421 protein-coding genes, 4 tRNA genes, 1 other RNA gene, 3 pseudogenes and 2 riboswitches (2 of these 431 cut by a window edge) are annotated in these 461,373 nt (G+C 58.1%); of the genes and pseudogenes, 234 read left to right on the top strand and 195 right to left on the bottom strand.

Going from position 1 to position 461,373, the window contains the following annotated elements; translation table 11 throughout:
* The 3 genes in view from ptsP (KO536_RS02405) to KO536_RS02395 are tightly spaced (at most 11 nt apart) and all read left to right on the top strand, a layout consistent with a single transcriptional unit that may run on beyond the window.
* Positions 1-2,520: the 3' portion of a phosphoenolpyruvate--protein phosphotransferase gene (gene ptsP, locus KO536_RS02405; protein ID WP_219260956.1), read on the top strand. The gene continues 342 nt to the left of window position 1, outside the view; 2,520 of the gene's 2,862 nt are visible here — the last part of the coding sequence; the start codon falls outside the window, past its left edge; its stop codon occupies positions 2,518-2,520.
* Positions 2,520-3,461 (top strand): 1-phosphofructokinase, encoded by a 942-nt coding sequence (gene pfkB, locus KO536_RS02400; protein ID WP_219260954.1) that lies wholly within the window; start codon positions 2,520-2,522, stop codon positions 3,459-3,461. Before ptsP (KO536_RS02405) ends, pfkB begins: the two co-directional genes overlap by 1 nt.
* Positions 3,462-3,472: 11 nt before the next feature.
* The gene (locus tag KO536_RS02395; RefSeq protein ID WP_219260952.1) at positions 3,473-5,212 is read left to right on the top strand and encodes a PTS fructose-like transporter subunit IIB; all 1,740 of its coding nucleotides are present in this window, start codon (positions 3,473-3,475) and stop codon (positions 5,210-5,212) included.
* 138 nt (positions 5,213-5,350) lie between these two features.
* Here the strand turns inward: KO536_RS02395 and KO536_RS02390 are convergent, their stop codons facing one another.
* Positions 5,351-7,885, bottom strand: coding sequence for a sulfite reductase flavoprotein subunit alpha (locus KO536_RS02390; RefSeq protein ID WP_219260950.1), 2,535 nt, complete (start codon positions 7,883-7,885; stop codon positions 5,351-5,353).
* Positions 7,886-8,065: 180 nt separating this feature from the next.
* Positions 8,066-10,378 (bottom strand): TonB-dependent siderophore receptor, encoded by a 2,313-nt coding sequence (locus KO536_RS02385; protein ID WP_219260948.1) that lies wholly within the window; start codon positions 10,376-10,378, stop codon positions 8,066-8,068.
* Positions 10,379-10,595: 217 nt separating this feature from the next.
* On the opposite strand from KO536_RS02385, the gene KO536_RS02380 reads away from it, so the two are divergent.
* From KO536_RS02380 to KO536_RS02365, 4 genes are all read left to right on the top strand, one after another.
* Complete coding sequence (locus KO536_RS02380) at positions 10,596-11,276, top strand: Fe2+-dependent dioxygenase (RefSeq protein ID WP_133078554.1); 681 nt, start codon at positions 10,596-10,598, stop codon at positions 11,274-11,276.
* 2 nt (positions 11,277-11,278) lie between these two features.
* A complete protein-coding gene (locus tag KO536_RS02375) occupies positions 11,279-12,040 on the top strand; it encodes a tetratricopeptide repeat protein (RefSeq protein WP_219260947.1) in 762 nt (253 codons plus the stop codon).
* A 194-nt stretch (positions 12,041-12,234) separates the two neighbouring features.
* Positions 12,235-13,464 (top strand): alpha-xenorhabdolysin family binary toxin subunit A, encoded by a 1,230-nt coding sequence (locus KO536_RS02370; RefSeq protein WP_219260945.1) that lies wholly within the window; start codon positions 12,235-12,237, stop codon positions 13,462-13,464.
* Positions 13,465-13,481: 17 nt separating this feature from the next.
* Positions 13,482-14,495, top strand: coding sequence for an alpha-xenorhabdolysin family binary toxin subunit B (locus KO536_RS02365; RefSeq protein ID WP_219260943.1), 1,014 nt, complete (start codon positions 13,482-13,484; stop codon positions 14,493-14,495).
* Positions 14,496-14,539: 44 nt separating this feature from the next.
* Here the strand turns inward: KO536_RS02365 and KO536_RS02360 are convergent, their stop codons facing one another.
* The 5 genes from KO536_RS02360 to KO536_RS02340 form a co-directional block, all read right to left on the bottom strand.
* Positions 14,540-15,703: a type III PLP-dependent enzyme gene (locus KO536_RS02360; protein ID WP_219260941.1), complete on the bottom strand. Its 1,164-nt coding sequence runs from the start codon at positions 15,701-15,703 to the stop codon at positions 14,540-14,542.
* A 494-nt stretch (positions 15,704-16,197) separates the two neighbouring features.
* Entirely contained in the window at positions 16,198-17,355 is a 1,158-nt protein-coding gene (locus tag KO536_RS02355; protein ID WP_133079756.1) for a betaine/proline/choline family ABC transporter ATP-binding protein, read from the bottom strand.
* A complete protein-coding gene (locus KO536_RS02350; RefSeq protein WP_133079755.1) occupies positions 17,352-18,005 on the bottom strand; it encodes an ABC transporter permease in 654 nt (217 codons plus the stop codon). The genes KO536_RS02355 and KO536_RS02350 overlap by 4 nt, the downstream gene beginning before the upstream one ends.
* Positions 18,006-18,014: 9 nt before the next feature.
* Positions 18,015-18,908 carry a glycine betaine ABC transporter substrate-binding protein gene (locus tag KO536_RS02345; RefSeq protein ID WP_133079754.1) on the bottom strand — a complete coding sequence of 298 codons (894 nt, stop codon included), beginning with the start codon at positions 18,906-18,908 and terminating at the stop codon, positions 18,015-18,017.
* A gap of 25 nt (positions 18,909-18,933) precedes the next feature.
* On the bottom strand, positions 18,934-19,650 hold the full coding sequence (locus tag KO536_RS02340; protein WP_133079753.1) for an ABC transporter permease: 717 nt from the start codon (positions 19,648-19,650) through the stop codon (positions 18,934-18,936).
* Between the two features lie 338 nt (positions 19,651-19,988).
* Between KO536_RS02340 and KO536_RS02335 the strand changes: the two genes are divergently transcribed.
* From KO536_RS02335 to KO536_RS02320, 4 genes are all read left to right on the top strand, one after another.
* Entirely contained in the window at positions 19,989-21,572 is a 1,584-nt protein-coding gene (locus tag KO536_RS02335) for a peptide chain release factor 3 (protein ID WP_019823908.1), read from the top strand.
* 308 nt (positions 21,573-21,880) lie between these two features.
* Entirely contained in the window at positions 21,881-22,183 is a 303-nt protein-coding gene (locus KO536_RS02330) for a hypothetical protein (RefSeq protein WP_219260940.1), read from the top strand.
* Positions 22,184-22,216: 33 nt separating this feature from the next.
* Entirely contained in the window at positions 22,217-22,480 is a 264-nt protein-coding gene (locus KO536_RS02325) for a bacteriocin immunity protein (RefSeq protein ID WP_219260938.1), read from the top strand.
* Positions 22,481-22,882: 402 nt separating this feature from the next.
* Complete coding sequence (locus KO536_RS02320) at positions 22,883-23,170, top strand: hypothetical protein (protein WP_219260937.1); 288 nt, start codon at positions 22,883-22,885, stop codon at positions 23,168-23,170.
* A gap of 43 nt (positions 23,171-23,213) precedes the next feature.
* Here KO536_RS02320 and KO536_RS02315 read toward each other — a convergent pair whose 3' ends face one another.
* The 9 genes from KO536_RS02315 to KO536_RS02275 form a co-directional block, all read right to left on the bottom strand.
* Positions 23,214-24,188, bottom strand: coding sequence for a peptide ABC transporter ATP-binding protein (locus KO536_RS02315; RefSeq protein WP_219260936.1), 975 nt, complete (start codon positions 24,186-24,188; stop codon positions 23,214-23,216).
* On the bottom strand, positions 24,188-25,156 hold the full coding sequence (locus tag KO536_RS02310) for an ABC transporter ATP-binding protein (RefSeq protein WP_133078877.1): 969 nt from the start codon (positions 25,154-25,156) through the stop codon (positions 24,188-24,190). Before KO536_RS02310 ends, KO536_RS02315 begins: the two co-directional genes overlap by 1 nt.
* A gap of 10 nt (positions 25,157-25,166) precedes the next feature.
* A complete protein-coding gene (locus KO536_RS02305) occupies positions 25,167-26,078 on the bottom strand; it encodes an ABC transporter permease subunit (RefSeq protein WP_133078878.1) in 912 nt (303 codons plus the stop codon).
* A 10-nt stretch (positions 26,079-26,088) separates the two neighbouring features.
* Positions 26,089-27,099, bottom strand: a complete 1,011-nt coding sequence (locus KO536_RS02300; protein ID WP_133078879.1) for an ABC transporter permease subunit — start codon at positions 27,097-27,099, stop codon at positions 26,089-26,091.
* A gap of 75 nt (positions 27,100-27,174) precedes the next feature.
* Positions 27,175-28,770, bottom strand: coding sequence for an ABC transporter substrate-binding protein (locus tag KO536_RS02295; RefSeq protein ID WP_219260935.1), 1,596 nt, complete (start codon positions 28,768-28,770; stop codon positions 27,175-27,177).
* Positions 28,771-28,856: 86 nt separating this feature from the next.
* Positions 28,857-30,221 carry an OprD family porin gene (locus KO536_RS02290; RefSeq protein ID WP_133078881.1) on the bottom strand — a complete coding sequence of 455 codons (1,365 nt, stop codon included), beginning with the start codon at positions 30,219-30,221 and terminating at the stop codon, positions 28,857-28,859.
* A gap of 170 nt (positions 30,222-30,391) precedes the next feature.
* Positions 30,392-31,990 carry an ABC transporter substrate-binding protein gene (locus KO536_RS02285; RefSeq protein ID WP_219260933.1) on the bottom strand — a complete coding sequence of 533 codons (1,599 nt, stop codon included), beginning with the start codon at positions 31,988-31,990 and terminating at the stop codon, positions 30,392-30,394.
* 300 nt (positions 31,991-32,290) lie between these two features.
* A complete protein-coding gene (locus KO536_RS02280) occupies positions 32,291-33,916 on the bottom strand; it encodes an ABC transporter substrate-binding protein (RefSeq protein ID WP_133078883.1) in 1,626 nt (541 codons plus the stop codon).
* 414 nt (positions 33,917-34,330) lie between these two features.
* Positions 34,331-35,047 carry an SIMPL domain-containing protein gene (locus KO536_RS02275; RefSeq protein WP_219260932.1) on the bottom strand — a complete coding sequence of 239 codons (717 nt, stop codon included), beginning with the start codon at positions 35,045-35,047 and terminating at the stop codon, positions 34,331-34,333.
* 328 nt (positions 35,048-35,375) lie between these two features.
* On the opposite strand from KO536_RS02275, the gene KO536_RS02270 reads away from it, so the two are divergent.
* The 5 genes from KO536_RS02270 to KO536_RS02250 all read left to right on the top strand — a co-directional run bounded on the left by KO536_RS02270 (position 35,376) and on the right by KO536_RS02250 (position 39,935).
* A complete protein-coding gene (locus KO536_RS02270; protein WP_133078885.1) occupies positions 35,376-36,638 on the top strand; it encodes an ATP-binding protein in 1,263 nt (420 codons plus the stop codon).
* Entirely contained in the window at positions 36,631-37,191 is a 561-nt protein-coding gene (locus KO536_RS02265) for a response regulator transcription factor (protein ID WP_019823883.1), read from the top strand. Before KO536_RS02270 ends, KO536_RS02265 begins: the two co-directional genes overlap by 8 nt.
* A 140-nt stretch (positions 37,192-37,331) precedes the next feature.
* Positions 37,332-39,047: an ABC transporter ATP-binding protein/permease gene (locus tag KO536_RS02260; protein ID WP_219260931.1), complete on the top strand. Its 1,716-nt coding sequence runs from the start codon at positions 37,332-37,334 to the stop codon at positions 39,045-39,047.
* Positions 39,048-39,102: 55 nt separating this feature from the next.
* The gene (locus tag KO536_RS02255) at positions 39,103-39,597 is read left to right on the top strand and encodes a hypothetical protein (RefSeq protein WP_133078887.1); all 495 of its coding nucleotides are present in this window, start codon (positions 39,103-39,105) and stop codon (positions 39,595-39,597) included.
* A 50-nt stretch (positions 39,598-39,647) separates the two neighbouring features.
* On the top strand, positions 39,648-39,935 hold the full coding sequence (locus tag KO536_RS02250; RefSeq protein WP_219260929.1) for a PA4642 family protein: 288 nt from the start codon (positions 39,648-39,650) through the stop codon (positions 39,933-39,935).
* A 111-nt stretch (positions 39,936-40,046) separates the two neighbouring features.
* Here KO536_RS02250 and mqo read toward each other — a convergent pair whose 3' ends face one another.
* Both mqo and KO536_RS02240 read right to left on the bottom strand, forming a co-directional pair.
* Positions 40,047-41,555: a malate dehydrogenase (quinone) gene (gene mqo / locus KO536_RS02245; RefSeq protein WP_133078889.1), complete on the bottom strand. Its 1,509-nt coding sequence runs from the start codon at positions 41,553-41,555 to the stop codon at positions 40,047-40,049.
* A 695-nt stretch (positions 41,556-42,250) separates the two neighbouring features.
* Entirely contained in the window at positions 42,251-42,484 is a 234-nt protein-coding gene (locus tag KO536_RS02240; RefSeq protein ID WP_133078890.1) for a hypothetical protein, read from the bottom strand.
* Between the two features lie 156 nt (positions 42,485-42,640).
* Between KO536_RS02240 and KO536_RS02235 the strand changes: the two genes are divergently transcribed.
* Entirely contained in the window at positions 42,641-43,225 is a 585-nt protein-coding gene (locus tag KO536_RS02235) for a YajG family lipoprotein (RefSeq protein WP_133078891.1), read from the top strand.
* A 59-nt stretch (positions 43,226-43,284) separates the two neighbouring features.
* Here KO536_RS02235 and KO536_RS02230 read toward each other — a convergent pair whose 3' ends face one another.
* Together KO536_RS02230 and KO536_RS02225 are read right to left on the bottom strand one after the other, a co-directional pair.
* Entirely contained in the window at positions 43,285-43,491 is a 207-nt protein-coding gene (locus tag KO536_RS02230) for a hypothetical protein (RefSeq protein ID WP_019823869.1), read from the bottom strand.
* Positions 43,492-43,687: 196 nt separating this feature from the next.
* Positions 43,688-44,854 carry a 1-acyl-sn-glycerol-3-phosphate acyltransferase gene (locus KO536_RS02225; RefSeq protein WP_133078892.1) on the bottom strand — a complete coding sequence of 389 codons (1,167 nt, stop codon included), beginning with the start codon at positions 44,852-44,854 and terminating at the stop codon, positions 43,688-43,690.
* 104 nt (positions 44,855-44,958) lie between these two features.
* Here KO536_RS02225 and KO536_RS02220 point away from each other — a divergent pair, with 104 nt between their 5' ends.
* Genes KO536_RS02220 through KO536_RS02205 form a run of 4 tightly spaced genes read left to right on the top strand, consistent with a single transcriptional unit; the run spans position 44,959 to position 46,947 of the window.
* Positions 44,959-45,141, top strand: coding sequence for a CPXCG motif-containing cysteine-rich protein (locus KO536_RS02220; RefSeq protein ID WP_133078893.1), 183 nt, complete (start codon positions 44,959-44,961; stop codon positions 45,139-45,141).
* Positions 45,142-45,153: 12 nt separating this feature from the next.
* Positions 45,154-45,414 (top strand): putative signal transducing protein, encoded by a 261-nt coding sequence (locus KO536_RS02215; protein ID WP_219260928.1) that lies wholly within the window; start codon positions 45,154-45,156, stop codon positions 45,412-45,414.
* A 50-nt stretch (positions 45,415-45,464) separates the two neighbouring features.
* Complete coding sequence (locus KO536_RS02210; RefSeq protein ID WP_219260927.1) at positions 45,465-46,091, top strand: SOS response-associated peptidase; 627 nt, start codon at positions 45,465-45,467, stop codon at positions 46,089-46,091.
* 34 nt (positions 46,092-46,125) lie between these two features.
* Entirely contained in the window at positions 46,126-46,947 is an 822-nt protein-coding gene (locus KO536_RS02205) for a M48 family metallopeptidase (protein ID WP_219260925.1), read from the top strand.
* A 111-nt stretch (positions 46,948-47,058) separates the two neighbouring features.
* Here KO536_RS02205 and KO536_RS02200 read toward each other — a convergent pair whose 3' ends face one another.
* The 3 genes from KO536_RS02200 to KO536_RS02190 all read right to left on the bottom strand — a co-directional run bounded on the left by KO536_RS02200 (position 47,059) and on the right by KO536_RS02190 (position 49,899).
* On the bottom strand, positions 47,059-47,643 hold the full coding sequence (locus KO536_RS02200; RefSeq protein WP_133078943.1) for a TMEM165/GDT1 family protein: 585 nt from the start codon (positions 47,641-47,643) through the stop codon (positions 47,059-47,061).
* Positions 47,644-47,734: 91 nt separating this feature from the next.
* A riboswitch (yybP-ykoY riboswitch) is annotated at positions 47,735-47,854 on the bottom strand.
* A 50-nt stretch (positions 47,855-47,904) separates the two neighbouring features.
* The gene (locus KO536_RS02195) at positions 47,905-48,903 is read right to left on the bottom strand and encodes a class I SAM-dependent methyltransferase (RefSeq protein WP_219260924.1); all 999 of its coding nucleotides are present in this window, start codon (positions 48,901-48,903) and stop codon (positions 47,905-47,907) included.
* Between the two features lie 30 nt (positions 48,904-48,933).
* On the bottom strand, positions 48,934-49,899 hold the full coding sequence (locus tag KO536_RS02190) for a 2-hydroxyacid dehydrogenase (protein ID WP_219260922.1): 966 nt from the start codon (positions 49,897-49,899) through the stop codon (positions 48,934-48,936).
* Between the two features lie 80 nt (positions 49,900-49,979).
* Between KO536_RS02190 and KO536_RS02185 the strand changes: the two genes are divergently transcribed.
* The 9 genes and pseudogenes from KO536_RS02185 to KO536_RS02145 all read left to right on the top strand — a co-directional run bounded on the left by KO536_RS02185 (position 49,980) and on the right by KO536_RS02145 (position 58,225).
* Positions 49,980-50,609, top strand: coding sequence for a LysE family translocator (locus KO536_RS02185; protein WP_133078898.1), 630 nt, complete (start codon positions 49,980-49,982; stop codon positions 50,607-50,609).
* 167 nt (positions 50,610-50,776) lie between these two features.
* Positions 50,777-52,534: a DUF1302 domain-containing protein gene (locus tag KO536_RS02180; RefSeq protein ID WP_219260921.1), complete on the top strand. Its 1,758-nt coding sequence runs from the start codon at positions 50,777-50,779 to the stop codon at positions 52,532-52,534.
* A gap of 243 nt (positions 52,535-52,777) precedes the next feature.
* Positions 52,778-53,557 carry an ABC transporter substrate-binding protein gene (locus KO536_RS02175; protein ID WP_219260919.1) on the top strand — a complete coding sequence of 260 codons (780 nt, stop codon included), beginning with the start codon at positions 52,778-52,780 and terminating at the stop codon, positions 53,555-53,557.
* Positions 53,558-53,648: 91 nt separating this feature from the next.
* Positions 53,649-54,338, top strand: a complete 690-nt coding sequence (locus KO536_RS02170; protein ID WP_219260917.1) for an ABC transporter permease — start codon at positions 53,649-53,651, stop codon at positions 54,336-54,338.
* 13 nt (positions 54,339-54,351) lie between these two features.
* Positions 54,352-55,050 (top strand): ABC transporter permease, encoded by a 699-nt coding sequence (locus KO536_RS02165; RefSeq protein WP_133078902.1) that lies wholly within the window; start codon positions 54,352-54,354, stop codon positions 55,048-55,050.
* Between the two features lie 9 nt (positions 55,051-55,059).
* Positions 55,060-56,172, top strand: coding sequence for a succinylglutamate desuccinylase/aspartoacylase family protein (locus tag KO536_RS02160; protein ID WP_133078903.1), 1,113 nt, complete (start codon positions 55,060-55,062; stop codon positions 56,170-56,172).
* Between the two features lie 18 nt (positions 56,173-56,190).
* A pseudogene (locus tag KO536_RS02155) lies at positions 56,191-56,298 on the top strand (histidine/lysine/arginine/ornithine ABC transporter ATP-binding protein); the annotation flags it as partial.
* A gap of 124 nt (positions 56,299-56,422) precedes the next feature.
* On the top strand, positions 56,423-57,331 hold the full coding sequence (locus KO536_RS02150; RefSeq protein WP_133078905.1) for a MurR/RpiR family transcriptional regulator: 909 nt from the start codon (positions 56,423-56,425) through the stop codon (positions 57,329-57,331).
* Between the two features lie 171 nt (positions 57,332-57,502).
* On the top strand, positions 57,503-58,225 hold the full coding sequence (locus KO536_RS02145; RefSeq protein WP_133078906.1) for an OmpA family protein: 723 nt from the start codon (positions 57,503-57,505) through the stop codon (positions 58,223-58,225).
* Positions 58,226-58,327: 102 nt separating this feature from the next.
* On the opposite strand, the gene KO536_RS02140 is transcribed toward KO536_RS02145, so the two are convergent.
* Positions 58,328-58,762, bottom strand: a complete 435-nt coding sequence (locus tag KO536_RS02140; protein WP_133078907.1) for a ZapG family protein — start codon at positions 58,760-58,762, stop codon at positions 58,328-58,330.
* A 139-nt stretch (positions 58,763-58,901) separates the two neighbouring features.
* Between KO536_RS02140 and KO536_RS02135 the strand changes: the two genes are divergently transcribed.
* From KO536_RS02135 to zapE, 3 genes are all read left to right on the top strand, one after another.
* Positions 58,902-59,537 (top strand): alpha/beta hydrolase, encoded by a 636-nt coding sequence (locus KO536_RS02135; protein WP_133078908.1) that lies wholly within the window; start codon positions 58,902-58,904, stop codon positions 59,535-59,537.
* 24 nt (positions 59,538-59,561) lie between these two features.
* Positions 59,562-60,917, top strand: coding sequence for a tryptophan--tRNA ligase (locus tag KO536_RS02130; protein WP_133078909.1), 1,356 nt, complete (start codon positions 59,562-59,564; stop codon positions 60,915-60,917).
* 91 nt (positions 60,918-61,008) lie between these two features.
* Complete coding sequence (gene zapE, locus KO536_RS02125; RefSeq protein WP_133078910.1) at positions 61,009-62,103, top strand: cell division protein ZapE; 1,095 nt, start codon at positions 61,009-61,011, stop codon at positions 62,101-62,103.
* A gap of 94 nt (positions 62,104-62,197) precedes the next feature.
* Here zapE and KO536_RS02120 read toward each other — a convergent pair whose 3' ends face one another.
* Together KO536_RS02120 and KO536_RS02115 are read right to left on the bottom strand one after the other, a co-directional pair.
* The gene (locus KO536_RS02120) at positions 62,198-63,133 is read right to left on the bottom strand and encodes a GlxA family transcriptional regulator (RefSeq protein WP_219261008.1); all 936 of its coding nucleotides are present in this window, start codon (positions 63,131-63,133) and stop codon (positions 62,198-62,200) included.
* Positions 63,134-63,413: 280 nt separating this feature from the next.
* A complete protein-coding gene (locus tag KO536_RS02115) occupies positions 63,414-64,454 on the bottom strand; it encodes an NADP(H)-dependent aldo-keto reductase (protein ID WP_219260916.1) in 1,041 nt (346 codons plus the stop codon).
* Between the two features lie 246 nt (positions 64,455-64,700).
* Here KO536_RS02115 and rplM point away from each other — a divergent pair, with 246 nt between their 5' ends.
* From rplM to KO536_RS02080, 7 genes are all read left to right on the top strand, one after another.
* A complete protein-coding gene (rplM, locus tag KO536_RS02110) occupies positions 64,701-65,129 on the top strand; it encodes a 50S ribosomal protein L13 (protein ID WP_007917032.1) in 429 nt (142 codons plus the stop codon).
* A 14-nt stretch (positions 65,130-65,143) separates the two neighbouring features.
* Positions 65,144-65,536: a 30S ribosomal protein S9 gene (gene rpsI / locus KO536_RS02105; protein ID WP_003216038.1), complete on the top strand. Its 393-nt coding sequence runs from the start codon at positions 65,144-65,146 to the stop codon at positions 65,534-65,536.
* A 253-nt stretch (positions 65,537-65,789) separates the two neighbouring features.
* The gene (gene petA, locus KO536_RS02100; RefSeq protein WP_019823829.1) at positions 65,790-66,383 is read left to right on the top strand and encodes a ubiquinol-cytochrome c reductase iron-sulfur subunit; all 594 of its coding nucleotides are present in this window, start codon (positions 65,790-65,792) and stop codon (positions 66,381-66,383) included.
* Entirely contained in the window at positions 66,383-67,594 is a 1,212-nt protein-coding gene (locus KO536_RS02095) for a cytochrome bc complex cytochrome b subunit (RefSeq protein WP_019823828.1), read from the top strand. The genes petA and KO536_RS02095 overlap by 1 nt, the downstream gene beginning before the upstream one ends.
* The gene (locus tag KO536_RS02090) at positions 67,594-68,373 is read left to right on the top strand and encodes a cytochrome c1 (RefSeq protein ID WP_019823826.1); all 780 of its coding nucleotides are present in this window, start codon (positions 67,594-67,596) and stop codon (positions 68,371-68,373) included. Before KO536_RS02095 ends, KO536_RS02090 begins: the two co-directional genes overlap by 1 nt.
* 186 nt (positions 68,374-68,559) lie before the next feature.
* Positions 68,560-69,177: a glutathione S-transferase N-terminal domain-containing protein gene (locus KO536_RS02085; protein ID WP_016779514.1), complete on the top strand. Its 618-nt coding sequence runs from the start codon at positions 68,560-68,562 to the stop codon at positions 69,175-69,177.
* A gap of 17 nt (positions 69,178-69,194) precedes the next feature.
* Positions 69,195-69,608, top strand: coding sequence for a ClpXP protease specificity-enhancing factor (locus KO536_RS02080; protein ID WP_219260914.1), 414 nt, complete (start codon positions 69,195-69,197; stop codon positions 69,606-69,608).
* Between the two features lie 54 nt (positions 69,609-69,662).
* Here KO536_RS02080 and KO536_RS02075 read toward each other — a convergent pair whose 3' ends face one another.
* The 4 genes from KO536_RS02075 to KO536_RS02060 all read right to left on the bottom strand — a co-directional run bounded on the left by KO536_RS02075 (position 69,663) and on the right by KO536_RS02060 (position 73,107).
* Complete coding sequence (locus tag KO536_RS02075; protein WP_133078914.1) at positions 69,663-70,244, bottom strand: BON domain-containing protein; 582 nt, start codon at positions 70,242-70,244, stop codon at positions 69,663-69,665.
* Positions 70,241-70,834, bottom strand: coding sequence for a phosphoheptose isomerase (locus KO536_RS02070; RefSeq protein WP_019408589.1), 594 nt, complete (start codon positions 70,832-70,834; stop codon positions 70,241-70,243). Before KO536_RS02070 ends, KO536_RS02075 begins: the two co-directional genes overlap by 4 nt.
* Positions 70,835-70,969: 135 nt before the next feature.
* Positions 70,970-71,335 (bottom strand): YraN family protein, encoded by a 366-nt coding sequence (locus KO536_RS02065; protein WP_133078944.1) that lies wholly within the window; start codon positions 71,333-71,335, stop codon positions 70,970-70,972.
* Positions 71,335-73,107 (bottom strand): penicillin-binding protein activator, encoded by a 1,773-nt coding sequence (locus tag KO536_RS02060; protein ID WP_219260913.1) that lies wholly within the window; start codon positions 73,105-73,107, stop codon positions 71,335-71,337. Before KO536_RS02060 ends, KO536_RS02065 begins: the two co-directional genes overlap by 1 nt.
* 208 nt (positions 73,108-73,315) lie before the next feature.
* Here KO536_RS02060 and rsmI point away from each other — a divergent pair, with 208 nt between their 5' ends.
* The 18 genes from rsmI to lpxC all read left to right on the top strand — a co-directional run bounded on the left by rsmI (position 73,316) and on the right by lpxC (position 92,874).
* Positions 73,316-74,197, top strand: a complete 882-nt coding sequence (rsmI, locus tag KO536_RS02055; RefSeq protein ID WP_374105684.1) for a 16S rRNA (cytidine(1402)-2'-O)-methyltransferase — start codon at positions 73,316-73,318, stop codon at positions 74,195-74,197.
* Positions 74,198-74,337: 140 nt separating this feature from the next.
* An RNA gene (gene rnpB, locus KO536_RS02050) (RNase P RNA component class A) lies at positions 74,338-74,691 on the top strand.
* Between the two features lie 356 nt (positions 74,692-75,047).
* Positions 75,048-75,503 (top strand): division/cell wall cluster transcriptional repressor MraZ, encoded by a 456-nt coding sequence (gene mraZ / locus KO536_RS02045; protein ID WP_019408593.1) that lies wholly within the window; start codon positions 75,048-75,050, stop codon positions 75,501-75,503.
* Positions 75,500-76,447 (top strand): 16S rRNA (cytosine(1402)-N(4))-methyltransferase RsmH, encoded by a 948-nt coding sequence (gene rsmH, locus KO536_RS02040; protein WP_019823810.1) that lies wholly within the window; start codon positions 75,500-75,502, stop codon positions 76,445-76,447. Before mraZ ends, rsmH begins: the two co-directional genes overlap by 4 nt.
* Positions 76,444-76,737 carry a cell division protein FtsL gene (gene ftsL / locus KO536_RS02035; protein WP_133078916.1) on the top strand — a complete coding sequence of 98 codons (294 nt, stop codon included), beginning with the start codon at positions 76,444-76,446 and terminating at the stop codon, positions 76,735-76,737. The genes rsmH and ftsL overlap by 4 nt, the downstream gene beginning before the upstream one ends.
* The gene (locus tag KO536_RS02030) at positions 76,734-78,482 is read left to right on the top strand and encodes a penicillin-binding protein 2 (RefSeq protein ID WP_133078917.1); all 1,749 of its coding nucleotides are present in this window, start codon (positions 76,734-76,736) and stop codon (positions 78,480-78,482) included. The genes ftsL and KO536_RS02030 overlap by 4 nt, the downstream gene beginning before the upstream one ends.
* The gene (locus KO536_RS02025; RefSeq protein WP_133078918.1) at positions 78,482-79,945 is read left to right on the top strand and encodes a UDP-N-acetylmuramoyl-L-alanyl-D-glutamate--2,6-diaminopimelate ligase; all 1,464 of its coding nucleotides are present in this window, start codon (positions 78,482-78,484) and stop codon (positions 79,943-79,945) included. The genes KO536_RS02030 and KO536_RS02025 overlap by 1 nt, the downstream gene beginning before the upstream one ends.
* Positions 79,938-81,305 carry a UDP-N-acetylmuramoyl-tripeptide--D-alanyl-D-alanine ligase gene (gene murF, locus KO536_RS02020; protein ID WP_219260912.1) on the top strand — a complete coding sequence of 456 codons (1,368 nt, stop codon included), beginning with the start codon at positions 79,938-79,940 and terminating at the stop codon, positions 81,303-81,305. The genes KO536_RS02025 and murF overlap by 8 nt, the downstream gene beginning before the upstream one ends.
* The gene (gene mraY, locus KO536_RS02015) at positions 81,305-82,387 is read left to right on the top strand and encodes a phospho-N-acetylmuramoyl-pentapeptide-transferase (protein ID WP_133078920.1); all 1,083 of its coding nucleotides are present in this window, start codon (positions 81,305-81,307) and stop codon (positions 82,385-82,387) included. Before murF ends, mraY begins: the two co-directional genes overlap by 1 nt.
* A gap of 5 nt (positions 82,388-82,392) precedes the next feature.
* Positions 82,393-83,739: a UDP-N-acetylmuramoyl-L-alanine--D-glutamate ligase gene (gene murD, locus KO536_RS02010; RefSeq protein WP_219260910.1), complete on the top strand. Its 1,347-nt coding sequence runs from the start codon at positions 82,393-82,395 to the stop codon at positions 83,737-83,739.
* Complete coding sequence (gene ftsW / locus KO536_RS02005) at positions 83,736-84,950, top strand: putative lipid II flippase FtsW (RefSeq protein ID WP_133078922.1); 1,215 nt, start codon at positions 83,736-83,738, stop codon at positions 84,948-84,950. Before murD ends, ftsW begins: the two co-directional genes overlap by 4 nt.
* The gene (murG, locus tag KO536_RS02000) at positions 84,940-86,010 is read left to right on the top strand and encodes an undecaprenyldiphospho-muramoylpentapeptide beta-N-acetylglucosaminyltransferase (protein ID WP_219260909.1); all 1,071 of its coding nucleotides are present in this window, start codon (positions 84,940-84,942) and stop codon (positions 86,008-86,010) included. The genes ftsW and murG overlap by 11 nt, the downstream gene beginning before the upstream one ends.
* Positions 86,003-87,463 carry a UDP-N-acetylmuramate--L-alanine ligase gene (gene murC / locus KO536_RS01995; RefSeq protein ID WP_133078924.1) on the top strand — a complete coding sequence of 487 codons (1,461 nt, stop codon included), beginning with the start codon at positions 86,003-86,005 and terminating at the stop codon, positions 87,461-87,463. Before murG ends, murC begins: the two co-directional genes overlap by 8 nt.
* A complete protein-coding gene (locus KO536_RS01990; protein ID WP_133078925.1) occupies positions 87,460-88,416 on the top strand; it encodes a D-alanine--D-alanine ligase in 957 nt (318 codons plus the stop codon). Before murC ends, KO536_RS01990 begins: the two co-directional genes overlap by 4 nt.
* Before the next feature lie 4 nt (positions 88,417-88,420).
* Positions 88,421-89,287 carry a cell division protein FtsQ/DivIB gene (locus KO536_RS01985; protein ID WP_019823789.1) on the top strand — a complete coding sequence of 289 codons (867 nt, stop codon included), beginning with the start codon at positions 88,421-88,423 and terminating at the stop codon, positions 89,285-89,287.
* A gap of 15 nt (positions 89,288-89,302) precedes the next feature.
* The gene (gene ftsA / locus KO536_RS01980; RefSeq protein WP_133078926.1) at positions 89,303-90,562 is read left to right on the top strand and encodes a cell division protein FtsA; all 1,260 of its coding nucleotides are present in this window, start codon (positions 89,303-89,305) and stop codon (positions 90,560-90,562) included.
* Between the two features lie 73 nt (positions 90,563-90,635).
* On the top strand, positions 90,636-91,850 hold the full coding sequence (ftsZ, locus tag KO536_RS01975; RefSeq protein WP_019823786.1) for a cell division protein FtsZ: 1,215 nt from the start codon (positions 90,636-90,638) through the stop codon (positions 91,848-91,850).
* 112 nt (positions 91,851-91,962) lie between these two features.
* Complete coding sequence (gene lpxC, locus KO536_RS01970) at positions 91,963-92,874, top strand: UDP-3-O-acyl-N-acetylglucosamine deacetylase (protein WP_019823785.1); 912 nt, start codon at positions 91,963-91,965, stop codon at positions 92,872-92,874.
* A 79-nt stretch (positions 92,875-92,953) separates the two neighbouring features.
* Here lpxC and KO536_RS01965 read toward each other — a convergent pair whose 3' ends face one another.
* The 7 genes from KO536_RS01965 to KO536_RS01935 form a co-directional block, all read right to left on the bottom strand.
* Entirely contained in the window at positions 92,954-94,432 is a 1,479-nt protein-coding gene (locus tag KO536_RS01965) for a sensor domain-containing diguanylate cyclase (protein ID WP_219260908.1), read from the bottom strand.
* A 132-nt stretch (positions 94,433-94,564) separates the two neighbouring features.
* Positions 94,565-95,884, bottom strand: a complete 1,320-nt coding sequence (locus KO536_RS01960; RefSeq protein WP_219260907.1) for an OprD family porin — start codon at positions 95,882-95,884, stop codon at positions 94,565-94,567.
* A gap of 191 nt (positions 95,885-96,075) precedes the next feature.
* Complete coding sequence (locus tag KO536_RS01955; RefSeq protein WP_133078929.1) at positions 96,076-96,300, bottom strand: hypothetical protein; 225 nt, start codon at positions 96,298-96,300, stop codon at positions 96,076-96,078.
* A gap of 233 nt (positions 96,301-96,533) precedes the next feature.
* Positions 96,534-97,877 carry a heavy metal sensor histidine kinase gene (locus KO536_RS01950; protein WP_257622741.1) on the bottom strand — a complete coding sequence of 448 codons (1,344 nt, stop codon included), beginning with the start codon at positions 97,875-97,877 and terminating at the stop codon, positions 96,534-96,536.
* A 28-nt stretch (positions 97,878-97,905) separates the two neighbouring features.
* A complete protein-coding gene (locus KO536_RS01945) occupies positions 97,906-98,583 on the bottom strand; it encodes a heavy metal response regulator transcription factor (protein WP_133078930.1) in 678 nt (225 codons plus the stop codon).
* Entirely contained in the window at positions 98,564-101,668 is a 3,105-nt protein-coding gene (locus tag KO536_RS01940; protein WP_133078931.1) for a multidrug efflux RND transporter permease subunit, read from the bottom strand. Before KO536_RS01940 ends, KO536_RS01945 begins: the two co-directional genes overlap by 20 nt.
* Positions 101,665-102,810, bottom strand: coding sequence for an efflux RND transporter periplasmic adaptor subunit (locus KO536_RS01935; RefSeq protein ID WP_219260905.1), 1,146 nt, complete (start codon positions 102,808-102,810; stop codon positions 101,665-101,667). The genes KO536_RS01940 and KO536_RS01935 overlap by 4 nt, the downstream gene beginning before the upstream one ends.
* Positions 102,811-103,059: 249 nt before the next feature.
* Between KO536_RS01935 and KO536_RS01930 the strand changes: the two genes are divergently transcribed.
* Positions 103,060-103,305: a hypothetical protein gene (locus KO536_RS01930; protein ID WP_219260904.1), complete on the top strand. Its 246-nt coding sequence runs from the start codon at positions 103,060-103,062 to the stop codon at positions 103,303-103,305.
* A 1-nt stretch (position 103,306) separates the two neighbouring features.
* On the opposite strand, the gene KO536_RS01925 is transcribed toward KO536_RS01930, so the two are convergent.
* The 3 genes from KO536_RS01925 to norR form a co-directional block, all read right to left on the bottom strand.
* Complete coding sequence (locus KO536_RS01925) at positions 103,307-103,780, bottom strand: N-acetyltransferase (RefSeq protein ID WP_219260903.1); 474 nt, start codon at positions 103,778-103,780, stop codon at positions 103,307-103,309.
* 5 nt (positions 103,781-103,785) lie between these two features.
* Positions 103,786-104,685, bottom strand: coding sequence for a chemotaxis protein (locus KO536_RS01920; RefSeq protein WP_133078934.1), 900 nt, complete (start codon positions 104,683-104,685; stop codon positions 103,786-103,788).
* Positions 104,686-104,852: 167 nt separating this feature from the next.
* A complete protein-coding gene (norR, locus tag KO536_RS01915) occupies positions 104,853-106,397 on the bottom strand; it encodes a nitric oxide reductase transcriptional regulator NorR (RefSeq protein WP_219260902.1) in 1,545 nt (514 codons plus the stop codon).
* A gap of 153 nt (positions 106,398-106,550) precedes the next feature.
* Here norR and hmpA point away from each other — a divergent pair, with 153 nt between their 5' ends.
* From hmpA to KO536_RS01855, 12 genes are all read left to right on the top strand, one after another.
* Positions 106,551-107,723: an NO-inducible flavohemoprotein gene (hmpA, locus tag KO536_RS01910; RefSeq protein ID WP_133078936.1), complete on the top strand. Its 1,173-nt coding sequence runs from the start codon at positions 106,551-106,553 to the stop codon at positions 107,721-107,723.
* A gap of 117 nt (positions 107,724-107,840) precedes the next feature.
* Positions 107,841-108,350 carry a disulfide bond formation protein B gene (locus KO536_RS01905; RefSeq protein ID WP_046808694.1) on the top strand — a complete coding sequence of 170 codons (510 nt, stop codon included), beginning with the start codon at positions 107,841-107,843 and terminating at the stop codon, positions 108,348-108,350.
* Positions 108,351-109,157: 807 nt separating this feature from the next.
* On the top strand, positions 109,158-110,096 hold the full coding sequence (gene cyoA, locus KO536_RS01900; RefSeq protein ID WP_219260900.1) for a ubiquinol oxidase subunit II: 939 nt from the start codon (positions 109,158-109,160) through the stop codon (positions 110,094-110,096).
* A 3-nt stretch (positions 110,097-110,099) separates the two neighbouring features.
* The gene (gene cyoB, locus KO536_RS01895; RefSeq protein ID WP_133078938.1) at positions 110,100-112,124 is read left to right on the top strand and encodes a cytochrome o ubiquinol oxidase subunit I; all 2,025 of its coding nucleotides are present in this window, start codon (positions 110,100-110,102) and stop codon (positions 112,122-112,124) included.
* Positions 112,125-112,127: 3 nt separating this feature from the next.
* Positions 112,128-112,751, top strand: a complete 624-nt coding sequence (locus KO536_RS01890) for a cytochrome o ubiquinol oxidase subunit III (protein WP_037031938.1) — start codon at positions 112,128-112,130, stop codon at positions 112,749-112,751.
* Entirely contained in the window at positions 112,751-113,077 is a 327-nt protein-coding gene (gene cyoD, locus KO536_RS01885; RefSeq protein ID WP_016779556.1) for a cytochrome o ubiquinol oxidase subunit IV, read from the top strand. The genes KO536_RS01890 and cyoD overlap by 1 nt, the downstream gene beginning before the upstream one ends.
* Before the next feature lie 11 nt (positions 113,078-113,088).
* A complete protein-coding gene (gene cyoE / locus KO536_RS01880) occupies positions 113,089-113,976 on the top strand; it encodes a heme o synthase (protein ID WP_133078939.1) in 888 nt (295 codons plus the stop codon).
* Positions 113,977-114,261: 285 nt separating this feature from the next.
* Positions 114,262-114,714, top strand: coding sequence for a hypothetical protein (locus KO536_RS01875; RefSeq protein ID WP_219260899.1), 453 nt, complete (start codon positions 114,262-114,264; stop codon positions 114,712-114,714).
* 133 nt (positions 114,715-114,847) lie between these two features.
* Positions 114,848-115,552 (top strand): ABC transporter ATP-binding protein, encoded by a 705-nt coding sequence (locus tag KO536_RS01870; protein ID WP_219260897.1) that lies wholly within the window; start codon positions 114,848-114,850, stop codon positions 115,550-115,552.
* The gene (locus KO536_RS01865; protein WP_326425341.1) at positions 115,540-116,745 is read left to right on the top strand and encodes an ABC transporter permease; all 1,206 of its coding nucleotides are present in this window, start codon (positions 115,540-115,542) and stop codon (positions 116,743-116,745) included. The genes KO536_RS01870 and KO536_RS01865 overlap by 13 nt, the downstream gene beginning before the upstream one ends.
* Before the next feature lie 10 nt (positions 116,746-116,755).
* A complete protein-coding gene (locus KO536_RS01860) occupies positions 116,756-118,201 on the top strand; it encodes a TolC family protein (RefSeq protein WP_219261004.1) in 1,446 nt (481 codons plus the stop codon).
* The gene (locus KO536_RS01855; RefSeq protein WP_257622707.1) at positions 118,188-119,450 is read left to right on the top strand and encodes an efflux RND transporter periplasmic adaptor subunit; all 1,263 of its coding nucleotides are present in this window, start codon (positions 118,188-118,190) and stop codon (positions 119,448-119,450) included. The genes KO536_RS01860 and KO536_RS01855 overlap by 14 nt, the downstream gene beginning before the upstream one ends.
* 53 nt (positions 119,451-119,503) lie before the next feature.
* Here the strand turns inward: KO536_RS01855 and KO536_RS01850 are convergent, their stop codons facing one another.
* Together KO536_RS01850 and kdgR are read right to left on the bottom strand one after the other, a co-directional pair.
* A complete protein-coding gene (locus KO536_RS01850) occupies positions 119,504-120,313 on the bottom strand; it encodes a hypothetical protein (protein ID WP_219260895.1) in 810 nt (269 codons plus the stop codon).
* Between the two features lie 160 nt (positions 120,314-120,473).
* Positions 120,474-121,253: a DNA-binding transcriptional regulator KdgR gene (kdgR, locus tag KO536_RS01845; protein ID WP_133079520.1), complete on the bottom strand. Its 780-nt coding sequence runs from the start codon at positions 121,251-121,253 to the stop codon at positions 120,474-120,476.
* Between the two features lie 212 nt (positions 121,254-121,465).
* On the opposite strand from kdgR, the gene KO536_RS01840 reads away from it, so the two are divergent.
* The 6 genes from KO536_RS01840 to uxuA all read left to right on the top strand — a co-directional run bounded on the left by KO536_RS01840 (position 121,466) and on the right by uxuA (position 128,926).
* Positions 121,466-122,467, top strand: coding sequence for a sugar kinase (locus KO536_RS01840; RefSeq protein ID WP_133079521.1), 1,002 nt, complete (start codon positions 121,466-121,468; stop codon positions 122,465-122,467).
* A gap of 4 nt (positions 122,468-122,471) precedes the next feature.
* Positions 122,472-123,683 (top strand): D-mannonate dehydratase ManD, encoded by a 1,212-nt coding sequence (gene manD, locus KO536_RS01835; RefSeq protein ID WP_133079522.1) that lies wholly within the window; start codon positions 122,472-122,474, stop codon positions 123,681-123,683.
* Positions 123,684-123,760: 77 nt separating this feature from the next.
* A complete protein-coding gene (locus tag KO536_RS01830; protein ID WP_219260893.1) occupies positions 123,761-124,795 on the top strand; it encodes a Zn-dependent oxidoreductase in 1,035 nt (344 codons plus the stop codon).
* A 206-nt stretch (positions 124,796-125,001) separates the two neighbouring features.
* Positions 125,002-126,282, top strand: a complete 1,281-nt coding sequence (locus KO536_RS01825; protein WP_095035982.1) for an MFS transporter — start codon at positions 125,002-125,004, stop codon at positions 126,280-126,282.
* A gap of 11 nt (positions 126,283-126,293) precedes the next feature.
* Complete coding sequence (locus KO536_RS01820; protein ID WP_219260891.1) at positions 126,294-127,733, top strand: mannitol dehydrogenase family protein; 1,440 nt, start codon at positions 126,294-126,296, stop codon at positions 127,731-127,733.
* Positions 127,734-127,750: 17 nt separating this feature from the next.
* Positions 127,751-128,926 carry a mannonate dehydratase gene (gene uxuA / locus KO536_RS01815; RefSeq protein ID WP_219260888.1) on the top strand — a complete coding sequence of 392 codons (1,176 nt, stop codon included), beginning with the start codon at positions 127,751-127,753 and terminating at the stop codon, positions 128,924-128,926.
* A gap of 63 nt (positions 128,927-128,989) precedes the next feature.
* Here uxuA and KO536_RS01810 read toward each other — a convergent pair whose 3' ends face one another.
* The gene (locus tag KO536_RS01810; protein WP_133079526.1) at positions 128,990-129,877 is read right to left on the bottom strand and encodes an SDR family oxidoreductase; all 888 of its coding nucleotides are present in this window, start codon (positions 129,875-129,877) and stop codon (positions 128,990-128,992) included.
* Positions 129,878-129,995: 118 nt separating this feature from the next.
* On the opposite strand from KO536_RS01810, the gene KO536_RS01805 reads away from it, so the two are divergent.
* Complete coding sequence (locus tag KO536_RS01805) at positions 129,996-130,913, top strand: LysR family transcriptional regulator (RefSeq protein ID WP_219260886.1); 918 nt, start codon at positions 129,996-129,998, stop codon at positions 130,911-130,913.
* Positions 130,914-131,035: 122 nt separating this feature from the next.
* Here the strand turns inward: KO536_RS01805 and KO536_RS01800 are convergent, their stop codons facing one another.
* Positions 131,036-131,488 carry an Lrp/AsnC family transcriptional regulator gene (locus tag KO536_RS01800; RefSeq protein ID WP_133079528.1) on the bottom strand — a complete coding sequence of 151 codons (453 nt, stop codon included), beginning with the start codon at positions 131,486-131,488 and terminating at the stop codon, positions 131,036-131,038.
* Between the two features lie 68 nt (positions 131,489-131,556).
* On the bottom strand, positions 131,557-131,706 hold the full coding sequence (locus KO536_RS01795) for a hypothetical protein (RefSeq protein ID WP_219261012.1): 150 nt from the start codon (positions 131,704-131,706) through the stop codon (positions 131,557-131,559).
* On the opposite strand from KO536_RS01795, the gene KO536_RS01790 reads away from it, so the two are divergent.
* The 5 genes and pseudogenes from KO536_RS01790 to KO536_RS01770 form a co-directional block, all read left to right on the top strand.
* Positions 131,657-132,274 (top strand): LysE family translocator, encoded by a 618-nt coding sequence (locus tag KO536_RS01790; RefSeq protein WP_219260885.1) that lies wholly within the window; start codon positions 131,657-131,659, stop codon positions 132,272-132,274. The two genes, KO536_RS01795 and KO536_RS01790, sit on opposite strands and share 50 nt — an antisense overlap.
* A gap of 28 nt (positions 132,275-132,302) precedes the next feature.
* On the top strand, positions 132,303-132,863 hold the full coding sequence (locus KO536_RS01785; RefSeq protein WP_133079530.1) for a DUF924 family protein: 561 nt from the start codon (positions 132,303-132,305) through the stop codon (positions 132,861-132,863).
* A 92-nt stretch (positions 132,864-132,955) separates the two neighbouring features.
* A complete protein-coding gene (locus KO536_RS01780) occupies positions 132,956-133,363 on the top strand; it encodes a cytochrome c family protein (protein WP_219260883.1) in 408 nt (135 codons plus the stop codon).
* 123 nt (positions 133,364-133,486) lie between these two features.
* Positions 133,487-133,858: a hypothetical protein gene (locus KO536_RS01775; RefSeq protein WP_133079532.1), complete on the top strand. Its 372-nt coding sequence runs from the start codon at positions 133,487-133,489 to the stop codon at positions 133,856-133,858.
* 7 nt (positions 133,859-133,865) lie between these two features.
* Positions 133,866-134,144, top strand: a pseudogene (locus KO536_RS01770) (cytochrome c family protein); the annotation flags it as partial.
* Here KO536_RS01770 and KO536_RS01765 read toward each other — a convergent pair.
* From KO536_RS01765 to KO536_RS01755, 3 genes are read right to left on the bottom strand one after another with little or no spacing between them, the layout of a single operon-like run.
* Entirely contained in the window at positions 134,145-134,474 is a 330-nt protein-coding gene (locus tag KO536_RS01765) for a hypothetical protein (RefSeq protein WP_219260882.1), read from the bottom strand. It lies immediately after the preceding pseudogene.
* A 21-nt stretch (positions 134,475-134,495) separates the two neighbouring features.
* Positions 134,496-135,923 (bottom strand): sensor histidine kinase, encoded by a 1,428-nt coding sequence (locus KO536_RS01760; RefSeq protein ID WP_219260881.1) that lies wholly within the window; start codon positions 135,921-135,923, stop codon positions 134,496-134,498.
* Positions 135,920-136,582, bottom strand: coding sequence for a response regulator (locus tag KO536_RS01755; protein WP_133079535.1), 663 nt, complete (start codon positions 136,580-136,582; stop codon positions 135,920-135,922). Before KO536_RS01755 ends, KO536_RS01760 begins: the two co-directional genes overlap by 4 nt.
* Before the next feature lie 146 nt (positions 136,583-136,728).
* Between KO536_RS01755 and KO536_RS01750 the strand changes: the two genes are divergently transcribed.
* The 8 genes from KO536_RS01750 (at position 136,729) to KO536_RS01715 (ending at position 143,945) form a co-directional block, all read left to right on the top strand.
* Positions 136,729-136,995 (top strand): PepSY domain-containing protein, encoded by a 267-nt coding sequence (locus KO536_RS01750; protein WP_219260879.1) that lies wholly within the window; start codon positions 136,729-136,731, stop codon positions 136,993-136,995.
* Positions 136,995-137,540 (top strand): cytochrome b/b6 domain-containing protein, encoded by a 546-nt coding sequence (locus tag KO536_RS01745; RefSeq protein ID WP_219260878.1) that lies wholly within the window; start codon positions 136,995-136,997, stop codon positions 137,538-137,540. The genes KO536_RS01750 and KO536_RS01745 overlap by 1 nt, the downstream gene beginning before the upstream one ends.
* Positions 137,541-137,562: 22 nt before the next feature.
* A complete protein-coding gene (locus tag KO536_RS01740) occupies positions 137,563-138,831 on the top strand; it encodes an exo-alpha-sialidase (RefSeq protein WP_219260877.1) in 1,269 nt (422 codons plus the stop codon).
* On the top strand, positions 138,831-139,430 hold the full coding sequence (locus tag KO536_RS01735) for a hypothetical protein (RefSeq protein WP_133079539.1): 600 nt from the start codon (positions 138,831-138,833) through the stop codon (positions 139,428-139,430). Before KO536_RS01740 ends, KO536_RS01735 begins: the two co-directional genes overlap by 1 nt.
* The gene (locus KO536_RS01730) at positions 139,430-141,457 is read left to right on the top strand and encodes an LTA synthase family protein (protein WP_219260876.1); all 2,028 of its coding nucleotides are present in this window, start codon (positions 139,430-139,432) and stop codon (positions 141,455-141,457) included. Before KO536_RS01735 ends, KO536_RS01730 begins: the two co-directional genes overlap by 1 nt.
* 111 nt (positions 141,458-141,568) lie before the next feature.
* The gene (locus tag KO536_RS01725; RefSeq protein WP_133079541.1) at positions 141,569-142,012 is read left to right on the top strand and encodes an SRPBCC family protein; all 444 of its coding nucleotides are present in this window, start codon (positions 141,569-141,571) and stop codon (positions 142,010-142,012) included.
* A 316-nt stretch (positions 142,013-142,328) separates the two neighbouring features.
* Positions 142,329-142,718 (top strand): nucleotide pyrophosphohydrolase, encoded by a 390-nt coding sequence (locus tag KO536_RS01720; RefSeq protein WP_257622706.1) that lies wholly within the window; start codon positions 142,329-142,331, stop codon positions 142,716-142,718.
* A 15-nt stretch (positions 142,719-142,733) separates the two neighbouring features.
* Complete coding sequence (locus KO536_RS01715) at positions 142,734-143,945, top strand: DUF3883 domain-containing protein (protein WP_219260875.1); 1,212 nt, start codon at positions 142,734-142,736, stop codon at positions 143,943-143,945.
* Positions 143,946-145,191: 1,246 nt separating this feature from the next.
* On the opposite strand, the gene KO536_RS01710 is transcribed toward KO536_RS01715, so the two are convergent.
* From KO536_RS01710 to KO536_RS01690, 5 genes are all read right to left on the bottom strand, one after another.
* The gene (locus tag KO536_RS01710) at positions 145,192-147,741 is read right to left on the bottom strand and encodes a hypothetical protein (RefSeq protein ID WP_219260873.1); all 2,550 of its coding nucleotides are present in this window, start codon (positions 147,739-147,741) and stop codon (positions 145,192-145,194) included.
* A 262-nt stretch (positions 147,742-148,003) separates the two neighbouring features.
* Positions 148,004-148,255, bottom strand: a complete 252-nt coding sequence (locus tag KO536_RS01705; RefSeq protein WP_219260872.1) for an AlpA family transcriptional regulator — start codon at positions 148,253-148,255, stop codon at positions 148,004-148,006.
* 77 nt (positions 148,256-148,332) lie between these two features.
* Positions 148,333-149,259 (bottom strand): hypothetical protein, encoded by a 927-nt coding sequence (locus KO536_RS01700; RefSeq protein ID WP_219260870.1) that lies wholly within the window; start codon positions 149,257-149,259, stop codon positions 148,333-148,335.
* A 244-nt stretch (positions 149,260-149,503) separates the two neighbouring features.
* On the bottom strand, positions 149,504-150,745 hold the full coding sequence (locus KO536_RS01695) for a tyrosine-type recombinase/integrase (RefSeq protein WP_219261001.1): 1,242 nt from the start codon (positions 150,743-150,745) through the stop codon (positions 149,504-149,506).
* A gap of 164 nt (positions 150,746-150,909) precedes the next feature.
* Positions 150,910-150,994: transfer RNA gene (locus KO536_RS01690), tRNA-Leu, on the bottom strand.
* Positions 150,995-151,100: 106 nt separating this feature from the next.
* Between KO536_RS01690 and queA the strand changes: the two genes are divergently transcribed.
* The 6 genes from queA (at position 151,101) to KO536_RS01660 (ending at position 157,177) form a co-directional block, all read left to right on the top strand.
* Positions 151,101-152,162: a tRNA preQ1(34) S-adenosylmethionine ribosyltransferase-isomerase QueA gene (gene queA, locus KO536_RS01685; protein ID WP_095001476.1), complete on the top strand. Its 1,062-nt coding sequence runs from the start codon at positions 151,101-151,103 to the stop codon at positions 152,160-152,162.
* Between the two features lie 11 nt (positions 152,163-152,173).
* A complete protein-coding gene (gene tgt / locus KO536_RS01680; RefSeq protein ID WP_133075983.1) occupies positions 152,174-153,289 on the top strand; it encodes a tRNA guanosine(34) transglycosylase Tgt in 1,116 nt (371 codons plus the stop codon).
* A 42-nt stretch (positions 153,290-153,331) separates the two neighbouring features.
* Positions 153,332-153,670, top strand: a complete 339-nt coding sequence (yajC, locus tag KO536_RS01675) for a preprotein translocase subunit YajC (protein WP_003443398.1) — start codon at positions 153,332-153,334, stop codon at positions 153,668-153,670.
* Positions 153,671-153,736: 66 nt separating this feature from the next.
* Positions 153,737-155,605, top strand: a complete 1,869-nt coding sequence (secD, locus tag KO536_RS01670; protein ID WP_219260869.1) for a protein translocase subunit SecD — start codon at positions 153,737-153,739, stop codon at positions 155,603-155,605.
* 9 nt (positions 155,606-155,614) lie between these two features.
* Positions 155,615-156,529, top strand: coding sequence for a protein translocase subunit SecF (gene secF, locus KO536_RS01665; protein ID WP_133075961.1), 915 nt, complete (start codon positions 155,615-155,617; stop codon positions 156,527-156,529).
* Between the two features lie 120 nt (positions 156,530-156,649).
* Positions 156,650-157,177: a glycine zipper 2TM domain-containing protein gene (locus KO536_RS01660; RefSeq protein WP_133075960.1), complete on the top strand. Its 528-nt coding sequence runs from the start codon at positions 156,650-156,652 to the stop codon at positions 157,175-157,177.
* 158 nt (positions 157,178-157,335) lie between these two features.
* On the opposite strand, the gene suhB is transcribed toward KO536_RS01660, so the two are convergent.
* Entirely contained in the window at positions 157,336-158,151 is an 816-nt protein-coding gene (gene suhB, locus KO536_RS01655) for an inositol-phosphate phosphatase (protein ID WP_019823692.1), read from the bottom strand.
* A 144-nt stretch (positions 158,152-158,295) separates the two neighbouring features.
* Here suhB and trmJ point away from each other — a divergent pair, with 144 nt between their 5' ends.
* The 21 genes from trmJ (at position 158,296) to KO536_RS01550 (ending at position 177,099) form a co-directional block, all read left to right on the top strand.
* Positions 158,296-159,066, top strand: a complete 771-nt coding sequence (trmJ, locus tag KO536_RS01650) for a tRNA (cytosine(32)/uridine(32)-2'-O)-methyltransferase TrmJ (protein ID WP_133075959.1) — start codon at positions 158,296-158,298, stop codon at positions 159,064-159,066.
* Positions 159,067-159,068: 2 nt separating this feature from the next.
* A complete protein-coding gene (cysE, locus tag KO536_RS01645) occupies positions 159,069-159,845 on the top strand; it encodes a serine O-acetyltransferase (RefSeq protein WP_219260868.1) in 777 nt (258 codons plus the stop codon).
* 259 nt (positions 159,846-160,104) lie between these two features.
* Entirely contained in the window at positions 160,105-160,596 is a 492-nt protein-coding gene (iscR, locus tag KO536_RS01640; RefSeq protein WP_133075957.1) for a Fe-S cluster assembly transcriptional regulator IscR, read from the top strand.
* 49 nt (positions 160,597-160,645) lie between these two features.
* Positions 160,646-161,860: an IscS subfamily cysteine desulfurase gene (locus tag KO536_RS01635; RefSeq protein WP_133075956.1), complete on the top strand. Its 1,215-nt coding sequence runs from the start codon at positions 160,646-160,648 to the stop codon at positions 161,858-161,860.
* Positions 161,861-161,957: 97 nt separating this feature from the next.
* A complete protein-coding gene (gene iscU, locus KO536_RS01630; protein WP_007929523.1) occupies positions 161,958-162,344 on the top strand; it encodes a Fe-S cluster assembly scaffold IscU in 387 nt (128 codons plus the stop codon).
* A 68-nt stretch (positions 162,345-162,412) separates the two neighbouring features.
* Positions 162,413-162,736, top strand: a complete 324-nt coding sequence (gene iscA, locus KO536_RS01625; RefSeq protein ID WP_016779604.1) for an iron-sulfur cluster assembly protein IscA — start codon at positions 162,413-162,415, stop codon at positions 162,734-162,736.
* An 8-nt stretch (positions 162,737-162,744) separates the two neighbouring features.
* Positions 162,745-163,266 (top strand): co-chaperone HscB, encoded by a 522-nt coding sequence (gene hscB, locus KO536_RS01620; protein ID WP_133075955.1) that lies wholly within the window; start codon positions 162,745-162,747, stop codon positions 163,264-163,266.
* A gap of 50 nt (positions 163,267-163,316) precedes the next feature.
* Complete coding sequence (gene hscA / locus KO536_RS01615; RefSeq protein ID WP_133075954.1) at positions 163,317-165,179, top strand: Fe-S protein assembly chaperone HscA; 1,863 nt, start codon at positions 163,317-163,319, stop codon at positions 165,177-165,179.
* Between the two features lie 3 nt (positions 165,180-165,182).
* Positions 165,183-165,524 (top strand): ISC system 2Fe-2S type ferredoxin, encoded by a 342-nt coding sequence (gene fdx, locus KO536_RS01610; protein WP_003443365.1) that lies wholly within the window; start codon positions 165,183-165,185, stop codon positions 165,522-165,524.
* A 12-nt stretch (positions 165,525-165,536) separates the two neighbouring features.
* Positions 165,537-165,737: a Fe-S cluster assembly protein IscX gene (gene iscX / locus KO536_RS01605; protein ID WP_016779607.1), complete on the top strand. Its 201-nt coding sequence runs from the start codon at positions 165,537-165,539 to the stop codon at positions 165,735-165,737.
* A gap of 94 nt (positions 165,738-165,831) precedes the next feature.
* Positions 165,832-166,257: a nucleoside-diphosphate kinase gene (ndk, locus tag KO536_RS01600; RefSeq protein ID WP_003443361.1), complete on the top strand. Its 426-nt coding sequence runs from the start codon at positions 165,832-165,834 to the stop codon at positions 166,255-166,257.
* A gap of 28 nt (positions 166,258-166,285) precedes the next feature.
* The gene (rlmN, locus tag KO536_RS01595; RefSeq protein WP_133075953.1) at positions 166,286-167,434 is read left to right on the top strand and encodes a 23S rRNA (adenine(2503)-C(2))-methyltransferase RlmN; all 1,149 of its coding nucleotides are present in this window, start codon (positions 166,286-166,288) and stop codon (positions 167,432-167,434) included.
* 12 nt (positions 167,435-167,446) lie between these two features.
* Positions 167,447-168,205, top strand: coding sequence for a type IV pilus biogenesis/stability protein PilW (gene pilW / locus KO536_RS01590; RefSeq protein ID WP_219260867.1), 759 nt, complete (start codon positions 167,447-167,449; stop codon positions 168,203-168,205).
* Positions 168,205-169,188: a RodZ family helix-turn-helix domain-containing protein gene (locus KO536_RS01585; RefSeq protein ID WP_219260865.1), complete on the top strand. Its 984-nt coding sequence runs from the start codon at positions 168,205-168,207 to the stop codon at positions 169,186-169,188. The genes pilW and KO536_RS01585 overlap by 1 nt, the downstream gene beginning before the upstream one ends.
* Before the next feature lie 3 nt (positions 169,189-169,191).
* On the top strand, positions 169,192-170,301 hold the full coding sequence (gene ispG / locus KO536_RS01580; protein WP_019823663.1) for a flavodoxin-dependent (E)-4-hydroxy-3-methylbut-2-enyl-diphosphate synthase: 1,110 nt from the start codon (positions 169,192-169,194) through the stop codon (positions 170,299-170,301).
* A 22-nt stretch (positions 170,302-170,323) separates the two neighbouring features.
* Positions 170,324-171,613: a histidine--tRNA ligase gene (gene hisS, locus KO536_RS01575; protein ID WP_219260863.1), complete on the top strand. Its 1,290-nt coding sequence runs from the start codon at positions 170,324-170,326 to the stop codon at positions 171,611-171,613.
* Between the two features lie 41 nt (positions 171,614-171,654).
* Positions 171,655-172,296 (top strand): tetratricopeptide repeat protein, encoded by a 642-nt coding sequence (locus tag KO536_RS01570; protein ID WP_133075949.1) that lies wholly within the window; start codon positions 171,655-171,657, stop codon positions 172,294-172,296.
* A complete protein-coding gene (bamB, locus tag KO536_RS01565; protein ID WP_133075948.1) occupies positions 172,289-173,440 on the top strand; it encodes an outer membrane protein assembly factor BamB in 1,152 nt (383 codons plus the stop codon). The genes KO536_RS01570 and bamB overlap by 8 nt, the downstream gene beginning before the upstream one ends.
* Before the next feature lie 138 nt (positions 173,441-173,578).
* Positions 173,579-175,048: a ribosome biogenesis GTPase Der gene (gene der, locus KO536_RS01560; protein ID WP_019823656.1), complete on the top strand. Its 1,470-nt coding sequence runs from the start codon at positions 173,579-173,581 to the stop codon at positions 175,046-175,048.
* A gap of 123 nt (positions 175,049-175,171) precedes the next feature.
* Positions 175,172-176,320 (top strand): pyridoxal phosphate-dependent aminotransferase, encoded by a 1,149-nt coding sequence (locus KO536_RS01555; protein ID WP_219260862.1) that lies wholly within the window; start codon positions 175,172-175,174, stop codon positions 176,318-176,320.
* Positions 176,308-177,099 (top strand): amidohydrolase, encoded by a 792-nt coding sequence (locus KO536_RS01550; protein WP_219260861.1) that lies wholly within the window; start codon positions 176,308-176,310, stop codon positions 177,097-177,099. Before KO536_RS01555 ends, KO536_RS01550 begins: the two co-directional genes overlap by 13 nt.
* A gap of 217 nt (positions 177,100-177,316) precedes the next feature.
* Here the strand turns inward: KO536_RS01550 and leuA are convergent, their stop codons facing one another.
* From leuA to xseA, 3 genes are all read right to left on the bottom strand, one after another.
* Complete coding sequence (gene leuA, locus KO536_RS01545) at positions 177,317-178,996, bottom strand: 2-isopropylmalate synthase (protein ID WP_133075945.1); 1,680 nt, start codon at positions 178,994-178,996, stop codon at positions 177,317-177,319.
* A gap of 345 nt (positions 178,997-179,341) precedes the next feature.
* A complete protein-coding gene (locus tag KO536_RS01540; RefSeq protein WP_133075944.1) occupies positions 179,342-180,166 on the bottom strand; it encodes a M23 family metallopeptidase in 825 nt (274 codons plus the stop codon).
* A gap of 3 nt (positions 180,167-180,169) precedes the next feature.
* The gene (xseA, locus tag KO536_RS01535; protein ID WP_219260859.1) at positions 180,170-181,549 is read right to left on the bottom strand and encodes an exodeoxyribonuclease VII large subunit; all 1,380 of its coding nucleotides are present in this window, start codon (positions 181,547-181,549) and stop codon (positions 180,170-180,172) included.
* Between the two features lie 81 nt (positions 181,550-181,630).
* Here xseA and KO536_RS01530 point away from each other — a divergent pair, with 81 nt between their 5' ends.
* From KO536_RS01530 to guaA, 4 genes are all read left to right on the top strand, one after another.
* Complete coding sequence (locus KO536_RS01530) at positions 181,631-182,377, top strand: sulfite exporter TauE/SafE family protein (RefSeq protein ID WP_133075942.1); 747 nt, start codon at positions 181,631-181,633, stop codon at positions 182,375-182,377.
* Between the two features lie 85 nt (positions 182,378-182,462).
* Complete coding sequence (locus KO536_RS01525; RefSeq protein WP_219260858.1) at positions 182,463-183,011, top strand: sugar ABC transporter ATPase; 549 nt, start codon at positions 182,463-182,465, stop codon at positions 183,009-183,011.
* 229 nt (positions 183,012-183,240) lie between these two features.
* A complete protein-coding gene (guaB, locus tag KO536_RS01520; RefSeq protein ID WP_133075940.1) occupies positions 183,241-184,710 on the top strand; it encodes an IMP dehydrogenase in 1,470 nt (489 codons plus the stop codon).
* 103 nt (positions 184,711-184,813) lie between these two features.
* Positions 184,814-186,391, top strand: coding sequence for a glutamine-hydrolyzing GMP synthase (gene guaA, locus KO536_RS01515; RefSeq protein WP_019823631.1), 1,578 nt, complete (start codon positions 184,814-184,816; stop codon positions 186,389-186,391).
* Between the two features lie 105 nt (positions 186,392-186,496).
* Here guaA and KO536_RS01510 read toward each other — a convergent pair whose 3' ends face one another.
* A complete protein-coding gene (locus KO536_RS01510; protein ID WP_219260856.1) occupies positions 186,497-186,808 on the bottom strand; it encodes a hypothetical protein in 312 nt (103 codons plus the stop codon).
* Between the two features lie 302 nt (positions 186,809-187,110).
* On the opposite strand from KO536_RS01510, the gene KO536_RS01505 reads away from it, so the two are divergent.
* Positions 187,111-187,767 (top strand): serine protease, encoded by a 657-nt coding sequence (locus KO536_RS01505; RefSeq protein WP_219260854.1) that lies wholly within the window; start codon positions 187,111-187,113, stop codon positions 187,765-187,767.
* A gap of 54 nt (positions 187,768-187,821) precedes the next feature.
* Here the strand turns inward: KO536_RS01505 and treR are convergent, their stop codons facing one another.
* Positions 187,822-188,529 (bottom strand): trehalose operon repressor, encoded by a 708-nt coding sequence (treR, locus tag KO536_RS01500; protein WP_219260853.1) that lies wholly within the window; start codon positions 188,527-188,529, stop codon positions 187,822-187,824.
* A gap of 206 nt (positions 188,530-188,735) precedes the next feature.
* Between treR and treP the strand changes: the two genes are divergently transcribed.
* From treP to tadA, 7 genes are all read left to right on the top strand, one after another.
* Positions 188,736-190,178: a PTS system trehalose-specific EIIBC component gene (gene treP, locus KO536_RS01495; RefSeq protein ID WP_219260852.1), complete on the top strand. Its 1,443-nt coding sequence runs from the start codon at positions 188,736-188,738 to the stop codon at positions 190,176-190,178.
* Between the two features lie 102 nt (positions 190,179-190,280).
* Positions 190,281-191,927, top strand: coding sequence for an alpha,alpha-phosphotrehalase (gene treC / locus KO536_RS01490; protein WP_219260850.1), 1,647 nt, complete (start codon positions 190,281-190,283; stop codon positions 191,925-191,927).
* A gap of 56 nt (positions 191,928-191,983) precedes the next feature.
* Positions 191,984-193,207: a carbohydrate porin gene (locus KO536_RS01485; RefSeq protein ID WP_219260848.1), complete on the top strand. Its 1,224-nt coding sequence runs from the start codon at positions 191,984-191,986 to the stop codon at positions 193,205-193,207.
* Positions 193,208-193,266: 59 nt separating this feature from the next.
* Positions 193,267-195,798 carry a phosphoenolpyruvate--protein phosphotransferase gene (gene ptsP, locus KO536_RS01480; protein ID WP_219260847.1) on the top strand — a complete coding sequence of 844 codons (2,532 nt, stop codon included), beginning with the start codon at positions 193,267-193,269 and terminating at the stop codon, positions 195,796-195,798.
* Positions 195,799-195,800: 2 nt separating this feature from the next.
* Entirely contained in the window at positions 195,801-196,076 is a 276-nt protein-coding gene (locus tag KO536_RS01475; protein WP_219260846.1) for a PTS transporter subunit EIIB, read from the top strand.
* A 141-nt stretch (positions 196,077-196,217) separates the two neighbouring features.
* Positions 196,218-197,594, top strand: a complete 1,377-nt coding sequence (locus tag KO536_RS01470; protein WP_219260845.1) for a multicopper oxidase family protein — start codon at positions 196,218-196,220, stop codon at positions 197,592-197,594.
* On the top strand, positions 197,594-198,091 hold the full coding sequence (tadA, locus tag KO536_RS01465; RefSeq protein WP_219260844.1) for a tRNA adenosine(34) deaminase TadA: 498 nt from the start codon (positions 197,594-197,596) through the stop codon (positions 198,089-198,091). The genes KO536_RS01470 and tadA overlap by 1 nt, the downstream gene beginning before the upstream one ends.
* Positions 198,092-198,266: 175 nt before the next feature.
* Here tadA and cmoB read toward each other — a convergent pair whose 3' ends face one another.
* The 9 genes from cmoB to KO536_RS01420 all read right to left on the bottom strand — a co-directional run bounded on the left by cmoB (position 198,267) and on the right by KO536_RS01420 (position 211,039).
* The gene (cmoB, locus tag KO536_RS01460) at positions 198,267-199,223 is read right to left on the bottom strand and encodes a tRNA 5-methoxyuridine(34)/uridine 5-oxyacetic acid(34) synthase CmoB (RefSeq protein WP_219260842.1); all 957 of its coding nucleotides are present in this window, start codon (positions 199,221-199,223) and stop codon (positions 198,267-198,269) included.
* Positions 199,220-199,963 (bottom strand): carboxy-S-adenosyl-L-methionine synthase CmoA, encoded by a 744-nt coding sequence (cmoA, locus tag KO536_RS01455; protein WP_133075928.1) that lies wholly within the window; start codon positions 199,961-199,963, stop codon positions 199,220-199,222. Before cmoA ends, cmoB begins: the two co-directional genes overlap by 4 nt.
* 84 nt (positions 199,964-200,047) lie before the next feature.
* On the bottom strand, positions 200,048-200,683 hold the full coding sequence (locus KO536_RS01450) for a lysoplasmalogenase (protein ID WP_219260840.1): 636 nt from the start codon (positions 200,681-200,683) through the stop codon (positions 200,048-200,050).
* Between the two features lies 1 nt (position 200,684).
* Positions 200,685-201,077 carry a protease inhibitor I42 family protein gene (locus KO536_RS01445; protein ID WP_219260839.1) on the bottom strand — a complete coding sequence of 131 codons (393 nt, stop codon included), beginning with the start codon at positions 201,075-201,077 and terminating at the stop codon, positions 200,685-200,687.
* A gap of 75 nt (positions 201,078-201,152) precedes the next feature.
* Positions 201,153-201,647 (bottom strand): hypothetical protein, encoded by a 495-nt coding sequence (locus KO536_RS01440; protein WP_219260837.1) that lies wholly within the window; start codon positions 201,645-201,647, stop codon positions 201,153-201,155.
* Positions 201,648-201,890: 243 nt separating this feature from the next.
* Positions 201,891-204,320, bottom strand: coding sequence for an endopeptidase La (gene lon, locus KO536_RS01435; RefSeq protein ID WP_219260836.1), 2,430 nt, complete (start codon positions 204,318-204,320; stop codon positions 201,891-201,893).
* A gap of 304 nt (positions 204,321-204,624) precedes the next feature.
* Positions 204,625-207,042 carry a glucose/quinate/shikimate family membrane-bound PQQ-dependent dehydrogenase gene (locus KO536_RS01430; RefSeq protein WP_219260835.1) on the bottom strand — a complete coding sequence of 806 codons (2,418 nt, stop codon included), beginning with the start codon at positions 207,040-207,042 and terminating at the stop codon, positions 204,625-204,627.
* A gap of 130 nt (positions 207,043-207,172) precedes the next feature.
* Entirely contained in the window at positions 207,173-208,537 is a 1,365-nt protein-coding gene (locus KO536_RS01425) for a carbohydrate porin (protein WP_133075982.1), read from the bottom strand.
* A 465-nt stretch (positions 208,538-209,002) separates the two neighbouring features.
* Positions 209,003-211,039, bottom strand: coding sequence for a TonB-dependent receptor (locus KO536_RS01420; RefSeq protein WP_219260834.1), 2,037 nt, complete (start codon positions 211,037-211,039; stop codon positions 209,003-209,005).
* Positions 211,040-211,258: 219 nt separating this feature from the next.
* Between KO536_RS01420 and KO536_RS01415 the strand changes: the two genes are divergently transcribed.
* Both KO536_RS01415 and KO536_RS01410 read left to right on the top strand, forming a co-directional pair.
* Positions 211,259-211,489, top strand: a complete 231-nt coding sequence (locus tag KO536_RS01415) for a VF530 family DNA-binding protein (RefSeq protein WP_019823597.1) — start codon at positions 211,259-211,261, stop codon at positions 211,487-211,489.
* Between the two features lie 7 nt (positions 211,490-211,496).
* On the top strand, positions 211,497-212,132 hold the full coding sequence (locus KO536_RS01410) for a Pr6Pr family membrane protein (protein ID WP_219260833.1): 636 nt from the start codon (positions 211,497-211,499) through the stop codon (positions 212,130-212,132).
* Between the two features lie 120 nt (positions 212,133-212,252).
* Here KO536_RS01410 and KO536_RS01405 read toward each other — a convergent pair whose 3' ends face one another.
* From KO536_RS01405 to KO536_RS01395, 3 genes are all read right to left on the bottom strand, one after another.
* The gene (locus tag KO536_RS01405) at positions 212,253-213,038 is read right to left on the bottom strand and encodes a siderophore-interacting protein (protein WP_219260832.1); all 786 of its coding nucleotides are present in this window, start codon (positions 213,036-213,038) and stop codon (positions 212,253-212,255) included.
* Positions 213,035-213,613, bottom strand: coding sequence for a PadR family transcriptional regulator (locus tag KO536_RS01400; RefSeq protein ID WP_219260831.1), 579 nt, complete (start codon positions 213,611-213,613; stop codon positions 213,035-213,037). The genes KO536_RS01405 and KO536_RS01400 overlap by 4 nt, the downstream gene beginning before the upstream one ends.
* 165 nt (positions 213,614-213,778) lie before the next feature.
* Entirely contained in the window at positions 213,779-216,889 is a 3,111-nt protein-coding gene (locus KO536_RS01395) for a transglycosylase domain-containing protein (RefSeq protein WP_219260829.1), read from the bottom strand.
* 373 nt (positions 216,890-217,262) lie between these two features.
* Between KO536_RS01395 and KO536_RS01390 the strand changes: the two genes are divergently transcribed.
* Positions 217,263-218,675, top strand: a complete 1,413-nt coding sequence (locus tag KO536_RS01390; protein WP_133075918.1) for an amino acid permease — start codon at positions 217,263-217,265, stop codon at positions 218,673-218,675.
* Positions 218,676-218,775: 100 nt separating this feature from the next.
* Here KO536_RS01390 and KO536_RS01385 read toward each other — a convergent pair whose 3' ends face one another.
* From KO536_RS01385 to KO536_RS01375, 3 genes are all read right to left on the bottom strand, one after another.
* Positions 218,776-219,876, bottom strand: coding sequence for an OpgC domain-containing protein (locus tag KO536_RS01385; RefSeq protein ID WP_219260999.1), 1,101 nt, complete (start codon positions 219,874-219,876; stop codon positions 218,776-218,778).
* A gap of 337 nt (positions 219,877-220,213) precedes the next feature.
* Entirely contained in the window at positions 220,214-220,498 is a 285-nt protein-coding gene (locus KO536_RS01380; protein ID WP_219260828.1) for a putative quinol monooxygenase, read from the bottom strand.
* A 21-nt stretch (positions 220,499-220,519) separates the two neighbouring features.
* Complete coding sequence (locus tag KO536_RS01375) at positions 220,520-222,139, bottom strand: FMN-binding glutamate synthase family protein (protein WP_219260827.1); 1,620 nt, start codon at positions 222,137-222,139, stop codon at positions 220,520-220,522.
* A 323-nt stretch (positions 222,140-222,462) separates the two neighbouring features.
* On the opposite strand from KO536_RS01375, the gene KO536_RS01370 reads away from it, so the two are divergent.
* From KO536_RS01370 to KO536_RS01360, 3 genes are read left to right on the top strand one after another with little or no spacing between them, the layout of a single operon-like run.
* On the top strand, positions 222,463-222,882 hold the full coding sequence (locus KO536_RS01370) for an NUDIX domain-containing protein (protein WP_219260998.1): 420 nt from the start codon (positions 222,463-222,465) through the stop codon (positions 222,880-222,882).
* Positions 222,882-223,520 (top strand): LysE family translocator, encoded by a 639-nt coding sequence (locus KO536_RS01365; protein WP_133075913.1) that lies wholly within the window; start codon positions 222,882-222,884, stop codon positions 223,518-223,520. The genes KO536_RS01370 and KO536_RS01365 overlap by 1 nt, the downstream gene beginning before the upstream one ends.
* Before the next feature lie 12 nt (positions 223,521-223,532).
* Positions 223,533-224,045, top strand: coding sequence for a GNAT family N-acetyltransferase (locus tag KO536_RS01360; protein ID WP_219260826.1), 513 nt, complete (start codon positions 223,533-223,535; stop codon positions 224,043-224,045).
* Positions 224,046-224,158: 113 nt separating this feature from the next.
* On the opposite strand, the gene metR is transcribed toward KO536_RS01360, so the two are convergent.
* Entirely contained in the window at positions 224,159-225,076 is a 918-nt protein-coding gene (gene metR / locus KO536_RS01355) for a transcriptional regulator MetR (protein ID WP_219260824.1), read from the bottom strand.
* 107 nt (positions 225,077-225,183) lie between these two features.
* On the opposite strand from metR, the pseudogene KO536_RS01350 reads away from it, so the two are divergent.
* From KO536_RS01350 to KO536_RS01340, 3 genes and pseudogenes are all read left to right on the top strand, one after another.
* Positions 225,184-225,942 (top strand): annotated as a pseudogene (locus tag KO536_RS01350) (5-methyltetrahydropteroyltriglutamate--homocysteine S-methyltransferase); the annotation flags it as partial.
* A 276-nt stretch (positions 225,943-226,218) separates the two neighbouring features.
* Positions 226,219-229,377, top strand: coding sequence for a Tc toxin subunit A (locus KO536_RS01345; protein ID WP_219260820.1), 3,159 nt, complete (start codon positions 226,219-226,221; stop codon positions 229,375-229,377).
* A gap of 16 nt (positions 229,378-229,393) precedes the next feature.
* Positions 229,394-233,407, top strand: a complete 4,014-nt coding sequence (locus KO536_RS01340) for a neuraminidase-like domain-containing protein (protein ID WP_219260819.1) — start codon at positions 229,394-229,396, stop codon at positions 233,405-233,407.
* A 58-nt stretch (positions 233,408-233,465) separates the two neighbouring features.
* Here the strand turns inward: KO536_RS01340 and KO536_RS01335 are convergent, their stop codons facing one another.
* From KO536_RS01335 to KO536_RS01310, 6 genes are read right to left on the bottom strand one after another with little or no spacing between them, the layout of a single operon-like run.
* Positions 233,466-234,857: a sigma-54 dependent transcriptional regulator gene (locus tag KO536_RS01335; protein WP_219260818.1), complete on the bottom strand. Its 1,392-nt coding sequence runs from the start codon at positions 234,855-234,857 to the stop codon at positions 233,466-233,468.
* Positions 234,854-236,614 carry an ATP-binding protein gene (locus KO536_RS01330; RefSeq protein ID WP_219260817.1) on the bottom strand — a complete coding sequence of 587 codons (1,761 nt, stop codon included), beginning with the start codon at positions 236,612-236,614 and terminating at the stop codon, positions 234,854-234,856. Before KO536_RS01330 ends, KO536_RS01335 begins: the two co-directional genes overlap by 4 nt.
* Positions 236,614-237,738: a GNAT family N-acetyltransferase gene (locus KO536_RS01325; RefSeq protein WP_219260815.1), complete on the bottom strand. Its 1,125-nt coding sequence runs from the start codon at positions 237,736-237,738 to the stop codon at positions 236,614-236,616. The genes KO536_RS01330 and KO536_RS01325 overlap by 1 nt, the downstream gene beginning before the upstream one ends.
* 14 nt (positions 237,739-237,752) lie before the next feature.
* Complete coding sequence (locus KO536_RS01320; RefSeq protein WP_219260813.1) at positions 237,753-238,619, bottom strand: alpha/beta fold hydrolase; 867 nt, start codon at positions 238,617-238,619, stop codon at positions 237,753-237,755.
* Positions 238,616-240,010 (bottom strand): aspartate aminotransferase family protein, encoded by a 1,395-nt coding sequence (locus KO536_RS01315; protein ID WP_133075904.1) that lies wholly within the window; start codon positions 240,008-240,010, stop codon positions 238,616-238,618. Before KO536_RS01315 ends, KO536_RS01320 begins: the two co-directional genes overlap by 4 nt.
* The gene (locus KO536_RS01310) at positions 240,003-240,698 is read right to left on the bottom strand and encodes an MtnX-like HAD-IB family phosphatase (protein ID WP_219260812.1); all 696 of its coding nucleotides are present in this window, start codon (positions 240,696-240,698) and stop codon (positions 240,003-240,005) included. The genes KO536_RS01315 and KO536_RS01310 overlap by 8 nt, the downstream gene beginning before the upstream one ends.
* A gap of 203 nt (positions 240,699-240,901) precedes the next feature.
* Here KO536_RS01310 and KO536_RS01305 point away from each other — a divergent pair, with 203 nt between their 5' ends.
* Positions 240,902-241,690 carry a MipA/OmpV family protein gene (locus KO536_RS01305; protein WP_374105680.1) on the top strand — a complete coding sequence of 263 codons (789 nt, stop codon included), beginning with the start codon at positions 240,902-240,904 and terminating at the stop codon, positions 241,688-241,690.
* A 47-nt stretch (positions 241,691-241,737) separates the two neighbouring features.
* On the opposite strand, the gene KO536_RS01300 is transcribed toward KO536_RS01305, so the two are convergent.
* The 14 genes from KO536_RS01300 to KO536_RS01235 form a co-directional block, all read right to left on the bottom strand.
* A complete protein-coding gene (locus KO536_RS01300; RefSeq protein ID WP_133075902.1) occupies positions 241,738-242,151 on the bottom strand; it encodes an EamA family transporter in 414 nt (137 codons plus the stop codon).
* Between the two features lie 11 nt (positions 242,152-242,162).
* Positions 242,163-242,537 carry an EamA family transporter gene (locus KO536_RS01295; protein WP_133075901.1) on the bottom strand — a complete coding sequence of 125 codons (375 nt, stop codon included), beginning with the start codon at positions 242,535-242,537 and terminating at the stop codon, positions 242,163-242,165.
* Positions 242,534-243,454, bottom strand: a complete 921-nt coding sequence (locus tag KO536_RS01290) for an arginase (RefSeq protein WP_133075980.1) — start codon at positions 243,452-243,454, stop codon at positions 242,534-242,536. Before KO536_RS01290 ends, KO536_RS01295 begins: the two co-directional genes overlap by 4 nt.
* Before the next feature lie 110 nt (positions 243,455-243,564).
* Positions 243,565-243,891: a GlpM family protein gene (locus tag KO536_RS01285; protein WP_219260995.1), complete on the bottom strand. Its 327-nt coding sequence runs from the start codon at positions 243,889-243,891 to the stop codon at positions 243,565-243,567.
* Between the two features lie 8 nt (positions 243,892-243,899).
* The gene (locus KO536_RS01280) at positions 243,900-245,225 is read right to left on the bottom strand and encodes a sigma-54 dependent transcriptional regulator (protein WP_133075899.1); all 1,326 of its coding nucleotides are present in this window, start codon (positions 245,223-245,225) and stop codon (positions 243,900-243,902) included.
* Positions 245,222-247,126, bottom strand: coding sequence for an ATP-binding protein (locus tag KO536_RS01275; protein WP_219260811.1), 1,905 nt, complete (start codon positions 247,124-247,126; stop codon positions 245,222-245,224). Before KO536_RS01275 ends, KO536_RS01280 begins: the two co-directional genes overlap by 4 nt.
* Before the next feature lie 149 nt (positions 247,127-247,275).
* Complete coding sequence (locus KO536_RS01270) at positions 247,276-248,010, bottom strand: amino acid ABC transporter ATP-binding protein (protein WP_019823566.1); 735 nt, start codon at positions 248,008-248,010, stop codon at positions 247,276-247,278.
* A complete protein-coding gene (locus KO536_RS01265) occupies positions 248,007-248,681 on the bottom strand; it encodes an amino acid ABC transporter permease (RefSeq protein ID WP_016779682.1) in 675 nt (224 codons plus the stop codon). Before KO536_RS01265 ends, KO536_RS01270 begins: the two co-directional genes overlap by 4 nt.
* Entirely contained in the window at positions 248,681-249,427 is a 747-nt protein-coding gene (locus KO536_RS01260) for an amino acid ABC transporter permease (protein WP_133075897.1), read from the bottom strand. The genes KO536_RS01265 and KO536_RS01260 overlap by 1 nt, the downstream gene beginning before the upstream one ends.
* Before the next feature lie 204 nt (positions 249,428-249,631).
* A complete protein-coding gene (locus KO536_RS01255) occupies positions 249,632-250,561 on the bottom strand; it encodes a glutamate/aspartate ABC transporter substrate-binding protein (protein WP_133075896.1) in 930 nt (309 codons plus the stop codon).
* Positions 250,562-250,947: 386 nt separating this feature from the next.
* Complete coding sequence (gene glpD / locus KO536_RS01250) at positions 250,948-252,486, bottom strand: glycerol-3-phosphate dehydrogenase (protein WP_219260810.1); 1,539 nt, start codon at positions 252,484-252,486, stop codon at positions 250,948-250,950.
* 176 nt (positions 252,487-252,662) lie between these two features.
* The gene (locus KO536_RS01245) at positions 252,663-253,418 is read right to left on the bottom strand and encodes a DeoR family transcriptional regulator (protein WP_133075894.1); all 756 of its coding nucleotides are present in this window, start codon (positions 253,416-253,418) and stop codon (positions 252,663-252,665) included.
* Positions 253,419-253,554: 136 nt separating this feature from the next.
* Positions 253,555-255,060 carry a glycerol kinase GlpK gene (gene glpK / locus KO536_RS01240; protein ID WP_133075893.1) on the bottom strand — a complete coding sequence of 502 codons (1,506 nt, stop codon included), beginning with the start codon at positions 255,058-255,060 and terminating at the stop codon, positions 253,555-253,557.
* An 89-nt stretch (positions 255,061-255,149) separates the two neighbouring features.
* The gene (locus KO536_RS01235) at positions 255,150-256,001 is read right to left on the bottom strand and encodes an MIP/aquaporin family protein (protein WP_133075892.1); all 852 of its coding nucleotides are present in this window, start codon (positions 255,999-256,001) and stop codon (positions 255,150-255,152) included.
* Between the two features lie 381 nt (positions 256,002-256,382).
* Here KO536_RS01235 and ybaK point away from each other — a divergent pair, with 381 nt between their 5' ends.
* Complete coding sequence (ybaK, locus tag KO536_RS01230) at positions 256,383-256,853, top strand: Cys-tRNA(Pro) deacylase (protein ID WP_133075891.1); 471 nt, start codon at positions 256,383-256,385, stop codon at positions 256,851-256,853.
* 23 nt (positions 256,854-256,876) lie between these two features.
* Here ybaK and KO536_RS01225 read toward each other — a convergent pair whose 3' ends face one another.
* Together KO536_RS01225 and argF are read right to left on the bottom strand one after the other, a co-directional pair.
* The gene (locus KO536_RS01225; protein WP_133075890.1) at positions 256,877-257,986 is read right to left on the bottom strand and encodes an ABC transporter ATP-binding protein; all 1,110 of its coding nucleotides are present in this window, start codon (positions 257,984-257,986) and stop codon (positions 256,877-256,879) included.
* Positions 257,983-258,903, bottom strand: a complete 921-nt coding sequence (argF, locus tag KO536_RS01220; RefSeq protein WP_133075889.1) for an ornithine carbamoyltransferase — start codon at positions 258,901-258,903, stop codon at positions 257,983-257,985. Before argF ends, KO536_RS01225 begins: the two co-directional genes overlap by 4 nt.
* Before the next feature lie 386 nt (positions 258,904-259,289).
* Here argF and grxD point away from each other — a divergent pair, with 386 nt between their 5' ends.
* Entirely contained in the window at positions 259,290-259,631 is a 342-nt protein-coding gene (grxD, locus tag KO536_RS01215) for a Grx4 family monothiol glutaredoxin (protein WP_016779691.1), read from the top strand.
* A gap of 90 nt (positions 259,632-259,721) precedes the next feature.
* Here the strand turns inward: grxD and bfr are convergent, their stop codons facing one another.
* Positions 259,722-260,192 carry a bacterioferritin gene (bfr, locus tag KO536_RS01210; protein ID WP_016779692.1) on the bottom strand — a complete coding sequence of 157 codons (471 nt, stop codon included), beginning with the start codon at positions 260,190-260,192 and terminating at the stop codon, positions 259,722-259,724.
* A 198-nt stretch (positions 260,193-260,390) separates the two neighbouring features.
* Entirely contained in the window at positions 260,391-260,609 is a 219-nt protein-coding gene (locus tag KO536_RS01205; RefSeq protein WP_133075888.1) for a bacterioferritin-associated ferredoxin, read from the bottom strand.
* 282 nt (positions 260,610-260,891) lie between these two features.
* On the opposite strand from KO536_RS01205, the gene KO536_RS01200 reads away from it, so the two are divergent.
* Positions 260,892-261,494: a peroxiredoxin gene (locus KO536_RS01200; protein ID WP_133075887.1), complete on the top strand. Its 603-nt coding sequence runs from the start codon at positions 260,892-260,894 to the stop codon at positions 261,492-261,494.
* A gap of 78 nt (positions 261,495-261,572) precedes the next feature.
* Here the strand turns inward: KO536_RS01200 and rnt are convergent, their stop codons facing one another.
* Positions 261,573-262,247 (bottom strand): ribonuclease T, encoded by a 675-nt coding sequence (gene rnt, locus KO536_RS01195; protein WP_019823542.1) that lies wholly within the window; start codon positions 262,245-262,247, stop codon positions 261,573-261,575.
* A complete protein-coding gene (gene pyrC / locus KO536_RS01190) occupies positions 262,244-263,290 on the bottom strand; it encodes a dihydroorotase (protein ID WP_133075886.1) in 1,047 nt (348 codons plus the stop codon). The genes rnt and pyrC overlap by 4 nt, the downstream gene beginning before the upstream one ends.
* A gap of 144 nt (positions 263,291-263,434) precedes the next feature.
* Here pyrC and KO536_RS01185 point away from each other — a divergent pair, with 144 nt between their 5' ends.
* Both KO536_RS01185 and KO536_RS01180 read left to right on the top strand, forming a co-directional pair.
* Entirely contained in the window at positions 263,435-264,340 is a 906-nt protein-coding gene (locus KO536_RS01185) for an OmpA family protein (RefSeq protein WP_133075885.1), read from the top strand.
* Between the two features lie 127 nt (positions 264,341-264,467).
* On the top strand, positions 264,468-265,685 hold the full coding sequence (locus KO536_RS01180) for an argininosuccinate synthase (RefSeq protein WP_133075884.1): 1,218 nt from the start codon (positions 264,468-264,470) through the stop codon (positions 265,683-265,685).
* Positions 265,686-265,749: 64 nt separating this feature from the next.
* On the opposite strand, the gene KO536_RS01175 is transcribed toward KO536_RS01180, so the two are convergent.
* Positions 265,750-266,436 carry a hypothetical protein gene (locus KO536_RS01175; protein ID WP_219260808.1) on the bottom strand — a complete coding sequence of 229 codons (687 nt, stop codon included), beginning with the start codon at positions 266,434-266,436 and terminating at the stop codon, positions 265,750-265,752.
* A 920-nt stretch (positions 266,437-267,356) separates the two neighbouring features.
* Here KO536_RS01175 and KO536_RS01170 point away from each other — a divergent pair.
* Entirely contained in the window at positions 267,357-267,983 is a 627-nt protein-coding gene (locus KO536_RS01170) for a response regulator transcription factor (protein WP_219260806.1), read from the top strand.
* Between the two features lie 84 nt (positions 267,984-268,067).
* Here the strand turns inward: KO536_RS01170 and KO536_RS01165 are convergent, their stop codons facing one another.
* The 4 genes from KO536_RS01165 to metG all read right to left on the bottom strand — a co-directional run bounded on the left by KO536_RS01165 (position 268,068) and on the right by metG (position 272,301).
* On the bottom strand, positions 268,068-268,250 hold the full coding sequence (locus tag KO536_RS01165) for a PA3496 family putative envelope integrity protein (protein ID WP_133075882.1): 183 nt from the start codon (positions 268,248-268,250) through the stop codon (positions 268,068-268,070).
* A gap of 106 nt (positions 268,251-268,356) precedes the next feature.
* Positions 268,357-268,995 (bottom strand): endonuclease III, encoded by a 639-nt coding sequence (gene nth, locus KO536_RS01160; RefSeq protein ID WP_133075881.1) that lies wholly within the window; start codon positions 268,993-268,995, stop codon positions 268,357-268,359.
* A 67-nt stretch (positions 268,996-269,062) separates the two neighbouring features.
* Positions 269,063-270,055 carry an electron transport complex subunit RsxB gene (gene rsxB, locus KO536_RS01155; RefSeq protein WP_133075880.1) on the bottom strand — a complete coding sequence of 331 codons (993 nt, stop codon included), beginning with the start codon at positions 270,053-270,055 and terminating at the stop codon, positions 269,063-269,065.
* 194 nt (positions 270,056-270,249) lie between these two features.
* The gene (metG, locus tag KO536_RS01150; RefSeq protein WP_133075879.1) at positions 270,250-272,301 is read right to left on the bottom strand and encodes a methionine--tRNA ligase; all 2,052 of its coding nucleotides are present in this window, start codon (positions 272,299-272,301) and stop codon (positions 270,250-270,252) included.
* Positions 272,302-272,482: 181 nt separating this feature from the next.
* Between metG and apbC the strand changes: the two genes are divergently transcribed.
* Positions 272,483-273,577, top strand: coding sequence for an iron-sulfur cluster carrier protein ApbC (gene apbC / locus KO536_RS01145; RefSeq protein ID WP_133075878.1), 1,095 nt, complete (start codon positions 272,483-272,485; stop codon positions 273,575-273,577).
* A 198-nt stretch (positions 273,578-273,775) separates the two neighbouring features.
* Here apbC and KO536_RS01140 read toward each other — a convergent pair whose 3' ends face one another.
* Positions 273,776-273,985: a cold-shock protein gene (locus KO536_RS01140; RefSeq protein ID WP_002554837.1), complete on the bottom strand. Its 210-nt coding sequence runs from the start codon at positions 273,983-273,985 to the stop codon at positions 273,776-273,778.
* A gap of 352 nt (positions 273,986-274,337) precedes the next feature.
* Between KO536_RS01140 and dcd the strand changes: the two genes are divergently transcribed.
* Both dcd and KO536_RS01130 read left to right on the top strand, forming a co-directional pair.
* Positions 274,338-274,904 (top strand): dCTP deaminase, encoded by a 567-nt coding sequence (dcd, locus tag KO536_RS01135; RefSeq protein WP_016779707.1) that lies wholly within the window; start codon positions 274,338-274,340, stop codon positions 274,902-274,904.
* Between the two features lie 93 nt (positions 274,905-274,997).
* Positions 274,998-275,204: a hypothetical protein gene (locus KO536_RS01130; protein WP_133075877.1), complete on the top strand. Its 207-nt coding sequence runs from the start codon at positions 274,998-275,000 to the stop codon at positions 275,202-275,204.
* Between the two features lie 27 nt (positions 275,205-275,231).
* On the opposite strand, the gene KO536_RS01125 is transcribed toward KO536_RS01130, so the two are convergent.
* From KO536_RS01125 to KO536_RS01095, 7 genes are all read right to left on the bottom strand, one after another.
* A complete protein-coding gene (locus KO536_RS01125) occupies positions 275,232-276,353 on the bottom strand; it encodes a succinylglutamate desuccinylase/aspartoacylase family protein (RefSeq protein ID WP_219260804.1) in 1,122 nt (373 codons plus the stop codon).
* 162 nt (positions 276,354-276,515) lie between these two features.
* Complete coding sequence (locus KO536_RS01120; protein ID WP_219260803.1) at positions 276,516-278,978, bottom strand: penicillin acylase family protein; 2,463 nt, start codon at positions 278,976-278,978, stop codon at positions 276,516-276,518.
* Positions 278,979-279,164: 186 nt separating this feature from the next.
* On the bottom strand, positions 279,165-279,806 hold the full coding sequence (locus KO536_RS01115) for a glutathione binding-like protein (protein ID WP_133075874.1): 642 nt from the start codon (positions 279,804-279,806) through the stop codon (positions 279,165-279,167).
* A gap of 201 nt (positions 279,807-280,007) precedes the next feature.
* Positions 280,008-280,217, bottom strand: a complete 210-nt coding sequence (locus KO536_RS01110; RefSeq protein WP_019823514.1) for an SEC-C metal-binding domain-containing protein — start codon at positions 280,215-280,217, stop codon at positions 280,008-280,010.
* Positions 280,218-280,224: 7 nt separating this feature from the next.
* Positions 280,225-280,710 carry an LEA type 2 family protein gene (locus tag KO536_RS01105; RefSeq protein WP_219260802.1) on the bottom strand — a complete coding sequence of 162 codons (486 nt, stop codon included), beginning with the start codon at positions 280,708-280,710 and terminating at the stop codon, positions 280,225-280,227.
* A 34-nt stretch (positions 280,711-280,744) separates the two neighbouring features.
* Positions 280,745-281,221, bottom strand: a complete 477-nt coding sequence (locus KO536_RS01100) for a YchJ family protein (protein ID WP_219260801.1) — start codon at positions 281,219-281,221, stop codon at positions 280,745-280,747.
* 4 nt (positions 281,222-281,225) lie between these two features.
* On the bottom strand, positions 281,226-281,723 hold the full coding sequence (locus KO536_RS01095) for a DUF6231 family protein (protein WP_133075871.1): 498 nt from the start codon (positions 281,721-281,723) through the stop codon (positions 281,226-281,228).
* 146 nt (positions 281,724-281,869) lie between these two features.
* Between KO536_RS01095 and KO536_RS01090 the strand changes: the two genes are divergently transcribed.
* The 3 genes from KO536_RS01090 (at position 281,870) to KO536_RS01080 (ending at position 283,721) form a co-directional block, all read left to right on the top strand.
* Positions 281,870-282,562, top strand: coding sequence for an OmpA family protein (locus tag KO536_RS01090; RefSeq protein ID WP_133075870.1), 693 nt, complete (start codon positions 281,870-281,872; stop codon positions 282,560-282,562).
* Between the two features lie 138 nt (positions 282,563-282,700).
* Positions 282,701-282,970: a DUF1145 domain-containing protein gene (locus KO536_RS01085; RefSeq protein WP_133075869.1), complete on the top strand. Its 270-nt coding sequence runs from the start codon at positions 282,701-282,703 to the stop codon at positions 282,968-282,970.
* The gene (locus KO536_RS01080; protein ID WP_133075868.1) at positions 282,963-283,721 is read left to right on the top strand and encodes a collagen-like protein; all 759 of its coding nucleotides are present in this window, start codon (positions 282,963-282,965) and stop codon (positions 283,719-283,721) included. The genes KO536_RS01085 and KO536_RS01080 overlap by 8 nt, the downstream gene beginning before the upstream one ends.
* Positions 283,722-283,779: 58 nt before the next feature.
* Here the strand turns inward: KO536_RS01080 and KO536_RS01075 are convergent, their stop codons facing one another.
* Positions 283,780-284,244: a CopD family protein gene (locus tag KO536_RS01075; protein ID WP_133075867.1), complete on the bottom strand. Its 465-nt coding sequence runs from the start codon at positions 284,242-284,244 to the stop codon at positions 283,780-283,782.
* A 98-nt stretch (positions 284,245-284,342) separates the two neighbouring features.
* Here KO536_RS01075 and dinG point away from each other — a divergent pair, with 98 nt between their 5' ends.
* The 8 genes from dinG to KO536_RS01035 all read left to right on the top strand — a co-directional run bounded on the left by dinG (position 284,343) and on the right by KO536_RS01035 (position 294,163).
* The gene (dinG, locus tag KO536_RS01070) at positions 284,343-286,487 is read left to right on the top strand and encodes an ATP-dependent DNA helicase DinG (RefSeq protein ID WP_133075866.1); all 2,145 of its coding nucleotides are present in this window, start codon (positions 284,343-284,345) and stop codon (positions 286,485-286,487) included.
* 95 nt (positions 286,488-286,582) lie between these two features.
* The gene (locus tag KO536_RS01065; protein ID WP_219260800.1) at positions 286,583-288,946 is read left to right on the top strand and encodes a beta-galactosidase; all 2,364 of its coding nucleotides are present in this window, start codon (positions 286,583-286,585) and stop codon (positions 288,944-288,946) included.
* 111 nt (positions 288,947-289,057) lie between these two features.
* Positions 289,058-290,203, top strand: coding sequence for a serine hydrolase domain-containing protein (locus KO536_RS01060; RefSeq protein WP_219260798.1), 1,146 nt, complete (start codon positions 289,058-289,060; stop codon positions 290,201-290,203).
* Positions 290,204-290,410: 207 nt separating this feature from the next.
* On the top strand, positions 290,411-291,556 hold the full coding sequence (locus tag KO536_RS01055; protein ID WP_219260993.1) for a serine hydrolase domain-containing protein: 1,146 nt from the start codon (positions 290,411-290,413) through the stop codon (positions 291,554-291,556).
* Positions 291,557-291,664: 108 nt separating this feature from the next.
* On the top strand, positions 291,665-292,834 hold the full coding sequence (locus KO536_RS01050) for an OmpA family protein (protein WP_133075863.1): 1,170 nt from the start codon (positions 291,665-291,667) through the stop codon (positions 292,832-292,834).
* A 23-nt stretch (positions 292,835-292,857) separates the two neighbouring features.
* Positions 292,858-293,505 carry a pyridoxamine 5'-phosphate oxidase gene (pdxH, locus tag KO536_RS01045; protein ID WP_219260796.1) on the top strand — a complete coding sequence of 216 codons (648 nt, stop codon included), beginning with the start codon at positions 292,858-292,860 and terminating at the stop codon, positions 293,503-293,505.
* Between the two features lie 27 nt (positions 293,506-293,532).
* Positions 293,533-293,694, top strand: a complete 162-nt coding sequence (locus tag KO536_RS01040) for a hypothetical protein (RefSeq protein ID WP_219260795.1) — start codon at positions 293,533-293,535, stop codon at positions 293,692-293,694.
* A 4-nt stretch (positions 293,695-293,698) separates the two neighbouring features.
* Positions 293,699-294,163 (top strand): glycine zipper 2TM domain-containing protein, encoded by a 465-nt coding sequence (locus tag KO536_RS01035; protein WP_133075861.1) that lies wholly within the window; start codon positions 293,699-293,701, stop codon positions 294,161-294,163.
* A 75-nt stretch (positions 294,164-294,238) separates the two neighbouring features.
* On the opposite strand, the gene KO536_RS01030 is transcribed toward KO536_RS01035, so the two are convergent.
* Together KO536_RS01030 and nhaA are read right to left on the bottom strand one after the other, a co-directional pair.
* Positions 294,239-294,838 (bottom strand): hypothetical protein, encoded by a 600-nt coding sequence (locus KO536_RS01030; RefSeq protein ID WP_219260793.1) that lies wholly within the window; start codon positions 294,836-294,838, stop codon positions 294,239-294,241.
* A 95-nt stretch (positions 294,839-294,933) separates the two neighbouring features.
* On the bottom strand, positions 294,934-296,115 hold the full coding sequence (gene nhaA / locus KO536_RS01025; protein WP_133075859.1) for a Na+/H+ antiporter NhaA: 1,182 nt from the start codon (positions 296,113-296,115) through the stop codon (positions 294,934-294,936).
* A gap of 249 nt (positions 296,116-296,364) precedes the next feature.
* Here nhaA and KO536_RS01020 point away from each other — a divergent pair, with 249 nt between their 5' ends.
* Entirely contained in the window at positions 296,365-297,459 is a 1,095-nt protein-coding gene (locus KO536_RS01020; RefSeq protein ID WP_219260792.1) for a PLP-dependent cysteine synthase family protein, read from the top strand.
* 107 nt (positions 297,460-297,566) lie between these two features.
* On the opposite strand, the gene KO536_RS01015 is transcribed toward KO536_RS01020, so the two are convergent.
* The 3 genes from KO536_RS01015 to KO536_RS01005 all read right to left on the bottom strand — a co-directional run bounded on the left by KO536_RS01015 (position 297,567) and on the right by KO536_RS01005 (position 300,709).
* On the bottom strand, positions 297,567-299,177 hold the full coding sequence (locus tag KO536_RS01015) for an NAD(P)/FAD-dependent oxidoreductase (protein ID WP_133075857.1): 1,611 nt from the start codon (positions 299,175-299,177) through the stop codon (positions 297,567-297,569).
* Between the two features lie 90 nt (positions 299,178-299,267).
* Positions 299,268-299,939: a COG3650 family protein gene (locus KO536_RS01010; protein ID WP_219260790.1), complete on the bottom strand. Its 672-nt coding sequence runs from the start codon at positions 299,937-299,939 to the stop codon at positions 299,268-299,270.
* A gap of 170 nt (positions 299,940-300,109) precedes the next feature.
* Positions 300,110-300,709, bottom strand: a complete 600-nt coding sequence (locus tag KO536_RS01005) for a short chain dehydrogenase (RefSeq protein ID WP_133075855.1) — start codon at positions 300,707-300,709, stop codon at positions 300,110-300,112.
* A gap of 104 nt (positions 300,710-300,813) precedes the next feature.
* On the opposite strand from KO536_RS01005, the gene KO536_RS01000 reads away from it, so the two are divergent.
* On the top strand, positions 300,814-301,722 hold the full coding sequence (locus KO536_RS01000; RefSeq protein WP_219260789.1) for a LysR family transcriptional regulator: 909 nt from the start codon (positions 300,814-300,816) through the stop codon (positions 301,720-301,722).
* Here the strand turns inward: KO536_RS01000 and KO536_RS00995 are convergent.
* The 10 genes from KO536_RS00995 to KO536_RS24170 all read right to left on the bottom strand — a co-directional run bounded on the left by KO536_RS00995 (position 301,671) and on the right by KO536_RS24170 (position 309,766).
* Complete coding sequence (locus KO536_RS00995; RefSeq protein WP_219260788.1) at positions 301,671-302,210, bottom strand: DoxX family protein; 540 nt, start codon at positions 302,208-302,210, stop codon at positions 301,671-301,673. The genes KO536_RS01000 and KO536_RS00995 overlap by 52 nt on opposite strands.
* Positions 302,207-302,980 carry a DUF2063 domain-containing protein gene (locus KO536_RS00990; RefSeq protein WP_219260787.1) on the bottom strand — a complete coding sequence of 258 codons (774 nt, stop codon included), beginning with the start codon at positions 302,978-302,980 and terminating at the stop codon, positions 302,207-302,209. The genes KO536_RS00995 and KO536_RS00990 overlap by 4 nt, the downstream gene beginning before the upstream one ends.
* Entirely contained in the window at positions 302,977-303,855 is an 879-nt protein-coding gene (locus tag KO536_RS00985; protein WP_219260785.1) for a DUF692 domain-containing protein, read from the bottom strand. Before KO536_RS00985 ends, KO536_RS00990 begins: the two co-directional genes overlap by 4 nt.
* 21 nt (positions 303,856-303,876) lie before the next feature.
* Positions 303,877-304,179 carry a DUF2282 domain-containing protein gene (locus KO536_RS00980; RefSeq protein ID WP_133075850.1) on the bottom strand — a complete coding sequence of 101 codons (303 nt, stop codon included), beginning with the start codon at positions 304,177-304,179 and terminating at the stop codon, positions 303,877-303,879.
* Between the two features lie 203 nt (positions 304,180-304,382).
* Positions 304,383-305,084 carry an ABC transporter ATP-binding protein gene (locus KO536_RS00975; protein ID WP_133075849.1) on the bottom strand — a complete coding sequence of 234 codons (702 nt, stop codon included), beginning with the start codon at positions 305,082-305,084 and terminating at the stop codon, positions 304,383-304,385.
* A 1-nt stretch (position 305,085) separates the two neighbouring features.
* Positions 305,086-305,853, bottom strand: a complete 768-nt coding sequence (livG, locus tag KO536_RS00970; protein ID WP_133075848.1) for a high-affinity branched-chain amino acid ABC transporter ATP-binding protein LivG — start codon at positions 305,851-305,853, stop codon at positions 305,086-305,088.
* Positions 305,850-307,106 (bottom strand): high-affinity branched-chain amino acid ABC transporter permease LivM, encoded by a 1,257-nt coding sequence (locus KO536_RS00965; protein ID WP_133075847.1) that lies wholly within the window; start codon positions 307,104-307,106, stop codon positions 305,850-305,852. Before KO536_RS00965 ends, livG begins: the two co-directional genes overlap by 4 nt.
* Positions 307,103-308,026: a high-affinity branched-chain amino acid ABC transporter permease LivH gene (gene livH, locus KO536_RS00960; protein WP_016779736.1), complete on the bottom strand. Its 924-nt coding sequence runs from the start codon at positions 308,024-308,026 to the stop codon at positions 307,103-307,105. Before livH ends, KO536_RS00965 begins: the two co-directional genes overlap by 4 nt.
* A gap of 249 nt (positions 308,027-308,275) precedes the next feature.
* Entirely contained in the window at positions 308,276-309,403 is a 1,128-nt protein-coding gene (locus tag KO536_RS00955; RefSeq protein ID WP_133075846.1) for a branched-chain amino acid ABC transporter substrate-binding protein, read from the bottom strand.
* A 228-nt stretch (positions 309,404-309,631) separates the two neighbouring features.
* A complete protein-coding gene (locus tag KO536_RS24170) occupies positions 309,632-309,766 on the bottom strand; it encodes a hypothetical protein (protein WP_257622696.1) in 135 nt (44 codons plus the stop codon).
* Here KO536_RS24170 and KO536_RS00950 point away from each other — a divergent pair.
* Positions 309,765-310,070, top strand: coding sequence for a DUF2288 domain-containing protein (locus tag KO536_RS00950; protein WP_133075845.1), 306 nt, complete (start codon positions 309,765-309,767; stop codon positions 310,068-310,070). The two genes, KO536_RS24170 and KO536_RS00950, sit on opposite strands and share 2 nt — an antisense overlap.
* Before the next feature lie 155 nt (positions 310,071-310,225).
* On the opposite strand, the gene KO536_RS00945 is transcribed toward KO536_RS00950, so the two are convergent.
* Together KO536_RS00945 and rapA are read right to left on the bottom strand one after the other, a co-directional pair.
* Entirely contained in the window at positions 310,226-312,241 is a 2,016-nt protein-coding gene (locus KO536_RS00945; RefSeq protein WP_133075844.1) for a bifunctional diguanylate cyclase/phosphodiesterase, read from the bottom strand.
* Positions 312,242-312,504: 263 nt separating this feature from the next.
* Positions 312,505-315,351, bottom strand: coding sequence for an RNA polymerase-associated protein RapA (gene rapA, locus KO536_RS00940; RefSeq protein WP_133075843.1), 2,847 nt, complete (start codon positions 315,349-315,351; stop codon positions 312,505-312,507).
* A gap of 171 nt (positions 315,352-315,522) precedes the next feature.
* Between rapA and KO536_RS00935 the strand changes: the two genes are divergently transcribed.
* The 3 genes from KO536_RS00935 to ccoM all read left to right on the top strand — a co-directional run bounded on the left by KO536_RS00935 (position 315,523) and on the right by ccoM (position 316,340).
* The gene (locus tag KO536_RS00935; protein ID WP_133075842.1) at positions 315,523-315,840 is read left to right on the top strand and encodes an aspartate-semialdehyde dehydrogenase; all 318 of its coding nucleotides are present in this window, start codon (positions 315,523-315,525) and stop codon (positions 315,838-315,840) included.
* Between the two features lie 78 nt (positions 315,841-315,918).
* Positions 315,919-316,080 carry a hypothetical protein gene (locus tag KO536_RS00930; protein ID WP_219260784.1) on the top strand — a complete coding sequence of 54 codons (162 nt, stop codon included), beginning with the start codon at positions 315,919-315,921 and terminating at the stop codon, positions 316,078-316,080.
* A gap of 149 nt (positions 316,081-316,229) precedes the next feature.
* Positions 316,230-316,340 carry a cytochrome c oxidase subunit CcoM gene (gene ccoM / locus KO536_RS24415; protein ID WP_016779744.1) on the top strand — a complete coding sequence of 37 codons (111 nt, stop codon included), beginning with the start codon at positions 316,230-316,232 and terminating at the stop codon, positions 316,338-316,340.
* Between the two features lie 162 nt (positions 316,341-316,502).
* On the opposite strand, the gene KO536_RS00925 is transcribed toward ccoM, so the two are convergent.
* Together KO536_RS00925 and KO536_RS00920 are read right to left on the bottom strand one after the other, a co-directional pair.
* Positions 316,503-317,975 carry an inorganic phosphate transporter gene (locus tag KO536_RS00925; protein ID WP_133075841.1) on the bottom strand — a complete coding sequence of 491 codons (1,473 nt, stop codon included), beginning with the start codon at positions 317,973-317,975 and terminating at the stop codon, positions 316,503-316,505.
* Between the two features lie 353 nt (positions 317,976-318,328).
* Complete coding sequence (locus KO536_RS00920) at positions 318,329-318,529, bottom strand: hypothetical protein (protein WP_133075840.1); 201 nt, start codon at positions 318,527-318,529, stop codon at positions 318,329-318,331.
* Between the two features lie 684 nt (positions 318,530-319,213).
* Between KO536_RS00920 and pcaR the strand changes: the two genes are divergently transcribed.
* The 9 genes from pcaR (at position 319,214) to pcaC (ending at position 328,712) form a co-directional block, all read left to right on the top strand.
* Entirely contained in the window at positions 319,214-320,056 is an 843-nt protein-coding gene (gene pcaR / locus KO536_RS00915) for a pca regulon transcriptional regulator PcaR (protein WP_019827874.1), read from the top strand.
* 298 nt (positions 320,057-320,354) lie between these two features.
* Complete coding sequence (locus tag KO536_RS00910; protein WP_133075839.1) at positions 320,355-321,701, top strand: MFS transporter; 1,347 nt, start codon at positions 320,355-320,357, stop codon at positions 321,699-321,701.
* A gap of 156 nt (positions 321,702-321,857) precedes the next feature.
* Positions 321,858-322,715 carry a CoA transferase subunit A gene (locus tag KO536_RS00905; RefSeq protein ID WP_133075838.1) on the top strand — a complete coding sequence of 286 codons (858 nt, stop codon included), beginning with the start codon at positions 321,858-321,860 and terminating at the stop codon, positions 322,713-322,715.
* The gene (locus KO536_RS00900; RefSeq protein WP_219260992.1) at positions 322,712-323,494 is read left to right on the top strand and encodes a CoA-transferase subunit beta; all 783 of its coding nucleotides are present in this window, start codon (positions 322,712-322,714) and stop codon (positions 323,492-323,494) included. Before KO536_RS00905 ends, KO536_RS00900 begins: the two co-directional genes overlap by 4 nt.
* Positions 323,491-324,696: a 3-oxoadipyl-CoA thiolase gene (gene pcaF / locus KO536_RS00895; protein ID WP_219260782.1), complete on the top strand. Its 1,206-nt coding sequence runs from the start codon at positions 323,491-323,493 to the stop codon at positions 324,694-324,696. The genes KO536_RS00900 and pcaF overlap by 4 nt, the downstream gene beginning before the upstream one ends.
* A 117-nt stretch (positions 324,697-324,813) precedes the next feature.
* Positions 324,814-326,106: an MFS family transporter gene (locus KO536_RS00890; RefSeq protein ID WP_019827869.1), complete on the top strand. Its 1,293-nt coding sequence runs from the start codon at positions 324,814-324,816 to the stop codon at positions 326,104-326,106.
* Between the two features lie 47 nt (positions 326,107-326,153).
* Positions 326,154-327,506: a 3-carboxy-cis,cis-muconate cycloisomerase gene (locus tag KO536_RS00885; RefSeq protein WP_219260781.1), complete on the top strand. Its 1,353-nt coding sequence runs from the start codon at positions 326,154-326,156 to the stop codon at positions 327,504-327,506.
* Positions 327,507-327,517: 11 nt separating this feature from the next.
* On the top strand, positions 327,518-328,309 hold the full coding sequence (pcaD, locus tag KO536_RS00880) for a 3-oxoadipate enol-lactonase (protein ID WP_133075834.1): 792 nt from the start codon (positions 327,518-327,520) through the stop codon (positions 328,307-328,309).
* A gap of 10 nt (positions 328,310-328,319) precedes the next feature.
* On the top strand, positions 328,320-328,712 hold the full coding sequence (gene pcaC, locus KO536_RS00875; protein WP_133075833.1) for a 4-carboxymuconolactone decarboxylase: 393 nt from the start codon (positions 328,320-328,322) through the stop codon (positions 328,710-328,712).
* Between the two features lie 150 nt (positions 328,713-328,862).
* Here the strand turns inward: pcaC and KO536_RS00870 are convergent, their stop codons facing one another.
* Genes KO536_RS00870 through KO536_RS00860 form a run of 3 tightly spaced genes read right to left on the bottom strand, consistent with a single transcriptional unit; the run spans position 328,863 to position 334,621 of the window.
* Entirely contained in the window at positions 328,863-330,314 is a 1,452-nt protein-coding gene (locus KO536_RS00870; RefSeq protein ID WP_133075832.1) for an AdeC/AdeK/OprM family multidrug efflux complex outer membrane factor, read from the bottom strand.
* Positions 330,311-333,466, bottom strand: coding sequence for an efflux RND transporter permease subunit (locus tag KO536_RS00865; RefSeq protein ID WP_133075831.1), 3,156 nt, complete (start codon positions 333,464-333,466; stop codon positions 330,311-330,313). Before KO536_RS00865 ends, KO536_RS00870 begins: the two co-directional genes overlap by 4 nt.
* Positions 333,467-333,469: 3 nt before the next feature.
* Positions 333,470-334,621: an efflux RND transporter periplasmic adaptor subunit gene (locus KO536_RS00860; protein WP_219260780.1), complete on the bottom strand. Its 1,152-nt coding sequence runs from the start codon at positions 334,619-334,621 to the stop codon at positions 333,470-333,472.
* A gap of 265 nt (positions 334,622-334,886) precedes the next feature.
* Here KO536_RS00860 and KO536_RS00855 point away from each other — a divergent pair, with 265 nt between their 5' ends.
* The 3 genes from KO536_RS00855 (at position 334,887) to KO536_RS00845 (ending at position 337,266) form a co-directional block, all read left to right on the top strand.
* On the top strand, positions 334,887-335,543 hold the full coding sequence (locus KO536_RS00855; RefSeq protein ID WP_133075977.1) for a TetR family transcriptional regulator: 657 nt from the start codon (positions 334,887-334,889) through the stop codon (positions 335,541-335,543).
* A 392-nt stretch (positions 335,544-335,935) separates the two neighbouring features.
* Positions 335,936-336,634, top strand: a complete 699-nt coding sequence (locus tag KO536_RS00850; protein WP_019827861.1) for a CoA transferase subunit A — start codon at positions 335,936-335,938, stop codon at positions 336,632-336,634.
* Positions 336,635-336,636: 2 nt separating this feature from the next.
* Entirely contained in the window at positions 336,637-337,266 is a 630-nt protein-coding gene (locus KO536_RS00845; protein ID WP_133075829.1) for a CoA transferase subunit B, read from the top strand.
* Positions 337,267-337,415: 149 nt separating this feature from the next.
* On the opposite strand, the gene fdxA is transcribed toward KO536_RS00845, so the two are convergent.
* Together fdxA and mutS are read right to left on the bottom strand one after the other, a co-directional pair.
* A complete protein-coding gene (gene fdxA / locus KO536_RS00840; RefSeq protein WP_133075828.1) occupies positions 337,416-337,739 on the bottom strand; it encodes a ferredoxin FdxA in 324 nt (107 codons plus the stop codon).
* Between the two features lie 129 nt (positions 337,740-337,868).
* Positions 337,869-340,448, bottom strand: coding sequence for a DNA mismatch repair protein MutS (gene mutS, locus KO536_RS00835; protein ID WP_219260779.1), 2,580 nt, complete (start codon positions 340,446-340,448; stop codon positions 337,869-337,871).
* Positions 340,449-340,637: 189 nt separating this feature from the next.
* On the opposite strand from mutS, the gene KO536_RS00830 reads away from it, so the two are divergent.
* From KO536_RS00830 to recX, 5 genes are all read left to right on the top strand, one after another.
* Complete coding sequence (locus tag KO536_RS00830; RefSeq protein ID WP_133075826.1) at positions 340,638-341,372, top strand: XRE family transcriptional regulator; 735 nt, start codon at positions 340,638-340,640, stop codon at positions 341,370-341,372.
* A gap of 275 nt (positions 341,373-341,647) precedes the next feature.
* Positions 341,648-341,992 carry a phage holin family protein gene (locus KO536_RS00825; protein WP_133075825.1) on the top strand — a complete coding sequence of 115 codons (345 nt, stop codon included), beginning with the start codon at positions 341,648-341,650 and terminating at the stop codon, positions 341,990-341,992.
* Between the two features lie 54 nt (positions 341,993-342,046).
* Entirely contained in the window at positions 342,047-342,547 is a 501-nt protein-coding gene (locus KO536_RS00820) for a CinA family protein (protein ID WP_133075824.1), read from the top strand.
* Positions 342,548-342,630: 83 nt separating this feature from the next.
* Positions 342,631-343,737, top strand: coding sequence for a recombinase RecA (gene recA / locus KO536_RS00815; RefSeq protein WP_133075823.1), 1,107 nt, complete (start codon positions 342,631-342,633; stop codon positions 343,735-343,737).
* 8 nt (positions 343,738-343,745) lie between these two features.
* The gene (gene recX, locus KO536_RS00810) at positions 343,746-344,213 is read left to right on the top strand and encodes a recombination regulator RecX (protein ID WP_219260777.1); all 468 of its coding nucleotides are present in this window, start codon (positions 343,746-343,748) and stop codon (positions 344,211-344,213) included.
* A 70-nt stretch (positions 344,214-344,283) separates the two neighbouring features.
* Here the strand turns inward: recX and KO536_RS00805 are convergent, their stop codons facing one another.
* Complete coding sequence (locus tag KO536_RS00805) at positions 344,284-345,399, bottom strand: TIGR00730 family Rossman fold protein (protein ID WP_133075821.1); 1,116 nt, start codon at positions 345,397-345,399, stop codon at positions 344,284-344,286.
* Between the two features lie 229 nt (positions 345,400-345,628).
* A complete protein-coding gene (locus KO536_RS00800; RefSeq protein WP_019827851.1) occupies positions 345,629-346,039 on the bottom strand; it encodes a PA3611 family quorum-sensing-regulated virulence factor in 411 nt (136 codons plus the stop codon).
* 220 nt (positions 346,040-346,259) lie between these two features.
* Here KO536_RS00800 and KO536_RS00795 point away from each other — a divergent pair, with 220 nt between their 5' ends.
* The 3 genes from KO536_RS00795 to KO536_RS00785 all read left to right on the top strand — a co-directional run bounded on the left by KO536_RS00795 (position 346,260) and on the right by KO536_RS00785 (position 348,408).
* Positions 346,260-347,015: a tRNA-uridine aminocarboxypropyltransferase gene (locus KO536_RS00795; RefSeq protein ID WP_133075820.1), complete on the top strand. Its 756-nt coding sequence runs from the start codon at positions 346,260-346,262 to the stop codon at positions 347,013-347,015.
* Positions 347,016-347,318: 303 nt separating this feature from the next.
* The gene (gene erdR, locus KO536_RS00790; RefSeq protein ID WP_019827849.1) at positions 347,319-347,969 is read left to right on the top strand and encodes a response regulator transcription factor ErdR; all 651 of its coding nucleotides are present in this window, start codon (positions 347,319-347,321) and stop codon (positions 347,967-347,969) included.
* A gap of 76 nt (positions 347,970-348,045) precedes the next feature.
* Positions 348,046-348,408, top strand: a complete 363-nt coding sequence (locus KO536_RS00785; protein WP_133075819.1) for a diacylglycerol kinase — start codon at positions 348,046-348,048, stop codon at positions 348,406-348,408.
* On the opposite strand, the gene KO536_RS00780 is transcribed toward KO536_RS00785, so the two are convergent.
* Entirely contained in the window at positions 348,405-349,331 is a 927-nt protein-coding gene (locus tag KO536_RS00780) for a LysR family transcriptional regulator (protein WP_219260776.1), read from the bottom strand. The two genes, KO536_RS00785 and KO536_RS00780, sit on opposite strands and share 4 nt — an antisense overlap.
* Positions 349,332-349,448: 117 nt before the next feature.
* On the opposite strand from KO536_RS00780, the gene fpr reads away from it, so the two are divergent.
* Complete coding sequence (gene fpr, locus KO536_RS00775; protein ID WP_019827846.1) at positions 349,449-350,228, top strand: ferredoxin-NADP reductase; 780 nt, start codon at positions 349,449-349,451, stop codon at positions 350,226-350,228.
* Positions 350,229-350,348: 120 nt separating this feature from the next.
* Here the strand turns inward: fpr and tsaA are convergent, their stop codons facing one another.
* The 5 genes from tsaA to rimO form a co-directional block, all read right to left on the bottom strand.
* A complete protein-coding gene (gene tsaA / locus KO536_RS00770) occupies positions 350,349-351,044 on the bottom strand; it encodes a tRNA (N6-threonylcarbamoyladenosine(37)-N6)-methyltransferase TrmO (RefSeq protein WP_133075817.1) in 696 nt (231 codons plus the stop codon).
* Positions 351,045-351,174: 130 nt separating this feature from the next.
* Complete coding sequence (locus tag KO536_RS00765; RefSeq protein ID WP_095003025.1) at positions 351,175-351,636, bottom strand: DUF1456 family protein; 462 nt, start codon at positions 351,634-351,636, stop codon at positions 351,175-351,177.
* A 71-nt stretch (positions 351,637-351,707) separates the two neighbouring features.
* Positions 351,708-352,418 carry an rRNA pseudouridine synthase gene (locus tag KO536_RS00760; protein WP_133075816.1) on the bottom strand — a complete coding sequence of 237 codons (711 nt, stop codon included), beginning with the start codon at positions 352,416-352,418 and terminating at the stop codon, positions 351,708-351,710.
* Positions 352,419-352,489: 71 nt separating this feature from the next.
* Complete coding sequence (locus KO536_RS00755) at positions 352,490-352,954, bottom strand: GNAT family N-acetyltransferase (RefSeq protein WP_133075815.1); 465 nt, start codon at positions 352,952-352,954, stop codon at positions 352,490-352,492.
* Positions 352,955-353,058: 104 nt separating this feature from the next.
* On the bottom strand, positions 353,059-354,399 hold the full coding sequence (gene rimO, locus KO536_RS00750; protein WP_133075814.1) for a 30S ribosomal protein S12 methylthiotransferase RimO: 1,341 nt from the start codon (positions 354,397-354,399) through the stop codon (positions 353,059-353,061).
* Between the two features lie 342 nt (positions 354,400-354,741).
* On the opposite strand from rimO, the gene KO536_RS00745 reads away from it, so the two are divergent.
* A complete protein-coding gene (locus KO536_RS00745) occupies positions 354,742-356,643 on the top strand; it encodes a potassium transporter Kup (protein WP_133075812.1) in 1,902 nt (633 codons plus the stop codon).
* Positions 356,644-356,810: 167 nt separating this feature from the next.
* Here the strand turns inward: KO536_RS00745 and KO536_RS00740 are convergent, their stop codons facing one another.
* The 5 genes from KO536_RS00740 to KO536_RS00720 form a co-directional block, all read right to left on the bottom strand.
* Entirely contained in the window at positions 356,811-358,091 is a 1,281-nt protein-coding gene (locus tag KO536_RS00740; RefSeq protein ID WP_133075811.1) for a virulence factor family protein, read from the bottom strand.
* The gene (mprF, locus tag KO536_RS00735; protein ID WP_219260774.1) at positions 358,091-360,733 is read right to left on the bottom strand and encodes a bifunctional lysylphosphatidylglycerol flippase/synthetase MprF; all 2,643 of its coding nucleotides are present in this window, start codon (positions 360,731-360,733) and stop codon (positions 358,091-358,093) included. Before mprF ends, KO536_RS00740 begins: the two co-directional genes overlap by 1 nt.
* A gap of 259 nt (positions 360,734-360,992) precedes the next feature.
* Positions 360,993-361,069: transfer RNA gene (locus KO536_RS00730), tRNA-Met, on the bottom strand.
* A 162-nt stretch (positions 361,070-361,231) separates the two neighbouring features.
* A tRNA-Met gene (locus tag KO536_RS00725) sits at positions 361,232-361,308 on the bottom strand.
* Positions 361,309-361,534: 226 nt separating this feature from the next.
* Positions 361,535-361,611, bottom strand: a tRNA-Met gene (locus KO536_RS00720).
* Positions 361,612-361,900: 289 nt separating this feature from the next.
* Here KO536_RS00720 and dinB point away from each other — a divergent pair.
* Positions 361,901-362,962, top strand: a complete 1,062-nt coding sequence (gene dinB, locus KO536_RS00715; protein WP_133075809.1) for a DNA polymerase IV — start codon at positions 361,901-361,903, stop codon at positions 362,960-362,962.
* A gap of 123 nt (positions 362,963-363,085) precedes the next feature.
* Here the strand turns inward: dinB and KO536_RS00710 are convergent, their stop codons facing one another.
* The 4 genes from KO536_RS00710 to KO536_RS00695 form a co-directional block, all read right to left on the bottom strand.
* Positions 363,086-364,039, bottom strand: coding sequence for a hypothetical protein (locus KO536_RS00710; protein ID WP_219260772.1), 954 nt, complete (start codon positions 364,037-364,039; stop codon positions 363,086-363,088).
* A gap of 17 nt (positions 364,040-364,056) precedes the next feature.
* The gene (locus KO536_RS00705) at positions 364,057-365,772 is read right to left on the bottom strand and encodes a proline--tRNA ligase (RefSeq protein WP_133075807.1); all 1,716 of its coding nucleotides are present in this window, start codon (positions 365,770-365,772) and stop codon (positions 364,057-364,059) included.
* Positions 365,773-365,875: 103 nt separating this feature from the next.
* The gene (locus KO536_RS00700; protein WP_133075806.1) at positions 365,876-367,420 is read right to left on the bottom strand and encodes an AmpG family muropeptide MFS transporter; all 1,545 of its coding nucleotides are present in this window, start codon (positions 367,418-367,420) and stop codon (positions 365,876-365,878) included.
* Positions 367,421-367,462: 42 nt separating this feature from the next.
* The gene (locus tag KO536_RS00695; RefSeq protein ID WP_133075805.1) at positions 367,463-367,816 is read right to left on the bottom strand and encodes an MGMT family protein; all 354 of its coding nucleotides are present in this window, start codon (positions 367,814-367,816) and stop codon (positions 367,463-367,465) included.
* Between the two features lie 151 nt (positions 367,817-367,967).
* Here KO536_RS00695 and KO536_RS00690 point away from each other — a divergent pair, with 151 nt between their 5' ends.
* Positions 367,968-368,981 carry a DUF481 domain-containing protein gene (locus tag KO536_RS00690; protein ID WP_133075804.1) on the top strand — a complete coding sequence of 338 codons (1,014 nt, stop codon included), beginning with the start codon at positions 367,968-367,970 and terminating at the stop codon, positions 368,979-368,981.
* A gap of 67 nt (positions 368,982-369,048) precedes the next feature.
* Here the strand turns inward: KO536_RS00690 and KO536_RS00685 are convergent, their stop codons facing one another.
* Positions 369,049-369,807, bottom strand: a complete 759-nt coding sequence (locus KO536_RS00685; protein ID WP_046808918.1) for an SDR family oxidoreductase — start codon at positions 369,805-369,807, stop codon at positions 369,049-369,051.
* Positions 369,808-369,860: 53 nt separating this feature from the next.
* Between KO536_RS00685 and KO536_RS00680 the strand changes: the two genes are divergently transcribed.
* The 4 genes from KO536_RS00680 to groL all read left to right on the top strand — a co-directional run bounded on the left by KO536_RS00680 (position 369,861) and on the right by groL (position 373,356).
* The gene (locus tag KO536_RS00680; protein ID WP_219260771.1) at positions 369,861-370,586 is read left to right on the top strand and encodes a HugZ family protein; all 726 of its coding nucleotides are present in this window, start codon (positions 369,861-369,863) and stop codon (positions 370,584-370,586) included.
* A 71-nt stretch (positions 370,587-370,657) separates the two neighbouring features.
* Positions 370,658-371,131, top strand: a complete 474-nt coding sequence (locus KO536_RS00675; protein ID WP_219260769.1) for an FxsA family protein — start codon at positions 370,658-370,660, stop codon at positions 371,129-371,131.
* Positions 371,132-371,372: 241 nt separating this feature from the next.
* On the top strand, positions 371,373-371,666 hold the full coding sequence (locus tag KO536_RS00670; RefSeq protein ID WP_019827816.1) for a co-chaperone GroES: 294 nt from the start codon (positions 371,373-371,375) through the stop codon (positions 371,664-371,666).
* Positions 371,667-371,715: 49 nt separating this feature from the next.
* Positions 371,716-373,356, top strand: a complete 1,641-nt coding sequence (groL, locus tag KO536_RS00665) for a chaperonin GroEL (RefSeq protein ID WP_095038382.1) — start codon at positions 371,716-371,718, stop codon at positions 373,354-373,356.
* Positions 373,357-373,632: 276 nt separating this feature from the next.
* Here the strand turns inward: groL and KO536_RS00660 are convergent, their stop codons facing one another.
* Positions 373,633-375,582, bottom strand: coding sequence for an LTA synthase family protein (locus tag KO536_RS00660; protein ID WP_219260767.1), 1,950 nt, complete (start codon positions 375,580-375,582; stop codon positions 373,633-373,635).
* 202 nt (positions 375,583-375,784) lie between these two features.
* Here KO536_RS00660 and colR point away from each other — a divergent pair, with 202 nt between their 5' ends.
* The 5 genes from colR to KO536_RS24165 all read left to right on the top strand — a co-directional run bounded on the left by colR (position 375,785) and on the right by KO536_RS24165 (position 379,557).
* Entirely contained in the window at positions 375,785-376,468 is a 684-nt protein-coding gene (colR, locus tag KO536_RS00655) for a two-component system response regulator ColR (protein ID WP_019827811.1), read from the top strand.
* Positions 376,458-377,738 (top strand): HAMP domain-containing sensor histidine kinase, encoded by a 1,281-nt coding sequence (locus KO536_RS00650; RefSeq protein WP_219260766.1) that lies wholly within the window; start codon positions 376,458-376,460, stop codon positions 377,736-377,738. The genes colR and KO536_RS00650 overlap by 11 nt, the downstream gene beginning before the upstream one ends.
* Before the next feature lie 197 nt (positions 377,739-377,935).
* Positions 377,936-378,616 carry a class I SAM-dependent methyltransferase gene (locus tag KO536_RS00645; protein ID WP_133075798.1) on the top strand — a complete coding sequence of 227 codons (681 nt, stop codon included), beginning with the start codon at positions 377,936-377,938 and terminating at the stop codon, positions 378,614-378,616.
* A gap of 3 nt (positions 378,617-378,619) precedes the next feature.
* Complete coding sequence (locus KO536_RS00640; protein ID WP_133075797.1) at positions 378,620-379,336, top strand: lipopolysaccharide kinase InaA family protein; 717 nt, start codon at positions 378,620-378,622, stop codon at positions 379,334-379,336.
* On the top strand, positions 379,336-379,557 hold the full coding sequence (locus KO536_RS24165) for a hypothetical protein (protein WP_133075796.1): 222 nt from the start codon (positions 379,336-379,338) through the stop codon (positions 379,555-379,557). Before KO536_RS00640 ends, KO536_RS24165 begins: the two co-directional genes overlap by 1 nt.
* 65 nt (positions 379,558-379,622) lie before the next feature.
* Here the strand turns inward: KO536_RS24165 and KO536_RS00635 are convergent, their stop codons facing one another.
* From KO536_RS00635 to KO536_RS00605, 7 genes are all read right to left on the bottom strand, one after another.
* Positions 379,623-380,720 (bottom strand): DUF1513 domain-containing protein, encoded by a 1,098-nt coding sequence (locus KO536_RS00635; RefSeq protein WP_219260765.1) that lies wholly within the window; start codon positions 380,718-380,720, stop codon positions 379,623-379,625.
* A gap of 14 nt (positions 380,721-380,734) precedes the next feature.
* Positions 380,735-381,799, bottom strand: coding sequence for an imelysin family protein (locus KO536_RS00630; protein WP_133075794.1), 1,065 nt, complete (start codon positions 381,797-381,799; stop codon positions 380,735-380,737).
* Between the two features lie 26 nt (positions 381,800-381,825).
* Positions 381,826-383,253: a di-heme oxidoredictase family protein gene (locus tag KO536_RS00625; protein ID WP_133075793.1), complete on the bottom strand. Its 1,428-nt coding sequence runs from the start codon at positions 383,251-383,253 to the stop codon at positions 381,826-381,828.
* 953 nt (positions 383,254-384,206) lie between these two features.
* Positions 384,207-385,553 carry an imelysin family protein gene (locus tag KO536_RS00620; protein WP_219260763.1) on the bottom strand — a complete coding sequence of 449 codons (1,347 nt, stop codon included), beginning with the start codon at positions 385,551-385,553 and terminating at the stop codon, positions 384,207-384,209.
* 160 nt (positions 385,554-385,713) lie between these two features.
* On the bottom strand, positions 385,714-387,765 hold the full coding sequence (locus KO536_RS00615) for a bifunctional diguanylate cyclase/phosphodiesterase (RefSeq protein ID WP_133075791.1): 2,052 nt from the start codon (positions 387,763-387,765) through the stop codon (positions 385,714-385,716).
* Between the two features lie 257 nt (positions 387,766-388,022).
* Positions 388,023-388,619, bottom strand: a complete 597-nt coding sequence (locus tag KO536_RS00610; RefSeq protein WP_019827796.1) for a superoxide dismutase — start codon at positions 388,617-388,619, stop codon at positions 388,023-388,025.
* Positions 388,620-388,816: 197 nt separating this feature from the next.
* Positions 388,817-389,419: a LysE/ArgO family amino acid transporter gene (locus KO536_RS00605; RefSeq protein WP_133075790.1), complete on the bottom strand. Its 603-nt coding sequence runs from the start codon at positions 389,417-389,419 to the stop codon at positions 388,817-388,819.
* A gap of 107 nt (positions 389,420-389,526) precedes the next feature.
* On the opposite strand from KO536_RS00605, the gene KO536_RS00600 reads away from it, so the two are divergent.
* The 3 genes from KO536_RS00600 to KO536_RS00590 are packed head-to-tail and all read left to right on the top strand — an operon-like array spanning position 389,527 to position 392,329.
* Entirely contained in the window at positions 389,527-390,420 is an 894-nt protein-coding gene (locus KO536_RS00600) for a LysR family transcriptional regulator ArgP (RefSeq protein WP_219260761.1), read from the top strand.
* 52 nt (positions 390,421-390,472) lie between these two features.
* On the top strand, positions 390,473-391,471 hold the full coding sequence (locus KO536_RS00595; RefSeq protein WP_219260759.1) for an NAD(P)-dependent oxidoreductase: 999 nt from the start codon (positions 390,473-390,475) through the stop codon (positions 391,469-391,471).
* A gap of 36 nt (positions 391,472-391,507) precedes the next feature.
* The gene (locus KO536_RS00590; RefSeq protein ID WP_133075787.1) at positions 391,508-392,329 is read left to right on the top strand and encodes an ATPase; all 822 of its coding nucleotides are present in this window, start codon (positions 391,508-391,510) and stop codon (positions 392,327-392,329) included.
* Positions 392,330-392,380: 51 nt separating this feature from the next.
* Here KO536_RS00590 and KO536_RS00585 read toward each other — a convergent pair whose 3' ends face one another.
* The gene (locus KO536_RS00585) at positions 392,381-393,898 is read right to left on the bottom strand and encodes an MDR family MFS transporter (RefSeq protein WP_133075786.1); all 1,518 of its coding nucleotides are present in this window, start codon (positions 393,896-393,898) and stop codon (positions 392,381-392,383) included.
* A gap of 59 nt (positions 393,899-393,957) precedes the next feature.
* Positions 393,958-395,142: a 4-hydroxybenzoate 3-monooxygenase gene (gene pobA / locus KO536_RS00580; protein WP_219260758.1), complete on the bottom strand. Its 1,185-nt coding sequence runs from the start codon at positions 395,140-395,142 to the stop codon at positions 393,958-393,960.
* Positions 395,143-395,316: 174 nt separating this feature from the next.
* Between pobA and KO536_RS00575 the strand changes: the two genes are divergently transcribed.
* Positions 395,317-396,198: a helix-turn-helix domain-containing protein gene (locus KO536_RS00575; RefSeq protein WP_133075784.1), complete on the top strand. Its 882-nt coding sequence runs from the start codon at positions 395,317-395,319 to the stop codon at positions 396,196-396,198.
* 316 nt (positions 396,199-396,514) lie between these two features.
* Here KO536_RS00575 and KO536_RS00570 read toward each other — a convergent pair whose 3' ends face one another.
* Positions 396,515-397,420, bottom strand: coding sequence for a LysR family transcriptional regulator (locus KO536_RS00570; protein WP_219260756.1), 906 nt, complete (start codon positions 397,418-397,420; stop codon positions 396,515-396,517).
* Positions 397,421-397,532: 112 nt separating this feature from the next.
* On the opposite strand from KO536_RS00570, the gene KO536_RS00565 reads away from it, so the two are divergent.
* Both KO536_RS00565 and KO536_RS00560 read left to right on the top strand, forming a co-directional pair.
* Positions 397,533-398,414 carry an MBL fold metallo-hydrolase gene (locus tag KO536_RS00565; RefSeq protein WP_219260755.1) on the top strand — a complete coding sequence of 294 codons (882 nt, stop codon included), beginning with the start codon at positions 397,533-397,535 and terminating at the stop codon, positions 398,412-398,414.
* Positions 398,415-398,452: 38 nt separating this feature from the next.
* On the top strand, positions 398,453-399,067 hold the full coding sequence (locus tag KO536_RS00560) for an NAD(P)-dependent oxidoreductase (RefSeq protein WP_219260754.1): 615 nt from the start codon (positions 398,453-398,455) through the stop codon (positions 399,065-399,067).
* A gap of 3 nt (positions 399,068-399,070) precedes the next feature.
* Here KO536_RS00560 and KO536_RS00555 read toward each other — a convergent pair whose 3' ends face one another.
* The gene (locus KO536_RS00555) at positions 399,071-400,123 is read right to left on the bottom strand and encodes a Fic family protein (protein ID WP_133075780.1); all 1,053 of its coding nucleotides are present in this window, start codon (positions 400,121-400,123) and stop codon (positions 399,071-399,073) included.
* 138 nt (positions 400,124-400,261) lie between these two features.
* Positions 400,262-401,152 carry a LysR substrate-binding domain-containing protein gene (locus KO536_RS00550; protein WP_219260752.1) on the bottom strand — a complete coding sequence of 297 codons (891 nt, stop codon included), beginning with the start codon at positions 401,150-401,152 and terminating at the stop codon, positions 400,262-400,264.
* Between the two features lie 112 nt (positions 401,153-401,264).
* Here KO536_RS00550 and KO536_RS00545 point away from each other — a divergent pair, with 112 nt between their 5' ends.
* Entirely contained in the window at positions 401,265-402,896 is a 1,632-nt protein-coding gene (locus tag KO536_RS00545) for a 5-guanidino-2-oxopentanoate decarboxylase (protein WP_219260750.1), read from the top strand.
* Here the strand turns inward: KO536_RS00545 and KO536_RS00540 are convergent.
* Positions 402,891-403,820: an AraC family transcriptional regulator gene (locus KO536_RS00540; RefSeq protein WP_133075777.1), complete on the bottom strand. Its 930-nt coding sequence runs from the start codon at positions 403,818-403,820 to the stop codon at positions 402,891-402,893. The genes KO536_RS00545 and KO536_RS00540 overlap by 6 nt on opposite strands.
* A 318-nt stretch (positions 403,821-404,138) precedes the next feature.
* Between KO536_RS00540 and KO536_RS00535 the strand changes: the two genes are divergently transcribed.
* Both KO536_RS00535 and KO536_RS00530 read left to right on the top strand, forming a co-directional pair.
* Positions 404,139-404,453, top strand: coding sequence for a putative quinol monooxygenase (locus KO536_RS00535; protein ID WP_133075776.1), 315 nt, complete (start codon positions 404,139-404,141; stop codon positions 404,451-404,453).
* A 34-nt stretch (positions 404,454-404,487) separates the two neighbouring features.
* Entirely contained in the window at positions 404,488-404,721 is a 234-nt protein-coding gene (locus KO536_RS00530) for a hypothetical protein (protein ID WP_133075775.1), read from the top strand.
* Positions 404,722-404,773: 52 nt separating this feature from the next.
* Here KO536_RS00530 and KO536_RS00525 read toward each other — a convergent pair whose 3' ends face one another.
* From KO536_RS00525 to KO536_RS00505, 5 genes are all read right to left on the bottom strand, one after another.
* Entirely contained in the window at positions 404,774-405,394 is a 621-nt protein-coding gene (locus tag KO536_RS00525; protein ID WP_219260748.1) for a flavin reductase family protein, read from the bottom strand.
* Between the two features lie 149 nt (positions 405,395-405,543).
* Positions 405,544-405,957: a heme utilization protein gene (locus KO536_RS00520; RefSeq protein ID WP_219260746.1), complete on the bottom strand. Its 414-nt coding sequence runs from the start codon at positions 405,955-405,957 to the stop codon at positions 405,544-405,546.
* Positions 405,958-406,305: 348 nt separating this feature from the next.
* Positions 406,306-407,628, bottom strand: coding sequence for an MFS transporter (locus tag KO536_RS00515; protein ID WP_133075773.1), 1,323 nt, complete (start codon positions 407,626-407,628; stop codon positions 406,306-406,308).
* A gap of 298 nt (positions 407,629-407,926) precedes the next feature.
* The gene (locus KO536_RS00510; RefSeq protein ID WP_219260745.1) at positions 407,927-409,261 is read right to left on the bottom strand and encodes a sigma-54 dependent transcriptional regulator; all 1,335 of its coding nucleotides are present in this window, start codon (positions 409,259-409,261) and stop codon (positions 407,927-407,929) included.
* A gap of 3 nt (positions 409,262-409,264) precedes the next feature.
* Positions 409,265-411,019, bottom strand: a complete 1,755-nt coding sequence (locus KO536_RS00505; protein WP_219260744.1) for an ATP-binding protein — start codon at positions 411,017-411,019, stop codon at positions 409,265-409,267.
* A 136-nt stretch (positions 411,020-411,155) separates the two neighbouring features.
* On the opposite strand from KO536_RS00505, the gene KO536_RS00500 reads away from it, so the two are divergent.
* Positions 411,156-417,773 carry an NEL-type E3 ubiquitin ligase domain-containing protein gene (locus KO536_RS00500; protein ID WP_219260743.1) on the top strand — a complete coding sequence of 2,206 codons (6,618 nt, stop codon included), beginning with the start codon at positions 411,156-411,158 and terminating at the stop codon, positions 417,771-417,773.
* An 11-nt stretch (positions 417,774-417,784) separates the two neighbouring features.
* Here the strand turns inward: KO536_RS00500 and KO536_RS00495 are convergent, their stop codons facing one another.
* Positions 417,785-418,528 (bottom strand): 4'-phosphopantetheinyl transferase, encoded by a 744-nt coding sequence (locus tag KO536_RS00495; RefSeq protein WP_133075769.1) that lies wholly within the window; start codon positions 418,526-418,528, stop codon positions 417,785-417,787.
* Positions 418,529-418,654: 126 nt separating this feature from the next.
* Here KO536_RS00495 and KO536_RS00490 point away from each other — a divergent pair, with 126 nt between their 5' ends.
* The 3 genes from KO536_RS00490 to KO536_RS00480 all read left to right on the top strand — a co-directional run bounded on the left by KO536_RS00490 (position 418,655) and on the right by KO536_RS00480 (position 422,404).
* Positions 418,655-419,332: a response regulator gene (locus KO536_RS00490; RefSeq protein ID WP_019827760.1), complete on the top strand. Its 678-nt coding sequence runs from the start codon at positions 418,655-418,657 to the stop codon at positions 419,330-419,332.
* Complete coding sequence (locus tag KO536_RS00485; RefSeq protein WP_133075768.1) at positions 419,329-420,675, top strand: ATP-binding protein; 1,347 nt, start codon at positions 419,329-419,331, stop codon at positions 420,673-420,675. Before KO536_RS00490 ends, KO536_RS00485 begins: the two co-directional genes overlap by 4 nt.
* Before the next feature lie 394 nt (positions 420,676-421,069).
* Positions 421,070-422,404 (top strand): dicarboxylate/amino acid:cation symporter, encoded by a 1,335-nt coding sequence (locus KO536_RS00480; RefSeq protein ID WP_019827758.1) that lies wholly within the window; start codon positions 421,070-421,072, stop codon positions 422,402-422,404.
* A gap of 49 nt (positions 422,405-422,453) precedes the next feature.
* Here the strand turns inward: KO536_RS00480 and KO536_RS00475 are convergent, their stop codons facing one another.
* Complete coding sequence (locus KO536_RS00475; RefSeq protein ID WP_133075767.1) at positions 422,454-422,948, bottom strand: SprT family zinc-dependent metalloprotease; 495 nt, start codon at positions 422,946-422,948, stop codon at positions 422,454-422,456.
* A gap of 175 nt (positions 422,949-423,123) precedes the next feature.
* Positions 423,124-423,726 carry a Yip1 family protein gene (locus tag KO536_RS00470; RefSeq protein ID WP_019827754.1) on the bottom strand — a complete coding sequence of 201 codons (603 nt, stop codon included), beginning with the start codon at positions 423,724-423,726 and terminating at the stop codon, positions 423,124-423,126.
* 264 nt (positions 423,727-423,990) lie between these two features.
* Between KO536_RS00470 and ttcA the strand changes: the two genes are divergently transcribed.
* Together ttcA and KO536_RS00460 are read left to right on the top strand one after the other, a co-directional pair.
* Positions 423,991-424,815: a tRNA 2-thiocytidine(32) synthetase TtcA gene (gene ttcA / locus KO536_RS00465; protein ID WP_133075766.1), complete on the top strand. Its 825-nt coding sequence runs from the start codon at positions 423,991-423,993 to the stop codon at positions 424,813-424,815.
* Positions 424,816-424,832: 17 nt separating this feature from the next.
* The gene (locus KO536_RS00460; RefSeq protein ID WP_219260742.1) at positions 424,833-425,504 is read left to right on the top strand and encodes a DNA-3-methyladenine glycosylase I; all 672 of its coding nucleotides are present in this window, start codon (positions 424,833-424,835) and stop codon (positions 425,502-425,504) included.
* Positions 425,505-425,623: 119 nt separating this feature from the next.
* On the opposite strand, the gene KO536_RS00455 is transcribed toward KO536_RS00460, so the two are convergent.
* The 3 genes from KO536_RS00455 to arsC are packed head-to-tail and all read right to left on the bottom strand — an operon-like array spanning position 425,624 to position 426,985.
* On the bottom strand, positions 425,624-426,037 hold the full coding sequence (locus KO536_RS00455) for a DUF2069 domain-containing protein (RefSeq protein WP_133075764.1): 414 nt from the start codon (positions 426,035-426,037) through the stop codon (positions 425,624-425,626).
* Entirely contained in the window at positions 426,030-426,635 is a 606-nt protein-coding gene (gene wrbA / locus KO536_RS00450; RefSeq protein ID WP_219260741.1) for an NAD(P)H:quinone oxidoreductase, read from the bottom strand. The genes KO536_RS00455 and wrbA overlap by 8 nt, the downstream gene beginning before the upstream one ends.
* Positions 426,632-426,985 (bottom strand): arsenate reductase (glutaredoxin), encoded by a 354-nt coding sequence (gene arsC / locus KO536_RS00445; protein ID WP_219260740.1) that lies wholly within the window; start codon positions 426,983-426,985, stop codon positions 426,632-426,634. Before arsC ends, wrbA begins: the two co-directional genes overlap by 4 nt.
* A 126-nt stretch (positions 426,986-427,111) precedes the next feature.
* Between arsC and KO536_RS00440 the strand changes: the two genes are divergently transcribed.
* Entirely contained in the window at positions 427,112-427,576 is a 465-nt protein-coding gene (locus KO536_RS00440; protein ID WP_219260739.1) for a TlpA disulfide reductase family protein, read from the top strand.
* Between the two features lie 90 nt (positions 427,577-427,666).
* Here KO536_RS00440 and KO536_RS00435 read toward each other — a convergent pair whose 3' ends face one another.
* The 4 genes from KO536_RS00435 to KO536_RS00420 all read right to left on the bottom strand — a co-directional run bounded on the left by KO536_RS00435 (position 427,667) and on the right by KO536_RS00420 (position 432,377).
* Positions 427,667-428,071 (bottom strand): META domain-containing protein, encoded by a 405-nt coding sequence (locus KO536_RS00435; RefSeq protein ID WP_133075760.1) that lies wholly within the window; start codon positions 428,069-428,071, stop codon positions 427,667-427,669.
* Complete coding sequence (locus tag KO536_RS00430; protein WP_133075759.1) at positions 428,068-428,505, bottom strand: hypothetical protein; 438 nt, start codon at positions 428,503-428,505, stop codon at positions 428,068-428,070. The genes KO536_RS00435 and KO536_RS00430 overlap by 4 nt, the downstream gene beginning before the upstream one ends.
* 51 nt (positions 428,506-428,556) lie before the next feature.
* Complete coding sequence (locus KO536_RS00425; RefSeq protein ID WP_133075758.1) at positions 428,557-429,546, bottom strand: 2-hydroxyacid dehydrogenase; 990 nt, start codon at positions 429,544-429,546, stop codon at positions 428,557-428,559.
* Positions 429,547-429,611: 65 nt separating this feature from the next.
* Positions 429,612-432,377 (bottom strand): response regulator, encoded by a 2,766-nt coding sequence (locus KO536_RS00420; protein ID WP_133075757.1) that lies wholly within the window; start codon positions 432,375-432,377, stop codon positions 429,612-429,614.
* Positions 432,378-432,577: 200 nt separating this feature from the next.
* Here KO536_RS00420 and KO536_RS00415 point away from each other — a divergent pair, with 200 nt between their 5' ends.
* From KO536_RS00415 to KO536_RS00385, 7 genes are all read left to right on the top strand, one after another.
* Positions 432,578-433,306 carry a response regulator transcription factor gene (locus KO536_RS00415; RefSeq protein WP_133075756.1) on the top strand — a complete coding sequence of 243 codons (729 nt, stop codon included), beginning with the start codon at positions 432,578-432,580 and terminating at the stop codon, positions 433,304-433,306.
* The gene (locus tag KO536_RS00410; protein ID WP_133075755.1) at positions 433,296-434,648 is read left to right on the top strand and encodes a sensor histidine kinase; all 1,353 of its coding nucleotides are present in this window, start codon (positions 433,296-433,298) and stop codon (positions 434,646-434,648) included. The genes KO536_RS00415 and KO536_RS00410 overlap by 11 nt, the downstream gene beginning before the upstream one ends.
* Positions 434,649-434,793: 145 nt before the next feature.
* Positions 434,794-435,696, top strand: a complete 903-nt coding sequence (gene cysM / locus KO536_RS00405; protein WP_133075754.1) for a cysteine synthase CysM — start codon at positions 434,794-434,796, stop codon at positions 435,694-435,696.
* Positions 435,696-437,048 carry a 23S rRNA (uracil(1939)-C(5))-methyltransferase RlmD gene (gene rlmD / locus KO536_RS00400; RefSeq protein WP_219260737.1) on the top strand — a complete coding sequence of 451 codons (1,353 nt, stop codon included), beginning with the start codon at positions 435,696-435,698 and terminating at the stop codon, positions 437,046-437,048. Before cysM ends, rlmD begins: the two co-directional genes overlap by 1 nt.
* Before the next feature lie 119 nt (positions 437,049-437,167).
* Positions 437,168-439,420, top strand: a complete 2,253-nt coding sequence (relA, locus tag KO536_RS00395) for a GTP diphosphokinase (RefSeq protein ID WP_133075752.1) — start codon at positions 437,168-437,170, stop codon at positions 439,418-439,420.
* A gap of 128 nt (positions 439,421-439,548) precedes the next feature.
* Positions 439,549-440,382 (top strand): nucleoside triphosphate pyrophosphohydrolase, encoded by an 834-nt coding sequence (gene mazG, locus KO536_RS00390; protein ID WP_219260735.1) that lies wholly within the window; start codon positions 439,549-439,551, stop codon positions 440,380-440,382.
* Positions 440,383-440,404: 22 nt separating this feature from the next.
* The gene (locus KO536_RS00385; protein ID WP_019827734.1) at positions 440,405-440,950 is read left to right on the top strand and encodes a DUF2058 domain-containing protein; all 546 of its coding nucleotides are present in this window, start codon (positions 440,405-440,407) and stop codon (positions 440,948-440,950) included.
* Between the two features lie 91 nt (positions 440,951-441,041).
* On the opposite strand, the gene KO536_RS00380 is transcribed toward KO536_RS00385, so the two are convergent.
* The 4 genes from KO536_RS00380 to purM all read right to left on the bottom strand — a co-directional run bounded on the left by KO536_RS00380 (position 441,042) and on the right by purM (position 443,907).
* Positions 441,042-441,224 carry a hypothetical protein gene (locus KO536_RS00380; protein WP_016779856.1) on the bottom strand — a complete coding sequence of 61 codons (183 nt, stop codon included), beginning with the start codon at positions 441,222-441,224 and terminating at the stop codon, positions 441,042-441,044.
* 252 nt (positions 441,225-441,476) lie between these two features.
* Positions 441,477-442,190, bottom strand: coding sequence for a DUF3108 domain-containing protein (locus tag KO536_RS00375; protein WP_133075750.1), 714 nt, complete (start codon positions 442,188-442,190; stop codon positions 441,477-441,479).
* Positions 442,191-442,198: 8 nt separating this feature from the next.
* Positions 442,199-442,849 (bottom strand): phosphoribosylglycinamide formyltransferase, encoded by a 651-nt coding sequence (purN, locus tag KO536_RS00370; RefSeq protein ID WP_133075749.1) that lies wholly within the window; start codon positions 442,847-442,849, stop codon positions 442,199-442,201.
* Complete coding sequence (purM, locus tag KO536_RS00365; RefSeq protein ID WP_019827729.1) at positions 442,849-443,907, bottom strand: phosphoribosylformylglycinamidine cyclo-ligase; 1,059 nt, start codon at positions 443,905-443,907, stop codon at positions 442,849-442,851. The genes purN and purM overlap by 1 nt, the downstream gene beginning before the upstream one ends.
* Before the next feature lie 382 nt (positions 443,908-444,289).
* On the opposite strand from purM, the gene KO536_RS00360 reads away from it, so the two are divergent.
* From KO536_RS00360 to KO536_RS00340, 5 genes are all read left to right on the top strand, one after another.
* On the top strand, positions 444,290-445,324 hold the full coding sequence (locus tag KO536_RS00360; RefSeq protein WP_219260733.1) for a DUF2066 domain-containing protein: 1,035 nt from the start codon (positions 444,290-444,292) through the stop codon (positions 445,322-445,324).
* Between the two features lie 35 nt (positions 445,325-445,359).
* Positions 445,360-446,433, top strand: coding sequence for an AI-2E family transporter (locus KO536_RS00355; RefSeq protein ID WP_133075747.1), 1,074 nt, complete (start codon positions 445,360-445,362; stop codon positions 446,431-446,433).
* 226 nt (positions 446,434-446,659) lie between these two features.
* Positions 446,660-447,364 carry a DnaA regulatory inactivator Hda gene (gene hda, locus KO536_RS00350; RefSeq protein WP_019827725.1) on the top strand — a complete coding sequence of 235 codons (705 nt, stop codon included), beginning with the start codon at positions 446,660-446,662 and terminating at the stop codon, positions 447,362-447,364.
* 224 nt (positions 447,365-447,588) lie between these two features.
* Positions 447,589-448,215 carry a C40 family peptidase gene (locus KO536_RS00345; protein ID WP_133075745.1) on the top strand — a complete coding sequence of 209 codons (627 nt, stop codon included), beginning with the start codon at positions 447,589-447,591 and terminating at the stop codon, positions 448,213-448,215.
* A 145-nt stretch (positions 448,216-448,360) separates the two neighbouring features.
* Positions 448,361-448,900 carry a C40 family peptidase gene (locus tag KO536_RS00340; RefSeq protein WP_133075744.1) on the top strand — a complete coding sequence of 180 codons (540 nt, stop codon included), beginning with the start codon at positions 448,361-448,363 and terminating at the stop codon, positions 448,898-448,900.
* A gap of 102 nt (positions 448,901-449,002) precedes the next feature.
* Here the strand turns inward: KO536_RS00340 and KO536_RS00335 are convergent, their stop codons facing one another.
* Positions 449,003-450,322, bottom strand: coding sequence for a sorbosone dehydrogenase family protein (locus KO536_RS00335; protein ID WP_219260731.1), 1,320 nt, complete (start codon positions 450,320-450,322; stop codon positions 449,003-449,005).
* A 193-nt stretch (positions 450,323-450,515) separates the two neighbouring features.
* On the opposite strand from KO536_RS00335, the gene KO536_RS00330 reads away from it, so the two are divergent.
* Entirely contained in the window at positions 450,516-451,664 is a 1,149-nt protein-coding gene (locus tag KO536_RS00330) for an acyl-CoA dehydrogenase family protein (protein ID WP_219260730.1), read from the top strand.
* Here the strand turns inward: KO536_RS00330 and KO536_RS00325 are convergent.
* The 4 genes from KO536_RS00325 to KO536_RS00310 form a co-directional block, all read right to left on the bottom strand.
* Complete coding sequence (locus KO536_RS00325; RefSeq protein ID WP_219260728.1) at positions 451,657-452,511, bottom strand: LysR family transcriptional regulator; 855 nt, start codon at positions 452,509-452,511, stop codon at positions 451,657-451,659. The genes KO536_RS00330 and KO536_RS00325 overlap by 8 nt on opposite strands.
* A gap of 182 nt (positions 452,512-452,693) precedes the next feature.
* Positions 452,694-453,596, bottom strand: coding sequence for a DMT family transporter (locus KO536_RS00320; RefSeq protein WP_219260727.1), 903 nt, complete (start codon positions 453,594-453,596; stop codon positions 452,694-452,696).
* A complete protein-coding gene (locus tag KO536_RS00315; RefSeq protein ID WP_219260725.1) occupies positions 453,593-453,991 on the bottom strand; it encodes a thioesterase family protein in 399 nt (132 codons plus the stop codon). Before KO536_RS00315 ends, KO536_RS00320 begins: the two co-directional genes overlap by 4 nt.
* Positions 453,984-455,318, bottom strand: a complete 1,335-nt coding sequence (locus KO536_RS00310) for an aminotransferase class III-fold pyridoxal phosphate-dependent enzyme (RefSeq protein ID WP_219260723.1) — start codon at positions 455,316-455,318, stop codon at positions 453,984-453,986. Before KO536_RS00310 ends, KO536_RS00315 begins: the two co-directional genes overlap by 8 nt.
* A 157-nt stretch (positions 455,319-455,475) precedes the next feature.
* A riboswitch (cobalamin riboswitch) is annotated at positions 455,476-455,719 on the top strand.
* 82 nt (positions 455,720-455,801) lie between these two features.
* Between KO536_RS00310 and cobO the strand changes: the two genes are divergently transcribed.
* The 6 genes in view from cobO to KO536_RS00280 are tightly spaced (at most 10 nt apart) and all read left to right on the top strand, a layout consistent with a single transcriptional unit that may run on beyond the window.
* Entirely contained in the window at positions 455,802-456,413 is a 612-nt protein-coding gene (gene cobO, locus KO536_RS00305) for a cob(I)yrinic acid a,c-diamide adenosyltransferase (RefSeq protein WP_016779866.1), read from the top strand.
* Positions 456,414-456,423: 10 nt separating this feature from the next.
* On the top strand, positions 456,424-457,737 hold the full coding sequence (locus tag KO536_RS00300) for a cobyrinate a,c-diamide synthase (RefSeq protein WP_133075742.1): 1,314 nt from the start codon (positions 456,424-456,426) through the stop codon (positions 457,735-457,737).
* On the top strand, positions 457,734-458,384 hold the full coding sequence (gene bluB / locus KO536_RS00295) for a 5,6-dimethylbenzimidazole synthase (protein WP_133075741.1): 651 nt from the start codon (positions 457,734-457,736) through the stop codon (positions 458,382-458,384). The genes KO536_RS00300 and bluB overlap by 4 nt, the downstream gene beginning before the upstream one ends.
* On the top strand, positions 458,381-459,289 hold the full coding sequence (cbiB, locus tag KO536_RS00290) for an adenosylcobinamide-phosphate synthase CbiB (protein ID WP_219260721.1): 909 nt from the start codon (positions 458,381-458,383) through the stop codon (positions 459,287-459,289). The genes bluB and cbiB overlap by 4 nt, the downstream gene beginning before the upstream one ends.
* A complete protein-coding gene (gene cobD, locus KO536_RS00285) occupies positions 459,282-460,274 on the top strand; it encodes a threonine-phosphate decarboxylase CobD (protein WP_219260719.1) in 993 nt (330 codons plus the stop codon). The genes cbiB and cobD overlap by 8 nt, the downstream gene beginning before the upstream one ends.
* Positions 460,271-461,373, top strand: the 5' portion of a protein-coding gene (locus KO536_RS00280) for a cobyric acid synthase (RefSeq protein ID WP_219260717.1). Its footprint extends 349 nt past the window's final position; the window shows 1,103 of its 1,452 coding nt (coding positions 1-1,103); its start codon is at positions 460,271-460,273; the stop codon falls past the right edge of the window. The genes cobD and KO536_RS00280 overlap by 4 nt, the downstream gene beginning before the upstream one ends.

Below are 461,373 nucleotides of genomic sequence, written 5' to 3'. Positions count from 1 at the left end.
CGGGCCCTGGGCGAGACCGATCTGGGCGAAGCCCTGCGTCGCGCGAGCTCTGCCGAAGCCTTGCTCAAATTGCTCCAGGGCGCTCCCCAGGAACTGGCGCTGGATGCCCAGATGATTGGCCTGGGTGTGTCCGCGGATGACTTCGAAGAGCTGGTATGGCGCGGCGCACGCCTGTTGCGCCAGGCCGATTGCGTGAGCAATGGCTTTGCCGCCGTACTGCAACAAGTTGATGCGCTACCCCTGGGCGATGGCCTGTGGTGGCTGCACAGCGAGCAGACGGTCAAGCGTCCGGGTCTGGCGTTTGTAACGCCGGACAAACCGATGCGCTACCTGGGCCAGCCGCTGAGCGGTCTGTTTTGCCTGGCCAGCCTGGGCGAAGCCCATCAGGCATTGCTGGAGCGCCTGTGCGCGTTGCTGATTGCCGGTCGCGGTCACGAATTGGGCCGGGCCACCAGCCGTCGTGCGGTGCTCGAAGTGCTGGGCGCAGAGTCGCCGGCTGACTGGCCGAGCGCCCGTATTACCTTGGCCAACGCCCACGGTTTGCATGCGCGCCCGGCCAAGGTTCTCGCGCAACTGGCGAAAAGCTTTGAAGGTGAAATCCGCGTCAGGATCGTTGACGGGCAGGACTCGGCAGTTTCAGCCAAGAGCCTGAGCAAGTTGCTCAGCCTCGGTGCCCGTCGCGGCCAGGTGCTGGAGTTTGTTGCCGAGCCGAGCATTGCCAATGACGCATTGCCCGCGCTGTTGGCGGCTGTCGAAGGCGGTCTGGGCGAAGAAGTCGAGCCGCTGCCGATCCTGGTCGAAGCAGCCCCGAGCGTGGCCGAAATTGCCACGCTGATCACCGCTCCGGTTGCCGGTAGCGTGGTGCAGGCCATCGCCGCCTCGCCCGGCATTGCCATTGGCCCGGCCCATATTCAAGTGTTGCAAACCTTCGACTACCCGCTGCGTGGCGAGTCGTCAGCGGTTGAGCGCGAGCGCCTGCAAAAAGCCTTGAACGAAGTGCGTCAGGACATTGAAGGCCTGATTTCGCGCAGTCAGTCCAAGGCCATTCGCGAAATTTTCATCACTCACCAGGAAATGCTCGACGACCCGGAACTGACAGACGAAGTCGATTCGCGCCTCAAGCAGGGCGAAAGTGCCGAAGCGGCCTGGATGTCCGTGATCGAAGCCGCTGCACACCAGCAAGAGTCCTTGCAGGATGCACTGCTGGCTGAGCGGGCGGCCGATCTGCGGGATATCGGTCGCCGCGTCCTGGCCCAGTTGTGTGGCGTGCAAACCCCGGCCGAACCTGACCAGCCCTATGTGCTGGTGATGGATGAAGTGGGCCCGTCGGACGTGGCGCGTCTTGATCCGGCACGGGTAGCGGGTATTTTGACCGCCCGCGGTGGAGCGACTGCGCACAGCGCCATTGTCGCTCGTGCACTGGGTATTCCGGCGCTGGTGGGGGCAGGCGAAGCCGTGTTGTTACTGGCGCCGGGCACTCAGCTGTTAATCGATGGCCAGCGCGGTCGCTTGCACGTTTCACCGGATGCCGACGCCTTGCAGCGTGCCACCCAGGAGCGCGACAGCCGCGAACAGCGCTTGCTGGCCGCTTTTGCTCAGCGCCACGAACTGGCCGTGACCCAGGATGGCCACCCGGTTGAAGTGTTTGCCAATATCGGCGAAAGCAAAGGCGTCGCCAGTGCAGTGGAGCAGGGCGCCGAGGGCATTGGCCTGTTGCGCACCGAGCTGATTTTCATGGCCCACTCCCAGGCGCCGGATGAGGCCACTCAGGAAGCTGAGTACCGCCGCGTGCTGGATGGCCTGGACGGGCGGCCCCTGGTGGTTCGTACTTTGGACGTGGGTGGCGACAAGCCGCTGCCGTACTGGCCGATCGAGAAAGAAGAAAACCCGTTTCTGGGTGTTCGCGGTATTCGCCTTACCCTGCAACGTCCGCACGTCATGGAAAGCCAGTTGCGCGCTTTGCTGCGCTCGGCAGACAACCGCCCGCTGCGCATCATGTTTCCGATGGTGGGCAGCGTGGCCGAATGGCGGGCTGCTCGCGACATGACCGAACGTCTGCGGCTGGAAATTCCGGTGGCCGATTTGCAACTGGGGATCATGATCGAAGTGCCGTCCGCCGCCTTGCTGGCACCTGTGCTGGCCAAGGAAGTGGATTTTTTCAGCGTCGGCACCAACGACCTGACCCAGTACACCCTGGCCATCGACCGTGGTCACCCGACCCTGTCGGCTCAGGCCGACGGCCTGCATCCGGCGGTGCTGCAACTGATCGACATCACCGTCCGTGCCGCCCATGCCCACGGCAAATGGGTTGGCGTGTGCGGCGAACTGGCCGCTGATCCGCTGGCGGTGCCTGTACTGGTTGGCCTGGGCGTGGATGAGCTGAGCGTTTCGGCGCGCAGCATCCCTGAAGTCAAGGCGCGGGTGCGCGAGTTGAGCATGGATCGCCTCAAAACCCTGGCCGCCCAGGCCTTGACTGTTGGCAGTCCGGATGAAGTTCGTGCATTGGTGGAGGCGCTCTAATGGCCAGCATTCTGACCATCACCCTCAACCCGGCACTGGACTTGACCGTGCGCCTTGGGCATCTGGAGCCGGGCGAGGTCAATCGCAGCCCGATGATGCTGACCCATGCCGCGGGCAAGGGCATCAACGTCGCGCAAGTGCTGGCGGACCTGGGCCACACACTGACGGTGAGCGGCTTTTTGGGCGAAGACAATGCGCAAGCATTCGATGCGTTGTTCAAGCGCCGTGGCTTTGTCGACGGGTTTGTCCGCGTGCCCGGTGAAACCCGCAGCAATATCAAACTCGCCGAAGACGATGGTCGCGTGACCGACCTGAATGGGCTTGGGCCGCAGGTCAGCCCGCAGGCGCAGCAAGCTTTGCTCGACATACTCGATCGAATTGCACCCGACCATGATGCAGTGGTGGTGGCCGGCAGCTTGCCCCAAGGCGTGAGCCCGCAGTGGCTGCATGATCTGGTGCTGCGCTTGAAGGCGCTTGGTTTGAACGTGATTCTGGACACCAGTGGCCAGGCCTTGAAAGAAGCCTTGGTAGCGGGCCCCTGGTTGATCAAGCCCAATACCGAAGAACTCAGTGATGCCTTGGGCAGCGATATCAGCAGCCTTGAGGCCCAGATCGAAGCGGCCACTCGTTTGCAGGCGCTGGGTATTGAACACGTGGTTATTTCCCACGGTGCTGACGGTGTGAACTGGTTCAGCCACGCCGAGGCCTTGCAGGCATTGCCGCCCAAGGTCAGCGTAGCCAGCACGGTGGGGGCAGGCGACTCGTTGCTCGCGGGCATGGTCCACGGTTTGCTCAGCGGGCACAGCCCCGAACAGACCTTGCGAACCGCCACGGCCATTGCGGCGATGGCAGTCACTCAAATCGGTTTTGGTATCAGCGATGCGGCGCACCTGGCGACGCTCGAAAGCGGCGTTCGCGTTCGCCCCCTGACAAAAGAATAAGAGGGATACACATGAAATTAGCCATTGTGACGGGCTGCCCCAACGGCATGGTGACCAGCGTGCTATGTGCCCGTTTGCTCGATGCCGCCGCGCAGCGCCAGGGCTGGAGCACCAGCGTTGAAGTGCATGATCCCAAGCACCCGGAACGTCAATTGTCGGCGGCCACCCTCGACGAAGCCGAGTGGGTTTTGCTGGTCAGCAGTACACCGCTGGACATGCAACGTTTTATTGGCAAACGGGTATTTCAAAGCACCCCGGCCCAGGCCCTGCAGGATGTAGAGGCCGTGTTGCTGCGCGGGATCAAAGAGGCGCAAATCTACACGTCGCCTGCGCCATCCTCGGCCCCTGTCGAGAGCGAGAAACGCGCACCTAAAATCGTCGCCGTCACGGCATGCCCGACCGGTGTTGCCCACACCTTCATGGCGGCCGAAGCCTTGCAGCAGGCGGCCAAGCGATTGGGTTACGAACTGCAGGTCGAAACCCAAGGCTCGGTCGGTGCGCGCAATCCGTTGAGCGCCGAGGCCATCCGGGACGCCGATGTGGTGCTGTTGGCGGCAGATATCGAAGTGCCTGCCGAGCGCTTTGCCGGCAAAAAGATTTACCGCTGCGGCACCGGCATTGCCCTCAAACAAGCCGAAGCCACCCTGAACAAGGCATTGGCCGAAGGCCAGCAAGAGAGCGCCGCGACGGGCGGCTCAGCACCGGCCAAGCAAGAAAAAGCCGGGGTCTACAAACATTTGCTGACCGGCGTGTCCTTCATGCTGCCGATGGTGGTGGCGGGCGGTTTGCTGATCGCGTTGTCCTTCGTGTTTGGCATCTCTGCCTATAAAGAGCCCGGCACGCTGGCGGCAGCCCTGATGCAAATCGGTGGTGACGCTGCGTTCAAACTGATGGTGCCGCTGCTGGCGGGTTACATCGCTTACTCGATTGCCGACCGTCCGGGCCTGGCGCCGGGGATGATTGGCGGTCTGTTGGCGAGCACGCTGGGTGCCGGGTTTATCGGCGGGATCATTGCCGGGTTTATCGCGGGCTATTGTGCCAAGGCGATCAATCGCTATCTGCAATTGCCGCAAAGCCTGGAAGCCTTGAAGCCGATTCTGATCATCCCGTTGTTCGCCAGCCTGTTTACCGGCCTGGTGATGATCTACGTGGTGGGCAAGCCGGTTGCCGGGATGCTCGAGGGCCTCACCCACTTCCTCGACAGCATGGGCACCACCAACGCCATTCTGTTGGGTGTGTTGCTGGGCGGGATGATGTGTGTCGACCTTGGCGGGCCTATCAACAAGGCGGCGTATGCGTTTTCGGTCGGGCTGCTGGCTTCCCAGAGTTATGCACCGATGGCGGCCACGATGGCGGCGGGCATGGTGCCGCCGATCGGGCTGGGCATTGCGACCTTCCTGGCGCGACGCAAGTTCGCTCAAACCGAGCGTGAGGCGGGCAAAGCGGCACTGGTGCTGGGGCTGTGCTTTATTTCTGAAGGTGCGATCCCGTTTGCCGCCAAAGACCCGCTGCGGGTTATCCCGGCGAGCATCCTGGGTGGCGCGTTGACGGGCGCATTGTCGATGTACTTCGGCTGCAAGCTGATGGCACCGCACGGCGGCTTGTTCGTGCTGCTGATCCCGAATGCGATCAACCATGCGCTGCTGTACTTGCTGGCGATTGTGGCGGGCAGCCTGTTGACTGCGGTGGTGTATGCAGTGATCAAGCGGCCGGAGCCGGTGGAAATGGCGCTGGAGACAGCCAAGGCGTAGTCGCCTGGTAGCCAATACCTTGTGGGAGCGGGCTTGCTCGCGATGGACTTGATGCAGTTGATCTGATTCACCGCATTGAGCCTTTCGCGAGCAAGCCCGCTCCCACAGGAGTCGGGCTAGTAACCCGAGAGAAAACCTCTAGTACACATCGCGGCGATAGCGCCCCTGCTCGATCAGCAACTCCACCGCTTCAGCCCCCAGCATGTCGATCAGTGCCTGGTCCACACCCGCGGCCATCCCCTGCAAACTGCCGCAGATATAAATAGCGGCACCGTCTGCCAGCCATTGACGCACTTCATCACCCGACTCACGCAAGCGATCCTGCACGTAGACCTTCTGTGCCTGATCCCGCGAAAATGCCAGATCCAGGCGTGCCAGATCACCGCTGGCCAGCCAGCCTTGCAGCTCATCGCGGCAATAAAAGTCGTGCTCGGCGTTACGCTCGCCAAAGAACAACCAATTGCGCTGCTGTCCTTGGGCGATCTGTGCCTTGAGCAAGCTGCGCAGCCCTGCCAGACCGGTGCCATTACCGAGCAGAATCAGCGGCACGGGTTCGGCGGGCAGATGAAAGCCGCTGTTGCGCCGCACACGCAGGCTGATCGCCGAGCCGATGGCGGCATGTTCCGTCAGCCAGCCCGAACCAATCCCCAGACTGCCATCGGCATGCCGTTCCTGACGCACGATCAATTGCAATGACCCATCCTCGGGGATCGAGGCAATGGAGTATTCGCGCATGTTCAGCGGGACTAATGCGTCGACCAGCGCCTGGGCGTGCATGCCCACCAGGTGAGCGCGATTGTCCGGCAGTTGGCGGCCGCCCAGTGCCTGGGCCAGGGTTTCTTGCAGGCCATCGAGTTGCACCGGGGAGTTGGCCGAAAGGCCCAGGCCGTCAAGGAAGTGCTCGACGGCCCACGTGGACTGCCTTGGCATGACTTCTACCAAATCACCGGCCTGCCAGGAGGCGTTCCCATCGGGTGGGGTGAGCGCCAACAGATAAACCCCCGAACCGCTGCTGCCGGGGTTGAGCAGTTCACGCTGATCAAGGCTCCAGTTGTTGTAGCTCGGTGCCTGCCAGTTGGCGCTCGGCGCGCCGCCGGTGAGCTGGCTGAGCTGTTGCTGCCACTGATGAAGCGCTTCGGCATCACCGCTGTCGACCTGCACCGGGCTAAACAGCGCTTGGGCCCCACGCTCGCTCAGCCATTGCTGGACCCGGGTGGCAAAACCACAAAAGTGCGGGTATTGACGGTCGCCCAGCGCGAGCACGGAATACTTGAGCGTGTTCAGCCCCAGAGGCTGGCCGAGGATTTTGCGTTCAAAACCACGGGCGCTGTCGGGCGCTTCCCCATCGCCAAAGGTGCTGACCACAAACAGAGCGTTGCTCGCTTGTTGCAAGTCGTCTTCGTTGAGCGCCCCCAAGGGCTGAACCCGCACCGGCAGACCGGCCGCCTGCAGTTGTCCGGCAGTCTGCCAGGCCAATTGCTCGGCAAAGCCGCTTTGGCTGGCAAAGCCGATCAGCCATGACGGCGCATCGTTGCTGACCGCGGCAAACCCCTTGCGTGCCTGTTTGATCTGACGTTTTTTACGGCGACGGTCCAGGTACAACAACCAGCCGGTAATAAAGAACAGCGGCATGGTCAGGCTGGCGATGGTCACCAGGATTCGACCGGTCAGGCCCCAGTAGCTGCCCACATGGAGGGCGTAAATGCTGCTGAGCAATTGTGCCTTGTAGCTTTTGGCTTCAAAGCGATCGTGTTTTTTCACCGCGCCGGTGGCAGGGTCGAGCGTGATCTGGTTGAACGCACGCTCGTGGGGCGAGCTGTTGAGCAGGTAGAACACCGTGGCGGGTTGTCCTGCCACTGGCGGCATGCGCACGTTGTAGGTGCTCAGGCCCGGTCCCGCGGCTTTCTGGATACTGGCCCAGATTGCGTCGTAGTCGGCCACCGGAGCCGGCCCTCTAGGCCCTGGTTGGCCACGGCCGCCTTTGCGTTGCTCGCTGTTGGGGGTGTCGGAAAACAGCTTTTGCAGGCCCTTGTTGTACCATTCGTAAGACCATGACAAACCGGTCAGGGCCGCCAGCAGGTAAAAGATCATGCACCAGGTGCCTGCGACCGCGTGCAGGTCCCAGTTAAAGCTGCGACCTTTTTTCGCCCAGTCCAGCGTCAACCAGGCACGCCAGTTCAACGCTTTGCGCGGCCAGCGCAAGTACAGCCCCGACAGGCAGAAGAAAATCAGCATCAGGGTACAGGCGCCGGTGATCTGGCGACCGGTTTGGCCCATGGCCAGAAAACGGTGCAGTTGCAGCATCAGGTCGAAAAAGCCCTGGCCGTTGGCCTCACCCTGATAGGTGCCGGTATAGGGGTCGACATAGCGCATCTGGCCACGCCGCTCGCCCGGTGGCGGGGTGAAGAAAATTCGCGCAGCAGTGCCGCTGTCCACGCCCACCCACAGCATTGAAACCTGTTTGCCTTCAGTGGCCTCGACCCTGCGCACCAGCTCGGCGGGTGGCAGCACGCCGCTGTCGAGTTTTTCGACCTTGAGTACCGAAGGGTTGAGCAAGTTCAGCAACTCGTCCTGGAACGACACCGTGGCGCCGGTTATCCCCATCAAGGCCAGAACCAGCCCTGCGGTGATCCCGAAAAACCAGTGCAGCTGAAAAAGTGTTTTCTTAAACACGACGACCGCCTTGCTTGCTCAATTGAATGTTTCAAGACTTATAGCCGCTGACGAGGCACGAGGCTGCAGCAGCCCCCGTCGGTGGTCCTGCGGCCCGCATCGCAACCTCGTGCCTCGTCAGCGGCTACACAAAAGCCCCGACCATTGGATGGGCGGGGCTCTGTACAGCTCAACTTCGAATCAGAAGTGCAAGCTGGTGGTCAACAAGGCTGTACGGCCCGCCGCCTGATTGGCGAAGTGAGTCGAGAATGCTTTGTCGTAGTAGGTCTTGTCTGTCAGGTTTTGCACGTTCAGTTGCAGGTCGATATTTTTGGTCAGCTTGTAGCTGGCCATTGCGTCGTAGCGGGTGTAGGACGGCACATACGTCGAGTTAGCAACGTTGCCGAAGACGTCATCCACGTAGAACGCACCGCCACCGACAGTCAGCTTTGGCGTAATTGCATAGGTAGTCCACAGGCTTGCGCTGTTTCGTGGCGTGTTAGGCAATTTGTTGCCATCGGTGGCCTTGTTCAGAGGGCCGCCATCCTGCTGCTTGCCGTCCAGGTAGCTGTAACCTGCGAAGACTTGCCATTTGTCAGTGATTTTACCGGTAGCAGAAAGCTCAATCCCGTCGACGCGGGTTTTACCGGCGTTTTCGTAGGTGGTGGCATCTGTTTGTACGCGGGTGTTCTCTTTTTCGGTACGGAAGATCGCAGCTGCCAGGGACAGGCGGTCGTTGAGTACATCCCACTTGGTACCGATTTCGTAGTTGGTGGTTTCTTCCGGCTCCATGTCGCTGGCCAGCAAATTGCCTGCACGATCCGTGCTGCCTGGCAATGTATTGGTCTCGTTGCCTTCACCTACCATCGAACCCGGAGGTGTCGCCGAGGTAGCGTAGGACACATAGATGCTGCCGTTAGGGCGTACTTTCCACACCAGACCCAACTGGCCAGAGAAGAAGTCGCTGGTGTCGGAGCCTTTAGCGGTCGTTGCGCCTGCACCGGTGTACGTCTTGTACTTGGTGTCGAAATGGTCGTAACGCAGGCCCATGTTCAGTAACCATTCCGGAGTCAGCTCCAGAGTGTCCATTACATAAATGGCGCGAGTGGTGCTGGCGGTATCGGTGCCCGCGTAGTTGCGTGCGATCGAGCCGCTCCACGGATCATTCGGGTTCGGGTTGCCCAGGGATGTGCAGTTCCAGCCGCTAGGTGCGCCGATCATGCCAGGTGTGCAGTTAGTGCTGGAGTTGCCAGGGCTGCCTGGGGTGGTATCGGTGTTAACGTTATAGGACGACTTGCTGCTGGTTTCGCGGCTGAGCTCGATGCCGGTGGAGTAGCTGTTTTTGAACCCTGCGATGTACACATCACCAAACAGGTCGGTCTGGTTGGTCGTGGTCGTGGTGTTGCTGACGCGAGTATTTGCACGACGCCACACGCTGCCATTGTTGACGTTGCCTTTACTGTCATCCGGCTGGGTCAGGATGTAGTCCTGCATGGAGTTGCCGTGACGCAGGGTGTTCTTGATGTGCAGGTCGTCACTGAAATCATGCTCAAACGCAAAGGTCGTGATATCAGCGCGGGTTTTGCGGAAGTCGCGGTCAGTCAGGCCGTAGAAGTTGCTGCTGTCGCCACCGTTATTCGGTTTGTCCGGGCTGGCAGCCGTGTGGGTATTGCCAACGGAATAACCATAAGGAATGCCCGAATCCGGCAGGTCGTTACTTTCCATGTGGTAGTAGTCGACGTTGAAGCGGGTATCGGTGCCCAGACCAAAGGCCAGGGAAGGCGCAATACCCCAACGGTCGTAATTGACCTTGTCGCGACCGGCCACGTTGCTTTCATGGCTCATCAGGTTAAGACGGCCTGCAACGGTGTCGCTGAACTGATAGTTGCCATCCATTGTGTAGCGTTGGGTCTGATCCGAACCCCAGGTCCAGCCGCCATCAATGGAGTTACCCAAGTGGGCTTTTTTACTCACCATGTTGATGGTGCCGCCCGCCGCGCCGCGACCACCGAAGGCCGAATTCGGGCCTTTGGCAACTTCAATGTTTTCTACGGCGAAGATCTCGCGGCTTTGCGCACCCGTGTCACGCACGCCATCCAGATAGGTGTCGCCCTGAGCGTCAAACCCGCGGATAAATGGACGGTCGCCCTGTGGGTTGCCGCCTTCGCCTGCGCCGAAAGTAATGCCCGGCACTGTGCGCAGTGCGTCCTGCAGCGAGGTGGCTGCGGTGTCTTTGATCAGTTGCTGCGGAATGATGGTGATCGAGCGGGGGGTGTCGATCAGCGGCGCGGTGTACTTGGACGAGCTGGCTTTCTCGATTTGATAAGACTGCTCGGTCTGCTCGCCAGTAACGGTAGTCGCGCCAAGGGAAATACTGTTGCCCTGTGCCTTGCTCTCAGTGCTTTCAGCGGCCTGAGCCATATGGGCTGCAGAGCTCGCAGTGATAGCAACACCGATGGCCGAAGCCAGCAAGCGTGGTGAGCTGACGGGTATTTTTAATTGTTGGCGCGACATTTTAAGATCCCTTCCCCCAGAATTTGAGCCGCGAAATATATGGCAAACAATTCTGACTATCAATTGAGAGGCATTACTATTAGCGCTAAATTTACAATCTTTACAAATTGCCTTTACGGTTTTTTCACACTCGTTCGTCTACAGGGGCGCAACAGGGTTTTACACATTCAATAAGAATCAATACCATTGCCATCCCTTTGCTATCAGGTGCTGCGTAATGTTGCTGCATATCCCCGGCTTGTTCTCCCGTGAAGAGGTGCAGCGCATCCGTGAGGCGCTGCAGCAGACTGAATGGGCTGACGGCAAAATCACTGCCGGCTTTCAATCCGCCAAGGCCAAGCACAATCTGCAACTGCCCGAAGACCATCCGTTAGCCAAGGAAATTGGTGCAGCGATGATGGACCGGCTCTGGAAAAATCCGCTGTTCATGTCGGCAGCGTTACCGCACAAAGTCTTTCCGCCCTTGGTGAACTGCTACACCGGGGGCGGCAGCTTCGACTTTCATATCGACAATGCTGTGCGTCAGCCCAGAGGCAGCCCCGAGCGGGTACGCACGGATCTGTCGGCCACCCTGTTTTTCAGCGATCCCGAAGACTATGACGGCGGTGAACTGGTGATTCAGGACACCTACGGTGTGCAGCAAGTCAAACTGCCTGCTGGCGATATGGTGCTGTACCCCGGCACCAGCTTGCACAAGGTCAATGCGGTTACTCGAGGAGCGCGCTTTGCGTCGTTTTTCTGGACCCAAAGCCTGGTGCGTGAAGACAGCCAGCGCACCTTGCTGTTTGAAATGGATGGCGCGATCCAGCAACTGACCCGCGACGTACCCGATCATCCCTCCCTCATCCAGCTCACAGGCACCTATCACAACCTGTTGCGCCGCTGGGCCGAGGTTTAGCCATGAACTTTCAACTGCGCCGTGAAGAAGTGCTCGATGGTGACCAATTGCGCGCCATGCTGGCTGAAAACCCGGCGAAAGCTGCCCAGGCCATCTTGATGGCGGCCAAGGAGGGCATAGTGGACGGTCAGGCCTTGCTGGGTCAGATTCTGCTCGACGGCCAGGGCATTGAGCGCGACCCGGTGCTGGCCAAGCGCTGGTTTCAAATCGCGGCCAATGGCGGCCACCTCATGGCCCGCAACATGCTCGGACGTTGCTGGGAACATGGCTGGGGCGGGCCTGTGGATTGCACGCTGGCCAGCCTGGAATATCGTCAGGCAGCAGAGGCCGGTTTGGATTGGGCGCTCTACAACTATGCCAACTTGCTGGCTACCGGTCGCGGTGTGGCGCAAGACCAGGGTGCAGCGTTCACCTTGTATGGAGTGGCAGCACAGGCTGGCCATGCCAAGTCGATGAATCTGCTGGGGCGTTATCTCGAAGAGGGCGTGTATTGCCCGGCAGACAAAAAGGCGGCGTGCTTCTGGTACGAACGCTCAGCCCTTGGCGGTGATTTTCGTGGCCAGTTCAGCCATGCCTCGGTACTCGCCGAGTCCGGTCATGTTGATGAGGCCTTGACCTGGTTTGAGCGCGCATTGGCGCAAGGCAACCTGAACTTCTTGCGAGTGAGTTACCTGGCCCTGCAGGAGGCCAGGGAGCCGCGTGTCAGGGCAATGAGCGACCTTTGGCAAGCGCGCATCAATACGCTGCAGGACCGCGGCGACTGATAGTCATTACGCCGCGGCGGGTAATGCTCGTACGCGGTGTTTTAGAAGATCTGAATGGGCCATGGATTGTTAGGGTACGTATTCTTTTTTGTTTTTATCGTTGTCTTACGAGTTGCCGGGTAGTGGTGTAATTGATTGATGTCCTTTGAAGATTGATCCTGTTTTGGCAGGATAATTATTTAAAGGGATTTAATATGCAAGGTGATAATTACGCCCTCGTTGAGAGTGTTGAAGATGCCAGGCCGCTTGAGGAAATGACGTCCTTGGAAGCGGCCATCTACTTGCCCTCGCAGTATATTCAGGTGTTGGCGGGTGAAAAGAACGCCGCGGTTTCAAAAGATGAACTGGGGTTTATTATTCGGCGCAGTGATATACACAGTGTCCGTGCTTATGTGCGTGAATCTCGAACATTGCCGGTCGATTACAATAAGATCGTGGCATGGTTCGGGGCGAATACAGAGAACGTGCCGGGGCTAGAGCCTGCAAGTATCCAGTCGTTTCATCAGCGTGTTGTGCAACACGCCGGTACATGGTCGGCGCTGGAGCGTGATACAAAAGAGCTTAGTCGGCAACTTAACAGGTTTTCGGACAGTTTTATTACGACGGCCAATGGCATTATTGAGCTGATCAATAAGATCGAATTCGAGCGTTTTCTCACGGGCACCCTTAATGAATTGACCGAGAAAGAAGAAGCCGAGTTGAAGGCGATTATTCTGAACTCAACAGAACTCAAGGCCGTCCGCATTGTCAGGGAGTATGTGCTGCTGATTAAAAAAGACACCGACGCTTATATTAATAAAGCCACGGCGGTGGGTGCCTTGGCGGCCGAGTTTGAGCGGGTGTTGTCTGACGAGTTGATTCACGAAGTCAACGGCAAGCTAGATGCGTATGCCAGGAGAGGGCACTCCAGGGAGCGCGAAGTGCTGGTCGCGCGTATTAAAGAGCTGGACGGTGAAATTGATCAGTTGATCAAGGACTATAAAACCCAAGTGTTGTATGGCCATTCAGGGGTTTTTCTGGGGCCTGTAGGCTTGGCCATCACGGGCGGGATATTTGGTGTGAAAGCCGAAGCGACACGGGCCCGAAAAAACAAACTGATTGCCGAGCGCGAAGTCGCAAGACAAGGCAGTCATGAGCAGGAAAGGCTGGCCATTGTGCTGGATGCCACTCAGCAGCGCTTTACAGATTTGCGCAGCCGAATGCTCGGCGCCGAGCAGGGGGCCAAGCAGTTGGCGCAAGTCTGGGGCTACATTGTCAAATACCTCGATGAAGCGGCCTATCAGTTGGAGGGGGTGGATGACCTTGCCCGGCTACACCGGTTCAAACTGGATTTTTCACAACTGTTGAATCCCTGGACGCGTGTTAAAGACTACAGCGTGCAGATATCCAACGCGTTTAATGAAATTATTGATGGGCGTCATTGAGTGAAGGGACTTAATTCATGAATAGGGACAATGGACTCATGGTGTTTGAAAATCCTGATATGCCGGGTGTGTTTGCCGGGCTGAGAAAATTCAATGCGGTGGCGGTGAATCGTGAATACGATTTTATTCCATCTTTACAAGAGCGTTTGAATCTGGCGGCCAAAAACCTGAGCAATAGTGCGCGCACTATTGTCGATCAAGTACGCCATCTGGAAGTGGTGGTGGACAGCGCGGGTTTCGATGGGCTGCTGGAACAGTGGGGGGCCATTCATGCTCATACCGAGTTGGCCGTTGAAGTGCAAGCCTCTGCATTAAGTGCGCTCAATGATACCTGTGCCCTGCGGGTCGGTCGCATTGTAAGTGCTGTTGGGGCCGCCAAACATCAAATAGCATTATGGGTCGATGAAGGTGAAGGACTCAACCTGGAACATTATTCTGATCCCTTGCTCGCGTATGATGCAGCCAGGCTTGATGAGTTGGAACAACAGGCGGTCATGCTGCAAGTACAAAAAGACAAGTTGAGGGCAGATAAACAGGTTATAGACGCTGCCGTCACTATTCTTCAATCCCGAACCTGGCTGGATCACATAAGGGATTTACTGCCGACCGCCGAGCAGATCCAGACGCTTTTAACGTCGGCACTGGTTGGAAAGGCAGAGGCGGATGTCGTCGTGGCGGCTCTTGAGCGCCTGACGCAGTACCTTGGCTTTTTTGACGGTGGCTATCGCTTGTTTGCGTTGACTCAGGCGCGCAACAAAATAAACGACACGTTATCTGACGTGAGAGTGCTGCAAAACCAAAACGTGACAGATGCTCGGGTATTGAAAGAGCGTGCAGAGAAAATCAGGCGTCACGCTGAACTGGTTGAGGCTCGGGCGTACTGGGTTGACAACATGAGGTTGGTTGTCAGAGGGCTTGGGGTGTTTATCAGCCGGGTTCATTCGACCACAGAGGTCAACGATAACGCGATGCAGCAGGCATCGGCAGAGCTGGCAGGGTTTCAGCGTTTCTTGCGGCGGATCAGTCGCTAGACGGTAATGACAGCCCCCCGGCCACTTGGCCGGGGGGCCTGTTTTTACAGGTAGAAAGACTTCAGCGGCGGGAAGCCGTTGAACTCAACCGCGCTGTAGCTGGTGGTGTAGGCACCGGTCGATAGCCAGTACAGACGATCACCGATCGCCAGGTTCAGCGGCAGGCCGTACTTGTAGTTTTCGTACATGATGTCGGCGCTGTCGCACGTTGGGCCGGCAATCACGACTTCTTCCATTTCGCCTTTCTTTTCAGTCCAGATCGGGAACTTGATGGCTTCGTCCATGGTTTCGATCAGGCCAGAGAATTTGCCCACGTCGGTGTAAACCCAGCGCTCCACGGCGGTGCGGGATTTACGGGCTACCAGTACCACTTCACTGACCAGGATACCGGCGTTGGCAATCAGCGAACGGCCCGGCTCCAGAATGATTTCCGGCAGGTCGTCACCGAAGTCTTCCTTCAGGAAGCGAATGATTTCTTCGGCGTAGGTTTCCAGGCTGTTGGTGCGGGTGATGTAGTTGGCCGGGAAGCCGCCGCCCATGTTGATCAGCTTGAGAACGATGCCGTCTTCTTCTTTCAGGCGCTCGAAGATCACTTTGACCTTGGCGATGGCCGCATCCCACACGCTGATGTCCCGTTGCTGGGAGCCCACGTGGAACGAAATGCCGTACGGCACCAGGCCCAGGTCACGGGCCAGGATCAGCAAGTCCATGGCCATATCGGTCTGGCAGCCGAATTTGCGCGACAAAGGCCAGTCAGCCGTGGTCGAGCCTTCGGTCAGAATACGAACGTAGATCTTCGAACCTGGAGCCGCCTTGGCGATGTTGCGCAGGTCGGCTTCGGAGTCGGTGGAGAACAGGCGCACGCCTTTGTCGTAAAAGTAGCGAATGTCTTTGGATTTCTTGATGGTGTTGCCGTAGCTGATGCGATCCGGGCTAACACCTCGGTCCATCACTTTGTCCAACTCGTAGATCGAAGCGATGTCGAAGCTCGAACCCTTGTCGCGCAGCAGGTCGATGATTTCGACGGCTGGGTTGGCTTTGACTGCGAAGTACACCTTGGCAAATTCGAAGCCTGCACGCAGGTCATCGTAAGCCTTGCTGATCATGGCGGTGTCGATCACCACGAACGGGGTTTCCTGGGTGTCAGCGAAGGCCTTCATTTTGTTGAAGGTATCGCGCGCGTAATAGTCTTCGACCTTGATCGACATGCTGAGGGACTCCTAGTGGCAAACGTCATAAATAAATGGGCGCAACTGAACATCCTCCGTATCCCCACTTTGGTTCGCCTACTTCCCAAGGCATGTCCGCCGAAAGCAAAAAAGGTAAATGGACCTTGCTGTCTCGTCGTCAGTACTTGAGCCGGATGGATCGTTTCCAGCATGGATGTTCGGCGCGAACTTTAGGGGGTGAGTGCGTTGAGATCAACAAAAAATGTCGCGTTTTTGTACGCGTTCGTCGTGGGGGCGCGGACAGTTATTTAAGTAACCGACCTTTGTGACACTGAGGAGTTCGCGCGAAGCGCTTTTACGGGGGCCGCAAGGGCGGGTAAACAGAGTGACCGAGTCGCCAGTGTCGCGAGCAAGCCCGCTCCCACAGGGGCTTTCGTCCTTGTGGGAGCGTGGCTTGCCCGCGATGGCCTCAACGCGGTCAAGCAGAACGATCGAGTCGCCTGCATCGGGATGCAAGCCAGCGCCGAGAGCAGTTACGCCAACGCAATATCCGCCGGCGAGACAATGCTGGTCTTGGCCCCACGTGAGCGGCCCGAGCTCAGGTAGGCGGCAATCGATTCTTGCGTCACTTCACCCTGGAACACACGCTCGGTGTCCATGACCGGCAACCACGAACGGTTGAACTCATACATGCGCGACAGCAGGATGCGCAAGTGTTCCTCGGACGCGGCAGTGGCGGTGAATTCGCGCAGGTACTGGCCGCACGTACCGCTCTGGCGGTGCAGGTCACGACGGCGCACATAGCCCAGAGCCTTGTTGTCGGCACATGTCACGACGACATAGCGACGGTCAAGTTCGTCCATCAGTTCCAGCGCTTCGGCCACCGGGGTTTCCGGGCTCACCGACGGCGCGTTGTCCGCCGCGTCTTCGGCTTTGACCAGCAGCAGGCGCTTGAGCGTGCTGTCCTGGCCCACGAAGTTGCTGACAAAGTCGTCGGCCGGGTGGGCGAGCAGGGTGTCGGGATGATCCATCTGCAACAACTTGCCGCCACGGAAGATCGCAATCTTGTCGCCCAGCTTGATGGCTTCGTCGATGTCGTGGCTGACCATGATCACGGTCTTGTTCAGTGCCCGTTGCATCTCGAAGAATTCGTTCTGGATCATCTCGCGGTTGATCGGGTCGACCGCGCCAAACGGCTCATCCATCAATAGCAGCGGTGCGTCAGCGGCCAAGGCGCGAATCACCCCGATCCGCTGTTGCTGGCCACCCGACAGTTCGCGCGGATAACGGTTGAGGTACTGCTTGGGTTCAAGCTTGATCATGCTCATCAGCTCGCGGGCACGGTCATGGCACTTTTGCTTGTCCCAGCCCAGCAGGCGCGGCACGACGGTAATGTTTTCCTCGATGGTCATGTTGGGGAACAGGCCGATCTGCTGGATCACATAACCGATATTGCGACGCAGGGTCACCGGGTCGAGGTCGGTGGTGTCTTCGCCGTTGATCAGGATCTTGCCGGAAGTGGGCTTGATCAGGCGGTTGATCATTTTCAGCGTGGTGCTTTTACCGCAACCCGAAGGCCCGAGGAACACACAGATCTCGCCTTCGTTGACGGTCAGGCTTACCGAGTCCACGGCTTTTACGTCTTTGCCGTTGCTTTGGAATGTTTTGCTGAGGTTTTGAAGTTCGATCATTTGAGCAGTCCTTTTGGAGTCAGCGAGCGTTGCAGCCATTGCAGAAGCAGGTCGGCGATGATGGCCAGAACACTGACCAGCACGGCGCCGACGATCAGCATCGACATGTCGCTACGGCTGATTGCAGCAAGAATAAGTACACCCAGGCCGCCAGCACCGATGGTGGCGGCGATGGTCATGACGCCGATGTTCATCACCACGGCGGTGCGTACGCCGGCGAGAATCACGGGCACCGCGATGGGCAGTTCAACCATGCGCAGGCGCTGGCCAAAGGTCATGCCGATGCCGCGGGCGGCTTCGCGAATACCCGGTTCCACGCCGGTGAGGGCCAGGAAGGTGTTGCGCATGATGGGCAGCAGTGAATAAAGAAACACCGCCGTGATGGCCGGCATCGGGCCCAGGCCCTGGCCGAACTTGGAGTAGAACGGCAGCAGCAGGCCGAACAGGGCAATGGACGGAATGGTCAGCAGCACGGTGGCGCTGGCTTGCAGAGGGCCGGCCAGTGTCGGGAAGCGTGTCATCAACACACCCAGCGGCACGCCGATCAGGATCGCCAGAATCACGGCGATGCCGACCAGGCTGATGTGTTGAAGGGTCAGTTGTAAGACTAGCGACCAGTCCATATGGGAAAAGGCGTTCAAAAATTCCATGTCTTTTCCTTAGTTGAGTGGATGCTGGCGCAGGAAATCTGCGGCCACCGTGGAGGGGCTTTCGTGGTTCACGTCGACCCGCGCGTTGAGCTGGCGCATGGTTTCGTCGTCAAACAGATCGGCCAGGGGTTTGAGCAGCGCTTCCAGGTCCGGGTGGGCATCGAGGTAGGCTTTGCTCACGACCGGCGCGGCGGTGTAGTCCGGGAAATAATGCAGGTCGTCGTCCAGCAACTTGAGGTTGAAGGCACTCAAGCGGCCGTCCGTGGTGTACACCAGCCCGGCAAATACCTGGCCGTTTTTCAGCGCGGTGTAGACCAGGCCTGCGTCCATCTGACGGATATTGCGGCGGGTCAGGTCCATGTCGTAGAGCTTGACCATGCCCAGCAAACCATCGGAGCGGTTGGCGAACTCGGTGTCCAGTGCCACCAGTGCGCTTTTGTTTTCCGGGTCACGCAGTGCCTTGTTCAGGTCACTGATGCTGTTGATGTCCGGAAACGCCTCGGCCACTTTCTGTGGCAGGGCCAGTGCGTAGGTGTTGCTGAACTTGGACGGGTGCAGCCATACCAGTCCTTTTTTTGCATCGAGCTCTTTAACCCGGTCGTAGGATTGCTGGCTGTCGAGTTTGTCGGTGATGTGGTTGTAAGCCACCAGCGATACGCCGGTGTACTCCCACACCATGTCCAGTTGCCCCGACTCTTGGGCCGAGCGCGCCAGGCTGCTGCCCAGCCCGCCAGTCACCTTGGCGTTGTAACCTTTGCTGTTGAGGTATTGGGACGTGATTTCAGCGAGCAGGGTTTGCTCGGTAAACACTCGCGCCCCGATACGAATCAGGGGTTTTTCTGCGGCCTGGACAATTCCTGCGCACAGCAGGATGCAGCCTAGTAAGAAGCTTATTTTTTTCATGGGTATTCCTTTGCTCAGCCGGACCTTAAACAGGTCGCAGACCGCGTTCCAACCATCGGCGGCTGATGAGTATCACCAGGCCATCGAGCAGCAATGCCAGCAGCGCGGTACAGGCTGCGCCGAGGATCAGTTGCGGCTGATTGTTGAGGGCGATGCCGGGGAAAATCAGGCTGCCCAGGCTATTGGCGCCGATCAGGAACGCCAGGGGTGCCGTACCGACGTTGATCGCCAGTGCGACCCGTACACCGCCCATGATGATGGGCACGGCGTTGGGCAATTCGACTCGCCACAGCACCTGGCGTGGGGTCATGCCGATGCCGACGGCGGCTTCCTTGAGCGAACCCTGTACGTTTTTCAAGCCTTCATAGGTGTTGCGCACGATGGGCAGCAATGAGGCCAGAAACAGGGCGAAGATGGCAGGACCGCTACCGATCCCCAGAAAACCCAGGGCAATGGCCAGTACGGCCAGCGGAGGGACAGTGTTGCCGATGTTGAAGACTTGCATGAAGCGTTCCGCACGTCCGACCATGTTCGGTCGGCTGAGGAAAATGCCGGCGGGTATCCCTACAACGAGGGCGGCGAGCATTGAAGCGAGTACCAGGTACAGGTGGGCTTGCAGGTAGAACAACAAATCATCTTGATAGTGTTCGATAGTGCTGATGCCGATCCAGTGGACCAACAGGGCCAGGAGCGCGATCACAACCGCACCTCCAATAAGCCCTTTTCCATAGCGATTTGCCACAGACGGACTCCTTTTTTTCAGTCGGCGAACACATCATCGTGTGGCAATGCCATTTCTGGCTGCCGACAATCATGTTCGCGAAGAGCAACAGGGGAGTGCGAAAAGCGCCCTCATCACCTGTCATTAGCGCAGCCTCGTCAGGCTAACTTGCTGATATTTCAGCCCCTGACGGTTTGTCGTATCAGGAGAGTGGACGCCTCCACTGTTTAAAAGGTTCACATTATTTACGGCACATTGCCACCCTTGTCCGACGGGCAAGGGTACCAACGGTGGCTGTAGTGCCCGGTTTTAGGCTATAATCCGCGCCCTTTTTTGAATCAATCGTCAGGCGATTTCCCATGACCAACCAGGCCGCCGAAGTCGCGAAACGCCGCACTTTCGCTATTATTTCCCACCCCGATGCGGGTAAGACCACCATCACCGAAAAGCTCTTGCTGATGGGTAAGGCGATTGCTGTCGCCGGTACGGTGAAATCGCGAAAGTCCGACCGCCATGCCACCTCCGACTGGATGGAAATGGAGAAGCAACGGGGTATTTCGATTACCACGTCGGTCATGCAGTTCCCGTATCGCGACCACATGATCAACCTGCTCGACACCCCGGGCCACGAAGACTTCTCCGAAGACACCTATCGCACCCTGACCGCGGTCGACTCGGCCCTGATGGTGCTCGATGGCGGTAAGGGCGTAGAGCCACGGACCATCGCCCTGATGGACGTCTGCCGTCTGCGTGACACGCCCATCGTCAGCTTTATCAACAAACTCGACCGCGATATCCGCGACCCGATCGAGTTGCTGGACGAGATCGAGGCGGTCCTGAAAATCAAGGCGGCGCCGATCACCTGGCCGATTGGTTGCTACCGTGACTTCAAGGGTGTTTACCACCTGGCAGACGACTACATCATCGTCTACACCGCCGGTCACGGTCATGAGCGCACCGAAACCAAAATCATCGAAAAACTCGATTCCGATGAAGCCCGCGCCCACTTGGGTGACGAGTACCAGCGCTTCGTCGATCAACTGGAACTGGTTCAGGGCGCCTGCCATGAATTCAACCAGCAGGAGTTCCTCGATGGCCAGTTGACCCCGGTGTTCTTCGGTACTGCATTGGGCAACTTTGGTGTCGACCACGTGCTTGATGCCGTTGTGAACTGGGCGCCCAAGCCATTGGCCCGTGTTGCCAACGAGCGCACCGTTGAGCCTGTTGAAGAGAAGTTCACCGGCTTTGTGTTCAAGATCCAGGCAAACATGGACCCAAAACACCGTGACCGTATCGCCTTTATGCGCATTTGCTCGGGCAAGTACGAAAAGGGCATGAAAATGCGTCACGTGCGTACCGGAAAGGACGTACGAATCGGCGACGCGCTGACTTTCTTCTCTTCGGAGCGTGAACAGCTCGAAGAGGCGTTTGCGGGCGACATCATCGGTTTGCATAACCACGGCACCATCCAGATCGGCGACACCTTTACCGAAGGCGAGAGCCTGAGCTTTACCGGTATCCCGCACTTCGCCCCGGAATTGTTCCGCCGCGTTCGACTGCGCGATCCGCTCAAGTCCAAGCAACTGCGTCAGGGTCTGCAGCAGCTGGCCGAAGAGGGCGCCACTCAGGTGTTCTTCCCGGAGCGCAGCAACGACATCATCCTGGGCGCAGTGGGTGTGTTGCAGTTCGATGTGGTCGCGAGCCGCTTGAAAGGCGAATACAAAGTAGAATGCTCCTACGAGCCGATCACCGTATGGTCGGCGCGCTGGATCGATTGCAGCGATAAGAAAAAGCTCGAAGAGTTCAAGATCAAGGCTGTGGAAAACCTGGCCATTGATGGCGGTGGTCACCTGACCTACCTGGCGCCGACGCGCGTAAACCTGGCCTTGATGGAAGAGCGCTGGCCGGATGTGAAGTTCCGTGCGACCCGTGAGCACCACTAAGGGCTCAGGCGTCTGGTTGAAAAAAAGCGAAGCCCTTGGGGCTTCGCTTTTTTTATGCCCGCGATTCTGTAACCGCTGCCGAAGGCTGCGATCGAGCCCGAAAGGGGCGTGAAGTCCCTGCGGTCCTTATCGCAGTCTACGGCAGCGGCTACAAACTTATAGAAAGTTTCTCTCGCTGTTTAAAGATGCTTGCTTTGGTATTGAGGTGTATCTCTTAAATTTGTGTGCAGAACACTCGTAAATACATTCATTGGTCTTATCAAGAGAGGGTGTTTTGTAAGTGTTTACAATGAGAGGAGTTCAGCTTAATGCCTAATGAAGTGGATAAATACTTGGAGCCTCACAGAAAAATGGGTCTCGGTTCATACGAATTGACACCCTGTCCCATTGTGGGGAAATGGGAATCTGAAATTAAGTTTGGTGATGGGTACAACACATGGGGGTTGAACGAAGGGTCGCGTAGAGGAGAGGGAGGGCCGAGCAATATTCGTGAAGTTGCAAAGCCCAATATTGTTGCGGAACTCATGAATGAACAAATCCACAATCAGGCGGCCATTGATCACGACTATGGTGCGCGATTCAATAGTCTCTTGGGTGATTTTGACCCCTAAACGTCACCTGGATATTCACAAGGGAGCGAAGTGATGAGTCTTAAAAGTAGTTTCTCTGAGTATACGGAAGCAGAATTTTTGGAGTTTATGGAAACAGTATTCCAAGAAAATGTTGCTGAAGCAGATGAGCGTCTTGACATACTTTTGGAGCACTTTGAAAAAATTACGGAGCATCCTGAAGGCACAGACCTTATCTACTATGCAGCGTCGGATTTGGACAGCACACCAGAGGCAATAACTAAAAAAGTTAAAGAATGGCGAGCCGCCAACGGTAAGCCCGGCTTCAAATCTGTTTAATTGCTCTTTATCAGGCTAAGCATCCGTGATTATTAACTTGATTGCCTAACGCTCACTTCCTCTGTAACCCCTGCCTCAGGTAGTGAATACACGGCGAGAAAAGTTCCTGTAGCAGTTGACGAGCAGTGCGAGGCTACGTCCGACGATGCAATCGTCGTAAATCCGGTAAGTACGATGCACCTGATACATCACTGCTGATTGATTTTACGACTGCTACGCAGCCGGACGTAGCCTCGCACTGCTCGTCAACTGCTACAAGGGGGAGAGGCCCCGCCACAAAGTATCGATAAATGCGCCTGCGTAACTCCGAATGGGTATATCGCAACCTGTGTGTTTCTGGAAAAGCTGAAGGGGGCGAACTAGTTTTAAAAGGTATTTCTCACACGAAGGATGGAAATCGCCATGAAGCTTTTTCAACGCATTGTGTTGTTGCTCAAAGTGCTGGTGTTGTTGTCGATGAGTGCTTCTGCAGCTTGGGCCAGTCATCCGGCCGGGTATTCGGCAACTGGCGTGCCGGGACCGACGGTTCATGCCATCTACAAATCGGACTCGGAGCCGGGTGATCAGGGGCAGGGCGGCAGTTCGGGGGATGACGACCAGACGGATGGTGACGGCGGCACGGATGGCGGTGGCAGCGGTGATAACGGCGATGACGGTGAAGAGGGCGACGAAGGCGATAGCCAGACGTAGTTTCTGAACGGTGGGAGCGAGCAAGCCCGCTCCCACATAAGCGTCAGTCAGTCAGAAACTGCTCCGCGTGATGGCAGGCAACCTGGCGGTTGTCGAGCAGACGCAAGATGGGTTCGTCAGTGCTGCACACGTCAGTGGCATACGGGCAGCGCTTGTGGAAGGCGCAGCCTGATGGCGGATTCAGCGGGTTGGGCAACTCGCCCACGATCTTGATTTTAGGCTTGAGCGGGTCCGGGTGAATGGTGGGTGTCGCCGACAGCAACGCCTGGGTGTAGGGGTGCAGTGGTCGGGTGTAGATCTCTTCCTTGGGGCCCATTTCTACCGGGCGGCCCAGGTACATCACCAATACCGTGTCGGCCACATGCCGCACCACCGCCAGGTTGTGGGAAATAAACACGTAGGCGGTGTTGAATTCCTGCTGCAGATCCATGAACAGGTTGAGTACCTGCGCCTGAATCGATACGTCCAGCGCGGAAGTCGGTTCGTCCGCCACCAGCACTTTGGGTTGCAGCATCATGGCCCGTGCCAGGGCAATTCGCTGGCGCTGGCCGCCCGAGAACATGTGCGGGTAGCGATGGTAATGCTCAGGTCGCAGACCCACCTGTTTCATCATGGCCTGGACTTTCTCGCGACGTTCGCTGGCGCTCAGTGTGGTGTTGATCAGCAGCGGCTCAGCCAGTTGATCACCCACTTTCTGCCGCGGGTTGAGCGAGGCGTAGGGGCTCTGGAACACCATCTGCACGTCTTTGCGCAGTTGCTTGCGCTCGGCCTTGTTGGCCCCCGTGACTTCTTGGCCGGCAATTTTCAATGAGCCGGAGGATGGCTCTTCGATCAGGGTCAGGGCGCGGGCCAGGGTGGACTTGCCACAACCTGATTCGCCCACCACGGCCAGGGTTTTGCCCGCTTCAAGTTCAAACGATACACCGTTGAGTGCGCGCACCAGCGCATGGCCTTTGAACAGGCCACGGGATACTTCGTAGTGACGGGTTAGGTCACGGGCGGTCAGAACAACAGTCATTACGCCACCTCCTGATTCAAGGGGAAGAAGCAGCGCACCTGACTGTGAGCCTTTTGCTCCAGCTCAGGACGTTGTTGACGGCATTGCTCTTGTACATAGGGGCAGCGTGGCGACAGCAGGCAGCCTTTCGGGCGGTCGTAACGCCCCGGCACGATGCCGGGCAAGGTGGCCAGGCGGGCGGCGCCCATGCTGTGTTCAGGGATCGCGGCCAGCAGGGCTTCGCTGTAGGGATGCGCCGGCACGTCAAACAGCCCTGGCACGTTGCCGACCTCCACCGCTTGACCGGCGTACATGACGCACACGCGCTGGGCCGTTTCGGCGACCACGGCCAGGTCGTGAGTGATCAGTACCAGCCCCATGTTTTGTTCGCGCTGCAGGTTGAGCAACAGGTCCATGATCTGGGCCTGGATGGTCACGTCCAGTGCGGTGGTCGGTTCGTCAGCGATCAGCAGTTTGGGTTCGCCGGCAATCGCCATGGCAATGGCTACGCGCTGGCTCATGCCTCCCGACAATTGGTGCGGGTAGGCGTCCATGCGGCTGGCGGCGCCAGGGATTTCGACTTTTTCCAGCAGTTCGATGGCCCGTTTGCGTGCCTCTTTTTTCGACATCTTCAGGTGCAGACGCAGCACTTCCTCAATCTGGAAGCCCACGGTGTAGCTGGGGTTCAGCGCGGTCATCGGGTCCTGGAAGACCATCGCCATGTCTTTGCCGACGATCTGGCGGCGTTGACGGGCGCTGAGGGTCAGCATGTTCTTGCCGTCGAAGTTCAGCGCATCGGCGGTCACGATACCGGGATGCTCGATCAGGCCCATCAGCGCCATCATGGTGACCGATTTACCGGACCCCGATTCGCCAACAATGGCCAGGACTTCGCCTTTATCCACAGACAGACTCAGGCCATCGACGACCGGCACGGCAGTCGCGTCGCCAAAGCGGACGTTGAGATTCTTGATTTCTAACAGTGACATTGGAATCTCCTCAGGCGGCGTTCTTGAGTTTCGGGTCCAGCGCATCGCGCAGGCCGTCGCCCATCAGGTTGATTGCCAGCACGCTGAGCAAAATGGTCAGACCGGGCAGGCTCACGACCCACCAGGCACGTTCGATGTAGTCACGGGCCGAAGCCAGCATGGTGCCCCACTCAGGGGTTGGCGGTTGTACGCCAAGGCCCAGGAAGCCCAGTGCAGCGGCGTCGAGAATCGCCGAGGAAAAGCTCAAGGTGGCCTGAACGATCAGTGGTGCCATGCAGTTGGGCAGCACGGTGATGAACATCAGGCGCGGCAAGCTGGCGCCCGCCAGGCGGGCAGCGGTCACGTAGTCGCGGTTCAGTTCGCCCATGACGGCGGCACGGGTCAGTCGCACATAGGACGGCAACGAAACCACGGCAATGGCGATGACGGTGTTGATCAGGCCAGGGCCGAGGATGGCAACAATCGCCACCGCCAGCAGCAGGGACGGCAGGGCCAGCATGATGTCCATCAGACGCATGATGCCCGGGCCGAGCAGGCGCGGGAAAAACCCGGCAAACAGGCCCAGGATCACGCCCGGAATCAGGGAGATGACTACGGACGACAAACCGATCAGCAGCGACAGGCGCGAACCTTCGATCAGGCGTGACAGCAAGTCACGGCCCAGCTCGTCGGTACCGAGCAGGAACTGCCACTGGCCGCCTTCAAGCCAGACCGGCGGGGTCAGCAGGAAGTCACGGTATTGCTCGCTCGGATTGTGGGGGGCAACCCACGGGGCAAAGATCGCGCAGAACACGATGATGATCATGAAGATCAGGCCCGCAACGGCGCCCTTGTTTCTGGAGAAGGCATGCCAGAATTCTTTGTAGGGCGATGGATAAAGCAGGCTTTGATCCAGTTCGGTGGTGCTTGGAGTAGTGCTCATGGTCAGGATCTCAGCGCTGGTGACGGATGCGTGGGTTGGCAAAGCCGTAGAGGATGTCGACTACGAAGTTGACCAGAATCACCAGGCAGGCGATTAGCAGGATGCCGTTTTGCACCACGGGATAGTCCCGGGCACCGATGGCTTCGATCAGCCATTTACCGATACCGGGCCACGAGAAGATGGTTTCGGTTAGTACGGCACCGGCCAGCAGGGTGCCGACTTGCAGGCCCACCACGGTCAGTACCGGGATCAGGGCGTTGCGCAGGCCGTGCACGAACACCACGCGAGCCGGGGACAGGCCTTTGGCGCGGGCGGTGCGGATGTAGTCTTCGCGCAGCACTTCGAGCATCGATGAACGGGTCATCCGCGCGATCACGGCCAGCGGGATGGTGCCCAGCACAATGGCCGGCAGAATCAAGTGGTGCAGCGCGTCCCAGAAGGCTTCGGGCTGGTCGCTGAGCAGGGTGTCGATCAGCATGAAACCGGTTTTTGGCTCGATGTCGTACAAAAGATCGATACGCCCGGACACCGGGGTCCAGCCCAGGCCTACGGAGAAGAACATGATCAGGATCAGGCCCCACCAGAAGATCGGCATCGAGTAACCCGCCAAGGAGATCCCCATCACCCCGTGGTCAAACAATGACCCTCGCTTGAGTGCCGCGATAACCCCGGCCAGCAACCCAAGGACACCCGCGAACAACAATGCGGCGGTGGCCAGTTCCAGAGTGGCGGGGAATAGCGCGGAAAACTCGGTCCACACGCTTTCGCGGGTGCGCAATGACTCGCCAAGATCACCATGGGCGAGCTTGGTGACGTAGTCGATGTACTGCTCATGCAGTGGTTTGTTCAGACCCAGGCGCTCCATCGCTTGGGCGTGCATTTCAGGGTCTACCCGACGCTCACCCATCATGACTTCGACCGGATCACCCGGGATCATGCGAATGAGGGCAAAGGTCAGCAGGGTGATGCCGAAGAAGGTGGGTATCAACAACCCTATTCGGCGGGCAATAAAACTAAACATCGTGTGGTGTTCCTTATCAGCCGGTTAGGCAGGTCCGCCAGGGTTCAGGTAGACCTTGGCGGGTTTTTTATTGTTCTACTTCACCTGGGTGGTGGCGAAGTTGTTGTTGGTCAGGGGACTCAGGGTATAGCCCTCAACATTTTTGCGCATCGCAGTAAACAGCATAGGATGGGTTACGTTTATCCAGGGTTGATCCTGATTAAAAATCACCTGTGCCTGTTGATAGAGTTCTGCGCGTTGCGAGGGTTCAGTGATGCTGCGGGCCTTGGTGATCAGGGCTTCGAAATCCTCGTTGCACCAGCGTGAGTAGTTCTCGCCGTTTTTGGCGGCCTCGCAGCTGAGCATCGGGGTCAGGAAGTTGTCCGGGTCGCCGTTGTCACCGCCCCAGCCTGCCGAGACCAGATCATGTTCGCCATTTTTGGCGCGCTTGAGCATTTCGCCCCATTCCATGACCCGGATATCCAGTTTCAGACCGATCTTTGCCAGGTCGGACTGTAACAACTGCGCGCCCAGCATCGGGTTGGGATTGGTCGGGCCGCCGCCGTTACGGGTGAACAGGGTCAGCACCGTGCCCTCGGGCACGCCTGCTTCCTTGAGCAGTGCGCGAGCCTTGTCCAGGTCCCGGGGCGGGCTTTGAATAGTGGTGTTGTAGCCCAGCATGGTGGGCGGGTACGGGTTGATCGCAATCAGTGCATTGCCTTCGCCGTGCACGGTGTTGAGGTACGTTTGCTTGTCGAAGGCCATGTCGATGGCTTTGCGCACGCGCACATCGTTCAGGTACTTGTGGCTGGAGTTGATGGCGATGTAGCTGGTCATCAGGGCTGCCAGTTCATCGACCTTGAGGTTAGGGTCTTTGCGGATGTTTTTGACGTCATCGGGCTTGGGGTACAACGCGATCTGGCATTCGTTGGCCTTGAGTTTTTGCAGGCGCACGTTGCTGTCGGTGGTGATGGCGAAGATCAGGGCATCACTCGGTGGCTTGCCGCGAAAGTAGTCCGGATTGGCCTTGAAGCGTACCTGGGCATCTTTGTTGTAGCGCACGAAAATAAACGGACCGGTGCCGATGGGCTTGTTGTTCAGGTCGGCGGTTGTACCGGATTTGAGCAACTGGTCGGCGTACTCAGCGGAATAGATGGAAGTGAAGGGCATCGCCACGTCGCGCAAGAACGGCGCTTCAGGGTGGTTGAGGGTGATTTTTACCGTCAGGTCGTCAATTTTTTCGACGCTTTTGAGCAGGTCCTTGAAACCCATGCTTTCAAAGTAGGGGTAACCGACCAACGAGAGTTTGTGCCACGGGTGGTTCGGGTCCAGCTGGCGCTGGAAACTCCAGACCACGTCGTCAGCGTTGAGGGTTCGGGTCGGTTTGAAATAGTCGGTGGTGTGAAACTTCACGCCGGGGCGCAGGTGAAACGTGTATTCAAGCCCGTCCGGGCTGATGTCCCAGCGTTCGGCCAGGGCAGGCACCACATCCGTCGTGCCGGGTGCAAAGTCGGCCAGGCGGTTGAGGATGGTTTCAGCCGATGCATCGGCGGAAACGGCGGTGGTGAATTGGACGATGTCGAACCCTTCAGGGCTGGCTTCGGTGCAGACCACCAGATTTTTGGCCGAAACACTGACTGCTGTACTCAGCAATGCCACAGCGATGGCGGTGCGTAGCGGGAGTCTTTTCATGGCAATCATCTCCAATCAGTTTACCTGCGTAACAACTACGGCTGATTCATGGAATCAGCCGTAGTCGTAATGTGTAAAAGGTGTGTTTACAGAATGTTGAACGGAATGGTGGTCACCAGGCGGAACTCGTTGATGTTGCCGTCAGACTGGTTTTTGCTGGCGCGGTGCGTGGTGTACGTGGCGCGAATCGCGGTGGCTTTGAGTGGGCCACTCTGGATTGCATAGGACGTGCCAACGCTGTACTCGTAATGGGTTTCGCCGTCCATGTTCTTCACGTCGTAGGCGGTGCCCGTGTACTTGGTGCCGTCGATGTCCCAACCGCGAGCGTGGTAGGCGTTGAACTTCAGGCCTGGAATCCCGTACTGCGCCATGTTGATGCTGTAGGCCAGTTGCAGGGACTTCTCGTTCGGGCCGTTGAAGTCCGAGAGCAGGGAGTTGGCCAGGTAAATGCCGTTGGTTTCGTGCAGGTAGTCGAAGTACTCGTCGCCGCTGACTTGCTGATACGACAGTGTCAGGGTGTGAGCCAGATGGCTCAGGCCGAAGGCCAGGCTGAAGGTGTCGTTGTTGATATTGCCCAGGGCCTTGCTGCCGGTGTCGAGGGTCTTGTAGTAGTTGAAGTTGGTGTTCAGGCCCAGGGTGGCGTTGTCGCCCATGTCGTGTACTGCACCGAAGTAGTACTGGTTCCAGAAGTCTTCAACGTGGGTGGCGTACAGCGTGGTCTTCAAGTTTTTGAGCGGCTGGTAGTTGAGGCCGGCAACGCTGGCGCGGTCAGTCTCCGCCCCGGTTGCGCCGTATTCGCTGCGAAATTTGCTCAGGCTGGCTTCGGTACGCGGGGACACGCGGTCAAAGGAGCCGGCATCGAAGGACAGGTTGTTGAACTCTTCGCTGTGCAAACCCACCCCTTGAAAGCTTGAGGGCAGTGCACGGTTACCGATCACATCAATGGTCGGGCTGCTGAAGTTCTGTCGGCCTACGGTCAGCGTGGTGTTGGAGATGCGGGCGCTGAGATTGGCCAGGCCCAGCTTGCTCCACTGGCCAACGGCATCGCCATCGCTGTGGGTCAGGGTCCGGTTGTTTGGCCCGGCAATGTCCTTGGCGTCGCGGTCCAGAGCTACAGCGTTGTAAGCCGCCACCTGGGTGCTGAAACCGACGGTGCCTTCTGTGAAACCTGAGGTGTAGTTGAGGATCGTGCCCTGTACCCAGTTGATCCGGCGCGGGGTGGATTCACGGGTGCCGTGATTGTTGTAGCTGAAGCGATCATCGCGACGCTTGAGCTCATTGGCGTACCAGTTGCGGGTGGTGCCGCCCAGGGTCTGATCTTCGAGAAAGCCCTTGGTCTCGCTTTGAGCACTGGTGGCTTTCAATTCGGTGGGCATGAATTCATCGGCATTGGCCATCGCGGTGAGGCTGCTGATGGACAAGGCTAACAACGCGCTGCTGGTAAGTTTCATGGTTGAGGCTCCTCTTTGGTTTCTTTTTTATTGCCGGTCTTTATTTGTTCTGACTCGGCTGTTGTGAAACGTTTTAAATCGTTGCAAACGTTTGCCTGCTACCCGACAGGCGAAGTTTCAGCGGGCCACCTGAAAAGTGACCTGCTGAAAGCGGGATTTATCGGGGGGAGTTAGTCCTTGAGGCTGACGCCTGAGAACGCGTTACGCCCAAAGGGACTGACCTGGAAACCTTCGACCTTGACACTCAGCGGCTGGTTGACCGTGGAGTGCGCAATGGGGGTGATCGGCACCTGTTGCTTGAGCAACTGCTGGGCTTGTTTGTAGAGCACCGTACGCTGGTCGCGATCGGTGATGACCTTGGCGTTCTTGACCAGCGTGTCGTACTCCTTGTTGCACCACATGGAGTAGTTGTTGCCGCCAATCGCGTCGCAGCTGTACAGCGTGCCGAGCCAGTTGTCGGGGTCACCGTTGTCGCCCGTCCAGCCAATCAGGCTGATGTCATGCTCGCCGTTCTTGGTGCGCTTGATGTACTCGCCCCATTCATAGCTGACGATCTTGACCTTGAGCCCGATTTTGGCCCAGTCCGACTGGAGCATTTCGGCCATGAGCTTGGCGTTCGGGTTGTAAGGGCGCTGTACGGGCATGGCCCACAGGGTGATTTCAGTGCCGTCCTTGACCCCGGCTGCCTTGAGCAGTTCTTTGGCTTTTTCAGGATTGTAGGGGGCGTCGGTGATGGTCTCGTCGTAGGACCACTGCGTTGGCGGCATGGCGTTGACCGCTTTCTGGCCAGCGCCCTGGTACACGGCCTTGAGGATCTCGTCCTTGTTGACGGCCATGTCCAGTGCCTGACGCACCTCTAGCTGATCGAACGGTTTGTGCTGGACGTTGTAGGCAATGTAGCCAAGGTTGAAACCGGGCTTTTCGATGACCTGCAATTTCGGGTCGGCCTTGAGGCCGGCAACGTCGGCAGGACGCGGGTTCAGTGAGACCTGGCACTCGTTTTTACGCAGCTTTTGCATGCGCGCCGAGGCGTCGACGCTGATCGAGAAGATCAGGTTGTCGAGCTTGACCTGGCTTGGGTTCCAGTAGTCCTTGTTGGCGGCGTAACGGATGTTGGAGTCTTTTTGATAGCGCTGGAACACGTACGGACCGGTGCCGACGGGTTTCTGGTTGATATCGCTGGGCTTGCCGGTCTTGAGCAACTGGTCGGCGTACTCGGCCGACAGGATGGCGGCGAAGCTCATGGCCAGGTTTTGAATAAAGGCGGCGTCGACCGAGTTGAGTTTCATGACCACGGTCTGCGGGTCGGTTTTTTCGACGCTGGCGATGTTCTTGTCCAGGCTCATCCCGGTGAAATACGGGAATTCGGTCGGGTAGGCCTTACGGAACGGGTGGTCGGGGTTGAGCATGCGGTTGAAGGTGAAGAGCACGTCATCGGCGTTGAAGTTGCGGGTCGGGGTGAACCATTTGGTGGTGTGGAACTTCACATCGTCGCGTAGGTGGAACGTCCAGGTCAGGCCGTCTTCAGACACATCCCAGCTTTTTGCCAGTGCCGGGCCTGCGGCGGTGCCTCCTTTTTCGAATTCGGCGAGGCGGTTGTAAATGGGTTCGGCCGCGTCGTTATCGGTAGCGGTGGTGTACTGCGCGGTATCAAAACCGGCCGGGCTGCCTTCGGAACAAAACACCAGGCTGTTGGCGGCGCTTGCGATCGGGCTGCCGGCAAGTACGCCAGCACTGAGTAATACAGATAAAACCAGAGGGTTGCCCATGGCGTTCCCTATCCTTTTTCTTGTTTTTGAGTCCTGAGCGCGGCCCTGGATAAAGGCGTGCGGTTCAGGGCGTCGATTTCATCAGCTACAGTGCTTCACCCGGCGCAATAGACTGGCGGTGTGTCGACGTTATGACGTCGATACCCCCGCAGTAAATGCGTCAGGCCTGACAAACTTGTAGGAATTGTCTTGGCGTCCTATAGCCTCTGATGTAGTCAGAAGTGGCTTTAGGCTGTAGGTGATTTCCACCGTCCTGGTAGATAAGTGAATGCGGCCTTGTAGCCGCATTCACCGGTCCTTTTATTTGCCGACGCTGACCCCGTAGAAGGAGTTCAGGCCAAACGGGCTGATCTTGAAGTCCTCTACGTTCTTGCGCATGGGTTGATACACCGTCGAGTGTGCGATGGGTGTCATCGGAACCTGGCTTTTGAGTCGCTGCTGCGCCTGTTGATACAGTTTTGTGCGCTCAGCAACATCGGTGGTGGCCTTGGCCGCTTTCACCAGCTTGTCGAACTCGGGGTCACACCACTTGGAGAAGTTGTTGCCTTCCAGTGAGTCGCAGCCAAACAGGGTGCCGAGCCAGTTGTCCGGGTCACCGTTGTCGCCGCTCCAGCCAATCAGCATCGCGCCGTTCTCACCGCCTTTGGAACGCTTGATGTACTCGCCCCATTCGTAGCTCATGATCTTGGCCTTGAGGCCGATCTTGCTCCAGTCCGACTGGAGCATTTCGGCCATCAGCTTGGCATTGGGGTTGTACGGGCGTTGAACCGGCATGGCCCACAGGGTGATTTCGGTGCCTTCCTTGATCCCTGCTTCCTTGAGCAGTTCCTTGGCTTTTACCGGGTCGAACGGTGCGTCCTTGATGCTGGTGTCATAGGACCATTGGGTCGGCGGCATGGCGCCAACGGCCAGCTGGCCTGCGCCCTGATACACAGAGTCGATGATTTGCTGCTTGTTGACCGACATGTCCATTGCCTGACGGACCTTGAGCTGGGCCATCGGGTTGGGTTCGTTGCTGCCCTTGATCTTGTCCATCACGTTGTAGGCGATGTAACCCAGGTTGAAGCCTGCCTGGTGGGGCATCTTCAGGTTCGGGTCTTCGCCAAGGGCCTTGAGGTCAGCCGGGCGCGGGAAGAGGGTGACCTGGCACTCGTTCTTCTTGAGCTTCTGGATGCGCACCGACGGGTCGGTGGTGATGGCGAAGATCAGGTTGTCGATCTTGACGTCTTCAGGCTTCCAGTAGTCCTTGTTGCCGGTATAGCGGATGTTCGAGTCTTTCTGGTAGCTCTTGAAGGCAAACGGTCCGGTGCCGATCGGCTTTTGGTTGATATCGGCAGGCTTGCCTTCCTTGAGCAGTTTGTCGGCGTATTCAGCGGACTGGATGGAGGCGAAGCTCATGGCCAGGTTCTGGATAAACGCGGCATCGACCGTATTCAGGGTGAAGCGGACGGTCTTGTCATCGATCTTTTCCACCTTGGCGATGTTTTTATCCATGCCCATGTCGGTGAAATAAGGGAATTCGGTGGGGTAGGCCTTACGGAACGGCTGGTTGATGTCGAGCATGCGGTTGAAGGTGAAGAGCACGTCGTCGGCATTGAAGTCGCGGGTTGGCTTGAAGTACGGCGTGGTGTGGAACTTGACGCCATCACGCAGATGGAAGGTCCACGTCAGGTTGTCGGGCGAGACATCCCAGCTGGTTGCCAGGCCCGGCTCTACCTTGGTGCCGCCACGTTCAAACTGGCTCAGGCGGTTGAACATGGTTTCGGCCGACGCATCGAAGTCAGTACCGGTGGTGTACTGGCCCGGGTCAAAACCCGCCGGGCTGCCTTCAGAGCAGAACACCAGGTTGGTCGCTGCGTGGGCGAAAGGTACGCTTGCCAGCAGGCTGGCGCCTACTAAAAACGGAATGACCGCGTGTTTGAACATGGTGGCCTCATGATTTTTGTCATTTTTGGTTTGAGGACGACCTTGTGAGTCGACCCGGCGATACTTATGCACAGCCCGTACCCATTGCAATATGTGTAAGCGGCTGAAGTCTTAAAACGTGGAACGATCGTACAAGAATGTCGCTTATCTGTAAGTTATGACGCATTTGATCGTTTGCGTCTGGATTTTTGACTCATTTTCTTACGTGTTTTAGAAAGTTAAGGGACCTGCACGCACTGTTTTGGTACGGCGTTGTTACTTATCTAGACTCTTGCGTTGGAAAGATGTAAGTCGGTGCTGACAGCATCTGTAGGCTTTTGCTTTTTAATACTAGGACGGTCTGTAGGTATTTTCCTGAGGGCAAAAAAAACCCCTGAAGCCTCAAGGCTTCAGGGGTTTGTAGGACGTATAGGCTTACTGCATCTGGACTTCAATCACGCCATCGGCGCTCATGCTGACTTCGCTGGTGCCGGCTTCGACTTCCGGCGTCGGTGCAGAGTCCATCGCCGGCGCGGCGGCTTTCATCATCATTTCGCTGCGCATGTAAGGCTGCGGGTAGCCATTGGTGTTGAGGTTCAGGTTGACGATTTTGTAGCCCTTGCCGCCCAGTGCGTCGGTGGCCAGTTGAGCGCGGGCCTTGAATGCGTTGACGGCATCCTTGAGCAGCGCGTCTTCGCTGGTTTTGCGGGTGGCACTGGCGACGGTGAATTGCATGCTGCCCATTTTCAGGGTTTGCATCAGATCCCCGGTGAGTTTGGACAGGGCGGCGAAATCGGTGCTTTCCAGTCGCAATTCGGCGCGCTCGCGCCAGCCGGTGATCTTCTGGGTTTTGTTGTCGTAAATCGGGTAGCTGTTGCGGTTGCCCTGACGCAGGGTGACTTCCTTGACGGACTTGGCCTGGCCGATGGCCTTGTTCATCGAGGTGGTGATTTCTGCGGCCAGCTTGGCGGCATCGGTATTTTGCGCCTCGGTGTAGAGGGTCACGATCATCAAGTCGCGGGCTACTTCCTGGCTGGCCTCGGCACGCAGGGAAATCTGGTTGTAATGAATGTCATCGGCCAGGGCGGGCAGGCTGGCCAGTGCACCGATGCTCAGGGTCAAAAGGGCCGCGGTGCGTTGAAAGTTGGACATGGAAGCTCCTTGAATGAGGACAGTAATGGCTATATGACTCTAATCAGTGGCCATCAGTTCGCCCGATTACATTTTCGATACATTTGGCGGCTACTTCTTTGTCCACTGTGGGAGCGGGCTTGCTCGCGAAGCAGGCACCAGTGTCTGTCAGCCAGACCGCGTCGAAGCCATCGCGAGCAAGCCCGCTCCCACACAGTTTGCCCAGATGCAGGCCATTAGCCGCTTTTTCACAAAAAACACTGTGGCTCTTTGCCGCACTTTTGCCTGTGGGGCTGCCCGCTTGGTTATACTCTCGGCGATCCGCCTGGAGCGCTCATCAGGAGAGCTCATGCTCGCCCCCGTTCAGTTATTGTCCGCCACTCGCCAGAACCTGTGGCGTCTTACGTTTATCCGCATGTTGGTGCTGGCCGCGCAAGCGGGTTCAGTGGGCTTTGCCTATCTGTTCAATTTGCTGCCGCTGCCCTGGTTTCAGTTGAGCATCACTCTTGGATTTTCCATGCTGTTGTGTGCTTTTACCGCGATCCGGTTGCGCACAACCTGGCCGGTGACAGAGCTTGAGTACGCGCTGCAACTGGCCTGCGACCTGTTTATCCACAGCGCCTTGCTGTACTTCTCCGGTGGCTCGGCCAACCCTTTTGTTTCGTACTATCTGGTACCGCTGACCATCGCTGCGGTCACGCTGCCCTGGCGCTATTCGCTGGTATTGACCGGCATTGCGCTGGCGCTCTACACGCTGTTGTTGATGCAGTTCTACCCCATAGACACCGTGCCGTTTTTCCGCGAAAAACTGCAGATTTACGGGATGTGGCTGAGTTTTGCGCTGTCTGCGGCAGTGATTACCTTCTTCGCGGCCAAGATGGGCGAAGAGCTGCGCCGTCAGGAAGAACTGCGCGCCTTGCGTCGTGAGGAAGGCCTGCGTGACCAGCAGTTGCTGGCGGTGGCAACCCAGGCTGCCGGGGCGGCTCATGAGCTGGGTACGCCGTTGTCGACCATGAGTGTGCTGCTCAAAGAGATGCGCCGCGATCACCAGGACCCTGAGTTGCAGGATGATCTGAGCGTGCTTCAGGATCAGGTCAAGCTGTGCAAGGAAACCCTGCAGCAATTGGTGCGTGCCGCCGAGGCCAATCGTCGCCTGGCGATTGAGGTCCAGGATGTCACCCAGTGGCTGGATGAGGCCCTGAACCGCTGGCACTTGATGCGCCCTGAAGCCACTTACCGCTTCCAGTGTCTGGGCCATGCGCCGGTTCCGCGCCTGGCGCCGGCTCCGGATTTGACTCAGGCGCTGCTCAATCTGCTCAACAATGCAGCCGATGCCTGCCCTGAAGGGCTGGAAGTGACTGTCGATTGGGATGCAGTGGACCTGACGATCAGTATTCGTGACCACGGTCCGGGTGTACCGTTGGCCATCGCCGAGCAAATCGGCAAACCCTTTTTTACCACCAAGGGCAAAGGCTTCGGTCTGGGCCTATTCTTGAGTAAAGCCAGCGTGACCCGCGCTGGCGGCTCGGTAAAACTCTACAGTCATGAGGATGGCGGAACGCTCACTGAGCTGCGCCTGCCACGTGTCGCCCGAGGAAATGAAAATGAGTGAAGAAATTCAGGTCGAAGGCGAAGAACTGCCGCATTTGTTGTTGGTAGATGACGACGCCACCTTTACCCGTGTCATGGCTCGCGCCATGAGCCGTCGCGGTTTTCGCGTCAGCACGGCGGGTTCTGCCGAAGAAGGGCTGATCCTGGCTCAGCAGGATCTGCCCGATTATGCGGCTCTGGATCTGAAAATGGACGGCGATTCGGGCCTGGTCCTGCTGCCCAAGCTGCTGGAACTCGACCCGGAGATGCGGGTCGTGATCCTCACCGGTTATTCCAGCATCGCCACCGCCGTCGAGGCGATCAAGCGCGGCGCCTGCAACTACCTGTGCAAACCTGCCGATGCCGATGACGTGCTCGCCGCCTTGCTGTCCCAGCATGCCGACCTCGAAACGCTGGTGCCGGACAACCCGATGTCGGTTGACCGCCTGCAGTGGGAACACATCCAGCGCGTGCTGGGTGAGCATGAAGGCAATATCTCGGCCACAGCCCGTGCCTTGGGCATGCATCGCCGTACCTTGCAGCGTAAATTGCAGAAGCGTCCGGTGCGACGCTGAACGGGAGCTGTAACGTTTGCAGTGCGCCTTGCACGTAAACGCCAGCAGCTTCTAACCTGTATCAAGACGCGTCCTTGCGTCGTGGGCCGGTCGTCCTGACCGGCTTACAGGTTGCTCTTTACTCCCAACGAGCCTGAACCATGAATCAGAACGCTGAGCCTTCTGTAGTGAATGATGCTGTGCGTGGGGATTTCATACCTCGGGTCTGGGGGCTCATAACGCCCTACTGGCGCAGTGAAGAACGCCTCAGGGCGTGGTTGCTGTTGATCGCAGTGATTGCCTTGTCGCTGGTGAGCGTGGGCATCTCCGTGTGGATCAACCATTGGTACAAGGACTTCTACAACGCCCTGGAAAACAAGGACGCCACGGCATTCTGGAGCCTGATCGGCTACTTCGGGATCATTGCAGCGGCAGGCATTGTCGGCGCGGTGTACCGGCTTTACCTGACCCAGATGCTGACCATTCGCTGGCGACGCTGGCTGACCGAGCAGCATTTCGCGCGCTGGCTGGCCCATAAAAACTATTACCAGCTGGAGCAGGGCGGTTACACCGACAACCCTGACCAGCGCATCAGTGAAGACCTGAATTCGTTCACCGACAATACCCTGACCCTGGGCCTGGGCTTGATTCGAAACCTGGTCAGCCTGGTGTCGTTCTCGATCATCCTGTGGGGCGTGTCGGGCAGCATCGAAGTCTTTGGCATCTCCATTCCCGGCTACATGTTCTGGTGTGCGCTGTTGTACGCCGCGGTCGGCAGTTGGCTGGCCCACGTGATTGGCCGACGCCTGATTGGCTTGAGCAACCAGCAGCAACGCTTCGAAGCAGACCTGCGCTTTTCGATGGTGCGGGTGCGCGAAAATGCCGAGAGCATTGCGCTGTACAACGGCGAGCCCAATGAGCACGAGCGGTTGAGCGCGCGCTTCAATAAGGTCTGGAAGAATTTCTGGACGCAAATGAAGGTGCAAAAACGCCTGACGTTCTTCACGGCGGGCTACTCGCAAATCGCCATCATCTTTCCGTTTGTCGTCGCGGCCCCGCGTTACTTTGCGGGCAAGATCGAGTTGGGTGGGCTGATGCAAATCAACTCGGCATTCAGCAATGTGCAAGAGAACTTCAGCTGGTTTATTGATGCCTACGTCACCCTGGCGTCGTGGCGCGCCACCTGTGATCGTCTGCTGAGCTTTCGTCAGGCCATGACCGAAAACGAACAGCGTCTGCCAGCGATCGATGTGCAACACGTGGGCGAGGACTTGAAGATCAATGACCTGAGCCTGGAGCTGGCCGATGGTCGCCCTCTGCTGCACAACGCCAATTTGCAGGTGCAGCCGGGCGAGCGACTGATGCTCAGCGGTCGTTCCGGCAGCGGCAAAAGTACGTTGCTGCGCGCCATGGGCCAGCTTTGGCCGCAAGGGGGCGGGGCCATTCGCTTGCCCCGTGAACGGTCGCTTTTTTTGCCGCAAAAACCGTACTTGCCCATAGGCACTTTGCGTGACGCATTGAGTTATCCACAGACCGGCGATGCCTACGCCCCCGAACGTTATGAACAGGTCCTGCGTACCTGCCGTCTGGAGCAACTGATTCCCAGGCTTGATGAGGTCGATCACTGGCAACGTGTGTTGTCGGGTGGTGAGCAACAACGGCTGGCCTTTGCCCGTGTGCTGCTGTTTCGACCACAGTGGCTTTATATGGATGAATCGACCTCGGCAATGGACGAGGAAGATGAGGCCATGTTGTACCAGGCTCTGATTGACCAGTTGCCGGGCTTGAGCATTTTCAGCGTGGGCCATCGCAGCAGTCTTGCGCGGTTTCATCCGCGTCATGTACGTATTGTCGAGGGGCAGTTGATGGCGCAGTAAGTGAGGCGGGCGGGCATCATGCTAGAGTGCGGCTTCCCGCTTTCTGGAACCTGACATGAGCCTTCTATTTCGCAGCGCAGCGTTGAGCCTGCTGCTGGCCAGCCTGCCTCTGGCGGCGGCACCGGTTGCAACACCGCTGTTGCACGGGCAGTTTCTGCCTGCCGATGACTTGCAGTTACGCAGCGAAGTACCCGAACAACAGCAATTGATGCTGGTCACCTCCTATTCGGTGGTGGTGGGGAGCCAGCGTCAATCCAATCAGCAGCCGATCCCGGTGACCTCGCCATTATTGGTGCGCCTCAAAGGCAAGCCCATGAGCCAGGGCGCGACGGTGCGTCAGGTGCTGATTTCGTTTGATGGTGAAAGCAAAAGCCTGAAAAAGCCCGCGTTTGACAGTAAAACGCGAACCCTGAGCCTTTCTTATCCGCTGTCCCAATACCGCGTCGTGATTGATTTGCTGCGCAACGACACGCTCTATGTACAGTTTTTGACCTATGCCAACGGCCATATTTGGGCCGACTTGCACACCGGTAGCGTGCGCGCACGTTGAGCCTTGGGTAAACTGCGGGCCCGTGAAGTATCAGCAGGCTGGAGCCGGACATGCGTAAAGACAAGAAGCAGTTGATTGGTGATGAGATCGGCGACGAGCAGATCAAGTTGTTCCTGGATTTTGAGCCTGTGGATGCTACTTCGCCTTCGCTGCACAAACTGATCAAAGCCTATCGTGGCCTGCGTATCGATGACTTTGGGCGTTTCCTGACGTTCTTCAAGGAAGCCAGTTTTGACCTGGATGGCAAAGACGAGCACGGCCAGACGTTCGTGGACATCATCAGGGATCAGCGCAACGCTGACGAATACATTGAACTGATCAACCAGGCCCGCGGCTGATCAACTCTGTGGGAGCAAGCAAGCCCGCTCCCACACAGAACAACAAAAAAGCCCCTCGGCCTGAAACAGGACGAGGGGCTTTTTTTGACGTATCACTACGCCGGTGTTGCGTTACGCGATGCTGGTGTTGGCGCTCTGTGGCTCAACCAGTTCCAGCAACTCGGAGTTGCGGGTGCTGATTTCGCGGTACAGCTCGGCGTCGGTTTCAAGGACGTTTTCCCGTGCCGGGAAGATTTCCTTGAGCTTGGTCGCCCACTCGCCAGTGGCTTTTTGCGCGAAGCAACGCTCGATCAGGTCCAGCATGATAGAAACGGTTACCGAAGCGCCCGGTGAGGCACCCAGCAGAGCGGCCAGCGAGCCGTCCTTGGCCGCAACCAGTTCGGTACCGAACTGCAACACGCCGCCTTTTTTCGGGTCTTTCTTGATGATCTGAACCCGTTGCCCGGCAATCTCAAGACGCCAGTCTTCGGCTTTGGCCTGTGGATAGAAACGACGCAGGGAGTCCAGGCGTTGCTCCATCGATTGGCGCACTTCGCTGACCAGGTACTTGGTCAGGTCCATGTTGTCGCGAGCAACGGCCAGCATTGGCCCGATATTGCCCAGACGGATCGACATCGGCAGGTCAAGGAACGAACCGTGCTTGAGGAACTTGGTGGTGAAACCGGCATAAGGTCCGAACAGCAGCGACTTCTTGCCATCCACCACACGGGTGTCCAGATGGGGTACCGACATCGGCGGCGAACCCACTGCGGCCTGGCTGTAAACCTTGGCCTGGTGCAGTTTGACCACTTCCGGGTTGTCGCAACGCAGCCACTGGCCACTGACCGGGAAGCCACCATAGCCTTTGCTTTCTTCAATGCCCGAAGCTTGCAGCAGCGGCAAGGCCGCGCCACCAGCGCCCAGGAACACGAATTTGGCATCAACGTGGCGGGTGTTGCCGCTGTTGGTGTCCTTGATGCTCACCGTCCAGCCGCTGCCATTGCGCTTGAGGCCAGTGACCTTCTTGCTGTACTTGATCTGGGTGTCTGCCGCGCTGGCCAAATGCTTGAGCAGTTGCTTGGTCAGGGCGCCGAAGTTCACGTCAGTGCCGTGCAGTACACGGGTGGCCGAGATGTGCTGGTCCGCAGGGCGGCCCGGCATCATCAGGGGCATCCACTCGGTCATTTTGGCTTTGTCTTCGGTGTATTCCATGTCTGCAAACGCATGGTGCTTGCTCAGCACTTCAAAGCGTTTTTTCAGGAAGGACACGCCTTTTTCGCCTTCAACGTAGCTCAGGTGAGGCACCGGGCTGATGAAGGATTTGCACGAACCGAAAGTCCCTTTCTGTGCCAGATAGGCCCAAAACTGCTTCGACACTTCGAACTGGGCATTGATATGCACAGCTTTTTTGATGTCGATCGAACCATCAGCCGCTTGCGGCGTGTAGTTCAGCTCACAAAGGCCAGCGTGACCGGTACCTGCGTTGTTCCACGGGTTGGAACTTTCCGCTGCACCTGAGTCCATCTGCTCAACAACTTCCAGCTTGAGGCCGGGGTCGAGCTCTTTGAGCAGTACGGCGAGGGTGGCACTCATGATGCCCGCTCCAACCAGTACTACGTCGACTGCTTCGTTATGCGCCATTAACGCGTCTCCAAAATCTACGGCACCAAATTGACGGCATAGCTGCCAGGTGTTCCGGGGGCGTGGTTCTGATTGGCCCCGGGTCACTCATGGCCAGGATCGCCATGTCCGATTCTTCGCAATTTCTTGCAACTTGAGCGCACGCTCCGACCGGGCCTTCGAGGTTCATATGAACGCATTTCAGTACTCGGGAGGCAATTCGACTTAAGGTCTAGAGCGTCCGTTTGTGCAACCAAATCCGTAAGCGGACAGGCTTCAGTCTTGTGCTGTGGAGCCGACTTCGGTCCTGCTTGGTGGGGCAATATCAGACGCTAATGGTGCATGTTCAGACGCAAAACTTTTCATTTGCTCGCCACACTCTTGTGAAGTTGTGAAACCCGTTTTTTTTCACGCTCTCTTGAAGACGTGAACCTCAAAAAAGGGCTGCCGCAAGCCTGGCACCGAACCCGGTGACCGAGCGTTATGGCAGCTCTGGCAGACCATGTAAAAAGTGGGGATTACGCAAAGAAATTCAAGCGCGCCAGCTTCACATGATCTGTGTGGGCGGCTCTCTGTGGGCGGTGCGGGGGAGCTAATACAAGCGCATTAGCGATGCTGCGAGGCCCGATCAGGAGACGTCCTTATAATCGGGGGGAGATTGTAGCGAAGAAACGCGGGCAATTGATCCTGTTAAATGACTTTTATTGGTGCGTTGGTCAAAGTCCCAGCAGGGGTTGCACTGCCGAACGTGGTGCGGGCGAGGCAATACGGGCGGTCGCGGGTAGTACCTGGTGCAACCAGTTGAGACGGATTTCTTCGATTTCGACCCAGCAGTCGCCGACCGGCGGTTGTTTGCATTGCTTGAAAGCCTGGCAGCGCCCCGTCGTGTCGAGGCGGGCGAAGCAGCGGTGAGGGCGATTGAGGCCGAGCAACGATAAGAACATGTTCATGGCAGCTCCTGTTGAGTCAGTCATTCAGACAATGCCCTGTTGACGTGACATCACGATGTAATGGCGATGACAGGGTGGTGACAGCAAGCGGCTAGTTAGCAGGCGCACAGCACCCTATACTGACGGCCTGTGTTACCCAGTCCTGGAGAGATGAGCATGTTGCAACGCCTGTTGTTCGGTTTGATTACTGTGACCAGTTTGACTCTGGTCGGCTGCGCCCACAGCCCGCAACAACTCAGCCCGCAACCCAAACTGACCACCCAGCTTGCGCCAGTGGGTCGTGGCCAGCCGGTAGTGGTACGTGTAGTGGACGGTCGTCCTTCGCCAACCCTGGGCACCCGTGGTGGCATGTACCCTGAGACCAGCGCGATCAGCGTCAGCAGTGCCGACGTGATTCCCAAGCTGCAAGCCCAGGCTGAAGCCGCCGTGCGTTTGCTGGGCTACACGCCGACATCCAACGCAATGAATGCCCCGACATTGACCGTGACCCTGGCCGAACTGAAGTATCAGTCGCCCAAGGACACCATGTACGTGACCGAAGCGACCATTGGCGCGACCTTCCGCTCTGACGTGAAGAACGGTGGCCGTTCTTACAGCGGTCGTTATGGCGCTTCCCTTGATCAGCGCTTCGGCATGGCGCCGAATCAGGAAACCAACACCAAGCTGGTGAGCGATGTGCTAAGTGACGCACTGACCCGTGTGTTCAAGGACCCGACCATCGGTCGTTTGCTCGGCGAGTAAGCGCTGTAAACCAAAAAGCCCGAACTCGGTGAGTTCGGGCTTTTTTGTGTTTGAAGACTTCAGGCGGCTTCGGCATACAGCTCAAGGCGGCTGACGCCGGTGAGCAGGTCCAGCTCAGGCAAATCGGCATGGGTATGGCCGCTCAGGGCGCAATAGACCAGCCAGTGGCGATCCTGAACATTAAAGGCCAAGCCCTCGATCAGTGCCTGCTGTTCGTCGCTGGGGGCGATCAGATAAAGGCGGTCCTGGTTTTCTGCGTGCAGCATGACAAGCTCCGTGTCGGTGTCGAGGGGCCACAGAGTGGCCTCTCTTCATGACGATACGGTGACAGCAGAATTTAACGGCCCTTTGTAGTCGCTGACGAGGGACGAGGCTGCGATGGGTTGTGCAGCAGCCCTGGCAATCTGAAGGCCCTGCGGGCCTTATCGCAGCCTCGTGCCTCGTCAGCGACTACAGAGTTTTTTATAACGCCAGCCCCGCCTTGATCCGATACTGATTGCGCACCGGCATCGCATATTGCAGCACCAGGTACGGGCGATGCTCGGCCGGGCAGGCCTCCAGGCGGCGCTGCCACTCCTGCTGGGCCTTGGCCAGCTCTTCGGCACCGAAGACCTCGGCAGCCGTCGGCACTTGCAACTCGGGCTCGGCATCAGCCCACTGCGCATACGCCAGGTAGTGCGCCGGGAACAGGCGGTAACCGCTGAGGATATGGCGATCCATTTCAGCAGCCAGCAATTTGCTGTCCTCGAACAGCTCGGTAATGGGGGCGGCAAAGTTCACGTGTACGCGTCCTTTGTAGCCCGTAATGCCGTTGGCGATACTGGTGTCGTCTTCGCCCGGGGCCTTGCTGTAAGTGCCCGTGGTGGCGCGGATATACAGCTCGCGAGCCTTGGCCTGATCACAGGGGTCGTATTCGTAGCTGATCGATACCGGGGTCAGGTTCAGTGACTGAATGACCTCGGCAAACGGCTCGTTTTTACGGCTCATGTGGAACATCTTCAGGATCGCCGAGTCGGTACGGTCATCACCGTCCTTGGCCCGGCCTTCAGCCTGGGCGATCCAGATCGACTGGCAGTCGTTGCGGATCGAGTGGTTGATGTAGGCCGACAACAGCTGATAAGCCGCCAGCTTTTCACGGCGTCCGGTGATCGAGCGGTGAACGATGAAGCTCTTGTTCAGGCGCATCAAATCGCTGACAAAAGGTTTTTGCAGCAGGTTGTCACCAATGGCGATCCGCGGCGTTGGCAGGCCCGCGTGATAAACCGCGTAGTTGACGAACGCCGGGTCCATCACGATATCGCGGTGGTTGGCCAAAAACAGATAGGCGCTGCCAGCCTTCAACTGCTCGACGCCGGTATAGGTCACGCCGTCAGTGGCATGTTCGATGGTGCGGTCGACGTAAACCTCGACCTTGTCCTGCAAAGTGGCGACCGAAGTCACGCTGGCGAACTCTTTGCGCAGGCGATGAGCTATAAGTGGTTTTAACAGCCAGCCGAAAGCGCCTGCCAGGCGCGGGAAGCGAAAGTGGGTCAGGATATCTAGAAACGCCTTGTCGCTGAGCAGCCGGGCCAGCACTGCTGGGACTTCGGCGTCGTCGTAAGGTCGGATGGTATCGAATTCGCCCATCATGCTCTCTTGTTGGAAACGGCTAGGGTTGGTACGCAGGGCAGGGCACAAAAATAGCCCTGCTAATAGACAGGCGATTATACGCACAAGTCACTCAGGAGACCGCGATGCTTGAAACTGAGCACTATGAATGCCCCTATTGTGGCGAGCAGGCAGAAGCTGTGCTCGACCTTTCCGGTGGCGATCAGAGCTACATTGAAGATTGCCCGGTGTGCTGTCGGCCGATCCTTTTCCATCTTCAGACCGATGGCCATGAGTGGATGCTCGATGTGCACACCGAGAATGAGTAGCGAGTGACAATCATGCAGCGCATCTACGAGCCCGAAAACCTGATGGAAGCCGAGCTGTTGCTGGGCATGCTTGCCAGTGAAGGGGTGGAGGCGCGGCTTGAGGGACGCGACCTGATCGGTGCCACCGGCGAGCTGCCCGTGTTCGGCCTGCTCGGTTTGGCGGTTGCCAATGATCGCGCGCAATACGCGCGGGAGTTGATCGATGCGTACAATGCCGCGTCACCGGTGGCGGGCGATGAGCCCGAGGGTTTCCCCGATGTGCTGGACTGCTGAAACTGGCGACGTTATTTCACTGATCTATAGATGAAGAGTTGTGCTGCCCCATGTGTGGACGTTTTGCCCTGTTTCGCTGGAACCCTGCGTTTGCAGCCTTGCCCGGTTTTCCGGCGGATCAGCAGGCCCAGTGGAATATTTCGCCCAATGATTCGGTATTGATCCTGCGTGCAGGTGCAGAGCCTGGCCAGCGCGAACTGGCACGGGCCCGATGGGGCCTGACCCCTGCCTGGCTGACCGACCTGTCGCGCACTCCTGCCCATGCCCGGGCTGAAACCGTGGCCGAACAGCCGATGTTTCGCGACGCCTTGCGCCAGCGGCGCTGCCTGATCCCGGCCAACGGTTTTTACGAATGGCGCGGCACCACCCGCAAACGTCCTTACTGGCTGACTCCGGGAGAGGGTGCTTCGCTGTTTTTTGCCGGTATCTGGGAGGCTTACCCGGTAGAGGGGCATGTGTGGCTGAGTACGGCGGTGATTACCCAGGCCGCGGCCAGCCAGCGCCGTCCATTGATTCTGGATGAGGCGGGCCAGCAGGCCTGGCTTGACCCTCAAACCCCTCTTCATGTGCTGCAGGCGCTGCTGGCCAGCCCGCAGACGCCGCTGCGCGAACGACCATTGGCCAATCTGGTCAATGATCCAAAGCTCAATGCGCCCGAGTGCCTGACGCCGGGTTGAGATACGATGCGCACCCTCTTTATGGAGATCTTCGATGGGTAAGTTAGCGGTAGTGTGCGCGATGGGGGCCGGGTTATTGCTCGGCGGTTGCCAGGCGGTGAATACCACCAATGGCGGTGCGGTCGGTGTCGAACGCAAGCAGTACATGTTCAGCATGCTGTCGAGCCAGCAGGTTGACCAGATGTACGCGCAGTCTTATCAGCAGACAGTCAGCGAGGCGAGCACCAAGGGCGCCCTGGACAAGACCAGCGCCAACGCCAGGCGTTTGCAGGCAATCGCCAACCGACTGATTGCCCAGGCCCCGGCCTTTCGCCCGGATTCCGCGCAATGGAACTGGGAAGTCAATCTGATCAAGAGTGACGAGCTCAATGCCAACTGTGGCCCTGGCGGCAAGATCATCTTTTACAGCGGGATCATCGATCAGCTCAAACTCAGTGATGATGAAATCGCCGCGATCATGGGCCATGAAATTGCCCACGCCTTGCGTGAGCACGGGCGTGAATCCATGTCCAAGGCTTATGGCATCGAGATAGCCAAGCAAGGTGCTGGCGCATTGCTGGGGTTGGGGCAGGACAGCCTGGGGCTGGCCGACACGGTGGTGAACTACAGCCTGACCTTGCCCAATAGTCGCAGCAATGAAAACGAAGCAGACCTGATCGGCCTGGAGCTGGCAGCACGTGCGGGTTACAACCCGAATGCGGCGATCACCCTGTGGCAGAAAATGGCTCAGCAATCACAGGATGCACCGCCTGAATTCATGAGCACTCACCCGGCCTCCAGCAGCCGGATTGCAGCGCTGCAAGGGGCGATTCCGAAGGTGATGCCGCTTTATCAGCAAGCCCCGAAAACCCAGTAACTTCGGGCGTTGCGCACTCCTGTAGTCGCTGCCGCAGGCTGCGATAAGGGCCGAAGGACCTTCAGGGTCGCTTCGCACCCCGTCGCCGCCTGCGGCAGCGACTACAAGTCATTAAACCCAGCCGCTGATCTGCATCGCCTTGTACACAGCCACGATGGCCAGTACGACAAACGCGGTGGCTGCCAGGCGGCGGATCAGGGTCAGCGGCAGTTTGTCAGCGGCAAAGTTACCCGCCAGAACCACCGGCACGTTGGCAATCAGCATGCCCAGGGTGGTGCCGATAATGACCAGCCACAAGTCCGGGTATTGGGCCGCGAGCATCACGGTCGCCACTTGGGTCTTGTCGCCGATTTCGGCAATGAAGAATGTAATCAGGGTGGTAACGAAAGGCCCGTACTTGCGCGCGGTGCTGGCTTCGTCGTCGTCCATCTTGTCGGGCACCAGGGTCCACAACGCAGTAGCGGTAAAGCTTGCCGCGAGGATCCAGTGCAGCATGGCGTCACTGAAGAAGGTGCTGAACCAGGCGCCTACGGCACCGGCCGCGGCATGGTTGGCCAGGGTCGCGACCACGATGCCGGCGATAATCGGCCAGGGTTTGCGAAAGCGAGCGGCAAGAATGAGGGCGAGCAGCTGCGTCTTGTCGCCGATTTCGGCCAAGGCAACAATTGCGGTAGGAACGAGTAAGGAATCGAGCATCATCAGGTGGCTTCCAGGGGCGGGTCGACACGGCTATGACACGTACAGCCTTCCCGCCCCGGGTAAGGTGTTCGTGTCATAGGTCTTGTCAAACCCCGGTCCGTCTGTGCGGACACCTGGGTCGCATACGCCATGGTCTGTTGACCAAGTATGTTGACGTATGCCGGACGAGCATGGCGCTCGTGGGAGACTACTCCCCTAGGACGGAGCGGATTCTGCCTAGGCAAATCCGATCCGGCAAGCCCTTATTTCACAATGTGTTTAACGGCGCTTGGCGCTGTAAATCCGGAAACCCTGACCTTCAGCCTTGACCGCACAGGCACCGAAATGCTCTTCGATCAGCGGTTGATAGCGCAGGAAGCTGTTGGCCACAATCCGAAGTTCGCCACCTGTTTTCAGATGTTTGACCGCTTTTTGCAGCAGGTTTTCGGTGGCGTGGTAATCGGTGTGCACCCCGACATGGAACGGCGGGTTGCTCAGGATCGAGTTCAAGCCCATGGGCGCTGCGTCGATACCGTTACCTGTAATCACGTCGCCTTCCAGGCCGTTGGCCGCAAGGGTCAGGCGGCTGCTGGCAGTGGCGAAAGCATCCACGTCGAGCAAGGTGACGGTGTTGTGCGGGTAACGCCGCTTGACTGCAGCGCCGAGCACGCCCGCGCCGCAGCCGAAGTCCAGCACGTGGCCGCTGGGCAGTTTGTCCAGATGCTCAAGCAGCAAGGCGCTGCCGCGATCCAGGCGCCCGTGGCTGAACACGCCAGGCAGGCTGACGACTTTCAGCGGGCCTTCGGCGAGGGGCAGTTCGTAATGTTGCGCCAGCTCTTGCAGCACGGGCACTGGCGGAGCGTTGTCCACCGTCACTTGCCACAGCTGGCAGTGCCGTGCGCTGTCGAGTTTGCGCGGCTTGCCGAACGGGATCAGTTGTTTGGAGGCGCCTTCAATGCCGCCCTTTTTTTCGCCAACCAGAAACACATCGGCATTGGGCAAGCGAGCGGCCACGGCCTTGAGCACGTAGTCGCTCAGTTCCTTGGACTTGGGCAGAAAGACCACGGCGGTGTCGAATGCCCGTTCAGGGATTTCGACACCAAACTGCACACGGCCTTCAAAACGGGCGTCGAGCACGGCCTGGTCACCGGCATGCCAGCACCAGCCGTGGGCATCGGGCAATTCGCCGAGTAGTTCGTCAGCCGGCAAGCCGACCAACAGCACCGAACCTTGAAAGTATTCAGGCTGACGAAGCAGTACTTCACTGCGCGGATCCATAATCTGCTCCTCAAAAAGGGGCGCAGTCTATCAACTGACGACCCGCAGCGCTGTACCGTTGAAGAACGCTTCGGCGTTTTGTGCCAGTTGGCCGACGATGCGCTGGCGCGCCTCGCGGCTGCCCCACGCGCTGTGCGGGGTAATGATCAGGCGCGGGATGTCGGCTGACAGCAACACGTTGCCGTCGCGGGGAGGTTCGACGCTCAGCACGTCGGTCGCCGCACCACCCAGATGGCCGCTGCGCAGGGCGTCGGCCAGTGCCTGTTCGTCGATGATGCCGCCGCGTGCGGTGTTGACCACAAAGGCACCGGGCTTGAGCAGTGCCAGCTCGCGGGCACCGATAAAGTTGCGCGTGTGTTCAGTGAGCGGGCAGTGGAAGGTCAGGGCGTCGACCTGGGGCAGCAGTTCGTCCAGCGTAAGGCGGTCGGCATGGGCCGGGCGGCCCGGGATCTGGCCGATCAATACGCGCATGCCGAAGGCTTCGGCCAGCCTGGCCACCGCACTGCCCAGCTCGCCATGGCCGAACAGGCCCAGGGTCTTGCCTTCCAGCTCCACAATCGGGAAGTCCAGCAGGCAGAACTGTTTGGCTTGCTGCCACTGGCCGTCGGCCACGGCCTTGTTGTAGTCGACCAGGCGTGTCGCCAGTGCCAGCAGCAGGCCCAGGGTGTGCTGTGCCACCGAGGGCGTGCCGTATCCCTGGCAGTTGGCGACGGTAATCCCCTGGGCGCGGGCGGCTTCAAGGTCGACGTTGTTGGTGCCGGTGGCGGCTACCAGAATCAGCTTCAGCTCCGGGCACGCGGCGAGGGTGTGGGCGTTGAGCTGGACTTTGTTGCTGATGGCTACACTGGCGCCTTGCAGACGCTCGATCACATTCCCGGGGGTGGTGTCCGACCACACCTGCAGATCGCCGAAGCTTCGACGCAGCGGGTCAAGGTCGAGGTCGCCCAGATCCAGTGAGGTGTAATCAAGGAATACGGCGCGCTGAGTGTTAGTCATCAACTGTACCTTTTGTGCTGTGAAATGAAGGCGTAATGTGGCGAGCCTAACAGAAGAAACAATTTGTAATGGAGCCGTGCATGTACTGGACAGAATTTTTGACCGTTGCCCTGATTCACCTGTTGGCTGTGGCCAGCCCCGGGCCGGATTTTGCCGTGGTGGTTCGCGAGAGCGTGACCCACGGTCGCCGCGCCGGCATCTTTACCGCCTTTGGTGTTGGCACGGCGATTTTCGTCCATGTCGGTTATTCGCTGTTGGGCATCGGGATCATTGTGTCGCAATCCATTGTGCTGTTTAACGCCCTGAAGTGGCTGGCCGCGGCTTACCTGCTGTACATCGGCTTCAAGGCGCTGCGGGCCAAGCCGGCCGATCCGGCAGCACTGGCCGCCGCCTTGCCGGTGGGCGAGCGTACGGCTCGCGGGGCGTTCACTTCGGGTTTTGTCACCAATGGCCTGAACCCCAAGGCGACACTGTTTTTCCTGTCGTTGTTCACCGTGGTGATCAACCCGCATACGCCGCTGTCGATCCAGGCGGGCTACGGCGTGTACCTCGCGGTTGCCACCGGGCTGTGGTTTTGCATGGTCGCCATGCTGTTCAGCCATCAGCGCGTACGCACCGGCTTTGCCCGCATGGGCCACTGGTTTGATCGCACCATGGGCGCAGTGCTGGTGGCGCTGGGCGTGAAGCTGGCGTTTACCGAGATGCACTGATCGCTATGCGTAGTCGCTGCCGAAGGCTGCGAGCTTTTGATCTGATAGCGATTAATTAAAAGCTCGCAGCCTTCGGCAGCGACTACGGGGGCGGGAGTGTTCTTGTCAAAATCTGGATTTGCTTCATCCTTGCGGGCTAATTGCAGTGTGCCCACGGAGAAGTATCGATGTCCTCAGTCAACCGGTCCTGGCGCCGCGCCAAGCTGGCGCTGGCAGTCAGCCTCGCGTCGACGTCCGCCTGGGGCGTAAGCTTCAATATCGGCCCGGTCGAGGGCCAGATCGATTCCGAGTTGTCCATCGGTGCCAGTTGGTCCACCGCCAAGGCCGACCGTAACTTGATTGGCGCCAACAATGGCGGCAAGGGGCAATCCGAAATCTCGGATGATGGCCGCCTCAACTTCAAGCGCGGCGAAACCTTCTCAAAGATTTTTACCGGCATGCACGCGCTGGAGCTGAAGTACGGTGACAGTGGCCTGTTCGTGCGTGGCAAGTATTGGTACGACTTCGAACTGCAAGACGACAGTCGCCCCTTCAAAGCCATCAGTGACCGCGGACGAAAAGCCAGTGCCCAATCTGCCGGTACACAACTGCTGGATGCCTTCGTGTATCACAACTACGCGATTGCCGATCAGCCTGGCGCGGTACGTCTGGGCAAGCAGGTGGTCAGTTGGGGCGAAAGCGAATTTATCGGTGGCGGGATCAATGGGATCAACCCCACTGACGCGTCTGCCTATCGGCGTCCCGGTACTGAATACAAAGACGGTCTGGTGCCGGTCAACCTGTTCTATATCTCGCAAAACCTGACCGACAATCTGTCGGCCGACGCTTTTTATCAACTGGATTGGGAGCAATCGGAAGCGGATAACTGCGGGACGTTTTTCTCCCGGTCCGACGTGATGGCTGACGGTTGCAGCGGCAACTATCGCGTGATGAGCAAGCGCTCAGCGCTCGATGTGGCGGACCTCGCGGCCCTCACCGGCGCGGGTGTCGACGTGAACGGCGAGGGCGTTCTGGTGCGTCGCGGAGCCGATCGCAATGCGCGCAACAGCGGCCAGTTTGGCGTGGCCATGCACTATGTGTTTGAGCCGCTGGACACCGAGTTTGGTGCCTACTTCATGAATTACCACAGCCGCGACCCGATCCTCAGCGCGGGCGCTGCGCCGCAGTCGGCCTACAACGCGGCATCAGGTGCAGGGGCGCTGGCGCCGATGATCGTCGCCGGTAACTCCAGCTACTACGTCGAGTACCCCGAAGATATCCGTCTGTATGGTTTGAGCTTCGCCACGACGTTATCCACAGGCACGCGCTGGAAAGGCGAGTTGAGCTATCGCCCCAATGCGCCGGTGCAACTCAACAGCAATGACCTGCTGTATGCCAATGTCACGCTGCTGCCCGGGCTTGCAGACGCATCGCCATTGACCGTGACTCCCGGCGCGGATGTGCAGGGCTATCGGCGCAAGGAAATTACCCGGTTCCAGACCTCGCTCAGCCATGTTTTCGACAACGCCATGGGGGCCAATCGCCTGACCGTGACCGGTGAAGTGGGTGTGACGTATGTGGGCGGACTGGATAGCCCCTCAGACCTGCGTTATGGCCGGGACCCGGTGTTCGGTTCAGACGGCAACGACGGCTTCACCACTGCCACTTCCTGGGGCTACCGTGGCCGGGCGGTGTGGGAATACAACAGCGTCCTGCCCGGTGTGAACCTCAAGCCCAATCTGGGCTGGTCCCATGACATCAGCGGCTATTCCCCTGGCCCCAATGCCAACTTCGAAGAGGGTCGCAAAGCCATCACCTTCGGTCTGGACGGCGAATACCAAAGCACCTACACCAGCAGCCTGTCGTACACCAATTTCTTTGGCGGGCGCTACAACACCCTCAGTGACCGGGATTTTGTAGCGTTGACGCTGGGCGTGAAGTTCTGACACCCCCTCTCTCTTTTGTGTGAGCGGGCTTGCTCGTGATTCAGACGACGCGGTCTGCCTGCATGACTGCGTGATGCCATCGCGAGCAAGCCCGCTCCCACAAGGAGAGATGTTGTCTGTAGGTGATATATTTATTTTCACGATATTGATTTCTGAAATAATACATGTCACTTATAGGCGCACACCCTCATGGGTTTTAACCACCGAGCCAGCCCGGATGGCGCCCCTTCAGGAGTCAATAATTTGAAAAAGACAGAACTTCTAGGTGTATTGGCACTTTGCGCTGCGAGCCTTATGGCTCACGCCGATGAAGCGCCGCTGCGCATCGGCATCGAGGCGGCCTATCCGCCATTCTCCTTCAGAACCCCTGAGGGTGAAGTCAGTGGTTTTGACTACGACATCGGCAATGCGCTGTGTGAAGAAATGAAGGCCAAATGCACCTGGGTCGTCCAGGAGTTCGACGGCATGATCCCTTCACTTAAGGTGCGCAAGGTTGATGCGGTGCTGTCTTCGATGTCGATTACCGAAGACCGCCTCAAGTCGGTGGACTTCAGCAAAAAGTACTACCACACCCCCGGCAAGTTCGCGATGAAGGCGGGCAATGTGCTCACCGACCCCAAGGTTGACCTCGAGGGCAAGCGTCTCGGCGTGCAGCGTTCTTCGACGTATGACCGCTTTGCAACCGAACAGCTGGAGCCGGCGGGCGTCGTGGTCGTGCGCTACTCCACCCAGAATGAAGCCTTCCTCGACCTGGCCTCGGGCCGTCTGGACGCCACCCTGGCGGACATCGTCTACACCGACGAGAGTTTTATCAAAACCCCGGCTGGCAAGGATTACGCCCTGGTTGGCCCGGACATCAACGACCCGAAATACTTCGGACGTGGCGCCGGTATTGCGGTGCGCAAAGGCGACACCGCCAACGCTGCACGCCTGAGCGCAGCCATTGATGCGATTCGTGCCAACGGTAAATACGACCAGGTCATGGCCAAGTACTTTACGTACGACATCTACGGCCAACGCTAAGTAACCCCGCAACCCTCAAGTCGCCTCCTTTCAGGGGGGCGGCAGGGGTTGGTCTCGCGCTTTTTTTGGCGTTCGCCTGAGGAATTTCATCATGCTCCACGGCTACGGATCGAGCATTCTCGATGGTGCCTGGCTGACCGTGAACCTTGCCCTGACATCCATGGCCCTGGCGATTGCCCTGGGTCTGGTGGGTGCGGCCTTTCGCCTGTCTCCGGTCAAATGGCTGGCGCGGCTGGGGGAGGGCTATACGACGGTGATTCGGGGTATCCCTGATCTGGTGCTGATCCTGCTGATCTTTTATGGCGGCCAGGACCTGATCAACCGCATCGCGCTGGCGCTGGGCTACACCGGCTACATCGATATCAATCCCTTTATCGCGGGTGTCTGCACGATGGGCTTCATTTTCGGCGCCTATCTGTCGGAAACCTTTCGGGGTGCCTTCATGGCCATCCCCGCAGGTCAGGCCGAGGCGGGACAGGCGTATGGCATGAGCCGTTCACAGGTGTTCTGGCGAATTCTGGTGCCGCAGATGATCCGCTTCGCCCTGCCGGGGTTCACCAACAACTGGCTGGTGCTGACCAAGTCCACGGCGTTGATTTCGGTTATCGGCTTGCAGGACATGATGTTCAAAGCCAAGAACGCAGCGGATGCGACCCACGAACCGTTTACGTTTTTCCTCGCCGTAGCGGTGTTGTATCTGATGCTGACCAGCGTGTCCTTGCTGGTGCTGCGTTATCTGGAAAGACACTTTTCGGTCGGCATAAAAGCCCCCGAACTGTGATTGGGAGTCCCTCATGATGCTCGACTACAACCTGATCTGGGAAAGCCTGCCGCTGTACTTCAGTGGCGCCCTGGTGACTCTCAAAGTTCTGCTGATTTCACTGTTCTTCGGGCTGATGCTGGCCATTCCGCTGGCCTTGATGCGGGTTTCGCGCTCGCCCCTGATCAACTTTCCGGCCTGGGTTTACACCTACGTTATCCGTGGCACGCCGATGCTGGTGCAGTTGTTTTTGATCTATTTCGGTCTGGCGCAGTTTGAGGCGGTACGCCAAAGCGTGCTGTGGCCCTACCTTTCCAGTGCCACCTTTTGCGCGTGCCTGGCCTTTGCAATCAATACCAGTGCCTACAGCGCTGAACTGTTGGCGGGCAGCTTGAAATCAACCCCCCACGGCGAGATCGAGGCCGGTAAAGCAATGGGCATGTCACGGGCGACCCTGTTTCGCAGGATTCTCCTGCCGTCGGCCCTGCGCCGTGTGTTGCCGCAGTACAGCAACGAAGTGCTGATGATGCTGCAGACCACCAGCCTGGCGTCGATTGTCACCCTGGTCGACATCACCGGCGCCGCGCGTACGGTCAGTGCGCGCTACTACCTGCCGTTTGAGGCCTTTGTGACCGCGGCCATTTTTTATCTGGTCCTGACGTTCATTCTGGTTCGTCTGTTCAAGCTCGCCGAGCGCCGCTGGTTGGCGTATCTGGCACCGCGCAAGCACTAAGGAATATTCATGGAACACATCAAGTACCTTTTGCCGTGGACTGCTTCGGGCACCGAACGCCATTTGTCCCTGTTTCGTTTTGGCCAGGGGCAGCGCAAGGCTTATATCCAGGCCTCTTTGCATGCCGACGAGTTGCCGGGGATGCGGGTTGCCGTTGAGCTCAAGCGCCGCCTGCTCGAGCTTGAAGAGCAGGGCCGTCTGAATGGGGTGGTCGAATTGGTGCCCATGGCCAATCCCATCGGTATTGGCCAGATGTTCCAGGCCACCCATCAGGGGCGTTTCGAGTTTTCCAGCGGCAAGAATTTCAATCGTGACTTTCCGGCCCTGGCCGACGCCGTGGCAGACAGGCTGGAGGGGCAGTTAGGTGCGGATGCTGGCACCAATATCGCGCGGGTACGCAGCGCCATGCTCGCTGTCCTGGATGAGTTGCCGGCTCCGGCTTCTGAGCTGGATGCCTTGCGTTGCCTGCTGATGCGCCATGCCTGTGACGCTGATGTGGTGCTGGACCTGCACTGTGACTTCGAGTCGATCATGCTGCTGTACGCCATGCCGCAAAACTGGCCGCGCCTGCAGTCACTGGCTGCCCGGCTGCAGGCCGGTGCCGCATTGCTGGCGGAGGATGCAGGCGGCAGCGCGTTTGATGAGGCGTGTGCGATCCCTTGGCTGCAGCTCGCCGGGCGCTTTCCCGAAGCGGATATTCCGTTGGCGTGTGTGGCTGCAACCATTGAGTTGCGCGGCATGGCGGATACCGAGGCCGAGCCGTGTGCACAGAGCGCCGAGGCAATTTTGGGGTATCTCGCCGATCAGGGTTTGATCAATGGTGATTGGTCGACGGCTCCAACCGACTGTTGCGAGGCGACGCCGTTTGCAGGCGCGCAGTACGCCTATGCACCCCATCCAGGGGTGGTGAGTTTTATTCAGCCACTGGGGGCTCGGGTCACGGTGGGCGATCCACTGTTTGAAGTGATCGACCCGATCACTGACCGTCACAGCGTGGTGCGTGCCGACACTGACGGCATCCTCTATGCCCGCGAGCGCCTGCGCTTTGCCCAGCCCGGGTTGTGGCTGGCCAAAGTCGCTGGCAGCACCCTTATTCGCCAAGGTCGCCTGCTGAGCGACTGATCCTGGAGAGTGGACATCATGTACAAACTTGAAGTGCGCGATTTGCACAAAAGCTACGGTTCCCATGAAGTGCTCAAGGGTGTGTCTCTGGAGGCAAAGGCGGGGGATGTGATCAGCATCATCGGCCCCGGCTTGCGGGCTGCGCACCCGGGGTGGGCTTGGGATACACTCGGTCGGCCCACGTAAGCCCGCTCGCACCATTGATTGGGCACAGCCCCTTCTTTTATCCACAGGAAATGTTGAGCCGGACATGCCAAGCCCATCCAAAAACACCACTATTTATGCGGCTCCGGTCATGCGCAAGCTGGCAGAGGTCGCGCCCCACTTGCAGCCTTCATTGCGCAAGGTCGCGGACTTTATCCTGCGTCACCCGCTGCGGGCCGCAACGCTGACGATTGAGGAAATGGCCCAGGAAACGGCCACATCCCCGGCCGCGGTCAACCGGTTGGCCAAGGCCATGAACCTGGGGGGGTACACCGGCATGAAGGCCGAGCTGGTGGCGACGTTGCAGCAAGTGGTGTCGCCGGTAGACAAGCTTCGCAACGAACTGGCCCATCGTCCTGACGGTGCATTTGGCCTGCATGAGCAAATCCAGAGCGCCAGCAGCAACCTCGCCACTGCGGCGACCAACAATCATCCGGATACGTTTGAAGCCTTTGTCACGAGCCTGATCAAGGCGCGCAAGATCTACATCCTGGGCTTTGGCAATAGCGTCTACTTCGCGGGCCTGGCAGCTTCGACCCTGATGCCGTTCTGTGCCGATGCGACGGCCATCAGCATGGAGGGCGGTAATGAAAACGCCGCGTATCGCCTGGCTGCGATCACCGATCAGGACGTCATGCTGGCTATTTCCCTGCCGCGCTACTCCATCGACACCCTGCAGCTTTCACGCTTTGCCAGGGAGCGGGGCGCCTGTGTGCTGGCGATCACCGACTCACCGGCCTCGCCGTTGGCCAGTATTGCCGAGCACGTACTGTTTGCGCCTGCCGATCATCCGGTGATGACCAGCTCCAGCATTGCGGTGCTCGCTTTGATCGAAGGGCTGGTTGCAGGGGTGATGGCGCGTAATAAAGAAGCCGTCAAACTGGCAACCGAACTGACCGAAAGCGTGATGTCTTACCTGCATATTCCGGTGAGCAGCAAAGCGTCGAAAAAGTAACTGCAAGAGCGGGTACATGGATTTGTGAGGTGGCGTTCGGGCGGCTATTGTTCGTTGAGTGCGAATGTTTGCGGCCAAAGGAATTTTTACCGTTGGTCGTGTTCCAAGGCTTATAAAGGTCTAACGCCAATGGCCTTTGCCCCCTCAGAAAGTTTGATCAGGAGCGTCACCATGTTCATCTCGCGTCGTTTGATTGTTGCAGCAAGCGCTGTTGCCTTGCTGGCCGGCTGCGCTACGCCTAACCCGTATGACAATCAGGGCCAGGCCTCTTCGGGGACGGGCTTGAGCAAAACGGCCACCTACGGCGGCCTGGGGGCCTTGGCCGGTGCTGTGGCCGGTGCTGCCATCGACCACAACAACCGTGGCAAGGGTGCGCTGATCGGCGCCGCCGTGGCGGGTTTGGGTGCTGCGGGTTATGGCTATTACGCTGACAAGCAAGAAGCGGCACTGCGTGCAAGCATGGCCAACACGGGCGTAGAAGTTCAGCGTCAGGGTGACAACATCACACTGGTGATGCCGGGCAACATTACCTTTGCCACCAACTCCGCCAACATCGCCCCAAGTTTCTATCAGCCGCTGAACAACCTGGCGAACTCGTTGAAGCAGTTCAACAACCAGAACCAGATTCAGATCGTGGGCTATACCGACAGCACCGGTAACTACAACTACAACATGCAGCTTTCGCAGCAGCGTGCGCAAAGCGTGGCGAGCTACCTGACGTCCCAGGGTGTCAGCGGCCAGTACCTGTCGGTACGTGGCGCCGGCCCTGCCGACCCGATTGCCAGCAACGCAACGGCTGACGGTCGTGCGCAAAACCGCCGCGTTCAAGTCACCCTGGCGCCGATCCCGGGCATGCAATACCAGCAGCCAGGCCAGGTGCAGCAGTACCCGTAAAGGCAAGGCACTTCGTAGCAGCTGCTACGGGTTAGTCGCAAGCCGTACAAAAAAAGCCCCGCGATCCTTGCAGATCGCGGGGCTTTTTATTGAGCGCAATGTTTACTTTTTCAGACCGTAATGCTCATCGAGCATGCCCGGGCCGTTGGGGCTTTTTGGGGCGTAATCCAATGGCGGCTCGGTGCTGTGCGGCGGGGTGATGCGCTCGCGATGCGGTTGTGGCACATCGGAGTGCAAAGCAGCCAGCAGGCGTTGGCGAGTTTGCTCGTCCAGGGCCAGACGGTTGGCGCCCTCGGCGAGGTGTTCTTGCACTTCCTGATAGCTCTGGGTGAGCTTTTTCACCAGATTGGCGGTGGTGTTGAAGTGGGTAACCACTTCACTTTGGTAACTGTCAAAACGTTCCTGGATGTCGTCCAGCTGACGCTGCGTGCGGTTAGGCACGGCATTTGGCAACAGACGGGCAACCAGAAAACCAATGGCGACACCGGCAACCAGGGCTAGAGTCGGCAACAACCAAATCAAGAGCGAGTGTTCCACGAGTCCTTCCTCTATAAACGGCTTTGCTTTACGTTAACGGCTCGGACCTGCGCTGTATACCGCGATGCACTCGCAAATATGTCAGACAGAATCTATCAGCTAGACGAGTCGACCCAATTTGAGGTCACGGAGTTCCTTCTTGCTTACCCGCGAAACCCCCGTAGTAATTGATGGCCCGGTCGGCCAACTGGAAGCCTTGTACCTTGATTCTGCTGAGCCAAGGGGCCTTGCGCTGCTGTGCCACCCTAATCCGGTGCAGGGCGGAACGATGATGAATAAAGTGGTTTCGACCCTGCAACGCACTGCCCGTGATGCTGGCCTGATTACCTTGCGATTTAATTACCGTGGTGTCGGCGCGAGCGCTGGCAGTCACGATATGGGCACTGGCGAAATCGACGACGCACTGGCTGCGGCTCATTGGTTGCGCGCCAAACACCCTGAATTGCCCATCACCCTGATCGGTTTTTCGTTTGGCGGCTTTGTCGCGGCCAGCCTGGGCGGGCGACTTGAGGCCGAGGGCGAAAAGCTGTCGCATCTGTTCATGATCGCTACAGCGGTCTCGCGTTTGCGTGACGACTACCCCTTGCCGCAAGGGTGTCCCTTGACGGTTATCCAGCCTGAAGCCGACGAAGTGATTGATCCGCAGTTGGTCTATAACTGGTCAAACCACCTGTCGCGCCCCCATGAGCTGCTGAAAGTGGCAGAATGCGGACACTTTTTTCACGGCAAGCTGCCCGAGCTCAAAGAGTTGGTAGCGCCACGCCTTTCGAATTGATTGCAGCCTGATAAGCGATTACCCATGACCTCTCGTACTCGTATCCTCACCGGTATCACCACCACCGGTACGCCGCACCTGGGCAACTACGCCGGGGCCATTCGCCCTGCGATCGTGGCCAGCCGCGATCTCAATGCCGACTCGTTCTACTTTCTGGCCGACTACCACGCCCTGATCAAATGCGATGACCCGCTGCGCATCCAGCGCTCGCGTCAGGAAATCGCTGCGACCTGGCTGGCTGCCGGTCTTGATGTTGATCGTGTAACGTTCTATCGCCAGTCAGATATCCCGGAAATCCCGGAGCTGACCTGGCTGCTGACCTGCGTCGCTGCCAAAGGCCTGCTCAACCGTGCCCATGCCTACAAGGCTTCGGTCGACAAGAACCTGGAAAATGGCGAAGACCCGGATGCGGGCATCACCATGGGGCTGTACAGCTATCCGGTGTTGATGGCGGCGGACATCCTGATGTTCAACGCCAACAAGGTGCCGGTCGGTCGTGATCAGATCCAGCACGTTGAAATGGCCCGTGACATTGGCCAGCGCTTTAACCATCTGTTCGGCAATGGCAAAGAGTTTTTCGCCATGCCTGAAGCGCTGATCGAAGAAAGCGTGGCCACCTTGCCGGGCCTTGATGGTCGCAAGATGTCCAAAAGCTACGACAACACCATTCCGTTGTTCAGCAGCGCCAAAGACATGAAAAGCGCTATTTCGCGCATCGTTACCGACTCCCGTGCGCCGGGCGAGCCGAAAGATCCGGACAACTCGCACCTGTTCACCCTGTACCAGGCATTCTCCACGCCTGAGCAGGCGGCAGAGTTGCGCAGCGAGCTGTTGCAGGGCCTGGGCTGGGGCGAGGCGAAAGAGCGCCTGTTCAAGCAGCTGGACGCCGAACTGGGTGAGTCCCGCGAGCGTTATCATGACTTGATGTCGCGACCTGCCGATATGGAAGACATTCTTCTGGCTGGCGCGCAAAAAGCCCGTAAAACCGCGAGTCCATTCCTTGAGCAACTGCGTGAGGCGGTGGGTCTGCGTTCATTTGTCAGCGTGGCTCAGACCGCCACCGCCAGCAAAAAGAAAGCCGTCAAGGGCCCGCGCTTTGTAAGCTTTCGCGACGAAGACGGCAGTTTCCGTTTCCGCCTGCTGGCCGCAGATGGCGAGCAATTGTTGCTGTCACGCAGTTTTGCCGATGGCAAAGCCGCGGGTCAGGTGACCAAGCAGTTGCAATCCGGTGAACCGCTGGATGTGCGCACTGATGAGCTGAGCTTCAGCGTCTGGCTGGACGACGCCTGTGTGGCCGACAGCCCGGCGTTTGCAGACAGTTCGTCACGTGATGGGGCAATCGAAGCACTGCGAGTGGCACTGCTGCCCGCGCAAGACTGAGAAAGTGCGACGTTTCGTCTCAGGTTTGATTGCCATTCCCAAGGGCCGTCGCTACAGTGTCGGCCCGTTTTTGTTGCCTTGCTAACGAATTATGACGCCTCTAGAACGATATCAAGTTGATCTGAAACGCCCGGACTTCTTTCACGATGCCGCACAGGAAAACGCCGTGCGCCATCTGCAGCGCCTGTACGACGACCTGGTGGCGGCTTCCCAAAGCAAGCCGGGCCTGTTCGGCAAGCTGTTCGGCAAAAAAGAGCTTACGCCGGTCAAGGGCATCTACTTCTGGGGTGGCGTAGGCCGGGGCAAGACGTATCTGGTCGACACGTTCTTCGACGCGTTGCCGTTCAAGCAGAAGATGCGTACTCACTTCCACCGCTTCATGAAGCGCGTGCACGAAGAGATGCGTACCCTCAATGGCGAAAAGAACCCGTTGACCATCATTGCCAAGCGCTTCTCGGATGAAGCACGGGTGATCTGCTTTGACGAATTCTTTGTGTCGGACATTACCGATGCAATGATTCTTGGCACCTTGATGGAAGAGCTGTTCAAAAACGGCGTTACCCTGGTTGCGACGTCGAACATCGTGCCGGACGGTTTGTACAAGGACGGCTTGCAGCGCGCGCGCTTCTTGCCTGCCATTGCACTGATCAAGCAGAACACCGAGATCGTCAACGTCGACAGCGGCGTCGACTACCGTCTGCGTCATCTGGAGCAGGCCGAACTGTTTCACTTTCCGCTGGACGAGGCTTCCGAGAAAAGTTTGCGCGAGAGCTTCAAGGCGCTGACGCACAACTCTACCCGGGCGATTGAAGGCGATGACCTGATCATCGAAAACCGTACCATTCGCGCCCTTCGCACTTGCGATGACGTGGCCTGGTTCGATTTTCGCGAGTTGTGCGACGGCCCGCGTAGCCAGAATGACTACATCGAGCTGGGTAAAATCTTCAACGCTGTGATCATCAGCGGTGTGGAGCAGATGGACGTTAAAACCGACGACATCGCCCGACGCTTTATCAACATGGTCGACGAGTTCTATGATCGCAACGTCAAGCTGATCATCTCGGCTGAAGTCGAACTCAAGGACTTGTACACCGGCGGGCGCCTGAACTTCGAGTTCCAGCGTACCCTCAGCCGTTTGCTGGAAATGCAGTCTCACGAATACCTGACCAGGGCGCACAAACCCTAGTCGAAAAAAAGGCCTGCATTGCAGGCCTTTTTTTTGCTCTCAAGAACCCGGAAGGCGTCTTCAGCATCGGGCTATCAAGCCCGTCACCTGGAATTCAAGCCACCTGTTTTACGCCCGCCTGCAGGAACTGTTGCCGATATTGGTTCGGTGACAACTCAGTGTGCTGGCGAAACAGTCGCGCAAAGAAACTCGCGTCGTCATAGCCCACGTCGTAGCTGATGGTCTTGATGCTTTTGCGCGAGGCCGAAAGCAGTCCCTTGGCCGTTTCTATGCGCAGGCGTTGCAGGTAGTGCAGGGGTTTGTCACCCGTGGCCAGCTGAAAGCGGCGCATGAAGTTGCGGATGCTCATGCCATGATCGCGAGCGACGTCTTCAAAGCGAAACTTGTCGGCAAAGTGGTCTTCGAGCCATTGCTGGATTTGCAGAATGATCACGTCCTGGTGCAGCTTCTGGCCGCCAAAGCCAATGCGTCCGGGGGTGTAGTTGCGCTGCACCTCGTAAAGAATGTCGCGGGCCACGGCCTGGGCAATGTTGGCGCCGCAGAAACGTTCGATCATGTAGATGTAAAGGTCGCAGGCAGAGGTCGGCCCGCCAGCGCAGTAGAGATTGTCTGCGTCAGTGAGGTGCTTGTCCTGATTGAGGTGAACCTCAGGGTAGCGCTGGGCAAACGTGTCGAAAAAGCGCCAGTACGTGGTTGCTTCCTTGCCATCCAGCAGCCCGGCTTCTGCGAGCCAGAATACCCCGGTGGCCTCTGCGCACAGGACTGCGCCGCGAGCATGCTGCTCGCGCAGCCACGGCAGGACTTGCGGGTAACGCTGGCAGATTGTGTCGAAGTCTTCCCCGAAAGCCGGGAGGATGATGATGTCGGAGTCTTCCAGGCCGCCATCGACGGGGAGCACTACATTGCTGAAGCTGACTGCGGGTTTGCCGTCGGGGCTCACCAGCCGCGTCTCGAAGGTGGGGGTAAGGCCGCGGCCCAATTGCTTGCCATGACGCAGGCTGGCGAGATGAAAAAAGTCCTTGGCATGCATCAGGGTCGAGGCGAATACCCGATCGATGGCCAGGATGCTGACGCGCCGCAAGGGCGTTGAGAGTTGATTAGACATAGACATATTTTGATTATTCTTATAGGTGAAATTGGTCAACTTACGGCTGGATCGTCTTATTTTTTTTCCTGTGTGTCTAGGGGGGAGGTCAAGGAAGAAACCTGTAGCCGCTGCCGTAGGCTGCGATAAGGCCCGAAGGGCCTTCATTTGGGGCTGCTGCGCAACCCATCGCAGCCTGCGGCAGCGGCTACAGGATATTTTTTGATCAAGGCGCCGGGTTTGGCTGGTCCTTGTGAATCGCTTCGATGCCCGCCAGCACCTCATCCGACAATTTCAGGTCGTGGCTGGCGATATTGCTTCGCAACTGCTCCAGCGTCGTCGCCCCAATGATGTTGCTGGTGACGAACGGTTGCTGGGTGACGTAGGCCAGTGCCATTTGTGCCGGATCCAGACCGTGTTCGCGGGCCAGAGCCACGTAGCGCTCACTGGCAGCCACCGCTTGCGGGTTTGAATAGCGCGAGAAGCGGCTGTAGAGGCTCAGGCGACCTTTTGGCGGTTGGGCGCCGCCACTGTACTTGCCCGACAGCATGCCGAACGCCAGGGGCGAGTAGGCAAGCAGGCCGCACTGTTCGCGAATGGCAATTTCCGCCAGGCCCACTTCAAAGCTGCGGTTGAGCAGGTTGTAGGGGTTCTGGATCGATACCGCACGTGGCCAGCCACGGCTCTCGGCCAGTTGCAGGAGCTTCATGGTGGCCCACGGCGTTTCGTTGGACAGGCCTATGTGGCGGATCTTGCCGGCCTTGACCTGCTCGTCCAGCGCCTGGAGGGTGTCCTCCAGCGGTGTGAAATCCTCGTCGGCGTTGTGCTTGTAGCCAAGCTGGCCGAAAAAGTTGGTGCTGCGCTCGGGCCAGTGCAACTGGTAGAGGTCTATCCAGTCGGTTTGCAGGCGTTTGAGGCTGGCGTCCAGGGCTTGCACGATGTGGGTGCGGTTGTGTTTGAGGTTGCCGTCGCGGATGTAATCGATACCGTTGCCGGGACCGGCGATCTTGCTCGCCAGCACCCAGTCGGCGCGATCCCCGCGTTCCTTGAACCAGTTGCCGATGTAGCGCTCGGTGCTGGCGTAGGTTTCGGCCTTTGGCGGCACCGGATACATCTCGGCGGTGTCGATGAAATTGATGCCGGCATTTTTTGCGTATTCGATTTGCTCGAAGGCTTCAGCCTGGGTGTTCTGCTCGCCCCAGGTCATGGTTCCGAGGGCGATTTCGCTTACTTTCAGATCGGTTCGGCCTAGCTTGCGGTAGTCCATCGGGTGCTCCTTCGGGTAAACAAACATAAAAGCAGGTTGTAATTTTTTGCGCAATCTGGATAATTGCCGACCTCTTTCTGCAGTGGAAGTGATGCGCCGCCTGCCGAAGAATCTTGCCGTTGAACGGACGCGCTGACCCGAGCCCCCGATAGCGTCTGTATCCGGCTGCCTTTGACTTGTCAAAGTACGCACTATTCAGTAAGATCTGCCGTCTAATTTACAGGGCGGCCCCTGAGGCTATAAAGAATGAAAACTTTTACTGCTAAACCAGAAACAGTAAAGCGCGACTGGTTTGTCGTCGACGCTGCTGGTCAGACCCTGGGTCGTCTGGCCACCGAGATCGCGAGCCGTCTGCGTGGCAAGCACAAGCCGGAATACACTCCGCACGTTGACACCGGTGACTACATCGTTGTTATCAATGCTGAGCAGATCCGTGTCACTGGTGCTAAAACCACTGACAAAATGTACTACTCTCACTCCGGTTTCCCGGGCGGGATTAAGTCGATCAACTTCGAAAAGCTGATCGCCAAAGCTCCTGAGCGCGTGATCGAGACCGCGGTTAAAGGCATGCTGCCTAAAAACCCACTGGGTCGCGACATGTACCGTAAGCTGAAAGTCTATGCGGGCGCTGCTCACCCTCATACTGCTCAGCAGCCCCAAGAACTGAAGTTTTAACGGAATAGTTCATTATGTCGGCGACTCAAAACTACGGCACTGGCCGTCGTAAAACCGCAACTGCACGCGTTTTCCTGCGTCCAGGTACCGGTAACATCTCGATCAACAACCGCACTCTGGAGAATTTCTTCGGTCGCGAAACTGCCCGCATGGTAGTTCGTCAGCCGTTGGAACTGACTGAGACTGTCGAGAAATTCGACATCTACGTCACCGTGATCGGTGGTGGTGTAAGTGGTCAAGCTGGCGCAATCCGCCACGGTATCACTCGCGCACTGATGCAGTACGACGAAACCCTGCGTGGCGCTCTGCGCAAAGCTGGCTTCGTAACTCGCGATGCTCGTGAAGTTGAACGTAAGAAAGTCGGTCTGCGTAAAGCGCGTAAGCGTCCGCAGTACTCGAAGCGTTAATTCGCAGCTTCGTTCAAAAAAGCCCAGTCTCCTTCGGAGCTGGGCTTTTTTTATGGGTGATGAATTATTGGTGTGACAACTTGCCACATCCAGCAAACGCCTATACTACAAGGCTTGTAGCCGCCCGAGAGCGGTAATTACCTTGTCAGAGTAGGGGCTTTTCATTACCATTCTGCAAAATTTTTATAAGTTCAGATGCAAATTTAGTAGATGCCTGATTTAACAGGCCACAAAGCTGATGGGAGAGGACTGAATGAGCAATGACGGCGTAAATGTCGGCCGGCGTCGCTTCCTCGTAGCAGCCACATCCGTGGTGGGTGCTGCAGGAGCGGTGGGGGCGGCGGTCCCGTTCGTGGGGTCGTGGTTTCCCAGTGCCAAGGCGAAAGCCGCTGGCGCACCGGTGAAAGTGAATATTGCAAAGGTCGAGCCAGGTCAGCAAATGATTGCTGAATGGCGTGGTCAGCCAGTATTCATCGTACGTCGCACCGAGGAAATCCTGGCAAATCTGAAGAAGATTGAAGGGCAGCTTGCTGACCCTGATTCCAAGCAATCTGATCAGCCTGCTTATGTGAATCCGGAGTTGCGGTCGATCAAACCAGAAATTCTGTTGTTGATCGGTATTTGCACCCACTTGGGTTGCTCGCCTACGTTCCGTCCTGAGGTCGCGCCTGTTGATCTTGGCAAGGATTGGGTAGGTGGATATTTCTGCCCTTGTCATGGTTCGCACTATGATCTGGCCGGCCGCGTTTACAAGTCGCAGCCAGCTCCGCTGAACCTGCCAGTACCGCCCTACTATTATGAGTCGGACAACATTGTTGTCGTTGGCCTCGATGGGGAGAACGCGTAATGAGCAAGTTCATGGATTGGGTAGATGCCCGCTTCCCTGCCACCAAGATGTGGGAAGACCACCTCAGCAAGTATTACGCCCCGAAGAACTTCAACTTCTTCTATTTCTTTGGCTCCCTCGCATTGCTAGTTCTGGTTAACCAGATCGTGACCGGCGTGTGGCTGACCATGAGTTACACGCCGTCGGCAGAAGAGGCCTTTGCTTCTGTCGAATACATCATGCGTGACGTCGAATACGGCTCCATCTTGCGTTATTTGCACTCAACAGGTGCATCGGCGTTCTTTGTTGTCGTCTATCTGCACATGTTCCGCGGCTTGCTCTACGGCTCGTATCAGAAGCCCCGTGAGCTGGTGTGGCTGTTCGGCATGATGATTTACCTGGCCCTGATGGCAGAAGCCTTCATGGGTTATTTGTTGCCTTGGGGTCAAATGTCCTACTGGGGCGCCCAGGTGATCATTTCGCTGTTTGGTGCGATTCCGGTTATCGGCAACGACCTGACTCAGTGGATTCGTGGTGACTACCTGATCTCCGGGATTACCCTGAACCGCTTCTTCGCCTTGCACGTAGTGGCCTTGCCGATCGTGATTCTGGGGCTGGTGGTACTGCACATTCTGGCGTTGCACGAAGTCGGGTCCAACAACCCGGACGGTGTGGACATCAAGAAGCACAAAGACGAAAACGGCATACCGCTGGACGGCATTCCCTTCCATCCGTACTACACCGTGAAAGATATCGTCGGCGTCGTGGTGTTCCTGTTCATCTTCTGCTCGATTGTGTTCTTCTTCCCGGAAATGGGTGGTTACTTCCTGGAAAAACCGAACTTTGAACAGGCTAACGCCTTTAAAACGCCGGAGCACATTGCCCCTGTCTGGTACTTCACGCCGTTCTACGCGATCTTGCGTGCAATTCCGGACAAGCTGCTTGGCGTGATTGCCATGGGCGCCGCGATTGCAATGCTGTTCGTGCTGCCGTGGCTTGACCGCAGCCCTGTTAAATCCATGCGCTACAAGGGCTGGATGAGCAAGGTGTGGCTGTGGGTGTTCTGCATCTCCTTCGTGATTCTGGGTGTGCTGGGTGTATTGGCACCGACCCCGGGTCGCACGCTGCTGTCGCAGGTGTGTACGTTCCTGTACTTCGCCTACTTCATTCTGATGCCGTTCTACACCAGGCTTGAGAAGACCAAACCGGTTCCGGAAAGGGTGACTGGCTGATGAAAAAGCTATTTGCTGTATTGATGCTCGCAGTTATGCCTGTGTTCTCCTTTGCGGCTGAACAAGGTGTGCAGCTCGACAAGGTCGACATCGATGTTTCTGACAAGGCTGCCATGCAGGATGGCGCGCGCACGTTCGCCAACTACTGCATGGGCTGTCACAGTGCCAAGTTCCAGCGTTACGAGCGCGTGGCGGACGACCTGGGGATTCCCCATGACGTCATGCTCGACAATCTGGTGTTCACCGGTGCCAAGATTGGCGACCACATGAACATCGGCATGCAGCCTGCTGATGCCAAGGCCTGGTTCGGTGCTGCACCGCCAGACCTGACGCTCGTAGCCCGTGTCCGTGGTACTGACTGGCTTTACAGCTACCTGCGCGCTTTCTACGAAGACCCGTCTCGCCCTTGGGGTGTGAACAACAAGGTCTTCCCGAACGTGGGTATGCCTAACGTTCTGGCGCCGCTGCAAGGTCGTCAGGTTGTGGGTTGCAAGCAAGTACAGATCGTCGAAGACGGCAAGAAGCAGTATGATCCGCTCACCGGCACGCCTTTGACGCATGAAGCGTGCGACCAACTGACAGTGCTGCCAAAAACCGGCGCACTGACTGAAGAGCAGTTCGATGAGAAGATCAAGAACCTTGTGACCTTCCTGGCCTATTCAGCCAACCCGGTGAAGCTGGAGCATCAGCGCATCGGTACTTACGTGCTGATCTACCTAGCCTTCCTCTTTGTGTTCGCTTATCTGCTCAAGCGCGAATACTGGAAGGATGTGCACTGATATAGTTACACGCAATGCTGTTAATCGTGCGCGCCCGAGGGTGTCTCTGAAAAGGTAACAGTGCAGGACGGGTGGCAAGCGGGGTCCAACGACCCGGCTTGCCCAGGTTCTGCGGTTATCAGAGGCGTTCCTTGGGCGCGTTCGTTTTTCCGCTCCCGATAATTTCAACAAGCGAGGAGGACCGCCATGGGCGTGACCAATCGGTTGGCCTGTTACTCCGACCCCGCCGACCACTATTCCCATCGAGTACGCATTGTGCTCGCAGAGAAAGGTGTCAGCGCCGAGATCATCAGTGTGGAGGCGGGCCGTCAGCCGCCGAAGCTGATCGAAGTGAACCCTTACGGCAGCCTGCCAACCCTGGTCGATCGTGACCTGGCGTTGTGGGAGTCGACTGTGGTGATGGAATATCTGGATGAGCGTTACCCGCATCCGCCGCTGTTGCCGGTTTATCCGGTGGCTCGGGCCAATAGCCGTCTGCTGATTCATCGTATTCAGCGTGACTGGTGTGCGTTGGTTGATTTGATCCTTGATTCACGGACCAAGGAGCCTGCGCGTGTACAGGCCCGCAAGGAATTGCGCGAGAGCTTGACGGGTGTTTCTGCATTGTTTGCCGACAAACCTTTTTTCCTCAGTGATGAGCAAAGTCTGGTCGACTGCTGCCTATTGCCGATACTCTGGCGCTTGCCTGTTTTGGGTATTGAATTGCCGCGGCCAGCCAAGCCGCTGCTCGACTATATGGAGCGCCAATTTGCGCGTGAGGCTTTCCAGGCGAGTTTGTCTGGTGTCGAACGCGACATGCGCTAAGGCTTTAGGAGCCCTCGATGAATTCAAGTCGACCTTATCTGGTGCGTGCGCTCTATGAGTGGATCGTTGATAACGACTGCACTCCGCACATGCTGGTTAACTCTGACTACCCGAAGGTGCAAGTGCCTGCGGGTTTTGCCAGTGACGGGCAGATTGTCCTGAATGTTTCGCCAACCGCCGTGCGTCAATTGCACATGGACAACGAAGCAGTAAGCTTTGAAGGGCGTTTTGGTGGCGTACCTCATACGTTGTACGTGCCTATTGCAGCAATCCTGGGCGTTTACGCCCGCGAGAACGGCCAGGGCATGGTGTTCGACCTGGAAGAGCCTCTTGAGGCTGATGACGAGGTTGAGCCGGATGACGATGGGTCGCCGCCAGGCACCGAGCCGCCGCGTCCTACGGGCCGGCCAAGCCTGAAAGTGGTGAAGTGATAAAAAAGGCGACCTGAGAAGGTCGCCTTTTTTGTGTCTGGCAGTTGGGAGCTGTCAGTCGATGTACTCGAACAGTTTGACGATTTTCTGCACTCCGGAAACACCTTGTACCAGACTGGTGGCGCGGGCTGCTTCCTGCTTGGTCACGAGGCCTAGCATGTAGACGATACCGTTTTCCGTGACGATTTTGATCCGTGAGCCAGGAATCGCGTTGTCGGTCAGCATCTGGGTCTTGATCTTGGTGGTCAGCCAGGCGTCGTTGTTGCGCGCAAGGATCGATGACGGTGCCATGACTTGCAGTTCGTTGTTGACCTTCTTCACGCGTTGAACGGCGGCGGCAGCTTGTTCGGCCTGGGCCTTGAGGTCTGCGCGCGGGGTCTGGCCGGCCAGCAGCACGATGCCGTTGTAGCTGGTGACAACGATATGCGAGCCGGTGTCCAGGTCCGGGTTGGCCTTGGCCACGTTCACGGCGACTTTGGTTTCAATCAGGGAGTCATCGATTTTGCTGCCGAAGGTGCGGGTGCCGCGATCATCCTCAATTGGCTTGTCGCGGGTGGCGGTCAGTACCGAACTGCAACCGGCAGTCAGACCAAGACACAGGGTCAGGGCTATCAGGCCAAGGCGATTAAAAGTCATTCTTCACTCCCGAACAGTTGGCTGTCGATCAGATCGCACAAGCAGTGGATCGCCAGCAGGTGGACTTCTTGAATTCGTGCTGTGACATTGGAAGGTACGCGAATCTCCACGTCCTCGGGCAGCAGCAGTGAGGCCATGCCGCCGCCATCACGGCCAGTCATCGCGACGACGATCATCTCGCGATCGTGGGCGGCTTGAATGGCCTGGATGATATTGGCCGAGTTGCCGCTGGTGGAAATGGCCAGCAGCACATCGCCAGGTTGGCCGAGTGCGCGGATCTGCTTGGAGAAAATCTCGTTGAAGCTGTAATCGTTGGCGATCGAGGTGATCGTCGACGAGTCGGTGGTCAGTGCAATGGCCGGCAGGCTCGGGCGCTCTCGCTCGAAGCGGTTGAGCAGTTCGGACGAAAAGTGCTGGGCGTCACCTGCCGATCCGCCATTGCCGCACGAAAGCATTTTGCCCTCATTGAGCAGGGCATTGACCATGACCTGGCTGGCTTGCTCGATGTGGGGGGCAAGCACTTCCATCGCCTGCTGCTTGGTGTCGATGCTGGCTTGGAAAAGCTGGCGAATACGGGATTGCATGTCCATCTATGTGACCTTAAGTAGGGCGGCTGGTCGGGCGTGATCCAGGTGTTCCTGAGTGACTTCCCGGCACAAGAATGTGCAGCCAGCAAAGCAAAGCAAAATCGTTTAAAAAAGGGTGCTGGAATCGGTCTGGCAGCGTTATTGGCTGTCAAAGGCATTCCGTAGCCAGTTCAATTGGGGTGTTGCGCTGTCCATTGTCACCACGTCAAACCGGCACGGGTGATCGGCCCAGCGTGCCTGGCGCTGCAAAAAATGCTGGGCGGCAAGTATCAGCTTTTGACGTTTGCGTGCGTCAATGCTGGCCAGTGCGCCACCCCATTGCGCGTGTTGTCGGTAACGAACTTCGACGAATACTACTGTATCGCCGTCAAGCATGACCAGATCCAGCTCGCCGCGCTTGCATGACCAGTTTTGCGCCAGCAGGCGCAAACCCTGTTGCTCAAGATGCCGTAGCGCCATGCGCTCGGCATCCTTGCCAATGTCTTGGCTTGAGCGCTCGGGCATCAGTTGGGAGTAGCAGGCAGGCGTTGAGGCTGGCCATTGACGAACTCGGCCCACGGCAGCCGACGCTCGACACGCTGTGCCGGGCTCATGCTCAGGCTGCCGGACAAGCCGTCAATCCGGGTGTCGGGCAGTGCTTTTAACTGCCCCAGGCTCGGTGCCAGGCGATAGGCGTCGATGCCCATCGCGTACAGGCGCCCCAGGCTGCCACCCGCTTGTGGCCATTGTGCGGTGACTTGTTGGCGCAGCGGGTTGGTTGTATCGAGCAACCAGGGTGTTTCACAAAAACGGATGCCGTTCATGTCGTTGTACTGGTTCTGGTCGCCACTGGCGCTGAATACGTGGGAAGTCGCGTAAACCGGGAGATCACCGGCGTACTGGTAGTTCAGGGTTGGTTTGATCTGCTGTGCCTGCTGAGGGGTTGCGGCCAGGAAGATGAACTCCATGTCCTGGCGGCGCGTCGGTTGTGCGGAGCCGCCGCCTTTGCGCAATTGCACCAGGTCGGCGACTTGCTGGGCCAGTGCTACGGGCTTGTCGATGTGTTCCGTGCCGACAATGGTGCCGCCGTGTGCTTCCCACTCCTGGCGGAACGCCTTGAGCACCCGGTCGCCCCATTCGCCGACTGGCACCATGGCGCCAGCACGGGTCAGGCCGTCGGCGCGTGCGCGTCGAGCCACTTCGCGGGCTTCATCTTCCGCTGCCAGACCAAACTGGAACAGTTGCGCCGGGCCTTGAGCGCCCTCGTTATAGTTCAGGGCCAGCGTCGTGATCGGTAATTGCGGGCGAGCACTGAGTTGTTTGACCAGGTTTTTTTCCAGTGGTCCAACGACCAGTTGCACGCCGTCGGCTTGTGCCTGGCGATAGAACTCGTCCAGGGACGTCAGGCGCGAGCTGTTGTAGAACTGAATGCTTGGCGGGTTTTGCCCTGCTTGCTGGGCCTGATAGTGCGCAGCCATAAAGCCGTCGCGCAGCGCTTTGCTCACGGAGGCCAGCTGGCCGTCCTGCGGCAGTAGCAAGGCAATTTTGGTCAGGGGTTGGCTGGCCAGTTCCTTGAGCTTGATCAGGGGGGCTGGCAACTGGATGGCGGCAGGGTGAGCTGGGTTCTGCGCGCGCCACTGATCAATGGCGTTCTGCTGATCCTGCAGGGTGCCCGCGCTCTTGATGGCCAGGGCCAGGGACATCCAGCCACCCAGCACGTCGTTGTTTTGCGCGTGCAACTGATCGACCGGCAAGGCGGCCACCAGTGCCCAAATGGCTTCATTGTTGCTATTGGCAGCGTCGCCGGTCAGGTTCGGGCTCATTGCTGTACGTTCGCGTGCGGCTGCCAGCGTTTGGCCGTCGGCTTCGAGGGCGAGGGCGTGGACGGTATGCGTGCGCACCTGCAGGTCGGCTGGCAGCTGGCCCAGGATCGACAGGCTTGGGTGGTTCAAGGCGGCCAGCGCGGACTTGTGGTCATTGCGGCTCATCGCCAGCTCGGCTGCCAGCGTGCTGGCAAACACTTGCTGGGCAGGCTTGAGTTGATCCATTGGCACCAGAGCCAAAATTTGCGCTGCACGCGCAGTATTCTGCTGGCGCTGGGCGAGGTCGGCTGCCGAAAGGCGCAACAGGGCGGCCTTTTCCGGATTGGTGGTTTCGGATGCCTGCTGGAGCAACTGCTCGAGACTGGCGTCCGGGGTCCGTGGAAGTTCGCCAAGGCTGGACGAGGGCGAGCTGGCGCAAGCCGCCAACAGGGCAGCGAGGCAGAGGGCAGTGAACAGCCGCAGGCAAGCGATCATGTAGTGTTCCTGATACTCGATCAAATGAGTGGGGAAGTGTACCCAAGCACTGGCCGGGGCGCGATGTTAGAGGCAATAAAGCCTGAATTTAGATGTGATCTGTACGTTGTGCAGGTGAAAGTTTGCCTGCATGGCGTTCTGCGGCCTGCAGGGTGGGTGCGTTCAAGAGGGCTCTACGCGCTACAATGGAGCCTTTAACTCTTATGAGGTGTGCGTTTTGACTGCTCCAGGTGATTTGAATTCCGTTCTTGGCTCACTTTATGTGGTGGCCACGCCCATCGGTAACCTGGACGACATCAGTGCGCGTGCGCTCAAGGTATTGCGTGACGTGTCACTGATTGCGGCCGAAGACACGCGCCACTCCCTGCGCCTGCTGCAGCATTTTGGTATTTCAACGCCGCTGGGCGCCTGTCACGAGCACAACGAACGTGATGAGGGCAGCCGCTTTATCCAGCGTTTGCTGGCCGGTGAAGATGTTGCACTGATTTCTGATGCGGGTACGCCGCTGATCTCCGACCCGGGTTATCACCTGGTGCGTCAGGCGCGAGCGGCGGGGGTCAAGGTTGTGCCTGTACCGGGTGCCTGCGCCTTGATCGCGGCCCTGTCTGCGGCAGGGCTGCCTTCTGATCGCTTTATTTTTGAAGGGTTCCTGCCTGCCAAGGCTGTCGGACGTCGTTCGCGTCTGGAGTTGCTGAAGGAAGAACCCCGCACGCTGATCTTTTACGAAGCGCCGCACCGCATTCTTGAGTGCCTGCAAGATCTTGAGCTGGTATTCGGGCCAGAGCGCCCGGCATTGCTGGCGCGCGAGTTGACTAAAACGTTCGAAACACTCAAGGGTTTGCCCCTGTCCGAGTTGCGTGCATTTGTTGAAGGCGACACTAATCAGCAGCGCGGCGAGTGCGTAGTTCTGGTTGCCGGCTGGACAGCGCCAGAAACAGATGAAGTGGTCAGTAGCGAGGCGATGCGTATTCTCGACTTGCTGCTTAAAGAAATGCCACTCAAGCGTGCGGCTGCACTTGCCGCTGAAATAACCGGTGAACGCAAAAACGTCTTGTACCAAGTTGCACTTGAAAAGCAGAAAGCGGAGTAACAATTGATATCGGGTGATGGCGTTTTGATATCTTTGTATGTATTGCCCCGTGACTAAAGGCCGCAACTCAGGCAATTCAGCCTGCCTTGCGGCGTTTAACGCTTGTTCTATACGCTCTGTACAGTTAATCTTCGCGCCGGAGAGTCGATTGGACAGTCGCTGCCCTCTATGAAAATTAGGGGGGGGAGGAAAGTCCGGGCTCCATAGGGCGAAGTGCCAGGTAATGCCTGGGAGGCGTGAGCCTACGGAAAGTGCCACAGAAAATAACCGCCTAAGCGCTTCGGCGCCGGTAAGGGTGAAAAGGTGCGGTAAGAGCGCACCGCACGACTGGCAACAGTTCGTGGCTAGGTAAACCCCACTTGGAGCAAGACCAAATAGGGTCCCAAGGCGTGGCCCGCGCTGGGACCGGGTAGGTTGCTAAAGATGTCCAGTGATGGCCATCGTAGACGAATGACTGTTCACGACAGAACCCGGCTTACAGATCGACTCTCCACCTTTTTTCTCTTCTGCTTGCCCTGCAAGCAGATTGCTACACTCGCAATCGGTTTATCCCCCGCTATTTTTCGTAAGACAATTTTCCGACGTAATGCAGAAAAGCTCTTGCTCTTAACAAACTACTTTAAGTTTGAAGTCCAGGGCTTTGAATTTGCAGCGCGTCGTTAGTCAAAATACCTCTCCGCTTACTGTTCTACGTCTATTTACCCTCCTAAATCTCAGTTATGTAAGGCTTTTCCTGTGGACCGCTCCTTGACGGTGTGGTGGGCGCATTCCTATAGTGTGCATAAGTGGTGGAAAGTGGCATAAAGTGGGTTTTCTAGACGTAAAACGCTAATATTTGGAGATGCGATCAGTGTTTCGCGGAGCCAACGCAATCAGTCTCGATGCCAAGGGCCGTCTCGCAATGCCGAGTCGGTACCGTGACGAGCTGATTTCGCGAAGTTCCGGGCAATTGATCGTGACCATTGATGCGGTAGATCCCTGCTTGTGTGTGTACCCGCTTGATGAGTGGGAATTGATTGAAACCAAGCTTCGGGCGCTGCCTTCGTTGCGTGAAGAAAACCGCCGTTTGCAACGTCTGTTGATTGGTAACGCCGTCGATCTTGAGCTCGATGGCAGCGGTCGTTTTCTGGTGCCACCACGTTTGCGTGAATATGCCAAGTTGGATAAGCGCGCGATGTTGGTAGGCCAGCTAAACAAGTTTCAACTGTGGGACGAGGATGCCTGGGAAGCTGTTTCTGCCGCTGACCTTGCAGCCATTCAACAACCGGGCGCGATGCCTGACGAACTGCGTGATTTAATCCTGTGACTATAGATAGCGGCTTCAACCACATCACCGTACTGCTTGACGAAGCCGTAGAGGCTCTCGCCGTACGTCCTGATGGATGCTATCTGGATGGCACCTTCGGTCGCGGCGGACATAGCCGCCTGATACTCCAGAAGCTGGGCCCCGAGGGGCAATTGCTCGGGTTCGATAAAGATCCACAGGCGATTGCCACAGGGCAAGCGCTAGCGGCCGAAGACGGCCGCTTTGTTATTGTGCAGCGTAGTTTTGCTGAAATGGGATCCGAAATTGCCGATCGCGGTCTGGCCGGCAAGGTCGACGGTGTACTGCTCGACCTGGGCGTGTCTTCGCCTCAGCTTGATGATCCGGAGCGCGGTTTCAGCTTCATGAATGACGGCCCGCTGGACATGCGTATGGACCCGGACCGCGGCATCAGCGCTGCCGAGTTCGTCAACACGGCATCCCAGGAAGAAATTGCCCGCGTATTCAAGGAATATGGCGAAGAGCGCTTTTCCGGTCGTATGGCTCGCGCGGTGGTAGAGCGTCGAGACATCAAGCCGTTTGAGCGCACCGGTGATCTGGCTGAAGTCTTGAAAGTGGCCAATCCGGCCTGGGAAAAGGGCAAGCACCCTGCAACCCGTACCTTCCAGGGTTTGCGTATTCACGTGAACAACGAACTGGGTGACCTTGAGGCTGGCCTTGAGGCTGCATTGGAGTCCCTGGCAATCGGCGGCCGTCTGGTGGTGATCAGCTTTCACTCCCTGGAAGACCGTATCGTCAAATTGTTCATGCGCAAACTGGTCAAGGGCGAGCCTGACAACCTGCCGCGCGGCTTGCCCGTTCAGCACGTCGCTTTTGTTCCGAAAATCAAAATTCACGGCAAGGCCCAGACCGCGTCCGATGCCGAACTCAAAGCCAATCCACGTTCGCGCAGCGCTGTAATGCGCGTCGCGGAGAAGCTTCGTTGAACAAGCTCTTCGCCAAACCACTTCCCGGCGGAAGTTTTTTCATGCTGCTGCTATTTCTTGGCGTGCTGGTTTCGGCTGTGGGCGTTTCTTACAGTGCCCACTGGAACCGTCAGTTGCTCAACACCCTGTACGGGGAGCTGAGTGTGCGGGACAAGGCGCAGGCAGAATGGGGGCGTTTGATTCTCGAACAAAGCACCTGGACCGCCCATAGCCGTATCGAGTCATTGGCCAGCGAACAACTGAAAATGCGCATTCCAGGCGCAGCAGAAGTTCGAATGGTGGCGCCATGATCAAACTCGAAGGCGCGCTCTACCCGTGGCGTTTTCGTGTGGTGCTGGCATTGCTGGCACTGCTGGTAGGCGCGATCGCGTGCCAGATCGTTTACCTGCAAGTGATCGACCATGACTTCCTCAAGGGGCAGGGCGATGCTCGCAGCCTGCGGCATATCCCGATTCCTGCACACCGTGGCCTGATTACCGACCGCAATGGTGAGCCGCTGGCCGTGAGTACGCCGGTGACGACCCTGTGGGCCAACGCCAAGGAAATGCAGGTTGCCAAAGACCGTTGGCCAGCCTTGGCGCACGCGCTTGGGCAAGACCCCAAAGTGCTGACGGCGCGCCTGGAGCAGCAAGCCAATAAAGAATTTATCTATCTGGTTCGGGGCCTGACCCCAGAGCAGGGCCAGGTTGTGCTCGACCTCAAGGTGCCGGGTGTTTATGGCATTGAAGAGTTCCGCCGCTTTTACCCTGCCGGTGAAGTGACGGCGCACATGGTCGGCTTTACCGATATCGACGATAAAGGTCGTGAAGGCGTCGAGCTGGCCTATGACGAGTGGCTGGCCGGGGTTCCGGGCAAGCGGCAAGTGATCAAGGACAGGCGCGGGCGTCTGATCAAAGACGTGCAAGTGACTAAAAACGCCAAGGCAGGTAAGACCTTGGCGTTGTCGATTGACCTGCGCCTGCAGTATCTGGCCAACCGCGAACTGCGCAATGCGCTGGTCGAGAACGGCGCCAAGGCTGGCAGCCTGGTGATCATGGATGTGAAGACCGGCGAGATTCTGGCCATGGTCAACCAGCCCACCTACAACCCCAACAACCGTCGCAACCTGCAACCGGCGATGATGCGTAACCGCGCCATGATCGATGTGTTCGAGCCGGGCTCGACGGTCAAGCCGATCTCCATGAGTGCTGCGCTGGAAACCGGGCGCTGGAAGCCTACCGACAAGGTAGAGGTTTATCCGGGCACCCTGCAGTTGGGCAAGTACACCATTCGTGACGTATCCCGTTCCGAAGGTCCGGTCCTCGACCTGACCGGCATCCTGATCAACTCCAGTAACGTGGGCATGAGTAAGGTTGCCTTCGATATCGGTGGCGAAGCGATCTTCCGCCAGATGGCCAAGATGGGCCTGGGGCAAGACACCGGCCTGGGTTTCCCGGGTGAGCGTGTCGGCAACCTGCCCAACTACCGCGAGTGGCGCAAGGCTGAAACCGCGACCCTGTCTTACGGCTACGGCGTGTCCGTCACCGCTATCCAGCTGGTTCACGCGTTTTCGGCATTGGCCAACAACGGCAAGCTTGCCCCGCTGACCCTGCTCAAGACTGACAAGGACAAGCCTGTAGATGCGACTCAAGTCATGCCCGAACAAGTCGCCAAAACGGTGCAGGGCATGCTCCAGGAAGTGATCGAAAACCCTCGCGGTGTATGGCGTGCCAAGGTGCCGGCGTATCACGTTGGCGGCAAGTCGGGTACAGCGCGTAAAACATCTTCCGGCGGCGTCAAAGGCTACGCAGTGAACTCTTATCGTTCCCTGTTCGCCGGCTTCGGCCCCATGAGCGACCCGCGTTACGCGATCGTTGTAGTGATCGATGAACCGAGCAAGGCGGGCTACTTCGGTGGTCTGGTTTCCGCTCCGGTATTCAGCAAAGTCATGTCCGGCACTCTGCGTCTGATGAACGTGACCCCGGATAACCTGCCGACGGCAGCGGAGCAACAAGCAGCCGCTGCTGCGGCAGCAGCCAAAGGAGGGCGCGGCTAATGTCCCTGAGCCTGAACAAGATTTTTCCTCACGCCGGCCACGATCTGCTGATTCGTGAATTGACTCTCGACAGTCGCAATGTACGCGCAGGTGATCTGTTCCTTGCGGTACCCGGCGGCAAGCTCGATGGTCGTGAACATATCGCTGACGCGTTGAAACGCGGCGCAGCTGCCGTTGCCTATGAAGTAGAGGGGGCAGATGTACTGCCAATCACTTCTGTTCCACTGATTCCGGTCAAAGGTCTGGCGGCTCAGCTATCTGATATCGCCGGGCGCTTTTATGGTGAGCCGAGCCGTCACCTCAATCTGGTTGGCGTGACCGGCACCAACGGTAAAACCAGCGTCACCCAGTTGGTAGCGCAAGCACTGGACCTGCTGGGCCAGCACTGCGGCATCGTCGGTACGCTGGGCACGGGTTTTTATGGCGCGCTGCAAAGCGGTCGCCACACCACGCCAGACCCTATTGCCGTTCAGGCCATGTTGGCCGACCTGAAAAAGGCCGGTGCCAAGGCTGTCGCGATGGAAGTTTCCTCCCATGGCCTGGATCAGGGGCGTGTCAGCGCATTGGCGTTCGACGTTGCCGTGCTGACCAACCTGTCCCGTGATCACCTGGATTACCACGGCACAATGGAGGCTTATGCCGCTGCCAAGGCCAAGCTGTTTGCCTGGTCGGACCTGCGTTGCCGCGTACTGAACCTGGATGATGAGTTCGGTCGCCAGCTGGCCGCTGAAAAGCACGGTTCGCGCCTGATCACTTATAGCCTTGAAGACAGCAGTGCCACGCTGTATTGCCGCGATGCGACCTTCGATGACGACGGCGTTCGCGCCACCGTGGTGACGGCCCAAGGCGAGCACCTACTGCGCAGTTCCTTGCTCGGGCGCTTCAACCTGAGCAACGTACTGGCCGCTGTAGGTGCCTTGCTGGGTCTGGATTACGCGCTGGATGAAATTCTGGCCGTGCTGCCGAAACTTGAAGGTCCGGTCGGGCGCATGCAGCGCCTGGGCGGCGGCACCAAACCGCTGGTGGTGGTCGACTACGCCCATACCCCGGATGCTCTGGAAAAAGTATTGCTGGCTCTGCGCCCGCACGCCAAAGGCAAATTGCTGTGCCTGTTCGGCTGCGGCGGCGATCGAGATCGCGGCAAGCGTCCATTGATGGCGCAAGTGGTTGAGCGTTTGGCTGACGGTGTGTTGGTCACAGACGACAACCCGCGCTCAGAAGCGCCCGCGCAGATCTTTGATGACATTCGTGTTGGTTTTACCGCGCCACAAAGCGTCACCTTTGTCGCTGGTCGCGGTGATGCCATTGCTCAATTGATCGCCGCTGCCAGCGCCGAAGACGTGATCGTGCTGGCCGGTAAAGGCCATGAGGACTATCAGGAAATCAACGGCGAACGCCATGATTTTTCTGACCTGGTAGAAGCCGAGAAAGCCCTGAATACCTGGGAGGCTGCCCATGCTTAAGCCTCTGTTGCTGAGTGAAGTGGCTACTGCCCTGCAGGGGCGCCTGGTTGAAGCGGACTGCCGCTTCAATGGCGTCAGCATCGACAGTCGTGCAATTACCAGGGGGCAGCTGTTTATTGCCCTGACCGGTCCACGCTTTGATGGTCACGATTATTTGAATGAAGTGGCTGCCAAGGGCGCCGTTGCCGCCCTGGTCGAGCGCGAAGTGCCTGAGTCGGCACTGCCTCAGCTGGTGGTCAAAGACACGCGAGAAGCGCTGGGTCAGTTGGGCGCGCTCAATCGTGCCGGCTTTGACAAACCGGTTGCGGCCATTACCGGCTCCAGTGGCAAGACCACCGTCAAGGAAATGCTCGCCTGCATTCTGCGTACCCGTGGTCCGGTACTGGCGACCAAAGGTAACCTGAACAACGATCTGGGTGTGCCGCTGACGCTGCTTGAACTGAGCACCGAACATACGGCTGCAGTCATTGAGCTGGGCGCTTCGCGTGTTGGCGAAATCGCCTACAGCGTGGCCTTGACCAAACCTCATGTTGCCGTGCTCAACAATGCCGGCACAGCCCATGTGGGCGAGTTTGGCGGTCCGGAAAAAATCGTTGAAGCCAAGGGCGAGATCATTGAAGGCCTGGATGCTGACGGTATCGCTGTACTGAACCTGGATGACAAGGCATTCGCCATCTGGAAGAGCCGTGCAGCGGGGCGCAAAGTGCTGAGTTTTGCCCTGGAAAACCCCCAGGCCGACTTCCATGCCAGCGATCTGACCCGTGACCCACGGGGTTGCCCGGGCTTCAAGTTGCACAGTCCACTGGGGGGCGAACCGGTTCAACTCAACCTGCTGGGCAACCATAACGTGGCCAACGCATTGGCGGCCGCAGCGGCTGCCCATGCCCTGGGTATCTCGTTGTTTGGCATCAAAACCGGCCTTGAAGCCGTGTTGCCGGTCAAAGGTCGCGCGGTTGCGCAACTGACCGCTGATGGCCTGCGAATTATTGATGACACTTACAACGCAAACCCCACCTCAATGTGCGCTGCCGTTGATATACTCGCCGCCTTTTCCGGCCGCACCGTCCTGGTGCTCGGAGATATTGGCGAACTGGGTGAGTGGGCGGAGCAAGGACATCGTGAAGTAGGCGCTTATGCCGCCGACAAAGTTTCAGCGCTCTATGCGGTGGGACCCATGATGGCTCATGCCGTCACAGCATTTGGACACCAGGCTCGTCACTTCGCCAATCAGGCTGACCTGATCAAGGCGCTTCGCGCTGAGCACGAAACAAACACCACTATTTTGATCAAGGGCTCGCGCAGCGCTGCGATGGAAAACGTCGTTGCGGCTTTGTGCGGTTCCAGCGGGGAGAAACATTAATGCTGCTGCTGCTAGCGGAGTATCTGCAACAGTTCTACAAAGGCTTCGCGGTCTTCCAGTACCTGTCCCTGCGGGGGATTTTCGGGGTGCTGACCGCGCTGACCTTGTCGCTGTGCCTGGGGCCGTGGATGATCCGCACCCTGCAAAACCGTCAGATCGGCCAATCGGTCCGTAACGACGGCCCGCAATCCCATTTGTCCAAATCCGGCACCCCGACCATGGGTGGCGCGTTGATTCTGTCTGCGATCACTGTCAGTACCCTGTTGTGGGCTGACCTGAGCAACCGTTATGTGTGGGTCGTGATGATCGTGACCCTGCTGTTCGGCGCCATTGGCTGGGTCGATGACTATCGCAAGGTCATCGAGAAAAACTCCCGGGGCCTTCCGAGCCGCTGGAAGTATTTCTGGCAGTCGGTGTTTGGTCTGGGTGCAGCGATCTTCCTGTACGTGACGGCACCAAGCGCAGTCGAAACCACCCTGATCCTGCCCATCCTCAAGGACGCCAGTATCCCGCTGGGTATCGGCTTTGTTGTACTGACCTACTTCGTGATCGTCGGGTCCAGCAACGCGGTCAACCTGACTGACGGCCTGGATGGCCTGGCGATCATGCCGACCGTGATGGTGGGCGGTGCGCTGGGTATCTTCTGCTACCTGTCGGGCAACGTGAAATTTGCCGACTACCTGCTGATCCCGTATGTCCCGGGCGCCGGTGAGTTGATCGTATTCTGCGGTGCGCTGATTGGCGCCGGTCTCGGATTTCTGTGGTTCAACACCTACCCGGCACAAGTGTTCATGGGTGACGTCGGCGCACTGGCGCTGGGCGCGGCACTGGGCACCATCGCGGTGATCGTGCGTCAGGAAATCGTGCTGTTCATCATGGGCGGTGTGTTCGTGATGGAAACCCTGTCCGTGGTGATCCAGGTAGCGTCCTTCAAGTTGACCGGCAAGCGGGTGTTCCGCATGGCGCCGATTCATCACCACTTTGAACTCAAGGGCTGGCCCGAGCCTCGCGTGATCGTCCGCTTCTGGATTATCACCGTGATCCTCGTGTTGATCGGTCTTGCCACGTTGAAGCTGAGGTAGAACCTGTGTCTCTGATCGCTTCTGACCACTTCCGCATCGTTGTCGGCCTCGGCAAGAGCGGCATGTCCCTGGTGCGCTTTCTAGCGCAGCGGGGCGTGTCGTTTGCCGTGGCAGACACGCGGGAAAATCCACCGGAGCTGGCCACGCTGCGCCGTGACTACCCGCAAGTGGAAGTGCGTTGTGGCGAACTGGATGTCGAATTCCTGTGCCGTGCCGACGAGCTTTACGTGAGTCCCGGCCTGGCACTGGCGACCCCGGCCCTGCAGGCAGCGGCGGCCCGTGGCGTGAAACTGTCGGGTGACATCGACCTGTTCGCGCGTAACGCAAAGGCGCCTATCGTTGCAATCAGTGGCTCCAACGCCAAAAGTACAGTGACCACGCTGGTCGGTGAGATGGCTGCAGCAGCCGGCAAGCGCGTGGCGGTCGGTGGCAACCTCGGCACGCCGGCCCTGGATCTTCTGAGCGATGACATCGAGCTATACGTGATGGAGCTGTCGAGCTTCCAGCTGGAAACCACCAACCAGCTGGGCGCTGAAGTGGCCACCGTGCTCAACGTCAGCGAAGACCACATGGACCGCTACAGCGGCCTGCCTGCCTATCACCTGGCCAAGCACCGGATTTTTCGTGGTGCCAGGCAAGTGGTGGTCAATCGTCAGGATGCGTTGACGCGCCCACTGATGAGTGAAGGTCAGCCGTGCTGGACCTTCGGCCTCAGTGCGCCGGATTTCAAGGCTTTTGGCCTGCGTGAAGAAAACGGCGAAAAATACCTCGCCTTTGAATTTCAGAACCTGATGCCGGTTCGCGAACTGAAGGTGCGTGGCGCTCACAATCAGGCCAATGCACTCGCGGCATTGGCACTGGGTCACGCCGTGGGCTTGCCGTTCGATGCCATGCTGGAAAGCCTGCGCAATTTTACCGGCCTTGAACACCGCTGCCAGTGGATACGCGAGCTCGATGGCGTGAGCTACTACAACGACTCCAAGGCCACCAACGTCGGTGCAGCACTGGCTGCCATCGATGGCTTGGGCATGGACATGGACGGCAAGCTGATCCTGATCGCTGGCGGTGACGGCAAGGGTGCCGACTTCAGCGGCCTGCGTGATTCGGTCGCCAAGTACTGCCGTGCCGTCGTGCTGATGGGCCGTGATGCCGACTTGATCGCAGAGGCGGTGGGCGATTCGGTGCCACAAGTTCGGGTCAGTTCCCTCGACGAAGCGATCGAGCAAAGCCGTGCGCTGGCCCAGCCTGGCGATGCGGTACTGCTGTCGCCTGCCTGCGCCAGTTTTGACATGTTCAAGAACTATGAAGAGCGCGGCCATTTGTTTGCCCGTGCCGTGGAGGTGCTGGCATGATTTTCGGCATCCTCAAGCCTTATCCTTCGCCGCTGATCACGGGCCGTGGCATCGATCTCGACTTTCCGTTGCTGGCCGGTTGCCTGACCCTGCTCGGCCTTGGGCTGGTGATGATTACTTCGGCGTCGTCCGAAGTTGCCGCCTTGCAGTCGGGCAACACGCTGTACCACATGATCCGCCACCTGTTTTACATCGTCCTCGGTCTGGGCGCGTGCATCATGACCATGATGGTGCCGATTGCGACCTGGCAACGCCTGGGCTGGTTGTTGCTGATCGGTGCGTTTGGCTTGCTGGTGATGGTGCTTATTCCAGGTATCGGGCGTGAAGTGAACGGCTCCATGCGCTGGATCGGGTTCAGCTTCTTTAACGTGCAGCCTTCCGAAATCGCCAAGGTTTTCGTGGTGATCTACCTCGCGGGCTACCTGGTGCGCCAGCAGAAAGAAGTTCGCGAGAGCTGGATGGGCTTCTTCAAGCCTTTCATTGTTTTACTGCCTATGGCTGGCCTGCTGCTCATGGAGCCGGACTTCGGTGCCACGGTTGTAATGATGGGCGCGGCGGCTGCCATGTTGTTCCTGGGTGGTGTCGGCCTGTTCCGCTTCGCCCTGATGGTGGCGCTGGCGGTGGGTGCGGTGTTTGTTCTGGTCCAGGCGCAGCCTTACCGGATGGCGCGCTTGATCACGTTCACCGACCCGTGGTCCGACCAGTTCGGTTCCGGCTACCAACTGACCCAGGCACTGATCGCGTTCGGTCGCGGGGAGTGGCTTGGCGTCGGTTTGGGTAACAGCGTGCAAAAACAGTTCTACCTGCCTGAAGCGCACACCGACTTTGTGTTCTCGGTGCTGGCTGAAGAACTGGGCGTAGTCGGCTCGTTGCTGACCGTTGGCCTGTTTGTATTCGTCTGTGTTCGCGGCATGTACATCGGCTTGTGGGCCGAGCGCGCCAAACAGTATTTCGCGGCCTATATGGCGTACGGCTTGTCGTTCCTGTGGATCGGCCAGTTCCTGATCAATATCGGGGTAAACGTCGGTTTGCTGCCCACCAAGGGTCTGACCCTGCCATTCCTCAGTTATGGCGGCAGCTCGCTGGTGATTTGCTGTGTGTGCATGGGCTTGTTGCTGCGCATCGAGTGGGAGAGTCGAACCCACCTGGGTAGCGAAGAGACCGATTTCAAAGAAAGCGACTTCGATGAGGAGCCGACCCATGGGCGCTAATGTGCTGATCATGGCGGGCGGCACCGGCGGCCACGTGTTCCCGGCGCTGGCCTGCGCCCGCGAGTTCGAAGCTCGGGGCTACACCGTGCACTGGCTCGGTACTCCCCGTGGCATCGAGAACGAACTGGTTGAACCTGCTGGTTTCAAACTGCACCTGATCAATGTCGCGGGCTTGCGGGGCAAGAGCAAACTGTCGCTGATCAAAGCGCCCTTTGTGCTGCTCAATGCGCTGTTTCAGGCGCGCAAGATCATTCGCCAGCTCAAGCCGGTGTGTGTGCTGGGCTTTGGTGGCTACGTGACCGGACCTGGCGGTCTGGCAGCCAAAATCTGCGGTGTGCCGGTGATCATTCACGAGCAGAACGCGGTAGCCGGCACGGCCAATCGTCTGCTTGTGCCCATGACCCGTCGCGTGTGCGAAGCCTTCCCTGAAACCTTCGCGGCCTGCGACAAACTGCGTACCACCGGCAACCCGGTACGTCCTGAACTGTTCACCCTTGCGCCACGGGCCGCACTGGAAGGGCGCAAGACGCGCCTGCTGGTGCTGGGTGGCAGCCTGGGCGCTGAACCGCTGAACAAATTGTTGCCTGAAGCCTTGGCCAGGCTGCCGGCTGACGTTCGTCCTGACGTGTTTCATCAGGCAGGCAAACAGCATGACCAGATTACAGCCGAGCGCTACACCGCGGTCGGTGTCGAGGCTGATGTGCAGCCTTTTATCAAAGACATGGCCCATGCCTATGGCTGGGCCGACCTGGTGGTTTGTCGCGCAGGCGCGCTGACCGTCAGTGAACTGGCTGCGGCCGGTCTGCCTTCGCTGCTGGTGCCTTTGCCCCACGCGATTGACGACCATCAGAGCCGTAATGCCGACTTTTTGGCACGCGAGGGCGCAGCCTTCCTGATGCCGCAAGCGACAACTGGCGCAGCCGAACTGGCTGCACGCCTGACAGAGGTTTTGATGCAACCGGAACGACTGAACAGCATGGCGGCCAATGCCCGCCGCCTGGCCAAACCTGATGCGACCCGCAACGTTGTAGATATCTGCCTGGAGGTGGCCAATGGTTGAGAATCAAAAAGCTATGCCACAACCCGAGATGCGTCGCATCCGTCGTATCCACTTTGTCGGTATCGGCGGTGTGGGCATGTGCGGCATTGCCGAGGTGTTGCTGAACCTGGGTTATGACGTGTCGGGTTCGGACTTGAATGCATCACCTGTGACCGAGCGTCTTGAGTCGTTCGGTGCGCAAATTTTTATCGGTCACCGCGCCGAAAACGCCGCCAACGCCGATGTGCTGGTGGTGTCGAGTGCCGTTAATACCTCCAACCCTGAGGTCGCGACTGCCCTGGAGCGCCGTATTCCGGTAGTGCCTCGGGCCGAGATGCTGGCTGAGCTGATGCGCTATCGCCACGGCATCGCCGTTGCCGGTACACACGGTAAAACCACCACGACCAGCCTGCTGGCTTCGGTGTTCGCGGCCGGTGGCCTGGACCCGACGTTCGTGATCGGTGGTCGCCTGAATGCAGCTGGCACCAATGCACAGCTGGGCACCAGCCGTTACCTGATTGCCGAAGCTGACGAGAGCGATGCCAGCTTCCTGCACCTGCAACCAATGGTTGCAGTGGTCACCAACATCGACGCCGACCACATGGCGACCTATGAAGGTGACTTCAACAAGCTGAAGAAGACCTTCGTAGAGTTCCTGCACAACCTGCCGTTCTACGGTTTGGCCGTGCTGTGCCTGGACGATCCGGTGGTGCGTGAAATCCTGCCGCTGGTCAAGCGTCCGACCGTCACCTACGGCTTCAGTGAAGCGGCTGACGTGCGCGCGATCAATGTTCGCCAGCAAGGCATGCAGACGTTCTTCACTGTGCTGCGCCCGGACCGCGAGCCGCTGGACGTGTCGGTGAACATGCCGGGTAACCACAACGTACTCAATGCCCTGGCAACCATCTGCATTGCCAGCGATGAAGGCATCAGCGATGAAGCCATCGTTCAGGGCTTGTCGGGTTTTGAGGGTGTGGGTCGTCGCTTCCAGGTGTACGGCGAGCTGCCTGTTGAAGGCGGCAGCGTGATGCTGGTCGATGATTACGGTCATCACCCGACGGAAGTCGCAGCGGTCATCAAGGCCGTACGCGGTGGCTGGCCGGAGCGCCGTCTGGTGATGGTTTACCAGCCGCACCGTTTCAGCCGTACCCGTGACCTGTACGACGATTTCGTCCAGGTGCTGGCCGATGCCAACGTATTGCTGTTGATGGAAGTCTACCCGGCCGGCGAAGAGCCGATTCCGGGCGCTGACAGCCGCCAGCTGTGCCACAGCATCCGCCAGCGCGGTCAGTTGGACCCGATCTACATCGAGCGCGGCGTTGAGCTGGCGCCGATCGTCAAGCCGCTGCTGCGCGCCGGCGACATCCTGTTGTGCCAAGGGGCAGGCGATATCGGCCGTCTGGCACCGCAACTTATCAAGAGCCCGCTGTTCGCCGGTGCTGTTGTTGCTACCAGTGAAGGAAAGTTGAAATGACTGCTGCCTACGCCAACCTGTTCTCGACCATTGCCCCTGCCGATTTTGGCCGCGTGGCGGTGCTGTTCGGCGGCAAAAGCGCTGAGCGTGAAGTCTCGTTGAAATCGGGCAATGCCGTACTGGGTGCGCTGCAAAGCGCCGGTGTGGATGCCTTCGGTATCGATGTGGGCGATGACTTCATCACCCGCATCACCCACGAAAAGATCGACCGTGCGTTCATCATCCTTCACGGTCGTGGCGGTGAAGACGGCAGCATGCAAGGCCTGCTGGAGTGCCTGGGCATCCCCTATACCGGCAGTGGCATCCTCGCGTCGGCCCTGGCCATGGACAAGCTGCGTACCAAGCAGGTGTGGCACAGCCTGGGTATTCCAACGCCGCGTCACGCCGTGTTGAGCAGCGAAGCCGACTGTATTTGTGCAGCCAAGGAACTGAGCTTCCCTTTGATCGTCAAACCGGCACATGAAGGTTCAAGTATCGGTATGGCCAAGGTGAATAATGTTGACGAGTTGATCGTCGCCTGGGCCGATGCCAGCAAGTACGACTCGCAAGTGTTGGTTGAACAATGGATCTCGGGTCCGGAGTTCACCATCGCCACCCTGCGTGACCAGGTGTTGCCTCCTATTGCCCTGGGTACGCCGCACACCTTTTACGACTACGACGCCAAGTACGTGGCCAACGATACCCAGTATCGAATCCCGTGCGGCCTCGACAGTGCCAAGGAACAAGAGCTCATGGACCTCACGGCGAAAGCCTGCGAGGCGATCGGCATTGCCGGTTGGGGCCGCCTGGACGTGATGCAGGACACCGCAGGCCAGTTCTGGCTGCTGGAAGTCAACACCGCGCCGGGCATGACCGATCACAGCCTGGTGCCGATGGCGGCCAAGGCGGCGGGTCTGGATTTTCAACAGTTGGTGCTGTCGATTCTGGCGGCAAGCTTAGAGGCGCGGGGTTAAGTCCATGCAAGGTGCATCGCTTCGTCATCAACCACCTGCTCCCGGCCGCAAGCCGGTGCCGCGTGGCGCCAGCCGGATGGTGGCGAAAGAGCCGATGTCGGTGCGTTTGCCAAAAGCCAATTTTGGCTTTTTGAAAGCCTTGTTCTGGCCGGTACTGCTGGTGGCTCTGGGTTATGGCACCTACGAAGGTGCACAGCGTTTGATGCCGTATGCAGATCGGCCGATCACCAATGTCAACGTGCAGGGTGATTTGACTTACATCAGCCAGCAAGCCGTGCAGCAGCGTATCGCTCCGTATGTGGCGGCGAGCTTCTTCACAGTAGACCTGGCAGGCATGCGCACCGAGCTTGAGCAAATGCCCTGGATCGCCCACGCCGAAGTTCGTCGTGTATGGCCCGACCAGGTGGTGATTCGCCTTGAAGAGCAACTGCCGGTCGCCCGCTGGGGTGATGAAGCACTGCTCAACAACCAGGGCCAGGCGTTCACCCCGCGTGAGCTGGCCAACTATGAGCATTTGCCGCAGCTGTTTGGCCCACAACGGGCTCAGCAGCAAGTGATGCAGCAGTATCAGGTGTTGAGCCAGATGCTGCGTCCGATGGGTTTTTCAATTGCCCGGCTGGAATTGCGTGAGCGCGGTAGCTGGTTCCTGACCACCGGAGCCGGCAGTGCAGGGCCAGGGATCGAGTTGCTGTTGGGGCGCGATCATCTGGTAGAAAAAATGCGTCGCTTCATAGCCATCTATGAAAAAACGCTGAAAGAACAGATTACAAACATAGCGCGCATCGATTTGCGTTATGCCAACGGATTGGCCGTCGGCTGGCGGGAACCTGTGGCACCCACGATAGCCCAACCCGCTGTCGCGAAGAATTAAGAAGAGGCAGGACCCATGGCAAATGTGCAAAGCGGAAAAATGATCGTCGGCCTCGATATCGGCACCTCCAAGGTGGTTGCGCTGGTGGGCGAGGTCGGTGAAGACGGCGTTATCGAGATCGTCGGTATTGGCACGCATCCGTCCCGGGGCCTGAAGAAAGGCGTGGTGGTGAACATCGAGTCCACCGTGCAATCGATCCAGCGCGCCATCGAAGAAGCGCAGCTGATGGCCGGTTGCCGGATTCACTCGGCGTTTGTCGGCGTTGCCGGCAACCACATCCGCAGCCTGAACTCCCACGGCATCGTGGCGATTCGGGATCGCGAAGTCAGCTCGGCCGACCTTGAACGCGTACTCGACGCTGCCCAGGCCGTCGCGATTCCGGCTGACCAGCGCGTGCTGCATACCCTGGCGCAGGACTACGTGATCGACAACCAGGAAGGCGTTCGTGAGCCACTGGGCATGTCGGGCGTGCGTCTGGAAGCCAAGGTTCACGTAGTGACGTGCGCCGTGAATGCTGCACAGAACATCGAGAAATGCGTGCGCCGCTGTGGCCTTGAGGTGGACGACATCATCCTCGAGCAACTGGCGTCGGCTTACTCGGTGCTGACCGATGACGAAAAAGAACTGGGCGTTTGCCTGGTCGATATCGGTGGCGGCACCACCGACATCGCGATCTTCACCGAAGGCGCGATTCGCCACACGGCAGTGATCCCGATTGCGGGTGATCAGGTGACCAACGACATCGCGATGGCGCTGCGTACACCGACCCAATATGCCGAAGAAATCAAGATTCGTTACGCCTGTGCACTGGCCAAGCTGGCTGGCGCCGGCGAAACCATCAAGGTGCCGAGCGTAGGCGATCGTCCACCGCGCGAGCTGTCGCGTCAGGCGTTGGCCGAGGTGGTCGAACCGCGTTACGACGAACTGTTCACCCTGATCCAGGCGGAGCTGCGTCGCAGCGGCTACGAAGACCTGATCCCTGCAGGCATCGTTTTGACCGGTGGTACTTCAAAGATGGAAGGCGCGGTCGAACTGGCCGAAGAGATCTTCCACATGCCGGTTCGCCTGGGCGTGCCGCACAGCTTCAAGGGCTTGACCGACGTTGTGCGCAATCCGATTTACTCCACCGCTGTGGGCTTGTTGCTGTACGGACTGCAAAAGCAGTCAGACGGTATTTCCATATCGGGTATCAGCAACCGCGACAACTACAGCAGTGACGAACAAAAAGCCCCTGTGCTTGAGCGCCTGAAGCGCTGGGTGCAGGGCAACTTTTAAAGCTTGAGCTGTAAAAAGATTCAAAGCGGTAGAAGTAGGCGAAAAAAACTAGAGAACTGAAAGGAGAGGGACCATGTTCGAACTCGTAGACAACATCCCGCAAAGCCCGGTAATCAAGGTTATCGGTGTTGGTGGTGGCGGTGGCAATGCTGTTAACCATATGGTTAAGAGCAACATCGAAGGCGTGGAATTCATCTGCGCCAACACTGACGCGCAAGCGCTGAAAAGCATTGGCGCTCGTACCATCCTGCAACTGGGCACTGGCGTGACCAAGGGCCTGGGTGCCGGCGCGAATCCGGAGGTCGGTCGTCAGGCCGCTCTGGAAGACCGTGAGCGCATCGCTGAAGTGTTGCAGGGCACCAACATGGTGTTCATCACCACGGGCATGGGCGGTGGTACCGGTACCGGTGCTGCGCCGATCATTGCCGAAGTGGCCAAGGAAATGGGCATTCTCACCGTTGCGGTGGTGACTCGTCCGTTCCCGTTCGAAGGTCGCAAGCGCATGCAGATCGCTGACGAAGGTATTCGTCTACTGTCCGAAAGCGTCGATTCGTTGATCACGATTCCGAACGAAAAACTGCTCACCATCCTGGGCAAGGACGCAAGCCTGCTGTCGGCTTTCGCCAAGGCCGATGACGTGTTGGCCGGTGCCGTGCGCGGTATCTCCGACATCATCAAGCGTCCGGGCATGATCAACGTCGACTTTGCCGACGTGCGTACCGTGATGAGCGAAATGGGCATGGCAATGATGGGCACTGGCTGCGCCAGCGGTCCGAACCGTGCACGTGAAGCGACCGAAGCGGCTATCCGCAACCCGTTGCTTGAAGACGTAAACCTGGAAGGCGCTCGCGGCATCCTGGTCAACATCACCGCCGGTCCTGACCTGTCCCTGGGTGAGTACTCCGACGTGGGTAGCATCATCGAAGCCTTTGCTTCCGAGCACGCGATGGTGAAGGTCGGTACCGTTATCGATCCGGACATGCGCGACGAACTGCATGTGACCGTGGTTGCTACCGGTCTGGGCGCAAAAATCGAGAAGCCGGTCAAGGTCATCGACAACAGCGTTCAAGCCTCGTACGCAGCTTCTGCGGCACACAACGCACCTGCTCGTCAGGAAGCGCGTACCGAGCGTCAGGAACAGCCGGTGGTCAACTACCGTGACCTGGACCGTCCGACCGTGATGCGTAACCAGGCACAGCAAGGCGCGACGACCGCTGCCAAGCTCAATCCTCAAGACGATCTGGATTACCTGGACATCCCGGCTTTCCTGCGTCGACAGGCTGATTAATGAAATCAATCAGGGCTATTAAGGTGATTGGTGTTCAGCAAAGGCTCGGTCTGCTATTATCGCCAGCCTTTGTTGATACCAGTTCGCAATTTGCGCTGAAGCGGCCAATGCCATGATTAAACAACGCACCCTGAAAAATATTATCCGTGCCACAGGTGTCGGCCTGCACTCCGGTGAGAAGGTCTACCTGACCCTCAAGCCTGCGCCTGTGGATACCGGCATCGTGTTTTGTCGTGCAGACCTTGACCCTGTTGTGCAGATCCCTGCGCGCGCGGAAAACGTCGGCGAGACGACGATGTCGACCACGTTGGTCAACGGCGATGTAAAAGTAGACACGGTAGAGCACTTGCTCTCGGCCATGGCTGGCCTGGGGATCGATAACGCCTACGTCGAACTCTCCGCGTCTGAAGTCCCGATTATGGACGGTAGCGCCGGGCCTTTCGTGTTTCTGATTCAATCTGCCGGCCTGGAAGAACAGGACGCGCCGAAGAAGTTCATCCGTATCCTGCGTGAAGTGACAGTGGAAGATGGCGACAAGCGCGCCACTTTCGTCCCTTTCGAAGGGTTCAAGGTGAGCTTCGAGATCGATTTCGATCACCCGGTTTTCCGTAACCGCACCCAAAGTGCAACCGTGGATTTCTCAAGTACTTCGTTTGTAAAAGAAGTCAGCCGCGCACGTACCTTTGGTTTCATGAGTGACATCGAGTACCTGCGCAAGCACAACCTCGCACTCGGCGGTAGCGTAGAAAACGCGATCGTGGTCGACGCGGATGGTGTACTGAACGAAGACGGCCTTCGCTATGAAGACGAATTCGTGAAGCACAAGATCCTCGACGCCATTGGCGACCTTTACCTGTTGGGCAACAGCCTGATCGGTGAATTCAAGGGCTTCAAGTCTGGCCATGCACTGAACAACCAGCTGATTCGCAAGCTGCTTGAGCAGACCGATGCGTGGGAAGTCGTGACCTTTGAAGATGCCAGCACTGCACCGATCTCGTACATGCGTCCGGTTGCGGCAGTTTAAGTAAAACTTCTTTCTCTAGTTTTTGAAGGCCACCCTCGGGTGGCCTTTTTTTTGGTTGCGATTACGTCGTGTACCGGTGTTATTCCGTGGTTTTAGGCTTCAGGGCATTGAGCCCGGTTTCATTGATATCCATGACCCGGTTTCTGCCGCGCTTCTTGGCTTGATAGAGGGCTTTATCGGCAGTGCTGATCAGTTGGTCCTGAGCGTCACCCGGTTTTGCGTAGCGGGTGCAGGCACCCAGGCTGACAGTGAGCTTGTGGGTTGCCAGGTTGGCAGGCTCCATGTGCTCCACCGCGCTGCGAATCTTTTCAGCCAGCAGGCGAGTACCCGCGGCGTCGGTCTCGGTCAGGACAACGGCAAATTCCTCGCCGCCATAGCGGGCAGCCAGATCGGCGGGGCGGCGCACGTGGGCCTTGATTGCCTGTGCGACCTGGCGCAAGGCTTCATCACCGGCCTGATGACCATAGCTGTCGTTGAAGGCCTTGAAATGATCGATATCAATCATGATCAGTGACAGCGGCGCGCCCGTGCGTTGCGCCCGTCGCCATTCCATATCCAGTGTTTTGTCCAGCATGCGCCGATTGGCCAGCCCGGTAAGCGGGTCGGTGGAGGCCAGGGTTGCAAGCTCCAGCTCGGCGCGTTGGCGCAGGCGCAGTTCGCGGACCAGGAGCCAGGTGAGCCATAGCAGGCCCATGCAGAGCAGCAGGGTGGCGCTGCCGATCAACAGGGCCGTGTGCTGCCAGTTACTGAAAATGTGCTCGGTCGACAAGGCAACCACGACCACCATGGGCAGTTCGTTGACCTGCGCGAAGTTGTACAGGCGTTTCAGGTTGTAGGCACCGGACATGGCGGTAAAGCTGCCGTAGCGTTCGGTGAGAAAGCGCAGAAAGGTTGGCGACTGGCTCAGGTCCTGGCCGGTGTAAAACTTGGTCGCCGCCGGAGACTGGCTCAGCAGGATACCGTCCGTGCTGATCAGGCTGATGTTTCCTGTCGGTCCAAGGTCCAGCCCGCGAAACAGATTCTGAAAGTAGCTTATTTTCATCTGGGCGACGGCAACGCCGCCAAAACGCCCGTCGGGGGCTGTAATTCTACGGCTCAAAATCAGGTTCCAGTCATTGGGGCTCTCGCTGACAAGCAGGGGGCGACTGATGTAGAGCTCATCATTTTTTGCAGTGAGGTGGACCTTGAACCAGGGCTGCTGGCGGGCGTCGTCCAGCGAGGCCACCGGAGGGCGAGAGCTGGCAATCAGTTTGCCTTCGGCATCGAGTACAAAGAACCCGGCGTTGGAGGGCGCCTCAATAGCCCTGTCGAAGAGCACCGACTTTTGAGTCTGTGGCGAAAGAGGGGCCAATGCCTGGCTTTGCATCAAGTTGATCAGGTTGCTCAGGGAGGTGTCGTAGATCGAGAGCGTGTTGCGAATATCCCGGCTGATCAGTTGCACAATGTTCAGCGCAGCGCGTGCAGCGTCTTGCTCGGTGTTGCGGTACTCCCTGACCAGCAAATAGCCAACGATGCTGAGGATGGCCAGCACCGAGAGGGCGCTGGCCCCGACCAGCATGCGTCGGGTGATGATGTGTGAACGCGGGGAAAAAGGAATGGGCTTACCCTCACAGATACGATTTTTGCCCTGCCGTAAGGGGATGCCTTACAGAGATAAGGCCAGCTAAAAAGCTGGCCTTATGGTCAAGGATTAAAACACATCAATAGGATAGTCGATGATTACCCGGTACTCATCGACATCATTGTCGACGCTCTGGTAAGCCGTGTTGCCGCGGTTGGTTGCCCAGCGCAGGCTCACTGCCAGATCCTTGGCCTTGCCTTCCTGAAGCACATACTTGAGCCCCAGGTCGCGCTCCCAGTGGTGGGCATTCTTGCCTTCGGGGTTGTACCAGTTGCTGTAGCCGATGCTGTTGGCGTCAGCCTTGGTCAAATCCAGTTCGCCGCGAGAGTACGAGGCGCTGGCCGTCAGCCCGGCAAGGCCAAGCCCGGCGAAGTCATATTCGTATTGCAGCTTCCAGGAGCGCTCATTCGGGCCGTTGAAGTCCGAGTACTGCTGCGAGTTGTCGAGGTATACGCTGTCACCTTGATAGAGATAGTCAAAAGGTGTGTTGCCGTTGACCCGCTGGTAGACCGCCGTCACCTTGTGTCCGTCTACTCCGACTGCAAAGTGCAGGCTGAAGGTGTTGTTGTCGATATCACCCAGCAGCGCCTTGCCGGTGTCCTGGGTGTGATAGAAGTGCAGGCCGGGATTGAGGCTGATGCTCTCGGTCAGTGCATAGGTGTAATCCAGGTCGTAGTAGTACTGGTTCCAGATGTCCTGCAACTGCGCCGCATATAAATTGCTGGTAACGCCGGGCACGCCGCTCCAGGAAGTACCGGCCCAGGTGATGTGCTTGCTGCTCTGATCGCCAAGGTTGCCGTAGGTGGTAGTCAGGCGGCGCATGCCGCTCTGGTTGTAGGGCTTTTCAAAACTGACCTGGCCGCCTTCGAACATCCAGCCATCGACACTGTTGTTGGTCAGGCTGACACCGCGAAAGGTCTGGGGCAGCATGCGGGTTTCGCCGCCGGCAATCACCGGGTTGGTCAAAAACAGGTCGCCTGCCTTGAGCTCGGTATCAAAGGCACGGATTTTCAGTGCCGCTCCGGCAGACGAGAAAGAGGTGGGCGCTTTGCCATTGCCATCACTGACCGGCAGGATGCTGCTGCCATCCGTTCCGCCACCGCCATCGAGCTTGAGCCCAAGCAGGGCGTAGGCATCCAGGCCGAAACCGACCGTGCCCTGGGTGAAGCCCGACTCAAATTTGCCAATAAAACCCTGGCCCCATTCCTTGCTGTCTTCAGCATGGGGGCTGCGGATATCGTGGTTCATGTAGTAGTTGCGAGTGTTGATTTTCAGGCTTGAGCCTTCGATAAAACCGTCTTTTGCGGCGTCGTCACCTGCATGGGCGAAAGGGGGGATCGTTGCAGCCAGGGCAATGAATAACGGACTGAGTTTGAGTGAGTACTTCACCAGTGAGTTGCTCCTTGAAAGTGGCGGCAGTTGTTATTTTGATCAAAAAACAGGTTGTCCCTGATCGCACTCCAGAGAGGCAGTGCTTTTTTTTTAAAACAAAAAAAAGCCGCTATGGTAGCGGCTTTTGAAACAATCAGTCATATGCTTGGCAGATGACTGACTGGGTCGGGAAGTCTGGAGGGGGGGAATCAGCTGTCTTTGGCTTCATCCGAAACGCTGGTTTTGGCTTGTGTTTGCGAGTGGTCGGCGTCGTTTTGATGGCGTGCCGTCAGCTCTGCCTGGTTCTGTTCAAAAGAAGCTGCACGTGCCGCATTTTGTGCGACGAATGCCGGTGATTCTTCCGCCATGGCCAAAGGCGACAACAACAAAGACGACAAAACGAAAACGCTGGCCATACCCATACTGCTGGACATTTCAAAGACCTTCTTGCTTAGCAAGTGCTGTGTGATGGGCTAAATCTATAGTGGCAGGCGGGGTCGAAAAAGCTTTGTTTTAGACAAGGACTTTTGCGTTTTAGGTAACAAATGTGAGGAGTGCGGGCTAGACGCTTTGCCACTGTTGGAGCGGGCTTGCTCGCGATGGCATCACCTTGATTGACCTGGTTGACCTAGGCGTCTGCATCGCGAGCAAGCCCGCTCCCACAAGGTTAAATCGGTAAATAAATCCCGAACGTATTGCGTCCACCGCCGCTGCGTACAAACACTTCGCCACCGTGCATTTGCGCAATGGCTTTGACGATGGCCAGCCCCAGGCCGTGGTTGGCACCACTGTTATAGCGGGCCGCATCTACCCGATAAAAACGCTCGAACAGCCGTGGTAAATGTTCTGGCGCAATCGGCTCCCCAGGATTGCTGACACTGATGGTCACCTGATCCGCCGTGTGGCTGATCTGAACGTCAATCGATTGCCCGGCTTCGGTATGTTGCACGGCATTGTTCAGCAAGTTGATCAGCGCCCGACGCAGGTGGGCTTTTTCGATATTGACCTGGGCATCGCCGCTGACCTTCACCTCAACCTGCGCATCCTCAAGAATGAACTCCAGGTAATCCAGGGTCGTGGCCACTTCGTCTGCCAGGGAGGCGTGGATCAGTTTGTTCGCTTTGCTCCCTTGGTCGGCGCTGGCCAGAAACAGCATGTCATTGATGATGCTGCGCAGGCGCTCCAGTTCCTCGAGGTTGGATTGCAGCACCTCGAAGTAGTGCTCGGCCGAACGTCCCCGCGTCAGTGCGACCTGGGTCTGGCCAATCAGGTTGGTCAGCGGGGAGCGCAGTTCATGGGCCACGTCGGCATTGAATGACTCCAGGCGGGTGTAGGCCTGCTCGACCCGGTCCAGGGTGGCATTGAAGGCACTCACCAGTTGGTCCAGCTCCGGCGCCAGCGGCGCAAGGTGCAAGCGCCCGGACAAGCGCGGCGGAGCCAGTTTTTGCGCTTCCTGGGATAAATCGTTCAACGGTTTGAGACCAATGCGCGCCACCCAATAGCCGAGCAGCGAGGCCAGAAGCACGCCAACAGCCGCCAGGCTGACCAGCGCGATGAGCAGGTGGTGCTGGGTCTGGCGAAAGGTGTGCGTATCGATGGCAATCAAAAAGCGCAGTGCCGGGCGCTGTTCCTTGGCTGCAATCTCGCTGATGAGTACCTTGAACGGGTCAGCCTGGCCAGGCAGCCGCAAGTCCCGCACGCCGACCGGGCCTTGGGCGAATTCGCGCACTGTGGCCTCGGGGTTGCCGTATTCATAGGAAGGATCAGCGCTGATGGCCCAGAACCGGATGCGTTTGTCCTCTTCGCTGAGCAGCTTGAGCTTGGCGCTGATCTTGGCCCAGTGTTCGGGCGTGCCGTAACGATTGACGGACGATTCCAGCACGCTGTATCGCGCATCCAGTTCCGCTTCGGGCAGGCGCCCGATGCTTTTGTCGACCTGCTGGTAAAGCGCTCCGCCAATCAACACAAACACCAGCAGCGCGACGAGGGCGAACATCGCACTCAAGCGCATGGCGATGGAGTCCAGGGCCTTGAACCGCTTAATCACCGCGCCGCTCCAGCACATAACCCATGCCACGGATGGTGTGCAGCAACTTGTGCTCGAACGGTCCGTCGAGCTTGGCGCGCAAGCGCTTGATCGCCACTTCGACCACGTTGGCATCGCTGTCGAAATTGATGTCCCAGACCATCTCGGCAATGGCCGTCTTGGACAGGATTTCACCCTGGCGCCGCGCCAGTACGCTAAGCAACGAAAACTCCTTGGCGGTCAGATCCAGGCGGGTTCCGGCGCGACTGGCCTTGCGGCTGATCAGATCTATCCACAGGTCGTCGACAGTGACCTGCACCGGTTCGTGACCACCACCGCTGCGACGGGTCAGGGCTTGCAGGCGGGCCACCAGTTCCAGAAATGAAAACGGTTTGCCCAGATAGTCGTCGGCGCCTTCACGCAATCCGCGAATCCGGTCTTCGACCCGCTCCCGTGCCGTCAGCATGATCACCGGGGTTTGCTTGCGCCCGCGCAGGGCCCTCAGTACCCCGAAGCCATCGAGGCCGGGCAGCATGACATCGAGCACGATCACCGCGTAATCGCTCTCCATCGCCAGGTGCAGACCTTCGATGCCGTCGCGGGCAACATCCACCGTATAACCTTGCTCGGTCAGCCCGCGGTGCAGGTAGTCGGCGGTTTTCTCTTCATCTTCAACGATCAGAACGCGCATAACCTGCCTCAGTGATCGGTTTGGAACGATGGAACAGCCGCTCAAGCCACAAGTATATGACCGGTGTGGTAAACAGGGTCAGGGCCTGGCTCACCAGCAGCCCGCCAACCACGGCAATCCCCAGGGGCTGGCGCAGTTCTGCGCCGGTGCCATAGCCGAGCATCAGCGGCAAGGCGCCGAGGAGGGCGGCGAGGGTGGTCATGATGATCGGCCGGAACCGGGTGATACAGGCTTCATAGATGGCATCTTCCGGGCTCAGGCCGCGATTGCGCTGGGCATCCAGGGCAAAGTCGATCATCAGGATGCCGTTTTTCTTGACGATACCGATCAGCAGCACCAGCCCGATCAACGCCATGATTGAAAAGTCCTGCCCGCATATCCACAGCATCAGCAGCGCACCGAGCCCGGCTGATGGCAGGGTCGAAATGATCGTCAACGGGTGTACAAAGCTTTCATAGAGCACCCCCAGAATGATGTACACCGCCACCAGCGCCGCCAGAATCAGCCACGGCTGGCTGGCCAGCGAGCTCTGGAACGCCTGTGCGGCGCCCTGGAAGTTGCCGCTGATGGTGCTCGGCATGCCGATTTCGTTTTTCGCCTGATTGAGCATCAGCACGGCATCGCCCAAGGCCACGCCGGGCGCGAGGTTGAACGACAGGTTGGCTGCCGGGAACATGCCGTCATGACTGATCGAAAGCGGCCCGCTCGCAGGCGCGTCTACCTTGGCCACGGCAGACAGGGGCACCATGTCCCCGGTCAGCGGCGAGCGCAGGTAGAAGTAGCCCAGGCTTTCGGCTTTGCCTCGCTGCTGCGCGTCCACCTCCAGAATGACGTTGTACTGGTTGGTCTCGGTCTGGAATTCATTGACCTGGCGCTGGCCGAACGCGTCATACAGCGCTTCATCGACATCGGTAGCGGTCAGGCCGAAGCGGGCTGCAGCGTTCCGGTCGATGCTGATGTGGGTGATGCTGCCGCCCAGTTGCAGGTCGTTGGACAAGTCGCGAAAGGCCGGGTTGGCGCGCAGTTTTTCGGTCAGGCGCTGGGTCCAGGTGGTGAGCGTCGGGCCGTCGTTGCTTTTGAGCACGTATTGATACTGGCTGCGGCTTGGCCCCGAACTGAGGTTGATGTCCTGGCCTGCGCGCAGATACAGCACGATGCCCGGCACCTTGGCCAGTTGCGGGCGAATCCGGTCGATAAATTCGCTGGCCGACACATCGCGCTGGCTCCGGTCCTTGAGGGCAATCCAGAAGCGGCCGTTGGCGATGGTCTGGTTGCTGCCGGTGACGCCCACGGAGTGGGAAAAAGCCTGGACCGCAGGGTCGTTGCTGATGATGTTGGCCAGCGCCAGATGCTTTTGTGTCATGTCAGGGAACGAAATGTCGGACGCCGCTTCGCTGGTGCCGAGCACGAAGCCGGTGTCCTGTACCGGGAAGAAACCCTTGGGGATCAGCACGTACCCGGCGATGGCCATGGCCAGCGTCACGCCAAAAATGCCGAGCATCAACCGCTGGTGCGCCAGGGCGCGCTTCAAGATCTTTTCGTACCCCGCCAGCAAACGTTCGCCAAAGCCCGGCCTGGCATCTGGCTTGTGCACCGGCGAGCGCATAAACAGGGCCGCCAGCGTCGGGGCGAGGGTCAGTGACACCAGTACCGAAATCAGGATGGTCGAGGTCGCTGTCAGGGCGAACTCCTTGAACAGCCGCCCGACCACGCCGCCCATAAACAGCAATGGAATAAACGCGGCCACCAGCGAAAAGCTGATGGAGACCACGGTAAAACCAATCTCGCTGGAGCCCTTGATCGCGGCGTCGCGCATGCTTTCGCCTGCTTCCAGATGGCGGTGAATGTTCTCCACCACCACGATCGCATCGTCGACCACAAACCCCACGGCGACCACAATCGCCACCAGTGTCAGGTTGTTGAGACTGAAGCCCAGCACATACATAAGGGCAAAGCTTGCGATCAGCGAAACCCCGAGCACCGCCGACACAATCAGGGTGGCGGACCACTGGCGCAAAAACAGCGCCATCACCGCAACCACCAGCAGCACGGCAATCAGCAGGGTGATTTCAACCTCATGCAAGGACGCGCGAATGGTCTTGGTGCGGTCACTCAGCACGGTCACTTCGACGGAGGCGGGGAGCATGGCTTGCAGGCCGGGCAGGGCGGCCTGGATGCGGTCTACGGTTTCAACGATGTTCGCCCCCGGCTGGCGGGAGATCACCAGATTCAGACCCGGCTGGTGCCCGGACCAGGCTTGTACGTAATCGTTTTCTGCACCGTTGACCACTCGCGCCACGTCACGCAGTTGCACGGGCGCGCCGTCCTTGTACGAGACGATCAATTGGCCGTATTCGTCCGCATCAAACAACTGATCGTTGGTCGACAGGGTGGAGATGCTCGACGGGCCGTACAGCGCGCCCTTGGCCAGATTGAGGCTGGTTTGCTGGATAGCCAGGCGAATATCGGCCAGGGTCAGGCCAATGGCAGCCAGCTTGTCGGCCGAGGCCTGGACCCGGATCGCCGGGCGTTGCTGGCCGGTGATGTTGATCAGGCCCACGCCATCAATCTGGCTGATCTGGCGCGCCAGCAGGGTTTCGACGTAATCGCTGAGTTCTGTGCCGGGCATGTGCAATGAACTGATGCTCAGTATCAGCACCGGGCTGTCGGCCGGGTTGACCTTCTTCCAGGTCGGCAGGGTCGGCATGTCCTTGGGTAACTTGCCGGACGCGGTGTTGATGGCCGCCTGAACCTCTTGCGCGGCGGTGTCGATGCTTTTGTCGAGGGTGAATTGCAGGGTCAGGGTGGTCGAGCCCAGCGCGCTGCTGGAGGTCATCTGGGTCATGCCGGGGATGGCGCTGAACTGCACTTCCAGCGGCGTGGCCACGGATGACGCCATCGTGTCCGGGCTGGCGCCCGGCAGCTGTGCCGACACCTGGATGGTCGGAAACTCGGCTTCGGGTAATGGCGCGATTGGCAGGCGTGGAAAGGCAATCAGCCCCACGAGCACCAGTGCAAACGTCAGCAGCACCGTGGCGACGGGGTGGTCGACGCACCAGGCGGACAGCGAGCGGCTGTTGGTCATGGCTGCACCTGAGCGGGCGTAGGCTCACTCAATATTTCAACCCGCGAGCCTGGCTTGAGCCGCGACTGGCCATCGCTGACCAGTGTGTCCCCGGGATTGACGCCGGTGATGATGCTCTGCTCGGTGTCTTGATAGACCAGCAGCACAGGCACCGTTTCGACCTTGTCGGCCTGGACCCTGTACACGAAGTAGTTGTCCAGCCCGCGCTGCACCACCTGAGGCGGGACCACCAGCGCATTCGTTGCCAGCCCTGACTGGATCTGGACATTGACCAGCTGGCCGGGCCACAGGGTTTGTTTGGGGTTGTCGAACTGAGCTTTGACCTTGATCGTGCCTGTGGTTGCCGAGACCTGATTGTCGATCAGGCTCAAGCGGCCTTCGCCCAGCGGCGTGCCGCTGCTGTCGGCGTTGCCGATAAAGGCTTTGACCCGGGCCGGGTCTTTGGCCGTGAGCAAGTCGTGCAACAGGGGGAGCTGTTGTTGGGGTAGCGAAAACTCTACGGCGATGGGGTCGATCTGGGTGACGGAAAACAGCCCCTGAGAATCGCTGACCCGCAGGAAGTTGCCCGCGTCTACCGTTCGAATCCCCACGCGGCCGGTGACGGGTGATTGAATTTGCGTGTACGACAACTGCACCTGCGCCGCCGTAATAGCCGCCTGATTACCTTGCGCCGACGCCTTGAGCTGGTTGACCAGCGCTTGTTGCTGATCGAGGGTTTGCCTGGATACGCCGTTGTCCACGCTCAACAACTGGTAGCGCTTGAGGTCGACCAGTGCCACTTGCAGCTGCGCCTGATTCTGTCCCAGTTGGGCCCTGGCCTGGTCGAGGCTGGCCTTGATCGAGCGGTCATCCAGGGTTGCCAGAAGATCGCCAGCCTTGACCTCCTGGCCTTCCTTGACCCGTATCTCGGTGAGAATGCCGTCGATTTGCGGGCGGATCATCACGCTGTGCAGTGACAACACCGCGCCAATCCCGCTGATATAGCGCGGTACGTCTTGTTGCAGCACTTGAACAACCCGTACCGGCACTGGAGCTGCGCCCGGGGACTTGCCGGGTGCGGGGCGGTTGAGCCAAAAGAGTGAAGCACCGATCAGGGCTACAACGAGGGTGCCCAGCAAGATTTTTCTAGTTGTGGTCGGCATGCCGGATAGACGCCATGTGCGTGGAGTGGGGGCTGATCATTCAGTTATAGCGCGTCGACCCGGTCAGCACGGTGACGGCTAACTGACAGTGCTGACAGTTAGCCCTGGGTAAAACACCCTGCAGGTCATTTTGGTGAGAGCAGATTGATGATTTTTACGACCAGTGAGTGCAACGCACAGGGGGCGCGCAGGTATACTGCGCGGCATTGCGCCACTTGGCCTGACTTTTTACCGCATTTCGGAGCTTTCATGACTACTCCTACACAATCGACGGCTCCTGATGCCTTGGACGCTGAACTGGTTGAGAATGAAACCACTGTGGAGACCCCGAAAAAACCGGTCATCCCGGCGTTCACTTTCCCGTTCAAGCCTTCCGAGTTTGCCAAGGCCAAGTCCCAGGGCAAGGCGTACTACCAGAAAAGCGGCCTCGGCGGCCACGACACAACCCCGGGCGCACCGCCACACGGCACACGTAAAACCATGGGCAAGCGCTGATTTATAGCTCGATGCGCTGTACCTGAATCATCCCGGCCCGTTCGTACAAACGGCGGGCCCTGGTGTTGCCCTCCATGACCTTCAGGTCAACCCAGGGCTCACCGCGCTGTGCGTACACCGCAAACACCTTCGCCAGCAGCGCCTGGCCAATGCCTTGCCCTTGATGCCGGGCATGCACCACCAAATCCTTCAGATAAGCGCTGGTCCAGCCTTGCGCAACCCCCACCACAACGCCTGAACGCAGTGCGATCAAGCACAGCTGCGGGTCGAATTCGGCGTCGTGCAGCAGGCTGTGGCTCCACTCCCCGAACGAATCAACATGGCCACTGCCGTCGCTGTAGCCCTGGCTAAGCAAGGCATGCGCCGGTTGCAACAGGTCATCGCTCAGCGAAACCAGGGTGACATCTTCAGGCCAGTGCGCAGCTGCCAGCGGGCGAGTCAGGTCTTTGCGCAACAGCAGGCAGTAATCGCTCATGTCCCTCAGTAACCTTGCTCGGCAACGGTGCGCGCCGCCAGGATCAGGCACTGTGTCAACTCGGGTGACGAGAACTTGGTCAGCACCGCATTGGCCCCGGCCAGACGGGCTTTTTCGCTGTTCATCGAGCTGTTGAGCGAGGTGTGCAGCAGCACATAAAGGTGTGCAAAGTCCGGGGTGTCGCGCACGGTGCGGGTAAAGGCATAACCGTCCATTTCCGACATCTCGATATCGGACACCAGCACATTGATCTGGTCTGGTGTGCCTTGCAGTTCCAGCAGGCGTTCGATGGCTTCCTTGGCGCTGCGCGCCGTGTGGCAATGCAGGCCAAGATTGCGCAGGGTAATGACCGATTGTTGCAAGGCCACCTGACTGTCATCGACGACCAGGATCCGGGCGTTGGCCAGCAGTCTGGAGTCTTCCTTGCTGAGGTCCTGGTCGGCGCCTTCGACTTTTGCCGGAGCGATGCCGTGGATCACCTTTTCGATATCCAGCACCTGCACCAGCACACCGTCGACCTGGGTGACACCGGTGATGTACGAGCGTTTGCCGGAGCCATAGGGCGGCGGGCGAATGTCCGTGCTCAGGCAATGCACGATTTTGCTCACGGCTTGAACATGCAGGCCCTGCTTGGAGCGGCTGACATCGGTCACGATCAGGCAGCCGCCATCCGGGTCGAGCAGCGGTTGCTCGCCGATGGCCCGGCTTAGATCAATCACCGACAACGCCGTGCCACGCAACACCGCAATGCCTTTCACGTTGGGGTGCGACTCGGGCATTTTGGTCAGCGGCGGGCAGGGAATGATTTCACTGACCTTGAGCAGGTTGATCGCCAACAACTTGCCGCTGCGCAGAGTGAAGAGCAGAAGGGAAAGTGAGTCTGCGCGGGCATTGTTCGATGACATAAAAACCTTCTGTGGTGGGAGCGATACAGGGTTATCGACCTTAACGCAGTTTCCTGTAGCCGCTGACGAGGTACGAGGCTGCGATGTGGGCCGCAGGACCACCGCTTAGGGCCGCTGCGCAGCCCATCGCAGCCTCGTGCCTCGTCAGCGACTACAGGTTAAGCGCTTTACTTGAGGCCCAGTCGTTTGGCCATGCGCCCCAGATTCGCCCGGTCCAGGCCCAATTCCCGCGCAGCACTGGCCCAGTTGTGTTGATGGCGTTCAAGGCAGGCGCTGATCAGCTGGCGCTGGTAGTTCTCTGTCGCCAGGCGCAAGTCGCCAATGGTCTGCAGTGCGCCCTGAGGCTCAATCACCGCAGCGCTTGGCGGGGTGGTTGGCAAGTCCAGGTCGGCGGCGGTCAGGGTCAGAATGCGTGGTCGCGTGCTGCAACTGCCCAGGGCTTTAAGGGCGCTGCGGCCAATCAAGTGCTCCAGCTCGCGCACATTGCCAGGCCAGGAATACTGCACCAGTGCAGCTTGCGCGTCCGGGCTCAGGCGCAGGCTGCCAAGGCCCATGCGCGAACGGTTTTGTTCCAGGAAAAAACCGCTCAACAACAGCACATCCCGCCCGCGCTCACGCAATGCCGGCACCCTGATCGGGTAAACACTCAGGCGGTGATAAAAGTCCGCCCGCAGGCGCCCGCTGCGCACTTCTTCGGCCAGGTCGCGGTTGGTTGCCGCGATCAGCCTCACGTCGACCTGGTGCTCCTGATCCGAGCCCAGGCGCTGCAACTGCCCGCTTTGCAGCACCCGCAGCAACTTGGCCTGTACGGTCAGTGACAGCTCGCCCACTTCATCCAGAAACAGGGTGCCACCGTTGGCCAGTTCGAATTTTCCGCGCCGGTCATTGGTTGCCCCGGTGAAGGCGCCGCGCACATGACCGAACAGTTCGCTTTCAACCAGGGTGTCGGGCAGGGCGGCGCAGTTCAGGCTGATCAGCGGTTTATCCGCCCGTGGCGAGGCGGCGTGAATGGCCTGTGCCACCAGTTCCTTGCCGACACCGGTTTCGCCGGTGATCAGCACCGTCAGGTCACTGCCGCCCACCAGGGCGATTTCTTCAAGCAGGCGTTTGTGAATCTTGCTCTGGCCGATCAGTTCTTTATTGGGTGAACCGTTGGCCTGTCGATAGAGTTCGGCTTTCTGTTGTTCATCTTCCACCCGCAATGCCAGGCGCTCGATGCGTTGAGCCACGTTGACCGTGGCTGCGGCCAGACTGGCAAAGGCCTGCAGGTCGTCCAGCTCGATCGGCTCAAAGCGTTTTGGGTCCAGGGCATCAAGCGTCAGCAGTCCCCAGGGACGCTCGTCCACGAACAGCGGGCAGCCCATGCAGTCGTGAACCTCCAGGTGCTCCGCCAACCCGTCTACCAGCCCGTCATAGGGATCTGGCAGTTCGCAATTACTGGGGAAGCGTGTCGGGCCAGGGCTGGCGAGCAGTGCTTCAAAGCGCGGGTGCTCGCTCACTTTAAAGCGCCGCCCCAGGGTGTCCAGGCTCAAGCCGTCGACCGCCAGCGGCACCAGCCATTCACCGTCCAGGCGCAGCAGTGCCGCCGCATCGCAGGGGAGCAGGGCGCGCAAGGCTTGCAGCAGGCGTCTATAGCGTTCGCTTTCGGGCAGATCGCGGGACAAGTCGGCCACAAGCGGTAGCAAGGTGGTGAGTAGCAGTTTTGCAGTCATTTTGACCTCGTATAGTCGTTATGACTATAAATCAGATTGAGTCAAAATGACTATATGTGTTTTAACTCATTGATTTTAAACGGTTTAAATGTTGGCACGAAAGCTGATAGGTAAAGGGTAATTGCTAAAGCCTACGTGCCCAGGAGTTACCTTATGCTTACTGCTCAGGATCGTGCCATCGTTAAATCCACCGTGCCATTGCTGGAAAGCGGCGGTGAGGGGCTGATCACTCATTTCTATCGCATGATGCTGTCGGAGTACCCGCAGGTGCGCTCGCTGTTCAACCAGGCCAACCAGGCCAGTGGCGACCAGCCCCGTGCATTGGCCAACGGCGTATTGATGTATGCACGGCACATCGACCAGCTCGACCAGTTGGGCGATCTGGTGGCCAAGATCATCAACAAGCATGTTGCGCTGCAAATCCTTCCTGAGCATTACCCGATTGTCGGCAGTTGCTTGCTGCGGGCGATTGAGGAAGTTCTGGGCAGCGATATCGCGACCCCTCAAGTATTGAGTGCCTGGGGCGCGGCCTATAACCAGCTGGCCGATATCCTGATCGGTGCCGAAGCCGCCATTTACGACGAAAAAGCGGCTGCCCCCGGCGGCTGGCGCGGCGGGCGAGCGTTCAAGCTGGCGGCCAAGATCCAGGAAAGCGCTGAGATCACCTCGTTTTACTTCCGTCCGGTCGATCAGCAGCCAATCCTTGAATTTGCTCCGGGTCAGTACATCGGCCTCAAGCTGATGATTGATGGTCAGGAAGTGCGCCGCAATTACTCACTTTCTGCGCTGGCCCAGGTCGGTCGCTACCGCATCAGCGTCAAGCGCGAGAGCGGCGGGGTCGTCTCCAGCTTCCTGCATGACCGGATGAACGTAGGCGACACCCTGGAACTGTTCCCGCCTGCGGGCGACTTCACCCTGACCGACAGCGAAAAACCGCTGGTGCTGATCAGCGGTGGCGTGGGTATTACGCCGACCCTGACGATGCTTGAGGCTGCGTTGGCGACTCAGCGTCCGATTCACTTTATCCACTGTGCCCGCAATGCCGATGTGCACGCCTTCCGCACCTGGGTAGATGAACTGGCCGATCAGCACCCTCAATTGAAGCGTTTTTACTGCTACGACGAGCAGGGGGATTCTGCAAATCATGTAGGGCTTTTGACTGAGGAAGTGCTGGCGCAATGGTTACCGCAAGAGCGCGACCTGGATGCATATTTCCTGGGGCCCAAAGGCTTCATGGGGGCGGTCAAGCGTCACCTCAAAGCACTGGGTGTGCCTGAGAAGCAAAGCCGCTACGAGTTCTTCGGCCCGGCGGCAGAGCTGAAGTAACCTTAATCCCCCATTAATCCCCTTGCGCGACCTTTCCGGTAACGTTCAGATACATCCAGGCATCAGGTCTGGGTGTAAACTGCGCGGCTTACACACAATCAGGCTAAGGGACGCGGGATGACGAATGACATGTTGCAACTGGGCCGGGAGAAGCGCTTCCTGGTTCTGCTCGGGCTGATTTGCCTGGCGCTGATCGGCGGCGCCCTCTATATGCAGATCGTGCTCGGCGAGGCGCCTTGCCCGCTGTGTATCCTGCAGCGCTATGCCCTGCTGCTGATCGCGATCTTTGCCTTTATCGGCGCCGCGATGCCTACCCGGCGCAGCCTTACGGTGCTGGAAGTGCTGGTGGTGTTGAGCGCCATTGGTGGAATCGCCGCTGCCGGACGTCACGTCTACATCCTGGCCAACCCGGCAGTCAGCTGCGGTCTTGACGCGCTGCAGCCGATTGTCGATGGCTTGCCGCTGGCGGCGATCTTCCCGCTGGGGTTTCAGGTGGACGGCTTTTGCTCAACCCCTTACCCCCCAGTGCTCGGCCTGTCGCTGGCGCAGTGGGCACTTGTGGCCTTTGTGATGACTGCCGTGCTGGTGCCTCTGGGCATTTACCGCAACCGTCAAAAAGCCAGCTAAGCAAAGCGTTAAATTTGGCATGAGGCGCCTCGTTCTTCCTCTGGATGTGCGGGGCGTTTTTTTGTCCGCGCACAAATGTAAAGAGGGTGTTATCCGGGGGGCGAAAATGGGTGCGCAGTACTGCGACATATTGTCACGGAGAGTTTGTCGCAGGGCGTGTCTTCGTCTGACAGACGGTCTTTTAAACGTATGACTTCGTGTAACGGCTCTGAGGCGTTTTGACGCTGATGACGGGGTTGAAAAGTACGTGGCGAGACTCAACGCAAATCGGCTGTAGCCCTTTTTATTTGGGCGTTCAGGAGGGGTAGGGGGGTGGTTGTCGTGCGCTAAAAAGGGGCGTTGAAATCTAGGGGTAATGGCGTGCTACAGCCACGAGTAAGGGGGGTGTCAAAGCGCGGGGCGTAATAATAGGTAGGGATTGTTACCGGTGCCGAGATGAATTATTTCCGGATGAGACATGGTTTATAGAGAGCTACCTAACTACAATCGCCCGCACTGAACGTCCAGCCTGCTCATCCCTGAGCCAAAGCGGGAAGTTGAAGGCCGACTGGGTTGTTCAATACAGGCGTCCCATGCGACTCCCAGGTACTGGCAACCCTTCTAAGTTCCGCACCAAATGGAATTGGTCGACAAGGCCATTGACCACGTATCGAATAAGAAATCACTGCTAACCCGGAATTTGCCCGTTCGCCTGATGGTGATAGAGCAGGCTTTTATTCAATTCCGGAAAAGAGCCAACCCTTGGCAGGGCGAAGTGTTGGCGAAAAAAACCAACTGCATTGTGCAAGCTGTTTTAGAGGTCGTGAGATGACTAAAAAAAGGTACCCCAGACTCCTTGGCTTTTTGCCACTTTTCGGCATGTTGCTGCTGGGAGGTTGCAAATGGACACTACTGGATCCGGTGGGGCAGGTCGGGGTCGAAGAACGTAATCTGATCATCACTGCAACATTGCTGATGCTTCTGGTCGTAGTGCCGGTCATCATTATGACCCTGGTTTTTGCATGGAAATACCGTGCGTCGAACACCAGCGCTACCTACACACCGAAGTGGTCGCACTCCACCAAGATCGAAGTTGTGATCTGGACCGTGCCGATTTTGATCATCATCGCCCTGGGCGTGATCACCTACAAATCGACCCACGCGCTGGACCCGTATCGTCCGCTCGAATCTGACGTCAAGCCGATTACCATCGAAGTGGTGGCAATGGACTGGAAGTGGATGTTCATCTACCCGGAACAGGGTATCGCCACCGTCAACAAGATCGTGTTCCCGGCCAATACCCCGGTCAATTTCCGTATCACCTCTGACACGGTCATGAACTCGTTCTTCATTCCGGGCCTGGGCGGTCAGATCTACGCCATGGCCGGTATGACGACCAAGTTGCATCTGATTGCCAACCGCAACGCTGAAATGGAAGGCATCTCTGCCAACTACAGCGGCGCTGGTTTCACCGGCATGAAATTCAAAGCGATCGCGACTACTCAGGCTGACTTTGATGCCTGGGTCAGTGAAGTCAAAGCATCACCTAAACAGCTTGACCAAGCTGAATACGAAACCTTGAGCAAACCAAGCCAGAACAACCCGGTTGAGCTGTTCTCCTCGTACACACCGAACCTGTTTCAGAAAATCGTCGACAAGTACGAAGGTATGACGCCAGGCAAGCCGGTCAAGCACGAGAAGAAAGAAGTAGCCGTGATCGATGGCGTGGACACAAGTTCGCATTCAGCTGCCGGGGCAGAGGAGTAAACGATGTTTGGTAAATTAAGTTGGGAAGCGGTCCCGTTCCACGAGCCGATTGTCATGGTCACCATTGCCATGATCGCGCTCGGTGGTCTGGCGCTGTTTGCGGGAATCACCTACTTCAAGAAGTGGACTTACCTGTGGACCGAATGGCTAACGTCAGTCGACCACAAGAAAATCGGCGTGATGTACATCATCGTTGCCATGATCATGCTGCTGCGCGGCTTTGCCGATGCCGTCATGATGCGTACCCAGCTGGCCATGGCCACCGAGGGTTCACCTGGCTACCTGCCACCTGAACACTATGACCAGATCTTCACCGCTCACGGTGTGATCATGATCATCTTCATGGCGATGCCATTCTTCACCGGCCTGATGAACCTTGCAGTGCCGCTGCAGATCGGCGCCCGTGACGTGGCCTACCCGTTCCTGAACTCCCTGAGCTTCTGGCTGCTGGTGTCCGGCGTTGTACTGATCAACCTGTCCCTGGGCGTCGGCGAATTCGCCAAGACCGGCTGGGTTGCTTATCCGCCGCTGTCGGGCTTGCAGTACAGCCCAGGCGTGGGGATGGACTACTACATCTGGGCACTCCAGCTATCGGGGCTAGGTACGACGTTAACCGGGGTTAACTTCCTGGCGACCGTGCTGAAAATGCGTGCTCCTGGCATGAAGCTGATGGACATGCCGATCTTCACCTGGACCTGCACCTGGGCAAACGTTCTGATCGTGGCTTCGTTCCCGATCCTGACCGCTACCCTGGCGCTGCTGACACTTGACCGCTACATGGATTTCCACATTTTCACCAATGAACTTGGTGGCAATCCAATGATGTACGTCAACCTGTTCTGGGCGTGGGGTCACCCTGAGGTATACATCCTCATTCTGCCGGCGTTCGGTATCTTCTCCGAAGTTATCTCCACGTTCACCGGCAAGCGTCTGTTCGGTCACCACTCGATGGTCTACGCCTCCGGCGCGATCTCGGTACTGGGCTTCATGGTTTGGCTGCACCACTTCTTCACCATGGGTTCGGGTGCAAGCGTCAACGCCTTCTTCGGTCTGGCGACGATGCTGATTTCGATCCCGACAGGGGTCAAGCTATTCAACTGGCTGTTCACCATCTACCAGGGCCGTCTGCGCTTCACCAGCCAGGTTCTGTGGACCCTGGGCTTTATGGTGACCTTCGCTATCGGCGGCATGACCGGCGTACTGCTGGCCATCCCGGGTGCTGACTTCGTACTGCACAACAGCCTGTTCGTAATTGCTCACTTCCATAACGTGATCATCGGCGGCGCGGTATTCGGTTACATCGCAGGCTTCAGCTTCTACTTCCCTAAAGCGTTCGGCTTCAAACTGAACGAGAAGTGGGGCAAGGCAGCGTTCTGGTTCTGGTGCGTCGGCTTCTTCGTAGCCTTCATGCCGCTCTACGCGCTGGGCTTCATGGGCATGACCCGTCGTCTGAACGCCAGCACCAACCCTGAGTGGGTGCCTTACCTGTACGTTGCCCTGTTCGGCGCAGCACTGATTGCTATCGGTATTGCCTGCCAGCTGATCCAGCTGTACGTCAGCGTGCGTGACCGCAAGCTGCCAGAGAACGCCTGCGAGCACGGCGATCCGTGGAATGGCCACACCCTGGAATGGTCGACTTCGTCGCCACCTCCGTTCTACAACTTCGCTGTAGTGCCACGAGTCGACACCATCGACGCGTTCACCGAAGCCAAGGAAAACGGTACTGCGTACAAGGCCCCGGCCAAGTACTCGCCGATCCACATGCCTAACAACACCGCAACCGGTGTGTACATGGGTGCTTTGCTGACCGTGTTCGGTTTCGCAATGATCTGGCACATCTGGTGGTTGGCTATCGTGGGTCTGGTCGGCACTGTCGTGGTCTTCGTTGCCCACGCTGCCCGTGATGACCAAGGCTACATGGTGCCGGTTGAGACCATCGAGCGTATCGAGGCTGAGCAGCACAAGCGTCTGGTAGCCGCAAAAGCAATCCCGGCTTCCCGTGTTGAAACCAAGTTGGAACAGGCTTAAACCATGTCGAACTTAGCGACCACTGCTGGACACGCTCATGGTCACGACCATGAGCACGAGGAACACCACGACGCGGGCGAGACAACCATATTTGGTTTCTGGCTCTACCTGATGACCGACTGCATTTTGTTCGCGTCGATCTTCGCGGTATATGCAGTTCTGGTTAACAACGTAGCGGGTGGCCCGTCGGGCCACGACATCTTCGAGCTGCCATACGTACTGGGTGAAACCGCCCTGTTGCTGTTCAGCTCGATCACCTACGGCTTCGCCATGCTGGCGTTGTTCAAGGGCAAAAAGCAGCAAGTGCTGTTCTGGCTGGGCATGACCTTCCTGCTCGGTGCAGGCTTCATCGCCATGGAAATCAACGAGTTCCACCTGTTGATCTCCGAAGGCTACGGCCCTAGCCGTTCGGGCTTCCTGTCCGGGTTCTTCACCCTGGTAGGTACCCACGGTCTGCACGTGACCAGCGGTCTGATCTGGATGGCGATCATGATGTATCAGGTGCAGAAAAATGGCCTGACTTCGACCAACAAGACCCGTCTGAGCTGCCTGAGCCTGTTCTGGCACTTCCTGGACGTGGTCTGGATCTGCGTATTCACCGTTGTTTACCTGATGGGGACTTTGTAATGGCTAACGCACATTCCGACGGCGCCAATCATGGCAGCGTGAAGTCCTATGCAATCGGCTTCATCCTGTCGGTGATCCTGACCGTTATTCCGTTTGGGCTGGTGATGTATCCATCGCTGCCAAAATTCACCACGCTGGCGATCGTACTGTTGTTCGCCGTGGTGCAAGTAGTTGTTCACCTGGTGTACTTCCTGCACCTGGACCGTTCGCCTGCTCAACGCAACAACGTCACGGCGCTGGTATTCGCGGCCCTGGTTATTGTGCTGCTGGTGGGCTTGTCCCTGTGGATCATGTTCAGCATCCACACTGAAATGATGGCGAAGTGAGGTAAGACCCGATGTCCTTTAAGCACTTTATCCAAATCACCAAACCGGGGATCATTTTCGGTAACGTGCTTTCTGTGGCAGGCGGGTTTTTCCTGGCCTCGAAGGGGCATTTCGATCTTGCCCTCTTCCTGGCCGCGGTAATCGGCACCTCCCTGGTGGTAGCGTCCGGTTGTGTGTTCAACAACTGCATCGACCGCGACATTGACATCAAGATGGACCGCACCAAGAACCGCGTACTGGTCCAGGGTCTGATCTCCCTCAAGGTGGCACTGGTGTACGCCACCTTGCTGGGGGTCGCCGGCCTTGCCCTGCTGTATCGCGTAGCCAACCCGCTGGCGGCTCTGTTCGCAGCGATCGGCTTTGTGATCTACGTCGGTTTGTACAGCCTGTACTTCAAGCGCAAGTCGGTTCACGGCACGCTGATTGGCAGTCTGTCGGGTGCGATGCCACCGGTTATCGGCTACGTCGCAGTGAGCAACAGCTTCGACATGGCCGCACTGACCCTGCTGGTGATGTTCAGCCTGTGGCAGATGCCGCATTCCTACGCCATTGCGATCTTCCGCTTCAACGATTACCTGGCTGCATCGATTCCGGTGTTGCCAGTGAAGCGCGGGATCAAAGTTGCCAAGAAGCACATCCTGCTCTACATCCTCGCGTTCCTGATCGCGACCCTGATGCTCACCCTCGGCGGATACGCCGGCATGAGCTACATGGCCGTGGCTGCTGCGATGGGCATGTACTGGCTGTACATGGCGTGGACGGGCTACAAGGCCGTCGACGACAAGGTCTGGGCACGCAAGCTGTTCGTGTTCTCGATCTTCACCATTACCGCACTGAGCGTCATGATGTCCCTGGATTTCAAAGCGCCCGCCGAGTTGCTGCTGACTTACGCGCACTAAGATAGCCAGACTGAAAAACCCCCGCCTTCGAGAGGAGCGCGGGGGTTTTTTTATGCGTGCAAATGATCTGCGTGAAATTCGTTGTGGTGGCTATGCAGTTTCTGAGTGAGGTGTTTAATAATAGTCGGTAGCAAGTAGTTTGCTGTGTTATGCGCTAATTAGGAATAATCCTACTTTGCCAAGTAATTTATCCTGTGTTTTGTAATGTCAGCGGCATGTATTAATTGCGGCGCTTAGATTTACTGATAAGCCAAATTTAGATATTTACTTATGAGGGTAAGCGTCATGTTTAAACTTCCAGTGCGGATTGGTTTGATTGCCTTGTCTGTGATGAGTTTTTCTGCAGTTGCAGCTCCGTTAAAAGAGATCCCCTTTCAATTGTCCTGCAAGCCTTCCTCAGGCAAGTTTCTGGGCGAAGTGAGAGGTCATTACTACATGGGCGCTGGTGGGCCTGAAAGTATTTATGCAATAGACTACAAGATCACAAAGCTCAATGGTCAGAGTGGCGGTAATAAAGCCAATTTGAAAATGGGGCATAGCAAGGTGCCCATGCTGGGTTGGGAAAATCAAATCAAATCCAACGATGACTTGAAGCAGGACGGTCAGTGGCATCAGTTGTCCAAGATTTTGGCCAAATACTTTAATGGTCGGGACAACATAGAAGTCGGGTTCGAGTTTGTATTCGACAAATCCGGTGCGGACCCTAGCTGTAATGTGTACAAGGTTTTGAATCCTTAAGTATCTGGACTTACACCTGCACACAGGCATTGCAGTGTAATGCCTGTGTGCTTTTAGTTCTGTGCGCAGACCGGGTGTGTTTTACGGTTGCCTGTGTGGATGAACAGATGAAAGTTATCGGTGAGGGCTATTTATGGGGGTGATACTCAACCCTTGCATCTCTTTAAAAGGCATCGGTAAAAGTTATGTTCATGATGGGCAACCAAGTCGCGTTATAAGTGGCATTGATTTCAGTGTCGATGTTGGAGATGCCTGTGCCGTCGTCGGGGCATCCGGGTCCGGTAAAAGTACGTTGTTGAATATTATCGGCCTGCTGGATTTTGCCGATGAGGGTGAATACCTGTTTATGGGACGCCCGGTCACACAAGCACAGAGTGACGAACTGGCAAGCCTTCGGAAGATGAACATTGGTTTTATCTTTCAGAACTTCAATCTGATCCCCCGTTTGAACGTGATCGAAAATGTAGCCTTGGCGCTTCGATATCGCTGGTTCGACCGCGCACGCTCTTTGGAGCAGGCGATGGTGATGTTGCAACGCGTCGGGATGGCGCATCGTGCTTGCTACAAGCCTGCAGATTTGTCCGGAGGGCAAAAGCAGCGCGTGGCGATTGCCCGGGCCCTGGTAGGGCAACCCACCTTGATCTTGGCCGATGAGCCAACCGGCAGCCTGGATGGCCAGACGGCCAGCGAAATTCTTGAACTGCTGTTGTCGATCCAGAAAGAACAGGGCGTCACGTTATTGATCGTCACCCATGACCCCTTGGTTGCGCGCCTCATGCGCCGACAAGTCAGGGTACACAGCGGCCGGGTTGAAGAGGTTGGCCAGTGCGACCTTTGATCTCCTTGATCGCCCCCTCACTGGTTAACGCGGCCGGGGACGCAATTGACAGCTTTCGTACGCTGGGCAAGCGCTCGACGCTGGCGTTGCTGGGCATCGTCATAGGCAGTGCTTCGATTATCGCGGTCATCAATATTGGGCATAACGCCCGGGAGGATGTGGCCAAGGTCTTCCATGACATGGGCGTCGATACAATGGCGGTCAGATTGCAAGTCAAACAGGGGGGGCAAGCCTCACCTTTGTCCATTGAGGCTGAAACCATCAAGGGGCTGGGATTTGAGGGGCTGCTGATCGCCCCCACCGCCATGTCTGTTGCCCAGGCCGGATTCAATCGTCAGAGCAGCGATATCCGCCTTGTCGGCACCGAACCTGTTCTGCTTGACGTGATGAAGCTGTCGTTGGCGCACGGACGCTTTTTGCACCCCTTTGATCAGGACGAGAATGTGGTGGTACTCGGCCATGAAGTCGCGGCATCACTGAGCCGCAGTGGGGCCATGATCCAGACCGGTGACTGGCTCAAGATCAACCACTATCTGTTCAAGGTGATCGGGGTGCTGCAACCGCGAACCGAATCACTGATCAGCCCGGTCTACGCCAACCTGTCGGTATTTGTGCCCCTGCAGGGCATGGCTCGTGTGTCGGGTAACGCGAGGATCGATGACCTGGTTGTTCGCTTCCCCCTCTACAACACGAGTGAACGCGTAGCGTCGAGGTTGCGCGAAGTATTGGCCCGTGCCTTCAAGTCCCGCACCGTTGAGGTGGTGACTCCGCTGCAAATGATCGAGGGCATGAACCGGCAAACCCGTACTTTCCATAGCCTCTTGCTGGCCTTGGGCGTTATCACCCTGGTCGGTGGCGGTGTGGCGGTGATGAATGTCATGTACATGAATGTTTCTGAACGCCGTACGGAGATCGGGCTGCGCCTGGCCATTGGCGCCCGCCGCCAGGACATCCGCAATCTGTTTCTGATCGAAGCCGTGACGCTCAGTTTTTTTGGGGCTGTGCTGGGTGCAGGCCTGGGCATGGCGCTGGCTTACCTCTATGCCCGATTCTCGGATTGGGCGTTTACCCTGGCCGTGAACGCTATCCCTTTGGGGATCACCAGTACTGTTCTGGTGGGCGTGTTCTTTGGTTTGAAACCTGCCATCACGGCTTCTCGCCTGACCCCGGTGGAGGCCCTGCGTGAATATTAAAACAGCGGTGATGCTAGGTGCTGCATGTGCGATTTCCATTCCGTCATCGCTGACGCTTGCACAGGCAGGCGTCCCGCACAGTGAGGCGCAAGGCGCAGTCTTGAAGAGCCAGCATTCAATCGATCTGTCCTTGGCCGAAGCCGTCGCGCTGGGGCTGCGGCGCAACTACAGCATCCGCAGCCTCAAGCTCCAGCGCGTGCGGGAAAAGTTTGAGTTGCGGCTGGTGGACAACATGTTCAACCCCAAACTCAAGCTCACGGGGACTTATACGTTTGCGAGGGGCAGCAGCGATCGTAGCCGCGCTTCGGACCTTACGCCTTCGGTGAGTGTGCTGGGGGAGTACGGGACCAGTCTGGATCTGAGCTGGAACCAGCAACTCAATGCCACGAAGAACTCAGGTGATCTGAGCCGTGAGGGCCTGGGGCTGACATTGACCCAGCCGTTGCTAAGGGGGGCAGGCAAAGAGGTCACGACGGCGCCCCTGCGCCTGGCCAAATTGACCGAGCAAGTCAACCAGCTGAATGTGCAGGCGAGTGTGTCGCAAACCATTTACGAGATCATCGCGGCCTATCGCACGCTGATGAAATCCCAAAGCCAGGTGACCCTTGCCACGGAGGCACTCAAAAGGGCCGTAGCATTACTTGAGGTCAACCAGTTGCTGATCGTTGCAGGGCGAGTGGCGCAATTTGACGTGATTCAGATCGAGGCGGATATCGCGACCCAGGAATTGGCCGTAGAAGAGGCGAAAAATCAGCTGCAGGCCAGTCGATTGCAACTGCTCAAGTTGCTGGCCCTCGACCTGGCGACCCCCGTGTTGGCCAGTGACACTCTGCACGTGACCCCGCTTGAGATTGACCAGGGGACAGCGTTGCAGATGGCGCAGGCCAAGCAGCCGCAATACCTGGCAACATTGCTACAAAGCGAGCAGGCGGCCATCAACCTGTTGGTCGCGCAAGACCGCGCTCGGTGGGATGTATCGTGGGTGGCGGGGGTCAATCAGCAGCGGGACCAGCACAGCATCAATGGCTCCAGTCGGGCGTGGGACAGTTACACCGGTCTGAAACTGGAGATCCCCATTGGCGACATGAGCATCCGACAAGGCCAGGTCAACGCCCGGAGCATGCTGGAGCAACAGCAGTTGCTCCAGGAAGAGGCGCGCATTGATTTGCAGCGCCAGACCACCGATGCGGTTCGCGGCCTGAACACCCTGTGGCGTCAGCTTGGAATTTCGCAGCGGGTCATGGATCTGTCCAGGCGCAAGCTGGCCATCGAGCACGACAAGCTGAACGCCGGCCGATCCAGCAACTTTCAAATCATCAGTTTTGAAGCCGACCTGCGTGCGGCTGAAGATGCCGATTTGAGTGCGCAGATTTCATATCTGGACGCCCGAGCCCAGCTTGATCTGCTGCTGGGTGTCATGCTGGAAAACTGGGAGATTTCACTTGAGCGTTTTTGATCCCGTCAAGGCCATGACCGCTCGCAGTAAATGTCTGGCCGCAGGAGGGCTGGTGCTGGCCTTGGTGTTGCTGACAGGCCTGCCCCGTACGCCGGACGAAGCGGTTGACTGGGTGGCTGTGCGCAGCCAGAAACTGGAACATGAAATCGGCCTGGTCGGCAAAATCGAGCCGCTTGAGACCGTCATTGTCAGTGCGCCTTTTGAGGGGGTTGTGTCCGCCAATGACTTGAGCCCGGGCATGCCGGTAGAAAAGGGCCAGGCTTTGCTCGCGCTCGATACGGCCCTTCTTGAAATCAAGGTCAGGGACGCCTTGGCCAGCAAGTTGAAAGCGCAGCAGGTAGTTGAAACCTATCGCACCTGGGCAACGGGCCAGGAAGCGATGCAAGCACGGCAGATGCTCAGGCTGGCAGAACTGTCCATGCAGACTCTTGACCTTGAGTTATCTCAGGTCGAAGCGTTGTATCAAAAAGGTATTGTTGCGCGTAACGAACTCGATGCCTTGAAGCAGCAACGCCAGTTGCAATCCCTGGAACTGGCGTCTACACGGGCGCAGCTCAAGTATGTGCTGGCTTCGGGCAAGGGAGAGGCCCGCACCATTGCCGAGATGGAATATCAGAATGCATCAATCGTTCACCAACAACTCAGTGCCTTGCTGGAGCACAAGACGCTTGCGGCTCCGTTTTCGGGGGTTGTGTTGTCAATGGGGGGGCCGCAGCCGGCAGGAGGGGAAGTGAGCGCGCTGCATAAGGGCGTGCTTGTTGCCAAGGGCCAGCAACTGATGAAACTGGCTGATATGGGTGGGCTCAAGGTTGTCGCTCAGGTTTCGGAGGCAGACGTGAACACGTTCTCCCTGAAGCAGAAGGTCGCTTTGTCCGCAGGAGGCTTTTCGGGGCTTCAGCTAAGCGGTCAGGTGAGTGCTATCAGTCAGATCGCCACACCGGATGAAAGTGTCGAGAGTTCGGCGACATTCCCTATCACCATCACCGTAAATGCCCCCGAGAACGGGGACTTCAAGAACGTCCGGTTGGGCATGAGTGTCCACATGACCATCGTGACATACCGCAACGAGAACAGTTTCATCATCCCCCACGCAGCCGTGGAACAGGCCGGTGATGCCATGTTCGTGGAGCACCGTGAAAACCTGGACGCGCCAGTGGTGCGGCGGGAGGTCACGATTGGCCAATCCACTGCCCAGGGGGTTGAGGTGTTCGGGCTGAACTCCGGGTTTGTGAGTGTGAGAAGCCTGTGAGAACACAGCGCTTCACACAGCCCCTTTTGGGAGCGGGCTTGCTCGCGATGGCATCACTCGGAATTTGACGTCGCAGGGGGCTTGAGTCCGGCTTTCCAGGGCGAGTACTCGATTCTATGGAATGCGCTGCCTATCCCTCTGGCGTTCGCTTCAAAGCCCGGCATGGTGCTCAGGTTCATTTGCTTGCAGCGCTGGACCAGGCTGGCAAGCAAGGTATCGTCCTGCTTGAACTCAGCGGGACGCAGGGCATGGGGATCCAGACTGGCCGCACATTCAAGCACCTTGCCTGTGCTGTCGCTCATCATCATGAGCGTGGCGACACCGATGCTGTCGATGGGCAGCGGGGCAAGCAAGTGCTTGAACAGAAAGTTATTTTGCGCCTTGTCCAGCAACGCTGCCGCGCGTTGTTCGCGGTCTTCGGCACTGAGCCCGGTGAGGGGATAAACCGCGACCGGAGCGACGACTTTAGCCGTCCTGGTCCTGGTACTGATCAGTGATGAAGGCAGCTCGGGGAACACCGCGGTCCAGCAGATTGACACTAGATCGGTCGCCAGTGTGCGGTTGTAGGGGTAGATCCGGTTATCCAGTTTCGTGTTGGGTTGAGTGTCGCAACCGATGATGCGGTTCTTGTCGTCAACGGTCATTACCAGGTTGAAGCTGCCATTGCGGCCCTGGGCGTTAGCCAGATCAGCCTCTCGGGCAAGCACCTTGCTGATCAGCTTTTCATAAACCCCGCGTTGCAGGGCCTGCTCCTTTTCCTGGGCTGGGGTGAGCCTGGACGGTTTGTCCGGGGCGCGGGTGCTGGATTGGCAGCCGGCCACCAGCAGGGCGGCAAGGACGAGGGGGAATGAGGGTTTTAACATGACGATCCTTGTGCGAGAGGCAGGCCGGGTAGAGTCCTTGCCGACTTTTAAACGGCGGGCAGTTTATCGCATCCAAGGAGCTTGTTGCAGTTGTGTTTTATTCGCGTTAGAGGCAAGTGCTGCACTTTCCTGCGCAGCGCTGCAGCCCCTTGCTTCACCCTTACGGATGCCAGCCCAACTGACTTGAAACCTGCTGCGAAGCCACCATCAGCTGTTTCACATAGTCCTGTTTCAGTTCTTCGCGAAAGCGAAAGCACGGGAACGATACGCTCATGCCGCCAATCACATGGCCGAAACGGTCGCGGATGGGGGCTGCGAGACAACGCATGTTGTCTTCGAATTCTTCATGGTCTTCGCCATAGCCCTGCTCGCGAACCAGCGCCAGTTCCTGCAGGTAGGCGTCGATGCTGGTGAGGGTATTGGCGGTGCGTCGCTCGAAGCTTTCTTCACGCAGGAGCGCAAGCAGTTCGTCTTCTTCCAGCCAGGCCAGCAGTACCTTGCCGATGCCGGTGCAGTACAACGGCGCCCGGCGCCCGATGCGCGAGTACATGCGCAAGTTGTATTTGGAGTCGATCTTGTGCACGTAGACGATGCTGCCTTCGTCGAGGATGCCCAGGTGCACGGTCTCGCCAGTCAGTTCGTTGATGCGGCGCATGCCAGGTTCGGCTTCGCGCACGATATCCAGATGGGGCAGGGCCTGGGCCCCCAGCTCGAACAGCCGCACGCTCAGGCGGTAGCGGTCTTCCGCATCCTGAACCACATAACCACGCGCCTTGAGTGACTGCAAAAAGCGATAGACCGTGCTCTTTGACATGTCCAGCTTCTGTGCAATTTCGGAAACGCCACTCTCTTCCGGGTGTTCGGCCAGGGCTTCAAGCACAGCCATGGTCCGGCCGACGGCAGAGACGAGATCGTTGTTCTGGGTGGTGCTGTTGTCCATGAAGGCTCCAACGCAATTTAAAAAAACAAGGATATACCGTAGAGAATCGAAACGCTGTTTCATTTTTCTTGACGGTGTTCGGATTTTGATTAAACTCGACCTCAAGCGAAAAAATGAAACGCCGTTCCAAAAATAATAATCAGCTCGACGCACTGTCACCCTCCGGTGCCTGTGTCGACGCAAAGCGACCCATAAAAACAAGGCGCGCAGAGATGACGGTAACCCTCGGGCATTGCCCACAGGCCAATTTGACCCAGCCCCTGCGGGTGGCACTGGTGGGCGAGTGCATGATTGAGATGCGCGGCCAGCCGGGTGCCGTGTTCAGCCAGACCTTCGGTGGCGATACGCTCAATGCGGCGGTGTACTTGTCCCGCCTGGGCGCCGGTAACGGAATTGTTGCCGACTATGTAACCGCCATTGGCGCGGACGCTTTCAGCACGGCCATGCGTCAGTTGTGGCGCGATGAAGGTGTCGGCGATCAGCATGTGCGGGTGATCAAGGATGCGCTGCCGGGCCTGTACTTCATTCAGACCGATGACCAGGGTGAACGCCGTTTTGCCTACTGGCGTGGCGAAGCCGCCGCCCGGCGGGTTTTCGACGGGCCTGAGGCGGATGCCGTTCTGCGTGCTCTGGCCGATTACGACTATGTCTACCTGAGCGGCATCAGCCTGGCGATCCTTACCCCCGGCGGCCGCGAACGCCTGATGCTGGCCCTGCGTCTGGCCCGCGAGAGCGGCACGCGCATCGTCTTCGACAACAATTATCGCCCCCATTTATGGTCCGATGCGCCTTCAGCGCGCCAGGCATACAGCGACATGCTGCGCCTGACCGATCTGGCCCTGATCACCTGGGAAGATGACGCCGCGTTGTTCGGTTATGCCGATCACGAGGCCTTGTTTCGCGCTTATGCCCAGTTTGGGGTGGGCGAAGTGGCACTCAAGCGTGGTCCGGATTCGTGCTTGATCCAGTGCGCCGCCGGCCGTTACGAGGTGCCCGCCGAGAAGGTGCAGCGAATCGTTGATACCACGGCGGCAGGCGACTCATTCAGTGCGGCTTACCTTGCCTGCCGCTTGCAAGGCGGTACGCCACAACTGGCCGCGCGCTGGGGGCACCAGCTGGCGGCGGAAGTGGTGCAGCACCCCGGCGCACTGATCCCGGCAGGCGCCATGCCGAACCTGCACATGCCTGTCTTTTCTTCTGTCGCCGAGGCCTGAACCCATGAAGATTGTTGAAGCGCGCGTGATTGTTACCTGCCCGGGTCGCAACCTGATCACCCTGAAAATTGTCACCGATTCCGGGGTCTACGGCATCGGCGATGCCACCCTCAATGGCCGCGAAATGGCAGTCGTTGCCTACCTCGAAGAACACGTGCTGCCTGCGCTGATCGGGCGGGATGCCCAACGCATCGAAGATATCTGGCAATACCTGTATCGCGGTGCCTACTGGCGCCGTGGCCCGGTCACCATGACCGCGATTGCCGCTGTCGACGTGGCGCTGTGGGATATCAAGGCCAAGGCCGCCAATATGCCCCTGTACCAGTTGCTTGGCGGCAAGAGCCGCGAGCGGGTCATGGTGTACGGGCATGCCACCGGCAAGGACATCGAAGGTTGCCTGGACGAAGTCGCCCGTCATGTTGAACTGGGCTACAAGGCGGTGCGTGTGCAATGCGGTATACCCGGCATTGCCACCACCTATGGCGTAGCCAAGCGCAGCGGCGAACGCTATGAACCAGCCGACAGCGACCTGCCAGCAGAGCATGTGTGGGACACCGCCAAATACCTCAACCATGTGCCCAAGCTGTTTGCCGCCGTGCGCGAGCGCTTTGGTGACGACCTGCACATCCTGCATGACGTCCACCATCGCCTCACGCCGATTGAAGCGGGGCGCTTGGGCAAGGCGGTGGAGCCGTTCAATCTGTTCTGGCTCGAAGACTGTACGCCGGCCGAGAACCAGGAAGCCTTCCGTTTGATCCGCCAGCACACCACCACACCGCTGGCGGTGGGCGAGGTGTTCAACTCGATCCACGACTGCCGCGAGCTGATTCAGGAGCAGTTGATCGACTATATCCGCGCCACCCTGGTGCACGCGGGTGGCATCACTCATGTACGGCGGATCGCTGATTTTGCCGCGCTGTATCAGGTGCGTACCGGCTTTCATGGCGCCACCGACCTGTCGCCGGTGACCATGGGCGCGGCGCTGCATTTCGATACCTGGGTGCCCAATTTCGGCATCCAGGAGCACATGCCTCACGACCCGCTGACCGATGAAGTCTTCCCCCATGCCTATCGCTTTGAGGACGGTCATTTCACGCCAGGTGAAACACCGGGCCATGGCGTCGACATCAACGAAGAACTGGCTGCCAGATACCCCTACAAACGCGCCAGCCTGCCGGTCAATCGTCTGGAAGACGGCACGCTCTGGCACTGGTAATACCGCTTAAAAGCTTATTGCTCGACTGTTTAATAACTATAAAAAACGGGGCGTCATGCCCTGGCAGGAGTTACCCGATGAAAGCGTTTCAAGTAAGAGCTCCCTTTGAGTTCGGCCTGGCCCAGGTCGACGCCCCGCAACTGGCGCGCAATGAGGTCAAGGTCGATGTGGCCTATGCCGGTATCTGCGGCTCTGACCTGCATATCATCCACGGCCAGAACGCTTTTGTGCGCTTCCCGCGGGTAACCGGCCATGAGTTCTCCGGAGTGGTCAGCGACGTGGGTGCGGATGTGACCCAGATCAAGGTCGGTGATCGCGTGTGCATCGACCCGGTGATCAGCTGCGGCACCTGCTACCCCTGCCGGATCAATCGCCCCAACGTCTGTACCAAGCTGCAAGTGATCGGCGTACACCGTGACGGCGGTTTCAGTGAGCAGGTCTGCGTGCCGGCGAGCAATGTTCATCGCTTGCCGGACGGCATGTCACTCAGCCATGCGGCTTTAGTGGAGCCGTACTCCATCGCCCTTAACGTGCTCGACCGTATGCAGCCGCAGCCGGGTGACAGCCTGCTGATTTACGGCGCTGGTGTGATCGGCCTGACCCTGGTGCAAATGGCGCGGGCACTGGGCCTGACCGACATCACCGTGACCGATGTGATTGACGAACGCCTTGAAACCGCCCGTGCCTTTGGGGCCAGCCGCACCCTGAACGGCAAGGACGTGGACGTCGAAGCGACGATGCGCGAATTGACCGCTGGCGAAGGTGTGCCGCTGATTGTCGACGCCGCTTGCATTCCCGCATTGATGCCGCAAATGGTGCGCATTGCCTCAGCGGCGGGGCGTATCGGGCTGCTGGGGTTCAGCACCACGCCAACCGATCTGGTGCAGTTGGAAATGATCAAGAAAGAACTGACCCTGGTGGGTTCGCGGCTGAACAACCGCAAGTTCGCTCGGGTGATCGAGTTGATCGCCAGCGGCAAATTGCAGGTTCAGGAAATGATCAGCCACCGCATCCATTTCGATGAAATGCCGCAGGCGATTGCCTTGATCGAGAACCATCCCGAGCAGACGCGCAAGGTGCTGGTGCAACTCAACCCCAAGGAGATCTTGTAGCAGTTGCCGCAGGCTAAGTCCGATCGCGCAGCCATCGTAAACCCGGCGTTTCAGGTTTGCCTGGCACACCGAAGAACCTGACCTTACGACAGCTTCGCTGCCGGACGCAGTCTTCGGCAACTGCTACGAGTTTTGCGTACCGCACACAGTTTCACGTGCTCCCAGCGAGCACCCTCACCGAATAAAACAACAAGCGGGAGGTTCCAATGTTTGGTCAAGGTCGTACCTTAGTCATCATCATGCTGTTCCTGGCAGGCGTCATTAACTACCTGGATCGCTCGGCATTGTCCGTCGCCGCCCCCTTCATCCAGAAAGACTACGGTCTGACCACGGGTGAGATGGGCATGATCTTCAGTAGTTTCTTTGTCGGTTATGCGGCATTCAACTTTATCGGCGGCTGGGCGGCCGACCGCTACGGCGCAAAAACCACGCTGCTGCTGGCCATGGTGCTGTGGTCGCTGTTCAGTGGCCTTACGGTGCTGACCGTGGGCTTTATGTCGCTGGTGTTTATCCGCATCCTGTTCGGCATGGGTGAAGGCCCGCTCAGCGTGACCACCAGCAAGATGGTCAACAACTGGTACACCCCCAAGCAGCGGGCGCGGGCACTAGGCTCGTCCATGTCCGGTACCCCTTTGGGTGGTGCGATTTCCGGGCCGGTAGTGGGCTTTATCGCCATCAGCTACGGCTGGAAAGTGTCGTTTATCATCATCATGCTGATTGGTCTGGTATGGGCCGCGGTCTGGTACAAGTTCGTCAAGGACAAGCCAACCGGCAAAATCGCTGAAGAGATCGCTCAGGGCGAAGGCCAGAGCGAGTTGGCGGCCCAGCCGGTTCATCCATTGCGCTACTACCTCAAGCAACCGACAGTACTGTTCACTTCGCTGGCGTTCTTCTCGTACAACTACACGCTGTTCTTCTTCCTCACCTGGTTCCCCAGCTACCTGACCATGGCTCACGGCCTTAACGTCAAGGAGATGAGTATCGCCACGGTTATTCCTTGGGTGCTGGGCTTCCTTGGTCTGGCGTTGGGCGGCTTTATCTCCGACTTCGTGTTCAAGAAAACCGGGCGCATGATGTTTTCGCGCAAGGTAGTGCTGGTGACCTGTCTGTTGGCGTGTGCCGTGTGCATCGGCTTTGCCGGGATCGTCAAAACCCTGTATCCGGCGGTCGCTCTGGTGGCGCTGGCGGTGTTCTTCCTGTACCTCACCGGTGCCATTTACTGGGCAATCATCCAGGACACGGTGCCTGCCGCCCGCGTCGGTGGTGTCAGTGGCTTCATGCACTTCCTGGCCAATACCTCGGGCATCATCGGCCCGACCCTGACCGGTTTTCTGGTGCAGTTCACCGGCTCGTTCACCAGCGCCTTCCTGCTGGCGGGGTTGCTGACCATCATCGGTGCAGTGTGTGTGGCGCGCTATGTCAAACCGCTTCCGGTCATCGATGAAGCCCTGCCGCCAGCAGGCAGCGTCTTGCCTGCTTCGGCGTGAGGAGAAGGTCGATGCCTGTCGTTGAACGAGTACCTTCGGTGGCCACAGCGGCTGATATCGGGATTGTGCACCTGGGCCTGGGGGCGTTTCATCGCGCCCACCAAGCGGTCTATTTGCAGCGCCATCTCAATCGCCACGGTGCAAGCCCGTGGGGGGTGTGCAGTGCCAACTTGCGCTCCAATCGCACGCTGGTGGAGCAACTGCGCGAACAGCAATGCCGCTATACGGTGGCTGAATACCGTGATCGCGAACAGGTGACATTGCGCGATATCAGGGTAATGCGCGAAGCCCTGTATGTCGGTGATGGCGGTGAGGAGCTGCAGCAACTGTTGCAGCGTATGGCCGACCCGCGCACGCGGATTGTCACCCTCACTGTCACCGAAAAAGGCTACTGCCTGAACCCGGCTACGGGGAAGTTGTGCCTGCAGGATCCGGCGATTGTCCATGACCTTGCCCACCCGCAGACACCGCGTACGGCACCGGGAATTGTGCTGGAGGCCTTGCGCCGCCGACATGCGGCAGGCATCCCGGCTTTTACTGTGCTGTGTTGCGACAACATGCCGGATAACGGTCAGCGTACCCGTCAGGCCGTTATGGGGCTGGAGGAGCCAGGCAGCGAGCTGGCACAGTGGATCGAGCAGCAGGTGGCGTTTCCCGGTTGCATGGTCGACCGCATCGTTCCGGCCATGGACGCGCAGGCGTTCAGCGGTCTGCAGCAGCTCGGTTGCCAGGACCCCGCGGCAGTGGTGTGCGAAAGCTTCAGCCAGTGGGTGATCGAGGACCACTTCCCTCAGGGCCGCCCCGACTGGGAAGTGGAGGGCGTGCAGATGGTCGCTGATGTGCGGCCGTTCGAAACCATGAAGCTGCGCATGCTCAACGGCAGTCACTCGTTGCTGGCCTATATCGGCTTGCTTGCGGGGTACGAGACGGTGTTCGACGCGATCAGCGATCCTGATCTGCTGCGGTTTATCCAGTGTTACATGGGCGAGGAAGCAGCGCCGACCCTGTCCATGCCCGTGGGTATTGATACCGCAGGTTACGCCCGTGATCTTTGCGCGAGGTTTGCCAACGACAGCCTGCAACATCGCCTGCGCCAGATCGCCATGGATGGCTCGCAAAAACTGCCGCAGCGGTGGTTGCAAGGCGCGCAGCAGCTGCTTGATGCCGGGCGTGACATTGACTGCATCGCATTGGGGATTGCGGCCTGGATCCACTACTGCACGCAGCCTTTGCCGCATGTCGTTGATGACCCGCTAAACGCCGTTTTCGCCGACTTGGCGGGCAGCCTGGAAGGTGCTCAGCGAGTCGACGGGTTTCTTGATCTGCATCAGGTATTTGCGGCCGAACTGTCGGCGCGTCCAGCCTTTCGTGATGCGGTTCACCGGGCGTACAGCGCCATTGAACACACCGGCATGGCTGGCCACTTAAAAAACTTTGCAGCACACAACTAACAAGAAGGGAGATAGACATGGAACAGACTTGGCGCTGGTTTGGCCCCCAGGACCCGATTTCGCTGGCAGATGTGCGCCAGACCGGAGCGACCGGTATTGTCACTGCATTGCACGACATCCCCAATGGTCAGGTATGGCCAGTGGCAGCGATTGCCGCACGCAAGCAAATGATTGAAGACGCCGGCCTGACCTGGTCGGTGGTGGAAAGCATTCCGGTGCATGAGGACATCAAGCGCGGTTGTGGCCGTCGTGACGAGTACATCGCCAACTACCAGCAGAGCGTGCGCAATCTGGCGAGCTGCGGCATCGATATTGTCTGCTACAACTTTATGCCCGTGCTGGACTGGACCCGTACCGACCTGGCCTGGGAGATGGAAGATGGCGGCTGGGCGCTGCGTTTCGACCAGACCGCCTTTGCCGCTTTCGACCTGTTTATCCTCCAGCGCCCGGGAGCACAGGCCGAGTACAGCACTGAAGATATCCAGCAAGCCCAGGCCTATTTCGACGCACTCACCCCCGAGCAGAGCGAGAAGCTGGTCAACACCCTGATTGCAGGCCTTCCGGGTGCCGAAGAGCATTACACCCTGGAAGATTTCCGCGCCTTACTGCGCACCTACGCCGATATTGACGAAGCGAAATTGCGCGAGCATCTGGGGTATTTCTTGCGTGAAGTGATCCCGGTCGCGGAAGAGGCGGGAGTGCGCATGGCCATTCACCCGGACGATCCACCGCGGGCGCTGCTGGGCCTGCCGCGTATCCTGTCCACCGCGGCAGACGCGCAATGGCTGCTGGATGCTGCGCCAAGCCCGGCCAACGGTCTGACCTTCTGCACCGGCTCCTATGGCGTGCGTGAAGACAATGATCTGGTGGCGATGGCCAAACAGTTTGCGCCCTTCATTTACTTCACCCACCTGCGCTCGACCCGCCGCGAAGCGGATCCGCGCAGCTTCCACGAAGCTCATCACCTGGGTGGCGATGTGGACATGGTCGGGGTGATTGGTGCGCTGGTTGCTGAGGACCTGCGCCGTGAACGTGAAGGCGGCCCGCGCTTGCCACTACGCCCGGACCACGGCCACCAGTTGCTCGATGACCAGCACCGCAAGAGCAACCCCGGTTATTCGCTGATCGGTCGCCTCAAAGGCCTGGCCGAGATTCGCGGGGTTGAACTGGCGATGCGTCAGCAACTGGCGTAACGCCCTGCGGCCTGCATCACAGACCCTTTAGCCACTGCCTGTGGCAGCGGCTAAAGGGCTGTATCAATAGGCAAAAACCTTGCGGTGCTTTTGCACAAAGTCTTCCCAGCGCACCGGCTGGCGGCCCGTGATTTCGAAGAAGTTGTCAAAGGTCTCGTCGGCCCCGGGAATCTTCCCGGCAGCCATCCGTGCGAAGTTGTCTTTTACGCACGTCATGTAGGCCATTTCGGCTCCGGCTGCGCGCATGTTGTCCAGAAATACGTCCGGTGACTGGGCGTTGTAGCTGAACGGCTGCTCCAGCACCCGGGTCATGATGGCCGCGATATTGCCATAGGATTGCACGTCGTAGCCCAGGCGGTAGGTCTTGCCCCCATGTCTTGCCGGGTTGAGCAGTGCTTGTGCCGCTACTCGGGCAACGTCTTCGCCATCTACCCAACTGAATGGCGTATCACCGGTGTATTGCTCGATGACCCCGGCTTTTACGGCCTGGGTGCCATCGTAGCTGAGCAGGTTTTGCATGAAACACTCGGGCCGCAAGTGGGTGAACGAAAAGCCCGACCATTCAATATAGCGCTCCACGAACTGGTGCCAGGCCCAATGGCCGATGGTGGTGTCGTCACGCCCGCAGGCGCCCAGATGCACCATGTGCTGCACCCCGGCTTGTTTTGCCTGATCGAGAAACGCCTTGCTCTGGCGCAGCATGTCCACGGTATAGCCGGTCACGAGCAGGGCGCGATCGATGCCTTGCAGCGCCGGGGCCAGGGTCTCTTCTTTATCGAAGTCCAGGATCACGGTGCGAATGCCCTGGTCTTCAAAGGGCTTGGCCTTGGCGGGGGAGCGTACTGCCGCGACCAGCGTGATGGTGTCGTCGGCCATGAGGTTGCGCAGGGTGTCGCCGCCGATCTGGCCCGTGGCGCCGGTGATTAGAACGGTGGGTTTGTGCGAGGTCATAAAAAGTGCCTGATGCTTGGGTAAGGGCTTGGCGCCAAGCTTACTGGGGAAGTGCAGGCGTATTTGTGATACATTATATCGAATGAGATGAACTGAATTCACCAATGGCGGGGCGTGCATGTTTTCTTCCGAGCGCTTGAAGGGTATCGATGTCTTTGTCTGTGTTGCGGATTCAGGCAGTTTCAGGGCGGCTGCCGAGCGCTTGAACCTGACCGCTTCGGCGATCAGCAAGGCCATCGCACGCCTGGAAAACAGGCTTGGGGTACGTGTGTTTCAGCGCTCCACCCGGCGCTTGGCATTGACTGATGCCGGGGCGGCATTCTATCGCACGTGCACCGGGGTGCTGGCCGAGCTGGAAGAAGCCGAGCTGGCCATGCAGGCCGATAATGCCGAGCCGCAAGGCAGGATCCGCATCGACTTGCCTGCAGCCTTTGGGCGGTTGCAGGCGGTGCCGGTCATTTTGCAGTGTGTCCAGAAACATGCCCTGTTGCTGCCGCACATTTCGTTCTCGGACCGCTTTATCGATCCGGTCGAAGAGGGTGTGGATATCGTCGTGCGGGTGGGTGGGCCGGATATTTGGCCTGCTGCGCTGGAACACCGTTTTCTGGGCCGTGAGCGCCATGTGTTCTGTGCCGCGCCAGCTTATCTGAGCACTCACGGCACGCCTTTGACCGACCGCGATCTGGAGCATCACCAGTGTGTGGCCTATGGGCGGGCCGACGGCACGGTCAGCCCCTGGAACTTTGCAGGCAGCCGCCCCGGAGACATAGAGCGCCGGGTGATGCCCGCCAGGTACATCGTAGGAGATGGGGAAGGGCAAGTGATGACGGTGCTGGCGGGGTGCGGCATCGCCCAGTTGCCCACCTGGCTGATCAAGCAGCATTTGGCCGATGGTTCATTGGTCGAAGTGCTGCCCCACCTGGCGAGCGAAGGTTTGGCGATCAATTTGGTGTGGCCAAAAAGCCGTCAGGCATTGCCCAAGGTCCGTGTTTTGCTGGATGCCCTGGCAGCAGGGTTGATTCCGTTGGCGGATTAATGTTCGGGTTGCACTCGCCCTGTGGGAGCGGGCTTGCTCGCGATTGGATCACTGCGGTCTTGCAGTGACAGCGCATCGTCTGCATCGCAGGCAAGCCAGCTTTCACATGTTTTTATGCAGCCTCACAGCGGCAGCATGCGGTCCTGAATGACCCGCTTCATCACCAGCGTTGAGGTCAGTCGCTGGACGTTGGGCAGCGAGGTCAGGCGCTCGTCGTAAAGCTGCTGGAAGGCTGGCAGATCGGCTGCGACCACATGCAGCAGATAATCCGGGTCGCCGAACAGCCGTTGGGCATCGACGATTTGTGAGGTTTCGATGACCGCCGTTTCAAAGTCAGCAATCGCCTGACGGGTCACTTCACGCAGGGTAACGAACACCATCGCGGAAAAATTCAGGCCCAACTCGCTGGGGGCCAGCAGGGCCCGATAGCCCAGGATCACGCCTGAGTCTTCCAGCGCCCGCACGCGGCGATGGCAGGGCGAGAGGCTAAGGCCAACCCGTTCTGCCAGTTCGGTAACCGAAAGTCGGCCGTCGGCTTGTAGCTGCGCAAGAATCTTTCTGTCTATTCGGTCCACGTGGAAGAACCTTCCCTTGTGATGGCTATAGGTTGGGATAAACGAAAGATAATCCTACCAGCATTTCCTTATTCTTCTTTTACTCGCTGGCGCTTTTGACGCTGGCAGAGGCAGGGGGCTGCGGCACCTGAAAAACCATCACGATTCCAGCGTAGAAAGGAAATCCCTTTGACTCTCAGCGTCTTGGCCGCTTTTTGGGCGGTGTCATTTTTGTTCATCATTACTCCCGGCGCCGATTGGGCTTACGCCATTTCTGCGGGCATGCGAGGACGGTTGGTGACGCCTGCGGTGGCGGGGATGTTGTCGGGGCATCTGCTGGCCACGGTGATTGTGGCGGCGGGTGTGGGGGGCCTGGTGGCGCGCAATCCGATGATTCTTACCGGGCTGACAGTTGCCGGGGCCGTGTATTTGCTGTGGTTGGGGGTTTGCATGCTCAGAGACCCCGCGACACCTCAGTCGGGGCAGGGGCAGGTATCCGACTCGTGGTCGCGCTGGGCCTGGAAAGGTTTGTGCGTGAGCGGCCTGAACCCCAAGGTGCTGTTGTTGTTTCTTGCCCTTTTGCCGCAATTTACCGACCCGCTGTCGACCTGGCCAATACCCACGCAAATCATTGCCCTGGGTGCATTGCATGCGGTCAGTTGCGCGGTGGTGTATCTCATGGTCGGCTTCAGCGCCCGGGCCGTGTTGCAGACCCGGCCTGCTGCTGCGAAAAACGTCAGCCGGGTGTCCGGCGCGGTGATGGTCCTGATTGCAGTGGTGTTGCTGGCGGAGCAGACCTACAGTTGAGGCTTGGTCAACTACTGAGGATAAGACCGTGGCAACCACCGAAAGCAATGGGCAAACAACGCCGGGTGCGGTGATTGAATTCTGGAAGCAGGCAGGGCCAAAGCACTGGTTCGCCAAGGATGAGGCATTCGATGCTGTATTTCGCGAGACCTTCTACCGGGCTCATTTTCAAGCCGCCAGGCGCGAGCTTGAGCACTGGATGGCGCAGCCCGAAGGCGCGCTGGCCTTGCTGTTGTTGCTGGACCAGTATCCGCGGAATTCATTTCGCGGCACTGCGCACATGTTTGCCACCGACCCGCTGGCACGCTTTTACGCCCGGCACATGATCGATGGCGGCATGGACAAGGCGCTTGAAGCAGACTTGCGGCTGTTCTGTTATTTGCCGTTCGAGCACTCCGAAGACGCTGCCGACCAGCAGCTGTCGTTGCAACTGCATCACAGCCTTGGCCCGCAAGCCAGCGTATGGGCGCAAGAGCACGCCGATATCATCCGTCAATTCGGGCGCTTTCCCCATCGCAATGATGTGCTTGGGCGCGAAACCACCGGGCAGGAGCGCACGTTTCTGGATGAAGGCGGATTTGCGGGGTAAGAGCAGATTTTGACCGCCAGCAAGGTGTCGGCGCAGCCGTACAGGCATAATTGCCGCCTGAGCCTGAACACCCTCACCTGATGGAGCTGCCGATGAAGTACCCAGCCGTGTTGACCCTGAGCTTTTGTGCCGTTTTTTTGAGTAACGGTGCGATAGCCGCGGGGGATGCTGAAGCGGGGGGCAAGCTGTTCACTAAAACCTGTGGCGGTTGCCACAGCATCGGGGTTAACGCGCGCAATGGTTTTGGCCCGCAGCTTAATGGCGTGATCGGACGTCAGGCGGGCACCAGCGAGGGCTACATGTACTCCGACGCCATGAAAAACTCAGGCGTGGTGTGGAGCCGGGAAAAACTGGCCGCCTACATAGAAGCCCCGAAAAAAGTGGTGAGCGGCACGCGGATGATCTTCTGGGGCATCAGCGACCAGGAGAAGATCGACAACCTGCTGGCCTATATTGAGTCCGTCCAGGGGCAATTCCATCGGCAAGATCCTCCACATTGATGCCGGGCCGCGATCATCGCTTTTCTGCTGGCTAAAAAAAGGCCAAGGGGCAGCACGAGAGGCTTTCAGCATTTATGTTGATGCGGTGATACCCTCCGGTTTTTTCAGGGAAGGAAGATGAACATGCGCAAGACAGCGTCAGCCCTGGTAGCTGCAATGGGCTTGCTCGTAGCGGGCGGAGCCGGGGCCTGGACCATGAAGGACGGCGTTATCCAGTTCAGTAACGGCGAAGTGTCTTATTGCGACGGCTGGGCACTTGATGCGGCCTCAATCATGTTGAGTCGACAGGAGGGCAGGCCCGTTGATTATGTTTACGATGCCTACCATGAGCCTTCGGACATCACCAGGAAAATGCGCGTGCGATTTTTACGCGAAGCCCAGGCATACCCGGTAGAAGATACAAAAGAAAAACAATGGGCTGCTGCAGAAAAGTTCAGCAACAAGGTGAAGGGGCAGTGTTTCAAGTCTTATATCGAGCGCGTTCCGCAATCTTGAACGCCATACCTGTGGTGGTTGTCACAGCATCGGGGAAAACGCCCGGAACGGTTTTGGCCCGCAACTCAATGGCGTGATCGGGCGGTTGGCGGGCACGAGCGCGGGCTATCAGTATTCTGATGCCATGAAGAACTCCGGCGTGGTGTGGACGCGGGAAAAACTGGCGGCGTATATCGAGGCACCCAAAAAGGTGGTGAGCGGTACACGGATGATCTTCTGGGGGATCAGGGACTCCGAGAAAATCGAGAACCTGCTGGCCTACATTGAGACATTCCAGGGGCAGTGATCACTGCACCTCTTTCAGGTAATCCTTGAGCGTCAGCAGCGCGGGGTGCATCTGTTCCAGGGTTTGGGCCTGTGTGAAATCGCCGGACAGCTTGAGCAACTCTCGTCCCATGGCCGTATGCGCACCGCCCAGCGCCTCAAGCGCCAGGTCCAGGCATCGCTCGACTTTAAGCTGGATGGCGTCGAAGTTGCCCTTGTTCAGCTCAAAGGCAAAGACGTCCCGCTGGTAGTCGCTCATGGCCGGATCGTCGCGCAAAATCGGGCTGCCACCGTCTGTCTCATGCACCAGTTTGAGAGAGAAAAGGGCGACTGCCTCCAGCGTCAATTCCATAGTCCGGGTCCTTTAGTCAGTTCAGTGTTTGATCAGGGGAGTGTGGGCTGGCGCGATTGTACAGGGCACCACACGAGCCGGGATACACGGCTCCAGACGCAGTTCGGCGCACAGGCCACCCTGGGGGCGATTATAGAGTTGCAGGCTGGCGCCTATTTTACGGGCAATCATTTCCACTATGGCCAGCCCCAGACCTGCGCCGTTGGCGTGGCCCTGACTGTAAAAGCGTTCGAACAGCCGCTCGACGCACTGTTCCTCGATACCCGGGCCGCAATCTTCAACCCGCAAATGGATGCCCCCGCAGGGTTGTGCGCAGACCAGGACCTTGACCTCGCTACCCGCTGGCGAGAAGTTCAGCGCATTGGTGACCAGGTTCTGCAACGCAATGGCCAGGGCCACAGGGTCGGTTTCAACCCGGCACTCCTCATCACCTTCCAGTATCAGCTCAACGCCTTTTTCCATCGCCAGTGGTGTCAGTTCTGCCAGCTCTTCGCGCACCAATACGGTCAACTGCACGGTACTGCGAGTCGTGGTGTTCAGGCTCGGCTCAATGCGTGCCATGGTCAGCAACTGGCTGCCAATTCGTGTGGCCCGGTCAACGCCGCTCACCAGGAAATCAAGGGCTTCCTGGCGCTGTTCCAGGGTGGCGGCGCCTTGGGCGTTCTGGGCATGTATGCGCAGTATGGCCAGTGGTGTACGCAGCTCATGAGCGGCATCGGCAATGAATCGCCGTTCTCGCTCCAGCAGGTTGTCCATCTGCACCAGCAACTGGTTCAGCGCGGTTTGCATCGGCTCCAGGTCCCTTGGCAACGGCTTGAGATTCAGCGCTTGCAAGGTGTTGGTACTGCGTCCTCGAATGGCGCTGGCCATCGCGCGCAGTGGGGTGAGGCCCCAGCCGATGGTCAGCCAGATAAGGATGGTCAGCAGGGGAACGCCAATGAGGGTGGGCCACAGGGTGTGGCGCACGATGCGCTGGATCAGGTCCTGGCGAATGTCATCGCGCTCGCCCACCCAGATCAGCAAGCCCTGTTGCGGGTCGGCAAGCAGAAAGGCGCACCAGTCATTGCCGTTTTCGATGATGTCGTGGGAGCCCAGCGTGGTGGGCGGTGACTCCAGGACTGGCGCTTGGGCAGAACGCACGAGCAGTTGGCCGTCGCTACGCCAGACCTGGAAGGTCAGGCGAGTTTCGTAAGGATGGGCCGGACCGTCCTCGCCTACCCGACTCATGGCGTCGTCAAAAGCCCGGTAGAGGCGGTCCCAGTTGTTTTCGCCCGGCTCGTGCTGGTTCAGTACGCCTTGCAGCAGACGGGCGGTTTGGGCGAGCTGGGCGTCATAGACTTCTTCGATTTCATGGTGGCTGTCGCGCAACACCAGCCAGCTGATCAGGGCATCGCCCAGCAGGATCAGGATCAGTACCGGGATGAGAATGCGCGCACGCACCGAGTTCATGGCTTGAGCTCCATCACATAACCGACACCACGCACGGTGCGGATCAGTTCGACGGACAGCTTTTTGCGCAGGTTATGAATCAGCACTTCCAGGGTGTTGCTTTCGACCCGGTCCTGCCAGCCATAAAGGGCGCGGGACAAGCGTTCGCGGGTGATCACTTTGCCGGGGCGCACCATCAGTTGATGAAGCAACTGGTATTCCATCGGGGTGACGATGATGTCCAGGCCCAGGTAGCTGACTTGCTGGGTCGCCGGGTCGAGGCTGATACCGGTGTGCTCGAGCAGCGGTTGTGCCCGACCCTGGCTGCGGCGCAACAGGGCGCGGACACGGGCCTTCAGCTCTTCAACGTCGAAGGGTTTGATCAGGTAATCGTCTGCGCCTGCATCGAGGCCGGCGATACGTTCCCCGGTACCGTCGCGGGCCGTGAGGATCAGCACCGGAATGTCGTGTTGCTCGGCGCGCAGTTGTTGCAGCAGCGTCAAGCCATCGAGGCGCGGTAAGCCCAGGTCGAGCAGCAGCAAATCGAAGCTTTCGCTGCGCAGGGCATGCAGGGCACTGACGCCGTCTTGCAGCCAGTCCAGGGTATAGCCTTCGGCGCTGAGCGCCACGCGAATGCCTTGGCCCAAGGCGCGATCATCTTCGACGAGGAGCAGGCGCATAGCACAATCTCTGTAGGAAACGGCGGCATCATGCCGTGTTCAGGCCGGGGCTATTCCCGGAAAGATGTTACAGCTCGTTGCCAACTAAGCTTTTCCTAAGGTTGGTTTTGCACAGTGGATTTCCTACGTCTACTGAGGGTATTTCCATGCGCAAAATTCTCCTGCTGTCCTTGGTGATTGCCAGCCCCCTGGCAATCGCCGGTCCGCAATGTACCTCTGCCGAGCGCTCGCAATGGCAGGACCCGAAGGCTTTTCAGGAACAACTGAAAGCCCAGGGTTACGAGATCAGCAAGTTCAAGATCACCGATGGCAATTGCTACGAGATCTACGGTTTTGACAAAGACAAACGCAAGGTCGAGATCTATCACGACCCTGTGACGGGTAAAGCCGTGAAGGCCGAGATCAAGGGCTGATGCCGGAGCAATTCCTGCGCCTCTGGGACCCGCTGGTGAGGGTGTTTCATCTCTCCATCGCGGCAGTCTTTGTCGCCAATTACTTCTTCAATGAAGCGGGTGACGACTGGCACGTCTGGCTGGGCTATTACGCCGTGGCCTGGCTGCTGGTGCGGCTGGTGTGGGGATTTGTTGGCCCGCGCAGTGCGCGTTGGGCTGACTTTTGGCCAACACCTGCGCGATTGAGTGGCCATGTGCGTTCGCTGCTCAATGGCCGTGCGCAGCATCGCCTTGGCCATTCGCCCTTGGGGGCGCTGGTGATGATCCTGATGTTGCTGGCCCTGCTGACCCTGGGTGTCAGCGGTTTTCTGATGCAGGAAGTCGACGCCTTGTGGGGCGCCGACTGGCCGCTGCTTTTGCATGAAGCCACGGCCAATGTGCTGCTGGCCCTGGTGATCATTCATGTGCTGGCGGCGTTGTTTGAAAGTATCCAGGTGCGGGACAACCTGCCGTTATCCATGCTCACCGGCCGCAGGAGGCGATTGCCGGATGACCCTGTTCAGTAACTCTCTTTTCAACAGGTTTTCTATGCGCCCGTTTTTACTGATCAGCTGCCTGCTACTGGTGTTTTCTGCCGCATGGCTCAGCCATCCGCCCCATGTGCTGGCGCCTTTTGCCCTGGCCGACAAGGAAGGGGGGTCCACTACGGACGCCCCGCAATTCAACAGTCGCTTTGTATCCTCCCATCTCAATGACTTTGTCCATTCGTCCTCCGTCACGGCCCTGCCAGGCGGCGACCTGATGGCGGTATGGTTTGCCGGTTCCCGGGAGGGCGCTGCCGACGTGCAGGTACGCATTGCACGTTTTGATGCCAAAACCACCGAGTGGGGCCCGGAGCAAATACTGGTTACCCGTGAGACAACCCGCGACGGCACCCGGCGTTATATACGCAAGTTGGGCAACCCGGTCATCGCCCTGGGACCTGACAATCGACTGTGGATGTTTTATGTCTCGGTGTCGGTGGGCGGCTGGGCCACCAGCGCGATCAATGTGATGGTCTCGCAAGACATGGGTGCGAACTGGTCGGTGCCCCGGCAGTTGGTGACGTCACCGTTCTTCAACATCAGCACCCTGGTGCGTGCTGCCCCTGTGTTTCATGCCGATGGCTCGATTGGCCTGCCGGTGTACCACGAGTTCATGGGCAAGTTTGCCGAGTACCTGTACTTGAGCGCCGACGGTGCAGTCATCGATAAATTCCGCATCAGCCGTGGCAAGCACTCACTGCAACCGACCATCGTTGCTCAGGATGGCCAGCGTGCAATCGCCATGTTGCGCTACGCCGGTGAAACCCATCACCGGGTGCTCGCCAGCCGCACGCAAGACGCCGGGCAGACCTGGAGTGAGCCGTATCCGCTGGAACCTTCCAACCCCAATTCGTCGTTGTCGGCAATCGGTACGGCGGACGACGGTTTGCTGGTGGCCCTCAATGACCTTGAGGACGGGCGCTTCAAACTCAGCCTGTACGGCACCGATGCGCAGCTTGATCAGTGGCGCACCCTGGTGGAACTGGACCAGTCCCCCGACCCGCTGGGTCAACCGTTCTCCCCTGAGGCTTACAAGGAAATCATCGGCGAAGGGTTTCGTGCGTCCAGCGGCGCCCGCCGTTTGGGCCTGGCGCAGCGTTTTCTGAGCAACCTGGATTACCGCGTGTGCAAGCCCCGTGGCTGTGAATTCGAATACGAGTATCCGTACTTCAGTCGCAGCCCGGATGGCATGTACCACCTGGTGTACTCGTGGAATAACACGTTTATCAAACATGTCAGCTTCAATGAGGCCTGGCTGGCGGAGCGACTGTGATGTTTTCAATGTGGCAAGCCCATTTGAGTTTTGTCCTGCTGGGTTTTGTACTGATCAGTACTGTGCGCTTCGGTGCGCGCTGGCGTCCCTGGTTGCTGCCGGTACTGGTGGTGGTGAGTTTCATTCCGGTCAATGAGCTGGCGCTGGCGGGTTATGTGCGCAGCTTTACCGATGACCTGGCAATCACCACTCTGGTGTTATTGGCGTGGGTCTGCTTGCACCGCCTGGGTGTGGTGCAGCCACTCAAGAGCGCGCAGCGACTGCAGGTGGTGCTGCTGTTTGGCGCCCTGAGTCTGGTTCTGTATCCGGCCACTCTGGGGCTGACTTATTTCGATCCTTACCGCTGGGGCTTCAACCCCCGGCCGATGATTGTGCTGGTGGGGGCGGTGGCCCTGCTGATGCTGGCGCTGCGCAATAGCCTGGCGGTGTGGATGCTGGCGGCGGCAACCGTGGCTTTTACCCTGCGGCTCAAGGCTTCGGAAAACTACTGGGACTATCTGATCGACCCGTTGCTGACAGGCTACTGCCTGGTGGTCGGGCTATGGATGCTGGTGATGGCTGGCTGGCGTCCTCTTTTAAAACTGCAGCGAGGTCAATGATGGGAGGGTTGTACTCACGGCGCCTGCGTTACGGCATATGCGCCATCGGGTTGGTATTTGCGTTGCTGGTCTGCCTGCGGCTGATTTTTGTGCTGGGCTTTTCCGGTGTGGACCTGCAAGAGGCCGCGCTGCTGGAAACCCTGGGCATTGGCCTGCGTTTCGACCTGCGCCTGGCCGTACTGATGTTGCTGCCGCTGGCTCTGCTGGCATGGCTGCCGCGCTGGAACCTGCTGAACACGCGAGCATTGCGCTGGCTGGCGCGCGGCTACTTGTTGCTGGTGTTGGGCGTAGTCGGATTGGTGTACATCATCGACTTTGGTCATTACGCCTACCTGGGCGTACGTCTTAATGCCACAGTGCTGCGTTACCTGGAGGACGCGCAGATTTCACGGCAGATGGTCTGGGAAACCTATCCGGTGCTGTGGATAACCCTGAGCTGGCTGATGGCCGTTGTGCTGTGGACCTACGCGCTGATTCGTCTTGAGCGGATCACCCTGGATCGTGAAAAGCAGTCTGCAGGCGTCGTTGCCATAGCGTCCGTGGCCGTGATCGGCGTCGTTGCCATCCTGCTTTCACTGTTGGGACGCGTGGCCAATCTCAACCTGGAAAACCCGGTGCCTCTGCGCTGGAGCGATGCTTTCTTTTCCGGCAATAACCAGATCGCCGCCGTCGGCCTTAACCCGGTGCTGTTTTTGTTCGACACCCTCAGGGTCGGGCAGTCGCAATTCGATGAAGCCAAAGTTCGAGAGCATTACCCGCAAGTGGCGCACTACCTGGGCGTGACGCGGCCCGATGCCGAGCAATTGAGCTTTGTGCGTGAGCAAGCCGTGCAGCCTTACCGATTTGCCGGTGAGCGTGCGCCCAACGTCATGTTCGTCATGCTTGAATCCCTGGGAACCAGCGCCGTGGGTGCTTACGGCAACCCCCTCAACCCCACGCCGAATCTGGACCGGCTGGCCAGTCAGAGCTGGTTCTTCAAACACTTCTACGTGCCGGTCACCGGCACTGCGAAAACGGTCTGGGGCAGCATTACCGGTGTGCCTGACGTCACCCGCCAGGAAACCGCAACCCGTAACCCCCTGATTACCCGCCAACACACATTGATCAATGCCTTCGAGGCGTACCAGAAGTTCTACATGATCGGCGGCAATGCCGGTTGGGCCAATATCAATGGATTGATCCGGCAGAGTATCGAGGGTGTGAAGCTTTATGATGAGCGTCACTGGCGCTCGCCGCGGGTGGATGTGTGGGGCATCTCCGACCTGGACCTGTTCAAGGAGAGTGACGACATCTTGCGCGCCGTAGCCAGGGACCAGCCGTTCTTTGCTTACGTGCAGACTTCCGGCAATCACCGGCCATTTACCATACCCGCCAGCAACGACAATTTCGTGGTCAAAGATCTTTCCCTGGAACAGGTCCAGGCCGCTGGTTCGCGCAGTGTCGAGCAATACAACGCCGTGCGCCTGCTGGACTACAACATTGGTCGGCTGATGGAAATTGCCAAGGCGGGGGGTTACCACGACAACACCATTTTTGTGTTCTTCGGCGACCATAACACCCGCATCAGCCAGATACCGCACATGGCGCCGGCCTTTGAACAACTGGGGCTTGAAAGTAACAACGTGCCGCTGTTGATCTACGCGCCAGGCAGGTTGCAGCCCAAAGTGATCGAAGAGGCGGTTGGTCTGTCGGACCTGCTGCCGACCGTGGCGGGCATGGCCGGTATTCCCTTTCTCAATGGTGCGATGGGCAGGGATATCCAGCAGCCTGTGCCGGAGGGAGAGCGAATGGTGCCGTTGGTACTGAGCGAAGGGACCTTTCCGGTGATCGGAGGGGTGACCAAGGACTTCCTGCTGCAAATGCAGCACGACGGCAGCTCACCGACGCTGCATGACCTGGCGTCGCAAACTCCCAGGGAGGATGTGGCGCAGCAGCACCCTGAAGAGTTTCAACGCCTGCAAGCCTTGACCCTGGGATTGCATGAAAGTGCGCGCCTGATGCTTTACCGCAATGTTCGCGAGCGTTGATGTCCTGGAGGCGATCGTGTGCAACAAAGGTCACTCGTCACCGTAAGCCCCGAGGGGCGGGTGGTCTTCTAAGCTATAGAGCCGAGATATCCGATAACTTCAGGAGTTGTCATGGCCACGCATGTGATCCGGCTTCACCGCGTCATCAAAGCAACACCAGAGCGCGTCTACCGTGCATTTCTGGATGCCGATGCCCTGGTCAAATGGCTGCCCCCGAACGGATTCACGGGCAAGGTCCACCACCTGGAAGCAAAGGTGGGCGGGACGTACAAAATGTCGTTTACCAACTTCAACAGCGGTCAGGTCCACTCGTTTGGCGGGGAGTACGTTGAATTGGTGCCCCATGAACTGATCCGCTACACGGACACCTTTGATGATCCTGACCTGCCGGGAGTGATGCAGACAACGGTAACTTTGCGAGAGGTCTTTTGCGGAGTTGAATTGAGCGTGGTGCAAGAGGGCATCCCCGGGATCATTCCACCCGAGGCTTGCTATCTCGGGTGGCAGGAATCCCTGGTATTGCTGGCGAGGCTAGTCGAGCCAGAGATCCCGTAACGCTGGTTGGTGCGGTTGCTTGTATCCCGAATTCAATGGGTTTGTTTGGGATACAGGCCGGGGTGCCCGAGGTGTTTTTCAGGCACAAAAAAACCGGCTCAGTGGCCGGTTTCTCTGTGCTGCAAGTCCTGGTAGAGACTTGCAGGTACTGCTATATGGTGCCCGAGGGAGACTCGTGTGTTCTATATAAAACGTGGCCTGCAGCGATATTTTTCGGTTAGGGATACAGGCAGGGATACATGGTTGTGGGTGCTGACCGAATCTTTATCCTCTTAATGTGGTTTGCTGTTGCGCAACGCAGCAGTCCGGATAGGTAATGGAGCCTATTTCTAAATGGCAGGCAGAGGGACATAAGATGGACGTGGTGAAGGTTCAGCAGCAACTACGTGACTTCGCGAAGGAACGGGATTGGGAGCAGTTCCATACCCCAAAGAACCTGGCTTCTGCTCTGGCAGTGGAGGCAGCCGAGTTGCTCGAGAATTTTCAGTGGTTAACGGATGAGCAGGCACGCTCGGTCAAGGATGATGCTGAACGCATGCGCAGGATTGAGGAGGAGGTCGCAGACGTGACCTTGTATCTGTTGCGTCTTGCTGATGTTCTATCTTTGAACCTCCAGGATGTGGTCGATCGGAAGCTCAAAATCAATGCAGATAAATACCCCGCCGACAAAGCTCGCGGGAATGCCAAAAAATACAATGAGCTCTAAGGACGTCAATTAGAAATGGACATCACTTCTCGGATTGTTGAGGAAATTACAAAGGGTGAAGCTCGCAAGGCCAATGGCCCGATTGAGCATTGGCTGACTACTTTGGCAACTGGGTTTTGGGGGTTTGATGCAGACAAAGAAAGTGTCTGGAGTGAGCTGAAAAAGGGGGATGTCCTGGTCTTTCAGTCGATTCCTCCGAACAGCAATTTCGTCAGTAATCACAGCTCAAAAACGAAGACTTCTGGCTTTATTGGGGCTGGGATTGTTGAGCGTATTTCGAAGAAAACAGAACCTCGCTGGCTCTCTGAAGTAATTGAAAGCCAAAATTCGAACGTCTCATCCCCAATGATGTGGCCGAATTTAGTGCACTTTTCTGATGTGCTCTGGTTGGGGGATGTTGGTCAAATTCCTGCACAAGCAGTGCAGGCAATGATTGATCAATGCTCGGAAGAGAAGCTTGACCTGGGCGCTCATATTGCACACTTGGCAAGCAATCGCTTGTCCCTCAATGCGATGAAGGATGTTGGCTTTACATATGCCCCAATGGGCACTGGTGGGCGCCTGAAGAAAAATGCTGACAAGCTTGCCGAGCTCTTCAAGGTTCAAGCCCAATCAGCAACCCATGTTGCCTACGGTGTAGTGGATCTGCCGATTCTTTCCCCGCCACCCAATAATGGCTTTGATTCTTCAAACTCTACCTATGGCGGCACACGAAGCCCGACCAAGCGTAAAGCGAAGCCCCCAACTACTGGTGAGGTCAAAGGCACTTATTCGCGTAAACGGGACTACTTGCAGGAGGCTACGGACAATCAGAACCTTGGCCTCGCAGGTGAGTTGCTAGTGTTTGAGCGAGAAAGGCTGCGCGTGCATGCCGAGCATGGTGAGCAATACGTCAGTCAGGTTGTGCATGTATCCCTAACTGAGGGTGATGGTGCAGGTTATGACATTCGCTCAGTGCGAGACACCGGCTCAGGGATCACCCCGTATTACCTAGAGGTCAAAACCACGTCAGGCGATGCTAATACAGCCTTCTTTATCTCTGAAAATGAGGTGAATTTTGCGGCAGCCAACCCGGAGAGTTTTGAACTTGTGCGGGTTCACTCTCTGGGTAATGGGAAGAGCAAACATTACGACTATAGGCTGTCTGGTTATGAGCTGTTAGGTCTGCCCAGAACTCCGGTGAGCTACCGAGTGAATGTTGGTATAGAGCCTGATCAGTATGAGTGAACATGTGAGAGTACTCGCTTACTGATCCACCTGTTGTGTGCAGCACCCACTCAAGAATTCGTCCTCGACCTCTCAAAACTACCGGGGGCCCCTGAGGATTTTTTGACCATACGGGGCAGGAAACCCGCGGGATTTTTTTAGCAGCAGGGCACCCAGCTTATTGAAATTTCAATCGTTGAAATTGAAAGGTATTGAAGAAAAGAGGAGAGGGGGACTTGGAACACCGTAGGGCACTGGATGTGTTGCTGATAGTGAACACTTAGGCGAGTCAACTGGGTCAACCGGTCAAGTGTGGTCAACAAACTTTGAAACCCAGCCACTAACGATTTCGTGCGGGTTTCCTGTCCCGTGTCTCCTCGAAATGCCCAGGGTCCCCAGCGGCTCCTGAGCCGTAGTGCAAATGCACTGGTGAACCAGCAGTTCACCCGGTTCACCTGTTCACTAAGCTGTGCACTTTTCCTCTAACACAATCGCGCGGGTTTCCTGCCCCGTACTTAGCAATAAGTACCAGGGGCCCCCGGTACTTTTGACGCGCCGGGAAGTACCTCTGCTCCTATCGCTGAAGGCTCCACCGATTGGGGGGCTAGGGGATGGTCTCTCGAAAGCGGTGTTACGTGTGTTACGTGTGTTACGGATAAATTTATATAACTGATTTTAAAGGTTTTTTTTGGTTGTAACATCGCTGTGATTAGTACTCGTAGGCAAGTGTTACAAGAGCTGCGAGTGTTACATGTGGTATCCCCTAGGAGTGGTCGCTATCGACCCCAAGCTTGTAGTTGGTCTGAGGCAGCAATCGGCCAATAGCAGTCGTTCCGAGCGACCTTTTTTCGACCCAGAAGCGACACTCACTGTCCCAAACACATAGCCACGAAGAAGCCCCTTTCGGCCAGACGCAGGTAGCCAACACCTAGTTTTAACTGGCCATAGATGTTTGTGTGCCTACCGACCGCGATTGTCACCAGCGGTCATCGGCGTGTAATTGGTTGACTAACCGCTTGTAAGACACTGAAGTCCGATGCGGTTCGAAAGCTAATGCCTGCGAGTCCACTTGGTGTGCTCTCCGGTTGTGCCTGCAATGGTGCCCCGGAGAGCGGACATTCGAGGCGCTGATTTGAAGGTGCCGCGACCTTCTCAGGCTGTCGAACGGTGCATCCAGCACCGAGTAATGAATACGCTGCCGGCTCCCTGCCCTACATAAAACATCTACTGCGCCCAAGAATGGCGGCGTCCCCTCGCCTGATTCGGTCTACGATTGAGTGCTCGAAGCAGGCTGATAGATGTGAGTGCGCTTGTGAATATGCTGGTGGTCCGCGTAGTACTCGTGCAGGTTGTGCGTCTCTACTGACCGGTGATGGAGGCCACGCTCTCCCCACATTAGCCATACCAGCGTCTTGCCGGACTGCGTCAAGTAGCTATCAAGAAGGTCACGACGCAGATAGCTGAAAAAGCCACTGACCTGCGAGCCATACTCGCCGACTTCGCGGTACAGGGACGCCACGCCTGCAGTATCGTGCAGGTCCCATTTGTTGTCGCAGTACCTGAGACTCAAAGCCTGACAGAGCTGTTTAGAGGGCAGGCATGCACCGCTGTTCTGGTTCACCACGCTGTGGTAGCTCTCCCAGTTGTACTTCTGCACTGGGATGTCGACCACGACGCCATTGTTTGACCACCTATCAGCGGACACCATGTATTCGGCGCGGTCACCCTCTTGCTCATCAGTGACAGGCAGTCCCGGAATCGAAGAGAAAGGCATCTCACCCGCATAGGTGTAGTAGTAGCTTGGCTCGCCCGGAATGGCGTCATTGCCGGGGTACTCGAGGCCAGTGAACAACGTGCACAGGCGGTCGACTTCTCCGCTGTCCACGAGCACACCTCGGAGGAAGGTGAAGACCTGTCTGTCATCAGCGGGGGCGTTCTGTTCGAGGAACCCGTCAAGTACGACCCACGGCCCCGTCAGGCCATCAATCTCCGCTAATTCAAGGATGCCACGATAGTCTGGTTGCGGACCTCTCACTATCCAGTCGCCAGTATCCGTAGGCTGACCGCTGAACAAGACTGGAAGCGGCAGGTCGATGCTCGCGGCCTCAAGCGGGAACGTCGGGTCGATGTCCGCATCTGAAGGACGAGCACTGCGCTCTTCGGCAAGGAGGCCCCGCGCGTACCGGACACCCCACATCTCGAAGTAAGCGATCCAGCCGTACTTCTTCCCGTATCTGTCGACCTTGTGCTTGTCATTTCCCATACGAGGGCCGGAGTCCATTTGCCGATCAGCAGCTTCGAACTGCTCGGGGTCATAGCCAAGCACCAGCATTCGCGAAACGATTGCTGGCAGCACCCGCTGGTACTCTGGGTTGCGGTCGTCGTAGTTCGACCGACCTGGAATCAGACGCCCCATCGTGTAGTTGCCGAAGTCCATTCGAATCGCCGCGCGCTTCGCACGTTTGATCACCGCCAAGTCGTACTGCGGCATGTTCTCAAACGGACTGGGCAGATGGCCAAACGGTGGAAGGAGATGAGTTCCCTCCTCCTCAGACAAGCAAGCCGGATCAACCGCCCACGCTATGGCAATGGTTCCCAGACAGTACTGCTGATAGAGAGCATGCGAGGTAGGATGCGTCGCGCCAGGCGCGAACATCGCTTGATAAATCTCACGAGCGACTCTCGGCAGTGCCTCACGCATCTCCACAGCATTTATGTCCGACCAAGTGGTCAGCGCCGCACCGTAGGCTGCGGCGAACATCCGCTCGGGGACGTATGGATCTGAAACGGCAATTGCCTCCACTGCCAGCCGGAAAAACTCTGTAGGCCGCTTGGCGGCGAACTCGTACAGGGTCTTGGTGGCCACGTCCCGAAGGCTTCTGGACGTAGATGTCAGCGTCCACATCACCCAGCGTGCCCGCCGAATCTCGCGCTCGTCTAGGTCACCCGACTTCCATCTGGTCGACAGGAATTTTAAATCGTTTTCAATTTCCTCAGACGTCTCGCGAACCCACTCCGTCCAGAAAAGATCGCGCTGCGTGTTGGGCATGGCCAAGAGCACGCTATGCAAGAAATCCACATCATACGGATGCGCTCGCGCTGCCCTGGTACTCCGAAGTCTCTTGAAGGCTCTCCATGCGAACTGCTTCGACTCCTGCATTGCGCGCGCGAACCGTTCTACCGTTTCTCGCCCGATTTGCCTTGGGTCTGATTGCGCCGTCAACAACAGAGCATTCATGACGAGATTCTCGTCCGACACGTCTTGCCAAAGCTGGCGCCTGCCAGAGTGTTGCGGATATTGGCCAACTAGAGCCTGGAACACGTCATAGGCGAAAGTATGCGATCCAGGCTCACGGAATTGGAACTGCGTGCGTCCTTCATCGCTTTGCAGCCACTGTGTTAAGGCCGGCCTGGCAAGCAGGTGGCGCGCCATCATATGTCCAGCCATCAGGTCGTATGAAAACGCAATTCCTTGGCCACCGTCTGAAGAAGTCGTTCGAACGAGGACGCCTTCTGACTCCAGCGCGCGAATGACGCTGGCGTCCCAACGGCCCACGTCTCGAACTGCCGTCCGAGCAGCTTGGAACTCCACGCTTCTCGCGTTGCCCTCCCAGAGGAGACCCGCAATAGTCAGCAGCGCATCTTGCACCTCATCCTGAAAGATGCGATTCGCCGTCGCTGAAAGCTCAGCAACTCGTTCGGCAACTTTGTTGAAGTGCGCTTCGAACAGGCTTGCCAGCGAATTGGGCAGCGCCTCCACCCCGACAATGTGCTGGTGCCGAGGGTTCGCCACCTCGCAGAAGATTCTCAGCGTCAACGGGTGCTGCAAGAACTCGATTGGCAGATCCGCATCGGTGGCGTCGATCTTGTAATACTCGAAGTACTTGTCGATGGCCGTCTTCGGGGCTTCTTGGAATCCGTTGTGCTCAACTTGAGGAAAGTCCTCCGGCAGGCAGATCTGCGCGAACTCATTGCGTAGAGTGACAACCAGTAGAACGTACGGAAAGTCCTCCAGAAGCTGTTCCGCTCTGGCGAGTTCATCCCTCCAGTTTCTTGGGTCTTCTGCCTCATTCAGACCGTCAATGACAATGGGTACGGGCGCGAGTCCAGCTCTGAACTTCCCCTAGTACCCAAGCAACAGGTGCGCCGCGGGCATTGCTATTACTTAGTTTTACTGGAGTAGGGAAGCCGCTTTCGGGTTGCTGCATAAGCTTGTAGATGGTGGGGCGAGCAAGGCCTACGATGGCCATTACTTCGGTGATTCGGATCAAGGTTGTCCCTGGATCGCGGAGAGAAAGGGCTTTTGATTTTGGAGTGAGATAGTCCGTCATAGCTGTGCCTAGCAAGTGAGAGTCAGCACAGGGTACGAACGCAACGGAAAGCAAACATGGTTTGCTTTCCTGGCTATTCATTTTAATTTAGGAAAGAAATTACCCTCGTCGACGTACTTTCGAATAGTCGGTTTAGATGCAATGCCATCCGCATGAAGGGCTTTCACGAGTTCTGTTTTTGTGCTTTGGGCATTGGCTTGAAGGTGCCGCTTGGCTGACTTTATGATCCTGTCCTTTAAATCCTGAGATTCTTGCTGTTTCACAGAGTCAGGAGATTTATTGCCTTTGCCAGCTGCACTTGACCGTAACGAGGCTTTGGAAGAGAACGCAGTGCTTACGATGTCGTGCAGTACGCTTGAAACATTGAATCCCTTAACCGAAACATCGATGTTTTCAATTTGCTGATAAAGGCCAGCCAATTGAAGGGCGTTTTCAGCATCCCCTTTTCTGATGGCGAATTGTTCCCGGGCATAGATTTCCAGGCCGCTGTTGAGATCTCTTTGTCTCTCAACTAGGTCTAGGTATTCCCGCGAAGGCATCATTTTCAATTGTTCAATTAGCTCTGCGTCGATCCCCTCGACGATGATTTCGAGGTTGAAAAGCCAGTTGGCCAAGATCTCCACTGCTTCCACGCTGTAGACCAGTGCCACGGTTGCAGTGAGCTGTGAATCAGTCGCAGGGTGATCAACGCCTATGACATTGCGAACAGCCCTTGGAAGGGATGCTGCCTGCATAAAGCTGGCTTCTTGCACGATCACGTCGCGAAGATGAAATACTGATTGGATCGTGGACTCGGCATATTCTGTATAGCTTCCTTCGTCGAGCCAGAACGAGGTGGCCATGTTGATTACATCAAATGCCTCATAGAAGTGATCGTAGAATTGGGGGTAAAGCGCTAGCTTGTGCACAGCTGCTTCAGCTTCGTCCATATCCCAAAGTAAGTACTTCACGTTGTAGCCTGCAATCTTTAGATCATCAGTATCCACGCCAAATTCGAAATTCATTCAGATTGCCCCGAGCCCCATTTTTGAGCATGAAACCAGCGATAGAAGTGTCGGGGTGTGAGCACCTGCAGGTAGGTTTGTGAGCTGCTGCTGTTACACAGATTGGGCGCGTTACACGTTGCTGAGTTTGTGTGTGTAGAGAGTGTTACGAATAAAAAATCCTTTATTTTCATGTACTTGGTTGTTTTCGTTACACGAGTTACACACGTAACACCGGATTTTATGGAAGGTAGGGGTTGTATATTCATATCGCTTTCCCGAAGTCTGCGTGCACCACATTCCCAGCGCTCAGATCTTCAAGGTGGTCGGCGTACCACTGCATCATTTTGATTCGGTTATCGAGATACTGGGCCTTGTTGTAAACCCCGGAGATGCCTTGTTCTTTATGTGCCAGTTGAGCCTCCACATGCTCTTTTGGCCAGCCATGCTCCCTCAGGAGTGTGCTCGCGGTGTGTCGAGTGCCATGACCTACAAGACGACCTTTGTAACCAATAGTGGAGAACACTTTGTTAATAGTGTTTTCGCTGATGGTCGGGTTCTTCGCGCCGACTCCTGGGAATAGCCACCTACTACGACCTGTTAATGCCTGTAGCTCCTTCAGAGCCTCTATAGCTTGCTTGGGTAGAGGGCTGACAAAATCCCTGCGCATCTTCATTTTCTCTGCCGGTGTGGTCCACAGGGCTTTTTCAAGGTCGATTTCTTTCCACTCAGCAAAGCGGACCATGCCCGGTCTTGAGGCTGTCCACAGGCAAAGCCATGCCGCTGTGCGAGCGGTGAGTCTGCTGGGGGTGTTTTTGAGTGCCTGAACAAACTCACCCAGCTCGTGCTCGAGGAGGTGAGGGTGTTGCTGAGTCTTGGGAGCTTGCGCGGCAATATCCCGCAAGCGGCTCCCCGGATCGTTCTCTGTCAGTCCCAAGCCGATGGCCCGGCCAAAGATCTGATTGACCCAGGTGCGGCATTTCTCGGCAACGTTGTGGGCGTCACGAGCCTCAATGCTGGCCTGCAGTTCGGCGCAATCGGTGCGGGTGATGTCGTCGAGAGGTTTGTCGCCAAGTGCCGGGAGTATGTCTTTGTCGAGGTAGGTGCGGATCTTGTTGAGGGTGGAGGGTGCCAGGCCTTTTTCTTCTTTGGCCTTGAGCCATGCGTCAGCGGCTGCGCGAAAAGTGCGGGCTTTGGCAATGTCGATGGCAGCTTTGGCAGAACGTTTCTGTTCCAGAGGGTCGGCACCGCTACTCACTACTTTGCGTAGTTCAGCAGCTTTCTCTCGTGCCACGGCACCACTGACCTCTGGATAACCCCCGAGCCCCATCCAGGCCCAATTGCCCGCCGGACGTTTGTAGCGCAGTTGCCAGGATTTGCCGCCGTCAGGCTTTACCCGGAAGTAGAGACCGCTCCCATCAAGCTCTCGATATTCTTTTGACTCTGCCTCCAGCCCGGCCAGCGTGGTATCGGCCAGAGGGCGGCGCTTGATGTCTGCGCGCTTCATCCTTGTATCCCAAAGTTCGGTATTTTTCTCAGGATACAAGTGGGGATACAGGGATACAACGGATAGGGGTAGACAGGGGTAGATCGTCAGGCACAAAAAAACCGGCTCGGGGGCCGGTTTCTCTGTGCTGCAAGTCCTGGTAGAGACTTGCAGGTACTGCTATATGGTGCCCCGAGGGAGACTCGAACTCCCACTCCTTTCGAAAACGGATTTTGAATCCGCCGCGTCTACCAATTCCGCCATCAGGGCTCAATGGCGGCGAAGTATAGAGATGAGGTTTAGGTCGGTCAACAACTTATTGGTCTATTTTTACTAAGTCCGTTAAACTCCCCGGCCCTGCTAGACGAAACCTATCATGCGCGTTGCTGACTTTACTTTCGAACTCCCTGATTCGCTCATCGCACGCCATCCTTTGGCGGAGCGCCGCAACAGTCGCCTGCTGACCCTTGATGGGGAGAGCGGAGCACTGGCACATCGTCAATTCACTGATTTGCTTGAGCATTTACGCCCGGGCGACTTGATGGTGTTTAACAATACCCGGGTGATTCCGGCTCGCTTGTTTGGCCAAAAGGCGTCGGGCGGCAAGCTGGAAATTCTGGTTGAGCGGGTGCTCGACAGCCACCGCGTGCTGGCCCATGTGCGCTCCAGCAAGTCGCCAAAACCAGGGTCGAAAATCCTGATTGACGGTGGTGGCGAAGCCGAGATGCTGGCACGTCACGATGCGTTGTTCGAACTGGGCTTTGCCGAAGAGGTTTTGCCCCTGCTGGACCGTGTCGGGCACATGCCATTGCCGCCCTATATCGATCGTCCGGACGAAGGCTCTGACCGCGAACGGTATCAAACCGTGTACGCGCAGCGCCTGGGTGCCGTGGCTGCGCCAACGGCAGGCCTGCATTTTGACGAGCCGCTGATGCAGGCTATCGCTGCCAAGGGCGTCGAGACGGCATTTGTGACCTTGCACGTGGGCGCGGGTACTTTCCAGCCGGTGCGGGTTGAGCGTCTTGAAGATCACCATATGCATACCGAATGGCTCGAAGTGGGCCAGGATGTGGTTGATGCCGTGGCCGCATGCCGTGCCCGTGGCGGGCGGGTGATTGCCGTGGGCACCACCAGCGTGCGTTCGCTGGAGAGCGCCGCCCGTGATGGCGTGCTCAAACCGTTCAGTGGTGATACCGATATCTTTATTTTCCCGGGCCGACCGTTTCATGTGGTCGATGCGCTGGTGACCAATTTCCATTTGCCGGAATCCACGCTGTTGATGCTGGTTTCGGCGTTCGCCGGTTATCCCGAAACCATGGCGGCCTACAAGGCTGCGGTTGAGCATGGGTACCGCTTCTTTAGTTACGGTGATGCAATGTTCATCACCCGCAATCCTGCGCCGACGGCTCCTGCCCCGGCCCCTGAGGATCAAGCATGAGCAACTGTCGTATGTCTTTCGAGCTACTTGCCACTGATGGCAAGGCTCGTCGCGGTCGTTTGACCTTCCCCCGTGGCGTGGTCGAAACCCCGGCATTCATGCCGGTCGGTACTTACGGCACGGTCAAGGGCATGTTGCCGCGCGATATCGTCGATACCGGCGCGCAGATGATTCTGGGCAACACCTTTCACTTGTGGCTGCGTCCTGGCACTGAAGTGATCAAGAAGCACGGCGACCTGCACGACTTCATGAAATGGCAGGGTCCGATCCTGACTGACTCGGGTGGTTTCCAGGTGTTCAGCCTGGGCGCCATGCGCAAGATCAAGGAAGAGGGCGTGACTTTTGCTTCGCCGGTAGATGGCGCCAAGGTGTTCATGGGGCCGGAAGAGTCGATGCAGGTACAGCGTGACCTGGGCTCCGACGTGGTCATGATTTTTGACGAGTGCACGCCGTACCCGGCGGATGAAGATGTGGCCCGCGTTTCCATGGAGCTGTCGTTGCGCTGGGCGCAGCGCTCCAAGAATGCCCATGGCGACAACACGGCGGCTCTGTTCGGTATCGTTCAGGGCGGCATGCACCAGAACCTGCGCGAGCGCTCGCTCGAAGGTCTGAACAAAATCGGTTTTGACGGCCTGGCCATCGGCGGTTTGTCCGTAGGCGAGCCCAAGCACGAAATGATCAAGGTGCTGGATTACCTGCCCGCGATGATGCCCGCTGACAAACCTCGTTACCTTATGGGGGTTGGCAAGCCGGAAGATCTCGTTGAGGGTGTGCGCCGCGGTGTGGACATGTTCGATTGCGTGATGCCAACCCGCAATGCCCGCAATGGGCATCTGTTTATCGACACCGGTGTCATCAAGATCCGCAATGCGTTCCATCGCCATGATGATTCGCCGCTGGATCCGACCTGTGATTGCTATACCTGCCAGAACTTCTCTCGCGCTTATCTGCATCATCTGGACAAGTGCGGCGAAATGCTGGGTAGCATGCTCAATACCATCCATAATTTGCGGCACTATCAGGTGCTCATGGCTGGTTTGCGCGAGGCTATTCAACAGGGTACATTGGCCACCTTTGTCGACGCCTTCTATGCCAAGCGCGGGCTTCCTGTGCCGCCTTTGGACTGAGTTTCGGACCTTTAAGAAACAACATTGCAACTGGAGTGCTTAATGAGCTTTTTCATCTCTTCCGCTTTCGCGGACGCTGCTGCACCTGCCGCTGCTGGCCCTATGGGTGGCGGTTTTGAATGGATTTTCCTGGTCGGCTTCCTGGTCATCTTCTATCTGATGATCTGGCGTCCACAGGCCAAGCGCGCCAAAGAGCAGAAAGCCCTTCTGGGTAACCTGCAAAAAGGCGACGAGATCGTGACCACTGGCGGCATCGCCGGCAAGATCGTCAAGGTTTCTGACGCTTTTGTTGTTATCGAAGTGTCTGACACTGTCGAGCTGAAAATTCAGAAAGGCTCTGTTGCAGCCACGTTGCCTAAAGGCACGCTGAAAGCGATCTAAGTTTCAACTTTTAACAATCGACGGGGCGCGCAAGGCGCCCCGCGTTTTAAGCGGGCGGCGTGATTGATGCTGAACAAATACCCTCTGTGGAAATACATACTGATCCTGGCGGTGCTGGCGATCGGTTTTATTTATTCCGCTCCCAATCTGTACCCTGATGATCCGGCCATTCAAGTGTCGGGTGCGAGCACGGCCCTGCAGGTCACTCAAGCTGATCTGGATCGCGCCACCAAGGCGTTGACGGATGCTGGCATTGCCGTGAAGGGCGCCACTCTGGCCCAGAATGGCAAAGGTGGCTTGCTGCGTCTGGTCAAGAAAGACGACCAGTTGCCAGCCAAGGATGTCGTACGCAAGGCCCTGGGTGACGACTATGTCGTAGCGCTCAACCTGGCGCAGACCACGCCGCAATGGTTGCGTAGTCTGGGTGCTCACCCAATGAAACTGGGTCTGGACTTGTCGGGTGGTGTGCACTTCCTGTTGGAAGTGGACATGGACAAAGCTGTCGATGCACGCATGAAAGTGTACGAAGGCGATGTCAAAAGCCTGCTGCGCAAAGAGAAAGTGCGTTATCGCAGTCTGCCGCAACTCAACGGTGCCATTCAGTTGGGCTTCACTGATGAAGCTACCCGTGAGCAAGCGCGTGGCCTGATCCGCAAAAGCTTCAATGACTTCGACATTACTGCTGCAGACCTCAATGGTCAGCCGGTTCTGCGTCTGGTGATGACCCCGGCCAAGCTGGCGGAAATCCGCGAATATTCCATCAAGCAAAACCTGACAACCGTCCGTAACCGGGTTAACGAGTTGGGTGTTGCCGAGCCTTTGGTTCAGCGTCAGGGTGCCAACCGCATCGTGGTTGAGCTGCCAGGCGTACAAGATACTGCCGAAGCCAAGCGTATCCTGGGCAAGACGGCCAACCTTGAGTTCCGTCTGGCTGCTGAGCCGGGTGCTTCCAAGGCTACGTCCGAGACCTTTGAGTTCCGTGAGGGCAACCGTCCGACCGCGCAGATCGAGCGTGGCCTGATCATCACCGGTGACCAGGTGACCGACGCTCAGGCCGGCTTTGACGAGCACGGCCGTCCGCAGGTGAACATCAAGCTTGATGGTCATGGCGGCGAGTTGATGAGCCGTTCGACCCGCAGCAACGTTGGCCGCAGCATGGCGGTAATCTTCATCGAGCAGAAGCCGGTGACGACTTACACCAAGAAAGTGGTTGATGGTGTTGAGAAGGACGTGCCGGTCCAGGCGTTCAAGGAAGAGAAAAAGATCATCAGCCTGGCGACTATCCAGTCGCCGCTGGGCAGTCAGTTCCGGATCACTGGCCTGAATGGCCAGGGTGAGGCTTCCGAGCTGGCACTGCTGTTGCGTGCCGGTGGTCTGGCAGCGCCAATGTACTTCGCTGAAGAGCGCACCATTGGTCCTAGCCTGGGTGCTGACAACATCACCAAGGGTATCGATGCTTCGCTGTGGGGCATGCTGTTCGTGTCCCTCTTCATCATTGCCATCTACCGTTTCTTCGGTGTGATCGCGACGGTGGCGCTGGCGGGCAACATGGTCTTGCTGCTGGCTCTGATGTCGGTGCTGGGTGCAACCCTGACCCTGCCGGGTATTGCCGGTATCGTGTTGACGATGGGTATGGCGGTCGATGCCAACGTACTGATCTTCTCGCGTATACGTGAAGAGATTGCCAATGGCATGACACCGCAGCGGGCGATCAACGAAGGTTTCAACCGTGCCTTTACCGCCATCGTTGACTCCAACCTGACAACCTTGCTGGTCGGCGGGATTCTCTTTGCCATGGGTACCGGGCCGGTCAAGGGCTTCGCGGTCACCATGTCGCTGGGTATCTTTACCTCGATGTTCACGGCCATCATGGTCACCCGCGCACTGGTCAACCTGGTGTATGGCGGTCGGGACTTCAAGAAGTTGTGGATTTAAGGGGCTGCCATGTTACGTACAATCAACTTCATGGGCGTTCGCAACGTAGCGTTCGGCGTCACTGTGCTGCTTACCGTGCTGGCTTTGTTCAGCATGTTCCACAAGGGCATGAACTACGGCCTGGACTTCACCGGCGGTACGCTTATTGAGCTGACCTACGAGAAGCCGGCTGACCTGACCAAGGTGCGTACGGAGCTGGCTTCGGCCGGCTTCCATGACGCCGTGGTGCAGAGCTTTGGTGCAACCACCGACTTGTTGGTGCGTATGCCGGGCGACGATCCGCTGCTGGGAAACAAGGTAGCGGCTGCGCTGGGCCAGGCCGACACGTCCAACCCTGCGGTCATCAAGCGCGTTGAATTTGTTGGGCCGCAAGTAGGTGAAGAGCTGCGTGACCAGGGCGGCCTCGGCATGCTGATGGCACTGGGCGGTATCATGCTTTACCTCGCGTTCCGCTTTCAGTGGAAGTTCGCGGTCGGCGCGATTGTGTCCCTGGTTCACGACGTGATCGTGACCATGGGTATCCTGTCCTGGTTCCAGATCACCTTCGACCTGACGGTGTTGGCGGCGGTGCTGGCGATCATCGGTTACTCGCTCAACGACACCATCGTGGTATTCGACCGGGTTCGGGAGAACTTCCGGGTGTTGCGCAAGGCCAGCCTGATCGACAACATCAACATCTCGACCACGCAAACCCTGTTGCGCACCGTGGCGACTTCGGTCTCCACATTGCTGGCGATTGCGGCGTTGCTGATCTTCGGTGGCGATAATCTGTGGGGCTTCTCGATTGCGCTGTTCGTTGGTGTGATGGCGGGTACTTACTCGTCGATCTATATCGCGAACGTGGTGCTGATCTGGCTGAACCTCAGTGCAGAGGATTTGATTCCGCCTGCGGCGACTGAGAAAGAGATCGACGACCGTCCATAACCTCTGGTTATAAGCAGGTTGTCACCTAAAAGGCGCGAGTATTGAACTCGCGCCTTTTTTTGTGCTCCAAGGCTGGGATTGATGTGGGATTTTCCTACGTATGATGGTCTGGAGGTTCACGTGAACAAGTCATTGCTGGTAGGTGCTGTACTGGGTGCTGTCGGTGTTACAGCCGGTGGCGCTTTTGCCACTTACAGCTTGGTTAAAGGCCCTGAGTCTGCGCAGGTGCTGGCAGTTGTGCCGGTCAACCAGCAGGTCAAAACGCCGCGTGAGGTGTGCAAGGATGTGACTGTGACGCGTCAGGCGCCGGTCAAGGATCAGCATCAGATCGTCGGTAGCGTGATCGGCGCTGTTGCGGGCGGTTTGCTGGGTAATCAGGTGGGCGGTGGCACCGGCAAGAAGATTGCTACGGTTGCCGGTGCTGTCGGTGGCGGTTACGCCGGCAACAAGGTTCAGGAAGGCATGCAGGAGCGTGATACCTACACCACGACGCAGACGCGCTGCAATACGGTCAATGACATCAGCAGCAAGGTTGTCGGGTATGACGTGCGTTATTCGCTCAACGGCAAGGAAGGCAAGGTGCGAATGGATCGCGAGCCGGGCAATGAAATTGCCGTGGACAAGGAAGGCAAGCTGATCCTGAATTAGGTTCTTGTGGGGGGCGGGCTTGCTCGCGATGCGGGCGCCGCGGTCTGTGAGGCAAATCGCGGTGATGCCGTTGCGAACAGGCCCGCTCCTGCAGGGGGCAATTTCAAGGCCAAAAAAAAGCACCCCGAAGGGTGCTTTTTTTTGTCTGCGGGTTTCGCTTAGCGTTTCAGCGAAGCCGGCAGGTGCGGCTGGATTGCAGTCAGTACAGCTTTGAAGCACTTGGTGTTACCGGCAACGATATGGCCTTTTTCAAGGAAATCGTGGCTACCGGTAAAGTCGCTGACCAGGCCGCCTGCTTCTTGAATCAGCAGTGCGCCTGCAGCCATGTCCCACTCGGACAGGCCCGACTCCCAGAAGGCGTCGAAACGGCCTGCAGCCACGTAAGCCAGATCCAGGCTGGCTGCGCCTGCACGGCGGATGCCGGCAGTCTGGCCAACCAGGCTGCGGAACATGCCCAGGTAGTTTTCCAGGTTGTCCATCTGGTTGTCGCGGAACGGGAAGCCGGTGCCCAGCAGGGCGCCTTCGAGGCTGGTGCGACCGCTTACACGCAGGCGGCGACCGTTCAGTTGGGCGCCACGGCCACGGCTGGCGGTGAACTCTTCCTGGCGAACCGGATCGAGAACCACTGCGTGCTCAAGGCGGCCGCGGTATTTGCAGGCGATGCTGACGGCGAAGTGTGGAACGCCGCGCAGGAAGTTGGTGGTGCCATCCAGTGGGTCGATGATCCACAGATAGTCTTCACCTTCACCGCTGCCTGGGTGCATGCCGGTTTCTTCACCGAGGATGCCGTGCGTCGGGTAAGCCTTGCGCAGGGCGTCGATGATTTTCTGTTCAGCAGCACGATCGACTTCAGAGACGTAATCCTTGGCGTCTTTTTCGTCAACCTTGATGGTATCCAGGCGCTCGATGGAGCGGAAAATCAATTCACTGGCGCTGCGGGCGGCGCGCAGCGCGATATTCAGCATGGGCTGCATGGACGTTTCACCTAAGGTTGTTAAAGAAAGCCGAATATTCTATCAGAAAACTTTGGCAGATGAAGGTTTGCGTTAGCTTTCGTAGCTTATGGCGTTTTGCTTAGGTAAGATTTGCTCCCTTTTGCTGGTCTGTGAGCGCTTCCTTTGTTGCCTAATATTCGTGTCGTTCTGGTCAATACCAGCCATCCCGGGAACATCGGCGGTGCTGCGCGTGCCATGAAAAACATGGGGTTGTCGCGGCTGGTTCTGGTGGAGCCAAGGTTGTTTCCTCACCATGAAGCCGATGCGCGGGCGTCAGGTGCGGGTGACATTCTCGAAAATGCTCAAGTAGTCGCGACCCTTGAAGATGCCTTGGTGGGCTGCAATCTGGTTCTGGGTACCAGTGCCCGTGATCGCCGCATCCCCTGGCCGCTGCTGGACCCGCGCGAGTGTGGGCAGAAAGTGGTTCAGGAAGCGGCTCAAGGCGCTGAGATTGCGTTGGTGTTTGGTCGTGAAGACTCCGGCCTGACCAATGAAGAGTTGCAGCGCTGTCACTTTCACGTGCATATCCCGTCCGACCCTGAGTTCAGTTCTCTGAATCTGGGCGCGGCCGTGCAGGTATTGAGCTATGAAATCCGCATGGCCTGGCTCGCGAGCCAGGGGCAGCCGAGCAAGATCGAGAAAGAGGAAGTGGCGTCCACCAAAAGTGGCGAGTTGGCGACCATGGATGAGCTGGAGCGCTTTTACGAGCACCTGGAGCAAACCCTGGTGGCCATTGAATTTATGGATCCCGAAAAGCCGCGCCACCTGATGGCGCGCCTGCGTCGGCTCTACGGGCGCAGTGCGGTCAGTCGTGCAGAGATGAACATTCTGCGCGGCATTCTCACCGAAACCCAGAAAGCAGCCCGTGGCGAGCTGCTCAAGCGCAAGGATTAATGATGTTTGAGCGTCTGCGTGAAGATATCCAAAGTGTGTTTCATCGTGATCCCGCGGCGCGTAACGCTTTCGAGGTGCTGACGTGCTATCCGGGGATGCATGCGATCTGGATTCACCGTTTGTCGGCGCTGTTGTGGCAGGCCGGCTGGAAGTGGCTGGCCCGTTTGGTGTCGAATTTCGGGCGCTGGCTGACCGGGATTGAAATTCACCCGGGGGCCAAGGTGGGGCGTCGTTTTTTCATCGATCACGGCATGGGTATTGTGATTGGGGAAACCGCGGAAATCGGTGATGACGTAACCCTGTACCAGGGTGTGACCCTGGGTGGCACAAGCTGGAACAAGGGCAAGCGCCACCCGACGCTGGAAGATGGTGTTGTGGTCGGGGCGGGCGCCAAGGTGCTCGGGCCGTTCACTGTCGGGGCGGGTGCCAAGGTCGGTTCCAATGCGGTGGTGACCAAGGCGGTGCCGCCGGGTGCGACGGTGGTGGGTATTCCGGGGCGCATTATTGTCAAAAGTGACGATGAGGCCGAGGCCAAGCGCAAAGCGATGGCCGAGAAGATCGGTTTTGATGCCTACGGCGTCAGTGAAGACATGCCCGACCCGGTTGCCCGTGCCATTGCTCGGTTGCTGGATCACTTGCAGGCGGTCGACGGCAAGCTGGATGGCATGTGCGGTGCGCTGAAGGATCTGGGTAGTCCTTATTGTGCGAAAGATCTGCCTGAGCTGCGCGAAGAAGACTTTGCCTGTGTAAAAGACAAGGATGAAAGCAAGGCGGTGTGAGGGTTGTGGGCTGAATGATGGGCGGGAGCGGGCTTGCTCGCGATGGCATCACAGGGGTTTGCTTGAAACATCGCATCGATGCCGTTGCGAGCAAGCCCGCTTCCACAGGATGCGTGTCGTGTGCCATTACGCCGCATACCCTGCTACAATGCGCGCGCTCTTTTGCGGGTAATCCCGACTAAAGTACTAGGTCTAATAGTTGACTTAAATAGTCGGGAATAGCATACTCGCCCCATTCCGAATTCCGTGGTACCTGTCCATGAGACTGACTACAAAAGGCCGTTACGCCGTAACTGCGATGCTCGATTTGGCGTTGCACGCACAGCACGGGCCCGTGTCCCTGGCCGATATTTCCGAGCGCCAAGGCATTTCTCTTTCCTACCTTGAGCAACTGTTTGCCAAATTGCGCCGCAGCAGCCTGGTTTCCAGTGTGCGTGGCCCGGGTGGCGGCTATCAGCTGTCGCGCGAGATGCAAAGCATTCAAGTGGCTCAGGTAATTGATGCCGTGAACGAGTCGGTCGACGCAACGCGTTGCCAGGGTCTTGGCGATTGCCATGCCGGCGATACTTGCCTGACCCACCACCTGTGGTGCGACCTCAGCTTGCAAATACACGATTTTCTCAGTGGTATCAGCTTGGCTGATCTTGTCACTCGCCGTGAGGTACAAGAGGTAGCCCAGCGTCAGGATCAGCGCCGCTGTAATGGCAAGGTGCCGCACCTGGATAAGATCGAAGCGTCCGCCGTCGAGTGATTGCTTAAAAACGACGGTGCGCCAGCCAGCCTGATTTAGGAGATAGTCCATGAAGTTGCCAATTTACCTCGATTACTCAGCCACTACCCCGGTTGATCCGCGTGTTGCTCAAAAAATGAGCGACTGCCTGCTGGTTGACGGGAACTTCGGTAACCCGGCGTCGCGTTCCCACGTATTTGGCTGGAAAGCTGAAGAAGCGGTAGAGAACGGTCGTCGTCAGGTTGCTGATCTGGTCAATGCCGACCCCCGTGAAATTGTCTGGACCTCTGGTGCGACCGAGGCCAACAACCTGGCAATCAAGGGTGCTGCGCATTTCTATGCCACCAAAGGCAAGCACCTGATCACCGACAAGATTGAACACAAGGCCGTTCTCGACACCATGCGTCAGCTGGAGCGTGAAGGCTTTGAAGTGACCTACATCGAGCCGGGTACAGATGGTCTGGTTACGCCAGCCATGGTTGAAGCGGCCATGCGCGACGACACCATTCTGGTTTCGATCATGCACGTGAACAACGAAATCGGCACCATCAACGACATCGCTGCCATTGGTGAGCTGACTCGCTCGCGCGGCGTGTTGTTCCATGTTGATGCTGCACAGTCTACCGGCAAGGTTGAAATCGACCTGGCCAAGCTCAAAGTCGACATGATGTCGTTCTCGGCACACAAAACCTACGGCCCTAAAGGCATTGGCGCGCTGTACGTAAGCCGCAAGCCTCGGGTCCGTATCGAAGCTGCCATGCACGGCGGCGGTCACGAGCGTGGCATGCGTTCGGGCACCTTGGCCACCCACCAGATCGTGGGCATGGGCGAAGCGTTCCAGATCGCCAAAGAAGAAATGGCGGCCGAAAACGTCCGTATCAAGGCGTTGAGCGACCGTTTCTTCAAGCAGGTTGAACACCTTGAAGAGCTGTACGTCAACGGCAGCATGGTCCATCGCGTACCTCACAACCTGAACCTGAGCTTCAACTACGTTGAAGGCGAGTCGCTGATCATGGCGCTCAAGGATCTGGCTGTGTCGTCCGGTTCGGCCTGTACTTCCGCTTCCCTTGAGCCGTCCTACGTATTGCGTGCCCTGGGCCGCAATGACGAGTTGGCACACAGCTCGATTCGTTTCACGTTCGGTCGTTTCACCACCGAAGAAGAAATCGATTACGCCGCGCAGAAGGTTTGCGAGGCTGTTACCAAGCTGCGCGCACTGTCGCCGCTGTGGGACATGTACAAAGACGGCATCGACATTTCGAAAATCGAATGGGCGGCGCACTAACAATTTAAGTCGCCGTAAAGTAGACGCTGTAAGCGCAGCGAACAGCAGCATTTACAGCGTCTCAAGAGCGACTCTCTGATGAGTGAGGATTAGTACCATGGCTTACAGCGAAAAGGTCATTGACCACTACGAGAACCCGCGCAACGTCGGCAAGATGAACGCGGAAGACCCGGATGTCGGCACTGGCATGGTCGGTGCTCCAGCATGCGGCGACGTGATGCGTTTGCAGATCAAGGTCAACGAGCAGGGCATTATTGAAGATGCCAAGTTCAAGACCTATGGTTGTGGTTCGGCAATCGCTTCCAGCTCCCTGGCTACCGAGTGGATGAAAGGCAAGACTCTGGATGAAGCAGAGACCATCAAGAACACTCAGCTGGCTGAAGAACTGGCTTTGCCGCCGGTAAAAATTCACTGCTCGGTACTCGCTGAAGACGCCATCAAGGCAGCTGTTCGCGATTACAAGCAGAAGAAAGGTTTGATCTGATCCTCGCTGCGTGTGCCTGTTAATGGCGCAGGCGGGGTGAAGAAACTGGCAAAAGGTAAGGAGTCACGATGGCTATCAGCATGACAGAAGCGGCTGCTCGACACATTCGCCGCTCCCTTGACGGGCGCGGCAAAGGTGAGGGGATTCGTCTGGGTGTTCGCACAACAGGCTGTTCCGGTCTTGCCTATGTGCTGGAGTTTGTCGACGAAGTGGGTGAAGAAGACCAGGTCTTCGAAACCCATGGCGAAAAAGTGATCATTGATCCAAAAAGCCTGACCTACCTTGACGGCACCGAACTGGATTTCGTCAAGGAAGGCCTGAACGAAGGCTTCAAGTTCAATAACCCTAACGTGCGCGGTGAATGTGGCTGCGGCGAAAGCTTCAACATCTGAGGCTAGTCGTGGGTACTCCTTGTCATTTTGCTTTGTTTGAGCTGCAGCCGAGTTTCAATCTGGATCTCGATCAGCTGGCTGTGCGTTATCGAGAGTTGGCGCGCGGTGTTCACCCGGATCGATTTGCCGATGCTTCCGAGCGCGAGCAGCGTCTGGCGCTGGAGCAGTCCGCCAGCCTCAATGAGGCTTACCAGACGCTCAAAAACCCTCCCAAGCGTGCGCGTTACCTGCTCGCGCTACAGGGTGGCGAATTGCCGCTGGAAGTCACGGTGCACGATCCCGAGTTTCTGATGCAGCAGATGCAGTGGCGCGAAGAACTTGAAGATTTGCACGACAGCGCCGATATGGCCGGTATTGCAGCATTCAAGCGTCGACTGAAAGTCGCTCAGAACGAATTGAACGACAGCTTCGCTGCTTGTTGGGATGATGCTGCGCAACGCGAGCAGGCCGAGCGCCTGATGCGGCGCATGCAGTTCCTCGACAAGCTCAACTACGAAGTGCGCCAGTTAGAAGAGCGCCTCGACGATTAACTCCGTGCTTCCCTGATTGCACGCCTGATTACAGATAAGTCCTGATTACGATGGCCCTACTGCAGATCGCCGAACCCGGCCAAAGTCCTCAACCGCACCAGCGACGTCTGGCTGTGGGGATTGACTTGGGCACTACCAATTCGCTGGTTGCTGCATTGCGCAGCGGCCTTTCCGAGCCTTTGGCTGACGCAAATGGCAACGTTATTTTGCCGTCTGCCGTGCGCTATCACGCTGATCGCGTCGAGGTGGGTGAGTCGGCGCGTCTGGCGGCTTCCAGCGATCCTTTCAATACCGTGCTGTCGGTCAAGCGCTTGATGGGTCGTGGTCTTTCCGACGTCAAGCAATTGGGTGAGCAGCTGCCTTACCACTTTGTAGGTGGTGAGTCGCACATGCCGTTTATCGACACTGTGCAAGGCCCGAAAAGCCCGGTTGAAGTGTCTGCTGAAATCCTGAAAGTACTGCGTGAGCGCGCTGAAAAGACCCTGGGTGGCGAGTTGGTAGGTGCGGTGATTACCGTTCCGGCCTATTTCGATGATGCCCAGCGTCAGGCCACCAAAGACGCTGCCAAGTTGGCCGGTCTGAATGTCTTGCGTTTGCTCAACGAGCCGACAGCGGCTGCCGTGGCCTATGGTCTGGACCAGTCGGCTGAAGGTGTGGTGGCTATCTATGATCTGGGCGGGGGCACGTTCGATATTTCGATCCTGCGCCTGACCGGCGGTGTGTTTGAAGTCTTGGCTACCGGCGGCGACAGTGCGCTGGGTGGCGATGACTTCGATCATGCAATTGCCAGCTGGATGGTAGAGCGGGCCGGTTTGTCTGCTGACCTCGATCCGGGCACGCAGCGCACCTTGTTGCAGGCAGCCTGTGCCGCCAAAGAAGCGCTGACCGATGCGTCCTCTGTGGCCGTTGCCTTCGGTGACTGGCACTCGGAGCTGACCCGTGAAGCCTTTAACGCAATGATCGAACCCATGGTTGCACGCAGTCTGAAGGCATGCCGCCGTGCCGTGCGCGACGCCAATATCGAGATTGAAGACGTCCAGGCAGTGGTCATGGTGGGTGGTTCTACCCGCGTGCCCCGTGTGCGCGAGGCCGTTGCCGAGATGTTCGGCCGTCAGCCGTTGACCGATATCGACCCTGATCAAGTGGTCGCCATTGGTGCGGCGATTCAGGCTGATACCCTGGCAGGCAACAAGCGTGACGGTGGCGAACTGCTGCTGCTTGACGTGATTCCGTTGTCTCTGGGTCTTGAGACCATGGGTGGGCTGATGGAGAAGGTCATCCCGCGCAACACCACGATTCCGGTGGCCCGTGCTCAGGACTTCACCACCTATAAAGACGGCCAGACGGCCATGATGGTTCATGTGCTGCAGGGCGAGCGCGAGCTGATCAGCGATTGCCGTTCTCTTGCACGCTTTGAGTTGCGCGGTATCCCGCCGATGGTTGCCGGTGCTGCGAAAATTCGCGTGACCTTCCAGGTGGATGCCGATGGTTTGCTGAGTGTGACTGCACGTGAGCTGGGTTCAGGCGTTGAAGCCAATATCCAGGTCAAGCCGTCATACGGTCTGACCGACGGCGAAATCGCCAAGATGCTCAAGGATTCGTTCCAGTACGCCAGCGACGACAAGGTCGCTCGCGTATTGCGTGAGCAGCAAGTGGATGCCCAGCGTCTGATCGAGGCTGTGCAAGCGGCCCTTGAAGTCGATGGTGAGCGCTTGCTGGATGCTGAAGAGCGCATGGTCATCGAACTGCAAATGCAGGAATTATCCGAATTATTGAAAGGCACCGATGGTTACGCCATTGAGCAGCAGACCAAGCGTCTGTCGCAAGTGACCGATGCCTTTGCTGCCCGCCGCATGGACTTGACCGTCAAGGCCGCCCTGGCGGGTCGCAACCTGAATGAAATCGAGGAATAACTGATGCCGCAGATCATTTTTCTGCCACACGCCGAGCATTGCCCGGACGGTATGGTTGTAGAGGCTGAGACCGGCAAGACCATTCTCGAAGTGGCTCACGACAATCACATCGAAATCGAAAGTGCCTGCGGTGGCGTTTGCGCCTGCACCACGTGTCACTGCGTGATTCGCGAGGGTTTTGACTCGCTGAACGAAGCTGACGAGCTGGAAGAGGACTACCTTGACAGGGCTTGGGGTCTGGAAGCCACTTCGCGCCTGAGCTGTCAGGCTCGCGTCGGCACCGAGGACATCACTGTCGAGATTCCGAAGTATTCGCTTAACCATGCTGCCGAAGCGCCGCACTGATAAGGGGTTGTCATGAGCCTTAAATGGGTTGATGTGCAGGAAATCGCGATTCAGCTGGCTGAAGCTCACCCGGACGTCGATCCGCTTTCGGTGAATTTCGTCACGCTGCGCAATCTGGTCATGGCGCTGCCTGAGTTCGACGATATCCCTGATCGTGGCGGTGAGAAGGTTCTCGAAGCCATTCAGGGTTTGTGGATCGAAGAAGCCGACTAAGCTTGTAATCGACGTAATTATGAAATACCCAAGAACCCGCGTATAATTCGCGGGTTTAATTTTTCGCTTAAATCACTGTTTCTGGAGTTACACCATGGCTGTTCAACGCACTTTCTCCATCATCAAGCCTGACGCTGTTGCAAAAAACGTTATCGGCGAGATCACCACTCGTTTTGAAAAAGCCGGCCTGAAGGTTGTAGCTTCCAAACTGAAGCAACTGTCCAAAGCCGAAGCTGAAGGCTTCTACGCTGAGCACAGCGCTCGTGGCTTCTTCGGCGACCTGGTTGCTTTCATGATCTCCGGTCCGGTTGTTGTTCAGGTTCTGGAAGGCGAAAACGCTATCGCTCTGAACCGCGAACTGATGGGCGCTACCAACCCTAAAGAAGCAGCTGCCGGCACTATCCGTGCTGACTTCGCTGAATCCATCGACGCTAACGCTGTTCACGGTTCCGACTCTGAAGCGGCTGCAGCTCGTGAAATCTCGTACTTTTTCGCAGCTACTGAAGTAACCACTCGCTAAGTATTAGCTTGTGAGTGAGGGTGAAGACATGATTGCAACGACTGGCAAAACCAACCTGCTGGGACTGACTCAGCCGGAAATGGAGAAATTCTTCGACTCAATCGGGGAGAAGCGTTTCCGTGCCGGTCAGGTCATGAAGTGGATTCACCACTTTGGCGTCGATGATTTCGACGCCATGACTAACGTCAGCAAGGCCTTGCGCGACAAGCTCAAGGCCATTGCTGAGGTTCGTGGACCTGAAGTCGTCAGCGAGGACATTTCTACCGACGGCACCCGCAAGTGGGTGGTACGTGTAGAGTCCGGCAGCTGCGTCGAGACCGTTTATATTCCCTCGGGCAAGCGTGGCACATTGTGCGTTTCGTCCCAGGCTGGCTGTGCCCTGGATTGCAGTTTCTGCTCCACCGGCAAGCAAGGCTTCAACAGCAACCTCACCGCCGCCGAAGTCATTGGCCAGGTGTGGATTGCCAACAAATCCTTTGGCAGCGTCCCGGCAACCATCGACCGTGCCATCACCAACGTGGTGATGATGGGCATGGGTGAGCCGCTGCTGAACTTCGACAACGTTATCGCCGCCATGCATCTGATGATGGATGATCTGGGCTATGGCATCTCCAAGCGCCGGGTGACACTGTCCACCTCGGGCGTGGTGCCGATGATCGATGAGCTGGCCAAGCACATCGACGTCTCCCTGGCGTTGTCGCTGCATGCACCCAATGACGCATTGCGCAGTCAATTGGTGCCGATCAACAAGAAGTACCCGCTGGCCATGCTGCTTGATTCCTGCCGCCGCTACATGGCGACCCTGGGTGAAAAGCGTGTGCTGACCGTTGAGTACACCTTGCTCAAGGACGTGAACGACCACGTCGATCACGCTCGCGAAATGATCGAGCTATTAAAAGACACGCCGTGCAAGATCAACCTGATCCCGTTCAACCCGTTCCCGCATTCCGGTTATGAGCGTCCAAGCAACAACGCCATTCGCCGTTTCCAGGAGCTGTTGCAGCAAGCTGGCTATAACGTGACCGTGCGCACCACCCGTGGTGAAGACATCGACGCGGCATGCGGCCAACTGGTGGGGCAGGTCAATGACCGCACGCGCCGCAGCTCGCGCCTGATTGCGGCACGTGAGCTCAGCGCCGATGCCGATTCGGCACAAAGCGCTGCGTCCGCGCCCTGAGAGAGGACATCCATGATCCTGCGCGCCGCGCTCTCCGTCGTTTTGGTCGGCTTTTTGGCTGGCTGTGCATCATCGGGCGATTCAACCTCGATGATGGGCGACAAAGGGCGTAACGAGGCGCGTCAGGCTTATGTTCAGTTGGGCCTGGGTTATCTGCAGCAGGGCATGGTCGAACAGGCCAAAGTTCCTTTGCGCAAAGCCCTGGAACTCGACAAGGCGGACCCGGACACCAACGCCGCACTGGCATTGGTGTTTCAGTCCGAAATGGAGTTCGAGCTGGCCGAGAAGTCATTTCGTACCGCATTGAACGGGCGGCCTGGTGATGCGCGAATCCTCAATAATTACGGCAGTTTCCTGTTTGAGCGTCAGCGCTATCAGGAAGCCAGTGTCCAGTTTCAAAAGGCTGCGACTGATGACCTTTATCCTGAGCGTTCCCGTATTTTCGAGAACCTGGGTATAACGTCGCTTGAGTTGGGGCAGCGAGAGAGAGGCCGCCAGGAGCTTGAAAAAGCCCTGCGCCTGAACCCTCGGCAACCGCGCGCGCTACTCGAAATGGCTCAGATGTCATACCAAGACAAGCAATATGTATCAGCACGTGACTTTTACGATCGTTTTAGCCTGCTTAGCGGGCAAAATGCACGTAGTCTATTGCTCGGTGCGCGACTGGCGAGTGTTTTCGACGACCGCACCCCAACTGCCAACCATGGCCAGCAACTACAACGACTCTATCCCGGCACGCCGGAATATCAGCAATACCTGTCGGAGCAATGATGAAAGCGGCGCAACCCGAAGTTCTAGCAGCGACTCGTGTCAATCCCGGTGAGACCCTGCGTCAGGCCCGTGAAAACAATGGCTGGACGCTGGCTGAAGTCGCCTTGAAACTCAACCTCACGGCCAGCTCCCTGAGCAACCTTGAGACGGGCGCTTTCGACAAGCTGCCAGGGCATACCTTTGCTCGCGGCTATATCCGGACCTATGCCAAATTGCTGGGCATGGATCAGGCCAGCCTGGTACGTGAATTTGACCTGTATACCGGCACTGATGCCAACGGCAGCAACGTGCACAGCCTGGGCCGTATAGAAGAGCCAGTGCGGGTGTCCCATACCATTTTGCGTATTGTCAGCCTGTTGTTGCTGATTGCCGTGATCGGTGGCGGTTTTATCTGGTGGCAGGATCAAACGTCCATGCGTGCCAAGGACTTGATTGGCCTGACCCCGGAACACGTTGAAGTTGAAGGTGCAGACGGCACAACCCGCATCCATCCGCTCGACGAGCCTGAAGACCAGGCCGTCGCCGAGGCCAAGGCTGAAGGTGAAACTCCGGTTGTAACCGAGTCTGCTCCAGAGCAGGCGGCAAGCATTGCATTGGCACTGCCTGCGGCGGCTCAAGCGCCAGCAGCGGCCCCCGTTGTGGCAGCCCCGGTGCCTGCACCTTCTGTTGTCGCTCCTGCAGTCGCCCCGGTTGTCGCACCTGTAGCCACGCCACCGGCGGCCACAGTGGCTCCGGTCGCGGGTGCAGGCAAAGTGGCAGTGCAATACACCGCTGATTGCTGGACGCAGGTAACCGACGCTACGGGTAAAGTGCTGTTCGGTGGACTGAAGCGCAAAGGCGAAAATCTAGAAGTGAGCGGCAAGCCTCCACTGACCCTGCGCCTGGGCTTTGCCCGTGGCGCACAGGTGACCTACAACGGTCAGTCTGTGGATGTGGCTCCTTTCACCAGTGGCGAGACTGCTCGCCTGAAGTTAGGTCAATAAGTCATGCACGGCGAATCACCAATCAAACGTCGCGAATCGCGCAAAATCTGGGTCGGCAATGTACCCGTAGGTGGCGACGCCCCTATCGCTGTACAGAGCATGACCAACAGTGACACCAATGATGTCGCTGCAACCGTAGCCCAAATCAACCGCCTGGAGGCAGCAGGCGTTGATATCGTACGGATTTCCGTACCGGATATGGACGCCGCTGAAGCTTTTGGCCGGATCAAGCAGTTGGTCAAGGTGCCATTGGTTGCCGACATCCACTTCGATTACCGGATCGCCCTGCGCGTAGCGGAACTGGGTGTGGATTGCCTGCGGATCAACCCGGGCAACATCGGTCGTGAAGACCGTGTGCGTGCAGTAGTTGATGCGGCACGGGATCGCGGTATTCCGATCCGTATTGGCGTCAACGCGGGATCGCTCGAAAAAGACCTGCAAAAGAAATATGGCGAACCGACACCTGCTGCTCTGGTCGAGTCGGCACTGCGCCACGTCGAGCACCTTGAACGTCTGAACTTCAAGGACTTCAAGGTCAGCGTGAAGGCTTCCGACGTGTTCATGGCTGTTGAGGCCTACCGTCTTCTGGCCAAGGAAATCGTTCAACCGCTGCACCTGGGGATCACCGAAGCCGGTGGTTTGCGTTCAGGCACAGTGAAATCTGCCGTGGGCCTAGGTATGCTGCTCGCCGAAGGCATTGGCGATACCATCCGTATCTCGTTGGCGGCAGACCCGGTAGAGGAAGTAAAAGTCGGCTACGACATCCTCAAGTCCCTGCACCTGCGCTCGCGTGGCATCAACTTCATTGCGTGCCCAAGCTGCTCTCGGCAGAACTTCGATGTGGTGAAAACCATGAACGAACTTGAAGTTCGTCTTGAAGACCTGCTGGTGCCGCTGGATGTGGCGGTGATCGGTTGTGTGGTCAACGGCCCTGGCGAAGCCAAGGAAGCCCATGTGGGGCTCACCGGTGGTACACCCAACCTGATTTACATTGACGGCAAGCCGTCGCAGAAACTGACGAATGACAATCTGGTGGACCAGCTCGAAAGACTGATCCGGCAGAGGGCGGCCGAAAAGGTCGAAGCTGACGCTGCAGTTATCGCGCGCGGCTAACCAGACGAATAAAGGATTTATTGTGAGCAAGTCATTGCAAGCCATTCGTGGCATGAACGACATCCTGCCGGAGCAGACGCCTCTGTGGCGTTACTTTGAGGGCAAGGTTTCGCGTTTGCTGGATAACTACGGTTATAAGCAAATCCGTATGCCAATCGTTGAGTTCACCGAGCTGTTCAAGCGATCTATCGGTGAAGTGACCGACATCGTCGAAAAAGAGATGTACACCTTCGAGGACCGCAACGGCGATTCGCTGACCTTGCGCCCTGAAGGTACTGCGGCGTGCGTGCGTGCGGTGCTTGAGCACGGCATCACCGGCGGCGGCCAGGTACAAAAGTTGTGGTACATCGGTCCGATGTTCCGCCACGAGCGTCCGCAAAAAGGGCGCTATCGCCAGTTTCATCAAATTGGTGTCGAGGTGTTCAACCTTGATGGCCCGGACATCGATGCCGAACTGATCGTGCTGACCTGGCGCCTGTGGGGCGAGCTGGGTATCCGCGATGCGGTCAAGCTCGAACTTAACAGCCTGGGCACCAGCGAAGCCCGTGGGCGCTACCGCGCAGCTCTGGTCGAATACCTGTCCTCGCGCCTGAGCGAGCTTGACGAAGACAGCCAGCGTCGTTTGAAATCCAATCCGCTGCGCGTTCTCGACACCAAAAATGCCGATACTCAAGCTGTTCTGGTCGACGCGCCGAAGCTGGTTGACTATCTGGACGAAGAATCCCGTGTGCATTTCGAGGGGCTCAAGGCACGCCTCGATGCAGCGGGCATTCCCTACACGATCAATCCAAAACTGGTTCGTGGTCTGGATTACTACAGCAAAACCGTATTCGAATGGGTCACCGACAAACTGGGCGCCCAGGGTACCGTCTGTGCTGGCGGCCGTTATGACGGTCTGGTCGAGCAAATGGGCGGCAAGCCTACTACGGGTGTCGGTTTCGCCATGGGCATCGAGCGCTTGATCCTGCTGCTCGAAACCCTTGAACAGATCCCCGAAGAAATCGCGCGTCAGGTCGATGTCTACCTGTGTGCTTTCGGTGAGGCTGCCGAGTTGGCTGCCCTGACTTTGAGCGAACGTGTTCGCGATCAGCTACCGAACCTGCGCTTGCAGATCAATGCCGGTGCAGGCAGTTTCAAAAGCCAGTTCAAAAAGGCTGACAAGAGCGGCGCACTGTACGCGCTGATCCTGGGTGACGACGAATTGGCCCAGCAAGTGGTAGGTTTAAAACCCCTGCGTGGCCAGGGCGAACAACAAACGATTGCCTGGGATGCTCTTTCCGAGCACCTGGCCACCTGCGTCGTGCAGGGTTGAAGCTGTAAAACAGCCGATTTATCGAATTAAGGAGTGTTGGGGTGTCGAGTAACGATGATGATCAGCTGGGCGAGTTGAAAGACTGGTGGCAGCGTAACGGCAAACCCCTGGTCACTGGCGGCATGCTGGCGCTGGTGGTGGTGTTCGGCTGGCAGTTTTGGCACAAGTATCAGACGAATCAGTCGCAGGGTGCGTCGATTCTCTACCAACAGTTGCTAGAGACCACACTCACGCCTGACGGTCAGCCCGATGTGGCCCGTGTGGCTGATTTGGCCAACAAGTTGAAAAGCGAATACGCAGGCTCTGCCTATGCGCAATTTGGCGGTCTGTTCGTGGCCAAGGTCGCAGTGGACAACGGCAAACTCGATGACGCGGCCGCAGAGCTGAAAGCCATTGTAGACAAACCGGCCAATGCCACCCTGGCTGAAGTGGCGCGTCAGCGTCTGGCCCAGGTTCTGGCGGCACAGGGCAAGGTCGATGATGCCCTGAAACTGCTTGAAGGTGATTCGGACAAAGCATTCCTGGCCAGCCGCGAAGAGCTTAAGGGCGACTTGCTGGTGCAGCAGGGCCGTGCCGACGACGCACGTGCAGCCTACGAAAAAGCCAAGGCCGCCTTGTCGGATGAAGCAGCGGTAGGTGGCTTACAAATCAAGCTCGATGACCTGGCCAAAGGGGATGCGTGACGTGATGCGTTGGAAACATGCGGCATTGCTGGCTCTGGTCGTTTTGGCCGCGGGTTGCAGCAGCAACAGCAAAAAAGAACTGCCACCGGCCGAGCTGACCGACTTCAAAGAAGAAGTCGTGCTGCAAAAGCAGTGGAGCCGCTCGATCGGTGACGGTCAGGGCAAAACCTACAACATGCTGGTTCCAGCGGTTGAAGGTAACAACATCTACGCCGCAGACGTAACGGGTGTTGTGATGTCTCTGGACCGCATGAACGGCGACGTTGAGTGGAAAAAAGACCTCGAACTGCCGGTTTCAGGCGCAGTTGGCCTGGGCTATGGCCTGGTCATGCTCGGCACCTTGCAAGGTGACGTGGTTGCCCTGGATTCCAGTACCGGCGAAGAAAAATGGCGCTCTCGCGTCAACAGCGAAGTGCTTGCACCTCCTGCGACCAACGGCGATATCGTTGTGGTACAGACCCAGGACGATCGCCTGATCGGCCTGGATGCTTCCACCGGCAATCAGCGTTGGACGTATGACAGCACGCCGGGCGTGCTGACCTTGCGTGGCACGGGCGCACCACTGGTGACCAATCACCTGGCCATTGCCGGTCTGTCGACCGGTAAAGTGGTTGCCCTTGATACGCGCAACGGCGTACCTGTGTGGGAGCAACGTGTTGCCATCCCGCAAGGTCGCTCCGAGCTTGAACGCATTGTCGATATCGACGGTGGCCTGCTGATGTCTGGCGGTACACTGTATGTCGCCAGCTACCAGGGCCGTATGGCTGCGCTTGAAATGGAATCGGGTCGCGTGCTCTGGCAACGCGATGCTTCCAGCTATTCAGGTGTCGCTCAGGGCTTTGGCAGCGTCTACGTCAGCCTGGCGTCGGGCACTGTAGAAGGCGTTGACGAGCGTTCGACCACCTCACTGTGGAGCAATGATGCTCTGGCTCGCCGTCAATTGTCGGCACCGGAAGTCTTCTCCAGCTACGTGGCGGTCGGTGACATGGAAGGCTATCTGCACCTGCTGAGCCAGGTCGATGGTCGTTTCGTGGGCCGTACCCGCGTTGACAGTGATGGCCTTCGGGCGCGTCCGCTGGTGGTCGGTGACATGATTTACGTGTTTGGTAACAGCGGCAAACTGGAAGCCCTGACCATTCGCTAAGGCGTCTATGCTTGAGGCTTCAGGGCCTCGGGCAGCCTTGCTCTGGCAAGGTTTGCGGCACATTTGTGCTGTTCCGAACTCTGGCCGCTGCCTTGCAGCGGCTTTTGTATTTTCTGAAATAACGAAGTGGAGAGCCGCATGGTTCCCGTAATCGCCCTGGTGGGCCGACCAAACGTCGGCAAGTCCACCTTGTTCAACCGCCTGACCAGGACTCGTGACGCCATCGTTGGCGACTTGTCCGGTCTGACCCGTGATCGCCAATACGGTGAGGCCAAGTGGCAAGGGCGTTCCTACATTCTGGTCGACACCGGCGGTATCTCCGGTGACGAGCACGGTATGGACGAAAAGATGGCCGAGCAGTCGCTGCTGGCTATCGAAGAAGCTGATGTCGTTCTGTTCCTGGTAGATGCAAAAGCAGGCTTCACCGCCGCTGACCAGATGATCGGCGAACACCTTCGCAAACGTAACAAGCGTTCCTACGTAGTAGCCAACAAGGTCGACAACATCGATCCGGACATGGCTCGCGCCGAGTTCGCGCCACTGGGCATGGGCGACGCGATTCCAATCGCCGGTGCTCACGGTCGTGGTATTACCCAGATGCTGGAAATTGCCCTGAGCAACTTCCCGCGTGACGAAGAAGAGCCTGAAGACGGCGAAGAAGAAGTCGTTCTCGAAGGTGAGGAAGCCAAGCGCATTCCTGGCCCAAGCGAAAAAGACGGCATCAAGATCGCCATCATCGGTCGTCCTAACGTTGGCAAGTCGACTCTGGTTAACCGCATGCTCGGTGAAGACCGGGTAATCGTGTATGACCAGCCAGGCACTACCCGCGACAGTATCTACATCCCGTTTGAGCGTAACGACGAGAAGTACACGCTGATCGACACCGCCGGTGTGCGCAAGCGCGGCAAGATCCACGAAGAAGTTGAAAAGTTCTCCGTGGTCAAAACCCTGCAAGCGATCAAAGACGCCAACGTGGTGATCTTTGTGATGGACGCCCGTGAAGGCGTGGTTGACCACGACCTCAACCTGTTGGGCTTTGCGCTGGAGGCCGGTCGGGCTCTGGTCATCGCGATCAACAAGTGGGACGGCATGACCCCGAGCGAGCGCGACTTCGTTAAAGTCGAGCTGACGCGTCGCCTGTTCTTCGTCGACTTCGCCGATATTCACTTTATCTCGGCGCTGCACGGCACTGGCGTGGGCAACCTGTACCAGTCGGTGCAGAACTCCTTCAAGTCAGCGGTTACCCGCTGGCCGACCAACCGTCTGACCCAGATCCTGGAAGATGCGGTCAGTGAGCACGCGCCACCGATGGTCAACAGCCGCCGGATCAAGCTGCGTTATGCCCACTTGGGTGGTGCTAACCCGCCGATTATCGTGATCCACGGTAACCAGGTTGAGAAGGTTCCGAAGTCTTACGTCCGTTATCTCGAAAACACCTACCGTCGTGTCTTGAAGTTGGTCGGTACGCCGATCCGCATTGAGTTCAAAGGTGGCGAGAATCCGTACGAAGGCAACAAGAACTCGCTGACCGACCGTCAGGTCAACAAGAAGCGCCGCATGATGTCGCACCACAAGAAAGCCGAGAAAAACCGCAAAGACAAGCGCTGATAGCGCAAGGTTCTAGCGTATTGAGAAAGGGTCCGAAAGGGCCCTTTTTCGTGTCTGACGTTTGGGCTATTCTCGGAGGGTCCTGCGCCGTAGTCAGTGCCGGGAACTCAACAGGGAACGGCCATGATCACCAGCAAGTTGCCGAATGTAGGCACCACTATTTTCACGCGCATGTCGCAGCTCGCGACAGAAACCGGCGCACTTAACCTGTCTCAGGGGTTCCCCGATTTCGACGGCCCGCAGGCATTGCGTGACGCGGTCGGCAAGCACATTGCCAGTGGCCATAACCAGTACTCACCCATGACCGGCTTGCCTGCCTTGCGTGAGCAGGTGGCAGCCAAAATTTCCCGCAGCTACGGGGTCAAGGTGGATGCTGACACCGAGGTGACGATCACGCCTGGCGCGACCCAGGCCATTTTCTGCGCAATCCAGGCCGTGATTCATGCCGGCGATGAAGTGATCGTCTTTGATCCGTGCTACGACAGCTACGAGCCCTCGGTTGAGCTGGCGGGTGGCCGTTGCGTGCATGTGCAACTGGGGCTGGAAGACTTCTCGATAGATTGGCAACAACTTGAAGATGCCCTGAGCCCGCGCACGCGCATGATCATCCTGAATAGCCCGCACAATCCAAGCGGTGCCCTGATCAGTCGTGCCGAACTGGACCAGTTGGCCCGCCTGATTGCCGACCGCGATATCTACCTCATCAGCGATGAGGTGTACGAACATCTGGTGTTCGATGGCGTGCCCCACGTCAGTGTTTTGTCCCACCCTGAGTTGTACCATCGCGCATTCGTTGTCAGCTCATTCGGTAAGACCTACCACGTGACAGGCTGGAAAACAGGCTACGTCGTTGCGCCGCCTGCCTTGACCGCTGAACTGCGCAAGGTTCACCAGTACGTCAGCTTTTGCGGAGTAACGCCCTTGCAGTATGCGTTGGCAGACTTCATGGCCGATCACCCGGAGCACGTTGAAGAGTTGCCAGGGTTTTACCAGGCCAAGCGCGACCTGTTCTGTGATTTGCTCAGCCCGTCGCGTTTTACCTTCAAGCCGGTGGCAGGTACGTATTTTCAGTTGGTGGATTACTCCCGGGTTCGCCCGGACCTCAACGATGTCGACATGGCGGTATGGCTGACCCGCGAACACGGGGTGGCCACTATCCCGGTGTCGGTGTTCTACCAGACCCCGCCTGAAGGGCAGCGGCTGGTTCGTCTATGTTTTGCAAAACGCGAGGAGACGCTGCGCGAAGCAGCAGAAAAACTATGCGTGATCTGAAGGGTTTACCCGATTTAACCGTGGCACTGGTGCAAACCACGCTGGCCTGGCATGACCGTCAGGCCAATTTTGAACATTTCGACGAGCTGCTTGAGCATGCTCGGGGCGCCGACCTGGTGGTGCTGCCCGAAATGTTCACCACCGGCTTCAGCATGGAATCCAAAACCCTGGCTGAACCTGAAGGCGGCCCAAGCACCGAGTGGCTGCGCAAGCAGGCAAAAAGGCTTGATGCCGTGGTCACAGGTAGCGTGATTGTGCGTGCGGCAGATGGCAGCCACCGTAATCGATTGTTGTGGGCCCGCCCTGATGGCGAAGCGCTGCACTACGACAAACGTCACCTGTTTCGTATGGCCGGTGAGCATGAGCATTTCACCCCGGGTGAGCGTCAGGTTCAGTTCGAGGTCAAAGGCTGGCGTATTCGCCCTTTGATTTGCTATGACCTGCGCTTCCCGGTGTGGAGCTGCGACCCTCACGACACCGACTTGTTGCTGTATACCGCCAGTTGGCCAGGGGCGCGTCGATTGCACTGGAACCGCTTATTGCCTGCACGGGCCATCGAAAATCTCTGTTACGTCGCAGCGGTGAATCGGGTGGGCACGGACGGCAAAGGGATGGTCTACACGGGCGACAGTCATATCTTCGACTTCCAGGGCGAGTCACTGCTCAGTGCCGGGGAGGCGGACGGGGTGTTCACCATGAGCCTCAACGCGGCCGATCTGGGGGCCTATCGTGAGCGGTTCCCGGCCAACCTGGATGCGGACGATTTCGAGCTGCGCTGATGTGTGGAAGCCGTTATCAGACGGTGTGCGACTTAAAACCTGTGGGAGCGTGGCTTGCCCGCGGCGGCATCACTGCGGTCTGTCTGCCAACCCGCGCCGCCTGAATCGCGAGCAAGCCCGCTCCCACAGAGGCTAGTCATTGCCGGTCCTGGGCATCGATTAAATAAAAAGCCCCCAAGGCGTTCACCTTGGGGGCTTTTGCGTTTCGGGCCAATGCTTACGCCGCTTTAGCCTCGGTTTCGGTCAGCGAGCGGTTCAGGGCGCTGAACACGGCCTTGAAGCTTGCCGTGGTGATGTTTTCATCAATACCCACGCCATGTACGGCACGCCCGCCATTGACCCGCAGTTCAATGTAAGCCGCAGCCTTGGCGTTGGTGCCCGCGCCAATCGCGTGTTCGTTGTAGTCCATTATTTCGGCGTTGACCGGCAGGCCAGCGACCAGCGCTTCCAGCGCGCCGTTGCCCTTGCCGCTCCAGCGCAGGTTGGTTTCGCCATCGCCTTTGGCCGACACTTCAACCTCGACTGCGCTATGGCCGTTCTCTTCCTGTAAACGGTGGCTGACCAGCGCGTAAGGCGTATTGGCCTGCAAGTACTCAGTGCGAAGCAAGTTGTGAATCTGCTGAGCCGTCATTTCCAGACCCAGGCGATCGGTTTCGCGCTGAACGACCTGGCTGAATTCGATCTGCATGCGGCGTGGCAAGCTGATGCCGTATTCCTGCTCCAGCAGGTAAGCAATTCCGCCTTTGCCCGACTGGCTGTTAACCCGGATCACGGCTTCATAACTGCGGCCAATATCCGCCGGGTCGATTGGCAAGTACGGCACTTCCCACAGGGCGTCCGGTTTTTGCTGGGCGAAGCCTTTGCGGATAGCGTCCTGGTGCGAGCCGGAGAACGCGGTGTGGACCAGGTCGCCCACATACGGGTGACGAGGGTGAACCGGAATCTGGTTGCACTCTTCGACCACTTTGCGCACACCGTCGATGTCCGAGAAGTCCAGTTGTGGATCCAGACCCTGGGTGTACATGTTCAAGGCCACCGTCACCAGGTCGACGTTGCCGGTACGCTCGCCGTTGCCAAACAGGCAGCCTTCGACACGATCGGCGCCAGCCATCAGGCCCAGTTCGGTTGCGGCAACACCGGTGCCACGGTCGTTGTGGGTGTGCAGGCTGATCAAGACGCTGTCACGGCGGTTGATGTTGCGGCCGAACCACTCGATCTGGTCGGCGTAGATGTTAGGGGTGGCGCACTCAACAGTGGCAGGCAAGTTGAGGATCATCTTGTGCTCAGGTGTCGGGTTCCAGACCTCGATCACTGCGTCACAGACTTCCTTGGCGAACTCCAGCTCAGTGGCGCTGAACGTCTCTGGCGAGTACTCGAATGTCCAGTGGGTTTCGGGCTGCTGGGCGGCGTATTTGACGAACAGCTTGGCGGCGCTGACCGCGATTTCCTTGATGCCGTCCTTGTCCTGATTGAACACGATGCGGCGAAACGCAGGGCAGGTGGCGTTGTACAGGTGAACGATGGCTTTTTTCGCCCCACGCAACGACTCGAAAGTGCGTGCGATCAAGTCTTCACGGCCCTGGGTCAGCACCTGGATGGTGGTGTCGTCCGGGATGTGGCCGTCTTCGATCAGGGTGCGCACAAAATCAAAGTCGGTCTGCGACGCAGCCGGGAACGATGCCTCGATTTCCTTTACGCCAACACTGACCAGGGTCTTCCAGAAGCGCAGCTTTTTTACCGCATCCATCGGCTCGATCAGCGACTGGTTGCCATCGCGCAGGTCGGAGCTGCACCAGACAGGCGCACTGGTGATGGTTTTTGATGGCCAGGTACGATCAGGCAAATCAATGACCGGGAAGGCGCGGTATTTGGAAGACGGGTTTTTGAGCATGGTCATCAGGCAATCCTTAATATGCGTGCCGACTATTCAGACGCGGCCAGCCGGAAAAATACAAAGCAGAGGGCGAGGCACCGCAATTAGCTTTGCAGTCGTGCGCTGACGAGGCAAAGGCTGCGATGTTGGCGGAGCAGGATGAGGGTGTGAGAGGTTTTCATAAGCTCAACCCTAACCACTGGACTGAGAGATGGCAAGCGCATAAAAAACATTGAGATAAATGCTCGTATGTGAAGAAAATACGAGTTTTAATTGCTGTATTTTGTTTTGTGTAAATCTAATATTGCGCAACTTCAAGGCAGGACATACCTCGGGTGCTGCGAGGCATGCCCTGTTTTTATGGCGTAATCAGGGTTGGAAGGCCCCGATGAAAATTGCCGGGTCAACCCTGGCGTCATTGAGGCTGACGTTCCAGTGCATATGGGGGCCTGTGGCGCGTCCGGTGGAGCCGACCTTGCCCACTACGTCGCCACGAGCCAGTTGCTGGCCAACCTTGGTGTCAATTTTCGACATATGGCAAAACATGCTGATGAAGCCTTGGCCGTGATCCACGAACACCGTGTTGCCATTGAAGAAGTAGTTGCCGATCAGGATCACCTTACCGGCCGCCGGGGTTTTGATGGGCGTACCTGCAGGTACGGCAAAGTCGAGGCCAGCGTGGGGGTTGCGTTCTTCACCGTTGAAAAAGCGGCGCACACCAAACTTGCTGGACAGCGGTCCGTTGACCGGTTTGTCCAGCAGCAGGTTGCTCGGAGTGTTGGGGCTGAAAGTACGGTAAGCCTTGATCTGAATCGCCAGCTCGTTGTCGATTCGCTTGATGTCAGCCGGGTTGGGGTTGACCTGGCGCTGGTTCTTCAGCGTGATGCGCTGCTCGGGGTATTTCTTGTTGCCCACCGTGAAGCTCAGTTCCCGCGAGCCGCTGATGATTGACTGGGGGCCCGGTTTTACCGTCAGCGGGATGCCGACAATCGCCCGCCAGGTGTCCTGCTCCTTGATCACCAGCACCGGTTTGCCATCATAGGTTGCCTTGGGTGCTTGCGCGCCGGTCCCCAGCTCAATCACGGCAACACCGCCCGGCACCGGTTTATTCAATAAGCGCGTGATGTAACTGTCAGCTGCGTGCGCGTTGAGGGTCAGGCACAGCAACAGGACGGCAGAAAGAAAGCGTGACATCAGTTAATCCAGTAAGGAAAGGGTGACGGGCGTGAGGTGATTGTCCTCGACCCGGACTTGCAGTTCGCCTTCGCCCAGCCTGGCTTTCAAGCGCTGGCCGTTATGGGTTTGCCCGGCGCTGCGAATGGCATTGCCACGCTCATCCAGCAAAATACTGTAGCCGCGCCCAAGGGTCGCCAGCGGGCTGACCACGTGCAAGGTTTGCATCTGGCTTTGCAGCTGCATGCGGCGTGCCTTGAGGCCTTCGCGCATGGCCCGTGGCAAGCGTTCCGCCAGACTGTCCAGGCGCTGGCGCAACATGGCCAGTTGGCGCCCCGGATGCTGTGCCGCCAGTCGGGTTTCGAGGCGGATCAGACGCTCGCGGCGGGTATTGAGGCTGCGCTCGAACGCACGGCGCATGCGCATGTCCAGGTGATCCAGGCGCTGGGCCTGCTGGCGCAGGCGTTCACCAGGGTGGCGCAAGCGGCGTGCCAGGCCATCCAGACGCAAGCGGTCGCGCATCAAACGGTCGCGAATGCGCATCACCAGACGCCGGTGCAGGCTGTCGATTCGGCGTTGCAGGTCACTTGAGTCCGGTGCCAGCAACTCAGCAGCCGCAGAGGGCGTGGGCGCGCGTACGTCCGCTACAAAGTCGGCGATGGACACATCAGTTTCATGACCGACAGCGCTGACAATCGGCGTCACACAGGCATCGATGGCACGGGCTACGGCTTCTTCGTTAAAGCACCACAGGTCTTCCAGGGATCCGCCGCCTCGGGCCAGGATCAAGGCGTCGAAACCCCGAGCATCAGCCAGTCGCAATGCCCGGACAATTTGCGCCGTGGCTTCGCGACCTTGCACGGCGGTGGGGATCAGTGTCAGTTCGACCTGAGGCGCCCGGCGACGAAAGACGCTGATGATGTCGCGAATCACCGCTCCGGTGGGCGAGCTGACAATACCGATGCGCTGCGGGTGAGCAGGCAGGGCAACCTTGCGCTCGGGGCTGAACAGGCCTTCGGCGCTGAGTTTTTCTTTCAGAGCATCGAAGGCCAGGCGCAGCGCGCCATCACCCGCGGGCTCCACCGTATCGAGGATCAGTTGATAGTCACCGCGGCCTTCAAACAACGACACCTTGCCCCGGACCTTCACCGCCAGGCCGTCCTTCAAGGCCTGGCGCACCCGCGCCGCGTTGTTGCGAAACAGCGCGCAACGCACCTGGGCGCCACTGTCCTTGAGGGTGAAATACACGTGGCCGGAAGCGGGGCGGGCGAGGTTGGAAATTTCGCCTTCTACCCAGATGTTGCTGAACACGTCTTCGAGCAACACCCGCGCCCGGCCATTGAGCTGGCTGACGGTCAGGACTTCTCGGTCGAGGTTGAGTCTTGCAAAGGGGTCTTTAATCATGCGGGTCATCATAAGGGCGGATTGTTCTGTCTGCACCTGCCCGGTTAAAGTCCGCGCACAAAAATACAAGGATGCAGTGCAATGGATTTGCCTTTTACGGGTAGCGAGTGGGTGTTGCTGGAGCTGGCAATTGCGCTGGCGTATATCGTGTTTGGCGTGGCCGGGTTCGGCACCGCACTGGTGGCGGGGCCGCTGCTGATTCTGTGCCTGCCTTTGTCCAAAATCATCCCGTTGCTGGTGTTGCTGGATTTTGTTGCGGCATTTGGCAACTGGCTGCCTGCCCGGCGAGATGTGGCGCGCCCCGAGTTGTTGCGCTTGCTGCCGTGCATGGCGATCGGCTGCGTGGTCGGCGTGACATTTTTGCTTAGCCTCAAGTCAGACCTGTTGTTGCTGTTGATGGGGCTTTTTATCACCGCTTACGCCTTGTACAGCCTGGCGGTAAAGGTGAAGCCGACACAGGTGGCAGCCGGCTGGGCCATCCCCACGGGTATCACGGGCGGCTTGTTCGGCGCCCTGTTTGGCAGTGGCGGCTTTTTGTATGCGTTGTACCTCAACGCGCGATTGCCCAAGGAAGCGGCGCGGGCGACCCAAAGTGCGTTGATCAGTTGCAGTACCGTGGTGCGCCTGAGCCTGTTTGTGATCGCAGGCGTATATGCCGACGGCGAGCTACTGTTGCTGGGTGCCTGCTTGTTGCCTGCCATGGCACTGGGGTTATGGGTCGGGCGTCGGCTGACGCGCAAATTGTCCCGTGAGGCTTTTGTGCGACTGGTGACGTGGCTGGTACTGGCCAGCGGGATTGCGCTGATTGCGCGTTATCTGAGCGCTTGACCTCGCGGTGTGAGGCTTTAAGCTGCGCGCCCGCTCCCACCGTTTCAGTGTGTTGCCCTTATCCCACGTATATGTGCCGTATCTCATGAACTCGCAAAGCATCATCGTTCCCAAAATATCCACCTTGCCGGTGCATGAGCCCCGTGCCAGGGCCATCGTGCGCTGGCTGGTGCGCAAGAACATCATTGAAGAAGAACTGACCACGTGCGGACGTACGGGCAACGGCATGGCGTATGCCATCGCACCGGGTGCCCGGGAGGTGGTGCTGCACCCTGAGGCGCTGCCATTTGGTCAGCCGGTCAATGGCCTGGAGATCATTACCAAGCGCTGCATCTACACACCGTCCAAGGGCTTTCTCGAAGAAGCCGGCTGCGCCGAGTGCCGCAAGGAAGTGGGGGAGGCGTTGTTCGACAGTCTCGAAGACTGGATGCCGGGGCGAACCGACAATTTCATTTGCCCGTTGTGCGCCCATGAAGACGACATCAACGGCTTTCTGTTTTTGCAGCCGTGTGCGTTTTCCAACCTGGGCTTTATTTTCAACAACTGGGCCGAGGCGGGTTTCAAGCAAAGCTTCCTCGACGAGTTTGCCGACTGGCTTGATCAGCCGGTGGCGTGGGTGAAAGTCGAGCTGTGAGCCTGTAGTCGCTGCCGAAGGCTGCGAAGGGCATCGCGCGGCTTCCCGTTAACGGGTTGCTCCGCAACCCTTCGCAGCCTTCGGCAGCGATTACACGACTGTTTTTCTGCCTTCAAAGTCAGCTAATCATTGGCCCTTAGCGCAAAACTCTCTAAAGGTTTCCGTTGAGAGGCTCAGGTGTTTTGAGTACAATGGCGCGCTTCCATTTTCCCGCTCGGGAGCCCCAGCGATGCTGCGTATCAGCCAAGAAGCACTCACATTCGATGACATCCTTCTCGTCCCCGGTTATTCCGAGGTTCTCCCGAACGAAGTCAGCCTAAAGACTCGTTTGACCCGTGGCATTGAACTGAATATTCCGCTGGTTTCCGCCGCAATGGACACCGTGACTGAAGCCCGTCTGGCAATCGCCATGGCTCAGGAAGGCGGTATCGGCATCATCCACAAGAACATGACCATCGAGCAGCAAGCTCACGAAGTTCGCAAGGTCAAGCGCTTCGAAGCCGGTGTGGTTAAAGAGCCCATCACCATCGAGGCTGATGCCACGGTACGTGAGCTGCTTGAACTGACCCGCCAGCACAACATCTCCGGCGTTCCTGTACTGCACAATGGCGACCTGGTCGGCATCGTGACGTCCCGTGACGTGCGCTTCGAAAACCGTCTGGAAGCTACCGTTCGTGACGTGATGACGCCTAAAGAACGTCTGGTCACGGTCAAGGAAGGCGCCGACAAGGAAGAAGCCCGCGAACTGCTGCACAAGCACCGCATCGAGCGCGTGCTGATCGTCGACGACAAATTTGCCCTCAAAGGCATGATGACCGTTAACGACATCGAAAAAGCCAAGGCTTACCCGCTGGCCAGCAAGGACGATCAAGGTCGTCTGCGCGTTGGCGCTGCGGTAGGTACCGGCAAGGACACCGCTGATCGTGTGGCCGCCCTCGTGGCTGCTGGCGTTGACGTGGTTGTTGTCGACACCGCTCACGGTCACTCCAAAGGCGTGATCGACCGCGTTCGTTGGGTCAAGCAGAACTTCCCTGAAGTTCAGGTGATCGGCGGCAACATCGCCACCGGCGCTGCTGCTCTGGCCCTGGCTGAAGCTGGCGCTGACGCGGTTAAAGTCGGTATCGGCCCAGGCTCGATCTGCACCACCCGTATCGTGGCCGGTGTAGGCGTTCCGCAAATCAGCGCGATTGCCAATGTTGCTGCTGCCCTTGAAGGCACTGGCGTACCGTTGATTGCTGACGGCGGCATCCGTTTCTCGGGTGACCTGTCCAAGGCCATCGTTGCCGGTGCGTCCTGCGTGATGATGGGTTCGATGTTTGCCGGTACTGAAGAAGCGCCGGGCGAGATCGAGTTGTACCAGGGCCGTTCGTACAAGGCCTACCGCGGCATGGGTTCGCTGGGTGCGATGTCGCAATCCCAGGGCTCCTCCGACCGTTACTTCCAGGACTCCTCCGCGGGTGCCGAGAAGCTGGTGCCGGAAGGCATCGAAGGTCGCGTGGCGTACAAGGGTTCGTTGACCGCAATCGTTCACCAACTGATGGGCGGTCTGCGTTCCTCGATGGGTTACACCGGCTGTGCCGACATCGAGCAAATGCGTACCAAACCCGAGTTCGTGCGCATCACCGGTGCCGGCATGGCTGAATCCCACGTCCACGACGTGCAGATCACCAAAGAAGCTCCAAACTATCGCGTAGGTTGATAGTGGTCGCACCCGGGCTCATGCACGGGTGCGATACGAATTAAGTCACCGGGGCTGTTTGATTCAGCCCCGTGTCGTTTCTGTAATTAATCGAGATTTTGTCATGGCCCTCGACATTCACGCTCACCGCATCCTGATTCTGGACTTCGGTTCCCAGTACACCCAGCTGATCGCCCGCCGCGTGCGCGAAATCGGCGTTTACTGCGAACTGCACCCGTTCGACATGGATGACGCAGCGATCCGCGAATTCGCACCCAAGGGGATTATCCTCGCCGGTGGCCCGGAATCCGTGCACGAAGCCGGCAGCCCTCGCGCGCCGCAAGCTGTATTCGACCTGGGCGTACCGGTTTTCGGTATCTGCTACGGCATGCAAACCATGGCTGAACAGCTGGGTGGCAAGGTTGAAGGTTCCGAGCTGCGTGAGTTTGGTTATGCCCGTGTAGACGTGGTCGGCAAAAGCCGCCTGCTGGACGGCATCGAAGACCATATCGACGCTGACGGCCTGTTCGGTCTGGACGTGTGGATGAGCCACGGTGACAAGGTCACCAAAATGCCATCCGACTTCCACGTTCTGGCCAGCACCCCAAGCTGCCCGATTGCTGGCATGTTCAGCGACGAGCGTGGCTACTACGGCGTGCAGTTCCACCCGGAAGTGACCCACACCAAGCAGGGCGGTCGCATCCTGTCGCGCTTTATCCTCGACATCTGCGGCTGCGAAGCCTTGTGGACGCCGTCGAAGATCGCGGAAGACGCCATTGCCAACATCCGTGCCCAGGTTGGCACCGACAACGTTTTGCTGGGTCTGTCCGGCGGCGTTGACTCCTCGGTGGTTGCAGCGTTGCTGCACAAGGCGATCGGCGATCAGCTGACGTGCGTATTCGTGGACAACGGCCTGCTGCGCCTGCACGAAGGTGAGCAAGTGATGGCCATGTTCGCCGAGAACATGGGTGTCAAAGTGATCCGTGCCAACGCGGCGGATCAGTTCCTGAACAACCTGGCTGGCGAAAGCGATCCAGAGAAGAAGCGCAAGATCATCGGCCGTACCTTCATCGACGTGTTCGATGCCGAATCCTGCAAGCTGGACAACATCAAGTACCTGGCCCAGGGCACCATCTACCCGGACGTGATCGAGTCGGCTGGCGCCAAGAGCGGCAAGGCTCACGTCATCAAGTCGCACCACAACGTGGGCGGCCTGCCGGACGAGATGAACCTCAAGCTGGTTGAGCCGTTGCGCGAACTGTTCAAGGACGAAGTCCGTCGTCTGGGCCTGGAACTGGGTCTGCCGTACGACATGGTCTACCGTCACCCGTTCCCGGGTCCGGGCCTGGGTGTACGTATCCTGGGTGAAGTGAAGAAGGAATACGCCGACATCCTGCGTCGTGCTGACCACATCTTCATCGAAGAACTGCGCAAGGCCGACTGGTATCACAAAGTCAGCCAGGCATTCGTGGTGTTCCAGCCGGTCAAGTCGGTTGGCGTTGTAGGCGATGGCCGTCGTTACGCCTGGGTTGTAGCCCTGCGTGCCGTAGAAACCATCGACTTCATGACCGCACGTTGGGCGCACCTGCCTTACGAGCTGCTTGAAACCGTCAGCGGCAGGATCATCAACGAAATCGAAGGCATCTCCCGCGTGACCTATGACGTGTCGAGCAAGCCGCCGGCAACGATTGAGTGGGAATGATTGGACGTCCGGCACTGACCGGCACCAAGCAGCACTGAACACCCTGAAGCCCGCGTAATTGCGGGCTTTTGGCTTTTTGGGTCTGGCAATCCGTTGGCTGACGGGTTACCGACGGCCTTCGCACACCGGTGATTCGCCGATGCGTCCTTGCTTGCACAGGTCGAGATTATCCCTGCGCTTGAACCCTGCATCTTTCATGCAGTAGAACCGCGTCAGCACAACATCAATTGGCGACTTGTCGCCCACGCCATCAAGATTGGTATACCCGCAAGCACGCATGGCGTTGTCGACGCCCGATTGGGTTACCCCCTTTTTGTACCATTGCGTGTAGTCTCCTGGCGGCGGTTGAAAGCCCCTTCCCGTGCAACCAATCAGTAGCACAGCGCAAAAACCCAGCAGCAGGCTCCTCGTGAGCATGTCGTTATTCCTTATGGTTTGACCTGCATAAAGTGAGTGGCGCCGTCGGGTGAATCTCTCCAGAAAGGCTGCGCGTAGTCCTCCTCGATTCCGGCACATTTTCGGCGCCAATTATTTGAACTCCCTGGTTGCTCAAAAAGCAATTGGGCTTAGTTCGATTGATTCATACGCGTTATTAAATTGTCAGCCATAAGTAATACAGCGACCCACTAAAACAAGCAGTTAGGAGCGCTATTCTCTGTGCTGTCAAAATACTGACAATAACAGCCAGTTGCATTCTTCCTATAAGTCGGTGATTTATCATGATCAAGATCATGGCCTTCTTGTTAATAGGAGTTGTCACTGCAGGATGCAACGGATTCGTGAAGCCCGACTTGTCGGGGCCCGTTAATGACGCGTACTTTACGGTCTTTTCAGGCTTTCCCATGCCGTTTATGTACATGGCCTCGGCCGTGCAATGGAACGAGGAGTATGCCGTCACGACAGCGCACACTCCGTTTATCCCCAATGTCGCATACCGTTGTAGCACGCATTGCGATCTGGTCTTTATCAAGCACAAGGCAAGCGGCCACTTTCCATCCTGGCGGGCCCCGCGTGTGGGTGAAAGTATTACCGCAGTGGGGGTGAGCCCTTATCTGGTGACCACCACGGGCAAAGGCAAGGTGTATCAAACCCCCTTTCGCAATATCGAAGAGCATAGCGGTGATCTTTATGGCATCCACGACGCACCGCTGGTCAAGGGAATGTCGGGCGGGCCGGTCATCGCCAGTGACGGCAGCATTGTGGGTATCAATGAAGGGTTCTACTCGACCACATTGAACGATGTGATCACTCAGTCCGGCTTGAAAGGCGCGCAGAGGGTGAGCATCTTTATCCCGTATTCGATTATTCAGCGCGAGTGGCTGATGTTGCAGGCCCAGCTGGATGGCCCGCGTGGTTCGAAGTATGCGGTGAAGTAAATCCGGAGCACTTCGCCCTCTCTCTCAAAGGGAGAGGGTGAGGGCGGATTGGCTCTAGCGCCGTGCCACATCCGAAAAGTAGAACTTGTCCAGTGTATGCCGCGACTCGGTGTACTCGAACTGGCGCCCATCCTGCAGAAACGTCTGGTTGCTCACCACGATGACATGGCTCTGACCGTCCAGGTCCAGATGCTGCTGATCGTCCTTGCTGCGCGGCACCGCTTCGATGGTGCGCTGGGCATAGCTGATCTGCAGGTTCAGGGTTTGCTCGATGTAGGCATAAATCGAGTGCTGGGCAATGTCTGGATTGAGTCCCGGAATCAGGTCGCTCACGAAATGGTTGATGTCCAGGATCACCCGTTTGCCATCAATGCGGCGTACCCGTTTGATTCGGGTGATGAGGCTGCCTGCTTCCACATCAAGCTTTTCGCACAACCCACTCTCCAGTAGCGCAAATTGCGTGAATTCAACGACGTCCGTGCTGACGTTGTCGCCCAGGCGCGGGTAAGTTTCCTGGAAGCTGACAATGCCACCCAACTGAAACTCGATCGGGCTGGATGACAGCACAAAAGTGCCTTTGCCGTGGATCTTTTGCGCAAAACCGCGTTCCTGAAGTTGCTCGATGGCCTTGCGCACCGTGCCACGGCTGGCGTCATAACGGGCCATCAACTCGGCTTCGGATGGCAGGCGTGCGCCGCGGGCCAGGCGTTCAGTGGTAATGCTGGCAAGCAGATCGGTGTAGATCTGATTGTATTTAGTCATGGCGAGGGCTCTATGCCGTTGGGGCTCTGGGCCCGAACCTTAAGGGCAGGGGGTAGGCAGCGCAAGTGCAGACCCGGGGGAGCAAGTAAAAAAATGCAAACTCGTCTGTACCAGTTGTTGCTTTAACTCGTACAGACGAGTATTTTTCGCTTCGGCGTGCTGCCAAAACGACGCTCCATAATAAAAATTCAAGCGGAAGACAACGCATGAGCCACGACTATTCCAAGATCGCCAGCGAGTTGCTGCACAGCCTCGGTGGCGCCGATAACGTTGAGCAGGCCGCACACTGCGTCACGCGTTTGCGTCTGGCGCTCAAGGATCCAAGCCGGGTCGACAGCGCAACCCTTAACCAGATCGATCTGGTCAAAGGCTCCTTTTTTACCGGCGGCCTGTATCAAGTGGTGATCGGCCCCGGTGAAGTCGAAAAGGTCTATGCCGCCCTGCGGGAACAGACCGGCCTGGCCGCAGCCACCATCGCCGATGTCAAACAGACGGGCGCCGACAAGGCCAACGCCATGCAGCGTCTGGTGCGGGTGTTCTCCGATGTGTTCATGCCCATCCTCCCTGCACTGATCATTGCCGGCCTGTTGATGGGGGTTAACAACCTGCTGGGCGCCCAAGGCATGTTCATTGCCGACAAAACCCTGCTCGATGCCTACCCGTCACTGGACGGTGTATGGAGCCTGATCAACCTGATGGCCAACACGTCCTTTGTGTTCTTGCCTGCTTTGGTGGGCTGGTCGGCTGCCAAGCGTTTTGGTGGCAGCGAAATTCTCGGCATCGTGCTGGGCCTGATGCTGGTCCACCCCGACCTGCTCAATGCCTGGAACTACGGCAAGGCCGTGGCCGGGCTGGACGGTCAAAGCCTGCCGTACTTCAATATCCTGGGTCTGTTCCAGATCGAGAAGGTGGGCTACCAGGGGCAAATCCTGCCGATCCTGATGGCGGCGTATGTCATGAGCGTGATCGAGAAATGGCTGCGGGCGCGGGTACCCAATGCCATTCAACTGCTGGTCGTGCCCATCACCACCATCGTCATCACGGGCGTGCTGGCGCTGGCAATCATTGGCCCGGTGACTCGCCACCTCGGAATTCTGATCACCGAAGGCGTGGTCATGCTGTTTGACCTGGCGCCGGTGCTTGGCGGGATGATTTTCGGCCTGCTGTACGCACCGCTGGTGATCACCGGCATGCACCACATGTTCCTTGCCGTTGACCTGCAACTGATTGCTACCCAGGGCGGAACGTTTATCTGGCCGATGATCGTCATGTCCAACCTGGCCCAGGGCAGCGCCGCGTTGGGCGTGTTCTACATGAGCCGCAATGTGCGTGAACGCAGCATGGCCTCGACCTCCGCGGTATCCGCGTATTTCGGCATCACCGAGCCGGCCATGTTCGGGATCAACCTGCGCTACAAATTCCCGTTTTATGCGGCGCTGATCGGTTCGGCCCTGGGCAGCATTTTCCTGTCGCTGAACAAGGTCCAGGCCTCGGCCATTGGCGTCGGTGGCTTGCCGGGCTTTATCTCGATCATTCCGCAGTACATCCCGATGTTTGTGATCGGCATGCTGGTGGCCATTGTCGTGCCGTTTGTCCTGACTTGCGCCCTGAGCCTGAAAATCATTCGTCCCGGTTATCGCGTCGTTTAAACCCCTATCCCGTAGTCGCTGCCGAAGGCTGCGAGCTGTCGAACGTTTACCGGCTCGCAGTCTTCGGCAGCGACTACAGAGCCCATTGAGCAGGATTCTTTTATGCAAGACTGGCAGCGCTCGGTGATCTATCAGATCTACCCAAAAAGCTTCTACAGCCACGCGGGCAACCCGACCGGTGACTTGCTGGGCGTAGTCGACAAGCTCGATTACCTGCAATGGCTGGGCGTTGACTACCTGTGGCTGACCCCGTTCCTGCGCTCGCCCCAGCGTGACAACGGCTATGACATCAGCGACTACTACGCCATCGACCCGAGCTACGGCAGCATGGCCGATTGCGAGTTGCTGATCAGCGAGGCCAAGGCCCGGGGCATCAAGCTGATGCTCGATATCGTGGTCAATCACACCTCCATTGAACACGAGTGGTTCCAGCAGGCGCGCAGCAGCCTCGACAACCCGTACCGCGACTATTACATCTGGCGCGACCAGCCGAACAACTGGGAATCCAAGTTCGGCGGCTCGGCCTGGGAATACGAGGCGCAAACCGGCCAGTACTTCCTGCATCTGTTTGACCATACCCAGGCCGACCTCAATTGGGACAACCCCAACGTACGGGCGCAAGTGTACAAACTGATGTGCTTTTGGCGGGACAAGGGCGTGGGCGGATTTCGTCTGGACGTGATCAACCTGATCTCCAAGCCGGCTCACTTCCCCCAGGACAACAGCGACGGGCGCCGTTTCTACACCGACGGCCCGAAGGTGCACGAGTACTTGCAGGAGATGCACCGCGAAGTGTTCGAGGGGCACGATCTGGTCAGTGTCGGCGAGATGTCGTCCACCAGCCTTGAGCACTGCATCCGTTACTCGCGACCCGAGAGCAAAGAGCTGTCGATGACCTTCAATTTTCATCACCTGAAAGTCGATTACCCGAACATGCAGAAGTGGGTACGGGCCGATTTCGACTTTTTGCAGCTCAAGGGCATCCTCTCGGACTGGCAAGTCGGCATGCAGGAGGGCGGAGGGTGGAATGCCTTGTTCTGGTGTAATCATGACCAGCCGCGTGTGGTCTCGCGCTTTGGCGATGACGGTGAACACCGTGTGGTCTCAGCCAAGATGCTCGCCACCGCGCTGCATTGTTTGCAAGGCACGCCGTATGTGTATCAGGGCGAGGAGATTGGCATGACCAATCCCGGGTTCGAGGCTATCGAGCAGTACCGGGATGTGGAAACCCTGAACATCTATCGACTCAAGCGCGAAGCAGGCGTGTCTCACGATGAATGCATGGCCGCGATCAAGCAAAAGTCGCGGGACAACAGCCGCACTCCCATGCAATGGGATCACCAGGCGAATGCCGGTTTCAGCAGTGCCGAACCGTGGATCGGTATTCCCGCCAATGCGCACGCCATCAACGTTGAAGATCAGCTCAATGACCCGTCGTCGGTACTGCATCACTACCGGCACTTGATCGCCTTGCGCCGCGATGAGCCATTGCTGCAACACGGTGAGTATCGCCTGTTGTTGCCTGAGCACTCCCAGGTGTGGGCGTATCTGCGTCAGGGTGACGGCGAGTGTTTGCTGGTGATCAACAACTTCTACGGCACACCCTGCGCCATCGAACTGCCGCAAGGCGTGATTGACGCGGGCATGAACCAACGGCTGCTGGTCAGCAACTACGACGACTGCCCGGTGCGCAGTCACAGCATCTCGCTGCGCCCGTATGAGTCTTTCGTGCTGCACCTGAACACCTGAAGCTGGATTCCACAAAAATATGGCTGTAATCACATAAAAATAAAAAAGGTCGTCCCATGAAATCTTCACTCAACCACAGCATTTGCATCGCCAGCCTGTGCCTGCTGGCGCCACTGTCAGCCAGCGCACTGGAGTTCGCCGGTTACCTGCGCAGTGGCGTGGGCAACTCACTCAATGGCGGCAAGCAATCGTGCTTCAAACTGCCCGGTGCCGAGGCCAAATACCGGCTGGGCAATGAATGTGAGCAGTACGCCGAGCTTGAACTGCGCCAGGACGTGTACAGCTTCGACGACGGCTCGGTGCTGAGCGTCGATGGCATGGCTTCGTTGTACAACCAGTACGACCGTCAGCTGACTTTTCAGGGCGACAACGGGGCGGCTCGCCTGCCGCAGTTGTACGCGCAGTGGTCCAGCCTGCCGAGCCTCAACGGCGGCTCGCTGTGGGCCGGGCGTCGCTACTACAAGCGTAACGACATCCATATTTCTGACTTCTACTACTGGAACCAGAGCGCCACCGGTGCCGGTGTCGAAGACGTGCTCATCGGCGGCCTGAAATACAGCTACGCCCTGTCGCGCAAAGACAATCTCTACCAGGAAAACTACGTGACCCGTCACGACTTCAACGTGGCCGGTTTCAACACCAACCCCGGCGGCGAGCTGGAGTTGGGCCTCAGTTATCTGGACAAGCCCGAGCGCACCGACGCCCACAGCGGCTGGGCCATTACCGCGCAGCATGTACAGAGCGAGTTTCTGGGCGGCAAAAACAAGTTTGCCGTGCAGTATGGCGAAGGCTCCGGCACCGGGCTGGGTTACACCGGTGACTTTCGGCTGGATAACAGCAGCAAGCGTTATCGCGTTGTCGAGTTTTTTGACTGGCAAGTGACGCCGCGTTTCGGCGGGCAGATCGAGGCGGTGTATCAGAAGGATTTTCGCCCTGACGGCGGCAATCAGGAATGGCTGTCCCTGGGGGTGCGCCCGGCCTACGCAATCAGCGAGCAGTTCAAGCTGGTCACCGAGCTGGGGCATGATCAGGTCAAGGCTGCGGACGGTACGCGCAAGCTGAGCAAGTTCACCTTCGCGCCTACCTGGTCGCCAAAGGGGCCGGGCTTCTGGACGCGTCCTGAAGTGCGCTTGTATTACACCTATGCCAGTTGGAACGCTGCCGCACAACGGGCGGCCAATGAGCTGGACGCGGGCTCGGCCGTGTCCGATACCGGCGCGTTCGGCACGGCGCGGCATGGCTCAAATGCCGGTTTGCAAGTCGAATACTGGTGGAAATAAGCGGGCTGTCGGAGCTCGCGCTCCATCGGCATTTAACCGAATCAACTGCAGGTGAAGTCATGGTCACATCCCAACAACTCCAATTGCTGGCGCCACTGTCCGGTGTGCTGATGGCGCTGGATAACGTGCCTGACCCGGTATTTGCCAGTCGCCTGATTGGCGACGGCCTGTGTATCGACCCAACGTCGCAGGTGCTCTGCGCGCCGCTGGCCGGAGTGATCAGCAACCTGCAGCACACCGGGCACGCGGTCAGCATCACGGGCGACAATGGCGTGCAGGTATTGCTGCACATCGGGCTGGATACAGTGAGTCTGGGCGGCAAGGGGTTCACCGCGCTGGTCGAGGAAGGCCAGCAGGTGACTGCGGGACAGGCGCTGATTGAGTTCGATGCGGACTACATCGCGCTGCATGCCCGCAGCCTGTTGACGTTGATGCTGGTGGTGAGCGGCGAAACCTTTGTTTCTACGTGTTTAGGCCGCGAGCTGGTTGAAAGTGGCCAGCCGGTGTTGAGCGTGCAGCTGGCGCAGGCTGAAGCCGTGGCCGTGGCAGACGATTTGAGCACGGCCGCACACCGTTCAGCGCCCCAGGCCTTGCCCAATGCCAACGGCCTGCACGCCCGCCCCGCAGCGGTGTTCGCCCAGGCGGCGAAAGGCTTTGCGTCAACCATCCATCTGCACAAGCAGGGTGATAGCGCCAACGCCAAGTCGCTGATAGCGATCATGGCCTTGCAGACGGTGCACGGTGACAGTGTTTACCTCAGCGCCGCTGGCGCCGATGCCGATCAAGCCCTCAAGGTGTTGTCCGAGCTGCTGGCGTCCGGTTGCGGCGAGACGGTTGCGGCCCTGCCGGTCGAGCCGTCGCCAGCGGTCGCGTCTGAGCAGGCTGCAACCGATGTGTTGTGCGGGGTTTGCGCTTCACCGGGCTCGGCCTTCGGTCATGTGGTGCAGCTCAACGAAAGCGCGCTGCAGATTACGGAGTTCGCGCCGCATCCCGCCCTCGAGCGCGACCATTTGGAGCAGGGGCTGGCAGAGGCCGCCCACGCGCTGAAAACCCTGTGTGACAACGCCCCGGGCAAGGCTCAGGCCGACATTTTCAAGGCGCATCAAGAGCTGCTTCAAGACCCGGGTTTGCTGGAGCAGGCGTTTGGGCTGATCGATCAGGGCAAGAGCGCAGCTTTCGCCTGGCAAAGCGCCACGCAGGCCACTTCGACACTGTTCAAGGGACTGGGCAGCCACTTGCTGGCCGAGCGCGCGCTGGATCTGGAAGACGTTGGCCAGCGGGTGCTCAAGCTCATGCTGGGCGTGCAGGACCATGCCCTGGAATTACCCGACCACGCCATCCTGATTGCCGAACAACTGACCCCGTCACAGACCGCCTCGCTGGATACCCGCAAAGTGGCGGGCTTTGCCACCGTCGGCGGGGGCGCCACCAGCCATGTTGCGATTCTGGCCCGGGCGCTGGGCTTGCCCGCGATGTGCGGGATGCTGCCCCAGGTGCTGGCGCTGGCCAATGGCACCCCGGTCCTGCTCGATGCTGATCGGGCAGAGTTGCACCTGAACCCGGACCCTGAACGCATCCAGCAGCTCACTCTCCAGCGTGCCCGGCAGCACGAGCGTCAGCAACGGGACCTGCAACAGGCCACTTTGGCGGCCTGCACCCGGGACGGGCGGCATGTTGAGGTCAGCGCCAATATCGCGTCCCTGGCCGAGGCCGAGCAGGCTGTGGCCCTTGGAGCGCAAGGGGTGGGCTTGTTGCGGTCCGAATTTTTGTATCTGGAGCGCAGCAGCCCCCCCAGCCACGACGAGCAAGTAGCCACCTACAGCGCTATCGCCCGCACCGTGGGTACAGAACACAATCTGGTGGTGCGCACATTGGATGTGGGCGGCGACAAACCGCTGGCCTACGTACCGATGGAGCACGAAGCCAATCCATTCTTGGGCATGCGCGGGATTCGTCTGTGCCTGGAGCGTCCACACCTGCTGCGTGAACAGTTGAGCGCGATTCTGGCCAGTGCCGACCTGACCCGGTTGCACATCATGTTGCCGATGGTCACCCAGTTGTCTGAACTGCGCATGGCCCGCCAGATGCTCGAAGAGCAGGCGCTGGCGCAGGGGATCAGCACACTGCCAAAGCTTGGGATCATGATCGAAGTGCCGGCGGCGGCCTTGATGGCGGATCTGTTTGCGCCGCTGGTCGACTTCTTCTCGATTGGCACCAACGACCTGACCCAGTACACCCTGGCGATGGACCGTGACCACCCGCGTCTGGCCAGCCAGGCGGACAGCCTGCATCCGGCGGTATTGCGCCTGATCGCCAGCACCGTCAAGGCCGCCCACGCTCATGGTAAATGGGTTGGCGTGTGCGGTGCGCTGGCCTCCGAGTCGCTGGCGGTGCCGGTGTTGCTGGGGCTGGGGGTTGATGAGTTGTCAGTTAGCGTGCCGCTGATTCCGACAATCAAGGCCCGGGTTCGCGAGCTTGAGTTCTCGGCGTGTCGAACTCTGGCCCAGCATGTGCTGGGGCTGGAAAGTGCCGATCAGGTGAGAGCGGCATTGCAATCACGGGTGCAGCCCATGACCGCGTTGGAGTACTGAACATGTTCGATAAAATGCAAAAAGCATTCTGGAAAGCCCTGACCCCTGATCTGGTGGCTGATGAACCAGGCCAGTCGGCATCGATTTTGGGCGAAGCCGTATTGGCGGCGCTCGGCGGTGCCCGTAACGTCAAGTCCGGGCAGCGGGTGGCCTTGACCCGTATCCGCGTGGAGCTGGCGGATGTCACGCGCATGGACCCACAGGCTCTGCGCGCTGCGGGCGTACCGGGGATCTTGAGCCTGCCGGGCGGTCTGGTGCATTTGGTGGTGGGGTTGTAAGCCCGCTCCCACAGGGTGTGTGTTTGCCTGGCAACTGTGACCCTTCGCCACCCCGCCCTTACTGTTTCGCAATTGCAGGTGTATCGTATTCGCCTTTTGCGGGCTTCACGCCCGCGCCGGATACGAGAGGTAGTTGAATCCATGTCCTTTACCCGTCGACAAATACTCGGTGGTTTGGCCGGCCTGGTAGTGGTGGGTGTTGGCGCAGGAGGCGCTTCGCGTTACTGGCTGGGCAAGGTGGCTGCCGAGCACGCAGGTCACGATTACGAACTGATTGCCGCGCCACTGGATGTCGAGCTGGTGCCCGGTCATCAGACCCAGGCCTGGGCCTTCGGCCCTTCGGCACCCGGTACCGAGTTGCGGGTACGGCAGGGCGAGTGGCTGCGGGTGCGGTTTATCAACCATCTGCCGGTCGCCACCACCATCCACTGGCACGGCATCCGCCTGCCGCTGGAAATGGACGGCGTGCCTTACGTCTCCCAATTGCCGGTACTGCCCGGTGAATATTTCGATTACAAGTTCCGTGTGCCGGATGCGGGCAGCTACTGGTATCACCCGCACGTCAACAGCAGCGAAGAGCTGGGTCGTGGCCTGGTCGGGCCACTGATCGTTGAAGAGCGCGAGCCCACCGGTTTCAAGCACGAACGCACCTTGAGCATCAAGAACTGGCATGTGGATGAAGAGGGCGGCTTCCTGCCGTTCAGCATTACCCGCGAAGCGGCGCGTGGCGGTACGGCCGGGCGACTGTCGACGATCAATGGCAGCCATGTGCCGACCATTGAGTTGCCGGCCGGGCAGATCACTCGCGTGCGCATCCTCAATCTCGACAACACGCTGACCTACCGTCTGAATATTCCCGGCGCCGAAGCCATGATCTATGCGCTTGACGGCAATCCCGTCGAGCCAAGGCCGTTGGGCAAGGATTACTGGCTGGGCCCCGGCATGCGTATTTGCCTGGGCATCAAGGCCCCGGCTGCGGGCGAGGAGCTTTCGTTGCGTGATGGCCCGGTACGCTTGGGCACCTTGCGTTCGGTCGCCAGCAATGACGCTCCGACGCAGTGGCCGCCGGCATTGCCGGCCAACCCGATTGCCGAGCCCGACGTTGCCAGCGCCGAGAAGATCAACTTCAACTTTGAATGGGTCGGTTCGGTGTCCGAGGACCTGGGCCCCGATCAGCCACCCAGCTTGTGGCAGATCAATGGTGTTGCCTGGGACATCAAGGACAAGACCTGTGCCGACCGTCCCATTGCCAGGCTCAAACTGGGCCAGAGCTACATCTTTGAGCTCAAGAACATGACCCAGTACCAGCACCCGATCCATTTGCACGGCATGAGCTTCAAGGTGCTGGCGTCCAACCGCAAAAAGATCATTCCGTACTTCACCGACACTTACCTGTTGGGCAAAAACGAGCGTGCCCGCGTGGCGCTGGTGGCGGATAATCCCGGGGTGTGGATGTTCCACTGCCATGTGATTGACCACATGGAAACCGGCCTGATGGCCGCTATTGAGGTTTCCTGATGCGACAAGGGCGTCAACCCCAGATCATCGACCGCAGTCGCGATCAAGACTTTATGCGCGAAGCGCTGGCCCTGGCCGCCCAGGGAGCAGCGTTGGGTGAAGTGCCGGTGGGTGCGGTGCTGGTGCAAAACGGTGAAATTATCGGTCGCGGGTTCAATTGCCCGATCAGCGGCAGCGACCCCAGCGCCCATGCCGAGATGGTTGCCATCCGTGACGCCGCCACAGCCGTAAACAACTATCGGCTACCGGGCAGTACGCTGTACGTGACGCTGGAGCCATGCAGCATGTGTGCGGGGTTGATCGTGCATTCGCGGGTGGCGCGGGTGGTGTATGGCGCGCTGGAGCCCAAGGCCGGGATTGTGCAAAGTCAGGGGCAGTTCTTTACCCAGGGCTTTCTCAACCACCGGGTAGTGTTTGAAGGCGGGGTATTGGCGCAAGAGTGCGGGGCGGTCTTGAGCGAGTTCTTCAAGGCCAGAAGAGCCAAGCCGACATCGTAGGCATGTAGTCGCTGACGAGTAGTACGAGGCTGCGATCGGCGGCGAAGCCGTCGTAAAGTCAGGTAGCGCGGTGTTCCAGTTAATCCGCGCATTCAGGTTTTACGACGGCTGCATCGGAGTGCTGCATCAGGCCGATCGCAGCCTCGCTCCGCTCCTCAGCGACTACAGGTAGGGGTTACTTTTTGGCGATGATCACCGCCCGCATCGGCGCAGGCAGGCCTTCGATGGTTTTGCTGTGGTCGTTGGGGTCAAGGTAGTCGCTCAGTGACTGGAACTTCATCCACTCGGTCGCGCGCTGTTCCTCGACCGTGGTGACGCTCACGTCCACGCAGCGCACGTCGCTGAAACCAGCACGGCGCAGCCAGCGCTCAAGCGCCGGAATCGAAGGCAGGAACCACACGTTGCGCATCTGTGCGTAACGGTCTTCAGGCACCAGCACCTGATTCACATCGCCTTCAATCACCAGGGTCTCCAGCACCAGCTCACCGCCTTTGACCAGGCAGTCTTTCAATGCCAGCAAATGCTCGATGGGCGAACGACGATGGTAGAACACGCCCATGGAAAACACCGTGTCGAAGCCTTCGAGGTTCGGCGGCAGGTCTTCGAACGGGAAGGGCAAGTGCCACGCGGCCTCTTGCTGCAAGAACCGCTGTACAGCCTGGAACTGGCAGAAAAACAGCCAGTTGGGGTCAACTCCGATCACGCTGTGAGCACCGGCGCCGAGCATGCGCCACATGTAGTACCCATTGCCGCAACCCACATCGAGGATGCGCTTGTGCTTGAGGTCGATATGGGGTGCAACGCGTGACCATTTCCAGTCCGAGTGCCATTCGGTATCAACGTGCACACCAAACAGGTCGAACGGGCCTTTGCGCCACGGCGACAGCCCCATCAGCGCCTGGCGCATCTGCGCACGGGTTTCGTCGTCGCAATCGGTGTCCAGGGTCAGGCCGTCAAGCAGGTCGATTTCACTGGGTTTGACGTTGGGCAACGCATCCAGCGCGCTTTGCCAGCGCTCCAGATCGCCGTGGCCTTTCTCCATTTTGACGTCGAGCTGGGCCTGCAGGGTGTTGGCCCATTCAGCCAATGGAGTGCCGGCCAGACGCCGGGCAAGTGGGGACAGATCAATCATGGCAAGGCAATCAACGAGGCAAAGTTAAGACACTGGAACCACGGCACGACTTTCGAGAACCCGGCCGCCAGCAGGCGTTCACGGTGTTCTTCGAGGCTATCGGGCTTCATGACGTTTTCGATGGCACTGCGCTTTTGCGCAATCTCCAGATCGCTGTAGCCATTGGCACGTTTGAAGGCAACGTGCAGCTCGGTCAACAGCGCGTGCTCTTCGGGATCACTGAAGCGCAGTTTTTCCGAGAGGATCAAGGCGCCGCCCGGCAGCAGCGACTGTCGAATCCGTCCAAGCAGCGCCAGGCGCTCATCGGGGGCGATAAATTGCAGGGTGAAATTCAGCGCAACCACTGACGCGGGCTCAAATTCCAGCGCCAGGATGTCACCTTCGATCACTTCAACGGGCAACAACTCCTGAAACATCGAGTTCTGCCCATTGAGGTATTCGCGACACCGCTCGACCATCGCCGCCGAGTTGTCTACCGCAATGACCTTGCAGCCTTCGGTGCGCACGTGTCGGCGCAGGGCCTGGGTCACCGCACCCAGCGAACTGCCCAGGTCGTACAGGACGCTGTTGGGCTGGGCAAATTGTGCCGCGAGCACGCCGAGGTTTTCGACAATCGTCGGGTAGCCGGGCACCGAGCGCTTGATCATGTCCGGGAACACCCGCACCACGTCTTCGTTGAAGGCGAAGTCCGGCACCTGTGCCAGGGGCTGGGCGAAAATACGGTCGGGTTCTTTGCTCACGGCGGTTCCGGCGATGGGAAATTTTAAAGGGGCGGCATTTTAGCCAAGTTAGCGCCCGGATGCGCGCTCTGTCTGATAAACCGTTCAGCGAGTGCTCTGTGAATGCACTGAGGCGCCAATGCCCCATTGGCCGAGCCAGTAAGTGAGAATGATCAGGTAGGGCGCTGCGCTGAAAGGCAGCACAAAGCGGTCGATGCCGATCAGGCTGTCCGAGACCACGAACGCCACCGCGCCCGCGGCTGCCAGCCAGGCCGAGCGTCCGGGTACGTGTGTGCCCAGGCGGGCGAGGGCGCGCCACAGCATGGCGCTGATGGCCAGGGCGTAGACACACACCGGGATCAGCAAATCCCCAAGGCCCCTGGAGGCCATTACGGTCAATAAGCTGCCTCCGGCGAGCAGCGCCAGCCCCAAAGGCAACAAGGCCGGACGCCGGCAGTCCACAAGGTAGGCCTTGAGATAGGCCAGGTGGGCGAACAGAAACGCGCCCAGGCCAAACACAAACAGGTCCTGGGGCCATGCCAGCAGAATGTCACCCAGCAAGGAAAACAGCAGGCCGATGCTGATCCAGCGTCGATACGGGCTGGCCGGGGCGTCCTGGAGCCAGCCGAGCAGCATCAGCACGGGCACCGGTTTGCTCAGTAAACAGAGCAACGTGTCATGGGTGCTCAAACCGTAGAGGTAAGTGCCCGCGCCGATCACCGCCAGGATCAGCCACGTCATATCAGTTCACCGTGATCGCGCAGTCGAATACGTGTGCGGGCTCGGCTTCGGGCTCCCATGGCTGTTGCGAGGTCAGGCGCAGGCGCCCGCTGCCTGCGGCAAACACCTGGAAGCGCCAGGTCGAGAGCCCGCCACTGCCCAGCAACTGGCCATCGTCGCTGCTTGTGTAGACCTCAGGGCCCAGGCTGCGCAGTACGCCGCCCGCGGAGTCCTGAATGGCCCAGCGATAACCGGTGGTGGGGTTGCTGGGCAGGGACACAATCAGATGCTGCCCTACGTGCAGTTGCTTGGGGCAATCACTTTGTGCTTCGACGGTAACGTTGTGTGCAGGCTGTTGAGCACAGGCCGCCAGCAGGCTGAGGCCGAGCAGAGGGATAAGGCGGGCAGAAAGCATTGAAGGCTCCGGTCAGACAAACTCAATGACTCAGCATAACCCATGACGGGGGCTGCGCCATTTGTCGGCTACCGGTCAGAGACAGGCATGGGGTGGGCTGATGGTGAAATCGCCACACATTTCCATGCTGTTGCCGTTGTGGTCCAGGCCTTCCATTGTGAACAGCCGTGCGCTGTAGCAACTCTCGACCACGCTCAGGTGCAAGGTGCCGACGTCGGCCTGGTTCAAGTGATAAACCTGGCGGCCATCGACTTCAATGCATTCGATGTAGGACATCGATTTGATGGGGCCGTGTTCGTCTTTTTTAAACCCATAAATGCCGGACTGGATATTGATGTCCAGGGTCAGGGACACAGCGCGATAGCGGGTTGAGCCGAAGTCATCGAACTCGGCCGTGATGACAATTTTCTTTTGGCTGCTGGCGAATGTCATTTCCTGGGCAGTAAAAGCCGGGCGGTCGAGCAACTCGGCCTTGAGCTCTCCCCGGGTTCTAGGGTTGAAAACCTTTTGCCCTGGTTCGTTCTGCCTGAGGACATCCGGATTTTCATACACAGGATGATGAAGTGGCATAGTCGGTTCCAGCGTTATTTTTGTGTGATTGGGCTCTATTAACGATAGAAAGTGTGCAGGTGTCTACTGTCAGAAATGACAGTAGACATGTCTAGAATAGATCTCACCGACGTGTTGCAGGCAAAAAATGTGGGAGCGGACTTGCTTGCGATGCAGGCAGCGTAGCTTGTCAGGCAAACCACGCTGCTGCCATCGCGAGCAAGCCCGCTCCCACCTGGGTCAGGCAGCTACAAAAAACAGCCTTTAAAACAGCACCTTGGCCACATCGGTAAAGCGCTTGGCAAAGTGCACGGTGATGCCTTCTTTCAGGTAATCGGGCAGTTCTTCAAAGTGACCGCGGTTAGGTTCGGGCAGGATCAGCTCGTTGATTTTTTGCCTGCGCGCCGCGATCACTTTTTCACGCACACCGCCGATCGGCAAAACATGCCCGGTCAGGGTCAGTTCGCCGGTCATGGCGATGCCTTTTTTCGGCGGCTGATTGCGCGCCAGTGACAGCAGGGCACTGGCCATGGTGACGCCTGCACTCGGGCCGTCTTTGGGCGTGGCGCCTTCAGGGACGTGCAAGTGCACAAATGCCTCATCGAAAAACTTGGGGTCGCCGCCAAACTGTTTCAGGTTGGAACTGATATAGCTGTAGGCGATTTCGGCAGACTCTTTCATCACTTCCCCCAGTTGCCCGGTCAGCTTGAAGCCGCGGTTGAGGGTGTGAATGCGGGTGGCCTCAATGGGTAATGTCGCGCCGCCCATGCTGGTCCAGGCCAGGCCGGTAATCACGCCGGTGCCGCTGATCACCTGCTCGTTACGGAACACCGGCATGCCCAGTGAAGCTTCGAGGTCTTTGAGGCCTATCTTGATCACAGCCTTCGGGTCTTCCAGCAACTTGACCACCGCCTTGCGCACCAGTTTGCCCAGCTGCTTTTCAAGCTGGCGCACCCCGGCTTCGCGGGCATAACCGTCGATCACTGCGCGCAGGGCACTGTCGCTGATGCTCAGGCTGTTTTTGGACACGCCCGCCTTCTCCAGCTGTTTTGGCCACAGGTGGCGCTTGGCGATCGCGACCTTTTCCTCAGTGATGTAGCCCGAGAGGCGAATGACTTCCATGCGGTCGAGCAACGGGCCGGGGATCGAGTCCAGGGTGTTGGCCGTACAGACGAACAGCACTTTGGACAGGTCCAGGCGCAGGTCCAGGTAATGATCGAGGAAATCGACGTTCTGTTCCGGGTCCAGGGTTTCAAGCAAGGCTGACGCCGGGTCGCCCTGGAAGCTTTGGCCCATCTTGTCGATTTCGTCGAGCATGATGACCGGGTTCATCACTTCAACATCCTTGAGCGCCTGCACCAGCTTGCCCGGCTGGGCGCCAATGTAGGTACGGCGATGGCCCTTGATCTCGGCCTCGTCACGCATGCCGCCGACGCTGAAACGGTAGAACGGGCGCCCCAGGGATTCGGCAATCGACTTGCCGACACTGGTTTTACCCACACCCGGCGGGCCTACCAGCAACACAATCGAACCGCTCACCGAGCCTTTGTAAGCGCCCACCGCCAGGAATTCGAGAATCCGGTTTTTGATGTCATCCAGCCCGGCATGGTGGGCATCAAGCACTTTGCGTGCGTGCTTGAGGTCGAGTTTGTCCTGGCCGAACACGCCCCACGGCACTGACGATGCCCAGTCCAGGTAGTTGCGGGTAACGGCGTATTCCGGCGACCCGGTTTCCAGGATCGACAGCTTGTTGAGTTCTTCATCGATGCGTTTTTGCGCCTGGGCCGGCAGCGTCTTGCCTTCAAGCCGCTGCTTGAACTGCTCGATATCGGCGCTGCGATCGTCCTTGGTCAGCCCCAGCTCCTGCTGGATCACCTTGAGTTGTTCCTTGAGGAAGAACTCGCGCTGATGTTCGCCGATCTTGAGGTTAACTTCGGCTGAAATCTCTTTTTGCAGCCGCGCGACTTCGACTTCCTTGCGCAGCATGGGCAGTACTTTTTCCATGCGCTTGAGCATGGGCACGCAATCGAGCACTTGCTGCAGCTCGTTGCCCGTGGCCGAAGTCAGCGCCGCCGCGAAGTCGGTCAGCGGCGACGGATCGTTGGGGCTGAAGCGGTTGAGGTAATTTTTCAACTCTTCGCTGTACAGCGGGTTGAGCGGCAACAACTCTTTGATCGCATTGATCAGCGCCATGCCGTACGCCTTGACTTCGTCAGTGGGCTGCTTGGGCTGCTGCGGGTATTCAACTTCCACCAGATACGGCGGGCGGTGATGCTTGAGCCACATGCTGATGCGCACGCGGGTCAGGCCCTGGGCCACGAATTGCAATTTGCCGTTTTCGCGGCTGGCGTGATGAACCTTCACCAGCGTCCCGTATTCCGGAAGGCTTTTGGTGTCGAAATGGCGAGGATCTTCAGGTGGCGTGTCGACAAAAAACAGCGCCAGAGAGTGATGCGGTGACTTGCTGACCAATTCGAGGGTTTCAGCCCAAGGCTCTTCATTCACGATGACCGGCAAGACTTGTGCCGGGAAGAACGGGCGATTGTGAATCGGGATGATGTACACCTTGTCCGGCAGATTTTGCTCGGGCAATGCCAGCTCAGTCCCGCCTGAGTGGGGTTGGTGTTCGGATTCGGAGTGTTCTACATCGGTGTACTCAGTGGTGTTGTCCGGAAATTCTTGCTGGTCGCTCATGGGGCACCTGCACAATTGGGTATGGGTGTTAGATGGGGCGCAGTGCCAGTGGTTTCAATGGTGAACAGATTTTCATCGTCAATTGGCGTGTAGCCGCTGAGGAGCGAAGCGAGGCTGCGACGGGTTGCGCAGCGACCCTGTTTGAAGGTCCTTCGGCCCTTATCGCAGCCTGCGGCAGCGACTACACGTGGTGTTCAAGGCTTGGAAAGGCATCATTCCGGGAGAGCGTTTTTAAGTGAAAAACGCCCACAAAAAAAGGCGGCTATCGAGAGATAGCCGCCTTTCTTAAAACCCGCTGAAAAACTTACTCAGCCAGTTTGAACGCCATGACATAGTCACCTTTTTTGGTGCCCAGACCGCCATGACCGCCCGCCATGACCAGCACGTATTGGGTGCCGTCCTTGCCGGTGTAGGTCATTGGGGTGGTCTGGCCGCCAGCAGGCAGGCGACCTTCCCACAGCATTTTGCCATTGCTTACATCGTAAGCACGCAGGTACTGGTCAAGGGTACCGCTCAGGAAAGCTACGCCACCCGCCGTGGTGAATGTGCCACCCAGGCTTGGAACGCCCATCGACAGCGGAATTGGAACCGGCGAGCTGTCACGCACGGTGCCGTTCTTGTGTTTCCAGATCAGGTTGTTGTTGGTCAGGTCGACCGCAGCAACATAACCCCACGCCGGTGCCTGGCAAGGCAGGCCGAGTGGCGACAGCAGAGGCTCCAGGATCACGCCGTAAGGCGAACCTTTGTTCGGTTGAACGCCGGAAGTTTCGCCTTTGCGCGGGCCCATTGCAGCCACGTCGGCCTGCGGAACCAGCTTGGAGGTGAACGCCATGTAGCTCGGGTTCAGGAACGCGATCTGACGAACCGGGTCAACCGAAATGCCACCCCAGTCGAACACGCCGAAGTTGCCTGGATACACGATCGAACCTTGCAGCGATGGCGGGGTGTACATGCCGTCGTAACGCAGGGATTTGAACTGGATCCGGCACAGCATCTGGTCAAACGGGGTCACACCCCACATGTCACGCTCGGTCAGGACCGGCGGGATCATGTTCAGGTCCGAACGAGGCTGGGTCGGTGCGGTGTGGTCGCCTTCTACAGCGCCGCCAGGAGCCGGGATCTCGTTGATCGGCACGATGGCTTCGCCAGTGCGACGGTCAAGCACGTAGATGCTGCCTTGCTTGGTGGAGGCCAGCAGAGCCGGTTTCACGCCATCAGCAGTTTTGAGGTCCATCAGGGTCGGTTGACCACCCACGTCCATGTCCCACAGGTCATGGTGAGTGAGCGGACGGTACCAGCGGACTTTACCGGTGTTGATGTCCAGAGCGGTGATGCCAGCGGCATAGCGCTCGGAATCTTCGGTACGGTCGCCGCCGTACTGGTCAGGCGTCTGGTTGCCCATCGGCAGGTACAGCATGCCGAGGTCTTCGTCGACAGCGAACATCGACCACATGTTAGGCGAGTTACGGGTGTAGGTTTCGCCTTCAGCAATCGGTGTGGTTTTTTCCGGGTTGCCGCTGTCCCAGTTCCAGACCAGCTTGCCGGTACGTACGTCGTACGCACGGATCACGCCAGAAGGCTCGTCCGTGGAGATGTTGTCGGTCACGTGGCCGCCAATCACAACCAGGTCTTTGGTCACGGCAGGTGGCGAGGTGGAGTAGTAGCCACCGGGTGCGAAGTTACCGATGTTGTGACGCAGATCGACTGCGCCGTTTACACCGAAGTCTTCACACACTTTACCGGTGTCGGCGTTCAGTGCGATCAGGCGGGTGTCCGCAGTCGGCAGGAACAGGCGACGTGGGCACGAGTTGCTCGAAGTGGCAGCAGCAGGCTCGGCAGCGCTTTGTTCAGTGCTGGCTTTGGTGTAGGCGTTTTCGTCGTGATAAGTCACGCCGCGGCAGGTCATGTGTGCCCAACCTTTGAAGTTTTCAGCGTTCTGAGTGCTGATCTTCGGGTCGTAGCGCCAGATTTCCTTGCCGGTATCCGGGTCAAGGGCAATCACCTGGCTGTGGGGAGTACACACATACAGCATGCCGTTGACTTTCAGCGGGGTGTTCTCGGCGGTTGTTTCGCCGGGATCGCCTTCACCAGGAATGTCACCGGTGCGGAATGTCCAGGCTGGAACCAGCTTGTGGGCATTTTGCGGGGTGATTTCTTTGAGTGGCGAATAACGGTCGCCATAGGCGGTACGACCGTATGACTGCCAGTCACCTTCCGGCATGGCCGGTGCGGTGTTGGTCATGCCAGGTACGGCATCACGGTCCAGTTGGCCTTTGACTTCACCCGGGCTGGTGAACTGGCTGGCCAGTGCTGCCAGGCCTGCCAATACCACGGCAACGCTCAGCGCGCCGGTAGCCACAGGTGCCGACTGACCGCGCAGAACCGGGCGACGGAACCAAGGCAGCAGCAGAACGATACCGATGGCGAACCACACGGCCAGGCGTGGCACCAGTTGCCACCAGTCCAGACCGACTTCCATCAGTGCCCACACGGTGCTGGCGAACAATACCAGCGCGTACAGCGTCAGTGCCGCACGGCGCCCGGCAATCAGCAGCGCGCCCGACAAGCCAAAACCGATACCGGCCAGCAGGTAGTACCACGACCCGCCCAACGTGATCAGTTTGATACCCCCGGCCAACATGGCCAGGCCCATTAGCAGCAGCAAGATACCGAGAAGGCTCGGTAGCAGGCGGCTTCGACTGAAAGCACCATCAGTGCTCATAGTGTGGTTCTCCGTTACGTTAGAGGTGTTCCCGCGAGGGTGTGTCTTGAAAGGACGAACCGGCGCGGGAGTGAATCAGCTAAATAGGTGTTTGATTGCAACCTTCAAGGTTGCCGTTGCAGTCCGCTCGTCAGAACGAACTTTGAATTTTCAGACCGCCAATCAGCGCGTCATCCAGCTGACTGACGCCACCCGGGTGACGGATGTATTGCAGGTTCGGTCGAATGGTCAGCCAGTTTGTGACGTGCACGCCGTAATACAGTTCGGCGCTGTACTCTGTGTCCTGAGGCGGCAAGTAGGCCGGGTTGTCGAAGTCGTAGACGGCACGGGCCTGATTAGTGGCCTGGGCATTCTTGCGATAAGCCGGATTGACGTGAACCCGCGCCATGGCAAAGCCGATGTCGTCCTTGGGCCGCGCATCGAACACGCCTTTGTAGACGACACCTGCCTGGACATAGTTGTCCACGGCGTTGGTTTTCTTGTCATGCATAGTGGCATTGGCGAACACACTCAAGCCCCTCGACTGATCGCTGGCGCGGGTAGTGAGCTGTTGTTGCACGCCCAGCCACATCCCGTGTTTGCTCGAACTGCTGCGATACGCTTCACCCGTCAAGGCGGCAGGCTGGCCGTTGGCATCTTTGTAAGCATCTGTTGCCTTGGCATTACTGTAGTAGTAACCCGCGCGGTATTCCCCTGGCAGGCCATTAATTTTTGGCGTCCACACCAGTTCAATCGGCAGTACCGCGCCCTGGGTACCGCTACCGCTGAGTTTGAATCCGTTTCCGCGATCCAGGTTCGACGGGTTTTGCTCATAGGCGCCGACCTGTGCGTACAGCTCGGGCGTCAGGTGATATTTGACCCGCAGTGCCCACTGGCTGACGGGCCAGTTGTACCAGATGCTGCCAGCCCAGTTGCCCACCTGGGAGCCGCAGAACGCCAGGTTCTGGAAGTCGCACGGGAAGCTGTTGAAGTCTTCGCCCTGACCAAAGCGGCCGACCTTGATGTCGAGCTTCTGATCAAAGAACTTCTGCTGGTACCACATCTGCGTCAGGCGGGTGGTTTGACCGCGACCCCAGACTTCCTGGGCCGAGGTGAAACCGCCAACCCGTGGATCGTTGATGCGATCGTTGCTGATGTTGTTGCCGCTGCGATGGGTAATCGTCAGTTGGAACTCGGCGTCGTCCCAGCCCAGAATTTTTTGCAGGTCCAGGTGCGTGCCCAGGCCGAACTGGTCGCTGTAGCGCGCCGTACGGTCATGGTCATAGCCGCCATGCAGGTTCGAGCCCACTTCGCCCACGTAATCGAGAGAGAAGGCATAGCCCTGTTTTTCCAGTTCGCTGCGGGTGCCGCCCCAATCGCCGAGCATCCACTTGGAGTCGGAGTCAAAGGCGGGTGCTGCCTGCACGCAGGTGGCCAGGCCAAGAGCGGTCATGCCGCCGATCAATGCCAGGGCTTTTTGCCCGGCAACAGGAAGCAGCGCGCTGTGTTTGCGCATATTCAGGAGTGTGGACATAAGTCGAGATGCGAGTCTTTATAGGTATGGCTGTGGCTGTGGGTAGCGCTGTCTTTGGGGGCAGGGCATGCACTTCAGATTTAAGGGAGAATGAATCGTTTCAGCCCTTTGTGCGGAAATGATAAAGCCCTGAATCGTTTAGAAACAGCACTTTAAGTGACATGGATCATTTCTGATTCTGTAACAGTGTGCTGCGACCCATCGTCCCAGGGGCTTTTTGTCTCATGTTCGGTGCTGTTGGCAGGTAGTTACGACCAAAGACGGTATTGAGCACAGAGTGCCACGTTGACAGGTAATGGGGTGCCAGCAAACGCCAGAAGGGCAGGAGCAGTGTGGGAGCGGGCTTGCTCGCGATGCTTTCGGCGCGGTCCGGCAGGAACACCGGGGCGTCTGCATCGAAGGCAAGCCCGCTCCCACAGGTTGTGTCGTGTGCTGGGAGTTGCTTGCTTAGAACGTGGTGCGCAGGCCGACCTCGATACCGCGCCCGGGGGCGGGTGCTATGTCGCGCAAAATCGAGCTGGCATAGCGCACGGTCTGGTTGGTCAGGTTGTCGCCTTTGACGAACGCCAGCCACTGACTGCTGCCCACATCGAAGTGATAACCGGCGCTGGCGCCCAGGGTTGTGTAGCCATCGGTCCCCGATTCGTTGGCCGGCACACGGCCCTGATTACTGGCGTGCTCGACGTCAATACGCGCCTGCCAGCGGTCAAGTTCCCATAGCAGGCCACTGCTCAGGCGCAGTGGGGCAATGCGGGGCAACGCTTCGCCTGTGTCGAGGTTGGTGGCCCGGGTGTAGTCACCGGACAGCTCCAAAGCAAATTTGCCGTAGGCGCTTTCACCCAGCTTCCAGTGATCTTTGGCTTCAAAGCCTGTGAAGCGTGCCCGAACTCCGGAATAGGTGTATTCCGGAATACCATCGGCGTCGGGTTCTCCTTCGTCATTCAGCGTACGACCTGTGCCCAGCAGGCCGATGTAGTTGGAGAAGTGGCTGTAGAAAACGCCAACGCTGCCCTTGTGGGTGCCATTGTCAAAGCGCAGTGCCAGATCGCTGGACACGGCTTTTTCCTTCGACAGAGTGGCACTGCCCACTTCGTAGGTGCCGGTGGCGACGTGGGCGCCATTGGCGTACAGCTCATAAAACGTCGGGGCGCGTTCGGTGTAGCCCAGGGTGGCGGCCAGCGACCAGATAGGGGTAAGGGTGAACACCGCGCCCGAAGACAGGCTGCCTGCGGTGAAACTTTTGGAGCGGTCGGCCGCAGAAAAGCGCTCATTGCCCTTGGCGTCCGGGTCGACCACGGTGCGCTCCAGGCGCCCGCCGAGGCTGAGTTTCAGTCGCTCGGTGGCTTGCAGCTCTTCGAGAATAAACAGCGCGCCGCTGTTGGTATCGGTCTGCGGCACGAAGGCTTCTTCGCCCAGGGCCGAGAACTCGTTGCGATTGACCTGTGCGCCGACCACCCCTTCCAGCGGGCCGATCGGCACATGGCGGGCTTCGACGCGGGCTTCGTAACCCTTGTTCTTGAACGTAGTGCCGACTTCGCCGCCCTCGATTTCGCGGTGCTCGTAATCGGTGTAGCCGGCATCCAGTTTCAGCGAGCTGAAAGGGCCCTGCAGGTTGCGTATCTCGGAGGCGAACGCGTAGTGATCCTGTTTCATGCGGATACGCACGTCCTGCTCGGCCGGTGAGCCGTAGTTGGCGTCGTAAGTGCTGTAGGACAGACCTGCGTAGCCATCATCCCACGTGTAGGAACCGCCCACTGCGCCGCCGTCCTGGCGGCCGTTGCTGTTGCCTAAACGGCCTTTCTTTTCGACGCCATCTTCGCTTTCGGGTGCATGACGGCTACGGGCATAACCCGGGATTTTCAGGTCATTGAATTCGCGAGCGTTGGCATCCAGGTGCAGGGCGAAGGTGCCATCACCGGCTTCCAGTTTGCCAGCACTGCTTCGGGTGGTGGCTGCGCCGCCGTAGCGCAGTTCGCCCGCGCCGTGAATGCCTTCGATGGCTTCGGTGGGGATGCGGTTGTCGAAGGTGTTGACCACGCCGCCGATGGCGTTGCCGCCGTACAGCAAGGCCGCCGGGCCGCGCACGATTTCGATGCGCTCAACGTTGACCGGGTCCAGTGGCACCGCGTGATCGTAAGACAGTGACGAGGCATCCAATGCACCGACGCCGTTGCGCAGGATGCGAATGCGGTCGCCATCCAGCCCGCGAATGATCGGGCGGCTGGCGCCGGGGCCGAAGTAGGAAGAAGAAACACCCGGCTGTTTGTTGAGGGTTTCGCCCAGGCTGCCTTGCTGTTGCAGGGTCAGATCGTCGCCTTCAAGCACCGTGGTGGGTGACGCTGATTGGCTGTTGCCCAACGGGTTGCCGGTAATGACCTGCGGTTGCAGTTCGAGGGCATAGGCAGGGGAGGCGAGCAGCAGTGCGGTGGCGAGCGGTGTCAGGTGAAGACGTCGTAGATGACGTGGGAAGGCAGGGGAGGACATTGCAAGTTCCTTGGCAAGGTGACGAATGAAAGCGGCGCTGAGCGCTCTTTGAATTGAAAGCTATAGTTACAATATAACATCACTTTAATGGTGTCCAAGCGGAACTTTCATTTGGGTGCCGGGTCACGGCTAGACTTGCTCCGTACCGAATGCACTTCCCCCTGAGCAGGTGCTCGGCTAAGGTGCGCGGCTTTCTCTCTATTGCTTTAAAGGTCCGGCATGACTGAATCCAACAACAACCCATTGCACGGCGTGACGCTGGAACAGATCCTCACTGCGCTGGTGGCGCATTACGAGTGGGAAGGGCTGGCCGAGCGTATTGATATTCGTTGCTTCAAGAGCGACCCGAGCATCAAGTCGAGCCTGACGTTCTTGCGTAAAACCCCGTGGGCGCGGGAAAAGGTCGAGAAGCTGTACGTGAAATATGCCCGTACCAAACGCGAAATTTGATCGGCCAATGAGTGTCGCGTCACGCACGCTGTGCACCGTGATGGCAATCCTGGGCTGGAGCGGCCTGGCCATTCAGCTTGAGCTGGTACTGTTCGCCCGCTGGATGAGCGGAGCGAATGTGGTAGGCGGGCTGGTGAGCTATTTCAGCTTTTTCACCATTTTGACCAACACCCTTGCCGCCTGCGTGTTGACGTATACCGCAGACGCCCGCAGCTCAAAGGGCAGGACGTTTTTCTTGCAGCCGTGGGTCAGTAGCGGCATTGCCGTCAGCATTATCCTAGTGGGAGCGGCATATAGCCTGTTGCTGCGCCAGCTCTGGCAGCCTGAAGGCTGGCAATGGTTGGCCAATGAACTATTGCATGACGTGATGCCGGTGCTGTTTGCGTTGTACTGGTGGTTTTACGTGCCGAAAGGGGTGTTGCGGGTGAGCCATATAGGGCTCTGGATGCTGTACCCGGTCCTGTATTTCGCTTACATCCTGCTGCGCGGGCACCTGTTGGGTGTGTACCCGTATCCGTTTATCGATGTCGAGAAATTGGGCTACGGGCAAGCGTTTATCAATGCAGGCGGGATTCTGGCAGGATTTGTTGCGGTCGCGCTGGCGGTGGTGGCAGTGGATCGTTACAGGGGCCAGCGGGCCTGATCCCGGCCTGGCTTTTGTGGGAGCGGGCTTGCTCGCGATAGCCTCATTCAGGCAATTCAGACAAACCCCCGTTGCTAGCATCGCGAGCAAGCCCGCTCCCACCGGATTTTGCCGTGAGTCCTACTCTTCAGCACCACCTTCCAGGCGCCAATACCCCACGGCTTTGACGAACTCTTCGTTCAAACCGTGGGTGTCGAGCAGTACCCGGCGCACCTTGCGCGACAACGCGCTTTCGGTCGCAACCCAGGTGTAGAGCTCTCCTGAAGGCATGCTTAACCCGGCAACAGTCTTGAGCACGTCCTGCCCAGGCACATCGCGATGTACCCAGATCACCTCGACCGACGCGGCACTGTGCAGGGGCTGTTCCTCAAGGGCGTTTTCCACCTCGACCACCACTAAGGCGCGGCGATTGGCAGGCAGCTCTTCCAGTCGGCGGGCGATGGCAGGCAGTGCGGTTTCGTCACCGATCAGCACATAACTGTCGAAGATGTCCGGCACTACCATCGAGCCTCTTGGGCCACCAATATGCAAGTACTGACCAGGCTCGGCCTGAGCGGCCCAGGTGGCAGCGGGACCGTCACCGTGCAGTACAAAGTCGATGTCCAGCTCAAAGGTGTTCAAGTCATAGCGGCGCGGTGTGTAGTCGCGCATCGGCGCCATGACGTTGCCTTTCAGACCGGCACTCAATTCCAGATTTTCCAGCGCTGCCAGCTCTTGCTCGGTTTGCGGGAAAAACAGCTTTACGTGATCGTCGCTGCCAAGACTGATGAAGCCCGCCAGCTCTGGTCCACCCAGGGTAATACGGCGCATGCGCGGGGTCAGGTCGACGACCCGCAGCACTTCAAGCTTGCGACGTTTGATTTCATGCATGACACGGTGAATGGTCTGGGGAGTAGCGGCATTCATTCAGCGTTCTCCTGTGCAGGCTGGGCAGTGACAGGGCCATCGACGATGGCTTTGGCGGTGTTGTTGAGTAAGTCCCGTACCCGCAGGATTTCTTCGGGGCTCCAGCGACCATGGTGCATCTGCAAGGCATGGCGCAGGTTGTGTACAGCCTCGTGAATCTCGGCGGGGCGATCATGGCCGCGCAAAGAGCGCTTGCTGACATCGATGCGCATGCGCACGCCGTCCAGGGCAATGGCTTGATCACTCAGGGACTGGCGACCAAGGTCGGTCACGCAGTAGCGTTTTTTCCCACCCTCAGCGTCGCCCTGAATCAGTTCGCTTTCTTCAAGGAAGGTCAGGGTGGGGTAGATCACGCCGGGGCTCGGGCTGTACGCGCCGTCGAATAAACCTTCGATCTGGCGGATAAGGTCGTAGCCGTGGCAAGGCTGTTCGGCAATCAGTGCCAGCAGCAGTAATTTCAAATCGCCTGGGGCGAATACTCGGGGTCCGCGTCCGCCGCGTTCGCGACCGGTGCGTTTCTCGAAGCCGTCTTGACCCGCGCCATGTTCGCGGTGGTGGGGATGATGTTCGCTCATTTTCTCTTCGCTCTCGTTAAGTTAGATACAACTTAAGATATATCTTAAGGAATGTAAAAACTCACTCGACGAACGGTAATGATTCTTATCGGTCGACAGGGTTCTGATTCAGACGGATGCCATCGCGAGCAAGCCCCGTTTTGCCAGACAGGCCGCGGTGTTTTGCTATTTCGCTGCGGTTTGTATCGACGCTGGCGCCAGGCACAAGGTGTTGGTACCCGGTTGCAGATAGGGCGTGAGTATCGGTGCCATGCCCTTGAGCACTTGCACCGGCAGTGCGGAGGTGAATTTGAACGCCTCGGCCGAGCGCCCCGGAACGAAGGCAGTCAGGGTGCCGAAGTGATGCTCGCCGATATAAAACACGAAGGTTGCTGTGCGGTTGATCGACTTGGAACTGAGAATCCGTCCACCCGCCCCCATGCTTTCGATACGGTTGTCGCCGGTGCCGGTCTTGCCGCCCATGGCCAGCGGTGAGCCGTCATCAAGCTTGAAACTGCCCGAGACCCGACGCGCAGTGCCGGCATCCACGACTTGGGACAAGGCTTCGCGCAGGGCCGTGGCAACTTCGCTGGGCATGACCCGCACGCCTTTGTCCGGGTCGTTGATCAGGCGGGTTTCATAGGGGGTATCGGCGGCGAAATGCAGGGTATCAATGCGCAACACCGGCAAACGCACGCCATCGTTAAGAATGATGCCCATCAGTTCGGAAAGTGCCGCCGGACGATCCCCGGAACTGCCCAGCGCGGTGGCAAGGGAGGGCACCAGATGGTCGAACGGGTAGCCGACTTTTTGCCAGCGTTGATGGATGTCCAGAAAAGCTTCGATTTCCAGCATGGTGCGGATGCGGCTGTCGCGGGCGCTCTTGTGCCGGCTTTTGAACAGCCAGCTGTAAACTTCCTGACGTTCGTGCTCGCTGGCGCCGACGGCTTGCTGGAAGGTGGCCTGCGGGTTATTGAGCAAATACCCCAGCAACCACAGATCCAGTGGATGGACTTTGGCGATATAGCCCTGGTCAGGCAGGTTATAGGCACCGGGGCCGTAGCCCTCATACAGCTTGGTCAGCCGCTCATCGGTGATTTTGTCGCTGCTCAAATGGGAGCGCACAAAGCGGTTGAAGGTGGCCTGGTCTGAGTTCGGGAACAGATAGCGATGCACGGCCGCCATTCTGATGGCGGTGGGGTGCATGCTGTCCAGGAAGGTGTCGAGGCGGGCCTTGGAGTCTTTGCCCCGGTATTTTTTCCAGAACTTGAGCATGAATGTCGTGCCTTCACGGTCGGCGAAGCGGCTCAGATACTCCTGGCGAAGCGGGTTGCTGTCATCGCGCAGCAACTCGACGTTGTTGCTGGGAGACTGGTAGCTGGTGTAGCGCACCACATCACGCATCAGGCGCACAAAAGGCAGGTTGATCGACTCACGTATCGAGTCGCGCAGCGTCGCCGTCCGGTTGTTGTCCTGGCTGCGGAAGTTGTGGAAGTGATGCATGCCGCCGCCGGTAAAAAAGCCTTCGCCGGGGTTGGCGGAGTATTGGCGGTTGAGTGCTGCATCGAGCATCGGTGCAAGGGTTGAACCGGGATTTTCGATCAGGTAACCCAACGCCCAACGGGTCAGGGGGTCTTGATCGGTGATCGGGATTTTTCTCAAGACGACGCCGGGCTGAGTGGCATAGCGATCATGCAGTTCTGAAATGATTTGCAAGTAGGTGGTCAAGACTCGCAGTTTGGCCGTTGAGCCCAGCTCCAGTTTGCTGCCTTCGTTGATGTCGAAAGGCTGGTCGGTGCTGTCGGTTTGCACCCGTGCTCGCGCACCGTCCGGAGTGAGTTCGAACAAGGTAAAGCTGTAACGCACTTGCGCGGTGCTGGTGGGGGTCAGCAGGTAGGGGCCAAGCAGGCCGATCTTTGCGGCAAAGGCCGGGTCTGCCAGTTGACGCAGATACTCACTGACCTGACGTTGCAGATCGCCCTGCAAGGTACTGGTGGCAGACAGGTCCAGACGGTCAAGGTCATACAGCGGACGCTTGAGCAGCACTGAAAGGCGGCTGCGGGCCACGCTGATGCCCTTGTTGGTTTCGTTCGGTTGCATCGTCGGCGCCAGGGCCCAATCGCGGTAGGTCACATGGCTGGCCAGTGCGGCCTCAGTGAGTGCCGGATCAATCACATTGTTTTGTGCCAGCAGGCGTATATGGCTGTCGGTCAATTGCGCCAGTTCGTCACGGCCTCGGGCCAGGTAGTGGGAGGGTCTGCGCTGGGCGATCATCAGTGACAGCACTTCGCGCAATGCCAACCCTCTCTGGGCGAGGCTTTTTGGGTCTGTGGCGGTACTGTTCAGCATCTGGTTGACCTGATTGAAGTCGGCGCCGTACCACACCCGCAAACCTTCGGCCATGCCGTGGACTTCGCCGTGACCGGGCACTGCCGACAGTGGCACGCTGTTGAGGTAGTCGCGCACCACCTTTTGCCGGGCGGGCAGTGTCTGTGGACCGTCCTGATAGGCTCGCACGCTGGCCGAGACCATCTGGCGCAGTTTTTCGCTGCCCGACAACGTCAGTCCATCGGGTGAATGACGATATTTTTCAAGTTGGGTGGCCAGGGTGCTGCCACCTGCAGACTGCCCCGGCAGATGCAGCATCTTGGCAACCTGCGAGTAAGCGGCCATGGCGAATCGCGGCCAGTCTACGGCAGGGTTCGCTTGCGGCTGCGCAGGGTCAAGCAGGTCGCGGTTTTCGATAAACAGCAAACTGTGAACCACCAGCGGGGGAATGCTCGCAAAGCTTGAATACAACTGCTGCGGGTAGTTGTACTGATACAGGGCGCTGCCCGCACAATCGGTGATCGAGAGTCCTGTCTGAATTTTTTCCGAATAGGGTACGAAAAACCCTTTCTCGCTGTAGCCCAGTAACTCTGGGGAAAAGCGGCTTTGTTGAGTGATTACGTAGTCACGTTTTAGCAGGCGTGGAAGGAAGTCGCCTAATGCGCTGTAGCCTAAACGCTTGTCGAAAGGCCCATCCCCTGGATATTGAATCGCGTCGGACGGTCCCGCATGCATCGAATAGCTCAATGAGGCGGCAAAGCGGCTGAATTCACGGGCTTGCAGCTTGGAGCTGCGCACCTCCTGTGCAATGGCAAACCCCAGTACAACCAGTCCTGCCAACACCACTAGGCCGAACACGAGCCACCCATAACGCTTGGGTTCAGGCGAGGGTGGCGGGGGTGCAGCATTGTCCATTGCTGCTGATGGCACCGCCGTTTTTCTGGAGCTTGAGTTCCACAGTACGCCCATAGTCGACAGTTCCAGGTACGCATCTTGGTTGCGCTTGATTGAAGCGTAGACGCTGGCGGATTCGGGTGAAAAATTTGTGAGGGTAATCTGATAATCCTATCGCCGCAGAGGAGAGGGCTTGTCGTGATGCAAGCGTCCCGCGTGACGCAAAGCGAAGGAATAGAGCCCTTGCAAGTGGTAAATACGATCTGTGTAGGGGAATGACTGTGCACCAACCCTGTGCAATACTCGCCGCCGATCTCAGTAGGGCATTTCCCTTCTGGTCTAACGGCCTACAAAGCCCGGGCTGATCAGGAGGTTGGACAGGTGACCCGCCCGTCTTTTCGAGCGCTCTATTGATGCATATCCAATAACAATATGAGGTTGTATTTTTATGCCAGTCGGCAACCACCCGCCCCACGGTGAAACCGTTCAAGGCGGCCCGCTCAAACGCGAACTGGGCGAACGCCACATTCGCTTGATGGCGCTTGGCGCCTGTATCGGCGTAGGCCTGTTTCTGGGCTCGGCCAAAGCCATTGAAATGGCCGGTCCGGCCATCATGCTGTCCTACATCATCGGTGGCCTGGCCATTCTGGTGATCATGCGTGCACTCGGCGAAATGGCCGTACACAACCCTGTGGCCGGTTCGTTCAGCCGCTACGCCCAAGACTATCTTGGCCCATTGGCCGGTTTTCTGACGGGCTGGAACTACTGGTTCCTGTGGCTGGTGACCTGTGTCGCTGAAATCACTGCCGTGGCGGTGTACATGGGCGTCTGGTTCCCCGATGTACCACGCTGGATCTGGGCCCTGGCGGCGCTGATCAGCATGGGCTCGATCAACCTGATCGCGGTGAAGGCGTTCGGTGAATTCGAGTTCTGGTTTGCCCTGATCAAGATCGTCACCATCATCGCGATGGTCTTCGGTGGTATTGGCATCATCGCGTTCGGCTTTGGCAACAACGGCGTTGCGCTGGGTATTTCGAACCTCTGGACCCACGGCGGCTTTTTGCCCAATGGTATCCAGGGTGTGTTGATGTCCCTGCAAATGGTGATGTTCGCTTATCTGGGCGTCGAGATGATCGGCCTGACTGCCGGTGAAGCCAAGAACCCGCAAAAGACCATCCCGAGTGCGATTGGCTCGGTGTTCTGGCGCATCCTGCTGTTCTACGTCGGCGCGTTGTTCGTGATTCTGTCGATCTACCCGTGGAACGAAATCGGCACGTCGGGCAGCCCGTTTGTGATGACCTTTGAACGCTTGGGTATCAAGACGGCGGCAGGCATCATCAACTTCGTGGTGATTACCGCAGCACTGTCGTCATGCAACGGTGGCATTTTCAGTACCGGTCGCATGCTCTATAGCCTGGCGCAAAACGGTCAGGCGCCTGCCAACTTTGCCACCACCGCGAAAAACGGTGTGCCGCGTCAGGCATTGCTGCTGTCGATTGCCGTCCTGCTGCTGGGTGTAGGTCTTAACTACATGGCTCCCGAGAAAGTGTTCGTCTGGGTGACAGCCATTGCGACCTTTGGCGCGATCTGGACCTGGTTGATGATCCTGCTGGCGCAACTGCGCTTTCGCAAGAACCTGAGCCCGCAAGAAGCCGCCGCGCTGAAGTACCGCATGTGGCTTTACCCCTACAGCTCGTACGCGGCGCTGGCGTTCTTGTTGATGGTGGTCGGTCTGATGGCCTTTTTTGAAGAAACCCGAATCGCCTTGTTTGTAGGCCCAGGATTTCTGATCCTGCTGACTGTGCTGTTCTATGTGTTCAAGTTGCAGCCAACGCAGGGCTCACCGGCCAAGGTCAACTAAACGCCTGTGGGAGCGGGCTTGCTCGCGATGAGGACGCCGAGGTCTGTCAGACTGATCTCGGGATCCCGTCGCGAGCAAGCCCGCTCCCACTCAGCAGCCACTATTTGCGCGACAGGCGCTTGTTCCAGTCCAGCCAGGCCGCCAGTACGGCCATCATCCCCACGCCCATCAGGGCGCTGAATACTTGCATCACAACCCCGTCACCGCCCAGTGCATTGAGCATGTCGGCCAGCGGTGCCAGGACTACCCCCAGGCAGAACACTTCCAGCGAATAGCGGCCCATGCGGCAGGTCTGACGGGTGAGCCAGTTGTTCAACCAGTCACCCTGAGGCACCACTTTGGCCGCTACATAAGCCAGGGCCAAAAAGTGCAACAAACGCACCGGCGACAGGTTGGTCTTGCTGATCGGGTAGAGATGCTCGCCCAGCCAGAGCGGCATGACGGCGTCGTGGAACTGCGGCCATTTCCATGACAGCGCCAGTAACCCGGTGATCAACAGATAGGCCGCCGCCCCCACAAACACAGGCTGACGGGATAACGGCCGGGTTTCAGGGGCCTTGTCCCGCTGCCCGTGAAGCGCCGCAGCACCCCCCAGGATAAACAGGAACTGCCAGGCCATCGGGTTGAAAAACCACACCCCGCCTTCCTGTGCCGCCAGGTTCCAGACGGGGGCCAGCAGGTACAGCGCCAGGGACACACCTACCACATACACGGCTTTGCGCAGCAGCATCGGCAGTACCAGCGGCAACCCGAGCAACAGCACGATATAGAGTGGAAGCGGGTCCATCAGGTTGGGTTTGAAGCGCAGCAGCAACTCGTCGGTCAGGGCCTGTTGCGGGTTGCTCAAGAAGTATTGCAAGCCCATTTCCTGCACCAGGTCGCGGGTTTCGACGTGGCTGTTGGCATAAAAAACGATGCCCATCAGCACCGCCAGCAGGAAGATATGCACCACGTACAGCACCCAGGCGCGGCGCAGGATTTTCACGCTGGCGATCAGGAATCCATCCCGTTGAGCGATTTTGCCGTAGGCCAGCACCGCGGCATAACCGGCGAGGAATACAAAGATCTCAGCCGCATCACTAAGGCCGAAATTTCGTACCGTCAATTCGGCCAGCGGGTTGTGGGGGATGTGATCCCAGAAGATAAAAATCAGCGCCAGCCCGCGAAAGAAATCGATGCGGTGGTCGCGTCCGTTAAGTATCACGGCGAGTACTCGAAAAAATGAATAAAAATGGGCGCAGCTCAGAGTGCACGCCACTTGTTGGCGGCGCGCAGGGTGACGCTAATAGCGTTTAAATGCAAAGGCTGTGGATAGCTGCCGTGTGTGACCTGACAGCAGCTATCACTTCGCTTGAATGGTCTACCGGGTTTTTGTATCAAGGATGTTCTGGGTAATACGTTTCAGGGTTTTATTCTGACGAGGTCGCGAATGACCCTGAAGAAGTTTTCAGCGTCAGGCGCTGCTTGCAATGCCGTCCAAAACTCCGTTTTCAGGGCTCGATCGGGCTCTGTCAGCCCGTGATCGAGCCAGAGTTCATTTAAAACTCATGCATCATGATAAACGTGCAGGCTTTTGACTGATGGGCATTGATCAATGGCACCAGCCGGCGGAAATGTTCGCTTTGGCAATGGGCATCCAGTGCGTCCTGATCCGGCCATTGTTCGATAAAGATGAAGTGCCCGGGGTCCGTGTGGTCCACATACAAGTCATATGCAATGCACAGGGGCTCCTGTCGGGTTTTTTCCACCAGTTCGGCGTACCACGGGCGTACGGTTTCCAGATGTTCAGGCTTGATGAAGTCTTCAGCGATCACTTTCAACATGTTGCTCAGTCCTTGTATGCGTCAGGCAGCGGCGATTTCGTTGGGCTCGAAGCTGTCAGCCCGTGCCATTTGCCACATGCGCGAATAGAACTCGCCATTGACTTCTCCGGTGAGCAATTCGCCGGGCTTGAGGAACACATGCAGTTGCGAGAACAGTTTGATTTCGGTCGCGGACATGCGTCGCACCAGGTGCTTGGCCTTGAGTTGCGCCGGGTGTTCCAGGCCCGCCGCGGCCAGCATTTCGGCCAGGGCCTTGAGGGTGTTGCGGTGGAACTGAAAAACCCGCTGGGCCTTGTCCGGCACCACAAGCGCCCGCTGGCGCAACGTGTCCTGGGTGGCCACGCCGGTAGGGCATTTGTTGGTATGGCAGGACTGCGACTGAATGCAGCCAATGGCGAACATAAAACCCCGCGCCGAGTTGGCCCAGTCGGCACCAATGGCCAGTACGCTGGCAATGTCGAAGGCGCTGACAATCTTGCCACTGGCTCCCAGCTTGATCTTGTCCCGCAGATTCAGGCCCACCAGGGTGTTGTGCACGAACAGCAAACCCTCGCGCAGCGGTGCGCCGATATGGTCGGTGAACTCCACGGGTGCGGCGCCTGTGCCGCCTTCCTTGCCATCGATCACGATAAAGTCCGGCAGGATGCCTGTTTCGAGCATGGCCTTGGCGATGCCCATGAACTCCCACGGATGGCCCAGGCAGAACTTGAAGCCGACAGGTTTACCGCCAGACAACTCGCGCAACTGCGCGATAAAGAGCATCAGTTCGATGGGCGTCGAAAACGCGCTGTGACGCGAAGGTGAGATGCAGTCTTCGCCCATGGGTACACCGCGTGTTTCGGCAATTTCCAGGGTCACTTTGTGCTTGGGCAGAATACCGCCGTGGCCCGGTTTTGCGCCCTGGCTCATCTTGATTTCGATCATCCGCACTTGTGGCGTTCGGGCCTGGGCGGCAAAACGTTCAGGGTCGAATCGCCCGTCCGAGGTGCGGCAGCCGAAGTAGCCACTGCCCAGCTCCCACGTCAAGTCGCCACCGTTCTCACGGTGATAGGAGCTGATGCTGCCTTCTCCCGTGTCGTGGGCAAAGTTACCGAGCTTTGCACCCTGATTGAGGGCGCGGATGGCATTGGCGCTCAGAGAGCCAAAACTCATGGCCGAAATGTTGAAGATCGACGCCGAGTACGGCTGGCTGCATTGCGGGCCGCCCACCACGACTCGAAAGCTGCTGGGGTCGGTCAGCGGGGCCGGGCGCATGGAGTGGCCGATAAATTCAAAGCCTGGCTGATACACGTCCACCAATGTACCGAAGGGTTTGTCGGCACTTTCATTCTTGGCCCGTGAATACACCAACGAGCGTTGAGAGCGTGAGAAGGGCAGCGCGTCGCTGTCAGATTCCAGCAGGTATTGGCGGATTTCCGGGCGGATGGCCTCCACCAGATAGCGAATGTTGCCCAGGATCGGGTAGTTGCGGCGCACGGCGTGGGGGCTTTGCAGCAGGTCGAAAATCCCCAGCAGGCTTAACGCCAGGGTGACGGCAGTAAAGGGCCATAACCATTCATGGTGCATGAACGGCAGGCTGGCGAGGGTGAAAATGACGCAGCATGCAAAAAACGCATAACGGCTTAACAGTGACAGGCTCATACGGTTTCCTGTTTCAGGCTGATCTGTTCCCTCAGGCGGTTGCGCCTCAAGAGGTCGAGAACAGAAAAAGGACAATAGAACCCTCTCTTTGAGTCGGAGGTTTGCAGGGGAGTGTTGGTCATCCATCACGCAAATGCCAACTCCCTGTCTGAATATTCATTGAACGGGATTTCCTTTGCGGCAGCATCCCTACCAAAGTCGGGCATTTCATACAGAAGGCTCGGGTAAAAATGTCATCTGTATATTTTCAGGTTTGCCGGGTCGTGTGATCCTGCGCGCACCTTTTATCGTGTCGGCCCCTGAACGTGACCACTCCAGAACCCATGACATCCAACATCATCCGTATCGCTGCTGCGGTATTGATCGGCCCTGATGGCCAAACCCTGCTGGTGCGTAAGCGTGGCACCCAGGCGTTCATGCAGCCCGGCGGCAAGATCGAAGCCTACGAGCAACCTGTTACGGCATTGGCCCGGGAGCTGGAAGAAGAGTTGGCTTTGGTGATTGATCCGGCCACCGCCACCTGGCTGGGCCATTTCGCGGCCCCTGCGGTCAACGAACCGGGCTTTGAGGTGCAGGCCGAGCTGTTTTTGCTGCATATCAGCGAGCCGGTCACCCCTGCCGCGGAAATTGAAGAAGTGCAGTGGATCGACCCGCAGGGGGATGGTGGCCTGGTCTTGGCGCCCCTGACTCGCGATCTGGTCTTGCCGTTTTATCGCAATGCGTTGCTGACCAGGACTGCCTGATGATTCCAGCCCACGACCTGCTGATTTTTGCCGCGGCCTGCCTGCTGATGGTGCTAACGCCGGGGCCGAACATGATTTATCTGATTTCGCGCTCCATCTGCCAGGGGCGCCAGGCCGGGGTCACGTCTTTGCTCGGGGTTGTGGCGGGGTTCTTTGTGCACATGTTCGCCGCCGCCGCGGGCCTGACGGCTGTGTTTCTGGCGGTGCCAATGGCCTATGAAGCACTCAAGTGGGCAGGGGCCCTGTACCTGCTGTGGATGGCCTGGCAAGCGGTGCGGCCCGGTGCCCGGTCACCGTTTGAAGCCCGGGAACTGGCGCCGGACTCATCGTCAAGATTGGTGCTGATGGGGTTCATGACCAGCGTGCTGAACCCCAAGGTAGCGGTGTTCTACCTGTCGGTTTTCCCGCAGTTCATCAACCCGGAGCACGGTTCGGTGTTCACTCAGAGTATCGTGTTGGGCCTGACGCAAATCAGCGTCAGTTTCACGGTTAACTTGCTGATTGCGCTGTTCGCCAGCGGCATTGCCGTGTGGTTTGTGCGTAATCCGTTGTGGCTGGCAGTGCAGCGCTATGTGATGGGCTGTGTGCTGGCTGCACTGGCAGTGAGGCTGATGCTGGAACAACGTAAAACCGTATGACCTGGACCTGTAATGGCTATAGAACTGCTTGAACCCTCAAACGCCAAGGCCTATCGCCAGTTGATGCTTGAGGCTTACGCGCTGCACCCCGAGGCTTTTGTATCCACCATCGCCCAGCGTGAGAAATTGCCGCTGAGCTGGTGGGAAGCCAAATTGGACGATGAACTGAGCGCCCTGTTTGGTGCTTTTGTCGATTCCCGGCTGGTGGGGATTGTCGGCCTGGCGTTCGAACCCTGGGAAGATGCCCGGCACAAGGCCACGCTGTTTGGCTTGTATGTGTCCGGGGATTTTCGTGGGCAAGGGCTGGGTGAACATCTGGTACAGGCCGTGCTGTCACTGGCCGAGCAAGAGCCTGAAACCAAGGTGATTGAGCTGACCGTCAGCGCCGGCAGTGATGCTGCGCTGGCGTTGTACACACGCTGTGGATTCGAGCAGTCGGGGTTGGAAGACTGCGCGATTCGGGTGGGTGAGGCGTATTACGACCGGGTGCATATGCGCCGGCTGGTGAACGTCGAAGACATCTGAAACCGTGTAGCCGCTGCTGAAGGCTGCGAGGGAATGCTGTTCACTCAAGAGCAAGCCCGCTCCCACAGAGGCAAAAATCGCTTGAGTGAACAACATTGAAGGTCCTGCGGCCCTTATCGCACCGCGCTCACCCCGTCCAGGGTCGAGAACGACGTGTCTTTGGCCGTCAGCAAAAAGTCGCGCATGTACGGTGCATCCAGCATGTCGGCGCGAATCCCGGCGTACAGCGTGGCAAACAACCCCTTCTCGCCAAGGCGCTTGGCCTTCACATAACCCCGCGAGCTGTATTCATGCAGCGCCCAGTGCGGCATCCCGCAGACGCCTCGGCCGCTGGCGACCAGTTGCATCATCATGACCGTCAGCTCCGAGGTGCGTACCTGAGCGGGTTCGACGTCGGCAGGTTCCAGAAAACGGGTAAAGATATCGAGCCGATCACGCTCCACCGGGTAGGTGATCAAAATCTCGCTGCTCAGATCCTCCGGCACGATAAACGGTTTGCTGGCCAGCGGATGCTGGTTGGCCACGGCCAGCATGGCTTCGTAGGTAAACAACGGTACATAGGTCAGGCCGGCAATTTCCTGCGGGTCTGAAGTCACCACCAAATCCAGATCACCCCGGGCCAATGCCGGCAGTGGTGCGAAAGCAAAGCCGGAGGCCAGGTCCAGCTCGACCTCGGGCCACGCATCACGGAACTGATCGATGGTGGGCATCAGCCATTGGAAGCAGCTATGGCACTCAATCGCCATGTGCAGACGCCCGGCCGTACCGCCTACCAGACGGGCGATATCCCGCTCTGCACCGCGCAGCAGTGGCAGCATGGCATCGGCCAGTTGCAGCAGGCGCAAGCCGCCGCTGGTGAAGCGAACCGGTTTGGTTTTACGCACAAAGAGCGGCATGCCCATGCGCTCTTCCAGCTCTTTGAATTGGTGAGATAAAGCGGACTGAGTCAGGTGCAGGCGCTCTGCCGCTTCGACCAGGCTGTCTGACTCGCGCAACGCGTGCAGGGTTTTGAGGTGACGAATTTCCAGCACAGTGGCTCCATGAGTAAATTTGATGTTCAACACGAAAACATTGAGTTTGTCTCATGTTTGGGCGGGTGTCGATAATAGAGCCATTACTTACACGAAGGAATGCTGTCATGGCCCTGGCCCACACTCTTGGTTTCCCCCGCATTGGCGCAGACGGCGAGCCGAAAAATGCACTCGAAGCCTACTGCAATGGCGACAGCAATCAGGCGGCACTGCACAGCGTGGGTCACCCGTTGCGCGCCAGGCATTACTGCCTGGCCTCGGAATTCAGCCTGGACCAGCCCTTTGAGCTGAACTGGGAGCCGTTGTTTGAAGAGACCGCTCAAGCACTGGCGCAGGGCCACAAGGTCAAGCCCGTCATACTCGGTCCACTGTCCTATCTGTGGCAGGGCAAGGCCAAGGGCAACGAATTCAACACACTCGACCTGCTGGAAAACCTGCTGCCGGTGTACGCGCAAACGCTTTCCAGCCTGGCTGAGCAGGGCGTGGAGTGGGTACAGATCGACGAGCCGATCCTGTCGCTGGACTTGCCACAGGAATGGAAAAGCGCCTTTGAGCGCGCTTATCACATTCTTCAATACTCGCCGCTGAAAAAGCTGGTTGCCACTTACTTCAGCGGCCTTGAAGGCAACCTCGGCCTGGCCGTTGGCTTGCCGGTAGACGGGTTGCACGTGGATCTGGTGCGCGCTCCCGACCCGTTGCATGCAATCCTGGATCGTTTGCCGACCTACAAAGTGCTGTCTCTGGGCCTGGTCAACGGTCGCAACGTATCGCGCTGCGACCTTGAAAATGCCCTGACGCAATTGCAAGAAGCCCGGGAGCGTTTAGGTGACAACCTGTGGGTTGCAGGTTCGTGCTCGCTGCTGCACTGAGCAGTTGGCTAAACACCTTTCAAGCTGCAAGCGCGGGTCTTGCGGCTATCCCCCCCCTTCCTCTTTTTATCATCAGATACATTGCTTTTTGCATATGTGAATTCTGATGAAAGGATGTCGTCTCTGTCATTTCTGACAGTAGGCAGTCTCCCGACCCAAGTGCGTAATTGACCTCAACAGAGTCAGTTCCTGACTTAAAAACCGATGTGCTGGCGGTGGCTTTGGCGGATAGCCGGGGTTGCTCCTGTTAATTCGGATCTTGAGGGTATGGTCATGACAACGCAAAACACTTCAGACAGCTCCACCCCCCCGCCAGCTGGCCTGGAAGAGAGGGATCCGGACACCGCGGGGCATGAGGTCACAACCTCTGAAAGCGACCTGCTTGCCCTCGAATCCCTGCAGGTGTTTCAAGCAGAGCTCGAACAGTCCGGTTACAGCTCGGTGTTTGAAGTGGCAGACAGTGGCCCCGAGGCCGGAACCCCGATGGTGCAGGGATTTGCGCGTAATCTTGAGCTCAACCAAACGGTGGATTTTTATGAGCAGGCGCAAGACCGTGCTGCATCTCTGTCCCGGCTCTATGCTCAACTGTGCTCACGCAGCGATCCGGCCATGCAGGCTGTGTCCAGGCTGGGTGTGCAATACGACAGTGCCTGGATGCAGCGTTCCCTTGGCGGTACTGGCAGCTATGACAGTTGGTTCGCGCCAGCCAGTGGCACCCGGTTTGCTCATCCGGACTCGGTCGGCTCATTGTTTTCCCCCGCCAGCTACTTGACCGACCTGTATCGCGTCGCCAAGCCGCTGCATCCGCCAACCCACGGCTTGCAGCTGAACCGACGGCGCCCGGACCTTGCCAATCTGGCCCTCAGCGAAGCCAACGTGCATGAAGAAGTCAGCACCCTGGCGCTGACCCTTGAGGTACTTGAGGCGGGTGTAGATGGCGATGTTGATGAGTTGCTGCGCACCTCCTTGTATCCGATGAACCTGCCGTATAACCATGCCAGCGAACAGATCCTGCAAGGCATGGCTGCACGTAAATCTAGCCCGGCCGAACTTTGGTCGGTATTTGGCGATTACGAAGATCAGGCATTGCGGCTGGATAGCACGCTGGCAAGTTGGGCAACCAGGATGCCGGCGGCTTATGCCCGTGATGCACTGGGCATGTCGCCGGACTTGTTAAAGATACTCACGGAAGCCAGGAATACCTCTGATTCAGGGGTTGCTAAATATTTTGGCCACTCTGGCCTAGTGTATTTGAGTTATGTGTCATCTCTGGAAAAAGCGCTTAAAATGCCAACGGAAACTATGTTGGTCGCGCTGGGAGCCGGACCGTTCTATGCCGTTACAGATCTGGGCAAGTTAGAACTTAAAGTTGATTCCGATCAGGTGTTGGAAGTTTCATATGCCGGCCCGCTGGGTGGCGGTCCGTTTCGCTGTAAATTCACAGACATGTCAATAACTGTTCGTAATGGAAATGAACTTTGGCTGTCGTTCACCTCAGTGTGCCTTGAAGGGAATGCGGACTATGTGATGTGGCTTGTGCAAACGGGTAATACCCAAGCGCATGCAACAGAACAACCCTCGACTGTGGAAACATCTCTGGCTCCAACCGAGGATCGTTATTGGAGTCAGTCACTGTCCATGACGACCGATCAGTACCAATTGCAGCCAGAGCCTTTTTATATACAGGGAGTCAATACAAGCACGGATGGTATTGACATACCATTGAGCGCTCCGATTAGAGTATTGGTCACTTATATACCGAGGATCATTCCACCTCAGATATACGGTGCTCGCTATATCAACGGCTGGGAAGACGGTACTGCTGCTCCCGCCAAGCCCTTATATATTTATATGGGCGCCGCCCTTGGGCATCCGGTTCCGGCGCCACCCAACGATCCGGCGACGAGTGGGCTATACAACCGTAATGGTCGTGCCTTTGAGCGTCTTAATCGCCTTGTTCGGCTGCAACGCCATGTGAAAGTTCTGTCCTTTGAACAACTGGACTGGCTCATCAGTCAGGCCAGCGACGATATTAGCGCTCACCCGCTTACGCAACCGTTGCAGGCGCTGGCGATCTATTTGCCATTGCGTCAGCGCTATGGCATGACCGTCGACAGCTTCGCCGCTTGCCTGGGTGTGCTTAATACCTTCAATGCCAGCGGCAAGACCTCGTTTTATACCAGCCTGTTTGGCGCAGATGACTTGATTGGTCAGCTCAATGTCGACTTCCAGCGCTCAACAGTAGATCAGGCCTCGCTGCGTGCTCGCGCCCGTTTGTGCCAGGGCCTGCAGATCGATGACGCCAGCCTTGTCCTGCTGGCACAGAACCTGCCAGGCATGGCCGGCAACATCTTGCCAGTATTGGGGCTGGAGCAGATTTCAGCGTTGTACCGGTTGGTGGCGATCCCACGCGTGTTTGGCCTGCGCGTGGTTGAGGCTGTGCATCTATGGGAGTTGCTGGGCGCACCCAATGCCATAGTCAGCGCTCTGGCCCAGCCCAGACCGAACCAGACTGCCCTTGCAGTGATGATTCGCACCGGCTACCTGGTCGACTGGATGCGAGCCCAACAGCTGGATGCCGCGCAGGTGATCGCCCTGACCAGTCGGCGTTATCCGGTGCAGAAAACACCTGAGCTGCAAGCCTTTATCGAAAATATCTACAGCACCCTGACCGGCCGTGAACCCGTGCCGTCGCAACTGCTGGCGGCAGAGGACGTGGTGTTGCGGGCGCAATTGGCGCGCCATATCGGTGCCGAGTTCGGCCTCAAGCCCAACATCGTCGATGCCATGCTGGTCTGGGTCGATGCGGTGGCCAAGGACATGGCCCCCACCCTGGATGGCTACGGCCTGTTGAGGTTCTGGGAAGACATCGAACGTATCTGCCTGGGTTTGGTCACGCTGGAGAACGTGCCTCAAGTGGTGCAGTACGCACACCTTTTGCGTCAGTTCGCCCAGGTCTGCAACTGGGCCCAGCTCGGTGAGCAGGATCTGGAGCTGCTGATGCCGGTGGCACAGAGCAGGCCTTCGGCGCTGACCGGCGCCAGCGTTGCGCCTTCGTTGACCCTGAACTTTTTGCTGTTGCTGTCACGCTATCGCCAGTGGCAACGCCAACTGGTGGGGCCTGTGGCCGAGGCACGGGGTTATTTGCAGCGCGCTGCCCAGGACCCGGTACTGACCCCGCAAGTCGCCGCGCAATTGCTTAGCGATCTGCAAGGCTGGGATTTGACCCAAACCCTTGAATTGATGGGCACCAGCGCACCGCGCCATTTTGTAGCGCTACAGCCCCTGCTGCAAAAAATGCAATTGAGCCGGCGCCTTAACCTGTCACCGACGGATTTGCTGTGGGCCGCAAAATTAACCGAAACCAACGCGCCTGCTCAGCCCATCCTCACCTTGATTGCCGCCAAAGTCATAGCCGCCGCACACGGCTAACCCGGGAGATAGCACCATGAACGAGAAACTGCTGGCCAGCCTGAACCAGTCCCGGCGCGATGCTTTGGTGCCTTATTACCTGAGGTATGTGATCCCCACCCGCGACCTCGGTGCATTGGCTGACAAAATCGTGACCGCCGAAGATCTATACGAGTACCTGTTGATTGACCCGCTGGTATCCGGCCAGATGAAAACCAGCCGTATCGCCGAAGCGGTGGCAAGCACCCAGCTGTATTTGCACCGTTGCCGCGAACAGCTGGAGCCGGGCACCGATTTAGCCAAGATGGCACAGGCCTCGCGTCCAAACGGTTATTTCAGTCGCTGGAGCGCCTATAACAAACGTTATTCCACCTGGTCCGGCCTGCAACGGCTGCTCTGCTACCCTGCCAGCTTTATCGACCCTGAACTGCGTTACAACAAGACGCAGTTGTTTCAGGAGATGGAGTCGGCAATCAATCAGGGGCGTATTACCGAGCAGCGCGTCGAGCAGGCGTTCAATCAGTACGTCAGCGGCCTGCGCACCGTACTGGATATTCGTTATGACAGTGGTTATCAGGTGGAACCGGCTGGCGAGCAGGGCGAAGCGTATTTTTGCGGCAGCATTCCCGGCACGCCTGGCGAATACTATTGGCGCAGGGTCGAGAAAACCGACTTGGGCACCACCGCCAAAGTCCGTAACCCGTCGTCATGGAGTGAATGGCTGAAGATTGATGCACCGCTGCAACCGCTTGAGGGGACGGTCCCTTCGATTGTGTACTTTGCCAATCGACTGCATGTGCTGTGCGTGCATGAATATGCCAAAGACGCCACGACGCGAGAAAGTGGCGGGGTGTTTGAAACTCAAGTTCAGATGGTTCGGGAGCTGCAGATCGCAACTCTGCGGCCCAGTGGGCAATGGCGCCTGCGTACCTGGCCTTTGGATAACGGACCCACAGGGGTTTTTGCCGCCGAATTAAGGCGCCAAACGCCCACGACGGTTGTACCGGAGTTGGGGGTTTTTCTTGTGACCCCGACGGGGATCAGCGTGTATCGATTTAGCAAGCTTTTACAGCTGATGGATTCAGCTGGGGAAGGCGCGACATTAAACTTTATTCACAATGATAAGAGCTTCAGTTATTGTACGGATATTCCCGTGCGCCAGCCGTTAATATTTACCCCCGGCATTCCAGCCGCTCAATATTCAGCAACCAGTACGTTCGAATACAATTACTCATCCACTAATTCGTTTATCTATTATGGGAATGTAAGGTTTATAAATGTGGATGGTAAATTAAGAGTGTCGATAGATGCCAAGGCAAGCAGAAATGCTCTTGGTGGGTACAGGCTTGTCATTAAGAAATTTGATGAGGCCTATTTTGGCAAGGAGTGCACGCCTAGTGAAAGTTTGACAACTTTCGTGTTTGACACGTCTTTATTATTTGCCAACTTTGTGTCGGATTTTTCGTATGATGTACAACTTGTAAACTCGTCGTACACCCGCAATGTAGATGTGGTGAGGAGTGCTCCAAGCACACCTGCCCAAATAACCAACTTCGACGCCACCCAACATTTGTGGATACCCACGGCTTTCAACAGCGTCGGCCGCACACAAATGCTCTACACAAAACCCAGCAATTCCAGTGAGTTCGTATTGACCACACTGGCCGGGCCAATGCTGGAACAAAAAATGCTGGAAGGTGTGGAGGCACTGCTTGCATGGGATGTGCAGACGCTCTTGGTCGACCCCAGTGATTACGGTGGGAATACTATTGCCCGAACAATCACATTCAATGGTGGGGTGGGGCTTTATACCTGGGAGCTGTTCTTCCACGCTCCGCTGTTGATTGCCAATCGTCTGTTGGCGGAGCAGCGCTTCGATGAAGCCGAGTTATGGTTCAAGCGCATTTTCGACCCGGCGGGCTATCGCAACGCCAACGGCGATTTGCAGATGGCCGGCAGTCAACCGCGCTACTGGAATGTACGGCCGTTGCAGGATGATACCAGTTGGAACCCGTCGTCCCCGGTGGATACCGATGACCCGGACGTGATCGCCGCCGCTGATCCCATGCACTACAAACTGGCGGTCTACCTGCGATCCCTGGAACTGTTGGCAGCTCGGGGTGACCAGCTGTATCGCCAGCAAACCCGCGACAGCCTGGGCGAGGCCCGTATGTGGTATGTACAGGCCCTGCAAATGCTCGGTCAGCGCCCGACTCTGCCGCTGGCCCTGGCGTGGGAATCGCCGACGCTGGAGGCCGCCAGTACTGCCGTCAATCAGCAATTGCGCCAGCTTGAGCTGTTGGTCGAGCAGCAGCCTGTACTGCTGGCATCTGCCTCGCGTCTGCAAACTGCGGTGCTTAACGGGCCGTTTCGTCCCCCGGTTGATACCGCGGTGCTGGACTGCTGGAGCCGTTTTGAAGGGCGTCTTTACAACCTGCGCAATAATTTGTCCATCGATGGTCAACCGTTGGTGCTGGCGTTGTTCGAGAAACCGACCGACCCTAGGGAGCTGCAGCAGGCGCGTCTGGCCGGCGATGGTGCTGGAGGCATGCAGGTGGGTGTTACGCCGCCATTGTGGCCGCAACGTTTCCTGATGCTGCTGGATCGGGCGCGCAATGCCGTGCAGCAAGTCATTCAGTTTGGCGCCAACCTGCAAGGTGTACTGGAGCGCCGCGACGCGGATGCGTTGAATGTGCTGCAACAAACACAGCAGGGCGGCCTGCTGGCCATGATGGGCGAAGTGCATGTGGCCAACCTGGCCTCCCTGGAACATACCCTGGCCGGGTTGCAAGGTAGTCATGCAGCGACCCTGGCGCGTCAGCAACATTATGATGCGCTGTCTGTGGAGAATATTTCCGCGAGTGAACAGCTTGCAATGGACCTGCGCAGTGAAGCGGTCTTTCTTGAAAGCAGCGCGGGCGTTCTACGCGTGACTGCCGGGGGGCTCAATCTGCTGCCCAATGTTGCGGGCATGGCAGTGGGCTGGGGCGAAGTCGGCGGCCTGGTCGATGCGTTCAGTGATGTGTTGCGCGTGAGTGCAAATGTGAAGAACGGCGAAGCGGTCAAGCTGGATAGCTCCGAGCAATATCGTCGTCGGCGTCAGGATTGGGATTTGCAACGTGAGCAGGCGCGGCTTGAGGGTGAGCAGATCACCACCCAGATCGCATCCCTTAACGAACAGATTGCGATGGCTAAAAAACAGCAACAACAGACTGAGCTGGAGCAAGCCTACAGCGCAGCGATACTGGAAATGCTGAGCACCCGGTTCACTGGCCAGGCCCTGTTCAACTGGCAGGCTGCGCGTCTGGCGACACTCTATTACCAGCTCTACGACACGGTGTCCGGGCTGTGCGCCCAGGCGCAAATCAGCTTGCGTTGGGAAACCCGGGACAATCGCAATTATCTGCGCCCCGGCAATTGGAACGACCTGTACCAGGGCCTGTTGGCCGGTGAGAGCCTGCTGCTGAGCCTGCAACAGATGGAGGCGGCTTATCTGCGCTGGGATCAGCGCACCCTGGAAGTGCGTAAAACGACCTCGTTGCTGGCGCTGGAGCCCTCAATGCTGCTGAGGATCAAGCAGGCACTGGCTTCGGAGACTGCGGGCATTGAGGCCGCAGGCACAAGCGCTGACAAGGTGCAGGTGGAGTTGGGCAGTGACAATAGCCTGACATTGACCTTCAGGCTGGATGACATGCAGATTCAGAACGATTATCCGGCCACCCTGAACCTGGGCACTGTGCGTTTGATCAAGACGCTTAGCGTGTCGCTTCCTGTCTTGCTGGGGCCGTATCAAAACGTGCAGGCGTTGCTGCGCTACGACAGTTCCCAGCAGTTGGCCGCGGGTTGCAAGGCGGTGGCGTTGTCCCATGGTCTGGATGACAGCGGCCAGTTCCAGTTGGATTTCAACGATGGAAAATACCTGCCGTTTGAAGGCTTGCCGATTGAAACGGGTACGTTCTCGCTGGTGTTTCCGAATGCAACCAGCAGCCAGCACGCGCTATTGCTGAGCATGAGCGATGTGATTCTGCATGTGGGTTATACGATTCGTTAGCCACAACAGGCGCGGGGGGAGGCTGCGTTCCAATCGCGGGCAAGCCCGCTTTAATGGGCTAGCGGACGATTTTATCGACATGGATGTCGAGCTTTTTCAGGCGATACCAGAAGCTGCGTTCTGATATCCCGATCAACTGCGCCGCTGCTGCCTGCACGCCATTGGCTTGTTGCAGGGCGGCAAGGATATACGCTTTTTCGACCTCGGCCAGTGCCGCTTCCAGATCGGGCGGCACATTCGGCCCCGGTGCGGGCAGGGTGCTGTTCTGGCCGGGCTGGGCGCTGAACAGGTAGGGCGGCAAGTCGCTGTCCTGGAGGATGCTGCTGTTGGCCACGATGGTGGCGCGCTCGACACAGTTTTGCAGTTCGCGAATATTGCCCGGCCAGTGATAGGCGGCCATTGCTTGCAAGGCGCCGGGGCTGAAACCGGTGATGCGTTTACCTGCGGTGGCACCCAGATTGTGGGCAAAGTGCCGCGCCAGCGGTGCGATGTCTTCAACCCGTTCGCGCAAGGCGGGCAGGGGGATCGGGAATACATTAAGGCGGTAGTACAGGTCTTCGCGAAACGTTTTGTCGGCCACGGCTTGCAGCAGGTTTTTGTTGGTCGCGGCGATCACCCGCACATCCACCTTGCGCTCTCGCGGATCCCCCACCGGCTCAATCACCCGCTCTTGAAGCGCCCGCAGGATCTTGGCCTGCAAGGCCAGGGGCATGTCCCCCACTTCATCGAGAAACAGCGTGCCCTTGTCGGCCTGCATAAAGCGCCCCACACGGTCGGCCACGGCGCCGGTAAAGGCGCCCTTGCGATGGCCGAACATCTCGCTTTCAAGCAGCCCTTCGGGAATCGCCGCACAGTTGACCGCGACAAAGGGTTTGTCTGCGCGACTGCCGTGTTTATGGATGGCGCGGGCGACCATCTCTTTGCCCGTGCCGCTTTCGCCGGTCAGCAGGATGGTGGCGCTGCTCTCGCGCACCGAGTCGATGGCTTGCAGCACCCGACGAAAGCTGGGGCTGTCGCCGATCAGGCTGTCGATGTGCTGGTGCTCGTCCAGTTCGGCACGCAGGCGTGCGTTGTCGCGCAAAATGTCGCGAAATTGCAGGGCCTTGCTGACGGTAATGTCCAGCTCGTCGATATCGAAGGGTTTGGCGATGTAGTCGTAGGCGCCGTTACGCATGGACTGTACGGCGTTTTTCACCGTGCTGTAGGCGGTCATGACGATGACCGGCAGCTGCGGGTAGCGCAGTTTGACCTCCGCCAGTAACTGCGGGCCGTCCATGCCGGGCATTCGCCAGTCGCTGATCACCAGGTCGATGTCTTCCTGCTCCAGAATCGCCAGCGCCTGCAGGCCGTTGCCCGCGGTGAAGACCTGAATGTCGTTTTGACTCAGTGCCGAGCTGAGCAGGTCGCAGAGCTTGGGTTCGTCATCGACCACCAGCACGTTATGACTCATGTCTTGCTTGCTCCGTGGGCAGGAATGTACAGGTTGAAGGTGGCACCGGCGTCTTTTTCGCTGATGCATTCGATGCGCCCATCGTGACTGTCCATGATGGAGAACACCTTGGCCAGGCCCAGCCCTGTACCTGAGGCTTTGGTGGTTACAAAGGGCGTGAAAATACGTTCGAGCATGTCCGGTGCGATCCCTTCCCCTGTGTCGGCAATGCCTATCACGGTGTAATCGTTTTCGCGGGAAATGTGCACTGTCAGGCAGCCGCCTTCTGGCATGGCGTCGATGGCGTTGATGATCAGGTTCAGGCACGCCTGTTTCAGTTGCCCGGCATCGGCATACAGGGTGGCCCCGGGTGCTTGATCGTCGATGCGGGCATCGATGTTATGGCTTTCCAGTTCCGGTTTGCAGAAGCCCAGGATGTCTTCAACCAAAGGCCGCGCAGCCTGTTGCGCACGCACGGGAGCGCTGGGCTTGGCGAAGTCGAGGAACTCGGTGATCAGGTCGTTGATCCGCGAGACTTCGCTGACCACGTATTCCAGGTGGCGCTTGTCGGTCTCGCCCAGGTCGGCGCGGCGGTGCAGCAGTTGGGTCGCGGTTTTGATAATGCCCAGGGGGTTGCGGATTTCGTGGGCCAGGCCCATTGCCACTTCTCCCAGGGCATGCAAGCGGTCGCGGCGGCGCAGTTGTGCTTCGAGATGATGCAACTGGTCCAGCCGTGCCGTCATGTGGTTGAAGGTGCTGCTCAGCTCGGCCAGTTCGTCGTTGCCTGATACGCCAACGCGCTGGTTGTAGTCCCCGGCAGTCACGGCGCGTACGCCTTCGGACAAGTCCCGTAGCGGTCGGGTCAGGCGCTCGGAGACCAGCCAGCCAACGGTCAGTGACAGCACTGAACCGAGCAGGAAGATCAGGGCGAACAGGTTGCTCTGGTTGACCAGCCCCACCAGGCTGGCATGGCGTAGCAGACCGCTGTAGATCACGCCTTGCAGTTCGCCGTTGTCGTTGAGAATGGGCCAGTACAAACCGCTGTAGCGGCTGGTGAACTGTTCGGTGGGCAAGCGGGTTTCGCGCAATATTTGCTCGATGGCCGGGGGCACCATCGGCTGGCGGTCTTCGAAGCGCTGGCTGGAGAAGATCTCGGCAAACCCTGCGGAATTAGACAGGTACAGGCGCAGGTCCAGGGAGTGAACATTGGCCACGCTGGTCAGAAAGCTGCTGTCCATGTAGGTGGCTACCAGCAGTTGGTAATCCGCCCCGTCCTGGCTGGTGGCAAAGGTCGAGACCACGGTGCCGGTGGGTACGCCGCCGACGTCGATGGTTTGCAGCACCGCATTGGGCGCCAGGCTGATCTGGTCGACGATGGTGTCACTGGCGGTGCTGAACACCACTTTGTGGTCGCTGTCGCGGATCAGGGCGACCACGTCGATGCCCATCGCGTCGGCGATATCGGCAGTCAGCCGGTCATGGCGGATGGCCTTGCTGGAAGACGGCGGGTGGGTGTATTGCAGGAACAGCTTGGCGGCCCGGGCATTGTCCGCCAGGATTTCGCTGATCTCGTCCTTGACGATTTTGGTCGACTCCTGCAACCAGACCCGCACGTTGCTATCGAAAATCTGCGACAGGGTGGTGGCGGCCAGTTCGGCGGCGATCATGGTCGGGATGACGCTGACCAGCCAGAACGCCAGCACCAGTTTGCGTTGCACGGTCCAGCGCGACACTTTGAAGGGGTGGGGCTGGCGCGGTGAGTCAGGCGTGGTGGGCATTAATACTCGCTTATCGCAGCCGCCAGGGCAGGGTCGTGGCGGTCAGGGCGGATGAACAGTTTGACCAGCTTGAGCAGGTTGTTGATCAGCCAGTTGCGATGCCGGAAATACAGTGTGTTGCCCTGAAAGGTACAGCCCAGGCGGATCTTGCTGGCGTAACCGGCCTGGCCGCATTCGTACAGGGCAATGTTGTGGTTGATGCAGTAATCGACATTGACCAGCCAGCTCCTGAAATACAGATTGTAGTCGCGGGTCAGTTCAAGGTCGTGGCCAAAAAACTTGTCGATCAGGCGGTGTTCATCGATCAGCACCAGATTGAACGCCACCAGTTGCTCGTCGAGCCAGTACAGCACGCACACTGCCCGGTCGCCCAGTTGTTGGAGGATACCCGTGAAATAAGTCGCGGGTAAGCGCTCCAATTGCAGGTCGCTGCGTGCCAGGCTGGCCGCGTAAAGGCGCATGACATCTGGCAAAACGTCGTCGATGGTGCTGCGCCACTCCACCCGCGGGCCGGGGTTGCGCAGTTTGCGGCGCATGTCTTTGCGGGTGGACTTGCCCAGTGAGCCAAGGTAGCCGTCCACCGAGCCGAAGGGCACCGCCAGGGTTGCGCTGGGCAGCCCCGGCATCGACTGAAAGCCTGCCGTCTTGCAGAGGTTGGCCCACTCATGGTCGTCGCTGGGCACGTCCTTGACCGCAATCAGGCCGATGCCCAGGCGGGCAGCGTCAGCCTGGGCCAGGGTCAGCAGCCGGGCGAGCAGGGCAGGGCGCTGCGCTTCCTGGATAACGCTGGCCGTCCCTGCACTGCATTGTTCGGTCAGCGGCGAGCCGATGGCGTACAGCTGCAGCTGCACCAGCCCCGGCAGCACGCGGTTGAGCTGTTCGGTAAAGCGCTTGGCGAGCCCTTGAACGGTGGTGTCGAGGCGATAGCAGGTGGTAAATGCGGTTGCCACGGCCAGCAGGGTGGGGCCTTCGAACAGCGTCAGATAACGCCATTCAAAGCCTTCAATCCCGGCTTCTTCGACGGCCACGATGTAGTCCCAATCCTCCAGAGCATCTGGAAAACAGTCATTCCAGGCTTCGCGGTCGATAGCCTGGATGGATGAAAAGGTGTGGGCGGTAATCATGGGCGTCCTTTGGCTCAGGCCTGCTGTCGATAGTCGACAGGAACCGGTACCGCGCGGCTGTTTTTCTTGATAAAGGCGTCACTGAGTTCGATCACGCGGCGGTACTGCAGGTCGACGGTGATCATGTGGTAGCAGTTGTCGAGCAGCACTTTGGTTACAGGCCCGCCCAGATGGCGCTCCACGTAATCGGCGTTCCAGCGGCTGGTGATGTCGTCCTCGATGGAGTGCAAAACCAGGGCTTTGGTGGTGATCGACGGCATGCGCTTTTTCACCACGGCATTCATCCGGTGCAATTCGCGCACGGTGATGCCCTGCATCGTCAACAGCCCGGCATTCGCGCTTTCTCCAGCGTGCATCTGGCGCTCGACAATGGCGCGCAAACGTTCGTTCTTGATGCCGTAAGGGGGTTTTTCTTCAAAATTGCACAGGTGTACGCCAAAGGGGATCGCCATCAGCAACGGGGTCAAAAAGGCCAGTTTGTGGATGCTCCAGCCGTCGTAACGCAAGGTGGTGGAGTACATCAACAGCCCGGCGACCTGGCCCGGGTGTTCGGAGGCCACGTACATCGACATGACCGCCCCCATCGACAAACCCCCGACAAAAACCTGCGAGTGACGCTGGCGGATCCCGGCGAAGGTTTTGCGCACGCCTTCGTACCAGTCCAGCCAGCCGGTGGCTTGCAGGTCGTCGTTGTCACCGCAGTGCCCGGCCAGGGTGGGGACGTACACCGTGCACGTCCCGTCCTTCGCCAGGCCCTGGGCCACCCGACGCAGTTCCGTCGGAGTGCCGGTGAGGCCGTGGATCAACAAGACCCCGACCTCACCCGTGCCGAGAACGAAACCGGCGTCGCCTTCGCCCAGATCGATCTCTGGCCCGTTCACCGTTTCATGGCCCGAGCCAGCAGGCGGTCGAGCAGGGCGATGCCCAGGTCGATTTCGGCGTAGCTGATTTCCAGGGACGGCGCCAGGGTGATCACGTTCTTGTAGTAGCCACCCACGTCCAGAATCAGACCCAGACGCTTGCCGTCGATTTCAATGTCGCCCTTCATGCCTTCTTCAACCATGAAGTCGAGGGTGGCCTTGTCCGGGGTGAAACCGTCCGGGCCGCAGATTTCGCAGCGCAGCGCCAGGCCCAGACCGTCGACGTCGCCGATGATCGGGTAGCGTTTTTGCAGGTCTTGCAGACCGTCCAGGAAGTACTTGCCCTTGGCCATGACCATCGCGCCGTAGTCGACTTCGCTGGTCATCTTGAACATTTCCAGGCCCACGGCGGTGCCCAGGGGGTTGGAGGCGAAGGTGGAGTGTGTCGAGCCCGGCGGGAAGATCTTCGGGTTGATCAGCTCTTCACGGGCCCAGATGCCGCCCAGCGGATTGAGGCCGTTGGTCAGTGCCTTGCCGAAGACGATCACGTCGGGTTTGACGTCGAAGTGCTCGATGGACCACAGCTTGCCGGTGCGCCAGAAACCCATCTGGATTTCGTCGACCACCATCAGGATGCCGTGCTGATCCAGCACGTGCTTGAGTTCGCTGTAGAAGTTCATCGGCGGGATGACATAGCCGCCGGTGCCCTGGATCGGTTCTACGTAAAACGCGGCGTATTCGCTCTGGCCGACTTTGGGGTCCCACACGCCGTTGTATTCGGTCTCGAACAGACGGGCGAATTGCTGCACGCAGTGGCTGCCGTATTCTTCCTTGGTCATGCCTTTTGGCCCACGGAAGTGGTACGGGAACGGGATAAAGTTGGCGCGCTCGCCAAAGTGGCCGTAGCGGCGACGGTAGCGGTAGCTGGAGGTGATCGACGAGGCGCCGAGGGTGCGGCCGTGGTAGCCGCCTTCGAAGGCGAACATCAGGCTTTTGCCGTTGCTGGCGTTACGCACCACCTTCAGCGAGTCTTCGATGGACTGCGACCCGCCGACGTTGAAGTGCACGCGGCCGTCGAGGCCGAACTTGTTTTTGGCGTCGACCGCGATGCGTTCCGACAACTCGATCTTGCCCTTGTGCAGGTACTGGCTGGCGATTTGCGGCAAGGTGTCGATCTGTTGTTTCAGGGCGTTGTTCAGGCGCGGGTTGGAGTAACCGAAGTTGACCGCCGAATACCACATTTGCAGGTCGAGGTAGGCCTGGTCTTCGGTGTCCCAGACGTAGGAACCTTCGCAGCGGCTGAAAATGCGCGGTGGTTCGATGTAGTGAACGGTGTCGCCGTAGGAGCAGTACTTGGCTTCTTTTTCCAGAAGGATCTGGTCTTCAGGGGTAGCGATTCGGATATCAGACATGATTGAAGAGTTCCTGCTGTTCACGAGAATAGTGGGGAGCGTTGGCGGCCGGGTTCGGCAATTTGGCGAGCAAGGCCGGCAGTTCGGCGAAAGAGTCAAAGCGTGCGTAGGGGATACCGTTGCGTTCGCAGTGTTCGGCCAGGCTGTCCTTGGCGAAGACGAAGTCGGCGCTGGAGGCCACGCACATGTCGGAGCGGCCATCGCCAATCACCAGCACGCGTTTGCCGCCGGGGGTGGATTTGCATTTGCAGTTGCCCGAGGCGGCCCGGCAGGTGTCGCTGGAGTACGGGAAGTCGATGCGCCAGCGGTTCTGGTCGACCTGACGCAGGCGGTTGGCAAGGATCGGCAACAGGCTCACGTAGTGGCGGGCCAGGATGCGGGCAATGCCTTGTTCGATGCCGTCACTGACCACCTCGATGGAGGCGCCCAGGCCGATGACGTGGTCAACGAAGTCGGGAAAGTGAGGGTCAATCTCAACGCTGTCGAAAAAAGCCAGCAGTTCGGCTGGCGTGGCCTTGACCAGCGACAGCTGGCGGCTCAGGCATTCACGCGAACCGATTTCACCCTGCACCCATTGATCTTCGATCGCTTCCCAGCTGGGGTCGGCGAAGCGTTGAAGAATGTTGTCGATGACGTCGGTGCGGGTAATGGTCCCGTCGAAATCACACACGATATGCCATTGCATCATCTGCATTGTCCTGTCGAAAAGACGCGCTTTTTGCGCTTGCCAGAGGACATAGCATTGACTGTGCCAATTATTAAAAGCCCCGTGGGCTATGGCTTTGCGCCGATTCGAAGGTGGCTTTCGAGTTTGAAGCTACAATTTTTGTAGCTTGCTACAAACAACATGAGTGCTTGCACAGGGCGAGCGAAAAAGGGATTGATGCGCCCATGAACCTCTATGGAACCTTCGTCATGAAAGCCCCGGTCCGTACTTTATTGCTGCTCACATTGTTGGGTGTCGGCGTGGGTGCCCATGGGGCAGACGGCCCGAGCGGGGAAGTGGGCGTGGGGATTGGCTATCAGCCCTATGATCCAAGCGCCAGCCGCTATCAGGTGGTGCCGTTGCCGTATTTCGATGTGGACTGGGGCGATGTCAGTCTCAATACCGATGACGGTCTGACCTGGAGTGCCTTCAAGGCCGACGGCTGGAGCGCGGGCCCCTTGCTCAACTACGTCTCGGGACGCAATGCCAATGGTTCGTTGCGGGGCCTTCGCGATGTGCCGGACATGGCCCTGCTGGGCGGTTTTGTGCAGTACAGCCCGACCGACTTCTGGCGCGTGTATGCACAACTCGGGCAGGCGGTGGGCGGCGCGGGCGGTCAGGGCGGGGTGCTGGGTCAGGTCGGGGGCGAGCTGGGTTATCCGCTGGGGCTGGGGATTATCGGCAGCAGCCAGTTGGCGGTACATTTTGCGGATGGCCGACAGATGTCGACGTTCTTTGGTGTCAGCGACAGTGAAGCCCAGGCGTCGGGGATTTCCGCATACAAGGCCAGTGGCGGGTTGCAGAATGTCACCCTGACCCAGAACTTCGAGTTTCCCCTGGCGCAACACTGGTCGCTGGTGACCAGCGCCAGTTGGGTTCATCTGCTGGGCTCGGCGGCGGACAGCAGTATCGTGCGCGAGCAGGGAGATGTGAATCAGGGCTCGGTGCAGATCGCGGTGAGTTACAAGTTCTAGATCCCTCCCCTGTATCGCGGGCAAGCCCGCTCCCACAGAGGGCTGAGCTATGGCTCACCCTCCGCCAGCAGCGCAATCCCGCCAATGATCACGGCAACGCCGAGCCAGTGCAGGGCGCTGATATGTTCGCCCAACCCCAGCCACGACCCCAGCAGAACCCCCACAAATACCAGCGAGCTGAGCGGGAACGCCAGCGACAGGCTGCTGCGGCGCAGTATCAGCATCCACACAAAAAACGCCCCGATGTAACAGGCAATAGCCACCCACACGCCGGGGTTGAGCATCACGGCTTGCAGCCATTGCAGGCTGAAATCCATCTGCCCCAGTTGATCGCCGCCGACCTTGGTCGCAATCTGCCCGCTGCTTTCGAGGGCAATTAACAGCGCCCACAGCACCACAGTTCCCAGACGGCCATGCAGCCAGCCGTTGTCTGCGATTTTCAGGGTTTCAGTGTTGTCCATTGTTCTTCTCCTCAAGCCCCGGCGATGCAGACCAGCATCACGCCAAGGGTAATCACCAGGGTGCCCAGCCAGCGCCGGCGGCTCACGTGTTCGCCCAGGAACACCTTGCCGGCGAACACCGCGCCGCAGTACGCCAGTGCGGCAGCCGGGAACAGCACACTCAGGGGCGCCCGTGACAGGGCCTCCAACCAGACGAAAAACTCGATGACGTAAGCGCCGATCCCGACCCACAACATGGGGGCATTGAACACCTGGCCCCAGAATGCGTTGAGGCGAAAACCGCCTTCCAGTTCCGGCAGGCGGTCCAGGCCGATCTTGAAACACAGTTGGCCCATGACATCGAGCACGATGGAAAACGCCACCAGGGCAATCACGGTCAAGGTCACGGGAACAGTTCCTCAAACAGAGCGATCAGCGCCTCATTGGTGGTTGAGTTGCGCAGCAAGTCGCTCTCGCTCCAGCGTTCAGGGGCTGGCTGATCGGACCTGGCCTCCCAGCGCTTGAGCAGGTTGCGGTGCGGTGCCCTGGCGAATTCGCCGCACACATCGATGCCCAGCACCCGCTTGCTGGCGGCCAGGGCCCGGATGGCCTGGAGCAGGTGGGTCAGGCGCATGCCGCCCTGATCCCAGTTGGTGGCGGCGTCTTCGCTGGCGAGAACATCCTTGTCCAGGGTGATCCAGATCGCGTCGGTGGGCAGGCTGCGGATCAGCTCGGCGAGAAAGGTTGGCCAGTCCTGATCGGCAAGATTGCGCCAGTGCAACAGGTTTTCGTGCTGCTCGTGCCCCGCGCCGTCGCCGATTCGGCCCCAGACTTTGGTGGGGGGATGCTGCCAGGGGAATAGCTGCAAATCACCACGGCGCAGGGCCCCGAGGTTGCCGCCCTTGAATTGCGGGTTTTGCAGGTCGTCGCTGCACGGGCCGAGGGTGACGATGCGTTTGATATTCGGCAGTTTCAGGGCGCGATTCACCCACGAACCGCAATGGCGACGGGGGGCAAAGCGTACCCAGTCAGGGTGGTTGTCGAAGTGGATCAGAGTGACAGGTTCGGGCAAGTCGGCGAGCAGGGCCGGGGTCAGGTGATGATAGTCGCCGGAGCCGATGAAGAAGATTTCAGGCCGCAGGGCCTGGCGTCTCGGCCTTTGCTGCAGGCGCTGGGCGAAACGCCGGTAATTGCGTTCGGTGGACCACAGGCGCAATTGCGGGCCCAGTTCGAGCAGGTCCAGGCGTGTAGCGCGACCATCGGTCAGACGCTGCATGATCGGTGTTTGTGAGGTCAGGCTGTGATCAAGATCGAGAATATTCAACGTGTCATTTACCCCATTCAATCGCCGCCGATCCAGGCAGGGCGGGCTTCAGGGGGTAAATGCAAGGGGCGGGCCAGCGGCGCGCTGATGATCTTTAGGTGGGAGCGGGCTCAGTGCAGGCGCACCCACACGCTGACCAGTACGGTGGCAGCCATCAGCCAGGCCACGGCGGCCAGCGCCAGTGACGCTTCAAGACGCATGCGGTCGACCAGTACGTACAGCGTTGCGAGGTAGACGAAGTAGGGAATGATCGACCACATGCCAAACACAATGGTGGTTTTCAGGTCGTCCACCGAGCGCCCTTTGCCGACGATGTAATGCGCAATCAGGGCAAAGGTCGGGAACAACGGGACCAGGCCCGCGATGTAGTAGTTTTTGGTCTTGGCCAGCATTGCCAGAATGATGACCACTGCGGCACCCAGAGCCGCTTTGAGTATCAGATCCATCAGTGCGCGAGCCCGTATTTTTTGACTTTATCGAAGAGGGTGGTCTTGGCCATGCCCAGTTCCTGGCTGGCCTGGGTCAGGTTGCCGCCGCTGCGCTGCAAGGCGTCACTGAGCAGGTTGCGCTCGAACGCCTCGACTGCCTCGGAAAAGCCCAGCCCCTGCGCCGCGTTGCTCCCGGATTTTTTGAAGGCAGGCAGACCCAGGGCGAAACGCTCGGCCACGTTGCGCAGTTCACGTACGTTGCCCGGCCAGTCATGGCTCATGAGGCTGGACACGGTCTGGTTGTCCAGTTCAGGGGCGGCACGATCAAAACGCAGGGATGATTGCTGCAGGAAATATTCGAACAACTGCAGGATGTCTTCGCGGCGTTCGCGCAAGGGCGGCAGTTCAAGTGTCACCACGTTCAGGCGGTAGTACAGGTCGCTGCGAAACTGGCTGGCCTTGCTCAGTTGATCAAGGTCGGACTTGGTGGCCGCGATGACCCGGCAATCAACGTCGATGCTCTGGTTGGAACCCAGGCGCTCCAGGGTGCGCTCCTGCAATACCCGCAGCAGTTTTATTTGCAGGTTGATCGGCATGCTCTCGACTTCGTCCAGAAACAGCGTGCCGCCATGGGCGTGTTCGATTTTACCGATGCGGCGTTTGCCAGCACCGGTGAAGGCGTTGGCTTCGTGGCCGAAAATCTCGCTTTCAAACAGGTTTTCCGGCAAGCCACCGCAGTTGAGGGCCACAAACTGCTGGGGATGGCGCCGGCTGAAGTCGTGCAGGCATCGGGCGACCAGCTCTTTGCCTGTGCCTGTCTCGCCTTCAATCAACACGTTCGCAGAGGTATCGGCGACGTTGGCGATCAATTCTCGCAAGTGCTGCATGGCCGGGGAACGCCCGATGATTCGCCCCTCGAGCGAGTCGCGTTCTGCCAACTGGCGACGCAGTGACCAGACCTCTCGGGCCAGGCTGCGTTGTTCCAGCGCACGGCGGGCCACATCCACCAGGCGCTCCGGGGAAAAGGGTTTTTCCATAAAGTCATAGGCGCCGTCACGCATGGCCCCCACCGCCATGGAAATATCGCCATGCCCGGTGATCAGCACCACCGGCAGGCTGCGGTCGCGGGCCTTGAGGCGCTTGAGCAACTCCAGGCCATCGATTCCGGGCAGGCGAATGTCACTGATGACGATGCCCGGGAAATTGTCGCCCACCAACGCCAGTGCCTGTTCGGCACTGCTTACGCCTTCGCTGCGAATGTCTTCAAGTGCCAGCGCCTGCTGGCATCCGAGCAGGACATGGGGGTCGTCTTCAACAATCAGGACGGTCAGGTCGTTATTCATAGGGGCTCGGTCTTGGCGGGTTGCACCAGCGGTAAAAGAAGGACAAATGCGACACCACCACTGGCCGGGAACTCGACGCTGAGGCTTCCGCCAGCGGCGGCTGCCAGGCTGGCTGACAGGGTCAAGCCCAGGCCCAGGCCCTGTTCGCCGGGTTTGGTGGTGAAGAACGGTTCGAAGAGATGCTTGCGGGCTTCGGGGTCGATGCCGGGGCCGTTATCGCGCACCAGCAGGCGGTATTTGCTTTCGCTGACCTCGCCCTCCAGCCAAAGCTCTGGCGGTGTTGACTGGCCCTGCATGGCGTCCAGCGCGTTGCCGATCAGGTTGACCAGGATTTGTTCCAGTCGGGTCTGATCAATCTTGAGCGCTACATCGCCGAGTGCTCGATGAAGTTGCACCCCGGACTCCTCCATGCGGCTGGCGAGCAATTGCAGGGCCGCATCGACGGCTTTGCCCAGGCTGGCCTGGCCCTGATCATCTCCACGGCGGGCAAACGAGCGCAGGTTGGCGGTGATGCGGCCCATGCGGTCGACCAGGTTGTTGATGGTACTGAGATTGTCGGCGGCGACCTTGAGGTCTCCGCGCTCAAGAAAACGCACGGTATTGCCCGACAGGGTGCGCAATGCGGCCAAGGGTTGATTCAGTTCATGGGCAATGCTGGTGGACATCTGCCCGATGGCGGCCAGTTTGCCCGCCTGTACCAGTTCATCCTGGGCACGGCGCAAGGTGTCTTCAGCCTGGCGTCGTTCACGGATCTGGCCTTTGAGTCGTTCGTTACTGGCCCGCAAGTGAGTGGTGCGCTCGGTGATCTTGCGCTCCAGCTGATTGTTGGCTTCTTGCAGGGCTTCGCGTGCCGCCAGCCGGGTGGCGATCACTTTGCGCCGTTCATTCCAGGCAATCAGCAGAAAGGCCAGCAAGGCAAATGCAACGGCGACCAGCGTCCCCTGATTCGCCGCTTCACGGCGCAGGTCCTGCAGTGGCGTGAGCAGGGTGATGTCCCAGGGTGTGTCATTGAGCTTGCGGGTTTGCGCCAGATAGCTGACTTCCTGCTGGTCGGTAACGATCTGGTTGTTATTGGCAAAGGTGACTTTTTCTACGCCGTCGGCCAGGTTTTCCCGTTCCAGCGGTACGAGTTCATTAAGCGGCCACCAGTAGTATTGAAGGCTGCGTGCCAGTCGCTCTTTGGTTTCGGCGCTGAGCGGGCGGATTGACTTGAGGCGTCTGGTGGGATCGCTGGACAGGATGATGATGCCGTTCTCGTCGCTCACATAGGCTTCGAGGCGAGCGCGCTGCCAGCGTTCTTCAAGGGCTTCGAGCCGGACCTTGATCACCGCTACGCCAATGATCTTGCCTTGTTCTTCGAGGCCGTGAGCCAGGTAATAGCCCGGTTCACCCGACGTGCTGCCGATCCCGTAGAAGCGCCCCGGTTGACCGCGCACGGCGTCCTGGAAGTAGGCGCGAAATGACAGGTCCTCACCCAGATAGCTGTCGGTATCTCGCCAGTTGCTGGTGGCCATCACGCGGCCAGTGGTGTCGAGCACATAAATGGCCCGGCTGCGGCTGCGACGGTTAAGGCCTTCCAGATACTGGTTGACGGTGACCCGGTTCTGCACGCTTGGGTCGGCCAGCAACCTGGAAACACTGGACTCCAGTTCCAGCAGGCTGGGCAGGTAAGTGTATTTGCCCAGTTCGCTTTCGACGGTACGGGCGTGGAGTTCGAGCTGGCGTTCGCCGGTTTCGCTCAGGGTGCGAATACCGAAGTGTTCACTGATGCGATAGCCCGCGTAGCCCAGGCCGATCGTCAACAGGATGATCAGCAGAGGTAGCAGGAAGTGGCGCAGTAGACGAGGTTTCACGGCAAGTGAGGGCGGAGCACCGCGGTAAAGAGTGGGGTCGCATTTCATCACAGATGCCTTGTCGCGATAAGAGGCACGCGAAAACTGTAGTCGCTGCCGCAGGCTGCGAAGAATACCCTGTGGTATCCAGAAAACGGGGGCTTTGGCCCCCTTCGCAGCCTGCGGCAGCGACTACAGGTATTTGGTTTGCACCAAATTTAGTGCTGCAGGATCTTGGCGAGGAAGTGCTGCGCACGCTCGGAGCGGGCTGATACGTCACCGAAGAACTCTTCTTTCTCGCAGTCTTCGACGATTTTGCCCTGGTCCATAAAGATCACACGGTCGGCCACCTTGCGTGCAAAACCCATTTCGTGGGTTACGCACATCATGGTCATGCCCTCGTTGGCCAGTTGCACCATCACGTCGAGTACTTCGTTAACCATTTCCGGGTCGAGCGCAGAGGTCGGTTCGTCAAACAGCATGACGATCGGGTCCATGGCCAGGGCGCGGGCAATCGCCACACGCTGTTGCTGACCACCGGACAACTGGCCCGGGTGCTTGTGGGCATGGGCCGACAGACCAACGCGCTCCAGCAGTTCAAGGCCTTTTTTAGTGGCTTCGGCCTTGCTGCGACCCAATACCTTGACCTGCGCAATCGTCAGGTTTTCGGTGATGGTCATGTGCGGGAACAGTTCGAAATGCTGGAACACCATGCCAACCCGCGAACGCAGTTTTGGCAGGTTGGTCTTCGGGTCGGCAATGGAAGTGCCGTCAACCGTAATGTCACCTTTCTGGAACGGTTCAAGGGCGTTGACGCACTTGATCAGGGTCGACTTGCCCGAGCCGGACGGGCCGCATACTACGACCACTTCGCCCTTTTTGACTTCAGTACTGCAATCGGTCAGTACCTGGAAGTCCCCGTACCACTTGTTGATGTTCTTGATCGAGATCATACGGCAAACCTTTTTTGCAGACGCTTGACCAGCAGCGAGGCGGAAAAGCTGATGATGAAATACACCAGACCGGCGAAGATCAGGAACTCATTGGAGCGGCCGATGATGTCGCCACTGGAGCGCGAGGCATTGAGGAAGTCAACCAGGCCTACGGTGTAAACCAGCGACGTGTCCTGGAACAGGATAATGCTCTGTTGCAGCAGCAAGGGGGTCATTTTGCGAAAGGCCTGGGGCAGGATGATCAGGCGCATGGCCTGGCCGTAACTCATGCCCAGTGCTTTGGCTGCACCCATCTGGCCTTTGGGAATGGCCTGCACGCCAGCTCGTACGATTTCGCAGAAGTAGGCGGCTTCAAACATCACGAAGGCCACCAGGCACGACTCGAAAGCGCCGATCGGGGTGTCTTTGCCGGTGATCCAGCGCAGCACGAAAGGTACGGCCAGATAGAACCAGGTAATGACCAGCAGGAGCGGGATCGAGCGGAAGTAGTTCACGTAAGCGCCGGCCAGATTGGCCATCCACTTGCTTGACGACAAACGCATCAATGCCAGCACTGTGCCCAGGGCCACGCCACCCACGACGCCCATGACCATGAGCTTCAAAGTCATGACCATGCCGTTCCACAGGCCTGGCAGGGCAGGGACGATGCCGCTGAAATCGAAGAAGTCCATTATTTACCCCCCAGAGACATCAGGCCGGGCACTGCTACTTTTTTCTCGATCAGGCGCATCAGCAACATCAGGCTCATGTTCAAGGTGAAGTAGATCAGGGTGGCCAGGGTGAAGGCTTCAAACAGGTTGGCGGAAAATTCAGCGGTCTGTTTGGTTTGTGCCAGCAGTTCCATCAAGCCGATCAACGAGGCCACGGAGGAGTTCTTGAACACGTTCAGGAACTCGGAGGTGAGCGGTGGAATGATGATCCGGTAGGCTTGCGGCAGCAGCACGTTCCAGTAGATCTGCGACATGCTGAAGCCCATGGCGCGGGCGGCAGCTTCCTGACCTCGTGGCAGTGCCTCGATACCGGTACGAACCTGTTCGCAAACCCGTGCAGCGGTAAACAGGCCCAGGCACACGACAACGCTCAGGTAAGCCGAGGTCGTCGGATTGAGGTCTTGCTTGTACCACTCCTGCAAATCAGGCGGCAGCAGGTCGGGTACCAGGAAGTACCAGATAAACAGCTGCACCAGCAGCGGCACGTTACGGAAGATTTCAACGTAAACCGTGGCGATGCCCGCGATGAAACGGTTCGGCAGTGTGCGCATGACACCCAGCAGCGAACCCAGGATCAAGGCGACAATCCAGGCGACAACAGCGATAGCGATGGTCCAGCCCAATCCGGAAATAAACCAGTCGAGATACGTCTCGCTGCCTACGCCGGTGGACTTGAAGAACACGCTCCAGTCCCAGTTGTAATTCATGCAGGGTCTCCCCTCAGATGGGTCTATAAACAAGCACTTGCTTCAGGGAATCCGTTCTCACCCGACAGGGTCGTCGGGCACACAAAACCCGCTCGATAACCAGCGGTTCGAGTGTTCTCTAATGCAATAAGAAGCTTAGTACAAAGGTGCTCGACAACTCCTCGAGCGTGATGACACACGCTCGGGAGTATCAAAGGTCAGAAATCAGGATTTCTTTTCTTCTGCTGGCTTGTCGTCTGCTGCTTTGTCTGTCGGGTTGGCGATCAGTGCCTTGAGCTCATCGCTCATCGGGAACATCAGGTTCAGGCCTTTTGGTGGAATAGGTGATTGGAACCAGGTGTTGTAGGTGTCGTTGATTTTGCCCGACTTGTAGTAGGCAACGATGGCGTCATCCACTGCTTTTTTGAACTCAGGGTCGCCTTTACGAACCATGCAGCCGTAAATTTCGTACGACTGTGGAGTACCGGTAACAGCCCAGTCAGTTGGCTTCTTGGCTTTAGCCATTTCGCCGGCCAGCAGGGCGTCGTCCATCATGAAAGCAACAGCACGGCCCGACTCAAGCATGTTGAAGGCTTCGCCGTGGTCTTTTGCCGAGATCACGTTCATGCCCATCTGCTTGTCAGCGTTCATCGCCTTGAGGATGCGCTCGGAGGTGGTGCCAGCCGTGGTTACGACGTTCTTGCCTTTCAGGTCAGCGAAGTCCTTGTAAGGCGAGTCCTTTTTGGACAGCAGGCGGGTACCGATTTCGAAGATGCCGACCGAAAAGTCGACTTGTTGCTGGCGTTCCACGTTGTTGGTGGTGGAGCCGCACTCAACGTCAACGGTGCCGTTCTGCACCAGCGGGATACGGGTCTGGGAAGTAACCAGGTTGTATTTGATTTTGAGGTCCGGCATGTCGAGCTGTTTTTTCAGCCCTTCAACGATTGCCAGCTGTACATCGTGGGAGTAACCAACCGGTTTGCCGGAAGCGTCCGCGATGTAGGAGAACGGAATGGAGGAGTCACGATGCCCAAGGGTGATGGTGCCGGATTCTTTGATTTTCTTCAGTGTGCCGGTCAATTCGGCTGCAAAAACTGGAGTGCTAATCAGAGCTGCAGCAATTGCTGCGCCCAAAAGTTGCGGAACGATGCGCATCGGTGTTTCCTCGACATTGTTTTTTTTATTGAGCCCGTTTGTGGGCCCTTTTGTACTTCGAATGTCTCAACAGACTAAACGCTCTGTTAAAGCATTCGGTCCAGAGTGTAGAGCATGAGTCGTGCCAGACATTGAATTTATGTCTAATGCTTTGATTTATAAGGGATTTAAGTTGATTGATGGCGGGCTTTAAAAGCGGTCGCGCCCGGAAAGCCGAATGATACAGGGGGGCGCGTTCGGAAAACCGAATGAAAGATGGCGCAGGCAGTTCGCGATTCAGGTAGTCAGTGTTTTCTGGCAAACCGTTCCGATTTCATCGCGAGCAAGCGGGATCGTCATGCCCTCACCCCACAAGCAATTGAGACCTGTGGGGCGGGGGAGCAGGTTTAAGCCGCTTCTACCTTGCGGTTTTTCAGATTCAGGGTGGCCATGTACTGGGACAGATGCGCCTGCTCTTCAGCGGTGGTAAACAGGCCCAGCTTGGTCCGGCGCCACAGAATGTCCTGTGCATCCAGTGCCCATTCCTGGCTGCACAGGTAATCGACTTCACGGCTGTAGAGGCCACTGCCGATATGCTCGCCCATGTCGCTCAGGCCTTGTACGCCGTCCAGCAAGCGCCACGAGCGGTTGCCATAGGTGATTGCCCAGCGCTTGGCAATCGCGGCATCCAGCCAGCTGTGTTTGCTGATCAGGGCGGCGCTCAGGGCTTTTGGCGTGGTCATGTTTTCGCCGCCCGGCAATGTCGCGGTGGCGGTCCAGCTCGGCTTGATCTGGGTGAAGTAGGGCGTCAATTGGGCCATGGCCGACTCGGCCAGCTTGCGGTAAGTGGTCAGTTTGCCGCCGAACACTGACAGCAGCGGGGCTTCGCCCGGTGCGCCGGACAATGCCAGGGTGTAATCCCGGGTCACTGCTGAAGGGTTGTCGGACTCGTCGTTACACAGCGGGCGCACGCCGGAGTAAGTGCGCAGGATGTCGCTGCGGGTTACTTGTTGCTTGAAGTGGGCATTGACTACATTCAGCAGGTAGTCGGTTTCTTCTTCCGTGATGCTTACTTTGGCCGGATCGCCTGTGTATTCACGGTCGGTGGTGCCGATGATAGTGAACTGATCCATGTAGGGAATGGTGAACACAATCCGCTGATCTTCGTTTTGCAGAATGAACGCATTGGGCGCGTCATACAGCTTGGGAACGATGAGGTGACTGCCCTGGATCAGGCGGATGCCGTAAGGCGAATCCAGCTTCAAGTCGTCTTTGATGAATTTGGCTACCCAAGGGCCAGCGGCATTGACCAAAGCTTTGCTGCGAATCGAAAACAGGCTGCCGTCAGCACGTTCCAGGTTCAATTCCCACAGCCCTTTGTTACGGCGCGCACCCACGCAGCGAGTCTGTGTATGGACATGGGCACCTTTTTCCCGTGCGGCCATGGCGTTAAGTACTACCAGGCGAGCGTCATCGACCCAGCAGTCGGAGTACTCGAAGCCTTTGGTGATTTCTGCTTTCAACGGGCTGTCTGCACCAAACTTGAGGCTGGTGGAGCCCGCGAGTTTTTCGCGCTTGCCCAGATGGTCATACAGAAACAACCCGGCACGGATCATCCACGCCGGGCGCAGGTGCGGGCGATGGGGCAAGACAAAACGCATGGGTTTGACGATATGCGGCGCTTTGGACAGCAGCACTTCACGCTCTGCCAGTGCTTCTCGTACCAGGCGGAACTCGTAATGTTCGAGGTAGCGCAAGCCGCCGTGGATCAGCTTGCTGCTGGCGGATGAGGTGTGGCTGGCCAGATCGTCTTTTTCGCAAAGGAACACAGACAAGCCGCGACCGGCTGCGTCTGCCGCAATCCCGACGCCATTGATCCCGCCGCCAATCACAGCAACGTCGTAAACCTCAGCGAGGGGGGTGGCAGGCAAGGTGGTCAGGGACATAAATGGGCCTCGCGTTCTTTACGCATATTTGAATGTGAACACTAATGTTCATTTTCGAAAATATTAGCGGATAAAGGCGAGGGTAGCCAGCACCCTTCGATTGAAAAAACTCATCGAAGGGGGGTTAAAAGAAGAATATCGAACATTTTGAATGGGCAGATGAACCTGCGGGCCGGTTACACCACTTCCAGGCGGATCTTGTTTTGAGCCAGGAGTTGCGCGAGTTCGGGCACGGGCGGCTGGTCGGTAACCAGGCAATCAATCAGGGTGATCGGGCCCAGCCGTACCATCGCATTGCGGCCGAACTTGCTGGAGTCGGCTGCCAGGATCGTTTGTCTGGCGTTGGCGATAATCGCCTGTGAGACGCGAACTTCCTGATAGTCGAAGTCCAGCAGGCTACCGTCGGAGTCGATGCCGCTGATACCGACCAGTGCAAAGTCGAACTTGAACTGGTTGATGAAATCGACACTGGCCTGGCCAACGATACCGCCATCGCGGCGTACGTTGCCGCCTGCGATCAGGACTTCAAAGTCATCCTTGGCACTCAGGATTGAAGCCACGTGCAGGTTGTTGGTGATGATTTTCAGGTGGTTGTGATTGAGCAGCGCCCGTGCAATCGACTCGGTGGTGGTGCCGATATTGATGAAAATCGAGGCGTGATCAGGGATCTGGGCGGCAATGGCTTCGCCAATGCGGCGCTTTTCGTCGCGCATCTGGTCTGCGCGCATGGCGTAGGCAGTGTTTTCAACGCTGGAGTCATAGGCGGCTCCACCGTGGTAACGGCGTAGCAGGTCGGCTTCTGCCAGTTGATTGATGTCGCGACGAATGGTCTGCGGTGTGACGATGAACAGCTGAGCCATTTCCTCGATGCTGACATAACCGCGCTCGCGTACGAGTTCGAGGATCTGCTGCTGGCGTGGAGGCAGATTCATTGATTTTCCTTTGGGCGGCGAAGCAAATTCGCCCATGATGCCGCAGGAAAGCGCCGCCTGCTACTCGCAGGTGCCATCAAATATTGAAGCGACTGCGGGCGCCAATGGCGCCCGCAGCAGTTATTGCCCGGTAGGCTTAGTTGCTTTCTTCGTGGGGTTCCCAGTCGCGAGTGCGGCTGACGGCTTTTTTCCAGCCGGCATAGAGCTTCTCTTTGCTGGCTTCGTCCAGCGCAGGTTCGAATTCGCGCTCGATCACGGCCTTGCCGCGCAATTCATCCAGACTGCCCCAGAAACCGCAGGCCAGACCAGCCAGGTAGGCCGCGCCCAATGCAGTGGTTTCGCGCATTTGCGGGCGTTCAACCAGGGTGCCGAGAATGTCGGCCTGGAATTGCATCAGGAAATTGTTGGCTACGGCGCCACCGTCCACACGCAAGGCTTTGAGGCGTTCGCCAGAGTCCTGCTGCATGGCATCCAGCACGTCGCGTGTCTGGTAGGCGATCGACTCCAGTGCTGCACGAATGATGTGATCAACGCGTACGCCGCGAGTCAGGCCGAATAATGCGCCACGGGCATACGGGTCCCAGTAAGGGGCGCCCAGGCCAGTGAAGGCAGGCACCAGGTAGACGCCGTTACTGTCCTTGACCTTGTTGGCGAAGTATTCGGTGTCGTGTGCGTCGTTGATGATCTTCAGTTCGTCACGCAGCCATTGAACGGTGGAACCACCATTGAAGACGGCGCCTTCCAATGCGTAGGCAACTTCGCCGCGTGGGCCGCAGGCGATGGTAGTCAGCATGCCGTGGGTCGATTTGACGGCGTTTGCGCCGGTGTTCATCAGCAGGAAGCAGCCGGTGCCGTAAGTATTCTTGGCCTGCCCCGGCTCGACACACATCTGGCCAAACAGTGCCGCCTGTTGGTCGCCTGCAATGCCGCCAATGGCAATACCGCTTTTGGTGCGGCCGTAGATTTCTGAAGATGACTTCACTTCTGGCAGCATTTCGCGCGGGATATCCAGTACCTCCAGCATCTTGGCATCCCACTCCAGAGTGTGGATGTTGAAGAGCATGGTGCGAGAGGCATTGGTGTAGTCGGTGACGTGGGTTTTGCCGCCGGTAAATTTCCAGATCAGCCAGCTGTCGACGGTGCCGAACAACAGTTCGCCATTGCGTGCGCGCTCACGGCTGCCTTCGACGTTATCGAGGATCCACTTCAGTTTGGTACCCGAGAAGTACGGGTCGGTCACCAGGCCAGTGGTGTCGCTGATGTATTGCTCGTGGCCATCGCGCTTGAGCTGCTCGCAGATTTCGGTGCTGCGGCGGCACTGCCATACGATGGCATTGTAGATCGGACGACCGCTGACCTTGTCCCACACAACGGTGGTTTCACGCTGGTTGGTGATGCCGATGGCGGCCACCTGATCGTGATGCAGGCCGGCTTGTGCAAGGGCCTCGACCATCACGGCGCTTTGGGTGGCGAAAATTTCCATCGGGTCGTGTTCAACCCAGCCCGGTTGCGGGTAGTGCTGTTGAAACTCACGTTGCGCCGTGCATACCACGTTGGCGTCACGATCGAAGATGATCGCTCGCGAACTGGTTGTGCCTTGGTCCAGCGCAATGATGTAGTTCTTATTCTGAATGTCGGTCATTTGAAAGTGCCTTGCAGAATGAGGGAGGTTGGGGGCGCGAGAAAGGTAACGGGCAGTAGGTCTCGTGCGCCCCGTTTCATAAGTCGATATCAGGAAGCTTGGGTTTTCACTTGCGCTGCAGCCTGGGTGTCGGCGGCTACAGGGGCCGCGTCAGGCAGGTGGCGGGCAATCAGGCCGCGATAAATGGCTGCGCCCAGGCAAGCGCCCACGATCGGTGCAAATATTGGAATCAGGAAGTAAGGGATGTCGCGTCCACCGGTGAACGAAATTTCACCCCAACCCGCCAAGAATGTCATCAGTTTAGGCCCGAAATCACGCGCGGGGTTCATCGCAAAGCCGGTTAGCGGCCCCATCGAGCTGCCGATGACAGCAATCAGCAAGCCGATCAGCAGGGGTGCCAGTGCGCCACGTGGCAAACCGTTCTTGTCGTCGGTAAGCGCCATGATCACGCCCATCAGGATAGCGGTAATCACCACTTCGACGAGGAAGGCTTGGAGCGTTGTAAGCGAGGGGTGCGGGTAGGTCGAAAAGACCGATGCCAACTCCAGGCTGGCCTGGCTGCCTCGAACCATTTGATGTGCTTGTTCGTAATCGAAGAAGAGATTGCTGTAGAGCGTGTAAACCAACGCTGCAGCGCAGAAGGCGCCTGCGACTTGGGCAAGGATGTAAAAGGGCAGCTTACGTTTTTCGAAATCGGTGAACAGGCACAGCGCGATGCTGACTGCCGGGTTCAGGTGTGCGCCTGAAACGCCTGCTGTCAGGTAAATCGCCATGCTGACGCCAATGCCCCAAATGATGCTGATTTCCCATAAGCCAAAACTGGCACCCGCGACTTTGAGAGCCGCAACGCAACCGGTACCGAAAAATATCAACAGTGCGGTACCGAGAAACTCGGCCAGGCACTGACCTGAAAGTGTGGGGTGTTGCGATGCAGTCGTCATCTGAAGCCTCGTTATTGTTGTTTTTAGACGTTATCAATCAGGGTGGCGGCGCGCCTTGGTCTGATCGGGTAATTGCGTACCATTGATTTCAGCATGTAGGTAAAGTCGTACAAAAGTTGAATGCTAATATTCAGATTCGAAAAAATATAGACAAGAAACGCTGCTGTCAAAGGTCGAAAGTGAACGGGTATTCACATTCTGACTTTAGAGCGGGGGTGTAGTACTGGTTTTTCTGTAAGAAAACACTACGAATTGGTAGGTTGGCGTGTAACGTTTCAGCTAAATGCATGGCGCAAAGCCCCGTGCCAGCGCGTTTTTTACGGGCCAATAGCCTAAAATCGGCCATCAGTTTTCTTTTCCTCATTCAAGACTGGAGCTGTCATGACGCCTGCATTGGACCTGCTGAAAAAAGTTCGCGCCGAACATCGTGTGCATAGCTATGAACATGATCCAAAAGCGGCATCCTATGGGTTGGAGGCCGCAGAAAAGCTTGGCCTGGAACCTGCTCAGGTGTTCAAGACGTTGCTGGCCAGCAGTGAGAAGGGGGAGTTATTGGTCGCTGTGGTACCGGTCGTCGGAAGCCTTGATTTAAAAGCCCTCGCACACGCTGCCGGGGTCAAAAAAGTCGAAATGGCGGACCCGGCGGCAGCTCAGCGTTCAACAGGGTATTTGTTGGGAGGCATCAGTCCGCTGGGGCAGAAGAAGCGACTGCGCACCTTTATCGATAAAAGTGCTGAAGGTTTTGCGACTATTTTTGTCAGCGCCGGACGACGCGGGCTGGAAGTGGAACTGGCGCCTGGGGTGCTGGCAGAGCATACGCAGGCGCAGTTTGCAGAGGTAGGTCGGGTGTAAGCGCAAATTGTTGTGGTAAGGGATTACTGAGCGGTGCTGAAACGCCTTACACCTGATTCGGAGTGCGGGATTTGCGCAGCAACGCTGCCGCTGGTTTGAAACATCACCAGATGCTCGGCTGCTACGCGAATGCCCACTTGCGCCCCAGGCAAGTGATCGGCGTGGCTCGGGAAAATCGATTCCAGCTGGCTTCCTGTAGGCAGTTGCAGGCGGTACAGGGTGGAGGCGCCGAGGAATGTCTTGCCAATAATCCGGGCTTTCAAATCGCTGTCCGGCGCGTAGACGATATCGTCCGGACGCAGCAACACATCGACTGCGCCGCCAGTCGGCCAGGTGTATGCGCGGTTGCCGCGTAAAACCCCCAGCTCGGTTTGCACCGACTCAGGGCTTAGTAACTGGCCCCGAATGAAGTAGCCCTGACCGATAAAACTCGCCACAAAAGGTGTCTGAGGTTCGTGGTACAGGTTGTAGGGCGTATCCCACTGTTCAAGACGGCCTTCCTTGAAGACACCGACATGGTCGCTCACAGCGAAGGCTTCTTCCTGGTCATGTGTCACCAAAATCGCACTGGTGCCCCGTGCTTTCAGGATATCTCGTACTTCATGGCTGAGTTTGCGTCGCAACTCGCCATCGAGGTTGGAAAACGGCTCATCCAGCAGGAGTAATTGAGGTTCGGGTGCCAATGCACGTGCAAGGGCGACACGTTGCTGCTGGCCGCCGGAAAGCTCGTGGGGGAAGCGTTTGCCGAGCTGCTTGAGATTGACCAGTTCAAGCAGCTCTTCGGTCACGCGATCCTTGTTCGGATGTTTGCGAATCCCGAACGCAATGTTGTCGGCCACGCTCAGGTGCGGAAACAGGGCGTAGTCCTGAAACACCATGCCGATACGACGTTTCTCTGGGGCCAAGGTAAAGCCAGCACTTGAAATGACCTCCCCGGCCAGCCTGATTTCACCCTGATGCACCGGCTCAAAACCGGCAATAGCGCGCAGTGTGGTGGTTTTGCCACAGCCCGATGAGCCCAGCAAGCAGCCAATATCTCCAGCATTGAGGTGCAGGTTGAGGTTTTGTACGACGCTCTGGCCCTGATACCCACAGGCCAGATCGCTAAGGTTGAGCAATAACGGCTGACTCATGCGGGTTGGTACGCCGGTTGGACAAGGAATTCGAGCAGCGCTTTTTGCGCATGCAGGCGGTTTTCAGCTTGATCCCATGCCACGGAGCGGGGGTCATCCAGCAAATCGAGGCTGATCTCTTCGCCACGGTGAGCGGGAAGGCAGTGCATGAACAGCACGTCGTCGGCAGCTAGGTCGAGCAGGGCCCGGTTGACCTGGTACGGAGCAAACAGCTGCAGGCGCTTGGCGGTTTCTTCTTCCTGGCCCATGGAGGTCCACACGTCAGTGCTGACCAGATGGGCGCCAATCACGGCATCACGAGGATCGCGAACGATAGTCACGCGATCACCGGCTTGAGCCACGAACTGCGGGTTGGGCTCATAGCCTTCAGGGCAGGCAACACGCAGCTTGAAGTCAAACTGGATGGCCGCTTCTATATAGCTGTTGCACATGTTGTTGCCATCACCGATCCAGGCCACGGTTTTGCCTTTGATCGATCCGCGATGTTCCTGAAACGTTTGCATGTCGGCCAGCAACTGGCAAGGGTGCAGATCGTCTGACAGACCATTGATAACAGGTACGCGGGAGTTGGCCGAAAACTCGGTCAGGGTGCTGTGTGCGAAGGTGCGGATCATGACGGCGTCAAGCATGCGCGACATCACGATGGCGCAGTCACCGATTGGCTCGCCACGGCCCAGTTGGGTGTCGCGAGGGGACAGAAAAATGGCCTGGCCACCCAGCTGGATCATGCCTGCTTCAAATGACAGACGGGTACGGGTCGATGATTTCTCGAAAATCATGCCCAGCACGCGACCTTTCAGAGGTTCGAAGAGAACGCCGCGTTGACGCAGGTCCTTCAGCTCGATACCGCGACGAATCACGCTGACTAGCTCTTCGGGCGTGCAATCCATCAGGGAGAGAAAGTGCCTTGCGCTCATCATTAACTACCTTTTTTGCAACGACCGCAGATGCTCAAAGCCGGGGTTTTCGGAAAAACGGGCGAGACCTGCGGCGAAAGCCGCACGGGGCGACGAAATAGGGGAAGGCGCGATCTTATAAGGAAATGTCGCGTCTTGCCAATAAGGGTCACGTGTATAGAGGTTTGAGCGAGTCTTGCGCTGCACGAGCCACTCAGGTGGTATGCCTCACCTCAGCTGTCCATTTGTACACTGCCGTGGCGTTGCTTGGCAATTGCGCGGGGCATTTGGAGAGGCGTGAGGGGCCGACTATTGTCTGTCGGGGAGACCGAGCGTCACGCTCGGCTTTCCGTTACAATGCGCCACCGTGCCGACATCTGAGTCGGAAAGTTCAGCCGAGGTGCTCCATGGATATCATCGAAACTATTAAAGACCAGATTGCGAACAACACCATTCTGCTCTACATGAAAGGCTCCCCGAATGCCCCGCAGTGCGGCTTTTCGGCCAAGGCTGCCCAGGCAGTCATGGGTTGTGGCGAGAAGTTCGCTTACGTGGACATCCTTCAGAACCCGGAAATCCGCGCCAATCTGCCGAAGTACGCTAACTGGCCAACTTTCCCGCAACTGTGGGTCGGTGGTGAGTTGGTGGGTGGTAGCGACATCATGGCTGAAATGGCCGCCGATGGTTCTTTGCAGGCTTTGATCAAAGAAGCTGTCGAGAAAGCTGCTGCAAACAAGACTGAAGCCTGATGTCAGTCGCGTAGTTACAGTTGTTATGTAACACGCATAAAAAAGCCCCGCCCCGTGATAAACAGGGCGGGGCTTTTTAATGGCTGTTAGTTACTCACCCATTTGAGATTGCAGGTAATTCTCAATCCCTACTTTATCGATCAGGCCCAGTTGAGTTTCCAGCCAGTCGATATGTTCTTCTTCGGATTCCAGGATATCTTCCAGCATTTCGCGGCTGCCAAAGTCACCGACAACTTCACAATGGGCGATAGCAGCTTTGAGGTCGGCGTGGCCGGTCTTCTCAATACGCAGGTCGCACTCGAGCATTTCCTTGGTGTGTTCGCCGATGTGCAGCTTGCCCAGATCTTGTACGTTCGGCAGGCCTTCCAGGAACAGGATGCGCTTGATCAGCTTGTCCGCGTGCTTCATCTCGTCGATGGACTCGTGGTACTCGTGAGCACCCAACTTTTCCAGGCCCCAATCCTGATACATACGTGCATGCAGGAAGTATTGGTTGATAGCGACCAGTTCGTTGCCGAGAATTTTGTTGAGATGCTGGATAACTGAAATGTCGCCTTTCATGGCTGGGGCCTGCCTTAATTAACTGTATATACGGCAGAGTTTGATCCGCACGTTGCAGACTGTCAAACCTAAGTATTTGAATAATATATGAAAATCAATCGGAATAAGAATGTTTGTGTTCCGCGTCTCGGGGCTAACCACTTGAATTTTAGGCATAAAAAAACCGGACACTAAGTCCGGTTCTTTGAAATCTGTACATTACGCAGCTGAAAATTCAACCGGGAAACTCATTGCGGCCTGACTGGTTTGCAGTGAAGCCAGGGTTTCGCGAACCACTTGCTTGGCCAAGCATGCACATTTACCGCATTGGCTAGCGACACCTGTTGCTTCGCGCACTTCGCGGTAGCTGCAGCAACCCTCGTAGATTGCGTCGCGAATTTTTCCATCGGTGACGCCAGTGCAAAGGCAAACGTACATAAATAAGAACCATCGCTGGTTGGGATTCAATACAAGGATCTTAATGTTAACGAGAATGATTGTCAAAGTACCTTGAGTCTCAATTGAGGCTTGTGGGCGCTGTGCTGACGAACGGTCTCGATGATTCTGCTTTCAGGGCCTGAAAAAGGGTTAAGGCCCGTCCAGACGGGCGGTGTATGATGACCGGTCATTTTCACGCAGGAGCGGGTCGGCTGAGTACCATTAACCGATGGTGGCACCGACCGGATCCTGTTTTTCACGCAGCACACCAGGAGATATCCAATGAGCGTACTCGTAGGCAAACAAGCCCCTGACTTCACCGTCGCAGCCGTACTTGGCAATGGCGAAATCGTTGACAGCTTCACACTGTCCACCGCCATCAAAGGTAAATATGGCCTGGTGTTCTTCTACCCGCTGGACTTCACTTTCGTTTGCCCGTCCGAGCTGATCGCTCTGGACCACCGCATCCCTGAGTTCCAGGCGCGTAACGTTGAAGTGGTTGCCGTGTCGATCGACTCCCATTTCACCCACAACGCATGGCGCAACACTCCAGTGAACAATGGCGGCATCGGCCAGGTGAAATACACCATGGCTGCCGACATCAATCACGCAATCTGCAAGGCCTATGACGTTGAAAACGAAGGCGGCGTGGCACTGCGCGGCGCGTTCCTGATCGACGACAAGGGCGTTGTACGCTCCCAGATCGTCAACGACCTGCCACTGGGCCGTAACATGGACGAGCTGCTGCGTCTGGTTGACGCTCTGCAATTCCACGAAGAGCACGGCGAAGTTTGCCCTGCCAACTGGAAAAAAGGCGACAAAGGCATGACCGCTTCGACCGCAGGTGTTGCAGCGTACCTGACCGAGAATGCTGACCAGCTGTAAGCGTCAGTTTCAGGCATAAAAAAACCGGACCCAGTGTCCGGTTTTTTTTAGGGCGCGATGAAAGCCTGAACGACAGGATCAGTCGTTGAAGTCTTTCCAGCCGCCCATTTGCTTCCAGCGGTTAACGATGCCACAGAACAGCTCAGCGGTTTTCTCGGTGTCATAACGAGCCGAGTGCGCTTCACGCCCATCAAAATCGATATCAGCTGTCTGGCAGGCTTTGGCCAATACTGTCTGACCATACGCCAGGCCTGCGAGCGTAGCGGTGTCAAAGCTTGAGAACGGGTGAAACGGGTTGCGTTTCATGTCCAAGCGAGCGACAGCGGCGTTGAGGAAACCCAGGTCAAAGCTGCTGTTATGGCCCACCAGGATGGCACGCTTGCAACCGTTGGCTTTCAAGGCCTTGCGCACGCCACGGAAGATGTCGGTCAGGGCCGTCTCTTCGCTGACAGCCATGCGCAGTGGATGGTCGAGCTTGATGCCTGTGAATTCCAGTGCTGCAGCTTCGATGTTGGCGCCTTCAAACGGCTCAACACGGTGGAAGTAGGTGTGCTCCGGGAACACAAAGCCTCTTTCGTCCATGCCGATCGTGACGGCTGCGATTTCCAGCAAGGCATCAGTAGCGCTATTAAAGCCACCGGTTTCAACATCGATTACGACCGGTAGATAGCCGCGAAAACGCTCGGCCATCGGGTGGCGCGATCCGCCGCCATGGCCGCCTTCGTGTTCGTCATCATAATGGTCGTCACTCACAGCTGTTCCTCCAGCAGGCGCCAGCGCAGTGTTTCACCGGCGCGCAGCGGAATTACGGTCAACTCGCCGAAAGGCAGGCTGTTTGGGGCGGTCCACTCCTGGCGAACCAGGGTGATGTGTTCGGTGCTGGCGGGCAATCCGTAGAAGCGCGGGCCGTTCAGGCTGGCAAAGGCTTCCAGCTTGTCCAGGGCATTGCGCTGCTCGAAAGCTTCGGCGTACATCTCGATGGCCGCATAAGCGGTGTAGCAACCGGCACAACCGCACGCCGCTTCTTTGGCGTGCTGGGCGTGGGGTGCAGAGTCTGTACCCAGGAAGAATTTCTCGCTGCCACTGGTGGCCGCATCCAGCAGAGCTTCCTGATGGGTGTTGCGCTTGAGAATCGGCAGGCAATAGAAGTGCGGGCGGATTCCGCCAACCAGCATGTGATTGCGGTTGTACAGCAGGTGATGAGCCGTAATGGTTGCGCCGACGTTGGCCGAGGCCTCGTTGACGAACTGCACCGCGTCAGCGGTGGTGATGTGCTCAAACACGACTTTGAGTGTCGGGAAGCGATCTACAACGCGGCGCATATGCTCGTCGATGAAGATTTTTTCGCGATCAAAGACGTCCACACCGGCGCGGGTGACTTCACCGTGGATCAGCAAGGGCATGCCAACTTCAGCCATGACCTCGAGGACCGGGAAGATCGCGTCGATGCTGGTAACACCTGAGTCGGAGTTGGTCGTTGCCCCAGCCGGATACAGCTTGGCTGCATGGACGAATCCGCTGGCCTTGGCCGTACGAATGTCTTCTGGCTGTGTTCGGTCAGTGAGGTAAAGCACCATCAGCGGCTCGAAACGGCTACCGGCCGGGCGAGCAGCCAGAATGCGCTGGCGATAGGCATCGGCTTCGGCAGCATTACGCACCGGAGGTACCAGGTTGGGCATGATGATGGCGCGGCCAAAAGTGCGCGCTACATCCGCAACCGTGTGAGGCAACACAGCACCATCGCGAAGATGTATATGCCAGTCGTCGGGACGCAGCAGGGTCAGGCGGTCAGACATTGGGAATTCCAGGCGGGTCAAACTGATGTGAATGCTACCGGAAAAGACTCTATCAGGCACTCGCTATCAAGTTTTGTGATTGCTGACCGATATCTCATCAATCTGTGGACTGTTTTTTTGCAGTGCAAGCCTGTGGAGCCTCCCGTGCGCCAGCATTATTTCATCCTGCTCAGTATGTTTGCCAGCCTGCCCGCCATGGCTCTGACCTTTCAGACTCGGCTGGAGAATATCGAGTGGAAAGTGGAAGGCGACAAATTCGAGTGTCGGCTGATCCAGCCCATTACTGATTTCGGCTCCGGGGCCTTTGTGCGTCGAGCCGGGGAGCAGGCCGTTTTTCGTCTCAATGCCTACAACTCTATGCTGGGGGAGGGGTCTGCGAAGCTATTGGCCGCCGCCGCACCCTGGCAGCCGGGCCGCGGCGACATTGACTTGGGCTCGGTGCGAATTGGCCGTGGGCAGATATTGTTCAACAGTTCCCAGGCCCAGGCCGCCAGCTTGTTTCGTGGGCTGATTGAAGGGCGTAGCCCGTTGGTCAGGCACTACTCGCGCGATGGCAATGTTTCGGAGGTTCGCCTGTTACCGGCCAGATTTCGCCAGGCCTACGGGGATTACGAGGCGTGTACCACCAAGTTGTTGGCGAAGAACTTTGAGCAGGTCAGGCAAAGCCAGGTCGGCTTTCCTGGCGGGGGTACCGAGCTGGATGCGAAGGCTCGGATCAACTTGCAAGTCATGGTGGAGTACTTGAAGGCAGACCCTACGGTCAACCGCGTCATCCTGGACGGTTATTCCGATAATCAGGGCAATCGCTTGACCAACCGCGAGCTGTCACGGCGACGGGCATTGGCGGTGATGGACTTCTTCAAGGAGAAGGGGCTCCAGGAGTCTCAGATCACAGTCCGTTTTCATGGCGAACAATACCCCTTGGCACCCAACACAACCCGGGCAAATCGTGAGAAAAATCGTCGGGTCAGCGTGCGTTTGGAGCGTGTACCAGAGCCAGAAAAGTCTGTGCCTTCTGTAGGCGTCAGCAATTCTGCGGCGATTTCCTGACGTGACCGTCTGGTCGCTCCTTTGACATTATCTGTCGCTTTGTCGTCTTAAGCTGTCGCGCCTCTGTAAATTCATGGATATGGGCGGTAGACTGTTCGGCTTTTCGAACAACCCGTGGAGTGATGGCATGGCGGACGTAAACAAGGTCGTTCTGGCTTATTCGGGCGGCCTGGACACTTCGGTGATCCTGAAGTGGCTGCAGGATACTTATAACTGTGAAGTCGTAACCTTTACCGCTGACCTGGGTCAGGGCGAAGAGGTCGAACCTGCACGTGCCAAGGCGCAAGCCATGGGCGTCAAGGAAATCTACATTGATGACCTGCGTGAAGAGTTTGTTCGAGACTTCGTTTTCCCGATGTTCCGTGCCAACACCGTTTACGAAGGCGAGTACCTGCTGGGTACTTCCATTGCTCGTCCGCTGATCGCCAAACGCCTGATTGAAATCGCCAACGAAACAGGCGCAGACGCCATTTCCCACGGCGCAACGGGTAAAGGTAATGATCAGGTTCGTTTCGAACTGGGTGCCTATGCCTTGAAGCCAGGGGTGAAAGTGATTGCTCCTTGGCGTGAGTGGGACTTGCTCTCCCGTGAAAAGCTGATGGATTACGCTGAAAAGCACAATATCCCGATCGAGCGTCACGGCAAGAAGAAGTCTCCGTACTCGATGGATGCCAACTTGCTGCACATCTCTTACGAGGGCGGTGTGCTGGAAGACACGTGGACTGAGCACGAAGAAGACATGTGGCGTTGGACCAAGTCTCCAGAAGACGCGCCGAACACGCCGACTTATCTGGAATTGACTTACCGCAACGGCGATATCGTCGCTCTGGACGGCGTCGAAATGACCCCGGCCACTGTGCTGGCAACACTCAACCGTATTGGCGGCGAGAACGGTATCGGTCGTCTCGATATCGTTGAAAACCGTTATGTCGGAATGAAGTCCCGTGGTTGCTACGAGACTCCGGGCGGCACCATCATGTTGCGTGCTCACCGTGCCATTGAGTCGATCACTCTGGACCGTGAAGTTGCTCACCTCAAAGACGAGTTGATGCCCAAGTACGCGAGCCTGATCTACACCGGCTACTGGTGGAGCCCTGAGCGCATCATGCTGCAGCAGATGATCGATGCTTCGCAGGCTCACGTTAACGGTGTTGTTCGCCTCAAATTGTACAAAGGCAATGTGATCGTTACAGGTCGCAAGTCAGACGAGTCTTTGTTTGATGCCAACATTGCAACGTTTGAAGAAGATGGCGGTGCTTACAATCAGGCCGATGCTGCCGGCTTCATCAAGTTGAATGCATTGCGTATGCGGATTGCCGCGAATAAAGGCCGCAAGTTGTTCTGATGCGTGCCGAATAAAAAGCCCCGGCCATGTGGTCGGGGCTTTTTTATGTCTTGAATTCAATGTATTACAGCGCTCTTAAAGTCAGTTGAATAGTTCCAGTACTGCCAGTGCTGGGGTGGTAAGTGATAAATATTTTAGCACCGTAGGGAGACGTATTTTTATAACGTTCGATATCCTGTTTTGACATCTCTGGCGTGATATCTGGCGGAGTACTGGTCAGCAATAAAAGCACGTCGCTCTTGCGGTTGTTAATCTTGGACTTTCGCACGGACGTCGAGCGGCTATTCAGTATTTCGTGCGCAGCGCTTTTGTATAAGCGTGGGTTTGGCGGGTTGTTCAGTTCAGGCGTTTCTTTCGTGTCAGAGTCATAAATTCGGTGGCCTTGAGGCAGGAATGTGAAGTTTTGAGGAGGGATCGAACTGAGTGTTATACCGGGTTGGTATGGGGGCGTGGCAAGTGATGTGCCTGTGCGGTTATGAGGGTAGGTACGAGGCGTATAGGAAGTCATAGTTAAAGGCAACGCTGCCTTGGATAAATCAGCCGGGGTGTAGAGTGTTTTGTTGTTGAAGTTCAGGGTCAGGAAAAATAACGTAATCAGTAGTAAGGGGAAGATAATTAAAAACCAAACATACTCTTTCTGATGTGCACTGTCGATGTACGGCAATGATACCGCTGCCGATGCTTCGGTCAGCATCGAAAAAACAGCAATTATGCTCAGAGGGTTATTGATTTTTAAAGTGTTCTTTATCATGGGATAACCTTTCTGGGGGGTAGTTGAAGTAAAAGGCTGGCGCACAGCGCTGGAGGGGGCTCCTGTAACGGAGGGAACTGATGCTTTGCTTTAGGGGCCTGTTTCTATAAATTTAGACACTGGATATTGAAGCTGCAAACCCAGTCCAGGTTTTGAGTGTGACGTCTATAAGGTGGATCTTTCGGTTTTTTAGTTTGCTTCAATTGTTTGTAGGAATGCTGCAGTTATCTATAGTGAATCCCATAGGTGTTGTTGTTTATCTGGCGTAATTACATGTAGGTTTTTTATCTTGAGTTTGAATAAGCTGTAAGATATAGCGCCAAATGATTTTTGTTGGGCTTTTTTAAACGGTTTTTTCGTTGTGTGTCTTTTTGGAAGGTAAGCAGGGTTTGGTATTCTTTTGATATGGATTCATATTTGGGTGGTTTCTGAATGATCTGTAGTCCTATTCTGTAAGTACAGATTTCTGATATTTTCTCCTGAAAACAATAGTAGATTCCATCGGGTGAGTATTTAGTAGGTTGGATTATTGTGTTTTATGGTTTTTGCGTGAGGGAGGATGTGTTGTTTTGATTGGTTTGGATAATGGTTGGGTGTTGGGCGGGCTTTACCAATGCTGGGTTTAAATTTTGGATTTAACTGAAGAATGTTGGCTGTGCAAAGGTGCTGCTAATATTAAATGTGTATGTGCTTTTAATGTGCCGGTGGGTGTTGCTGGTGATGTGTGTGCATCTGGGTTTGCTTGGAATGTATTGATTGAATGTTTAATGTTTGAAGGCTATTTCTGTAGGTTAAATCTTCAATATTTGTAGGAAATGTCTTTGGATGCGGATGCGTGAGGGGGCGCTATGCCCAGTTTGTTATGACTAGGCTATGGTGCTGGTTCTAAAAATTCGAACAGCGATAAATTGGAATTGCCCATGAATAAAGTGCTGATCGTGGATGATCATCCTGTAATTCGTCTTGCTGTGCGTATGCTCATGGAACGACATGGCTATGAAGTCATCGCAGAGACGGACAATGGTGTGGATGCTTTGCAACTTGCGCGTGAACACGCGCCAGACATTGTGATTCTGGATATAGGAATACCTAAACTTGACGGGCTTGAAGTTATTGCGCGGCTGTCCACACCAGCAGTGCTTATCAAGGTGCTGGTGCTGACCTCGCAAGCTCCCGGTCATTTTTCCATGCGCTGCATGCAGGCAGGTGCAGCGGGTTATGTTTGCAAGCAGCAGGACTTGACCGAGCTGTTGAGTGCAATCAAGGCTGTGCTGTCGGGTTATAGCTATTTCCCTAATCAGGCGCTGCACTCAGTGCGTTCAAGCCTGGGCAATGCGAGTGAGGCTGATATGGTCAATCGCCTTTCGGGTCGGGAGATGATGGTGCTGCAGCAGCTGGCACGGGGGAAAAGCAACAAGGAAATAGCCGATGGCATGTTCCTTAGCAACAAAACGGTGAGTACCTACAAAACCCGACTTCTCTTGAAACTCAATGCCCGCTCGCTGGTAGATTTGATCGAACTGGCCCAGCGTAATGGCTTGGTGTGAGGGGGAGGGAATAGGGAAGTGACACCCAAAGCCCCCCCAAGAAAAGCCTCCGCTAAGGAGGCTTTTGATATTGCGTGATGGAAGTTAAAGATCGTATCCATAATCTTCGAGCTCTTTCCTGAGCCGTTTTTCTTCCAGAAGCGCGTCAATGGTACGGCGTTTGGCCAAATTGGTTTTTGCCACCTCGACGACAGGCTCCACTGCATCGTCTGGATCGACGACTGCAAAATCTTCTTCTACTTCCAGTTCTTCTTTGCCAGTGCTCATTTAGTTCACTCCAGGCCAAGACAGTCAATGGCGCCCCTTATAGCGATAATCGCCGCTCGGGTAAAAAAGATTTTCTCAATCGATCAGCCCATAAAATATCTATTACTCAATCATCAGAGGTTTTTTGCTTGAATTCGCACAGATCCTCTATGCGGCAGCTTCCGCACCGGGGCTTGCGTGCCTGACACACATAGCGCCCATGCAAGATGAGCCAGTGGTGGGCGTCCAGCAAATACGGTTTGGGCACGTGCTTCATCAAGTTCTTTTCGACCTCGACCACGTTTTTGCCCGGCGCAATCCCGGTTCTGTTGCTGACCCTGAAAATATGGGTGTCTACGGCCATGGTCAGTTGCCTGAAGGCGGTGTTGAGCACTACATTTGCCGTTTTTCTACCCACCCCAGGAAGCGCTTCAAGCTCTTCTCGCGTCTGCGGAACCTGGCTGCCATGGCGTTCAATCAATAAACGGCAGGTCTCAATCACGTTTTTGGCCTTGCTGTTATACAGGCCAATGGTCTTTATGTACTGCGACAGTCCTTCTACTCCGAGAGCGTAGATGGCTTCTGGTGTGTTGGCGACTGGAAACAGTTTGGCCATCGCTTTGTTCACGCTCACATCTGTGGCCTGGGCGGACAGAATCACCGCAATCAGGAGTTCGAAAGGAGATGAATAGGCCAGCTCGGTCTTTGGCTCAGGATTGTCTTCGTGAAATCGGCGGAATATTTCAAGGCGCTTTGCGGCGTTCATGGGTAAAACACTTCCTGGATAGCTGTCCGTTAAACGAAGAGGCGCTTGCTTGTGGTGGGAAAATCTATCAGGCCTTGGCCGGCTCCAGCGCGTTGAGTGTTAATTCTGCCTGAGTGACAGCATCGGATAAAAGGTTCAACTGCGCGGTGGACTGCTCCTGGGTTATGGCCTTTTTAAGTTCGGCGCGGCGCATGGCCAGCTGGATTTTTGCGCGTTTGAGTTCTGCGGTATTTGCAGCGGGCACAGTCACTGACACCTCGGCAGCAGGCTCCAGTTGTGCCAGTGCGTGTTCGGCAGATTCAAACTGTTGCTGCAGGGTTACAAGCTGGGATTGCTGTTGTGCCGTTGGAGGGTGGCCGAACGCCTTGAGCGACTTGTTCAGTTGGGCGCGTGCCATGGCGAGTGTGACCTTGGCTTTTTTAAGCGCTGCGTCATTGAGGTTGGACAGTTCTGCCCCCGGGCTATCCGGGCGTGTGCCACTGGCAGTTACTGCTGGTGGGCGCTGGGCCCGCGCGAGGCGTTCAGCCTGTCTGTGTTGCTCTTCGCGGCGCAGACGCTCGTCACGTACTTCATAGCGTCCGCGGGCATGGTCACGCTTTTGGTTGCGGGCGTTGTATTGCACTGAGTCGTGAGCGAGGCCACCGACAATCGGGATTACATTTGCAGGCAGGGGGCGCATTTCTATGCAGTCAACCGGGCAAGGGGCTACACAGAGGTCGCAGCCGGTGCATTCGTCGACAATGACGGTGTGCATGAGTTTGGCCGCGCCCAGTATGGCGTCAATCGGGCAGGCCTGAATGCACTTGGTGCAACCGATACATTCTGCTTCGCGAATGTAGGCCACTTGCGGTGGGGCTTCACCGCGATCGGTATCCAGTTGCAGCACAGGAATGCTGAGCAAGTGGGCCAGTGCGGCAATGGTTTCGGTTCCACCAGGGGGGCACTTGTTGATTGCCTCGCCTTGGGCAATGCCTTGCGCATAAGGTTTGCAGCCGGGATGGCCGCACTTGCCGCATTGAGTTTGCGGTAATAAAGCATCAATACGTTGAATCAGGCTCATGGTGTGATCAGTCCAGCTACAGCGGGTCGCATCTGGGCGACACTCAACATGCGCAGAAAAAATAAGGGCGTGCGGTCAAGGTCGGTCGGCTCAAGCGAATGCGGCTGATTATCCGACATGACGGGGAGGGCGGCTACTGATGATCAGCGTCTGGTGGCCTGCTGGCCGCCAGACGCTGCGAGGGGGGGGCGGTGTTACTTGATACGTTGACCTGGTTTTGCGCCGCTATCCGGGCTCAGCAGGTAGATTTCTTCCCCGCCAGGGCCGGCAGCCATCACCATGCCTTCGGACATGCCGAAGCGCATTTTGCGTGGCTTGAGGTTGGCAATCATCATGGTCAGACGACCTTCGAGTTCGGCCGGATTCGGGTACGCACTTTTGATCCCCGAGAACACGTTGCGTTGCTCGTCACCAATATCCAGCGTCAGGCGCAGCAGTTTGTCGGCGCCTTCAACGGCCTCTGCCTTGAGGATCAGCGCCACGCGCAAGTCCACTGCGGCGAAGGTATCAAACTCGATCTCTGCGGCCAGCGGTTCCTTGACCAGTTCGCCGTTGCCCTGCGGGGCAGCGCTACCGGTGTCGGTCTGGCTTGCAATCAAATCTTCTTTCGAGGCATCTGTCATGGCTTGAACCTTGACCGGATCGATGCGGGTCATCAGCGGCTTGAAGGCGTTTAGCTGATGATTGGCCAGCAACACGTTGTGATCGTTCCAGATCAAAGGCTCAACGTTCAGGAACGCCTCGGCATCGGCTGCGAGCACGGGCAATACCGGTTTGAGGAAGATGATCAGTTGGCGGAACAGGTTGATGCCCAGGGCACAGACAGCCTGAACTTCATCTTGCTTGCCTTCGACCTTGGCCATTGCCCAAGGTGCCTTGTCGGCAATCCAGGCGTTGGCGCGGTCAGCAAGCGCCATGATTTCACGCATGGCGCGCGCAAAGTCGCGGGCTTCATACGCTTCGGCAATGCTGGGTGCGGCGGCCAGGAACGCTTCGGTCAGTTCGGGTGCAGCATTGCCCTCGACCATTACCCCGGCGTTGCCCTTGTGAATGAAGCCTGCGCAACGGCTGGCAATGTTGACCACTTTGCCGACCAGGTCGGAGTTGACCTTCTGAACGAAGTCTTCCAGGTTCAGGTCCAGGTCATCGACGCCGCGGCCCAGTTTGGAGGCGTAGTAGTAACGCAGGTATTCCGGTGCCAGGTGGTCCAGATAGGTGCGGGCCTTGATAAAGGTGCCGCGGGATTTGGACATTTTCTGGCCGTTGACGGTCAGGTAACCGTGAACGTTGATGGCGGTTGGCTTGCGATAGCCTGCGCCTTCGAGCATTGCCGGCCAGAACAGGGCGTGGAAATTGACGATGTCCTTGCCGATGAAGTGGTACAGCTCGGCGGTGGAATCCTTGGCCCAGTACGCATCGAAATCCAGTTCAGGACGGCGTGCGCAGAGGTTCTTGAAGCTGGCCATGTAGCCGATTGGCGCATCCAGCCATACGTAGAAGTATTTGCCTGGGGCGTCCGGAATCTCGAAACCGAAGTACGGCGCATCGCGGGAGATATCCCACTGTTGCAGGCCGGCATCCAGCCATTCGGCGATCTTGTTGGCTACTGCATCTTGCAGGGCGCCGCTACGGGTCCAGCTTTTGAGCATGGCATCGAAGTCGGGCAGCTTGAAGAAAAAGTGTTCGGAGTCCTTGAGCACCGGAGTGGCGCCAGAGATTGCCGATTTCGGGTTTTTCAGATCGGTGGGTGCATAGGTTGCGCCGCACTTTTCGCAGTTGTCGCCGTACTGATCATCCGTGCCGCATTTAGGGCATGTGCCCTTGATGAAGCGATCGGCCAGGAACATTTTCTTTTCCGGGTCGAAGTACTGGGTGATCGAACGGGTAGCGATATGCCCGGCTTCGCGCAGCTTGATGTAGATCGCACTCGACAGCTCACGGTTTTCTTCGGCGTGGGTCGAATGGAAATTGTCGAAGTCAACGAGGAATTCGGCAAAGTCGGCGCTGTGTTCAGCCTGGACGTTGGCGATCAGTTGCTCGGGGGTGATGCCTTCTTTCTCGGCGCGCAACATGATGGCCGAGCCGTGGGCGTCGTCCGCGCAGACATAAGTGCATTGATTGCCGCGAAGTTTCTGGAAGCGCACCCACATATCGGTCTGGATGTACTCAAGCATATGGCCAAGGTGAATTGAACCATTGGCATAGGGCAGGGCGCTGGTGACGAGGATCTTGCGTGGCTCGGACATGGGGCTCGGCTACTTGATGAGACGGTGGTCGGCCACTATAAAGCGCCGAGCGATATATTTCACCCCGTGGCGGTGTATCTGATCGTTTACGCTGATTTTGACTGTTTCGAAAGCCTGCTTCCGTTGGTCTATTACAGGTACGATAGCGACCTGTTTTACTCAGTCTTTACGGGAGTTGCCCATGAGCGCAGTCAATCGCGCAGCGGTGGAGGCCGTCCTTCGCCAATACACCGACCCTTATTTGAATCAGGACCCGGTCAGTGCCGGATGCATTCGTACCATCGAGATTCAGGGCGAGCGCGTCAGTGTTCAGCTTGAGTTGGGCTATGCCGCTGGCTTGTTCAAGAGCGGTTGGGCGCAAGTGTTGCAAACGGCTATCGAGAATATGGATGGCGTTACCTCGGCCAAGGTCGATATCAGCTGTGTGATTTCGGCGCATAAGGCGCAGGCGCAAATCCCGGGTCTGGCCAATGTGAAGAACATTGTGGCAGTGGCCTCCGGTAAAGGCGGTGTGGGCAAATCTACGACCGCTGCCAATCTGGCTCTGGCGTTAGCGCGAGAAGGTGCGCGGGTGGGGATCCTGGATGCGGATATCTATGGTCCGAGCCAGGGAGTCATGTTCGGCATTGCCGAAGGTACTCGGCCAAAGATCCGTGATCAGAAGTGGTTTGTGCCCATTGAGGCTCACGGTGTTGAAGTGATGTCGATGGCTTTTTTGACTGACGACAACACGCCGATGGTCTGGCGCGGCCCGATGGTGTCGGGTGCGCTGTTGCAGCTGGTGACGCAAACGGCCTGGAATGATCTCGATTACCTGGTCATTGATATGCCGCCGGGTACCGGCGATATCCAGCTGACGCTGGCGCAAAAAGTCCCAGTGACCGGTTCGGTGATCGTGACTACCCCGCAGGACCTGGCTTTGCTGGATGCACGCAAGGGTGTCGAGATGTTCCGCAAGGTGAACATTCCGGTGCTGGGCGTGGTGGAGAACATGGCGGTCCACATTTGCTCGAACTGTGGTCATGCAGAGCATCTGTTTGGCGAGGGCGGTGGCGAGAAGCTGGCGACGCAATACGGCGTTGAGGTATTGGCCTCGTTGCCGCTGTCGATGGAAATTCGCGAGCAGGCCGATAACGGCAAGCCAACAGCGGTTGCAGATCCCAATAGCCCGATTGCGTTGATCTATCAGGAATTGGCTCGCCAGGTAGGGGCGCGGATTGTTCTGCATGAAGCGGCTTCGCAGGCCATGCCGACCATTACTACCACTGACGACTGAATTGTGACGCAATACCTGTAGTCGCTGACGAGGTACGAGGCTGCGATAAGGCCCGCAGGGCCTTCAAAAATGGGGGCCGATACGCAGCCCATCGCCGCCTCGTGCCTCGTCAGCGACTACAAAATCGTGCCCGGGTTTATTGCAGGCATAAAAAAACCCCGCTTTTAAGGGCGGGGTTTTTTACTGGATCAGTACAAGTTAGATAACTTGAACTTCCTCAGCTTGCATGCCTTTCTGACCGCGGGTAGCGATGAAAGAAACCTGTTGGCCTTCTTTCAGGCTTTTGAAGCCGTCGGATTGGATTGCTTTGAAGTGAACAAACAGGTCGTCACCGGATTGTGGAGTGATGAAGCCGAAGCCTTTTTCATCGTTGAACCACTTAACGGTACCAGTTTGGCGATTAGACATGGTGTAACTCCTTGGACAAAGATAACTGCGACGCAGGAAAAGCCCTGGCCGAGACTGAGTGCAAAGAGCAGGAAAAATTCTTGGAGATGGTTGGATCGAAATTCAACATATCGTGTAGAGATTCTCAGTGACACAAGCAGCACAGTGGCGCCACCTTAACGCTTTTTTCCGAACGTGCAAAGGGTCTTTGCGAAGGTTTCTCTAAAAACGTGACTGACGGTTGCCCTCACAGCCTGTATTCACGGCATCTACAGCTATTTTCGATATTTTTGCCCCAGACTTTTGAACCGGGCCCTAGGGGGCGGTAAGATGCCCGACAGAATTTTCTACCTCGCTATTCAGGACACCCGCCATGAGCATCAAACCAGACAAGTGGATTCGCCGCATGGCGCAAGAGCACGGCATGATCGAACCTTTCGTCGAGCGTCAGGTGCGTGAAGAAGGCGAGAACCGTCTGATTTCCTACGGCGTATCGAGCTACGGCTACGACGTTCGTTGTGCAAACGAATTCAAAGTGTTCACCAATATCAACTCGGCGACCGTTGATCCGAAGAACTTCGACGCGGGCAGCTTTGTTGATGTCACCAGCGACGTCTGCATCATTCCGCCCAACTCCTTCGCTCTGGCACGCACGGTTGAATACTTCCGTATCCCGCGCAACGTGCTGACCATCTGCCTGGGTAAAAGCACCTACGCTCGTTGCGGCATCATCGTTAACGTGACGCCGCTTGAGCCTGAGTGGGAAGGCCACGTAACGCTGGAGTTTTCGAACACCACGACATTGCCTGCCAAGATCTACGCCAACGAAGGCGTGGCACAAATGCTGTTCTTCGAGTCCGATGAAGAGTGCGAAGTGTCGTACAAGGACCGTGGCGGCAAATATCAGGGCCAGCGCGGCGTGACCTTGCCACGCACCTGACGAACAGAGGGAATTCTTGAGCGATAAAGCACTCTATTGAGTGTATTTCCGGTTACGCATCCAGCGAGCCGGATCATCGCTCAGGAGTGCCTCATGAAGATTGATCCGAGTATCCGCGCCCAACTGGCAAACCTTGAGCCTAATCAGGTAGGGGTGCTGGCGTGGTCTCTGCTTGCCTTCCCACAGTTGCATGCAGGTGGCATCCCCGGCCAGCCTGATCCCGATTCCCCGCAACCGATCGAACCCGAACCGGGCGTGCCAACGCTGCCTGACGAGCCACCGCCTGCCCCGATTGCGTGAATATTGACTTGCCCTGAACCGGTCGGCTCAAGGCGAAAGCAGATAGCCGCTGCGGTAAGTGTCGCGGCCCGCCACGTGGGCTATCACCATACCTGCAGTGGCCATTCGCCGAAGTGAACGGGCGTAGAGCAACCCCGGGTGGGTGCAGTAGACCGGTGTGAGCCGGTCGCTGATCGGGTCAATGATTTCGGCAATCAACTGCCCAGCGCTCAGGTAGTCGCCTGGCTTGGCACTGAATACCAGCAAGCCGCCCACAGGTGTCGCCACGGGCTCCACGCCGCCCAAGGGGGTTGCGGGGTAGAGCAGGGGCGGCAAAGGCCCGGCTTCGCCGTCAATCGCGCCAAAATCGATCATGTAGTCAATCAGTGCCTGACAGTCGTGCTCTGCATGCTCGTGGCTGACGTCACCCAGGCCGCGCAATTCCAGGGTCACGGAGATGCTGCCCTGCGGAATCGCGAAGCAGTGCTCGAAGCGCTTCTGTAGCTGCCACCACAGCAGGGTGAAGCACTCGTCGAACGACAGTCCGCCGGAGTCTGTCGCCAGCAAGCTGGCTTGAGCGCCGAGATAACGGGCCAGCGGTTCGAACTGCAACCAGGCCTCTGGCGTGGTGTAAAGGTGGGGCACCGCCTCATAGTCACAGTGCAGATCCAGCACCACATCGGCATCGCAGGCCAGGGTCTGCAGAATCAGGCGTTGCGAGTGCAATTGCGTTGTTGGCACCTGGGCCGCCAGCGACTTGCGCAAGTGACAACGAATCAACTGCAGGTTATGTGCAGGGTCATTGGTTAACTGACCTTCAAGCTCGTCACCGATTTGCTCACTGAGATCGAGGAAGTTGCGGTTGAAGTTCTGCCCGCTTTGCAGCTCGTAACGGCCCAGCGGGATATCCATCAGCACTTGGTCCAGACCGGCCGGATTGGCCATCGGTACCAGCACGATTTCACTGCGCAATCGTCCTGCTGCTTCCAGTTCAGCCAGGCGCTGCTTGAGGTGCCACGCAACCAGCATGCCGGGCAGTTCATCAGCATGCAGCGAGGCCTGGATATAGATCTTGCCCCGAGGGTGGGCGGGGCCGTAATGAAAACTGTGGATATGCCGTTCAGTGCCCGGAACAGGTGCCAGCAATGGGTGAATTTGATGTCGCTGCATGGTGACGTCCTTGTAGACCGGGTGAGAAGGTCAGGCAGTAGCGTTGTGTCCCGTCAGTTCAATCCAAGCACATTCCAGCTGGCCTACAGATTATTTTTGCGCCTGTGCCATCAAGCATAAGCCCTCTCCAGCTGTGTGCAGGAGAGGGCCGCTTCGCAGCAATTACTTGCCCGGAACCAGGGTAAGGCGGGTTTTACCGTAGGTTTTTTCGAAGTTCTGCGGTTGCATGGGGAAGCCGAGGTACTGGCCCTTTAGCCACGGGTCTATGCCGTCCGTGTAGTGCGCACTGGCCGGGTTACTGGATTGGCCCGTACTGTTTTGCCCCATCATCGGTTCGATTTGCCCGAAGTCGACGATCATGCGCATGGCAGGGATCAGCGTAACGTCGAAATTTGATCCGGCGACGCTGTAAGCCGCGGTGTTGAGCGTGGTGTGATCGCCCCCTGCCATGACCGGCCCGCGAACCGTCTGGCCACTGGCATTGCGCCACTGATATTGATGCAGCTTGCCCCACTGCCATGCCCTGCGATCGCTGCCCATCAGGCTGTCACCGGCGTTGATGGCGCCCACCAGGGTGCGGGCCAGAATGGCCGGCTTGTCTTCTTTTGGCGGGGTCCGAATATCGTCCCAGAAGGGGCTGTCTTCACGGCCCAGCAAGTGGTCTGCCACCGCCGAGTAGGACAGGTTGCTGTTGGCAATGAATGCCTTCCAGCTGGCGCTGCTCTCTGGCCCCAATTCATCAAGGAAGAGCTGGCGGGTACTTTCCTGCAAAAACAGTTCATACAGCGCCGCATCGGCCGAGGTCGGGCTGAGTTTGCCGTCAAAGGCCATCAGTCGGCCGAGGGCTTCGCGGGCCTTGGCCTGATCGGTCGCGGGCAACCCTGCGATCGCCTGCTTGAGTGGCAGCGCCATCCCGGGGGCGGTCAGCATGGTCTTCAGCTTGGCCGCGAACAGCGTGGTTTGGTCGTATTGCATCGCGATCATGCTGCGAGCGTCCTGTTTGCCGCTGCCTGCCAGTTGCGCAAGGCGCTCACTGCGTTCAGGTGACAGCCACGAGTTGGACAGTTGCATGCCGTAGCCATAGGCGGCAGTTCGCTGGTTGGCCGTACCCAGCCAGCCCTGGGCCGGGTCCTGGTCGTAGGGGTGCAGCATCGGGTCGGCGTAACCCTCCCAGTCGTAGCGGCTGTCCCAGCCCGGTGACGGGAACAGGCCAAGGCCCTCGCGTCGGTTCGGATAGAGACCGGTCACCTGCCAGCCAATGTGACTGGCGTCGGCGTACAACAAATTCAGGGCCACAGCGCGTATTTCGCGGCTGGCATCCGAGGCTTTTTCGCTGTTCTGGGCGCGGGACAGGTCAAAGAACGCATCCAGGGTTTTGTCACCCTTCAAGTCCGGGGTTTGCAGGGCAAGGCCAAGGCTGCTGTTCAGCGCATTGGGTGTGCCTACCGCGCTGTTGAGCAGCGGCCCGTGGCGGGTTTCGTAAATGACCTCGCGTACCGGGCGCTGGCCTTTGACGAAAAACGTTTCGTTGCGCACCGTCGCCGGCAGCCATTTGCCGTCAGCAAGGTAGTACAGGCTGCTGCCTTGGCGTTTGAGCTTCTCCAGGAACACGTCCTGGTTATCCCCCATCGCCATGCTCATGCCCCATGCCACTTTGCCATTGAAACCGGCAAACAGCGTCGGCAAACCCGCGATGGTTGCGCCCGCAGCCTGATATTTCGGAGCGCGAATCTGTACGTAGCTCCACGCCGAAGGGACGCCGATGGGCTGGTGAATATCGTTGGCCAGCAGGCTTTTGCCGCTGCGGCTGCGTTGCGGGCCAATCGCCCAGCTACTCGACGCCGTGACGCCGGGCAGGCTCAGTTGGGTGATCTGCTCCAGAGTCTGGGTCAAGGGGCTCAAACCTTGCAGTTGGCTACCCAGGGCAAGGCCTTTGAGCTTGTCTGCTTCGCTGGTGGGCAGGGCTTCGTTGGGGTAGGTCGGCATCAGCCACGGGAGTTTGTCCGTGCCGACTTTTTGTGCAAGCGCCAGGGAGTTGAGTTCTTCTTGCAGATTGGTCGACATCCCGAAGTTCAGCAGGCTGAAAATCAGCGCCGAGTCTTCGGGTTTCCAGTACTCGACTTTATAGCTGGCGTGCGCCAGATCGGCCGGGAGCTTGTCGCGATAGCGGAACAGATAGGCGTTGACCCCGCGGGCATACACCTCGAAAAACTGCTTAAGGCGCGGGGATGCACTCTTATAGAGTTCGTCAGCGTTCTTTTTCAGATTGATGGTGCGCATCAGCCGGTCGGTTTCCAGGGCGTCGGCACCGTTCAGCTCGGCCAGTCGACCCTGTGCCAGCAAGCGCAGGCGCACCATCTGGCTGATACGGTCACCGGCGTGCACATAACCCAGGGTGAACAGGGCGTCATGAAAGCTGCTGCTTTCGATCAGCGGCATGCCCTGGCTGTTGCGACGAACCGACACATTCTGCGCCAGCCCTTTGAGCGGCTGCATGCCAGAGGTAGGTACCAGGCTTTGAGTGGTCTGATTGTTAATCTGGCAACCTGTCAAGCCCAGCAGGCTGACCACTGCCGCGGCAACGCCGAACCGGGGTAGAAAATGAGTAAGGGCTGGCGAGGCCATGGCAAAGCTCCTGCGGGGGGATGTGTCATCGAAAGCCGCTACGTTAGTGAGGCCGATGACACCGTGCAAGCGCTATCTGTAGCCGTTTCCGCAGGCTGCGATAAGGCCCGCAGGGCCTTCAAATTCATAGAGCCGCTGCGCGGTCCGTTGCAGCCTGCGCCAGCGGCTATGCAAAGCCTGATCGGGTTACTTGGGCGGGTTGATTTTATCCACCAGCGCGTAGGCCCGTTCAGTGGCCGGGCGTGCCTTGATGCGCTGGAACCACACCTTCAGGGCAGGGAAATCGTCCAGGTTCTGGCCTTGCCACTCATGGGGCACGATCCACGGGTAAATCGCCATGTCGGCAATGCTGTACTCGGCCCCGGCCACAAAGTCCCGACCCTCCAGTTGTTTGTTCAAGACACCGTACAGGCGGGCCGTTTCATCGGTGTAGCGCTTCATCGCGTACGGGATTTTTTCCGGTGCGAAACGATTGAAGTGATGATTTTGCCCGGCCATGGGTCCCAGGCCGCCCATTTGCCAGAAAAGCCATTGCAGGGCCATCTGCCGACCGCGCAGATCCTTGGGCAAAAATTGCCCGGTTTTTTCCGCGAGGTACAACAAGATAGCGCCGGACTCGAACAGCGACAGCGGTTCGCCGCCGTCGGCCGGAGCCTGGTCGACAATGGCAGGGATGCGATTGTTTGGGGCGATCTTCAGGAAGTCCGGAGCGAACTGTTCATTTTTACCGATGTTGATCGGGTGAACCTTGTAGGGCAGGCCAGCTTCTTCAAGAAACAACGAGACTTTGTGGCCGTTGGGCGTGGTCCAGTAATAAAGATCGATCATGAAGGGCTCCAAAAGGAAATAATCACGCAGCAAGCAATGGCCGTCAGAGGTGGCCGTTGGCTGTGGGTTGTCAGTTTTACTCCCAAAAGAGCGTCGGATGAAAGCCGGTGATGGATTCTTGATCTGAATTTTCATTGCGCAAAAACACAAACGCCGCACATGCCCAAGGCAGGTGCGGCGTTTGCAGAGCGCCCCGTGGGATCAGGCGCCGTGGCACTTCTTGAATTTTTTGCTGCTGCCGCACGGGCAAGGGTCGTTGCGGCCAACGTCTTTCAGTTCGTTGCGCACAGGCTCTTGAGGTGCATGGCCGCAATGCGGGCCATGTACATGACCATTGTCGTGGTCATGGGTGTGGCCATGATCATGATCGTGGTTGCAGTCGGGGCCATGAACGTGGGGTTGTTGGGTCATTGCTCAATCACTCTGGAATAAAATCACCGGGGATTATCTCGCCTTTACGCGTCACGTGCACGTCGTAACCGTAGAACAGGCCGGTTTCAAGTGTGCCCTCAAACCGGTAGGGGATGGGCCGGTCGGGTGTTTCGAGCAATTTGACCAGGGGACGCACCTGTGGCCAGAGGTTGGTGCGAACCGGGATCGTGAATTCTGCCTGGCTGTTGGGTTCCACGCTGAACCAGTGTTCTCGTTCACCTTCAGTGAGTTTTATCGTGCCCAGGTACACGGTATAGCTCAGGCCCCGCACGGTGAGTGTGGAGTCATTGGGGTTATCGATCATGAAATGCAGCTTGAAGCGTTGTTCCAGTAATTTGGCCTGAACCAGTTCAACCCTGACCAGGCGTACGTCCGGGTCCTTGTCTGCGGAGTCAAACCAGGAGACGCATCCCGACAGCATCAGGACCATCGCCAGGGCAGTTGCTTTTATTATTCGAGCCCGAGCATCCATTCCTTACCCCTCAAAGTGCCAGAATCCGGTCAGCCTATTGACTGAAAAAGCCGGCACAGCATTTTTTGAATTTAAGGCCGCTGGTGCATGGGCATGCATCGTTGCGCCCAACCTTCAGCGGTACCGTGGGGTCGATGAAATACCAGCGGCCACAGCTTTGTACAAATGACGAGCGCTCGCGGTGGCTGTGCTCACCGTTGGCGTCATGCCAGCGTGCAGTAAAGGTCACAAATGCATGTTCAGGCTGACCGCCGAACACTTCGCTGACTTCGACCGTCAGGCCCAGCCAGGTACTTTGCGCGCTCCAGTCGGCAATGGACAGCCGATCGAGCCCGGTCTGCTGCACGGGCAAGGTGGTCGCGACCAGATAGTCGATCAGTCCCAGCACATAGGCGCTGTAACGCGAGCGCATCAGTGTTTCGGCGCTTGGGGCCGGATGACCGTCATGATAGTGCCCGCAGCAGGCGTCCAGAAGGTTGCCGCTGCCACAGGGGCAAATGGATGTACTCATCGGGTTACCACCAATACTTGCCAAAATTTTCCGGGTTGGCCCAAAACCTGGCGTTGAGCCAGTCGGGTACTTGTTTGTACTCGCGCAGATCGTAAGTGAAAAGAGTCAGTACCTGCTCGTCACGCTGAAAGCGCTCATTACTTTGCAGGGCGAGTGCGAAAAAATCGGTTTCTTTCCAGTCGCAAGCCGTCAGGTCCGCCAGCACTGCGATGCGGCTGGCATTGAGGTTGCGAATCCCTCCCAACAGCTCCAGACCTGTGCGTTTGGGCAGGTGTTCCAGGCAATCGAGCACCAGGGCGAGGTCAAAGCGCTGTGCGCCAAGGTCCTGGGGCAGTGGGCCGGGCGCTGCGTGAGCGACCAGTGCCTGAGGGTGCGCAGCCTGAAAAGCGGCCAGTGCCGGGAAGCTGCTGGCGCCGACCACGAGCAAGCGTTGCGGCGCATAACGATCAAGCAGTGCTGCCAGCGCTTGCTGGGGCGTGCGTGTAGAAATACCGAGCGTCATCGAAAGTCCTCACTTAGAGCGTCCAAGACTAGCCTGCGCGAGCCTTGCGGCCTAGGGGTGCTGTCACGATGCTGGCGCATACCCCAACCGAGGTCTTTACTTTGCGGTGCATCGGCCAGACGCCGACCCTCAGGAGTGATCCCCTTATGAGCCTCATCAGAACAGCGTTACCTTTGGTTGTTCTCACCAGTGTTTTAACGGGCTGTGCCGGGTTGCAAAAAACCGATTGGCCCACCTGTGCCGCCGTCGGGGGTGTGGGCGGGGCGGCGTTGGGCGCGATAAACAGTTCAGCCTGGGCCGGGGGCGGTGCCCTGTTCGGCGCGGGCATGGCTGCCGCTTATTGCTGGGTTCACGGCGATGGCGATGCGGATGGCGATGGTGTACTGGATAGTCGCGACAAGTGCCCTGACACACCCAAGGGCGTGAAAGTCGATGACGTGGGCTGTCCGATTGTGGCCGTGGTTGTGGTGCAGGAAGTGGTCGTGGTCAAGGAAGAAGCGATTGTGGTGCGTGATGTGAATTTCGAATTCAACTCCGCCAAACTGACCGCGTCCGACAAGGACAAGCTCAATGTGATTGCTGCCCGCCTGAAAAAAGACGCAGCCAATGCGCAGCTCAAGGTCACCGGCTACACCGACAGCGTGGGTAATGAGGCATACAACCTCAAGCTGTCCAAACAGCGTGCGCAGTCAGTGGTCGAGTACTTGATCGAAAGCGGCGTGCCGCGCAGTCAGTTTGTCTCTGTGGCAGGTGCCGGCGAGGCGAACCCGATTGCCAGTAACCAGACCCCTGAAGGTCGGGCCCAAAACAGACGTACCGAGATCCTGATCGTTCGCTGAGCAGGCACCGGGTACTGAGGTTCGCCGCAGGTTTGATCACCAGGGTCAATTCTGCGGCGAAACTTTTTGTAAAGGTATCTGGCGCCGTGCTCCTGCAAGCCGTTACTGTGCGTCCAAAGAAAATCTGAAGGCGGATGTATGAAGATGCTTTGGGGGCTGGGTAAGGCATTGACGCTGGTGTTTTGGGGCGTGGTACTGATCAACCTGTACGATCCCTTGATCTACCCGTTCGATGTGTTGATTAACGCTGCTGGCAGTCTGTTGCTGCTGACCCACGCGCTTGAAATGCTGCTGTTCAAAGCCCGTCTGCAAGACCGGCCCCATCCCTGGCGTGATCGCCTGCTGATTATTGTGCTTGGAATTTTCCACGCCTACACCCTTGCTGAGCGAGAGCCCCGTCATGCGTAAGTTATGTTTGCTGGCTGCCCTGTGCAGCCCTTTTGCCCACGCTGACGTGGTACTGGTTGAAGCCAACTCGCTGATGCGCCTGCCCGCCAACGCCAGCGTGTTGCACCTGGAAAAACTCGACGTTGCAGATTACGGCACGTTATTGATTCCGGCCGGTGTCACTCAGGTCAACATCGACCAACTGCATTTGGGCCGCGAGGCGCGCATCACCCTCGTGCCGGCCGAACGCGGCATAGAGCTGCGGGTGGTCCGTGCCGAACTGGGCGAAGGCAGCCAGATCAATGCCCGCGGTGCCGCGGGCACCTTCGAAAAACCGGCACGGCCAGCACGGGACCTGAGCCTGCGCATCGAGTCACTGCAAGCGCCGCAACTGTCCATCGACGCCCGTGGTGGTACGGGGGCGCCGGGTTTTGTCGGGCTGGATGGCGGCAACGGTGAAAATCCGGGTTGTACCTGGGGTTCGGCGGGCTCAGGTGCCAATGGCGACAACGGTGGCAATGGCCAGCCGGGTGCAGCAGGGGGGCAGGTGCGGGTCGAACTGCCTCGTGACTACCCTGGCGAGCAGATCAACGTGCGGGTAGACGGTGGTGCGGGTGGCAAGCCCGGGGAAGCCGGACGCCCGGGCTCAGGCGGTAAATCCAAGGGTTGCATCGTGTACCGCACGGACGGCGGCAAATCGGGCCGTCCCGGTCTGGCCGGGCAGCCGGGTGAAGCGGGTACAGCGGGCGCGGTGACTCTTCAGCGGCTGTAATCCAGGCAAATTGTGGGAGCAAGCCTGCTCCCACACACATCGAAGTTAACCGTCAGACTCAGAAACCCGGCCGTGCCGCTGCAATGGCCACCAGTGCCAGGCCCACAAGCAGGTTGCACCCCACCAGTCGCCGGATCCGGCCCATCACCGCTGCGCCTTCTGCCCACGCCTGGGTCTCTACGGCCTTGCGCAATTCAGGCAATTGCAGCGACTGGATCCGGATAAACAGCGCCACCATCACGATGTACAGCCCCATCATGATCTGTACGTAGCGCGGAGCCGTTTCAAAACCGTTGAAGCGCATCTGCAGCAGGCCGACACCGCTGATCGGCAAAATCACCACCGCGACCCATACCCAGACAAAAAAACGTTGAAACACTTCAACCCACAGTTTTAACCGCGCAGGGCCTTCCAGGGCTGCGATTGCCGCCGGGCGCAGGATCATCCAGGCGAAAAACATGCCGCCCACCCAGATCAGGGCGGCCAATACATGCAGGCTGTAGGCGAGGGCAAAGGCGGTCATTGGGGTACTCCGTTCGGCGCGGGATGAATTAGCGGGGTATGATAGCGGCCATTCGAACCACTGAAAATTTATCCAGCGTTTCTTGCGCCCGAAGAATCATGATTAGTACCGAACTCAAAACCCAGATCCAGGGCGCTTATTCGCGTTTTCTCGAATCCAAAAGCCTTAAGCCCCGTTACGGCCAGCGTTTGATGATCGCTGAAGTGGCCAAGGTGCTGGGTGATATCGACACCGACGAAGAGAACCACCGCAGTGGCGATCCGGCTGTGGTCGCTGTAGAAGCGGGCACCGGCACCGGTAAAACCGTGGCCTATTGCCTGGCGGCCATTCCAGTGGCCAAGGCGGCAGGCAAGCGACTGGTAGTCGCCACCGCCACCGTCGCGCTGCAAGAGCAGATCGTCTACAAGGACCTGCCGGACCTGATGCGCAACAGCGGGCTGAATTTTACCTTCGCGCTGGCCAAGGGGCGTGGCCGCTACATGTGTCTGTCCAAACTCGACATGCTGCTGCAAGAGGGCCACGCGCAAACCGCGACGGCGCAGCTGTTCGAAGAAGAAGGCTTCAAGATCGAAGTCGATGAGGCCAGCCAGAAGCTGTTCACCAGCATGATTGAAAAACTGGCCGGCAATAAATGGGACGGCGACCGCGACAGCTGGCCCCAGGCGCTGGAAGACCAGGACTGGGCACGCCTGACCACCGATCACAGTCAATGCACCAACCGTCATTGCCCCAACTTCGGACAGTGTGCCTTTTACAAGGCCCGCGAAGGCATGAGCAAGGTGGACGTCATTGTCACCAACCACGACATGGTCCTGGCTGACCTCGCCCTGGGCGGCGGCGCTGTATTGCCTGACCCCCGAGACACGGTCTACGTGTTCGACGAAGGTCATCACCTGCCAGACAAGGCTATTGGCCATTTCGCCCATTACACCCGTTTGCGTTCAACGGCCGACTGGCTGGAGCAAACCGCCAAAAACCTCACCAAACTGCTTGCCCAGCACCCATTGCCGGGCGACCTGGGCCGTTTGCTGGAGCAAGTGCCGGAGCTGGCCAAAGAGATCAAGGCCCAGCAACAGTTCATGTTCGCGGCGTGTGAGCAAATTGCAGACTTTAAAGTGGGTGAAGAGCCAGAGGGTCGCGAGCGTCCCCGCCACCGCTTTATCGGCGGGTTGATTCCCGATCACATGCGTGAAATGGGTATCGAACTGAAAAAAGGCTTCTCGCGCCTGACGGATCTGTTCACCCGCCTGACCGAAATCCTCAAGGACGGCATGGACGGTGAGGTCAATATCGGCATCACCAGCAACCAGGCTGAAGAGTGGTATCCGCTGTTTGGCAGCTTGCTGTCCCGTGCCCAGGGCAACTGGGAATTGTGGACTGCCTTTACCGTCGAAGACCCTGAAGACAACCCGCCAATGGCGCGCTGGCTGACCCTGGCTGAAAGCGGTTCGCTGTTTGATATCGAGGTCAATGCCAGCCCCATCCTTGCCGCTGAAATGCTGCGTCGCAACCTGTGGAACGTGGCTTATGGCGTCCTGGTGACATCGGCCACCCTGACCGCACTGGGCACGTTCGACCGTTTCCGCATGCGCGCAGGCCTGCCGAAAGCCGCCGTTACCGCCGTGGTGCCAAGCCCCTTCCATCACGCGGATGCGGGCGTATTGCGGGTGCCGGACCTTAAAGCCGATCCGCGTGACGCGACGGCCCACACGGCGGCGATCATTCGTGAGCTGCCGGCACTGGTCGAAGGTTCGCGGGGCACCCTGGTGCTGTTTTCATCGCGCAAGCAAATGCAGGACGTGTTCGACGGCCTGGAGCGGGACTGGCGCAAGCAAGTGTTTATCCAGGGCAACCTGTCCAAGCAGGAAACCCTCAATAAACACAAGGCCCGGGTCGACGGTGGAGATTCCAGCGTATTGTTTGGCCTGGCCAGCTTTGCCGAGGGTGTGGACTTGCCCGGCGCCTATTGCGAGCACGTGGTCATCGCCAAAATCCCGTTCTCCGTGCCCGATGATCCCGTCGAGGCGGCGCTGGCGGAGTGGATCGAGGCCCGTGGCGGTAATCCCTTCATGGAGATCTCGGTGCCCGACGCTTCGCTGAAGCTGGTGCAGGCTTGCGGGCGGCTGCTGCGAACCGAACAGGATCGCGGCACGATCACTTTGCTGGACCGGCGACTGGTCACCCAGCGCTACGGCAAAGCCATCCTTAATGCATTGCCGCCTTTCAGGCGCGAAATTTCTTAAGTGCGAGTCGGCGTTATTGCCGACTTTGCTGTCTATGCTTTGACCTTCACCACCTCACAGGCCCGTTTTCGGCCGTTTGGGAGAGCCAGATCCATATGATTCGCCGTTCGCTGTCTGCTGTTTTTGCGTTGCTGGTTACGACCCCGCTGTTGGCGGCGCCTGCCGGTCAACAAACCCTGTTCAATTTCGTTCGCCCGGCAGATGTGGTGCAAGTGGCGACTACGGATGCGAGCTTGCCGCAATACAATGCGGAGCAAACGGCGGAAGGCGAAGTGCTGCGCCGCGTGATCTTCAACCCGGCCGCCGCGCCGAGCCTGCGGTTGACCCCGCAAACCGGAGTATGGGACTGGTCCCAGTCGGGGATGATGACCCTGCGCATCCAGAATGCGATGAACTGGGCGCTGACCCTGGACGTGACCGTGCAGAGCAGTAACGGCCAAACCCTGACCAGCCGTGTCGCACTGCCAGCAGGCCCGGCGCAGACTCTGCTGTTGCCATTGAAGGCCAATTCGCCTCGCAGCCAGGGCATGCGAGCCGGCCCGCCAATGCCGATGACAGTCGATGGCCAGCGCATCTTGCTGGCCGCCAGCACGGGTGACATCGATCTGAGCCAAGTGGTCTCGGTGAGCCTGTCGATCCCGCAACCGGCTGCTGCGCAAAGCATTCTGCTGGAGCGCTTCGGGGTGCAGGACGGTGAGGGCGTGATCAAAGCTGTTTATGGCTCGATCGTCGATGGCTACGGCCAGTCGACCCGTGCCAAATGGCCGGAGCGTGTGGCTAACGACGAGCAGCTCAAGGCGGCGGCAGCCAAGGAACAGCAACAACTCAAGGGCTGGCTGGCCGGACGTGCTGACCAGGATAAATATGGCGGCTGGCTCAAGGGACCAGGGTTTGAGGCGACCGGTTTTTTCCGCACCGAAAAACGTAACGGACGCTGGAACCTGATCACCCCCGAAGGTCATCCCTTTTACTCCTTGGGCCTGAACGCCGTGACGGCCAACGACAGTCAGACCTACGTCGCAGGCCGTGAGTGGATGTTCACCGACTTGCCCAAGGACGGCGCTGCGCTGGCCAGCTATTACGGTACCGCGGACAACAACAGCGGCAATGCGTCCACTCAGGGCAGGGGCTTCAACGCAGGTCGCTGGTACAACTTCTACGGTGCCAACCTGCAACGGATTTACGGCGAACCTTGCCCGTTGGCAAAAACCGAGCTAAAAACCGAGCCGGGCAGCGCCCCCGCCATTCCTTGTGCGCCTGAGGCCTTCGATGCCAAGCGCTGGCAAACCCATACCCTGGATCGACTGCAAGCCTGGGGGTTCAACACCATCGGCAACTGGAGCGACCCGCAGTTGGGCCTCAATGATCGCGTGCCGTATACCTTGCCGCTGTCGATTGTGGGTGACTACACCAGCATCAGTACCGGCGCCGACTGGTGGGGCGGCATGCCCGACCCGTTCGACCCGCGCTTTGCAATGGCCACCGAGCGCGCCGTGGCCATTGCTGCCCGTGACCATCGTGACGACCCGTGGTTGATCGGCTATTTCGCCGACAACGAACTGGCGTGGGCAGGCCCGGGTGATGATCCGAAATCCCGTTATGCGTTAGCCCTCGGCACGCTGCGCATGACCACCGACGCACCGGCCAAGCGCGCATTCCTCAAGCAATTGCGGGACAAGTACCGCAACCAGCAGGGCCTGTCCAAGGCCTGGGGTGTGGATATTCCGGCGTGGGAGCTCATGGAAGACCCGGGCTTCGAGGCGCCTTTGCCTAACGCCGAACACCCGGAAATCGAAGCCGATTACCAGTATTTCCAGAAAGTCTTCGCCGACACCTACTTCAAGACCATTGCTGACTCGCTGAAATGGCATGCCCCCAATCACTTGCTGCTGGGCGGGCGTTTCGCCGTCAGCACGCCAGAGGCCGTGGCATCCTGCGCCAAGTACTGCGATGTGCTGAGTTTCAACCTCTACACCCTGCAACCGCAGGACGGTTATGATTTTGCCAAGCTGCGCGAACTGGACAAACCGGTGATGATCACCGAGTTCAACTTTGGCTCCCGTGACCGCGGCCCGTTCTGGGGCGGTGTCACCGAAGTGGCCAACGAAGAGGCTCGCGGTCCGGCCTACAGCAAGTTCCTCAAACAGGCCGTGGCCGAGCCATCGATTGTCGGTGTGCACTGGTTCCAGTACCTGGACCAGCCGGTAACCGGTCGCCTGCTGGATGGCGAGAACGGTCACTTCGGCATGATCGGTATCACCGATTTGCCGTTTACCGGATTTGTCGACAGCGTACGCAAGTCCAACCTGCAAGCCCTCGACCAGTTGGGCCAGGAAGCGGCCAAAGCCCGGGCCGAGGAAGAAAAAGCCGCCAAGGCCCCCGTGCATGCAACCGACGACGGCAGCGGCGGACGCTCTGGCACAGGGCATGCGGGCGGTCATTCCGGCAAAGGTCACTGAGAGGTCAAACCCGATGGGCGGCGAAGTATTTCATCGCCCTGAAGGGTTTCTGCCTGTTCAATTCCCACTTTAAAACTAAGGTCCTTCACTCAACTGAATGGAGTCTTGGTCATGGAAGCTAAAGGGAAGTGTGCAAGTGGATTTGAGGCCGTTCAGCAAGCCTTCGAGGCGATCTTTGACGATCCGCAGGAACGTGGGGCAGGACTCTGTGTGCAGGTCGGTGGCGAGACGGTTGTCGATCTGTGGGCGGGTGTGGCGGACTTGGAGGGGCACAAACCCTGGCGTCACGACACGCTGGTCAACACCTATTGCGGCATCAAGCCTTTCACCGCCATCGCGGCGCTGATGCTGGTCGAGGAGGGCAAGCTGGAGCTGGATCAGACGGTTGCCCACTATTGGCCGGAATTTTCCCAGGGCGGTAAAGGGCGCATCACATTGCGCCAGGTGCTGTGTCATACCTCCGGCATCCCCGCGCTGCGTTTGCCTAACCGCACGCCCATCATGTACGACTGGGATGCCATGGCCGAGGTCGTGGCAGCGGAGCCGCTGTGGTGGCAGCCCGGGACCGATGTAGGCTACGGCGCCACCACGTATGGCTGGATCGTTGGCGAATTGATACGCCGGGCCGATGGGCGAGACCCCTGCAGGTTTATTCGTGAACGGATTTCTGAGCTCAATGCTTTGGAAGTGCATATGGGCGTTGATTCGGAGCACTTTCATCGCATTGCTGCTTTTGAACGCGCTGAAGGGAGAACGGGCGATAACTACGCGCAAGACCTGCGCACCGTGATGGTCAGCGAGCCCGAGCATGTCGCGACCCTTGCCTTTACTAACCCCTCCAATGCGTCGAGGCAAACGTCGGACCCCCGCTGGTGGGCTTATCGCCATCCCGGTGTGAATGGCCACGGCACCGCTCATGGCCTGGCCGGGTTTTACAGTGCGTTGATGGGCGGGCGGCTGGTGGGGCCTGAACTGCTTGAAGAGTTCACCCGCGAGCACAGTAACGATATAGACCGAACCCTGCTGCGGCCCATGCGCTATGGCCTGGGCTGCATGATGGAACAACTGGCCGATCCGGGAGCGTCACATCGCATGGGGCCAAAGGCTTTCGGCCATGTGGGGCTGGGTGGGCCGATATCCTTTGCCGACCCTGAGCGGGATGTAAGCTTTGGTTTCGTGACCACCACCATGGGCAGTCATGTGCTGATGGACCCGCGCGTGCAAAAACTGGCGCCTTTGGTCTACGCGGCACTTTAGGCCGGGTTGACGATGTGTAGCCTCTGCCTTCTGCAGTGGCTACAAGCGTTCTATTTCACAAAAAATCCACTTTGGCGCTGATACTTTCAGCGCCGATTCAATAACGCCCAAAAATTGTGCGTCCAGAGCGCGTTGCTCTGTTTCAAAATCCTACCGGTGCTGGAACAATGCACGCCTTGTAGAGCCATGCAGATCCAGGAGGTGCGGGTGCAGATTCAGGGTTTTCACGACCTTAAGTTCGAAGCAGTACGCGAGGCGTTTGCTGATCTTTTCAATGATCCGCAAGAGCGCGGTGCGGCACTGTGCATCCAGATCGGTGGCGAAACGGTACTTGACGTGTGGGCCGGTACGGCTGACAAGGACGCAGAGCAACCGTGGCACACAGACACCATTGCCAATCTGTTTTCGTGCACCAAAACCTTTACGGCTGTCACCGCGCTGCAACTGGTGGAAGAGGGCAAGCTGGAACTTGATGTGCCCGTTGCCCGTTACTGGCCTGAGTTTGCGGCAGCGGGTAAAGAATCCATCACGTTGCGCCAGCTACTGAGCCATCGGGCCGGTTTGCCGGCGTTGCGTGAATTGATGCCGCCAACGGCATTGTATGAATGGCAGACCATGGTCGATGCGCTGGCCGCTGAAGCGCCCTGGTGGACGCCAGGCGAAGGCCACGGCTATGCCGCGATCACCTATGGCTGGCTGGTGGGCGAGTTGATTCGCCGTGCCGACGGCCGCAGTGCGGGCCAGTCGATCATGGCGCGAACGGCCAGGCCGCTTGGGCTGGACTTTCATGTCGGGCTGGCGGATGAAGAGTTTTACCGGGTGGCCCATATCGCCCGCAGCAAGGGGACGATGGGGGATGCGGCGGCGCAGCGTCTGCTGAAGGCGATGATGAACGAGCCCACCTCCATGAGCACACGGGCATTCACCAATCCGCCGTCGATCATGACCAGTACCAATAAGCCCGAATGGCGTCGGATGGAACAGCCTGCGGCCAATGGGCACGGTAACGCCCGCAGCCTGGCCGGGTTCTACAGTGGCTTGCTCGATGGCAGCCTGCTTGAAGCCGAAATGTTCGAGCAACTGACCCGCGAGCACAGCCTGGGCGAGGATAAAACCTTGCGCACCCAGACCCGTCTTGGATTGGGTTGCATGCTGGATCAGCCGAGCGTGCCTAACGCGACCTTCGGTTTAGGGCCCAAAGCCTTTGGCCATCCAGGTGCTGGCGGGTCGATTGGCTTTGCCGACCCGGATTGTGAAGTGGCCTTTGGTTTTGTGACCAACACCCTGGGGCCTTATGTTTTGATGGACCCAAGGGCTCAAAAGCTGGTCAAAGCCCTGGCGACGTGTATCTAGTCGGGTATTTGTAGGCCGTAGGTCGGAACCCTGTAGCTTTTATGAGTGCAACGTTTTTTTATGTAGGCTTATTGCCTCTTTATTCCTAATTCATTGTGTGGATATTCAATGTCATCTAATAAGACCCTAGCTCTGGCTCTCTGCCTGGCCATTACCGGTTGCGCACAAACTCCACAGAATGACGCCGAAGGTGGCCATAAGTGGTGGCAGTTGGGCTCATCCGATCAGGCGTCGACGCCTGCCGATAAAGGCACCAGTGCTGCGGCCAAACCGGCAGACGCCAAAGTGACGCCGCCCGTAGCCAAAACTGCAGCTCCCGCTGCCAAGGCTTCGACGCCAGCACCGGCTGCCAAAACACCCGCTCCAGCTGCCGCTGCCGTTGCCAAAGACAGTGGCTCCAGCTGGTGGCCATTCGGTTCTGACTCCGCCAAGAAAGACGCCCCGGTTGAAAAGGAAAAAGTGGCAGCCGTTGTCGCACCTGCTGGCGCGTCAACCTCTACCAAAAATTGGTGGTGGCCGTTCGGTGGCGATGACAAAGCGTCCAAAACTGCCCCGGTTGGCGTGATCCCGATGCCAGACCCGAAAATCACTCAAGCCTGGCTGGATGAATACGAGCCGCGCCTGCGTGTCGCGATCAAGGACACCAACCTGCAACTGGAACGCCGCGAAAACCTGCTGATCATCGTGGCTTCGGCTGACAGCTCGTTCAAGGCGACCCGTCCTGACTTGCTGATGCCGTCGATGCTGGGCCCGTTCACTCGCGTGGCCAAAGTCGTTGAAGGCGATCCAAAAACTGCCGTGTTGGTGTTGGGACATGCGGACTCTGCAGGCGCTATGGCCGCCAATACCCGTTTGAGCCTGGATCGCGCCAAGTCAGTGGCCGCCATCTTCCGCATGAGCGGTTTGCAAGGTAACCGCCTGACTTTGCGTGGCATGGGTTCTGTGATGCCGCGCGCAGCCAACGACAGTAATGAAGGTCGTGCGTTGAACCGTCGGGTTGAAATCCTGATGACGCCGCAAGCCACGATGGTCGCGCTGGTCAGCAAATACAGCCAGCCAGCTTTGTCGCCCGCTGAACTGGTTGCTGTGCAGCCTGCAGTTCCACCTTCTGTAGCCAAGAAGAACGCAGCGGCACCGGCCAAGAAAGGCGTTGTAGCCAAGAAGGCGGCACCGGCCAAAAAAGCAGTGAAGCCAGCGCCAGCCAAGAAGCCGGTCGTGGCTAAAGCCAAAGCGGCTGCGGACAAGAAAGTTGCCGCCAACGATCAGACCAAGAACTGATTGATTCAGGGAAGGATTGCGGCATGACTCAAGCATTGGCAGATATGCGACGTGATTACACCCGTGACGGGCTGGCCGAGGCTCAAGCCCCGGCCGAGCCCTTCGCGCTGTTTCATCAGTGGTTCAACGACGCGGTCAAAACTGAACAGCCACCGGTCGAGGCGAATGCCATGACCCTGGCCACCGTCGATGCCGAGGGGCGTCCGCATTGCCGTGTGCTTTTGCTCAAAGGTCTGGATGAACAGGGGTTTACCTTTTTCACCAATTACACCAGCGCCAAAGGCCAGCAACTCGCTGAGCGTCCGTTCGCGGCCATGACTTTTTTCTGGCCAACCCTGGAGCGTCAGGTGCGCATCGAGGGGCAAGTGGTCAAGGTCACGCCCCAAGAGTCCGATGCCTATTATCAGGTTCGACCTATAGGCAGCCGGATCGGAGCCTGGGCTTCGCCGCAAAGCCAGGTGATTGCGGATCGTGACGAGCTGGTCGGTTTGCTCAAGGCCACCGAGGCGCGGTTCAGCGACACCGAGCCCCATTGCCCCGAGCACTGGGGCGGCTACCGGTTGTTGCCCCAGCGCATTGAATTCTGGCAGGGGCGGCCAAGCCGTCTGCATGATCGCCTTAACTATCGGCGTGAAGGGACTGAGTGGACTCGAGAGCGCCTGGCGCCTTAACGACGTTACTTGCGAGGGTGGCGCGCAATGCAAGATGATTATTTCGCGCTACTCTTTGCTGAAGTTTTGAAACGGCGAAACGGTTCTGTTTTTACTGTACAGACGCTGAATAAAGCCTTTTTACCCGCGCTGTACCGTGACAGGTCCCCGGCTGCGGAGTTTAATGAATCCCTGATCTTTTGGAGTTGATCCTATGCGTAAGTCTGTTCTGTTGGTTGCCGCTTTTTCTACCATGACTGTCTTGTTGGGCGGCTGCACCTCCAACCTGACCGGCGATACCTACTCCCGTGACGAAGCTCGACGTGTACAAACCGTTCGTATGGGCACCATCGTTGCCTTGCGTCCGGTGCAGATTGAAGGCACCAAGACTCCGATCGGCGCTGCAACCGGCGCTATCGTGGGCGGTGTGGGCGGCAGCGCCATCGGCGGTGGCCGTGGCAGCATCGTGACAGCTGTTATCGGCGCAGTAGCCGGTGGCCTGCTGGGTTCTGCGGCCGAATCGGGCCTGACCAAGACCCAGGGCGTAGAAATCACCGTACGTGAAGACGACGGCAGCACCCGTGCCTATGTGCAGCAGGTTGAGCCGAACCAGGTGTTCCGTACCGGTGAGCGCGTGCGCATCATGACCGTTGATGGCACCAGCCGCGTTACCCAGTAAACCGGGCGGCAGCGCTAAAACAAAACCCCGGCCAGTGCGAACTGGCCGGGTTTTTTTCATGTCCGCTGATTCAACTCAGGACGAGTGCCTGAAGGCCTGGTCGGCCCCCGACAGCGTTATGGCGATGTGATCCAGCAAGCGTTCTGCCGTGTACTTGGGCATGGCGTCGAACGCCAGCACCACTGCCAGGCCCATCACCAGCGCTGGCCGTGGAACCTTGCTGAGGTTGTATTGCTTGACGCTAAACAAAAACACACACGCGGCAACCGAACCTATCAGTGCGCCTGCGATAGCCTCCGGCAATGGGTGAATGGTATGGGCAACGTAATGGATGGCAAACCACCAGGTCCCCACTAAACCGGCTCCCAGTACTGGCCAGCGCAAACGTTGATCGAGCTGTTGGCACAGCAGATTCAGCATCACGGTGAAGACCAGGCAAGCGTTCATCGCGTGTCCGCTGAAGACGGCAATGCCCAGGTCATGCAGGCCAATGCCCCACCCCTTGAACAGGATCTTGCTCGCGCCCACGATGAAGTAGGCACACACCAGCACGCCCAACCATAGACACGCGATTTTTTTCGACGCACCAACCCATAACCAGGCAGCAATGACCAACGCTGCCGGGAACATCACGGTGATGCCTGCGTATTGCACAATCTGAAATTTATCGACCACGTTTCCCTCTTTTGGCGGTTCAGTCGCGACAAAGGCAACGCAGATGATCTGCGTTGCCTTTGTCCGGGCCAGCCCGCTCCCGCATTAAAGCAGGGTCATGCTAATGATTGTTTGCGGCTGAAGAACAGTGTGACGCCATAGCCGATCAGCGCCGCCAGGATGGAGCCGGTCAGGATGCCCATGCGGTCCATGCCCACATACTCGCTACTGCCTGCTACGAACGCCAGTGACCCCACGAACAGGCTCATGGTGAAGCCGATGCCGCACAGGATGGCGACGCCCAGCACCTGGCCCCAGTTTGCCCCAGCGGGCAGGGATGCCATGCCGGTCTTGATGGCGATCCAGGTCAGGCCGAACACGCCCACGGTCTTACCGATCAGCAAGCCCGCCGCAATGCCCATCGGCACGTGACTGACGAAACTGTGCAGGCTGACACCCGCCAGCGATACACCGGCATTGGCGAAGGCAAACAACGGCAGGATCGCGTAAGCCACCCACGGATGCAGTGCATGCTCAATGGTCATCAATGGTGACGGTTCTGAGTTCTTGGTCCGCAGCGGGATACAGAACGCCAGCGTTACACCCGCCAGCGTGGCATGCACACCACTTTTGAGCACGCACACCCAGAGGATCAGGCCGATGATCATATAAGGCGCAACTTTGATCACGCCCATGCGGTTCATCGCAATCAGGGCAATCAGGCATGCCGCTGCCAGCAGCAGCGACAGGCCGGACAGTTCGCTGGAGTAGAACACCGCGATCACGATGATCGCCCCCAGATCGTCGATGATCGCCAGGGTCATCAGGAACAGCTTGAGAGACACCGGTACGCGTTTGCCGAGCAAGGCCAGCACGCCGAGGGCGAAGGCGATGTCAGTGGCCATGGGGATTGCCCAGCCGCCCAGCGCGTCGGGGTAGTCTTTGTTGATGTACCAGTAAATCAGCGCAGGCACGACCATCCCGCCGATGGCCGCGGCCCCCGGCAGCACCACTTGCGAGGGCTTGGACAGCTGGCCTTCGAGCAGTTCGCGCTTGACTTCGAGGCCGATCAGCAGAAAGAACAAGGCCATCAGGCCATCGTTAATCCACAGCAGCGAAGGCTTGGCAATTTGCAGGGCGCCGATTTGTACCGCTACCGGCACGTCCAGAAAGGCCGTGTAGTAATGGGAAAGCGGTGAGTTATTGATGATCAAAGCCAGAGCGGCCGCGGCAATCAACAGCAGACCGCTGGCAGCTTCCAACTGAAAGAAACGAGTGAAAGTACTACGCAGAGGCAAGGTCGCTCTCCATCGATTAAGTAAAAGGTGCGACACCCTAACCTGTGGGGTTAGGGGTTAAAACAAAAACTATATTCTTTTTTGTTATAAGCAGGGGTTTGCTCTCGCATCGCCAAAGAGCCTAGCAGTTGTGTGTCAAATTGAGACAGTTCTGTGCCTGTGGCGACTGTAGGAAATGTCTTAGGATTGGTCGTTGCACACCGCACGCACATGCTGTGCTTTCCCTTTTGCTATCACGAGCCACCCTCCATGAACCAAGACCGCCAGTGGGCACGCGAAGCCATTCGTACGATTGAAGCAGACTTTCAGCGCTGTGCTGACACCCATCTGATTCCTGTGTCGCTGCCGGGTTTTGCGGGTATCGAGTTGTACTTCAAGGACGAGTCAAGCCACCCGACGGGCAGCCTCAAGCACCGTTTGGCGAGGTCATTGTTTTTATATGCCTTGTGTAATGGCTGGCTAAGGGCCGGCTCACCGGTGATCGAAGCGTCCAGCGGTTCGACGGCAGTGTCTGAAGCCTATTTCGCCCGATTGCTGGGTTTGCCCTTTATTGCCGTGATGCCTGCCAGCACCTCGCCTGCCAAGATCGAGCAAATAGCCTTTTATGGTGGCCAAAGCCATTTGGTGGAAGACCCTACCCGGATACATGCCGAGTCCGAGCGGCTGGCCCGGGAAACCGGTGGCCATTTCATGGACCAGTTCACCTATGCAGAGCGGGCTACGGACTGGCGAGCGAACAACAACATCGCCGAGTCGATCTTCCAGCAACTGCGTTATGAGCGTCACCCGGAGCCGAGTTGGCTGATCTCCAGCCCGGGCACGGGCGGTACGACCGCAACTCTGGGGCGCTATGTCCGATATCGCCAGCACAACACCCGCGTGCTGTGTGCCGACGCCGAACGTTCGGTGTTCTTCGACTTTTACCTGAGCGGTGATGCCAGTTTGCGACTGGACTGCGGCTCGCGCATTGAGGGTATCGGCAGGCCCAGGGTCGAGGCCTCATTTTTGCCGAAGGTGATCGACGCGATGGTCAAGGTTCCGGATGCCTTGTCATTGGCGGCCATGCACTACTTGGCGCAGCGCATGGGGCGACGGGTCGGAGGATCGAGCGGGACGAGTCTGATTGGCGCATTGATCGCGGCGCAGCAGATGGTTGCCAACGGTGAAAGCGGCTCGATCGTTGCGATTTTGTGTGATGGCGGTGAGCGGTATGCCACGACCTACTACGATGCGCAGTGGCTCAAGGCTCAGGGTTATGAACTGGACGCGTTGATCGGTGCAGTCAAAGCCTGCGTGGAGCAGGGCGCTGCGTTGCCTGAAGGGGTGTTGCGGGCAGGCCTCTGATGCGGGGCTTGTGGGAGGGGGCTTGCTCGCGATGCAGGCGCTGCGGTTTGTCAGGCAAACCGCAGTGATGCAATCGCGAGCAAGCTCGCTCCTGCTGCGTCAAAAACCTACGCTTCGATACCCAGAATGTCGCGAGCGACAGCCTCGGCAATCCGGATGCCGTCGACACCGGCCGACAGAATGCCACCTGCATAGCCTGCGCCTTCGCCTGCCGGGAACAGGCCCTTGACGTTGAGGCTTTGCATCGACGCATCACGGGTCATGCGCAGAGGCGACGAGGTACGGGTTTCGATCCCGGTCAGGATCGCATCATGCATCGAGAAGCCCTTGATCTGCTTCTCGAACGCCGGCAAGGCTTCACGGATGGCTTCAATGGCGTAGTCCGGCAAGGCCAGGGCCAGATCACCCAGGGATACACCCGGTTTGTAGGACGGCTCGACGCTGCCCAGGGCCGATGAAGGTTTGCCCGCAATGAAGTCACCCACCAGTTGCGCCGGTGCCTCGTAATTGCTGCCACCCAACACGTAGGCGTGGGCTTCCAGGCGTTCCTGCAGTTCGATACCGGCCAATGGCCCACCTGGATAGTCCTCAGGTGTGATGCCGACCACGATGCCCGAGTTGGCGTTGCGTTCGTTACGTGAGTACTGGCTCATACCGTTGGTCACAACACGACCCGGCTCGCTGGTAGCCGCAACCACGGTGCCGCCTGGGCACATGCAGAAGCTGTAGACCGAACGGCCGTTTTTGGCGTGGTGAACCAGTTTGTAGTCGGCGGCGCCCAGTTTCGGGTGGCCCGCGTACTTGCCCAGGCGTGCGCTGTCGATCAACGACTGCGGGTGTTCGATCCGGAAACCTACCGAGAACGGTTTGGCTTCCATGTACACGCCACGACCGTGGAGCATGCGGAACGTGTCACGGGCGCTGTGGCCCAGGGCCAGGATCACGTGGCGCGAGTTCAGCTGTTCGCCGTCGGCCAGTACCACGCCGGTCAACTGGCCGTCGTCGATCAGGACGTCAGTCACACGCTGTTGAAAACGGACTTCACCGCCCAGCGCGATGATCTGCTGGCGCATGTTTTCGACGACACCGGTCAGACGGAACGTACCGATATGCGGCTTGCTGACGTAGAGGATCTCGTCCGGGGCACCGGCTTTGACAAACTCGTGCAGCACTTTACGGCCGTGGTGCTTGGGATCCTTGATCTGGCTGTAAAGCTTGCCGTCCGAGAACGTGCCTGCGCCGCCTTCACCAAACTGTACGTTGGACTCGGGGTTGAGTACGTTTTTACGCCACAGGCCCCAGGTGTCCTTGGTGCGCTGGCGAACTTCGGTGCCGCGCTCAAGAATGATCGGCTTGAAGCCCATTTGTGCCAGCAGCAAGCCGGCGAAAATACCGCACGGACCAAAACCCACCACAATCGGGCGCTGGCTCAAGTCTTGTGGGGCCTGGCCGACGACTTTGTAGCTGACGTCTGGCGCTGGATTGACGTTACGGTCGTCCGCGAACTTGGCCAACAGCGGTGCTTCATCGCGCACACTCAGGTCGATGGTGTAGATAAAGCACAATTCGGACGATTTTTTACGCGCATCGTAGCTGCGCTTGAACAAGGTGAAATCGAGCAGGTCATCACTTTCGATGCCCAGGCGCTGCAGGATGGCAGGGCGCAGGTCTTCTTCGGGATGGTCGATCGGCAGCTTGAGTTCGGTAATTCGTAACATGACAGTGTCCAGTATCGGGGGGCCAGGTAAACCCTGGCAGAACCGCCAATTGTAAGCTGCTTCGGGGCACTATGCGGCAACAGTTGTCGGTTAGTCGTTGCGTGCGCCACCAAAATAGCCACAGCCGCGCTGGACCTGACCGTTGATCCGCAGCTCTGCACCCAGATGCTGCACGCTGCCGTCGACACTGTCAGTGCAACGTTGTGGGGCAACCCACAGTTCTATGCGTTGATTGTTGGCTTCAGTGGACAGCGAAAAACGACCGTCACCGATCTGTTCTTCAACATAAGGCAGTGCCAGGTCCGGCTGACCTTCGCGTTTAAGCACCATGCCCTTGCCGCCGGCCTGTACTTCCCATGCCGGGCCATTGCCGTTGGCGTGTACGGTCAGTTGCTTGAAGTTAAGGTCCTGGCAGGCGTTGCTGTTGCGTTCCAGGCGATAGAGCTGTTGCACCTGGACTTCACCGTCCGCACCGGGGGTTTTGCTGGCGACAAAACTGCCGCGAATATCGGCGAACAACTTGCCCGGTTTATTGGGCATGTAAGAAGCGTCCTGCACCAGGGTGGTGTTGTCGCCGTCGCGCACTTCATAGCGCTGCTGGCCGACGCACGGTTGGAACACCAACTGATCACCGGATGAAACCAGCTCACCTTGCAGGCGGGTCAGGCCGGCGGTGGTGTCAGCTGGCTTGCTGTTGAGCAGTTGGCAGCCCGCAAACAGGGGCAGCAGGGCAAACAAAACCAAGGGACGAACAGCACGCATCGTTGGGACTCCTGACTAGAGCCGCCACGTTACTCAGGCTGGCGGTGCATCACAAGAGGTTCACCTTCTGTAGTCGCTGCCGCAGGCTGCGATTGGAACTGTGGGTTCTTCAAGAAAACGGCTTGCTTCGCAACCCTTCGCAGCCTGCGGCAGCGACTACAGAGCTCGGCTCAACCCACGATGTAGGTTTGCCCGGTTTGCAGGCCTTCGACACTTTTGGCGTAGGCCAGAGCCACGTCGGCGCCTGCCACCGGCTTGAAACCGCGGAAGTACGGCGCGTACTTGCCCATCGCCTCTTCCAGTACCGTAGGGCTCACCGAGTTAACCCGCAGCCCCCGTGGCAGCTCGATGGCAGCCGCTTTTACAAAGCCGTCGAGTGCTGCGTTGACCAGTGCCGCCGAACTGCCCGTGCGAATCGGTTCGCGATTGATGACACCGCTGGTGAAGGTGAACGAGGCGCCATCGTTGGCAAACTCGCGACCGATCAGCAGCAGGTTGACTTGCCCCATCAACTTGTCCTGCAGGCCCAGGGCGAAGTCGCTTTCGCTCATGTCTTCCAGTGCGGCGAACTTGACGTTGCCAGCGGCACAGACCAGCGCGTCGAAGCGTCCGGTCTGTTCGAACAGGTTGCGAATCGATGAACTGTCGCTGATATCGACCTGAAAATCGCCGCTATTGCGGCCAATACGCACGATCTCGTGGCGCGACGACAGCTCGCGATCAATGGCTGAACCAATGGTGCCGTTAGCGCCGATCAACAGGATTTTCATGGGGTGTTCCTTGCAGGAAGAGGTGAGTGCTTAGTCTAGTGGTGGTTTTTTACCGGGATAAGCGCACTAATAGGCAACCTTTGGTTTTCATATGGAAACAATCCATGAGCGAAATGGATGACTTGGCGGCGTTCGCGGTGTTGATCGACGCGGGGAGTTTTACCTTGGCCGCCCAGCAGCTGGGTTGCAGCAAAGGGCAATTGTCCAAACGCATCAGCCTCTTGGAGGCTCAGTTTGCGGTGGTGTTGCTGCACCGCACCACACGGCGTTTGAGCCTGACGGCTGCTGGCGCAGCGTTACTGCCCCAGGCCCGGGCATTGGTCGTGCAAGTGGAGCGGGCGCGTCAGGCATTAGCCCGACTCAAGGACGATATGGCAGGCCCGGTGCGTATGACCGTGCCCGTATCCTTGGGCGAAACATTTTTTGATTCGCTGCTGATGGAATTTTCCCGCGAATACCCCCAGGTGCAGATCGAGCTGGAACTCAACAACAGCTACCGCGACATGGCACGGGAGGGCTTCGATCTGGCGATCCGTTCTCAGGTCGCCAATAACGAGCGACTGGTGGCAAAACTGGTGCTCAACTGGCAGGAGATCACCTGTGCGAGCCCGGCCTACCTTGAGCAATACGGCGAGCCAGTCACCCCGCAGCAACTGGTCGAGCACCGTTGCCTGCTCAACAGTCACTACAGCGGCCGCGAAGAGTGGCAGTACCACCTCCAGCACGAACTGCACCGTGTGCGGGTCTCGGGGCCGTTTGCCAGCAATCACTACAGCTTGCTGAAAAAAGCCGCGGTGATCGGTGCCGGTATCGCCCGCCTGCCTTCATACATGCTCAATGCCGAACTGGCCGATGGACGATTGCGCGCGTTGCTGCGTGACTATCAGACACGCAGTAACCCCATGTACCTGGTTCACCCCTATCAGGGCGGTTTGCCGAAACGCACGCAGGTTTTGGCGGATTACCTTGCAGGCTGGTTCCGGCGCAGCGGTGAGGCCATTGACGCGCGGTAACGAAAACGTCTGGCGATCAGGTGATCAATCGACAACGCACCGGGGCCTCTGGCCATCAGGTACAACAGAATCGCGATCCATGTCCCATGAGTGGGGTAGGCGTCCGGGTACACGAATAACTGAATGGTCAGCGTCATCCCCAGCAGTGCCAGTGCCGAAAAACGGGTGGCAAGCCCCAGCAGGATCAGCAGCGGGAAGACGTGTTCACTGAAAGCTGCTGCGTACGCGGCAATGTCCGGGGGCAGCAGCGGGAGTTTGTATTCCGTACTGAACAAGTACACCGCAGAGTCGGCCAAGTGTGGGGCATTGAGTTCAAAGGTGCCGTTCACCAGGTCGATCGCCAGGCCCTCGACTTTGGTCTGGCCGGACTTCCAGAACACCGCAGCGATAGAAAACCGTGCGACAAAGGCTATCAGCGTGTGGGGGATACGTTGCATCAGTCCGATTAAACGGCGTATCTGGCATGTGGGCGTTGCATGGGTGTTCATGGCGAAACCTCTGCGGTGGGGTGTAGGCCGGTGATGGCGTCATGGGTGATCAGCAGCGCCAGGGCCTGGCCCAGATCAAAATCAGGGGCGGCTTCCAGAGCCTGGCAAGCGGCCAGTTCCAGGGGCCGGCCTTCCTTGAGCCCGTCCACGAACGCTGCACACCCGCAGCCGACCGCGAACACTTCCACCCGTAATCCGTTGCGCAGCACCACGGCGCTTTGTGGCTGATGCGGGTCTAGGCCCTGAATTTGGCCCTGGTGTTGATGTGCGGTCCATAGAGCGGCTATGGCGTAGGGTGAATTCAGGCTTGCGACGCCGGGATGCAGTTGCAGGCACAACTGGCCAAGCCTGCCGGGGTTGTTGAGCGCGCGGATCAATAAGTGCGTGTCCACTGCGCAGGCGTCTGCGGCGTGAAAGGCCTGGACGCACAAACGTTCCAATCGTGCGACATCCGCCAGGTAAGGCACGCTGCTGGCAGGTGCGAAACCCTTGACAAAATCTGCGAACTGGACGCCATAGGTGCTCATTACAGGGCTTTTGGGCGGGAAATCTTGAATAAAAGCCCGCGCCATTGCCTGAAAGAAAACGTCGCCAACCAGCTGCGAAACGACCGGGTAGCTCGTGGCCAGTGCGTTGATCAGGCCACTGTGGACATTGTTGCGATAAACCGCAAAACGACGCTCAATGTCGCCGTTATGGCAGGAAATACCTTGCGGGTAAGGCGTATCAGGATCGAGCAGCGCTGCGCTGAAAGCCTCTTGCATATTCATGGTTGCACCTGTGTGCTGCTCAGGTAGTGCTCGGCAAGTCGTGCTTCCTTGACGAGTTCGGTGAGTGCAGGCAGATGGTTGTCGCGCTCGATCAGGGTGGCCATTGGGCCCGTTCGCTTCAGTGCTTGTCGGTACAGCGTCCACACGGCTTGATCGACGGGTGATCCGTGGTTGTCGATAAGCAGTCGCTCGCCAAGGCTGTCGGACTCTTCGGCAAAACCTGCCAGATGAATCTCTCCAACAGCCCGCAGCGGCAAAGCATCGAGGTAGGCCAGGGGATTACGGGCGTGGTTGATGCAGGACACGTACAGGTTGTTAACGTCCAGTAATAGGCCACAACCACTGCGGGTGATGACTTCGTGGATGAAGTCGGCCTCGTCGAAATGGGCCTCGTCGAACTCAATATAGGTTGCGGGGTTTTCCAGCAGGATCTGGCGCTGCAACAGGTTCTGGACCTGATCAATGTGCGCGCATACCCGCGTCAGCGTGGCGGTGTCATAACGCAAAGGCAGCAGGTCGTTCAAAAAATACGGCCCGTGGGAAGACCATGCCAGATGTTCGGAAAACATCTGGGGCCGGTAGCGGTCGAGCAATGTGCTCAAGCGTTGCAAATGTTCGGGATTGAGCGGGCTTTGGCCCCCGATCGACAGACCGACGCCGTGAATCGACAGGGGATACTGATCGCAAATCAGGCTCAGGTAGTGGTGGAACGGGCCTCCGGCAACCATGTAGTTTTCGGCGTGTACTTCAAAGAAGCCGACGTCAGGCCGGGTGGCGAGTACATCCTGGAAATGTTCGGCCTTGAGCCCCAGCCCCGCACGCGGCGGGAGCAGGGGCGCACGAGGCGCGATGAGCGAAGCAAGCGGGCTGTGCATCATCAGCACTCAGTGTGCGAATCAGGATTTGGCTTTGTAGGCAGCCATTTGGCCAAAGCCGGTAGGCGAGGTGCTGCTGGAGGTTGTTTCGCAGGTGCCTTTTGGTACGAGCTTCCAGGCATTGGCCTGATTGTCTACCTTGGCGGTTCCTGCACAGGTAGTGCCTGCCCCTGCGGCGCAATCGTTATGGCCTTTCATGGCAACCCCGAAGCACTTCTCCATATCGCCAGCAGCCTGAGCGGGCAGGGCGGCGATGCTCAGGGCGGAACCCAGAGCAAGTGTCAGTGCAGCGGCGGACAGGGTGCGGGTAGTTTTGCTGTTCATGGTGATTCTCCAGATCCCGGTAGCGATTGCTGCCGGCTTACCCAACTAGAGAAACGAGGGGGGCAGTTATTACAACGCACCTGAATTATTTTTTGGTTTTTAACTGCAACCTCCCCCCGTTCCTACGGCAGCTACTACAGAAAGCCCGGTAGGGGGCAATAAAAAACGGCCCCGAAGGGCCGTTTTTTGTGTCGCAGGCAGCATTAGCCACCCAGATAGGCGTCACGCACTTTTGGATCGTTGAGCAGTTGCTCGCCGGTGCCTTGCATGACCACCCGGCCGTTTTCCAGCACGTAGGCGCGGTCAGCGATTTTGAGCGCCTGGTTGGCGTTTTGCTCCACCAGAAACACCGTTACACCCTCATCACGCAGCTGTTCGATGATGTCGAAAATCTGTTGAATGATGATCGGGGCCAATCCTAGCGATGGTTCATCCAGCAACAGCAGCTTGGGCTTGCTCATCAGCGCACGGCCAATGGCGAGCATTTGCTGCTCACCACCGGACATGGTGCCACCCCGTTGTGTGAAACGTTCTTTCAGGCGCGGGAACAAGTGCAGAACCTTATCCATTTGCTCTTCGTATTCCTGCTTCTCGGTAAAGAATCCGCCCATGGCGAGGTTCTCTTCCACAGTCAAACGAGCAAACACCCGGCGCCCTTCAGGTACAACAGCGATGCTTTTGCGCATGATCTGCGCCGAGCTCAACCCCACCAGTTCCTCGCCCAGATAACGAATGCTACCGCTCTGGGCTTGCGGGGAACCGCACAAGGTCATCATCAGGGTCGATTTGCCAGCACCGTTGGCGCCGATCAGGGTGACGATCTCGCCTTGGCGCACTTCGACGTTGACGCCGTGCAGGGCCTGGATCTTGCCGTAAAAGGTCGAAACGTTTTCAAATTGCAGCATTTTACGCTTCCCCCAAATAGGCTTTGATCACTTCAGGGTTGTCGCGGATCTGTTCCGGCGTCCCGTCAGCCAAAGGCGTGCCCTGGTTGATCACCACGATATGGTCGGAAATGCTCATGACCAGTTTCATGTCGTGCTCAATCAACAGCACGGTAGCGTTGTGCTCATTGCGCAAAACGCTGATCAGCGCTTTGAGGTCTTCGGTTTCCTTGGGGTTCAGCCCTGCCGCCGGTTCGTCGAGCATGAGGATGCGCGGACGCGTCATCATGCAGCGGGCGATTTCCAGGCGTCGTTGCTGGCCGTATGCCAAGGTGCCCGCCGGGCGGTTGGCGAACTCGGTCAGGTTGACCTTGTCCAGCCAGTACGCGGCGTAATCCAGGGCCTCACGTTCGCTTTTACGGAATGAAGGGGTTTTGAACAGGCCCGACAGAAAGTTGGTGTTGAGGTGGCGATGCTGGGCAATCAGCAGGTTCTCAACGGCTGTCATGTCTTTGAACAGGCGCACGTTCTGGAAGGTACGAACCACGCCTTTGCGCGCGATTTCATGACCCGGCAGGCCTTCAATCGACTCACCATCGAGCACGATGCTACCGGCAGACGGCTTGTAGAAACCGGTCAGGCAGTTGAAGACCGTGGTCTTGCCGGCACCGTTAGGGCCGATCATCGACACAACCTGTTTTTCCTTGACGGTCAGGGCCACGCCATTCACCGCCAACAAGCCGCCAAAGCGCATGCTCAGGCCGCTGACTTTCAGTAACTCGCGGCTCATTTTCGCAGCTCCAGGTGAGGACGTTGCATGGGCAGAAGACCTTGCGGGCGCCAGATCATCATCAGCACCATCAGTGCTCCGAACAGCAGCATTCGGTATTCGCTGAATTCACGCATCATCTCTGGCAGCAGGATCATCACCACGGCTGCCAGGATCACGCCCAGTTGCGAGCCCATGCCACCCAGTACCACGATGGCCAGAATGATCGCCGACTCAAGGAAGGTGAACGACTCAGGCGTCACCAGGCCCTGGCGTGCAGCAAAGAAGCTGCCGGCGAAACCTGCGAAGGTAGCGCCCAGGGTGAAGGCGGAAAGCTTGATCACGGTCGGGTTCAGGCCCAGAGCGCGGCAGGCGATTTCGTCTTCACGCAGTGCTTCCCATGCGCGACCGATTGGCATGCGCAGCAGGCGGTTGATCACGAACAGCACCAGCAGTACCAGCACCAACGCGATCAGGTACAAGAAAATGACCTTGTTGATCGAGTTGTAAGCGATGCCAAAGTACTCGTGAAAGGTTTGCATGCCTTCGGCAGCGGTTCTGTCGAAGCTGAGGCCGAACAACGTTGGTTTCGGGATGTTGCTGATACCGTTGGGGCCGCCAGTGAGATCGGTCAGGTTACGCAGGAACAGACGGATGATTTCACCGAAGCCCAGGGTCACGATGGCCAGATAGTCACCGCGTAAGCGCAACACCGGGAAACCGAGCAGGAAGCCAAAGGTAGCGGCCATCAACCCGGCCAGCGGCAGGCAGATCCAGAAGCTCAGGCCGAAGTAATGGGCGAGCAGCGCGTAGGTGTAGGCACCCACGGCATAGAACCCGACATAACCCAGGTCAAGCAGACCGGCCAGCCCGACCACAATGTTCAGGCCCAGGCCGAGCATCACGTAGATCAGGATCAGCGTGGCAATGTCCACGGCACCGCGCGAACCATAGAAAGGCCAGATCAGGGCAATCACGACCAGACCGAGAATGATCCAGCGCTGGGTGCTGGGCAGGGTCAGGAAGTTGGTGGCCTTGACAGGCACTTTTGGCAGGCTGGGAGAGTTCTTCCAGGCCGAGGTCAGTTGCTGGTTGAACAACACGCGCACAAACATCAGCAAGGAGCAGATCGCAATCACGCTCAGGATCAAGGGGCTGGTGTTGTGAACTTCGATGTTGATCCCGACGATAGTCAGTTTCAGGCCGAGTACCGGGTAGGCGACGGCCCAGACCAACAAGGCGCTGAAGAGCGCCGACTTTAGATTCCTAGTCATACTTTTTCAATCTCCGGACGCCCCAGAATGCCGGTCGGACGGAACAGCAGCACCAGCACCAGCAAGCCAAAAGCCACTACGTCTTTGTACTGGTCGCCGAAGATATCGGCACCAAAGGCTTCAGCTACACCGAGTACCAGGCCACCGAGCATCGCGCCAGGAATGCTGCCAATACCGCCCAATACCGCAGCGGTGAAGGCTTTAAGGCCCACCAGGAATCCTGCGTTAGGGTTGATTACGCCGTACTGGACACTGATCAACACCGCTGCAACGGCTGCCAGGGCAGCACCGATCACGAAGGTCAGCGCAATGACGTTGTTGGTATTGATACCCAGCAGGTTGGCCATTTTCATGTCTTCGGCACAGGCGCGGCAGGCGCGGCCCATGCGTGAGCGAGAGATGAACAGGGTCAGGCCAAGCATTGCGAGGAAGGTGACGACGAAAACCACGATTTGCATGTAGGAGACGATAACTTCACTAGCGCCTCCAGGACCAAAGGTGAAGCCGCCGGGGATCAGGTTAGGGATCGATTTGTCTTTTGAGTCCTGTGCCAGTAGTACGGTGTTTTGCAGGAAGATCGACATGCCGATGGCGGAAATCAACGGGATAAGGCGGTTACTGCCGCGCAAGGGACGGTAGGCAACCCGCTCGATGCTGTAGCCGTAGGCGCTGGTGACCACGATGCTGGCGATAAACGCGGCAGTCAGCAGGAGTGGCACGCTGTCCAGACCCATCATGGTCAAGCCTGCGATGGCGATGAACGCAATATAGGAACCAATCATGTACACCTCGCCGTGGGCGAAGTTGATCATTCCAATAATGCCGTAAACCATCGTGTAGCCGATGGCGATCAGGGCATAAGTGCTGCCAACGTTGAGGCCGTTAACCAGCATTTGGAAGAAGTGATAGATGTCAGGCATTACAAAGCTCCTAAAAACCTGAGACGCATTTCACTGGTGGAGTCATTTTCCGGCCCGGGCTGTATGGGTATTCACCCACTTGGAGCACGGGTCTTCTGCCAGCGAACCGCTGGTGACGGTTTTAAAGATTTTCAGGTGGACAGACTTTCGGATCACGAAAGCGCAGCCCCATTTCCACGAACCAAGGACCCGTAAAACAAAACCCACCGCTTGTGCAGTGGGCTTTGTTGTCAGGTCGGGAACCGACCCTTACTGAGGGCTTACTTCAGTTTTAGGCTTGCCGAAGTGCCATTCGTAAACCACGAACTTGAAATCTTCCACGTCGCCTTTGGCGTCAAATTTCAGGTTGCCGGTTGGGGTTTTGTAAGTGCCTTTGTGGATAGCTTCAGCGACTTTGGTTGGGTCTTCGCTTTTGGCTTGCTCGATACCGCCGGCAATCACTTCAACCGCTGCGTAAGCCGGGAACACGAATGGGCCGGTAGGATCTTGTTTCTTGGCAGCAAAGGCATCAACCAGAGCCTTGTTGGCCGGGTCGGCGTCGAATGCTTTTGGCAGGGTAACCAGCAGGCCTTCGGAAGCGCCCTGGGCGATTTGCGAGATGGACTCGTTGCCCACGCCTTCTGGGCCCATGAACTTGGCGTTCAGGCCTTTCTCTTTGGCCTGGCGCAGGATCAGACCCAGCTCAGGGTGGTAGCCGCCGTAGTAGACGAAGTCGACGTTGGCTTGCTTGAGCTTGGCAATGACAGAGGAGTAGTCTTTTTCGCCAGCGTTGACGCCTTCAAAGACAGCGACCTTGACGCCTTTGTCTTCCAGGGTCTTTTTAACGGCGGAGGCGATGCCTTCACCGTATTGCTGTTTGTCGTGCAATACCGCGACGATTTTCGGTTTCACGTGATCAGCGATGTAGTTACCGGCTGCAGGGCCCTGGGCGCTGTCCAGACCGATGGTACGGAAGATCATTTTGTAACCGCGGGCGGTGATTTCCGGGCCGGTGGCGGCCGGGGTAATCATGATGATGCCTTCGTCTTCGTAAATGTCCGAAGCAGGCTGAGTGGAGCTGGAGCACAGGTGGCCGACTACAAATTTGATGCCGTCATTGACGACTTTGTTGGCCACGGCAACCGCTTGTTTCGGGTCGCAGGCGTCATCGTAGTCAACGGCTTCAAGTTTTTTGCCATCAACACCGCCTTTGGCGTTGATTTGTTCGATGGCCATTTTTGCGCCAGCAAACTGCATGTCGCCGTACTGCGTCAGAGGCCCGGTTTTAGGGCCGGCGATACCGATCTTGATGGTGTCTGCGGCAAATGAATGGCTGGCAAACCCGGCCAAAACCATAGCGGCAAACAGTTTAGTAATCTGCTTCGTAGCCATCTTTATTGGTGCTCCACTCTTCTGTTGTAATTTTTATAGTCCTGGAAGCCAAGGCAGCCGGACCGGGTCTTCTTCTTAGCGAAATGCCCGGTCAATCCCCCCTGCAACTGTACCGGTACAGTGTAGAGCGCCGGTTTAGCGCTTGAATAGCGGGCTGCCGGGGGAATAAACAGGAAATGTCGCTTAAACGTAAGAAAGAGACAGAATAGCGGCGGATTAGGCTGTTGATAGTTATCAGAATGTTGCCAGATCAACGCGGCGGTCCTGTGCCTTCTGCTCTTTCTTCGTTCCTTTGCCTGAAAAACCGGGTTTTTCTACCGGGTGTGCGGCGTTATCATTGCGCCGATTTTTTTTCCCGGTGAAACCCATGAACGAAGAACCTAGCACCCTCTATGCCAAGCTGCTTGGCGAGACCTCAACTATTGAATGGAAAGCCTTGCAGCCCTTCTTCGCCAAAGGTGATTTGCTGTGGGTTGAACCTGAGCTGGACTTGATTGAAGCGGCGCAGGCCGTGACTCAGGATGATGCAGAGAAAGTCGCGGCCTGGATGGCGTCTGGTGTTCTTGGCAAGATGACTGAGGCGCAGGCGCTAGACGTTCTTGAACGTGACCCGCAGCTCTGGGCAGTCGTGGTTTCACCTTGGGTGATGGTCCAGGAAAGGGCGAAAAAATAGCTGTGCGCACCAAGCTGGGGCAATTATTTGCACTGATTTGAAGAGCCCGGAGTGTGTAGCTGAGTAACCCGGCGACAGGTAGTGGCAATTTGCCGTAGAGAAACGCCACAGTTGGTACTGTGGCGTTTTTTTTTGGCTGCAGGGCAGCTGTGCTGCTACTGGCCGGTGAATACAAATGTGGTGTGGTCCGGTGCGGGCACCGGGCGTTTGTCGAGCTGTTCGAGAGTCTCTTGCAGTGCCTCGAAGGGGACGGGGCGACTGAGCAGATAGCCCTGGATAAAGTCGCAGCCGAACTGCTCAAGAAACTCGAACTGCTGGATGGTCTCCACACCTTCGGTGACGACTTGCAGGTGCAGGGTGTGGGCCATGAGGATAATGGCCTGGACGATTTCCATGTCCTGGCTGGAGCTCGGTATATCCTGGATAAACGAACGGTCAATTTTCAAGGTGTTGAGTGGCAGGCGCTTCAGGTAGGCCAGGGATGAATAACCGGTGCCGAAATCATCAATGGACAGTGACACGCCAAGCGCCCGGATCTGTCGCAACAGCTGGGAGGTGCTGCTCAGGTTGCACATCAGGGCGTTTTCCGTGACTTCCAGTTCCAGTCGATGGGCAGCAATGCCTGATGTGCGAAGAGCGCTTTCGATTTCGTCTGCCAGCTCAACCCGCACCAGATTGCGCGCCGAACAATTCACGGCAATCCCCAAATGTGCCCACCCCTGGCGGGAAAGGGCGGCAAGGTCATGACAGGCTTTGCGCAGTACCCAATGGTCCAGTTCGGCGATCAGCCCGTTGGCCTCGGCGATGTTGATAAAACGGTCCGGACCGAGCAAGCCATGTTCGGGATGCTGCCAGCGCACCAGGGCCTCGAGTTTGGCGACGCGGCCATGCTTGAGGTCAAAGATGGGCTGGTAATGTAGAAGCAGCCCTTTGTCTTCATTGAGCGCGTTACGCAGTTCTTCCTCGATCTGCAGTTCCAGCGAGGCACGGGTTTTAAGATTAGGGCTAAAAAAGTTCAGGTTGTTACGCCCGCACCCCTTGGACTGATAAAGCGCCAGGTCGGCATGCTTGAGCAGTTCGGCACAGTTTGTTCCGTCATCCGGAAACACACTGATGCCAATGCTGGTGGTCATCACCATCTGTCTTCCTGACAGCTCGATGGGCTCTTTGAGTTTGAGCATGATGCGCTGGCCCATGCTTTGCGCTTCTTCGCGATGGCTCAGGTTGATCAAAATACAGAACTCGTCACCGCCAAAGCGTGCAACGACGTCATTGTGGCTGCGGGTGGCATGTTTGATGCGCGCGGCGATGACCTTCAGCAATTCGTCGCCCGCATCGTGGCCCAGGCTGTCATTGATGCGTTTGAAGTGGTCAATGTCGAGGAACATCACGGCCAACTTGCTGGTATTGGCAGTGCACTCAATGAGCTTTTCAGCAAATAGCTGGTTGAAACCACGTCGATTGATCAGGTTGGTCAACGGATCGTAATGGGCCACTTGCTGCAATGACGCACGCGCCTGGTCGAGTTGACTGAGCAATGCGTTGACCCGCCTCAGGTCGCGCTCCTTGAGTTGCAGCTTTTTGTCGACGATCGCGGCACTGATGCAACTGCCAATCAACAACAGGGCAATCAGGGCAGCCACCAGCGCCAGTTGCCAGTTCTTGCTGTCCGTACCTGAATGGCTCACAACCGGGTCGCCCACGGCCGACATGCTGATGAAGTAAGCGCAGAGCAGGGTGCCTGCTGCCGTCATGCACAAGGCAAATTTGGTCAGTTGATGCAGCAAGCCGCTACGTGAACGCCAGATCGTGATGCGAGTGAAAACGTTCACGATCACCAGGGCCGCGAGCAGGGATATCACTAAGGAGCCAATGGCTATTGCGAGGCTGTAGCGAGATTCAAGAGGGGACGACTCCAATGCCAGCAGGCAGATGGTGTACATGGCCCATATGCCGGTCGCCAGGCAACCGACACTGATCCATCGCCAAAGGGTCTTGGCAGCGGTTTTTTCTGCATGGGCGCAGCGGTCGAGCAGATCCAGCGTGGCCAGGCAGGCAGTACAGGCGACCAGCCAAGCGACGAATACCAGATAGGGGCTATAGCCGCCGATTAACAGCAGTTGCGCGTTTTCTGAAGGCTCAACCACAAGTTGCAACCCTAGCCTTTCCATTGCACGCCTCGGCAATCCTGATGTGCTAGTCGAAAGTTGCTAGCTTGGGATCGAGTATAGAGGCTGGATAGAGCGAGGCAGGTGTGATGGCAAAATGATAGCGATCATTTTGTTATTAGGGCGGGGGTTTATAGTCAGTTACGTCAGATCGGAACTGTCAAAGATGTGGGAGCGGGCTTGCTCGCGATAGGATCAACGCGGTGATTCAGTTTCACCACATTGATCCAATCGCGAGCAAGCCCGCTCCCACAGGTCTTGGGGTTTTAACCCGCTACCAGCACGCGAATGGCTTCAAGGCGCAGGGCTGCTTTTTCGAGCATGGCCAGGCTTTGTTCGCGTTGCTTGCGCAAGGCAACCAGCTCGCTGTCCCGAACGCTAGGGTTGACCGCTTGCAGGGCAGTCAAACGTGCCAGTTCTTCTTCGGTATCGGCTGCCAGGCGGCGTTGCGCTTCGGCCACGCGCTCTGCGTGACGGGGGGCGATCTTGGCTTCACCGGCGTTGATCTTCGGCGTCAGCTGGTCGCGCTGGGCCTGGACGAACTTGTTGGCGCTGGCACGGGGCACGCTCTCCAGTTGCTCGTTGAGCGTGTCGAACGCCACGCGTGACGACAGGTCATTGCCGTTGGCGTCGAGCAGGCAGCGCAGGGCCGCGGGGGGCAGGTAGCGACCCAATTGCAGGGAGCGCGGGGCAACCACTTCGCTGACGTAAATCAGCTCCAGCAGCACGGTGCCAGGCTTGAGGGCCTTGTTCTTGATCAGGGCGACGGCGGTGTTGCCCATCGAGCCTGACAGTACGAGGTCCATGCCGCCTTGCACCATCGGGTGTTCCCAGGTGATGAATTGCATGTCTTCGCGCGACAGTGCCTGGTTGCGATCGTAGGTGATGGTGACACCTTCGTCGTCGCCCAGCGGGAAGCTGGCGTCGAGCATTTTTTCGCTTGGCTTGAGGATCAGCGCGTTCTCGGAATGGTCTTCGCTGTCGATGCCAAAGGCGTTGAACAGGGTTTCCATGTAGATCGGCAGGGTGAACTGGTCGTCTTGTTCAAGAATCGCTTCAACCAGGGCTTCGCCTTCACCCGAGCCGCCGGAGTTAAGCTCAAGCAAGCGGTCACGGCCAGTGTGCAGCTCCTGTTCGAGACGCTCGCGTTCAAGGCGTGCTTCGTCGATCAGCGCTTGCCACTCGTGATCGTCCGCAGCTTCAAGCAACGGCAGCAGGCGTGGGCCGAACTGGTGTTGCAGGGCGTTGCCGGTCGGGCAGGTATTGAGGAAGGCATTCAGCGCTTCGTGGTACCACTGGAACAGGCGCTGTTGCGGGCTGGTTTCAAGGTACGGCACGTGCAGTTCGATAATGTGCTTCTGACCGATACGGTCCAGACGGCCGATACGCTGCTCCAGCAAGTCCGGGTGGGACGGCAGGTCGAACAGCACCAGATGGTGGGCGAACTGGAAGTTGCGACCTTCACTGCCGATTTCGGAACAGATCAGTACTTGAGCGCCGAACTCTTCATCTGCGAAGTAGGCTGCAGCGCGGTCGCGCTCAAGAATGTTCATGCCTTCGTGGAAGACCGTTGCAGGAATGCCGGAACGAACGCGCAGGGCGTCTTCCAGATCCATTGCGGTTTCGGCGTGGGCGCAAATGACCAGCACTTTGGTGCGCTTGAGCATTTTCAGGGTGTCGGTCAGCCACTCAACCCGAGGATCAAAGCGCCACCAGCGCTCTTCATCGCTGGCGTCAGGCTGGGACTGGAAGCTGACTTCCGGGTACAGCTCGGCGTGTTCGCCCAGCGGCAGCTCCAGGTATTCGGCCGGGCACGGCAGCGGGTAAGCGTGCAGTTTGCGCTCCGGGAAACCCTGGATCGCAGCGCGGGTGTTACGGAACAGGACGCGGCCGGTGCCGTGGCGGTCAAGCAGCTCGCGCACCAGGCGGGCGCTGGCCTCTGCATCGCCATCATTGACGGCGGCCAGCAGGGTATCGCCTTCGGCACCAAGGAAGCCGTGGATGGTCTGGTGGGCTTCAGGTGACAGGCGGCCCTTATCCAGCAGCTCCTGTACGGCTTGAGCAACCGGGCGATAGTTTTCGCTCTCGGCGCGGAAAGCGGCCAGGTCGTGGAAGCGGTTAGGGTCCAGCAGGCGCAAGCGCGCAAAGTGGCTGTCCTGACCCAGTTGCTCTGGCGTTGCGGTAAGCAGCAGTACGCCCGGGATTACGCCGGCGAGCTGTTCAACCAGGCCGTACTCGGGGCTGACGTTGTCTTCATGCCACACCAAGTGGTGCGCTTCGTCGACCACCAGCAGATCCCAGTCAGCATCAAACAGCGCAGCCTGGGCCTTGGGATCGTCAACCAGCCATTCCAGGGCAATCAGCGCCAGTTGGCAGTCTTCAAACGGGTTGCTGGCATCGCTTTCGATAAAGCGTTCTTCATCGAACAGCGCTACTTCAAGGTTGAAGCGGCGACGCATTTCAACCAGCCATTGGTGCTGCAGGTTTTCCGGGACTACGATCAAGACGCGGTTGGCGCGGCCACTGAGCAGTTGGCGGTGAATCACCAGACCGGCTTCAATGGTTTTGCCCAGGCCCACTTCGTCAGCCAGCAAAACCCGTGGAGCGATGCGGTCAGCCACTTCGCGGGCAATGTGCAGTTGGTGTGCAATGGGTTGCGCACGCACGCCACCCAGGCCCCACAGCGGCGATTGCAGCTGACGGCTGGTGTGCTCAAGGGTGTGGTAGCGCAGCGAGAACCAGGACAGCGGGTCGATCTGGCCGGCGAACAAACGGTCGCTGGCCAGGCGGAACTGGATAAAGTTCGACAGTTGGGTTTCTGGCAGGGTGACGGCTTCGTTTTGCTCATTGAGGCCGTGGTAGACCATCAGGCCGTCAACGTCCTCGACTTCGCGCACGGTCATCTTCCAGCCTTCGAAGTGGATGATGGTGTCACCTGGCGAGAACCGAACACGCGTCAGCGGTGCGTTGCGCAGCGAATATTGGCGGGTTTCGCCAGTGGCCGGATAGAGCACGGTCAACAAGCGACCGTCCTGTGCCAGAACGGTGCCTAAACCTAGCTCTGCTTCGCTGTCACTAATCCAGCGTTGCCCCGGTTGATACTGCTGCGCCATGCTGCCTGACTCCCGCTTTGAAAAAGCCGAGTATATTAACGGATCAGTGGCCCCAGTCCAAAGGACTCTCATAAAAAGCTGCCCGGCACAAAAGAAGCCCCGGCAGTTATCGACGAACGGCTCACCTCGACGGGTTGTCGCCGACAGCCTGAAGACAGGAGAACAATCACCATGTTGCCGTCCATCTTGCCCCTTGGCATTGTACCCGTGACCTCCGGACAGGACCCTGTACGTCCTCGCCCCGAGATTCCCCCCGTTGCACCTGCGCAAGCCAGTTCCAGTGAATGTGCAATTGACCTGAAGAACAGCGATGCCGATCAGACCACGCTGCTGTTGCGCGAGGAGCAACAACGTCAGCATGACAAGCGTCGTCGTGAAGCGCGGGAACAGGAAGGCGCGGCGCAAGAAAACGCTGATGACAGTGCGCCGGTAGCGCCCGTGATTGATGGCATGCAGCGTCAGGGGTTGTGGGTCGATATCAAGGTGTAGGAGGTTTTTTCTGGTCAGCGCTGAGCTTGCATCGCATTATTGGCGTACTGAAACACACTGACAGTGGTCTGATTTTTTATGAGCCAAGACACCAAACTGGTCGATCTGGGCGCCGAGCGCGCCAAGCGGGTCCACGACCTCAATGAAAAGCGCTTGAACGAAGTGCGCAATGCGTTCGAGCAGGCAATGCCGTTGGCAAAAGCTGCGAAAAAGCCGAAGAAAAAACCGAAAAAGCGCTGAACTGCCCGTTTTCGATGATCTGAGTCAACCAAGCCCCTCAATTGACAGCTGGCCGTGGATCACTATTGATCCCGGTCAAGTTGTGCGCCTGCGCGAGTGGTTAATCTAGCTTCAACAGACAAGCAATCAGACTTGCGCAGGAGGCCGTCATGTTTCTCGATAATGTGGTTATCGCCGGAGTTCTTACCGTCGGCCTCATGGTTTTGTTTTTCGCAGGTCTGGGCATTTTTATCTGGAAAGACTCCCAGAAGCGCAAATAGCGCCGAGTCTTAACAGAGCATGAGCACGCAAGGCATTTTGGGCGACTTCGGTCGCCTATTTTTTTGCCTGTAAAAAGACCTTCTCCTGGAGGATGACTGTGGGAGCAGGCATAAAAAAAGGTACGGCCCGCAAGGGACGTACCTTTTTTGTTCGGCGCAGAATCAGGCGAGTGCTTTGGAAGCCAGCCAGAACAGCGTCGCAGACAGAGCGATGGTGGCCGGTAAGGTCAACACCCACGCCATCAGGATGGTCTTGATCGTGCCGCCTTGCAGGCCGCTTTTGTTGGCGACCATCGTGCCCGCCACACCCGACGACAGAATGTGTGTCGTCGATACAGGCAGGGCGAAGATGTTGGCCATACCGATGGCAAAGGCAGTGGTGATCTGAGCCGCCATGCCCTGGGCATAGGTCATGCCTTGCTTGCCGATCTTCTCGCCGATGGTTTTAACCACGCGTTTCCAGCCAACCATTGTGCCCAGGCCCAAGGCCAGTGCGACAGCCAGAATTACCCAGAACGGGGCGTATTCTGTGGTGGCGGTCAGGTCTTTACGCAGTTTTTCGAGGTCCGCTTTTTCGCGGGAATCAAGCGCTGGCAATTTGCTGACTTTTTTCGCGGTGTCATCCAGGCAAAGCAGGTAGCGGCGGATCTCGATACGTTTTTCAGCTGGAATCGAGTGGTAGTCCGCCACGCCTTTAAGCGAGGTCAACAGAGCAGCGATGGTCGGTTCGGTCTGCTGCGGGTTGCAGCTGAACTGATCCGGGAGGTCGCCTTTGACGCTTTTGCCCAGCGCCAGGAACTCGGCCAGCGAAGCGTTGTTACGCTCGTAGAACTGGCTCAGGTGCAAGGTGGCGTCGCGAGTACGCTCGATCTGGTAGGTGGTGCTGTTCAAGTCCAGAACGAAAGCGCTTGGCACGATGCCGATCAGAACCAGCATGATCAGGCCGATGCCTTTCTGGCCATCGTTGGAGCCGTGAACGAAGCTTACGGCCATGGCCGAGATCACCAGGACCAGGCGGTTCCAGAAGGGCGGGTGCTTTTTGTCGTCCAGCTTGCGGCGTTGTTCCGGGGTCTTGTGCATCTTGGATGCAGGACGCCACCACTTCAGGGCAATCAACACCAGGCCTGCAACCAGGAAACCGGCCATTGGCGAGAACACCAGCGAGGCGCCAATGTCGATCGCCTTCTGCCAGTTAACCCCTTCACTTACCGGAATGCCGCTGATCAGGGCATTGGCCAGGCCTACGCCCAGGATCGAACCGATCAGGGTGTGAGAGCTTGACGCCGGAATCCCGAAATACCAGGTCCCGAGGTTCCAGGTGATGGCCGCTGCAAGCAATGAGAACACCATGGCCAGGCCATGTCCGGTGTTTACATTGACCAGCAGCTCTACCGGCAGCAGGTGGACGATGGCATATGCCACGCCGACCCCGCCCAGCAGAACGCCGAGGAAGTTGAATACACCGGAAAAGAACACCGCCAGGTGAGGCGGCATGGCTTTGGTGTAGATGACTGTCGCAACCGCGTTCGCGGTGTCATGAAAGCCGTTGATGAACTCAAACGCGAGAACAAAGGCTAGGGCGAAGAAGAGGCTGATAAGAACCCAGGCGTCCAATCCGCTTAATAGATCGATCATGAAGGTTTTCTGACACGGTCATAAAGGGGGGCGGATTATGCCAGAAAACCCCGCTAATCAATGCACTAGCTGCCCGTTGGTAACATCTATAAATGAAAAAGCTCGTAAAGGTCTTCCGCAAATGAGCGTAGGAAACTTCCCTCAAACCACTGATACCAAAGGCTATAGGGGGGTTCGAGGGGCACGCTCATGCGCTTGCGCAGGTCTGATTCGGCTACATGAAATTTATCAAATCAGACGTGGTTGCAGGATCGGTTTGTGCTCTGGCATAGCCAACAGCCACATCCGCTCATGCAAATGGCGGGTGCGCAAGGGGCAATCTGGGGTTGCCTGTGCTGATTTTCAGGCGCAGGTCATGGCTCTTCTGCTTTGAGTTCTTTTTCAATTTTCTGGATTTCTTGGGAGAAAGCCTGGTCGAGCAGACTGGCACGTTTGCGCCAAGGTTTACGCCCGGGCTCTGACTGAGCGGCGTAGGTCGTCACTTCACCACCATAAACATCCTTGAAACGTTGTTCCTGACGCTCAAGTTCTGCGCGCAGTTCGTCTTTCGTCACTGTGTTACCTAATTGAGTTGAGATTAAACCTGGTGAATCACCGTGCCGGGAGGCTGATTCATATGACGAATGATAGACCATAAGGCAAGTGCCTATTAATAACGTCACGCTTAAATACACCACGCCATGCACTCGGCCACGTCATCAACTAAAACATGAACGCCGCCGTTGGTAAGTGTTCACCCCAAAGGGAAACAACACACGATGCACTTTACGGTTGAGCCGCGAGTACCTATTGAACTCAACGAGTTGGTTGGATCCAATCTTTCGCACAGGCTTGACCTTGTGCACTCAATCACTTCCTGCCCTCAAGGGCTGAGGAGTACCACTACTATCGCTGAATAACTTTACGCCCGTCAACTTCCAAGTGAGTGAGGTGTTATGAATTATCGAATACCTGCGTCGAGACACTCTATTAATACGGTGCCCGAGTAGTTGGCCCATCAAGTTATTTAACCCGGTGGCTGAACTTAACCTGAATACATATAAAACAGACGTTTTCTATCATTGATCCGACTGTTTAGCAGGGCGCTTGATTTCAATTAAAGGCGGGTGCAAGGATTACGGGCTAACTATGGGCTGTCGTCGGAACGGTCTTGAGGGTTGAGATTGCGATTATCGGCCAACGGTTCGATAATCGCCCGGCGTATCATAACTATAAATAGCTGAAGCTGGGGGTTGGGAATGAATGATCAACTGCGCAATGGTGTAGCCAGTATCGCGCCACCGATTGTGGCGTCACCGGCCAAGCGTATTCAGGCGTTTACCGGCGATCCTGACTTCATGTCGTCACTGGCCCGGGGCCTGGCGGTCGTGCAGGCGTTTCAGGAACGCAAGCGGCATCTGACCATTGCGCAGATCAGCCATCGCACTGAAATCCCGCGGGCCGCAGTGCGCCGCTGCCTGTACACCCTGATCAAGCTCGGTTATGCGACCACCGATGGCCGAACCTATTCCTTGTTGCCCAAAGTGCTGACCCTGGGTCATGCCTATCTGTCGTCGACGCCGCTGGCGGTAACGGCCCAACCGTATCTGGACCGCATGAGTGAGCAATTGCACGAGGCGTGCAACATGGCGACCCTCGAAGGCGATGACATCCTCTACATCGCCCGCTCGGCAACGACCCAGCGTCTGATCTCGGTAGATCTGTCGGTAGGTGGCCGTCTGCCTGCCTATTGCACCTCGATGGGACGCATCCTGCTGGCAGCGCTGGATGATGTGACGCTGCACGAATACCTGGCCCACGGTGAGTTCCAGGCTAAAACCAGCCGTACCCTGCACACACCCGAGGCCTTGCTTGAATGTTTGCAGCAAGTGCGGGAGCAAGGCTGGTGTGTGGTCGATCAAGAACTGGAGCAAGGCCTGCGCTCGATTGCCGTGCCGGTGTATGACGCTTCAGGGCAGGTTCTGGCAGCCTTGAACGTCAGCACCCACGCGGGTCGCGTTACCCGCACCGAGCTTGAACAGCGTTTTTTGCCGATCATGCTCAGCGCCAGCCGCGAGCTGAGTACCCAGCTGTTCAGTTGATGAAGCGGCTACTAAGCGTTCGATAAACGCACACTTAAGCGTTTATCGAATTGCGTGCTGGCAGTGCGCTGCTTAATGTCGCCTCAGCGCCCTGTTCGAAGTCCGCTGCGCGTTCTTCAGCACCTGGCCAAAATAATAATGAAGAGGCTACACGCCATGAGCACCCCCATCTGTCCGTCATTGACGCAGTCACTGCGCAGTCGCTCGAAAATTCGCTGATCCCCCGATAGTTTTTAGTGTGAGCCGCCAGCCTCTGGCCGGTTTTTGTTCGCCCTGGTTTTTACTCGGTATAAAAATAATGAATTCACCCCAGTCTTCCGTCGGCAACTGCCTTGATGTGCAGTCCTTCATCAATGCTCAACCCTTGTCACGCTACCAGTGGCGCGTCGTGATCCTGTGTTTTCTGATTGTTTTCCTAGATGGCCTGGACACCGCTGCAATGGGCTTTATTGCACCGGCGCTGTCTCAGGACTGGGGCATAGACCGCGCCAGCCTGGGGCCGGTCATGAGTGCCGCCCTGATCGGCATGGTGTTTGGTGCGTTGGGTTCGGGGCCGTTGGCGGACCGTTTTGGTCGCAAAGTGGTGCTGGTGGTCGCGGTACTGGTTTTTGGCGGGTTCAGCCTGGCGTCGGCCTACAGCACCAACGTGGATCAATTGCTGGTATTGCGGTTCTTGACCGGTTTGGGCCTGGGGGCCGGGATGCCCAATGCCACCACGTTGCTGTCGGAGTACACCCCTGAACGCCACAAGTCCTTGCTGGTGACCGGCATGTTCTGCGGCTTTAACCTGGGCATGGCCGCAGGCGGGTTTGTCTCGGCCAAGCTGATCCCTATGTATGGCTGGCACAGCCTGCTGCTGATCGGCGGGGTGTTGCCGCTGATCCTGACCCTGGTTTTAGTGGTGTGGCTGCCTGAGTCCGCGCGTTTTCTGGTCGTACGCAATCGCAGTATTGAGCTCGTGCGCAAAGCCTTGTCTCCGATCAACCCGGCAGTTGTGGCTCAAGCTGCAAGCTTCAGTGTGCCGGAGCAAAAGACCGTCAAGGCCCGCAACGTGTTTGCGGTGATTTTTTCCGGCACCTACAGCACGGGCACCTTGTTGCTGTGGCTCACCTATTTCATGGGGCTGGTGATTGTGTATCTGCTCACCAGCTGGCTACCGACGTTGATGCGTGACAGTGGCGCAAGCATGGAGCAGGCGGCATTCATTGGCGCACTGTTCCAGTTCGGCGGGGTACTGAGTGCGGTGGGAGTGGGGTGGGCGATGGACCGATTCAATCCGCACAAGGTGATCGGCATTTTCTACCTGCTGGCCGGGGTGTTTGCCTACGCTGTGGGCCAGAGCCTGGGCAACATCACGCTGCTCGCCACCCTGGTGCTGGTGGCCGGTATGTGTGTGAACGGTGCGCAATCGGCAATGCCTTCTTTGGCTGCGCGTTTCTACCCGACCCAAGGCCGCGCCACGGGGGTGTCCTGGATGCTTGGCATTGGCCGCTTCGGTGCCATTCTGGGGGCCTGGATGGGCGCGACGCTGCTGGGACTGGGCTGGAACTTCGAGCAAGTGCTGACCGCCCTGGTGATTCCAGCGGCCCTGGCCACCGCTGCGGTACTGATCAAGGGCATGGTCAGCCATGCGGACGCAACCTGATCGTTGTCGTGCTAACTATGTGTTCGATTAACGAACACATAGTCGATTATCGGATTGTTTGGGCGAAAGCTGCGGCTTAATCTGCTGAACATCCGGTGTCGCGCTGGCGCACCTTCTACAACCGCAGTGGCTTACAAAAAACGGGAGCTACCCCAGATGGCAGAGATAATTTCCTTACACGACGCGGTGAAACAATTTGTGAGCGATGGCGACACCGTTGCCCTTGAAGGTTTCACCCACCTGATCCCGACTGCAGCGGGTCATGAAATCATCCGCCAGGGCAAGAAAGACCTGACCCTGGTGCGGATGACACCTGACCTGGTCTACGACCAGTTGATCGGCGCCGGTTGTGCACGAAAATTGATCTTTTCCTGGGGTGGTAATCCGGGCGTTGGTTCGCTGCACCGTCTGCGCGATGCCGTTGAAAAGCAGTGGCCGCAGCCGCTGGAAATCGAAGAGCACAGCCATGCCGACCTGGCCAACGCCTACGTGGCGGGTGCCTCGGGCCTGCCGTTCGCCGTGCTGCGCGCCTACGCCGGTTCTGATCTGCCCAAGGTCAACCCGCTGATCAAGACAGTGACTTGCCCGTTTACGGGTGAAGTCCTGGCCGCTGTGCCGGCGGTACGCCCGGACGTGACGGTGATTCATGCGCAAAAGGCTGACCGCAAAGGCAACGTGCTGCTGTGGGGCATTTTGGGTGTACAGAAAGAAGCGGCGTTGGCGGCCAAGCGCTGCATCGTCACGGTTGAAGAAATCGTTGATGACCTGCAAGCCCCGATGAACGCCTGCGTATTGCCAACCTGGGCACTTAGCGCTGTATGCCATGTACCGGGTGGCGCGCATCCTTCCTACGCTCACGGCTACACCGAGCGCGATAACCGTTTCTATCAGGCGTGGGACCCTATCGCCCGCGACCGCGAGACCTTTACGGCCTGGATCAACGAATACATCCACGGCACTGCGAATTTCAGCGAGTTCCAGGCCAAGCTGGCCCGCGCTTCGGAGGCAAAATAATGACTTACTCCACCAACGAAATGATGACCGTCGCCGCCGCTCGCCGCTTGAAAAACGGTTCTGTGTGTTTTGTCGGGATCGGCCTGCCTTCCAAGGCGGCCAACCTGGCACGCCTGACTTCATCGCCTGATGTGGTGCTGATCTACGAATCCGGCCCGATTGGTGCCAAACCGGATGTATTGCCGCTGTCGATTGGTGACGGTGAACTGGCTGAAACCGCCGACACGGTCGTATCCACCAGCGAAATCTTCCGTTACTGGCTGCAAGGCGGCCGGGTCGATGTGGGCTTTCTGGGCGCGGCCCAGGTCGACCGCTTCGGCAATATCAACACCACAGTGGTCGGCGACTATCACCAGCCAAAAGTGCGCCTTCCAGGTGCAGGTGGTGCGCCGGAAATCGCCGGGTCGGCGAAAAGCGTGCTGATTATCCTCAAGCAGTCGGCCCGTTCATTTGTCGACAAGCTGGACTTCATCACCTCGGTCGGTCATGGCGAAGGCGGCGACTCGCGCAAGCGTCTGGGCCTGCCAGGTGCCGGTCCTGTCGGGATCATCACTGACCTGTGCACCATGGAACCTGAAGAGCAGACCAACGAATTCGTGGTCACTGCGCTGCACCCGGGTGTGACCCGCGAGCAAGTCATCGCGGCCACCGGCTGGGCCATTCGCTTTGCCGATAACGTGCAGCAGACGGCGGCACCGACCGACGTGGAGCTGACAGCCTTGCGCGATCTGGAAGCGCGCACTGCACTGGCCCACGGCCAGGCACCGGGAGAAGCGTGATGCGTGAAGTTTTTATCTGTGACGCGATTCGCACCCCTATTGGCCGTTTTGGCGGTGGCCTGGCAACGGTTCGTGCGGATGACCTGGCTGCAGCACCGATCAAGGCACTGATCGAGCGCAACCCTGGCGTGAAATGGGACGAAGTCGACGAAGTGTTTTTCGGCTGCGCCAACCAGGCCGGTGAAGACAATCGCAACGTGGCCCGCATGGCTGCGTTGCTGGCCGGGCTGGCGCCAACCATTCCCGGCGTGACGCTCAACCGCCTGTGTGCCTCGGGCATGGATGCCATCGGTACGGCGTTCCGCGCCATTGCCAGCGGTGAAATGGAGCTGGCGATTGCTGGAGGCGTTGAGTCCATGTCACGCGCGCCCTTTGTGATGGGCAAGGCCGATGCGGCATTCTCGCGCAACATGAAGCTGGAAGACACGACCATCGGCTGGCGCTTTATCAACCCGCTGATGAAAGCCCAGTACGGTGTCGATCCGATGCCACAGACGGCGGACAACGTGGCCGACGAGTACAACATTTCCCGCGCCGACCAGGACGCTTTCGCCCTGCGCAGCCAGCAACGTACTGCGGCTGCCCAGGCTGCAGGTTACTTCGCCGAAGAAATCGTGCCGGTACGTATCGCCCATAAAAAGGGCGAAACCATCGTTGAGCATGATGAACATCCCCGTGCGGATACCAGCCTCGAAACACTGGGCAAACTCAAGCCGGTCAACGGTCCGGACAAGACCGTCACTGCGGGCAATGCCTCTGGGGTAAACGACGGTGCGGCGGCGCTGATTCTGGCGTCGGCCGAGGCGGTCAAGCGTCATGGCCTGACCGCTCGCGCCCGAGTCCTGGGCATGGCCAGCGCGGGTGTGGCGCCGCGTGTCATGGGCATCGGCCCGGTGCCTGCGGTACGCAAGCTGGTTGAGCGCCTGGGTCTGGCGGTCAGCGATTTTGATGTGATCGAACTCAACGAAGCGTTCGCCAGCCAAGGCCTGGCCGTATTGCGGGAATTGGGCCTGGCTGACGACGCGCCGCAGGTTAACCCCAACGGCGGGGCAATTGCCCTGGGCCACCCGCTGGGCATGAGCGGGGCACGAATTGTGATGACCGCCCTGCATCAGTTGGAAAAAACCGGCGGCAAGAAAGGCCTGGCCACCATGTGCGTGGGTGTTGGGCAAGGTCTGGCATTGGCGATAGAACGGGTCTGATAGCGCTGGAGTCAAAGCCGGACGACTGCAGCCTCAGTCGTTCGGCTTATTGCGGTTGCGGCGCTATATGTTGCAAGGTGTGTCTGATTGCAACTAAAACCTGATGAGTAAATAAACATGACAACAGAAACTCACTACACAGGAGAGGAACGTAAAAAAAGGATCTTTGCGATTGTCGGTGCGTCTTCCGGCAACCTTGTCGAATGGTTCGACTTTTACGTTTACGCCTTCTGCGCGATTTACTTTGCGCCTGCTTTTTTCCCTTCAGATGACCCCACGGTGCAGTTGCTCAACACCGCCGGTGTGTTTGCGGCCGGTTTTCTGATGCGCCCCATCGGCGGCTGGCTGTTTGGCCGGGTCGCCGACAAGCACGGGCGAAAGAATTCAATGATGATCTCGGTGCTGATGATGTGCGCCGGCTCGCTGGTGATTGCCTGTTTGCCTACCTACGCCTCGATCGGGGCCTGGGCGCCGGCCCTGCTGTTGATGGCGCGACTGTTTCAGGGGCTGTCGGTGGGGGGCGAGTACGGGACCACGGCGACTTATATGAGTGAAGTGGCGCTCAAGGGCCAGCGTGGCTTCTTTGCCTCATTTCAGTATGTAACGCTGATCGGCGGCCAGTTGCTGGCTGTACTGGTCGTGGTGATTCTTCAACAGTTCCTGTCAGAAGATGAACTGCGGGCCTGGGGCTGGCGTGTACCGTTTGTAATCGGTGCCATTGCAGCGCTGATTTCGTTGATGCTGCGTCGCACCCTTAAAGAAACCACCAGCGCTGAAACCCGTCAGGACAAGGATGCTGGCAGTGTGAGGGCGTTGTTCCGCGACCATAAAGCGGCGTTCATTACCGTGCTGGGTTACACCGCCGGCGGCTCGCTGATTTTCTACACCTTTACTACCTATATGCAGAAGTACCTGGTGAACACGGCTGGCATGCATGCCAAAACCGCCAGTTACATCATGACCGGCGCGCTCTTTCTTTATATGTGCATGCAGCCGCTGTTCGGCATGCTGGCGGACAAGATCGGTCGACGTAACAACATGCTCTGGTTTGGTGCGTTGGGTACGCTGTGTACGGTACCGATCCTGCTGACCCTGAAAACCATCAGCAGCCCGTTTCTGGCCTTTGTGCTGATTACGTTGGCGCTGGCGATTGTCAGCTTCTACACCTCGATCAGCGGCCTGGTCAAAGCCGAGATGTTCCCGCCGCAGGTGCGTGCGTTGGGCGTGGGGCTGGCGTATGCGGTGGCCAACGCGATCTTTGGTGGATCGGCGGAATATGTGGCGTTGGGGCTCAAGTCGATGGGCATGGAAAACAGCTTCTACTGGTATGTGACGGTCATGATGGCCATTGCTTTCCTGTTCAGCTTCCGCTTGCCCAAGCAGCCCAAGTACCTGCACCACGATCTGTGATGTACCCGCGCGCGCCATCGGTGGCGCGCGCTTTCTAAGGAAGGTTTATGAGTCATCAGCTTTTCGATGCGTACTTTACGGCCAAGGCCATGGGCGAGGTCTTTAGCGACCAAGGCCGGGTCCAGGCCATGCTCGACGTCGAAGCGGCCCTGGCCCGGGCGCAGGCCGGGGTCGGGGTGATTCCTCACGCTGCGCTCGCGCCGATTACAGCGGCGTGTCGCGCTGAACTCTACGACTTCGAGGCCCTGGGCCTGGCGATCGTCAGTGCCGGGAATTCGGCGATCCCCCTGGTCAAAGCCCTGGGGAAACAGATTGCCAGTACCGCGCCCGAGGCCGAGCGTTATGTGCACTTGGGCGCCACCAGCCAGGATGTGATGGACAGCGGCCTGGTGCTGCAATTGCGGGCGGCTCTGGGGCTGATCGAGCGCGACTTGACGCAATTGGCGGATATCCTCGCCGAGCAGGCTCAGCGGTATGTCGCTACGCCTTTGGCAGGGCGTACATGGCTGCAGCAGGCCACGCCGGTCACACTGGGGATGAAGATCGCCAGTTGGTTGGGCGCCGTTACCCGCAACCGCCAACGCCTTGATGAGCTGAAACCGCGTTTGCTGTGTCTGCAATTTGGTGGCGCCTCGGGCACCCTGGCGGCCCTGGGCGATCAGGGGATGCCGGTGGCACAGGCGCTGGCCAACGAGTTGGGGCTCAACCTGCCTGAGCAACCCTGGCATACCCAGCGTGATCGTCTGGTGGAGTTCGGTGCGGTTCTAGGCTTGATCGCCGGTGGTCTTGGCAAGATAGGCCGGGATATCAGCCTGCTGATGCAAACCGAGGCCGCTGAAGTGTTTGAGCCGTCGGCGCCGGGCAAGGGTGGTTCTTCAACCATGCCCCACAAGCGCAACCCCGTGGGCTCAGCGGTGTTGATCAGTGCCGCGACACGGGTGCCGGGGCTGCTCAGTATCCTGTACAGCGCCATGCCCCAGGAGCACGAACGCAGCCTGGGCCTGTGGCATGCCGAGTGGGAAACCCTGCCTGAAATTTGCTGCGTGGTGTCCGGTGCGCTGGTACAGTCCTTGAACATTGCCCAAGGACTGGAAGTGGACCGCGAGCGCATGGCGCGCAATCTTGACCTGACCCACGGGCTGGTGCTGGCCGAAGCGGTGAGCATCGTGCTGGCCCAGAGGGTAGGGCGCGAAACGGCGCACCATCTGCTGGAGCAGTGTTGCAAGCGTGCAGTGGCCCAACAGCGTCACTTGCGAGCGGTATTGGGTGATGAGCCGCTAATCACCGCACACCTGAGTGCAGACGAACTGGATCGCTTGCTCGATCCGGCCCATTACCTTGGCCAGGCGACGACGTGGGTCGAGCGTGCGCGGGCTGAACATTTTGCGTTGGTCCTCTAAAGGAGAAGCTCGTGGGACGTGTACAACTCGCTGAAGGTGAACTCAACTACCGGCTGGACGGTCCGCAAGGCGCGCCGGTGCTGGTGTTGTCCAACTCCCTGGGGACTGATCTGGGGATGTGGGATACGCAGATTCCGGCATTCGCCGAGCATTTCCAGGTAGTGCGTTACGACACCCGTGGTCATGGCCAGTCTCTGGTGACCGAGGGCCCTTACAGTATCGAGCAACTGGGCGGCGACGTTCTGGAACTGCTGGATGCACTGCATATCGAACGGGCGCACTTTTGCGGGCTGTCGATGGGGGGGTTGATTGGCCAATGGCTGGGGATCAATGCCGGTAATCGTTTGCACAAGCTGGTGGTGTGCAACACCGCTGCCAAAATTGGCGAGCCTTCGGTATGGAACCCGCGAATCGAAATGGTCTTGCGAGACGGCGCACAGGCGATGGCCGGGCTGCGTGACGCCTCGATTGCACGCTGGTTTACCCCTGATTTTGCCCAGGCCAATCCCGGGCAGGCCAAGCGTATAACCGACATGCTCGCCGCGACCTCGCCACAGGGTTACGCCGCCAACTGTGCCGCTGTGCGCGATGCAGACTTTCGCGATCAACTGGGTGCCATAGAGGTGCCCATGCTGGTGATTGCGGGCACTGAAGATGCGGTCACGCCGCCTGCGGGCAGCCATTTCATTCAGGAACAGGTGCGAGGCGCGCAGTACGCCGAATTTTATGCCGCGCACCTGTCCAACGTGCAGGCGGGCGATGCGTTCAGCCAGCGCGTGCTGCAATTTTTGTCAGCGGTCTGAGGAGCTTTTTGTGGACGAGAAACAACGTTACGACGAAGGCATGCAAGTACGCCGGGCAGTGTTGGGTGATGCCCATGTCGATCGCAGCCTCAACGCCCTGACCGAGTTCAACAGCGAGTTCCAGGAAATGATCACCCGCCATGCCTGGGGTGACATCTGGACCCGCCCGGGTTTGCCGCGCCATACCCGCAGCCTGATCACCATCGCGATGCTGATCGGCATGAACCGCAATGAAGAGCTGAAACTGCATTTGCGTGCTGCGGCCAACAATGGCGTGAGCCGTGCCGAGATCAAGGAAGTGATCATGCAGAGCGCCATCTACTGCGGCATTCCGGCGGCCAATGCGACGTTCCACCTGGCCGAGTCGGTGTGGGATGAATTGGGGGTCGAGTCGCGGGTGTAATCGATACAGGGGGGAGCGGGCTTGCTAGCGTTGCAGGCTTCACGGTTTGCCAGGCGAACCGAGGTGATGCCATCGCGAGCAAGCCCGCTCCCACAGGGGCATAAACAACAAACCCGCCTATTGGCGGGTTTGTTGTTTAACCGTTACGCATCAAGCCTTCGGTGGTTGATCCGAAACAGGGCGGTCTTGCCCGGTCTGTTCGAACCAGCCGCCACCCAATGCCTTGTACAGCGTGACTTCACTGGTCAGCTGCGAAAGACGATCGGTGATCAGTGATTGCTGGGCGCTGAACAACGAGCGCTGGGCATCAAGGAACGTCAGGTTGCTGTCGATCCCAATCCGATAACGACGTTCGGCTAACCGGTAGTAATCCTGGTTGGCGTTGACGAAATCGGTTTGTGCCTGCAACTGCTGGTTGTAGGTCTGACGCGCAGCCAGGCCGTCAGAGACTTCCTGGAAGGCGGTCTGGATCGTTTTCTCATACTGAGAAACGGTGATTTCCTTCTGGATCTTCGAGTAGTCCAGGCTGGCGCGCAAAGCCCCTGCGTTAAAGATCGGCAGGTTGATCTGCGGCGAAAACAGCCAGGTGCCCGAACCACCCTTGAACAGCCCCGACAGGTCAGGGCTCAAGGTCCCGGCATTGGCCGTGAGGCTGATGCTGGGGAAGAACGCAGCCCGTGCCGCGCCGATGTTGGCGTTGGCCGCCAACAGCTTGTGCTCGGCTTCGAGGATGTCCGGACGACGCTGCAGCAAGTCTGATGGCAAGCCAGCAGGTACTTCGCTCAACAGGTCGGCTGCCAGCGGCTTGGCGGCCGGCAGGTTGTCCGGGATGGTGGTGCCAAGCAGCAGTGCCAGGCTGTTCTGATCCTGAGCCACCTGACGGGTGTACCTGGCCAGCTGGACCTTGGCGTTTTCCACCGAGGTACGGGACTGGCTCACATCCAGCGCCGAGGCCACACCCACTTCATTGCTGCGCAAGGTGAGCTTGTAGCTCTCATCGAACGTCTTGAGCGTGTCTTCGGTCAGTTTCAGCAGCTCTTTGTCAGCCTGCCAGGTCAGGTAGGCATTGGCGACACTGGCGACCAGACTGATCTGGGTGCTGCGTCGGGCTTCTTCGGTTGCAAAGTAGTTCTGCAGAGCCTGATCGCTCAGGCTGCGAACCCGTCCGAACAAGTCCAGCTCATATGCGCTGACCCCAAGGGTCGCCGAATAACTGCTGGTGATCCCCGATTCGCCGGTTTGCGACATGCGCGCCGGAGTGCGCTGGCGGCTGCCGCTGGCAGTGGCCGAGACGGCCGGGAACAGATCGGCTCGTTGAATGCGGTACTGCGCGGCATAGGCGTCAATGTTCAGCGCCGCGACCCGCAGGTCGCGGTTGTTCACCAGCGCGGTTTGAATCAGTTGCTGCAGTGCCGGGTCATGGAAAAACTGACGCCAGCCTTGTTCTGCAGCGGCCTTGTTGGCCGCCTCGGTTGGCGAGTAGGCCGGGCCTTGCGGGTATTGCGCCGCTACCGGCGCTTCAGGGCGCTGGTAGTCGGGGATCAGCGAGCAGCCGCCCAGCGTGAACGCTGCGACAGCTACTGCGAGAAGCGACTTGCTCATTGGCCAGCCTCTTGGTTTGGAGTTTTAGTCAGATCCACTTTCGTCTTCGACTCTTTTTTGCTGCCAATGGACGATACGGCCACAAAGAACAGCGGTACCCAGAACACGGCCAGCACGGTAGCGGTGATCATGCCACCGATAACACCGGTACCAATAGCGTGCTGGCTGCCCGAACCTGCGCCCGTGGAAATGGCCAGGGGGATCACACCCAGTACAAACGCCAGCGAGGTCATGATGATCGGACGCAGACGCATGCGGCACGCTTCGATCGCAGCCTCCGTCAATGTTCGTCCTTGTTCATGCAGTTCCTTGGCAAACTCGACGATCAGAATGGCGTTTTTCGATGCCAGACCGATGGTCGTGAGCAAGCCCACCTGGAAGTACACGTCGTTGGACAACCCTCGCAGGCTGGTCGCCATCAGTGCCCCGATAATCCCCAGAGGCACAACGAGCATGACTGCAATCGGGATCGACCAGCTTTCGTACAGTGCGGCAAGGCACAAGAACACCATCAGCAAGGAGATTGCGTACAGGGCAGGTGCTTGCGAACCTGACAGACGTTCCTCAAATGACAGCCCCGTCCAGGAAATACCAACACCTGGCGGCAGTTTTTTCGCCAGGGCTTCGACTTCGGCCATGGCTTGACCGCTGCTGTAGCCAGGAGCCGGAGAACCGAGGATTTCCATCGCTTCTACGCCGTTATAGCGCGACAGCTTCGGAGGACCGTAGATCCATTTGCCTTTGGCGAATGCCGAGAACGGCACCATGGTCCCTTCACTGTTACGCACGAACCACTTCTTCAGGTCTTCCGGGTTCATCCGCGAGTCCGCGGCACCTTGCAGGAACACCTTCTTCACACGGCCGTGGTCGATGAAGTCGTTGACGTAGCTGGCACCCAGGCCGATCGAGAGCGTGTTGTTGATGTCACTCAGCTCGACGCCCAGGGCGCGTGCGGCTTCATCGTCGATTTCCAGTTGGTACTGCGGCTCATCGTTCAAGCCGTTTGGACGTACGCCTGCCAGGATCTTGCTTTGTGCAGCCATCCCCAGGAACTGGTTACGGGCGGCCATCAGCTTCTCGTGACCGATACCGGAGCGGTCTTGCAGGTAAACGTCAAAACCGGTGGCGTTACCCAATTCCATAACTGCCGGCGGAGCAAAGGCGAACACCATTGCGTCGCGGAAGGTAGAGAAGTGCGCCTGAGCACGGGCAGCCAGTGCAAACACGCTGTTGTCCGCATCTCGCTCGCCCCAGGGCTTGAGCATGATGAACGCAAGGCCCGAGCTTTGACCGCGACCGGCGAAGTTGAAGCCGTTTACGGTGAACACGGAAGACACCGCTCCCGACTCGTCTTTCAACAGGTACTCACGCATCCTGTCGATCACATCCTGAGTGCGTTCTGCCGTGGTGCCCGCGGGGGTTTGTACCTGTGCAAACAGTACGCCCTGGTCTTCTTCCGGAAGGAATGAAGTAGGAATACGGGTAAACAGGAACACCATGCCGACCACGATCAGTACGTAAGCCAGCAGGTACGGAGCCTTGTGGCGCAGGATGCTGCCTACACCTTTCTCGTAGCGTTTGACGCCACTGTCGAAAGTGCGGTTGAACCAGCCGAAGAATCCGCGCTTGTTCTCACCGTGATCACCCTTCTGGATAGGCTTGAGCATGGTGGCGCACAGCGCCGGGGTGAAGATCAATGCAACCAGCACCGACAGGCCCATCGCCGAAACGATCGTGATCGAGAACTGTCTGTAAATCACACCGGTGGAGCCGCTGAAGAAGGCCATTGGCAGCAGTACCGCCGACAGCACCAGAGCGATACCCACCAGGGCACCCTGGATTTGCTCCATGGATTTCTTGGTGGCTTCCTTGGGCGGCAGGCCTTCTTCGGCCATTACCCGCTCGACGTTTTCCACCACCACAATCGCATCGTCCACCAGCAAGCCGATGGCCAGGACCATGCCGAACATGGTCAGGGTGTTGATGCTGAAACCTGCAGCGGCCAGGATGCCGAACGTACCGAGCAATACAACGGGCACCGTCATCGTGGTGATGATGGTGGCGCGGAAGTTTTGCAGGAACAGGAACATCACCAGGAACACCAGTACGACGGCTTCAACCAGGGTTTCAACAACGCCCTTGATCGATGCGGAGACCACTGGAGTGGTGTCATACGGGTAAACGACTTTCATGCCTTGCGGAAAGAACGGTTCCAGGTCTTCGATGGTCTTGTGCAGTGCTTTTGCGGTGTCCAGAGCGTTGGAACCCGGTGCCAGCTTGATCGCCAGGCCCGAAGACGGCTTGCCGTTGAACTGTGCGCTGATGCTGTAGTTCTCACCACCCAGCCCAACCTCGGCCACATCGCTCAGGCGAACCTGGGAGCCGTCGGAGTTGACCTTGAGCAGGATCTTTTTGAACTGCTCGGCGGTTTGCAGGCGGGTTTTACCGATGATGGTTGCGTTCAGCTCCTGACCTTTGACGGCAGGCAGGCCGCCCAGTTGTCCGGAGGACACCTGTACGTTCTGCGCGCTGATGGCGGATTTAACGTCCACCGGGGTCAGGTTGTATTTGTTCAGCTTGGCCGGGTCGAGCCAGATACGCATGGCGTACTGGGCACCGAACACCTGGAAGTCGCCCACACCTTCGGTACGGGAAATCGGGTCCTGCATGTTGGAGACGATGTAGTTCGACAAGTCGTCCTTGTTCATGCTGCCGTCTTCGGACACCACGCCGATGACCATCAGGAAGTTTTTAACCGCCTTGGTCACACGGATACCTTGCTGCTGAACCTCTTGAGGCAGCAGTGGGGTCGCCAGGTTGAGCTTGTTCTGTACTTGAACCTGAGCGGTGTCAGGGTCTGTACCTTGCTCGAAGGTGGCGGTGATGCTCATGCTGCCGTCGGAGTTGCTTTCAGACGACACATATCGCAGGTGGTCAATACCGTTGAGCTGTTGCTCGATCACCTGAACCACGGTGTCCTGCACGGTTTGCGCCGAAGCGCCCGGGTAGGTCACGGAGATCGAGATGGCCGGTGGCGCAATGCTCGGGTATTGGTTGATCGGCAGTTTGAGGATCGATAGAGCCCCGACCAGCATGATCACCAGGGCAATTACCCAGGCGAAAATCGGACGGTCGATAAAAAATTTCGACATGGTTTACTCCCCTTTACTGCCTGCAGCTTTTTCTGTTGCCGGGGCAGATGCCGGGGTTTCGCCTTGTGGCTTGTCCATGATCTTGACTTCAATGCCAGGCTTGATGAACTGCAGGCCGTCGGTAATCAAACGGTCGCCCGGGTTCAGGCCTTTCTCAACCAGCCAGTCGCTGCCGACCGTGCGTGAAGCTTGCAGTACACGCATTTCAACCTTGTTGTCGGGACCCACGATCAAAGCCGTTGGTTGGCCCTTGAGGTTGTGGGTCACGCCGATCTGAGGCGCCAGGATCGCATTGCTGTCGATGCCTGCTTCCAGTTGCGCGTGGACAAACATGCCCGGCAGCAGGGTTTCGTCAGGGTTCGGGAACACGGCGCGCAAGGTCACGGAGCCAGTGGCTTCATCGACCGAGACTTCGGAGAACTCAAGGCGACCTTCTTGCGGATACTCGCTGCCATCTGGAAGGGTCAGCTTGACCTTGGCGGCGTTGTCACCGGCTTTCTTCAGGCGGCCGCTGGCCAGATCGCGGCGCAGTTCGAGCATCTCGACCGAGGACTGCGTGACGTCGACGTAGATCGGGTCCAGTTGGGTGATCACGGCCAATGCGTTTGCCTGGCCACTGGTCACCAGTGCGCCTTCAGTGAACAACGAGCGACCAATACGACCGGTCAGCGGAGCCAGAACCTTGGTGTAACGCAGATTGACCTGGGCCGTGTTCAGCGCGGCCTCGGCTTCGAGGCGTGCAGCTTGGGCGTTGTCGTATTCCTGGCGGCTGACGGCTTGCTCGGCGACCAATTGCTTGTAGCGATCAGCCAGGGATTTGGCCGATTGCAGCGTGGCGCGGGCGCTCAGTACGGCGCTTTCATAGATCGCTGGATCGATTTGATACAGCTGCTGGCCGATTTTTACGTCGCTGCCTTCTTTAAAGAGGCGCTTGAGGATGATGCCATTTACCTGGGGCCGAACTTCTGCCGAGCGATAAGACGCGGTGCGGCCTGGCAGGTCGGTGGTCAAGGTAAAAGGCTGGGTTTTCAGCGTGACGACGCCGACCTGAGGGATTTGCGGGGCAGGTGCTGCCTCTTCCTTTTTGCATCCGCTGAGCAGCGAAGCTAGGGCGATGGCAGCAACCAGAGCGGTAACAGCTGGCTTGAATTGCATGAAAATCCTCGGGTCAGGCACGCGAAAGCGCACAAGAATAGTGGAAGGGTAAAGAAAGCTGTTCCGGGTGGATAAGTAGCTTGCTAAGGAATATACTTACATTCATGTCTGTTTGTAAATAGCGGGACACTGTCTCGCCAGGCATTACAGGGCCACTTTTCAAGCCTGAAGTAGACCGGGATAAGGCAAAACAAACGCCACCCGATGTTGGTCCGGACGAGTGATCGCAGCGGCCCGGATCCTCCTGATTGAGGTTGTAATTGCCATGGTGCGTCGTACCAAAGAAGAAGCGCTTGAAACCCGGAGCAAAATCCTCGAAGCGGCCGAGCAGGCCTTTTATGAGCGAGGTGTTGCACGCACGACGCTGGCAGATATTGCCGCGCTGGCGGGCGTCACCCGTGGTGCAATTTACTGGCACTTCAGCAACAAGGCCGAGCTGGTCCAGGCCATGCTCGACAGCCTGCATGAGCCGTTGGATGAAATGGCCAAAGCCAGTGAAAGCGAGAACGAAGTTGATCCGCTTGGCTGCATGCGCCAACTGTTGATTCATTTGTTTCGCCAAGTTGCCACTGATCCGAAAACCCGGCGTATCAATGAAATTTTGTTTCATAAGTGCGAATTCACTGACGAAATGTGTGATTTACGAGCTCAGCGTCAGGTAGCGATGGTCGATTGCAACAGCAGGATTGAGCTTGCCCTGAACAATGCCATTCACCGTCAACAACTCCCTGAAAATCTGGATGCGCGCCGTGCTGCTATCTGTTTGCATGCCTATGTCGACGGAATTCTCGGACAATGGCTGCTGGTTCCCAACAGTTTCGATCTTTACAACGAAGCTGAATCCTGGGTCGACACCGGGCTGGATATGTTGCGTTTAAGCCCGACACTGCGAATCTGCGGCGATATCCGAAAGGGAGTCTAGTAGGCTCAAGCCATATGGCGAGTGAAGTTTTCCCCCTCTGGGCCATTTGATGGCAGCAGGCAGTTATATACGTCTAGCTCGCGGGTTTAAAGTTAGCGAGCTACGTATTTTGTAGTTAAATTGTTATCGCTTGGTTAAACCTCCTACGGCCACGGGCGAATGACCCTAAGCCAAAGCGGTTGAGTGGAGGCTGAACGGCGACATCCTTTCTGGTTATTTCTTTCAATCAACCCTTCCTGCGTCGGCTGCCCTACACTTGAACGACGCTTTGGCTGCACGCCAGAGCAGCCAGAATCGGGGAGCGGGCGACTGCCAACGTGTTTGTCCTCTCTCGACTAAAGCAAACAGACCGCGATGGAGTGGTGTGTCGTGGGGAATTCGAGGAATAACAAGTGAACAAGATTTACTCGAGTGCTGAATCCGCTTTGCAGGGGCTGGTCGAAGACGGCATGACCCTGGCAGTGGGCGGTTTTGGATTGTGCGGGATTCCAGAGGCGCTGATTGCGGCCTTGCGTGACACCGGCAAGCGCGAGCTGACGGTCATCAGTAACAACGCCGGGGTCGACGGTTTCGGGTTGGGGCAACTGCTGACGACGCGCCAGATCCGCAAAATGATTTCTTCCTATGTGGGGGAGAACAAAGAGTTCGAACGCCAGTACCTGGCCGGCGAGCTTGAGCTGGAGTTCACCCCTCAGGGCACCCTCGCGGAAAAACTGCGGGCGGGCGGGGCGGGTATCCCGGCTTTTTTCACCAAGACCGGTTACGGCACGCTGGTGGCTGAAGGCAAGGAAACCCGTGAGTTCGATGGCGAGTGGTACGTCATGGAGCGTTCGTTGCGCGCCGATGTAGCCTTGGTCAAGGCCTGGAAAGCCGACAAGTCCGGCAATCTGCTGTTCAACAAAACTGCACGTAACTTCAACCCGTTGGCAGCAATGGCGGCCAAGGTGTGTGTGGTGGAAGTGGAAGAAATCGTTGAAATCGGCGAGATCGAGCCTGATCAAGTTCATTTGCCCGGGATTTACGTGCAGCGGCTGGTGCTCAACGCTACTCCGGAAAAACGTATCGAACATCGCACTGTGCGGAGCGCCTGATCATGGCCTGGACTCGTGAAGAAATGGCGCAGCGCGCCTCCCAAGAACTGCAGGATGGCTTTTACGTCAATCTCGGTATCGGCTTGCCTACGCTGGTGGCCAACTACATTCCCGAGGGGATGGACGTGTGGTTGCAAAGTGAGAACGGTCTGCTGGGCATAGGCCCGTTCCCCGCCGACGATGAAGTCGATGCCGACCTGATCAACGCGGGCAAGCAAACCATTACGACCTTGCCGGGCAGCAGCTTTTTCAACAGCGCTGATTCGTTCGCAATGATTCGCGGCGGCCATATCAATCTGTCGATTCTGGGGGCGATGCAAGTCTCCGAGAAAGGCGACCTGGCCAACTGGATGATCCCCGGGAAGATGGTCAAGGGCATGGGCGGTGCTATGGATCTGGTGGCCGGAGTCAAGCGGGTGGTGGTGCTGATGGAGCACACGGCCAAGGGCGGGACCCATAAACTGCTCAAGCAATGCGACTTGCCGTTGACTGGCGTGGGCGTGGTTGACCGGATCATTACCGATTTGGCCGTGCTGGATGTGACCGGGCAGGGGCTCAAGCTGGTCGAGCTGGCAGCGGGCGTCAGTCTTGAAGAGCTGAAAGCGGCCACCGGCTGCGAAATCAACGCTTGAGTCTGTGGGAGCAGGCTTGCTCGCGATGCCCGCGCCGCGGTTTAACTGCCAAACCGCAGTGATGCCATCGCGAGCAAGCCCGCTCCCACAGAAATTTGATGCTGCAAAACGCAAAAAGCCCCTCGCGGGGCTTTTTACTCAAGCGTGAATCAGCGTTCCAGGTCGGCGATCTTGCCTGGGGTGCCATCCCACTCGGCCGCGTCCGGCAGAGGGTCTTTGCGTTCAGTGATGTTGGGCCAGATTTCAGCCAGCTCGACATTCAACTGAATAAAATTCTCCATGCCAGCAGGCACTTCATCTTCAGAGAAGATCGCCTGTGCAGGGCATTCAGGCTCACAAAGCGCGCAGTCAATGCACTCATCCGGGTGAATCACCAGGAAGTTCGGGCCTTCGTAAAAGCAGTCCACCGGACAGACTTCTACGCAGTCGGTGTACTTGCACTTGATGCAGTTGTCGGTGACGACGAAGGTCATTTCTAATTCTCTCCTCAGGCGGCGGCAGCGAAGCCCTTCCAGAACGGGTTCGCCGGGTTCGGGAGTGATATCTACAGACCAGGCTAAAAGGTCAGTAGCATCCCGAACCGCGCGCGATTCTAGCAGCTTTTAAAGGCGTGTCTTTAATGTGTAGAGCAAATCAAGTGCTTTACGCGGCGTAATGTTGTCCAGATCCAGCCTGGAAAGGTCATCCAGCACCGGGTGAGGGAGGCTGGCAAACAGGTCGCTTTGCTGCGGCGCCGACTTTTTGCCAGGGGTCGCCGGGGGTACTTCGTGGGGCAGGCTGCTGGTCTCCAGACGGCTCAAATGCTCGCGGGCACGGGTGATGACATTGGCTGGAACACCCGCAAGCTGTGCCACTGCCAAGCCATAACTCTGGCTCGCAGGGCCAGGCAACACATGGTGCAGGAACACAATGCGTTCGTTGTGCTCGGTTGCGCTCAAGTGCACGTTGGCGACCAGCGGTTCGTTCTCGGGCAGTACCGTCAACTCGAAGTAATGGGTGGCGAACAAGGTGTAGGCCCGTAATTGGGCGAGACGTTCTGCCGCAGCCCACGCCAGGGACAAGCCGTCGAAGGTGCTGGTGCCGCGACCGACTTCATCCATCAGCACCAGGCTGCGGTCGGTGGCGTTGTGCAAGATGTTGGCGGTTTCGCTCATCTCGACCATAAAGGTCGAACGGCCGCCCGCCAGGTCATCGCTGGAGCCGATCCGGGTGAAGATACGGTCAACCAGCGACAGCTCGCAGCTGGCTGCCGGAACAAAACTGCCGATGTGGGCCAGCAGGACAATCAATGCGGTCTGGCGCATGTAGGTCGATTTACCGCCCATGTTCGGGCCGGTGATCACCAGCATGCGCGTGTTGTCATCCAGCGCCAGATCATTCGCCACAAATGGGGTGGTCAGTACTTGCTCGACCACCGGGTGACGACCCTGGCTGATGCGCATGCACGGCTCGTCCACAAAGCGCGGGCAGTTCAAGTCCAGGTTCAGTGCACGCTCGGCCAGGTTGCTCAGCACATCCAGCTCGGCCAGTGCGGCGGCGGTGTCTTGCAGCGGTGCAAGGTGGCTGATCATTTCTTCGAGCAGTGCTTCGTAGAGCATCTTCTCGCGGGCCAGGGCCCGACTTTTGGCCGACAGGGCCTTGTCTTCGAAGGCTTTGAGCTCCGGGGTGATAAAGCGTTCGGCGCCCTTGAGCGTTTGGCGGCGGATGTAATCAGCCGGTGCCTGCTCGGCCTGCTTGCTTGGCAACTCGATAAAGTAGCCGTGTACCCGGTTGTAACCGACCTTGAGGTTGGCCAGGCCAGTGCGGGCTTTTTCCCGGGCTTCCAGATCAATCAGGAACTGCCCGGCGTTTTCGCTCAGTGACTGCAGCTCATCGAGCTCGGCGTCGTAACCGGTTTTCAATACGCCGCCATCGCGGATCACGGCTGGCGGATTGTCGTTGATTGCTTTTTCCAGCAGGGCTCCCAGCTCGGGGTAGGTGCTGGTAGTCGTGGCCAGTTGTTGCAGATGCGGCGCTTCGAGTCCGATCATTGCATCTTGCAGTTCAGGCAATGCGTTCAAGGCATCGCGCAGGCGTGCCAGATCGCGGGGGCGAGCATTGCGCAGGCCGATACGGGCCAGAATACGCTCCAGATCGCCGATTTCCTTGAGCTGTGGCTGCAGCTTTTCGAAGCGATAGCCGTCCAGCAAGCAGGTGATCGATGACTGGCGAGCCAGCAGCACGTTGAGGTCGCGCAACGGACGGTTCAGCCAGCGGGTCAGCAAGCGGCTGCCCATCGAGGTCTGGCAGCGGTCGACCACCGACTGCAAGGTGTTGTCGCGTCCGCCCGCGAGGTTGGTGTCCAGCTCCAGATTGCGTCGGCTGGCGCCGTCCAGTACGACGGTGTCGTCCAGGCGCTCATGGCGCAGGCTGCGCAAGTGGGGCAGGGCCGTGCGCTGGGTTTCCTTGGCGTAGCTGAGCAGGCAACCTGCGGCGCCAATGGCCAGGGTCAGGTTTTCGCAGCCAAAGCCTTTAAGGTCTTGGGTCGAAAACTGCTGGCACAGACTTTTCAGGGCCGAGTCGCGTTCAAAATCCCACGGCGCGCGGCGACGAACCCCACGACGTTTTTCGGCCGGCAGGCCTTGTGGCCAGTCATCGGGAATCATCAGCTCGACCGGGTTGATGCGCTCAAGCTCTGCCAGCAGGTTTTCCCAGCCCTTGATCTCCAGTACCGAGAAGTTGCCGCTGGTGATGTCCAGAACGGCGAGGCCAAACAAGCGCTCATCGCCGAGCACGGCGGCAATCAGGTTGTCGCGGCGCTCATCCATCAGTGCCTCATCACTGACCGTCCCCGGCGTGATGATACGCACGACCTGACGATCAACCGGCCCCTTGCTGGTGGCCGGGTCGCCGACCTGCTCACAAATCACCACCGACTCGCCAAGCTTGACCAGCTTGGCCAGATAGCCTTCAGCTGCATGGTAAGGAATCCCGCACATCGGGATCGCCTGACCTGCAGACTGACCGCGTGCAGTGAGTGTGATATCCAGCAATTTGGCGGCTTTCTTCGCGTCTTCGTAGAAGATTTCGTAGAAATCGCCCATGCGATAGAACATCAGCTGATCAGGGTGCTGATTCTTCAGGCGCCAGTACTGCTGCATCATCGGCGTGTGGCTGGACAGGTCGGAAGTATTTTTACTCATCAGGGCTTAGGCGGATTCGTTCAGAAGTGGGGGAAAGGCAGGCCGTGGCCTGAGGTTTTCGCAATGGGCGCAAGGTTAACATGTCAGCCCCTTGCATCTACAGGTGCGCAAGGAGGGGCGCTTGCGCGTGGCTATAAATAGAAGAAATAGCATTTGCCATCAATAAACACGGCCAGCACTATTGCCGTCATGTCCAAACGAACTGTTTCAACCGTCCTTAAAGAGCTGCTTGCCCGGCACGGAATCAGCGCGATGGCGCTGCACCGTAGCACTGGGGTGCCGCAGCCCACGTTGTCACGTATTTTGAGCGGTAAAATTGTCGACCCTTCCGACAGGCATATCTCCAAAATCGCCGAGTACTTCCACATCAGCACCGATCGTCTGCGTGGCCGGGATGACCCCTGTACGTTTGCCGCGTCAGAAGCCGGCTTGCATCACCCTGAGCTGCGCGATATTTGCCTGTGGGACGACGATACCCCGGTGGCGGACGATGAAGTGTCCATTCCGTTTTTGCGCCAGGTCGAACTGGCAGCGGGCTCCGGGCGTTTTGCCATTGAAGAGAGCGAGCGCGCCAGGCTGCGTTTCGGCAAACGCAGCCTGCGTCATAACGGTGTGGAATTCGATCAGGCCAAATGCGTGACCGTGCGCGGTGACAGCATGCTGCCCGTTCTGCGTGATGGCGCTACGGTCGGGGTCAATGCTGGCAAGCGTACGCTGGAGGAAGTCATTGATGGCGATCTCTATGCGGTCAATCACAATGGTCAGTTGCGGGTCAAACAACTGTATCGCCTGGCGGGAGGGCTCCGTTTGCGCAGCTTCAATCGCGATGAGTTTCCCGATGAGGATTACGCCTACAACGATATGGAGGATGAGCAGTTGGTGATCCTCGGGCATGTATTCTGGTGGGGCATGTACGCACGCTGACCCTCGCATTTAAGAAGCAACCCACAAGTCAGTGGGTTTTTTTTCGTCATCAAAAAGACCATTCACGCCGTAATTGTTGGCTTTTTCCGGCTTGCTGAAATCATCCGAATAAATATATGCACTGGTGCATTGACTGTATATCCATACATGCATAGTCTTTGCTGCATGGCGGTCCACGATGTAACTCAAGCAGGGATGTGGCGTAACAGAGGGCGCCCGCTGTACAGCCCGAGCCAGAAATTGGCGCTTATCAATAAGGACACAGGAGTGATGACATGATTAATGAGCCGCAGGTTTTGCTGGAAATGCCGGTTTTACTGGTCATCCTTCTTGCCTTGGTGGGCGGTGTTTTTGGTGAGATGTGGCGGGCGGACAAGGACGGAGCAAGCGGATGGTTGCTGTTGCGGCGCCTGGCGCTGCGTTCGGGGGCATGCATGGTGTGCGGTGTGTCGACCTTCATGCTGCTGTACTCGGCAGGGATGTCGATTCTGGCGGCCGGGGCACTGGGGTGCCTGACCGCGCTGGCCGGTGCGGATGCGGCCATCAGCCTGTACCAGCGCTGGGCCGCCAGGCGGCTTGGGGTCGATGGCTCGGCTGGCGACTCGCGGATCGAGCCATAGCAGACGCTATTTTGGTGTAGGTTATGGCGCAGACGCGCCCATCAGGAGAGGACCGTGGACCGAATATCTCAACTTGCGACTGAACTTGGGCTGCTGTTACAGGCTCTTAATGCCCAGGTGACGACCGCCGAATCCTGCACCGGCGGCGGCATCGCTGAAGCCATCACCCGCATCGCCGGCAGCTCCGCCTGGTTTGAGGCGGGATTCGTGACCTACTCCAACCAGCAAAAAACCAGGCAACTGAATGTCCCCGAGCCCTTGTTCACTCAGGTGGGAGCGGTCAGTCGCGAGGTGGTTGAGGCGATGGTGCGTGGTGCGCAGGTGCAAAGCGGGGCTCGATTTGCCGTCGCCGTGAGTGGCGTTGCCGGCCCGGGTGGCGGTTCGCCAGAGAAGCCGGTCGGCACCGTCTGGCTGGCGTGGGGCGATGGTGATCAGGTGACGGCCGAGCGCAGGCACTTCCCCGGTGATCGCGAAGAGGTACGCCAGCAAACGGTGATTGCCGCTCTGGAAGGCTTAATACGCCGAACGGTACGAGAAATAAAAAATGAGGGGTAGGCGATCGTTTAACCCTGTGGAATAATACTGGCTACTTATACAGTTATCGGCCGTCGGGCCTTATTGATTACGAGAGGACTTTAATGGACGACAACAAGAAGAAAGCCTTGGCTGCGGCCCTGGGTCAGATCGAACGTCAATTCGGCAAGGGTGCCGTGATGCTGATGGGCGACCAGGAGCGTCAGGCAGTTCCGGCGATCTCCACGGGCTCCCTGGGTCTGGATATCGCACTGGGCATTGGCGGCTTGCCAAAAGGCCGTATTGTTGAAATCTACGGTCCAGAGTCGTCGGGTAAAACCACGCTTACCCTGTCCGTGATTGCACAGGCGCAAAAGGCGGGTGCAACGTGCGCTTTCGTCGACGCAGAGCACGCCCTTGACCCTGAGTACGCTGCCAAACTGGGCGTAAACGTTGATGACCTGCTGGTTTCCCAGCCTGACACCGGCGAACAGGCACTGGAAATCACCGACATGCTGGTGCGTTCCAATGCGGTTGACGTGATCATCATCGACTCCGTTGCTGCACTGACGCCAAAAGCTGAAATCGAAGGCGACATGGGCGATACCCATGTTGGCCTGCAAGCCCGTCTGATGTCCCAGGCGCTGCGTAAAATCACCGGTAACATCAAGAACGCCAACTGCCTGGTTATCTTCATCAACCAGATCCGCATGAAAATCGGCGTGATGTTCGGCAGCCCGGAAACCACTACCGGTGGTAACGCGCTGAAGTTCTACGCTTCGGTACGCCTGGATATCCGTCGCACCGGCGCCGTGAAAGAAGGCGATGTGGTAGTAGGCAGCGAAACCCGCGTCAAAGTGGTCAAGAACAAGGTGGCACCGCCATTCCGCCAGGCCGAGTTCCAGATCCTGTACGGCAAGGGCATCTATCTGAACGGTGAGATGATTGACCTGGGCGTGTTGCATGGCTTCGTTGAAAAAGCCGGTGCCTGGTACAGCTACAACGGCAGCAAGATCGGTCAGGGCAAGGCCAACTCCGCCAAGTTCCTGGACGACAACCCTGATATCAAGGATGCGCTGGAGAAGCAGCTGCGTGAGAAGTTGCTGGGGCCAAAGACCGACGCTGAGCTGGCAGAAATGAAAGTCATGCCAAAACTGAGCAAGGCTGCCAAAGAAGCTGCAGCACTGGCTGAAGCTGAAGAAATGGAAAACGCTACCGACAGCGATAACTGATAGACATCATGATCGCCGTTCTGGATACCCCCGTCGCAGTGCGACGGACTGCAATGGACCTGCTCGCGCGACGCGAGCACGGTCGAGTCGAGCTGACGCGCAAGCTGCGTCAGCGCGGGGCTTGCCCCGACATGATTGACGCCGCCCTTGACCGTCTGACGGAAGAGGGGCTGTTGTCCGAGTCTCGTTATCTCGAGAGCTATATCAACTACCGTGCTGGTTCAGGTTATGGCCCTTTGCGAATTCGCGAAGAGCTTAGCCAGCGTGGCCTGGTGCGTGGGGATATCGAGGAGGCGCTGCGAGAGTGTGGTTTCAACTGGCAAGAGCAGCTGGAAGATACCTGGCGCCGCAAGTTTTCCGGTCAGTTGCCTGTCGATGCGAAGGAACGTGCCCGCCAGGGGCGCTTTTTAAGCTACCGAGGGTATCCGCTTGAAATGATCGGCCGCTTGTTGAGCGGCCGAGAGTTTGAAGACTGACAGCCGCTGTGGGAGCGAGCCTGCTCCCTAAGTTCGTTCGCGAGCAGGCTCGCTCCCGCAGGGTGTATTTTCAGTCCGCTACGGATGCGGGCTGTGAGGACGTAATCGAACGGTCAACTGTCTCCCAGTTTTGCGGCAGGTTGATAAAATCGACCAGTTCGCGCAACCGCCCCTGATTGCGCCCGCTAAATGCAAAGCCCAGGCAGGTAAGGTGGTTGAACTTGGGGTCTTCATGCTCAAAGCTGCAATATCCCTGTTGATGGAAACCATCACTCAAGCAAATATCGGCAAAGTCTTTCTGTATCGCCTTGAGCGCCAACGCGCTGAGAGGTCGCTTCATGCGGATGACAAAGGTCTTGTTCAGCCATCGGCTTGAATGAAAGTTGCTGTAGAACTGGTTGATTTCAGCAAGCGCCTCTTCAGCGCTATGTACCAGGCGCATCAACTTCAAATCGTTGGGCAGAATGTACTGGTGGGCCTCCAGTTGGTTGTGAATGAAGTCCAGCGCCCCCTGCCAAAACGAACCGCCTGGCACATCCAGCAAAACTACCGGTACCAGTGGGGTCTTGCCGGTCTGCATCAGTGTCAGCACCTCCAGCACTTCATCCAGCGTGCCAAAGCCACCCGGGCACATCACCAGAGCATCTGCTTCCTTGGTGAAAAACAGTTTGCGGGTAAAGAAAAAGTGAAACGCCAGCACATTGGGAGTGCCGTTGATGGTGGGGTTGGCCCGTTGCTCGAAGGGCAGGGTGATGTTGAAACCCAGGCTATGGGCCAGGCCTGCACCTTCATGGGCTGCGGCCATGATGCCCGCACCGCCGCCGGTAATGACCATGATGTCGGACTTGGCCAGCACGCTGCCCATTTCCCGGGCCAGCGCATAGAGCGGGTGTTCGATAGGGGTTCTGGCCGAGCCGAAGACTGTGACTTTGCGTCGCCCCTTGAACTGCTCCAGAGTTCGAAAGGTTTTTTCGAGCTCGCGGATGGCTTGCAGAGTGATTTTGGCATTCCAGCGATCAAGATCGTCGTGGGCCATGCGCAACACGGTCAGCAACATTTCTCGGTAAAGCGCCCGGTTCGGGCTGTCGGGGGCGACCCGTTGCAGTTGCTCGTCGACTTCATGAGCAAGATCCAGCCCCTGTTCCTGGAAGTGCAGCGTCAGGGTGTCATTGGATTGATCAGGCATGTATTTCTCCTTCTACACAACATCCTTGAAGGCGCCGCAGGTGGGCAGCCGCAGAGACACAGAGTGTCACCATGATGGTTCGATGATGGTCCCGGTATGTCTTGGCTGGCAATAGCTAATTGCCTGACCTACATGGAGTTTGGTGCGAGGAGGTCATGCGGGGGAACGTAGTGTCGAGGCCTGTGGCAGGCTCATGCGCCGTACCGGGAGGTACGGCGTGTCAGTGAGGTTACTTTTTGCGCTGGCAGTTTTCAGCCCGAAAATCCTGGATCAGGACCGGACTGTTGGTTTTGTATTCCTTGAAGCTGTAGCGCAGCGTCGCACCTTGAGCCATCAGGGTGCGGAAACCTGCGTTGCTGCAAACACTGCGACCCAATTGCGGGACTGTTTCTTCAGGATTGGAGCGCATCTGGGCGGACAATGTAGGACTGGCCTCCAGATTGTTGATCAAAACAGTACCGTCTACCGTAAAGCCTTTGTCCAGCAGGTCCGCATTGATAGCCCGTGGTTTGCCTTCATTGCTTTTCGCGGCAACCTTGAGCAGGGTTTTGTTCAACTCAAAATCCTTGAGAGAAGCCGCTTGTGCAGCCAGAGGCAGTGCAAGCATAAGAGCGACGGTCGGAATGATATGGCGCAGCATGAAACTCTCCTGATTTCAGTGACCCAGGCTTAGACCGGCCACATATCTGTGCGTTCAGTGGCGCGGGAGTATAGGTCAGCATGAGTTGGCAGGAAATGCCAAAGGTCATGGATTCGCGCCCTGTTACTGCGCCTCTGTTAAACTTGCCGCCTTTCTCTTGTGAATCCGTTGGTGTGCCAATTCTGGCAAATGGACGGTTGGCGCCTTTAAGTAAAAATCCATGACCCTGACGACCTTTCCCCCGAATTCTGTAGCCCGTTTACGAGACGAGCGCGAAGAGGAGAGCACCAAGCCTTACCTGGCGCGTGGCTCACGAGCCCCGCGTTGCCATACCTGTCGCGTGATTGAAAGCCACTGCCTGTGCAACTGGCGGCCAAAGGTCAGCACGCGCTCGGGTGTGTGTTTGGTCATGACTAAAAAGGAAGTGTTCAAGCCCAGCAATACAGGTTGGTTGATTGCGGACGTAGTCAGCGACAACTTTGCCTTTATCTGGTCGCGAACCGAGACCGACGATGCACTGCTGGCATTGCTGTCCGATCCGCAGTGGCAGCCATATCTGGTGTTTCCCGGTGAATACGTCGCCCCTGAGCGGGTAACGCACACGGTGGACCTGGACAGCAGCAAGCGCCCGCTGTTTATCCTGCTGGATGCAACCTGGACCGAGGCCCGCAAGATCTTTCGCAAAAGCCCGTATTTCGATGCCTTGCCTATTTTGAGCCTGCTGCCTGAAAGGCTGTCGCGCTACCGGCTGCGGCGCTCCACACGAAGTGAGCATCTGTGTACCGCAGAAGTGGCCAGTTTATGCCTTGAGCTGGCCGGCGATACCGAGGCTTCAAGTGCGCTGGATGCCTATTTCGATGTGTTCAGCCAGCATTACCTGGACGCGAAAAACCAGCTGCCGATGAATGAATCCAGCGTCGCACACCAGGAACTGGGCGTTTTTGTAAAAGACCTTCCCCGGAATCGGGCTCAATAGACTAAAGAAGTAGCGCTACACTTTTCCGGCAGATGCAAGCGAGTGCCATTGTTCGTATTTGGATGATGGCGCCGTGATAGCTTCCCCTTGGACCCAGGCGTCAGGTTTTCAACTTGACCACCCCCGTTTCGCTGGGCATGCTTGGCGCCGATTCGGCTGCAGTAGCTGCTAAAACACTTATATTTGCCGACGTTTAGCGTAAATCGCGCCCTTTGACCCCTAGTCTTTGAGCTATTGCTCGAGTTGCCTTAGCGAGTGCTGGAATTCATCAGGGCTCGCCTGAAAAACAGGATCATTTAAAAAATGGCCACATACGAAATCCTGATTGCCGACGACCATCCGCTGTTTCGCAGTGCCTTGCACCAGGCTGTGAGCATTGGGCTGGGCTCTGATGTTCGCCTGGTTGAGGTTGCAAGTATTGCTGAGCTTGAAACACAGCTGGCAATCAAGGCCGATTGGGATCTGGTGCTGCTCGACTTGAACATGCCGGGCGCTTACGGTTTCTCCGGGCTGGTGTTGTTGCGTGGTCAATACCCGCAGATCCCGGTAGTGATGGTTTCAGCTCAGGAAGAAGCCTCGATCATGGTGCGGTCGCGGGAATTTGGCGCCAGTGGTTTTATCCCAAAATCCAGCTCGCTGGATGAAATTCAAAAAGCCGTGCGCGCGGTGCTGGATGGTGATGTGAGCTGGCCGCCCCAGGCGTTTGAAGAAGTTCAGGTGTCGGCTGAGGCCAAGGCCGCCAGCGAAGGCCTGGCCAGCTTGACTCCACAGCAGTTCCGGGTGCTGACCATGGTGTGTGAAGGTTTGTTGAACAAGCAGATCGCCTATGAGCTGAGCGTTTCCGAAGCAACCATCAAGGCCCACGTGACCGCGATTTTCCGCAAGCTGGGAGTTCGCACGCGAACCCAGGCCGCGCTACTCTTGCAGCAACTTGAATCAATTTCGAGCCATTAACCTGCGAGCCTTCACGCTTTTTTGACGAGGCGTGAACTAGCGTCCCTTTCTCATTTTTTTGCGCAGTTGCCTATCTATGTCGCCTTTCAAGGGTAAAACCGGATTTAAACGGATTTTGAATGCCAGCGGTTACTCGCTGGACGGTATGCGCGCAGCCTTTACTGGCGAGGCGGCTTTTCGGCAGTTAGTGTTGCTGAACGTGATATTGATCCCGCTGAGCTTCCTGCTGAATGTGAGTCGGGTAGAGCGGGCCTTGCTGATCGCGGTATGCCTGTTGGCATTGATTGTGGAATTGTTGAATTCGGCGATTGAGGCAGTGGTTGACCGTATCTCCCTCGACTTGCACCCATTGTCGAAAAATGCCAAGGACATGGGCAGCGCCGCCCAGTTTGTGGTGCTGACCATGATTGCCGTGGTATGGGCGGTCATTCTGCTTTAAGCGATGGTCGGTAATACGATCTCGTCGCTGCGCTGAACCCCTGCGGTGAAGGCGCGGCACAGTTCCAGAAACTCGCGCATGGCAGACGTCTGATACTTTTTTTTGTGCCAGATAAAGAAAAACTGTCGGGCCAGATCCAGGTCGGGTGTTTCCACGGCGACCAGGCTGCCGCGGCGAAAAGCGTCGCGCAACGCCAGGCGTGAGATGCATCCAATGCCCAGTCCCGACTCCACCGCCCGTTTGATCGCTTCAGTGTGCTCCAGCTCCAGGCGAATATTGAGCGCAGTTTGGTGATGGCGCATGGCCTGATCGAACGTCAGGCGGGTGCCGGAGCCCTGCTCGCGCAAAATCCACGCTTCACGGGTCAACTCTTCCAGTGTGGCGTGACCACGAACCGCCAGCGGATGCTGCGGAGCGCAGAAAACCACCAGTTCATCCTCTACCCAGCTCTGGACTTCGATGTCCGGATGAGCGCAATCGCCTTCGATCAGACCCAGGTCAATTTCGTAATGGGCGACTTGTTGCACGATATGGGCTGTATTTTGAACCACCAGCTTGACCTGACTTTCAGGGTGCGCCTGCATGAAGCTGCCTATCAGCAGGGTCGCCAGATAGTTGCCGATGGTCAGTGTGGCGCCCACGGTCAATGAGCCAAAGCCGGATTTGCCGTTGAGCAGGTCTTCGATTTCCTTGGCCTGATCCAGCAGGGCGACGGCCTGAGGCAGCAGTTGGCGGCCCAGAGCATTAAGGCTTAAACGCTTGCCCGCACGGTCGAACAGCTGGCAGCTGGTTTGGCGCTCCAGCTCGGTAATCGAGGTACTGGCAGCAGATTGTGAAAGGGCCAACAAACCAGCAGCGCGAGACACGCTCTCTTGTTGGGCGACGGCAACGAACACCTGGAGTTGTCTGAGAGTAAATCGCATATCGATATAACCGATAACCCTTATCTTGATAATTCAGTTAACAGATATTGTCGCCGCCATTAGAATGCTGTGCAATCGCGCCCATAGTCAGCGCAGGCGAAATTAGGAGCCCCGTACATGAGCAACATGAACCACGAACGTGTCCTCAGTGTTCATCACTGGAACGACACCCTGTTCAGCTTCAAGTGCACCCGCGACCCGGGTCTGCGCTTCGAGAACGGTCAGTTCGTGATGATCGGCCTGCAACAGCCCAACGGCCGTCCGCTTATGCGTGCCTACTCGATCGCCAGCCCGAACTGGGAAGAGCATCTGGAGTTCTTCAGCATCAAGGTGCCGGATGGCCCGCTGACCTCCCAGTTGCAGCACTTGAAGGAAGGCGACGAGATCATCATCAGCAAAAAACCTACGGGTACGCTGGTGCTGGACGACTTGAAGCCGGGCAAGCATCTGTACCTGCTCAGCACCGGTACTGGCTTGGCGCCATTTATGAGCGTCATCCAGGACCCGGAAACCTACGAGCGTTTCGAAAAAGTGATCCTGTGCCACGGCGTGCGTTACGTCAATGAAGTCGCCTACCGCGAGTTCATCACCGAGCACCTGCCACAGAACGAGTTCTTCGGCGAAGCGCTGCGTGAAAAGCTGATCTACTACCCAACCGTGACCCGCGAGCCGTTCGAGAATGAAGGCCGTCTGACCGATCTGATGCGCAGCGGCAAACTGTTCAGCGACATCGGTCTGCCTCCAATCAACCCGCAGGACGACCGTGCCATGTTGTGCGGCAGCCCGAGCATGCTCGACGAAACCAGCGAGGTGCTGAACAGCTTCGGCCTTAAAGTTTCGCCACGTATGCGTGAGCCGGGTGACTATCTGATCGAGCGCGCCTTCGTCGAGAAGTAAACCGCACCGATCAAAAAAATGTGGGAGCGGGCTTGCTCGCGATTGTGGAGTTCCAGTCACCGCACAGGTGTCTGAAAGACCGATATCGCGAGCAAGCCCGCTCCCACATTGCGTTTCAGATCACTGCTTGGGAATTACCTCAAGCACCCGGATCGTGCCGGGTTCAGGGTAATGCCAGCGTACGTCCAGATCCCAGAACTGCGCGCCGTACTCTCGTTCGGGGGTGGGCGTCTGGTAGGCCGGGCGCGGGTCTTGCGCCAGGCATTGCTCAATCAGTGCCACCAGCGGCTCCTGGAGGCGTAGAGCCTGTGTATGAGCCTGTTGCAGGGCCGTATCGGCCCACGCCACGGGAATCAACACCGGTGCCGCGCTGGCCATGCCATTGCTGGCATCGGCAATGATGTCCGCGTAAGGCACATAGGGTTTGATATCGAGAATCGGCGTGCCGTCGAGCAGGTCGATTCCTGAAATCCACAAGCGATTGGCTTCAACCTTGTCCAGCTTGACCACAGACTGACCGATGCCATTCGGGCGGTGGGTGGCGCGGGTTGCAAACACTCCCATCGACTTGTTGCCGCCCAGCCGTGGCGGGCGTACTTTTAGTCGGGGTTTGTCTTCGAGCGCTTGATGGAACACGAACAAAAGCCAGACATGGCTGACCTGCTCCAGCCCTTGCACCGCATCGCCCTGATCGAAAGGCGCGACCAGTTCCAGCACGCCACGGGCGGCCGGAGCCAGTTGCGGCTGACGGGGGATCGCGAACTTCTCCTTGAAGCAGGAGCGCACAAATCCGATGGGGGAGACGGTATAGGTCATCGAAAGAAACCTTGTAGTCGCTGCCGCAGGCTGCGATGGGCTGCGGCAGCGGCCCTTGGTAGATAAGGACTTGAAGATCTTTCAGATCTTATCGCAGCCTGCGGCAGCGACTACAAAAGCGATAGTGTTTTCAGTCGCGAACGCGCAGGGTCAGGCCTTTCAGGAAGTTGCGCAGCAACTGGTCGCCACAGGTGCGGTAGTTGGTGTGGCCGAACTTGCGGAACAAGGCGCTCAGCTCAGGCTTGGATACCGGAAAACCAGCAGCCTTGAGGATGGCGTGCATGTCGTCTTCCTTGAGTTCGAAGGCCACGCGCAGTTTTTTCAGGATGATGTTGTTGGTCACCGGCAGCTCAACAGGCATCGGTGCACGGCTTTCGTCCTTGCCGCGCTTGAAGATCACCAGGCCATCAAGAAAGTGCGCCATCACGTCGTCAGGGCAACGAACAAAACCTTCTTCTTCGTCTTTTTTCAGGTAGGTCAGTACGTCTTCCTTGGTGACTTCAAGACCACCAAGCTTGATGATTTCGACAACCTTGTTGTCGCTGATGTCGAGCATGTAGCGCACGCTACGCAGTACGTCGTTATGAATCATGTGGGTAATCCTGATATTCAGCAGTGAGCACCGCAGGCATTGCTGCGGTGTCGAAATGTTCGGTGTGGGGCTTAGAACTTTTCTTTGGCGCTCATGTAGCGCCATTGGCCAACGGGCAATTTACCCATCGACACGCCACCAATACGGATCCGGCGGATAGAGATGACCGTCAGGCCGACGGCCTGGCAGAAGAGTGCAATGACCCCCGGCTGCGGATTTTTCATCGCAAAGCGCAGGCGGTTTTCACTCTGCCAGCTGGCCTTGACCGCGGGCAGCTCGCGACCCTTGTAGGTCATGCCATGATTGAGGCGGTTCAAACCGTGGGGTGCCATCTCGCCAGAGACTTCAACCACGTACTCCTGCTCGATCTTGTTGGCATCGGCCGTCAGCTTGCGCACGATTTTCCAGTCTTGAGTAAACACCAGCAGGCCGCTGGCGTTGGCTTGCAGCTCGTTGCCAACGCTCAGGCGCAGGAAGTGGCCTTTTAGCGGGCGCTTGCCGAAACGGTGCTCCTCGCTCAGGGTTTCAGGGCCGATCAACGCCAGGGCGCTATCAGTGTCCAGGCCCGCCGGGGCGTTCAACAAAATGGTCACCGGTTCTGGCGCAGTAGCCTTGGCCTCTGGGTCCAGCTCGACTTTTTGGTTGTCGACCTTGAATTGCGGCTCGTCGATGACTTCGCCATCTACCGTGACCCAGCCACCTTCAATGAACAGTTCGGCCTCACGGCGGGAGCAGCCGACGAGTTCGATGAGGCGTTTGGAGAGACGTATCGGTTCAGACATGACAGGGGCCGTATAGGAATTGGGCGGCTATTGTACCCGCCTGGCGCCGGTTAAGCCCGGCAACATTTGCCTTATGCACGTGCTGGGCGTTTATACCGCAGGTGCAGCAATGGATACGGTTGGCCCAGGCCGTCTTTTTCGCAGCGCCCGGTGACCTCAAAACCTTGCTTGAGGTAGAAGCCAATGGCTTGCGGGTTCTGCTCGTTGACGTCGAGGCGCTCGGCATTCAGTTCGTTGATGGCGAACATCAGCAGGCACCTGCCTATGCCTTGGCCCCGGTAATCGGGGTGGATAAACAGCATTTCCACCTTGCCTCCCGCTACGCCCGCAAAGCCGGTTATGCGTTTGCTGACGGGATCCTTGCAGCAGATCAGCATCACGGCATCCAGGTATTGATCTTTGACCAGACCCCGTAACAGTTGGATATAGCTGTCAGGCAAAAAGTCGTGGGTAGCCCGTACCGATGCTTCCCACACGTCGGTCAGTTCATCGAAGTCTGTAAGGCGTGGCGTATGAATAACCCATTGTTGTTGCATCAAGCGTGTCTCCTGACACAGGTTGGGATAGCGATGGATTAACGATAGTCGTAAAAAAAGCCCTGGCGCGAGTGCGGCAGGGCTTTTTGAGAGGCAGTTGCGGTTTAGATCACTTCAGCCCACAAGTCATACTCGTCGGCGTCGGTGACGCGACACATGATCTTGTCACCCGGCTTGATGTCTTTTTCGGTAGCGATAAACACGTTGCCGTCGATTTCCGGTGCGTCGAAGAAACAGCGGCCAACAGCGCCTTGCTCATCAACTTCGTCGATCAAGACTTCGATTTCCTTGCCGATTTTCATCTGCAGGCGTGCGGCGCTGATGGCCTGTTGGTGGGCCATGAAGCGGTCCCAGCGATCCTGCTTGACGTCGTCCGGCACGATGGCCGCGTCCAGCAGGTTGGCGGGGGCGCCTTCTACTGGCGAGTACTGGAAGCAACCCACGCGATCCAGTTGCGCTTCGGTCAGCCAGTCGAGCAGGTACTGGAAGTCTTCTTCGGTTTCACCCGGGAAGCCGACGATGAAGGTCGAACGGATAATCAGGTCCGGACAGATCACGCGCCAGTTTTTGATGCGGGCCAGGGTCTTGTCTTCAAACGCAGGGCGTTTCATGGCCTTGAGCACTTTGGGGCTGGCGTGCTGGAACGGGATGTCCAGGTACGGCAGGATCTTGCCGGCGGCCATCAGCGGGATCAGTTCGTCAACGTGCGGGTACGGGTAAACGTAGTGCAGGCGGACCCACACACCCAGCGAGCTAAGCGCTTCGCAGAGTTCGGTCATGCGGGTCTTGACCGGGGCGCCGTTCCAGAAACCGGTACGGTACTTAACATCAACGCCGTAGGCGCTGGTGTCCTGGGAAATCACCAGCAGTTCTTTTACGCCAGCCTTGACCAGGCGCTGGGCTTCGTCGAGGACGTCACCCACCGGACGGCTGACCAGCTTGCCGCGCATCGACGGGATGATGCAGAAGCTGCAGCTGTGGTTGCAGCCTTCGGAAATCTTCAGGTAGGCGTAGTGACGCGGCGTCAGCTTGATGCCTTGAGGCGGCACCAGATCGATCAGCGGGTTGTGATCCTGGCGCGGTGGCACCACCTGGTGCACGGCGTTGACCACTTGCTCGTACTGCTGCGGGCCGGTCACGGCGAGCACGCTTGGGTGCACGTTGCGGATGTTGCCTTCTTCGACACCCATGCAGCCGGTCACGATGACCTTGCCGTTTTCCTTGATGGCTTCACCGATCACTTCCAGGGATTCAGCTTTCGCGCTGTCGATGAAGCCGCAGGTGTTGACCACAACGACGTCAGCGTCCTGGTAGGTGGAGACGACGTCGTAGCCTTCCATACGCAGCTGCGTAAGGATGCGTTCGGAGTCGACCAGCGCTTTCGGGCAACCCAGGGAAACAAAGCCAACCTTCGGGTTGGCTGGCTTGGTGGTAACGGTGGACATGGCGAACCTCGGTATGTAGTGACGTTACATGCCCGTAAAGGCTGCACGACGAACGGGCGCTTTGGGCCTGCTGGCGCTCTGTTGAAATGATCAACCAAGCGGTAACAGGCTCTTGTGCGCCTCTGATCAAAAAAAGTGCGCAATTTTAGCTATGGTCAACGTACTTGACCAGCGTTATACGGGGATTTACGACGAGTGCTGCGCTATGCTGCGCGCCGTCGCGAAAACAGGGTTTTCAATCACCCGAATTTCGTGGATCAGATTCGCAAAATCAGCGCATGCTGCTGATCAAATGTAGCGCAAACCATTAAGAAACGCGGTCCATGGTCGTAGGGGTGGTTGATGGGGCAGGCAAGTAGTCAGGCGGCAGAAGACGGTCACTCAAAGGCCAGGCCCATAGGGATGCTGGTTGCAGCGGTCGGCGTGGTGTACGGCGATATTGGTACCAGCCCCCTGTACACCCTCAAGGAGGTGTTTTCCGGCGGGTATGGAGTGCAAGTCAACCATGACGGTGTGTTCGGAATTCTGGCGTTGATTCTGTGGTCGCTGATCTGGGTGGTCTCGATCAAGTATGTGCTGTTCATTCTGCGGGCAGACAACGAAGGTGAGGGCGGCATAATGGCCCTGACCGCATTGGCGCGGCGTGCTGCTTCGCCCTATCCCAAGCTGCGTTCGGTGTTGGTGATCCTGGGGCTGATCGGTGCTTCGCTGTTTTACGGCGATAGCATGATTACTCCGGCGATCTCGGTATTGTCAGCGGTCGAAGGGCTTGAACTGGCGTTCAGCGGGCTGGAGCGCTGGGTCGTGCCGCTGGCCCTGATCGTGCTGGTGGCGCTGTTTTTGATCCAGCGCCGTGGCACAGCCACTCTGGGCAAGCTGTTCGGTCCGATCATGGTGCTGTGGTTCGTCGTGTTGGGCGGGCTCGGTATTCATGGCATCGCTCAACATCCTGAGGTGCTCAATGCGCTGAACCCCGTGTGGGGCGTGCGTTTCTTCGTCTCGCACCCCGGTATGGGCGTGGCCATTCTGGGCGCCGTGGTGCTGGCGTTGACCGGCGCTGAAGCGCTGTATGCCGACATGGGCCACTTTGGGCGCAAGCCGATTGCCCGGGCCTGGTTCATCCTGGTGTTGCCTGCGTTGGTGCTCAATTACTTCGGGCAGGGTGCTCTGCTTCTGGAAAACCCCGAGGCTGCCCGTAACCCGTTCTATTTGCTGGCACCCGCCTGGGCGCTGATTCCTCTGGTAGGCCTGGCCACGCTGGCCACGGTGATTGCCTCCCAGGCAGTGATTTCCGGGGCCTTCTCCCTGACCCACCAGGCGATTCAGCTCGGTTATATCCCGCGCATGCATATCCAGCACACCTCCAGTGCCGAGCAGGGGCAGATTTACATCGGTGCGGTGAACTGGTCGCTGATGGTCGGGGTGATTTTGCTGGTACTGGGATTTGAATCCTCGGGGGCCCTGGCGTCGGCCTACGGGGTGGCGGTGACCGGCACCATGCTGATCACCAGTATTCTGGTGTCGGCGGTGATGCTGTTGCTGTGGAAGTGGCCGCCGATTCTGGCAGTGCCTGTACTGATTGGCTTTCTGTTGGTGGACGGTCTGTTCTTTGCCGCCAACGTACCCAAAATTGTGCAGGGTGGGGCCTTCCCGGTGCTGGCGGGGATTGTGCTGTTTATCCTGATGACCACTTGGCGTCGCGGCAAGCAACTGCTGGTGGATCGCCTTGACGAAAGTGCGCTGCCGTTACCGCTGTTTATCAGCAGTATCCGGGTGCAACCGCCGCATCGGGTTCAAGGGACTGCGGTGTTTCTGACGGCCCGTCCGGACGCGGTGCCCCATGCGCTGTTGCACAACCTGCTGCATAACCAGGTGCTGCACGAGCAAGTGGTATTGCTGACGGTGGTCAACGAAGATTCGCCCCGGGTCCCTGCTTCGCGGCGTTTCGAGGTGGATTCGTATGGAGATGGCTTCTTTCGGGTGATCCTGCACTTTGGTTTCATGGACGAGCCGGATGTGCCTGAGGCGTTGAAGCTGTGCCATCTCGATGAGCTGGATTTCAGCCCTATGCGTACCACTTACTTCCTTAGCCGGGAGACGGTGATTGCGTCCAAGCTGGTGGGTATGGCGCGTTGGCGAGAAGGGTTGTTCGCGTTCATGCTCAAGAACGCCAACAGCAACTTGCGCTTCTTCAAGCTGCCACTTAACCGGGTTATCGAGCTGGGGACCCAGGTCGAGATGTAGTCGCGTTCAGGTCGCCAATAAAAAGCCCCGGCTCGTGAGAGTCGGGGCTTTTTTGTGCAGGAGGGAGGCGTTTTTGTGGGAGCGGGCTTGCTCGCGATACAGGCGCCGCGGTTTGCCTGATAAACCGCAGCGCACCCATCGCGAGCAAGCCCGCTCCCACAGGTTGCTTACTCGGCAGTCGTCTGATGCTTCTTGATCAGGTCTACGAGGCGCTGGGCCAGGGCCGGGTAGTTTTCGTCGAAGTGGTGTCCGCCGGGCAGTTTCAGGCTTTCGCCTACGGCTGTCTTGGCGGTGCAGCCGCTTTCATCCACCTCTTCTGCGCCATAGATGCATACCACTTTGCTGGCAGGCAGCTTGGACATTTCCTCGCCCGTATCGGCTTCAGCGCCGGCTTTGCCGAGCCAGCCATCGACATGGATCTCAAAGCTGCCACTGCGGGCAAATGCCAGGAGCATGATGGCGTCGACCCGCTTTTGCTCGGCTTCAGGCAAGCGATTGTAAGTGGCAGGCAAAACGTCAGCACCAAACGAGTAGCCCACCAGTACAAAGCGCTGGGTGCCCCACTTCTGACGGTAATGCTGCATCAGTTCGGTCAGGTCGGTGGCGCTTTGCTCGGGTGTTTTGTGCTGCCAGTAGTAGCGCAGCATGTCGATGCCGACCACCGGGTAGCCGATCTTGGCCATTTCACCGGCCACATCGCGGTCCAGGTCTCGCCAGCCACCGTCACCGGACAGGAACAGGGTTACGGTGCTGTTTTGCTGGCCTGCGGGCACTTCGACCACCGGCATGCTCAACCCGCCGTTTTCATCGCCTACCAGTATTTTGCGCAGTTCGTTGCTCAGTACCTGCGGGTAATGAATGTCGTAGTCGCTGATGCTGGTCTGAGCGTTTGGTTGATCACGTACGAACGCAGCGCTCGGGTCGTCAGGGTTGTCGTTCCAGGCCACCAGCCAGTTGCCGTGGGCAGCGGTTTTTGGAACGGGCAGGGCGCAGCCGGGCTCTTCAAGTTTGAAACCGACCGACACGGCCTGGGCCTTGTCATTGGTCTGCTCGGCCAGCCAGCGCCAAGCCAGGGTTGCACCCGGACCGATACCGCTGACCAGCGTCGCTGGGCCCTTGAGTTGTTGCAGTGCAGTTTGCAGGGCTTGCTGCTGCAGGGTGCAATCATCTTTGGGCAGAATCACCTGCACGACCTGTGCTTTGCCGCCACGGCTCAAGGCCACTAACTGCTTGTCATTGAGCGCTTCTTCGGCGGGGGTGGCGATCACCACCCGGGCCAGGGCTTTCTGACCGGGAGTGACGTTGGTCAGGGTCGAGCCATCGGTTTGACTCAGGTGTTCAATTGTTGGCTCAGGCGCGGGGCGATTCCAGAACCAATAGCCGCCTGCAGCCAGTGCGACCAGAACTATCAAGGCAAGCAACAAAAACCGCCAGGAACGATGTTTCATTAACGTTTCACCAATCCAGTCAAGCCGCCTGCAATCAGGGCGGCGGTATCAGCCAGCGCTACCAGCGGATCAAGTCCGGCGGGCACGGCCATGTAACGAGGTTCCCAGTCGGGCTGGAATTTATCTTTGAAGCGGCGCAAACCCTGGAAGTTGTACAGGTGCTCGCCGCGCTGGAACAGCATCGACCCCAGACGCTGGGTCAACGGTGCGCCGCGTCGGGGTTGCAGGCCGGACAGAGGTACCATTCCCAGGCTGAAACGTGCGTATCCATGCTTTTTATAATGCTGAATCAAACCCACCATCATGAATTCCATGGTCAGTTTTGGCGCTTCGGGGTGCGAGCGCATCAGGTCGAGGCTCGACAGCTCATGGCTGTGGGTTTCAAGCAGGTTGGCGAAGGCTACCGGCTTGCCTTCAAAGCGAATAATTGCCACGCGAAAGTGCTTGATGTAGTCCTCGCTGAAGCGACCCAGGGAGAAGCCTTTTTCCCGTACGTTTTTGCCGGTAAGCCAGGCATCCGAAATGGCCTTGAGTTCATCCATCGGGGCCTCACCCGGTTCGTGGATTTCCAGTGACAGACCGTCACGGGTGCCACGGTTCCAGGTGTAGCGCAGGTCTTTCATCTCTTTGCCCTTGGCTTCGAGATCAAAGCGGTGCAAGTCGACCCGGGCTTCTTCTCCGAGCTTGATCGCGGTCAGGCCAATGTCCATGTAAAACGGCAGGTTCTCGGCGCGGACCTGATAGAACACGGGGCGGGCGTGAAAGGTGTCGCACAGGTCGCGAAATTGCCAGATCAGCTCGGCACGCTGCTGGGGCGGTCCAATCGGGTCGTACAGTGCTACCAGGCTGCGCCCGCGGCGGGCGTACATCAGGAAGGCATTTTCATCCGGGTGGAACAGCAGGGCCTTGTCGCCGGTCAGGGCCAGGCCACCATCGGGCTGGTCGGAGGCCAGGATGATTTTTCCGGCTTTTTCCAGCTCTGCGGCATCGGGCAGGAGAATCACCGGGCGTGCGGTTCGCAATAGCCAGGTCAGCGATACGATCACCAGCAGCACGGCTGCGCCCAGCAACGAGCGCAGGCCCCGTGGGGCGTCCGAGTCGAGGGTGAACTGCCACCACAGTTGATGGCTGTAAGGAACGTCCTGATAGGCGAACAGCAACAGCCAGATCGAGGCGCCCAGCACGCAGACACTGGCCACCAGATACAGGGGTGAAAACGGCAACTCGGTCAGGCGGCTCGGACGGTAAAACGAGCGGCGGAACAGCCCCAGCAGGCTGGCGGTCAGGACCAGGATAGTGGCTTCTTCCCAGTCAAAGCCTTTGAGCAGGGAAAGCACGGCGCCGACCAGCAGCAGAATCGTGGTCAGCATCCAGGCAGCGGACAGGCGCCGGCGCAGGCCTTGGGCAAGCAACAGACACAGCACGCCGATAAGGCTGGCGCCAAAGTGTGATGCGTCAATCAGGCGGTGCGGGATCAGAAAGCCGATGTGCTCAAGGCGTGTGTCAATTTCGGGAGTGGCCCCGGAAAACAGCAGCACCACGCCGGACATAAATACCAGGACCGCCAGAACCGGAGCGGCCAGGCCCGAGGCAACCCGCAGGCTTTGTCGGGTATGGATCAGGCGTTGGGCTTCGTTCAGCAACAACAGCAGGCAGGCAATCAGCAGCGGCAGGATCACATAGATCATGCGGTACAGCAGCAGGGCAGCCGCCAGAGGTGCTGCGCCGAGTTTGTCGGCAAAGGCGGCCAGCAGGATGGCTTCGAAAACCCCGACACCGCCGGGCACGTGGCTGAGTACGCCAGCAGCCAGCGCCAACAGATACACCAGCATAAAGGCGCCAAAAGGTGGCGCTTCGGGTAGCAGCAAATACAGCACGGTGGCCGCTGCAGCGACGTCCAGGGCTGTAATGACTAATTGCAGGAAGGTCAGGCGCGGGCTTGGCAAGCGTAATGTGCGACGCCCGGCCTTTACCAGCAGGTTGTCCGGGATCGGTTGCTCAGGAAGGCGGCGGCGATAGATGCCGAGTGCCAATAACCCGAACAGGGCCAGAACCGCGAAAGCAATTGCACCCAGTATATAAGCCGGGATGTGCAGGGCGGCGGAGGCGGCGGGCAAGTTGCTCAACGTTGCCAGTGCTGCCAGTGGCGGCAAGGCACAGCCCAGTGACAGGCTGGCGAACAGCGTCATGTGGGCGACTTCTGATGCGCCTACGCCATGACGTGCATACAGGCGATATCGCACGGAGCCGCCGGACAGCAGCGACAGGCCGATGGCATTGCCGATGGCAAAGGCGGTGAAGCCGCCCAATGCCAGGGTTTTAGGTGGCAGCTTGACCCCGGCATACCGGCTGGCGGACCACTCATACCCCAGCAGTATCACAAAGCCCACGGCAGTCGCGGCCACTGCACCGAGGAGGGCGGGCTTGGGGACTTCCAGGATCGAGTCGTGCAGGGCGTACAGGTCAAGTTCGCTGAGCAGGTGGCGACAGGCAATCAGTGCTATCGCAAACAGCAACAAAGTGATTGCCAGACCAATGGGTTGGCGATACTTGCTCAGCAAATCCAGCCAGCGCAAACGAGTTGCGGCAATCGGGTGGGCTGCTGTGACGGCTTCTTTAAGTTCTGGCGAATTATCGGGCATCAATCACCTCGTGGATCGTGCGCGATAGGATGGAGGCATAGGCTCAAGTTACCAATCCTTTTGGTGAAAATATTTCTAAATATGTTTGGCTGTTTGCCTGAGGTTCAGGTTTGGCCTGTACAAAAAGGGTAATTATTGCCGGACAGCATAGACGACGGGACTTTCAGGAATATGACGTTGAGCGTCAATAACCGTTTTCCCCATACTTTTCGAGCGCGCACAAAAAAGGCCACTCTTTCGAGTAGCCTTTTTTGATGTTTGGTTGCGGGAGCCGGATTTGAACCGACGACCTTCGGGTTATGAGCCCGACGAGCTACCAGACTGCTCCATCCCGCGTCTGTGTGGGCGCATTCTACAGAGGATCGTGCGGGTGTCAACCTTAAATGTCGTAAGCGGTTGAAATACCCGGTTTTAATTCCTCCGGCTCGTGACGTGCAGAAGGCGGGTAAAACACCCGGGCACAAAAAAGGCCACTCTTTCGAGTAGCCTTTTAATGTTTGGTTGCGGGAGCCGGATTTGAACCGACGACCTTCGGGTTATGAGCCCGACGAGCTACCAGACTGCTCCATCCCGCGTCTGTGGGGCGCACTCTACAGTGATGAGTGGGGGAGTCAACCTTTAATGCATAAATGACCTGAATAAGATCAAAACAGGCCTGTTTTTGGGTGGGGGCAGTTCGGTCTGTTGCAGCTGCCGAGGAACGAAGGCTGCGTTCGGCGGCGAAGCCGTCGCAAGTCAGGCGAGCTACAAAACAGGCGCGCACAAAAAAGGCCACTCTTTCGAGTAGCCTTTTTCGATGTTTGGTTGCGGGAGCCGGATTTGAACCGACGACCTTCGGGTTATGAGCCCGACGAGCTACCAGACTGCTCCATCCCGCGTCTGTGGGGTGGATTCTACAGCGATCCGCTGGGCTGTCAAACCTTAATTTAGAAAAATTCGTTCTGCGTCAATTGGTTAGATAGAAAATCCGGTTATAAAAAGGCCTGCAGGCCATGTTCCATATGGGGTGTAGCTCTATTGACGGGCAAGATTCGATTGAAAAAACAAATTCAATGGCGATATTTCCCACGTCTGTCGGGGAGAGTCGAGACCACTGGTGCTATATACAGTTGGTGGTGACATACTGGCAATCCGCATTGCCTACTCCCCTGAAGAACGTCGCCTTACATGACGCAGCGCAAAATCATCCACGTCGACTGTGACTGTTTCTATGCCGCTATTGAGATGCGCGATGACCCGAGCCTGGCAAACAAGCCGATGGCAGTCGGGGGTTCGGCTGACCGTCGGGGGGTAATCTCGACCTGTAACTACGAGGCGCGGGCTTATGGTGTGCGCTCGGCGATGGCGTCCCGGCATGCACTCAAACTGTGCCCGGATCTGATCATCGTTAACGGCAGGATGGATGCCTATAAAGAAGCGTCGAAAGAAATCCACGGCATTTTGCGCGATTACACCGACTTGATAGAGCCGCTGTCATTGGATGAGGCTTACCTGGATGTGTCTGATAGCCCGCATTTTTCGGGCAGTGCCACGCGCATTGCCCAGGAAATTCGGCGCAGGGTCTCCAATCAACTGCACATCACCGTCTCGGCGGGTGTAGCACCGAACAAGTTTCTGGCCAAAATTGCCAGCGACTGGAAGAAGCCCAATGGGCTGTTCGTCATTACTCCGGATCACGTTGAAGATTTCGTGTCGGCGTTGCCAGTCAACAAGTTGCATGGCGTGGGCAAGGTCACGGCGGACAAGCTGGGGCGGTTGGGGATTGAGACCTGCCTGCAGTTGCGTGACTGGAACAAACTGGCACTTGTGCGTGAGTTCGGCAGTTTCGGTGAGCGATTGTGGGGGTTGTCGCGGGGGATTGATGACCGTCTGGTGCAGAGCGACAGTCGACGTCAGTCTGTTAGCGTGGAAAATACCTACGATACCGATTTGCCGGATCTGGCCAGTTGCCTGGAAAAACTACCGGAGTTGCTGGAGACGCTGACTCGCCGCATTGCGCGTATAGACAGCAGTTATCGTCCAGGCAAGCCGTTCGTCAAAGTCAAATTCCACGATTTTACCCAGACCACGCTGGAGCAGTCCGGTGCCGGGCGTGACCTTGAGAGTTATGAGGGATTGTTGAGCCAGGCGTTTGCACGCGGCGCCAAGCCCGTTCGATTGCTCGGGCTTGGCGTGCGTTTGCAGGATTTGAACAGCGGGTTTGAGCAGCTGGAGCTGTTCAAGGGGTAGGCAAATAACTGTAGTCGCTGACGAGGTACGAGACTGCGATGAGGTGGGGGGCGAGGCAGCCCCAGAACACGAAGAGCCTGCGGCCCTTCTCGCAGCCTGCGGCAGCGACTACAAGGGCATGTGTCAGCTGACGCCCGGATCCGCCACCAGCCGCCCGGCATCCTTGGTCAGAGAATGAAGGAACTCACGTTGTAGCTCGGGATCGTTGCGTGTGAGTTCGATCAGGCTTTGTTCCAGCTCGCTGGCTTCTTCTTCCAGTCCCAGTTCTGACAAGCGCTTGACCCGATGTACCCATTGGGTGACGTCGTCGCCCTCCAGGTCGTCGTAAATCAGGTTGTGCGCTTCAAGCAGCTTGCCACGCAGGTTGCTGCTGATCGACAGGGTTGAGTTCGAGTGGGTCTCGTCCTGAGCGTCTTCAACCATGATGGTCAGCTTGCCGATGTGATTGAGGTCTTGCTCGGCAAAAGGGCTGTCCAGCAGGTTGAGGCGCAATACACCGTTGCGATCAGTCGTCAGCTCATGAGTCTGCTTGCCAGCCTTGACCACAACCGGGCGTTCCGACCAGGGCAAGCTTGAATACTCCAGGCGCTTGTCGCGCTGAACATCATCAATACCGGCCAGGTTCTGTTCGGCGCGACCGTGGGACTGCACGTTCATTGCAGGGTTGATGCCCGCAAAGCCGTAGTTGATCCAGTCTTTGGTCACGCTGTCAGGAAGTTGCCCGAACATGAACACGTTAAGCACATTGGCACCCACCCCTGCGACGATAGCCACCGCCCCCAGCGGAATCTCATAGACTTCGCGCCAGGGCTGGTACGGGGTGTAGCGGTCGTAATGGCGCGTGACATCGAACTCGGTGACCTCAAAGGTCTTCTGTTCATTGATGCGCACACGGCGTTGCGGCAGCTCAAGCACTGCTGGCGAGCCAACATCGATCAGGAGGCTGTGGGCGAGCAGCTTTCGCTCGATTCGCTCCTCGTGCTCACTGCGTTGCGACATGTGATTGGCACAGCCGCTCAGCAGCAAGGTGCCGCACATGGCGGCACCTGCGAGGGTTAAGGTACTTCGCTTGAACATGACGCCTCTATCTGGTTTCAGCGAGCGATACGGGCTTGAAGGAAGGCAAGCACATCAGCAACGGGCAGGGCTTGAGGCTCTGCTTCGGTGCGGCTCTTGTATTCCAGATTGCCTTCTGCAAGGCCACGGTCACTGACCACGATCCGGTGAGGGATGCCGATCAGTTCCATGTCGGCGAACTTGATACCCGGGCTGGTTTTCTTGTCGCGGTCGTCCAGTAGCACTTCAAAGCCTGCGGCCGTCAGTTCGGCATAGAGCTTGTCGGTGGCTTCGCGTACGGCTTCGGTCTCGTAGCGCAGTGGAACCAGTGCGACCTGGAAAGGTGCCAGGGCATCGCTCCAGATAATGCCGCGCTCGTCGTTGTTCTGCTCGATGGCTGCTGCCACGACGCGGGAAACACCGATGCCGTAGCAACCCATTGCCAGGGTTACCGGCTTGCCGTTTTCGCCCAGCACTTGGCACTTCATCGCTTCGCTGTACTTGGTGCCCAGCTGGAAGATGTGACCCACTTCGATGCCGCGCTTGATTTCCAGTGTGCCCTTGCCATCCGGGCTCGGGTCGCCAGCGACCACGTTGCGCAGGTCGGCAACGGTCGGAACCGGCAGGTCGCGTTCCCAGTTCACGCCGAAGTAGTGCTTGTCATCGATGTTGGCGCCCACGCCGAAGTCGCTCATCAATTCGACCGAACGGTCAATGATGCACGGCAGCGGCAGGTTCAGCGGGCCCAGGGAGCCTGCACCGGCGCCGATGGCGTCACGTAGTTCTGCGTCCGAAGCCATGACCAGCGGGCTTGCTACCAGCGGGTGGTTGCCAGCCTTGATTTCGTTAAGTTCGTGATCACCGCGAATAACCAGAGCGATCAGCTTGCCTTCTTCGGCGGCGTGAACAATCAGGGTCTTGACGGTTTTTTCGATGGCCAGGTCATAGCCATCGACCAGTTGGGCGATGGTCTTGGCATCTGGCGTGTCGACCAGGCGCAGCTCCTGGGTGGCAGCAGGGCGCGAGGTTTCGACTGGAACGGCTTCGGCTTTTTCGATGTTGGCCGCGTAGTCGGAACCATTGCTGAACACGATGTCGTCTTCGCCAGACTCGGCCAGAACGTGGAACTCGTGGGAACCGGCGCCGCCGATGGAGCCGTTGTCAGCTTCAACCGGACGGAAGTTCAGGCCCAGGCGGGTGAATACATTGCAGTAGGCCTGGTGCATGCGGTCATAAGTGACCTGCAGCGAAGCGTTGTCGACGTGGAAAGAGTAGGCGTCCTTCATGATGAACTCGCGGCCGCGCATCAAGCCGAAGCGCGGGCGGGTTTCGTCACGGAATTTGGTCTGGATCTGGTACAGATTGATCGGCAACTGCTTGTAGCTGTTGAGCTCGTTGCGGCACAGGTCGGTGATGACTTCTTCGTGGGTCGGGCCTACGCAGAACTCGCGACCATGGCGATCTTTCAGGCGCAGCAGTTCGGCGCCGTATTCTTCCCAGCGACCGGATTCCTGCCACAGCTCAGCTGGCTGGATGCTCGGCATCAGCACTTCAAGAGCACCTGCAGCGTTCATTTCTTCGCGAACAATGGCTTCGGCCTTGCGCATGATCCGCAGGCCCATGGGCAGCCAGGTGTACAGGCCGGAAGCAAGTTTGCGAATCATGCCGGCGCGCAGCATCAGCTGGTGGCTGATAACGACCGCATCGGAAGGCGTTTCTTTCTGTGTGGCGAGCAAATATTGGCTGGTGCGCATGGTTAGTCGTGGCCGTTGCTGATGACTAGAAATGACCTCGCATTGTACGGGCGAGATCAGTTTGCGTACAGCGCGGGCGGGGGAGAGTGCTTCCCCCGCAGATTTATGGCTGTTTTTCGAGGTCTACAGCGGGCTTCTGGCGGGCCCGGCGGCTTTCCTGAAACCAGTGCAGGCTGATCAGCAGCAAGGTAGGGATGCCCATCAGTGCCGTGATGATAAAGAAGTTGTGATAGCCGAACTTTTCCACCAGAACCCCTGAATAGCCGCCCATCAGGCGTGGCAGCAGTAGCATGATGGAGCTGAGCAGGGCGTACTGGGTGGCCGAAAACTTGAGGTTTGTCAGGCTGGACAGATAGGCGACGAATGCAGAGGTGGCGAGGCCGGAGCTGAAGTTGTCGAGAGAGATAGTGACGATCAGCATGTCCAGGTTCGGGCCCATGTCTGCCAGCAACATAAATAGCAGGTTGGTGCTTGCTGATGCCGCCCCTCCAATCAGCAGGATCGGCAAAATGCCGAAGCGCACGATAAGCAAACCGCCCATGCCAGCGCCAACGAGGGTCATGATCAAGCCGAAAATCTTGCTGACCCCGGCGATCTGGTCCTTGGTGAACCCTTGGTCGATATAGAACACGTTGGCCATCACGCCCATGACCGTGTCAGACATGCGGTAAGTGGCAATCAGGCCCAGCAGCAGAAGGGCTTGCCAGCGATAACGCAGGATAAAGTCATTAACCGGTGTCAGGACTGGCGCCAGCCCGCGTCGTCCAAAGGTCGAGAGGCACAGCACCGTGAGCAGCGTGTACAGGATGGCGCGCAGAAATGCCCTGTCTTCAAGCACCAGTGTCATCGGGCTGACGCCCTCGAACAGGACGCCTGCAAAATCGGTGTTGTAGAGCTGCGTGAACATCGCCGGTACTGAAACAAGCAAGACGATCAGTACGAATACAGACGCCAGCTGATGGCCAAAACTGTAGCGCCCGGCCGACAGTTGGGTGCGCAGCGGTACCGGGGGCTCGCGCATGAACAGGGTGGTGAGCAGTGCTGGCACCATGAGCAGGCCGAACAGCACATAAGTACCGGTCCAGGCCGAATGTTTGTAGTTAAAGCCCGTCGAGCCGAAGCCCTCGGCAAAGAACAGGGCGCCTGCGGTGGCCAGCAGGGCTGCCACGCGATAGCCGGACATATAACTGGCAGCGAGCGCAGCCTGACGATTGTCTTCTGCGATTTCCAGGCGGTAGGCATCCACGGCGATGTCCTGGGTCGCCGAGGCGAAGGACACGACCACCGCGATGGCAATCAGCCAGGAGAGGTGTTTTTGCGGGTCGCAAAAGCCCATGCCGATCAGGCCCAGGATCACCAGCGACTGCGACAGCACCAGCCATGAACGACGCCTGCCAAGTTTTCCGAGCAGCGGTAAACGCCATTGGTCCAGCAGCGGGGACCACACCCATTTAAAGGCGTAAGCCAGACCGATCAGGCTGGCATAGCCAATGGTTTCACGGGCCACACCGGCTTCGCGCAGCCACACGGAGAGCGTTGAAAAAACCAGCATGTACGGCAAACCGGCGGCAAAACCGAGCAGTAACAGCACAAGGGTTGAGGGGCTGGAATAGGCAGCTAGCGCTTCGCGCCAGGTTTTACGGGGCATGGACTGGAGTCTGCCTCTGGTTGCGGAAACAAAGGGCGCACTCTAACCGCAGTGCTCTATCGGGCGCCAGCCATGACGTTGCATATCCACGCGATTATTCATGATGCTCAGGCCCTCGGCGCGCAAACGCGCACGCTGTTCATCACCCGACGGGCTACCTGCTGGCAAACTGATACGGCCACCAGCGGCAAGAACCCGATGCCAGGGCAGGCGCGTGCCTTCAGGGAGTTGGCTAAGCGTTCGCCCAACCCACCGTGCAGCTCGACCCAGACCAGCCAGTTCGGCAAGCTGGCCGTAGGACACCACATAACCTGCGGGCACCATCATCAAGGTTGAATACAGTGCTGTACGGCGAATTTCGGCGGGGCTTTGAGGGGTGTCGATGAGTGTGCTCACGGCGGGCTTCTGGTCGGCGGAAAGGGGGCTTGCGCTGTTAACTCAACTATAGAAGGAACTCCAGCACAATGAGCCGGTCTTTCTTTCTCAAGGGCGTGTCCATGGGGATAATGCCGGCATTCTTTCGCACTCCTGAGTTTCGCATTTGCTTATGCTGTCCAGAACCCTGTTATGCCTTGCTGCCCTGAGTCTTACTGCGCCCGTGCTTGCCGATACGGTGTGGTTGAAAAATGGCGACCGTCTGACCGGCAAGATCAAAGTATTCGACGGTGGCAAGTTGCTGATCCAGACCGAATACGCGGGTGCCGTGCCCATTGACTGGAAACAGGTCAAAACCCTTGAGAGTGATCAGGAACTGCTGGTCAAGCAGGATGCCTACACCGGAGAGAAAGCCAAGTCGTTGCAGGCAGCCGAAGATGGCCGCGTAACCCTGGCCAATGGCGAAGCGCCGAAAACCGTAGAGCTGGCCAGTATTCAGCAAATCCTCAAGCCCAAGCCAGTGATTGAAGACCTGGTCTGGAAAGGCAATGTCGATGTGGCGCTGGACTACAAGCGGGCCGACAAGGATACCGACGATTACGACATCGACTTCAAGACCACTGCTCGTCACGGTGCCTGGCGGCATCATGCAGAAGGCGAATACAACCGCGAGTTTCAGAACGATGTTGTCACGACGGACAACTGGACTGCCGAATACGCGCTTGACCACTTCATTGATGAAAAGTGGTACTGGCAAGGTCGTCTGACTTATAACCGTGACCGGGTCGAAGACGTTTCACGCCAGCGCACGATCGGTACTGGTCCGGGCTATCAGTTCTGGGATGACGAGCTGGGTGCGTTCTCCCTGGGGTCGCTGATCAACCGCACGGACTATGAATATTCTGACGGCAAAAAAGATAACTTCTATTCGCTGGCCATGAAGTGGGATTACAACCGCTACTTGCTGGGCAAGACAGTGTCGATCTTCACCAATGGTGAGTTGGGCAAGTCGCTGGAGAGTACGTCGGACTACAGCCTCGATTCCGAAATAGGCTTGCGTTACAAGGTGACCGAGTGGGCATCGCTCAATCTCAAGGCCGAGAAAGACCTGATTGGTGGTTCAAGCGGCTCTGATAACTCCCTCAACAAGACTCGCTACACCATGGGATTTGGCGTGACCTGGTAATAGCTCACGTCGTGGCCGCTGCCGAAGGAGCGCAGCTTCGTTCCTTCGGCAGCGGCTACAGGTTGCTCTAGATCCGCAAGCCGCCATCAAGCTCCAGAATCCGCCCGGTGTAGTAGTCGTTCTCAAAAATGTAGGCCGCGGAATGGGCGATTTCTTCAACCTTGCCCATGCGCTTCAACGGGATGCCGGAAGTCATCTTTTCGAGGGCTTCGGGTTTCATGCCCAGGGTCATTTCGGTTTCGATAAAGCCTGGGGCAATCCCGGCCACCCGAATGCCGTAGCGTGACAGCTCTTTGGCCCAGGTCACCGTGGCTGCGGCAACTCCGGCCTTGGCTGCCGAGTAGTTGGTCTGGCCTACGTTACCGGCGCGCGAGATCGACGAAATGTTGATAATCGCGCCCTGACTGTTGAGCTCGATCATTTTTGCCGCGACCTCACGGGTGCACAGGAAAACGCCCGTCAGGTTGACGTCGATCACCGCCTGCCATTGCGCCAGGCTCATCTTGGTCATCACCCCGTCCTTGACCTTGAGCAGCAGTCCGTCGCGCAAAATGCCGGCGTTGTTTACAAGACCATTGATCGCGCCAAAATCTTCTGCAATCTGGGCAACAGTTTGCGTAACCTGTTCTTCATCTGCGACGTTACACAGGTAAGCGCGGGCCTCTACACCGTGTGCCTGACAAGCCGCGACCGCCAATTCAAGCTTTTCCGGATTGAGGTCGACCAATGCCAGCCTCGCGCCCTTGGCAGCCAGATACTCAGCCATTGCACGGCCCAGCCCTTGGCAGCCGCCAGTGATAATGATTACTTTGTCTTTTAGTTGCATGGGTGCCCTGATCTCGACCGTTATCGACGGATTTTTTATTAAGGAGTCATAAGTTGAGCGTTGAAGCTGCCAAGCATGCCCGAGAATTACTGCTCAAGGAATACCGCGGAGCCCTGTCGACCCAGTCCAAGGCCATGCCGGGTTTTCCCTTTGGTTCCGTGGTGCCTTATTGCCTGGATGAGCAGGGGCGCCCGTTGATTTTGATCAGCCGTATTGCCCAGCACACCCATAACCTGCGCAAGGACCCCAAGTGCTCGCTGATGGTAGGCGAGCGGGGGGCTGAAGATGTCCAGGCCGTTGGGCGCCTGACGTATCTGGCCGAAGCCGAGCAGTTGACCGAGGCTGCAGCGATTGCCGCCGCAGCTGAGCGCTACTACCGCTATTTCCCTGAGGCCAGGGGCTATGACACGGCCCATGATTTCGACTTTTGGGTGCTTAACCCGGTCAGGCACCGTTATATAGGGGGGTTCGGGGCTATTCACTGGCTGGATCAAGTCACGCTGGCCAACCCCTTTGCCGGGCAGGTCGAGGTGCGTATGGTGGAGCACATGAACGCCGACCACGCCAACGCCATCGAGCATTACGTCAAATTGACCGGTCTACCGCTAACAACGCCAGCTACGCTGGTGGGTATCGACAGCGAAGGCATGCATTTGCGTATCGGTGAAGGCCTGCATTGGTTGGGCTTTCCCGAGCCTTGCAATACTTCGACACAGGTGCGCGAAGCGTTGGTTTTATTGGCGCGTGCTAGTGAATGGCCGAAAAAACAGACGACCTGACCTTGAATTTTCACAGGCGCGCCGTCATCTAGGTTTGGTTGGAAGATATTCTTCCGGAGAGGAATCATTTGATGCGCGCTTTTCTATTGCTCTTTCTGTTATTTCCAGTGCTAGAGCTGTACGTCTTTTTCAAGGTCAGCACCGCTATCGGGTTTTTCCCTGCGTTGCTGCTGATCATTGCCGGCTCCATGCTGGGTGTTCTGGTGGTTCGCGTTGCAGGTCTGGCCACTGCGCTCAGAGCGCGCGAAAGCCTCAATCGCGGCGAGCTGCCTGCTCAGCAAATGCTTGAAGGTCTGATGCTGGCCCTGGGTGGCGGCCTTCTGGTGCTACCGGGCTTTATCAGCGATGCGGCCGGTCTGTTGTTGCTGTTCCCGCCGGTTCGTCGTTTCCTGGTCAACCGTCTGCGCAAGCGTGCAGAAGAACAAGCCATTCGCCAGCGTGCGTTTGCCGATGACTTCGAGGCTGTAGCTCGCCCTCGATCCCAGCAGCCTTTGGGGCGTGAGCCGAATGTGATCGAAGGCGAGTTCGAGCACCGCGACAAATAAGGCTTTGGCGTTATCAACACGGCACCTTGGGTGCCGTGTTTGTTTTTCGGTCAGGCACAAGGTTAAAAATTTCATGGGCGTGCCCTTGTAATAAGTGGATGCGCCCTTATGTAACGGACACCGCAGGGTTTTACTGGCAACAGCACATCCCTTCAGCGAATAGCACCCGGCATTTCCGGATTTGCAAACCCCGCCGGTATTGACACCGGCCGATGAACACCACAATTAGGAGAGATCGACAATGAAGCTTCGTCCTCTGCATGACCGCGTCGTAATCCGTCGCAGCGAAGAAGAAAAGAAAACCGCTGGCGGTATCGTTCTGCCGGGTTCTGCTGCCGAAAAAGCCAACAGCGGTGAAATCCTCGCTGTCGGTACTGGCCGCGTTCTGGACAACGGTGAAGTACGTGCGCTGGCCGTGAAAGTGGGTGACAAGGTTGTGTTCGGCCCTTACTCCGGCAGCAACACTGTGAAAGTCGACGGCGAAGACCTGCTGGTTATGGCTGAGAACGAAATTCTCGCTGTAATCGAAGGCTGATCTCCCGCTCCTTTTCCCGTTACTACAAAGTATTTAAGGAAGAACGAACATGGCTGCTAAAGAAGTTAAATTCGGCGACTCCGCCCGTAAAAAAATGCTGGCCGGTGTAAACGTCCTGGCTGACGCAGTAAAAGCGACCCTGGGCCCTAAAGGCCGTAACGTGATCATCGAGAAGAGCTTCGGCGCTCCGACCATCACCAAGGACGGCGTTTCCGTTGCCAAAGAAATCGAGCTGAAAGATCGCTTCGAAAACATGGGCGCGCAGCTGGTTAAAGACGTTGCCTCCCGTGCCAACGATGACGCTGGTGACGGTACTACCACTGCAACCGTTCTGGCTCAATCGATCGTCAACGAAGGCCTGAAAGCCGTCGCTGCCGGCATGAACCCGATGGACCTGAAGCGCGGTATCGACAAAGCGACCATCGCCATTGTCAAAGAGCTGAAATCCCTGGCCAAGCCATGCGCTGACAGCAAGGCGATCGCTCAGGTAGGTACCATCTCTGCCAACTCCGATAGCTCCATCGGCGACATCATTGCCGAAGCCATGGAAAAAGTCGGTAAAGAAGGCGTGATCACTGTTGAAGAAGGCTCGGGCCTGGAAAACGAACTGTCTGTTGTTGAAGGCATGCAGTTTGACCGTGGCTACCTGTCCCCGTACTTCGTCAACAAACCAGAAACCATGACTGCCGAGCTCGACGGTCCGCTGATCCTTCTGGTCGACAAAAAGATCTCCAACATCCGTGAACTGCTGCCAGTTCTGGAAGCTGTTGCCAAAGCCGGTCGCCCATTGCTGATCGTATCCGAAGACGTTGAAGGCGAAGCCCTGGCGACTCTGGTTGTGAACAACATGCGCGGTATCGTGAAAGTCGTTGCTGTTAAAGCACCTGGCTTTGGTGATCGTCGCAAGGCAATGCTGCAGGACATCGCTGTTCTGACTGGCGGTACCGTTATCTCCGAAGAGATCGGTCTGAGCCTGGAAAGCGCTACCCTGGAACACCTGGGTAATGCCAAGCGCGTTACCGTAACCAAAGAAAACACCACCGTTATCGACGGTGCTGGCGTTGAAGCTGACATCCAGGCTCGTGTGACTCAGATCCGTGCTCAAGTGGCTGATACCACTTCGGACTACGACCGTGAAAAACTGCAAGAGCGTCTGGCCAAGCTGTCTGGCGGCGTAGCAGTGATCAAGGTTGGCGCTGGCTCTGAAGTAGAAATGAAAGAGAAGAAAGCCCGCGTTGAAGACGCCCTGCACGCAACCCGTGCAGCCGTTGAAGAAGGCGTGGTACCTGGCGGTGGCGTGGCACTGGTTCGCGCTCTGCAGGCAATCGCTGATCTGAAAGGCGACAACGCTGATCAGAACGTTGGTATCGCACTGCTGCGTCGTGCTGTTGAAGCACCTCTGCGCCAGATCGTTGCCAACTCCGGTGACGAGCCAAGCGTAGTTGTCGACAAAGTTAAGCAGGGTTCGGGTAACTACGGTTACAACGCAGCCACTGGCGAATACGGCGACATGATCGAAATGGGTATCCTTGACCCGGCTAAAGTGACTCGTTCGGCTCTGCAAGCGGCTTCGTCGATTGCCAGCCTGATGATCACCACTGAGGCGATGATCGCTGAGATCCAGGAAGACAAACCAGCTGGCGGCATGCCAGACATGGGCGGCATGGGTGGTATGGGCGGCATGATGTAAGCCAGCCTTACCCCGTTACGCAAAAGCCCCGCCTGAGTCATCAGGCGGGGCTTTTTTGTGGCTGGTCGTTATCTGGCAGGTATTGAGAAAAGTACACGTCTGACACTGTGCGTCGTTCGCCATCGCGAGCAAGCCCACTCCCACGACAGATCCTGTCAGCATCCAGTCTTGGGTTTACCCCCAAACCAGTGGGAGCTGGCTTGCCTGCGATGGCATCAGCCGCAGGTTGACTGACACTGCGCGTCGCCCCAAGCCCGCTCCCGCAAAAGCGATGGTTTACCGCTGGGAAAGCTGCTCCGGGATTCCCTGCGTTGGCTTCCAGCCCAACAATTGCTGTTTATAGCCGTGGCTCGCGCCCTGATAGTAGGCAATCGCCCGTTCAATCAACGGATCGGTCGCCGGTACGCGGGACTCAACACTGGTGGTCAACGCTTCGTCGTGGCGACGCAGGCCCTGACGCGGGCTGAGAATGGCCAGGTCTTTACCGTCAAACAAACCCAGGTGCTGGTAGTTGCCCACTACCACCCGTGGTGGCAACGGATTGTCCTGGAGCAGGTTGCGACCGAAGAAAGTCGACTGGTAGTCCAGGTTCAGCAAGCCGAGCAAGGTTGGGGCAAGATCGATCTGGCTGGCCAGTTGCGCGTTTTCCCGCGCTTCGATCAGTTTGGGCGCATAGATAAACAGCGGGATCTGATAGTTGGTGATCGGCAAGTCTTCCTTGCCCGCACTGCCTGCCGTGTGATCGGCCACGAACACAAAGATCGTGTTATCGAACCAGGGCTTTTTGCGCGCTGCGTCCAGGAATTGGCCGATGGCGTAGTCGGTGTACTTCACTGCGCCGTCGCGACCATTACCCGACTTGATGTCGATCCGGCCTTCCGGGTAGGTGTAGGGGCGATGGTTCGAGGTGGTCATCAGTTGCAGCAAAAAGGGTTTTTGTTGCGCATAGTCTGTATCGGCCAGCTTCAGGGTTTCGCGGTACAGGTCTTCATCGGCCATGCCCCACGCGTTCTTGAAGTGGATATCGGCTTCATTCACGCTGCTTTGGTCAACCACGCGGTAACCGTTGCCGCTGAAAAAGGCGTTCATGTTGTCAAAGTAACCGCGTCCGCCATAGACGAACACGCTGTCGTAACCCACACCTTTAAGCTGCTGGCCCAGGCTGGCAAAACCGCTTTCACGGCCGATGCGCTTGACGATGGAGCGCCCCGGCGTCGGCGGAATGGCCAGGGTGATAGCTTCCAGGCCGCGGTCGGTACGGGTGCCGGTGGCATAGAAGTTATTGAAGTACAGGCTTTCCTTGCGCAGTTGATCCAGATTTGGCGTCAGGTTGCGGCCATCGCCGTTGCTGCCCAGGTATTTGGCGCTGAAGCTTTCGATCGTCACCAACACAATGTTGGGCTGACGCGCAGTGCCCGGATTGTCGATATTGCGACGGATATCCAGCGGGTCCTGGCCAACAAACGTAGCGTTGGGCTCCGTCAACTCTTTGCGCAATTGTTGGGCCACCACGTCGGTCGGCAAGCTGGCATAAAACTGCTGGTAATCCAGCTCGTTGTTACGGAACGCGGCGAAGAACTGATACGGGCCATTGCTTGCCAGTTCATGCTGATAGGCATTGCCACCCTGACCCCGTGGGCCGTCCTGATCGAGCAGTTGCAGGCTCAGGCCAGCTACCAGCAACAGACTGGCGAAGGCAGCGATGCGAGAGCCAACGGTTGGCAGCGGAGCATTCATGGCCGCGTTGAACGGTTTGCGCAGAACAAGGCTCAACACAATGGCAGTCAGGGCAATGGCACTGAGCAGTATGCCAATGGGGTAGGACTCCAGTACGTTGTTCAGCACTTCATCGGAATAGACCAGATAGTCCACGGCGATAAAGTTGAAGCGCACGCCGAACTCATCCCAAAACAGCCACTCGGCGACGGCCGTGAACAGTATGGCAAACAGACTGACGGTCAGCAGGCCTTGCAGAAACCACTGATGGCCTCGACGACGCCACAGGCCGGGCGGGCATAACAGCAGGTACAGGCCCAGAGGCAGGGCGGCATAGGCCAGAAAGCCGAGGTCATAAAGCAAGCCAATGCCAAACACCGGAAGCCAGTTGTTACCAGCCTCTCCCAGGTGGGTGACCAGCAGAACGCCTCGGGTAATTAGAAAAGTCGCCAGCCAGCAGCCAGTCAACAGAAGGAGGTAGCGCATTGGCGCAGTGTGCAGCAGACGCATTGTTGTTTTTCCTTAAACGCGAGGGTGCGGGAGTGTGCGGGCGCCACTGTATTGAGTTTGTGAACCGATAGTAAAAAAAATGTCATTTTTGCAGATGCGACAACTAAATTGTCTGTGCGCCCTGCGGTGCTGGCCCTGCGCGGTTCTTGGCCTTAAGCTGCGCGGGCCAAGACGGCCGTAACTGTGAACGGAGAGAATACCCATGCGAATTCTATTGGTTGAAGACAACCGCGATATCCTCGCCAACCTGGCGGACTATCTGGGGCTCAAGGGCTATACCGTTGACTGCGCCCAGGATGGTTTGTCAGGTTTGCACCTGGCGGCCACTGAGCACTACGACCTGATTGTGCTCGACATCATGTTGCCGGGTATCGACGGCTATACCCTGTGCAAGCGCCTGCGTGAAGACGCTCGTCGCGATACGCCGGTGATCATGCTGACTGCCCGCGACCAATTGGACGACCGCCTGCAAGGCTTCAAGTCCGGTGCCGATGACTACCTGCTCAAGCCGTTTGCCCTGTCCGAACTGGCGGCGCGGATCGAGGCGGTATTGCGTCGCGCCCAAGGCGGAGGTCGACGGGAGTTGCAGGTCGCGGAGCTGCGTTACGACCTCGATACCCTCGAAGTGACCCGTGAAGGGCGTTTGCTCAAGCTCAACCCGGTGGGTCTCAAACTGCTCGCGGTATTGATGCAAAAAAGCCCTCACGTGCTGCGCCGCGAAGTTCTGGAAGAGGCCCTTTGGGGCGACGACTGCCCAGACAGCGACAGCCTGCGCAGCCATGTGCATCAATTGCGCCAGGTGATCGACAAGCCTTTCGACAAGCCTCTGTTGCAAACCGTGCATGGTGTTGGCTACCGCCTCGCCGAGCTTCGCGATGGAGTTTAAGCAAAGCCTTTCCCGGCGGATCATCATTGCCTTTGCCTTGATGAGCGCCCTGGTGGCAGGGACATTTGCGGTGGGCATTATCGCCACCGTGCATCTGGTTGAAGAAAAACTCATATCGGCCGGTCTGGGCGGTGATTTGCAGCGCCTGTTGCTGATGGACAACGGCGCAGAGTGGAACCACAGGCCTAAACCGAGTCAGCTGTTTTATTTCAGTGGCGGGCGTGGCGATTTTGCTTTGCCCAAGGACCTGCGCCATCTGGACCCGGGATTCCATGAGGTATTTCGCGATCAGCTGTCGTATCACGCGATGGTTGAAGTGGTCGATGGCCGGCGTTATGTCCTGCTGCAAGACCAGAGCGATTTTGAAGAGCGTGAGCGCGTGCTGTTTGCTGTGGTGGTGGTCGGTTTTGTCCTGGCCCTGGCATTGGCCGTCTTCCTGGGCTGGACGCTTGCACGTCGCGTAATGGCGCCGGTGGTGCGTCTGGCGCGTCAAGTTCGCCATCGAGATCAACTGCTGGGGCTGGCCCCGCCCCTGGCCCCGGACTATGCCGCTGATGAAGTGGGCGAGCTGGCCGTGGCGTTCGACGCTACCCTGGGTCGCCTGCGCGACACCCTGACCCGCGAACGTCTGTTTACCAGTGACGTAAGCCACGAATTGCGCACCCCGCTGATGGTAGTGGCCAGCTCCTGCGAACTTCTGCTGGAAAGCCCGTCGCTGGATCAGCGCAGTCGCTCACAGGTCGAGCGCATATCCCGTGCGTGCGAAGAAATGCGTGAACTGGTGCAGACCTTCCTGATGTTGGCCCGCGCGCAACATGAAGATGCCAGCATGTCGCCCACGGTCACGCTCACCACCGTGGCCGAAGGCCTGATCAGCCTGTGGCGAGAGCCCATCGAGGCCAAAGGCCTTGAATTGATTTACGAACCCGGCAATCCGCTGGATACGCGCTATAACGCGACCTTCCTGCACGCGGTGATGGGCAACTTGCTGCGCAATGCGTTGCACTACACCGATAAGGGCTTTATCCGGTTGACCCTGGAGCCCAGCGGGTTTGTGGTGGAAGACAGCGGCGTTGGTATCCCGGAAGAAAAACGCCAGGCCATGTTTCAACCCTTTGTGCGCGGTAGTGAAAAACGTGGCGAAGGGCTGGGTCTGGGGTTGTCGCTGGTGCAGCGAATCTGCGATAGCCAGGGCTGGCGCGTGACCCTCACCACAATGGAGCCAAACGGCTGCCGTTTTCGCGTCGAGCTCGGCCCGCCCGACGCCTGAAGTCCTTCCCGCGGCCTGCGTTCTGCAGGCCGCTTTACGTCATGGTTGATTCGTATATGGCCCCGCGCCAGTATTTGCGCGATGTAAAACCCTGCAACATTTGTGTGGGACGCATAGACGGAATTTTCACCTGATGATGACCTGACGCTTACGTTCTCCTGAATAAGGTAGCGCCTATATGCTTCAGGAGCACCGTCATGAATCCCATCATCAAACTCAAGTTCTCAGAAAAGTATGACCAGCAGCACGCGGCCGAATACCTGATCAAGCACCAGGATGGTCTGGCTCGCCGTCTCTCGCACAAGCGCGATGAGCAACTGGCCCGCCGCGCTCTTCACCTGGCCGGTGAACCTCGGGTTGTCCTGGATTTGCCCTGTGGCGCCGGGCGTTTCTGGCCGTTGCTGGCGCAAATGCCTAACCGGGAAATCATTGGCGCCGACAACTCGGCCTCCATGCTGGAGGTCGCGGCACTGGCGCAACCGGCCGAGGTGGTGAAACGGGTACGGCGCTTGCAGACGTCTGCATTTGAAATAGATATGCCGGACAACTCCGTTGACAGTATTTTTTGCATGCGTCTGCTGCACCATATTGGTGATGCAAGTCACCGGATGGCTCTACTGCGCGAGCTTCATCGTGTCAGCCGGGACAGTTTGATCATTTCGCTCTGGGTGGACGGCAATTTCAAGGCCTGGAAACGCAAGCGTCTTGAGCGTGAGCGCGCTGTGGAACAAGGGCAGGAGGGTTACCAAAACCGCTTCGTGTTACCAGCTGTTACAGTGGAGTCTGAGTTTAAAAAGGCTGGTTTCGTCATTCAGGATCATTTGGACTTTATTCCGCTTTACGCGATGTGGCGGGTTTACGTACTAAGAAAGAGATAATTCATGACCGTTGATTTTGTACAGCAATCCCCCTCTGCGACTGAAGACCGATTTGAGTTTTACTGGAATCAAAAAGGCGAATGGGTTGAAGAGCCCAACCAGCGTCGCGGTGGCGAGAGTGGTGTACAACGCATTCACGATGCCAACGAGCGTTTGCTCTATGTAAAACGTCAAGTAGGGCACACCTACCGCAGCTGGCGCTATCCGTTGGGTCGCCCGACGGTATTGCGTGAACGCGATGCGTTACTGGCCATGAACCGGCTATCGGTTGGCGTGCCAGAGCTGGTGTACTGCGGGGCCCGGCAAGGGGCAGACAAGCAGTGGCGAGCATTGCTCGTAACCGTCGCTCTGGACGGTTTTGTTGAAATCGACAACTGGTATGCCGCTGGCGAGCGTGAGCGTTGGGGGGAGGCGGTACATGATCGTGTACTTGAGGCCATTGGCCAGACCCTTGCGCGCATGCATCTGGGCCGCTGGCAACATGGCTGCCTGTACGCCAAGCATGTGTTTGTGCGAGTGACAGGGCAGGGTGAAAACCCACAGGTAGAGGTGGCTTTGCTGGACCTTGAAAAAAGCCGGCAACGACTGACTGCTCATAAAGCAGCCTCCCACGACCTTAAGCAGCTTCGCCGCCATTCGTCGTGGAACGCCACGGAGTGGGACAGACTGATCTACTTTTATAAGACGGTGTTTGGCAGCGCCATCAAAGGTTTACGGTGATGAAGCGAGAAATAGCACGAAGTTTGTTTCTGCTGGGAGCTCTGGTCATTGCTGGCGTGGCAGTGGCCGCATGGGAACAGCCAGTGACCCAAGTGTTAAGTGGGCCCCCGACAGGGGCTCACTGCCCGCTGCCGCGGGTAGTGAAAGTGGCAGTAGCGACAAAGCCCGATCACGATCTGCTGCTGTTCATGTTTGGAATGAGCCAAGGGATGAAGAAGTAACGGCAAAAACCCTGTAGCCGCTGCCTCGTTCCTTCGGCAGCGGCTACACAGATTTTTGTCATCTGCTACATCACATGCAGATGGTTGTCCCACAGCCCGGACGGTAGATCCAATGGCTTGGCGCTCAGATCGCTCTGACGGCAATCATAGAATCGGCAACGGCCCTGGCCGGACGTCACCACAAATCCATCCTGTACCGCACCCACCCCCGCACAGTCCGGCAATGGCGCATCCAGACGCAAAGCACCGCTGTCCAGATCCCACACGAAAAATCGATTGCCCCGCGGAGCGGTCAGCGCAACCAGCCGCAATTCACTGTGGACCGCGACACTGGCCGTGTAATGGCCCATGGCACGCAGTTGCTGCTCGGCCACCGGAAAGGGCTTAAATGGCTGGCCAGGACGCTTGATGGCCAACAATTCGGAAAGCTCATGGGCGTCGCCCATGAATTGCTGGCAGGCGACGATTGTGCCGTCACTGGCGATGCCCAAATGGCGCACGCTGTTCATCTGCTGGCTCAGGGTTTCCTTGCTGAGCAATGTGCCGTCGCGTTGCATCAGCACCAGGCTGGGCTCCATCGCATTCAGGTTCATCTCGACCCGGCTTTCGGCTTCGGTGCGAATGCCGCCGTTGGCCACCACCAGCGTTTCACCGTCAGGCATCCAGGACACTTGATGCGGACCCACGCCGTGGGTAGGGATTTCGCCACTGTGGACCAGACGTGCGCCCTCAAAGCGATAGACCCCCAGCAAGCCACGGCCCGGGTCAGTGGTGTCGTTTTCGGTGGTGTAGAGCCACTCGCCATCTTTGTGGATGACTGCGTGGCCATAGAAGTGGCGGTTGGGCAGGGAGGTCAGTGTTTGCAGCAACTGCCCGTCTGCGAGGTTGATCAGGTAGCTTTCGGTGCCGGGGCGCCGAGCTACAAACAACGCAACGGGCAGTGTCGGGTGGTTGATGATGTCATGGCAGCGCTGGCCTACCTGCGTGCTAAAGACCTGAGTGCCATCCAGGCGATAACCGACAGCAAAGTGATTGCCGTCCACATCGTCGCGGGCACTCAAGAGCAAGGGACTACGGTCTTTTTGCTTGAACAGGGACCAACCGCCCAGCGTGATCGCGCTGAGCAGTAAACCGCCGAGCTTGAGAGCTTGCCTGCGCATCATCGAACCCTCCTTCATCAATCGCCGTCGTTGGCGTTAAAGCCCAGCTGGATACCCAGCGCTTTGGCCAGCTCGCCTTCGTGCAGGCGGTGAACCACGTTCAGGCTGTCATAGATAGCGTTCAGTTGAGCGCGCCCGGCGTCGTCTGCCAGCAGCTCATTGAGTGTGCGCTGGTTGTCATTGAACAGCTTGAGCGAGGTTGCATAGGCCGCATCGATCTTGTCAGCCAACGGTTTTTGCTCGGCAGGCAACAGGCTGCGCAACCCTTTGTTGTCGACACCCGCCCACACGCTCTGAGCGGCAGATAGGCTGGCGGCCAGGCTTTTGAGCGATGACTCGCTGCGCCATGCATCAGCCTGGAATGGCTGCGGGATGCCCTTGCTCTGACGGCCCATTGGGGTGCCGAGTTTTTTCTTCAGGGTATCGAGGGCCGTGACCTGTACACGCAGCACATCTGCAATGGCTTCGTGGGAGTCGGCATAACGCTGGTTAGGGAACTTGCTCATTTGCGCGAGCATGCCATCGGTGCTGTTCCAGCTGGCGAGGATTTCTTCGGCCAGTTGCTTCTGACGTTCGCCAATGGCGGTCAGCAGCGGGCAGTAGCGCGCTTTTTGCGAATCGTCAGCGAGGTTGATATTGCTGTCGAACAGAATGTATTCGTAAGCCGACAGGCCTTGCACCACAACGCTGGATTTGGCCAGGGCTGCTGCATCGATCTGTGGCTGGGCAATCACCAGTTGCTCAACCTGACGGCCGACCAGATTCTTTTTGTCTGGCCAGAACTGTACCTGCCACGAACGATTGCCTTCGGCCAACGGCCCGATCAGTAAAGGCTGCAGCTCGGCCCAGGCTTTTTGCGCATGCAGAAAATCGGCTCTGGCAGTCTCCAGGTTTTCCTTGCCTTGGCAGTAAGCCAGTGCGCTGACGGCCAGTTGGCGGTCAGCTTCAACCCAGCGGCTGTACGTCGGCAAGATCACTTGCTTGGCGATGGCTGCCGAGGTGACGGCCTGCGGGTCTTGTGGCGAGCATGCGGCCAGGGCGATAGCGGCAAGGCTGGTGAACAACAGCTTGGGTCGAAACATGTCGGGGTCCCCGATCTTGTAAAGCGTTAAAGAGAGTTCAGGAACGCCAGCAACGCAGCGCGCTGCTCGGCATTAAAGCGTAAAACCTGCTGCTTGGCCGGTTCGGCTTCGCCGCCATGCCAGAGCACGGCTTCCATCAGGTTGCGAGCACGTCCATCGTGCAAAAACTGAGTATGACCACTCACTGCCTGGGTCAAACCAATGCCCCACAACGGTGGCGTGCGCCAGTCGCGGCCGGTGGCGGCGAACTCGGTGCGGTTGTCGGCAAGGCCGGGGCCCATGTCGTGCAGCAGCAAGTCGCTGTACGGGCGAATGACCTGATTGGCCAGTTCGGGCTCGGCAGCGTTGGCGGATGTAGTGAATACAGGGGTGTGGCATGAAGCGCAGCCCGCCTGGAAGAACAGGTTTTTACCGGCCAGCACCTGGGGCGCGCCGACATCACGGCGGGCAGGTACGGCCAGGTTACGGGTGTAGAACTCCACCAGGCGCAGGATGTTGTCGCTGACCTCGGGTTCGCCATCAGGGCCGTTCCCGTTGGGCGCTTCGAGACAGGCGGTTTGAGCCTTGGTGCAATCATCGAAGGGTCTCAAGGAGGTCGTGAGCCCCATATCACCAGAAAAGGCGTGAACATTTTGTTGATTGAGGTTCGGTTGGCCCGCTTTCCAGCCAAATCGACCCAGAACCGTCTTTTGCTGCGCGTCATCCCACACCCAGTTGGGGCGCCCGGCGATGCCGTCACGGTTTTTGTCCTGTTCATCGGCATTGGCCAGGATCGCCTCGTTCGGGATGGCTTCGAGCAGCCCCAGGCCTATCATCGGCGGCGCGATGCGAGCCGAAAAACGTGTGTCGGGGTGCATCGGGCCATAACCCAGCTGGGTGATTTGCAGCGTGGGTTTGCGCAATTCGACTTCAGTGCCGTCCTTGAAGCGCACGGTAACGGGTTCGTAGTCGACCCGTACCTTGCCCTCGGGAGCTACGCCGGGTACGGACATGTCCTGCAACTGACCGCCATAGACCGGCTCGGGAACGATACCGGCCTGCTCGATGAGCGTGGCGTAAGCGGGGTCGTTGGGGATCGATAACCGAACCAGCATCGACACGGAATTCTTTGCGCCGGGCGCTGGCGGGTGGCCGCGGCCATCCTTGATGTGGCAGTTTTGACAGCCATTGGTATTGAACAGCGGGCCCAGGCCATCACGTGCGGTGGTGGTGGAAGGTGCTATGACCCAAGGGCTGCGAAAGAAACTGTTGCCGACGCTGAAATCCAGACGCCGGGTGGGCGAAAGGTTGGCCGAGGGCATGGAAAACGCATTGTGATCGGTTTTACGCACCGTAGCAGCCCCGCCGGAGCGGGCTTCGCCGGGCTCGGGTTTGGTAAAGCGCGGGGCATCATCACAACCGCCAAGGCCAAAGGCCAGTAGCAGCAGGGACAGGCGAAGAGGCAACGAAGGCATCAAACGTCCAGATCAGTGAGCTAAATCGAGGGCGCAAAGTTTATCAGGGAAGGTGAATTGAAATAAGAGGGATTAGCGTTTGGATTGATATGTGGCAAGCAAGCTCATGGGAATGGGCTTGCTTGCGATGGCAGCCAGTGCGGTCTGGAGGTTAAATCCTACATGACATGGTAATACAATAGGTATTTCCCACGGAATAATCAGAGATGAACGATATAAGGTATTTTCTTTGAATACTATGCTCTCCAAAAAACGGAACGAAATATGAAAATACTTATAGTCGTGTTCATAGTGGGTGCGATTTCTGGTTGTGCAAATGGCCAGTTATTACCTAAAGCGTACAGTCCGGAACTTGCTTGTAAGTGTCAGACAGATCCGTGTGGTGATTATTGCCTGCACCCGCCAGCGGTATTTAAAAATTAGTGATGCCGCAAAGGGTAGGCCAAGATTGGGGACTGGTGAGTTAAAACTCCCATAGGGTGAAGGGCACTCTGTCCGGTAGGATATTGATCACTTTGAATGTTCTTTTTTCATGCGACCGGGTGTATGTCCAGGCAGTGTCCTGTATGGGTTTGCTGTGAACCTGATTGCTATCGGTCGACCAGGCAACAGCTTTATTCTCTTGAGTTAACAAGTTTCCATCTAGTAGTAGTGTCAATCTAAAACGCTTTTTCGGATATGAGATGTTGTCCGGTGGGCATCATTTTATTTGGCGGCAGCAAGGGCGTGTCGCTGGCTTGGAATGGAGTGTAATTAATAGCTATGTTTTTGGCTTTGATTTAGTCAAGTTTAAGGGCGGTGATGGCTATGTATTTATTATTTACAGAGGCGTTAGCAGTTTGACTGCGAATGCGTCATATCTGTTTTGCAAAAGCACTTCTGTATAAGGGCGAAACCCACAAAAAAGGCGACCCGAAGGTCGCCTCATTGTTCACTCACTCAAACCCTGCAGATCAAAACTCGTGATCGGCGTTGTCCGGGTTCAGGTCGCTGATGCCCAGCTTGCCAGCGGCTTGCTCGATGGCACCGGTCTGCTTGACCAGGGCTGCAATGGCATCACGAACCACCTGGTTGCCCGCTGCGTTATCCGCTGCGATCAACTGGTCGTAGTGCTCGCCCTTGTTGGCGCGGTCAACCATGACCTGGATCTTGGCTTCTGTGTCGGCCAGATCGGACTTCAGTGTCGCGTCTGCAGCCGGGTCAATCACGACCACCAGCGACGACAGGCTTGGGCCGGTCATTTTAGTGCCGTCAGCGCGCAGGTACTCGCCCAGGTACACGTTACGAATGCCCTTGGCATCGTAGAAGTGCGAGTTGTGGGTGTTGTCGCTGAAGCAGTCCTGCTCGTCTTCAGGGGAGTTGGCTTCCAGTGACACTTTCATACGCTCGCCGGCCAGTTCGCCCAGCGACAGGCTGCCCATGCCGAACAGCATTTTGCGCAGACCGTTTTGTACCGGCTCGGCTTCAAGCGTGGCGCGGTAGTTGTCGGCAACGTTGGGTGCCCAGTTGCCGACCATTTCGTCGAGGTCGTTAACCAGCAGTTGGGTCACGGCTTTCAAGTAAGCGCGACGGCGTTCGTTGTGGCCGCCAGTGGCGCCTTCGCCTTCCAGGTAGTCGGAAGCAGGGCGGTTGCCTGCACCCGGGCCTGTGCCGTTGAGGTCCTGGCCCCACAGCAGGAATTCGATTGCGTGATAACCGGTAGCCACGTTGGCTTCGGAACCACCCAGCTCGTTCAGGCTGGCCAGGGTTTCCGGAGTGATTTCGGTGACGTCGACCTTGTCTTCGCCGATCTGAATCTGGGTGTTGGCGATGATGTTGGCGTTGGCACCCGGGTTGCCCAGTGCGCCTGCATAGTTGGCGTCAACGTAGTCGATCAGGCCTTCGTCCAGCGGCCAGGCGTTAAGTTGGCCTTCCCAGTCATCAATGATGGTGTTGCCGAAGCGAAACACTTCGCTCTGCAGGTAAGGCACACGGGCTTCAACCCATGCAGCGCGAGCGGCTTTCAGAGTGTCGTCGTTGGGCTTGGCCAGGAACGCATCGATAGCGGTTTGCAGTTTTTTGGCAGTGCTTTCAGCATCGCTGTATACGGCGTGAACCATGTCGGCGTAATGCGCAACGACGGCCTTGGCGGCAGCTTCGTCGACTTTGGCTGCGCTGATGTCAGCGGCTGGCGTCGCGGTGCTGGTGGCGGCTGCTGGCGTAGGGGCTGCGGCGGTTTTTTCCTTGTCCTTGTCGCCACAACCGGCGAGTGAGATAGCAATGGCCAGCAGACTGGCGGTTGCCAGAGGCATACGAATCATGGCGAAAATCCTGCTTCGAGAGGTGGGACAAGCGTGCGGCTGCACGCGAAACTGCCACATAATGCGAAAGATATGCATTTTGTGTAAAGAGATACTGTTGGAAATATTTCTTATTTACCGCAGGCCGCACCGGGTCTTTGCCGATTTTTGAAATATGGATTTACATATTGGCGGCCTTGTCACGTTTGGCCTGCTTCAGATAAGCGACCAACTCCCGCGAGCCAAGGGGTTTGCTGTACAAATAGCCCTGGCCTTCATGGCAGCCTTCGCCGATGACGTAGGCTTCCTGATCAATGGTTTCAACCCCTTCGGCAATCACCTGCATGCCAAGGCTTTTACCCAGCTGGATGATGGCGCGCACGATAGTGGCATCGTCGCCGTCGTCGATCAGGTCCTGAACAAAGCTTTTATCGATCTTGATTTTGTCCAGCGGCAGGCTTTTGAGGTAACTCAATGACGAATAGCCGGTACCAAAATCATCAATCGCAATCAACGCGCCGGAGCGACGAAGGCTCAGCAGGTGCTGGGCGGCGGTGCTGATATCTTTCATCAGGCTGGTTTCGGTGACCTCCAGTTCCAGGCTGCGCGGCGGCAAGCGGTGGCGCTGCAGGAGGTTGTTGACCACTCGCGGCAGTTCGACGTGGTGCAACTGCACCGTGGACAGATTGACCGCCATGCGCAGTTCACTGAAGCCTTGATCATGCCATTCGCGCAGTTGGCGGCAGGCTTCGTCCATTGCCCATTCACCGATGGCAATGATGCTGCCGTTTTTCTCGGCCAGCGGGATGAACAGATCGGGCGGAACCAAGCCGTGTAGCGGGTGCCGCCAGCGCAACAGGGCTTCGACGCCGACCACCCGGTGGTCGCTGTAACGAATTTGTGGCTGGTAGACCAGGGAGAGCTGGTTGCACTGCAGGGCTTCACGAAGGTCTTTTTCCAGCTCGCGCATACGCCGCATCTCGCGGTCCACGCTGGCAATATAAAACTGATAGCGGTTGCGCGAGTAACTCTTGGCCAGCGTCATGGTTTGCTCGGCTTTTTGCAGCAACTTTTCAGTGGTGTCGCCATCTTCGGGAAACAGCGTGATACCGATAGTGGCGCGCAAGCGGATGTTTTGCTGGTCAAGACAGAAGGGTGATTCAAGGTCATCCAGAATGCTCTGGGCCAGTTCGGCAGCTTCGTAGGGCTGTTCGATATGGGCCTGAATCAGCGCAAACTGATCGCCACCCAGGCGTCCCAGAGCGCCCAGGCTTCCACTGTGGGCGCGCAAGCGATCGGCCAGAGCCTGCAGCAGTTGATCTCCCGCTTGATAGCCGAACTGCTCGTTGATGCCTTTGAAGTCGTCCAGCCCCACGCAAAGCACAGCGACGCGGCGTTGCAAACGGCCAGCATCGGTCAGGATCTTGCCTAATTGCCCCTGCAGCTGCTGGCGATTGGGCAGGCCGGTCAGAAAGTCATACTGGGCCATGCGCAGCAAGGAACTTTCAGCTTCGTGACGCAAACGGTTGTTGCGTTCAATGGATGCGAGCAACTGGTTGGAAGTGTTGACCCAAACACCCAGTTCATTGTGCTCGTGACCTTTGAGCAGGGGGATCACGTGCTCGCTGGGGCGGTCCGGATTAATACTGGTCAGGTGGCCGATGACTTTGGAAAGCGGCTTGGTCAGCAACCACTGATACACCGAATACAGCACCAGCCCCATCAGCAGGGCACGCAACAGTCCGGAGAGCAGCATGACCGCTGAATCGGCCAGTAACCCTTCGCCGTAACTGGCGGTGTCGAGCGTGATGCTCAGGTCGCCGTAGTACTCGCTGTAAGGCCCCTTGCCTACTAGAGGAATACTGAACGTGTGCTCCTGACCCAGAATCATGTCGGTCACCCAGCGGCTCGATGAGTGTTGCAGCGCCCGTGATTTTTCGGCGAGGGCCGTCTCATTGGGATGGCCGATGGACGCGTTGCGCACGGCTCCATCCTGGAACATGCCTTCGATGACCTGCATGGCCATGTCGCGGTCCAGGCTATACAGCGCTTGAGTCGACGGGTCGCGAAACATGTCCAGGATACGTCCGGCATCTACCGTGACGGCTTGTCGAACCCTGTAGGCGTCAAAGACAATTTGCGCGCAGCTCAATACTCCACCTACGACCACTGCTGACAGCAGTGCGATGCGGAGCAACTTCAGTGACAAGCTGTTCTTGAATTGCAGCTTCAAAGCACTTTTCCCTGTTCCTTGCCGGTATTGCCTGTGGCCTTGTAGGTTGACGATTCACGACAGGTGCGAAAGCAATAAATCCACAACGCTCACAATCGCTACTGTGTCGGTATTTTCACTTCGAACTTGAGGTGCGCTATTAAAATACACAACGCTTTCATACTAGCTGGCCCGGACTCGGCGAGCGGCTCTTTTGAAACTTTAAATCAGACCAAAAAAAACCCGGCAATGCCGGGTTTTTTTACCTGGAGTCAGGCTCAGGCAGTGAAGGCTTTACCTTCGAACTGCTCAGCGACGAACTTCCAGTTAACGAGGTTCCAGAACGCCTCAACATACTTCGGACGTACGTTGCGGTAGTCGATGTAGTAAGCGTGTTCCCAAACGTCGCAGGTCAGCAGCGGGGTGTCGCCGCTGGTCAGCGGGTTGCCGGCGCCGATGGTGCTGGCCAGGGCCAGGGAACCGTCAGCTTTCTTCACCAGCCAGCCCCAGCCGGAACCGAAGGTGCCGATGGAGGTTTTGCTGAATTCTTCTTTGAACTTGTCGAACGAGCCGAAAGCAGCGTTGATGGCATCCGCCAGCGCGCCGGTTGGTTCGCCGCCGGCGTTTGGCGCCAGGCAGTTCCAGTAGAAGGTGTGGTTCCAGACCTGAGCGGCGTTGTTGAAGATACCGCCCGAAGAGGTTTTAACGATCTCTTCCAGGGTTTTGCCTTCGAACTCGGTGCCTGGCACCAGGTTGTTCAGGTTCACGACGTAGGTGTTGTGGTGCTTGTCGTGGTGAAACTCCAGGGTTTCTTTGGAGATGTGCGGCTGCAGGGCATCGTGTGCGTACGGCAGCGGCGGCAATTCGAAAGCCATGATGATTCTCCTAATCAGGTCAGTTGCGATGAGCGCAAGGCCGATCACGGGCGGCCAAACACGCGCCGATGAGTTTTTACTCTTTGCGGCGCAGGGGCTGGATCATAGCACCGGGGTGAAGGCATAACCACGCGACAACTGTGTGGGATAGACGTTTCAGCACTTTTGGCGATGTTTTTTGTGACCTGCGCGCGGGCTCAGCCAGAGACGATCAACTGCACCGCCACCGCATACATCATCACCGCCACCAGCAGGTCCAGCACACGCCAGGTATTTGGCCGTGCCAGCCACGGGGCCAGCCATGCGGCGCCCAGTGCCAGAGTGAAAAACCACATCAGCGAAGCACTCGCCGCGCCCACGACATAGGCCCCTGGCACGCTTTGCTGCGCGCCGAGCGAGCCAATCAGCAAAACCGTATCCAGGTACACATGGGGATTGAGCAGGGTGACGGCCAGCGCGCTGAGCATCACGGCCTTGAGCGAGCGTGCAGTCTGGCCGGCGGATTGCTCAAGGCTCGACTTGGCGAACGCACGACGCAGCGCCTGCGTGCCGTACCACAGCAGGAACACCGCGCCACCCCATCGCGCCACGCTGAGCAACAACGGGTTCTGCGCCAGAAGGGTCGCCAGGCCGAAGACCCCGGCCGCCACCAGCAGGGCATCGCACACTACACAAAACGCGGCCACGGGCAGGTGGTGTTCACGACGCAGGCTTTGTGCGAGGACGAATGCATTCTGGGTGCCGATGGCCATGATCAGGCCGAACGCGACCAACAGGCCATTGAGGTAGCTTTGCCACATAAGAATTACTCGTCGTGTGCAGGCGGGAGAAGGTTGTTGCTGGCTATTGTCCGGCCCTTGGATGTATAAGAAAAACCAATATTGCTGATCGCTCATTAGGAAAACTGATGTTCGACTATAAATTGCTCTCGGCCCTGGCCGCGGTAGTAGAACAAGCCGGGTTTGAACGGGCCGCTCAGGTACTGGGTTTGTCACAATCGGCCATCTCCCAGCGCATCAAGTTGCTGGAAGCGCGCATCGGTCAGCCGGTGCTGATCCGCGCCACGCCGCCGACGCCGACCGAGATTGGCCGTCGCCTGCTCAACCATGTGCAACAAGTGCGCTTGCTGGAGCGTGACCTGCAAAGTGCAGTGCCGGCGCTGGATGACGAGGGGCTGCCCGAACGCCTGCGCATTGCCCTGAATGCCGACAGCCTGGCCACCTGGTGGGCACCGGCGGTGGGTGATTTTTGTGCCGAGCAGCACCTGTTGCTGGACCTGGTGGTTGAGGATCAGACCGTTGGCCTCAAACGCATGCGCGCCGGTGAAGTGGCTGCCTGCCTGTGTGCCAGTGAGCGGCCGGTGGCCGGGGCCCGTAGCGTGCTGCTGGGCGCCATGCGCTATCGGGCACTGGCGAGCCCGGCTTTTATTGCACGGCATTTTCCTGAGGGTGTGAGCCCGGCGTTGCTGTCAAAAACACCAGCCCTGGTGTTTGGCCCGGATGATTTTCTGCAACACCGCTACCTGGCCGCACTGGGCGTAGACGGTGGATTCGAACACCATTTGTGCCCGTCCTCCGAAGGGTTTATCCGTTTGGCCGAGGCGGGTCTGGGATGGGGGCTGGTCCCGGAGTTGCAAGTGCGCGAACAGCTTGAATGTGGACGTCTGGTGGAGCTTTTGCCAGATAAACCCATCGACGTGCCACTGTACTGGCATCATTGGCGTAATGGCGGACAACTGCTGAGTCAACTGACTGAACATTTATCTCGTTCGGCAGCCCGCTGGTTAGTGCCTTTGGCCTGATAACCGGCGTTTAAAGAGCAAGCAGCAAGAATTACAGCATTTGGAGTGATTGATGAAGATTCTGGTCACCGGCGCGAGCGGCTTTATCGGTGGACGCTTCGCGCGCTTTGCCCTGGAGCAGGGCTTTGACGTGCGGGTCAGCGGGCGACGGGCTGAGGGTGTTGAACACCTGGTGCGGCGTGGGGCTGAATTTATCCCGGGTGATTTGACCGATGGCTTGCTGGTGCGTGACCTGTGTGTCGATGTCGACGCTGTGGTGCATTGTGCTGGCCATAGGGGCGCCTGGGGGCGTTATCAGGACTTCCACCGTGACAACGTGCTAGTGACCGAGAACGTGGTTGAGGCCTGCTTGAAGCAGCGGGTGCGCCGCCTGGTGCATTTGTCCTCTGCATCCTTGTACTTCGATGGCCGTTCCCACACCGACCTCACCGAAGAACAGTTGCCCAGGCGTTTTCGGCACCCCTATGCCGCGACCAAAAACCTGGCGGAGCAAAAGGTGTTCGGTGCCCAGGAGTTCGGCCTTGAAGTGATTGCCCTGCGTCCGCGGTTTGTCACGGGGGCGGGGGATATGAGCATGTTCCCGCGCTTGTTGAAAATGCAGCGCAAAGGTCGCCTGGCCATCGTGGGCAACGGCCTGAACAAGGTTGACTTCACCAGTGTGCAAAACCTCAACGAGGCGTTGATGAGCAGCTTGTTGAATACGGGTTCGGCCTTGGGCAGGGCCTACAACATCAGTAATGGCACGCCCATCCCGTTGTGGGATGTGATCAATTATGTGATGCGCCAAATGAACGTGCCGCAAGTAACCCGTTATCGCGGCTACGGCCTGGCCTACAGTCTGGGCGCGCTGAGCGAAGTCGGCTGCAAGCTGTGGCCGGGCCAGCCCGAACCGTCACGTTCGCGTTTGGGCGTGCAGATCATGGACAAAGACTTTACCCTCGACATCAGCCGTGCCCGGCATTACCTGGACTACGACCCCAAAGTCAGTCTGTGGGCCGCACTGGATGAGTTCTGTGGCTGGTGGAAAGCTCAGGAATCGCCGTACCGATAAATGCTTGTAACTGAGCGCTATTTTTGAAGGTTTACCATGCGTAACGATGCCCGCGACGACTTTGAACATGTCCCGACCTTGCGCGCCGATGCCCATGATCATGATGAGCTGGCGCCCACGGACGCTGCTCGTGAGCGCACCACGGTTTATTCACGCAATACACCGGTGATCAAGGTCAAGGGTCCGAGTACCGGGCCTTTGTGGACGTTGATCTGTGCCTTGCTGCTTGCCGTGGGCGGGCTTGCCTGGTGGAGCTTTCAGCAGATCTCGCTGATGGAGCAGCAACTGGTGGCGACCCAGGAAAGCTTTGCCCGCATCAGTGAAGATGCGGCGGGGCGGTTGCAGGCCATTTCCGGCAAGGTGGTGGCCAGCGAGTCGAGCATCAACAATGGCAGCGAAGCCCTGAAGTTGCAGATCAAGCAGCTCGAAGAGCAGCTTCTTGAGCAGAGCAAACGTCAGCAGGGTGTTGTGGCGGGGCAGCAGGGCGAGCTGGATCAGCGCTTTGAGCAGATCAATGCGGCGATGGTGCTGCAGGTGACGGCGCAAAAAGAAACCCAGGCCAGGCTCGAAGCCGAGTTGAAAGCGTTGGGTGCTGAGTTGTCGACGCTCAAGACCGGTGTCGCGCAACAGGCTGTAGACGTGGCCGCCCTGAAAAAACAAGGTAATCCGAGTGTGGCGCTCGAGCGTCTGGAACAAGACATGATCGTGCTCAAGAGCGAACTGGAAAACCGCCCGGCACCTGCCCAAGGCGCCAATGCAGCGGAGTTTGACGTGTTTCGCGCCCAGATGACGCGCAACATCAATACCCTGCAAAGCCAGATTCAGAACTTGCAGAAGCAGATCAGCGCCCGCCCGTAAATCGCAACACTGAACGTGTGGGAGCGGGCTTGCTAGCCCCCACACGTCCCACTACTTCGCCTTGTCTTCACGCCCACGCAGCACCTGATTGGGCATCGCCAGCGCCGCAGCCAGCCCCAGCAACGACACCGCAGCGCTGATGGTCAGCAGGTGGCGGAAAGTCAGCAGCAGTTCTGCCCGCAGGCTATCCAGCGCGGGGCCCTGGACCGCGTTCAGGCTGTCGAGCAACACATTCCCCGAGCTGCCTTCACCGATCAAGGGTTGCCCCATGACCGGTGACAGTATCGAGTCGTGCAGCAACGCCAGCAGCAGGGCCGACATCAAGGCGACCCCCATCGCACCGCCCAAGGCGCGAAACAGATTGGTGGTGCTGGTCGCCACGCCAATGTCTTGCTGCTGCACCGAGTTCTGCGCGCCCACCAGCGAGGTTGGAAACTGCATGCCCGAAGCGATCCCGCTGAAAAGCATGAATACGGCGCTCAACAACTCTGCGCTTGGCGGGCTGAAAGCCATTCCCAGGATGGACAGGGGCATCAGCACGGCACCGGCTAAAATCATCGGTTTGTAGCGTCCGGTTACCGAAGTCCTGCGCCCGGCAAAATAGGCCCCGATCGGCAAGCCTATGGCCAGAGGCAGCAGGTGCAGGGCCGCGCTGTCGGCCCCCGCGCCGGTGATGCTCTGATAACGCAACGGCATGAGCACAATCAGGGAAATGGCCTGGAAGCTGGTGAAAAATACCGTGCACCAGCACAGCACCGCATTGCGATTGGCAAACAGGTGCATGGGCAGCAACGGTTCAGTCGTGCGACGTTCATGCCACACAAACAGCCCCAGCGCGATCAGTGCAACCGCCAGAAACCCGGCGACCTGATCATCGCGCCAGCTATGGCCCTGGCCGATAAACGTGATGCTCAGCAGCAGCGACGTCAGGCCCACGATCATCAGCATCGTGCCCAAGTAGTCAATAATCGGCTTGCGTTGCGGGACAGGTAGCCCGACCAGCGTGCGATAGGAGATCCACCAGGCCGCGAGACCCAGAGGCAAATTGATTAAAAATACCCAGCGCCACGACAGATACTCGGTCATGTAACCACCCAGTACCGGCCCCGCGACGCTGGCCAGGGCATACATGCTGCTGAAGTAGCCCTGATAGCGACCCCGTTCGCGTGGTGGAACGATGTCGCCGATGATCGCCTGGCTCACCGATATCATCCCGCCAGCACCAATCCCCTGAATGATCCTTGCCAGGACCAACTGCTCCATGTTCTGCGCGAGCCCGCAAAACAGCGAGGCGAGGGTAAAGAGCCCCATGCCGAACAGCATCAGGCGCCTGCGCCCGTACAAGTCGCCGAGCTTGCCGTAAATTGGCACGGCCACTGTCATGGCCACCATATAGCCCGAAATCACCCACGCGAGCTGACTGACATCCTTGAACTGGGCGGAAATGGCGGGCATGGAGACGGCGACAATGGTTTGATCCAGTGCTCCCAGGAAAATCGCCAGCATCAGGGCGATCAGGATGCTGCGAATTTCAGGCTTGGTCTGGGGTGGCTGATTCAAACTGGTCACGAAAACACCTGTGGGCGGCAAACCTATGGCGGAATGCCGTTAGTCTACTCGATAGCCTGCTATTCGATAGCCTCGTAAGGGAGCCCCACGTAATTTTCTGCAATGGTCGTGCGCCCCGCCCGGGAGTCGACGAAGTACGCCAGTTCACTGTCAGCAATACGCTGGCTAAAGCCGTCACTGTCGGGGAAACGGTGCAACATCGAGGTCATCCACCACGAGAACCGTTCAGCCTTCCAGACGCGCCTCAGGCACACCTCGGAATAGCGTTCCAGCAGATCGGTGCGACCTTCGCCGTAGACCTTGAGCAGAATATTGAACAGTGTGCTCACATCGCTGGCGGCCAGGTTCAAACCCTTTGCTCCGGTCGGCGGCACGATATGCGCGGCGTCGCCCACCAGAAACATGCGCCCGAACTGCATCGGCTCGACCACAAAACTGCGCAGTGGCGCGATGCTTTTTTCGATGGACGGCCCGGTGATCAAGCGCTCGGCCAACGCCTTGGGCAGGCGGGTTTTCAGCTCGTCCCAAAAGCGTTGATCAGACCAGTCCTCGACCTTTTCCTGTACCGGGACCTGCAGGTAATAACGGCTGCGGGTTGCCGAACGCTGGCTGCACAGGGCAAAGCCGCGTTCGTGTTTGGCATACACCAGTTCGTCGTTGACCGGCGGCGTATCGGCCAGTACGCCGAGCCAGCCGAAGGGATACACACGTTCGAAGATTTTCAGGACATCACTGGGAATCGACTGACGCGACACGCCGTGAAAACCATCGCAGCCGGCAATGTAATCGCAGTCCAGGCGCCAGCTTTCGCCCTCTTTATCGAATGTGACGTACGGCGTATCGGTTTTCATCCCGTGGGGTTGAACGTTGCTGGCGCTGTAGAGGGTCTGCGCCCCGGCTTCCTCCCGAGCGGCCATCAGATCGCGGGTCACCTCGGTCTGGCCGTAGACCATCACTGTTTTGCCGCCGGTCAGGCCTTTGAGGTCGATATGCACCTGACGGTTATCCAGGGCCAGTTCAAAGCCGTCATGGACAAGCCCTTCAGCGTCCATGCGCTGACTGACACCGGCCTGGCGCAACAGGTCGACCATGCCTTGCTCCAGCACTCCGGCGCGAATCCGCCCCAGGACGTATTCGCCGGTCTGGCGTTCGATGATGACGTTATCGATACCGGCGTTATGCAGCAGTTGACCCAGCAGCAGGCCTGAAGGACCGGCGCCGATAATAGCGACTTGAGTTCTCATTATTGTTCTCTCGCGCAGCCTCGTCCGCAGGGGACGAGTGGGTTCTTATTAATTTATGCTTGTATTTTTCGCTTGCGAGAGAAGCAATAGAAGGTGATAAGCACGTTAATACCGGTACTTTTCGCTAATCGGTGCGATTATCGGCTTTCAGGAATAACTTCAGAACGGGCGCCCATGAATCCTTCAATCCCGGTGTTCAAGCTGTACGGCGAGCAGCAGGACTGGCTTGGCCCCGACCTGTTGCACTGCGAAACCATCTCGCTGCGCAGCCGCGTCCACGACTGGGAGATCCATCCCCATCGGCATGCCGACCTGTGCCAGTTGCTCTATGTCCACACGGGCAGGGCGCGGGTTGAAGTCGAAGGCCAGTTTCATGTTCTGGAGCAATCCGCCATCCAGATCATCCCGCCGCTGTCTGTACACGGGTTTCAGTTTTCGCCGAACGTTGAGGGTTTTGTACTGACGCTGGCGGCTCCGTTGGTGGCTCAACTGCAAGCGCAGCTGGGCGGATCAGTGAGCTTGCTGCAACGGGTCGCCAGTTACCCGGCTGGCAAGGATCGCGATTACCTCAACAACCTGTTCAGTGAGCTGCAAAGTGAGTATGTCGGCGCGCAACCCGCCCGCGACATGCTCTTGCAATCGCTGATCAGTGTGCTGCTGGTGTGGGTCACTCGCCAGGTGATTCAGCGCCGTGAAGCCAAGCAGGTGCCATCACGGGGGCGTGAGTACCTGAGCGTGTTCAATCAACGGGTCGAGACACAGTTTTGCGAGCAACCGAATGTCGAGCAACTGGCGCATCAGGTAGGCATTTCAGTGGCGCACCTGAACAGTATCTGCCGCGAGCTGGCGGGGCAGTCGGCGTTGCAGATCATTCATCAACGGATTTTGCTGGAGGCAAAGCGGCATTTGATTTACACGCCGATGACCATCAGCGAGGTGGCTGACAGTCTGGGCTTTGCTGACCCGGCGTATTTCGCGCGGTTTTTCCGGCGCCTGAGCGGAACATCACCCAGCGCCTTTCGAACAGGTCGGGCTGACGGCATCAGCCCGACCTGATGCTCCGGGGCTTCCTTACCTCAGAGCGCTGAACATGGCATTGCAGTGCGCGCCATTGCAACTGGCGATCAATCCGGATGCTTGCCGGGTTTGCTCAGCGCGGTAGCAAGCGCCTGCAAACAGTACAGCGGCAGCGAAAACGACAAACACGGTCATGCATCTTGTTTTTGTTTTAGTAGTCATGGCATTTGCTCCCTGACGTCACAGACTTGAGGCTAGTTCAGACTTAGGTTCTTGCCATGCCAGTTGTACGAGGGGTTGTGCCCGATTTCATCCTTCAAATGGACTAGATGCGCCAGCGACTACGGGGCTCGGTTTACAAGTCTTTATCCCACGCCGGTTCATCGGTGAAGCGTTCGACGAGAAAGTCGAGCATGCTGCGCAAGGTTGCAGGCATGTGTTTGCGTGAGGCATACACCGCGTAAATGTTCATCAGGCGCGGTTCTGCTTCGGGCAGCAGGCGCACCAGTTCACCGCGTTGCACATACACCCCGGCCTGGTAGCTGGGCAGCAGCGAAACCCCCGCACCCGCCAGAGTGGCGCTCAACAAGGTGCTCGCTTCGTTGGCGCTGATGTTGCCTTGTACCGGGACCGACACGTCCTCACCGTGGAGGGTGAAGTGCCACAGGCTCTTGCCGTAGTAGGAGTGGGTCAGGCAGTTGTGTCGGCTCAGTTCGTCGACCTGCTGCGGCGCCGGGCGTTCGCGCAGATACGCCGGGGATGCACAGAGCACCGAGCGACAAACGGTAAGCTTGCGGGCGATCAGGTTCGGGTCCAGGTCATTGCTGGTGCGAATCGCCAGGTCGATGCGCTCGTCTACCAGATTCACCGTGCGGTCGAGCATCTGCAGATCAATGCTGACCTGCGGATAAAGCCGTACGTAGTCAGTCACTGCCGTAGCCAGTTGCGCCTGTCCGAACGAGGTGCTGACACTGATGCGCAACAATCCCCGTGGTGCATCGGTGGGCGCATCCACGGCGGCCTGCATGTCGTCAGCCAGCTCCACCAGTTGTCGGCAGCGGGGCAGAGTCTCATTGCCCGCAGCAGTCAGGCTCAACTTGCGCGTGGTGCGGTGCATCAAGCGTGCACCTACCCATTCTTCCAGCTCCGCCAGGTAGCGTGACACCACCGGGCGTGACAGATCCAGATGATCGGCCGCCGCTGACTGGCTGCCGAGGTCGACAACGGTAACAAACACACGCATTGCAATAAGACGATCCATGATCTGCCCGATATCTGAAACAAACTATGTTCAAGCATCGCATTTTTAGTTCGCGATCGTGCAACTAAGCTCTGTCTATCGCCGACCCTGGCCACTGACTCAGGAATCACCCATGACTGGATTTTCGACCCTTCGCCGTTTTGTCCTCAGCGCTGTTGTGCTGGGCTTTGCAGCCCATGCTGCCGCTCAGGCACCGTTGACCCTGGACGTGTACAACCCTGGAGAGGCGGCGATTTTCCCCGTGTCTTCGGTGCTGGTCAGTGGTGACAAGGACGCCATTCTGGTCGATGCCCAGTTCGGCAAGGCCCAGGCCCAGCAGGTGGTCGACAAGATTCGCGCCAGCGGCAAAAACCTCACCACGATCTACATCAGCCACGGCGACCCGGACTACTACTTTGGCCTTGAAACCCTGACCCAGGCATTCCCCGACGCGAAGGTCGTGGCCTCGGCGCCGACGGTTGCACATATCAACGAAACCAAAGATGCCAAGCTGGCCTTCTGGGGTCCGAAAATGGGCGCTGATGTTCCGGGCAAGGTGATCGTGCCGCAGGTTCTCAAGGGAAATACCCTGGACCTTGAAGGGCGTGAGCTGGATGTGGTCGGCCTCACCGGGCGCCAGCCGGATCGCACTTTCGTATGGATTCCATCGCTTAAAGCCGTGGTCGGTGGTGTAGTAGTGGCCGACAACCTGCACGTATGGATGGCCGACACCCAGACCCCGCAATCGCACAAACAGTGGCTGGCCACCCTCAAGCGCATCGACAGCCTGCAGCCGAAAGTCGTGGTGCCGGGTCATTATCTGGGTGAAAGCGATCGCTCGTTGAAGGCCGTGTATTTCACCCGCGACTACATCAAGGCGTTTGACGAAGAAGCCCTCAAGGCCAGCAATTCGAGCGAACTGATCGCCGCCATGAAAAAACGCTACCCGGACCTGGGCGAAGCGTCTTCGCTGGAGCTCAGTGCCAAAGTGGCCAAGGGCGAAATGAAGTGGTGAAAGATCCCAACGTTATTCCCAACACACTGGAGAGCGTCATGAGCAAAATTGCAATTATCGGAGCGACTGGTCGTGCCGGCAGCCAACTGCTGGAAGAAGCCCTGCGCCGCGGTCACAGCGTTACGGCCATTGCCCGCAACGCTTCCAAATTGGGTGAGCGTGCCGGTGTCGTGACCAAGGACGTCGACATCAACAATGGCCAGGCCCTGCAAGACGCAGTGGCGGGGCATGACGTGGTGCTCAGCGCGGCGCATTTTTCGACCCAGCCAGCCTCGACTATTATCGATCCGGTAAAAAAATCTGGCGTTAAACGCCTGCTGTTTGTTGGCGGCGCGGGTTCCCTGTTGTTGCCTGATGACAGCAAAGTCATCGACAGTCCGGGCTTTCCCGAAGAGTACCGGGCGGAGGCCTCGGCTGGCTGTGTGTACCTCGACATCCTGCGCGCCGAAAAAGACCTGGACTGGAGTTTCCTGTCGCCGTCTGCCGAGTTTGTCGAAGGTGAACGCACAGGCACGTTCCGCCTGGGTGCAGACCACCTGCTGATCAGCGCTGAAGGCAAAAGCTGGATCAGCTTTGCTGACTTCGCCATCGCCATGCTGGATGAAGTCGAACAACCCAAACATTCCCGCCAGCGGTTCACAGTGGGGTATTGAGCCTTACGGTTGGGGGCAACTGCGCCATTTCGCGCTTCGCCCCTTACCTGTGGATTCGATCAAGCCTTCAGCTTTCAACGTTCGTAACACCAGGCGCACCGTGTCGCGGCTCGTGCCCGGGCACGCAAGTTCGATGTCACTGATTGAAAACGGCAGTGAACGGTTCAATACGGCAATACGGACACGGCTGCTTTTGTTGCCGTGTTTTTTCTCAATGGTTCCCACTCGGGCTTCAAACTCTTTGTAAGCCTTGATGAGTGCGCCCCAAAAGTAATTGAGCCAGGGCCCTGCATCATGTTCACCCGCGTGCCAGTTGACCGAGCTGGCTTCCAGGGTCTCGTAATAGCTCTCCTTGCTGTCTTCAAAAATACGCTCAAGGCTGATGAAACGACCTACGGCGTAATCAAACTGATAGAGCAGTAACAGGGTCAGCAGGCGGGCAACGCGGCCATTCCCGTCTGCGAAGGGGTGGATACACAAGAAGTCCAGAATGCACAGGGGAACCAGAACCAACGGATCGGCCAGTTTTTGCTCGTTGGCGCTGTGATAGCGGGCGAGTAAATCATTCATGGCCATGGGTGTCAGGTGAGCAGGCGTCGGTGTAAACCGCACCCTGAGACTCCCGTCGGGATGGCGTTCAATGATGTCATTGTTGGTTGATTTCCAGTGACCTCCCTCTTGTGGCAAGTAACGATAAAGAATCGTATGCAACTGGCGCACCGTGCCCTCTGAGACGGGCATGGCATCGCAGGCTTCGTGTATCAGCGACAGGGCGTCCCGATAGCCGGCAATCTCCTGCTCGGAGCGGCTTTTAGGTTGGGCGTTTTTGACCATCAGGGATTTCAGGCGAGTGGGCGAGACAACAACGCCCTCCAGACGGTTGGATGATTCGGCGGACTCGATCATTGCTTGCTGTCTAAGCCCTGCAAGTGCCTCTGCCGATTGAGCGACAAACAACGTTTGCTTGCCCCGGTACTCGCCCAGCGCTCGCAGAGTAGAAAGCTGCAGGCCGTCGTAACGAAGCTTGGTCAGAAGTTCGACGGTGAGCGAGTGCATAAGCTTCCTTCTAAATAGGGTAATTTCGAGACTTAAATGGGTTGTTAATGACCGTTTTTACCCTTTTTAAGTATCGATTACCCTATTTAAACTATTACAGGGATTTTTGTAGCTTCAGGTTTTCCGTGGCGTATTAATTCACGGCTGATCAGTATCCCTAGCCTGTTTCACCAGCCAATCCAGCAATTCGCGCAGCGGTGCGGACGGTTCGTTGCGCGCAGAACACACCAGAAGGTAGGCGGCGCCGGTCCGTACTTTGAAGTCAAAGGGCATGGCCAGTCGGCCAGCCTTGAGGTCATCCCCTATCAGTGACCAGTCGCCTATGGCGACACCGTTGCCCTGGGCGGCTACGGTCATGGCCAGATCCAGGGTGTCGAAGTACTGGCTCTTGCAGATCATCGACACATCTCCCCCCGCCGCAGCCAGCCAGTTGATCCAGTCCTGTTGATCACGGCTGGGGTGCAGCAGGGTGTGTTGTGCAAGGTCGTTCAGGTGGTTGATGGCGTTGCTGCCGTCCAGCAGATGCGGGGCGCATACCGGGGTCAGTTGTTCGTCGAACAGGTGCTGGCCTTCGCGCTTGGGCCCCGGCTGCGGGCTGTAGACCACGGCGGCATCGAAAGCCTCGCGACGAAAGTCCACCCCGTGCTGCACGCTGCTGGTCAGTTCCACCGGCACGTCGGGGCGCAGTTCTTGCCAGTGCAGCAACTTGGGCAGCAGCCAGCGCAGCATGCAGGTAGGGGCCTTGATCTGCAGCGGGGTACGGCGAATGCTGGCGTACTCGACTGCCTCGCCGATCATGTCGAACACCTGCCCGATCCGCGGATACAGCGCCTGGCCCTGTTCGGTCAGACTCAGGCCGCGAGCCTGGCGATGAAACAGCGCATACCCCAGATGTTCCTCAAGCCCGGCAATTTGCCGGCTCACCGCGCCCTGGGTGATGTGTAACTGCTCACCGGCACGGGTGAAGTTGCAACATTGAGCCGTGATCAAAAAAGTATGCAGCGCGGGAAGTGGCGGTAGGCGTTTCATCAGTGGTCAGCCATGAGTCCAGGACATGGCTAGTATGAGCACGTTTGCGTTGTGCGCACCACAGCCGACCGCTTCAATGGTTCATTCCCGAACAAGAAGAGGAGCAGGACACATGGCGACGTGCGGCGAAGTATTGGTCAAGTTGCTGGAGGCGTACGGGGTCGAGCAGGTGTTCGGCATCCCCGGCGTACACACCGTTGAACTGTACCGCGGGCTGGCAGGGTCCAAGATCAGCCACGTCACCCCGCGTCACGAGCAGGGTGCCGGTTTTATGGCTGACGGCTATGCCCGTACCAGCGGCAAGCCCGGTGTGTGCTTCATCATTACCGGCCCCGGCATGACCAATATCACGACTGCGATGGGCCAGGCTTATGCGGATTCGATTCCGATGCTGGTGATTTCCAGTGTGCAGTCGCGCAGCCAGTTGGGCGGGGGGCGTGGCAAGTTGCACGAACTGCCGAATCAGGGAGCGCTGGTGGCTGGCGTGGCGGCGTTTTCCCACACCCTGATGTCGGCGGCAGAGTTGCCGGGCGTGCTGGCGCGGGCATTTGCGCTGTTTCAGGCCGGTCGCCCACGGCCTGTGCATATCGAGATTCCCCTGGACGTACTGGTGGAAAACGCCGACGCATTGCTTGCCAGTCACCCTGTAAGCATTGCCCGGCCAGGGGCTTCGCCTGCTGCCATCGAACAGATGAGCCAGCGGTTGATCCATGCCAAACGGCCGTTGATTCTGGCGGGTGGCGGCGCGATAGAGGCGGGCCCCGCGCTGCTAAAACTGGCGGAGCGACTGGGCGCCCCGGTGGCCCTGACCATTAATGCCAAGGGCATGCTGCCTTCGGATCACCCCCTGTTGATTGGCTCGACCCAATCACTGGTTGCGACACGGGCGCTTGTGGCCGAGGCGGACGTGGTGCTGGCCATTGGCACCGAACTGGCCGAGACCGATTACGACGTGACCTTTGCTGGCGGTTTTGAGATCCCTGGCGCCTTGTTGCGCATCGATATCGACCCGGATCAGACCGTGCGCAACTACCCGCCCACCCTGGCCCTGGTAGCCGATGCGAATCTGGCCGCCCAAGCCTTGCTGTCGAGCCTTGCTCAAGTGCCGCCACGGCAGGCGGACTGGGGCTCAGAGCGGGTCAGTCGCCTCAAGGCGCAACTGGCCACTGAATGGGATGCGCCGACCCGGGCCCAAACCCATTTCTTGCAGGCTGTGTTCGATGTGCTGCCGGATGCGGTGTGTGTAGGTGATTCAACCCAGCCGGTGTACACCGGCAACCTGACCTTCAACCCCGGGCAGCCGCGTCGCTGGTTCAACTCATCAACCGGCTACGGCACCCTGGGTTATGCCCTGCCAGCGGCAGTCGGTGCCTGGTTGGGTCGTCGGGCAGAGGGGAAAGCGGGTGGCCCGGTCTTGTGCCTGATCGGTGATGGAGGGTTGCAATTCACCCTGGCTGAACTGGCCAGTGCAGTTGAGGCACGCACACCGATAATCGTGTTGCTGTGGAACAATCAGGGCTACGGCGAAATCAAAAAATACATGCTCAATCGCGCCATCGAGCCCGTGGGCGTCGACATTTATACCCCGGACTTTATCGGTGTGGCCAAGGCGTTGGGGTGTACCGCGCAGGCGGTCGAGGGCGAGGCGCAATTGCGCGCAGCCCTGGCCAGTGCCGCCGACCGCCAGGGCCCCAGCGTGATTGAAATCGATGAGTGGCGCTGGCAGCAATCGCTCACGCTATAGGCTCATGCGCAGGCGCGCCAGATCCCGCACCGGTGGCGCGCCGAACTGACGGCTGTACTCGCGGCTAAATTGCGACGGGCTTTCATAGCCCACGCGATAGCCCGCTGCCGATGCATCCAGGCCCTCACTGAGCATCAGCCGCCGCGCTTCGTTGAGGCGCAATTGTTTTTGGTACTGCAGTGGGCTCATGGCGGTCATGGCCTTGAATCGATGATGCAGCGTCGACACGCTGAGATTGGCCTCCCGTGCCAGGCTGTCGATGCGCAGCGGCTGTTCAAAGTTACCGTTAAGCCAGGAAATCGCCCGGCTGACGCGATGGTTTTGACTATTTTCGCTGGCGATTTCATACAGGCGGTGGCCCAGGGGGCTGCGCAATAGCCGGTACAGAATCTCGCGGCGAATCAGTGGCGCAAGCATGGCGATATCTTTGGGGGTGTCGAGCAGGCGTGTCAGGCGCAGCAATGCGTCGAGCATCGGCGGGTCAATGGGCTCAACGTAAAGGCCCCGTCCGGTCGGTCGCGACGGCACGCCCATGGGGCCCGCATCGCTGATCAGGGTGGAAATGTCCGCAGGATCAATATCCAGACGCAAGGCCAGTACCGGGTGTTCGGGGGATATTTCCAGCACCCTGCCGCTGATCGGCATCGACACAGACACCACCAGATAATTGAGCGGGTCGTAGGCGAAGTATTCATCCGCCAGCCGCACCTCTTTACGGCCCTGGGCCATGATGCACAGCGCGGGTTTGGGCAGGCTGGGGGCAAAATCGCTGGGTTGGCTGTAACGGGACACAAACAGCGCCTCGACACCGGTATCGAACGAGCCGTCTTCAGGGGCGTGGCGGTAAATCAGGTCTGCCAGTTCCACGCGCTGTTTTTCAAGTGCGGGGTCGAGCGCGGGCCGCGGCGGTTCCAGCAGTGACATAGGTCGCATCCTCATTAAAGCAACAGGGCAGGTACAGCTTAAGTTTGTGCAAGGCCAAGGGGTAGCCGATTTCTGCCGTTGTCTTGCCTGATCCTGTCATTGCCAGCGCTCATGTGCCTGCCAAACCCGTTGCAGACGTACAGCCTTGCTCAAAAAGCCAAAGGCGAGGCAGACGGTTCAAGTGCGCAATCAGAAGGGGAAATAACGAGGCTTTGCAGAATCGTGCAAGCCTGGGGCAGGAATCGACTAACGGTCACGGGTGCTGGCCTCTAAGCTTTGAACCTCTCCCTAACACCCTTTTCCTTTGTGGAGGCCAGCATGCCCCAGTCCAATGCCGTCAGTCATATGACCCTGGTTCGCGCCCGCGCAGGGTGTTCGGTCCAGGTCCAGGCGTGCCTGAGCCAACTGATTGAACCGACCCTGCAGACGCCCGGTTGCCTGCACTTCGCCTTGCAGCATTGCCAGAGCGATCCGCTGCTGTGGCAGGTCGCGGGCTATTGGCAGGATGAAACCTCGATGCAGGCGTATTTCAACTCATCGCTCATGGATGTTTACGGCGTGCTGGTCTACCAGCACGTGGTGGATAGCCTCGATTTCAAGACCTTCAACGATGCGAGCGGGTTGAACAGGTAGAATGCCGGTTTTTCCATTGGCCGGGAGTTGAAGCATGGCGCGTAAAGAGTTTGCACATTTTGAAGCGGTATCAGCCGTGGTTCCGGTTGAACCCGGGATTTACCACGCAGCGATTGCAGTCAAAGCCTTGTATGAAGGTGGAGCGCCGCGCTTTCACAAAGTACTGATCGAGCAAACGTTCAAAACAGCGACCGCCGCCGATGCTGCTGCCGCGCAACAACTTGAAGCCCTGCAGGGCGTCACTGAAGACGCCGAACTGGTCTGGTAGTTGTAGGTTTGTTGAGGTTTGGTTGTGGCCCACAACCAAACCTCAACAGGCCCTAACGCGGGCGATGCATTTTGAACAGTGCTTCGGGGCCTAGCTGGAAGTAATCCACCGGGCCGCCACCGCGCAAAATCGGTTCGGCGGCTGCGGTGTCGTAAATCCCGTCTTTAAGCAGGTGTCTGGCGATATGTACAGCCACCACCTCACCCAGAATCAGCCAGCTTGGCACCAGTGCCTTGTCTGCGCGTTGCAGCTGGATGATCTGCGTGACCTTGCACTCAAACGATACCGGCGTTTCGGCCACGCGCGGCACACTGATCACCCGCGAAGCAGCAGTTGTCAGGCCTGCCAGTTCGAACTCATTCACCTCGGGGCCGACCATGGCGCAGCTTTGGTTCATCGCTTCGGCCAAGGGACGTGTGGCCAGGTTCCAGACGAACTCGCCGGTTTGCTCGATGTTGTTGAGGCTGTCTTTGCGGCCCACACTGCAAAACCCGATGATCGGCGGGATGTAGTTAAACGCGTTGAAAAAGCTGTAGGGAGCAAGGTTCAGCCGGCCTTGGGCATCCTGAGACGAAATCCAGCCAATCGGACGCGGGCCAACGATGGCGTTGAACGGATCGTGGGGCAGGCCGTGGCCTTGGGAGGGTTCATAAAAATGAATATCGTCATGCATGGGAGTAGTCCGCAAACGGCTGATATAGAGCCCCTATAGTGCAAGGCCTTGGGGCTGATTACAAAAGCGGCTACGGGTTTTCGCAATTTTCTTTCCCCCAGAAACGACTAAGCCCGGCCAGGGCCGGGCTGAAGTGCCTCCTTCAGGTGTTAGCTGAAAAGGGCGCCATTGGTGCGATCGTAACCATCCGAGGCAAAGGTATCCGAATGGGTACGGCTGAAGCCGTCTTCTGCGAAGGTGGCCGAGCCAGTTTTGTCGAAGCCGTCTTCTGCGAAGGTAGCCGAGCCGGTTTTGTCGAAGCCGTCTTCTGCGAAGGTGGCCGAGCCGGTTTTGTCGAAGCCGTCTTCTGCGAAGGTGGCCGAACCGGTTTTGTCGAAGCCGTCTTCAGCAAAAGTAGCCGAACCGGTGCGATCAAAGCCATCAGCGGCAACGGCGGCCGAACCTGTGCGGCTGAAGCCGTCTTCAGCAAAGCTCGACGAGTGAGTACGGTCGAAACCATCGGCGGCAAAAGCATTGAAAGCCAGGGCAGAGAAGGCGGCAGCGAGGATCAATTTGGTTTTCATGATGAAGCTCCTTGTTTCGTGTTTGAGATGTTCAGTAGGTATGGGTTTAAGACTACGCCGATTAATTTGATTAAAAAGCGCAAAAAATAGCGATAAATAATCGATTTATTCGATGTATTCGCCCGCGCAAAAACAGGCCAACGGATGTCTGCTCTTGCGTTTGGTGACGATTCACATCAGCCAGCGATAGAGGTCTTGCTGAAATGGATAGTGGCCTAACAGAGTTAACTGACTATTAAGTCAGATAACGCTGACGCACTTAACAGAGAAGGAGGTGCTTTGGAGGGGGCGGGCAGGAAGGTGTTGCTGATACAACCAGCCCCGTGTGGGGCTGGTTGGAGGCGGGGCTTAGTCTGTTTCGATACGCGAGTGCTTGCGGGTGTCTTTCATGGTGGCGTAAACCGCTAGAGAGCAGGCGATACAGGCAGTCACGTACCAGTAGTAACCGGTTTCCATGCCTGCACTCTTGAACCACAGCGCAATGTATTCAGCGGTACCGCCGAAGATCGACACGGTCAGCGCGTAAGGCAAGCCTACGCCCAGTGCGCGGATTTCTGTCGGGAACAGTTCAGCTTTCACCACGGCGTTGATCGAGGTGTAGCCGCTGACAATGATCAACGCGGCCATGATCAGGAAGAACGCGCCCCACCAGGTGGTGATGGTGTGCAGGGTGGTGAGGATTGGCACGGTGAACAGGGTACCCAGCACGCCGAAGGCGATCAGGATTGGACGACGTCCGATCTTGTCCGACAGAGCGCCCACCAGTGGCTGTATGCACATGAACAGGAATAGTGTGGCGGCCGAAATGGTGGTGGAGTCAGAAATGCTCATCCCCACCGTGTTCACCAGGTATTTCTGCATGTACGTGGTGTAGGTGTAGAACGCCAGCGTACCGCCCATGGTCAGGCCGACGACGGTCATCAGCTCTTTAGGGTGGCGCATCAGGGTGCGCATGGCGCTTTCTTTAGGCTTGACCCGGACCTTTTTGAACGACTCGGTTTCTTCCATGCCACGACGCAGATACAGCGCGACCACGGCGCACAGGGCACCGATCACAAACGGAACGCGCCAGCCCCAGCTGTACAGCTGTTCTTCGGTCAGGGTCTGTTGCAGAACGATCAATACACCCAGGGCGATGAGCTGACCCGAGATCAGTGTCACGTACTGGAAGCTGGAGAAAAAGCCACGACGCTCCTTGGTCGCCATCTCGCTCAGGTAGGTTGCCGAGGTGCCGTACTCGCCACCCACGGACAACCCTTGCAGCAAACGGGCGAAGACCAGCAGCACCGGTGCCCACACGCCAATGGTTTCATAACCTGGCGACAGGGCGATGACCAGCGAGCCGAAGCACATCAGCAGCACCGAAGCCATCAGTGCGGCTTTACGGCCTTTGCGGTCAGCGTACAGGCCCATCAGCCAGCCGCCGATCGGGCGCATCAAAAAGCCTACGGCGAAGATGGCCGCGGTATTGAGCAATTGTGCGGTGGTGTCGCCCTTGGGGAAAAAGGCCTTGGCGAAGTACAGCGAGAATGCGGCGTAGACGTACCAGTCGTACCACTCGACCATGTTGCCGACGGAGCCACTGAAAATCGATTTGATACGGCTTGAGGTGGTCTTTTCTTTGGGGGCCGCAGACGCGGACCCGGCAGGCAGGGTGCTGGAGTTATCCATTGAATGGATCCTTCTTTCATTGTTTTTTTATAGCGCGTCAAAACGCGAGCTTGCAGGGCTATAGCAGGAGTTGTGCCAAGGCTGCAGGGCCCGGTTTACAAGGGGAGAGGGTGGTGGGTGAGCGAGAATCCGCTGGTTTGCGGGTGCGTCATAGGCAAGAATCCGCCTATCTGACAAGCGTTGCAGGCCCTGACTCTTGTGGGAGCAGGCTTGCTCGCGATGGCATCACCGCGGTTTACCTGAACCACCGCGCCGTCCGAATCGCGAGCAAGCCCGCTCCCACAGAGGCAGGAATCGCTTAACTGCTTCCCAAAAACGCCTCGCGCATCAGCCCATGACGCTGCATTTTTTCATTGAGGGTACGGCGCGGCAGTTGGAGTTCATTGAGCACTGCCTTGATATCACCTTTATGTCGGGTCAGCGCAGCACGCAGGCATTGCGCCTCAAAGGCTTCCTGTTGCGCCACCAGTGATTGCCCTGTTTCAGGGTCGTCCAGTTGCGGTTCGCTCAAGCCCAGTACGTCCCGCTCGGCAACGTTGGCCAGTTCGCGCACATTGCCCGGCCAGTCGTGGCTCAGCAAACGGGACAGTTGTGGCCCGCTCAGCGGTTGTGCGCTGCGCCCCAGGCGTTCGCCGGCACTGTGTGAAAAGGCGTCGTACAGCAATGGAATATCTTCTCGGCGCTCGCGCAACGGTGCCAGGCGCAGTTGCGCCACGGTCAGTCGATAGGCCAGGTCTTCGCGAAAACGCCCGGTGCGGGCTTCTTCGAGCAAGTCAGGTTTGGTGGCGGCAATCACCCGCAGGTTCACGCTGATGCTCTGATTGGAGCCCAGGCGCTCCAGCTTTTGCTCTTGTAGCACCCGCAGCAATTTGGCTTGCTGGGCCAAGGGCATGCTTTCGATTTCATCCAGAAACAAGGTCCCGCCATCGGCGTACTCCAGCTTGCCGATGCGCTTGCCCAGCGCCCCGGTAAATGCCCCGCTTTCGTGACCGAACAGCTCGGCTTCAAACAACTGCTCGGGGATTGCGGCGCAGTTGAGCGCCACGAAAGGTTTGTCGGCACGGGGGCCAAAATCATGCAGGCAGCGGGCGACCAGTTCCTTGCCGCTACCGGTCTCGCCACGAATCAACACATTGACCGGCAGTGGCGCCAGCTCCAGCACCTGACGGCGCAAGGTCTGCAAGCTGCGCGATACACCCAGCAAGCGCCCGTCGATCAGTTCGCGCAGGTCAGCCTGTTCGTGCAAACGACGGTTTTCGAGTACCAGTTGGCGTTTTTCCAGGGCTCGACGCAGGCTGCTCAGCAGTGCTTCGGGGCTGAAGGGTTTTTCGAGAAAGTCGTAAGCACCCTCGCGCATGGCTTCGACGGCCATCGGGACATCACCGTGGCCTGTCAGCAAAATCACCGGCAAGTCCGCATCCAGTTGCTGCAAGCGGGTCAGCAACGCAAGGCCGCCCATCCCCGGCATGCGCACATCACTGACAATCACCCCGGCAAAATGCGCAGGCAGTTGATCCAGGCAGTCTTCGGCGCAGCTGAACAACTGCACTTCAAAGCCGCTCAGGCTCAGCCATTGCTCCACGGCATTACGAATACTGGCCTCGTCATCGACCACGATCACCGAGTTGAGCATGTTTCACATTTCCTGTGCGATGGGCAGCGTCAGCGTGAATTGTGCGCCATCGGCCCGGTTGCAGGCGGTCAAGCGACCGCCGATTTCGTGAACAATGGCGTAAGACACCGCCAGGCCCAAACCTAATCCGTCACCCACCGGTTTGGTGGTGAAGAACGGATCGAAGATTTTACCCAGATGTTCCTCCCTGATCCCGCCCCCGCTGTCGCTGACCGTCAAGTGCCACAGTTGTTGATTGGCCTCGATGCGGATTTCCAGGTGTTTGCGCGGTGTGTCGAGCATGGCGTCAAGGGCGTTGCGCAGCAGGTTGATCAACACTTGTTCCAGACGGATCGCATCGCCGCGTACCCAGGCCGGGCGAATCAGATTGATCGTCAGCTCTATGGCTTCTTCCTGAAGACGCGGCTCCAGCAACTGCAGGGCCTGATCGACCACGGTTGCCAGGTCCAGGCGCTCGCGCAAACCGCTGGGGCTCTGGCGGGCGTAAGTCTTTAAATGGCCGGTGAGTGCGGCCATGCGCTTGAGCATCTGCTCCAACGGGTCCAGGGCTTTATAGGCATCGTCGATACGGCCGTGATCCAGCAACAGACGCAAGGTCGCCAACTGCATGCGCTGGGCGGTCAGGGGCTGGTTGATCTCGTGGGCCAGCGCCGCCGACATTTGCCCCAGTGCCGCGAGTTTGGCTGATTGCACCAGGCTATCTTGCGCAGTACGCAAATCCCGGGTGCGGGCTTCGACCAGTTGCTCAAGCTCCTCACGATTGCGCTGGCGCAAACGCCCCAGTCGCCAGCGCTGGAATAAAAATAGCCCCAGAAACACCAGCGTCAGCCACAGGCCAATCGCCGCCAGTGCGGCATTGCGACTGTCTTCCGCGGCGGTCACGGGACGGCGTAGCAGGTGCAGCGTCCAGCCTTCTGCGCTCAGTGGCAACGACCCCCACAGATAATCTGCCTGGCCGTTGGGTCCGTCGACGCGGGTCAGGGAGCTGGCTTCATCAAAGCTGCGCAGGGTGTGGGTCTTCATCAGCGTCAGGGGTTGATCGTGGTACTGGCGCGTGGCGGAAATTTCGCTGCGATCGCTGTCACTCAACGGTCGCAACAGGCGATAGCGCCAGCCGGGTTGGTTGGCAATAAACACAATGCCCCGGGCGTCGCTGACCAGCAGGGTGTCGTTGCCGTGGCTCCATTCACGCTCCAGTTGCGGGAATTCAAGCTTGACCACCATCGCCCCCAAAAACCTGCCGTCGGCATCGAGCACCGCGCTGGACAGGAAGTAACCCGGTATTCCGCTGGTCACGCCCACGGCATAAAAGCTGCCGCTGCCCTGGCTGCGGGTCTGCTTGAAGTAGGGCCTGAAGCCATAGTTATGACCCACATAGCTGTTGGAGGTATTCCAGTTGCTGGCGGCGACAGCCAGGCCGGTGCTGTCGAGCAACTCCAGGGTGGAGGACTGGGCCGCACCGTTGATGCGTTCGAGCTTTTCATTGAGTGCGGCCTGTTCGTGCGCGGTCAGGGGCTTGCTTAAGGCCGTCACCAGCTCCGGGTCCAGTGCCAGTACAGCGGGCAAGGCGCGATAGCGCTCAATCAGCGTGTGCAGCGAGTTGGCATACAGGTTCAGTTGTTCAGGCCCGCGGCGGGCGCTCTCTTCCAGCGCATGACGTTCGGCCTGGCGCATCGCCCAGCCGCCAGCCAGAGCCGCTCCGGCCAGAATCAACAGGCAATACAGCGTCAAACGCAGGGTGCGAGACGTCACAGGCATAGTGGCAAACCGCTCGAATGGCAGGGCGCGAACCATATCATGACGCCAGTACCTTGCAGGAGACGGGATAACTATCTACCGCCGCGCAGGTTTTGCTCAGGGATATGTTGGCTTTCAACCCAGCGGAATCCTAGCCATGACGACGAGTTTACCCCCTGTACGCGGTCGAGCACCGTTGCTGTTGTCCAGTACGCAATGGGCGCAAAAAGAGGCGCTCACCTATTTGTCTTCAATTGTCGAGACCAACTTCAATGGCCTGAGCGAGGCGCATAAATTCAGTTATCCCGTGCTCTATCGCAACGCGCTGGCATCCCTCAAGGCGGTTGAGGACGAGATCACGCGGATCAAGGCCGACTTCAAGTCAACTCATCTGGCAGCACTCACTCATGAGCTCAAGGAGCTGCTGGGCGTTGATGTCGACCCCGAGCAAGCGCGGCTCCATACCCGTTACCGTGAAAATATCGAAGAGGACCTGCTTGAGTACATGACCCGCATCAGCGGTTCACCGTCTGCTGCCCGTGAGCCCAAGTTCACCTTCAGTCCCGGACGTACGCCGCGCGCACTGGAAGAGTCCAGGTTTATTGAACATGTTCGCGTGGTGTCGCTATGGGATGCCGCGTGCGAGAACTTCAGTTACAGGACTGACTCGGTATTGCTCAAGCCCTACAGCTTTGAACAAGCCAGTTACATCGACTATACCGCCGGTTTGAGGGGCAGGCCTGCCGGGCCGTTTATCCAGATTGTGCGAAAACTGGATCTGGGTGCGAAGCTCAAACAGTTGCTTGATGGCGCAACTGCGCAGGATGGCTCCTTGACGCAGCGGGTGGTTGCAGCGGCCAAAGCCGGCTTTGAGTTCGATTTGCTGGAGGCTTACCGCAACAGTTTTGTGTCGAAGGTCAACCTTACCGATTACGAGCGTTTGCTCAGCATGTTGAAGGGAGACGCTGAGCCGCACATATGGCCGGTTTCAATGGGTCTCAAACCCGTGATACCGGAGAAGTTCATCAGACACCCGGGAGGTACAGAAGAAGACTCAAAATTGCTCTTTCACGATGAAAACTACCTGGACTTCTCCGGGCGCGGCGAAATTTCGCTCCCTCTTTTCCTGATCAAGGTTCCTGAGGTGTCTGGTGTTTTCAGCTATTTCCCACAACGCCTCGGCGGAGCCCTTTTGTGGCACAAAAGCGTAGACAGCGGCTTCAAGCACTTTTTGCAGCAACTCAGGCAGGACCACAGCAAAGGTCAGCTTGGCTGGTTTGTCAGGCATCTGGGGTTGAAAGACCTGGGAGGCTTCAACAAGCTGCTGAGTGACGAGCCAAGGCCCCAGGGCATCACCTGGCTCGCGGGTGTTCTGCATGATGCTTTTCGCAGTACGTTTCCCGAGCCAGACCTGGACAGTCTGCAACTGTATGTCGAAATCGGCACAAGCGGTTCTCAACCATTGGCCAAGAGAGTTGGAGAGCGGCAGACAGCGCGGTTTCGTGACAACTTGAGCCTGTTGGCCACTAGCAAGTCGGCACTGGATTGGCAGGCTTTCAAAGAGGCATTGTCTGACATAGGCAGTGAAGTGCTGACGATGCTCACCACCCCCATGCCCGGAGGTGTATCGGGGCTCAATACAATCATGCAGGCCGCCATATTGGGTTCCCTGGCCTACAGCCTTGTGCAAGGCGTGAAGGAGGCGAGCCATGGAGAGGTCACGAACTTTGCCGGTGCATTGGCCGACAGCGCCGACTTGTTGATCAGTGCCCGCTTGGTGGGTGTGGCGGCCAAGGCTTACCGCCAGCGTATGCAAGGCCTGTGGGCCACTCTTGGTCAGCCGCGCAAGGTCACCAATCAGTCGGGTGGTGTCGAGTTGTGGCGGCCGCAGTTGAGCCCATACCCGCACCTGCAGGCAGACGCACTCGATGGCCGGGTGCCCAACGCTGAGGGTTTGTATGACATCGATGCAAAGCGGTATGCCAAGGTTCAGGAGGGCGACAAGGCCTTGGTGGTAGAAGTCACCCATGACGCGCAGTCCGGTCTTTACGTGCTTAAAACCGATAATGCGCAGGCATTCAGGCCCGCGGTGGCGTTTGACCCCGGTCAGCAGGTCTGGCGCCTTGCGCTGGAGGATGTTCAGGGGCTGGACGACAAGCACCTGCTGCAGCGCATGTTGGCGCTGGATTTGCCTGATTCTGCTCCAGGTGACATAGAGCGCATGCTGAACATTACCGGCACCAGCCGCGAACAGCTTGAAAACACATGGCAAGGTCAGCTTATTCCAGGCCCGCTGGCCGATGGCGTGCGTCGGCTTCAAGCTGACCGACTGATTGAGCAAATCAAAAGCGACTTTCCCCAGCGCGGCGAAATGCCTGTCAACGCTGACAGCGCAGTGTTGTGCATGCTGACACAGCTGAAGCTTTGGCCCGGGGAGACGGTACTGGATGTGTTCAATCAGCAGGGTCATCTGGTTGAGTCGTATGGCAAGGATTATCAGCCCGGCACCCCTGTGAACCATATTGAAATCAAGCGCCTGGATCACGGTACGTATGTGGCCAGGAATGATGTCACCCAGGGCAGTGCCCAGGTCGAGCAATTGTTCACGCTGATTCTCGACCAGTTGCCCGAGGCTTCACAACTGGGCCGCGAGAGCAATCCGGACCTGAGCAAAGCAGGGCGAATTGCTTCGATACGTTGGCAAATTGCCGACCTGGCCCGAGAGGATAAGCCACTCCTGTTCAAGGCACTGACAGCGCTCTATGGGCACAAGCGCAACGATCCGATTGCCCGCCCAGACCCTGCCAACAAGTATTTGCCTTTGATGTACCCACCCCTTTCGGGTACCACGACGCCATTGCTGGCCAAACTTCATCAGCTTAATGCCTGGATGTCGGTGGAGAGCCTTGAACCGTTATTGGCTGCGCACCCTTTTACCCCCTCTCAGGTCACACAGGCTCTTGAGCAAGGCATGCAGCCTTTGGCGTTTGCCCGTGCAGCAAACCGCCTGCGGACACGGCTACGGGTAGACATTGCACTGGACGGGATCTATCACCGGCGGGCCTGGAGTCCTGACATCGATTTATGGACCCGAGAGTTCGCAACAGGGGTTTTGCGCGACAGGCTCAACCGCAGGTTGGTGGTCACGGATGTGAGTGCCCCAGCCTCAACGGATGGCTACAGCCCCACGGGGCCTGATGATCCAACCATCGTCCTGCGTCAGACTAAGGCTGGCACCTTCGAAGTTTCTGATTTTCGTCGCGGTGGCACAGTGACCATCAGTTCAACCCCTGACAGCTTCTACCTGGCGATCAACTGGGTGTTGCGAGAGGGCGAACGTTTATCGCTGGGTATGGATGGCGCCCGGGTATCGGGTCTGCGTCAGGCAGTGGGTGATGCAATGCTCGCCCGGCGACAGCCTGATGGCACCGTTAATCTGTGGGACAAGACCACTTTCCAATATGAGCGCAAAGAGGTTGTGCTGCGCGATCAGGTACCCGGTGAACTGGGTCTTTATCGTATCGATGATAAAAATTACCTGTCGTTGCATGGTTCTGTTTATCAGGTCGACTTCGACCCTGTGATCAATAAATGGCGCATGAAGCACCCGAATAAAATCGGGGTCAACGAACCGACTCTGGAGCACAACTACAACGGTGCATGGCGCCAGACAATCGAGAACCCCCTGCAGTGGGAAGGGCTCAAATTGCTGCGCCGGCTGCGAGCCCGGCCTGAATCCATCAGTGATGAAATGGGCCATAAAATCATGGCTGTGAGCAATACCAGCGAAGGTGTATTGCGTCAGATTCACATGAACAACCTCGCACCCCCGCCCTTGTTGGTGGATACCTGGAAGCGCTTCGAGATCGAAGCCGAGATTCAGCGTTTCGTAAAACAAATGCAGGCACACCATTCCCTGTCCGAAGCCCGCAGCGATATTCATCTGTTGCTGATGCAGAATTTGCCCGACTGGCCTGCGGACAAGGTACTTCAAATTGTCGACTTGCAAGGTAATACGCTGCAGGAATACGGGGCCGACCTGAGCAACACCGCACCTCGGATCAGTGTGACGATCAATGAGACCGATAACGCCAGCCTGTTGCTGCGCGCGCTGCTCTCGCGCATGAGTCAGGCCGATACATTGAGCCTGCTGGGCGAGTACCACCCCTCTATCGAGGAGCGCATGCTGGCGCTGGCTAAAAAAGTTGCCGCCCATGCGCTTGCGCGCCAGGCCCCGGTGTTCAAGTCACTCTATGGGCGCCTGGAGCGCAGTTCGGATCCGCACGTGAGACTGGTTCAAAAAAATTATCCAGATCTTCCCAAAAGCATCATCGAACATTTGCTCCGCCACACCTCCGCCCCCGAGCGAACCAACTACTTCGATAAAGAGATGATTGCCCCGCGTTTTTCGGAGCAGGTCGGCTGGACGGCCAGAGAGGTGCGGCTGGCCCGCGCTTACGAAGGTTTGTATATCGGGGCCACGGCAACTGCGGACAGTGAAATGCTCACACTGCGCATGCTGCAGTCCTTGTCGGGCTGGCCAGCGGGCGCAAGGCTTGAGGTTCGTCGCAATGGTGTCAATGGTCAGTTGCTCGACAGTATCGGTGCCGCTGATGCTGACAGTTCACGGGTGTTGGTCAAGACAGGTAGCCAGTATCAGGCCTGGTCGCCAGACGGGCAGGCACTTAATGCACCGTCTGCAACCGACAACAATTTGCTGTCCTCCATTTTGTATTCACTCACCCCGGCAGAGCGTGCGGCCATGGATGTCCCGGACGTGGGTGACACGGCAACGCTGGCTAAAAAAATCAGTGATCAGGCGATCAAGGACCGGATAAATGTCCAAGCCCTGTTGGGGTTGGAGCCACCTGCACCGCCGCGCAAACCGCCGATGGACCTGGGCAGGTCGTTCATCGCTTATCCACTGACAATCAGTATGGGGGGCTCGGACCACTCTCTGTATTTGATCCGTGAAGCACAATATCTGTACCCCACATGGAGCTATCACAAGATTGTCGACTATCTGGACGCATTGGGCGGTACTGAATCTTCTCGGCGTGCCCATGTGGCGGTGAGCCGGGCGCAGTTCGAGACCATGCAGGTTGAGCTGGATGGGTGGGCGCAAATCCAGCTGTACCCTAGCGGTACTTCTCATATGGCGATGGCAATGCCGGGCCACAGGCTCCAGGTGTGTGAGCGAATCGTGCAGGCCTGGCGCAGGGAAACCCAGATAGCCCGGGACAATGATGGCAATGTTATTGGGCCCATACTCGACTTTTATGGCCTTGATGTGGGTGACCTGCCAGCACTGACAGGCAACTTGAGTCATATCCGGGTACTGCGAATGGACTGCATGAATTTGCGCAGCGGTTCTGGAGAGTTTCTGAATGGTTTTCCGCATTTACACACGCTGAGCTTGTCTGGTAACCGTCTGCGCGATATTCCTTCAGCGATTGCAGGCATGACTCAGTTGAGGTCACTCGACCTGTCGGGCAATCGCCTTGTACTGACCTCCGACAATGTTCAGCGGCTTGCGTCTTGCTCAATGCTTGAAGTATTGAGCCTGGAAAACAATCCGCTAGGAATTGCACCCGATGTGAGTCAGATGTCCGGCTTGCGCACCTTGAACCTGCAAAACACAGGGATTACTCAGTGGCCCAACGGGTTATGGGCACTGACTCAGGTTCGATGGGCCAACCTTCGCAATAACCTGATTCGCGACATTCCAGATGCCGTTTTCAGCGCCCCTCCGACAACTACGGCCAACAGCGTTACCAGTGTTTCCGGTAACCCGATTTCTGCACAAAGCCGTGACCGGATCATCGCTTACTGGGTCCAGGGCGGCAGTGACTTTGGCTATGGTCCATCGATTGCCCATGCCATTGATCATGCTCAGGCACAGGCGTCGGTAAACGATGTTGCGCCGTGGCTGCCCTTGGGCCTGACCGGTGCGCAAAAGCAGGCCAGGACGCAGCAGTGGGCGTTGTTGCGAGGATCCGGGGGGGCAGCCAAGGATTTTTTTGAAACCCTGGCTTTATTCGCCACCAGTCAAAACTTGATGGTGCCTGCCGTGTGGGAGCAACTGACAAATCGGGTGTGGGTACTCGTTGATCAGATGCTGGCGAACACGCAACTGCGTGATGCGCTGCTGACCCGGGTCTTTCGTGAAGAGCGAAGCTGCGGTGATGGTGCCATGGTGCTGTTTGAGAACATGGAAGTCGAAGTGCTGATTCATGAAGCTCTGAATAATACAGGTCAGGCCCAGCGCGAAGCGGAGCTTTTCAAACTGGCCAAACGGCTATTCCGTTTAAGGCAGGTCGACCAGGTTTCAGATGCCGAAGTACGCAGGCGGGTCGCGGCAGGCGGTAATCCTGATGCCGCTGAAGTCATCCTGTTTTATCGGGTGAAACTGGCAGATGACCTTGATTTACCGACCCGTGCGCGGTCTATGTTGTACGAGTCCACGGCAGGGGTTTCTGATCAACAAGTCACCGAGGCCAGAGACAGTATTCTGGCTATGGATGGTAGCCCGGCGTTTATGCATTCGATCATGTACGAATCGTTTTGGCGCCGTTTTCTGGAAAGCACACACGCAGACCGTTTCGCTGCCATCGAAGCGGATTATCAGCGGGACTACAAACAACTGGCCGAAGAGCCGGGGCTTTCAGATCAGGTGGAGTTGCAAAGAGGAGCAGCGCTTACATCCGACCGGGATCAGAGAGTCAATGTGCTGATCGAGGAGCTGACGCTTAAGGCCTATGAGTCCAGTGAGTAATTGAGCTGCAGTCAGGCGACAGGGGGCGTGCCCCCCCTGATGGCCACTACCGTCAGCAACTGCCCTTCAAGCAGGCAAAATTGTGCGTCCAGCTCACGGCCCTGTTGCCATTCGGGTGACAAGTCGGTGAGCAGGCGCAGGCGCACCAGGCCTTCCGGGGTCCAACTCAGCACTTCAGCGTGCTCAAAGTAGAAGCGCTTTTGCACCAGCGGGTACAACGCCTTGAACAGGCTTTCCTTGACTGAAAACGTCAGCGTGATCAGCAGCGCAATCTGCTCTGCAGGCACGCTGGCCATGCGTGCAAGCTCATCGGGGGTGAGGATTTCCTTGGCCAGGCGCTGGGCACGTTCGGTAGTGAGCAGTTTTTCCAGATCGATGCCCAGCCCCTGCCATTCACTTTTCAGGGCCACCAATGCCCCGGCACGGCCATTGCTGTGGGTGATGGCGCCACTGATATGGGCCGGCCAAATGGGCGCGCGGTCTTCACCCATGCCGGGCGTGGCGCAGGTGCCATCCAGTTGCAACAGGGCTGCGCGGGCGCAAAGACGCCCGGCCAGAAATTCAGCTTGGCGTTTGGCCACTGAGCGTTGAATACTCGCAGGCATCTCAATGGCACTGCGGGCAAAATCGTCGTCTTCAAGCTGTGCAGGGATAAAGTCGGTGCTGAGCCACACACTGGCGGGCAGTATGTGCGGCAACGGCCAGTCAGCGCGCAGCGGCGTGCAGCAGGCAGGCAAGGCGGGGAGTCGGTTCATGGCAGGCATTGTGCGGGGCTTGGTACGGCTGTGCAATTGTTCAGAGTATGTTCAGGGCGCACGACATACTGTGTGCAGTCAGGGACACACGTCCTTCGAGACGCGGATTTTGCTTGGGAGAGCGCGATGAAATTGTTGGTGGTTGAAGATGAGGCGTTGCTGCGCCATCACTTGCAAACCCGACTGAGCGAAAACGGCCATGTGGTCGAGGCCGTTGCCAATGCCGAAGAGGCGTTGTATCAGAGCGAACAGTTCAATCATGACTTGGCCATGATTGATCTGGGGTTGCCGGGAATGAGCGGGCTGGAGCTGATTCGCCAGTTGCGCGCACGGGGCAAGACGTTCCCGATCCTGATTCTGACGGCTCGCGGCAACTGGCAGGACAAGGTCGAAGGGCTGGCTGCCGGCGCCGACGATTATGTGGTCAAGCCGTTTCAGTTCGAAGAGCTGGAAGCACGGCTCAATGCTTTGCTGCGTCGCTCCTGTGGCTTTACCCAGTCGACTATCGTGGCAGGTGCGCTGGTGCTGGACATCAACCGCAAGCAGGCACTGCTCGATGATGAGCCGCTGGCGCTGACGGCCTATGAGTACCGCATTCTGGAGTACCTGATGCGCCATCACCAGCAAGTGGTGGCCAAGGACCGCTTGATGGAACAGTTGTACCCGGATGACGAGGAGCGTGATCCGAATGTGATTGAGGTGCTGGTAGGGCGCCTTCGTCGCAAGCTTGAGGGGGCAAATGGCTTTAAACCGATCGATACCGTGCGTGGCCTGGGGTACCTGTTCACTGAGCGCTGTCGATGATTCGTTCGCTACGCGTTCGATTGATGTTGGCGGCCACGTTGTTGGCCGTGTTGTTTATGCTGGCGCTGTTACCGGCCATGCAGGGGGCGTTCAGTCTGGCCCTCAAGGACGCCATAGAGCAGCGTTTGGCGTCTGATGTCACCACGTTGATTTCGGCTGCCAAGGTCGAAAAAAACCACCTCAAAATGCCCGTCCTGTTACCGGATGAGCAGTTTGACCTGCCGGACAGTCGCGTTCTCGGCTATGTCTATGACCGCGAGGGGCACCTGGTGTGGCGCTCGCGGGCAACGCAAGAAGAAACCATCAACTACAAACCGCGCTATGACGGGCGAGGCAACGAATTTGCGAGCATTCGCGAAGCCAATGGCGAAGAATTTTTTGTCTACGACGCCGAGGTGAAGTTGCTCGGCGGCAAGAGTGCAGCCTTCAGCTTTGTTGCCTTGCAACCGATGCGTGAATACAACCTGACGTTGGCAGGCTTGCGCGAAAACCTTTACCTGGGGTTTGGCGCAGCATTGATTGTGCTGCTGGCATTGCTATGGATTGGTCTGACGTGGGGGTTACGCGCCTTGCGACGTTTGAGTCAGGAACTGGATGAAATTGAAACCGGCGAACGGGAAAGCCTCAGCGAGCAGCACCCTCGGGAGTTGCTGCGTCTGACCGGCTCGTTGAACCGTTTGCTGCAAAGCGAGCGCGAGCAGCGTACGCGTTATCGCGACTCGCTCGATGACCTGGCCCACAGCCTGAAAACTCCCTTGGCGGTGTTGCAGGGTGTGAGCGAAAGCATGGCCCAGCGCCCTGCAGAGCGCGAGCAGGCCTGGGTGCTGCAAAGCCAGATCGAGCGCATGAACCAGCAAATTGGCTATCAGTTGCAGCGTGCCAGTTTGCGCAAAAGCGGCCTGGTCCGCCATCAGGTCGAACTGCTGCCGGTGGTGCGCAGCCTGTGTGACACGCTGGGCAAGGTGTATCGGGATAAAGGGGTGAAGGTCAGTTTCGACATTCCGGAGCTGAGCCATGTACCGATCGAGCAGAACGCCTTGCTGGAGTTGCTGGGTAATCTGCTGGAAAACGCCTACCGGCTGTGTCTGAGCCAGGTGCGGATCAGCCTGCACCGCAATGTTCACGGTATTGAGGTCTGCGTTGAAGACGATGGCCCGGGGGTGCCGCCCGATCAACGCGCGCGGATCCTGCAACGTGGCGAGCGCCTGGACCGTCAACATGCGGGGCAGGGCATCGGGCTGGCAGTAGTCAAGGACATCATAGAAAGCTATGACGCCACCCTGACGCTCGAAGACTCGTCACTGGGCGGGGCGGCCTTCCGGATTCATTTTCCGACCGAGTGAAACCCATGTGGGGGTGAACTTGCTCGCGATGGCATCTCCACGGTCATTCAGACAAACCGGGTAGCCTGCATCGCGAGCAAGCCCGTTCCCACGAGATTTCGGATACAGACAATCAGGCGGATATCCGCCATCTCATTCGCTTCAAGTTGCCCAATGGGCGGAATCCCGCCAAGTCTTTTCCTGGAAAATCAAACCGCAATTTCCTGCAGGGGCAGGTGCTATGGGCCTTTGAGAGGCTTTTGCCCAATGTGGCCCACGGCTTGCAATAAGTGCGAGAGGTCTGCCGGTAGAGCAGCTCCAACAACAAATCCCTCCAAGAAGGAGGGTTCGCGCTTTGGGTATCGCCAGTCTCAGACGGAATGATGATTGAGTGATGCACTTGAGGAACTTTGCAATGACGACTCGTCAGCCACTGTACAAATCCCTGTATGTGCAAGTGATCTTAGCTATCGCTATCGGCATCTTGCTGGGCCATTTCTACCCTGAAACCGGTGTTGCACTTAAACCGCTGGGTGATGGTTTTATCAAACTGATCAAAATGGTCATCGCGCCCATTATTTTCTGTACGGTGGTGAGCGGTATTGCCGGCATGCAAAGCATGAAGTCGGTCGGCAAGACCGGCGGCTATGCGTTGCTCTACTTTGAAGTGGTGTCGACCATTGCCCTGCTGATTGGCCTGATTGTGGTCAACGTGGTTCAGCCTGGCGCGGGCATGCACATTGACGTGTCGACCCTGGACGCCAGCAAAATTGCCGGTTACGTGTCGGCAGGCGCAGACCAGAGCATCGTAGGCTTTATCCTCAACGTGATCCCGTCGACCATTGTTGGCGCCTTCGCCAATGGCGACATCCTGCAAGTGCTGATGTTCTCGGTGATCTTCGGTTTCGCCCTGCATCGCCTGGGTGCCTACGGCAAGCCGGTACTGGACTTCATCGATCGTTTCGCCCACGTGATGTTCAACATCATCAACATGATCATGAAGCTGGCGCCAATCGGTGCGCTGGGTGCGATGGCCTTCACCATCGGCGCTTACGGCGTAGGCTCGCTGGTTCAGCTGGGTCAGTTGATGATTTGCTTCTACATCACCTGCGTGTTGTTCGTGCTGATCGTGCTGGGCGGTATTGCCCGCGCTCACGGTTTCAGCGTTCTGAAGCTGATCCGCTACATCCGTGAAGAGCTGCTGATCGTACTGGGTACGTCCTCGTCGGAATCGGCCCTGCCACGCATGCTGGTGAAAATGGAGCGTCTGGGCGCGCAGAAGTCCGTGGTAGGTCTGGTGATCCCGACCGGCTACTCGTTCAACCTCGACGGCACTTCGATCTACCTGACCATGGCGGCCGTGTTTATCGCTCAAGCGACAGACACTCATATGGACATCACGCACCAGATCACGCTGCTGCTGGTGCTGTTGCTGTCGTCCAAAGGTGCTGCAGGCGTGACCGGTAGTGGCTTTATCGTACTGGCGGCAACCCTGTCGGCTGTAGGTCACTTGCCGGTTGCTGGTCTGGCGCTGATCCTGGGCATCGACCGATTCATGTCCGAAGCCCGTGCCTTGACCAACCTGATCGGTAACGCGGTGGCAACCCTGGTTGTGGCCAAGTGGGTGAAAGAGCTGGACACTGACAAGCTGCAGGCAGAGCTGAACTCTGGCGGTCGCCCGCTGGACGACACGCGTCCGCAAGACGACCTGGGTGTGGCTGAAGGCCCGGCCCCGGTGTTGCTCAAGTAAGCTTGAGTGAATAAAAAACCCATCTTCGGATGGGTTTTTTTATGCCTGCTTATTCGACCCGGGTTTGGCCGCTGAAGACCAGTGTCTGGCGGCAGCGTCTGCACAGGTAACCGCGCCCCTGGTTGACCAGGGCATGGCGCTGGGCCGAGAACGCAAAGTCGCTCTGCGGACAAGGGCAGCGGTAGATGTAGCGCGTGGCGCTGCGCCGCTTGATGGCGTAGGTATGGCAGCGATTGGGCGGCAGTTCGTACACCCCGCGCATGATCAATTGCCATTCTTCGCCATGGGGGGCGATGCGGTCGCCAAACAGTTGGTGGGCGATCAGGTGGGCGACTTCGTGGGGGACAGTTTGCTTGAGGAAATCTTCGCTGTTTTCGCGGTACAACTGTGGGTTGAAGCGCAGCAGGTTTTCGTGCAGATGGGCGACACCGGCTTTTTGTCCGCGCAGCTTGAAGCTGACGACGGGGCGTTTAAAGGAGCGTTTGAAAAATACTTCGGCCTGTTGGAAACAGTCTTCGACGCGGGTATTGAGTGACTCGGGCATACGGTTCGGTTCTCCAGAGCAGGCGATTATGCCGCAAGCGGTGGGGGTACCGAAGTATCGAGGTGCCGAGCGGTCATGCGGCAAACGGTGTAGTCGCTGCCGCAGGCTGCGATGGGTTGCGTAGCGACCCGTTCTTAAAGGTCCTGCGGCCCTTATCGCAGCCTGCGTGCGCCATCTAGTTGGTGTAGACCGGCCCTACGCCCAGCCCCCAGACAATCACGGTAAACGCCATGATCGCCACCAGTACCACCAGGCCGACCGCCAGTACCGAACTTGAAAACAGAAAGCCTTCGTCAGGGTCAATGTTCATGAAGGTCGGCAGGCCCACGTAGAGTAAATACACGGTGTAGCAAATGGCTGCTGTGCCCACCATCATGCCCAGCCACATGTGCGGATAAAGCGCCGCCAGCCCGCCGATAAACAACGGTGTCGCCGTGTAGGTGGCAAAGGCCACGCAGCGCGGCAGGCTGGGTTGTGCATCGTAAGTGCGGGCCATCCAGTGAACAAACGCGCCCATCACACCCACGCCCGCAAGCATTGCGACGTAGGACATCAGGGTCATCCACAACGCGCTGTCCAGGGTCAGCATCACCGGCGCGCGAGCACCGATAACCCAGCCCACCTGGGTGGTACCAATAAATGCGGAAATGGCCGGGATCGCAGCCAGAATCAATGTATGAGTGAGGTACATATGGCCGATGCTTTCTTCTGCATCGCCACGGATTTCGCGCCACTCTTTATCGGGGTGGGTGAAAAGGCCCACAACGTGATGGATCATGGCTTTCGCTCCTTTATGAGACGCATCGCCCCCAGCGGGACGCGTGCCGGTCGCGCAGCCAATACGTATCAAAGCGGTGGGAGTGCGGCCTTAAGCACCAGTATAGGGAACCTGTCGTCCCACAGAACCGGCCCTTTAGAGCATATTGTGCTGTCAGACTCAGGCTTATCGCATTGGAGTCTTTAGGCGGGTAAAGGGGTTCGTCGGCCGGGTTTTTTGGGTAAAATCCCCGGTTTTGGTCTCGACTCGCGGAATCGAAGCGCTATGAGCACTCTTTCGGTCTTTCAAAACAAACTCCAGAAACGTCTGCGTCGATTGACCGGTGAGGCTGTAGCCGACTTCAACATGATTGAGCACGGTGACAAGGTGATGGTCTGTCTCTCTGGGGGCAAAGACAGTTACACGCTGCTCGATGTGCTGCTGCACCTGCAAAAAGTCGCGCCCATCCAGTTCCAGATCGTGGCCGTGAACATGGACCAAAAGCAGCCCGGTTTCCCCGAAGACGTGCTTCCGGCCTATCTCAAGTCCCTGGGCGTGGAGTACCACATTGTTGAAAAAGACACGTACTCGCTGGTCAAGGAACTGATCCCCGAAGGCAAGACCACCTGTTCGCTGTGCTCGCGCTTGCGCCGTGGCACTCTGTACACCTTTGCCGATCAAATCGGTGCGACCAAGATGGCCTTGGGGCATCATCGTGATGACATCGTTGAAACCTTTTTCCTGAACATGTTCTTCAACGGCACCCTGAAGGCGATGCCGCCCAAGCTGCGCTCCGATGACGGGCGTAACGTGGTGATCCGGCCCCTGGCGTACTGCAACGAGAAGGACATCCAGGCTTACTCCGACTGGCAGAAGTTCCCGATCATTCCTTGTAACCTGTGCGGTTCCCAGGAAAACCTGCAACGCCAGGTCGTCAAGGACATGCTCCAGGAGTGGGACCGCAAGACGCCGGGCCGCACCGAGAGTATCTTTCGCAGCTTGCAGAACGTGAACCTGTCGCAGTTGGCAGATCGCAATCTCTTTGATTTCGCGAGTCTGAAGATCGACGACACGGCCGCGTCGCGATTCGTTAACCTGCTAAACCTGTAATTTGCCGAGGAGAGGGCATGCGCGACTACAAATGGCTGCACGAATATTGTTTGAACCGTTTTGGTTCGTCAGCCGCACTGGAAGCCCAATTGCCCGTTCCGAGAACCCCGGAACAATTGCGCCAGATCAGCGATGATCGCTACCTGTCGACCCTGGCCCTGCGGGTTTTTCGTGCCGGGCTCAAGCACAGTGTGGTGGATGCCAAGTGGCCGGTGTTTGAAGAAGTGTTCTTTGGTTTTGACCCGGAAAAAGTGGTGCTGATGGGCGCCGAACATCTGGAGCGGTTGATGCAGGATGCGCGGATCATTCGCCATCTGGGCAAGCTTAAAAGTGTGCCGCGCAATGCGCAGATGGTGCTCGATATCGCACACGAACACGGCAGTTTTGGCGCGTTTATCGCCCAGTGGCCAGTGACCGATATCGTCGGGTTGTGGAAATACCTGGCCAAGCATGGGCATCAGTTGGGCGGTTTGTCGGCTCCACGCTTCTTGCGCATGGTTGGCAAGGACACCTTTGTGCCCAGCTATGACGTGGTGGCTGCGCTGAACGCGCAGAAACTGGTGGACAAGGCGCCTACCAGCCTGCGGGACCTGGCGATTGTGCAAAATGCATTCAACCAGTGGCATGCCGAAAGTGGCAGGCCGATGTGCCAGCTGTCACAGATGCTGGCGTTTACGGTGAATCATTAAGCAGGTTTTGCGAACGGCATAAAACCTGTGGGAGCGAGGCTTGCCCGCGATGGCAGCGCCTCGATTTGCCTGACAAACCGAGTCGACTGCATCGCGAGCAAGCCCGCTCCCACGCACTCTTACGCGCCTTCACCACTCAGTCGCCGGTCCAGTTGGTACCGCCAGCGCACAAACAGCATCGCGCTGATGAACACGGCCACACTGGCGGCAATTTCCAGCAGGCCGAACACTTGGCGATTCGGATCGAACGCCGCCAACGCCCCCTTGATCAGGTACAGGTTGACCACGTAGCAGGTGAACGAATGCCCGCGCGGGCTGCCTTTGAGCATGCCCGGTACCAGAAACATCAGTGGCACCAGCTCGATCAGCAGAATCACCCAGGGACGCGCGCCATGCAGGTCAGCGAAGATCAGGTAGTAAGCGCTCAACAGGCCGATCAGGCCAAAGAAACACACCAGGCTCAATACGCGCATCAGCCGCACTCGCGGCTCCAGCCACTCGACGGGAGGCAGCACTTTTGGCTTTTTAGCCACGGGTGGTCTCCAGTTTCAAGGCGATAGTGGCCAAGCGCTGACCCAGGGCACGGCACAGGGTGATTTCGTGTTCATCCAGCCCGCGCTTGCCGTCGGCGCCCGCATGGTGACTCGGGCCATAGGGCGTGCCGCCAGCCGTGGTGTGCAGCAAGGACGACTCGCTGTAGGGCAGGCCGGTGACCAGCATGCCGTGGTGCATCAGCGGCAGGAGCATCGACAGCAGGGTGCTTTCCTGGCCACCGTGCAGACTGGCGGTGGAGGTGAACACGCCCGCCGGCTTGCCGACCAGTGCGCCGGTCAGCCACAGGTTGCTGGTGCCATCCAGAAAGTATTTAAGCGGAGCAGCCATGTTGCCGAAACGGGTCGGGCTGCCCAGGGCCAGTCCCGAGCAGTTTTTCAGGTCGTCGAGGCTGGCGTACAGGGCGCCTTCTTCGGGAATGCCCGGGGCCACGGCTTCACACTCTGTGGAGATGGCAGGTACGGTGCGCAAGCGCGCCTCAAGGCCGCCTTGTTCGATACCGCGGGCGATTTGCCGGGCCATTTCGCCGGTCGAACCATTGCGGCTGTAATACAGAACCAGAATAAAAGGCGCGCTCACGGCAGGATCTCCAGGACTTTTTCAGGAGGGCGGCCAATGACGGCCTTGTCGCCCACGACCAGGACCGGCCGTTCGATCAGCTTGGGATGGGCAGCCATCGCGTCGATCAACTGTGCTTCGCTGAGGTTGGCATCTGCCAGGTTGAGGGCCTTGTACTCGTCTTCGCCGCTGCGCAACAGTTGGCGTGCGCCGATGTTCAGTTTGGCCAGCAGGTCGCGAAGCTGGGAGGCGTCCAGTGGCGTGTCGAGGTAGCGCACCACGGTGGGCGTCAGGCCTCGGGCTTCGAGGAGTTCGAGCGCACCGCGGGATTTCGAGCAGCGCGGGTTGTGATAAAGCGTCAGATCGGTCATGTGCGGGTCGCATCTTGCGTAAGGTGGCGGCTATTCTACCCGCCTGACGGGCGCGCCTGAACCGTATGCGGTAAATGGCCGCTCGCTGATGGCTTTTAGTATGTATTTAGCGAGAAGGATCAACACATGTTAAAGCGACTCATGGCAGTAGCTGCCGTCACGGTCACGTTATTGTTGGCCGGCTGCGGAAATGATTATGGGGTCGATCAGCACGGACAGAAGATCGCGTCGGAGCGTCTGGACAAACAATGGAAGGTCATCAACTACTGGGCTGAATGGTGCGGACCCTGCCGGATCGAGATTCCTGAGCTCAACACCCTGGAAAAACAGCTGCAGGGGCAATCCGTGGGGGTGTTCGGGGTCAACTTCGATGGTTTGCAGGGCAAGGAGCTGAGCGAAGCGAGTACCGCGCTGGGTATTACGTTTACCGTGCTGGCTCAGGATCCGGCAGAAGTGTTCGATCTGCCCCGCAGCGAGGCATTGCCGGTGACGTACATCATCGATGACAAGGGCAAGGTGCGTGCGACATTGATGGGCGAGCAGACGGCGGCCGGTGTGCTGGCCAAGATCAAGGAACTCAAGGGGGCTTGAGTCAAGGCCGTCGCGAGCAAGCCCGCTCCCACAGGCAGGGTACAAATGCTGTGGGAGCGGGCTTGCTCGCGATTCAGGCGCCGCAGCTTTTCAGCCTTCTTCAGGCCACAACCGCAACGGTTTGCCTTCAGCTGGCCAGAACCGCACCTGTTCAATCGGCGAGATGTCCCAGCTCTGTACGGTTTGCAGGGCCTCGAAGAATCGCTGCTCCTGCTCCATCAGTGCCGGGGCACAGGCTTTGCGGGTGCTGCCCACGCCACCAAAGGTCAGCGTGTTGCCGTCCAGGGTGTAAGGCGCGAACCAATGATTGCAACCGCCACTGCCATAGGCCCGGCCAGCATCGTCCAGGGTTACGGTCAGGTGGCTGTTGTCGATCAACGGTCGTTCGCCGATCCACTCCAGTACGTAGGTGTGGTTCTGCTGCAACTTGACCGGATCACCTGCGCAGCCGACCAGGCTTGCGCCCAGCAATGCCAGCAGGGCCAGGTGTTTCATGGCGCAGCCTTTTGGCATTGCGGGCACACGTGCTTGCTGCCTTCAGTGCTCCAGCCCAGCTCGGCAATACGCGCCGAGGCAGCAGGTTTTTGCGCCTTGGTGCCGAGTTTGGCGTCGACCGCGAACTCGAACTTCAACTCTTTGGCGCACGTGTCGCAGTTGACCTGCCATTCATGAATCGCCAATTCGCCGAAAACCGGCCCTTTGGTGACGGCAACCCACTGGCCGCGGGGGTTGATCAGATGACGGACCTTGTCGACGGACAGGCGCATGGACAGGCTCTTGCTGCCCTTGAGGGACACAATCAGCACGTCGCCGGCTTGAATCGAGCCACCGTTACCGGTGACTTGATACAGGCCTGGCGCCAGGGCGCGGCATTCAATCAGGGTGTGCTGCGGGTTAAGCAGGCTGTAGCGAAAATCGTGTTCGACCATGGGTCCTCCAAATAAGTCGCTATGCTAGCACGCAGGCATCAAAGCCCAAGATCAACCTTCAATCAGGTTGTGCGGCGCACCGTTTTTCCAGGCCGCGATATTGCTCAATGTCGTGGACGCGATCGCACTCAGGGCTTCACGGGTCAAAAACGCCTGGTGGGCGGTGATGATCACATTGGGAAAGGTCAGCAGCCGCGCCAGCACGTCATCCTGAAGGGGCAGGTCGGAGCGGTCTTCGAAGAACAGCTGGGCCTCTTCTTCATAGACATCCAGCCCTAAATAGCCCAATTGGCCATTTTTCAGCGCTTCGATCAGTGCCGGAGTATCGACCAGTGCGCCGCGCCCGGTGTTGATCAGCATGGCGCCGTGTTTGAGGGTCGCCAGGCTGGCGCTGTTGATCAGGTGCTTGTTGTCCGAGGTCAGCGGGCAGTGCAGGGAGATGATGTGCGAGCCGGCCAGCAGCTCGGGGAGGCTTACATACTGCGCGCCCAGGGCCAGCAGCTCGGCGTTTGGGTACGGGTCGAAGCACAGCAGCTTGCAGCCGAAACCGGCCATTATTTTGCCGAACGTGGCGCCGATCTGACCGGTGCCCACCACACCGACGGTTTTTCCTACCAGATCAAAACCGGTCAGCCCGTGCAGGGTGAAGTCGCCTTCGCGGGTGCGGTTGTAGGCGCGGTGCAAACGCCGGTTGAGCGCCAGAATCAAGGCCACGGCATGTTCGGCGACGGCATGGGGGGAGTACGCAGGCACGCGCACCACACTCAAGCCAAGGCGTTTGGCGGCTGGCAGGTCCACATGGTTGTAACCGGCCGAACGCAGGGCAATCAGCCGCGTGCGGCCGGCGGCCAGTTGCTCCAGGACCGGAGCGCTCAGGTCGTCATTGATAAACGGGCAGACCACTTCGTAGTCATGGGCCAGCGCTGCAGTGTCCAGGGTCAGGCGCGCTGGCTGGAAGTGCAGCTCGTTGCCGTCAGGTTGTTCGGCTGCGGTGAAACTGTCGCGGTCGTAGGTCTGGCTGCTGAAAAGAATCGTGCGCATGGGTCTTCCTTGGCTGTAACCACACATCGGCTTTTGTGGGAGCGAGCAAGCCCGCTCCCAGTTATCTATGCAGCACTGCGTGCTTCTTTGGCCAGGCGGATGATGGCCCGGTCCAGTTCGTCGAGAGCTGCGTCGGCGTTGGGGCTTGTTTGCTTGAGCAGGGTTTCGCTGCGCTGGCAGGCGGCGCGCAATTGCGGAACGCCGCAGTAACGCGTGGCCCCGTGCAAACGGTGGACCCGTTCGATCAACCCGTTGTTGTCCTTGGCGTTGCGCGCCTGCTGGATGGCTTCGCGATCAGACTCCAGCGAGGCCAGCAGCATGGCCAGCATGTCGACGGCCAGGTCAGCCTTGCCCGCCGCCAGACGCAGGCCTTCCTCATGGTCGAGTACGGGTAATTGTGCGTTTTGCCGAATGGGTTCGTGGTGGTTGTCACTGATTTGATTGCGCAAGGCCAGCCCCGTCCACTTCAACACCACCTGCGCCAATTGACGCTCGCTGATCGGCTTGGTGAGGTAGTCGTCCATCCCGCTCTGTAGCAGGGCGCGTTTTTCGTTGGCCATTGCGTGGGCTGTGAGCGCCACAATCGGCAGCGCAGTGCAGTGGCGCTCGCTTTCCCACTGGCGCAGCACTTCGGTGGTTTCGCGCCCGTCCATGCCGGGCATCTGTACATCCATCAGCACCAGATCAAAGTCTTCGGTCTTGACCGCTTCAATGGCGGCATAGCCGCTGTCCACGGCTGTCACTTTGGCGCCCATGCCCTCCAGCAGGGTTTGCACCAGCAGCAGATTGGCCGGGTTGTCATCGACACACAGCAGTCGCGGTGCGCGGCTGGCCAGCGGCTCTCCGGGTTCGGCACGGGTTTGCCGCGGGCTGATCAGGTCAGCCAGGGCCCGGCGCAATTTACGGGTACAGGCAGGTTTGGCCTGCAACTGGCCGTGGGGGTTGGCCACCACGGTATTGAACAGCCCCTGCTCGGTGGTCGGGCACAGTACCAAGACCTTGCAGCCCATGTGTTCAAGGTCCCAGATGTGCTGGTTGAGGCGCTCGGGTGGCGTGTCGTTGGCCGTGACCCCGAGGACTGCCAGATCTATGGCCTGAGAGGTCTGATGGGCGCCGGTCACGCAGTTGGTGAGATTCTCAAGGGTGGTACACGGCGTGACATCCAGCCCGCAGTCTTCCAACTGATGGTGCAGGGCCTGGCGGGCCAGGTCGTGCTTTTCCAGAATCGCTACGCGACGGCCCAGCAAAGGGGCGCAGGGCAGGTCCTCGACGTCATCGCGGGCTTTGGGCAGTTTGACACTGATCCAGAACACCGAGCCTTCGCCGGGGGTGCTTTCTACACCGATTTCGCCCCCCATCTGTTCCACCAGCCGTTTGGAAATCACCAGCCCCAGTCCGGTGCCCCCGGGTTGGCGTGACAATGAGTTGTCCGCCTGGCTGAAGGCCTGGAACAGGGCCCGGATATCCTGGGACGTCAGGCCGATGCCGGTGTCCTGCACGCTGATGCGCAGTTGTACGCTGCCATCGGTTTCGTTTTCGTCCTGGTCTTCCAGCATGGCGCGCACGGCAATGGTGCCTTCGCGGGTGAACTTGATGGCGTTGTTGACCAGGTTGGTGAGGATTTGCTTGAGTCGCAGTGGGTCTCCAACCAGTGACAGCGGTGTATCGCGGTACACCAGGCTGACCAGCTCCAGCCCTTTGTCATGGGCCGAAGGCCCGAGGATGGTCAGGGTGTCCTGCAACAGATCGCGCAGATTGAACGGGATATTGTCGAGCACCAGCTTGCCGGCCTCGATTTTGGAAAAGTCGAGAATCTCGTTGATGATTCCGAGCAGGTTGTCGGCCGATTTTTCGATGGTGTTCAGGTAGTCGAACTGGCGTGGGGTCAGCTCGCTTTTCTGAAGCAAGTGGGTAAAGCCGAGAATGCCATTGAGCGGGGTGCGGATTTCGTGGCTCATGTTGGCCAGAAACTCTGACTTTATCCGGCTGGCTTCCAGGGCTTCCTTGCGGGCCAGGTCGAGTTCCAGGTTCTGGATCTCAATGGTTTCGAGGTTTTGGCGCACATCTTCAGTGGCTTGATCGACGCTGTGTTGCAGCTCTTCCTGGGCATTGTGCAGGGTTTCGGCCATGCGATTGATGCCCGAGGCCAGTTCGTCCAGCTCTTGGCTGCCCAGTGGCGGCAATCGGGTTTCCAGATGCCCGTCCTTGAGTTGCGCCACGGCCTGTTTGATTTGGCCCAGAGGGGCATTGATCGTACGGCTCATGCGCAGCGCCAGCAGGGTGGTCAGCACCAGGCCGGTAACAATCAGCAGCAAGCTGGCAAACAGGTTGCGGTAGCTGCGCAGCAGCATGCCGTTGTGGGAGAGCTCAAGCTCGACCCAGCCCAGCAGGCGGTGGGCCTCGTTGGGAATCACATCACCGGCCAGATTGCGATGGCGGCCAAACACCGGCAGTAAATAACGGGTGGCATCGTTGTCAGTTCGTTGTTGCAGCTGGGTGCTGCTGCCCAGGGGTGCCTGGTTGAGCATGATCGGCCCGGCGTGGGCGAGGGGTTCGTGGTTTGCGTTGAGGAACGCTACGGCCCGCACATCCTGTTGCTCAAGGGATTCGGTGGCGATCCGCGCCAGAAGCGCGGTGTCATGGCGGCCCATTGCGGGGGCCACCAGCGGGGCGAGTTGTTCGGCGATCATTTCTCCGCGCTGCAATAGCTGCGATTGCAGCTCGGACTGTTGCAGCCAGGTGAAGTAGCCACCCAGTACGGTTGCCATCAAGCTGACGGGCAACAGCGTAAGCAGCAATACGCGGCCTTTGATACCGAGGTTTTTAAGCACGCAACTCTCCAGCCCTGCATTTTTAAGAGTGACCCGTGCATCCCGCCCAGGCCAGAACGCAGTGTAGCCACATGGTGACCGGCAAATCTTTGAAAATTTGCCATCAATTTCCGATTATCGGCGCCGCTAAAGCCCATGCCGGTTGCCCGTAGTGGCTCAATCTTGAATAATCAATGATTGAGAATTACTTGCAGACGCTAATGAATCCCGTAGCTGTTAGCCCTTCACGCCTTCTGACCATTGAAGATGACCCCGTCCTGGGTGCCTACCTGCACGAGCAGTTAGTGCGCTGCGGGTTTGACGTTATCTGGTGTCAGAACGGTCAGGAGGGTTTGGCCCGTGCCCGGCAAGAGCACTTTGATGTTGTCTTGATGGATATCCTGTTGCCCGGCATGAATGGTTTGCAGGTGCTCACGCAATTGCGCCAGACCCACGCCTTGCCGGTGATCCTGATGTCCGCGCTGGGCGCCGAGGCTGACCGAATCAGCGGGTTCCAGCTGGGGGCCGATGATTACTTGCCCAAGCCATTCAGCATGGCCGAGCTGCGGGTGCGGATCCAGGCCATCCTGCGCCGCGTGGCCCTGGACCGCATGCCGGATGCCCGCCTGGCGCAGGACCCCGCACCTGCCGAGAGCGGATTGCTGTTCGACGAAGACACGTGTGACGTGCGTCATGGCGAACAATGGGCGGGGTTGACCCGCAGCGAGTTCCGTTTGCTCGATACCCTGCAGCGCAATGCCGACGAGGTTTTGAGCAAGGCCTTTCTTTATCAGCAGGTGCTGCAACGGGGTTATGCGGCCCATGACAGAAGCCTGGACATGCATATCAGCCAGATCCGGCGAAAACTCAAAACGGTCGGCTACCACCAGCGCGAAGTGCGCACGGTGTGGGGCAAGGGTTATGTCTTGAGCGCCAGCGATGCCCTGTAAAGTGCCCGGCAAGAACTCTGTCTTCTGGAAGCTGGCCTGTTTGCTGGTGGTGTTCTGTTTACTGATGATCTGGCTCAGTTGGTCCTGGGGCCGCTACATGGACAAACGCACCGGATTTCTCTCCGAGCAGGCCCACGGTACGCTGGTGCGCTACGCCGGTGAGGCCGAGCGCGCCTGGGAGACCGGGCAGCAAACAGCTGTCGACCAATGGCTACAAGCAATGGGCAGCAGGGAGCCCGGTTGGGTCGGGGTGATCGGGCAGGATTTACAATCACTGAGCAGCTATCCGCTGAACGATCGCGAGACTGAGCGCCTGACCTTTCTGCGTGGCCTGGACTGGCCCATTAGCCATATCAAGACGGCGCGCCCGTGGATCAAGGTGCCATTTCCCAAGGATCCTGCTGCGGGCAGCCTGGTGATCGAACTGCCGCAACGTTTTATGCCGGGGCGCTCGCAGGTGATCTGGCGCATTGTCACCAATGGCGTAATCCCGGGTTTGCTGACCTTGCTGTTGTGCGTGGGCCTGTACCGCGTGCTGATCGTGCCGTTGAATCATTTGCGTGAGCAGGCCAACGCCTGGCGTGCCGATCAACTGGGTGCCCGGCTGTCGAGACAGACTACCGGCCGTCAGGACGAACTGGGTGAACTGGCCCGGGCCTTCGACCAAATGTCCGAGCGCCTGCAAAGCACGGTCTTGCAACAACAGCAATTGCTCCGTGACTTGTCCCATGAACTGCGCACTCCCTTGAGCCGCCTGCGGGTGGCGTGCGACAGCGAGCAGGGGGTCGAGGCCTTGCGCGAACGCTTGAGCCGGGAAGTGGATGGCATGCAGCGGCTGGTCGAGGACACCCTGCAACTGGCCTGGCTGGATGCCGAGCGCGGGCCGTTGCCGGTGGAAGACATCCAGGTACAGGCGTTGTGGGAGATGCTCACCGAAAACGCCCGCTTTGAAAGCGGCTGGCCGCAATCACGGTTGCCTTGCCTGGTGGATGAGCATTGCTGGGTGCGCGGGCACCTCAATAGCCTGGCCCAGGCGCTGGAGAACATTCTGCGTAATGCCATTCGCCACTCGCCGCCCGATGGCGTTGTCAGCCTGAGCGGGCACCGTGAAGGCGACGAATGGCATCTATGGCTCGACGACCAGGGTGGGGGTGTGGCGCCTGAAGAGCTTGAACGGATTTTCGCGCCTTTTACCCGGCTGGACGGTTCAAGGCCTGGCGACGGGGGCTTCGGTCTGGGCCTGAGCATTGCGCGCAATGCCCTGCGGTTACAGGGCGGCAGCTTGTGGGCCGAGAACCATGGGGGTGGATTGCGGGTGCATATCCGCTTACCAGCCAAATAGACTGCTCGTCAGCTGCTACGGGTTCGAGTGTGCCTCAAACCCTGGCTTATAGCCTTTAGCCATAAGCACCGCACTTTGCGTGATATGGGCTGTCCGCGTTTGTCGGTATGATGTGCGGCCCCGCGGTCTGGATTGCGAATACGCCATGACATTGCAGTACCCAACTATCGCCGATTGCGTCGGCAACACTCCTCTGGTGCGCTTGCAGCGCCTGGCTGGAAATTCCACCAACACCTTGTTGCTCAAGCTCGAAGGGAATAACCCTGCAGGCTCGGTCAAGGACCGTCCGGCACTGTCGATGATTGCCCGTGCCGAAGCGCGCGGCCAGATCCAGGCTGGCGATACCCTGATCGAAGCCACCTCGGGCAATACCGGTATTGCACTGGCGATGGCCGCTGCGATCAAGGGCTACAAGATGATCCTGATCATGCCCGACAACTCCAGCGCCGAACGCAAGGCGGCCATGACCGCCTATGGCGCCGAGCTGATTCTGGTCTCTCAGGAAGAGGGCATGGAAGGCGCCCGCGATCTGGCTGACAAGATGCAGGCCCAGGGCCTGGGCAAGGTGCTCGATCAGTTCGCCAACGGTGACAATCCCGAGGCTCATTATACCGGCACCGGTCCTGAGATTTGGCGCCAGACCAACGGTACGATCACTCACTTCATCAGTTCGATGGGCACCACCGGTACCATCATGGGTGTGTCGCGCTACCTCAAGGAGCAGAACCCGGGCGTGCAGATCGTCGGCTTGCAGCCGATGGAAGGCGCAGCCATTCCGGGTATCCGTCGCTGGCCGACCGAGTACCTGCCAAAAATTTACCAGGCTGACCGCGTTGACCGCATCGTCGACATGGCCCAGCGCGAAGCCGAAGACGTCACCCGTCGCCTGGCCCGTGAAGAAGGCATTTTCTGTGGTGTGTCCTCGGGCGGGGCGGTAGCTGCCATGTTGCGCTTGAATCAGGAAGTCGAAAACGCGGTGATGGTCGCGATCATTTGTGACCGCGGCGACCGTTACTTGTCGACCGGCATTTACGATGCGCCCAACTGATGGCTAAGCAAGAGAGAGGCCTGCGCTTCCAGCCTGCTGGCGGCACCAAGGCCCCGCAAGTGCCTGCGGGCAAGAAACAGCGTTTAAACATCGAGCGTTTGGCCAACGACGGCCGGGGTATTGCCTTTATTGAAGGGCGTACCTGGTTTGTGTCGGGAGCCCTGGCCGGTGAAGAAGTTGAAGCCCGGGTGCTGGGCGCTCACGGCAAAATCGTTGAAGCCCGTACCGAGCGCGTGTTCAAGGCCAGCGACATCCGCCGCGTGGCGCCCTGTGCCCACGCGGGCAAGTGTGGCGGTTGCAGCGTGCAGCATTTGCCCCATGAGGAGCAGCTTGCACTGAAACAGCGCATGTTGACCGAGCAACTGTCCCGTGTGGCCGGTGTCGAACCTGAAGAGTGGGCGCCCCCCCTCGCAGGTCCGGAATTTGGCTATCGCCGCCGTGCACGCATCGCCGTGCGCTGGGATGCGCGGGCCAAGCGTCTGGAGGTAGGTTTTCGAGCGGCCGGTAGTCAGGACATCGTCGCCATTGATCACTGTTTGGTCCTGGTACAGGCTTTGCAACCTATCATGACGGGGCTGCCCGCCATGTTGCGCCAGTTGAGCAATCCCAAGGCCCTTGGCCATGTCGAGTTGTTCAGCGGTTCGGCAATTGCGGTGTTGCTGCGTCACATGGCGCCGCTCAACGATGGGGACATGAAAATCCTGCAGGATTTCTGCCTCACCCATGACGCCCAGTTGTGGCTGCACGGTGAAGGTGAACCTCAACCGGTCGATTTGACCCGGACCCTGGGCTACCGTTTGGAACAGTGGGATCTGGAGCTGGCGTATCGTCCCGGTGATTTTGTCCAGGTCAATGCTGGCGTCAATGAAGCCATGGTGGCTCAAGCAATAAAGTGGCTTGCTCCACAAGCTGACGAACGGATTCTTGACTTGTTCTGTGGGCTGGGTAACTTCGCGTTACCACTGGCGCAAAAAGTCCGCGAAGTGGTGGCAGTTGAAGGTGTTGCGACCATGGTCGAACGCGCAGCGCAAAACGCGGTCAGTAACAACCTGCAAAATGCAGTGTTTTTTCAGGCTGACTTGTCACAGCCGCTGGTGGATGCAGCCTGGGCCAAGGATGGGTTTTGTGCCGTGCTGCTCGACCCGCCCCGTGACGGCGCCTATGAAGTGGTACGCAAGCTGTCTGGCCTGGGAGCCAGGCGTTTGGTGTATGTGTCGTGTAACCCGGCCACGCTGGCACGGGATACGGTTGAATTGATGAAACAGGGTTACCGGTTAAAACGTGCCGCAATCCTCGACATGTTTCCGCAAACAGCGCATGTCGAGGCGATGGCGTTATTTGAAGCAGACTAGGACGGTCTGTCTATTTCGACGGGCCCGCAACCCGCGCAGTGATGCCCTGTAGCGCGCGGTTGGGATTAGGGCCTGTGATTTCGGCGCATTGAATCTGCGCTGTAGGGAAGGTAAGCAAGATGGTACAGGTCAGAGCACACCAGCCGATCAACACCGACGGCAGTCTCAACCTCGAGGCATGGCTCGATCATGCGGTGAGTGTCGATGTGGCGCTGGACCGTGAAGCCTTGAAAGAAGCGTGCGAGTTTGCGCGCGAGGCCGAGCAGCAAGCCAACGCGGCGAAAAACCTGTGGGCCGAGGGCACGTCGAGCTTTCGCACAGGGTTGGAAATCGCCGAAATACTGGCCGATCTGAAACTGGATCAAGACTCTCTGGTTGCCGCGATTCTCTATCGCTGCGTGCGCGAAGGGCAGGTCTTGTTGCCTGCTGTCAGCCAGCGCTTCGGTCCGGTGGTGGCCAAGCTGATTGATGGCGTGCTGCGCATGGCGGCCATCAGCGCCAGCCTCAGCCCCCGCCAATCCATGGTTCTGGGTACCCAGGGCCAGGTCGAAAACCTGCGCAAGATGCTGGTCGCGATGGTTGATGACGTGCGCGTTGCACTGATCAAACTGGCCGAACGTACCTGCGCGATTCGTGCTGTCAAAAATGCCCCGGACGAGAAGCGCAACCGCGTCGCCCGTGAGGTATTCGATATTTATGCGCCATTGGCGCACCGCCTGGGTATCGGTCATATCAAGTGGGAGCTGGAGGACTTGTCCTTCCGCTACCTGGAGCCCGAGCAGTACAAACAGATTGCCACCTTGCTGCATGAGCGCCGCCTCGATCGTGAGCGCTTTATCAGTGATGTGATGAACCAGCTGCGAACCGAGCTGGTGGCCACCGGCGTTGATGCCGATATCAGCGGCCGGGCCAAGCACATCTATTCCATCTGGCGAAAAATGCAGCGCAAGGGCCTTGCCTTCAGCCAGATCTATGACGTGCGTGCGGTACGGGTACTGGTCCCGGAAATGCGCGACTGCTATACCGCGCTGGGGATTGTCCACACCCTGTGGCGGCACATTCCCAAAGAGTTCGACGATTACATCGCCAACCCCAAGGAAAACGGCTACCGCTCGCTGCACACTGCCGTGATCGGGCCTGAAGGCAAGGTGCTGGAGGTGCAGATCCGCACCCACGCCATGCATGAAGAGGCCGAGCTGGGGGTGTGTGCGCACTGGCGTTACAAGGGGACCGACGTCAAGGCAGGTTCCAACCAGTACGAAGAGAAAATCTCGTGGCTGCGCCAGGTACTGGAATGGCACGAAGAACTGGGTGATATCGGCGGTCTGGCCGATCAGCTGCGGGTCGATATCGAGCCGGACCGGGTGTACATCTTTACGCCGGACGGTCATGCCATCGACCTGCCCAAGGGCGCAACACCGCTGGACTTTGCGTACCGGGTGCACACCGAAATCGGCCATAACTGCCGCGGTGCCAAGATCAACGGGCGCATCGTGCCGCTCAACTACAGCCTGCAAACCGGTGAACAGGTCGAGATCATCACCAGCAAGCACGGCACGCCGAGCCGCGACTGGCTGAACCCGAACCTGGGCTACATCACCACCTCGCGGGCGCGGGCGAAGATCGTTCACTGGTTCAAGTTGCAGGCACGCGATCAGAACGTGGCTGCCGGCAAAACCATGCTCGAACGTGAGCTGGGTCGCTTGGGCCTGCCAGCGGTGGACTACGAGAAGCTCGCCGACAAAGCCAACATGAGAACCGCCGAGGACATGTATGCGGCGCTCGGGGCCGGTGACTTGCGCCTGGCGCAGCTGATCAATCTGGCGCAGCAGCAGGTCGAGCCGGAGCGCGGCAGCGAACAGATGGAGCTGATTCCGCGCAAGGCCACGGGCTACAAGCCGGGCAAGCGCGGGGACATCCAGATCGAAGGCGTCGGCAACCTGCTGACCCAGATGGCCGGGTGCTGCCAGCCGCTGCCGGGTGATGCGATTGTCGGTTACATCACCCAGGGTCGCGGGGTGAGCATTCACCGTCAGGACTGCGCCTCGGTACTGCAACTGGGCAGCCGTGAGCCGGAGCGGATGATTCAGGTCAACTGGGGACCGATCCCGGTCTCGACGTATCCTGTCGACATCGAGATTCGTGCCTACGACCGTTCGGGCCTGCTGCGTGACGTCTCCCAGGTTCTGCTCAACGAGCGGATCAACGTGCTGGCAGTCAATACTCGCTCGAACAAGGAAAACAACACCGCGTTGATGACCTTGACCATCGAGATCCCGGGTCTGGACGCGCTGGGACGTTTATTGGGACGCATCTCGCAACTGCCGAACATCATCGAAACCCGTCGGATCGGGCGTAGCGAAGCAAGATAACCTGTAGTCGCTGACGAGGTACGAGGCTGCGATAAGGGCCGAAGGACCTTCGCTTTGTAAAGCGGGGTCTCTACGCAACCCATCGCAGCCTGCGGCAGCGACTACAGGTTTCGGCCAAAGGATTACAGATGTACAACCTCGACGACCTGCTACACCTCATGACCCGTCTGCGTGACCCGCAGTACGGCTGTCCGTGGGACATCAAGCAAACCTGGGCCACCATCGTGCCCTACACCCTTGAGGAAGCCTACGAAGTCGCTGATGCCATTGAGCAAGGGGACTTTGAGCACCTGCAAGGTGAACTAGGCGACTTGCTGTTCCAGGTGGTTTATTACAGCCAGCTGGCCCGCGAAGAAGGCCGGTTTGAATTTGCCGGGGTGATCGACAGCATCACCCGCAAGCTGATCCGCCGACATCCCCACGTGTTCCCCACGGGCGACCTGTATGCGCCGCTGGACATACCGCGCCTGAGCGAAGAGCAGGTCAAGTTGCGCTGGGATGAAATCAAGGCGCAGGAGCGCGCAGAAAAGTCCGTTGTTCCCCAGCAGCTCTCCTTGCTGGATGACGTGCCGGTGGCGCTGCCAGCCCTGTCCCGTGCCGCAAAATTGCAAAAGCGTGCCGCTCAGGTCGGCTTTGACTGGCCAGCGGCATTGCCGGTGCTGGACAAGGTCCGAGAAGAACTGGACGAGGTGCTGGAAGCGATGGCCGACAATGATTCGGCGGCCATCCATGATGAAATCGGAGACCTGCTGTTTTCGGTGGTCAACCTGGCCCGCCATCTTAAAGTGGACCCTGAAACCGCCTTGCGTGGGGCCAATGCAAAATTTGATCGACGTTTCCGGTTTATTGAGCAGGCATTGCGCGATACCCTGCGTCCCATTGAACGTTGCACCCTTGAAGACCTGGACGCCCTGTGGGGCGAAGCCAAGCGTCAGGAAAAGAATTTGCCCAGCTGCGGCTGAGTTTGCCTAAGTGAGTAAGTAGATGAGCATTTCCCTACGCGACCAGTTGCTCAAAGCCGGACTGGTCAACGAGAAGCAGGCCAAGCAGGCCGGCAAAGAAAAGCAGAAGCAGCAACGTCTGGCCCACAAGGGTCAGATCGAGCTGGACGACACCCAGCAGCGTCTGGCTGCCGAAGCCAAGGCCGAGAAGGTCAAGCGCGACCAGGAGCTGAACCGTCAGCAACAGGAGAAAGTCGAGCAAAAGGCCCGCGCCGCCCAGATCAAGCAATTGATCGAAGTGTCGCGTCTGCCCAAGCTGACGACCGAGGATTACTACAACTTTGTTGACGATAAAAAGGTCAAGCGCCTGTCGGTCAACACGTTGATGCGCAACAAGCTGGCCAATGGCTCCTTGGCGATCGTGCAGCATCAGGGCGGCTACGAAGTCATCCCGCGAGAGGCTGCGCTGAAGATCCAGGAGCGGGATCCGCGCCGGATTGTGCAGTTGAACATCCTGGTCGAGCCGAAAACTCCGGAAGAAGATGATCCGTACGCGGCCTATCAGATCCCTGATGACCTGATGTGGTAACACCCGCTCCCACAGGGTTTTGCATCAGGGCATACACGACAAACCCCGCTTCGGCGGGGTTTGTATTTTTCAAGTCTGTAGTCTCTGTCGTTCAGGCCTGGCGTTTCTGCGCTTCCAGCTTTTCCAGCTCAGCCTTGTAGCTGTGAGCGTCGCTTTCGCGGTGGAACATGCCAACCAGTATGTCTTCTTGATGCACATCCCACAGGTGAACACCGTGGGCTACCAGCTGGTGGAACATACGTGAATCGTCGCGCTCAGTTACTTTGATAGTCATCTGCTTGCTCCAAATTCTGATGAGGTCCTGCGGCAAGGCGTCGCAGGACTTCTTTATAGAATCTGTTAGCTTCCTAAGTAAATAGCTGATTGTCGCGCTGTCATGTTGTTAAAAACTTAAAAACTCTGGAGCCCTTGTAATACGGGGTGTTTACAGTTTTGTTCATAAGTTTTATGAATAAAGTTTCATGTTTGTATCGTTCAGCGGGCCAAAAAAAACCTCGCCGAAGCGAGGTTTTTTGACGCTTACGGTTTAGTTGCCCTTGACCGTTTTGCCATTCACCGTGCCGTCCAGCAGCATGATGTTGTATTCCTTGCCGTCTTTTTCGACCTGACGCAGTTTGACCAGCAGCGAATCCCAGTTCTTGGCGAACCACATTTCCGTGATGCGCTTGTTCTGAGTTGGATCGCGTACGCGCTCAACCTTGATTGCGTCTACCTTGCCAGCCTTGGTTTCGACCACTTCAGGGCCGATCACGCGAAAGTCATAGGTGTCGACGTCGTTACCATCAACCACCTGGTAGCTCATGGATTTTTTACCGGCTTCTACATCACGCTGAAGCGCGAGCTGATAGGTGGACTTGTCGAGCATGCCAGTCAGCAACGGCACTTTGACTGCGTCGCCCTGGTCGGTGCCGGTGACCATTTTGGTCGCCCAGTCGAAATCCAGATCAATCTTTTTCGCTTTGCCCAGGCCACCACGTTCAAAGTGGTAGGTCAGCGGGATCAGCGTGTTTTTATCGATCTTGAGGGTGCTTTCCTCGTTCAGGCTGGCCACCAGCATCGACGCCTTGAAGTTCAAGGTCCAGATACCGTTGTCGCTCTTGGTCAGGCTGCGCTCGGCGGAACCGCTCATGGGCAGCTGTTTCCAGTCTGCGGTGTAGCTGGCCTTGAAAGGCTGGAGTTCGGCCGCCTGCACTGCTGGGATAGCCAGCAGGCTGAGGGCGAGAAGCAGGGCACGACGCATATATTCTCCTAGGTTCGTATCAAGTGGCCGCTGGCCGCGAGTAATTGACCGTCCAATAATGCGCCTTGCTCGTCAAGAGACAAGCGACCTTCGGCAAACCAGCGCACTGCAAGCGGATAAATCCGGTGTTCCTGGACGTGGACCCGTTGCGCCAGAGCGTGCGCAGAGTCGTCGGACTCTACCGGTATCACTGCCTGTACGACCAGAGGGCCGCCGTCGAGTTCCTCGGTCACAAAGTGAACGCTACAGCCGTGTTCGCGATCTCCTGCTTCCAGCGCGCGCTGATGCGTGTGCAAACCTTTGTATTTAGGCAGCAGCGAAGGGTGGATGTTAAGCAGGCGACCCTGATAGTGACGCACGAAATCGGCGCTGAGAATGCGCATGAAGCCGGCCAGTACCACCAGTTGCGGTTTGAATTCGTCGATGATCTTGATCAGTGCAGCATCGAAGGCCTCGCGGCCCTCGAATGCTTTGTGATCCAGTACGCGGGTATCGATACCCGCGTCTTTGGCGCGTTGCAAGCCGTAGGCATCTGCGCGGTTGGAGATAACCGCGCGGATGTTTGCCGGGCTGTCCTTGACGTCATTGCTGTCGATCAAGGCCTGCAAGTTGCTGCCGGTGCCGGAAAGCAGCACCACTACATCACAGGTATCAGGCATTAGTGCGCCTTGAGGTTTTGCAGCTCAACTTGTGGAGCGCCTTCGGCGGCCGTTGCGATCTGGCCGATGACCCACGGTTGCTCGCCTGCTTCACGCAGTACGTTCAGCGCGGTTTCAACGTCAGCCTGAGCCACGCATATCACCATGCCAACGCCGCAGTTCAGCACGCGGTGCATTTCGTTTTCGTCCACGTTGCCTTTTTCTTGCAACCAGTCGAATACAGCAGGGCGCTGCCAGCTGGCAACGTCAACAACTGCCTGGGCGCCTTTTGGCAGAACGCGCGGGATGTTGTCGAGCAGGCCACCACCGGTGATGTGGGCCATGGCTTTGACAACGCCGGTTTCCTTGATCAGCTTGAGCAACGGCTTGACGTAGATGCGGGTTGGCGCCATCAGCAGGTCGGTCAGCGGCTTGCCGTCGAGCTGGATGTTTTCGATGTCGGCACCGGACACTTCGATGATCTTGCGGATCAGCGAGTAGCCGTTGGAGTGCGGGCCCGAGGACGGCAGGGCGAGCAGGGCGTCGCCGGCAGCAACCTTGGAGCCGTCGATGATTTCGGATTTTTCGACAACACCCACGCAGAAGCCGGCCAGGTCGTAGTCTTCGCCTTCGTACATGCCAGGCATTTCAGCGGTTTCGCCGCCTACCAGCGAGCAGCCCGACAGTTCGCAGCCAGCGCCGATACCGGTAACCACTTGGGTCGCGGTTTCTACGTTGAGCTTGCCGGTGGCGTAGTAGTCGAGGAAGAACAGAGGCTCGGCGCCGCATACGATCAGGTCGTTGACGCACATGGCAACCAGGTCGATACCGATGCTGTCGTGCTTGTTCAGGTTCAGTGCCAGGCGCAGCTTGGTGCCAACGCCGTCAGTGCCGGAAACCAGAACAGGCTGCTTGTAGCCAGCCGGGATTTCGCAGAGGGCGCCAAAACCGCCGAGGCCGCCCATCACTTCCGGGCGTGCAGTGCGCTTGGCCACGCTCTTGATGCGTTCGACCAATGCTTCACCGGCGTCGATGTCTACACCGGCGTCTTTGTAGCTCAGGGATGGTTGCTTGCTCATAATCCAGGCCTTTAGGGGGGATTCGGGGGTATCGACCGAGTTCAGGGGGCAGGCTTGCAAGTGCTCATCGAGTGCGTCAGAGCATTTGCAGGGTGCCCGGCTGTTGCCGGTCTGCGAAGGCGCGCGATTTTATCAGGCTTGAAGGGCAGCGGCCATCCTCGGGCCGACAGGCAGGGTTATATCTGTCGAAAAAAACCTTTTTTAGTCGTACTTGGGTCTGTGCGCGGGCCTGTATAAGGTATAGCGAATTACTTTTGAGTTTTTATGACCGAATGAAAACTGCGGTACAGACGTGAATGATTTGGCTGTCGCCGTGTCAGAAGTCTGTTCGAGTGTTTTTATGGCGTCCTTTTAGGCTGCTTTTTGTGATCGGGAATCTTTCATGCGTCTGAGCCAATTTTTAGCCGTGGGCTGTTTGTCATTTTTTAGCCTGGCGAGTCATGCCGAAATCCTGACCGGCCTTTATCAAGTGCGTGAGCCGGTGGCCAGCCAGTCACCCGATGAACGTACCCAGGCCACGCAAAAGGCACTGGAAACCCTGGTGCTGCGTTTGACCGGGGATGCCAAGGCGATTCAAAACCCCGGGCTTGAGGCGATTCGCAAGGATCCCCAGCAGATCATCAGCCGGTACGGTTATGACGCTGGCCCCCCGGAAAGCCTGCAGGTGGATTTCGATCCGGTGAGCACTGACCGGGCGTTGCGCCAGGCCGGTTTGTCGATGTGGGGCAGTAATCGTCCTGCCTTGCTCGGCTGGTGGCTGAACGATTCGGTGGATGGTTCAAGCCTGGTGGGGGACGGTCAGTCCGTGGCAGAGCCCCTGCGCCGTGCCGCGCAGCACCGTGGGTTGCCATTGCGTTTGCCGCTGGCAGACCTGGGCGAACAGTTGGTAGGTACGGCTGAAAACCTTGAGGGCAGCAATCCTGCTCCTTTGAAGGATGCTTCCGAGCGTTACGGTGCCGATGCCTTGCTGGCCGTACATGCCCGTGAAGAGGACGGGCAGTGGAGCGCCAAGTGGCGGTTGTGGGTTGGCGATCAGCAGGAGCAGGGCAGTGCTCAGGCACCGGATCAGGCGGCGCTGGCCGATGCCGTGATGCTTGCGGTGAGCCAGCGTCTGGCGCCGCGTTATACGGTCAAGCCCGGTGTCTCGACGGAGCAGTTGCTTGAAGTGCAGGGCATGACGCTACCGCGCTATGCGCAACTGTGGCATTTGCTCGAACCTTTCGGCGCGCAACTAAAGAGCGTCGACGGTGATCGTAGTGTGTATCAGGTCAATGGCAGCGCCGAGCAACTGCGCTCGCAACTCGGGTTGGCGCAACTGCAGGAAGTACCGGCAGAACAGGCACCCGCAGTGACAAGTGCAGGCCAGGCGCTCGGTGTTGCTTCAGCGCCGGCGGCTCAGCTTCGGTTTCGCTGGTAGGTTGTTGTCTTCTTTATATAGGGATGGGGTGGCTCATGGCTGATTCGCGACGGTGGGTGTGGTGGGGCGTAGGGCTGGGGTTCGCCCTGTTTGTGTATTTTCTGCATCCGATACTCACGCCTTTTCTGGTCGCAATCGTCCTGGCCTATATGTTCGACCCTGTGGTTGATCGGTTGGAAAGAGCCGGGCTTTCAAGAACCTGGGGTACGGTCGCGGTCTTCGGGCTGTTAACTGTCATTATGATGACGCTGCTCCTGGTGTTGGTGCCGTTGCTGGCCAAACAGCTGTTGAAGCTTTATCAGTTGGCACCGCTGGTGCTTGACTGGTTGCAGCACACGGCCATGCCGTGGGTGCAGGCCAAGCTCGGCTTGAGTGACAGCTTCTGGAAGTTTGACAAGATCAAGGCGGCAATCACCGAGCACATGGGGCAGGCCACTGACATTGTCGGCATCGTCCTGTCCCAGGCAACGGCATCCAGCCTGGCCCTGATCGGCTTTCTGGCCAATCTGGTGCTGATTCCCGTAGTGGCGTTTTACCTGCTGAGAGACTGGAACATCATGATGGCCAAGATTCGCGGCTTGTTGCCGCGGGCTCGGGCCGATCAGATTGTGTCGCTGGCCAAGGAGTGTCACGACGTGCTCGGCGCGTTTGTGCGTGGCCAGTTGCTGGTGATGCTGGCGCTGGGGGTGATCTACTCGGCGGGCCTGATGTTTGTCGGCCTCGAGTTGGGGTTGTTGATCGGCCTGATGGCGGGGGTGGCGGCCATCGTGCCGTATATGGGCTTTATTGTCGGCATTGGTGCGGCGTTGATCGCCGGGCTGTTCCAGTTTGGCGGGGATCTGTACCCGATGCTCGGGATCGTGGCGGTGTTTATGGTCGGTCAGGCGCTCGAGGGTACGGTCCTTACACCCTTGCTGGTGGGGGACAAGATCGGTATGCATCCGGTGGCTGTGATCTTCGCGATTCTTGCGGGTGGCGAGCTGTTTGGCTTTACCGGTGTGTTGCTGGCACTGCCGGTGGCGGCGGTGATCATGGTGCTGGTGCGTCACTTGCAGGATATGTACAAGGACTCCCATGCCTATAAAGGCAGCGAAGACCCGGAGCTGTAACGTCCAGGCACTGTGAAGGGCGGGCTCACCGGGCAGGTGGTCCCGCCTTTTTCATGTGCGTCAGCAGCACCTTAATCGTCAGGAAAAGATCAAACAATCCAAGACCTTAACGCAAACCTTTGATTTTGCTCGTGGTCTGTTACATTGTGTGCCCGGTTACACGGGTATAAACTTTTAGAACTTTACACAGAGGCCACTAACAGTTCGCTTGAACTGTTCAGTCAGCATGAAACCGATTCAGCTGCCCCTAGGTGTGCGTCTGCGTGATGACGCAACCTTCATAAATTACTATCCAGGCGCCAATGCCGCTGCACTCGGCTATGTCGAGCGACTGTGCGAAGCCGACGCCGGCTGGACTGAAAGCCTGATCTATCTCTGGGGCAAGCAGGGCGTAGGCCGCACACACCTGCTACAGGCTGCCTGCCTGCGTTTTGAGCAGATGGGTGAGCCCGCGGTGTACTTGCCTCTGGCCGAGTTGCTGGATCGCGGCATTGAAATCCTCGATAACCTTGAGCAGTACGAACTGGTTTGTCTGGATGATCTCCAGGCGGTGGCCGGACGTGCCGACTGGGAAGAGGCACTGTTTCATCTGTTCAATCGCCTGCGTGACAGTGGGCGTCGTCTGCTGATTGCAGCGTCTACCTCGCCCCGTGAATTGCCCATCAAGCTGGCTGACCTCAAGTCCCGACTGACCCTGGCGCTGGTTTTTCAGATGCGTCCCTTGTCTGATGAAGACAAGTTGCGTGCCTTGCAATTGCGCGCATCGCGTCGCGGCCTGCACCTGACCGACGAAGTCGGGCATTTTATTCTCACGCGAGGCACTCGCAGCATGAGTGCGTTGTTTGATTTGCTCGAACGGCTCGATCAGGCATCCCTGCAAGCGCAACGCAAGTTGACGATCCCTTTCTTGAAAGAAACCCTGGGCTGGTAGCTCACCCCTTTAAAACTGCGGTCTGCAGCCTTTTTCGGCAGTTTTCAGGCGCCAGAAACCCTGCGCGGCTCAAGAGCTTTGTGCGCAAAATCTATTGTCAGGGGTGTAAAGCCTTAGATGTCACGACAAAACCATCAAGTCACATTTTGATCGATTGAATTTGCAAATGAGGATCATAGAGGGCATAGTCGCGGCTACTTTTCTTACAAGCCACGGTCGTGCCCATGCTAAAGCGCTTCGCACCCCTCGTGCCTCTCGCACTCGTTACCCTGTTGTTTGGCTGCGCTGCCCACACGCCAGTGTCGCAGCAAGTTGTCGATCATCAGGTTCAAAAGTCATCCTCGGTATCGCAATCTTCCGCTCTTTATCAGGAAGAACTGGCCACCGAAAAAGAACTGGCTGAATTTTCCGCCAACAGCAAGCCTTACCAGTTGCCCGCCCTGGCTGACAGCATCCTCGAGCGCGGTATGTCCCTGATCGGTACGCGTTACCGTTTTGGCGGCACCTCTGAGGCAGGCTTCGATTGCAGTGGCTTCATTGGTTATCTCTTCAAGGAAGAAGCCGGCATGCAATTGCCGCGCTCAACCCGCGAAATGATCAACGTAAAAGCACCGTTGGTCGCACGAAACAACCTCAAACCCGGTGATTTGCTGTTCTTCAGCACCAATGGTCGTGGCCGTGTAAGCCATGCCGGGATTTACCTGGGTGATGACCAGTTTATCCACTCCAGCAGCCGCCGCAGCGGTGGTGTTCGGATCGATAACCTGGGTGACAGCTACTGGAGCAAGACCTTTATTGAGGCCAAGCGCGCCCTGGCGATGGCTCCTGCGAGCGTAGTAGCCCGCAAGTAAAGTTAATGTCTTACTTGAAGTTTGGCTGCTAAGGGCTAGAATTCAGTCGCATTGTTAAATCCTTGAAGCCGCGAAGGTGTCCCCTCTCGCGGCTTCAGGTTTCGCGGCCAGAGTTGCCGTATCCAGAATCAGGAACATTCTGTTTATGTCGACCATGGCCCGCGTTGCCCTCTTGACCTTAGCAGCACTGCTCAGTGCCTGCGCCAGCCACCCGCCACCTGTTGCGGTGGTCAAAAAACCAGTCGTGTTTGCCAACCCTTATGAAGAAACCTCGCCGATTGCCGCCGACGTGCTTTTTCGTGCCTTGGGTCTGGTCGGCACGCCTTATCGCTGGGGTGGCAATACTCCGGATTCAGGTTTTGATTGCAGTGGTCTGATCAAGTACGTGTACAACGACGCAGCGGGCATTTCGTTGCCGCGCACGACCCGTGAAATGATCGTGATGCAGGCGCAGAATGTTGGCCAGGACAAGCTGCAAACCGGTGACTTGCTGTTTTTCGCCACCAACGGTGGTTCCCAGGTCAGCCATGCCGGGATCTACGTCGGTGAAGGCCGTTTTGTGCATGCACCGGCCACTGGCGGTACGGTCAAGCTGGACAGTCTCAATAAAGCCTATTGGCAAAAAGCCTATCTGAATGCCAAGCGCGTTTTGCCGACCGAGCAGCATCTGGCGCGTCTGCCGTAAACCCGAACCTGCAGTGGGAGCGGGCTTGCTCGCGATGGATACAGCGCGGTGTAACTGCCACGCCGCGGTGATCCAATCGCGAGCAAGCCCGCTCCCACTGTTTCATTTGCTGGTTGGCTTTGCCGACACCCGCCAAACCTTGTTGCCGACATCATCGGCCACCAGTAAATCTCCCTGTTTATCGATCACCACGCCCACGGGTCTGCCCATGGCTTTCTCGTCAGCGTTGAGAAAGCCGGTCAGTACATCAACCGGCATACCGGCGGGTTTTCCGTCGGCAAAGGGTACAAAAATCACTTTGTAGCCACTGTGCGGCTTGCGGTTCCAGGAACCGTGCTGGCCAATAAACGCGCCTTGGGTAAAGTCGGGCAGTTTGCTGCCTTCGGCAAAACTCAGCCCCAGGGATGCAGTGTGCGGGCCGACGGCATAGTCCGGTGCAATGGCTTTGGCGACCAGTTCCGGATTTTGCGGGTTGACCCGTACATCCACGTGCTGGCCGTAATAGCTGTAGGGCCAGCCATAGAAGCCGCCATCCTGAACTGAAGTGATGTAGTCGGGCACCAGGTCGCTGCCGATTTCGTCGCGCTCGTTTACCGCTGTCCAGAGCTTGCCGGTTTTGGGTTCCCAGTCCATGCCATTGGGGTTGCGCAGGCCCGAGGCGAAAATACGGTGGTTGCCGGTGGCGCGATCAACTTCCCAGATCGCGGCGCGGCCTTCTTCCTTGTCCATGCCGTTCTCGCCCACGTTGCTGTTGGAACCGACGGTGACATACAGCTTGGTGCCGTCAGGGCTGGCGATGACGTTTTTGGTCCAGTGATGGTTCAGTGGGCCGCCCGGTAAGTCGAGCACCTTGACCGGATTGGCTTTGATGCTGTTTTCGCCCGCCTGATAGGGGACGCGTAAAAGCTTGTCGGCGTCAGCGATATACAACTCGTCGCCCACCAGGCTCATGCCAAAAGGCGAGTTCAGATTGTCGAGAAAGACCGTGCGGGTTTCGGCCACGCCATCGTGGTCTGCATCGCGCAACAGGGTGATCCGGTTCGCGCTTGGCACTGCGGCCCCGGCGCGGGCCATCACCTTGTCTGCGATCCAGCCTTTGATCCCCTTGCTGTCATCCGGTTTGGGCGGTGCGTTGGTTTCTGCGACCAGCACATCGCCGTTGGGCAAGGCATAGAGCCAGCGCGGATGATCCAGGCCTTCGGCGAAGGCGGCGACCTCCAGGCCTTGGGCAGCAATGGGCGTGGCGCCATCAGCCCAATCGACCGCCGGGGCGATATTGACGGTGGGTATCAGGGTTTTGTTCGGTTCGGGTAATTTGGGCGAGGGGCCGGTGCCATCACTTACTTGCAGGGTCGACGACTCGCCGCAGGCAGCCAATCCTGCCGCAAGTACGATGACAATAGCGTGCTGGCGCTTGAGCATGTGAATCTCCATGAGGTTTTGGTCTTGTAAGTCATAGAGAAGCTTTGCGGGTTAAAGGTTCAGGCTGAATATCATGTCGCCAAGGCTGGCGGGGTATTAGTTTTTGATATCCGCGAGATAACCCGAACTCGTTGGGCATTATTGCCGACGGAGTTCATAAACCCTTCAAATGCAGCTATGAGGAGGGTAAGTCATGTTCCATTCAGCTAGAGGGAAAGTGATAGATAAAACAATTTTCGAACAGGTAGGGCAGTCAGTATCTGAGCGCGCTTTGCTTCATGACAGCGAAGGAACGCTGGATTGGTTCAGTTGGCAAATGCTGGCTGATCTGGATCTTTGGAGAATACCGGTGAGTTGTGAACTCGGTGGGTTGGGTGGAACCTGGGTCGAGTGTGCTGAGTGCTTGGATGAGGTGGCAAGGGAGTGTGAAGATCTAGGTTTCTTGATCACGAGCCTTGGTCATATTGGTTCCTTGCGACTGCTCTGCGATTACGGCACAGACGAGCAAAAACAGCGTTGGCTACCCCGGTTGTTGAGGGGGGATATTGCAGTCACCGCCATGACGGAAGCCAGTGGTGGGTCTGACCTGTCGAAAATGCAATTGGCTGCGGTCAAAGTGGGAAGCGGTTATCGGTTAAATGGCAAGAAAACCCATATTACGAATGCCCCTGTTGCAACAATGGGGCTTCTGGCGGGGCGTATTCCTGCCCTGGGAGTGAAAAAAGACATCACTCTATTTTTTATGGATCTGGATGTGCCAGGTGCCCGTATTGGTCCGGCAGAAAAAAATCTTGGACTTCGCACAAGTCCAACGGCAGATATTGAAGTCGGCAATGTCAGCATTGAAACAGGCAATATCATTGGTGCTCCAGGTGCGGGTTTAAAGATTCTGCATGGGATTATTTCTTTTGAGCGGGCACTGTATGGAATTATTGCCGCCGGTCTTATCGACAGCATGACTCGATCAGCCATGCAGCGCAGTATTTCCAGGCAGGCGTTTGGCCGTAATATTAGTCATTTCCAATACGTGCAGAGCAAGCTGGTGGGGATGAAGATGTCTTCGATTATCTGTCGAAGTTTGACCTATGAGGCCTTGCGGATGCTTGAAGAAAAAGAACCTGATGGGTCTTCTGTGTGTTCGTGCGTCAAATACCAAGCGGCAGAGCGTTTGATGGAGTCTGCGGATAGCCTGATGCAGATTTACGGTCACCTGGGTTATTCAGATCCGAAAATAGGAAAGTACGTGCGCGATGCTGCCGGTATGAAGATAGCGGGTGGAACCAATGACATACAAAAGGTGAATATATTCAATCAAATGTTAAGCCTATACACCGTCAGATAATACGTGTTCCCGCGCGGTAGGCGGTTGCGATGGCGAATGCCAACCTGGTTAGTCGTGCATCTGCGTGTTCGGGGAGTTTTATGAAAAGTTTGGACGACGGCAGGGGAGGCAGTTGTTCATTGGTGATCATGTAGAGCCCTTGTGCAATAGCATGGGTCGGCATCACGCCTATGCCCTTGCCAGAGGCAATGAAGTCTGAGAGCACGTTGTGCTCAATGGCCGAGCAGATAACGGTTGAGGCGTGATCGCGGGCGCCGAGTGCCTGTTGCGCGATCAACCGGATATGACTGCCTTCAGGAGGGAGGGCGAGAGCAATGGACGTGCCTTGATAGACAACGGTTCCGATTGCGGACACCCAGCTCAAGGGAACCGCTGCAATCTCAATACAGTCCGCAAGTTCTGTATGAAGAATAAAAGCCATATCCAGCTGACGCTGGTCGATCAGTTTTGACGCCTGATCCGACAGGACGCTCACAAAGTCATAATGGGTGGAAGCAATTGCAGTGTTGACGATTATCGTGCTGATCAAGTGTGGGTCGTAATGTTCAGGCAGACTTATTTTTAGCGCGTGCGGAGGAATGTCGCAGGTGAACAAGTTAACCAGGTCATCATTGAGTGTGAGTATTTTTAACGCGTATTCATAGACTTTCAACCCGGCAGGCGTTAAGCGGATTTCTTTGCCGCGCTCCAAAAGTTGAGTGTTGGTGAATTGTTCGAGTTTTTTTATTTGCAGGCTGATCGCAGATTGTGTTCGAAATAGTTGTTGTGCTGCTTTTGTGAACCCTTGTGCGTTGCTGACGTAAACCAGAGCTCGTAATAGATCGATGTCTATGTTGGTGAGTTTCATGGCTGCTTGCTACTGTTGGAAGATGAGTTCCTATTTTTTGTAAAGAAAGATTAGCGCGCAAGTAAGTGCTGTCTGCTTCCAGTGTAGGGCGCTTCTCGTCTCGTTTATAAGGTCAACTTGCAGGCTAAATCACGGGAGCAGAGCACTGCTGATAGCCGTTGAGGCTATCAGTGCAGTTCGACTCAAGGCCTTGTGCGTTGCCTGCTCAGGTTTAACGAGCTTGTAAAAATAGCCAAAAGAACGATTGTCATGCCTGTCAATTCAACGGCCGTTAGCGTTTCATTAAGAAATGACCATGAAAGTACAGTCGCGATGATCGGCTGCAGGAGCAACACAATTGAACTGAAAGAGGCGGACAGCCCTTTTAGCGAGACAGCGACAAGCAGTTGACCAAAGACCTGCCCGCATAGAACCAGAGTCAACAGCAAGCCCCAAGTGCTCAATGTCGAAGGCCAGGGAGCACCTGACAAAATGAATGCGGGCAGCAAAATCAGGCTGCACCCCGTGGTGATAGACAGCATGATTACGGACGATGGGCAGTTATAAACGCGTACTTTTTTGATGGTTACGATGTAGGCCGCGTAAAAAAACGCGGCCAGCAAGGACAGTGCCTCTCCCCAATAGTCGCGGTTGACGGGTTTGTCCATCAGGCAAAGTACATACATGCCGCTCATGGCCAACAACAAGCATCCCACCTCCTGCAACTTGGGCTTTTCAACAATGCCGGCCAATCCCATCAGTACGATGTAGAAGGGGGCGCAGTTAGTCAGCAGTGTTGCAATAGCCACGTCTGTGCGCCGGATGGCGAAGTGCATGACAGTCAGGTCAGCGGAGAAAAATACTATCGCCAACAGGATCAACCAACCAAAGCGTTTGTCCTTGGGGCGCAGCGAGGTTTTTCCATGTTTGAAAAAGCAAAGCATTGCCATGAACGGTATTGCCAGAAGCACTCGGTAAAATGCAGAAACCTCAGCGTCAAAGGGCAGGGCTTTGACGGTCACCGGTGCGATGCCCAATAAAGAAGCCCCCGTCACCAATACTATGATCAGTGAGCCTTTCTCGGGCAGTGCATAGGTGCCCCTCATGTATGTCTCCCGGCAATCTTGTTACAGATACGTTTTTCAAAAAAAGTGCGATCAACAATCGCCCTCGTGTGTGTGCCCTCCAAAATGGATTCAGTGCCATCTGTGGCCTGAATATCAAACACGATGCGTTTTGTCGTGGCGCTTACGACTGTGGCGCAGATGTGCACAGTGAAACCCTCCGGGGTCGGGGCCAGGTGCCTGTTGTTGTGTGCTGTGCCCAGGGTCATGCAGGCAGGGTCGATAAGCCCCTCCAGAGCTTTCATTGCAGCCAGTTCTGCCAGCCACAAGAGAATGGGCGTAGCCAATACTGGCGTGTCATTTTTCCAATGCGAGGCCAGATCTGTTGGCAACACGGTATGCACAATGACACCGGATTTTCCGATCAGGTCAGGCATAGACCGACGCCTTTTTTAAAACGTCAGGAGCGCTGTAAACGACCTCATTCAATAATGACAACATTTCATCCAGGGCATCCGCGGGGGTATTGAGCGGGGCCGCAAATATCAATGCATCACCGTGTTCGGAGGCTGCGAATCCGCTACTGGGATAGAGGTTCAGCCCTTTTGAAAATGCATGGTTCACGAGCCTTTGTGCGATTGCCGACGTTTTCTCAAAGGTCTTCTTCCCGGTTTTCTCTTTGACAATTTCCATGCCCCAGAACATACCCTTGCCACGTATGTCGGCTATCAAGGGGGAGTTAGCCAAGTAGTTGCGCAAATGCGGCTCAATGATCAATTCGCGCTCTGCGGATAACGTCACTAACGCCTCGTTCTCAATGACATCCAGTACCGCGTTGGCCACTGCCGCACCAATGGGATGGTTTGAGTGGGTATGGCCATGGGAGAAAATGCCGGAGCCCGATTCAATGGCCTCTTTGATGGCGGGGCAAACGAGTACGCCGCAAATCGGGAAGTAACCTGCATTCAAGCCTTTGCCCACAATGCAGATATCGGCCTGGACGTTGCCATGTTCAATGGCCAGCCATTTACCCGTTCTACCCATTGCTGTGAGTACTTCATCGGCAATCAGCAGGATGTTGTGGCGGTTGCAGATTGCGCGAATTGCTTCGAGGTAGCCCGTAGGGGGGACAATGGCCGCACCGGAAGCACCAGTGATGGGCTCTATCAGCACCGCTGCAATATGGTCGCTGCCTACTTCGCCCAGTTGGGTTTGCAGAGCATGGGCGCAGGCGAGTTGGCAGGTGTCAGGCGTTTTGCCATAGGGGCATCGATAGCAATAAGGCGTTGGCAGTGTAGGACGCTCTGCCGGGCTGCAAACACCCCGGCGGCGAGGCCAGTGGCCGGAAAGAGACAGAGTCGCTTTTGTTGAGCCGTGATAACTGATAGTCCTGCTCAAAATATGCTTTTTTTGCCCCAGCCCTTTTTCATCCCAGTATTGAACTGCCATGCGACACGCGGTTTCCACGGCTTCTGAGCCGCTGTTGACCAAGAAAGCACCGCCATAGCCCAGTTTATCGCACAGGCGGGCGGCAAGTTGCTCTGCCTGGACGTTGAGAAACTGTGTGCGATAGGTCGCGCTCAGTTGCTGTGCCTGTACGAGCATTTTGTCGATGATATGGGGGTGGCCGTAACCAAGAGAGCAGGAGATGGCTCCTGAACAGGCATCAAGTATTCGTCTGCCGTCATCGGTATAAATCACACAGCCTTCGCCACGACTTGCCATCGGCAACACACGGCGCACATCAGGTTTTATCAGGTGCATGGCCTTAACCTGTTTTTATTATTGGGTCTATGGAGTATTCACGGCCGTGTCTCGCCGTAAAATGAGTTTTTCTTGTGGGATGATTGGAAGTAATCATCGCGCTTTTTGGCGTGAACACTGACGGGCTTTAATTGACGCTCCCCCCCCAACCCTCTAACCTTCGCGGCTTGTTTCAGGTGCTCGGCAACGTAACGTTGGTCGAGTGAAACAGGGAAGCCGGTGAGGGCGTGTTTGTCCTGCACAACCGCCATGATCCCGGCGCTGCCCCCGCAACGGTAAACGAGTCAATGCCACGCCAACTGCCACTGTGATTGCTCACGGGAAGGCGCGTGGACAAGGGCGCTCTGTACAGGGCCGTCCGCTTGTGAGCCCGGAGACCGGCCTGATCCATCCACCACTCTCGCGGCGGGCGATGCAGTGTGTTTTTTATGAATTCCCCCCCCGCCTCCCGTTTGCATCATTGAGCCCCAACGGAGAGCTGCCATGAACGAATCCCCCGAACGCGACGAACGTCATCAGGCGCGCATGCTGCGTAAAAAAGCCGTCATGGATGAGCGCATTGCCAGCTCGCCCAATGAGTGCGGGCTACTGCTGGTGTTGACCGGCAATGGCAAAGGCAAGAGCAGTTCCGCTTTTGGCATGCTGGCACGGGCCATGGGCCACGGCATGCAGTGCGGCGTGGTGCAGTTCATCAAAGGTCGCAACAGCACCGGCGAGGAGATCTTCTTCCGCCGCTTCCCCGAGCAGGTGCGTTATCACGTGATGGGTGAAGGCTTTACTTGGGAAACCCAGGATCGCCAACGCGATATCGCGGCCGCCGAAGCCGCCTGGGAAGTATCCCGCGAGATGCTGCGTGACCCGTCCATCGGGCTGGTTGTACTGGATGAGCTGAACATCGCGCTCAAACACGGCTACCTGGACCTTGAGCAGGTGCTCGCCGACCTGCAAGCCCGTCCGCCAATGCAGCATGTGCTGGTCACCGGGCGTGGCGCCAAACCTGAACTGATAGACCTGGCCGACACCGTGACTGAAATGGGTGTGGTCAAACACGCATTCCAGGCCGGGATCAAAGCCCAGAAAGGCATCGAATTGTGAGTGTTCAAGCATGAGAGAGTCGCGTCATTGCCCGGCGGTGTTGATCGCCGCACCGGCCTCCGGTCAGGGCAAGACCACCGTTACCGCCGCCTTGGCCCGATTGCATCGCAATCAGGGGCGCAAGGTGCGGGTGTTTAAATGTGGACCGGATTTTCTGGACCCGATGATTCTGGAGCGCGCCAGCGGTGCGCCGGTTTATCAGGTGGATTTGTGGATGGTGGGCGCGGATGAAAGTCGCCGCCTGCTGTGGGAAGCCGCTGGTGAAGCGGACCTGATCCTGATCGAAGGCGTGATGGGTCTGTTCGACGGTACACCTTCCAGCGCCGACCTGGCGCGCCATTTTGGCGTCCCGGTGCTGGGTGTGATTGATGGCACCGCAATGGCCCAGACCTTTGGTGCGCTGGCCCTGGGCCTGGCCCGCTATCAACCGGACCTCCCGTTTGCCGGGGTGCTGGCCAACCGGGTTGGCACAGTGCGTCATGCACAGTTGCTCGAAGGCAGCCTGACCGAAGGCCTGCGCTGGTACGGCGCGTTGTCTCGCGAGACCGGGATCGAGTTGCCGAGTCGACACTTGGGGCTGGTTCAGGCGAGTGAGCTGAACGACCTGGATGCGCGTCTCGACGCGGCAGCCAATGCCCTGGCCAGCACCTGTGAGGTAGCGCTGCCACCCGCCGTTGAATTTGCAGCGCCCGAGCCTGTGCTGGTCGAGCCATTGTTGGCCGGGGTTCGGATTGCCGTGGCCCGGGATGAAGCCTTTGCCTTCACCTATGGTGCGAGTCTGGATCTGCTGCGGGCGATGGGAGCCGAGCTGGTGTTTTTCTCGCCGATTCGCGATGTCCGCCTGCCAGAAGCTGACAGCCTTTATTTGCCGGGCGGTTATCCCGAGTTGCATCACCTTGAGCTGTCGCGCAATACACCGATGCTGGAGGCGATTCGCGCCCATCACGCAGCCGGTAAACCGTTGCTGGCCGAATGTGGCGGCATGCTTTATCTGCTCGACGCCTTGACCGATGTCGACGGTCAGCGTGCCGAGCTGGTGGGTTTGCTGACGGGGGAGGCGACGATGCAAAAGCGTCTGGCCGCGTTGGCATTGCAATCGGTGGACATGCCCGAGGGGCTGCTGCGTGGTCACACTTACCATCACTCGCTGACCAGCACTGAGCTTGAACCTGTTGCCCGTGGCCTGAGCCCCAATGGCGGGCGCGGTGCCGAAGCGGTGTATCGCGAAGGGCGGATGACCGCTTCTTACGTGCACTTCTACTTTCCGTCCAATCCTCAGGCGATTGCTGCGCTGTTTGCGCCGTGCGCTGTGACGGCGCCATGACCGATAACGCCTTTAGTCCTGAAGAACGCGCAGCGGTGTACCGCGCCATCGCCGAGCGCCGCGATATGCGGCACTTCAGCGGTGGCAGTGTGGCACCTGAACTGTTGTCGCGTTTGCTTGAGGCGGCGCATCAGGCCCCGAGTGTGGGGCTGATGCAGCCGTGGCGGTTTATCCGCATCACTGACCGGGAACTGCGAGGCAGGATTCAGGGCCTGGTCGAGGCCGAGCGGGTACGGACCGCCGAGGCGCTGGGCCAGCGCTCCGATGAATTCATGACGCTCAAGGTTGAAGGCATCCAGGACTGTGCCGAGGTGCTGGTGGCGGCGTTGATGGATGACCGTGAAAAGCATATTTTTGGTCGACGTACCCTGCCGGAAATGGACATGGCGTCGTTGTCGTGTGCCATTCAAAACCTGTGGCTGGCAGCACGTGTAGAAGGCTTGGGCATGGGGTGGGTGTCGTTGTTCGAGCCTGAGGCGCTGGCGAGCTTGCTGGGGTTGCCCCCGGGAGCCAAACCTCTGGCAGTGTTGTGCCTGGGCCCGGTCGAGGCTTTTTATCCCGCGCCCATGCTGGTGCTGGAAGGGTGGGCGCAAGCACGCCCACTGAGTGAACTGGTGTATGAGAATTATTGGGGAGTGAGTCCATGAGTGTGGCGTTGTTGTGCGTCGCCGGAGTGGCGCTGGATGCGCTGTTTGGCGAGCCCAAGCGCTGGCATCCGCTGGTTGCGTTTGGCCGAATGGCCGAGCGTATCGAACAGCGGTTCAATTCCGGCGGACGTGGCTGGCGCAGTCATGGTGTGACGGCCTGGGTGCTGGCAGTGTTGCCGCTGACGATCCTTGCAACGGCGCTTTCATGGCTGCCGTATATCGGCTGGCTGGTGGAAATTCTGGCGCTGTATTGTGCGCTGGGCATGCGCAGTCTCGGTGAGCACGTGCAGCCGGTTGCCGAGGCATTGCGTGCCAACGATCTGGAAGAGGCACGGACCCGGGTCGGCTATCTGGTCAGTCGCCAAACCAGCGAGCTGGACCCCACTGAAGTTGCCCGTGCGGCCACTGAATCTGTGCTGGAAAACGGCAGTGATGCTGTCTTTGCCACTATTTTCTGGTTTGTCGTGGCGGGAGCGCCGGGCGTGGTGCTCTATCGTTTGAGCAATACGCTGGACGCGATGTGGGGCTATCGCAACGAACGCTTTGAGCGCTTTGGCTGGGCTGCTGCCCGTATCGACGATGTTCTTAACTATATTCCGGCAAGGCTGGTTGCGTTGACCTACGCCGTATTGGGTAAAACCCGACTGGCCTTGAAATGCTGGCGCAAGCAGGCACCTCAGTGGGACAGTCCCAACGCAGGCCCGGTCATGGCCGCAGGCGCAGGGGCCCTGGGTGTGGAACTGGGTGGGCCGGCGATTTATCACGGCGAACTGCATGAGCGTGCGCAATTGGGCGAAGGCGTTCCAGCGGATGCGGACTCGATTGGTCGTGGCTGGCAACTGGTGCAACGTGGCGTATGGCTGTGGCTATTGATTCTGTGTGCGTGGAGTGAATTCTATGCTTGAACACGGCGGGCGTTTACGCAAAGCGGCGTTGCACTACGGCATTGACGAGGCTGACTGGCTGGATTTGTCCACTGGCCTTGCGCCCTGGCCTTTTGATATCCCGCAGATACCCGAGCGTGTCTGGGCGCGTTTGCCTGAAACCGACGATGGCCTTGAGCAAGCTGCCTGCGCCTATTACGGCGCATTGAGTGTGTTGCCGGTCCCGGGCTCGCAGTGCGCAATCCAGTTGCTGCCGCGCCTGCGCCGCAGTGGCAAGGTCGGTGTGCTGTCGCCGTGTTACGCCGAGCATGCGCATGCCTGGAGGCAAAGCGGGCACATCGTGCGTGAAATCATGGAGCAGGAAGTCGATTTCTACCTCGACACCCTGGATGTGCTGGTGGTGGTCAACCCCAACAACCCTACCGGGGTTAGGCACACGCCAGAGCGTCTGCTTGAATGGCATGCGCGGCTTGTGCAACGCGGTGGCTGGCTGGTGGTGGACGAAGCCTTCATGGACAACACACCCGCGTTCGGCCTGGCCGGGCACACCCAGCGTACCGGGTTGATCGTGTTGCGTTCATTCGGCAAGTTTTTTGGTCTGGCCGGGGTGCGGCTGGGTTTTGTGCTGGCCGAGCAAAAATTGCTCAAGTTGCTGGCCGAGCAAGTCGGGCCCTGGGCGGTGAGCGGACCGACACGTATTGTCGGCCAGGCCTGCCTGCTGGACACCGAAGGCCATGCTCGCCAGCGCGAGCGCAGTGAACTGGCCAGCGGGCGGCTGGAGCGATTGCTGGGGCTGCATGATTTGCCGCCCCAGGGCGGCTGCGCGTTGTTCCAGTGGTTGATCACGCCCCACGCCGACCGCCTTTACGAATTCATGGCGCACCGCGGCATTTTGCTGCGCCTGTTTGCCCACAACAGCAGCGTGCGTTTTGGCCTGCCCGCCGATGAGGCTGACTGGCAGCGGCTCGAGCTGGCGCTGACGGCGTACACCAAGGAAACCACATGAGTACGTTGATGGTGCAGGGCACCACTTCCGATGCTGGCAAAAGCACGCTGGTGACGGCCCTGTGTCGCTGGCTGACCCGCCAGGGTGTAGCGGTGGTGCCGTTCAAGCCACAGAACATGGCGCTCAACAGTGCGGTGACTGCCGAGGGTGGCGAGATTGGCCGCGCTCAGGCGGTGCAGGCCCAGGCCGCCGGATTGGCGCCGCACACGGACATGAATCCGGTGCTGCTCAAGCCCAATAGCGACACCGGTGCCCAAGTGATCATTCATGGTCGTGCCGTCACCAGCATGAATGCGGTGGCGTATCACGACTACAAGGCCATTGCCATGCAAGCGGTATTGGCCTCCCATCAGCGTTTGAGTGCCGCGTATCCGGTGGTGATGGTCGAGGGTGCGGGCTCGCCTGCCGAGATCAATCTGCGGGCCGGTGATATTGCCAACATGGGCTTTGCCGAAGCGGTTGACTGCCCGGTGGTGTTGATTGCCGATATCAATCGCGGCGGGGTGTTTGCCCATCTGGTCGGTACCCTGGAGTTGCTGTCCGAGACCGAGCAGGCACGGGTCAAGGGTTTCATCATCAACCGCTTTCGCGGTGATATCGCCTTGCTACAGCCTGGCCTCGACTGGCTGGAGCAGCGTACCGGCAAACCGGTGATCGGCGTGTTGCCCTATGTGATGGACCTGCATCTTGAGGCCGAGGACGGCATCGATCAGCGTCAGACCGACAAGGTCGAGCAAGTGCTCAAAGTGGTGGTGCCGGTACTGCCGCGTATCAGTAATCACACCGACTTCGACCCGCTGCGCCTGCATCCGCAAGTTGACCTGCAATTTGTGGGGCCGGGGCAACCGATTCCTCCTGCAGACTTGATCATCCTGCCGGGCTCCAAGAGCGTGCGCAGCGACCTGGCGTACTTGCGTACCAATGGCTGGGAAGGGGCCATCAGCCGGCATCTGCGTTACGGCGGAAAGCTGCTGGGGATTTGCGGCGGCTTGCAGATGCTCGGCGAGCAGGTTCACGACCCGCTGGGCCTTGAAGGCGCAGCGGGTTCCAGTGCCGGATTGGGCTTGCTGGCGTTTAGCACCGAGCTTGCAGCCGAGAA

It is taken from the genome of Pseudomonas sp. NKUCC02_KPG, assembly GCF_019345465.1.
GTDB lineage: Bacteria > Pseudomonadota > Gammaproteobacteria > Pseudomonadales > Pseudomonadaceae > Aquipseudomonas.
The sequence above is the reverse complement of the archived record's forward strand: the minus strand, read 5'-3'. Positions and strand labels throughout refer to the sequence as shown.

Coding starts and splice junctions, on each gene's coding strand:
- pfkB (WP_219260954.1), top strand. CDS start 2,520: ATGGCCAGCATTCTGACCATCACCCTCAACCCGGCACTGGACTTGACC.
- KO536_RS02395 (WP_219260952.1), top strand. CDS start 3,473: ATGAAATTAGCCATTGTGACGGGCTGCCCCAACGGCATGGTGACCAGC.
- KO536_RS02385 (WP_219260948.1), bottom strand. CDS start 10,378: ATGTCGCGCCAACAATTAAAAATACCCGTCAGCTCACCACGCTTGCTG.
- KO536_RS02380 (WP_133078554.1), top strand. CDS start 10,596: ATGTTGCTGCATATCCCCGGCTTGTTCTCCCGTGAAGAGGTGCAGCGC.
- KO536_RS02375 (WP_219260947.1), top strand. CDS start 11,279: ATGAACTTTCAACTGCGCCGTGAAGAAGTGCTCGATGGTGACCAATTG.
- KO536_RS02370 (WP_219260945.1), top strand. CDS start 12,235: ATGCAAGGTGATAATTACGCCCTCGTTGAGAGTGTTGAAGATGCCAGG.
- KO536_RS02365 (WP_219260943.1), top strand. CDS start 13,482: ATGAATAGGGACAATGGACTCATGGTGTTTGAAAATCCTGATATGCCG.
- KO536_RS02360 (WP_219260941.1), bottom strand. CDS start 15,703: ATGTCGATCAAGGTCGAAGACTATTACGCGCGCGATACCTTCAACAAA.
- KO536_RS02355 (WP_133079756.1), bottom strand. CDS start 17,355: ATGATCGAACTTCAAAACCTCAGCAAAACATTCCAAAGCAACGGCAAA.
- KO536_RS02350 (WP_133079755.1), bottom strand. CDS start 18,005: ATGGAATTTTTGAACGCCTTTTCCCATATGGACTGGTCGCTAGTCTTA.
- KO536_RS02345 (WP_133079754.1), bottom strand. CDS start 18,908: ATGAAAAAAATAAGCTTCTTACTAGGCTGCATCCTGCTGTGCGCAGGA.
- KO536_RS02335 (WP_019823908.1), top strand. CDS start 19,989: ATGACCAACCAGGCCGCCGAAGTCGCGAAACGCCGCACTTTCGCTATT.
- KO536_RS02330 (WP_219260940.1), top strand. CDS start 21,881: ATGCCTAATGAAGTGGATAAATACTTGGAGCCTCACAGAAAAATGGGT.
- KO536_RS02325 (WP_219260938.1), top strand. CDS start 22,217: ATGAGTCTTAAAAGTAGTTTCTCTGAGTATACGGAAGCAGAATTTTTG.
- KO536_RS02320 (WP_219260937.1), top strand. CDS start 22,883: ATGAAGCTTTTTCAACGCATTGTGTTGTTGCTCAAAGTGCTGGTGTTG.
- KO536_RS02315 (WP_219260936.1), bottom strand. CDS start 24,188: ATGACTGTTGTTCTGACCGCCCGTGACCTAACCCGTCACTACGAAGTA.
- KO536_RS02310 (WP_133078877.1), bottom strand. CDS start 25,156: ATGTCACTGTTAGAAATCAAGAATCTCAACGTCCGCTTTGGCGACGCG.
- KO536_RS02305 (WP_133078878.1), bottom strand. CDS start 26,078: ATGAGCACTACTCCAAGCACCACCGAACTGGATCAAAGCCTGCTTTAT.
- KO536_RS02300 (WP_133078879.1), bottom strand. CDS start 27,099: ATGTTTAGTTTTATTGCCCGCCGAATAGGGTTGTTGATACCCACCTTC.
- KO536_RS02295 (WP_219260935.1), bottom strand. CDS start 28,770: ATGAAAAGACTCCCGCTACGCACCGCCATCGCTGTGGCATTGCTGAGT.
- KO536_RS02290 (WP_133078881.1), bottom strand. CDS start 30,221: ATGAAACTTACCAGCAGCGCGTTGTTAGCCTTGTCCATCAGCAGCCTC.
- KO536_RS02285 (WP_219260933.1), bottom strand. CDS start 31,990: ATGGGCAACCCTCTGGTTTTATCTGTATTACTCAGTGCTGGCGTACTT.
- KO536_RS02280 (WP_133078883.1), bottom strand. CDS start 33,916: ATGTTCAAACACGCGGTCATTCCGTTTTTAGTAGGCGCCAGCCTGCTG.
- KO536_RS02275 (WP_219260932.1), bottom strand. CDS start 35,047: ATGTCCAACTTTCAACGCACCGCGGCCCTTTTGACCCTGAGCATCGGT.
- KO536_RS02270 (WP_133078885.1), top strand. CDS start 35,376: ATGCTCGCCCCCGTTCAGTTATTGTCCGCCACTCGCCAGAACCTGTGG.
- KO536_RS02265 (WP_019823883.1), top strand. CDS start 36,631: ATGAGTGAAGAAATTCAGGTCGAAGGCGAAGAACTGCCGCATTTGTTG.
- KO536_RS02260 (WP_219260931.1), top strand. CDS start 37,332: ATGAATCAGAACGCTGAGCCTTCTGTAGTGAATGATGCTGTGCGTGGG.
- KO536_RS02255 (WP_133078887.1), top strand. CDS start 39,103: ATGAGCCTTCTATTTCGCAGCGCAGCGTTGAGCCTGCTGCTGGCCAGC.
- KO536_RS02250 (WP_219260929.1), top strand. CDS start 39,648: ATGCGTAAAGACAAGAAGCAGTTGATTGGTGATGAGATCGGCGACGAG.
- mqo (WP_133078889.1), bottom strand. CDS start 41,555: ATGGCGCATAACGAAGCAGTCGACGTAGTACTGGTTGGAGCGGGCATC.
- KO536_RS02240 (WP_133078890.1), bottom strand. CDS start 42,484: ATGAACATGTTCTTATCGTTGCTCGGCCTCAATCGCCCTCACCGCTGC.
- KO536_RS02235 (WP_133078891.1), top strand. CDS start 42,641: ATGTTGCAACGCCTGTTGTTCGGTTTGATTACTGTGACCAGTTTGACT.
- KO536_RS02230 (WP_019823869.1), bottom strand. CDS start 43,491: ATGCTGCACGCAGAAAACCAGGACCGCCTTTATCTGATCGCCCCCAGC.
- KO536_RS02225 (WP_133078892.1), bottom strand. CDS start 44,854: ATGATGGGCGAATTCGATACCATCCGACCTTACGACGACGCCGAAGTC.
- KO536_RS02220 (WP_133078893.1), top strand. CDS start 44,959: ATGCTTGAAACTGAGCACTATGAATGCCCCTATTGTGGCGAGCAGGCA.
- KO536_RS02215 (WP_219260928.1), top strand. CDS start 45,154: ATGCAGCGCATCTACGAGCCCGAAAACCTGATGGAAGCCGAGCTGTTG.
- KO536_RS02210 (WP_219260927.1), top strand. CDS start 45,465: ATGTGTGGACGTTTTGCCCTGTTTCGCTGGAACCCTGCGTTTGCAGCC.
- KO536_RS02205 (WP_219260925.1), top strand. CDS start 46,126: ATGGGTAAGTTAGCGGTAGTGTGCGCGATGGGGGCCGGGTTATTGCTC.
- KO536_RS02200 (WP_133078943.1), bottom strand. CDS start 47,643: ATGCTCGATTCCTTACTCGTTCCTACCGCAATTGTTGCCTTGGCCGAA.
- KO536_RS02195 (WP_219260924.1), bottom strand. CDS start 48,903: ATGGATCCGCGCAGTGAAGTACTGCTTCGTCAGCCTGAATACTTTCAA.
- KO536_RS02190 (WP_219260922.1), bottom strand. CDS start 49,899: ATGACTAACACTCAGCGCGCCGTATTCCTTGATTACACCTCACTGGAT.
- KO536_RS02185 (WP_133078898.1), top strand. CDS start 49,980: ATGTACTGGACAGAATTTTTGACCGTTGCCCTGATTCACCTGTTGGCT.
- KO536_RS02180 (WP_219260921.1), top strand. CDS start 50,777: ATGTCCTCAGTCAACCGGTCCTGGCGCCGCGCCAAGCTGGCGCTGGCA.
- KO536_RS02170 (WP_219260917.1), top strand. CDS start 53,649: ATGCTCCACGGCTACGGATCGAGCATTCTCGATGGTGCCTGGCTGACC.
- KO536_RS02165 (WP_133078902.1), top strand. CDS start 54,352: ATGATGCTCGACTACAACCTGATCTGGGAAAGCCTGCCGCTGTACTTC.
- KO536_RS02160 (WP_133078903.1), top strand. CDS start 55,060: ATGGAACACATCAAGTACCTTTTGCCGTGGACTGCTTCGGGCACCGAA.
- KO536_RS02150 (WP_133078905.1), top strand. CDS start 56,423: ATGCCAAGCCCATCCAAAAACACCACTATTTATGCGGCTCCGGTCATG.
- KO536_RS02145 (WP_133078906.1), top strand. CDS start 57,503: ATGTTCATCTCGCGTCGTTTGATTGTTGCAGCAAGCGCTGTTGCCTTG.
- KO536_RS02130 (WP_133078909.1), top strand. CDS start 59,562: ATGACCTCTCGTACTCGTATCCTCACCGGTATCACCACCACCGGTACG.
- zapE (WP_133078910.1), top strand. CDS start 61,009: ATGACGCCTCTAGAACGATATCAAGTTGATCTGAAACGCCCGGACTTC.
- KO536_RS02120 (WP_219261008.1), bottom strand. CDS start 63,133: ATGCATGCCAAGGACTTTTTTCATCTCGCCAGCCTGCGTCATGGCAAG.
- KO536_RS02115 (WP_219260916.1), bottom strand. CDS start 64,454: ATGGACTACCGCAAGCTAGGCCGAACCGATCTGAAAGTAAGCGAAATC.
- rplM (WP_007917032.1), top strand. CDS start 64,701: ATGAAAACTTTTACTGCTAAACCAGAAACAGTAAAGCGCGACTGGTTT.
- rpsI (WP_003216038.1), top strand. CDS start 65,144: ATGTCGGCGACTCAAAACTACGGCACTGGCCGTCGTAAAACCGCAACT.
- petA (WP_019823829.1), top strand. CDS start 65,790: ATGAGCAATGACGGCGTAAATGTCGGCCGGCGTCGCTTCCTCGTAGCA.
- KO536_RS02095 (WP_019823828.1), top strand. CDS start 66,383: ATGAGCAAGTTCATGGATTGGGTAGATGCCCGCTTCCCTGCCACCAAG.
- KO536_RS02090 (WP_019823826.1), top strand. CDS start 67,594: ATGAAAAAGCTATTTGCTGTATTGATGCTCGCAGTTATGCCTGTGTTC.
- KO536_RS02085 (WP_016779514.1), top strand. CDS start 68,560: ATGGGCGTGACCAATCGGTTGGCCTGTTACTCCGACCCCGCCGACCAC.
- KO536_RS02080 (WP_219260914.1), top strand. CDS start 69,195: ATGAATTCAAGTCGACCTTATCTGGTGCGTGCGCTCTATGAGTGGATC.
- KO536_RS02075 (WP_133078914.1), bottom strand. CDS start 70,244: ATGACTTTTAATCGCCTTGGCCTGATAGCCCTGACCCTGTGTCTTGGT.
- KO536_RS02070 (WP_019408589.1), bottom strand. CDS start 70,834: ATGGACATGCAATCCCGTATTCGCCAGCTTTTCCAAGCCAGCATCGAC.
- KO536_RS02065 (WP_133078944.1), bottom strand. CDS start 71,335: ATGCCCGAGCGCTCAAGCCAAGACATTGGCAAGGATGCCGAGCGCATG.
- KO536_RS02060 (WP_219260913.1), bottom strand. CDS start 73,107: ATGATCGCTTGCCTGCGGCTGTTCACTGCCCTCTGCCTCGCTGCCCTG.
- KO536_RS02030 (WP_133078917.1), top strand. CDS start 76,734: ATGATCAAACTCGAAGGCGCGCTCTACCCGTGGCGTTTTCGTGTGGTG.
- KO536_RS02025 (WP_133078918.1), top strand. CDS start 78,482: ATGTCCCTGAGCCTGAACAAGATTTTTCCTCACGCCGGCCACGATCTG.
- murF (WP_219260912.1), top strand. CDS start 79,938: ATGCTTAAGCCTCTGTTGCTGAGTGAAGTGGCTACTGCCCTGCAGGGG.
- mraY (WP_133078920.1), top strand. CDS start 81,305: ATGCTGCTGCTGCTAGCGGAGTATCTGCAACAGTTCTACAAAGGCTTC.
- ftsW (WP_133078922.1), top strand. CDS start 83,736: ATGATTTTCGGCATCCTCAAGCCTTATCCTTCGCCGCTGATCACGGGC.
- murG (WP_219260909.1), top strand. CDS start 84,940: ATGGGCGCTAATGTGCTGATCATGGCGGGCGGCACCGGCGGCCACGTG.
- murC (WP_133078924.1), top strand. CDS start 86,003: ATGGTTGAGAATCAAAAAGCTATGCCACAACCCGAGATGCGTCGCATC.
- KO536_RS01990 (WP_133078925.1), top strand. CDS start 87,460: ATGACTGCTGCCTACGCCAACCTGTTCTCGACCATTGCCCCTGCCGAT.
- KO536_RS01985 (WP_019823789.1), top strand. CDS start 88,421: ATGCAAGGTGCATCGCTTCGTCATCAACCACCTGCTCCCGGCCGCAAG.
- ftsA (WP_133078926.1), top strand. CDS start 89,303: ATGGCAAATGTGCAAAGCGGAAAAATGATCGTCGGCCTCGATATCGGC.
- ftsZ (WP_019823786.1), top strand. CDS start 90,636: ATGTTCGAACTCGTAGACAACATCCCGCAAAGCCCGGTAATCAAGGTT.
- lpxC (WP_019823785.1), top strand. CDS start 91,963: ATGATTAAACAACGCACCCTGAAAAATATTATCCGTGCCACAGGTGTC.
- KO536_RS01965 (WP_219260908.1), bottom strand. CDS start 94,432: ATGCTGGTCGGGGCCAGCGCCCTCTCGGTGCTGGCCATCCTCAGCATC.
- KO536_RS01955 (WP_133078929.1), bottom strand. CDS start 96,300: ATGTCCAGCAGTATGGGTATGGCCAGCGTTTTCGTTTTGTCGTCTTTG.
- KO536_RS01950 (WP_257622741.1), bottom strand. CDS start 97,877: ATGCGCTTGAGTGCGATGTTCGCCCTCGTCGCGCTGCTGGTGTTTGTG.
- KO536_RS01945 (WP_133078930.1), bottom strand. CDS start 98,583: ATGCGCGTTCTGATCGTTGAAGATGAAGAGAAAACCGCCGACTACCTG.
- KO536_RS01940 (WP_133078931.1), bottom strand. CDS start 101,668: ATGACCAACAGCCGCTCGCTGTCCGCCTGGTGCGTCGACCACCCCGTC.
- KO536_RS01935 (WP_219260905.1), bottom strand. CDS start 102,810: ATGCCGACCACAACTAGAAAAATCTTGCTGGGCACCCTCGTTGTAGCC.
- KO536_RS01930 (WP_219260904.1), top strand. CDS start 103,060: ATGACTACTCCTACACAATCGACGGCTCCTGATGCCTTGGACGCTGAA.
- KO536_RS01925 (WP_219260903.1), bottom strand. CDS start 103,780: ATGAGCGATTACTGCCTGCTGTTGCGCAAAGACCTGACTCGCCCGCTG.
- KO536_RS01920 (WP_133078934.1), bottom strand. CDS start 104,685: ATGTCATCGAACAATGCCCGCGCAGACTCACTTTCCCTTCTGCTCTTC.
- norR (WP_219260902.1), bottom strand. CDS start 106,397: ATGACTGCAAAACTGCTACTCACCACCTTGCTACCGCTTGTGGCCGAC.
- hmpA (WP_133078936.1), top strand. CDS start 106,551: ATGCTTACTGCTCAGGATCGTGCCATCGTTAAATCCACCGTGCCATTG.
- KO536_RS01905 (WP_046808694.1), top strand. CDS start 107,841: ATGACGAATGACATGTTGCAACTGGGCCGGGAGAAGCGCTTCCTGGTT.
- cyoA (WP_219260900.1), top strand. CDS start 109,158: ATGACTAAAAAAAGGTACCCCAGACTCCTTGGCTTTTTGCCACTTTTC.
- cyoB (WP_133078938.1), top strand. CDS start 110,100: ATGTTTGGTAAATTAAGTTGGGAAGCGGTCCCGTTCCACGAGCCGATT.
- KO536_RS01890 (WP_037031938.1), top strand. CDS start 112,128: ATGTCGAACTTAGCGACCACTGCTGGACACGCTCATGGTCACGACCAT.
- cyoD (WP_016779556.1), top strand. CDS start 112,751: ATGGCTAACGCACATTCCGACGGCGCCAATCATGGCAGCGTGAAGTCC.
- cyoE (WP_133078939.1), top strand. CDS start 113,089: ATGTCCTTTAAGCACTTTATCCAAATCACCAAACCGGGGATCATTTTC.
- KO536_RS01875 (WP_219260899.1), top strand. CDS start 114,262: ATGTTTAAACTTCCAGTGCGGATTGGTTTGATTGCCTTGTCTGTGATG.
- KO536_RS01870 (WP_219260897.1), top strand. CDS start 114,848: ATGGGGGTGATACTCAACCCTTGCATCTCTTTAAAAGGCATCGGTAAA.
- KO536_RS01860 (WP_219261004.1), top strand. CDS start 116,756: ATGCTAGGTGCTGCATGTGCGATTTCCATTCCGTCATCGCTGACGCTT.
- KO536_RS01850 (WP_219260895.1), bottom strand. CDS start 120,313: ATGTTAAAACCCTCATTCCCCCTCGTCCTTGCCGCCCTGCTGGTGGCC.
- kdgR (WP_133079520.1), bottom strand. CDS start 121,253: ATGGACAACAGCACCACCCAGAACAACGATCTCGTCTCTGCCGTCGGC.
- KO536_RS01840 (WP_133079521.1), top strand. CDS start 121,466: ATGACGGTAACCCTCGGGCATTGCCCACAGGCCAATTTGACCCAGCCC.
- manD (WP_133079522.1), top strand. CDS start 122,472: ATGAAGATTGTTGAAGCGCGCGTGATTGTTACCTGCCCGGGTCGCAAC.
- KO536_RS01830 (WP_219260893.1), top strand. CDS start 123,761: ATGAAAGCGTTTCAAGTAAGAGCTCCCTTTGAGTTCGGCCTGGCCCAG.
- KO536_RS01825 (WP_095035982.1), top strand. CDS start 125,002: ATGTTTGGTCAAGGTCGTACCTTAGTCATCATCATGCTGTTCCTGGCA.
- KO536_RS01820 (WP_219260891.1), top strand. CDS start 126,294: ATGCCTGTCGTTGAACGAGTACCTTCGGTGGCCACAGCGGCTGATATC.
- uxuA (WP_219260888.1), top strand. CDS start 127,751: ATGGAACAGACTTGGCGCTGGTTTGGCCCCCAGGACCCGATTTCGCTG.
- KO536_RS01810 (WP_133079526.1), bottom strand. CDS start 129,877: ATGACCTCGCACAAACCCACCGTTCTAATCACCGGCGCCACGGGCCAG.
- KO536_RS01805 (WP_219260886.1), top strand. CDS start 129,996: ATGTTTTCTTCCGAGCGCTTGAAGGGTATCGATGTCTTTGTCTGTGTT.
- KO536_RS01795 (WP_219261012.1), bottom strand. CDS start 131,706: ATGAACAAAAATGACACCGCCCAAAAAGCGGCCAAGACGCTGAGAGTC.
- KO536_RS01780 (WP_219260883.1), top strand. CDS start 132,956: ATGAAGTACCCAGCCGTGTTGACCCTGAGCTTTTGTGCCGTTTTTTTG.
- KO536_RS01775 (WP_133079532.1), top strand. CDS start 133,487: ATGCGCAAGACAGCGTCAGCCCTGGTAGCTGCAATGGGCTTGCTCGTA.
- KO536_RS01765 (WP_219260882.1), bottom strand. CDS start 134,474: ATGGAATTGACGCTGGAGGCAGTCGCCCTTTTCTCTCTCAAACTGGTG.
- KO536_RS01760 (WP_219260881.1), bottom strand. CDS start 135,923: ATGAACTCGGTGCGTGCGCGCATTCTCATCCCGGTACTGATCCTGATC.
- KO536_RS01755 (WP_133079535.1), bottom strand. CDS start 136,582: ATGCGCCTGCTCCTCGTCGAAGATGATCGCGCCTTGGGCCAAGGCATT.
- KO536_RS01750 (WP_219260879.1), top strand. CDS start 136,729: ATGCGCAAAATTCTCCTGCTGTCCTTGGTGATTGCCAGCCCCCTGGCA.
- KO536_RS01745 (WP_219260878.1), top strand. CDS start 136,995: ATGCCGGAGCAATTCCTGCGCCTCTGGGACCCGCTGGTGAGGGTGTTT.
- KO536_RS01740 (WP_219260877.1), top strand. CDS start 137,563: ATGCGCCCGTTTTTACTGATCAGCTGCCTGCTACTGGTGTTTTCTGCC.
- KO536_RS01735 (WP_133079539.1), top strand. CDS start 138,831: ATGTTTTCAATGTGGCAAGCCCATTTGAGTTTTGTCCTGCTGGGTTTT.
- KO536_RS01730 (WP_219260876.1), top strand. CDS start 139,430: ATGGGAGGGTTGTACTCACGGCGCCTGCGTTACGGCATATGCGCCATC.
- KO536_RS01725 (WP_133079541.1), top strand. CDS start 141,569: ATGGCCACGCATGTGATCCGGCTTCACCGCGTCATCAAAGCAACACCA.
- KO536_RS01720 (WP_257622706.1), top strand. CDS start 142,329: ATGGAGCCTATTTCTAAATGGCAGGCAGAGGGACATAAGATGGACGTG.
- KO536_RS01715 (WP_219260875.1), top strand. CDS start 142,734: ATGGACATCACTTCTCGGATTGTTGAGGAAATTACAAAGGGTGAAGCT.
- KO536_RS01705 (WP_219260872.1), bottom strand. CDS start 148,255: ATGACGGACTATCTCACTCCAAAATCAAAAGCCCTTTCTCTCCGCGAT.
- KO536_RS01700 (WP_219260870.1), bottom strand. CDS start 149,259: ATGAATTTCGAATTTGGCGTGGATACTGATGATCTAAAGATTGCAGGC.
- KO536_RS01695 (WP_219261001.1), bottom strand. CDS start 150,745: ATGAAGCGCGCAGACATCAAGCGCCGCCCTCTGGCCGATACCACGCTG.
- queA (WP_095001476.1), top strand. CDS start 151,101: ATGCGCGTTGCTGACTTTACTTTCGAACTCCCTGATTCGCTCATCGCA.
- tgt (WP_133075983.1), top strand. CDS start 152,174: ATGTCTTTCGAGCTACTTGCCACTGATGGCAAGGCTCGTCGCGGTCGT.
- yajC (WP_003443398.1), top strand. CDS start 153,332: ATGAGCTTTTTCATCTCTTCCGCTTTCGCGGACGCTGCTGCACCTGCC.
- secD (WP_219260869.1), top strand. CDS start 153,737: ATGCTGAACAAATACCCTCTGTGGAAATACATACTGATCCTGGCGGTG.
- secF (WP_133075961.1), top strand. CDS start 155,615: ATGTTACGTACAATCAACTTCATGGGCGTTCGCAACGTAGCGTTCGGC.
- suhB (WP_019823692.1), bottom strand. CDS start 158,151: ATGCAGCCCATGCTGAATATCGCGCTGCGCGCCGCCCGCAGCGCCAGT.
- cysE (WP_219260868.1), top strand. CDS start 159,069: ATGTTTGAGCGTCTGCGTGAAGATATCCAAAGTGTGTTTCATCGTGAT.
- iscR (WP_133075957.1), top strand. CDS start 160,105: ATGAGACTGACTACAAAAGGCCGTTACGCCGTAACTGCGATGCTCGAT.
- KO536_RS01635 (WP_133075956.1), top strand. CDS start 160,646: ATGAAGTTGCCAATTTACCTCGATTACTCAGCCACTACCCCGGTTGAT.
- iscU (WP_007929523.1), top strand. CDS start 161,958: ATGGCTTACAGCGAAAAGGTCATTGACCACTACGAGAACCCGCGCAAC.
- iscA (WP_016779604.1), top strand. CDS start 162,413: ATGGCTATCAGCATGACAGAAGCGGCTGCTCGACACATTCGCCGCTCC.
- hscA (WP_133075954.1), top strand. CDS start 163,317: ATGGCCCTACTGCAGATCGCCGAACCCGGCCAAAGTCCTCAACCGCAC.
- fdx (WP_003443365.1), top strand. CDS start 165,183: ATGCCGCAGATCATTTTTCTGCCACACGCCGAGCATTGCCCGGACGGT.
- iscX (WP_016779607.1), top strand. CDS start 165,537: ATGAGCCTTAAATGGGTTGATGTGCAGGAAATCGCGATTCAGCTGGCT.
- ndk (WP_003443361.1), top strand. CDS start 165,832: ATGGCTGTTCAACGCACTTTCTCCATCATCAAGCCTGACGCTGTTGCA.
- rlmN (WP_133075953.1), top strand. CDS start 166,286: ATGATTGCAACGACTGGCAAAACCAACCTGCTGGGACTGACTCAGCCG.
- pilW (WP_219260867.1), top strand. CDS start 167,447: ATGATCCTGCGCGCCGCGCTCTCCGTCGTTTTGGTCGGCTTTTTGGCT.
- KO536_RS01585 (WP_219260865.1), top strand. CDS start 168,205: ATGAAAGCGGCGCAACCCGAAGTTCTAGCAGCGACTCGTGTCAATCCC.
- ispG (WP_019823663.1), top strand. CDS start 169,192: ATGCACGGCGAATCACCAATCAAACGTCGCGAATCGCGCAAAATCTGG.
- bamB (WP_133075948.1), top strand. CDS start 172,289: ATGCGTGACGTGATGCGTTGGAAACATGCGGCATTGCTGGCTCTGGTC.
- der (WP_019823656.1), top strand. CDS start 173,579: ATGGTTCCCGTAATCGCCCTGGTGGGCCGACCAAACGTCGGCAAGTCC.
- KO536_RS01555 (WP_219260862.1), top strand. CDS start 175,172: ATGATCACCAGCAAGTTGCCGAATGTAGGCACCACTATTTTCACGCGC.
- KO536_RS01550 (WP_219260861.1), top strand. CDS start 176,308: ATGCGTGATCTGAAGGGTTTACCCGATTTAACCGTGGCACTGGTGCAA.
- leuA (WP_133075945.1), bottom strand. CDS start 178,996: ATGACCATGCTCAAAAACCCGTCTTCCAAATACCGCGCCTTCCCGGTC.
- KO536_RS01540 (WP_133075944.1), bottom strand. CDS start 180,166: ATGTCACGCTTTCTTTCTGCCGTCCTGTTGCTGTGCCTGACCCTCAAC.
- xseA (WP_219260859.1), bottom strand. CDS start 181,549: ATGATTAAAGACCCCTTTGCAAGACTCAACCTCGACCGAGAAGTCCTG.
- KO536_RS01530 (WP_133075942.1), top strand. CDS start 181,631: ATGGATTTGCCTTTTACGGGTAGCGAGTGGGTGTTGCTGGAGCTGGCA.
- KO536_RS01525 (WP_219260858.1), top strand. CDS start 182,463: ATGAACTCGCAAAGCATCATCGTTCCCAAAATATCCACCTTGCCGGTG.
- guaB (WP_133075940.1), top strand. CDS start 183,241: ATGCTGCGTATCAGCCAAGAAGCACTCACATTCGATGACATCCTTCTC.
- guaA (WP_019823631.1), top strand. CDS start 184,814: ATGGCCCTCGACATTCACGCTCACCGCATCCTGATTCTGGACTTCGGT.
- KO536_RS01510 (WP_219260856.1), bottom strand. CDS start 186,808: ATGCTCACGAGGAGCCTGCTGCTGGGTTTTTGCGCTGTGCTACTGATT.
- KO536_RS01505 (WP_219260854.1), top strand. CDS start 187,111: ATGATCAAGATCATGGCCTTCTTGTTAATAGGAGTTGTCACTGCAGGA.
- treR (WP_219260853.1), bottom strand. CDS start 188,529: ATGACTAAATACAATCAGATCTACACCGATCTGCTTGCCAGCATTACC.
- treP (WP_219260852.1), top strand. CDS start 188,736: ATGAGCCACGACTATTCCAAGATCGCCAGCGAGTTGCTGCACAGCCTC.
- treC (WP_219260850.1), top strand. CDS start 190,281: ATGCAAGACTGGCAGCGCTCGGTGATCTATCAGATCTACCCAAAAAGC.
- KO536_RS01485 (WP_219260848.1), top strand. CDS start 191,984: ATGAAATCTTCACTCAACCACAGCATTTGCATCGCCAGCCTGTGCCTG.
- ptsP (WP_219260847.1), top strand. CDS start 193,267: ATGGTCACATCCCAACAACTCCAATTGCTGGCGCCACTGTCCGGTGTG.
- KO536_RS01475 (WP_219260846.1), top strand. CDS start 195,801: ATGTTCGATAAAATGCAAAAAGCATTCTGGAAAGCCCTGACCCCTGAT.
- KO536_RS01470 (WP_219260845.1), top strand. CDS start 196,218: ATGTCCTTTACCCGTCGACAAATACTCGGTGGTTTGGCCGGCCTGGTA.
- tadA (WP_219260844.1), top strand. CDS start 197,594: ATGCGACAAGGGCGTCAACCCCAGATCATCGACCGCAGTCGCGATCAA.
- cmoB (WP_219260842.1), bottom strand. CDS start 199,223: ATGATTGATCTGTCCCCACTTGCCCGGCGTCTGGCCGGCACTCCATTG.
- KO536_RS01450 (WP_219260840.1), bottom strand. CDS start 200,683: ATGACGTGGCTGATCCTGGCGGTGATCGGCGCGGGCACTTACCTCTAC.
- KO536_RS01445 (WP_219260839.1), bottom strand. CDS start 201,077: ATGCTTTCTGCCCGCCTTATCCCTCTGCTCGGCCTCAGCCTGCTGGCG.
- KO536_RS01440 (WP_219260837.1), bottom strand. CDS start 201,647: ATGCCACTTCATCATCCTGTGTATGAAAATCCGGATGTCCTCAGGCAG.
- lon (WP_219260836.1), bottom strand. CDS start 204,320: ATGAGCGACCAGCAAGAATTTCCGGACAACACCACTGAGTACACCGAT.
- KO536_RS01430 (WP_219260835.1), bottom strand. CDS start 207,042: ATGAGCACTGATGGTGCTTTCAGTCGAAGCCGCCTGCTACCGAGCCTT.
- KO536_RS01425 (WP_133075982.1), bottom strand. CDS start 208,537: ATGCGCAAACACAGCGCGCTGCTTCCTGTTGCCGGGCAAAAAGCCCTG.
- KO536_RS01420 (WP_219260834.1), bottom strand. CDS start 211,039: ATGTCCTCCCCTGCCTTCCCACGTCATCTACGACGTCTTCACCTGACA.
- KO536_RS01415 (WP_019823597.1), top strand. CDS start 211,259: ATGACTGAATCCAACAACAACCCATTGCACGGCGTGACGCTGGAACAG.
- KO536_RS01410 (WP_219260833.1), top strand. CDS start 211,497: ATGAGTGTCGCGTCACGCACGCTGTGCACCGTGATGGCAATCCTGGGC.
- KO536_RS01405 (WP_219260832.1), bottom strand. CDS start 213,038: ATGAATGCCGCTACTCCCCAGACCATTCACCGTGTCATGCATGAAATC.
- KO536_RS01400 (WP_219260831.1), bottom strand. CDS start 213,613: ATGAGCGAACATCATCCCCACCACCGCGAACATGGCGCGGGTCAAGAC.
- KO536_RS01395 (WP_219260829.1), bottom strand. CDS start 216,889: ATGGGCGTACTGTGGAACTCAAGCTCCAGAAAAACGGCGGTGCCATCA.
- KO536_RS01390 (WP_133075918.1), top strand. CDS start 217,263: ATGCCAGTCGGCAACCACCCGCCCCACGGTGAAACCGTTCAAGGCGGC.
- KO536_RS01380 (WP_219260828.1), bottom strand. CDS start 220,498: ATGTTGAAAGTGATCGCTGAAGACTTCATCAAGCCTGAACATCTGGAA.
- KO536_RS01375 (WP_219260827.1), bottom strand. CDS start 222,139: ATGAGCCTGTCACTGTTAAGCCGTTATGCGTTTTTTGCATGCTGCGTC.
- KO536_RS01370 (WP_219260998.1), top strand. CDS start 222,463: ATGACATCCAACATCATCCGTATCGCTGCTGCGGTATTGATCGGCCCT.
- KO536_RS01365 (WP_133075913.1), top strand. CDS start 222,882: ATGATTCCAGCCCACGACCTGCTGATTTTTGCCGCGGCCTGCCTGCTG.
- KO536_RS01360 (WP_219260826.1), top strand. CDS start 223,533: ATGGCTATAGAACTGCTTGAACCCTCAAACGCCAAGGCCTATCGCCAG.
- KO536_RS01345 (WP_219260820.1), top strand. CDS start 226,219: ATGACAACGCAAAACACTTCAGACAGCTCCACCCCCCCGCCAGCTGGC.
- KO536_RS01340 (WP_219260819.1), top strand. CDS start 229,394: ATGAACGAGAAACTGCTGGCCAGCCTGAACCAGTCCCGGCGCGATGCT.
- KO536_RS01335 (WP_219260818.1), bottom strand. CDS start 234,857: ATGAGTCATAACGTGCTGGTGGTCGATGACGAACCCAAGCTCTGCGAC.
- KO536_RS01330 (WP_219260817.1), bottom strand. CDS start 236,614: ATGCCCACCACGCCTGACTCACCGCGCCAGCCCCACCCCTTCAAAGTG.
- KO536_RS01325 (WP_219260815.1), bottom strand. CDS start 237,738: ATGATTACCGCCCACACCTTTTCATCCATCCAGGCTATCGACCGCGAA.
- KO536_RS01315 (WP_133075904.1), bottom strand. CDS start 240,010: ATGTCTGATATCCGAATCGCTACCCCTGAAGACCAGATCCTTCTGGAA.
- KO536_RS01310 (WP_219260812.1), bottom strand. CDS start 240,698: ATGATGCAATGGCATATCGTGTGTGATTTCGACGGGACCATTACCCGC.
- KO536_RS01305 (WP_374105680.1), top strand. CDS start 240,902: ATGAACCTCTATGGAACCTTCGTCATGAAAGCCCCGGTCCGTACTTTA.
- KO536_RS01300 (WP_133075902.1), bottom strand. CDS start 242,151: ATGGACAACACTGAAACCCTGAAAATCGCAGACAACGGCTGGCTGCAT.
- KO536_RS01280 (WP_133075899.1), bottom strand. CDS start 245,225: ATGAATAACGACCTGACCGTCCTGATTGTTGAAGACGACCCCCATGTC.
- KO536_RS01275 (WP_219260811.1), bottom strand. CDS start 247,126: ATGAAATGCGACCCCACTCTTTACCGCGGTGCTCCGCCCTCACTTGCC.
- KO536_RS01270 (WP_019823566.1), bottom strand. CDS start 248,010: ATGATCTCGATCAAGAACATCAACAAGTGGTACGGGGACTTCCAGGTA.
- KO536_RS01265 (WP_016779682.1), bottom strand. CDS start 248,681: ATGGACTTCTTCGATTTCAGCGGCATCGTCCCTGCCCTGCCAGGCCTG.
- KO536_RS01260 (WP_133075897.1), bottom strand. CDS start 249,427: ATGAATTACAACTGGGACTGGAGCGTGTTCTTCAAGTCCACCGGCGTA.
- KO536_RS01255 (WP_133075896.1), bottom strand. CDS start 250,561: ATGCGCATCGTTCCGCAACTTTTGGGCGCAGCAATTGCTGCAGCTCTG.
- glpD (WP_219260810.1), bottom strand. CDS start 252,486: ATGTCCCTGACCACCTTGCCTGCCACCCCCCTCGCTGAGGTTTACGAC.
- KO536_RS01245 (WP_133075894.1), bottom strand. CDS start 253,418: ATGAATCTGCCTCCACGCCAGCAGCAGATCCTCGAACTCGTACGCGAG.
- glpK (WP_133075893.1), bottom strand. CDS start 255,060: ATGACCGACATTCAGAATAAGAACTACATCATTGCGCTGGACCAAGGC.
- KO536_RS01235 (WP_133075892.1), bottom strand. CDS start 256,001: ATGACGACTGCATCGCAACACCCCACACTTTCAGGTCAGTGCCTGGCC.
- ybaK (WP_133075891.1), top strand. CDS start 256,383: ATGACGCCTGCATTGGACCTGCTGAAAAAAGTTCGCGCCGAACATCGT.
- KO536_RS01225 (WP_133075890.1), bottom strand. CDS start 257,986: ATGAGTCAGCCGTTATTGCTCAACCTTAGCGATCTGGCCTGTGGGTAT.
- argF (WP_133075889.1), bottom strand. CDS start 258,903: ATGAGCGCAAGGCACTTTCTCTCCCTGATGGATTGCACGCCCGAAGAG.
- grxD (WP_016779691.1), top strand. CDS start 259,290: ATGGATATCATCGAAACTATTAAAGACCAGATTGCGAACAACACCATT.
- bfr (WP_016779692.1), bottom strand. CDS start 260,192: ATGAAAGGCGACATTTCAGTTATCCAGCATCTCAACAAAATTCTCGGC.
- KO536_RS01205 (WP_133075888.1), bottom strand. CDS start 260,609: ATGTACGTTTGCCTTTGCACTGGCGTCACCGATGGAAAAATTCGCGAC.
- KO536_RS01200 (WP_133075887.1), top strand. CDS start 260,892: ATGAGCGTACTCGTAGGCAAACAAGCCCCTGACTTCACCGTCGCAGCC.
- pyrC (WP_133075886.1), bottom strand. CDS start 263,290: ATGTCTGACCGCCTGACCCTGCTGCGTCCCGACGACTGGCATATACAT.
- KO536_RS01180 (WP_133075884.1), top strand. CDS start 264,468: ATGGCGGACGTAAACAAGGTCGTTCTGGCTTATTCGGGCGGCCTGGAC.
- KO536_RS01175 (WP_219260808.1), bottom strand. CDS start 266,436: ATGATAAAGAACACTTTAAAAATCAATAACCCTCTGAGCATAATTGCT.
- KO536_RS01170 (WP_219260806.1), top strand. CDS start 267,357: ATGAATAAAGTGCTGATCGTGGATGATCATCCTGTAATTCGTCTTGCT.
- KO536_RS01165 (WP_133075882.1), bottom strand. CDS start 268,250: ATGAGCACTGGCAAAGAAGAACTGGAAGTAGAAGAAGATTTTGCAGTC.
- nth (WP_133075881.1), bottom strand. CDS start 268,995: ATGAACGCCGCAAAGCGCCTTGAAATATTCCGCCGATTTCACGAAGAC.
- rsxB (WP_133075880.1), bottom strand. CDS start 270,055: ATGAGCCTGATTCAACGTATTGATGCTTTATTACCGCAAACTCAATGC.
- metG (WP_133075879.1), bottom strand. CDS start 272,301: ATGTCCGAGCCACGCAAGATCCTCGTCACCAGCGCCCTGCCCTATGCC.
- apbC (WP_133075878.1), top strand. CDS start 272,483: ATGAGCGCAGTCAATCGCGCAGCGGTGGAGGCCGTCCTTCGCCAATAC.
- KO536_RS01140 (WP_002554837.1), bottom strand. CDS start 273,985: ATGTCTAATCGCCAAACTGGTACCGTTAAGTGGTTCAACGATGAAAAA.
- dcd (WP_016779707.1), top strand. CDS start 274,338: ATGAGCATCAAACCAGACAAGTGGATTCGCCGCATGGCGCAAGAGCAC.
- KO536_RS01130 (WP_133075877.1), top strand. CDS start 274,998: ATGAAGATTGATCCGAGTATCCGCGCCCAACTGGCAAACCTTGAGCCT.
- KO536_RS01125 (WP_219260804.1), bottom strand. CDS start 276,353: ATGCAGCGACATCAAATTCACCCATTGCTGGCACCTGTTCCGGGCACT.
- KO536_RS01120 (WP_219260803.1), bottom strand. CDS start 278,978: ATGGCCTCGCCAGCCCTTACTCATTTTCTACCCCGGTTCGGCGTTGCC.
- KO536_RS01115 (WP_133075874.1), bottom strand. CDS start 279,806: ATGATCGATCTTTATTACTGGACCACGCCCAACGGCCACAAAGTCTCG.
- KO536_RS01110 (WP_019823514.1), bottom strand. CDS start 280,217: ATGACCCAACAACCCCACGTTCATGGCCCCGACTGCAACCACGATCAT.
- KO536_RS01105 (WP_219260802.1), bottom strand. CDS start 280,710: ATGGATGCTCGGGCTCGAATAATAAAAGCAACTGCCCTGGCGATGGTC.
- KO536_RS01100 (WP_219260801.1), bottom strand. CDS start 281,221: ATGAGTACATCCATTTGCCCCTGTGGCAGCGGCAACCTTCTGGACGCC.
- KO536_RS01095 (WP_133075871.1), bottom strand. CDS start 281,723: ATGACGCTCGGTATTTCTACACGCACGCCCCAGCAAGCGCTGGCAGCA.
- KO536_RS01090 (WP_133075870.1), top strand. CDS start 281,870: ATGAGCCTCATCAGAACAGCGTTACCTTTGGTTGTTCTCACCAGTGTT.
- KO536_RS01085 (WP_133075869.1), top strand. CDS start 282,701: ATGAAGATGCTTTGGGGGCTGGGTAAGGCATTGACGCTGGTGTTTTGG.
- KO536_RS01080 (WP_133075868.1), top strand. CDS start 282,963: ATGCGTAAGTTATGTTTGCTGGCTGCCCTGTGCAGCCCTTTTGCCCAC.
- KO536_RS01075 (WP_133075867.1), bottom strand. CDS start 284,244: ATGACCGCCTTTGCCCTCGCCTACAGCCTGCATGTATTGGCCGCCCTG.
- dinG (WP_133075866.1), top strand. CDS start 284,343: ATGATTAGTACCGAACTCAAAACCCAGATCCAGGGCGCTTATTCGCGT.
- KO536_RS01065 (WP_219260800.1), top strand. CDS start 286,583: ATGATTCGCCGTTCGCTGTCTGCTGTTTTTGCGTTGCTGGTTACGACC.
- KO536_RS01060 (WP_219260798.1), top strand. CDS start 289,058: ATGGAAGCTAAAGGGAAGTGTGCAAGTGGATTTGAGGCCGTTCAGCAA.
- KO536_RS01050 (WP_133075863.1), top strand. CDS start 291,665: ATGTCATCTAATAAGACCCTAGCTCTGGCTCTCTGCCTGGCCATTACC.
- pdxH (WP_219260796.1), top strand. CDS start 292,858: ATGACTCAAGCATTGGCAGATATGCGACGTGATTACACCCGTGACGGG.
- KO536_RS01040 (WP_219260795.1), top strand. CDS start 293,533: ATGCAAGATGATTATTTCGCGCTACTCTTTGCTGAAGTTTTGAAACGG.
- KO536_RS01035 (WP_133075861.1), top strand. CDS start 293,699: ATGCGTAAGTCTGTTCTGTTGGTTGCCGCTTTTTCTACCATGACTGTC.
- KO536_RS01020 (WP_219260792.1), top strand. CDS start 296,365: ATGAACCAAGACCGCCAGTGGGCACGCGAAGCCATTCGTACGATTGAA.
- KO536_RS01015 (WP_133075857.1), bottom strand. CDS start 299,177: ATGTTACGAATTACCGAACTCAAGCTGCCGATCGACCATCCCGAAGAA.
- KO536_RS01010 (WP_219260790.1), bottom strand. CDS start 299,939: ATGCGTGCTGTTCGTCCCTTGGTTTTGTTTGCCCTGCTGCCCCTGTTT.
- KO536_RS01005 (WP_133075855.1), bottom strand. CDS start 300,709: ATGAAAATCCTGTTGATCGGCGCTAACGGCACCATTGGTTCAGCCATT.
- KO536_RS01000 (WP_219260789.1), top strand. CDS start 300,814: ATGAGCGAAATGGATGACTTGGCGGCGTTCGCGGTGTTGATCGACGCG.
- KO536_RS00995 (WP_219260788.1), bottom strand. CDS start 302,210: ATGAACACCCATGCAACGCCCACATGCCAGATACGCCGTTTAATCGGA.
- KO536_RS00990 (WP_219260787.1), bottom strand. CDS start 302,980: ATGAATATGCAAGAGGCTTTCAGCGCAGCGCTGCTCGATCCTGATACG.
- KO536_RS00985 (WP_219260785.1), bottom strand. CDS start 303,855: ATGCACAGCCCGCTTGCTTCGCTCATCGCGCCTCGTGCGCCCCTGCTC.
- KO536_RS00980 (WP_133075850.1), bottom strand. CDS start 304,179: ATGAACAGCAAAACTACCCGCACCCTGTCCGCCGCTGCACTGACACTT.
- KO536_RS00975 (WP_133075849.1), bottom strand. CDS start 305,084: ATGCTGCAATTTGAAAACGTTTCGACCTTTTACGGCAAGATCCAGGCC.
- livG (WP_133075848.1), bottom strand. CDS start 305,853: ATGAGCCGCGAGTTACTGAAAGTCAGCGGCCTGAGCATGCGCTTTGGC.
- KO536_RS00965 (WP_133075847.1), bottom strand. CDS start 307,106: ATGACTAGGAATCTAAAGTCGGCGCTCTTCAGCGCCTTGTTGGTCTGG.
- livH (WP_016779736.1), bottom strand. CDS start 308,026: ATGCCTGACATCTATCACTTCTTCCAAATGCTGGTTAACGGCCTCAAC.
- KO536_RS00950 (WP_133075845.1), top strand. CDS start 309,765: ATGAACGAAGAACCTAGCACCCTCTATGCCAAGCTGCTTGGCGAGACC.
- KO536_RS24170 (WP_257622696.1), bottom strand. CDS start 309,766: ATGGGTTTCACCGGGAAAAAAAATCGGCGCAATGATAACGCCGCACAC.
- KO536_RS00945 (WP_133075844.1), bottom strand. CDS start 312,241: ATGGAAAGGCTAGGGTTGCAACTTGTGGTTGAGCCTTCAGAAAACGCG.
- rapA (WP_133075843.1), bottom strand. CDS start 315,351: ATGGCGCAGCAGTATCAACCGGGGCAACGCTGGATTAGTGACAGCGAA.
- KO536_RS00935 (WP_133075842.1), top strand. CDS start 315,523: ATGTTGCCGTCCATCTTGCCCCTTGGCATTGTACCCGTGACCTCCGGA.
- KO536_RS00930 (WP_219260784.1), top strand. CDS start 315,919: ATGAGCCAAGACACCAAACTGGTCGATCTGGGCGCCGAGCGCGCCAAG.
- ccoM (WP_016779744.1), top strand. CDS start 316,230: ATGTTTCTCGATAATGTGGTTATCGCCGGAGTTCTTACCGTCGGCCTC.
- KO536_RS00925 (WP_133075841.1), bottom strand. CDS start 317,975: ATGATCGATCTATTAAGCGGATTGGACGCCTGGGTTCTTATCAGCCTC.
- pcaR (WP_019827874.1), top strand. CDS start 319,214: ATGAATGATCAACTGCGCAATGGTGTAGCCAGTATCGCGCCACCGATT.
- KO536_RS00910 (WP_133075839.1), top strand. CDS start 320,355: ATGAATTCACCCCAGTCTTCCGTCGGCAACTGCCTTGATGTGCAGTCC.
- KO536_RS00905 (WP_133075838.1), top strand. CDS start 321,858: ATGGCAGAGATAATTTCCTTACACGACGCGGTGAAACAATTTGTGAGC.
- KO536_RS00890 (WP_019827869.1), top strand. CDS start 324,814: ATGACAACAGAAACTCACTACACAGGAGAGGAACGTAAAAAAAGGATC.
- KO536_RS00885 (WP_219260781.1), top strand. CDS start 326,154: ATGAGTCATCAGCTTTTCGATGCGTACTTTACGGCCAAGGCCATGGGC.
- KO536_RS00870 (WP_133075832.1), bottom strand. CDS start 330,314: ATGAGCAAGTCGCTTCTCGCAGTAGCTGTCGCAGCGTTCACGCTGGGC.
- KO536_RS00865 (WP_133075831.1), bottom strand. CDS start 333,466: ATGTCGAAATTTTTTATCGACCGTCCGATTTTCGCCTGGGTAATTGCC.
- KO536_RS00860 (WP_219260780.1), bottom strand. CDS start 334,621: ATGCAATTCAAGCCAGCTGTTACCGCTCTGGTTGCTGCCATCGCCCTA.
- KO536_RS00855 (WP_133075977.1), top strand. CDS start 334,887: ATGGTGCGTCGTACCAAAGAAGAAGCGCTTGAAACCCGGAGCAAAATC.
- KO536_RS00845 (WP_133075829.1), top strand. CDS start 336,637: ATGGCCTGGACTCGTGAAGAAATGGCGCAGCGCGCCTCCCAAGAACTG.
- fdxA (WP_133075828.1), bottom strand. CDS start 337,739: ATGACCTTCGTCGTCACCGACAACTGCATCAAGTGCAAGTACACCGAC.
- mutS (WP_219260779.1), bottom strand. CDS start 340,448: ATGAGTAAAAATACTTCCGACCTGTCCAGCCACACGCCGATGATGCAG.
- KO536_RS00830 (WP_133075826.1), top strand. CDS start 340,638: ATGTCCAAACGAACTGTTTCAACCGTCCTTAAAGAGCTGCTTGCCCGG.
- KO536_RS00825 (WP_133075825.1), top strand. CDS start 341,648: ATGATTAATGAGCCGCAGGTTTTGCTGGAAATGCCGGTTTTACTGGTC.
- recA (WP_133075823.1), top strand. CDS start 342,631: ATGGACGACAACAAGAAGAAAGCCTTGGCTGCGGCCCTGGGTCAGATC.
- recX (WP_219260777.1), top strand. CDS start 343,746: ATGATCGCCGTTCTGGATACCCCCGTCGCAGTGCGACGGACTGCAATG.
- KO536_RS00805 (WP_133075821.1), bottom strand. CDS start 345,399: ATGCCTGATCAATCCAATGACACCCTGACGCTGCACTTCCAGGAACAG.
- KO536_RS00800 (WP_019827851.1), bottom strand. CDS start 346,039: ATGCTGCGCCATATCATTCCGACCGTCGCTCTTATGCTTGCACTGCCT.
- KO536_RS00795 (WP_133075820.1), top strand. CDS start 346,260: ATGACCCTGACGACCTTTCCCCCGAATTCTGTAGCCCGTTTACGAGAC.
- erdR (WP_019827849.1), top strand. CDS start 347,319: ATGGCCACATACGAAATCCTGATTGCCGACGACCATCCGCTGTTTCGC.
- KO536_RS00785 (WP_133075819.1), top strand. CDS start 348,046: ATGTCGCCTTTCAAGGGTAAAACCGGATTTAAACGGATTTTGAATGCC.
- KO536_RS00780 (WP_219260776.1), bottom strand. CDS start 349,331: ATGCGATTTACTCTCAGACAACTCCAGGTGTTCGTTGCCGTCGCCCAA.
- fpr (WP_019827846.1), top strand. CDS start 349,449: ATGAGCAACATGAACCACGAACGTGTCCTCAGTGTTCATCACTGGAAC.
- tsaA (WP_133075817.1), bottom strand. CDS start 351,044: ATGACCTATACCGTCTCCCCCATCGGATTTGTGCGCTCCTGCTTCAAG.
- KO536_RS00765 (WP_095003025.1), bottom strand. CDS start 351,636: ATGATTCATAACGACGTACTGCGTAGCGTGCGCTACATGCTCGACATC.
- KO536_RS00760 (WP_133075816.1), bottom strand. CDS start 352,418: ATGTCTGAACCGATACGTCTCTCCAAACGCCTCATCGAACTCGTCGGC.
- KO536_RS00755 (WP_133075815.1), bottom strand. CDS start 352,954: ATGCAACAACAATGGGTTATTCATACGCCACGCCTTACAGACTTCGAT.
- rimO (WP_133075814.1), bottom strand. CDS start 354,399: ATGTCCACCGTTACCACCAAGCCAGCCAACCCGAAGGTTGGCTTTGTT.
- KO536_RS00745 (WP_133075812.1), top strand. CDS start 354,742: ATGGGGCAGGCAAGTAGTCAGGCGGCAGAAGACGGTCACTCAAAGGCC.
- KO536_RS00740 (WP_133075811.1), bottom strand. CDS start 358,091: ATGAAACATCGTTCCTGGCGGTTTTTGTTGCTTGCCTTGATAGTTCTG.
- mprF (WP_219260774.1), bottom strand. CDS start 360,733: ATGCCCGATAATTCGCCAGAACTTAAAGAAGCCGTCACAGCAGCCCAC.
- dinB (WP_133075809.1), top strand. CDS start 361,901: ATGACGCAGCGCAAAATCATCCACGTCGACTGTGACTGTTTCTATGCC.
- KO536_RS00710 (WP_219260772.1), bottom strand. CDS start 364,039: ATGTTCAAGCGAAGTACCTTAACCCTCGCAGGTGCCGCCATGTGCGGC.
- KO536_RS00705 (WP_133075807.1), bottom strand. CDS start 365,772: ATGCGCACCAGCCAATATTTGCTCGCCACACAGAAAGAAACGCCTTCC.
- KO536_RS00700 (WP_133075806.1), bottom strand. CDS start 367,420: ATGCCCCGTAAAACCTGGCGCGAAGCGCTAGCTGCCTATTCCAGCCCC.
- KO536_RS00690 (WP_133075804.1), top strand. CDS start 367,968: ATGCTGTCCAGAACCCTGTTATGCCTTGCTGCCCTGAGTCTTACTGCG.
- KO536_RS00685 (WP_046808918.1), bottom strand. CDS start 369,807: ATGCAACTAAAAGACAAAGTAATCATTATCACTGGCGGCTGCCAAGGG.
- KO536_RS00675 (WP_219260769.1), top strand. CDS start 370,658: ATGCGCGCTTTTCTATTGCTCTTTCTGTTATTTCCAGTGCTAGAGCTG.
- KO536_RS00670 (WP_019827816.1), top strand. CDS start 371,373: ATGAAGCTTCGTCCTCTGCATGACCGCGTCGTAATCCGTCGCAGCGAA.
- groL (WP_095038382.1), top strand. CDS start 371,716: ATGGCTGCTAAAGAAGTTAAATTCGGCGACTCCGCCCGTAAAAAAATG.
- KO536_RS00660 (WP_219260767.1), bottom strand. CDS start 375,582: ATGCGTCTGCTGCACACTGCGCCAATGCGCTACCTCCTTCTGTTGACT.
- colR (WP_019827811.1), top strand. CDS start 375,785: ATGCGAATTCTATTGGTTGAAGACAACCGCGATATCCTCGCCAACCTG.
- KO536_RS00650 (WP_219260766.1), top strand. CDS start 376,458: ATGGAGTTTAAGCAAAGCCTTTCCCGGCGGATCATCATTGCCTTTGCC.
- KO536_RS00645 (WP_133075798.1), top strand. CDS start 377,936: ATGAATCCCATCATCAAACTCAAGTTCTCAGAAAAGTATGACCAGCAG.
- KO536_RS00640 (WP_133075797.1), top strand. CDS start 378,620: ATGACCGTTGATTTTGTACAGCAATCCCCCTCTGCGACTGAAGACCGA.
- KO536_RS24165 (WP_133075796.1), top strand. CDS start 379,336: ATGAAGCGAGAAATAGCACGAAGTTTGTTTCTGCTGGGAGCTCTGGTC.
- KO536_RS00635 (WP_219260765.1), bottom strand. CDS start 380,720: ATGATGCGCAGGCAAGCTCTCAAGCTCGGCGGTTTACTGCTCAGCGCG.
- KO536_RS00630 (WP_133075794.1), bottom strand. CDS start 381,799: ATGTTTCGACCCAAGCTGTTGTTCACCAGCCTTGCCGCTATCGCCCTG.
- KO536_RS00625 (WP_133075793.1), bottom strand. CDS start 383,253: ATGCCTTCGTTGCCTCTTCGCCTGTCCCTGCTGCTACTGGCCTTTGGC.
- KO536_RS00620 (WP_219260763.1), bottom strand. CDS start 385,553: ATGATTCGTATGCCTCTGGCAACCGCCAGTCTGCTGGCCATTGCTATC.
- KO536_RS00610 (WP_019827796.1), bottom strand. CDS start 388,619: ATGGCTTTCGAATTGCCGCCGCTGCCGTACGCACACGATGCCCTGCAG.
- KO536_RS00605 (WP_133075790.1), bottom strand. CDS start 389,419: ATGTGGCAAAGCTACCTCAATGGCCTGTTGGTCGCGTTCGGCCTGATC.
- KO536_RS00600 (WP_219260761.1), top strand. CDS start 389,527: ATGTTCGACTATAAATTGCTCTCGGCCCTGGCCGCGGTAGTAGAACAA.
- KO536_RS00595 (WP_219260759.1), top strand. CDS start 390,473: ATGAAGATTCTGGTCACCGGCGCGAGCGGCTTTATCGGTGGACGCTTC.
- KO536_RS00590 (WP_133075787.1), top strand. CDS start 391,508: ATGCGTAACGATGCCCGCGACGACTTTGAACATGTCCCGACCTTGCGC.
- pobA (WP_219260758.1), bottom strand. CDS start 395,142: ATGAGAACTCAAGTCGCTATTATCGGCGCCGGTCCTTCAGGCCTGCTG.
- KO536_RS00575 (WP_133075784.1), top strand. CDS start 395,317: ATGAATCCTTCAATCCCGGTGTTCAAGCTGTACGGCGAGCAGCAGGAC.
- KO536_RS00570 (WP_219260756.1), bottom strand. CDS start 397,420: ATGGATCGTCTTATTGCAATGCGTGTGTTTGTTACCGTTGTCGACCTC.
- KO536_RS00565 (WP_219260755.1), top strand. CDS start 397,533: ATGACTGGATTTTCGACCCTTCGCCGTTTTGTCCTCAGCGCTGTTGTG.
- KO536_RS00560 (WP_219260754.1), top strand. CDS start 398,453: ATGAGCAAAATTGCAATTATCGGAGCGACTGGTCGTGCCGGCAGCCAA.
- KO536_RS00555 (WP_133075780.1), bottom strand. CDS start 400,123: ATGCACTCGCTCACCGTCGAACTTCTGACCAAGCTTCGTTACGACGGC.
- KO536_RS00550 (WP_219260752.1), bottom strand. CDS start 401,152: ATGAAACGCCTACCGCCACTTCCCGCGCTGCATACTTTTTTGATCACG.
- KO536_RS00545 (WP_219260750.1), top strand. CDS start 401,265: ATGGCGACGTGCGGCGAAGTATTGGTCAAGTTGCTGGAGGCGTACGGG.
- KO536_RS00540 (WP_133075777.1), bottom strand. CDS start 403,820: ATGTCACTGCTGGAACCGCCGCGGCCCGCGCTCGACCCCGCACTTGAA.
- KO536_RS00535 (WP_133075776.1), top strand. CDS start 404,139: ATGCCCCAGTCCAATGCCGTCAGTCATATGACCCTGGTTCGCGCCCGC.
- KO536_RS00530 (WP_133075775.1), top strand. CDS start 404,488: ATGGCGCGTAAAGAGTTTGCACATTTTGAAGCGGTATCAGCCGTGGTT.
- KO536_RS00525 (WP_219260748.1), bottom strand. CDS start 405,394: ATGCATGACGATATTCATTTTTATGAACCCTCCCAAGGCCACGGCCTG.
- KO536_RS00520 (WP_219260746.1), bottom strand. CDS start 405,957: ATGAAAACCAAATTGATCCTCGCTGCCGCCTTCTCTGCCCTGGCTTTC.
- KO536_RS00515 (WP_133075773.1), bottom strand. CDS start 407,628: ATGGATAACTCCAGCACCCTGCCTGCCGGGTCCGCGTCTGCGGCCCCC.
- KO536_RS00510 (WP_219260745.1), bottom strand. CDS start 409,261: ATGCTCAACTCGGTGATCGTGGTCGATGACGAGGCCAGTATTCGTAAT.
- KO536_RS00505 (WP_219260744.1), bottom strand. CDS start 411,019: ATGCCTGTGACGTCTCGCACCCTGCGTTTGACGCTGTATTGCCTGTTG.
- KO536_RS00500 (WP_219260743.1), top strand. CDS start 411,156: ATGACGACGAGTTTACCCCCTGTACGCGGTCGAGCACCGTTGCTGTTG.
- KO536_RS00495 (WP_133075769.1), bottom strand. CDS start 418,528: ATGAACCGACTCCCCGCCTTGCCTGCCTGCTGCACGCCGCTGCGCGCT.
- KO536_RS00490 (WP_019827760.1), top strand. CDS start 418,655: ATGAAATTGTTGGTGGTTGAAGATGAGGCGTTGCTGCGCCATCACTTG.
- KO536_RS00485 (WP_133075768.1), top strand. CDS start 419,329: ATGATTCGTTCGCTACGCGTTCGATTGATGTTGGCGGCCACGTTGTTG.
- KO536_RS00480 (WP_019827758.1), top strand. CDS start 421,070: ATGACGACTCGTCAGCCACTGTACAAATCCCTGTATGTGCAAGTGATC.
- KO536_RS00475 (WP_133075767.1), bottom strand. CDS start 422,948: ATGCCCGAGTCACTCAATACCCGCGTCGAAGACTGTTTCCAACAGGCC.
- KO536_RS00470 (WP_019827754.1), bottom strand. CDS start 423,726: ATGATCCATCACGTTGTGGGCCTTTTCACCCACCCCGATAAAGAGTGG.
- ttcA (WP_133075766.1), top strand. CDS start 423,991: ATGAGCACTCTTTCGGTCTTTCAAAACAAACTCCAGAAACGTCTGCGT.
- KO536_RS00460 (WP_219260742.1), top strand. CDS start 424,833: ATGCGCGACTACAAATGGCTGCACGAATATTGTTTGAACCGTTTTGGT.
- arsC (WP_219260740.1), bottom strand. CDS start 426,985: ATGACCGATCTGACGCTTTATCACAACCCGCGCTGCTCGAAATCCCGC.
- KO536_RS00440 (WP_219260739.1), top strand. CDS start 427,112: ATGTTAAAGCGACTCATGGCAGTAGCTGCCGTCACGGTCACGTTATTG.
- KO536_RS00435 (WP_133075760.1), bottom strand. CDS start 428,071: ATGAAACACCTGGCCCTGCTGGCATTGCTGGGCGCAAGCCTGGTCGGC.
- KO536_RS00430 (WP_133075759.1), bottom strand. CDS start 428,505: ATGGTCGAACACGATTTTCGCTACAGCCTGCTTAACCCGCAGCACACC.
- KO536_RS00425 (WP_133075758.1), bottom strand. CDS start 429,546: ATGCGCACGATTCTTTTCAGCAGCCAGACCTACGACCGCGACAGTTTC.
- KO536_RS00415 (WP_133075756.1), top strand. CDS start 432,578: ATGAATCCCGTAGCTGTTAGCCCTTCACGCCTTCTGACCATTGAAGAT.
- KO536_RS00410 (WP_133075755.1), top strand. CDS start 433,296: ATGCCCTGTAAAGTGCCCGGCAAGAACTCTGTCTTCTGGAAGCTGGCC.
- cysM (WP_133075754.1), top strand. CDS start 434,794: ATGACATTGCAGTACCCAACTATCGCCGATTGCGTCGGCAACACTCCT.
- rlmD (WP_219260737.1), top strand. CDS start 435,696: ATGGCTAAGCAAGAGAGAGGCCTGCGCTTCCAGCCTGCTGGCGGCACC.
- relA (WP_133075752.1), top strand. CDS start 437,168: ATGGTACAGGTCAGAGCACACCAGCCGATCAACACCGACGGCAGTCTC.
- mazG (WP_219260735.1), top strand. CDS start 439,549: ATGTACAACCTCGACGACCTGCTACACCTCATGACCCGTCTGCGTGAC.
- KO536_RS00385 (WP_019827734.1), top strand. CDS start 440,405: ATGAGCATTTCCCTACGCGACCAGTTGCTCAAAGCCGGACTGGTCAAC.
- KO536_RS00380 (WP_016779856.1), bottom strand. CDS start 441,224: ATGACTATCAAAGTAACTGAGCGCGACGATTCACGTATGTTCCACCAG.
- KO536_RS00375 (WP_133075750.1), bottom strand. CDS start 442,190: ATGCGTCGTGCCCTGCTTCTCGCCCTCAGCCTGCTGGCTATCCCAGCA.
- purN (WP_133075749.1), bottom strand. CDS start 442,849: ATGCCTGATACCTGTGATGTAGTGGTGCTGCTTTCCGGCACCGGCAGC.
- purM (WP_019827729.1), bottom strand. CDS start 443,907: ATGAGCAAGCAACCATCCCTGAGCTACAAAGACGCCGGTGTAGACATC.
- KO536_RS00360 (WP_219260733.1), top strand. CDS start 444,290: ATGCGTCTGAGCCAATTTTTAGCCGTGGGCTGTTTGTCATTTTTTAGC.
- KO536_RS00355 (WP_133075747.1), top strand. CDS start 445,360: ATGGCTGATTCGCGACGGTGGGTGTGGTGGGGCGTAGGGCTGGGGTTC.
- hda (WP_019827725.1), top strand. CDS start 446,660: ATGAAACCGATTCAGCTGCCCCTAGGTGTGCGTCTGCGTGATGACGCA.
- KO536_RS00345 (WP_133075745.1), top strand. CDS start 447,589: ATGCTAAAGCGCTTCGCACCCCTCGTGCCTCTCGCACTCGTTACCCTG.
- KO536_RS00340 (WP_133075744.1), top strand. CDS start 448,361: ATGTCGACCATGGCCCGCGTTGCCCTCTTGACCTTAGCAGCACTGCTC.
- KO536_RS00335 (WP_219260731.1), bottom strand. CDS start 450,322: ATGCTCAAGCGCCAGCACGCTATTGTCATCGTACTTGCGGCAGGATTG.
- KO536_RS00330 (WP_219260730.1), top strand. CDS start 450,516: ATGTTCCATTCAGCTAGAGGGAAAGTGATAGATAAAACAATTTTCGAA.
- KO536_RS00325 (WP_219260728.1), bottom strand. CDS start 452,511: ATGAAACTCACCAACATAGACATCGATCTATTACGAGCTCTGGTTTAC.
- KO536_RS00320 (WP_219260727.1), bottom strand. CDS start 453,596: ATGAGGGGCACCTATGCACTGCCCGAGAAAGGCTCACTGATCATAGTA.
- KO536_RS00315 (WP_219260725.1), bottom strand. CDS start 453,991: ATGCCTGACCTGATCGGAAAATCCGGTGTCATTGTGCATACCGTGTTG.
- KO536_RS00310 (WP_219260723.1), bottom strand. CDS start 455,318: ATGCACCTGATAAAACCTGATGTGCGCCGTGTGTTGCCGATGGCAAGT.
- cobO (WP_016779866.1), top strand. CDS start 455,802: ATGAACGAATCCCCCGAACGCGACGAACGTCATCAGGCGCGCATGCTG.
- KO536_RS00300 (WP_133075742.1), top strand. CDS start 456,424: ATGAGAGAGTCGCGTCATTGCCCGGCGGTGTTGATCGCCGCACCGGCC.
- bluB (WP_133075741.1), top strand. CDS start 457,734: ATGACCGATAACGCCTTTAGTCCTGAAGAACGCGCAGCGGTGTACCGC.
- cbiB (WP_219260721.1), top strand. CDS start 458,381: ATGAGTGTGGCGTTGTTGTGCGTCGCCGGAGTGGCGCTGGATGCGCTG.
- cobD (WP_219260719.1), top strand. CDS start 459,282: ATGCTTGAACACGGCGGGCGTTTACGCAAAGCGGCGTTGCACTACGGC.